428 protein-coding genes, 4 tRNA genes, 1 pseudogene and 1 riboswitch (1 of these 434 cut by a window edge) are annotated in these 453,876 nt (G+C 69.0%); of the genes and pseudogenes, 185 read left to right on the forward strand and 248 right to left on the reverse strand.

Annotated elements, in window-relative coordinates:
- Both LVJ59_RS05245 and LVJ59_RS05250 read right to left on the reverse strand, forming a co-directional pair.
- On the reverse strand, positions 1-473 hold the 5' end (the start) of the coding sequence (locus LVJ59_RS05245; RefSeq protein WP_232762248.1) for a D-arabinono-1,4-lactone oxidase. It extends 841 nt beyond the left edge of the window; 473 of the gene's 1,314 nt are visible here — the first part of the coding sequence; its start codon is at positions 471-473; its stop codon lies off the left edge, out of view.
- Positions 470-1,717, reverse strand: coding sequence for an alanine racemase (locus LVJ59_RS05250; protein ID WP_232762249.1), 1,248 nt, complete (start codon positions 1,715-1,717; stop codon positions 470-472). Before LVJ59_RS05250 ends, LVJ59_RS05245 begins: the two co-directional genes overlap by 4 nt.
- A gap of 86 nt (positions 1,718-1,803) precedes the next feature.
- On the opposite strand from LVJ59_RS05250, the gene LVJ59_RS05255 reads away from it, so the two are divergent.
- Positions 1,804-1,876: transfer RNA gene (locus LVJ59_RS05255), tRNA-Leu, on the forward strand.
- Between the two features lie 6 nt (positions 1,877-1,882).
- On the opposite strand, the gene LVJ59_RS05260 is transcribed toward LVJ59_RS05255, so the two are convergent.
- The 10 genes from LVJ59_RS05260 to LVJ59_RS05305 form a co-directional block, all read right to left on the reverse strand.
- On the reverse strand, positions 1,883-2,548 hold the full coding sequence (locus LVJ59_RS05260; RefSeq protein WP_131493489.1) for a DedA family protein: 666 nt from the start codon (positions 2,546-2,548) through the stop codon (positions 1,883-1,885).
- A gap of 321 nt (positions 2,549-2,869) precedes the next feature.
- On the reverse strand, positions 2,870-4,381 hold the full coding sequence (locus LVJ59_RS05265; protein ID WP_232762250.1) for an NAD(P)/FAD-dependent oxidoreductase: 1,512 nt from the start codon (positions 4,379-4,381) through the stop codon (positions 2,870-2,872).
- Between the two features lie 25 nt (positions 4,382-4,406).
- Entirely contained in the window at positions 4,407-5,714 is a 1,308-nt protein-coding gene (locus LVJ59_RS05270; RefSeq protein ID WP_232762251.1) for a S8 family serine peptidase, read from the reverse strand.
- Positions 5,711-6,253 carry a DUF501 domain-containing protein gene (locus LVJ59_RS05275; protein WP_232762252.1) on the reverse strand — a complete coding sequence of 181 codons (543 nt, stop codon included), beginning with the start codon at positions 6,251-6,253 and terminating at the stop codon, positions 5,711-5,713. Before LVJ59_RS05275 ends, LVJ59_RS05270 begins: the two co-directional genes overlap by 4 nt.
- Before the next feature lie 47 nt (positions 6,254-6,300).
- The gene (locus LVJ59_RS05280; RefSeq protein WP_232762253.1) at positions 6,301-6,855 is read right to left on the reverse strand and encodes a septum formation initiator family protein; all 555 of its coding nucleotides are present in this window, start codon (positions 6,853-6,855) and stop codon (positions 6,301-6,303) included.
- Between the two features lie 80 nt (positions 6,856-6,935).
- On the reverse strand, positions 6,936-8,216 hold the full coding sequence (gene eno / locus LVJ59_RS05285; protein ID WP_232762254.1) for a phosphopyruvate hydratase: 1,281 nt from the start codon (positions 8,214-8,216) through the stop codon (positions 6,936-6,938).
- 112 nt (positions 8,217-8,328) lie between these two features.
- Positions 8,329-8,988 (reverse strand): O-methyltransferase, encoded by a 660-nt coding sequence (locus LVJ59_RS05290; RefSeq protein WP_047523195.1) that lies wholly within the window; start codon positions 8,986-8,988, stop codon positions 8,329-8,331.
- 31 nt (positions 8,989-9,019) lie between these two features.
- Positions 9,020-9,967 carry a CPBP family intramembrane glutamic endopeptidase gene (locus tag LVJ59_RS05295; RefSeq protein WP_232762255.1) on the reverse strand — a complete coding sequence of 316 codons (948 nt, stop codon included), beginning with the start codon at positions 9,965-9,967 and terminating at the stop codon, positions 9,020-9,022.
- The gene (locus LVJ59_RS05300) at positions 9,964-11,022 is read right to left on the reverse strand and encodes a DUF1648 domain-containing protein (protein ID WP_232762256.1); all 1,059 of its coding nucleotides are present in this window, start codon (positions 11,020-11,022) and stop codon (positions 9,964-9,966) included. Before LVJ59_RS05300 ends, LVJ59_RS05295 begins: the two co-directional genes overlap by 4 nt.
- The gene (locus LVJ59_RS05305) at positions 11,019-11,417 is read right to left on the reverse strand and encodes a GntR family transcriptional regulator (RefSeq protein ID WP_047523193.1); all 399 of its coding nucleotides are present in this window, start codon (positions 11,415-11,417) and stop codon (positions 11,019-11,021) included. Before LVJ59_RS05305 ends, LVJ59_RS05300 begins: the two co-directional genes overlap by 4 nt.
- Before the next feature lie 107 nt (positions 11,418-11,524).
- Here LVJ59_RS05305 and LVJ59_RS05310 point away from each other — a divergent pair, with 107 nt between their 5' ends.
- Together LVJ59_RS05310 and LVJ59_RS05315 are read left to right on the forward strand one after the other, a co-directional pair.
- On the forward strand, positions 11,525-11,995 hold the full coding sequence (locus tag LVJ59_RS05310) for a PaaI family thioesterase (RefSeq protein WP_232762257.1): 471 nt from the start codon (positions 11,525-11,527) through the stop codon (positions 11,993-11,995).
- A gap of 43 nt (positions 11,996-12,038) precedes the next feature.
- Positions 12,039-13,268 carry an APC family permease gene (locus LVJ59_RS05315; protein ID WP_232762258.1) on the forward strand — a complete coding sequence of 410 codons (1,230 nt, stop codon included), beginning with the start codon at positions 12,039-12,041 and terminating at the stop codon, positions 13,266-13,268.
- A 2-nt stretch (positions 13,269-13,270) separates the two neighbouring features.
- Here the strand turns inward: LVJ59_RS05315 and LVJ59_RS05320 are convergent, their stop codons facing one another.
- Positions 13,271-14,065, reverse strand: coding sequence for a helix-turn-helix domain-containing protein (locus LVJ59_RS05320; RefSeq protein ID WP_232762259.1), 795 nt, complete (start codon positions 14,063-14,065; stop codon positions 13,271-13,273).
- An 87-nt stretch (positions 14,066-14,152) separates the two neighbouring features.
- Here LVJ59_RS05320 and LVJ59_RS05325 point away from each other — a divergent pair, with 87 nt between their 5' ends.
- Entirely contained in the window at positions 14,153-14,692 is a 540-nt protein-coding gene (locus LVJ59_RS05325; RefSeq protein WP_131493468.1) for a glyoxalase/bleomycin resistance/extradiol dioxygenase family protein, read from the forward strand.
- Here LVJ59_RS05325 and LVJ59_RS05330 read toward each other — a convergent pair.
- The 4 genes from LVJ59_RS05330 to nhaA (LVJ59_RS05345) form a co-directional block, all read right to left on the reverse strand.
- Positions 14,664-15,467 (reverse strand): SGNH/GDSL hydrolase family protein, encoded by an 804-nt coding sequence (locus LVJ59_RS05330; RefSeq protein WP_374199033.1) that lies wholly within the window; start codon positions 15,465-15,467, stop codon positions 14,664-14,666. The genes LVJ59_RS05325 and LVJ59_RS05330 overlap by 29 nt on opposite strands.
- A 72-nt stretch (positions 15,468-15,539) precedes the next feature.
- Positions 15,540-16,790 carry a histidine--tRNA ligase gene (hisS, locus tag LVJ59_RS05335; RefSeq protein ID WP_232763155.1) on the reverse strand — a complete coding sequence of 417 codons (1,251 nt, stop codon included), beginning with the start codon at positions 16,788-16,790 and terminating at the stop codon, positions 15,540-15,542.
- Positions 16,791-16,863: 73 nt separating this feature from the next.
- Positions 16,864-17,532 carry a MazG family protein gene (locus LVJ59_RS05340; protein ID WP_232762260.1) on the reverse strand — a complete coding sequence of 223 codons (669 nt, stop codon included), beginning with the start codon at positions 17,530-17,532 and terminating at the stop codon, positions 16,864-16,866.
- A gap of 37 nt (positions 17,533-17,569) precedes the next feature.
- Complete coding sequence (gene nhaA, locus LVJ59_RS05345; protein ID WP_047523187.1) at positions 17,570-18,739, reverse strand: Na+/H+ antiporter NhaA; 1,170 nt, start codon at positions 18,737-18,739, stop codon at positions 17,570-17,572.
- A gap of 132 nt (positions 18,740-18,871) precedes the next feature.
- Here nhaA (LVJ59_RS05345) and LVJ59_RS05350 point away from each other — a divergent pair, with 132 nt between their 5' ends.
- Together LVJ59_RS05350 and gdhA are read left to right on the forward strand one after the other, a co-directional pair.
- Positions 18,872-21,565, forward strand: coding sequence for a phosphoenolpyruvate carboxylase (locus LVJ59_RS05350; RefSeq protein WP_232762261.1), 2,694 nt, complete (start codon positions 18,872-18,874; stop codon positions 21,563-21,565).
- Positions 21,566-21,697: 132 nt separating this feature from the next.
- Positions 21,698-23,068, forward strand: coding sequence for an NADP-specific glutamate dehydrogenase (gdhA, locus tag LVJ59_RS05355; RefSeq protein ID WP_131493460.1), 1,371 nt, complete (start codon positions 21,698-21,700; stop codon positions 23,066-23,068).
- Positions 23,069-23,168: 100 nt separating this feature from the next.
- On the opposite strand, the gene LVJ59_RS05360 is transcribed toward gdhA, so the two are convergent.
- Entirely contained in the window at positions 23,169-23,795 is a 627-nt protein-coding gene (locus tag LVJ59_RS05360; RefSeq protein WP_047523184.1) for a gamma carbonic anhydrase family protein, read from the reverse strand.
- Between the two features lie 35 nt (positions 23,796-23,830).
- Positions 23,831-27,406, reverse strand: coding sequence for a transcription-repair coupling factor (mfd, locus tag LVJ59_RS05365; RefSeq protein ID WP_232762262.1), 3,576 nt, complete (start codon positions 27,404-27,406; stop codon positions 23,831-23,833).
- A 76-nt stretch (positions 27,407-27,482) separates the two neighbouring features.
- Here mfd and LVJ59_RS05370 point away from each other — a divergent pair, with 76 nt between their 5' ends.
- From LVJ59_RS05370 to LVJ59_RS05400, 7 genes are all read left to right on the forward strand, one after another.
- Positions 27,483-28,046 carry a GNAT family N-acetyltransferase gene (locus tag LVJ59_RS05370; protein ID WP_232762263.1) on the forward strand — a complete coding sequence of 188 codons (564 nt, stop codon included), beginning with the start codon at positions 27,483-27,485 and terminating at the stop codon, positions 28,044-28,046.
- 49 nt (positions 28,047-28,095) lie between these two features.
- Positions 28,096-28,959 (forward strand): Fpg/Nei family DNA glycosylase, encoded by an 864-nt coding sequence (locus LVJ59_RS05375; protein WP_232762264.1) that lies wholly within the window; start codon positions 28,096-28,098, stop codon positions 28,957-28,959.
- A gap of 287 nt (positions 28,960-29,246) precedes the next feature.
- The gene (ribD, locus tag LVJ59_RS05380; protein ID WP_232762265.1) at positions 29,247-30,290 is read left to right on the forward strand and encodes a bifunctional diaminohydroxyphosphoribosylaminopyrimidine deaminase/5-amino-6-(5-phosphoribosylamino)uracil reductase RibD; all 1,044 of its coding nucleotides are present in this window, start codon (positions 29,247-29,249) and stop codon (positions 30,288-30,290) included.
- Complete coding sequence (locus LVJ59_RS05385) at positions 30,290-30,919, forward strand: riboflavin synthase (RefSeq protein ID WP_047523179.1); 630 nt, start codon at positions 30,290-30,292, stop codon at positions 30,917-30,919. The genes ribD and LVJ59_RS05385 overlap by 1 nt, the downstream gene beginning before the upstream one ends.
- A complete protein-coding gene (gene ribA / locus LVJ59_RS05390; RefSeq protein WP_232762266.1) occupies positions 30,916-32,184 on the forward strand; it encodes a GTP cyclohydrolase II in 1,269 nt (422 codons plus the stop codon). Before LVJ59_RS05385 ends, ribA begins: the two co-directional genes overlap by 4 nt.
- Positions 32,181-32,654 (forward strand): 6,7-dimethyl-8-ribityllumazine synthase, encoded by a 474-nt coding sequence (gene ribH, locus LVJ59_RS05395; protein WP_232762267.1) that lies wholly within the window; start codon positions 32,181-32,183, stop codon positions 32,652-32,654. The genes ribA and ribH overlap by 4 nt, the downstream gene beginning before the upstream one ends.
- Positions 32,655-32,828: 174 nt before the next feature.
- Complete coding sequence (locus LVJ59_RS05400) at positions 32,829-33,182, forward strand: hypothetical protein (protein ID WP_047523176.1); 354 nt, start codon at positions 32,829-32,831, stop codon at positions 33,180-33,182.
- A gap of 13 nt (positions 33,183-33,195) precedes the next feature.
- On the opposite strand, the gene LVJ59_RS05405 is transcribed toward LVJ59_RS05400, so the two are convergent.
- The gene (locus tag LVJ59_RS05405; protein WP_131493510.1) at positions 33,196-34,182 is read right to left on the reverse strand and encodes a LacI family DNA-binding transcriptional regulator; all 987 of its coding nucleotides are present in this window, start codon (positions 34,180-34,182) and stop codon (positions 33,196-33,198) included.
- A gap of 159 nt (positions 34,183-34,341) precedes the next feature.
- Here LVJ59_RS05405 and LVJ59_RS05410 point away from each other — a divergent pair, with 159 nt between their 5' ends.
- From LVJ59_RS05410 to LVJ59_RS05430, 5 genes are all read left to right on the forward strand, one after another.
- Positions 34,342-35,259 carry a carbohydrate ABC transporter permease gene (locus tag LVJ59_RS05410; RefSeq protein WP_047523174.1) on the forward strand — a complete coding sequence of 306 codons (918 nt, stop codon included), beginning with the start codon at positions 34,342-34,344 and terminating at the stop codon, positions 35,257-35,259.
- Between the two features lies 1 nt (position 35,260).
- Complete coding sequence (locus tag LVJ59_RS05415; RefSeq protein ID WP_052193637.1) at positions 35,261-36,151, forward strand: carbohydrate ABC transporter permease; 891 nt, start codon at positions 35,261-35,263, stop codon at positions 36,149-36,151.
- Between the two features lie 67 nt (positions 36,152-36,218).
- The gene (locus LVJ59_RS05420) at positions 36,219-37,580 is read left to right on the forward strand and encodes an ABC transporter substrate-binding protein (RefSeq protein WP_232762268.1); all 1,362 of its coding nucleotides are present in this window, start codon (positions 36,219-36,221) and stop codon (positions 37,578-37,580) included.
- 77 nt (positions 37,581-37,657) lie between these two features.
- Positions 37,658-39,406, forward strand: coding sequence for a beta-galactosidase family protein (locus LVJ59_RS05425; protein ID WP_232762269.1), 1,749 nt, complete (start codon positions 37,658-37,660; stop codon positions 39,404-39,406).
- 146 nt (positions 39,407-39,552) lie between these two features.
- The gene (locus LVJ59_RS05430) at positions 39,553-41,013 is read left to right on the forward strand and encodes an MFS transporter (RefSeq protein WP_232762270.1); all 1,461 of its coding nucleotides are present in this window, start codon (positions 39,553-39,555) and stop codon (positions 41,011-41,013) included.
- On the opposite strand, the gene LVJ59_RS05435 is transcribed toward LVJ59_RS05430, so the two are convergent.
- Positions 41,014-42,045, reverse strand: a complete 1,032-nt coding sequence (locus LVJ59_RS05435; RefSeq protein ID WP_232762271.1) for an LD-carboxypeptidase — start codon at positions 42,043-42,045, stop codon at positions 41,014-41,016. It lies immediately after the preceding gene.
- 73 nt (positions 42,046-42,118) lie between these two features.
- Here LVJ59_RS05435 and LVJ59_RS05440 point away from each other — a divergent pair, with 73 nt between their 5' ends.
- Together LVJ59_RS05440 and LVJ59_RS05445 are read left to right on the forward strand one after the other, a co-directional pair.
- Positions 42,119-42,325 (forward strand): AsnC family protein, encoded by a 207-nt coding sequence (locus tag LVJ59_RS05440; RefSeq protein ID WP_232762272.1) that lies wholly within the window; start codon positions 42,119-42,121, stop codon positions 42,323-42,325.
- 77 nt (positions 42,326-42,402) lie between these two features.
- Positions 42,403-44,289 carry an ABC transporter ATP-binding protein gene (locus tag LVJ59_RS05445; RefSeq protein WP_232762273.1) on the forward strand — a complete coding sequence of 629 codons (1,887 nt, stop codon included), beginning with the start codon at positions 42,403-42,405 and terminating at the stop codon, positions 44,287-44,289.
- A 439-nt stretch (positions 44,290-44,728) separates the two neighbouring features.
- Here LVJ59_RS05445 and LVJ59_RS05450 read toward each other — a convergent pair whose 3' ends face one another.
- On the reverse strand, positions 44,729-46,591 hold the full coding sequence (locus LVJ59_RS05450; RefSeq protein ID WP_232762274.1) for a phosphoenolpyruvate carboxykinase (GTP): 1,863 nt from the start codon (positions 46,589-46,591) through the stop codon (positions 44,729-44,731).
- 111 nt (positions 46,592-46,702) lie between these two features.
- On the opposite strand from LVJ59_RS05450, the gene LVJ59_RS05455 reads away from it, so the two are divergent.
- Complete coding sequence (locus LVJ59_RS05455; RefSeq protein WP_047523168.1) at positions 46,703-48,145, forward strand: helix-turn-helix transcriptional regulator; 1,443 nt, start codon at positions 46,703-46,705, stop codon at positions 48,143-48,145.
- Positions 48,146-48,172: 27 nt separating this feature from the next.
- Here LVJ59_RS05455 and LVJ59_RS05460 read toward each other — a convergent pair whose 3' ends face one another.
- Together LVJ59_RS05460 and LVJ59_RS05465 are read right to left on the reverse strand one after the other, a co-directional pair.
- Positions 48,173-49,219 carry a winged helix DNA-binding domain-containing protein gene (locus tag LVJ59_RS05460; protein WP_232762275.1) on the reverse strand — a complete coding sequence of 349 codons (1,047 nt, stop codon included), beginning with the start codon at positions 49,217-49,219 and terminating at the stop codon, positions 48,173-48,175.
- A 44-nt stretch (positions 49,220-49,263) separates the two neighbouring features.
- Positions 49,264-50,712, reverse strand: a complete 1,449-nt coding sequence (locus tag LVJ59_RS05465) for a glyceraldehyde-3-phosphate dehydrogenase (RefSeq protein WP_134353260.1) — start codon at positions 50,710-50,712, stop codon at positions 49,264-49,266.
- Between the two features lie 160 nt (positions 50,713-50,872).
- Between LVJ59_RS05465 and LVJ59_RS05470 the strand changes: the two genes are divergently transcribed.
- Entirely contained in the window at positions 50,873-52,216 is a 1,344-nt protein-coding gene (locus LVJ59_RS05470) for an amidohydrolase (protein WP_232762276.1), read from the forward strand.
- A 129-nt stretch (positions 52,217-52,345) separates the two neighbouring features.
- Here the strand turns inward: LVJ59_RS05470 and LVJ59_RS05475 are convergent, their stop codons facing one another.
- The 10 genes from LVJ59_RS05475 to LVJ59_RS05520 all read right to left on the reverse strand — a co-directional run bounded on the left by LVJ59_RS05475 (position 52,346) and on the right by LVJ59_RS05520 (position 63,066).
- Positions 52,346-53,335: a methyltransferase dimerization domain-containing protein gene (locus LVJ59_RS05475; protein WP_232762277.1), complete on the reverse strand. Its 990-nt coding sequence runs from the start codon at positions 53,333-53,335 to the stop codon at positions 52,346-52,348.
- Positions 53,336-53,408: 73 nt separating this feature from the next.
- The gene (locus LVJ59_RS05480) at positions 53,409-54,107 is read right to left on the reverse strand and encodes an alpha/beta hydrolase (RefSeq protein ID WP_232762278.1); all 699 of its coding nucleotides are present in this window, start codon (positions 54,105-54,107) and stop codon (positions 53,409-53,411) included.
- Positions 54,108-54,141: 34 nt separating this feature from the next.
- A complete protein-coding gene (locus LVJ59_RS05485; RefSeq protein ID WP_232762279.1) occupies positions 54,142-54,729 on the reverse strand; it encodes a TetR/AcrR family transcriptional regulator in 588 nt (195 codons plus the stop codon).
- Positions 54,730-54,776: 47 nt separating this feature from the next.
- Positions 54,777-55,610 (reverse strand): ATP-binding cassette domain-containing protein, encoded by an 834-nt coding sequence (locus LVJ59_RS05490; RefSeq protein ID WP_232762280.1) that lies wholly within the window; start codon positions 55,608-55,610, stop codon positions 54,777-54,779.
- Positions 55,607-57,442 carry a dipeptide/oligopeptide/nickel ABC transporter permease/ATP-binding protein gene (locus LVJ59_RS05495; RefSeq protein ID WP_232762281.1) on the reverse strand — a complete coding sequence of 612 codons (1,836 nt, stop codon included), beginning with the start codon at positions 57,440-57,442 and terminating at the stop codon, positions 55,607-55,609. Before LVJ59_RS05495 ends, LVJ59_RS05490 begins: the two co-directional genes overlap by 4 nt.
- On the reverse strand, positions 57,439-58,380 hold the full coding sequence (locus tag LVJ59_RS05500) for an ABC transporter permease (protein ID WP_131494407.1): 942 nt from the start codon (positions 58,378-58,380) through the stop codon (positions 57,439-57,441). The genes LVJ59_RS05495 and LVJ59_RS05500 overlap by 4 nt, the downstream gene beginning before the upstream one ends.
- Before the next feature lie 75 nt (positions 58,381-58,455).
- On the reverse strand, positions 58,456-59,985 hold the full coding sequence (locus LVJ59_RS05505; RefSeq protein WP_232762282.1) for an ABC transporter substrate-binding protein: 1,530 nt from the start codon (positions 59,983-59,985) through the stop codon (positions 58,456-58,458).
- A 371-nt stretch (positions 59,986-60,356) separates the two neighbouring features.
- Positions 60,357-61,697 carry an HNH endonuclease signature motif containing protein gene (locus LVJ59_RS05510; RefSeq protein WP_232762283.1) on the reverse strand — a complete coding sequence of 447 codons (1,341 nt, stop codon included), beginning with the start codon at positions 61,695-61,697 and terminating at the stop codon, positions 60,357-60,359.
- A gap of 83 nt (positions 61,698-61,780) precedes the next feature.
- Positions 61,781-62,011: a hypothetical protein gene (locus LVJ59_RS05515; protein ID WP_232762284.1), complete on the reverse strand. Its 231-nt coding sequence runs from the start codon at positions 62,009-62,011 to the stop codon at positions 61,781-61,783.
- 92 nt (positions 62,012-62,103) lie between these two features.
- The gene (locus LVJ59_RS05520; protein WP_232762285.1) at positions 62,104-63,066 is read right to left on the reverse strand and encodes an aldo/keto reductase; all 963 of its coding nucleotides are present in this window, start codon (positions 63,064-63,066) and stop codon (positions 62,104-62,106) included.
- 100 nt (positions 63,067-63,166) lie between these two features.
- Here LVJ59_RS05520 and LVJ59_RS05525 point away from each other — a divergent pair, with 100 nt between their 5' ends.
- The 6 genes from LVJ59_RS05525 to LVJ59_RS05550 all read left to right on the forward strand — a co-directional run bounded on the left by LVJ59_RS05525 (position 63,167) and on the right by LVJ59_RS05550 (position 69,300).
- Positions 63,167-63,901 carry an SDR family NAD(P)-dependent oxidoreductase gene (locus LVJ59_RS05525; RefSeq protein ID WP_232762286.1) on the forward strand — a complete coding sequence of 245 codons (735 nt, stop codon included), beginning with the start codon at positions 63,167-63,169 and terminating at the stop codon, positions 63,899-63,901.
- Positions 63,902-64,000: 99 nt separating this feature from the next.
- Positions 64,001-65,101 carry a zinc-binding dehydrogenase gene (locus LVJ59_RS05530; protein ID WP_232762287.1) on the forward strand — a complete coding sequence of 367 codons (1,101 nt, stop codon included), beginning with the start codon at positions 64,001-64,003 and terminating at the stop codon, positions 65,099-65,101.
- 7 nt (positions 65,102-65,108) lie between these two features.
- Positions 65,109-66,071 carry an aldo/keto reductase gene (locus LVJ59_RS05535; RefSeq protein WP_232762288.1) on the forward strand — a complete coding sequence of 321 codons (963 nt, stop codon included), beginning with the start codon at positions 65,109-65,111 and terminating at the stop codon, positions 66,069-66,071.
- A 33-nt stretch (positions 66,072-66,104) separates the two neighbouring features.
- Entirely contained in the window at positions 66,105-67,103 is a 999-nt protein-coding gene (locus LVJ59_RS05540; RefSeq protein WP_232762289.1) for an alpha/beta hydrolase, read from the forward strand.
- Entirely contained in the window at positions 67,100-68,083 is a 984-nt protein-coding gene (locus tag LVJ59_RS05545; protein WP_232762290.1) for an alpha/beta hydrolase, read from the forward strand. Before LVJ59_RS05540 ends, LVJ59_RS05545 begins: the two co-directional genes overlap by 4 nt.
- A complete protein-coding gene (locus LVJ59_RS05550) occupies positions 68,080-69,300 on the forward strand; it encodes a multidrug effflux MFS transporter (protein ID WP_232762291.1) in 1,221 nt (406 codons plus the stop codon). The genes LVJ59_RS05545 and LVJ59_RS05550 overlap by 4 nt, the downstream gene beginning before the upstream one ends.
- 25 nt (positions 69,301-69,325) lie before the next feature.
- Here LVJ59_RS05550 and LVJ59_RS05555 read toward each other — a convergent pair whose 3' ends face one another.
- Both LVJ59_RS05555 and LVJ59_RS05560 read right to left on the reverse strand, forming a co-directional pair.
- Positions 69,326-69,991, reverse strand: coding sequence for an SDR family oxidoreductase (locus LVJ59_RS05555; RefSeq protein ID WP_232762292.1), 666 nt, complete (start codon positions 69,989-69,991; stop codon positions 69,326-69,328).
- Between the two features lie 39 nt (positions 69,992-70,030).
- Complete coding sequence (locus tag LVJ59_RS05560) at positions 70,031-70,582, reverse strand: hypothetical protein (RefSeq protein ID WP_232762293.1); 552 nt, start codon at positions 70,580-70,582, stop codon at positions 70,031-70,033.
- A gap of 66 nt (positions 70,583-70,648) precedes the next feature.
- On the opposite strand from LVJ59_RS05560, the gene LVJ59_RS05565 reads away from it, so the two are divergent.
- Positions 70,649-71,233: a TetR/AcrR family transcriptional regulator gene (locus LVJ59_RS05565; RefSeq protein WP_232762294.1), complete on the forward strand. Its 585-nt coding sequence runs from the start codon at positions 70,649-70,651 to the stop codon at positions 71,231-71,233.
- Between the two features lie 94 nt (positions 71,234-71,327).
- Positions 71,328-73,313, forward strand: a complete 1,986-nt coding sequence (locus tag LVJ59_RS05570) for a primary-amine oxidase (RefSeq protein WP_232762295.1) — start codon at positions 71,328-71,330, stop codon at positions 73,311-73,313.
- 177 nt (positions 73,314-73,490) lie between these two features.
- Here the strand turns inward: LVJ59_RS05570 and murQ are convergent, their stop codons facing one another.
- Both murQ and LVJ59_RS05580 read right to left on the reverse strand, forming a co-directional pair.
- Positions 73,491-74,426, reverse strand: a complete 936-nt coding sequence (murQ, locus tag LVJ59_RS05575; protein WP_232762296.1) for an N-acetylmuramic acid 6-phosphate etherase — start codon at positions 74,424-74,426, stop codon at positions 73,491-73,493.
- The gene (locus LVJ59_RS05580) at positions 74,416-75,309 is read right to left on the reverse strand and encodes an N-acetylglucosamine kinase (protein ID WP_232762297.1); all 894 of its coding nucleotides are present in this window, start codon (positions 75,307-75,309) and stop codon (positions 74,416-74,418) included. The genes murQ and LVJ59_RS05580 overlap by 11 nt, the downstream gene beginning before the upstream one ends.
- A gap of 135 nt (positions 75,310-75,444) precedes the next feature.
- Between LVJ59_RS05580 and LVJ59_RS05585 the strand changes: the two genes are divergently transcribed.
- Entirely contained in the window at positions 75,445-76,302 is an 858-nt protein-coding gene (locus LVJ59_RS05585; protein WP_134353243.1) for a MurR/RpiR family transcriptional regulator, read from the forward strand.
- Between the two features lie 18 nt (positions 76,303-76,320).
- On the opposite strand, the gene LVJ59_RS05590 is transcribed toward LVJ59_RS05585, so the two are convergent.
- Positions 76,321-77,427 (reverse strand): DUF998 domain-containing protein, encoded by a 1,107-nt coding sequence (locus tag LVJ59_RS05590; protein ID WP_232762298.1) that lies wholly within the window; start codon positions 77,425-77,427, stop codon positions 76,321-76,323.
- A gap of 102 nt (positions 77,428-77,529) precedes the next feature.
- Between LVJ59_RS05590 and LVJ59_RS05595 the strand changes: the two genes are divergently transcribed.
- The 8 genes from LVJ59_RS05595 (at position 77,530) to LVJ59_RS05630 (ending at position 85,212) form a co-directional block, all read left to right on the forward strand.
- Positions 77,530-78,486, forward strand: a complete 957-nt coding sequence (locus tag LVJ59_RS05595) for a helix-turn-helix domain-containing protein (protein ID WP_047521664.1) — start codon at positions 77,530-77,532, stop codon at positions 78,484-78,486.
- 229 nt (positions 78,487-78,715) lie between these two features.
- Entirely contained in the window at positions 78,716-79,504 is a 789-nt protein-coding gene (locus LVJ59_RS05600) for a MoaF C-terminal domain-containing protein (RefSeq protein ID WP_232762299.1), read from the forward strand.
- Between the two features lie 24 nt (positions 79,505-79,528).
- Positions 79,529-79,918: a nuclear transport factor 2 family protein gene (locus tag LVJ59_RS05605; protein ID WP_232762300.1), complete on the forward strand. Its 390-nt coding sequence runs from the start codon at positions 79,529-79,531 to the stop codon at positions 79,916-79,918.
- A 52-nt stretch (positions 79,919-79,970) separates the two neighbouring features.
- Entirely contained in the window at positions 79,971-81,143 is a 1,173-nt protein-coding gene (locus tag LVJ59_RS05610; protein WP_232762301.1) for an ABC transporter substrate-binding protein, read from the forward strand.
- 70 nt (positions 81,144-81,213) lie between these two features.
- Complete coding sequence (locus LVJ59_RS05615; RefSeq protein WP_232762302.1) at positions 81,214-82,074, forward strand: branched-chain amino acid ABC transporter permease; 861 nt, start codon at positions 81,214-81,216, stop codon at positions 82,072-82,074.
- Positions 82,061-83,833: an ATP-binding cassette domain-containing protein gene (locus tag LVJ59_RS05620; protein ID WP_232762303.1), complete on the forward strand. Its 1,773-nt coding sequence runs from the start codon at positions 82,061-82,063 to the stop codon at positions 83,831-83,833. The genes LVJ59_RS05615 and LVJ59_RS05620 overlap by 14 nt, the downstream gene beginning before the upstream one ends.
- Entirely contained in the window at positions 83,830-84,522 is a 693-nt protein-coding gene (locus LVJ59_RS05625) for an ABC transporter ATP-binding protein (protein WP_232762304.1), read from the forward strand. Before LVJ59_RS05620 ends, LVJ59_RS05625 begins: the two co-directional genes overlap by 4 nt.
- Positions 84,523-84,561: 39 nt before the next feature.
- Complete coding sequence (locus LVJ59_RS05630) at positions 84,562-85,212, forward strand: HAD-IA family hydrolase (protein ID WP_232762305.1); 651 nt, start codon at positions 84,562-84,564, stop codon at positions 85,210-85,212.
- Between the two features lie 12 nt (positions 85,213-85,224).
- Here LVJ59_RS05630 and LVJ59_RS05635 read toward each other — a convergent pair whose 3' ends face one another.
- Entirely contained in the window at positions 85,225-86,040 is an 816-nt protein-coding gene (locus LVJ59_RS05635; protein ID WP_232762306.1) for an SDR family NAD(P)-dependent oxidoreductase, read from the reverse strand.
- A gap of 53 nt (positions 86,041-86,093) precedes the next feature.
- Entirely contained in the window at positions 86,094-86,840 is a 747-nt protein-coding gene (locus LVJ59_RS05640) for an SDR family NAD(P)-dependent oxidoreductase (protein ID WP_232762307.1), read from the reverse strand.
- A 242-nt stretch (positions 86,841-87,082) separates the two neighbouring features.
- On the opposite strand from LVJ59_RS05640, the gene LVJ59_RS05645 reads away from it, so the two are divergent.
- Genes LVJ59_RS05645 through LVJ59_RS05665 form a run of 5 tightly spaced genes read left to right on the forward strand, consistent with a single transcriptional unit; the run spans position 87,083 to position 91,850 of the window.
- Entirely contained in the window at positions 87,083-88,540 is a 1,458-nt protein-coding gene (locus LVJ59_RS05645) for an APC family permease (protein WP_047521683.1), read from the forward strand.
- Positions 88,541-88,584: 44 nt separating this feature from the next.
- On the forward strand, positions 88,585-89,424 hold the full coding sequence (locus LVJ59_RS05650) for a molybdenum cofactor biosynthesis F family protein (protein ID WP_232762308.1): 840 nt from the start codon (positions 88,585-88,587) through the stop codon (positions 89,422-89,424).
- 1 nt (position 89,425) lies between these two features.
- Positions 89,426-91,069, forward strand: a complete 1,644-nt coding sequence (locus LVJ59_RS05655) for an amidohydrolase (protein ID WP_232762309.1) — start codon at positions 89,426-89,428, stop codon at positions 91,067-91,069.
- A 27-nt stretch (positions 91,070-91,096) separates the two neighbouring features.
- Entirely contained in the window at positions 91,097-91,453 is a 357-nt protein-coding gene (locus LVJ59_RS05660; RefSeq protein ID WP_232762310.1) for a YidH family protein, read from the forward strand.
- A 13-nt stretch (positions 91,454-91,466) separates the two neighbouring features.
- Positions 91,467-91,850: a DUF202 domain-containing protein gene (locus LVJ59_RS05665; RefSeq protein WP_232762311.1), complete on the forward strand. Its 384-nt coding sequence runs from the start codon at positions 91,467-91,469 to the stop codon at positions 91,848-91,850.
- 72 nt (positions 91,851-91,922) lie between these two features.
- Here LVJ59_RS05665 and LVJ59_RS05670 read toward each other — a convergent pair whose 3' ends face one another.
- From LVJ59_RS05670 to LVJ59_RS05690, 5 genes are read right to left on the reverse strand one after another with little or no spacing between them, the layout of a single operon-like run.
- Positions 91,923-94,238 (reverse strand): arylsulfatase, encoded by a 2,316-nt coding sequence (locus LVJ59_RS05670; protein ID WP_232762312.1) that lies wholly within the window; start codon positions 94,236-94,238, stop codon positions 91,923-91,925.
- A complete protein-coding gene (locus tag LVJ59_RS05675) occupies positions 94,239-95,027 on the reverse strand; it encodes an ABC transporter ATP-binding protein (protein WP_047521692.1) in 789 nt (262 codons plus the stop codon).
- Entirely contained in the window at positions 95,024-95,860 is an 837-nt protein-coding gene (locus tag LVJ59_RS05680; RefSeq protein ID WP_047521694.1) for an ABC transporter permease, read from the reverse strand. The genes LVJ59_RS05675 and LVJ59_RS05680 overlap by 4 nt, the downstream gene beginning before the upstream one ends.
- Positions 95,860-96,639 (reverse strand): ABC transporter permease, encoded by a 780-nt coding sequence (locus tag LVJ59_RS05685; protein ID WP_232762313.1) that lies wholly within the window; start codon positions 96,637-96,639, stop codon positions 95,860-95,862. The genes LVJ59_RS05680 and LVJ59_RS05685 overlap by 1 nt, the downstream gene beginning before the upstream one ends.
- 5 nt (positions 96,640-96,644) lie before the next feature.
- Entirely contained in the window at positions 96,645-97,649 is a 1,005-nt protein-coding gene (locus LVJ59_RS05690) for an ABC transporter substrate-binding protein (RefSeq protein ID WP_232762314.1), read from the reverse strand.
- Between the two features lie 150 nt (positions 97,650-97,799).
- Between LVJ59_RS05690 and LVJ59_RS05695 the strand changes: the two genes are divergently transcribed.
- The gene (locus LVJ59_RS05695) at positions 97,800-98,411 is read left to right on the forward strand and encodes a TetR/AcrR family transcriptional regulator (RefSeq protein ID WP_047521698.1); all 612 of its coding nucleotides are present in this window, start codon (positions 97,800-97,802) and stop codon (positions 98,409-98,411) included.
- A gap of 92 nt (positions 98,412-98,503) precedes the next feature.
- Here LVJ59_RS05695 and LVJ59_RS05700 read toward each other — a convergent pair whose 3' ends face one another.
- The 3 genes from LVJ59_RS05700 to LVJ59_RS05710 all read right to left on the reverse strand — a co-directional run bounded on the left by LVJ59_RS05700 (position 98,504) and on the right by LVJ59_RS05710 (position 102,254).
- A complete protein-coding gene (locus LVJ59_RS05700; protein ID WP_232762315.1) occupies positions 98,504-99,967 on the reverse strand; it encodes a GMC family oxidoreductase in 1,464 nt (487 codons plus the stop codon).
- A gap of 3 nt (positions 99,968-99,970) precedes the next feature.
- Positions 99,971-101,410: an aldehyde dehydrogenase family protein gene (locus LVJ59_RS05705; protein WP_232762316.1), complete on the reverse strand. Its 1,440-nt coding sequence runs from the start codon at positions 101,408-101,410 to the stop codon at positions 99,971-99,973.
- A gap of 406 nt (positions 101,411-101,816) precedes the next feature.
- Positions 101,817-102,254, reverse strand: coding sequence for an Lrp/AsnC family transcriptional regulator (locus tag LVJ59_RS05710; protein WP_232762317.1), 438 nt, complete (start codon positions 102,252-102,254; stop codon positions 101,817-101,819).
- Between the two features lie 152 nt (positions 102,255-102,406).
- Between LVJ59_RS05710 and pdhA the strand changes: the two genes are divergently transcribed.
- The 8 genes from pdhA to paaZ all read left to right on the forward strand — a co-directional run bounded on the left by pdhA (position 102,407) and on the right by paaZ (position 112,435).
- Positions 102,407-103,525, forward strand: coding sequence for a pyruvate dehydrogenase (acetyl-transferring) E1 component subunit alpha (pdhA, locus tag LVJ59_RS05715; RefSeq protein ID WP_232762318.1), 1,119 nt, complete (start codon positions 102,407-102,409; stop codon positions 103,523-103,525).
- Entirely contained in the window at positions 103,522-104,550 is a 1,029-nt protein-coding gene (locus tag LVJ59_RS05720) for an alpha-ketoacid dehydrogenase subunit beta (RefSeq protein ID WP_232762319.1), read from the forward strand. Before pdhA ends, LVJ59_RS05720 begins: the two co-directional genes overlap by 4 nt.
- The gene (locus LVJ59_RS05725; protein WP_232762320.1) at positions 104,547-105,944 is read left to right on the forward strand and encodes a dihydrolipoamide acetyltransferase family protein; all 1,398 of its coding nucleotides are present in this window, start codon (positions 104,547-104,549) and stop codon (positions 105,942-105,944) included. The genes LVJ59_RS05720 and LVJ59_RS05725 overlap by 4 nt, the downstream gene beginning before the upstream one ends.
- Positions 105,945-106,077: 133 nt before the next feature.
- Complete coding sequence (locus LVJ59_RS05730) at positions 106,078-107,397, forward strand: MFS transporter (protein WP_232762321.1); 1,320 nt, start codon at positions 106,078-106,080, stop codon at positions 107,395-107,397.
- Between the two features lie 130 nt (positions 107,398-107,527).
- Positions 107,528-108,718, forward strand: coding sequence for an acetyl-CoA C-acyltransferase (locus LVJ59_RS05735; RefSeq protein WP_232762322.1), 1,191 nt, complete (start codon positions 107,528-107,530; stop codon positions 108,716-108,718).
- Positions 108,718-109,473, forward strand: a complete 756-nt coding sequence (locus tag LVJ59_RS05740; RefSeq protein WP_232762323.1) for an enoyl-CoA hydratase/isomerase family protein — start codon at positions 108,718-108,720, stop codon at positions 109,471-109,473. Before LVJ59_RS05735 ends, LVJ59_RS05740 begins: the two co-directional genes overlap by 1 nt.
- The gene (locus tag LVJ59_RS05745; RefSeq protein ID WP_232762324.1) at positions 109,470-110,336 is read left to right on the forward strand and encodes a 3-hydroxyacyl-CoA dehydrogenase family protein; all 867 of its coding nucleotides are present in this window, start codon (positions 109,470-109,472) and stop codon (positions 110,334-110,336) included. Before LVJ59_RS05740 ends, LVJ59_RS05745 begins: the two co-directional genes overlap by 4 nt.
- 14 nt (positions 110,337-110,350) lie before the next feature.
- The gene (gene paaZ / locus LVJ59_RS05750) at positions 110,351-112,435 is read left to right on the forward strand and encodes a phenylacetic acid degradation bifunctional protein PaaZ (protein ID WP_232762325.1); all 2,085 of its coding nucleotides are present in this window, start codon (positions 110,351-110,353) and stop codon (positions 112,433-112,435) included.
- 273 nt (positions 112,436-112,708) lie between these two features.
- Here the strand turns inward: paaZ and LVJ59_RS05755 are convergent, their stop codons facing one another.
- From LVJ59_RS05755 to dhaK, 8 genes and pseudogenes are all read right to left on the reverse strand, one after another.
- Positions 112,709-113,317, reverse strand: a complete 609-nt coding sequence (locus tag LVJ59_RS05755; RefSeq protein WP_232763156.1) for a TetR/AcrR family transcriptional regulator — start codon at positions 113,315-113,317, stop codon at positions 112,709-112,711.
- Between the two features lie 80 nt (positions 113,318-113,397).
- Positions 113,398-114,723, reverse strand: a complete 1,326-nt coding sequence (gene paaK / locus LVJ59_RS05760) for a phenylacetate--CoA ligase PaaK (protein ID WP_374199035.1) — start codon at positions 114,721-114,723, stop codon at positions 113,398-113,400.
- A 24-nt stretch (positions 114,724-114,747) separates the two neighbouring features.
- Positions 114,748-115,176 (reverse strand): hydroxyphenylacetyl-CoA thioesterase PaaI, encoded by a 429-nt coding sequence (gene paaI / locus LVJ59_RS05765; protein WP_232762326.1) that lies wholly within the window; start codon positions 115,174-115,176, stop codon positions 114,748-114,750.
- A 113-nt stretch (positions 115,177-115,289) separates the two neighbouring features.
- On the reverse strand, positions 115,290-116,576 hold the full coding sequence (locus LVJ59_RS05770; protein ID WP_232762327.1) for a hypothetical protein: 1,287 nt from the start codon (positions 116,574-116,576) through the stop codon (positions 115,290-115,292).
- 146 nt (positions 116,577-116,722) lie between these two features.
- Entirely contained in the window at positions 116,723-118,393 is a 1,671-nt protein-coding gene (gene ptsP, locus LVJ59_RS05775; RefSeq protein WP_374199069.1) for a phosphoenolpyruvate--protein phosphotransferase, read from the reverse strand.
- 108 nt (positions 118,394-118,501) lie between these two features.
- Positions 118,502-119,236: pseudogene (locus LVJ59_RS18160) on the reverse strand (HPr family phosphocarrier protein); the annotation flags it as partial.
- Positions 119,236-119,877, reverse strand: coding sequence for a dihydroxyacetone kinase subunit DhaL (gene dhaL, locus LVJ59_RS05780; RefSeq protein ID WP_232762329.1), 642 nt, complete (start codon positions 119,875-119,877; stop codon positions 119,236-119,238). The pseudogene LVJ59_RS18160 and the gene dhaL, both read right to left, overlap by 1 nt.
- Entirely contained in the window at positions 119,877-120,869 is a 993-nt protein-coding gene (gene dhaK / locus LVJ59_RS05785) for a dihydroxyacetone kinase subunit DhaK (protein ID WP_232763158.1), read from the reverse strand. The genes dhaL and dhaK overlap by 1 nt, the downstream gene beginning before the upstream one ends.
- Positions 120,870-121,027: 158 nt before the next feature.
- Between dhaK and LVJ59_RS18040 the strand changes: the two genes are divergently transcribed.
- On the forward strand, positions 121,028-121,795 hold the full coding sequence (locus LVJ59_RS18040) for an IclR family transcriptional regulator (RefSeq protein WP_047522738.1): 768 nt from the start codon (positions 121,028-121,030) through the stop codon (positions 121,793-121,795).
- 34 nt (positions 121,796-121,829) lie between these two features.
- Here the strand turns inward: LVJ59_RS18040 and LVJ59_RS05795 are convergent, their stop codons facing one another.
- Positions 121,830-123,953: a RecQ family ATP-dependent DNA helicase gene (locus LVJ59_RS05795; protein WP_232762330.1), complete on the reverse strand. Its 2,124-nt coding sequence runs from the start codon at positions 123,951-123,953 to the stop codon at positions 121,830-121,832.
- Positions 123,954-124,013: 60 nt separating this feature from the next.
- Between LVJ59_RS05795 and LVJ59_RS05800 the strand changes: the two genes are divergently transcribed.
- The 8 genes from LVJ59_RS05800 to LVJ59_RS05835 all read left to right on the forward strand — a co-directional run bounded on the left by LVJ59_RS05800 (position 124,014) and on the right by LVJ59_RS05835 (position 130,683).
- The gene (locus tag LVJ59_RS05800) at positions 124,014-124,433 is read left to right on the forward strand and encodes a pilus assembly protein CpaE (RefSeq protein ID WP_232762331.1); all 420 of its coding nucleotides are present in this window, start codon (positions 124,014-124,016) and stop codon (positions 124,431-124,433) included.
- A gap of 85 nt (positions 124,434-124,518) precedes the next feature.
- Complete coding sequence (gene paaA / locus LVJ59_RS05805; RefSeq protein ID WP_232762332.1) at positions 124,519-125,493, forward strand: 1,2-phenylacetyl-CoA epoxidase subunit PaaA; 975 nt, start codon at positions 124,519-124,521, stop codon at positions 125,491-125,493.
- Positions 125,493-125,798, forward strand: a complete 306-nt coding sequence (gene paaB, locus LVJ59_RS05810) for a 1,2-phenylacetyl-CoA epoxidase subunit PaaB (protein WP_029262355.1) — start codon at positions 125,493-125,495, stop codon at positions 125,796-125,798. The genes paaA and paaB overlap by 1 nt, the downstream gene beginning before the upstream one ends.
- Positions 125,795-126,646 carry a 1,2-phenylacetyl-CoA epoxidase subunit PaaC gene (paaC, locus tag LVJ59_RS05815; RefSeq protein ID WP_232762333.1) on the forward strand — a complete coding sequence of 284 codons (852 nt, stop codon included), beginning with the start codon at positions 125,795-125,797 and terminating at the stop codon, positions 126,644-126,646. Before paaB ends, paaC begins: the two co-directional genes overlap by 4 nt.
- The gene (paaD, locus tag LVJ59_RS05820) at positions 126,640-127,134 is read left to right on the forward strand and encodes a 1,2-phenylacetyl-CoA epoxidase subunit PaaD (RefSeq protein WP_047522724.1); all 495 of its coding nucleotides are present in this window, start codon (positions 126,640-126,642) and stop codon (positions 127,132-127,134) included. Before paaC ends, paaD begins: the two co-directional genes overlap by 7 nt.
- Position 127,135: 1 nt before the next feature.
- Positions 127,136-128,299 (forward strand): 1,2-phenylacetyl-CoA epoxidase subunit PaaE, encoded by a 1,164-nt coding sequence (paaE, locus tag LVJ59_RS05825; RefSeq protein ID WP_047522723.1) that lies wholly within the window; start codon positions 127,136-127,138, stop codon positions 128,297-128,299.
- Between the two features lie 13 nt (positions 128,300-128,312).
- Positions 128,313-129,083, forward strand: a complete 771-nt coding sequence (locus LVJ59_RS05830; protein ID WP_232762334.1) for an enoyl-CoA hydratase/isomerase family protein — start codon at positions 128,313-128,315, stop codon at positions 129,081-129,083.
- 76 nt (positions 129,084-129,159) lie between these two features.
- Positions 129,160-130,683 carry an ATP-dependent DNA ligase gene (locus tag LVJ59_RS05835; protein ID WP_232762335.1) on the forward strand — a complete coding sequence of 508 codons (1,524 nt, stop codon included), beginning with the start codon at positions 129,160-129,162 and terminating at the stop codon, positions 130,681-130,683.
- A gap of 7 nt (positions 130,684-130,690) precedes the next feature.
- Here LVJ59_RS05835 and LVJ59_RS05840 read toward each other — a convergent pair whose 3' ends face one another.
- Positions 130,691-131,200, reverse strand: a complete 510-nt coding sequence (locus LVJ59_RS05840; RefSeq protein ID WP_047522748.1) for a phosphoribosyltransferase — start codon at positions 131,198-131,200, stop codon at positions 130,691-130,693.
- 163 nt (positions 131,201-131,363) lie between these two features.
- On the opposite strand from LVJ59_RS05840, the gene LVJ59_RS05845 reads away from it, so the two are divergent.
- Positions 131,364-133,013: a thiamine pyrophosphate-binding protein gene (locus LVJ59_RS05845; protein ID WP_232762336.1), complete on the forward strand. Its 1,650-nt coding sequence runs from the start codon at positions 131,364-131,366 to the stop codon at positions 133,011-133,013.
- A 24-nt stretch (positions 133,014-133,037) separates the two neighbouring features.
- Positions 133,038-133,427, forward strand: a complete 390-nt coding sequence (locus LVJ59_RS05850; RefSeq protein ID WP_232762337.1) for a VOC family protein — start codon at positions 133,038-133,040, stop codon at positions 133,425-133,427.
- On the opposite strand, the gene LVJ59_RS05855 is transcribed toward LVJ59_RS05850, so the two are convergent.
- The 6 genes from LVJ59_RS05855 to LVJ59_RS05880 form a co-directional block, all read right to left on the reverse strand.
- The gene (locus LVJ59_RS05855) at positions 133,424-133,798 is read right to left on the reverse strand and encodes a VOC family protein (protein WP_047522708.1); all 375 of its coding nucleotides are present in this window, start codon (positions 133,796-133,798) and stop codon (positions 133,424-133,426) included. The genes LVJ59_RS05850 and LVJ59_RS05855 overlap by 4 nt on opposite strands.
- A gap of 85 nt (positions 133,799-133,883) precedes the next feature.
- On the reverse strand, positions 133,884-134,507 hold the full coding sequence (locus LVJ59_RS05860) for a response regulator transcription factor (RefSeq protein WP_232763159.1): 624 nt from the start codon (positions 134,505-134,507) through the stop codon (positions 133,884-133,886).
- Between the two features lie 2 nt (positions 134,508-134,509).
- Positions 134,510-135,628 (reverse strand): sensor histidine kinase, encoded by a 1,119-nt coding sequence (locus LVJ59_RS05865; RefSeq protein ID WP_232762338.1) that lies wholly within the window; start codon positions 135,626-135,628, stop codon positions 134,510-134,512.
- A gap of 28 nt (positions 135,629-135,656) precedes the next feature.
- Positions 135,657-136,412 carry an ABC transporter permease gene (locus LVJ59_RS05870; protein ID WP_232762339.1) on the reverse strand — a complete coding sequence of 252 codons (756 nt, stop codon included), beginning with the start codon at positions 136,410-136,412 and terminating at the stop codon, positions 135,657-135,659.
- A gap of 1 nt (position 136,413) precedes the next feature.
- On the reverse strand, positions 136,414-137,388 hold the full coding sequence (locus LVJ59_RS05875) for an ABC transporter ATP-binding protein (RefSeq protein ID WP_232762340.1): 975 nt from the start codon (positions 137,386-137,388) through the stop codon (positions 136,414-136,416).
- 318 nt (positions 137,389-137,706) lie between these two features.
- Positions 137,707-139,578, reverse strand: coding sequence for an FAD-dependent monooxygenase (locus tag LVJ59_RS05880; RefSeq protein WP_232763160.1), 1,872 nt, complete (start codon positions 139,576-139,578; stop codon positions 137,707-137,709).
- A gap of 145 nt (positions 139,579-139,723) precedes the next feature.
- Between LVJ59_RS05880 and LVJ59_RS05885 the strand changes: the two genes are divergently transcribed.
- Positions 139,724-140,434, forward strand: a complete 711-nt coding sequence (locus LVJ59_RS05885; protein WP_232762341.1) for an IclR family transcriptional regulator — start codon at positions 139,724-139,726, stop codon at positions 140,432-140,434.
- A gap of 137 nt (positions 140,435-140,571) precedes the next feature.
- Here the strand turns inward: LVJ59_RS05885 and LVJ59_RS05890 are convergent, their stop codons facing one another.
- Positions 140,572-141,951 carry an MFS transporter gene (locus tag LVJ59_RS05890; RefSeq protein WP_232762342.1) on the reverse strand — a complete coding sequence of 460 codons (1,380 nt, stop codon included), beginning with the start codon at positions 141,949-141,951 and terminating at the stop codon, positions 140,572-140,574.
- Between the two features lie 87 nt (positions 141,952-142,038).
- Here LVJ59_RS05890 and LVJ59_RS05895 point away from each other — a divergent pair, with 87 nt between their 5' ends.
- The 9 genes from LVJ59_RS05895 (at position 142,039) to LVJ59_RS05935 (ending at position 151,280) form a co-directional block, all read left to right on the forward strand.
- Positions 142,039-143,562, forward strand: a complete 1,524-nt coding sequence (locus LVJ59_RS05895; RefSeq protein ID WP_269816589.1) for a fumarylacetoacetate hydrolase family protein — start codon at positions 142,039-142,041, stop codon at positions 143,560-143,562.
- Positions 143,559-144,245, forward strand: a complete 687-nt coding sequence (locus LVJ59_RS05900) for a GntR family transcriptional regulator (RefSeq protein WP_131492447.1) — start codon at positions 143,559-143,561, stop codon at positions 144,243-144,245. The genes LVJ59_RS05895 and LVJ59_RS05900 overlap by 4 nt, the downstream gene beginning before the upstream one ends.
- A complete protein-coding gene (gene hpaE, locus LVJ59_RS05905; RefSeq protein WP_232762344.1) occupies positions 144,242-145,741 on the forward strand; it encodes a 5-carboxymethyl-2-hydroxymuconate semialdehyde dehydrogenase in 1,500 nt (499 codons plus the stop codon). The genes LVJ59_RS05900 and hpaE overlap by 4 nt, the downstream gene beginning before the upstream one ends.
- A gap of 93 nt (positions 145,742-145,834) precedes the next feature.
- Positions 145,835-147,001: a 3,4-dihydroxyphenylacetate 2,3-dioxygenase gene (gene hpaD, locus LVJ59_RS05910; protein ID WP_047522686.1), complete on the forward strand. Its 1,167-nt coding sequence runs from the start codon at positions 145,835-145,837 to the stop codon at positions 146,999-147,001.
- 9 nt (positions 147,002-147,010) lie between these two features.
- Positions 147,011-147,796 (forward strand): fumarylacetoacetate hydrolase family protein, encoded by a 786-nt coding sequence (locus tag LVJ59_RS05915; RefSeq protein WP_047522684.1) that lies wholly within the window; start codon positions 147,011-147,013, stop codon positions 147,794-147,796.
- Positions 147,781-148,581 carry an HpcH/HpaI aldolase/citrate lyase family protein gene (locus LVJ59_RS05920; protein ID WP_232762345.1) on the forward strand — a complete coding sequence of 267 codons (801 nt, stop codon included), beginning with the start codon at positions 147,781-147,783 and terminating at the stop codon, positions 148,579-148,581. Before LVJ59_RS05915 ends, LVJ59_RS05920 begins: the two co-directional genes overlap by 16 nt.
- Positions 148,582-148,691: 110 nt before the next feature.
- Positions 148,692-149,939, forward strand: coding sequence for an MFS transporter (locus LVJ59_RS05925; protein ID WP_232762346.1), 1,248 nt, complete (start codon positions 148,692-148,694; stop codon positions 149,937-149,939).
- 22 nt (positions 149,940-149,961) lie between these two features.
- Positions 149,962-150,684 carry a DUF6882 domain-containing protein gene (locus LVJ59_RS05930; RefSeq protein ID WP_232762347.1) on the forward strand — a complete coding sequence of 241 codons (723 nt, stop codon included), beginning with the start codon at positions 149,962-149,964 and terminating at the stop codon, positions 150,682-150,684.
- Between the two features lie 32 nt (positions 150,685-150,716).
- Positions 150,717-151,280: a phage holin family protein gene (locus LVJ59_RS05935; RefSeq protein WP_153243728.1), complete on the forward strand. Its 564-nt coding sequence runs from the start codon at positions 150,717-150,719 to the stop codon at positions 151,278-151,280.
- A 46-nt stretch (positions 151,281-151,326) separates the two neighbouring features.
- On the opposite strand, the gene LVJ59_RS05940 is transcribed toward LVJ59_RS05935, so the two are convergent.
- Positions 151,327-152,205, reverse strand: a complete 879-nt coding sequence (locus LVJ59_RS05940; protein WP_232762348.1) for a bifunctional methylenetetrahydrofolate dehydrogenase/methenyltetrahydrofolate cyclohydrolase — start codon at positions 152,203-152,205, stop codon at positions 151,327-151,329.
- Positions 152,202-153,476: a serine hydroxymethyltransferase gene (gene glyA, locus LVJ59_RS05945; protein ID WP_047522668.1), complete on the reverse strand. Its 1,275-nt coding sequence runs from the start codon at positions 153,474-153,476 to the stop codon at positions 152,202-152,204. Before glyA ends, LVJ59_RS05940 begins: the two co-directional genes overlap by 4 nt.
- A gap of 40 nt (positions 153,477-153,516) precedes the next feature.
- Positions 153,517-153,601, reverse strand: a riboswitch (ZMP/ZTP riboswitch).
- A 106-nt stretch (positions 153,602-153,707) separates the two neighbouring features.
- On the opposite strand from glyA, the gene LVJ59_RS05950 reads away from it, so the two are divergent.
- From LVJ59_RS05950 to LVJ59_RS05980, 6 genes are all read left to right on the forward strand, one after another.
- A complete protein-coding gene (locus tag LVJ59_RS05950) occupies positions 153,708-155,219 on the forward strand; it encodes a family 20 glycosylhydrolase (protein ID WP_232762349.1) in 1,512 nt (503 codons plus the stop codon).
- Positions 155,216-156,385 carry an N-acetylglucosamine-6-phosphate deacetylase gene (locus LVJ59_RS05955; protein ID WP_232762350.1) on the forward strand — a complete coding sequence of 390 codons (1,170 nt, stop codon included), beginning with the start codon at positions 155,216-155,218 and terminating at the stop codon, positions 156,383-156,385. Before LVJ59_RS05950 ends, LVJ59_RS05955 begins: the two co-directional genes overlap by 4 nt.
- A 695-nt stretch (positions 156,386-157,080) precedes the next feature.
- Positions 157,081-159,060 (forward strand): sigma-70 family RNA polymerase sigma factor, encoded by a 1,980-nt coding sequence (locus tag LVJ59_RS17825; RefSeq protein WP_269816590.1) that lies wholly within the window; start codon positions 157,081-157,083, stop codon positions 159,058-159,060.
- 9 nt (positions 159,061-159,069) lie between these two features.
- Entirely contained in the window at positions 159,070-159,441 is a 372-nt protein-coding gene (locus tag LVJ59_RS05970; protein ID WP_232762351.1) for a YrdB family protein, read from the forward strand.
- 24 nt (positions 159,442-159,465) lie between these two features.
- Positions 159,466-160,830, forward strand: a complete 1,365-nt coding sequence (locus LVJ59_RS05975; RefSeq protein WP_232762352.1) for an FAD-binding oxidoreductase — start codon at positions 159,466-159,468, stop codon at positions 160,828-160,830.
- Positions 160,823-161,230, forward strand: coding sequence for an NUDIX domain-containing protein (locus LVJ59_RS05980; protein WP_047519834.1), 408 nt, complete (start codon positions 160,823-160,825; stop codon positions 161,228-161,230). Before LVJ59_RS05975 ends, LVJ59_RS05980 begins: the two co-directional genes overlap by 8 nt.
- 15 nt (positions 161,231-161,245) lie before the next feature.
- On the opposite strand, the gene nagB is transcribed toward LVJ59_RS05980, so the two are convergent.
- The 5 genes from nagB to LVJ59_RS06005 all read right to left on the reverse strand — a co-directional run bounded on the left by nagB (position 161,246) and on the right by LVJ59_RS06005 (position 168,765).
- Positions 161,246-162,025, reverse strand: a complete 780-nt coding sequence (gene nagB, locus LVJ59_RS05985) for a glucosamine-6-phosphate deaminase (protein ID WP_047519835.1) — start codon at positions 162,023-162,025, stop codon at positions 161,246-161,248.
- The gene (locus LVJ59_RS05990; RefSeq protein WP_232762353.1) at positions 162,018-162,983 is read right to left on the reverse strand and encodes an ROK family protein; all 966 of its coding nucleotides are present in this window, start codon (positions 162,981-162,983) and stop codon (positions 162,018-162,020) included. Before LVJ59_RS05990 ends, nagB begins: the two co-directional genes overlap by 8 nt.
- Before the next feature lie 43 nt (positions 162,984-163,026).
- On the reverse strand, positions 163,027-164,214 hold the full coding sequence (locus tag LVJ59_RS05995; RefSeq protein WP_232762354.1) for an ROK family transcriptional regulator: 1,188 nt from the start codon (positions 164,212-164,214) through the stop codon (positions 163,027-163,029).
- A 79-nt stretch (positions 164,215-164,293) separates the two neighbouring features.
- The gene (locus LVJ59_RS06000) at positions 164,294-167,557 is read right to left on the reverse strand and encodes a family 20 glycosylhydrolase (RefSeq protein WP_232762355.1); all 3,264 of its coding nucleotides are present in this window, start codon (positions 167,555-167,557) and stop codon (positions 164,294-164,296) included.
- The gene (locus tag LVJ59_RS06005; protein ID WP_232762356.1) at positions 167,548-168,765 is read right to left on the reverse strand and encodes an alanine racemase; all 1,218 of its coding nucleotides are present in this window, start codon (positions 168,763-168,765) and stop codon (positions 167,548-167,550) included. Before LVJ59_RS06005 ends, LVJ59_RS06000 begins: the two co-directional genes overlap by 10 nt.
- 25 nt (positions 168,766-168,790) lie before the next feature.
- Here LVJ59_RS06005 and LVJ59_RS06010 point away from each other — a divergent pair, with 25 nt between their 5' ends.
- Entirely contained in the window at positions 168,791-169,195 is a 405-nt protein-coding gene (locus LVJ59_RS06010) for a RidA family protein (RefSeq protein ID WP_134353195.1), read from the forward strand.
- 99 nt (positions 169,196-169,294) lie between these two features.
- Positions 169,295-170,791, forward strand: a complete 1,497-nt coding sequence (locus tag LVJ59_RS06015; protein WP_232762357.1) for a L,D-transpeptidase family protein — start codon at positions 169,295-169,297, stop codon at positions 170,789-170,791.
- 218 nt (positions 170,792-171,009) lie between these two features.
- Here LVJ59_RS06015 and LVJ59_RS06020 read toward each other — a convergent pair whose 3' ends face one another.
- Positions 171,010-173,229: an NADP-dependent isocitrate dehydrogenase gene (locus LVJ59_RS06020; RefSeq protein WP_134353193.1), complete on the reverse strand. Its 2,220-nt coding sequence runs from the start codon at positions 173,227-173,229 to the stop codon at positions 171,010-171,012.
- Positions 173,230-173,405: 176 nt separating this feature from the next.
- Between LVJ59_RS06020 and LVJ59_RS06025 the strand changes: the two genes are divergently transcribed.
- Complete coding sequence (locus LVJ59_RS06025) at positions 173,406-173,864, forward strand: GNAT family N-acetyltransferase (protein WP_131492478.1); 459 nt, start codon at positions 173,406-173,408, stop codon at positions 173,862-173,864.
- A 102-nt stretch (positions 173,865-173,966) separates the two neighbouring features.
- Here the strand turns inward: LVJ59_RS06025 and LVJ59_RS06030 are convergent, their stop codons facing one another.
- The 8 genes from LVJ59_RS06030 to LVJ59_RS06065 all read right to left on the reverse strand — a co-directional run bounded on the left by LVJ59_RS06030 (position 173,967) and on the right by LVJ59_RS06065 (position 185,103).
- Complete coding sequence (locus LVJ59_RS06030; protein WP_232762358.1) at positions 173,967-174,782, reverse strand: hypothetical protein; 816 nt, start codon at positions 174,780-174,782, stop codon at positions 173,967-173,969.
- A 121-nt stretch (positions 174,783-174,903) separates the two neighbouring features.
- Positions 174,904-176,718 carry an ABC transporter ATP-binding protein gene (locus LVJ59_RS06035; protein WP_232762359.1) on the reverse strand — a complete coding sequence of 605 codons (1,815 nt, stop codon included), beginning with the start codon at positions 176,716-176,718 and terminating at the stop codon, positions 174,904-174,906.
- A complete protein-coding gene (locus tag LVJ59_RS06040; RefSeq protein ID WP_131492481.1) occupies positions 176,715-178,646 on the reverse strand; it encodes an ABC transporter ATP-binding protein in 1,932 nt (643 codons plus the stop codon). Before LVJ59_RS06040 ends, LVJ59_RS06035 begins: the two co-directional genes overlap by 4 nt.
- A 319-nt stretch (positions 178,647-178,965) precedes the next feature.
- On the reverse strand, positions 178,966-179,463 hold the full coding sequence (locus LVJ59_RS06045) for a methylated-DNA--[protein]-cysteine S-methyltransferase (protein WP_232762360.1): 498 nt from the start codon (positions 179,461-179,463) through the stop codon (positions 178,966-178,968).
- Entirely contained in the window at positions 179,460-180,980 is a 1,521-nt protein-coding gene (locus tag LVJ59_RS06050; protein ID WP_232762361.1) for a DNA-3-methyladenine glycosylase 2 family protein, read from the reverse strand. The genes LVJ59_RS06045 and LVJ59_RS06050 overlap by 4 nt, the downstream gene beginning before the upstream one ends.
- 171 nt (positions 180,981-181,151) lie before the next feature.
- The gene (locus LVJ59_RS06055; protein WP_232762362.1) at positions 181,152-182,606 is read right to left on the reverse strand and encodes an aldehyde dehydrogenase family protein; all 1,455 of its coding nucleotides are present in this window, start codon (positions 182,604-182,606) and stop codon (positions 181,152-181,154) included.
- Positions 182,603-183,781 (reverse strand): acyl-CoA dehydrogenase family protein, encoded by a 1,179-nt coding sequence (locus LVJ59_RS06060; RefSeq protein ID WP_232762363.1) that lies wholly within the window; start codon positions 183,779-183,781, stop codon positions 182,603-182,605. Before LVJ59_RS06060 ends, LVJ59_RS06055 begins: the two co-directional genes overlap by 4 nt.
- A complete protein-coding gene (locus tag LVJ59_RS06065) occupies positions 183,778-185,103 on the reverse strand; it encodes an aminotransferase class III-fold pyridoxal phosphate-dependent enzyme (RefSeq protein WP_232762364.1) in 1,326 nt (441 codons plus the stop codon). Before LVJ59_RS06065 ends, LVJ59_RS06060 begins: the two co-directional genes overlap by 4 nt.
- A gap of 89 nt (positions 185,104-185,192) precedes the next feature.
- Here LVJ59_RS06065 and LVJ59_RS06070 point away from each other — a divergent pair, with 89 nt between their 5' ends.
- The gene (locus LVJ59_RS06070; RefSeq protein ID WP_232762365.1) at positions 185,193-186,530 is read left to right on the forward strand and encodes a PucR family transcriptional regulator; all 1,338 of its coding nucleotides are present in this window, start codon (positions 185,193-185,195) and stop codon (positions 186,528-186,530) included.
- Here LVJ59_RS06070 and LVJ59_RS06075 read toward each other — a convergent pair.
- The gene (locus tag LVJ59_RS06075) at positions 186,527-187,678 is read right to left on the reverse strand and encodes a CaiB/BaiF CoA-transferase family protein (protein WP_232762366.1); all 1,152 of its coding nucleotides are present in this window, start codon (positions 187,676-187,678) and stop codon (positions 186,527-186,529) included. The genes LVJ59_RS06070 and LVJ59_RS06075 overlap by 4 nt on opposite strands.
- Positions 187,675-188,694: a LacI family DNA-binding transcriptional regulator gene (locus LVJ59_RS06080; protein ID WP_232762367.1), complete on the reverse strand. Its 1,020-nt coding sequence runs from the start codon at positions 188,692-188,694 to the stop codon at positions 187,675-187,677. Before LVJ59_RS06080 ends, LVJ59_RS06075 begins: the two co-directional genes overlap by 4 nt.
- 141 nt (positions 188,695-188,835) lie before the next feature.
- Between LVJ59_RS06080 and LVJ59_RS06085 the strand changes: the two genes are divergently transcribed.
- From LVJ59_RS06085 to LVJ59_RS06130, 10 genes are read left to right on the forward strand one after another with little or no spacing between them, the layout of a single operon-like run.
- A complete protein-coding gene (locus LVJ59_RS06085; RefSeq protein ID WP_232762368.1) occupies positions 188,836-190,863 on the forward strand; it encodes a primary-amine oxidase in 2,028 nt (675 codons plus the stop codon).
- A 37-nt stretch (positions 190,864-190,900) separates the two neighbouring features.
- Positions 190,901-192,511, forward strand: a complete 1,611-nt coding sequence (locus tag LVJ59_RS06090; RefSeq protein ID WP_232762369.1) for an ABC transporter substrate-binding protein — start codon at positions 190,901-190,903, stop codon at positions 192,509-192,511.
- Between the two features lies 1 nt (position 192,512).
- Complete coding sequence (locus LVJ59_RS06095; protein WP_131494453.1) at positions 192,513-193,478, forward strand: ABC transporter permease; 966 nt, start codon at positions 192,513-192,515, stop codon at positions 193,476-193,478.
- Positions 193,475-194,359, forward strand: a complete 885-nt coding sequence (locus LVJ59_RS06100) for an ABC transporter permease (protein ID WP_052193482.1) — start codon at positions 193,475-193,477, stop codon at positions 194,357-194,359. The genes LVJ59_RS06095 and LVJ59_RS06100 overlap by 4 nt, the downstream gene beginning before the upstream one ends.
- Positions 194,356-195,351, forward strand: coding sequence for an ABC transporter ATP-binding protein (locus LVJ59_RS06105; RefSeq protein WP_081996984.1), 996 nt, complete (start codon positions 194,356-194,358; stop codon positions 195,349-195,351). Before LVJ59_RS06100 ends, LVJ59_RS06105 begins: the two co-directional genes overlap by 4 nt.
- A complete protein-coding gene (locus tag LVJ59_RS06110) occupies positions 195,348-196,118 on the forward strand; it encodes an ATP-binding cassette domain-containing protein (RefSeq protein ID WP_232762370.1) in 771 nt (256 codons plus the stop codon). The genes LVJ59_RS06105 and LVJ59_RS06110 overlap by 4 nt, the downstream gene beginning before the upstream one ends.
- A complete protein-coding gene (locus LVJ59_RS06115) occupies positions 196,115-197,134 on the forward strand; it encodes a P1 family peptidase (protein WP_232762371.1) in 1,020 nt (339 codons plus the stop codon). The genes LVJ59_RS06110 and LVJ59_RS06115 overlap by 4 nt, the downstream gene beginning before the upstream one ends.
- Complete coding sequence (locus LVJ59_RS06120) at positions 197,104-197,781, forward strand: FMN-binding negative transcriptional regulator (RefSeq protein WP_232762372.1); 678 nt, start codon at positions 197,104-197,106, stop codon at positions 197,779-197,781. Before LVJ59_RS06115 ends, LVJ59_RS06120 begins: the two co-directional genes overlap by 31 nt.
- Positions 197,778-198,869 carry a C45 family peptidase gene (locus LVJ59_RS06125; protein WP_232762373.1) on the forward strand — a complete coding sequence of 364 codons (1,092 nt, stop codon included), beginning with the start codon at positions 197,778-197,780 and terminating at the stop codon, positions 198,867-198,869. The genes LVJ59_RS06120 and LVJ59_RS06125 overlap by 4 nt, the downstream gene beginning before the upstream one ends.
- 1 nt (position 198,870) lies before the next feature.
- Positions 198,871-199,395, forward strand: coding sequence for a hypothetical protein (locus LVJ59_RS06130; protein ID WP_232762374.1), 525 nt, complete (start codon positions 198,871-198,873; stop codon positions 199,393-199,395).
- Between the two features lie 127 nt (positions 199,396-199,522).
- Here LVJ59_RS06130 and purH read toward each other — a convergent pair whose 3' ends face one another.
- From purH to LVJ59_RS06145, 3 genes are all read right to left on the reverse strand, one after another.
- Complete coding sequence (gene purH, locus LVJ59_RS06135; protein ID WP_047523111.1) at positions 199,523-201,130, reverse strand: bifunctional phosphoribosylaminoimidazolecarboxamide formyltransferase/IMP cyclohydrolase; 1,608 nt, start codon at positions 201,128-201,130, stop codon at positions 199,523-199,525.
- 37 nt (positions 201,131-201,167) lie between these two features.
- Positions 201,168-201,755 (reverse strand): phosphoribosylglycinamide formyltransferase, encoded by a 588-nt coding sequence (gene purN, locus LVJ59_RS06140; protein WP_232762375.1) that lies wholly within the window; start codon positions 201,753-201,755, stop codon positions 201,168-201,170.
- A 63-nt stretch (positions 201,756-201,818) separates the two neighbouring features.
- Positions 201,819-203,219 (reverse strand): DUF6350 family protein, encoded by a 1,401-nt coding sequence (locus LVJ59_RS06145; RefSeq protein ID WP_232762376.1) that lies wholly within the window; start codon positions 203,217-203,219, stop codon positions 201,819-201,821.
- Positions 203,220-203,309: 90 nt separating this feature from the next.
- On the opposite strand from LVJ59_RS06145, the gene LVJ59_RS06150 reads away from it, so the two are divergent.
- Complete coding sequence (locus LVJ59_RS06150) at positions 203,310-204,785, forward strand: NCS2 family permease (RefSeq protein WP_232762377.1); 1,476 nt, start codon at positions 203,310-203,312, stop codon at positions 204,783-204,785.
- Between the two features lie 176 nt (positions 204,786-204,961).
- Here LVJ59_RS06150 and LVJ59_RS06155 read toward each other — a convergent pair whose 3' ends face one another.
- Positions 204,962-205,363: a VOC family protein gene (locus LVJ59_RS06155; RefSeq protein ID WP_232762378.1), complete on the reverse strand. Its 402-nt coding sequence runs from the start codon at positions 205,361-205,363 to the stop codon at positions 204,962-204,964.
- A 74-nt stretch (positions 205,364-205,437) separates the two neighbouring features.
- On the opposite strand from LVJ59_RS06155, the gene LVJ59_RS06160 reads away from it, so the two are divergent.
- Positions 205,438-206,013, forward strand: a complete 576-nt coding sequence (locus LVJ59_RS06160; RefSeq protein ID WP_232762379.1) for a TetR/AcrR family transcriptional regulator — start codon at positions 205,438-205,440, stop codon at positions 206,011-206,013.
- 93 nt (positions 206,014-206,106) lie between these two features.
- On the opposite strand, the gene sucD is transcribed toward LVJ59_RS06160, so the two are convergent.
- From sucD to LVJ59_RS06175, 3 genes are all read right to left on the reverse strand, one after another.
- Positions 206,107-207,009 (reverse strand): succinate--CoA ligase subunit alpha, encoded by a 903-nt coding sequence (gene sucD / locus LVJ59_RS06165; protein ID WP_232762380.1) that lies wholly within the window; start codon positions 207,007-207,009, stop codon positions 206,107-206,109.
- A gap of 18 nt (positions 207,010-207,027) precedes the next feature.
- Positions 207,028-208,194, reverse strand: a complete 1,167-nt coding sequence (sucC, locus tag LVJ59_RS06170; RefSeq protein ID WP_047523104.1) for an ADP-forming succinate--CoA ligase subunit beta — start codon at positions 208,192-208,194, stop codon at positions 207,028-207,030.
- Between the two features lie 115 nt (positions 208,195-208,309).
- Entirely contained in the window at positions 208,310-208,663 is a 354-nt protein-coding gene (locus LVJ59_RS06175; RefSeq protein ID WP_134353175.1) for a DUF2510 domain-containing protein, read from the reverse strand.
- A gap of 59 nt (positions 208,664-208,722) precedes the next feature.
- Here LVJ59_RS06175 and LVJ59_RS06180 point away from each other — a divergent pair, with 59 nt between their 5' ends.
- Together LVJ59_RS06180 and LVJ59_RS06185 are read left to right on the forward strand one after the other, a co-directional pair.
- Positions 208,723-209,385, forward strand: coding sequence for a TetR/AcrR family transcriptional regulator (locus LVJ59_RS06180; RefSeq protein WP_232762381.1), 663 nt, complete (start codon positions 208,723-208,725; stop codon positions 209,383-209,385).
- Between the two features lie 63 nt (positions 209,386-209,448).
- On the forward strand, positions 209,449-210,684 hold the full coding sequence (locus tag LVJ59_RS06185) for an acyl-CoA dehydrogenase family protein (protein WP_232762382.1): 1,236 nt from the start codon (positions 209,449-209,451) through the stop codon (positions 210,682-210,684).
- Between the two features lie 21 nt (positions 210,685-210,705).
- Here the strand turns inward: LVJ59_RS06185 and LVJ59_RS06190 are convergent, their stop codons facing one another.
- Positions 210,706-211,239, reverse strand: coding sequence for a GNAT family N-acetyltransferase (locus tag LVJ59_RS06190; RefSeq protein ID WP_232762383.1), 534 nt, complete (start codon positions 211,237-211,239; stop codon positions 210,706-210,708).
- A gap of 1 nt (position 211,240) precedes the next feature.
- Entirely contained in the window at positions 211,241-211,729 is a 489-nt protein-coding gene (locus LVJ59_RS06195; protein WP_232762384.1) for a hypothetical protein, read from the reverse strand.
- A gap of 72 nt (positions 211,730-211,801) precedes the next feature.
- Between LVJ59_RS06195 and LVJ59_RS06200 the strand changes: the two genes are divergently transcribed.
- Entirely contained in the window at positions 211,802-213,253 is a 1,452-nt protein-coding gene (locus LVJ59_RS06200) for an NAD(P)/FAD-dependent oxidoreductase (protein WP_232762385.1), read from the forward strand.
- Between the two features lie 149 nt (positions 213,254-213,402).
- Positions 213,403-214,446, forward strand: a complete 1,044-nt coding sequence (locus LVJ59_RS06205) for an ATP-dependent DNA ligase (protein WP_232762386.1) — start codon at positions 213,403-213,405, stop codon at positions 214,444-214,446.
- A gap of 6 nt (positions 214,447-214,452) precedes the next feature.
- Here the strand turns inward: LVJ59_RS06205 and ligD are convergent, their stop codons facing one another.
- The 6 genes from ligD to LVJ59_RS06235 all read right to left on the reverse strand — a co-directional run bounded on the left by ligD (position 214,453) and on the right by LVJ59_RS06235 (position 224,612).
- On the reverse strand, positions 214,453-215,526 hold the full coding sequence (gene ligD, locus LVJ59_RS06210; protein WP_131492503.1) for a non-homologous end-joining DNA ligase: 1,074 nt from the start codon (positions 215,524-215,526) through the stop codon (positions 214,453-214,455).
- A gap of 69 nt (positions 215,527-215,595) precedes the next feature.
- Positions 215,596-216,738 carry an SseB family protein gene (locus LVJ59_RS06215; RefSeq protein WP_232762387.1) on the reverse strand — a complete coding sequence of 381 codons (1,143 nt, stop codon included), beginning with the start codon at positions 216,736-216,738 and terminating at the stop codon, positions 215,596-215,598.
- A 63-nt stretch (positions 216,739-216,801) separates the two neighbouring features.
- The gene (locus LVJ59_RS06220; protein ID WP_232762388.1) at positions 216,802-219,279 is read right to left on the reverse strand and encodes an ATP-dependent helicase; all 2,478 of its coding nucleotides are present in this window, start codon (positions 219,277-219,279) and stop codon (positions 216,802-216,804) included.
- Positions 219,280-219,381: 102 nt separating this feature from the next.
- Positions 219,382-222,456, reverse strand: coding sequence for a lamin tail domain-containing protein (locus LVJ59_RS06225; protein WP_232762389.1), 3,075 nt, complete (start codon positions 222,454-222,456; stop codon positions 219,382-219,384).
- Positions 222,457-222,597: 141 nt separating this feature from the next.
- Positions 222,598-223,620, reverse strand: a complete 1,023-nt coding sequence (locus LVJ59_RS06230) for an ABC transporter permease (RefSeq protein WP_047523644.1) — start codon at positions 223,618-223,620, stop codon at positions 222,598-222,600.
- Positions 223,617-224,612: an ABC transporter ATP-binding protein gene (locus tag LVJ59_RS06235; protein WP_232762390.1), complete on the reverse strand. Its 996-nt coding sequence runs from the start codon at positions 224,610-224,612 to the stop codon at positions 223,617-223,619. Before LVJ59_RS06235 ends, LVJ59_RS06230 begins: the two co-directional genes overlap by 4 nt.
- A gap of 89 nt (positions 224,613-224,701) precedes the next feature.
- Between LVJ59_RS06235 and LVJ59_RS06240 the strand changes: the two genes are divergently transcribed.
- The gene (locus LVJ59_RS06240; protein ID WP_047523645.1) at positions 224,702-225,100 is read left to right on the forward strand and encodes a YccF domain-containing protein; all 399 of its coding nucleotides are present in this window, start codon (positions 224,702-224,704) and stop codon (positions 225,098-225,100) included.
- 26 nt (positions 225,101-225,126) lie between these two features.
- Here the strand turns inward: LVJ59_RS06240 and LVJ59_RS06245 are convergent, their stop codons facing one another.
- Positions 225,127-226,113 carry a glycerophosphodiester phosphodiesterase family protein gene (locus LVJ59_RS06245; RefSeq protein WP_232762391.1) on the reverse strand — a complete coding sequence of 329 codons (987 nt, stop codon included), beginning with the start codon at positions 226,111-226,113 and terminating at the stop codon, positions 225,127-225,129.
- A 90-nt stretch (positions 226,114-226,203) separates the two neighbouring features.
- Here LVJ59_RS06245 and LVJ59_RS06250 point away from each other — a divergent pair, with 90 nt between their 5' ends.
- Positions 226,204-227,130: a Bax inhibitor-1/YccA family protein gene (locus LVJ59_RS06250; RefSeq protein ID WP_131492515.1), complete on the forward strand. Its 927-nt coding sequence runs from the start codon at positions 226,204-226,206 to the stop codon at positions 227,128-227,130.
- A 64-nt stretch (positions 227,131-227,194) separates the two neighbouring features.
- Here the strand turns inward: LVJ59_RS06250 and LVJ59_RS06255 are convergent, their stop codons facing one another.
- The 11 genes from LVJ59_RS06255 to LVJ59_RS06305 form a co-directional block, all read right to left on the reverse strand.
- On the reverse strand, positions 227,195-228,490 hold the full coding sequence (locus tag LVJ59_RS06255) for an RNA polymerase sigma factor (RefSeq protein WP_232762392.1): 1,296 nt from the start codon (positions 228,488-228,490) through the stop codon (positions 227,195-227,197).
- 15 nt (positions 228,491-228,505) lie between these two features.
- Positions 228,506-228,931, reverse strand: a complete 426-nt coding sequence (locus LVJ59_RS06260; protein WP_047523649.1) for a YciI family protein — start codon at positions 228,929-228,931, stop codon at positions 228,506-228,508.
- 315 nt (positions 228,932-229,246) lie between these two features.
- The gene (locus tag LVJ59_RS06265) at positions 229,247-230,635 is read right to left on the reverse strand and encodes a glycosyltransferase (RefSeq protein ID WP_232762393.1); all 1,389 of its coding nucleotides are present in this window, start codon (positions 230,633-230,635) and stop codon (positions 229,247-229,249) included.
- 8 nt (positions 230,636-230,643) lie between these two features.
- Positions 230,644-232,230: a glutamine-hydrolyzing GMP synthase gene (gene guaA, locus LVJ59_RS06270; protein WP_153243688.1), complete on the reverse strand. Its 1,587-nt coding sequence runs from the start codon at positions 232,228-232,230 to the stop codon at positions 230,644-230,646.
- A complete protein-coding gene (locus LVJ59_RS06275) occupies positions 232,227-232,739 on the reverse strand; it encodes a DUF3817 domain-containing protein (RefSeq protein WP_047524182.1) in 513 nt (170 codons plus the stop codon). Before LVJ59_RS06275 ends, guaA begins: the two co-directional genes overlap by 4 nt.
- A gap of 53 nt (positions 232,740-232,792) precedes the next feature.
- On the reverse strand, positions 232,793-233,770 hold the full coding sequence (locus LVJ59_RS06280; protein WP_232762394.1) for a class I mannose-6-phosphate isomerase: 978 nt from the start codon (positions 233,768-233,770) through the stop codon (positions 232,793-232,795).
- The gene (locus tag LVJ59_RS06285) at positions 233,767-234,975 is read right to left on the reverse strand and encodes an ADP-dependent glucokinase/phosphofructokinase (protein WP_232762395.1); all 1,209 of its coding nucleotides are present in this window, start codon (positions 234,973-234,975) and stop codon (positions 233,767-233,769) included. The genes LVJ59_RS06280 and LVJ59_RS06285 overlap by 4 nt, the downstream gene beginning before the upstream one ends.
- Before the next feature lie 37 nt (positions 234,976-235,012).
- Positions 235,013-235,876 carry a ketose-bisphosphate aldolase gene (locus LVJ59_RS06290; protein WP_131492529.1) on the reverse strand — a complete coding sequence of 288 codons (864 nt, stop codon included), beginning with the start codon at positions 235,874-235,876 and terminating at the stop codon, positions 235,013-235,015.
- 49 nt (positions 235,877-235,925) lie between these two features.
- Positions 235,926-236,771 (reverse strand): carbohydrate ABC transporter permease, encoded by an 846-nt coding sequence (locus tag LVJ59_RS06295; protein WP_232762396.1) that lies wholly within the window; start codon positions 236,769-236,771, stop codon positions 235,926-235,928.
- 2 nt (positions 236,772-236,773) lie between these two features.
- A complete protein-coding gene (locus LVJ59_RS06300; protein ID WP_232762397.1) occupies positions 236,774-237,697 on the reverse strand; it encodes a carbohydrate ABC transporter permease in 924 nt (307 codons plus the stop codon).
- Positions 237,698-237,777: 80 nt separating this feature from the next.
- Positions 237,778-239,076 (reverse strand): sugar ABC transporter substrate-binding protein, encoded by a 1,299-nt coding sequence (locus LVJ59_RS06305; protein WP_131492534.1) that lies wholly within the window; start codon positions 239,074-239,076, stop codon positions 237,778-237,780.
- Between the two features lie 230 nt (positions 239,077-239,306).
- Here LVJ59_RS06305 and LVJ59_RS06310 point away from each other — a divergent pair, with 230 nt between their 5' ends.
- Positions 239,307-240,113 (forward strand): DeoR/GlpR family DNA-binding transcription regulator, encoded by an 807-nt coding sequence (locus tag LVJ59_RS06310; protein ID WP_131492536.1) that lies wholly within the window; start codon positions 239,307-239,309, stop codon positions 240,111-240,113.
- A 68-nt stretch (positions 240,114-240,181) separates the two neighbouring features.
- A complete protein-coding gene (locus LVJ59_RS06315; RefSeq protein WP_232762398.1) occupies positions 240,182-240,805 on the forward strand; it encodes a glyoxalase in 624 nt (207 codons plus the stop codon).
- Positions 240,806-240,876: 71 nt separating this feature from the next.
- On the opposite strand, the gene LVJ59_RS06320 is transcribed toward LVJ59_RS06315, so the two are convergent.
- The 12 genes from LVJ59_RS06320 to LVJ59_RS06375 form a co-directional block, all read right to left on the reverse strand.
- On the reverse strand, positions 240,877-245,466 hold the full coding sequence (locus tag LVJ59_RS06320) for an ExeM/NucH family extracellular endonuclease (RefSeq protein ID WP_232762399.1): 4,590 nt from the start codon (positions 245,464-245,466) through the stop codon (positions 240,877-240,879).
- 267 nt (positions 245,467-245,733) lie between these two features.
- Entirely contained in the window at positions 245,734-246,492 is a 759-nt protein-coding gene (locus LVJ59_RS06325) for an SURF1 family protein (RefSeq protein WP_131492589.1), read from the reverse strand.
- Between the two features lie 58 nt (positions 246,493-246,550).
- On the reverse strand, positions 246,551-247,666 hold the full coding sequence (locus LVJ59_RS06330; protein WP_047524178.1) for a GuaB3 family IMP dehydrogenase-related protein: 1,116 nt from the start codon (positions 247,664-247,666) through the stop codon (positions 246,551-246,553).
- Between the two features lie 153 nt (positions 247,667-247,819).
- On the reverse strand, positions 247,820-249,508 hold the full coding sequence (locus LVJ59_RS06335; RefSeq protein WP_153243682.1) for an ABC-F family ATP-binding cassette domain-containing protein: 1,689 nt from the start codon (positions 249,506-249,508) through the stop codon (positions 247,820-247,822).
- Between the two features lie 87 nt (positions 249,509-249,595).
- Entirely contained in the window at positions 249,596-251,401 is a 1,806-nt protein-coding gene (locus LVJ59_RS06340) for an ATP-binding protein (RefSeq protein ID WP_232762400.1), read from the reverse strand.
- A complete protein-coding gene (locus tag LVJ59_RS06345; protein WP_232762401.1) occupies positions 251,398-251,745 on the reverse strand; it encodes a response regulator in 348 nt (115 codons plus the stop codon). The genes LVJ59_RS06340 and LVJ59_RS06345 overlap by 4 nt, the downstream gene beginning before the upstream one ends.
- Entirely contained in the window at positions 251,742-251,885 is a 144-nt protein-coding gene (locus tag LVJ59_RS06350) for a hypothetical protein (RefSeq protein WP_165875444.1), read from the reverse strand. Before LVJ59_RS06350 ends, LVJ59_RS06345 begins: the two co-directional genes overlap by 4 nt.
- Positions 251,882-253,369 (reverse strand): glycosyltransferase, encoded by a 1,488-nt coding sequence (locus LVJ59_RS06355; protein ID WP_232762402.1) that lies wholly within the window; start codon positions 253,367-253,369, stop codon positions 251,882-251,884. Before LVJ59_RS06355 ends, LVJ59_RS06350 begins: the two co-directional genes overlap by 4 nt.
- Positions 253,366-254,082 (reverse strand): PHP domain-containing protein, encoded by a 717-nt coding sequence (locus LVJ59_RS06360; protein ID WP_232762403.1) that lies wholly within the window; start codon positions 254,080-254,082, stop codon positions 253,366-253,368. The genes LVJ59_RS06355 and LVJ59_RS06360 overlap by 4 nt, the downstream gene beginning before the upstream one ends.
- Complete coding sequence (locus tag LVJ59_RS06365; RefSeq protein ID WP_232762404.1) at positions 254,079-255,068, reverse strand: ATP-grasp domain-containing protein; 990 nt, start codon at positions 255,066-255,068, stop codon at positions 254,079-254,081. The genes LVJ59_RS06360 and LVJ59_RS06365 overlap by 4 nt, the downstream gene beginning before the upstream one ends.
- Positions 255,068-256,111, reverse strand: a complete 1,044-nt coding sequence (locus LVJ59_RS06370) for a response regulator (RefSeq protein WP_232762405.1) — start codon at positions 256,109-256,111, stop codon at positions 255,068-255,070. Before LVJ59_RS06370 ends, LVJ59_RS06365 begins: the two co-directional genes overlap by 1 nt.
- A gap of 143 nt (positions 256,112-256,254) precedes the next feature.
- Positions 256,255-256,569, reverse strand: coding sequence for a DUF2277 domain-containing protein (locus LVJ59_RS06375; protein WP_232762406.1), 315 nt, complete (start codon positions 256,567-256,569; stop codon positions 256,255-256,257).
- Between the two features lie 153 nt (positions 256,570-256,722).
- Here LVJ59_RS06375 and LVJ59_RS06380 point away from each other — a divergent pair, with 153 nt between their 5' ends.
- Positions 256,723-257,118, forward strand: a complete 396-nt coding sequence (locus LVJ59_RS06380) for a hypothetical protein (protein WP_232762407.1) — start codon at positions 256,723-256,725, stop codon at positions 257,116-257,118.
- A gap of 67 nt (positions 257,119-257,185) precedes the next feature.
- Here the strand turns inward: LVJ59_RS06380 and guaB are convergent, their stop codons facing one another.
- Entirely contained in the window at positions 257,186-258,688 is a 1,503-nt protein-coding gene (guaB, locus tag LVJ59_RS06385) for an IMP dehydrogenase (RefSeq protein ID WP_131492556.1), read from the reverse strand.
- A gap of 319 nt (positions 258,689-259,007) precedes the next feature.
- Between guaB and LVJ59_RS06390 the strand changes: the two genes are divergently transcribed.
- The 4 genes from LVJ59_RS06390 to LVJ59_RS06405 are packed head-to-tail and all read left to right on the forward strand — an operon-like array spanning position 259,008 to position 263,024.
- Positions 259,008-260,294: a branched-chain amino acid ABC transporter permease gene (locus tag LVJ59_RS06390; RefSeq protein ID WP_081997086.1), complete on the forward strand. Its 1,287-nt coding sequence runs from the start codon at positions 259,008-259,010 to the stop codon at positions 260,292-260,294.
- 3 nt (positions 260,295-260,297) lie between these two features.
- On the forward strand, positions 260,298-261,275 hold the full coding sequence (locus tag LVJ59_RS06395) for a branched-chain amino acid ABC transporter permease (RefSeq protein WP_131492557.1): 978 nt from the start codon (positions 260,298-260,300) through the stop codon (positions 261,273-261,275).
- Positions 261,265-262,260: an ABC transporter ATP-binding protein gene (locus LVJ59_RS06400; protein ID WP_232762408.1), complete on the forward strand. Its 996-nt coding sequence runs from the start codon at positions 261,265-261,267 to the stop codon at positions 262,258-262,260. Before LVJ59_RS06395 ends, LVJ59_RS06400 begins: the two co-directional genes overlap by 11 nt.
- Positions 262,257-263,024, forward strand: coding sequence for an ABC transporter ATP-binding protein (locus tag LVJ59_RS06405; RefSeq protein ID WP_047524167.1), 768 nt, complete (start codon positions 262,257-262,259; stop codon positions 263,022-263,024). The genes LVJ59_RS06400 and LVJ59_RS06405 overlap by 4 nt, the downstream gene beginning before the upstream one ends.
- A gap of 121 nt (positions 263,025-263,145) precedes the next feature.
- Here LVJ59_RS06405 and LVJ59_RS06410 read toward each other — a convergent pair whose 3' ends face one another.
- The 3 genes from LVJ59_RS06410 to groES form a co-directional block, all read right to left on the reverse strand.
- Positions 263,146-264,399, reverse strand: a complete 1,254-nt coding sequence (locus tag LVJ59_RS06410; protein WP_047524166.1) for an ABC transporter substrate-binding protein — start codon at positions 264,397-264,399, stop codon at positions 263,146-263,148.
- 144 nt (positions 264,400-264,543) lie between these two features.
- Entirely contained in the window at positions 264,544-265,476 is a 933-nt protein-coding gene (gene rarD, locus LVJ59_RS06415) for an EamA family transporter RarD (RefSeq protein WP_232762409.1), read from the reverse strand.
- A 110-nt stretch (positions 265,477-265,586) separates the two neighbouring features.
- A complete protein-coding gene (gene groES / locus LVJ59_RS06420) occupies positions 265,587-265,883 on the reverse strand; it encodes a co-chaperone GroES (protein WP_047524164.1) in 297 nt (98 codons plus the stop codon).
- Positions 265,884-266,052: 169 nt separating this feature from the next.
- Here groES and LVJ59_RS06425 point away from each other — a divergent pair, with 169 nt between their 5' ends.
- Entirely contained in the window at positions 266,053-267,258 is a 1,206-nt protein-coding gene (locus LVJ59_RS06425; protein ID WP_269816761.1) for a class I SAM-dependent methyltransferase, read from the forward strand.
- A gap of 7 nt (positions 267,259-267,265) precedes the next feature.
- On the opposite strand, the gene LVJ59_RS06430 is transcribed toward LVJ59_RS06425, so the two are convergent.
- The 10 genes from LVJ59_RS06430 to LVJ59_RS06475 are packed head-to-tail and all read right to left on the reverse strand — an operon-like array spanning position 267,266 to position 275,428.
- Positions 267,266-268,441, reverse strand: coding sequence for a hypothetical protein (locus tag LVJ59_RS06430; RefSeq protein ID WP_232762411.1), 1,176 nt, complete (start codon positions 268,439-268,441; stop codon positions 267,266-267,268).
- Complete coding sequence (locus LVJ59_RS06435; protein ID WP_232762412.1) at positions 268,425-269,543, reverse strand: hypothetical protein; 1,119 nt, start codon at positions 269,541-269,543, stop codon at positions 268,425-268,427. Before LVJ59_RS06435 ends, LVJ59_RS06430 begins: the two co-directional genes overlap by 17 nt.
- A 4-nt stretch (positions 269,544-269,547) precedes the next feature.
- Entirely contained in the window at positions 269,548-270,036 is a 489-nt protein-coding gene (locus LVJ59_RS06440) for a hypothetical protein (RefSeq protein WP_232762413.1), read from the reverse strand.
- Positions 270,033-271,100 carry a tRNA (adenosine(37)-N6)-threonylcarbamoyltransferase complex transferase subunit TsaD gene (tsaD, locus tag LVJ59_RS06445; RefSeq protein WP_232762414.1) on the reverse strand — a complete coding sequence of 356 codons (1,068 nt, stop codon included), beginning with the start codon at positions 271,098-271,100 and terminating at the stop codon, positions 270,033-270,035. The genes LVJ59_RS06440 and tsaD overlap by 4 nt, the downstream gene beginning before the upstream one ends.
- A complete protein-coding gene (gene rimI, locus LVJ59_RS06450; RefSeq protein WP_232762415.1) occupies positions 271,097-271,585 on the reverse strand; it encodes a ribosomal protein S18-alanine N-acetyltransferase in 489 nt (162 codons plus the stop codon). The genes tsaD and rimI overlap by 4 nt, the downstream gene beginning before the upstream one ends.
- On the reverse strand, positions 271,582-272,199 hold the full coding sequence (gene tsaB / locus LVJ59_RS06455; protein ID WP_232762416.1) for a tRNA (adenosine(37)-N6)-threonylcarbamoyltransferase complex dimerization subunit type 1 TsaB: 618 nt from the start codon (positions 272,197-272,199) through the stop codon (positions 271,582-271,584). Before tsaB ends, rimI begins: the two co-directional genes overlap by 4 nt.
- 60 nt (positions 272,200-272,259) lie before the next feature.
- Positions 272,260-272,631 (reverse strand): flagellar assembly protein FliW, encoded by a 372-nt coding sequence (locus tag LVJ59_RS06460; protein WP_047524156.1) that lies wholly within the window; start codon positions 272,629-272,631, stop codon positions 272,260-272,262.
- Positions 272,628-273,509 carry a flagellar hook-associated protein FlgL gene (gene flgL, locus LVJ59_RS06465; protein ID WP_047524155.1) on the reverse strand — a complete coding sequence of 294 codons (882 nt, stop codon included), beginning with the start codon at positions 273,507-273,509 and terminating at the stop codon, positions 272,628-272,630. The genes LVJ59_RS06460 and flgL overlap by 4 nt, the downstream gene beginning before the upstream one ends.
- A gap of 13 nt (positions 273,510-273,522) precedes the next feature.
- Positions 273,523-274,932: a flagellar hook-associated protein FlgK gene (flgK, locus tag LVJ59_RS06470; protein ID WP_232762417.1), complete on the reverse strand. Its 1,410-nt coding sequence runs from the start codon at positions 274,930-274,932 to the stop codon at positions 273,523-273,525.
- 13 nt (positions 274,933-274,945) lie between these two features.
- On the reverse strand, positions 274,946-275,428 hold the full coding sequence (locus LVJ59_RS06475) for a flagellar protein FlgN (RefSeq protein WP_232762418.1): 483 nt from the start codon (positions 275,426-275,428) through the stop codon (positions 274,946-274,948).
- 198 nt (positions 275,429-275,626) lie between these two features.
- Here LVJ59_RS06475 and LVJ59_RS06480 point away from each other — a divergent pair, with 198 nt between their 5' ends.
- The 19 genes from LVJ59_RS06480 to LVJ59_RS06570 all read left to right on the forward strand — a co-directional run bounded on the left by LVJ59_RS06480 (position 275,627) and on the right by LVJ59_RS06570 (position 292,303).
- Positions 275,627-276,427, forward strand: a complete 801-nt coding sequence (locus tag LVJ59_RS06480) for a sigma-70 family RNA polymerase sigma factor (protein ID WP_131492577.1) — start codon at positions 275,627-275,629, stop codon at positions 276,425-276,427.
- 109 nt (positions 276,428-276,536) lie between these two features.
- Complete coding sequence (locus LVJ59_RS06485) at positions 276,537-277,367, forward strand: flagellin (RefSeq protein ID WP_047524151.1); 831 nt, start codon at positions 276,537-276,539, stop codon at positions 277,365-277,367.
- Positions 277,368-277,442: 75 nt separating this feature from the next.
- Positions 277,443-278,831, forward strand: a complete 1,389-nt coding sequence (gene fliD / locus LVJ59_RS06490; protein ID WP_232762419.1) for a flagellar filament capping protein FliD — start codon at positions 277,443-277,445, stop codon at positions 278,829-278,831.
- 2 nt (positions 278,832-278,833) lie between these two features.
- Positions 278,834-279,220 (forward strand): flagellar export chaperone FliS, encoded by a 387-nt coding sequence (gene fliS / locus LVJ59_RS06495; protein ID WP_047524149.1) that lies wholly within the window; start codon positions 278,834-278,836, stop codon positions 279,218-279,220.
- 2 nt (positions 279,221-279,222) lie between these two features.
- Complete coding sequence (locus LVJ59_RS06500; protein WP_231555080.1) at positions 279,223-279,513, forward strand: hypothetical protein; 291 nt, start codon at positions 279,223-279,225, stop codon at positions 279,511-279,513.
- A gap of 112 nt (positions 279,514-279,625) precedes the next feature.
- The gene (flgB, locus tag LVJ59_RS06505) at positions 279,626-279,967 is read left to right on the forward strand and encodes a flagellar basal body rod protein FlgB (RefSeq protein WP_047524147.1); all 342 of its coding nucleotides are present in this window, start codon (positions 279,626-279,628) and stop codon (positions 279,965-279,967) included.
- Positions 279,964-280,356 carry a flagellar basal body rod protein FlgC gene (locus LVJ59_RS06510; protein WP_047524146.1) on the forward strand — a complete coding sequence of 131 codons (393 nt, stop codon included), beginning with the start codon at positions 279,964-279,966 and terminating at the stop codon, positions 280,354-280,356. The genes flgB and LVJ59_RS06510 overlap by 4 nt, the downstream gene beginning before the upstream one ends.
- Positions 280,356-280,658, forward strand: a complete 303-nt coding sequence (fliE, locus tag LVJ59_RS06515; RefSeq protein ID WP_047524145.1) for a flagellar hook-basal body complex protein FliE — start codon at positions 280,356-280,358, stop codon at positions 280,656-280,658. Before LVJ59_RS06510 ends, fliE begins: the two co-directional genes overlap by 1 nt.
- Positions 280,658-282,283: a flagellar basal-body MS-ring/collar protein FliF gene (gene fliF / locus LVJ59_RS06520; RefSeq protein WP_232762420.1), complete on the forward strand. Its 1,626-nt coding sequence runs from the start codon at positions 280,658-280,660 to the stop codon at positions 282,281-282,283. The genes fliE and fliF overlap by 1 nt, the downstream gene beginning before the upstream one ends.
- Positions 282,280-283,284 carry a flagellar motor switch protein FliG gene (fliG, locus tag LVJ59_RS06525; protein ID WP_134353140.1) on the forward strand — a complete coding sequence of 335 codons (1,005 nt, stop codon included), beginning with the start codon at positions 282,280-282,282 and terminating at the stop codon, positions 283,282-283,284. Before fliF ends, fliG begins: the two co-directional genes overlap by 4 nt.
- Complete coding sequence (locus LVJ59_RS06530) at positions 283,274-283,879, forward strand: FliH/SctL family protein (protein WP_232762421.1); 606 nt, start codon at positions 283,274-283,276, stop codon at positions 283,877-283,879. Before fliG ends, LVJ59_RS06530 begins: the two co-directional genes overlap by 11 nt.
- Positions 283,876-285,171, forward strand: a complete 1,296-nt coding sequence (locus LVJ59_RS06535) for a FliI/YscN family ATPase (RefSeq protein WP_232762422.1) — start codon at positions 283,876-283,878, stop codon at positions 285,169-285,171. The genes LVJ59_RS06530 and LVJ59_RS06535 overlap by 4 nt, the downstream gene beginning before the upstream one ends.
- Positions 285,168-285,590 (forward strand): hypothetical protein, encoded by a 423-nt coding sequence (locus LVJ59_RS06540; RefSeq protein WP_131492584.1) that lies wholly within the window; start codon positions 285,168-285,170, stop codon positions 285,588-285,590. The genes LVJ59_RS06535 and LVJ59_RS06540 overlap by 4 nt, the downstream gene beginning before the upstream one ends.
- The gene (locus LVJ59_RS06545) at positions 285,587-286,987 is read left to right on the forward strand and encodes a flagellar hook-length control protein FliK (protein WP_232762423.1); all 1,401 of its coding nucleotides are present in this window, start codon (positions 285,587-285,589) and stop codon (positions 286,985-286,987) included. The genes LVJ59_RS06540 and LVJ59_RS06545 overlap by 4 nt, the downstream gene beginning before the upstream one ends.
- Before the next feature lie 15 nt (positions 286,988-287,002).
- On the forward strand, positions 287,003-287,440 hold the full coding sequence (locus tag LVJ59_RS06550; RefSeq protein ID WP_131491851.1) for a flagellar hook assembly protein FlgD: 438 nt from the start codon (positions 287,003-287,005) through the stop codon (positions 287,438-287,440).
- A gap of 31 nt (positions 287,441-287,471) precedes the next feature.
- Positions 287,472-288,632 (forward strand): flagellar hook protein FlgE, encoded by a 1,161-nt coding sequence (locus tag LVJ59_RS06555; protein WP_232762424.1) that lies wholly within the window; start codon positions 287,472-287,474, stop codon positions 288,630-288,632.
- A 60-nt stretch (positions 288,633-288,692) separates the two neighbouring features.
- Positions 288,693-290,159: a sodium:alanine symporter family protein gene (locus LVJ59_RS06560; protein WP_232762425.1), complete on the forward strand. Its 1,467-nt coding sequence runs from the start codon at positions 288,693-288,695 to the stop codon at positions 290,157-290,159.
- 37 nt (positions 290,160-290,196) lie between these two features.
- Positions 290,197-291,561 carry a TrkH family potassium uptake protein gene (locus LVJ59_RS06565; protein WP_232762426.1) on the forward strand — a complete coding sequence of 455 codons (1,365 nt, stop codon included), beginning with the start codon at positions 290,197-290,199 and terminating at the stop codon, positions 291,559-291,561.
- A 46-nt stretch (positions 291,562-291,607) separates the two neighbouring features.
- Positions 291,608-292,303 (forward strand): TrkA family potassium uptake protein, encoded by a 696-nt coding sequence (locus LVJ59_RS06570; protein ID WP_197055688.1) that lies wholly within the window; start codon positions 291,608-291,610, stop codon positions 292,301-292,303.
- A gap of 65 nt (positions 292,304-292,368) precedes the next feature.
- Here LVJ59_RS06570 and LVJ59_RS06575 read toward each other — a convergent pair whose 3' ends face one another.
- Positions 292,369-293,889 (reverse strand): SulP family inorganic anion transporter, encoded by a 1,521-nt coding sequence (locus tag LVJ59_RS06575; RefSeq protein WP_232762427.1) that lies wholly within the window; start codon positions 293,887-293,889, stop codon positions 292,369-292,371.
- 164 nt (positions 293,890-294,053) lie between these two features.
- Between LVJ59_RS06575 and LVJ59_RS06580 the strand changes: the two genes are divergently transcribed.
- A complete protein-coding gene (locus LVJ59_RS06580) occupies positions 294,054-294,458 on the forward strand; it encodes a MerR family transcriptional regulator (RefSeq protein WP_374199041.1) in 405 nt (134 codons plus the stop codon).
- On the opposite strand, the gene LVJ59_RS06585 is transcribed toward LVJ59_RS06580, so the two are convergent.
- Together LVJ59_RS06585 and LVJ59_RS06590 are read right to left on the reverse strand one after the other, a co-directional pair.
- Positions 294,451-294,936, reverse strand: coding sequence for a hypothetical protein (locus tag LVJ59_RS06585; RefSeq protein WP_232762428.1), 486 nt, complete (start codon positions 294,934-294,936; stop codon positions 294,451-294,453). The two genes, LVJ59_RS06580 and LVJ59_RS06585, sit on opposite strands and share 8 nt — an antisense overlap.
- A 127-nt stretch (positions 294,937-295,063) precedes the next feature.
- Complete coding sequence (locus tag LVJ59_RS06590) at positions 295,064-296,449, reverse strand: TrkH family potassium uptake protein (RefSeq protein WP_232762429.1); 1,386 nt, start codon at positions 296,447-296,449, stop codon at positions 295,064-295,066.
- A 218-nt stretch (positions 296,450-296,667) separates the two neighbouring features.
- Here LVJ59_RS06590 and nhaA (LVJ59_RS06595) point away from each other — a divergent pair, with 218 nt between their 5' ends.
- Complete coding sequence (nhaA, locus tag LVJ59_RS06595; protein WP_131491846.1) at positions 296,668-297,966, forward strand: Na+/H+ antiporter NhaA; 1,299 nt, start codon at positions 296,668-296,670, stop codon at positions 297,964-297,966.
- An 18-nt stretch (positions 297,967-297,984) separates the two neighbouring features.
- Here the strand turns inward: nhaA (LVJ59_RS06595) and LVJ59_RS06600 are convergent, their stop codons facing one another.
- The 3 genes from LVJ59_RS06600 to LVJ59_RS06610 are packed head-to-tail and all read right to left on the reverse strand — an operon-like array spanning position 297,985 to position 300,067.
- The gene (locus LVJ59_RS06600; RefSeq protein ID WP_232762430.1) at positions 297,985-298,752 is read right to left on the reverse strand and encodes an ABC transporter permease; all 768 of its coding nucleotides are present in this window, start codon (positions 298,750-298,752) and stop codon (positions 297,985-297,987) included.
- On the reverse strand, positions 298,749-299,513 hold the full coding sequence (locus LVJ59_RS06605; RefSeq protein WP_232762431.1) for an ABC transporter ATP-binding protein: 765 nt from the start codon (positions 299,511-299,513) through the stop codon (positions 298,749-298,751). The genes LVJ59_RS06600 and LVJ59_RS06605 overlap by 4 nt, the downstream gene beginning before the upstream one ends.
- Positions 299,510-300,067 carry a TetR family transcriptional regulator gene (locus LVJ59_RS06610; protein WP_166804704.1) on the reverse strand — a complete coding sequence of 186 codons (558 nt, stop codon included), beginning with the start codon at positions 300,065-300,067 and terminating at the stop codon, positions 299,510-299,512. Before LVJ59_RS06610 ends, LVJ59_RS06605 begins: the two co-directional genes overlap by 4 nt.
- 80 nt (positions 300,068-300,147) lie before the next feature.
- Here LVJ59_RS06610 and LVJ59_RS06615 point away from each other — a divergent pair, with 80 nt between their 5' ends.
- The 3 genes from LVJ59_RS06615 to LVJ59_RS06625 are packed head-to-tail and all read left to right on the forward strand — an operon-like array spanning position 300,148 to position 302,619.
- A complete protein-coding gene (locus LVJ59_RS06615) occupies positions 300,148-300,837 on the forward strand; it encodes a TetR family transcriptional regulator (protein ID WP_232762432.1) in 690 nt (229 codons plus the stop codon).
- Positions 300,838-300,887: 50 nt separating this feature from the next.
- Complete coding sequence (locus LVJ59_RS06620; RefSeq protein WP_047524801.1) at positions 300,888-301,826, forward strand: ABC transporter ATP-binding protein; 939 nt, start codon at positions 300,888-300,890, stop codon at positions 301,824-301,826.
- Complete coding sequence (locus tag LVJ59_RS06625) at positions 301,819-302,619, forward strand: ABC transporter permease subunit (RefSeq protein ID WP_232762433.1); 801 nt, start codon at positions 301,819-301,821, stop codon at positions 302,617-302,619. Before LVJ59_RS06620 ends, LVJ59_RS06625 begins: the two co-directional genes overlap by 8 nt.
- Here LVJ59_RS06625 and LVJ59_RS06630 read toward each other — a convergent pair.
- On the reverse strand, positions 302,570-303,907 hold the full coding sequence (locus LVJ59_RS06630; protein WP_232762434.1) for an FAD-dependent oxidoreductase: 1,338 nt from the start codon (positions 303,905-303,907) through the stop codon (positions 302,570-302,572). The genes LVJ59_RS06625 and LVJ59_RS06630 overlap by 50 nt on opposite strands.
- An 84-nt stretch (positions 303,908-303,991) precedes the next feature.
- Between LVJ59_RS06630 and LVJ59_RS06635 the strand changes: the two genes are divergently transcribed.
- The 13 genes from LVJ59_RS06635 (at position 303,992) to csrA (ending at position 313,731) form a co-directional block, all read left to right on the forward strand.
- A complete protein-coding gene (locus tag LVJ59_RS06635; RefSeq protein WP_232762435.1) occupies positions 303,992-304,333 on the forward strand; it encodes a helix-turn-helix transcriptional regulator in 342 nt (113 codons plus the stop codon).
- A gap of 140 nt (positions 304,334-304,473) precedes the next feature.
- Positions 304,474-304,725, forward strand: coding sequence for a flagellar FlbD family protein (locus LVJ59_RS06640; protein ID WP_131491839.1), 252 nt, complete (start codon positions 304,474-304,476; stop codon positions 304,723-304,725).
- Positions 304,725-305,537 (forward strand): motility protein A, encoded by an 813-nt coding sequence (locus tag LVJ59_RS06645; RefSeq protein ID WP_131491838.1) that lies wholly within the window; start codon positions 304,725-304,727, stop codon positions 305,535-305,537. The genes LVJ59_RS06640 and LVJ59_RS06645 overlap by 1 nt, the downstream gene beginning before the upstream one ends.
- A complete protein-coding gene (locus LVJ59_RS06650) occupies positions 305,534-306,343 on the forward strand; it encodes a flagellar motor protein MotB (protein WP_047524795.1) in 810 nt (269 codons plus the stop codon). Before LVJ59_RS06645 ends, LVJ59_RS06650 begins: the two co-directional genes overlap by 4 nt.
- A gap of 48 nt (positions 306,344-306,391) precedes the next feature.
- Positions 306,392-307,324, forward strand: a complete 933-nt coding sequence (locus LVJ59_RS18045; protein ID WP_232762436.1) for a flagellar motor switch protein FliM — start codon at positions 306,392-306,394, stop codon at positions 307,322-307,324.
- Positions 307,321-307,980 (forward strand): flagellar motor switch protein FliN, encoded by a 660-nt coding sequence (fliN, locus tag LVJ59_RS06660; protein ID WP_047524792.1) that lies wholly within the window; start codon positions 307,321-307,323, stop codon positions 307,978-307,980. Before LVJ59_RS18045 ends, fliN begins: the two co-directional genes overlap by 4 nt.
- Positions 307,981-308,003: 23 nt before the next feature.
- Positions 308,004-308,477, forward strand: a complete 474-nt coding sequence (gene fliO / locus LVJ59_RS06665) for a flagellar biosynthetic protein FliO (protein WP_269816769.1) — start codon at positions 308,004-308,006, stop codon at positions 308,475-308,477.
- Entirely contained in the window at positions 308,474-309,289 is an 816-nt protein-coding gene (fliP, locus tag LVJ59_RS06670) for a flagellar type III secretion system pore protein FliP (protein ID WP_232762438.1), read from the forward strand. The genes fliO and fliP overlap by 4 nt, the downstream gene beginning before the upstream one ends.
- Positions 309,286-309,558, forward strand: coding sequence for a flagellar biosynthesis protein FliQ (fliQ, locus tag LVJ59_RS06675; RefSeq protein WP_047524786.1), 273 nt, complete (start codon positions 309,286-309,288; stop codon positions 309,556-309,558). Before fliP ends, fliQ begins: the two co-directional genes overlap by 4 nt.
- A 4-nt stretch (positions 309,559-309,562) precedes the next feature.
- On the forward strand, positions 309,563-310,324 hold the full coding sequence (locus LVJ59_RS06680; protein ID WP_047524783.1) for a flagellar biosynthetic protein FliR: 762 nt from the start codon (positions 309,563-309,565) through the stop codon (positions 310,322-310,324).
- Complete coding sequence (locus LVJ59_RS06685) at positions 310,321-311,412, forward strand: EscU/YscU/HrcU family type III secretion system export apparatus switch protein (RefSeq protein ID WP_232762439.1); 1,092 nt, start codon at positions 310,321-310,323, stop codon at positions 311,410-311,412. The genes LVJ59_RS06680 and LVJ59_RS06685 overlap by 4 nt, the downstream gene beginning before the upstream one ends.
- Positions 311,409-313,475, forward strand: a complete 2,067-nt coding sequence (locus tag LVJ59_RS06690; protein ID WP_232762440.1) for a flagellar biosynthesis protein FlhA — start codon at positions 311,409-311,411, stop codon at positions 313,473-313,475. Before LVJ59_RS06685 ends, LVJ59_RS06690 begins: the two co-directional genes overlap by 4 nt.
- A gap of 4 nt (positions 313,476-313,479) precedes the next feature.
- Positions 313,480-313,731 carry a carbon storage regulator CsrA gene (gene csrA / locus LVJ59_RS06695; protein WP_047524777.1) on the forward strand — a complete coding sequence of 84 codons (252 nt, stop codon included), beginning with the start codon at positions 313,480-313,482 and terminating at the stop codon, positions 313,729-313,731.
- Here csrA and LVJ59_RS06700 read toward each other — a convergent pair.
- The 8 genes from LVJ59_RS06700 to coaA all read right to left on the reverse strand — a co-directional run bounded on the left by LVJ59_RS06700 (position 313,728) and on the right by coaA (position 322,393).
- The gene (locus tag LVJ59_RS06700; RefSeq protein WP_232762441.1) at positions 313,728-314,879 is read right to left on the reverse strand and encodes a hypothetical protein; all 1,152 of its coding nucleotides are present in this window, start codon (positions 314,877-314,879) and stop codon (positions 313,728-313,730) included. The two genes, csrA and LVJ59_RS06700, sit on opposite strands and share 4 nt — an antisense overlap.
- Complete coding sequence (locus LVJ59_RS06705) at positions 314,876-316,474, reverse strand: cell wall metabolism sensor histidine kinase WalK (RefSeq protein WP_232762442.1); 1,599 nt, start codon at positions 316,472-316,474, stop codon at positions 314,876-314,878. The genes LVJ59_RS06700 and LVJ59_RS06705 overlap by 4 nt, the downstream gene beginning before the upstream one ends.
- 206 nt (positions 316,475-316,680) lie before the next feature.
- Positions 316,681-317,481 carry a response regulator transcription factor gene (locus LVJ59_RS06710; RefSeq protein WP_232762443.1) on the reverse strand — a complete coding sequence of 267 codons (801 nt, stop codon included), beginning with the start codon at positions 317,479-317,481 and terminating at the stop codon, positions 316,681-316,683.
- The gene (gene tsaE / locus LVJ59_RS06715; RefSeq protein WP_232762444.1) at positions 317,478-317,975 is read right to left on the reverse strand and encodes a tRNA (adenosine(37)-N6)-threonylcarbamoyltransferase complex ATPase subunit type 1 TsaE; all 498 of its coding nucleotides are present in this window, start codon (positions 317,973-317,975) and stop codon (positions 317,478-317,480) included. The genes LVJ59_RS06710 and tsaE overlap by 4 nt, the downstream gene beginning before the upstream one ends.
- Positions 317,972-319,078 carry an alanine racemase gene (gene alr / locus LVJ59_RS06720; protein ID WP_131491829.1) on the reverse strand — a complete coding sequence of 369 codons (1,107 nt, stop codon included), beginning with the start codon at positions 319,076-319,078 and terminating at the stop codon, positions 317,972-317,974. The genes tsaE and alr overlap by 4 nt, the downstream gene beginning before the upstream one ends.
- Positions 319,075-319,434, reverse strand: a complete 360-nt coding sequence (locus LVJ59_RS06725; RefSeq protein WP_047524761.1) for a holo-ACP synthase — start codon at positions 319,432-319,434, stop codon at positions 319,075-319,077. The genes alr and LVJ59_RS06725 overlap by 4 nt, the downstream gene beginning before the upstream one ends.
- A gap of 94 nt (positions 319,435-319,528) precedes the next feature.
- The gene (gene glmS / locus LVJ59_RS06730; RefSeq protein WP_047524759.1) at positions 319,529-321,376 is read right to left on the reverse strand and encodes a glutamine--fructose-6-phosphate transaminase (isomerizing); all 1,848 of its coding nucleotides are present in this window, start codon (positions 321,374-321,376) and stop codon (positions 319,529-319,531) included.
- Positions 321,377-321,439: 63 nt separating this feature from the next.
- On the reverse strand, positions 321,440-322,393 hold the full coding sequence (gene coaA / locus LVJ59_RS06735) for a type I pantothenate kinase (protein ID WP_134353110.1): 954 nt from the start codon (positions 322,391-322,393) through the stop codon (positions 321,440-321,442).
- A gap of 28 nt (positions 322,394-322,421) precedes the next feature.
- Here coaA and LVJ59_RS06740 point away from each other — a divergent pair, with 28 nt between their 5' ends.
- The 4 genes from LVJ59_RS06740 (at position 322,422) to LVJ59_RS06755 (ending at position 326,155) form a co-directional block, all read left to right on the forward strand.
- Positions 322,422-323,396 carry a Ppx/GppA phosphatase family protein gene (locus tag LVJ59_RS06740; RefSeq protein WP_232762445.1) on the forward strand — a complete coding sequence of 325 codons (975 nt, stop codon included), beginning with the start codon at positions 322,422-322,424 and terminating at the stop codon, positions 323,394-323,396.
- 4 nt (positions 323,397-323,400) lie between these two features.
- The gene (locus LVJ59_RS06745; RefSeq protein ID WP_232762446.1) at positions 323,401-323,874 is read left to right on the forward strand and encodes a VanZ family protein; all 474 of its coding nucleotides are present in this window, start codon (positions 323,401-323,403) and stop codon (positions 323,872-323,874) included.
- The gene (locus tag LVJ59_RS06750) at positions 323,871-324,602 is read left to right on the forward strand and encodes a low molecular weight phosphatase family protein (protein WP_232762447.1); all 732 of its coding nucleotides are present in this window, start codon (positions 323,871-323,873) and stop codon (positions 324,600-324,602) included. The genes LVJ59_RS06745 and LVJ59_RS06750 overlap by 4 nt, the downstream gene beginning before the upstream one ends.
- 92 nt (positions 324,603-324,694) lie before the next feature.
- Positions 324,695-326,155 carry a polysaccharide biosynthesis tyrosine autokinase gene (locus LVJ59_RS06755; RefSeq protein ID WP_232762448.1) on the forward strand — a complete coding sequence of 487 codons (1,461 nt, stop codon included), beginning with the start codon at positions 324,695-324,697 and terminating at the stop codon, positions 326,153-326,155.
- Positions 326,156-326,179: 24 nt separating this feature from the next.
- Here the strand turns inward: LVJ59_RS06755 and LVJ59_RS06760 are convergent, their stop codons facing one another.
- A complete protein-coding gene (locus LVJ59_RS06760) occupies positions 326,180-327,271 on the reverse strand; it encodes a hypothetical protein (protein ID WP_232762449.1) in 1,092 nt (363 codons plus the stop codon).
- Between the two features lie 374 nt (positions 327,272-327,645).
- On the opposite strand from LVJ59_RS06760, the gene LVJ59_RS18050 reads away from it, so the two are divergent.
- Positions 327,646-328,542 (forward strand): helix-turn-helix domain-containing protein, encoded by an 897-nt coding sequence (locus LVJ59_RS18050; protein WP_232762450.1) that lies wholly within the window; start codon positions 327,646-327,648, stop codon positions 328,540-328,542.
- Positions 328,543-328,738: 196 nt separating this feature from the next.
- On the forward strand, positions 328,739-329,287 hold the full coding sequence (locus LVJ59_RS06770) for a hypothetical protein (RefSeq protein WP_232762451.1): 549 nt from the start codon (positions 328,739-328,741) through the stop codon (positions 329,285-329,287).
- Positions 329,288-329,354: 67 nt separating this feature from the next.
- Here LVJ59_RS06770 and LVJ59_RS06775 read toward each other — a convergent pair whose 3' ends face one another.
- Positions 329,355-330,437, reverse strand: a complete 1,083-nt coding sequence (locus LVJ59_RS06775) for a heparan-alpha-glucosaminide N-acetyltransferase domain-containing protein (protein WP_232762452.1) — start codon at positions 330,435-330,437, stop codon at positions 329,355-329,357.
- 47 nt (positions 330,438-330,484) lie between these two features.
- On the opposite strand from LVJ59_RS06775, the gene lepB reads away from it, so the two are divergent.
- Entirely contained in the window at positions 330,485-331,168 is a 684-nt protein-coding gene (gene lepB / locus LVJ59_RS06780) for a signal peptidase I (RefSeq protein WP_232762453.1), read from the forward strand.
- On the opposite strand, the gene LVJ59_RS06785 is transcribed toward lepB, so the two are convergent.
- From LVJ59_RS06785 to LVJ59_RS06800, 4 genes are read right to left on the reverse strand one after another with little or no spacing between them, the layout of a single operon-like run.
- A complete protein-coding gene (locus tag LVJ59_RS06785; protein WP_232762454.1) occupies positions 331,165-332,100 on the reverse strand; it encodes a nucleotidyltransferase family protein in 936 nt (311 codons plus the stop codon). The genes lepB and LVJ59_RS06785 overlap by 4 nt on opposite strands.
- Before the next feature lie 25 nt (positions 332,101-332,125).
- A complete protein-coding gene (locus LVJ59_RS18055) occupies positions 332,126-332,431 on the reverse strand; it encodes a PqqD family protein (RefSeq protein WP_232762455.1) in 306 nt (101 codons plus the stop codon).
- 41 nt (positions 332,432-332,472) lie between these two features.
- On the reverse strand, positions 332,473-334,266 hold the full coding sequence (locus LVJ59_RS06795; protein WP_232762456.1) for a DUF4012 domain-containing protein: 1,794 nt from the start codon (positions 334,264-334,266) through the stop codon (positions 332,473-332,475).
- A gap of 30 nt (positions 334,267-334,296) precedes the next feature.
- Entirely contained in the window at positions 334,297-335,103 is an 807-nt protein-coding gene (locus LVJ59_RS06800) for a glycosyltransferase (protein WP_232762457.1), read from the reverse strand.
- Between the two features lie 131 nt (positions 335,104-335,234).
- On the opposite strand from LVJ59_RS06800, the gene LVJ59_RS06805 reads away from it, so the two are divergent.
- Together LVJ59_RS06805 and LVJ59_RS18060 are read left to right on the forward strand one after the other, a co-directional pair.
- A complete protein-coding gene (locus tag LVJ59_RS06805; RefSeq protein WP_232762458.1) occupies positions 335,235-336,611 on the forward strand; it encodes an O-antigen ligase in 1,377 nt (458 codons plus the stop codon).
- Complete coding sequence (locus LVJ59_RS18060; RefSeq protein ID WP_232762459.1) at positions 336,608-337,876, forward strand: glycosyltransferase; 1,269 nt, start codon at positions 336,608-336,610, stop codon at positions 337,874-337,876. Before LVJ59_RS06805 ends, LVJ59_RS18060 begins: the two co-directional genes overlap by 4 nt.
- Here LVJ59_RS18060 and LVJ59_RS06815 read toward each other — a convergent pair.
- Complete coding sequence (locus LVJ59_RS06815) at positions 337,824-339,083, reverse strand: lipopolysaccharide biosynthesis protein (protein ID WP_232762460.1); 1,260 nt, start codon at positions 339,081-339,083, stop codon at positions 337,824-337,826. The two genes, LVJ59_RS18060 and LVJ59_RS06815, sit on opposite strands and share 53 nt — an antisense overlap.
- Before the next feature lie 55 nt (positions 339,084-339,138).
- On the opposite strand from LVJ59_RS06815, the gene LVJ59_RS06820 reads away from it, so the two are divergent.
- Positions 339,139-340,263: a hypothetical protein gene (locus LVJ59_RS06820; RefSeq protein ID WP_232762461.1), complete on the forward strand. Its 1,125-nt coding sequence runs from the start codon at positions 339,139-339,141 to the stop codon at positions 340,261-340,263.
- Here the strand turns inward: LVJ59_RS06820 and LVJ59_RS06825 are convergent.
- The 6 genes from LVJ59_RS06825 to LVJ59_RS06850 all read right to left on the reverse strand — a co-directional run bounded on the left by LVJ59_RS06825 (position 340,245) and on the right by LVJ59_RS06850 (position 346,141).
- On the reverse strand, positions 340,245-341,381 hold the full coding sequence (locus LVJ59_RS06825) for a glycosyltransferase family 4 protein (protein ID WP_232762462.1): 1,137 nt from the start codon (positions 341,379-341,381) through the stop codon (positions 340,245-340,247). The genes LVJ59_RS06820 and LVJ59_RS06825 overlap by 19 nt on opposite strands.
- Positions 341,378-342,022, reverse strand: coding sequence for a NeuD/PglB/VioB family sugar acetyltransferase (locus LVJ59_RS06830; RefSeq protein WP_232762463.1), 645 nt, complete (start codon positions 342,020-342,022; stop codon positions 341,378-341,380). Before LVJ59_RS06830 ends, LVJ59_RS06825 begins: the two co-directional genes overlap by 4 nt.
- Positions 342,015-342,635, reverse strand: a complete 621-nt coding sequence (locus tag LVJ59_RS06835) for a sugar transferase (RefSeq protein WP_232762464.1) — start codon at positions 342,633-342,635, stop codon at positions 342,015-342,017. Before LVJ59_RS06835 ends, LVJ59_RS06830 begins: the two co-directional genes overlap by 8 nt.
- A complete protein-coding gene (locus tag LVJ59_RS06840) occupies positions 342,632-343,762 on the reverse strand; it encodes a DegT/DnrJ/EryC1/StrS aminotransferase family protein (RefSeq protein WP_232762465.1) in 1,131 nt (376 codons plus the stop codon). Before LVJ59_RS06840 ends, LVJ59_RS06835 begins: the two co-directional genes overlap by 4 nt.
- The gene (locus tag LVJ59_RS06845; RefSeq protein ID WP_232762466.1) at positions 343,759-345,588 is read right to left on the reverse strand and encodes a nucleoside-diphosphate sugar epimerase/dehydratase; all 1,830 of its coding nucleotides are present in this window, start codon (positions 345,586-345,588) and stop codon (positions 343,759-343,761) included. Before LVJ59_RS06845 ends, LVJ59_RS06840 begins: the two co-directional genes overlap by 4 nt.
- 109 nt (positions 345,589-345,697) lie before the next feature.
- Complete coding sequence (locus tag LVJ59_RS06850) at positions 345,698-346,141, reverse strand: GtrA family protein (protein WP_232762467.1); 444 nt, start codon at positions 346,139-346,141, stop codon at positions 345,698-345,700.
- Between the two features lie 54 nt (positions 346,142-346,195).
- Here LVJ59_RS06850 and LVJ59_RS06855 point away from each other — a divergent pair, with 54 nt between their 5' ends.
- The gene (locus LVJ59_RS06855; RefSeq protein WP_232762468.1) at positions 346,196-346,981 is read left to right on the forward strand and encodes a glycosyltransferase family 2 protein; all 786 of its coding nucleotides are present in this window, start codon (positions 346,196-346,198) and stop codon (positions 346,979-346,981) included.
- Positions 346,978-348,429 (forward strand): hypothetical protein, encoded by a 1,452-nt coding sequence (locus tag LVJ59_RS06860; RefSeq protein WP_232762469.1) that lies wholly within the window; start codon positions 346,978-346,980, stop codon positions 348,427-348,429. The genes LVJ59_RS06855 and LVJ59_RS06860 overlap by 4 nt, the downstream gene beginning before the upstream one ends.
- Positions 348,430-348,507: 78 nt before the next feature.
- Here the strand turns inward: LVJ59_RS06860 and glmM are convergent, their stop codons facing one another.
- The 9 genes from glmM to LVJ59_RS06905 form a co-directional block, all read right to left on the reverse strand.
- Positions 348,508-349,866, reverse strand: a complete 1,359-nt coding sequence (gene glmM, locus LVJ59_RS06865; protein WP_232762470.1) for a phosphoglucosamine mutase — start codon at positions 349,864-349,866, stop codon at positions 348,508-348,510.
- A gap of 14 nt (positions 349,867-349,880) precedes the next feature.
- Complete coding sequence (rpsI, locus tag LVJ59_RS06870; protein WP_017828210.1) at positions 349,881-350,366, reverse strand: 30S ribosomal protein S9; 486 nt, start codon at positions 350,364-350,366, stop codon at positions 349,881-349,883.
- Between the two features lie 27 nt (positions 350,367-350,393).
- Positions 350,394-350,840: a 50S ribosomal protein L13 gene (rplM, locus tag LVJ59_RS06875; protein WP_047520838.1), complete on the reverse strand. Its 447-nt coding sequence runs from the start codon at positions 350,838-350,840 to the stop codon at positions 350,394-350,396.
- A 204-nt stretch (positions 350,841-351,044) separates the two neighbouring features.
- Positions 351,045-351,713 carry an endonuclease/exonuclease/phosphatase family protein gene (locus tag LVJ59_RS06880; protein ID WP_232762471.1) on the reverse strand — a complete coding sequence of 223 codons (669 nt, stop codon included), beginning with the start codon at positions 351,711-351,713 and terminating at the stop codon, positions 351,045-351,047.
- A 12-nt stretch (positions 351,714-351,725) separates the two neighbouring features.
- Entirely contained in the window at positions 351,726-352,649 is a 924-nt protein-coding gene (locus LVJ59_RS06885; RefSeq protein WP_232762472.1) for a hypothetical protein, read from the reverse strand.
- A gap of 1 nt (position 352,650) precedes the next feature.
- The gene (gene truA / locus LVJ59_RS06890; protein ID WP_232762473.1) at positions 352,651-353,499 is read right to left on the reverse strand and encodes a tRNA pseudouridine(38-40) synthase TruA; all 849 of its coding nucleotides are present in this window, start codon (positions 353,497-353,499) and stop codon (positions 352,651-352,653) included.
- Positions 353,500-353,542: 43 nt separating this feature from the next.
- Positions 353,543-354,010, reverse strand: a complete 468-nt coding sequence (gene rraA / locus LVJ59_RS06895) for a ribonuclease E activity regulator RraA (RefSeq protein WP_232762474.1) — start codon at positions 354,008-354,010, stop codon at positions 353,543-353,545.
- Between the two features lie 2 nt (positions 354,011-354,012).
- Positions 354,013-355,554, reverse strand: coding sequence for an APC family permease (locus LVJ59_RS06900; RefSeq protein WP_131491816.1), 1,542 nt, complete (start codon positions 355,552-355,554; stop codon positions 354,013-354,015).
- Positions 355,555-355,653: 99 nt separating this feature from the next.
- Positions 355,654-356,019 (reverse strand): helix-turn-helix domain-containing protein, encoded by a 366-nt coding sequence (locus tag LVJ59_RS06905; RefSeq protein WP_131491815.1) that lies wholly within the window; start codon positions 356,017-356,019, stop codon positions 355,654-355,656.
- Positions 356,020-356,112: 93 nt separating this feature from the next.
- Between LVJ59_RS06905 and LVJ59_RS06910 the strand changes: the two genes are divergently transcribed.
- Positions 356,113-356,958, forward strand: coding sequence for an SDR family oxidoreductase (locus LVJ59_RS06910; protein ID WP_232762475.1), 846 nt, complete (start codon positions 356,113-356,115; stop codon positions 356,956-356,958).
- Positions 356,959-357,019: 61 nt separating this feature from the next.
- Here LVJ59_RS06910 and LVJ59_RS06915 read toward each other — a convergent pair whose 3' ends face one another.
- From LVJ59_RS06915 to LVJ59_RS06955, 9 genes are all read right to left on the reverse strand, one after another.
- The gene (locus tag LVJ59_RS06915) at positions 357,020-357,385 is read right to left on the reverse strand and encodes a hypothetical protein (protein WP_131491813.1); all 366 of its coding nucleotides are present in this window, start codon (positions 357,383-357,385) and stop codon (positions 357,020-357,022) included.
- Positions 357,367-357,987, reverse strand: coding sequence for a hypothetical protein (locus tag LVJ59_RS06920; protein ID WP_232762476.1), 621 nt, complete (start codon positions 357,985-357,987; stop codon positions 357,367-357,369). Before LVJ59_RS06920 ends, LVJ59_RS06915 begins: the two co-directional genes overlap by 19 nt.
- Positions 357,984-358,550, reverse strand: coding sequence for an RNA polymerase sigma factor (locus LVJ59_RS06925; RefSeq protein WP_047520823.1), 567 nt, complete (start codon positions 358,548-358,550; stop codon positions 357,984-357,986). The genes LVJ59_RS06920 and LVJ59_RS06925 overlap by 4 nt, the downstream gene beginning before the upstream one ends.
- A gap of 123 nt (positions 358,551-358,673) precedes the next feature.
- Positions 358,674-358,847, reverse strand: coding sequence for a CsbD family protein (locus LVJ59_RS06930; RefSeq protein WP_232762477.1), 174 nt, complete (start codon positions 358,845-358,847; stop codon positions 358,674-358,676).
- Positions 358,848-358,936: 89 nt separating this feature from the next.
- Positions 358,937-359,554: a hypothetical protein gene (locus LVJ59_RS06935; RefSeq protein WP_232762478.1), complete on the reverse strand. Its 618-nt coding sequence runs from the start codon at positions 359,552-359,554 to the stop codon at positions 358,937-358,939.
- Positions 359,551-360,117, reverse strand: coding sequence for a hypothetical protein (locus LVJ59_RS06940; RefSeq protein WP_232762479.1), 567 nt, complete (start codon positions 360,115-360,117; stop codon positions 359,551-359,553). The genes LVJ59_RS06935 and LVJ59_RS06940 overlap by 4 nt, the downstream gene beginning before the upstream one ends.
- Positions 360,114-360,455, reverse strand: coding sequence for a hypothetical protein (locus tag LVJ59_RS06945; protein ID WP_047520815.1), 342 nt, complete (start codon positions 360,453-360,455; stop codon positions 360,114-360,116). The genes LVJ59_RS06940 and LVJ59_RS06945 overlap by 4 nt, the downstream gene beginning before the upstream one ends.
- Positions 360,452-360,643: a DUF2273 domain-containing protein gene (locus LVJ59_RS06950; RefSeq protein WP_047520813.1), complete on the reverse strand. Its 192-nt coding sequence runs from the start codon at positions 360,641-360,643 to the stop codon at positions 360,452-360,454. Before LVJ59_RS06950 ends, LVJ59_RS06945 begins: the two co-directional genes overlap by 4 nt.
- Positions 360,640-361,083 carry an Asp23/Gls24 family envelope stress response protein gene (locus tag LVJ59_RS06955; RefSeq protein WP_047520882.1) on the reverse strand — a complete coding sequence of 148 codons (444 nt, stop codon included), beginning with the start codon at positions 361,081-361,083 and terminating at the stop codon, positions 360,640-360,642. The genes LVJ59_RS06950 and LVJ59_RS06955 overlap by 4 nt, the downstream gene beginning before the upstream one ends.
- A gap of 186 nt (positions 361,084-361,269) precedes the next feature.
- On the opposite strand from LVJ59_RS06955, the gene LVJ59_RS06960 reads away from it, so the two are divergent.
- Complete coding sequence (locus LVJ59_RS06960; RefSeq protein ID WP_227992007.1) at positions 361,270-361,581, forward strand: hypothetical protein; 312 nt, start codon at positions 361,270-361,272, stop codon at positions 361,579-361,581.
- Positions 361,582-361,601: 20 nt separating this feature from the next.
- On the opposite strand, the gene LVJ59_RS06965 is transcribed toward LVJ59_RS06960, so the two are convergent.
- The 23 genes from LVJ59_RS06965 to LVJ59_RS07075 all read right to left on the reverse strand — a co-directional run bounded on the left by LVJ59_RS06965 (position 361,602) and on the right by LVJ59_RS07075 (position 388,613).
- Positions 361,602-361,937, reverse strand: coding sequence for an L-rhamnose mutarotase (locus LVJ59_RS06965; RefSeq protein ID WP_131491807.1), 336 nt, complete (start codon positions 361,935-361,937; stop codon positions 361,602-361,604).
- A gap of 150 nt (positions 361,938-362,087) precedes the next feature.
- A tRNA-Met gene (locus tag LVJ59_RS06970) sits at positions 362,088-362,161 on the reverse strand.
- Positions 362,162-362,195: 34 nt separating this feature from the next.
- Positions 362,196-362,267 (reverse strand) — tRNA-Thr (locus tag LVJ59_RS06975).
- A 68-nt stretch (positions 362,268-362,335) separates the two neighbouring features.
- Positions 362,336-363,625 (reverse strand): M23 family metallopeptidase, encoded by a 1,290-nt coding sequence (locus LVJ59_RS06980; RefSeq protein ID WP_232762480.1) that lies wholly within the window; start codon positions 363,623-363,625, stop codon positions 362,336-362,338.
- 121 nt (positions 363,626-363,746) lie between these two features.
- Positions 363,747-364,541 carry an inositol monophosphatase family protein gene (locus tag LVJ59_RS06985; RefSeq protein WP_232762481.1) on the reverse strand — a complete coding sequence of 265 codons (795 nt, stop codon included), beginning with the start codon at positions 364,539-364,541 and terminating at the stop codon, positions 363,747-363,749.
- Entirely contained in the window at positions 364,538-365,533 is a 996-nt protein-coding gene (locus tag LVJ59_RS06990; protein ID WP_232762482.1) for a hypothetical protein, read from the reverse strand. Before LVJ59_RS06990 ends, LVJ59_RS06985 begins: the two co-directional genes overlap by 4 nt.
- A gap of 115 nt (positions 365,534-365,648) precedes the next feature.
- Positions 365,649-366,449 (reverse strand): enoyl-CoA hydratase/isomerase family protein, encoded by an 801-nt coding sequence (locus tag LVJ59_RS06995; RefSeq protein WP_232762483.1) that lies wholly within the window; start codon positions 366,447-366,449, stop codon positions 365,649-365,651.
- Positions 366,450-366,495: 46 nt separating this feature from the next.
- Positions 366,496-366,987, reverse strand: coding sequence for an FBP domain-containing protein (locus tag LVJ59_RS07000; RefSeq protein WP_047520802.1), 492 nt, complete (start codon positions 366,985-366,987; stop codon positions 366,496-366,498).
- Positions 366,988-366,996: 9 nt separating this feature from the next.
- Positions 366,997-367,965 (reverse strand): glycosyl hydrolase family 32, encoded by a 969-nt coding sequence (locus tag LVJ59_RS07005; RefSeq protein WP_374199070.1) that lies wholly within the window; start codon positions 367,963-367,965, stop codon positions 366,997-366,999.
- Between the two features lie 11 nt (positions 367,966-367,976).
- The gene (locus LVJ59_RS07010) at positions 367,977-368,927 is read right to left on the reverse strand and encodes a carbohydrate ABC transporter permease (RefSeq protein ID WP_134353075.1); all 951 of its coding nucleotides are present in this window, start codon (positions 368,925-368,927) and stop codon (positions 367,977-367,979) included.
- Positions 368,927-369,868, reverse strand: coding sequence for a carbohydrate ABC transporter permease (locus tag LVJ59_RS07015; RefSeq protein WP_232762485.1), 942 nt, complete (start codon positions 369,866-369,868; stop codon positions 368,927-368,929). Before LVJ59_RS07015 ends, LVJ59_RS07010 begins: the two co-directional genes overlap by 1 nt.
- Before the next feature lie 82 nt (positions 369,869-369,950).
- Positions 369,951-371,243 (reverse strand): extracellular solute-binding protein, encoded by a 1,293-nt coding sequence (locus tag LVJ59_RS07020; RefSeq protein ID WP_047520795.1) that lies wholly within the window; start codon positions 371,241-371,243, stop codon positions 369,951-369,953.
- A 9-nt stretch (positions 371,244-371,252) separates the two neighbouring features.
- Positions 371,253-372,374, reverse strand: a complete 1,122-nt coding sequence (locus tag LVJ59_RS07025; RefSeq protein ID WP_081996922.1) for a LacI family DNA-binding transcriptional regulator — start codon at positions 372,372-372,374, stop codon at positions 371,253-371,255.
- Positions 372,375-372,477: 103 nt separating this feature from the next.
- Positions 372,478-373,359, reverse strand: a complete 882-nt coding sequence (locus LVJ59_RS07030) for a bile acid:sodium symporter family protein (protein ID WP_131491797.1) — start codon at positions 373,357-373,359, stop codon at positions 372,478-372,480.
- Positions 373,360-373,432: 73 nt separating this feature from the next.
- Positions 373,433-373,885, reverse strand: coding sequence for a hypothetical protein (locus tag LVJ59_RS07035; RefSeq protein WP_232762486.1), 453 nt, complete (start codon positions 373,883-373,885; stop codon positions 373,433-373,435).
- A 223-nt stretch (positions 373,886-374,108) separates the two neighbouring features.
- Positions 374,109-374,193, reverse strand: a tRNA-Tyr gene (locus LVJ59_RS07040).
- Between the two features lie 86 nt (positions 374,194-374,279).
- Positions 374,280-375,209: a PfkB family carbohydrate kinase gene (locus LVJ59_RS07045; protein WP_232762487.1), complete on the reverse strand. Its 930-nt coding sequence runs from the start codon at positions 375,207-375,209 to the stop codon at positions 374,280-374,282.
- Between the two features lie 254 nt (positions 375,210-375,463).
- Positions 375,464-379,339, reverse strand: coding sequence for a DNA-directed RNA polymerase subunit beta' (rpoC, locus tag LVJ59_RS07050; RefSeq protein WP_047520787.1), 3,876 nt, complete (start codon positions 379,337-379,339; stop codon positions 375,464-375,466).
- A gap of 81 nt (positions 379,340-379,420) precedes the next feature.
- A complete protein-coding gene (locus tag LVJ59_RS07055; RefSeq protein WP_232762488.1) occupies positions 379,421-382,924 on the reverse strand; it encodes a DNA-directed RNA polymerase subunit beta in 3,504 nt (1,167 codons plus the stop codon).
- A gap of 209 nt (positions 382,925-383,133) precedes the next feature.
- On the reverse strand, positions 383,134-384,852 hold the full coding sequence (locus LVJ59_RS07060; protein WP_232762489.1) for an ABC transporter ATP-binding protein: 1,719 nt from the start codon (positions 384,850-384,852) through the stop codon (positions 383,134-383,136).
- Positions 384,849-385,814: an ABC transporter permease gene (locus LVJ59_RS07065; protein WP_232762490.1), complete on the reverse strand. Its 966-nt coding sequence runs from the start codon at positions 385,812-385,814 to the stop codon at positions 384,849-384,851. The genes LVJ59_RS07060 and LVJ59_RS07065 overlap by 4 nt, the downstream gene beginning before the upstream one ends.
- 34 nt (positions 385,815-385,848) lie before the next feature.
- Positions 385,849-386,853 (reverse strand): ABC transporter permease, encoded by a 1,005-nt coding sequence (locus LVJ59_RS07070; RefSeq protein WP_047520782.1) that lies wholly within the window; start codon positions 386,851-386,853, stop codon positions 385,849-385,851.
- Between the two features lie 86 nt (positions 386,854-386,939).
- Entirely contained in the window at positions 386,940-388,613 is a 1,674-nt protein-coding gene (locus LVJ59_RS07075) for an ABC transporter substrate-binding protein (protein WP_232762491.1), read from the reverse strand.
- A gap of 163 nt (positions 388,614-388,776) precedes the next feature.
- Here LVJ59_RS07075 and LVJ59_RS07080 point away from each other — a divergent pair, with 163 nt between their 5' ends.
- Positions 388,777-389,697, forward strand: coding sequence for a sugar kinase (locus tag LVJ59_RS07080; protein WP_232762492.1), 921 nt, complete (start codon positions 388,777-388,779; stop codon positions 389,695-389,697).
- Between the two features lie 27 nt (positions 389,698-389,724).
- On the opposite strand, the gene LVJ59_RS07085 is transcribed toward LVJ59_RS07080, so the two are convergent.
- The 5 genes from LVJ59_RS07085 to LVJ59_RS07105 are packed head-to-tail and all read right to left on the reverse strand — an operon-like array spanning position 389,725 to position 395,218.
- On the reverse strand, positions 389,725-390,591 hold the full coding sequence (locus LVJ59_RS07085) for a MurR/RpiR family transcriptional regulator (RefSeq protein ID WP_232762493.1): 867 nt from the start codon (positions 390,589-390,591) through the stop codon (positions 389,725-389,727).
- 12 nt (positions 390,592-390,603) lie between these two features.
- Positions 390,604-392,115 carry a glycoside hydrolase family 3 protein gene (locus LVJ59_RS07090; protein WP_232762494.1) on the reverse strand — a complete coding sequence of 504 codons (1,512 nt, stop codon included), beginning with the start codon at positions 392,113-392,115 and terminating at the stop codon, positions 390,604-390,606.
- On the reverse strand, positions 392,112-392,945 hold the full coding sequence (locus LVJ59_RS07095) for a carbohydrate ABC transporter permease (RefSeq protein ID WP_047520772.1): 834 nt from the start codon (positions 392,943-392,945) through the stop codon (positions 392,112-392,114). The genes LVJ59_RS07090 and LVJ59_RS07095 overlap by 4 nt, the downstream gene beginning before the upstream one ends.
- A complete protein-coding gene (locus tag LVJ59_RS07100) occupies positions 392,942-393,916 on the reverse strand; it encodes a carbohydrate ABC transporter permease (RefSeq protein WP_047520770.1) in 975 nt (324 codons plus the stop codon). The genes LVJ59_RS07095 and LVJ59_RS07100 overlap by 4 nt, the downstream gene beginning before the upstream one ends.
- Positions 393,917-393,931: 15 nt before the next feature.
- Positions 393,932-395,218, reverse strand: coding sequence for a sugar ABC transporter substrate-binding protein (locus tag LVJ59_RS07105; protein ID WP_232762495.1), 1,287 nt, complete (start codon positions 395,216-395,218; stop codon positions 393,932-393,934).
- Positions 395,219-395,367: 149 nt separating this feature from the next.
- On the opposite strand from LVJ59_RS07105, the gene LVJ59_RS07110 reads away from it, so the two are divergent.
- The 4 genes from LVJ59_RS07110 to LVJ59_RS07125 all read left to right on the forward strand — a co-directional run bounded on the left by LVJ59_RS07110 (position 395,368) and on the right by LVJ59_RS07125 (position 398,688).
- Positions 395,368-396,624 carry an LCP family protein gene (locus tag LVJ59_RS07110; RefSeq protein ID WP_232762496.1) on the forward strand — a complete coding sequence of 419 codons (1,257 nt, stop codon included), beginning with the start codon at positions 395,368-395,370 and terminating at the stop codon, positions 396,622-396,624.
- A 29-nt stretch (positions 396,625-396,653) separates the two neighbouring features.
- Complete coding sequence (locus tag LVJ59_RS07115; RefSeq protein WP_134353067.1) at positions 396,654-397,514, forward strand: spermidine synthase; 861 nt, start codon at positions 396,654-396,656, stop codon at positions 397,512-397,514.
- 111 nt (positions 397,515-397,625) lie between these two features.
- The gene (locus LVJ59_RS07120; RefSeq protein ID WP_047520763.1) at positions 397,626-398,153 is read left to right on the forward strand and encodes a hypothetical protein; all 528 of its coding nucleotides are present in this window, start codon (positions 397,626-397,628) and stop codon (positions 398,151-398,153) included.
- 46 nt (positions 398,154-398,199) lie between these two features.
- Positions 398,200-398,688 carry a SprT-like domain-containing protein gene (locus LVJ59_RS07125; RefSeq protein WP_232762497.1) on the forward strand — a complete coding sequence of 163 codons (489 nt, stop codon included), beginning with the start codon at positions 398,200-398,202 and terminating at the stop codon, positions 398,686-398,688.
- 7 nt (positions 398,689-398,695) lie between these two features.
- Here the strand turns inward: LVJ59_RS07125 and LVJ59_RS07130 are convergent, their stop codons facing one another.
- The 11 genes from LVJ59_RS07130 to LVJ59_RS07180 form a co-directional block, all read right to left on the reverse strand.
- Positions 398,696-399,118: a DUF3054 domain-containing protein gene (locus LVJ59_RS07130; protein WP_232762498.1), complete on the reverse strand. Its 423-nt coding sequence runs from the start codon at positions 399,116-399,118 to the stop codon at positions 398,696-398,698.
- 66 nt (positions 399,119-399,184) lie between these two features.
- The gene (locus LVJ59_RS07135; protein WP_232762499.1) at positions 399,185-399,844 is read right to left on the reverse strand and encodes a 2-phosphosulfolactate phosphatase; all 660 of its coding nucleotides are present in this window, start codon (positions 399,842-399,844) and stop codon (positions 399,185-399,187) included.
- 18 nt (positions 399,845-399,862) lie between these two features.
- Positions 399,863-401,323 (reverse strand): ABC transporter permease, encoded by a 1,461-nt coding sequence (locus LVJ59_RS07140; RefSeq protein WP_232762500.1) that lies wholly within the window; start codon positions 401,321-401,323, stop codon positions 399,863-399,865.
- Entirely contained in the window at positions 401,320-402,081 is a 762-nt protein-coding gene (locus tag LVJ59_RS07145; protein WP_047520748.1) for an ABC transporter ATP-binding protein, read from the reverse strand. The genes LVJ59_RS07140 and LVJ59_RS07145 overlap by 4 nt, the downstream gene beginning before the upstream one ends.
- Positions 402,082-402,173: 92 nt before the next feature.
- Complete coding sequence (locus LVJ59_RS07150; RefSeq protein ID WP_047520746.1) at positions 402,174-402,809, reverse strand: response regulator transcription factor; 636 nt, start codon at positions 402,807-402,809, stop codon at positions 402,174-402,176.
- Positions 402,806-403,984: a sensor histidine kinase gene (locus tag LVJ59_RS07155; protein ID WP_232762501.1), complete on the reverse strand. Its 1,179-nt coding sequence runs from the start codon at positions 403,982-403,984 to the stop codon at positions 402,806-402,808. The genes LVJ59_RS07150 and LVJ59_RS07155 overlap by 4 nt, the downstream gene beginning before the upstream one ends.
- Before the next feature lie 61 nt (positions 403,985-404,045).
- On the reverse strand, positions 404,046-404,837 hold the full coding sequence (locus LVJ59_RS07160; RefSeq protein WP_232762502.1) for a class I SAM-dependent methyltransferase: 792 nt from the start codon (positions 404,835-404,837) through the stop codon (positions 404,046-404,048).
- Between the two features lie 35 nt (positions 404,838-404,872).
- On the reverse strand, positions 404,873-406,027 hold the full coding sequence (locus LVJ59_RS07165) for an AMP-binding protein (protein ID WP_232762503.1): 1,155 nt from the start codon (positions 406,025-406,027) through the stop codon (positions 404,873-404,875).
- Positions 406,028-406,040: 13 nt separating this feature from the next.
- Entirely contained in the window at positions 406,041-406,961 is a 921-nt protein-coding gene (locus LVJ59_RS07170; protein WP_131491783.1) for a 1,4-dihydroxy-2-naphthoyl-CoA synthase, read from the reverse strand.
- Positions 406,962-407,008: 47 nt separating this feature from the next.
- On the reverse strand, positions 407,009-408,007 hold the full coding sequence (locus LVJ59_RS07175; RefSeq protein WP_232762504.1) for a permease prefix domain 1-containing protein: 999 nt from the start codon (positions 408,005-408,007) through the stop codon (positions 407,009-407,011).
- Position 408,008: 1 nt separating this feature from the next.
- Complete coding sequence (locus tag LVJ59_RS07180) at positions 408,009-408,341, reverse strand: PadR family transcriptional regulator (protein WP_232762505.1); 333 nt, start codon at positions 408,339-408,341, stop codon at positions 408,009-408,011.
- 129 nt (positions 408,342-408,470) lie between these two features.
- Here LVJ59_RS07180 and LVJ59_RS07185 point away from each other — a divergent pair, with 129 nt between their 5' ends.
- A complete protein-coding gene (locus tag LVJ59_RS07185; RefSeq protein WP_232762506.1) occupies positions 408,471-409,454 on the forward strand; it encodes an o-succinylbenzoate synthase in 984 nt (327 codons plus the stop codon).
- Positions 409,455-409,552: 98 nt separating this feature from the next.
- On the opposite strand, the gene LVJ59_RS07190 is transcribed toward LVJ59_RS07185, so the two are convergent.
- On the reverse strand, positions 409,553-410,176 hold the full coding sequence (locus tag LVJ59_RS07190) for a TetR/AcrR family transcriptional regulator (protein WP_134353058.1): 624 nt from the start codon (positions 410,174-410,176) through the stop codon (positions 409,553-409,555).
- Positions 410,177-410,307: 131 nt separating this feature from the next.
- On the opposite strand from LVJ59_RS07190, the gene LVJ59_RS07195 reads away from it, so the two are divergent.
- The 3 genes from LVJ59_RS07195 (at position 410,308) to LVJ59_RS07205 (ending at position 415,843) form a co-directional block, all read left to right on the forward strand.
- On the forward strand, positions 410,308-413,163 hold the full coding sequence (locus LVJ59_RS07195) for an efflux RND transporter permease subunit (protein ID WP_232762507.1): 2,856 nt from the start codon (positions 410,308-410,310) through the stop codon (positions 413,161-413,163).
- Positions 413,160-415,133 carry a YhgE/Pip family protein gene (locus LVJ59_RS07200; protein ID WP_232762508.1) on the forward strand — a complete coding sequence of 658 codons (1,974 nt, stop codon included), beginning with the start codon at positions 413,160-413,162 and terminating at the stop codon, positions 415,131-415,133. Before LVJ59_RS07195 ends, LVJ59_RS07200 begins: the two co-directional genes overlap by 4 nt.
- 119 nt (positions 415,134-415,252) lie before the next feature.
- Positions 415,253-415,843, forward strand: a complete 591-nt coding sequence (locus LVJ59_RS07205) for a 2'-5' RNA ligase family protein (RefSeq protein WP_232762509.1) — start codon at positions 415,253-415,255, stop codon at positions 415,841-415,843.
- Positions 415,844-415,846: 3 nt separating this feature from the next.
- Here LVJ59_RS07205 and LVJ59_RS07210 read toward each other — a convergent pair whose 3' ends face one another.
- Positions 415,847-417,352 carry a M17 family metallopeptidase gene (locus LVJ59_RS07210; RefSeq protein ID WP_232762510.1) on the reverse strand — a complete coding sequence of 502 codons (1,506 nt, stop codon included), beginning with the start codon at positions 417,350-417,352 and terminating at the stop codon, positions 415,847-415,849.
- Positions 417,353-417,407: 55 nt separating this feature from the next.
- Positions 417,408-419,069 (reverse strand): AbgT family transporter, encoded by a 1,662-nt coding sequence (locus LVJ59_RS07215; RefSeq protein WP_232762511.1) that lies wholly within the window; start codon positions 419,067-419,069, stop codon positions 417,408-417,410.
- Positions 419,070-419,165: 96 nt separating this feature from the next.
- Between LVJ59_RS07215 and LVJ59_RS07220 the strand changes: the two genes are divergently transcribed.
- The gene (locus LVJ59_RS07220) at positions 419,166-420,734 is read left to right on the forward strand and encodes an SLC13 family permease (RefSeq protein ID WP_232762512.1); all 1,569 of its coding nucleotides are present in this window, start codon (positions 419,166-419,168) and stop codon (positions 420,732-420,734) included.
- 15 nt (positions 420,735-420,749) lie between these two features.
- On the opposite strand, the gene LVJ59_RS07225 is transcribed toward LVJ59_RS07220, so the two are convergent.
- The 6 genes from LVJ59_RS07225 to LVJ59_RS07250 all read right to left on the reverse strand — a co-directional run bounded on the left by LVJ59_RS07225 (position 420,750) and on the right by LVJ59_RS07250 (position 426,260).
- Positions 420,750-421,385, reverse strand: coding sequence for a response regulator transcription factor (locus LVJ59_RS07225; RefSeq protein ID WP_232762513.1), 636 nt, complete (start codon positions 421,383-421,385; stop codon positions 420,750-420,752).
- Between the two features lie 145 nt (positions 421,386-421,530).
- Complete coding sequence (gene ccsB / locus LVJ59_RS07230) at positions 421,531-422,505, reverse strand: c-type cytochrome biogenesis protein CcsB (protein WP_232762514.1); 975 nt, start codon at positions 422,503-422,505, stop codon at positions 421,531-421,533.
- A gap of 4 nt (positions 422,506-422,509) precedes the next feature.
- Complete coding sequence (locus tag LVJ59_RS07235) at positions 422,510-424,294, reverse strand: cytochrome c biogenesis protein ResB (protein WP_232762515.1); 1,785 nt, start codon at positions 424,292-424,294, stop codon at positions 422,510-422,512.
- A gap of 52 nt (positions 424,295-424,346) precedes the next feature.
- Positions 424,347-425,126 carry a cytochrome c biogenesis CcdA family protein gene (locus LVJ59_RS07240; protein WP_232762516.1) on the reverse strand — a complete coding sequence of 260 codons (780 nt, stop codon included), beginning with the start codon at positions 425,124-425,126 and terminating at the stop codon, positions 424,347-424,349.
- 16 nt (positions 425,127-425,142) lie between these two features.
- Positions 425,143-425,793: a TlpA disulfide reductase family protein gene (locus LVJ59_RS07245; RefSeq protein WP_232762517.1), complete on the reverse strand. Its 651-nt coding sequence runs from the start codon at positions 425,791-425,793 to the stop codon at positions 425,143-425,145.
- A gap of 62 nt (positions 425,794-425,855) precedes the next feature.
- Positions 425,856-426,260 (reverse strand): MerR family transcriptional regulator, encoded by a 405-nt coding sequence (locus LVJ59_RS07250; RefSeq protein ID WP_047520711.1) that lies wholly within the window; start codon positions 426,258-426,260, stop codon positions 425,856-425,858.
- Positions 426,261-426,314: 54 nt separating this feature from the next.
- Between LVJ59_RS07250 and LVJ59_RS07255 the strand changes: the two genes are divergently transcribed.
- Positions 426,315-427,220: an NAD(P)/FAD-dependent oxidoreductase gene (locus tag LVJ59_RS07255; protein WP_232762518.1), complete on the forward strand. Its 906-nt coding sequence runs from the start codon at positions 426,315-426,317 to the stop codon at positions 427,218-427,220.
- A 73-nt stretch (positions 427,221-427,293) separates the two neighbouring features.
- On the opposite strand, the gene LVJ59_RS07260 is transcribed toward LVJ59_RS07255, so the two are convergent.
- On the reverse strand, positions 427,294-427,923 hold the full coding sequence (locus LVJ59_RS07260; RefSeq protein WP_047520707.1) for a histidine phosphatase family protein: 630 nt from the start codon (positions 427,921-427,923) through the stop codon (positions 427,294-427,296).
- Position 427,924: 1 nt separating this feature from the next.
- Positions 427,925-428,299, reverse strand: a complete 375-nt coding sequence (locus LVJ59_RS07265; protein WP_047520706.1) for a DUF5684 domain-containing protein — start codon at positions 428,297-428,299, stop codon at positions 427,925-427,927.
- Positions 428,300-428,442: 143 nt separating this feature from the next.
- Between LVJ59_RS07265 and aspS the strand changes: the two genes are divergently transcribed.
- Complete coding sequence (aspS, locus tag LVJ59_RS07270; protein WP_047520704.1) at positions 428,443-430,224, forward strand: aspartate--tRNA ligase; 1,782 nt, start codon at positions 428,443-428,445, stop codon at positions 430,222-430,224.
- 76 nt (positions 430,225-430,300) lie between these two features.
- Here aspS and LVJ59_RS07275 read toward each other — a convergent pair whose 3' ends face one another.
- The gene (locus tag LVJ59_RS07275; RefSeq protein WP_131491767.1) at positions 430,301-431,128 is read right to left on the reverse strand and encodes a TSUP family transporter; all 828 of its coding nucleotides are present in this window, start codon (positions 431,126-431,128) and stop codon (positions 430,301-430,303) included.
- A 65-nt stretch (positions 431,129-431,193) separates the two neighbouring features.
- Here LVJ59_RS07275 and LVJ59_RS07280 point away from each other — a divergent pair, with 65 nt between their 5' ends.
- The 6 genes from LVJ59_RS07280 (at position 431,194) to LVJ59_RS07305 (ending at position 436,065) form a co-directional block, all read left to right on the forward strand.
- On the forward strand, positions 431,194-431,709 hold the full coding sequence (locus LVJ59_RS07280) for a GNAT family N-acetyltransferase (protein WP_131491766.1): 516 nt from the start codon (positions 431,194-431,196) through the stop codon (positions 431,707-431,709).
- Between the two features lie 134 nt (positions 431,710-431,843).
- Positions 431,844-432,983, forward strand: a complete 1,140-nt coding sequence (locus LVJ59_RS07285) for an ABC transporter substrate-binding protein (protein ID WP_232762519.1) — start codon at positions 431,844-431,846, stop codon at positions 432,981-432,983.
- Positions 432,980-433,918, forward strand: coding sequence for an ABC transporter permease subunit (locus LVJ59_RS07290; RefSeq protein WP_232762520.1), 939 nt, complete (start codon positions 432,980-432,982; stop codon positions 433,916-433,918). The genes LVJ59_RS07285 and LVJ59_RS07290 overlap by 4 nt, the downstream gene beginning before the upstream one ends.
- On the forward strand, positions 433,915-434,709 hold the full coding sequence (locus tag LVJ59_RS07295; protein WP_232762521.1) for an ABC transporter permease: 795 nt from the start codon (positions 433,915-433,917) through the stop codon (positions 434,707-434,709). Before LVJ59_RS07290 ends, LVJ59_RS07295 begins: the two co-directional genes overlap by 4 nt.
- Entirely contained in the window at positions 434,706-435,797 is a 1,092-nt protein-coding gene (locus LVJ59_RS07300) for an ABC transporter ATP-binding protein (protein WP_232762522.1), read from the forward strand. The genes LVJ59_RS07295 and LVJ59_RS07300 overlap by 4 nt, the downstream gene beginning before the upstream one ends.
- Positions 435,798-435,885: 88 nt before the next feature.
- Positions 435,886-436,065: a YegP family protein gene (locus tag LVJ59_RS07305; RefSeq protein ID WP_153243598.1), complete on the forward strand. Its 180-nt coding sequence runs from the start codon at positions 435,886-435,888 to the stop codon at positions 436,063-436,065.
- Between the two features lie 143 nt (positions 436,066-436,208).
- On the opposite strand, the gene LVJ59_RS07310 is transcribed toward LVJ59_RS07305, so the two are convergent.
- The 9 genes from LVJ59_RS07310 to LVJ59_RS07350 all read right to left on the reverse strand — a co-directional run bounded on the left by LVJ59_RS07310 (position 436,209) and on the right by LVJ59_RS07350 (position 440,938).
- Entirely contained in the window at positions 436,209-436,964 is a 756-nt protein-coding gene (locus LVJ59_RS07310; RefSeq protein WP_047523409.1) for an amino acid ABC transporter ATP-binding protein, read from the reverse strand.
- Positions 436,961-437,758, reverse strand: coding sequence for an amino acid ABC transporter permease (locus LVJ59_RS07315; RefSeq protein WP_232762523.1), 798 nt, complete (start codon positions 437,756-437,758; stop codon positions 436,961-436,963). The genes LVJ59_RS07310 and LVJ59_RS07315 overlap by 4 nt, the downstream gene beginning before the upstream one ends.
- Positions 437,759-437,792: 34 nt before the next feature.
- Positions 437,793-438,611 carry a basic amino acid ABC transporter substrate-binding protein gene (locus LVJ59_RS07320; RefSeq protein WP_131491759.1) on the reverse strand — a complete coding sequence of 273 codons (819 nt, stop codon included), beginning with the start codon at positions 438,609-438,611 and terminating at the stop codon, positions 437,793-437,795.
- Positions 438,612-438,785: 174 nt separating this feature from the next.
- Positions 438,786-439,088: a Dabb family protein gene (locus LVJ59_RS07325; protein WP_047520573.1), complete on the reverse strand. Its 303-nt coding sequence runs from the start codon at positions 439,086-439,088 to the stop codon at positions 438,786-438,788.
- Entirely contained in the window at positions 439,085-439,381 is a 297-nt protein-coding gene (locus tag LVJ59_RS07330) for a glutaredoxin family protein (RefSeq protein WP_232762524.1), read from the reverse strand. Before LVJ59_RS07330 ends, LVJ59_RS07325 begins: the two co-directional genes overlap by 4 nt.
- Positions 439,378-439,680: a rhodanese-like domain-containing protein gene (locus LVJ59_RS07335; protein WP_047520569.1), complete on the reverse strand. Its 303-nt coding sequence runs from the start codon at positions 439,678-439,680 to the stop codon at positions 439,378-439,380. Before LVJ59_RS07335 ends, LVJ59_RS07330 begins: the two co-directional genes overlap by 4 nt.
- A gap of 78 nt (positions 439,681-439,758) precedes the next feature.
- Complete coding sequence (locus tag LVJ59_RS07340; RefSeq protein ID WP_003792170.1) at positions 439,759-439,857, reverse strand: 30S ribosomal protein bS22; 99 nt, start codon at positions 439,855-439,857, stop codon at positions 439,759-439,761.
- Positions 439,858-439,980: 123 nt separating this feature from the next.
- Complete coding sequence (locus LVJ59_RS07345) at positions 439,981-440,172, reverse strand: helix-turn-helix domain-containing protein (RefSeq protein WP_047520567.1); 192 nt, start codon at positions 440,170-440,172, stop codon at positions 439,981-439,983.
- Between the two features lie 349 nt (positions 440,173-440,521).
- A complete protein-coding gene (locus LVJ59_RS07350; RefSeq protein ID WP_134353029.1) occupies positions 440,522-440,938 on the reverse strand; it encodes a helix-turn-helix transcriptional regulator in 417 nt (138 codons plus the stop codon).
- Between the two features lie 106 nt (positions 440,939-441,044).
- On the opposite strand from LVJ59_RS07350, the gene LVJ59_RS07355 reads away from it, so the two are divergent.
- From LVJ59_RS07355 to LVJ59_RS07370, 4 genes are all read left to right on the forward strand, one after another.
- On the forward strand, positions 441,045-442,475 hold the full coding sequence (locus LVJ59_RS07355; RefSeq protein WP_232762525.1) for a TrkH family potassium uptake protein: 1,431 nt from the start codon (positions 441,045-441,047) through the stop codon (positions 442,473-442,475).
- Complete coding sequence (locus LVJ59_RS07360; protein WP_047520565.1) at positions 442,468-443,139, forward strand: TrkA family potassium uptake protein; 672 nt, start codon at positions 442,468-442,470, stop codon at positions 443,137-443,139. Before LVJ59_RS07355 ends, LVJ59_RS07360 begins: the two co-directional genes overlap by 8 nt.
- A 78-nt stretch (positions 443,140-443,217) precedes the next feature.
- A complete protein-coding gene (locus LVJ59_RS07365) occupies positions 443,218-443,994 on the forward strand; it encodes an ABC transporter ATP-binding protein (RefSeq protein WP_153243596.1) in 777 nt (258 codons plus the stop codon).
- Entirely contained in the window at positions 443,976-445,568 is a 1,593-nt protein-coding gene (locus tag LVJ59_RS07370) for a hypothetical protein (protein ID WP_232762526.1), read from the forward strand. The genes LVJ59_RS07365 and LVJ59_RS07370 overlap by 19 nt, the downstream gene beginning before the upstream one ends.
- Before the next feature lie 45 nt (positions 445,569-445,613).
- On the opposite strand, the gene proC is transcribed toward LVJ59_RS07370, so the two are convergent.
- The gene (proC, locus tag LVJ59_RS07375; RefSeq protein WP_232762527.1) at positions 445,614-446,453 is read right to left on the reverse strand and encodes a pyrroline-5-carboxylate reductase; all 840 of its coding nucleotides are present in this window, start codon (positions 446,451-446,453) and stop codon (positions 445,614-445,616) included.
- Between the two features lie 60 nt (positions 446,454-446,513).
- Here proC and LVJ59_RS07380 point away from each other — a divergent pair, with 60 nt between their 5' ends.
- On the forward strand, positions 446,514-447,485 hold the full coding sequence (locus LVJ59_RS07380) for a cation diffusion facilitator family transporter (protein ID WP_232762528.1): 972 nt from the start codon (positions 446,514-446,516) through the stop codon (positions 447,483-447,485).
- A gap of 28 nt (positions 447,486-447,513) precedes the next feature.
- On the opposite strand, the gene tadA is transcribed toward LVJ59_RS07380, so the two are convergent.
- Positions 447,514-447,969, reverse strand: coding sequence for a tRNA adenosine(34) deaminase TadA (tadA, locus tag LVJ59_RS07385; RefSeq protein ID WP_232762529.1), 456 nt, complete (start codon positions 447,967-447,969; stop codon positions 447,514-447,516).
- An 80-nt stretch (positions 447,970-448,049) separates the two neighbouring features.
- On the opposite strand from tadA, the gene upp reads away from it, so the two are divergent.
- Positions 448,050-448,682: a uracil phosphoribosyltransferase gene (gene upp / locus LVJ59_RS07390; RefSeq protein ID WP_047520553.1), complete on the forward strand. Its 633-nt coding sequence runs from the start codon at positions 448,050-448,052 to the stop codon at positions 448,680-448,682.
- Between the two features lie 6 nt (positions 448,683-448,688).
- On the opposite strand, the gene LVJ59_RS07395 is transcribed toward upp, so the two are convergent.
- The 3 genes from LVJ59_RS07395 to nadE form a co-directional block, all read right to left on the reverse strand.
- A complete protein-coding gene (locus LVJ59_RS07395; RefSeq protein ID WP_232762530.1) occupies positions 448,689-449,468 on the reverse strand; it encodes a hypothetical protein in 780 nt (259 codons plus the stop codon).
- Positions 449,465-452,935 (reverse strand): bifunctional RecB family nuclease/DEAD/DEAH box helicase, encoded by a 3,471-nt coding sequence (locus LVJ59_RS07400; protein WP_232762531.1) that lies wholly within the window; start codon positions 452,933-452,935, stop codon positions 449,465-449,467. Before LVJ59_RS07400 ends, LVJ59_RS07395 begins: the two co-directional genes overlap by 4 nt.
- A gap of 85 nt (positions 452,936-453,020) precedes the next feature.
- Positions 453,021-453,839, reverse strand: a complete 819-nt coding sequence (nadE, locus tag LVJ59_RS07405) for an ammonia-dependent NAD(+) synthetase (protein ID WP_047520547.1) — start codon at positions 453,837-453,839, stop codon at positions 453,021-453,023.
- Positions 453,840-453,876: the final 37 nt, after the last annotated feature.

Raw genomic sequence — 453,876 nt, forward strand, 5'->3', positions numbered from 1 at the left:
TCGCGCTCGTCATCGATGCGGAGGAACTCGCCGTCCGCCGTGACCATCGTGACTCCGACGACCTGGGTCGCGAGCCCGCCGAACCCGGCGCCGGTGCCGTGGGTCCCGGTCGAGATGGCACCCGCGATCGACTGTCGGTCGATGTCCCCCAAGTTCTCCATCGCGAGCCCGAAGGGTGCGAGCAAGCGCGGGATCCGATGCAGCCGGGTTCCTGCGAGAAGCGTCACCCGGCCGGTTGCGGCATCCGCCGAGACGAGTCCCTGCAGATCGTCGAGCTCGAGCAGGACTCCCGGCGCCACGGCGATGCCCGTGAAACTGTGTCCGGCGCCCACCGCCTTGATGCTGAGCCCCTGCTTCACCGCAGCCAGAACCGCCCGCTGCACACCCTCCGGGCTGCGCGGACGCTCCACACGCACGGGCCGCACCGAGGCCGAGCGGCCCCAGTTCTGCCAGGAACCGCCGATTCTCGTCACAGGAACGCCTTTCCCTCGCCGCGATAGGTCGGCAACTCGTCGATGATCTCCTCACCCGACACCAGGTGGTATCCGTCGATGCGCTCCGCCGGCTCGCCGCTCTTGGCGTGACGGAACCAGACCCGATCCCCCACTCCGAGTGACCTGGCGGCAGGACCCTGCAGCGGTGTCTGCACCTCACCCGCCGCTTCGCGGGAGAGCGTGTGGAGTCCCTGCGGCCAGACGGCTCGCGGCTGGCGCGAGGCGACGGCAGGCCCGGAGGCGATCCATCCGCCGCCGAGCACGGTGGCGATGTCCGGGGCCGGGCGTCGGACGACGTCGAACGCGAATGCGGAAGCCGGCGCGGGACGGAAGGAGCGGTAGCCGTCGAACAGGTGTCCTCCGAGCAGGCCGCTGCCGGCGCTCGCCTCGGTGAGGGACTCATCGCTCCCGGTGAACTCGAGCGAACCCGTCCCCCCGCCGTTGAGGATCTCCAGAGACGCGATCGCTCCGACCGCGGCCACGATGTCCGCCCGACGCTCCCGCAGTTCGTTGCGGGAGCGCGCCTGCACCATCCGGATAAGGGGCGCGTCGGGGCCGGCGTCGTCGCCCTGCCCGGCGATCTGCGCGTCGTACATCTGCAGTCCGACCAGCCGGAAGCCCGGGCGTGCGACGACCTTTCGGGCGAAAGCAGCCACCTCTCCCGCCGAGAACAGAGCCGAGCGACGCACACCGATGTGTCCGAGGAGCGAGGAGCGCCACGAGGCGTCGACGTCGATCGCCACTCGGATCTCCGGACGGGATCCCGGTCCGGCGACACTGTCGATCACATCGAGGTGGACGAGGTCATCGACCATCAGCGTGATGCGCTGCACCGCCTGCTCGTCGGCGAAGAGCTTCTCCAGCCCCGCGCGGTCCACGGTCGGGTAGCCGAGCATGATGTCGTCATGCGTCTCAGCGAGCCAGAGCGCCTCCTCGAGCGTGAACGCGAGGATGCCCCGGAACCCGGGGAGTTTCAGCACCGCATCGAGCACGGCACGCACACGCACCGACTTCGACGCCACGCGGATCGGAAGACCACCGGCGCGGACCAGGAGATCCATGGCGTTGTAGCGGAGCGCTTCCCGGTCGATCACCGCGACAGGCGCCGGCAGATGGCCCGTCACGGCGGAGAGGCGCGGCCAATAGCGGGCCGGATCCTCCCATTCGGGGGCGACCGCGAGCGCGCCGGGGGCCGGGCTCAGTTCGTCGATGAGGTCGAGCACTCCCCCACCCTACGGCCTCCTCGTACTCCGGATCACCCCCGACGGCACCGGGTCGCATCCGCTGACCGGGCTAGGCTGACGAGCAGGCCCCCGTAGCCCAATGGCAGAGGCAGGCGACTTAAAATCGCTTCAGTCTGGGTTCGAGTCCCAGCGGGGGCACCGCTTTCAGTCCTGTGCGCGTGCGAGCTTCTTCCGCTCACCCGCCGCCTCACGTATCCGACGCACGACCAGCACGACGAGGGCGATCGCGATCGCCGTGTAGACGGCGTAGTCGAGATAGCCGAGATATTGCTCCAGCTGCTCGTGCTGAGTGCCGAGGGCCGCGCCGACCCCCAGGAGCAGCGTGTTCCAGAGCCCGCTGCCGATGATCGTGAAGAGGCTGAAGGTCACCAGGTTCATGCGAGCGGCACCGGCCGGGATCGAGATGAGGCTGCGCACCCCGGGCACCATGCGCCCGACCAGCACCGTCCACGCGCCGCTGCGCACGAACCACTCGGATCCGCGCTCCAGGTCCGAGCGGCTCACCAGACGCGTCGCCGCGAGCAGACGCACCGCCCGGTGCATCCCGATCGCTGCGCCGAGGCCGTAGAGCAGGAGCGCACCGATCCACGATGCCAGCGTGCTCCAGAAGATGAGCCAGCCCAGGTTCAGCTGACCGCTCTGGCTCAGGTACCCCGCGAACGGAAGGATCACCTCGCTCGGGATCGGCGGAATCAGCACTTCGAGGAAGACCAGAAGGCCGACGCCGAAGTCACCGAGAGCGATGAGCACATCGGCTGCGAACCCGGTGAGGCCGGTGAAGCCGTGATCGGTGTCGATGGACAGAAGCATCAGTGGGCGAGCCTTCCCATGGTGATCCCTTCGTGGGGCAGACCACCAGGCATCCCCACGTCGGAGAAGACGACAGGGGTTTCTCGGCGGCCCGCGATACGGGTGCCAAGGTCTCCTCCACCCTCGCGGGCCAGCGGGCCGGAGCACATTCTCGTGCTCGTAATGACGACGACGCTGCAGACGGGAGTACTCCCCTTCGCGGTGACGACACTATCGGAGCACGCCTGAGCAACGCCTCGGAAACGCACAGGTGCCGAGAAAACGAGGAACGGCCCCGGCGCTGAGCGCACGGGGCCGTTCCGGAGACGCGAGAGCGTCCGACTACTTCGCCGAAGCCTCGACGGGTTCAGCGGCCTTCTTCGCGGGAGCCTTCTTGGCGGGAGCCTTCTTGGTCGCCGGCTTCTTCGCCTCCGCCTCACCCTCCGCGTCGGAAACCTTGGCCGCAGACTTCTTGACGGGAGGCTCGGACTTCGCGGCCGGAGCCGTGTCCGCAGCCGGCGCCGCGGGAGCGGCCGGACGCGGGCGGGCAGCGAACTCCTCGAACACGTAACGCGGGTTCTGCACGGTCTCGAGGTTCACCAGGTCGCGGCCCAGCCACAGGTTGTTCCACCAGCCCCAGATCACGCGGAACTTGCGCTCCCAGGTCGGCATCGCGAGGCCGTGGTAGCCACGGTGCGCGACCCAGGCCACGAAGCCCTTGAGGGCGATCTTGCCGGACTGGAAGACACCGTTGTAGAGGCCGAGGCCGGCGACGGCGCCCAGGTTCTTGTGGAAGTACTCCTTGGGGTTCTCTCCGCGCAGGACGGCGACGAGGTTCTTGGCGAGGAGCTTCGCCTGACGGACCGCGTGCTGAGCGTTCGGCACGCAGAAGCCGCCGACTCCCCCACCGGAGAGGTCGGGCACGGCGGACACGTCACCCGCGGCCCAGGCACCCTCGACGAAGGCCTCGGGGGTACCCACGCGCAGATCGGCGCGGGTCTGGATGCGACCGCGTTCCTCGACGGGAAGGTCTCCGCCCCGCACCACCGTCGGGTTGGCCATGACACCGGCGGTCCACACGATGACGTCGGTCGGGATGACCTCGCCCGTGGAGAGCTCGACGTTGCCGTCGATCGCCCCGGTGACCTGGGTGTCGAGGTGCACGTTGGCACCACGCTTGGCGAGGTCCTTCAGCACCCACTCGCTGGTCTTCAGCGAGACCTCGGGCATGATGCGCCCCATGGCCTCGATGAGGTGGAAGTGCGTGTCCTCGAAGCTCAGCTGCGGGTACTTGCCGACGAGCGAGGAGGCGAGCGAGCGCAGCTCCGCGAACACCTCGATGCCGGCGAAGCCACCACCGACGACGACGACGGAGAGCAGACGGTCGCGCTCGGGGCCGGCCGGCAGCGACGCCGCCTTGTCGAAGTTCGACATCACCTTGTCGCGGATCGCGACGGCTTCCTCGATCGTCTTCAGCCCGATCGCGTTGTCGGCGATCCCGGGAATCGGGAACGTGCGCGACACCGCTCCGGCAGTGACGACGATCTGGTCGTACGCGAACTCGTACGGCTCGCCCACGGGCGGCGTGATCGTCGCGACCTTCTGCGCGTGGTTGATGTTCGTCACCTTCGCGGTGAGGACGTGCGTGCGCTTGAGGTGACGACGGTGGGCGACCACCGAGTGCCGCGCCTCGATCGAACCGGCGGCGACCTCGGGGAGGAACGGCTGGTAGGTCATGTACGGCAGCGGGTCGACCATCGTGACGTCGGCCTCACCCTTGCGCAGGTGCTTCTCGAGCTTCCACGCAGTGTAAAAACCTGCGTACCCTCCGCCGACGATCAGAATCTTGGGCACAGTGCTGTTCTGAGGCACAGAAGAACTACTCCTCGGAGTCGGGGATTTGGCGTACGGGAACGCGCGCCGATCGGATGCGCCGGGCAGCTGCGGTGACGCCAAGCGCTATCAGGATACCAGGGACCGTGAGCGCAATGAGCGGCAGGGTACCGTAACGCAGCGAATCAGCGCTGGGAAGCAACGGTGAACCGGCCTCGCTGGGCGCGTCCGCGGCCGGGAGAGGCGGCACGGCGACCGGTGTGACGGACGCCTCGGGTTCCGGTTTCGCCTCCGCGCGGCGGAACCACCGGATCCACTCGGCGAGATCGCCCATCGGGTTCTCGGTCACCGGCGCGATGTCCGCGGAGATCGCCGCCGCCGCATCCACAAGCCCGTAGCCGTAGAGCGGATCCCGCGGCTTGACGGCATCCGGAACCGGGATGGCCGTCTGGATGATCCGGTTGATCACGTCGATCGCCTTGATGTCGGGGTGCGCCGAACGGATCAGAGCTGCGACGCCGGCGACGATGGGGGCCGCGCCGCTCGTTCCGCGCCAGGGCTGGATCGTCCCGTCGGCCGAGACGCCGATCAAGCCCTCGCTGGGCGCCGAGATGCCGATCGTGATGCCCTGCGTGGAGGCCTCGACACTCGCCGTGCCCGTCTGGTCCACCCCGCCGACCGTGAGCACACCGGGGATCGTGGCCGGGGCGCCGATGATGTTCGTCCCGCTCCCCCTGTTCCCTGCAGCGACGACCACGACGACGTCGTGTTCGAAGGCGTACAGGAACGCATCGTCCCAGCTCTCGTCCCAATCCAGCGTGTTCGTCGTGAAGGAGAGGTTGATGATGTCGGCGCCGTTGTCGACGGCCCAGCGCATGCCCTTCGCGACCTGCTCCGTGAACGGGACGGCCGCCGCCGCACCGAACCCCACGGAGATCGACAGCAGGTTCGCCTCGGGCGCCACACCGATCATGCCGGTGCCGTCCGCCGCGCCGCGCCCCGCAGCGAGCGACGCCACCCAGGAGCCGTGGTTGCCGTCGACCGCGCCCAGCGGTGTGCGTCCGTCCGGAGTTCCCGCGCCGGAAACGTCGGTCCCGCCCACCACGGCATCGCCGAACACCTGTGGCACCTTGCCGATGCCCGTGTCGATCACGGCGATCGTCACGCCCTCGCCCCGTGTGGTCTGCCAGGCCTCGCGGATCCGCGCTCCGTCGAGCCAGTACTCAGACGCACGCGTCGGGTCGGCCGGATCATCCGGGATCGGCGGCGGGGTCGCGGAGGCTCCGAGGAGCAGGACGGAGGCCGCGACCACCACGACGGCGGCAGCGCTGCGGAACGTCCGACGCACGGTCATTCCGGGAGAGCCGCCTCTTCACGCGTGGCGGCGCCGGGGTCCTCACACCGGCAGACCGTCGGGGACCACGAGGAGCGCGACAGCGCGGCGTCGCCGATGGGGTTCACTCCAGGGCCCGCCGCGAGCGCGTGTCCGGCGAGCGCATGGAGGCACTTCACGCGCGTCGGCATGCCCCCGGCGGAGATGCCGTCGATCTCGGGGACCTCTCCGAACCTCGTGCGGTCGGCGAGGTAGGCCTGATGGGCGGCGAGGTAGGCCGCGGCCACCTCCTCGTCGTCGACGAGCAGGGCGGCGAGCTCCGGCATCACCTGCGTGGCTTCGAGCGTCGACATGGCCGCGGTCGCTGCCGGGTGGGTCAGGTAATAGAAGGTCGGGAACGGAGTGCCGTCCGGAAGACGGGGGGTCGTGGCGACCACCGTCGGGTTGCCGCAGGCGCACCGGGCGGCGATGCCCACCACACCCCGAGCGGGACGGCCGAGCTGGGCCGATACGACGGCGAGTTCGGCGGGAGTGGGGGCGGGGAACGGCGGCGTGGTCACCTCTCCAGCGTACGGGAGCCGCCCGAGAAGATGCTCGACGCGACCCCTCAGCGAGCCACCGCCGCCGTGTCGCTCAGGCCCGTTGAGACGAGCGTGCGCAACAGGTGCGGCATCCAGTCCGCGGGCTTCTCCTGGATGGTGTCGCTGACCGGCGCCTGCTCACGAGGCAGCGCGGAGGGATCGAGATCGTTGTCGATCAGGTACACGACCTCCCCCGGCTTCACGTAGTACAACCGTTCCCGCGCCTGGGTGGTGATGTAGGCGGGGTCGCTCCAGCGGTCCCGCTCCGCGATGAGCGCCGAGATCTCGTCCTCGCTCACCTGCACGGAGGCCTCGAGCGCCGCGATCTTCTGGCGCTGATCGATGAAGGTGCCGAGCGTGGGCACGAGGACCCACGCGCCGAGCACCACCAGCGAGAGCATGATGACGGAGAAGGCGGACAGACGGATACCCGCCGCCCATTCGCGGACGTCGACACGCGGAGCGGAGCCATGCGTCGGCCTCGATGCGGACGCGGGCTTCGGCTTCGTGGCCGACTTCCCCGTCGTCCGCGGAGTCTTCGGCGCGGGAGACGCCGAAGGAGGAGCCGGTCGTCGTACCACGGCTCCTCCTTCGTCGTGCTGCCCGGCGGGTCGTTCGTGCATCCTCCGCCGGGCGAGATGTCTCGCTGTCTCGGCTGCGCTCAGGCCTGGTAGCGCGGGAACGCCGAACGACCGGCGAAGACCGCGGCATCTCCCAGCTCTTCTTCGATGCGCAGAAGCTGATTGTACTTCGCCACGCGCTCGCTGCGGGCAGGCGCACCCGCCTTGATCTGACCGGCGTTCGTCGCGACGACGAGGTCGGCGATCGTGGTGTCCTCGGTCTCGCCCGAGCGGTGCGAGAGCATCGCCGTGTAGCCCGAGCGCTGAGCGAGGCTGACCGCGTCGAACGTCTCGGTCAGCGTCCCGATCTGGTTCACCTTGACGAGCAGCGAGTTCGCGACGCCGCGCGTGATGCCGTCGGCCAGACGTGCCGGGTTCGTGACGAACAGGTCGTCGCCGACCAGCTGCACCTTGGAGCCGAGGACGTCGGTGAGGTGCTTCCAGTTGTCCCAGTCGTCCTCGGCCAGCGCGTCCTCGATCGTGACTATCGGGAAGTCGTTGACGAGTCCGACGTAGTACTCGGTGAGCGCGGCGGCGTCCCAGTCCTTGTTGTCGAGACGGTAGACACCGTCCTTGAAGAACTCGGTGGCGGCGACGTCGAGGCCGAGCGCGATGTCGGTACCGGGGGTGAAGCCGGCCTTCTCGATCGCCTTCACCAGGAAGTCCAGTCCCTCGCGGTTGCTGGGCAGGTCGGGGGCGAAGCCGCCCTCGTCGCCGAGGCCGGTCGCGTAACCCGCGGCCTTCAGCTCCGCGCGCAGCACGTGGTAGGTTTCGACGCCCCAGCGGAGGGCTTCGGAGTAGGTCTCCGCACCGATCGGGGCGAGGAAGAACTCCTGCATGTCGATGCCGTTGTCGGCGTGCTCGCCGCCGTTGATGACGTTGAACAGGGGAACGGGCAGCACGTGCGCGTTCGGGCCGCCGAGGTAGCGGAACAGCGGCAGATCGGCCGAGTCGGCGGCAGCCTTGGCGACCGCGAGGCTCACGCCGAGGATGGCGTTGGCGCCGACGCGCTTCTTGTTCTCGGTGCCGTCGACCTCGTTGAGGATCTCGTCGACGATGCGCTGCTCGCTCGCCTCGACACCTTCGATCGCCGGGCCGAGCTCATCGATGATGGCCTCGACGGCCTTGAGCACGCCCTTGCCGCCGTAGCGGTCCTTGTCGCCGTCGCGGAGCTCGTACGCCTCGAACGCGCCGGTGGATGCGCCGGACGGGACAGCCGCCCGCTGCACGATGCCGTCGTCGAGGAGGACCTCCACCTCGACGGTCGGGTTTCCGCGCGAGTCGAGAATCTCGCGTGCGCCTACAGCCTCGATCAGTGCCACTGATGTGCTCCTTGCTCAGGGGGAAAACGTGGTGTGGAGCGTCGTCGATCCGCGCCCAGTCTAGCCCGCGCTCCCGACCGGCTCAGGGACTCTTTCCTCCCGGTACGCGCAGTCAGACCACGACCGCGATCGCGAAGCCGTCCCAGCCCTTGACCCCGACGGTCTGCAGCGCCGTGGCGTCGAAGCGCGGATCGTCCCCGAGCATCCGGAGTCCGTCACGGGTGCCGACCACCTTCGGGTCGACGGCGTCCTCACGCACGATCTCCCCCTCGCGCCCGATGTTGTCCAGCACGATCACGGTCCCCGCGTGCCCGAGCTTCGCCGCCCAGTCGAGGTAGATCGTGTTGGACTCCTTGTCGGCGTCGATGAACACCAGATCGAAACCGCCGACCAGGCTCGGGAGCACGTCCGCTCCCCTGCCCACCCGGATGTCGACACGATCGCCGACGCCCGCCGCGTCGATGCTCGCCCGGGCGACGGCGGCGTTGTCCGGCTCCGCCTCGACCGTCACCACCCGCCCCTCGGGCCCGACGGCGCGAGCGAGCCAGATCGTGGAGTAGCCGCCGAGCGTGCCGATCTCGAGCACCCGCCGCGCGCCGCTGATCCGGACGAGGAGGTTCAGCAGCTTGCCCGCCACGGGGGCGACCTCGATCTCGGGCAGACCAGCTGCCCGCTGGGCCGTTAGCGCCGCCTCGAGGTGGGCATCGGAGCCGATCAGGGTGTCGGCGAGGAACGAATCGGTCTGCGACCATGCCGCGGGAGTGGATTCCATGCCCTCAGCCAACCCCCGACGCCTCGGCCCGTCAAGGCTGCGGTGGAGAGAGCCGGGGTGCCGGAGCGGCGAGTTCCGGCTGCATGCGGAACTGCCCGGTCAGCGCGAGCACGACCGCGACGAGGAGGAGCACGATCCACCCGGCGAGCCCGAGCGGCCCTGCGAGAGCCATGTCCGGCTGCGAGGCGGCGAAGATCAGCACGAGTCCGGCGGCGGCATTGAGCGATCCGTGCGCGATCACGGCAGGCCACACCGACCCCGAGCGCAGACGCAGCCACCCGAACAGGACACCCCAGGCGACGCATCCGCCGATCATGAGCACCACGCCCAGGATGTCGGTACGCCCGAAGTTGTACCCGAGCAGGATGATCGGGCTGTGCCAGGCGCCCCAGATCACACCGCTCAGGATCAGGGCGGGCCAGGTCCCGAGCGGGCGCAACGCCGGCAGCAGCCAGCCCCGCCAGCCGAGCTCCTCGCCGAACGCGAAGAAGCTGTTGATCAACGCGCCCACCGGGATCGCGGCGAGCTGCGCGAACACGAGGATTCCGACCGGGGGCAACGGCGTGCCGGCCGGCACGGCCTTCTCGAGTTCGGCGGCGAAGGCGGGGAAGGTCGGGTCGAACTGCACGAAGCCGAACGCCGCCGCCACGAGGAGGCTCGCTCCGACCAGGAGGGGCGGAACCAGCCATCCGACGACGATGAGCCATACGACGCGCTTCGCGGGACGCAGCGGCCAGAGTCCGAGGAACCGGGCGCGCCCACCCCGAGCGGGAACCCCCATCGCGAAGGTGACGATGACCGCGGCGACCGCCGGAGTGCACATCATCAGCGGGAGCAGCACGACGGTCAGCGGTTCGGCGAGTCCGTCACCGAGCCACAGCGGCAGCGCCACCAGCCACGCCAGGGCGAAGGCCACGACGACGAAGAGAAGGACGGCGGCCCAGGGCACGCGCCGCAGCTGTGGAGCGGAGTCGATCATGACGTCGCCTTTCCGGTGTCGGTGGGCATCGTGCCCGATGTTCGCGTGCGGTCGACATACGCCTGCAGCAGTGCGGCCGCCTCTTCTGCGCCGTCGATCGTCACGAGGAAGGGACGTCGACCGCGGCGCGAGACCTCGATCGCCGGCCCCCGGCGCAGGACGATACCCGAACGGCCGTCGACGGCGACGCGCCATCCCCATCCGCCGAACTCACCGAACGGCGAGATGTCGACGGCGCGCGCCGACTCGACCTCGTCGAGCGGAACACGGACCCGCGGCCGCCCCAGGAGCGCCCGCGCAGCGAAGCCCTCCGGCGTGATCATGACGCGGAAGGAGGCCGTGGCCGCCAGCGAGATGCCCACGACCAGCACCACGAGAGCGACGATCGCTCCTCCCTCGGTTCCGGTCCCGAGCAGGTACGCGGCGAGCGCGACGAGTCCGAGCAGCACGACGAGGAGGAAGGCGACCACACCGCGGGGCATGCTCGTCGTGGCGATCCACACGACGCGTTCCCCCTTCTCGATGTGCACGGCGTAGCGCGGCTCGAGCGTGCGGCCCCGGGGAGCGCGGACGCGGGGCTGCACGGCCCAGGCCGCTCCGGCGACGACGAGGAGCGCGAAGAAGGAAACGGCGACGACACCGCCGATGCCGGGGATTTCGGAGGACTCGGACAGATCGCGCTGGATCGCGAGCGACCCGATGCTCGTCACGGCGGCGAAGGCCGCCATCCCGGCGGCGAGCGCACCCATCAGCCGCGCTGCGCCGCCCCAGTGCGACCCGACCGCGACGAGTGTCGTGACGACCATCAGTGCGGGGATCCCGAGGCCCACCCCGAGCAGGAGCCAGAGATACGTGGCCGCGGGTCCGAACCCGTCGGCGCCGTCGACACCCCAGTGGGTCGCGACCTGCTCCGGAAGCGACGGCAACCAGAAGAGCAGCACCACCAGCGCGACCGTCGTGATCACGATCGGCACGAGCACGGCGACGAGGAAGAACATCCGTCGGGCGCGCTTCAGGAGCGGCGGTGGCGTGCGGGTGAGGTCGTAGGTGGTCATGGCGAGTCCTCCTCGCGACGGTCGGAGTGGTCGAGGTCGGAGCGGACCTCTCGATGGGAGCGCACGATGCCCGCGAGCGTATCGGCGGAGACACCGAGCGCAGCGGCGCGGCGCACCAGGTCGTCGATGTCATGGGCGAGTTCGGCGAGCGGTGCCGCCGACGCTGCGATGACCGCCCCTCGGCCCCGGCGGAGGTCGACGAGCCCTTCGTCGCGCAGTCGCTGGTAGGCGTGGAGCACGGTGTGCTGATTGATCGACAGCGCTTCGGCGACATCGCGCGCCGCGGGGAGCCGGTCCCCGGGAGCCAGGACGCCGGCGAGGATGTCGGAGCGGACGGAGGTCGCCACCTGGTCGTACAGCGCACGCGGGCTGTCGACATCGACACGGATGAGCATGTGGCCCCCTCTCCTCGAATCTCTAGTTATTCTATGTGAACTAGAACAACTGTCACAATCCTCCACATGTCTTTGTCGCTCTCGGAGCGGTACTCCACACTGACCTCATGCGCATCACTCCCCGCCGTCTCGCGATCGGCATGAGCCTGTGGATCCCCAATCTCTTCAGCGGAATCCGCATCCGCCGCTTCAGTGAGGACTGGACGCACGCCACCGTGGAACTGCACGTCAACGTCTTCACCCGCAACTACGTCAAGACCGCGTTCGGCGGCTCGATGTCGGCGATGACCGACCCGTACTTCTTCATGCTGGTGATGCACCAGCTCGGCCGCGACCATGTCGTGTGGGACACGCGCGGCGAGATCGAGTTCCTCAAGCCAGGACGAGGCGTGCTCACGGCCGAGTTCGAGGTGTCGAAGGAGAAGGCCGAGGAGATCCGCGAGCGTACGCGGGGCGGGGCCAAGGTGCTCGAGTGGTTCGAGACGGTCATCACCGACCGCGAAGGCGACGTCGTCGCGAAGGTGCGCCGCGAGGTCTACATCCGCGAGAAGAAGCGGGTCACCGCCGCACGGAGCTGACCGCCGTCACCCGCCGTTCACCGTCGCATGCCACGATGACGGGATGCCCCTCGCTCGTCGCCTGACACTCACGGACGCCGTCGCCATCGGCCTGGGTTCCATGATCGGTGCCGGCGTGTTCGCGGTGTGGGCACCGGCGATCGGCGTCGCGGGAAGCGGAGTCTTCGTCGCGCTCGCCATCGCCGCCGTCGTCGCGTACTGCAATGCCACATCATCGGCGCAGCTCGCCGCTGCCCATCCGATCGCCGGCGGGACCTACGCCTATGCACGCGCGGAGATCGGCCCCTGGTGGGGCTTCGTCGCCGGCTGGAGCTTCGTGATCGGCAAGATCGCCAGCTGCGCCGCCATGGCGATGACGTTCGCCGCCTATGCCGCCCCCGAAGGATGGACCGTTCCGGTGGCGGTCGCCGCGGTCGCCGCGCTCGCGATCGTGAACTGCCTCGGCGTCACGCGCACCGCGATGCTCACGCGCGTGCTGGTCGTCTGCTCGCTCCTCGGGATCGCGGTCGCGGTCGGGTTCGGGTTCGGCGCCGGCGCGATCACCAGCGCGGCTCCGCTGCCCGACGCCACGGCGTACGGCGTGTTGCAGGGGGCTGGCCTGCTGTTCTTCGCCTTCGCCGGTTACGCCCGCATCGCGACGATGGGCGAAGAGGTGGTCGACCCCGCGCGCACCATCCCCCGTGCCATCGTGGTCGCGCTGGGCGGTGCCGTCGTCGTCTACCTGCTCGTGGCAGTCGTGGTGGTCCTCGTGCTCGGCGCCGACGCGGCGGAGTCGACCGCTCCCCTCGTCGACGTGCTCGTGGCGACCGGATGGCCCGCGCTCACGCCGATCGTGCGCGTGGCCGCCGCGGCCGCCTCACTCGGAGCCCTCCTCGCGCTGCTGACCGGTATCGGACGCACCACGCTGGCCATGGCACGGGAGAGCGACGTGCCGAGGTTCCTGGCGAAGATCGATCAGCGCCATCAGGTGCCGCAGCGCGCAGAGATCGTGATCGCGATCGCCGTGATCGCGATCGTCCTCGTCGCTGATCTCCGCGACGCCATCGGGTTCTCGTCGTTCGGAGTGCTCCTGTACTACCTCATCGCGAATGCGGCCGCCTTCCGACAGGCCGGAAGCGCTCGCCGCTACCCCCGCGCGCTGCAGGTGCTCGGAGCACTCGGCTGCCTCCTGTTGGTGAACACGCTTCCTGTGCTCGCCTCGCTCATCGGAGCAGCAGTGGTCCTCCTCGGCGTCGCCTATCGGCTGGTGCGTCTGCGCGTCTCCCGATCCTGATCTCAGAGGCTCGACTCGGCGCGGTACACCCGCGGCGCGATGCCCAGGACCGACTGGAAGTCGCGGGTGAGATGGGCATGGTCGGAGTACCCGAGGTCGGCCGCGATCGAGGCGAGGTCGACGCCCGGCTGATCCCGGACGCGCTGTGCCGCCTCCTGCAGACGCCGTCGCCGGATCATCGCGGCCGGCGAGATGCCCACATGACGATGGGTCATCCGCTGCAGGGTCCGCACCGAGACCCCCATGCGCGTCGCCGCCTCCTCCGGCGTGAGCACCGCCGCGTCGTCCATCAGCACGTCCGTCAACGCGTTCGCCTGCCGGTCGGGCTCGCTCACCGCCCCGACCCGATCCGCGAGCCACCGTGCGAAGACCTCCACCGCTCGTTCCCGGCGCCCGTCGCCCGAGGCCATCGCGGTCACCACGTCGTGGCGGAGCGCGGCCACCGCGGTCTCGGGTGCGGTCAGTGCGCGCTCGCCGTCGATCAACGCAGCCGGGTCGTCGATCAGCGCGGCCACCGCGGCGGGGCGCAGCAGGGCACCGACCGCCCAGCCTCGCCCTCGCAGGTCGCGGTGGGAGACGCGGGTCGTGACACCGGACAGCATCACGGCATCGGCATCCACGACGAGGTTGAGTGCGGGGTAGGCCACCATCTCTTGCCGCGATGAGCGCCCGGCGGCGATGTCCCACTCCGGGATCCAGAACCACACGACCAGCTCCGCGACCTCCGCCGGCGCGGGCAGCCGATGGAATTCCGGGAGCCGCGCCGGATAGAGCACGCCACGAGTCGGATTCACCATGGGGCCAGGGTAGGCGCTGCCACCGACGTGCAGAGGTTGTCGCGGATCTTCAAGCCGTGGTCCGCCCGCGCGACGTACCGTGGCGACATGAGCGACGACACCTCCACGACAGCCACCCCGACCACCGGTGCCACCGGCACCCACACCACCGACGGCCGCCCGCACGGGGCCACCTCCCTCACCCCGTTCCTGGCGATCCGAGGCGCGAAGCAGGCGATCGACTTCTATCGCGACGTGTTCGGCGCGCGGGTCGTCGACGTCACCGAGTTCGGCGGCGTCGTCGTGCACGCCGACCTCGACTTCGGGCTGGGCCGTCTCCAGCTGGGCGAACCGAATCCGGAGTACCACCTCGTCCGCGCACCCGAGGGCGATGACGACTGCTACTCGATGGGTCTCTACGTCTCCGACGTCGACACCGTCGTCGAGAAGGCCGTGGTCGCCGGAGCCACCGTGCGCGAAGCACCGGCCCTCTTCGTCTCCGGCGATCGGTTCGCCAGCATCCGCGATCCGTTCGGCGTGCGCTGGTCCGTCATGACGCGCGTCGAGGACATCTCCGAGGAAGAGAGCAGCCGACGGGTCGCGGAATGGGCGGCATCGTTCAGCGAGGCTCCCGCCGACGCGAGCTGAGCGACCGCTCCGCCGCCCGGCACACGGCGGGTGTCAGGGCCTCGGCCGTACGGCGGTAACCCAGGGCACTCGGGTGGAACCGGTCCAGGCTGAACATCGTCTCCGGCTCGTCGAAGAACATCGGCCCCACCGCGCGACGCAGATCGACCGCCTCCGCGCCTGCCTGTCGCGCCGTCTCGTCCTGGATCTCGGCGAGACGACGCGACAGGCTCGACGCGATCCGACGGAGAGGCTGCGGCACCGGGCGCAACGCCCCGAGGTCGGGGCACGTGCCCACAACGACCTCGACCCCGAGCGCGCTCAGCCTGCGGATCGTCTCCTGCAGGTGCTGCGCCGACAGCGCCACGGGCAGCCGATGCGTCACATCGTTGCCGCCCACCACGATCACCGCGACGTGCGGACGGTACCCGGTGGGGAGGGCATCGAGCTGAGCAGTCAGGTCGGGTGACTCCGAGCCGACGACCGCCGCCGTACGCAGCCGCACCGGACGGTGCATCCGGCGTCCGATCGCCTTCGCCAGACGCCCGCCGAGCGTCTCCTTGCGACGCTCGGCCCCGAGACCGGCGGCGATGGAGTCGCCGAGCATCAGCAGATCGAGCGGTTCCCCGTCGAGCGCGCCACGCCAGACGCGATCCGCATCGAGCGACTCCTCCCCCAACGGCTTGCCGATGCGCTTCCGCGCGAGCGCAGCCTGCTGCACGAGCACCAGACGGAGGGACGCCGCGACCGTCACGGCGATCAGCGCCGTGAGCATCACGAGACGGAACCGGCCCATGACCCGATTCGACCCGATCACCGTGAACACGGCGTGAACGGCCCGACGCCGCTCACGTGCCCCGGGCCGGCATCAGGAGAGCGGCTTGACCTCCAGGTCGCCCCCGCCTGCCGTGACCATCGCGAAAGCCGTGTAGCCGTCAGCCGCCGACCGCTCGAGCAGCGCCTTAACGTTCTTCGTCCGTCGCTCCAGCCGTACGCGGGTGCCCTCGGCGATCAGCGCGGCCTTCTGCCGGACCAGCTCCTGCACCGGGACATCCGCATCGTGGATCAGGACCACGGCCTGCGCCACGGTGTCCTTCTCCTCGGCGATCAGGTCGACGAGACGCTCGAACCCGAGCGAGAATCCGACCGCCGGAACCTGCTGGCCGAGGAACCGCCCGATCATGCCGTCGTAGCGCCCGCCGCCGCCGAGCGAGTATGGGACGGAGGGGTGCGCGAGCTCGAAGATCGTGCCCGTGTAGTAGCCCATGCCACGCACGAGAAACGGGTCGAACACGAGCGGGATGTCGGACTGCCCACGCCCGGCTGCGACCGCCTCGCCGATGCCGACCAGGTGCTCGACGAGCTCGACGGGTGCTCCCTCGGGCAGCGCCTTGCGGATCTGCCGCTCCCCGAACGGGTGGTACTCCATCGTCTGCGGGCGCTGCAGGAAAGCATCGAAGGCGTCGGCGGCGGCTGCGGAAGCGCTGCGCTCGCGCAGCTCCGCGGCGACGCCCTCCGGGCCGATCTTGTCGAGCTTGTCGATCGTGATGAGCACCCCGGGGCGCTCCTCGGCCGTGAAGCCGAAGCTGTCCAGCATCCAGTCCAGCACCCGGCGGTCATTGATCCGCACGGTCGCGCCGTCGAGTCCGAGCGCGTCGACGGCGTCGAGGGAGGCGACCATCAGCTCCGCCTCGGCCCGCGAGGAGTCGTCACCCATGATGTCGATGTCGCACTGGACGAACTGCCGATAGCGCCCCTTCTGCGGCCGCTCGGCGCGCCACACCGGGCCGATCTGGATCGACCGGAAGACGGTGGGGAGCTGGCCGCGGTTGCTCGCGTAGAAGCGCGCGAGCGGCACGGTCAGGTCGTAGCGGAGACCGAGGTCCGAGAGCGCGGCGGGGTCGTCGGCCGCGGCCCGGATCGCGTCGGCATCGAGGCCGCGACGGAGGATGTTGTACGAGAGCTTCTCGTTATCGCCGCCGATCCCGGCATGGAGGCGATCGTAGTCCTCGACGACGGGCGTCTCGATCTCGTCGAAGCCGTGCGCGAGGTAGCGCTCGCGAATGACGGAGAGGACCCGCTCACGGCGGGCCTTGTCGGCGGGGAGGATGTCGCGCATACCGCGCGGCGGGTTCACAGTAGCCACGGGTCCATCTTCCCAGGTCGGCCCGAGGGTCCGTGCGCCCGGACGATCAGGAGGGCGCCTCGGCCGCTCTCACGTCGTCCTCGAGCACGCGCAGGCGCTCGCGGAGTGCGCGCTCCGCATCCCACCCCGCGACGCGGGCCGTCGCCACCAGCGCGAGCAGTGCGTCACCGAGCTCGGCTTCCGATCCCGGAACGTCAGCCTCGTCGCCGGGTTCGACCGCCACCTCCACCTCGGCGGCGCGGCCGACCAGTTTCTGGGCGAGGGCGAGTGCCGGCATCCCCCGCGGCACGCCGTCGAGCACGCTGCGGCGGGTGCGCTTCTCCGCGGCCTTCGCCGCGTTCCAGTGCACGAGCACCTGCTCCGGGGTCTCGGCGACCTCACCGGCGAAGACATGCGGATGCCGGCGCACCATCTTCTCGGTGAGTGTCCGTGCCACGTCGTCGATGTCGAACGGATCCTCGGGATCCTGCGCGGCGATCGCCGCGTGGAACAGCACCTGCCAGAGCAGATCGCCCAGCTCCTCACGCAGATCGTCCCGGGTGCCGGTCTCGACCGCGTCGATCACCTCATGCGATTCCTCGATCAGATACGGCACCAGGTCCTGGTGCGTGATGCGCTGCGACCAGACGCAGCGCGCACGCACCTCCCGCATGGTCTCGGCAGCGGCGCGGAGCGGATCGTCCACCCCGGCACCGGGCTCAGGATGAGAGCTCATGCGTCCTCCTTCGAACAGAGCGGAACCGGCTCCGCGCTCAGGACGAGGCGGATGCGGTGCGACGGTACCAGCGCGCACGCAAAGACACGATGAGCGCAGAAAGCAGAAGGGCGATCAACGACCCGACGAGCACGCCGAGGATCGCCTGGTCCCGGATACCGCGATCATCGGCGAAGGCGAGATTCGCCAACAGCAGCGACACCGTGAACCCGATCCCGCCGAGCGCCCCGGCCGCGAGGATGTCGGCGAACGGCAGCGCCGGATCCGAGCCCTTCGGACGGATGTGCATCGCAAGCCAGCCGAACAGCGAGATCCCGATGATCTTGCCGACCGGCAACGCGACCACGATCCCCCAGAAGGCCGGAGAGAGCTGCGTGGGCGAGAGGGCGGGGATGACCACGAACGCCGCGACGAAGGCGAAGATCGGGAGGATCACCCCGTTCACGGACGGCTCGAGCGCGTGACGCGTGCGGGCAGCGGGAACCGGAGCCATGACGAGACCCAGCAGCACACCGGCGATCGTGGCGTGGATGCCCGACGAAGCCACGAGACCCCAGGTCACGACACCGACCACCACCATCGCGACGGCGATCAGCGGGTGCCCCTTCGCATGCAGGAAGCGGCTGAGGGCCCAGAACACGGCGACCCCCACGACCGCGAGGCCGAGCAGCAGCCACTGCACGTCGCCGGCGAAGAGGACCGCGATGAAGATGATGCCGATGATGTCATCGAGGATCGCGAGGGCGAGCAGGAAGACGCGCACACGAGACGGCAGACCCTTCCCGAACATCGCCAGCACACCGAGGGCGAAAGCGATGTCGGTCGCGGTCGGAATGGGCCACCCCGAAGACGTCGAGCTGTCTCCCCCGGCGATCAGCAGGTACACCGCGATCGGGACCAGGACACCGCCGGTCGCCGCGATCGCGGGCTGCACGGCCTTGCGCAGCGAATCGAGCTCGCCGTGGGTGAGTTCGTGGCGCAGCTCGATGGCGACCACGAGGAAGAAGACCGCGAGGAGTCCGTCCGACACCCAGTGCTCGATCGACAGGTCGAGGTCCGTCCCCGGCACCGCGATGTGGAAGTCGAGGAAGGCGGCCAACGGATCGTGCGTGGGCAGGTTCGCGAGCAACAAGCCGAGACCGGCCGCGAGGAGGAGGAGGACGGCGGGGAACTGCTGCCCGCGGAGGGGGTTCGCTGAGATGCGCATCCGTCCCATCGTATGGTCCCGGCTCACTCCGCGGTCCCCGTGCCTTCCGCGATCCGCGCTCCGCGGTCAGGCGTCCGTCCCGCGTCCGTCATGCGTGCAGAACACCCTCGGCGTGCGGGATACTCTCGAAGTGTGACCCCCGCACACTCCTTCTCCGAACCCACGAACACCGAGGCGATCCGCGTGATCGGCCGTTTCGAAGCCGGCCGCGGCATCCCCGATGCCATGCGCACCGACGTCAGGATGCTCGGGCAGCTGCTCGGGCAGGTACTGCGCGAAGCCGGCGGCGACGGACTCTTCGAAGACGTCGAACGCCTCCGGCTCGCCACGATCCAGGCCTACGACCAGGAGACCCCCGATGCGTTCGAACGCGCCGCGGCGATCGCCGAGTCGTTCACGGTCGCCCGCGCCGACGAGGTCGCGCGCGCGTTCACCTGCTACTTCCACCTGGTGAACCTCGCCGAGGAGCACCAACGCGTGCGCGTGCTGCGCGAGCGCGCAGGACAGCCAGGACGCGAGGATGCCGCCGACACCGTCGCGACCGCATACGCGCGACTGCGGACCGAGGTCGGCGACGACGAGGCGCGCCGCCGCCTCGAAGGCCTGCGCTTCCACCCGGTCTTCACCGCGCATCCGACCGAGGCCCGCCGCCGCGCGGTCTCGTCGAGCATCCGTCGCCTGTCCGAGCTCCTCACGCAGCACGACGCAGCGAGCGAGGGCGGCTCGGAGGAGCACCGTGCTCGCCGACGCATGCTGGAGGAGATCGACACGCTCTGGCGCACGGCTCCCCTGCGGTCGCAGAAGCCGTCCCCGACCGACGAGGTCCGCACCGTGATGGGCGTGTTCGACGAGACGCTGTTCACGACCGTGCCGCACGTCTATCGCCGCATCGATGACGCCCTCCGCGGCGAGGAATCCGGCGCCAGTGCCCCGGTCGTGCCCGCGTTCGTGCGGATCGGCTCGTGGGTGGGCGGCGATCGGGACGGCAACCCGTTCGTCACCGCCTCCGTGACCCGCGAGGCCTCGCAGATCGCCGCCGACCATGTGCTGCGCGGCCTCGAGCGCGCGCTCGAGCGGATCGGTCGTGCACTCACGCTCTCGGCGGACGACACCCCGCCGAGCGCCGACGTCACGGCACTGTGGGACCGATTCGCGGCTGGAGACCCCGAGCTGGCCGCGGAACTCGCGACCCGCTCGCCGGACGAGCCCCACCGTCGCGTGCTGCTGGTGATGGCGCGCCGCATCGCCGCCACCCGTCAGGGCGATGGTGCACGGGCCTACGCCCGCCCCGAAGAGCTGCTCGCCGATCTGCGGGCCGTGCAGTCGTCGCTCGCGGATGCCGGCGCGAAGCGTCACGCATTCGGCGGCGTGCAGCACCTGATCTGGCAGGTCGAGACCTACGGCTTCCACCTGACCGAGCTCGAGGTGCGTCAGCACTCGCAGGTGCACGCGAAGGCGCTGGCCGAGCTGGACGCCGGCGAGGCTCTCAGCGCCCAGACCGAGGAGGTGCTGGAGGTCTTCCGCGCGATCGCGGACATCCAGCGCGATCGCGGTGTGCGGGCCGCAGGGCGCTACGTCGTCTCGTTCACCCAGGCCGCCTCTGATCTCGCCAACGTGCATCGCCTCGCGCGGTACGCCCTGGGCGACGACGCCCCGGTGCTCGACGTGGTCCCGCTGTTCGAGACGTTCGCCGACCTTCAGGCCGCGCCGGGCATCCTCGCCGAAGTCGTGACGTTCCCGGAGTTCCGCGAACGCATGGCCGCCACGGGCAACCGCCTCGAAGTCATGCTCGGCTACTCGGACTCGTCCAAGGACGTCGGTCCGGTCGCCGCGAACCTGGCCCTGTACGAGGCGCAGGAGAAGATCGCCCGCTGGGCGCAGGAATCCGGCATCATCCTGACGCTCTTCCACGGTCGCGGCGGCGCCCTCGGCCGTGGTGGCGGGCCTGCGAACTCCGCCATCCTCGCGCAGCCGCCGCACTCGGTGGACGGTCGGTTCAAGCTCACCGAGCAGGGCGAGGTCATCTTCGCGCGCTACGGCGAGCCCGCCATCGCGATGCGGCACATCGACCAGGTCGCCGCCGCGACGTTGCTGGCGTCCTCCCCCACGGAGGAAGCGCGCACCAGCCGCGCCGCCGAGCGCTACGCCGAGATCGCCTCGATCATGGACGCCGCCTCCCGGGAGCGCTTCTTCTCACTCGTGAAGGCGGAGGGCTTCGCCCCGTGGTTCGCCACCGTGACGCCGCTCGAGGAGATCGGCCTGCTCGCACTCGGGTCCCGCCCCGCACGCCGAGGACTCTCGGTCGAGTCGCTGGAAGATCTGCGGGCGATCCCGTGGGTGTTCGCGTGGACGCAGGCGCGCATCAACCTCGCGGGCTGGTTCGGGCTCGGCACCGCACTGGATGCCGTCGGCGATGAGGAGCTCCTTGCCGAGGCGTACCGCGAGTGGCCGCTGCTGCACACGATGATCGACAACGTGGCGATGAGCCTGGCCAAGACGGATGAGCGCATCGCCCGGGAGTACCTGGCCCTCGGCGACCGTGACGACCTCGCTCAGCTCGTCCTCGATGAGCTGGCGACCACGCGGCGCTGGGTGATCCGGCTCACCGGCGGCGACAGCCTCCTGGAGAACAAGCCGGTCCTGCAACGCGCCGTGCAGCTGCGCAGTCCCTACGTGGATGCGCTCTCGCTCCTGCAGTTGCGTGCACTGCGCGCGCTGCGCTCCGCGGACGAGGAGCCGACGGGCTCGGGAGCCGACGCCGAACAGCAGCGGCTGCTCCTGCTCTCGGTGAGTGGAGTCGCCGCGGGCCTGCAGAACACCGGGTGACCGGCGGCCCGCCTGCCGCGTGCGTCGCCCACGATGGACCGCCGCTAGAGTGAAATCTCGCGCCGGATCCGGCGAAGCCTCACGCGACACGATCGCCTGCACCACCATCCCCCACCAGAAAGCCCCTTCCGCGTGACCGCTACGACTCCCGTCGACTTCCACCCGCTCGCCCCCGCCGTGCAGCCCGTCTTCGACACGGTGCTCGCCCGCAGCCCGCATGAGCCGGAGTTCCAGCAGGCCGTCCACGAAGTGCTGCACTCGATCGCGCCGGTCCTGGAGCAGCACCCGGAGTACGTCGAGGGCGGCATCCTGGAACGGCTCGTCGAACCCGAGCGCCAGATCCTGTTCCGCGTACCGTGGGTCGACGACTCCGGAAAGCTCCAGGTCAACCGGGGCTACCGCGTGCAGTTCTCCTCGGTGCTCGGCCCGTACAAGGGTGGGCTGCGCTTCCACCCCTCGGTCGACCTGTCGATCATCAAGTTCCTCGGATTCGAGCAGATCTTCAAGAACGCGCTCACCGGTCAGGGCATCGGCGGCGGCAAGGGCGGATCCGACTTCGATCCGCACGGCAAGTCCGACGCCGAGGTCATGCGCTTCTGCCAGTCGTTCATGAACGAGCTCTACCGTCACCTCGGAGAGCACACTGACGTCCCCGCCGGCGACATCGGGGTGGGCGGCCGCGAGATCGGCTACCTGTTCGGCCAGTACCGCAAGATCACCAACCGCCACGAGTCGGGCATGTTCACCGGCAAGGGCACCGGGTGGGGCGGCGCGGAGGTGCGCACAGAGGCGACCGGATACGGCGCGGTGTTCTTCGCCCAGGAGATGCTCGCTGTGCACGACGACTCCCTCGCCGGCAAGCGCGTGGGCATCTCGGGCTCCGGCAACGTCGCGATCTACGCGATCCAGAAGGCCACGCAGCTCGGCGCGACCCCGGTGACCGCCTCCGACTCCTCCGGCTACGTCGTCGACGACGCCGGCATCGACGTCGACCTGCTCCGTCAGCTCAAGGAGGTCGAGCGCGCCCGCATCGTCGAGTACGCCAACCGTCGCCCGAGCGCACGCTTCATCGAGGGCGGCAGCGTCTGGGAGGTCCCGGTCGACATCGCGGTGCCCTCGGCCACGCAGAACGAGGTCAGCCTGTCCGACGCCGAAGCGCTGATCGCCAACGGCGTGCGCGTGGTGTCGGAAGGCGCGAACATGCCATGTGTGCCGGATGCCGTCGACGCGTTCCAGAAGGCGGGCGTGCTGTTCGCCCCCGGAAAGGCCGCCAACGCGGGCGGTGTCGCGACCTCGGCCCTCGAGATGAGCCAGAACGCGTCGCGCCAGCGCTGGAGCTTCGGGGACAGCGAGAACAAGCTGCGCGAGATCATGGCGGACATCCACGATGCCGCGTTCGACGCCGCGGAGCGTCATGGTGTCGCGGGTGACTACGTGGCCGGTGCCAACATCGCGGGATTCGAGCGCGTCGCCGCCGCGATGCTCGCCCAGGGCGTCATCTGATCCCTCGCCCGATCCGTTCCGGTCGCGATATGTCACCGTTTCGGCTGATTTCGGCTGACATATCGCGACGGGAAGGGCTCGTGAGGGACCGCGCCAGCGGTCAGGAGCGGTGGGGGCGGCGGTGTGCGTCGTCGAGATGCACGTCCTGCGCATGCCGCGCGAGGGAGCTGCCGTAGCGCTCGGTGAGCTGCACCATCAGGTCGGGGGTGTCCCGGTCGACGCCGAAGACGTGCCCGGGGAAGTCGAGGTCGGGCTGGGCGGCCGCGATGTCGTCCTCACGGTCCGGCGAGAAGAGCTGCACCGGATCACCGACCGCCACCCAGCCGATCGGGACCACCGTACCTTCGGGCAGGACGGCGCGACGGAGGACGATCGCGTTGACGCGTACCTCGCAGCGCGCCCCCACCAGGGAACCGTTGAACAGACGCGACCCCGAGGCGAGGAACGTCTCCTCACCCACGGTCGCGCCCGCGATGCTCGACAGTGTGCCGATCAGGGTGTGCGCGCCGATGTGCACCGCGTTTGCGGCGGTCGCCCGGATGAGCGCGTTCTCCATCACGATCACGTGCTCGCCGAGGGTGATCGCTCCTCCTTCGGCCGTGATCACGGCGCCGTGCAGCACCTGGCAGCCCGGCCCGATCTCCACGTCGCCCGAGACGACGGCGGTGGGGGCGATGACGGCGGTGTCATGGATGCGGGGCCGAGCCCCGAGGTGCTCGTACAACATGCGGCCAGACTAGTACCGTCGCCGGTCGCCGCGCGCTACTCGGCCGCGACCGGCTCGGGGAAGATCGCGGTGAACAGCTGTCCGACCCACTCGAGCAACTGTGCATCGGGCAGCGGCTCGAGACCGACGCCGACCGCTGCGGGAACCATGGGCATCGGCACGACCAGCGCCTCTCCCCCGGCCACGAGCTTCGCCTTCGGATACAGCCGCTGCAACCGCACCTTGATCGAGTCTTCGAGGCGTGCGGGCGCGATGCGCAGGTTCGACCCCATCACGACCACATCCGTGAGCCCGGCGCGGGCGGCACGGCGCCGCAGACGCGAGACCGCGACCAGGCCCTCCACCTCTTCCGGCGGTGTGCCGTAGCGGTCGACGAGCTCCTCGATCACGAGGTCGATGGCCTCGTCCTTCGCCGTCGCCGCCGAGGCAGCCGAGAGCTTCTGATAGGCCTCGAGTCGCAGACGCTCGCTGTCGATGTAGTACTCGGGGATGCGCGCATCGAGCGGCAACTCCAGTCGCAGCTCCTGTCCGGTCTCGACCTCGTCGCCGCGGAAGGTCGCCACGGCCTCGCCGATCATGCGCAGGTACAGGTCGAATCCGACGCCGGCGATGTGTCCGGCCTGCTCGGCACCGAGGAGGTTGCCCGCCCCACGCAGTTCGAGGTCTTTCAGCGCGACCTGCATGCCGGAGCCGAGGTCGTTGTTGACCGCGATCGTCTGCAGACGGTCTGCCGCGGTCTCGGAGAGCGGCTTGGTCTCGTCGTAGAGGAAGTACGCGTACGCGCGCTCGCGCCCTCGGCCGACACGACCTCGAAGCTGGTGCAGCTGGCTGAGCCCGTACTTGTCGGCGCGGTCGATGATGATCGTGTTCGCGTTGGCGATGTCGAGGCCGGTCTCGATGATGGTCGTCGAGACGAGGACGTCGAACTTGCGCTCCCAGAAGTCGTCGACGACCTGTTCGAGCTGGTGCTCGCCCATCTGTCCGTGGGCGACGGCGATGCGGGCCTCCGGCACGAGTTCGGCGAGCTCGCTCGCGACGCGCTGGATGGACTGCACGCGGTTGTGCACGAAGAAGATCTGCCCCTCGCGCAGGATCTCACGTCGGATCGCGGCGGCCATCTGCTTGTCGCTGCGGGGACCGACGAACGAGAGGATCGGATGACGGTCCTCGGGCGGAGTCGCCAGCGTCGACATCTCCCGGATGCCCGTGACCGCCATCTCGAGCGTGCGCGGGATGGGGGTGGCACTCATGGCGAGGATGTCGACGTTGGTCTTCATCTTCTTGAGCGAGTCCTTGTGCTCGACCCCGAACCGCTGCTCCTCGTCGATGATCATGAGGCCGAGATCCTTGAACATCACCTGATCGGTGAGGATGCGGTGGGTGCCGATCACCATGTCGACCGAGCCCTCCAACAGCCCCTGGAGGGTGAGCCGGGCTTCCTTGTCGGTCTGGAAGCGCGACAACGGCCGCACCTTGACCGGGAACCCGGCGAAGCGCTCGGTGAAGGTCTCGAGGTGCTGCTTCACGAGAAGCGTCGTGGGCACGAGCATCGCGACCTGCTTGCCGTCCTGGATCGCCTTGAACGCGGCACGGACGGCGACCTCGGTCTTGCCGAAGCCGACATCCCCCGAGAGCAGTCGGTCCATCGGGATCGGCCGCTCCATGTCGGCCTTGATCTCGTCGATGGTCTGCAGCTGGTCCTGCGTCTCGGCGAACGGGAACGCCTCCTCCAGCTCGCGCTGCCACGGCGTGTCCGGACCGAAGGCGTGTCCCTTGGCGCTCATGCGCGCGGAGTAGAGCTTCACGAGCTCGACGGCGATGTCGCGAACCGCCTTGCGCGCCTTGCCCTTGGCCTGCGACCAGTCGCTTCCGCCCATCTTCGAGAGCGTGGGCGCTTCGCCGCCGACGTACTTCGAGAGCAGGTCGAGCTGGTCGGTCGGCACGAAGAGCTTGTCGCCCGGGTAGCCGCGTTTGGACGGTGCGTACTCGAGCACGAGGTAGTCGCGGACCGACTTGGCGGCATTGCGTCCCCCGGTCGACACCTCCCGCTGCGTCATCTCGACGAACCGGCCGATGCCGTGCGTGGCGTGCACGACGAAGTCGCCCTGCTTGAGCTGGAGCGGATCGACGACGTTCTTGCGGCGGGAGGCGAGCTTCTTGACGACGCGCTGGTCGCCGCCGATCGTGCGGCCGTAGAACTCGTTGTCGGTGAGGACCGCGAGCTTCGCCTCCTCGATCTGGAAGCCCGCTTCGACCGAACCGGTGACGAGTGTCGCGACACCGGGCTCCGGCGCCTCGTCGAGCGTCTCGAGCACGCGAGCGGCCAGGCCCCGGTCTGCGAGGACGTCGCGTGCACGATCGACCAGTCCGTGACCGGCGGCGATCACGACCACACGCCATCCGTCGGTCACCTTCGCCTCGACGAAGGAGATGGCCCCGTCGACGTTGCCGTGGAAGGAGGGGATGACGGCGGCGCCGAGGTTGGTCGCCTCCACCTCGCCCTCGCCGAGGCCGGCGCCGAACGGGCTGAGCCGCCACCACACGCCGCCGCGGTCGCGCACGACCTCCCGGAGCTCGGCGATCGTCAGGAAATCCCCGGCCCCCAGATCGATGGGCGCGGAAGCACCGGAGGTGGCCGCGCTCCAAGCGGCGTCGAGGAACTCGCGGTTCGTGTCGCCCAGGGTGATGGCACGTGCGCTCGCGCGCTCGGGATCGATGACCGCCGTCGCACTGCCGGCCGGCAGGTACTCGGCCAACGACTTCAAGGGTCCGGCGACGGCGGGGAGCAGCGACTCCATCCCCTCGACCGGGATCCCCTCGGCCATCTTCTCGAGCATGCCGGAGATCGCGGGGAAACCGCCGATCAGCGCGCGGGCGCGTTCGCGGACGTCTGCCGTGAGCAGCAGTTCACGGGTCGGAGGAAGGTCGACGCTCGGGACATCGCCCGCAAGCGAACGCTGGTCGGCCACCGAGAAGGCGCGGATCTGATCGATCTCGTCGCCGAAGAACTCCACGCGGTAGGGATGCTCGGACGTGGGCGGGAACACGTCGAGGATGCCCCCGCGCACCGCGAACTCCCCGCGCCGCGACACCATGTCGACGCGCGAGTACGCCCGCTCGACGAGCTGCTCCACCACGCGGTCGAGTTCGTGACCCCGACTGCCGACCAGGAGCTCGAGCGGCGCGATCTCGCCGAGGTTCCCTGCGATCGGCTGCAGCGCGGCGCGGACGGACGCGACCACGATCAACGGGTGGTCGCCCGACCACTCCGCGATCCGACGCAGCGTCTGCAGCCGCTGACCCACCGTGTCGGGGCTCGGACTGAGGCGCTCGTGCGGGAGCGTCTCCCACGCGGGGAACGTGAGGATGTCGGCATCGGGCATGTAGGAGTGCATCGCCAGCGCCAGACTCTCCGCCCGGCGACCGGTGGGCACGACCGCGAGAAGAGCGGCCGGATGTCCCGCCGCGGTCCGTCGAGCCAGCAAACCGGCCAGAGTCGGCGCGTCGAGCCCGTCGACCAGGCCGAGGTCGGCGTCGGTGCGCGCCCAGCTGAGGGCGTCACGGTACAGAGACGCCTCTTCCAAGGCGCGCAGAATCCCCGGAACAGTCACCGGACAAGACTAGTCGCGCCCACGGACACTCCCGCCGCCGTCCGACGACGAGCGCTCACCTGCGTAGGCTGTCGGGATGGAATCCGTCGTGCTGACCACCGAACGTCTCGTCCTTCATGCTCCGACGGATGCCGACGTCGATGCCATCGCCGACGCGTGCCAGGACCCCGAACTCCCCCGCTGGACCACGGTGCCGAGCCCGTACTCGCGCGAGGATGCGGAGGCCTTCGTGCGCCTGGTGACCGAGCACTGGAACGCGGGAACAGAGGCCGTCTGGGGCGTCTACGCGGACGGCGGGCTCGTGGGCATGATCGGTCTCCACAACAGGACCGAGCACTTCACGGGCGCGACGGCCGAACTCGGCTACTGGGTCGAGGCCTCCGCGCGCGGCAAGGGCTACCTCGTCGAAGCGGCCCATGCCGTGATCGACTGGGGGTTCACCGACCTCGGCCTCGCCCGCATCCGGTGGCAGGCCGTGGTGGGAAACGTCCCGTCCGCACGGGCCGCGCGCGCTCTCGGCTTCCGCTACGAAGGTCTGCAGCGCCAGGCGCTGACCAGCCAGCGCGGCCGTGACGACGGGTGGATCGCGGGGCTGCTGCCCGACGACGACCGCACCCCGGTGGACTGGCCGGTGCTCTGAGGGCGACCCGCCGGGTGACAGTGTCGGCGGCCGGTGACAGGATGAACGCATGCCGGAGATGCCGGAAGTCCAGGGCCTGACCACCTTCCTCGACGAGCGCGCCGTGGGGCGAACGATCACGCGGGCGACCGTGGCCGCCATCGCCGCGCTCAAGACCTACGACCCACCGATCACTGCGCTGCAGGGACGCGCGATCACGGCCTGCGCTCGCCTCGGAAAATTCGTGGTTCTTTCGTGCGGCGACGACCTGCACCTCGTGTTCCACCTCGCGAAGGCGGGATGGCTCCGGTGGTACGACGCGCTGCCGACCACGCTCCTCAAGCCGGGCAAGTCCCCCATCGCGCTGCGCATCGCACTCGACGACGGCAGCGGCTTCGATCTCACGGAGGCCGGGACGAAGAAGTCACTCGCCGTCTACGTGGTCCGCGACCCGCAGGAGGTCCCCGGCATCGCGCGGCTCGGGCCCGACCCGCTCGACCCCGCGTTCACCAGAGAGGCGTTCGCGGCGTTGCTGGATGAGCGCCGGATGCAGATCAAGGGGCTGCTGCGCGACCAAGCGGTGATCGCGGGCATCGGCAACGCGTACTCCGACGAGATCCTGCACGCCGCTCGCATGTCGCCGTATGCGATCGCCGGAAAGTTGGACGATGCCGAGATCGACCGCTTGTTCGCCGCCCTGCGCGAGACGCTGACGGAAGCGATCGCCGAAGCCTCCGGCAAACCGCCGGCCGATCTGAAAGACGCCAAGCGCCGCGGGATGCAGGTGCACGCCCGCCGCGGAGAGGCCTGCCCGGTATGCAGCGACACGGTGCGCAGCGTCTTCTTCGCCGACCGTTCGCTCGAGTACTGCCCCACCTGCCAGACCGGCGGCAAAGTGCTCGCCGACCGGCGGCTCTCGCGGCTGCTCAAGTGACGGCGGTGGCGAGCGGCGGGCGCAAGGTCCCTGTCGTGGAATGAAATGCGTGCAGGCGCGTTGAGTACACTCAGAGCAACAACGTGCTCCGGGGTCGGTGTGAATCCGAACCGGCGGTGACAGTCCGCGAGCGTCTCGAGAGATCGGGATGCCGATCCGGTGGAACTCCGGGACCGACGGTGATGCGAGGGAGACTTCGCTAGTCCGGAAGGGAGGCAGCACGAGACGCATCCGTGCGTCCGTTCCGCCATCCCTCCGACCCCCGGAGCCTCAGAGGAGGACGACGGATGGCAGTGAACGCGGCAGAGCGCGACGCGATGGTTCGCGCGCTCCACCTCGCCGCCCGCGGACCACGAGGGGCGAACCCGCAGGTGGGCGCGGTCATCCTCTCCCCCGAAGGCAGGGTGCTCGCCGAGGGGTGGCACCAGGGCGCCGGCACCCCGCACGCCGAGGTCGACGCGCTCTCGAAGCTCGACCCCCTCGAGGCCCGCGGCGCCACGGCCGTCGTCACCCTGGAACCCTGCAACCACACCGGCCGCACGGGTCCGTGCGCCGTCGCGCTGATCGAGGCCGGCATCGCCCGCGTCGTGTACGCGCTCGACGACCCGGGCGCCGTCTCCGGTGGCGGGGCCGATCGGCTGCGTGCGTCCGGGGTCGACGTCGAGTCGGGAGAACAGGCCGAGGCCGCGCACGCCGTGATCGACGGGTGGCTCACCGCGCAGCGGCTCGGACGCCCGCACGTCACGGTCAAGTGGGCGCAGAGTCTGGACGGGCGCGCCGCTGCGGACGACGGTTCGAGCATGTGGATCACGGGCCCGGAGGCGCGCGCCGACGTGCACCGACGCCGCGCAGAGGCCGACGCCATCGCGGTCGGCACCGGCACCGTCCTCGCCGACGACCCCTCCCTCACCGCCCGCGACGGCGACGCGCTGCTGCCCCACCAGCCGATCCCGGTGGTCATCGGCGCGCGGGCCACTCCGGACGATGCCATGGTGCGTCGGCATCCCCACACGCCGCTGTTCTTCGACACCCATGATCTACACGCGGTCCTGGCCGATCTGCACTCCCGTGGTGTGCAGAGCCTGTTCGTCGAAGGCGGTCCGACCCTCGCCAGCGCTTTCCTCGCGGCCGGGCTCGCCGACCGCATCCTCGCGTACGTCGCGCCCGTGCTGCTCGGCGGCCGGCGACTCGCGCTGACCGACATCGGGGTCGGTTCCCTCACCGAGGCCCGACGCCTCACCATCCACGAGTGGGTGCCCCTCGGGGGCGACCTCCTCGCGATCGCACACCCCGTGGAAGAGACCGACCCGCAGCACGAAGGAGCCGCCTGATGTTCACCGGAATCATCGAGGAGATGGGCGAGATCACGGCGATCGCCCCGTCCGGAGACGGCTGGCGCCTGACCGTGCGCGCGCCCCGAGCCGCCGCGGATGCCGTCCACGGCGAGTCGATCGCCGTCTCGGGAGTCTGCCTGACCGTGGTCGGCTCGACAGCGGACACCTTCGACGCCGACGTGATGAAGCAGACGCTCGACGTCTCGGCCATCGGGTCGGCGACGGTCGGCACCCGGGTGAACATCGAGAAGGCCATGCCCGTCGGCGCCCGGCTCGGCGGTCACATCGTCCAGGGCCATGTCGACGGCACCGGCGACGTGCTCGCGGTGCGCCCGGGGGTCGAGTGGAGCGTGCTGCGCATCAGCCTCCCCGCCGACCTCGCGCCGCTGGTCGTCGACAAGGGGTCGATCTCGGTCGACGGCACTTCGTTGACCGTCAGCGCCGTCAGTGCCCCCGCCGCCCCCTCCCCGTGGTTCGAGATCTCACTGATCCCGGAGACCCTGGCCGCGACGACCCTCGGCGTCCGCGCCGTCGGGGACCGCGTGAACCTGGAGACCGACATCCTCGCCAGGCACGTCGAGCGCTTGCTCGCGTTCCGCGCCGCACCGGAAGGAGGCTCACGATGAGCCTTTCCACGATCGCCGAGGCCCTGGACGCACTGCGCGCCGGGCGACCCGTCCTCGTCGCCGACGACGAGAACCGTGAGAACGAAGGCGATGTCATCCTCTCGGCAGAGCTCGCGACCCCCGAGTGGGTGGCGTGGACCGTGCGCTGGTCGTCCGGATTCATTTGCGCCCCGATGCCCGCCGACCTCGCCGATCACCTGAACCTGCCGCCGATGGTCGCCGCCAGCGAAGACGCCCGCTCCACCGCGTACACCGTGAGCGTCGACGCCGCCCAGGGCGTCACGACCGGCATCAGCGCGCATGATCGCGCACACACCCTGAACGTGCTGTCGGATCCGGAGTCGACGTCGACCAGCATCATCCGCCCCGGACACGTCCTGCCGCTCCGCGCCGTGGACGGCGGCGTGCGCGAGCGCAGCGGGCACACCGAGGCCGCTGTCGAGCTGATGAAGCTGGCCGGGCTCCGCCCCGTCGGAGCGATCGCCGAGGTCGTCGCGGAAGACGGCAGCATGATGCGCCTTCCGGGCCTGATCGAACTCGGCGCCCGCGACGGGGTGCCGGTCATCACGATCGAACAGCTCATCGACCACCTCAACGAGATCGACCCCGACGGCGCGACGCCGAGCGCGCACCGCGGTCGTCGCGTGAGCCTGCGCGCCGACGCCACGGTGCCGACGACCCACGGCAGCTTCCGATTCCTGGCGTACAAGGACCGCATCACCGGCACCGATCACATCGCCGTCGTCTCCGGTGAGCCCGACGAGACGGCGCTCGTGCGGGTGCACTCCGAATGCCTGACGGGTGAGGCATTCGGGTCTCTGAAGTGCGAGTGCGGTCCGCAGCTCGACTCCGCCCTGGACGCGATCGAGAAGGAGAGCGGCGTCGTCATCTACATGCGCGGGCACGAGGGGCGCGGGATCGGGCTCATCAACAAGCTGCGCGCGTACAGCCTGCAGGAAGAGGGGCTCGACACGGTCGACGCCAACCTCGCGCTGGGTCTGCCCGCCGACGCCCGTGACTACGCGGCAGCGGCCGGGATCCTCGCCGACCTGGGTGTGTCGAAGGTGCGCCTCCTGACGAACAACACCGACAAGGTCGCACAGTTGCGTGAACTCGGCCTCGACGTCGTCGAGCAGGTACCGCTGATCGTCGGCGTCGGACCCAACAACCACCAGTACCTGGAGACCAAGCGTGACCGGATGGGTCACATCATCGGCGAAGCAGAGCTCGCAGAAGCTCTCGCCAAGGGAGAGGACGAGAAATGAGCGGCGCAGGAGCACCCGAGACCGGCAACATCGACGGGCGGGGACTGAATGTCGTGATCGTGGCCGGCACCTGGCACGAGACGATCTCGAACGGCCTGATCGCCGGAGCCGAGCGTGTGCTGTCGGCGGCGCAGGCCACGCACCGACTGGTACGCGTGCCCGGATCCTTCGAGCTCGCGATCGCTGCGCAGGCGGCCTTCGCCGGTGGTGCGGATGCGGTCGTCGCGCTGGGCGTCATCATCCGCGGCGGGACCCCTCACTTCGAGTACGTGTCGGCGGCGACCACCGACGGCCTCACCCGGGTCGCGCTCGATGCCGGCAAGCCGGTCGGGTTCGGTGTCCTGACCCTCGACGACGAGCAGCAGGGACTCGACCGCGCGGGCCTCGCCGACTCGAAGGAGGACAAGGGCGCCGAAGCTGCGGATGCTGCCCTGCGCACCGCCCTCGTGACCCGGCAGCTGCGCGGCTGAGGCGGGCGCGTGCACCTGTCGGGAGAATGACCGGGCGAAGGGGCGAGACCGACATTTCCGCCGACATCCGTGCAGTCTCCCGACAGGTGAACACAGGCGCACGTCGATAGCCCGCGCCTGAGGTCAGCCTGTCCTTGCTAGCGCAGAAGGGCGCCGCACTCGTACGGTGAGGGCATGGAGACCCTCCGCCACATCGTGCTGTTCGTCCACCTCATCGGATTCGCCGTGCTCTTCGGCGCCTGGGCGGCCCAGGCATTCGGGGGCAAGCGCCAGATCACGAAGATCATGGACTACGGCCTCGCCATCGCCGGTGTCGCCGGCCTCGCTCTCGCCGCGCCGTGGGGTATCGAGTACGAGCTCAACTACGTCAAGATCGGCGTCAAGCTGGTCGTGCTGCTGATCATCGGCGCCCTGCTCGGCATCGGCTCCGCCCGTCAGAAGCGCGGTGCCGCCGTGCCGCCCGCCGTGTTCTGGCTGATCGGCATCCTGGCGCTCCTGAACGCGGGTCTCGCCGTCATCTGGCGCTGACCGACTTCTCTGCTCAGCGCTTCCGCGGAGGTGCCGTGCTCGCGCGCACGATGAGTTCGCAGCTCACGAGCGGCGTCTGCTGACGTCCGGTGCCGTCGAGCTCGGCGAGCAGCGCATCCACCGCGAGAGCTCCCACGCGTTCCGGATGCTGCTGCACGGTGGTCAGGGGCGGCCACAGCTGTGCAGCGTCGGGCAGGCCGTCGAAACCGACGATGCTGACGTCGCCCGGCACCTCGCGGCCGACTTCGCGAAAGGCCCTCAGCACGCCGATCGCCATCTGGTCGTTCGCGGCGAAGACGGCAGTGACCTCGCCGCGCTCGCGCAGTTCGACACCGGCTTCGTAACCCGAAGCGGCGGACCAGTCCCCCGGCAGCGGCTCCGGCACGCGACGCCCGTGCTGCTCCAGCGTCTCCCTCCAGGCCTCCCTGCGTCGCTCCGCGGAGTAGGAGCGGGCGGGACCGGCGACGTGCCAGACGGTCTCATGCCCGAGTTCGAGGAGGTGCTCGGTCGCCAAGCGGGCACCCTGCGCCTGATCCGTGTCGACGAACGGATGGGTCTCGCCGCGGTTCGAGTCGACGAACACGACGGGGAGGGCCTCGGGGATCTCGATATCGGCCTCGTCGAGCTGGTGCGCCTCGATCACGATGATGATGCCGTCGACGGCATGCTCTTCGAGCCTCCGGAACGCACCGGCCACGGTCTCGCCCGCGCTCGACTCCACCGGGATGAGGGTGAGGGCATAGCCGAGCTGGGCGGCGCGCACCGCGATCGCGTCGAGCGTGCGCTGGTTTCCGTACGAGCTGAACGAGAACATCACGACGCCGATGGTGCGGAAGCGTCCTGATCGCAGAGCACGCGCCGCGCTGTTGGGCCGGTAGCCGAGACGGTGCATCGCGGCTTCGACGCGCTCACGGGTGGTCGCACCGACGTAGCCCCGGGCGTTCACGACGCGGGACACGGTCTGCCCTGAGACTCCGGCCTCCCGGGCGACGTCCTCCATGGAGGGCTCACGACGACGCGTCGACGTCTCGGTCGGATGCTCTGGGCTCACGATCACCCATCCCCTCATGTGTTGACGTTGACACACTAGCAGTCGATCGAATATGTTGACGTTGACACACGGCGCAGCAAGCGCCCGGATCGTAAGAAGGACTCGTCGATGACGACTGAAATCCCCGCACCCCTGGGCGCCCCCGGCGTCCGACGGCGCGACAGGCGCGACTGGAAGGGCTGGTCCTTCGTCGGCCCGTTCATGGTCGTGTTCGCCCTGGTGTTCCTGACACCGCTCGCCTACGCGCTGTATCTCAGCTTCTTCCAGGAGAAGCTGATCGGCGGAACCGCCTTCGTCGGCCTGGACAACTACGTCCGCGCGCTCACCGACCCGCAGTTCTGGGAGGCGTTCGGCCGCGTGCTCATCTTCCTGGTGGTGCAGGTGCCGATCATGCTCCTCCTCGCGCTCGGCGCCGCCCTCGCCCTGGACAGCGCACGCCTGCGCGGAGCGTCGTTCTTCCGCATCCTGATCTTCCTCCCCTACGCGGTTCCCGCCGTCGTCGCGGTCCTCATGTGGGGCTACATCTACGGCGACCAGTTCGGCCTCACCAGCAACATCAACGACTTCCTCGGCATCGACGCGATCACGCCGTTCGCCAAGGAATGGATGCTCGTCTCGATCGGCAACATCGTCACCTGGGAGTTCGTCGGCTACAACATGCTGATCTTCTACTCCTCGCTCAAGACCATCCCGACCGACATGTACGAGGCGGCCGCCCTGGACGGCGCGGGCGCCTGGCGCACGATCTTCTCCATCAAGATCCCCTCCGTGCGCGGGGCGCTCGTGATCGCGACGATCTTCTCGATCATCGGCAGCTTCCAGCTGTTCAACGAGCCCAACATCCTGCGCCCGCTGGCTCCGAACGTGATCACCACGTTCTTCACCCCGAACATGTACGCATACAACCTGTCGTTCGCCGGTCAGCAATTCAACTACGCCGCGACGATCGCCATCATCATGGGCGTGATCACGGCCGTCATCGCCTACGTCGTGCAGCTGCGCGGCTCGACATCGGAGGTGCGCTGACATGGCACTCCCCCTCGCCCGCCCCTCGCGCCGACGCGACGATCCGCTGAAGCCCCGCAAGTCCAACACGCTGCTGATCGTGATGGTCATCTACGCGCTGTACACGCTCGTCCCGCTGGTGTGGCTGCTCTTCAGCTCGACCAAGACGCAGGCCGGACTCTTCAGCTCCTTCGGCCTCTGGTTCGCCGACGACTTCGCGTTCTTCGACAACCTCGTCGCCACGTTCTCCTACCGCGACGGCATCTTCCTCCGCTGGCTGGGCAACACCCTGCTCTACGTGGTGGTCGGCGCCGGCGGTGCGACACTGCTCGCCACGATGGCCGGCTACGGACTCGCGAAGTTCCGCTTCCCCGGGCGGCGCGCGGTGTTCGCCGTGGTCCTCGGCGCCGTGGCGGTGCCGGGTACGGCACTGGCCGTGCCGACCTTCCTGCTCTTCAGCGAGCTCGGGCTCACGAACACGCCCTGGGCCGTGATCATCCCCTCGCTCATCAGCCCGTTCGGGCTGTACCTGATCTGGGTGTTCGCCTCCGAATCGGTGCCGACCGAACTCCTCGAGGCCGCACGCATCGACGGAGCCGGCGAGTTCCGGACGTTCTTCACGATCTCGATGCGGCTTCTCGCCCCGGGCATCGTCACGGTCGCGCTCTTCACGGTCGTCGCCACCTGGAACAACTACTTCCTGCCGCTGATCATGCTGTCGGACCCCGCCTGGTACCCCCTGACCGTCGGCCTGAACCAATGGAGCGCTCAGGCCATCGGCGCGGGATCCCAGCCGATCTACAACCTCGTGATCATGGGCTCGCTCCTCACGATCATCCCGATCGTCATCGCCTTCCTGCTGCTGCAGCGCTTCTGGCAGTCAGGTCTCACCGCGGGAAGCGTCAAGCAATAGCTCCCCGCATCTTCTGCAACACCCCCGCGATCCGACGCTGGACCGCACCTCCCGAAAGGACACAGCAATGAAGCACCTTCCCTCACCGACCCGGCGCAGCCTCGCCGTGCTCGCCGCCGGAACCGTGGCAGCACTGGCGCTGGCCGGCTGCAGCACCGGCGGCACGACCGAGTCCGGTTCCGGCACCGATGCGGGCTCCGGCTCCTTCGACGCCGTCGAAGCCGCCCTCGAGAAGGGCGGCGAGATCACGTACTGGTCCTGGACCCCGTCCGCCGAGGCGCAGGTCGAGGCCTTCCAGAAGGAGTACCCGAACGTCACCGTCAATCTGGTCAACGCCGGGACGAACAACGACGAGTACACCAAGCTGCAGAACGCGATCAAGGCGGGCTCCGGCGCCCCCGACGTCGTGCAGATCGAGTACTACGCCTTCCCGCAGTTCGCCCTCACCGAGGCCTTCGCCGACCTCTCGGCCTACGGGTTCGCCGACTTCGAGGACGACTACACCGCCTCGACCTGGAACTCCGTCACGAACGGGGACGCGATCTACGGTCTGCCGCAGGACTCCGGCCCCATGGCCCTGTTCTACAACAAGACCGTGTTCGACGCCGCCGGTGTCGCGGTGCCCACCACGTGGGACGAGTACTACGAGGCCGCCAAGAAGATCCACGCGGCGAACCCCGACGCATACATCACCAACGACGCCGGGGACGCGGGCTTCGCGACCTCGATGATCTGGCAGGCCGGCGGAAAGCCGTTCGAGACCTCGGGCACCGACGTCACGATCGACCTGCAGGACGCGGGCTCGAAGAAGTGGACCGAGAACTGGAACCGCCTCGTCGAGGAAGACCTGATCGCGCCCTACGGCAGCTGGAGCGACGAGTGGTTCCGTGCCCTCGGCGACGGCAGCCTCGCCAGCCTCGTGATCGGCGCCTGGATGCCCGGAAACCTCATCTCGGGCGCACCCGACGGCGCAGGCGACTGGCGCGTCGCCCCCATGCCGACGTATGACGGCACCCCGGCGAGCGCGGAGAACGGCGGTGGCGGCCAGGCCGTCACGACGCAGAGCGAGAACCCCGAGCTGGCGGCCGGCTTCCTGTGGTGGCTGAACAACTCCGAGGAGAGCATCTCGATCTTCCTCGAGAGCGGCGGGTTCCCGTCCACGACCGCCGAGCTGTCCAGCGAGGAGTTCCTCTCCGACGCTCCCGAGTACTTCGGCGGCCAGAAGATCAACGAGGTGCTCGCCGCCGCGGCCGATGACGTCGTCGAAGGCTGGAGCTACCTGCCCTACCAGGTGTACGCGAACAGCATCTTCGGCGACACCGTCGGCCAGTCGTACCAGAACGGCACCGATCTGAACGACGGCCTGACCGCCTGGCAGGACGCGCTGGTCGAGTACGGCAACGCGCAGGGCTTCACCGTCAACAAGTAATACCCGCGAGCTGTGCCGGTCCCGGATCCCCCGTCACGGGATCGGCACAGCTCGCCTCATCGAAAGCACCACGACTCGTGACCTCCTTCTCCCTCGGTGACACCGACTTCCTCCGCGACGGACGACCGCACCAGGTCATCTCCGGCGCGATCCACTACTTCCGCGTGCACCCGGATCAGTGGCAGGACCGCATCCGCAAAGCCCGGCTGATGGGGTTGAACACGATCGAGACGTACGTGGCCTGGAACGCGCACGAACCTCGACGCGGCGAGTGGGACGCGAGCGGATGGAACGATCTCGGGCGCTTCCTCGACCTGATCCACGCGGAGGGTCTGGACGCGATCGTCCGCCCCGGTCCGTACATCTGCGCGGAGTGGCACAACGGCGGGCTGCCGGTCTGGCTCACCGGTGGCACGGGTGGGCTGCGTTCCTCGGCGCCGGAGTACCTCGTGGAGGTGAGCGCGTACCTCCGCCGCGTCTACGACATCGTCGCACCGCGCCAGATCGATCGCGGCGGACCGGTCGTGCTCGTGCAGATCGAGAACGAGTACGGAGCCTACGGCTCCGACGCGGCGTATCTCGAGACACTCGTCACGGTCACCCGCGAGGCCGGGATCACGGTGCCGCTGACGACCGTCGACCAGCCGGTCGACCGGATGCTGTCGAACGGGAGTCTCCCCGGGCTGCACAAGACCGGGTCCTTCGGCTCGCGCAGCACCGAGCGCCTCGCGACGCTGCGCCGGCATCAGCCCACCGGCCCCCTGATGTGCTCGGAGTTCTGGGACGGATGGTTCGACTGGTGGGGCGGCGTGCACCACACGACGGACGTCGCGACCACGGCCGCCGACCTGGATGCGCTCCTGGCCGCCGGCGCCTCGGTCAACATCTACATGTTCCACGGCGGCACGAACTTCGCACTCACGAACGGCGCGAACGACAAGGGACGCTATCTCCCGCTCGTGACCTCCTACGACTACGACGCCCCGCTCGACGAGGCGGGCAACCCGACGGAGAAGTTCTTCGCCTTCCGCGACGTGATCGCGCGCCATGCGCCCGTGCCGGACGAGCTGCCCGCGAGCGCGACCCCCGCCCCCGCGCTCGAGGTCCCCCTCGTCGCCGGAGGTGCCTGGACGACGACCGCGGGATCGGCGGAACCGACGGCCCACCCCGAGACCTTCGACGCGCTCGGACACCAGAGCGCGTTGATGCGCTACGACGTCGACCTCCCCCACGGCAACGGCGGGCTGCTCCTCGTCGGCGAACTCCGGGACCTGGGCTGGGTCAGCGTCGACGGGCGCGCGGTCGGCACGATCTCCCGCACCCGCCACGACCGCGCGATCCGGATCCCCGGTGGCCGCACCCTGAGCATCCTGGTGGAGGACCAGGGGCGGGTGAACTACGACCACCGGCTCGGCGAGGAGAAGGGACTCATCGGGGCGGTCACCCTCGACGGGGCACCGCTGAGCGGATGGCGCTGCACGCCGTTGGACGTCGCCGCCATCGCCGCGGGGATCGGGAGGGACGCTGTCGCGGACGCCGAGGCAACAGCTGCCGGAGACGGTCCGACCGCATGGACCGCCGAGTTCGAGCTGGATGCCCGCGCCGATCTCTTCCTCGACACCGCGAGCTGGAGCAAGGGCTATGCGTTCGTGAACGGGTTCTTCCTCGGCCGCTACTGGCGCAACGGACCGCAGCGCACGCTCTACGTGCCCGCCCCCGCCACCGTCGCCGGGACGAATCGCCTCGTCGTCCTGGAGCTCGAGCAGCTCATCGAGCGCCGGGCCGCTTTCGCTCCTTCCCCGTCGCTCGGCGCCACGGAGGAGTGACCCTCGAATCGCGCAGGCGGCTGCATCCGGTACGCAGATGCAGCCGTCTGCGCGACTCGAACGGGTCGCGGCGCACACAGGCAACACTCAGGAAGGCGTAAACTCGCCCAGGTCCCCGGCAGACCGGGGCTGATCGGAGAAGCGTCATGAGTACTGCCACTGCGCCCGCGAATCCCCGCTCGCGCGTCATCACCGCGAGCCTGGTCGGCACCACGATCGAGTTCTACGACTTCTACGCGTATGCCACGGCGGCCGTGCTCGTCTTCCCGGTGCTGTTCTTCCCCACGGGCAACGACACCACCTCGCTCCTCTCCTCGTTCGCGGTCTTCGGCGCCGCGATGGTGGCCCGCCCGATCGGCGCCGTGGTCTTCGGGCACTTCGGCGACAAGTTCGGCCGCAAGGCCACGCTGGTGGCGTCGCTGCTGACGATGGGCATCGCCACCTTCGTGATCGGACTGCTGCCGACCTTCCAGCAGATCGGCTGGTGGGCGGCGCTCCTGCTGCTCATCCTGCGTCTGGCGCAGGGCTTCGCACTCGGCGGCGAGTGGTCCGGCGCGGCGCTGGTGGCAACGGAGAACGCCCCGAAGGGCAAGCGCGCCTGGTACGGCACCTTCCCTCAGCTGGGCGCCCCGCTCGGCTTCATCATCGCCAACTTCCTCTTCCTCACGATCAACTGGCTGCTGCCGCACTCCGAAAACCCGGCCCTGAAGTCCGAGGCGTTCCTGGCGTGGGGCTGGCGCATCCCGTTCCTGTTCTCCGCGGTGATGGTCATCATCGGCCTGTGGGTGCGGCTCAAGCTCGTCGAATCCGACACCTTCAAGAAGGCCGAGACGAAGGGCGCGATCCGCAAGCTCCCGCTCGCGACCGTGTTCCGTCACCACTGGAAGCAGCTCATCCTCGGCACGTTCATCATGTTGGCGACGTATGTGCTCTTCTACCTGATGACCAACTTCACGCTCGCGTACGGCACCAAGCCCGCGTCGCTGGAGACCGCCTCGGCCGCGGCGAAGGCAGCAGCGGAGGCGACCGGCGCCCCCTTCGACCCGAGCGAGTTCGCGGCGCAGTTCTACCCGGGACTCGGCTTCGGATACACCGACTTCGTGCTGATGCAGATCATCGGCGTGGTGTTCTTCGGCATCTTCACGCTCCTGTCGGGCCCGATCGCCGATGCGGTCGGACGCCGGAAGGTGCTGCTGTGGGTGACCGGGGCGATCATCGTCTTCGGCTTCACCTTCAACACGTTCCTCCTCCCCGCGGTCGACCCGAAGTTCACCGGTGCGCTCGCCCAGGCGTTCCTCGTGTTCGGGTTCCTGCTCATGGGGGCCACGTTCGGCCCGATGGGCGCGCTGCTGCCGGAGCTCTTCCCGACCAACGTGCGGTACACGGGCTCGGCGATCGCCTACAACGTGTCCTCCATCCTCGGTGCGGCCGTGGCCCCGTTGATCGCCCTGTGGCTGTGGGCGCTCGGCGATGGCGCCCCGTGGCTGGTCGGCCTGTACCTGTCGGCCATGGGCGTCCTGACCTTCATCGCGCTGCTGTTGAGCCCGGAGACGAAGGACCACGACTACGACGGCGACCTCGGCGTCGCCGCCGCCGTCGAGCTCTGATCAGTACGCGGCGGTGATCGTGCGCGCAGCGCCGTCCACGATCATCGTCCCGCCGTAGGGCAGGATCCACTGCGGTCGGGTGTGCCCGAACGGCGGGCCGACGCAGATGACGGCGTCGGGGTTGTAGTGCGTCACGACGTCGAACACTGCATCCCGCTGCGCCGCACGAAGCGCAGCAGCCTCGGCAGGAGACGGCTGGAACTCGAAGTCGCTCACGGGCGGGCGGGCCACGACCACGGCTGCCGCAGCCGCGAGGATGCCGCGCTCCCCCAGTCCGCGCAACCACCGGGCCACCCAGCCCGCGGACGGCCGCTCCTCGCTGGTCTCGAGCAGCAGGACAACTCCGTCCAGGTCCGCCGCGCGCGGCAGCCGGTCGGCGAAGGCCAGGCCGTCGATCACCTCGAGACAGCCGCCCCAGGTCACGCCTTCCACCCGTGATGCGCGCCCTGCCCAGGCCCACGGCTCGGTCGGGACGCGGTCGCCGAACTCGAGGAGCGCCCGGGGGTCGTGCCACCGTCGCCCGACGTCTTCCGACTCGCCCGGCTCGGTGATGTCGAGCACACCACCGGTCAGGAGCAGGGCACGCAGGGAGCGCAGGTGGATGTCGTCGACGAACGGTCCGGGCCCGAGATGCACGGCGGTCGAGCCGCCGTAGTAGCCCCGAACCCCAAGGCCCCAGAGCCAGTTGAGGATGTTCGTGTTGTCGCTGTACCCGACGAACGGCTTGGGGTCGGCCACGGGCAGCGCCGGGTCGAGGTGCGGGACGACGAGGAGCTGGTCGTCTCCGCCGATCGTGGCGAGGATCGCACGGATGCTCGAGTCGGCGAACGCCGCGTTCACGTCGGCGGCGCGGGCCTGTGGACTCGCGCCGAGCTCACGCGTGGTCGGATACTCGATCGGGATCAGCCCCGTGAGGTCCTCGAGCCGGTGCATCGCCTGTGCATGCAGGTCCGGTGCGACGGCCGGAGCAGCGAATGACGGGGAAAGGACCGCGACACGGTCTCCCGGGGTGAGGCGGGGTGCGGACAGCATCCGCCCAGTCTGGCACGTCAACAGACATTGACAGCGCGTACCGCGTCAACGACGATTGACGCAGGAGGACATCATGACAATGCCGACCGCGATCGCACAGGACGACGGAAGCGAGCCGCTGGCCGCCCTGCACAGACTCGCCCAGCTGCGCACGGAAATCGCCCGCGCCGAGGAGGCCAACGTGCGCCGCGCACGGAACCTCGGATACTCCTGGCAGGCGATCGCCAGCGCCCTCGGCGTGAGCAAGCAGGCCGCGCATCGGCGATTCGGCCGCTCCTGATCCGCATACAGCCCCTCCATAGGATTCGTCCACGCACGAAGTACGGTCGAAGTACCATCTCCAGATAGAGGTCCCGCATGTCCGGTTCGGCGACAGCACGCCGCCGCGGACGGGGCGCGCAGCCCGAAGGCCCGCGCGCCACCTTCCGCCAGCTCCTCCCCTTCCTGTTCGAGCACAAGCGCACGCTGATCGTGGTCGCGGTGCTCAGCGTCGTCGGTGCCGCGACCTCGCTCGTGCAACCTCTGCTCGTGGGACAGGTCATCGAAGCGGTGCAGTCCGACGCCGGCATCGGGATCCTCGTGTGGCTGCTGGTCGGGTTCGTGATCGTGTCGTCGATCATCTCCGGTTTCCAGCACTATCTGCTGCAGCGCACGGGAACCGCGGTCGTGTACTCGAGCCGGCGCAAGCTCATCGCGCGCATCCTGCATCTGCCCACCTCTGAGTTCGACGCCCGCCGGACCGGCGACCTCGTCTCGCGCGTGGGCACCGACACGACTCTGCTCTACGCCGTCCTCACCCAGGGTCTCGCGGACGCCGTCGGCAGTGCCGTCCTGTTCCTCGGCGCCCTGATCGCGATGCTCGTGATCGACCCCGTGCTGCTGCTGATGATCGTGCTCGTGATCGGCCTCTCGGTCACGGTCGTCGTGCTGCTGAGCGGCCGGATCCGCACAGCCTCGACCGCCCAGCAGATGAAGGTCGGCGAGCTGGCGTCCGGCGTGGAGCGGGCGATCGGCTCGATCCGCACCATCCGCGCCTCGGGAGCGACCGAGCGCGAAGCGGACACCGTCACGAAGCTCGCCTCCGAGACCTACGGCATCGGCGTGCGCATCGCCAAGATCTCCTCACTGGTGGTCCCGGTCTCCGGCATCGCCCTGCAGCTCTCGCTTCTGGTGGTCCTCGGCGTGGGCGGGTTCCGCGTCGCCGCCGGTGCCATCACGATCGCGTCGCTGATCTCGTTCATCATGTTCCTCTTCCTGCTGGTGATGCCGTTGGCGACCACTTTCGGGGCGATCACCTCGGTGAACCAAGCGCTCGGCGCGCTCGGCCGCATTCAGGAAGTGCTCGATCTTCCCACCGAGTCGCAGGACGACGAGAAGATCGCCGCCTCGTTGCCGCGTGAGCCCGCAGCGGCGGATGCGCCGGCGATCGAGTTCCGTGACGTGCGCTTCCACTACCCCGCGAACGTGGTGGCCGCCCGCCAGGCGGCGGCGAAGGAGGCGCGATCCCTGCTCGCGGACGCCCACCTGGAACCCGCCGAAGATGCTGCCGATGCCCCGCAGGATCACGAGGTTCTCCGCGGCGTGTCGTTCGTCGTCCCGCACGGCTCCCGCGTCGCGCTGGTCGGCCCCAGTGGCGCGGGCAAGAGCACGATCCTGTCGCTGATCGAGCGGTTCTACGACCCGACTGGAGGGTCGATCCGCGTGCACGGCCATGATGCCCGCACCTACCCGCGCGACGACCTGCGCGCCCACTTCGGCTACGTCGAGCAGGACGCGCCGACGCTGGCGGGCACGCTCGCCGAGAATCTGCGACTCGCATCCCCCGACGCGACCGATGCCGACTGCGAACGCGTGCTGCGCGCCGTGAACCTGGGCGATGTGCTCGAACGCAATCCGCTCGGCATCGAGGCCCCCGTGGGCGAGGACGGCGTGATGCTGTCGGGCGGCGAGCGCCAGCGCCTCGCGATCGCCCGCGCACTGCTCACGGACGCTCCGATCCTGTTGCTCGACGAGTCGACATCCTCCCTCGACGGCGTGAACGAGCAACGGATGCGCGAGGCCATCGACGCCGTGTCCACCGACCGCACGCTCATCGTGATCGCGCACCGCCTCTCGACGGTGGTGGACAGCGACCTGATCGTGGTGCTGCAGGACGGCGTCGTGGTCGGCCAGGGAACGCATGCGGAGCTCGTGGAGTCGACGCCCCTCTACCGCGACCTCGCCCGCCACCAGCTGCTCGCCTGACGGGCACCCCGCCCCGACCCCGGTTTCCGCGTCCACGCCCAGCGCCGACGCCCCCGTCCAGCGTCGACGCCCCCGTCCAGCGTCGACGCCCCCGTCTCTTGGCGTTCCTGCGGAGGGGTGTGGACAAGCAGGAGGGGTGTCGACGAGCAGGAGGGGTGTCGACGAACAGGCGAGTGGACGACACGAAGGCTGGCGCCGACGCCCCCGCCCAGCGTCCACGCCCCCGTTTCGTGGCGTACCTGCGGAGGGGTGTCGACGAGCAGGAGGGGTGCCGACAAGCAAGAGGGGGTGTCGACGAGAAGGAGGGGCGGACGACACGAAGGCGGGACGTCGGAGACCACTCAGCCATGGGTTCGTCTCTGATGTCCCGCCTTCGCGGGTCTGAAGGGCACGAGGCCCTGAGGGTGCCGGCTCCCCCGAACCGGCACCGGTCTGGGGGCTACGCCTTGTCGAGGCGGTAGCGGAGCGAGGCGAGTTCCGCGCGCAGCGCCGCGGGGACCTTGTCGCCGAAGGTGTCGTAGAACGCCTCCGTCAGGTCGGCCTCGGTCTTCCATGCCTCGGCGTCGACGGAGAACAGTTCATCGAGGTCTGCGGCCGGGATGTCGAGGCCGTCGAGGTTGAGGTCCTCCACGCGCGGCAGGCGTCCGATCGGGCTGTCGACCGCCGGGACGTCGCCCGCGATGCGCCGGATGATCCAGTCCACGACGCGAGAGTTGTCGCCGAACCCGGGCCACAGGAAGCGGCCGTCCTCCCCGCGACGGAACCAGTTCACCTGGAAGATGCGCGGTGCGCGGTCGAAGCGCAGGCCACGGCCGACCTTCAGCCAGTGCCCGAAGTAGTCGGCCATGTTGTAGCCGCAGAACGGCAGCATCGCGAACGGGTCGCGGCGCAGCTCCCCGACCGTGCCCTCGGCGGCAGCGGTGCGCTCCGACGAGATGTTCGAGCCGAGGAAGACGCCGTGCGTCCAGTCGGTGGCCTCGACCACGAGCGGCACGTTGCTGGCGCGGCGCCCACCGAAGAGGATGACGTCGAGCGGGACGGCCTCTTCCCAGTCCTCGGAGATCTGCGGGCACTGCGCCGCCGACACCGTGAAGCGGGAGTTCGGGTGCGCTGCGGGTCGGCCGGACTCGGGCGTCCAGTCGTTGCCCTCCCAGTCGGTCAGGTTCGCGGGCGGCGCGTCGGTCAGGCCTTCCCACCACACATCTCCATCGGGGCGGAGCGCGACGTTCGTGAAGATCGTGTTGCCCCACAGTGTCTCGACGGCCGTGACGTTGGTCGACTCGCCGGTTCCGGGCGCGACCCCGAAGAAGCCGGCCTCGGGGTTGATCGCCCACATGCGACCGTCTTCTCCCGGACGGATCCACGCGATGTCGTCACCGAGGGTCTCGACCCGCCACCCGGGGATGGTCGGCCGCAGCATGGCGAGGTTCGTCTTGCCGCACGCCGAGGGGAACGCGGCGGCGACATGGTAGGCCTTGCCCTGCGGGTCGATCACGCGGATCAGCAGCATGTGCTCGGCGAGCCACCCCTCGTCGCGGGCGATGACGGAGGCGATACGCAGGGCGAAGCACTTCTTCGCCAGGATCGCATTGCCGCCGTAGCCCGAACCGTAGGAGTAGACCTCGAGGGTCTCCGGGAAGTGCACGATGTACTTGTCGTCGTTGCAGGGCCACTCGACGTCCTGCTCACCCGGAGCGAGGGGCGCGCCGACCGAGTGCACGGTCTTGACCCACGGGGCCCCCTCGGCGATCTGACGGGTCACCGCATCGCCGACCCGGGTCATGATGCCGATCGAGGCGACGGCGTAGGCGCTGTCGGTGATCTGGACGCCGATGTGCGAGAGGGGACCGCCGACGCGTCCCAGCGAGAACGGCACGACGTACATCGTGCGGCCGCGCATCGAGCCCGCGAAGATCTCGTTCATCTTCGCGTGCATCTCGGCCGGAGCGGCCCAGTTGTTCGTGGGACCGGCATCCTCCTCGCGCTCGGAGGCGATGAAGGTGCGTCCCTCGGTGCGTGCGACGTCGCTGGGGTGCGAACGCGCGAGGTAGGAGCCGGGACGCCACTCGGGGTTGAGCTTGATCAGCTTGCCCTCGTCGACGAGATCGCGCAGGAGCCGGTCGTTCTCGGCCCGCGAACCGTCGACCCAGTGCACGGCGTCGGGCTGGGTGAGCTCGCGGATCTCCTCGACCCAGGCGGCCAGCTCGGCCATGGCAGGGGTGTCATACGTCGGGGCCTCGCCGAACGTACGCGCCGCGGAGACGGGAGACGTGCGGGGGGTGAAGACTTCGGCGATGGCCATGACGTGTGCTCCTTCGAAGTGGGGGCGTTGCACCTATCTTCTTCCGGTTCGGACGCAACTTTCGGGCAAATCAAGCGATAAGAAACGCAATTCTTTCGCTACACTCAAGGAATGGCGTCCTCCGGCATCCACCTCACCACCCTCGGCCACCGCATCCGACACCACCGGCTGGAGAACGGCTTCACGCTCGATGAGCTCGGTGCGCTCGTCGGTGTCGCCGGCTCGCAGCTGAGCCTGATCGAGAACGGCAAGCGCGAGCCGAAGCTGTCCCTCCTCCAGGCGATCGCGCAGGCCACGAGCACGGAGGTCACCGACCTGATCTCCGGCGAACCGCCGAACCGACGAGCGGCTCTCGAGATCGAGCTCGAGCGCGCACAGGAGAGCCCCGTCTTCCGGCAGCTCGGCGTCGCTCCCGTGCGCGTGACCAAGGGCATGAGCGATGAGACGATCGAGTCGGTCCTCGGTCTGCACCGCGAGCTCGAGCGTCGGGAGCGTGAGGCGATCGCGACACCGGAAGAAGCGCGTCGTGCGAACACCGAACTGCGGCTGCGGATGCGCGCGCAGAACAACTATCTCCCCGAGATCGAGAAGCTCGCCGAGAAGCACCTCAAGGCGGCCGGTCACGTCCAGGGCGCACTCACGCACCGCACCGTGAGCATCATGGCCGAGAAGCTCGGGTTCGAGCTGATCTACGCCAACGACCTCCCCCACTCCACCCGTTCGGTCACCGACCTCGAGAACGGACGGATCTACCTGCCGCCGGCCTCCATCCCCGGCGGCCACGGACTGCGCTCGATGGCTCTGCAGGCCATGGCGCACCGCCTGCTCGGACACACGCCGCCGACCGACTACGCCGACTTCCTCCAGCAGCGCCTGGAGATCAACTACTTCGCCGCATGCTGCCTGATGCCCGAGACCGCCGCCGTGGCCTTCCTGCAGCAGGCCAAGAAGGACCGCAACCTCGCGGTCGAGGACTTCCGCGACGGGTTCGGCGTGACGCACGAGGCCGCGGGCATGCGCATGACCAACCTGCTGACCCAGCATCTCGGGATGGCGCTGCACTTCCTGCGCGTCGACTCCACCGGGGCGATCACCCGGGTCTACGAGAACGATGACCTGCCATTGCCGATGGACGTGACCGGCGCGGTGGAGGGCCAGCGGGTGTGCCGCAAGTTCCAGGCGCGCGCGGCGTTCACGCAGCAGAACCGCACGGTCGAGCACCACCAGTACACCGACACACCCTCCGGCACGTTCTGGTGCTCGACCCAGACCGGATCGTCGAGCGACGGCGAGTTCTCGGTGACCGTCGGAGTGCCGTTCGACGATGCCCGGTGGTGGCGTGGACGGGAGACCAACGACCGGGCCGTCTCCACCTGCCCGGACGAGTCGTGCTGCCGCCGCCCGTCGGCCGAGCTGAGCGAGCGCTGGAGCGGACGGGCGTGGCCGAGTGCACGCGTGCACACGCACATGTTCTCACCACTCCCCCGCGGCGCCTTCCCCGGCGTGGACGACAACGAGGTGTACAGCTTCCTCGCTCGGCACGCCGGAGAGTGATCGCGACCGTCCTCGCGGCGAGCGGGGTCAGTCGTCGAGGAACCGTGCGAATCGCCCCAGAGCGGCGGTCACCCCTGCGGGATCGGCCGGGTCCGCGAAGAACTCGGGAGGTGCGTCACGCGTCGCGGTGGCGTGCGACCAGGTTCCGATCACGCGGCCCTGCTCGATGAGCGTCGCGCGCACCATCCCGTTCTTCCCCGGACCGACAGCCGCCAGATGCTCCGGGGCGCACACGTCCGTGCGGTCGGCGTAGGAGATATAGTACTCGTCGAAGGCACCGAGCGCGTGGACGGCGGACGCATCCATCGTCCGTCGTGGTCGCCGGACTGCCGTGAACAGTCCCTCCTCGACCTCGACGACGCGCTCTGTCGCGCGTGCGGCGGCCTCGCGGGACTGCCCGAGCGTGAGTCCCGACCACCAGGAGAAGTCCGCGATGCCCGCCGGACCGTGGCCGTCGATGTAGCGCACGAACAGCTCCGCGAGTGGGTCGTCGGGGCGCGCCGGGTCGGGGATGTGGCCCTCGACGAGGACGAACCGCTGCTCCCGCGTCACACCGGTCCGCGGGGCGACGGGCCCCTGGCAGATGAGCCCGTCGATCGTGAGGGTGAAGAGCAGGTGGATCCCGCGTTGGCCCGCCGGATCGATGCCGATCCCCTCGAGGATCTCGAAGAGCTCGGCGCGGGTGCGGCCGCCGTCGCGCAGCGCCGGTGTCACGGCCCGCACGACCGCGGCGATCATGTCGTCGTCGATGCCGAGCTGTCGATGACGCGTCGCTGCCTGCTGGCGCTGCCGCGCGGCCGTGACCTCCAGCATCCAGCCGAGGTCACGCGCCGGAACCGTGTGCAGCGTGCCACGCATGGTCCAGCCCCGCACGAGGTCACCGCGATCGAAGGCGCGATCGACGTCGCGCAGGGTCACGTCTCCTCGGGTGCGCACCGCGAGGGCCCATCGACCGGCGGTGAAGTCCTGACTCTGTACGGCCAGCATGTGGTGAGCGGCATCGGAGACCGTGGGAGTCGGCGCGGTGAGGCGATGCGAGCGGAGGCGCTCGGCGAGCAGGGTCGCGGACGTCATGACCCCATCATGCCGGGCGCCTCCGACGCCGCGCACGCCCGATGTCAGCCCTGCAGCGTCACCTCACGGCGCTCGGGAAGAACGATCGGGTGCGAGCCCGCCATGACCTCGAGCACACGGATCACTTGGCAGGAGTAGCCGAACTCGTTGTCGTACCAGACGTAGAGAATGAGGGTGTCCTCGTCGGCGATCGTGGCGAGTCCGTCGACGATGCCGGCGCGGTGCGAGCCGACGAAGTCGGTGGAGACCACGTCGGGGCTCTCGACGTAGTCGATCTGCTGACGCAGCTTCGAGTGCAGGGAGACGCGGCGCAGGTAGTCATTGACCTGGTCCTTGGTCGCCGGACGCTCGATCGTCAGATGCAGCACCGCGAGCGAGACATCGGGGGTGGGGACGCGGATCGAGCTGCCCGTGAGCTTGCCCTCGAGCTGCGGGAGCGCCTTCGCGACGGCCTTCGCCGCACCGGTCTCGGTGATGACCATGTTGAGCACCGCCGAACGCCCGCGCCGGTCGCCCTTGTGGAAGTTGTCGATCAGGTTCTGATCGTTCGTGAACGAGTGCACCGTCTCGACGTGCCCCTTGACCACGCCGTAGGCCTCGTCGATCGCCGCGAGCACCGGTGTGATGGCGTTCGTCGTGCACGAGGCCGCGGAGACGATGCGGTCGGAGTCGGTGATGGTGTCGTCGTTGATCCCGTGCACGATGTTCTTGAGCGGGCTCTTGCCCGGAGCGGTGAGCAGGACCCGGGCGACCCCCTTCGACCGCAGATGCTGCGAGAGCCCCGCCTCGTCGCGCCAGCGGCCCGTGTTGTCGACCACGATGGCGTCGTCGATCCCGTGGGCGGTGTAATCGATGGTGGCGGGATCGTCGGAGTAGATCACCTGGATGCGGGTGCCGTTCGCGATGATCTGCTCGGCCTCCTCGTCGACCGTGACGGATCCGGCGAAGCGGCCGTGGACGGAATCGCGCAGCAGCAGCGATGCCCGCTTGACGAGGTCGTTCTCGGAGCCGCGCCGCACCACGATCGCGCGCAGCCGCAGACCGCTGCCGCCACCGGTGTGGGCGATGAGGATGCGGGCGAGCAGACGGCCGATGCGTCCGAAGCCGTAGAGCACGACGTCGGTGGGTTCGGCGGCGACGGCACCCATCGCGGGTGCCAGTACGTCGGCGAGGTAGGTCTCCAAGGACTCACCGCTGGAGGCATGCCCGGCCACGAGACGGGCGACATCGAGCGAGGAGGCGCCGGGCGCGAGCGCGTGGATCGCTTCCAGCACGGCCAGGCTGTCTTCGATCGGGAGGCGCTCGTGTCCGAGCTGGGCCACGCGCTCGTGCACCTCGACGAGCCCGGTCGCCGACAGGCCGAGCAGGCGGTGCCCGTGGAGGGAGGTGACCACGTCGTGCTCACGTCGAAGCGCCCCGATGAGCGGGATCATCCGCTCCGCCAGTTCTTCGCTCGCCGTCCAGTCTTCGCGGTGTGCCGCGGAATCGTTCATCTGCGTCCTTGCATGTGTGAGCGCGCACCGAGGTCACCGGCGCGCGGGTTGCCGGGTGATCGGGGGATGGCTCCAGCGTACAAGCCCCGGAACCGCGCGCCGAATCCAGGTCTTCCCGGTCTCACCGCGGGTCCCGTTTTACGTCTACACTGGTGGAATAATGAGTGAGACACTGCCCGGCGACGACGCCGACCTGATCATCCGCGGCGGCCGCATCCACACCCTCGACGGGACGGACTCCATCGCCCACACCCTCGCCGTGCGAAACGGCGTGATCGTCGCGGTCGACGAAGCCGTCGCACCGCTCCGAGCGCGCACCACCCTTGAACTCGACGGGCGCACCGCGATCCCCGGCATCAACGACGCCCATCTGCACGCCGCCTGGCTCGGCGCGCGCTGGCCACACCTGTTCTTCTCCGACACATCATCCGCGGAGCAGCCGTCCGGGCGTCTCGTATCGAGCCGGGAAGAGCGGCGCACCGCCCTTCTCCGCGCGTGGGGCCTCCTCGCCGAACGCGGCATCACGAGCTACACCGAGCCCGGGATCGGCCCGGGAGAAGACGCCGGCGAGACCGGCTGCTTCGGCACGGCCATGCTCGACACTTACGGCGAGCTGCACCACGAAGGCGCCCAGACCTCGCGCGTGACCCTGCTCCGGCTGTTCGGCACGATCGACGGCGAGAGCACACTGGAGGACTTCGAGCGCGGGATCCGCACCCCTGCGCCGACACACGACCCCCGGTGGCTCGCGATCCCCGGGGTCAAGATCTTCGCCGACGGCATCCCGCCGATGGCCACCGCCTGGGTCGAGGAGCCCTACACGGACGGCAGCACCGGCGCCCTGCTCACGCGCGGCGGGGATGATCCGCTCTCCGCGTTCCAGCGGATGGTGGAGCTCGCCGCCTCCCGCGGCATGCAGATCGCCGTGCACGCGACCGGCGACCGATCGATCGCGGAGTTCCTCGCCGTCCTGGAACGCCTCTCCGACGCGCCCCGGCCGGCCGCGCCCCACTACGTCGTCCACGGAGACCTGGCCACGCCCGAGCAGATCGCCCGGACGGGAAGGGTCGACGCCGGATTCGCCGTGCAACCGCTGATCGCCGCGCACACGCACTCCTGGGCGGCGCTCCAGCTCGGCGAAGCACGCCTCGCCACCGCCTGGCCCCTGGCGGCGATGCTCACCTCCGGAACACTCACGACGGTGACGAGCGACTCGCCGATCGCGAGCCCGGACTGGCGGCTCGGCCTCGACGCCTCGCTCGGCCTGCTCGGCGATGCCGGCGTCGCCGATGACGCACGATCGCGCCGTCGCCTGCTGCGTTCGATGACGGTGGATGCCGCGCGACAGGACGGCGCGTCCGCCTGGAAGGGAACGCTCGAGATCGGGAAGGTCGCCGATCTGACGATCCTCGATGAGGATCCCCTGACTCCCGGGCGTCCGTTCTCCTCCCTCGAGGTCGAGCGCACGATGGTCGACGGCCGCACGGTGTTCACCCGCGAGTGAGCTCTCGCACGACCGAACGCGGGTGCGCACGGAAACGGCGGGCGGCATGTTCACGCATGCCGCCCGCCTCTGATCCCCCTCGGACCAGTCCATGAACCCCGGCGCCGGTCCCCCGACGCCGGGGTGGCCTCACACCGCGGTCGCCACGAGCACCCGGGGACTCCCCGGCAGAGCGACCTTCTCGCGCACCTCCCAGCCGGCATCACTCAGCCAGCCGCGCACCTGGGCTTCCGGATACACGACGGTCCCGTCGATGACGAGGTACTCCCCCGCATGCAGGGCGTCGAGTCCGCGCTGCGCCGGATCGTCGTCGAGGAAGAAGTCGAGCACGGTCAGGGTCGCCCCCGGTGCCGCCGCCGCTCGCAGATTGCGGAAGATCCGGGCGTTCTCCTCGGCACCGAAGCGGTGGATGACGTGGTTCGCGAAGATCGCGTCGTAGGCGCCCTCCGGCGCGGCGGTCGCGGTGTCGGCGACCTCCACCACGGCACGATCGGCGACCCCGGCCGCCTCGACGGCCTCGGCGATCCCGTCTTCGAAGCCGGGTGCGTACAGGAACGTCGTCCGCAGCTCGGGATTGCGCGCCATCACCGACAGCGCGAAGTCGGCCGACAGGCCACCGAAGTCGAGCGCATGGGTGGCACCGGAGAGGTCGAGGTGACGGCCGAACTCCTGCGCGTGCAGGCGGTTGTACGTCATCACCCCCGCCATGAACGTCGCCCAGCGGGCATCGTCCATCTGCAGATCGCCAGGCTCGGTGGTGTCGACCGTGTGCGCGAACTGGAGCCAGTGCGGGTAGCTGATCTCATCGAGGAACGTCAGGAAGGGCGCGAGGTCGATCGCGGCATCGGCACCGGTCAGATACGCGGCGGCGTCCGGGGCGACGGCGTAGCGCCCATCCGTGCGCACCAGGAGGCCCTTGGCGGCCATCGCATCGGCGAGCAGACGGGCGATGCGCTCGCTCACCCCGCACGTCTCGGCGATCGCCGCCACCGTGTCCGCTCCGCCGTCGACGGCACGGAAGAGGCCGATGCGGCTGGCGTGGAAGAGCTGCTTGGACGCCATGTACCCCGTGGCGATGTCGAGGATCCGTGCCGCATCCGCGGTGGGGGTGTCGGTCATGTGTGGGCCTTTCCTTATATTTCTACGATTGTTGGAATTAAACGGCAGAGGTGTTCCCGGTCGCGATTGCGGCTCAGTCCGCCAGGAAGTCGCGCACGGCAGCACGGAACTCCGCCGTGTGCAGGGCGGAGAGGTGATCGCCGGGGACGCGCTGCGCACGGGCGCTCGGGAGCAGCCGCGCGAGGTCGTCGATCCCGGCCGCCATCGGATCGTCGGTGCCGCCCAGCAGCAGCACGGGCACGGCGATGCCCTCGGCCCGTGGCGCGAACGGCTCTGCGGCGAGACCCTCGATCAGGCCGATAAGGTCGTGCGGACGGTTGCCGGGCGACGACGCCATGTGCACGATCATGCCCGTGAGGGGATCCGTCGGCATGGGACCGCCGTCGACCGCGTCGCGTGCGGCGGCGAGGTCGACCTGCGCGAACGGCTCCCCCGCGCTGAGGCCGCCGAGCACGAGGCGTCGCACGGAGACGCGCGGATGCGCCGCCAGATCCCACGCGAGGCGAGCCCCCAGCGAGTATCCGACCAGGTCGATCTCGTCGCTGCCGACGGCCGAGGCGAGTGCGTCCAGCACTGCGGTCGTGGGCGCCGTGCCGAGTGCCGGGCTCTCACCGTGCGCCGGGAGGTCGACCACCAGGCGGGGACGGTCGCCGACGACGCCGGCCCACTCGTGATCCGGCCAGTCCTGCGCTCCGCGCGACGCGAGGCCGTGCAGGAACACGACAGGACGCCCGGTGCCCTGGTGGCGCTCGAGGAACAGGGATGAGGTCATGACGCGCCGTCCTCTCGGACCCGGCGCGCCGTGCTCAGCGCAGGCGTGCCAGGAACTGGTCGATGTAGGTCTCGTAGTCGGCGATCCGCTCGCCGTCGGGATACATGAGGTTGATGATGGTCGCACCGACCGCCGCCGAGATGTACTCGTTCGCGAGCGGGCCGTAGTCCTGATCGCGGATCGACCCCTCGTCCCGCGCGGCCTCCATCCGCTCGATGAGAGAAGCACGCCAGGACGCCAGGTGTCCGCGATACAGCTCGGCCAGCGACTCGTTCGCCATGGCGTACTCCCACAGCGCGAGCAGCACCCGCCCCGCGGCGATCTGTTCCTGATCGCGAGGGATCGTCGCCTGCAGGAAGCCCCGCAGCGCGGCATCCGCGGAGGTCGGCTCCTCGCCGGCGGCCTGCACGCCTTCGGACATCTGCTGGAGGATCGTCTCGAACGTCGCCGCGACGATGCTCTCCTTGCCCGGGAAGTAGTGCTTCAGCGCACCGTTCGCGAAGCCGGCCTCCGCCGCGATGCTGCGCATGGTCGCGGCCTCGAAGCCCCCCTTCAGGATGATGCTCTTGGCGACCTCGACGATGTCCCGTCGACGCTGGTCGTGATCGATGATCTTCGGCATGAGGTCCTTCCGGCCGATTCCGAGGCGTGGGGTGATCGGGCCTGGAGCTACCGTACCGCCGCATCGCGCACCTCCCGCAGAGCGAGCCACTGGGCACGTCGCTGACGCTGCGCGACCGGGTCGGCGACGGGCGAGGCGAGGCGCAGCCGCTCGGAGTACGGATGCTGCGGGGCACGGGTGACCTGCTCCCCCTCGCCGACCTCGACGAGCTCTCCGCGATACATGACCGCCACGCGGTGACAGACGCGGCGCACGACACCGAGGTCATGAGAGACGAAGAGGTAGGCCACGCCGGTGTCGCGCTGCAGTTTGATGAACAGATCGAGGATCGTCGCCTGCGTGGTGAGGTCGAGGGCGCTGACGGGCTCGTCGCACACGATGAGGCGCGGCCCGCGGACGAGGGCTCGGGCGATCGCGATGCGCTGACGCTGACCGCCGGAGAACTCACTGGGATAGCGATCCATGGCCGACTCCGGCAAGCGCACGCGGTCGAGCATCTCGCGCACCTTCGTCTCGGCGGCTCTCGTGCCGATACCGGTGGTGAGCAGCGGTTCGGCGAGGATGTCGCCGATCGTCATCGCGGGGTTGAGCGATCCGTACGGGTCTTGGAAGACGACCTGCACGTCATCCGCGAGCGCACGCCGGGCACGGCCGCCGAGCCTGCTGATCTCCTTGCCGTCGAAGCGGATGCTCCCGCCCGTGACGGGTGCGAGGCCGAGGATCGCCTTGCCGAGCGTCGACTTCCCCGAGCCGGATTCTCCGACGAGGCCCAGGCACTCGCCCGGCGCGATATCGAGGGAGACGCCGTGCAGCGCGCGGAAGGCGTGTCGGCCACGGCCGTACTCCACGACCAGGTCGTCGACTTCGAGCAGGGCGCTCATGCGGTCACCTCCGTTCCGGTACGGTCGAGTTCGGCGCGGCCCTCCGCATCGTCCAGGGACGCGGCGATCAGTTCGCGTGTGTATTCCTCGGCGGGTGACGCGAACAGCGAGTCGACCGGTCCTGTCTCGACGACGTCACCGCCGCGCATCACGATCACCCGGTCGCAGATGTCGGCCACGACGCCGAAGTTGTGGGTCACGATCAGCAGGGCCATGCCGTACTCGGCCTGCAGCTCTCGCAGGAGTTCGAGCACCTCGGCCTGCACCGTCACGTCGAGCGCCGTGGTCGGCTCGTCGGCCACGAGCAGAGACGGCTTTCCCGCGATCGCGCCGGCGATGAGCACGCGCTGCGCCATACCGCCCGAGACCTGGTGGGGGTAGCTGCGCATGACACGGTCGGGGTCGGTGAGGCCGACGCGCACGAGCATCGCACGCGCCCGCTCCCTGGCCTCCGCCTTGCGGAGCCCGTGGGTGCGGCGCAGCGGCTCGATGAGCTGGTGGCCGATCGTGTACGACGGGTCGAGGTTGCTCATCGGTTCCTGGGGCACGTAGCCGATCTCACGTCCGAGCAGAGCGTGTCGCTGCTTCGGCGTCGCTTTCGTCACGTCGGCCCCGCCCACCCAGATGGCGTCGGCGGTCGCGCGCCCGCTGGACGGCAGCAGGTCGAGCACCGAGAACACGGTCTGTGACTTCCCGGAACCCGACTCGCCCACGATGCCGACGACCTCGCCTGGTGCCACGTCGAGGGTGACGCCGTGCACGACCTCGGTCTCGCCCGTCGGGGTGGCGTGCACGACCCGCAGGTTCTCGACGCGCAGCGCGGACTCCTTTGCGCTGTGCTGCGCGCTTCCGGTCACGGGGGCGAGCGGCGTCGCGGTCCCGGCGGTGGTCCCGGCAGCCGTGCCTGCACCGGTACCGGCAGCCGTGCCGGCGGCGGTGCCCGACCGTCGGGAGACGCGCGGCGTGCGCACCTGCACTAGCTCGGCGAGCGTGGATCCCATGATCGCGAGCACCGCGATCGTGAGTCCGAGCGCGGCCGAGGGCCACAGCAGCATGAGCGGGTAGGTGAGCATCAGGCGGAAGCCCTCGAGCATCATCGCGCCCCAGCTGGGCACGTTGGAGTCGCCGATGCCGAGGAACTGGAGGCCGGCCTGCATCCCCATCGCGATGCCTGCGGTGAGGGCCGTCTGGATGATGACCGGCGGGTACACGGCCTTGATCACGTGGCGGAAGATGATGCGTCCGTCGGACAGGCCCGACACGCGGGCGGCGTCGATGTAGGGCTCGCTGCGCACGGCCAAGGTCTGCGAGCGCGCGATGCGGAAGTAGCCGGGAACCATGAACACACCGACGGTCGCCATCAGCAACTCGAAGTTGTTGCGGCTCCCCGCGGCGACCACGAGCAGGATGATCATTCCGGGGATCGACTGGAGGGCGTCGCTGATCCAGGTGGCGATGCGGTCGAACGTGCCACCGAAGTATCCGGCTGCGACGCCGGACGGCACACCGATCACGAGTGCGGTGACGATCGTGATGAGCGCGCCCCACAGGGTCGTCCGCGTGCCGTAGATGAGTCGACTCAGGATGTCTCGGCCGGTCGAGTCGCCGCCGAGGAGGTGCTCGGGCCCGGGAGGCGCCTTGGCCGCGGCGAGGTCGACGAAGTTCGGATCCATCGGCGCGAGCAGCGGTGCGAAGACTCCGACGAGCACGATGAGCAGGAAGATCGCCAGCGGGATGTATCCGCCGGGGTGGCGGAGGAAGCGGCGGAAGAGGCTCGAGCGTCGCTTCTGCGCCGCCCGGTCGAAGGCGACCCGGATGTCTGTGGTGGTCATGCGACGCGCACCTTCGGGTTGATCCAGCCGAGCACGAGGTCGAGCAGGAGGTTGATGAGGACGACGAAGACGATCGAGATGACCGTGATGCCGAGGAGCATCGGGATGTCGCCGTTCTGCGAGGACTGGTTGGTGAGCTGTCCGAGACCGGGGAGGCTGAAGATCTGCTCGACCACGATCGCGCCGGACAGCAGCCCCACGAACATCAGGGCGATGACGGTGAGGGCGGCGGGCGAGGCGTTGCGGAGGATGTGCAGGTTGACCCTGGTGGCGGAGAGACCCCGGCTGCGAAGCGTGCGCACCCAGTCCTGGCGGCTCTGCGCGATCACGGCGTTGCGCAACTGCTCGGCGACGGCAACGATGCCGCCGAGGGCGAGCGAGATCGCCGGGAGGGTGATGGAGCGCAGCCATCCGTCCACGGATTGCGTCGGCGGCACGTAGCCGACGGCCGGGAACCACTTCAGCTGCACCGCGAGCCACATGACCAGCACGAGGCTCACCCAGAAGCCGGGGAGAGCGAAGAGCACGACCGAGATGCCCTTGATCACGCGGTCGAACCAGGTGCCGGGGCGGAGTCCGGTGATCATCCCGAACGTGACGCCGACGACCGCGGTGATCAGCGTCGCGAACGTCACCACCGACAGGGTCACGGGGACCTTGATCGCGAGCTGTGCGCTGACGGGCTGGAAGTTGCGCCAGGAGACGCCGAAGTCGAGCAGAACCGCGTGTGAGAGCCAGTCCCAGAACTGCACGAGGAGCGGACGGTCGAGGCCGATCTTCTCAGCGAGCGCCGCCTGCTGAGCCGGACTCGCCGTGGTGCCCAGAAGCGAGGCCGTCGGGTCGCTGATGGCGAGATGGGCCAGGAAGAAGGTGCCGATCGAGACCGCGACGAGCAAGAGGATGCCGGACAGCACCCGCTTCGCCGTGAACAGGAACATGGGGGCCTCTCGGAGAATGGGGTCGGAGGGGGAAGGTTGCCGGGGCGGCCGGTGTCGCGGCCGCCCCGGCGGGCGTCAGCCCTGGGTGATGTAGCGGAGCGTCGGGAACATCATCCCCACGACGGGCTGCAGCTGGATGCCGGGCGCCGTGTAGTAGATGTTGTTCGCCTGGTACCAGACCGACCACCATGCCTGGTCGACGAGAGCCTTGTTGAGCTCCTTGACGGCGTCGGTCTGCGCGTCGCCGCGCTCGGTCTGGACCTTCTCGACGAGGGGAGCGATGACCTCGTTCTCCGCATAGTCGGGCGCGGGGTTGAACCACTGCACGCTGGTCACCTGGCGGGCGACGGTGGCGACGTCGTTGCCGTCCATCGCGAGGAACGAGATGAACATCGGGTAGTTCGGCGCGTTCAGCTGGTAGTCCGGCATCTGCATGTTGTCCCACGTGACCTTCACACCGAGCTCGTTGAGCGCCTGCTCGGCCGAGGGCTTCCACATCTCGAAGATGGGCGACATCGGCATCGAGATCTCGAAGCCGTCGGGGTAGCCGGCGTCCGCCAGCAATTGCTTGGCCTTGTCCATGTTGTAGGCGTAGGTGTCGTTGAGCGACGGATCGTTGATGGGGCCGCCGTCGGGGAACACCTGGTTGGTGGCGACGCCCGCTCCGCTGCCGACCGCGGCGAGGACCGCCGCTCCGTCGAAGGCGTAGTTCAGGGCCTGCCGCACCTCGAGCTTGCCGAGCGGCTCGCTCTTCACGCCGGTGTGGTCGGTGATGACGAGGCCCGCCCATCCGGACACGCGTTCGGCGGTGTTCCACCCCTGCTGCTTCGCCTGTTCGAGGTTGGCGACGTCGCCGTACTGCACGTTGATCTGGCCGCTGAGCATGGCGTTGTGACGGGCGGTGGCATCGGTGATCGGGAAGATCGCGAGCTCGGAGAAGGGGTACGCGTCGGCGTCCCAGTGGTCGGCAGTCTTGGTGAAGTGGTACTCGGCACCGGCGACGCTCGTCGTGCTGTCGAGGACGTAGGGGCCCGAGCCGATGGGCTCGCTGCCCAGCGTGCCCGCTTCGATGGCGGCCGGGGAGGCGACGTAGCTGCGTCCGAGACCCATGAAGTAGAGGATCGTGTCGTCGCGCTGCGTGAGGGCGATGCGGACGGTGTCGTCGTCGACCTTCTCGAAGGAGGCGACGTTGACGTAGGCCTCACCCGAGCGGGCACCCGCCTTGAGGTACTCGAGGCTCGTGATCACGGCGTCGACATCGACCGGGGTGCCGTCGCTGAACACGGCGTCGGTGCGGATGTCGAGGTCGATGCTGAGGTCGTCGTCGGCGACGGTCCACTCGGTGGCGAGTGAGGGGATCGGTTCGCCGTCGGCGTCGAGGGCGATCAGAGCGTCGTAGACGGCGGAGAGATACGGGCCGTCGAAGCCGATGTCGGCGAGCGAGGGATCCCACGACGTGACGTCGAGGAAGTTCCCGATGTTGAGGGCGTCGGGGCTGTCGACCCCGCTGCCGTCGGACGGCGAGGGCGAGGCGCCGCCGCTGCAGCTGGTGAGGGCGAGCGTCACGGCGACAGCCGCGGCGAGCGCGAGGGGCATTCGTTTCATGATTCCTTCTCTCGGGTGCAGGGGGTGGTGAAGAAGGGTCGAGGTGCCGCTGATCGGAAGCCGGGTCCGACGTCACTTCGATGTGTCGTGCTGGTTAGTCTACATGCGTGGAAAAAGAGCGCAAGAGCGATTCGCCCTCGCGGTGCGCCGGATCATGCCCGGGGGCGCACCGGGCTTGACCGAGCGCGCAGGCATGAGCGCATGGACATGGGCGCGCGGGCATGAGCGCGCGCCCATGAGCAGACCAGCACATCCCGAGCCGCACACGCTGGCACCGGCATCAGACGTCGATGTCAGCCGTCGATGTCAGGCACCGGCATCAGACGTCGAGGTCAGGCGGCGATGCCAGGCACCGATGTCAGGCGGCGAGGTCAGGCGGCGATGTCGAAGCGCGCTCGACCGCCGAGGCGCGGGCTGCGCGCAGGGTCGACCGAGGCGGGAGGGATGAACCATACCCGCCCCACCGGACCGCCCCCATCGATACGGATCTCCCACCCGTTGTCATGCACTCGGTGGTGGCAGGTCTCGCACAGCAGCACGCCGTTCGACAGATCCGTCGGCCCGCGGTCACGACTCCACCACCGGATGTGATGCGCCTTCGTCATGTCCGGCGGCAACCCACACATGGCGCAGCCCCCGTCGCGCTCCACCAGAGCCAACCGTTGCGATCGCGTGAACAGGCGCCTCTCGCGCCCCCAGTCGAGCACTTCACTCGCGGCGCCGAGCACACACGGAATCACACCCCCGCCGGCGGCCATCCGTCGCGCGGCTCCGATGCTGATCGGCTGCTCGACCCCGTCGATCTCCGCAGAGCCGGTGCCGACCTCGAGATCATCGAGGCTCATTCTCACCACGATCGTCGCCCCTGCTAGCGGCACCCTGGCTTCGCAGCCGAGCACGTGGGCGGCGAACACAGAGAGCGCATCAGCCTGCAGCATCGGCACGGTGCGACGGTCGGCGTCAGGCGCGTCGGGAGCGGCCGCATCCTTCCGGGCGGCGAACGCGGCCGTCACGTAGCCGCGGATCGCGGTCATGACAGGGGCGGCCGTCTCGGCATCGAGGACCGCATTCAGATGCACCTTCCCCTCACGCTCGTGGATGGTGAGGGATCGACGGGAACGCTGCTCCTCGAGTCGCGGCTCCACCCCATCCGGGTCCAGCCACGCCTCCGCCCGCACCACTAGCTTCCGCACATCGTCCAGCGCGAGCCCGAACGCTTTCTCCACCAGCACACGCTCTGCCTCGGCGACGCGCGTCAGACCCACCACGACGCGACATCGATCGAGCAATGAGATGATTACCGCCGCCGACTGAGCGCTCAGCATTCCCGCGCCGAGCGCCTGCCGCACGACCGGGTATCTCGCCGGCAGCGGCGCCCCCAGGAGGTCTGCACGCGGAGCAACGGCCTCCCCCACCTTCACGAGCCGCGTCGCATCACCGCGTGACACACCCACGGTCGCCGCGATCAGCGTCGCCGGATTGCGGAACCCCTGCTGCTTCGCGAGACTCTCGGCCCCGAGTTCGGGGCGGGACTCGCGAGAGATGCACGCGGCCACCTCGACGTGCACGGCGTCCAGCCGCCGCTGGAGCACCCCGAGGGACGCGCTGACCGCGATGAGCTGCTCACGCGACAACTCACCCGAGTCGTCGGCATCAGCCCACGCCGCGTCGAGACGGGACATCGCCTCATGCAACACGGCCAACTTCGACATACCCAGATCCTACCGAAGAAACGCCCGACTTTCGAAGATTTGTTCGAATGAATGCCAGCATATCGCAGACCGCCCGGGCTCCTTCAGACGAGGTCCTGCGACTGCGAAGCACCAGTCACTCGCAGCTCCACGTCTTCAGCGTCGGCTTCAGCGTCGCCAGGCTTCGCATCGGTCAAGCCACCGTCTTGCTCGGCAGCCCGGCGTCTCGCATGAGCGCGTCTGTCGAGAATCAGATACCAGCCGACGAAGAAGACCACCAGAAAGAGGAATCCGCCGAAGACCACGGCCATGAGCAGCGTGGGCTCCGGGCTCATCTCATCTCCACTCCCCCGACATCCACGGCGGATCTCGGCGCGCCTCATGTTCCCACACCGGCAGCGCGCAGCCCCCAGAACCCCGGCTCCCTTCACCACGCCCCGTCGGCGCGCACCTCCCGGTCGACCCAGCAGTCGGCGAGCGCGCCCCGCACCTCGGCTCCGTGGTCTCGCGCGAGGGCGAGCGCCGCATGGTTCGCCTCGAGTTGCGCGAGACGCGAGGCACCGAACAGCACGTTCGCGGTGGCGGGGTTCGACAGGCAGAAGGCGATGCCGAGCGCGGCCGGCGTGACCCCGAACTCTCCCGCAACCCGCGCGACCTCGGGGTACACGGCGACGATCTGCTCCCGGATGCCTCCCACGTCGGCACCGATCTTCCGTTCGGGCATGCGTCCGGTGGCGAGGATTCCACCCTCGAACACGTCCGACGCCTGGAGCGCGAGAGCCCCCTCGGCGAACAGGGGGCCGTAGGCGTCCCCCTCCGCCATCGAGCGCCGAGCGATCCCGTACTTCAGCTGCGCGAACGCCGGGCCAGCCATGCCCTGCGCCGCGGCGACGGCGAGCGCCTCCCTCGTGTGCTCGATCCGCCAGTTGTTGATGCCCCAGGAGCCCACAAGCCCCTCGGCGATCAGCTCGTTCACGTCGGCGACGAGGCGCGGCAGGTCCGGAGCGTCGAGGTAGTCGCCCACGACGAGGGTGTCGAACCGGTCGAGGCCCGCTCGCTCCAGGGACTCGACCAGTTGTGCGCGAAAGCCCTGGTTCGGCCAGTCCCACAGCCAGAGCTTGCCGCACAGCACGATGTCATCGCGGTCGACGCCGCTCGCTCTCAGAGCCTGCCCGAAGAGGATGTCGGTCTTCGAGTTCTCGGAGTGCGGACCCATGTTGTAGTACGCGACGTCGAAGAAGCCGGCGTCCAGCTCGACCGCCCGGCGGATCAGCGCCACCGCGTCGTCGGGCGCCATCCGATCCCAGGTGTTCCAGGATCCGAGCGCCAGCGGGGGCACCGGGGCGCCCGGGGAATCCAGAGGCTTCCAGGGATATGTCGTTTCGGGCATGAAGGCTCCTTCGCCGTCTCGAGACACGGGGTTGTGTTTTTCTATGTTTGTAGAATATAACGGAGACATCCCGTCAGAACCGCCGTCAGTGAGGACGAACATGACCGTATCCCCCCGCCGCATCCTGGTCACCGGCGGCGCGTCCGGCCTCGGCCGCGGCATCGCCACCGCATTCCGTGACCGTGGAGACGAGGTCTTCATCGGCGATGTGAACGCGGACGCCGCCACGGCGGTCGCCGCCGAGATCGGCGCCACGGCGCTCACCCTCGACATCGGCGACGAGTCCTCCGTGCGCGCCGCAGCCGAACGGCTCACTGCCGACGGCGGCATCGATGTCCTGGTCAACAACGCGGGCATCGTCGCCGGCGGCGGCACCCTGCAGGAAGTGCCGGTCGACGTCGTCGACGCGGCCCTGCGGGTCAACGTGCGCGGAACCTTCCTCATGCTCCGGATCTTCGGCGCGCTGCTCGCCGACGCAGGACGCGGCGCGATCGTCAACATCTCGTCCATCGGCGCACGGCAGCCCACCCCCGGACTGGGGCACTACGAGGCGACGAAGGCCGCGGTCGACGCCCTCACCCGCACCGCTGCGATCGAGCTCGCCGCCTCGGGCGTCCGGGTCAACGCGGTGGCGCCCGGCCCCGTGCTCACGCCTCTCACCGCGGACTTCGCCTCGAACCCGCGAGCCCGTGCGGCGTGGGAGTCCCGCATCCCGCTCGGCTCCATCGCCGAGGTCGACCAGATCACCCCGCTCGTGCTGTTCCTCGCGAGCGACGCCGCCAGCCACATCACCGGAATCTCCGCCCCCGTCGACGGCGGACAGCTCCTGGTCTGACGCGGGATCGATTCCGCACCTTCCCGTCCCCTCCGAGGCCCCTTTCTGATCCGCCACCCGCCCCGCTGACCCGCCACCCGCGCGCGACTGGAGAACCGCATGCCCCTCCCCACCCGCACCAAGGCCGCCGTGCTCACCGCGCACGGCGAGCCGCTCACCCTGCAGGACCTGCCTCTCCCCGCCGAGATCGAAGCGGGCGCCGCGCTCGTGCGCATCGCGTGCACCACGCTGTGCGGCACCGACATCGAGATCTGGGAGGGACGGATGACCTTCCCCGGCATGCTCCCGATGGTGCTCGGGCACGAGATGGTCGGCGAGATCGTCGCCACCGGCCCCGACACGAAGGATGCCCTGGGCCACCCCCTCTCCCCCGGAGATCGCATCGGCTGGTCAGAGTCGACCTGCGGCGAGTGCTACGGCTGTGTGGTGCTGCGCGAGCCCGTCGCCTGCTCACGCCGCGGATACGGCTTCCTGCAGCGTGCGGACGTGCCACCGTTCGCCACCGCGGGACTCTCGGAGTACGCCTACGTGACCCCGGGGGCGGCCAAGCTGCTGCTCCCGTCATCCGTCAAGGACACCTGGGCCTCGATGGCCGGATGCGCGGCCAAGACCGTGTTGCGGGCTTTCGAGCGCGCAGGGCGCATCCGCCCCGGCTCGACCGTGGTCGTGCAGGGCGCCGGGGCGCTCGGCATCTTCGCCACGGCCGTCGCGAAGATCTCCGGTGCGGGCCAGGTCATCACGGTGGGCGCCCCCGCCTCCCGGCTCGAACTCGCCGGCCGCTTCGGCGCCGATGCGGTCGTCGACTTCCGCGACGGCCCGGTGGTCGATCAGGTGATGGCGCTCACGGGAGGGCGCGGCGCCGACCACGTGTTCGACTTCGCGGGTGCGCCCAGCGTCGGCCCTGACGCGATCGCGATGGCCGCCCAGCGCGGGACCATCACGATCGTCGGCTCGACCGGTCCCGCGGGCGACGGCTTCCCGCTCAGCACCATCATGGGCAAGGAGCTCACGGTGGTCGGCTCACTCAACGGCGACATCTCCGACTACTCCCGTGCGATCGACTTCTTCACCGCTTTCGCCGATCGCTTCCCCTGGGACGACCTCTTCAGCGACCCGGTCGGCCTCGCCGACGCCTCCGCGAAGATCGCCCACATGCATGACCTCGATGAGGTCAAAGCCGTCATCGACCCGAGACTGTGAGGACTCCATGACCACTCCCCTCCTGCCCCGACGCGAGATCGGCCGCAGCGGCATCGACGCCTCACTGTTCTCTCTCGGCTCCTGGCACACCTACGACCGGATGGACTTCGCCGACGCGGTGGCGATGCTCCGCGACGCCGTGGACCGCGGCGTGAACCTCTTCGACGTCGGCGTGTACTCCGCGCCGGGAGCGCCACCGGTCTTCACCGACGTGATCTTCTCGGCGATGGTGCGCGCTGCAGGCCTCCGGCGCGACGACTGGCTGCTCTCGTCGAAGCTGTGGCTCGAGGCATTCGGCGACGACGGCTTCCGCCCCCAGCTCGAGAACGCGCTGATGCGGGTCGGCGTCGAGCACGCAGACCTCGTGATCCTCGGAGACCTGCGGCGCGACGACCTCGACCTGCGTGAACTCGTGCTCGACCTCGCCCGTCTCGCGGAGGCCGGCCTCATCCGCACCTGGGGTGTGAACAACTGGTCGGCATCGAGCATCCAGTCCATGATCGACATCGCCGCGGCGGAGGGCGTGGCCGGACCGCAGATCGCGCAGTTGAAGTACAGCGTCTCCCGGCGCTCGATCCCCGACGGCAGCCCCTTCGCCCGCCTGTGGGAACAGGGGCTCACTTTGCAGGCCTCCGACTGCCTCGAGGGCGGCGTGCTCGCCGGCAAGATCAACGGCGACCGGCAGATCGGCCGCGACCCCGGCGACATCCGGGAGCGGATCATCCAGGATGTGCCCGCCTTCACCGAGGTCGCCGCATCCCTCGACGTCTCACCCGCGCAGCTCGGGATCGCGTTCACCCTCACCCATCCGGCCCTCACCACGACGCTGTTCGGCGCCTCGAGCGCGGAACAGCTGCGCGCCAACCTCGACGCCGCAGCCCTGGTCGACCGGGTCGGCGGCGATGAGCTGCGCCGCCTGGTCGAACCGTTCTGGGCCGATCGCGGGGTCGTCGACCCCGAAGGCCCCTGACCCGCCGCTTCGCCCTTCCATCCAAGGAGAACCATGACCGCCACCGCCGCCGGACGCCCGACCGTCACCCCCGTGCCCTTCGACCCCGAGGTGCAGGCCGTGCTCGACGAGATCGCGAAGAACCCACAGCCGGCGCTCACCCGCGACACCCTTCCGCGCGACGGCGTCGACCGGATGTTCCCCGACAACGACGCCGTGATCGCCGGGCGCGACATCGAGTGGGAGGACCGCGCCATCCCCGGTCCCGCCGGAGCACCCGACCTCGAGATCACGGTGTTCCGCCCCGCCGGCGTCCACGGGGAGGTGCTCCCCGGTTTCGTGAACATCCACGGCGGCGGCATGATCGTCGGCCACCGCTCGTGGGAGACCGGCCGCGTGGTCGACATCGTCGATGAGCACCGGGTCGTCGCCGTCAACGTCGAGTATCGCCTCGCTCCGGAGAACCCCTACCCCGCGGGCGTCGAGGACTGCTACGCCGCCTTCGTGTGGGTTCACGAGCACGCCGCGGAACTCGGCATCGACCCGGAGCGCCTGATCGTCGGAGGCGGCAGTGCGGGCGGAGGGCTGACAGCCGCTGTCGCCCTGATGGCGCGCGACCGACAGGGGCCCGTCATGGCCGGGCAGCTCTTGCTGTGCCCGATGATCGACAACACCAACACCAGCGTCGCGAGCCGCCAGTACGACGGCATCGGCACCTGGCAGCGCGAGATGAACCTGCTGGCGTGGTCCTGCGTGCTGGGCGACGACCTCGCCTTCCACTCGGACGCTCCCGCCTACGCCGCCCCCAGCCGCGCAACCGATGTGTCGGGGCTCCCGCCCGCCTTCATCGAAGTCGGCGAGGCCGAGGCCTTCCGCGATGAGGACACGGAGTACGCGCTGCGCATCTGGGCCACCGGAGGACAGGCCGAACTGCATGTCTGGGGCGGCGGAGCGCACGGCTTCGACATGTACATGCCGGAGGCTGAGATCTCCCGAGCCGCTCTCGCCGCTCGCGCCTCGTGGTTGCGTCGCATCTGGCGGGCGGACCGATGACCGCGCCGCTGCCGGTCCCGTATGACCCGGAGCTCGTCGCCGGCCTCGACGCGTTCGTCGGGATGGTGGAGATCATCCCGCTGCGTGCCGACACGATCCATGCCAACCGCGACCACTTCACGACGATCATCCCGCCCATAGCCGCACAGGCCGCGGGTCGGGAGGCCGTCTGGGAGGACCGTGTCATCCCCGGACCGGTCGGGGCGCCGGACATCGAGATCACGATCGTCCGCCCCGCGCGCGCGGCTTCCGTACCCGCCCCCGCCGTCCTGTCGATCCACGGCGGCGGGATGGTGCTCGGCACCCGGTTCTTCGGCACCGCGGAGCTCATCGACCTCGCCGAGCGGCACGGCATCGTCGGGGTGGCCGTCGAGTACCGGCTGGCACCCGAGCATCCCGGTCCCGCGCAGGCGGAGGACTGCTATGCCGCGCTGGAGTGGATGGCCGCCCACTCCGACGAGCTCGGCATCGATCCCGACCGCATCATCGCCTCGGGGATGAGCGCCGGCGGGGGCCTGTCGGCTGCCGTCGCGCTGATCGCCCGGGATCGCGGCGGTCCACACCTGGCCGGCCAGCTGCTCGGCTGTCCGATGCTCGACGACCGCAACGAGACCGCCTCCAGTCGGCAGTACGACGGCTTCGGCGCGTGGGATCGGAACAACAACGACACCGCGTGGGATGCCATCGCCGGGGACGACCGGTTCACCGACCGCGTCTCCCCGTACACCGCGCCCGCCCGCGCCACGGACCTCGCCGGTCTCGCACCCGCGTTCATCGAGGTGGGCGCTGCCGAGACGTTCCGCGACGAAGCCGTCGACTACGCCCTGCGCATCTGGGCGACCGGCGGACACGCCGAGCTGCACGTGTGGGCCGGCGGATACCACGGCTTCTCCGGGTTCTCGCCCGAGGCCGAGGTCTCGAAGGCCGCCGTCGCCGCGCGGGAGAGCTGGCTGCGCCGCATCCTGCGCTTGGGCGGATGAGTCTCCCCGTTCCCGAGGAGCCGGCTCGCCCGCGCATGAGCACCCTGCGGGCGATGCTGGTGCTCGGGATGCTGGAGGCTTTCGGGCCGTTGTCGATGGACCTCTACCTGCCACAGTTGCCGCAGCTCGCCGCGTCTCTCGGCACGACGGAGGCTCTGGCGCAGGTGACGATGTCGGCGTGCATGATCGGTCTCGGGCTCGGACAACTCATCGCGGGACCGCTGAGCGATCGACTCGGAAGGCGACTGCCGTTGATGGTCGGAGTCTCCGCGTTCGCGGTGCTGTCGCTGGTGTGCGCCCTCGCCCCGAACATCGAGCTGCTGCTGATCGCCCGTTTCCTGCAGGGGCTCGCGGGCTCGGCGGGGATCGTGATCTGCCTGGCCATCGCACGAGACCAGTTCGAGGGTGTCGAGCTGTCGCGGATGCTGTCGCTGCTGTTCCTCGTCTCCGGGACCGCGCCGATCATCGCGCCGGTCGTCGGTGGGCAACTCGCCCGGGTCATGGACTGGCGGGGCATCTTCGGCGTGCTCAGTGCCGTCGGGGTCATACTGCTCCTCATCGTCGTGTTCGCCCTACCCGAGACGCTGCCCGCCTCGGCGCGGCACGGCGGCGGCCTCGTCGTGCTGCGGGATCATGCCCGTGCCGTGATCCGCGACCGGCTGTTCGTCGCGGTGCTGTGCGCGGCGGCGGGAGGCGGCGTCGCGTTCTTCACCTACCTGTCGATGTCATCGTTCGTCCTGCAAGACCAGTTCGGTCTCACCCCGCAGACCTTCAGTCTCGCGTTCGCGGCGGGGGCGCTGGCGAGCATCGTCGGCAGCCAGACCAGCAGGCTCGTCGTGCGGCGGTGGGGACCGCTGCGCGTCTATCTGGGTGGCATCACGGCGACGCTGCTCGCCACGACGACGTTCCTCGTGCTGACGCTGACCGGCACGGGCGTCTACGGAGTGATCGCTGCGCTGATCGGGTTCATGCTCTGCTCGGGAGTGGGTGGCCCGAACGGTCAGACCCTCGCCCTCGCGCACCACGGCAGCCGCGCGGGCACAGCCTCCGCCCTGCTCGGCATGGCGACCTTCCTGTTCGGGCCCGTCGTGGCGCCGATCGCGGCCGGATTGGGTGGCACGAACGCGGTCACGATGGCCGTCACGATGACCCTCGCAGCGGCCGCCGCCGCGGTCGCGGCCTGGGTGTTCGTGCGGCCGGCCGCAGCGCCTCAGTAGCCGCAGCGCTCAGTAGCGGTAGCGCTCAGTAGCGAGCCGAGAACGCCCCGTCCGACTGGAGCAGCTGACCGGAGATCCAGCGCCCCTCGTCCGACACGAGGAACTCCACGACCGCGGCGACATCCGCCGGGCGCCCCAACCGCCCCAGAGGGGTCATCGCTTCGAGCGAGGCCCGCGTCTCGTCGTCCATCCAGCCGGTGTCGATCGGTCCCGGGTTCAGCACGTTCGCGGAGATCCCACGAGGACCGAGCTCACGAGCGGCCGAGATCACGAGCCGGTCGAGTGCGCCCTTCGATGCACCGTAGGGCAGGTTCCCGGTCACGTGGTCGCTGGTGAGTGCCACGATCACTCCCCCGTCGTCGCCGACCTGACGCGCGAAGGCCGCGATCAGCAGCAGACTCGCCCGCGCGTTCACGGCGACGTGCCTGTCGAAACTCTCCGCGGTGGTGTCGAGGATGCCGGACTCGACGTCGTGGGCGTGGCTCAGGATGAGCGCGGTGATGGGCCCGTGCGCGGCGACGACCGCATCCACGAGTGCGCCGGGGCCGTCGGGGGTCGCGAGGTCGGCGAGGTGGTCGGCGTCGTGGAGATCGCTGGTCACGACCGTCCATCCGGCCGCACGCAGACGAGGGACGATGCCGGCGGCGATGCTGTTCGCCCGGGCAGCGCCGGTGATCAGAGCGAGGGGCATCCGGCCACCGTACCGGAACGCACACGCGTCCCGCTGCCCTCAGAACCCCACGCACATGATCACGACGCCCGCTGCCATGGCCCACGATTCCGTCGCCAGCAACCGTGCCGTCCTGCCACGATGCACGGAGGGGAGGAACCACTCCGAGACGACGGTCCACACGACGACCCCGGCCACCCCGACCAGCATCACAACGGAGAGGACGCCGTTCATCCCGTGTCCGCCGTGCCCTGAGACCGCGATCTCCGCGCCCGCACCGGCCGACTCCGCCGCGCGCGTCGAGGCGCTCTGGAACGCGCAGACGGCCATCACGAGCGATCCGAGGGCCCGGTGGCAGCACGCGGAGGCCGCCGCGGTTCCCCGAACGCCCATCGTTCCGAGCATCGCCGAGACCAGCAGCAGCACCCCGAGCAGGAGTCCCGCGAGCGCGTCGCCGGGTGAGACTGCGAGCGCCAGCATCGCCGCCGCCATGATCAGTGCCGCCTGCCGCCCCTGCCACGGCACCGCACGCCACGCACCGATGCAGGCGACCGCAGCGACGATCGCCGCCACAGCCATCAGCCACGGTGTTGCAGGGAGGAGGAGCTCCATCCGGGAAGTATATTGATCGATCGCTCAATAACGCTAGACCTAGGTCGGATGCGACAAGATGGGCACGTGCCCCGCATCGTCGACCATGATGAGCGCCGCCGGCAGATCGCCGAGGCGCTGCTCGCCGTCGCCACTCGCGATGGACACGAAAGCGTCTCCTCGCGCGCCGTCGCCAAGGAACTCGGTGTCGCGACCGGCTCGCTCTGGCACTACTTCGACGGATTCGACGAGGTCGTGCGCGCCGCAGCCGCTGAGGTGACGCGCCGCACCGACGCGCGCATCGCCGCCGCCACAGACGGCCTCCGGGGACTGGACCGGCTGCACGCACTGATGCGCGAGGTCCTTCCGATCGACGACGACACCCGCACGGAAGCGCACGTGGTGGTCGGCTTCTGGGGGCGCCTGGCCGCCCTCGCGCCGACCCCCGACGCGGGTGCCCCGACCCTCGCGACCTGGCAGGACAGCATCCGTCTCGCCCTGGCCGAGGCCGTGGACGACGGAGAGCTGCGTGCCGACACCCCCGCCGACGCCGTGATGGCCTTGCTGCGCTCGATCACGTACGGACAGCAGATCGTCGAGGTCACCGAACCTCAACCCGCGGCGGCGCATCTCGCCGTCCTGGACAGCATCCTCGCCCCCTGGCGCGCCTGAGCCCCGCGAAAACGGTCCTTGTGTACCTGCGGCGAGCCGTCGTATCATCATCGCAACCCGTTTATTGAGCATCTGCTCGAAAATAGTGAGGTCGATGATGTCCCACCACGCACCGCAGCCCGTCTCCCTCGACAAGATCGCGGCCCCGCACCCGCACGATCCGCTCTCGGGCGAGGAGATCGCCGCCGCCCGAGCCATCCTCGACGCGGCCGGGCTCCTGACCGGGACCACCCGCGTGCCGATGCTGCTGCCCGATGAGCCCACGAAGCAGGAGTTCGCCGCCTGGACCCCCGGCTCCCCCATCGACCGCCGCGTCGACGTGACACTGCTCGACACGGCGACCGGCGTCGCGACCGAAGCCATCGTGTCGATCACCCGCGGCGAGGTCCTGCGCACCGAACGCGTGCCGAATGACGCCCCGCCCTACGGCCAGCCTCAGTACCTGTTCGAGGAGTACGAACGCGCCGAGACGATCGCGAAGGCCTCCCCCGAGTGGCAGGCTGCCATGACGCGCCGCGGCCTCGCCGACCACATGGACCTCGCGTTCTGCGGACCGCTCGCCCCGGGCTACACCGGTCGTGCCGATGAAGTCGGTCGCCGCGTGATCCGCTCCCTGACGTTCCTCAAGTACGACGAGCAGGACTCCCCGTGGGCGCACCCCGTCGAGGGACTCGTCGTGCACATCGACCTCACCTCGAACCGCGTCATCCGCGTCGAGGACCACGGCGACGTGCCCGTGCCCGCCGGCCACGGAAACTACTACCCCGAGGTGCAGGGCGAGGCGCGCACCTCGCTCAAGCCGATCGAGATCACGCAGCCGGAGGGACCGAGCTTCACCGTCACCGGCTCGCTCGTCGAGTGGGAGGGCTGGTCGATGCGTGTCGACTTCAACGCCCGCGAAGGTCTCGTGCTGCACGACGTCACCTTCCAGGACCGCTCCGTGCTCAGCCGCGCCAGCGTTCCCGAGATGGTGGTCCCCTACGGTGACACCGCCCCCGGCCGCTTCTGGATCAGCTACTTCGATGCCGGCGAATATCTCCTCGGCAAGAACGCCAACCACCTCGAACTCGGCTGCGACTGCCTGGGCGTGATCCGCTACCTCGACGGCTACGTGGCCGACGACCACGGCAACCCGGTGCGCATCCCGAACGTGGTCTGCATGCACGAGGAGGACGACGGGATCCTCTGGAAGCACACCGACCTCGCGGGCCGCGCCGACGTGCGCCGCTCCCGCCGGTTCGTGGTCTCGTACTTCTCCACGATCGGCAACTACGACTACGGCTTCTATTGGTACTTCGGCCTGGACGGTTCGATCGAGGTCGTCGCCAAGGCCACCGGCATCGTGTTCGTAGGCGGCGGCGAGCCCGGCGTCCGGCAGCGCCACGCGACCGAACTCGCCCCGGGCGTCTTCGCGCCCGTGCACCAGCACCTGTTCTGCGCGCGACTCGACGTCGCCATCGACGGCGACCGGAATCGGCTCATCGAGGTGGACGCACAGCGCGTGCCAATGGGGCCGGACAACCCGTTCGGCAACGCGTTCAGCTGGTCCGAGACCCCGCTCACGACCGAGACCGCCGCGCAGCGCGACGCAGACTCCTCCGTCGCGCGCGTCTGGGAGGTGCAGAGCACGTCCCGCACGAATCACGTCGGGCGGCCGACCGCGTATCACCTCGTCCCGGAGCCCACCGCGCTGCTCATGGCCGATCCGGAGTCCTCGGTCGCCGCGCGCGCCGCGTTCGCCACCAAGCACCTCTGGGCGACACGCTACGAACACGGTCAGATCTGGCCTGCGGGGCGGTATCCCAACGCACACCAGGGCGGCGGCGGACTCCCCGCCTACACGGCAGGCGACCGGTCGATCGACGGCGAGGACATGGTGCTCTGGCACACGTTCGGCCTCACGCACTTCCCGCGCACGGAGGACTGGCCGATCATGCCCGTCGACACCGCCGGGTTCCGGTTCAAGCCCAACGGCTTCCTCGACCAGAACCCCGCAATGGATGTGCCGGAATCCTCGCAGGCGCACGCGGTCTCATCCGGCAGCTGCTGCGGCGGAGGCACCTGCACCTGCGAGCACTGACCGCGCGCTCCGGTCGCGAACTCCACACTCCGGTCGCAGAACCGACGTTCCGGTCGCAAAATGGTCGCGAACTCGCGCGAATAGGATGCGAATTCGCGACCGGAGCGAACCAGAGGAGCGGCCGGCGACGGGAGCGGCCGGCGACGGGAGCGGCCGGAGGCGGGGCGCGGAGGGAGGTCAGGCGAGCGCGGCGATGGCGTCGCGGAGAATGCCGTCGGCACCCTCGAGAGCCGAGGCCGCGGACTGCGGCGACGCACCGCTGGCGAGCATCAGCAGGGCGAGCTTGACGGAGCCGTCCGCCCCCTCCAGAGCGGCGGCGGCGTCGTCGATCCCGACGCCGGCGAGCTGCGAGACAGTGCGGATCGACCGCGCACGCAGCTTCTCGTTGGTCGCGAGCAGGTCGACCATCACTCCGCGGTAGGTCTTGCCGAGGTTGATCATCGAGAGCGTCGTGAGCATGTTGACCACGAGCTTCTGCGCGGTCCCGGATTTCAGGCGCGTGGAGCCGGAGATGAACTCGGGCCCGGTGACGACTTCGATCGCGATCTCCGCGACGGCACCGATCTCGGATGCGGCGTTGGACGCGATCGCGACCGTGAGCGCCCCGACACTGCGGGCGTACTCCAGGCCACCGACGACGTAGGGCGTGCGTCCGGAGGCGGAGATGCCCACGACGGTGTCGCTCTCCGACAGGTCAAGCTCGCGCAAAGAGACACCCGCTGCGTCGGCGTCGTCCTCGGCATTCTCGACGGCCGAGCGGATCGCGGTCTCGCCGCCGGCGATCAGGCCGACGACCAGCGAAGGATCCGTGCCGAACGTGGGCGGGCACTCGCTCGCGTCGAGCACGCCGATGCGCCCCGCGGTCCCGGCTCCGATGTAGATGAGTCGCCCCCCGCGCCGGAACCGCGCGGTGATGCCGTCGACGGCGGCGGCGATCTCCTCGGCGCGCTCGGCGACGGCTTCGGGTACGCGGCGGTCCTCGGCGTTCATCCTCCGCACGAGCTCGGCGGTGCCGAGGAGGTCCAGGTCGCCGCGCTCGGTCGTGGAGGCCTCGGTGTCGAGGTTCTCCAGCACCGAGAGGAGAGCGGCGAGGCGGGGGGCGTCATTCGGCACGGTGCACGAACCTTTCATGGGGGAGGTCAGCACGGCGCGCGAGCAACTGCGCGCCGTCGAGGGCGTCGCCCGCAGCCGGTACGACACGGCGACCGGCGGCGAGGAGGGCGGATCCGAGGGCGGCGCGGAACCAGGAGTGTTCGGCGAGCCCTCCGTGCACCACCACGTCGCAGGTCACGGCTGAGGCGGCGACCGCGGTCGCGGTGAGCAGCCGGACCCCCTCGGTCACGATGCCCGAGGCGACCGGGTCGCCCGCTTCCGCCGTGTCGAGGACGAGAGGCGCCAGCGTGGCGAGATGGCGGGCCAGCGGCGCGCTCCGGGCGAGCCAGCCCTGGATGTCGGAGGCAGCGCCGACCGGATCCGCGAGCGCGGCGGTGAGCGCGGTCGCCGGGCCGAGTCCGTCGTCCGCACGCAGCACGGCGCGAAGCCCCTCGCGGCCGAGCCACGATCCACTGCCGAGATCTCCGAGCTCGGGACCCCAGCCGTCGACGAGTCTGACGCCATCGGCGTCGATCCCGAGTGCCGCGGCACCGGTGCCGGCGATCAGGAGCACACCGGGCGCCCCCTCGAGGGCACCGGCATGGGCGGTGACGACATCGGAGGCGACGGCGACCCGCGCCGCGGTCGCCGCGGTCAGGCGCCCCGCGAGTTCCCGGGCGGCTTCCGGGGCGAGCCAGCCCCCAGCGGCACCGACCCCGATGCTGTCGAGGACCGGTGCATCGGCGAGCAGCGGGAGGATCGCATCGAGGGCGGCATCGACGCCGCCTGCCGCGGCGAGCCCGGGCGCTCCCGTCCCCGAGCGCTCGATACGCGTAGCGTCGTGGATGACGACTCGGCACCGTGACTTGCCGAGATCGACGGATGCGGTCGACTGCGCGGTCATCGGCTCTCCTCGGGACTCGGTCGGGACGTAACGAAAAGAGACTACATGCGACATAGACTCTCTGAAAAGAATTTACCATCCTTGTCGTGAGCCCCATCACGACATACTGAGAATCCCACACCCTCGGAGGACTGATTGAGCATCCAGTCGACGATCGAAGCCGCCGCCTCGACCCTGCCGCCGTCGCTCGCACGCATCGCCGCGGTGGTCCGAGAGAACCCCTCGATCGTCATCGACAAGACCATCAACGAACTGGCGGACGAGTGCCGGACCTCGGTCGCCTCCGTGGTGCGGTTCTGCCGGGCGATCGGATTCAGCGGCTACGCCCCGCTGCGCATGGCGCTGGCGACCGAGCTCGGCAAGGAAGCGGCCCAGTTCTCCGCCCGCGGGGCCTTCGGATCGGAGATCTCCGATGAGGACACCCTGCAGGAGGCGGTGTCGAAGCTCGCCGCACTCGAACTGCTGGCCATCGAGGAGACCGTCGCGAAGCTCGACTTCGACGTGCTCGAAGCGGCGATCGACGCGATCGACAGCGCAGACCGCATCCTGCTCTACGGCATCGGGGCGAGCCAGTTCGTGGCCGAAGACCTCGCACACAAGCTTCTGCGCGTCGGACGCAATGCGCATGTGCTCTCCGACTCCCACGAGGCGGTGGCCGCCAGCGTCCTGCAGTCAGCGCCCACCGTCGCGATCGGGTTCTCCCACGCGGGATCGACGATCGAGACCGTCCGCTTCCTCGAGACCGCCCGCGCCAACGGCTCCGCCACGGTGGCGGTGACGTCGGCGAAGGACTCCCCCCTCGCGCGTGCGGCCGACCACGCCCTGTTCACCGAGGTGCGCGAATCGACCTTCCGCGCCGGCGCGATGGTCAGCAGGATCGCACAGCTCGCCCTCGTCGACTGCCTGTTCATCGGTGTGGCGAAGCGACGGTTCACCGAGACCGTCGACGCTCTGCAGCGCACCCGCGAGGCGACGCGCGCGCTCCGCGACTGAGGCCGGACGACCGACCGCTCACGTGGTCGCGCGCGCTCCGATCGAGCCTGCGGTGCGCAGGAACACGATGATCCAGCTGAAGATCAGCACGGCCGCGATCAGCTCGACGGCGGTGAGGTTGTAGTAGCCGACGGCGAAAAAGGCGGCGAGCAGGATGATCACGAGCACGTAGGCCCACCCCAGACCCACGAAGACCCGCGGGATCGTGCGGAGGAACCAGGGCAGACCCACCACGATGACCGCGAACACCACGCACATCCCGGTCGCCACGGTGTTGTGCAGCAGGAAGAACTCGTCGACGGGGAAGAGGCCGACGCAGGCGAGCAGGATCCCGAGCAGGATCAGGCCTCCCCTCACCATGAACCGCCCGCGGCGATCCACCGGATCCTCCGCGGGCAGACCCGCCGTCGCGTAGCGGGAGATCGTCGTCACCATGATCCCGGCGATGACCAGCGTGGTGTTGAACGCGATCGAGGAGCTGTTGCTGCTCATGCCCAGCGCCGAGAGGTTGTCGCGCCACCAGTGCACATCGCTGGAGGCGAGCATGCTCGCGAACGCCCCCACGACCAGGAACACCGCGAGCACGAGGGAGAGCACCATCGGCGTGAGAGCGACCGCGCTCAGGAACGAGACGTATCCGGTCAGCGCGAACGCCACGGCCACCAGCACGGCACCGGGGAACGCGTAGACCGGGGCGTCCGTGAAGCTCCGCTCGAGGAGCTCGGCGACCCCGAGCCATCCCAGGTACGCGATCGCCGCGTGCGCGAAGGCGATGGCGGCCAGGTCATACCAGCGCAGCCGATCACCCGGAACGCTGAAGCCGTCGCGCGCAGCCCCGGGATCGACCTCCTCCGGACGGACGGCGAGGCGTCCGAGCGCGAAGGCGATCGCGGCGGCGAGCGCACCCCCGAAGGCGGCGAAGACGCCGACGGAGCCGGAACCGCTGATCGCCAGCTCGTGACCCCAGAACACCGGCAGCGCCACCAAGAAACCGATCACGAGGAAGGCACTGCCCACGATGAGGGCCGTGGCCTCGAACACCGCATCGGAGGCGTCCGGCCCGCGGACCTGTCGCAGCACCTGCAGCACACGGTCGGCGAGCGTCTTCATCGGTCGTTCGGTCACGGTCCACATCCTAGAAGTCGCCCACGCGGGCGGAGCCGGTGATACCATCGCGGAACGGATCGTATACAACGTCGTCGTTCCACCATCCCGAGGTGATCAGTCATGAACGGTGCACCCGCCGCCACCGCCGAATCGGTTTCCACGCTCGTCGCGCGCAACATCAGCGACTTCCGCGCGGCCGTCTCCGAGTCGTTCGTCCCGTTGCAGGTCACGACCGAGGGCCCCGACCACTTCCGCGGGGTGATCCGCGGTGCCTCCGTGGACGAGGTGCACGTGAGCGACGTGCGCGCGACCTCGCACATCGTCGAGCGCACCCCCGAGCTCATCGCCCGTGGTGACCGCTCGTACTTCAAGGTCAGCCTGATGCTCGCCGGCACCGGTCTGCTGATCCAAGACGACCGCGAGGCCGTGCTGCAGGCCGGTGACCTCGCCGTGTACGACACGGACCGCCCGTACTCCCTGGTGTTCGACGAGGACTTCCGCACCATGGTCGTGATGTTCCCGAAGCATCTCATCAGCCTCCCCGCGGACATGGTCGGGCAGCTCACCGCGGTGCGGATCTCCGGCCACGAAGGCCTCGGCGGCATGGTCGTGCCGTATCTCACGCAGCTCGCCGGCAACCTGGATCAGCTCGCCGGCACCACCGGCGCACGCCTCGCGCACAGCGGGCTCGACCTCGTGACCACCGTCTTCACCCGCGAACTCGGACTCGACCAGGTGTCGGCCGACCCGCATCGCGCTCTCGTCCAGCGCATCCGCGCGCACATCGACCGCAACCTGGCCTCGACGGACCTCGGCCCCGCATCGATCGCGGCCGCGCACTTCATCTCCACACGCCACCTGCACGGGCTCTTCCAGGAGCAGGGGGTCACCGTCTCGACCTGGATCCGCACCCGCCGCCTCGAACAGTGCCGCCGGGATCTGCTCGACCCGATGCTCGCCGACCGTCCCGTCGCGGCGATCGCCGCCCGGTGGGGCTTCGTCGACGCCGCGCACTTCAGCCGGGCGTTCAAGTCGACCTTCGGGGTCTCCCCCAGCGAGTACCGCGCCGGCCACTGAGCCCCGGCCCCGCTGCGGGATCGATAACGCTCCTCGGCGAGCGCCGTGGCGCACGTTTTCGATCCCGCACCGCGCTTGCCCCGGAGGGCACGCCGGTTGACTCTCGGCGCGCGATGGCGGCTGCGACCTTGAGGGGATGACGGGCGCGGACACAGCATGAGGCAAGCGCACCGCGATGAGGCGGTGCCCGGGGCGATGCGGCCCCGCCGCGTGCGACGTCAGGACCCCGATGACCGACATCTCCGCCGACCCCGCCCTCGACCAGTGGCGCACCTATGACGAGTTCGCCGCGGGAATCGACACGTTCCGGCTGCCGAACACGACGCTCACCGGAACCGACCTCGCCCTCACGCTCGACGACGGATCGGCGCTGACCCTGCGGTTCGCCGACGACACCGTCTCCTGGAACGGCCTCGAGGCATCCGGAGCCGACCCGTACGATGCCGTGCGGGTGCGGGAGGACGTGGTGTTCGTCAACGTCCCGCTGCAGAGCCGCCCCCGTGAAGCGATCACCGTCGTGTTCTCGACCGGCACGAACCGGGCCACCGTCATCCGCTCCCGGATCGCCGCCGAACCCGTCGAGGGGATGCCTCAGGTCGGCCAGGATTTCTGGGCGGCGACGATCGACGGAGCTCCCGTGAGCGGGGAGGCCCCCGGCCCGAGCCGCGACCTCATCGGCAAGCGCAACCTCTACCGCTACAGCCCGCACCATCTGTACGAGCACGTGTACATCTCCAGCCAGCGCTATGCCTGGCAGTGCGTGGAGGGCGTGCAGCGGGGCCACGGAGACATGGACCTGTCGACCGTGTGGAAGTTCGCCGACGGCCTGTACCTGTTCTGCTTCCGCGAGTTCCGCATCGCCGTCGCCAGCGTGTGGTTGCACGACCTCGGCTATCAGCTCATGACCACGGGGATCTTCCTCGGACTCAACGGAGACGGCGACGCCGAGCACTCCCGCGGCGGCGGCCACATCTATCCGCTGGGCTCCGTCGCCTACCCCGACGCACAGCCCGTCTGACCCTCCGGCATCCGAGGAGACCCCATGAGCAACGCAGACCTGATCCGAGAGCACTACGCCGCCAACGACCGCGGTGACCTCGACGGGATGCTGGCCCCGTTCGCCGCCGACATCCAGTGGACGGAGGCCGCCGGCTTCCCGTACGCCGGCACCTACATCGGTCCCGACGCCGTGGCCCGGAACGTGTTCGGCCGCATCCAGGAGGAGTGGGACGACTACACCGTCGCGATCGACGAGGTCGTCGACGGCGGCGGTGTCGTCGTGGGCATCGGCACCTACTCCGGCACATACAGGCAGACCGGGCGGTTCTTCGCCGCACGTGTCGCACACGTGTGGCGGGTCTCCGGCGGCCAGGTCGTCGCCTTCGAGCAGTTCACCGACACGGAACTCGTCAACCGCGCGCTGCGCACCTGAACACCGCACCACCCGAACACAGCACCACCCGAACACGAGAGGCAGGAAGCACATGAACAAACGAGCATCCGGCACCGCGGCGCTCCTCGCCGTGGCCGCCCTCACCCTCGCCGGCTGCGCCGGTGGAGACGGCGGCGCCGGCGGAGGCGGGGGCGACCCGATCGTCGTCGGCTCCGTCAACACCATCAGCGGCCCGGCGACCTTCCCGGAGGCCTCTCAGGCTGCTGCGGCCGTGTTTGACGCGTTCAACGACGCGGGCGGGCTCGACGGACGCACGATCGACTACAAGATACTGGACGACAAGGGCGACCCGGCCACGGCCACGGCCTCCGCCCGGGAACTGGTCGGCAGTGACGGCGCGGTCGCGCTCGTCGGCTCCGCCAGCCTGATCGAGTGCGAGATCAACGCCAAGTACTACGAGCAGGAGGGCATCCTCTCGATGCCCGGCATCGGGGTGGACACGGGCTGCTTCGCCAGTGACAACATCTCTCCGGCGAACGTCGGACCGTTCAACGACATGACCCTCACGCTGCAGTACGGCTCCGAGGTGCTCGGCATGGACGACATCTGCATCCTGCTCGAGATCGCCGGCTCGACCCGTCCGACCTACCAGGCCGCGATCGACAAGTGGACCGAGATCACCGGCAAGGAACCGAAGTACGTCGACGACACCGTCCCGTACGGCGCTTCCGACTACACGCCCTACATCGTCAAGGCGCGGGACCAGGGCTGCAAGGCGCTGGCGATCAACCCGGTGGAGCCCGACGCGATCGGCCAGGTCAAAGCCGCGAACGCCCAGGGCTGGGATGACGTGACCTGGCTGTACCTCACCAGCGTCTACAGCGAGAACTTCGCCGACGCGATCGACAACGCGGGCGCCGGCATCTACGTCCCGGCCGAGTTCTACCCGTTCACCGACGACGACGAGATCAACGCCGACTGGCGCGAGCTGATGGAGGCCAACGACATCCCGCTCACCTCGTTCAGTCAGGGCGGCTACCTCGCCGCGAAGTACTTCATCGAGGTGCTCGAGGGCATGGACGGCGACATCACCCGCGAGACCGTCTCCGAGGCCCTGAAGAGCATGGAGCCGATCGAGAACCCGATGGTCGGGACGCCCTACGCGTTCGGCACGCAGAACACCGCGGGCTGGCCCATCGTCCTCGAGTCCGGCACCAACGCCTGGGAGAAGGTCGCCGACGACTGGCTCCGCATCGGCGAGTAGCCACCCCTCGCCTGCCGCCGGGCGCATTCCCGGCGGCAGGCCCCTCCCCTCGGAACAGAAAGGACGCCTCATGCTGCAAGGCGCCATCGCCGGTCTCGCCGCCGGCGGCCTCTATGCCGTCCTCGGCGTGTGCCTGACGTTGATGTCACGCCTCGTGCGGGTGGTGAACTTCGCTCAAGCCGCGACCGGGATGTTCGGCGCCTTCACGGCGGTGTGGTTCGTGCGCGAGCTCGGTCTGCCGATCTGGCTGGGATCCGTCCTGGGAGTCCTTGTCGCCGGGGTCCTCGCCGCGGCGATCGGCTTCATCGCTGCGACCTGGCTCTCCGAGGCGTCCACCACCACGCGTTCGGCGATGACCGTGGGCCCGCTCCTCCTGCTCATCTCGATGTCGTTCATCCTGTTCGGCAACAAGCCTCAGCCGTTCACGCCGATCATCGCGGGCCCGGCGTTCTCGTTCGGCGGCGTCGTGATCAGCCAGGTCACGGTCGCGACCGTGGCGATGGCGATCGTCACGGCCGTCGTCGTCCGCATCGTCCTGCGCCGAACGAGGGTCGGCACCCAATTGCGGGCGCTCTCGGAGCGCCCGACCACCGCCGAGCTCCTCGGCATCCGCTCCCGCCCGTTGTCGATCGCGGTGTGGTTCGTCACGGGTGTGATCAGCGCGATCGCGATCATCATCGTGGCCCCCTCGCAGTCCAACGACGCAACCAGCCTGTCGATGCTCATCGTCCCCGCCGCGGCAGCCGCCCTGCTCGGCGGCTTCCGCCGACTCGACCTCGCCGTCGTCGGCGGCATCGTGCTGGGCGTCCTCGGCGGGCTCGTCGCCCAGATCGACGAAGTGGCGCTGGTGCGCAACTTCCTCCCGTTCCTGTTCATCGTCGTCCTGTTGCTCTGGACGCAGCGCAAGGAGGTGTGGGATGCCGCTCGCTGACCGTCCCTGGTTCCGGATCACCTGGCCGTTCGCGGTCGCCGCCGCCGGCATCGGCGTGGGCGCGATCCTCAGTGCCGCGCTGCCGGGGTACTTCGTCTTCCTCGCGATCAGCGCCGTCACGGCCGCCATCGCCATCCTCGGTCTCGGCATCGTCACCGGCTCGGCCGGGATGATCGCGCTCTGCCAACTCACCTTCGCCGCGGTCGGCGCCTGGATCGTCTCCCTGCTGAACGTCATGCAGGCCCCCGGCGGGTTCATCGTGTGGCTCGTCCTCGGGGGGATCGCTGCCGGCCTGGTCGGCATCCTCGTCGGCCTCCCGGCGCTGCGGCTGCGCGGTGTGAACCTCGCCGTCGTCACTCTGGGCTTCGCGGCGGCGGCAGGGGTCACCCTCGTGCAGATCCAGTTCCCCGGCTCGGCCGACGGGATCGCAGTGGAACGTCCCGAGATGTTCTCCAACGACCGGCAGTTCTTCTTCCTCTCGATCATCGTCCTCGCCGTCTGCGCGCTCGGCGCCTTCTTCCTGCAGCGGGGCCGCTGGGGGTCGAGCTGGAAGGCCGTCGCATTCTCCGAGCGCGGTACGGCCGCAGCGGGGCAGAGCGTGCGCACTGCGAAGCTCACCGCCTTCGCGGTCTCGGCCGCGCTCGGCGGCATCTCGGGCGGGCTGCTCGCCGGCCAGGTGCAGCTTCCGTTCGCGTCGAGCTTCACCCCGTTGCAGTCGCTCGCGCTCTACGTGCTCGCGATCATGTCCGGCGCCCATCTGATCGACATGGCGATCTTCGGCGGGATCCTCTGGGTGCTGGTCCCCGAGCTCCTCAAGCGCTGGGGCGTCCCCCAGGACTGGGCCTTCGTCGTCTTCGGCGTGCTCGGCGTCCAGGCGCTCACCAGCGGCACGAACCTCGGACAGGGCATCCGCAACCTGATCTGGCGTCGCGCGGACCGCAAGACGGCCGCAGCCGCACTGTCGGCGCTTCCTCCGGATGCCGGTCCGGACGCCACGGAGATCACCACCACGACCACCGCGACCGTCGAGGAGGCGATGCTCGACGGCGCACCCGTGCTGACCGTCGAGGGCCTGACCGTGCAGTTCGGCGCCCTCAAGGCTCTGGACGACGTCTCCTTCCAGGTTCCGCCGGCGTCGATCATGGGACTCATCGGTCCGAACGGTGCGGGGAAGTCGACCTTCGTCGACGCGATCAGCGGCTTCCTCCCGAAGCACGGCGGACGTGTCCTCCTCGGGGACCGCGACCTCGCCGGCCTGTCCCCCACCCGACGCGCCCGCCTCGGCCTGCGCCGGACGTTCCAGCAGGATCGGGTGCCTCCCTCGCTCACGGTCGGCGCGTACGTGAGGTTCGTGGCCCGGCGCCGACTCGCGGCCGCCGACATCGACGAGGTTCTCGAGTTCTTCGGCTGCCCACCCGCACGGGCTCGGCTGTCGAGCGTCGACGTCGGCACTCGGAGGCTCGTGGAGGTCGCCGCGAACGTGGTCTCCCGCCCCCGGCTGCTGATCCTCGACGAGCCGGCTGCCGGCCTGTCCCACGAAGAGCATCTGGCGCTCGCGGCGCGGTTGCGGGAACTGCCGGCGCGCTACGGTGTGGCGCTGATCATCATCGAGCACGATCTCGATCTCGTCCGCTCCGTCTGCCCCACCCTCACGGTGCTCGATTTCGGCCGCGTGCTGGCGAGCGGACCGCAGGCCGAGGTCCTCGCGAACCCCGACGTCGTCAAGGCGTACATGGGAGAGACGGAGCTGCTGAAATGAGCGAACTCGTCCTGGACTCCGTGACCGTCCGCCGCGGCGCCGGGCCTGTGATCTCCGACGTCTCATTGCGGGTCGTCGGTGGCGAGGTGCTGGCCCTCGTGGGTCCCAACGGCGCGGGCAAGACCAGCCTGATCGAGTCGGTGTCGGGCGTCACCGCCCACTCGGCAGGCACGATGACCCTCGACGGCGAACCGATCGACAAGCTGTCGCGCGTCACGCGAGCCCGCCGTGGGATCGTCCACATCGAGCAGGGGCGCGCCGTGTTCCCCTCGCTGACCGTGCGCGAGAACATCTCGCTCACCGCGCGAACCCCCGGAGCGCTCGACGCCGCGCTCGCGCCGTTCCCCGAGCTCCAGAAGCGCATCGATGCACCGACCGCCCTGCTCTCCGGGGGCGAGCAGCAGATGGTGGTACTGGCGCGCGCCTTCGCCGCCAAGCCGCGCATCCTGTTGATCGACGAGATGTCTCTCGGTCTCGCGCCCGTGGTGTTCATGCGGCTGATGCCGATCGTCAAGTCGATCGCGGACTCCGGGGTGGGCGTGCTGCTGGTCGAGCAGTTCACCCAGCTCGCGCTCGGCCTCGCGCAGGAAGCGGTGGTCGTCGCCGGCGGCCGGGTCTCGTTCCAGGGGACCTCCGAGGCCCTGCAGGCGGATCCGGAACTGCTGCACCGCGCCTACCTCGGCGGCTGACCCGGCACTCGCGGAGCCTTCGGGCATTAGCCTGAAGAGGTGACCCAGACGATCTCCGCCCGCGCCGCCCTCCTCGACATGGACGGCACCCTCGTCGACTCCACCGCGGTGGTGGAACGGCTGTGGCTCGCGTGGGCCGAGCCGCACGGGATCGCCCCGGAGACCGTGCTCAGCGTGGTCCACGGCCGGCAGGGTCACCAGAGCATGGCGATCATGCTGCCGGAGCGCGACCACCGGATAAACCTCCGCGAGAACGACGTGATGCTGGCGACCGAGGCCGACGACGTGGACGGCGTGATCCGGATCGCCGGCGCCGACGCCCTGCTCGAGGCCCTGCGCCCCCACCCGCACGCGATCGTCACCTCCGCGAACGTGGCCCTGATGACCGCGCGCATGGGAGAGGCCGGGCTCACGATCCCTGAGCTCACCGTGACCGCCGAGAACGTCACGGCATCGAAGCCGGATCCCGAGGGCTTCCTGCGCGCGGCGGAGCTGCTGGGAATCGAGCCCGCCGACTGCGTCGTGTTCGAAGACTCCGACGCGGGGATCCAGGCCGGTCTCGCGGCCGGCATGCGGGTGATCGGGGTGGGCAGCCACGCCGCCGCCCACGAGCCCACCTATCGGGTGGACGACCTCACCGCGGTGACCGTCGTCCCGACCGCCCAGGGCTTCGACCTCACGATCGACTGATCTCGCGCCGGGTCACATCCCGGCATGGTCGAAAGCGATCGTGGGCACATCGACCACGTGCGAACCCCCGTCGGCGACGATCACCGCACCGGTGATGTACGACGACTCGCCCGAGCCGAGGAACCGGACTACCGACGCGATCTCCGCAGGGCGCGCCGGTCGACGCAGCGGAACGTCCGCGGTGACCTTGGCGTAGGCCTCCTCCCGGGAGTCGAGGCCGGCGTGCGAGGCGAACTCGTCCATCTCCTCGTCGGCCATCGGCGTCTGCACCCAGCCGGGACAGATCGCGTTCACGCGAACGCCGTGTCGTCCGTAGTCGCGCGCGAGCGTGCGGGTGAGTCCGACCAGGGCGTGCTTGCCCACGGTGTATCCGGCCACCGACGGTCCGGCGAACAACCCGGCGAGCGACGAGACGATCACGATCTGTCCTTTCGCCTCGATCAGAGCGGGAAGCGCCTCCCTCGCCATCGTGAAGGCCGTCGTGAGGTTGGCGCGGATCGCCGCCTCCCAGCTCTCGTCGTCGGTCTCCCCCACCGGAGAGAAACCGTGGCCGCCGGCGTTCGCCACCAGCACGTCGATGCGGCCGAACCGCGCCAGCACCTCCGCCACGGCGGCCCTCGCCGAAGCGGTGTCCGCCGCGTCGGCGATGATCGGCAGAGCACCGACCGCGCGTTCCACCTCGTGCAGCGGCTCCGGGCGACGCCCGACGACGACGACGTGCGCCCCCTCGGCCGCGTACCGCTCGGCGATGGCGGCGCCGATGCCCGTGCCGCCCCCGGTGATGACGACGACGCGTCCGGAGACGGTCGATCCGACCACGAGTCCCATGTGTGCTCCTGTGTGTTGGCGCGCGTGCGCGGTGGGTGCCCGATGCGGTCGCGTCAGGCGGGGAATCCGGATCGGGCGGTGTACCCGAAGTCACTGAGGATGCTGGTGCCGTTGATGGCCCCAGACCGGGGCGATACGAGGTAGGTCACGTGCGCGGCGACCTCCGCCGCGCTCTGCACCGGGAAGTCCGGCTCGTCGAACGCGTCGGCCCCGAGGTCGCCCCGGCTCATTGGGGTGTCGACGATCGACGGCGCGACCGCGTTCACCCGGATGCGCGTGTCGGCGAGGTCGACCGAGAGGGCACGGCCGAACTGCAGCAGGGCCGCCTTCGACGTGCAGTAGGGCACCATGCCGGGTGAGGCGACGAACGCCGAATCACTCGCGAGCAGCACGACCGACGCGGCCTCCGCCTCGCGCAACGCGGGCAGCGCGTGCTTGAGCACCAGGAACGCCCCGGTCACGTTGACGGCGAGCACCCGGTTCCAGGCCTGGAGCGCGGTGTCTTCGAGAGAGGAGCCCACCGGACCGGACACCCCGGCGCAGCAGACGACGGCGTCGAGTCGGCCCAGCGCGGCGACGCCGGTGCGCACAGCGAGTTCGACCTGCACCTCGTCGGTGACATCCGCGACGAGGAGCACGGCATCCGGGCAGGCGTCCGCCACGTCCTGGAGCGCGGCTTCGTCGCGGTCCAGGACGGCGACCCTGACGCCCTCGGCGGCGAGCGCGAGCGCGGTCGCGCGGCCGATACCGCCGGCCGCCCCGGTGATGAGGGCGGTCGTCCCGTGCAGCTGCAGATCCATGTCGTCCTTCGTGCGCCGTCCGGCACCCGGTGGTGCGGGGAGGACAGCGGTGTCGTCTCGGTCATCCTGCTCTCCCTCTCCGCCCGTGCGAACCTCCGTCCGCGGGCTGTGCACGGTGACACCACCGTCTTTCGCTCATGGTCAAGCGCGGGGGCGGCGGCGCGAGCAGACTCGCTCTATCGATGATTCCCCTCGTCGTCGATGCCGTGTCCGCACGGCCGTCACCCAGCAAAGGAGCCGACGTGGCAGAACCGACATCTGCGTCCACGACGACGCAGAACCACACCTCCCTCCGCCCGGGCGCCCTCGGCGTCGCCGGCATCGTCTTCCTCGTCCTCGCCGCGGTTGCGCCGCTGACGGGCATCGTCGTCGTCGCTTCCCTGGCCATCGCCCTCGGCAACGGCGGCGGCACGCCGATGTCCTTCTTCCTCGTCGCGGCCATCCTGCTGCTCTTCGCGATCGGCTACGCCCAGATGTCGAAGCAGCTGGTCAACGCCGGGGGCTTCTACGCCTTCGTGGTGAAGGGCCTCGGGCGCACGGGAGGGCTGATCGCCGGGCTGATCGCGACGCTCGGGTACAACTTTTTCGTCGTCGGCACGATCGGCACGAGCGGCTTCTTCATGCAGACGATCATCCGCGACCTCACCGGACTCGACGTCAACTGGCTGGTCTGGGGCCTCCTCTCGATCGTGGTGTGCTTCGTGCTCGCTCGGATCGGTGTCGACTTCAGCTCCAAGGTGCTGGGGGTCTGCCTCGTGCTCGAGGTGCTGATGCTGGTCGTGTTCGACATCTCGGTGCTCGTGCAGACTGGCTACGACGTGGCGGCGTTCAGCCCCGAAGCCGTGTTTTCCGGGTCGCTGCCGATCGGCCTGCTGCTCGCGGCCACCGGATTCCTCGGGTTCGAGGCGACGGCGCTGTTCAGCGAAGAGGCGAAGCAGCCGCTGCGCACGATCCCGCGGGCCACCTACACCTCGATCATCGCGATCGGCGTCATCCTCGGTGTCACCACGTGGGCCGTGGTGAGTGCGACCGGCGTCGCGCAGGCGCAAGCGACCGCTCTCGAGCATCTCCCCACCGGCGACCTGATCTTCTCGCTCTCGCAGCAGTATCTCGGCGGTCCGCTCACGACCGTGATGATGGTCCTGCTGCTGGTGAGCCTGTTCGCGGCGATGCTCGCCTTCCACAACTCCGCGACCCGATACCTGTACTCCCTCGGGCGCGCGAAGATCCTGCCGCAGGCGCTGGCCCGCACCCGCGCGAACGGCGCTCCGCAACTCGCCGGTATCGTGCAGGCCTCGTTCGCCGGCATCGTCGCGATCATCTTCGCGATCGCCGGAGCGGACCCGATCCTCACCCTCGTGCCCGCCATGCTGGGCTTCGGCACCCTGAGCGTGCTCATCCTGCAGGGCCTCGCGGCGATCTCGATCGTCGTGTACTTCCGCCGCCGCCGTGACCCGCGCTGGTGGAGCACCTTCATCGCCCCCGGCATCGGATTCCTCGGTATCGCCGCGATCTCGATCCTCGCCGTCGTGAACTTCAACATCGTGGCGGGCTCCGAGGAACTGGCCATCCGGCTGATGCCGCTGCTGCTGGTGGTCGCCCTGATCGGCGGCATCGTCTACGGCGCCTATCTCAAGCGGTCCCGGCCCGCCGTGTACGAGGGCCTCGCCACTGACCTGGAGAGGTTCAGCACACGCTGACCGCTCCCCCGCACCCCTCACCGACCGAAGGAACGAACCACACCATGACGACGCTGAACCCCGCCGACACCTCCACCTGGCTGCCGCTCGAGGGCCTCGCCCCCGGCTTCGACGCCAACAAGGCTCCGCACAGCACCACGCTGAGCGGCCGCGAGATCACGGTCGTCGACGGCCGTGGCACGCGGATCGTGCACCGCTTCGCCGACGACACCGTGACCTGGGACTACCAGCCGGGGACCGACGATGCGACGGAAGCGGCTACCGACACCGACGACTACGAGGCGTTCGAGGTCGATCGCGACCTCTACTTCGTGCAGTTCCACCACCGGTACCTGCCGAACGAGGCGGTCTCGCTGATCCTCGACCTGCGTGACGGTCGCGCGCTGGCCGTGATCTCCGACATCCTCCCCGCGCCCGAGAAGGGACGCACGCGCGTGCAGCACCACTTCGCGCCGGGCGTGATCGAGGGGATCGAGGTCAGCGGCACCGAACCCGCCCCCACGACGACGCTCATCGGACGCCGGGTGGAGTGGGTCTACAGCACCGAGCACGCGTACGAGCACGTGTACCTCTCGCCGCGGTGGTACTCGTGGCAGTGCCTCGCCGGCCCCGAGCGCGGGCTGGCCGACACCGACGAGAACAGCGTCTGGGAGGTGCGTCCCGGAATCTACGTGTTCGCCTGGCGCGAGAAGGTGATCCCCTGCGCCTCGGTGACGATCGCCGACCACCGCGACGTCAACGCGATCCGCTCCCACGGCGTGCTCTTCGGCCTCGACGAGAGCGGCGAGGTCCCCACGCACTTCACCTTCGGCGCACACGGACGTCTGCTCTCGACCACGATGCACACGCCCGAGCTCGAGCCCGCGACCTTCGGAGACCGCTGACATGACCGACGTCGCCGACCTCATCGTCACCGGCTCCGTGATCCGCACCGCGGACCGGACGAACCCGATCGTCGAAGCCTTCGCCGTGCGCGACGGGCGGATCCTCGCGGTCGGATCCCGGTCCGACATCGAATCGTTCCGCGGACGCCGGACGCAGTCGCTCGAGGTCGGCGACGCAGCGGTGTACCCCGGTTTCGTCGATGTGCACAACCACCACGCCCTCGCGGGGCGGACCGAGCTGTTCGAGCTGTCGCTGGCTCCCGCACTGACGCTGGACGAAATCCTCGACCGGGTCCGGGAGAAGGCCGCCGAGCTCCCCGAGGACGCATGGATTGTGGGCGGCGCCGTGGCCACCACCCTCCTGCCCGCGCTCGCGAACACCGCGAGCCGACTCCGCCTGGACGAGGCGGGCGGCGGGCGTCCCGTCATGCTGATGGAGGACTCTCGTCACAACCGGTGGGCGAGCAGCCGGGCACTGGAACTCGCCGGGATCACCACCGATCGGCTGCCCCCGTCCGGGACCGCCCTTCTCGATCCGGATGACGGCACGCCGACCGGTGTGCTCCTCGAAGCGGCGGGCATCCCCGTGCAGGAGGCCTACGACCGCAGCGGCGGGCTCACTCCCGCGCAGCACGCCGCCGCGTCACGCCGAGGAATCGAGATCCTCAACTCGTTCGGCGTCACGGCCTTCCAAGACGCGGGGGTGTCGGTCGAGATCCTCGGCGCGCTGGCCGACCTCGACCGGGCCGACGAGCTCGACGCCTGGGTCGTGTCCTCGCTGCTGATCAACGACGAGATCTTCGGCTTCGACCCGATCGGCGAACCGCTGCTCGACCGCGGCGAGGAGTTCCGCACCGCGCACCACCGTCCCGACTTCGTGAAGATCTTCCTCGACGGAGTCCCCCCGGCACGCACGGCGTCGTTCCTCGAGCCGTATCTGGCCGACGCCGCGCACGGGGCGCACTTCCACGGCGAGACCACCATGACCCTCGACGAGCTCACCGGGTGGCTGCGCTCCGTGGCGCGACGCGGTCTGGGGGCGAAGGTGCACTGCACGGGGGACGGCTCCGCGCGCCTCGTGCTCGATGCGACGGAGCAGTTGCGCCGCGAGGGCTTCACCACCCCCGTTCAGATCGCGCACGGTCAGTTCCTGGCGGAGTCGGACATCCCGCGACTGGAGGCCCTCAATGTCTCGGCGGACATCTCTCCGTTCATCTGGTATCCGGGCGTCATCCCCCAGGCTTTGGCCGAGGTGCTCGGCGAACGCGCGGAGCACTCCCAGCCGAACCGGGCGCTGATCGATGCGGGAGCCCGGGTCGCCGGCGGTTCGGACTGGCCCGTGAGCGAGTCTCCGAACACGCTGGAGGGCCTGCAGGGTCTCGTGACGCGGGCGGACCCGCTCGGACGCGCCCCCGGCACCCTGTGGCCCGAACAGGCCATCACCGCCGAGGAGGCACTGGAGGTCTTCACGATCAACGCCGCCGCGGCGATGGGCCTCGACGCCGAGACCGGGTCGCTGACGCCCGGGAAGTCCGCGGACTTCGTCGTGCTCGCCCGTGACGCCATCGCCGGCCCGGCGGACGAGATCGTGCACACCGAGGTCGTGTCGACCTGGTTCGCCGGCCGTCGAGTCCACGGCGACTGAGCGGTGCCGCGCGGATACGATGAGGCGATGAAGCGTTTCCCGGCATCCGTCTACTCCCTCGGCGAGGAACCCGATCCGCGCTTCTCGCTCGCCAACGAACGGACGTTCCTGGCGTGGACGCGGACTGGTCTCGCCCTGATCGCCGGTGGCGTGGCGCTCGAGGTCCTCGGCCTCGACCTCCATCCCGGTCTCCGGCTGGCCGCGTCGCTGCTGCTCATGGTCGCGGGGACCGCGGTCGCACCGCTCGCCTGGTGGGAGTGGACGCGGGCGGAGCGGGCGCTGCGCCAATCGCGACCGCTCCCGGGCGCGTTCTCCGCCGTGGTCCTCGCCGTGGTCGTCGTCCTGGTCGGACTGCTCGTGCTGGCCGGCGTCCTGTGGCGCTGACAGAGCCCCGGTCATGAGAAGACGTCCGGCCGCCGAGCCCGACCGCCTGTACGATCCCGGGTTGCAGCCCGAACGCACGGAGCTCGCCTGGCGCCGCACGGCCCTCGCGATCGCCGTCGGGTCCCTGATCTCCCTGCGGATCCTGCCGTTGGTCCTCCCCGCCGGCGCCGGGGCCTGGGGGCTCGCTCCCGGCGCGATCGGACTGGGGACCGCGTGCCTGCTCTGGTTCGCCGCACGTCGCCGCCAACGGCGGGTCACCGCCGTGTTGACGGGCGCTGCAGCGGGTCTCCCTCCGGGCGGCGGGCTGCTCCTCGTCCTGACGGTGTTCGGCACGGGGTTCGGCGTCGTCGCCCTCACTCTCGTGGCGATCGCTCTGGGCGCGAACAGCCCGGTCTGACCGCAACGGATCGACAGGGTGAGCGGCTGATGCCGGTGACCCCTCAGACACCGACCTCAGCCGCTCACCGGATCAGTCGGCGACCGCCAGGACCGCCTGTCCGACGGCGCGCAGCACGGTCGGATCATGCGGCGAGCGCTCACCCGGCACGTAGCGCACGCGGTGCAGCTCGCCGCCCCGGAACGGGAACGAGCGATGCTGCTCGTGCAGCTCCCAGTCGACCGGGCCACCGAAGTCGTACCCCACGCTGATGCCCGTGAACGGTGACATGCCGATGAGCATGGGCACGCTGTCGATCACCGCCACACGGTGACCGTCCACCTCGACCGTCAGGCTCCAGCGCAGTCCGGGGTGCTCGTCGACGCGCAGCACGATCCGGTGCTCCCCCGGAGACAGCTGCGCTCCGCGGGCACGGTGCATCGCGCCGTAGGCGTTGTAGGTGACGAGAGGCGCCCCGTGGTCCAGTGCGAGCAGGTAACCGCCACCCTGATCGCCGTGGGCCACGATCACGCCTGCCGCGTCGGCCTCGGTCGTGAGGTCGACCTCGACCGCGAAGGAGCGCAGGACCGTGAGCTTCGCCGAACGGAAGCGCTCCAGAGGAGGACGGAAGGGCACCAGGTCGATCGCCGCGGAGAGCGGTTCCTCGGTGTCGGGGCGCAGGCGGAACAACGCGCCGTCGTCATCGAGGGGGAACACGGTGTTGCGCCAGGCTTCCGCGTGCCAGCGTGCCGCCATCGCCGCGACGCGTTCGGGGTGATCGGCGGAGACGTCCTCGGTCTCGGTCGGGTCGGCCGCGAGGTCGTAGAGTTCCCAGACGCCGCCCGCGGGGCCCTCGTCCTTCGTCGGGGGCACGGTCGAGAGGGCCTTCCACGTCCCGTCGACGAGGGCTCGTCGTCCCACGCACTCGAAGTACTGGGCCTCTCGGCCCGGCGCGGTGGGGTGGGCGAGCACGTCGACGACGCTCCCGCCGTCCATCTCGAGTGCCGGTCGGCCGCGCCGCTGGTCCAGGGACGGCACGCCGCACAGTTCCAGGATCGTCGGTGCGAGGTCCGAGACGAACACGAACTGGTCGCGCAGACCGCCCGCCATCGGGGCGTCCGGCCACGAGATGATCAGCGGGGCGTGGACGCCGCCCTCGTACGTCGTGGCCTTGAACGAGCGGAACGGCGTGTTGGACACCCGCGCCCATCCGGTCGGGTACTGGCCGAACACGCGCGGACCGCCGAGGTCCTCCAGCGGGCGCGGCACGTCGGTGATCCACCCCTCGGGCATCGCACCGTTCGCGCCGAACTGGGCGAAGTAGCTCCGGGTGCCGCTCGGTCCTCCCTCGGCCGTCCCTCCGTTGTCGCTGGCGAGCACGACGATCGTGTTCTCGCGCTCGCCGCTGCGGTCGAGTCGATCGAGCAGTCGCCCCACGCTCTGGTCGATCTCGTCCACGGCCGCGGCGTAGACCTCCATGTGTCGGGCGAACAACCGTCTCTCCTCGACCGAGAGGTCGTCCCACGCGGGGATCCGGTCGCCGTCGGCGATCGCCTCGCCGGGGAGCTCCGCGTGATCGGGGACGATGCCGCGCGCACGCTGGCGGGCGAACCGCTCCGCCCGCAGGGCGTTCCACCCGGCCTCGTAGCGGCCGCGGTACTTCTCGATGTCGGCGTCCTTCGCCTGGATGGGCCCGTGCACGGAGGTGTGCGCGTAGTACAGGAAGAAGGGCTTGTCCGGATCGTTCACCCGCAGGTCGTCGATCATGCCGATGGCGCGGTCGGTCAACTCGTCCGTGAGGAAGAAGCCCTCGGGATACTCGCGGAGGTCGACGACGGAGTTGTCCTGCACCAGCCGATGCGGATGGTGCAGCGACGTGAAGCCGTCCATGCTCCCGAAGTACCGGTCGAATCCGCGCTGCAGCGGCCATGTGCTCCGGTCGGCACCGTCGTGCAGGCGCGATTCGAGTGTGAGGTGCCACTTCCCGACCATGAAGGTCGCGTACCCTCCGGCGCGCAGCGACTCCGCCAGTGTCGGCGCGTCCTCGGGGAGCTCGCAGCTGAATCCCGGATAGCCGGGGTCGATGTGCGCGACGAAGCCGAAGCCGGCCCGGTGCGGGTTCAGCCCGGTGAGCAGTGCCGCCCGGGCCGGCGAGCACATCGGCGCGGTGCGGTAGTTCGTGAACACCCACCCCTCGTCGGCGAGACCGTCGATGCGCGGTGTCTCGATCTCACTCCCGAACGGCCCGAGGTCGCTGAAACCGAGGTCGTCGATCAGCATCACGATCACGTTGGGCGCCTTCGGCCCGGGCCGCTGCGGCTCCGGCCACCAGGGCTCGGACTCGGAGGTGAATTCCGCCGCGCGCCCCGCGAAGCTCTTATAGCCGCGTGCATCCGTCGGCATCGACATCTAGCCCGCCTTCCGGATCAGGCCGAAGATCTGCGTGCGCAGCTCCGCGAACGCCGGAAGCGCCCGCGTCGTCAGCTGGTCGCGCGGGGCCCCGAAGTCGATCTCGACGATCTCCGTCACCTTCGCCGGGCGCTCCCCCAGCACCACGACCCGGTCCGACAGGTAGACGGCCTCGTCGATGTCGTGCGTGACGACCACGATCGTCATCCCGAACTGCTCGCGGATGCGCAGGCAGAGGTCCTCCAGCTCGAACCGCGTCTGCGCATCGACCGAGGCGAAGGGCTCATCCATCACGAGCACCTCGGGCCGATAAGCGATGGCACGCGCGATCGCGACGCGCTGCTGCATGCCACCGGACAACTGCCACGGGAACTTGGACTCAGCCCCGGAGAGCCCGACCGCGGTGAGCGCGGAGGCGACCCGCTCCTCGCGTTCCGCGGCCGGCAGGTGCAGGTGCTTGAGCGGCAACCGCACGTTCTTCTCGACGGTGAGCCAGGGCATCAGCGACCGGGTGTACTCCTGGAACACGAGCGCCATCTCCTCGGGCGGGCCCTCGATGACGTTCCCGTCGATCGCCGCGCTGCCCGCCGTGATGCTCTGCAACCCGGTGAGACACTTCAGCAACGTGGTCTTGCCGATGCCGGACGGCCCGACGATGCAGCACACCTCTCCCACGCGCACATCGAAGGTGAGATCGGCGATCACGGGGACGAGACCGTTCTTCGTCGGATAGGACTTCGCGAGCCCGCGCACACTGAGCCGGACGGGGGCCTGTTCGATGGTGGTCATGCGTTCTTCTCCTGTTGCTGGGAGGCGATGTACCAGCGCAGCACGCGGCGCCGGAAGAGGGTGAACACGGCGGTGGCCGCGTAGCCGATGACCCCGAGGACGAGGATGCCCGCCCACATGTCGGGGATCGCGAAGGACTGCTGGGCGAGCAGGGTCGCGGCACCGAGTCCGGTGGACGACCCCAGCATCTCGCTGGCGATCATGACCACGAACGCGGTGATGAGACTGACCTGCATCCCGGAGAGGATGCGCGGGCCCGCAGAGGGCAGCACCACGGAGAACAGCCGCTCCGGTCCACTCAGTCGGTAGACGCGACTCACCATCTCGAGCGTCGGCTCGCCGGCGCGCACACCGTCGATCGTCGAGATGAGGATGGGGAAGACGGCGGCGAGGGTGATCGACAGGATCCGGGTCTCGTTGCCGAACCCGATGAGCGACACGAAGATCGGCACGAGCGCCACCGGCGGGATCGCACGGAAGAAGTGGATGGTCGGCTCGACCAACCAGCTCAGCGGACGGATCAGTCCGAGCACCAGGCCGAGCAGCACGCCGATCACGGTCGCCAGCAAGAAGGAGACCACGAGATTCCCGACCGACGAGGCGACGTCCACCAGGAACGCGGGAGTCTGCACGAGCTGCCACAGTCGCTGCAGGATCACCTGGAGCGGAGGGAAGAAGGCGTTGGTGGATGCGGCGGAGACGAACCACCACAGCGCCAGCAGCAGCACCGGGACCGCGATCTCGGCGCCGACGAGGACGCCGCGGGGAAGCGCGCCCTGCCCGCGACGGCGCGCGAGACGTGCCGGGGTCTGGATCGAGGTGGTGAGCGTCATCAGAGGACCTGCTTCCGGTATTGCGGATGCCAGTGCAGCAGTCGCCGCTCGCCCCATTGACTGAGTCCCTGGACGAGGAGCCCCAGTGTTCCCAGGATGAGCACGTAGGCGAAGAGCTGGGCCTGGTTGCCAGAGATCTGAGAGAGCAGCAGGCTCTGTCCGAGCCCGGGCCCGCCACCGAGGAGTCCGGCGACGACGGCCACGACGAGCGAGGTCGGCGCGGCGACGCGGATCGCGGTTCCGATGTAGGGCAGTGCGCTGGGGAGCACGATGCGCCCCAGGATCTCGGCGCGCCCCATGCCGTAGGACCGACCCGTCGCCCGTGCGACCGGGTCCGTGTCGAAGACGCCGGCGGAGGACTGGACGGCGATCGCGATGAAGCAGCCGAAGAACACCAGGAAGATCCCCATGGCCTGTGTGGGGCCGAGCACGAGGACCACGATCGGCAGGATGACGATCGGCGGGATGGGCTTGAGGAACTCCAGCGGCACGCGGGTCGCATGCATCGCCAACGGTGAGGTGCCGATGGCCACCCCGAGCACGACGCCGATGACGATGGCGAGCAGGAGCCCGGTCAACGCCATCGTCAGCGTGTCGCCGACGGCCGTCCAGGTGGCTGGGGTCCCGAGCAGGCGCACGGCCTCACCGATCGCCTCGGTCGCCGCCGGGAGCGGTGACCCGGCGAGCGGCCCCGTCGTCGCCGACCACTCCCAGAGCGCCAGCGCCGAGATGACGCCGACGGCCCCGATCAGCGGAGGAAGGAGCGTGGAGCGGATCATGGTGGTCACTCGACTCCGACGATGACGCCCTCGAGGTCGACCGGTGCAGGCAGGTACCCGAGGGCGACGAGCTTCTCGTTGACCCGGTCGAGGTCGATCGGAGCGACCTCCGCGGGCCAGAAGGGCAGCTTCACGTCGTCGACGCTCAGGGTCGAGCCGGTGGCGTCGATGCCGGCCTGGATGGCTTCCTCCGGGTGCTCGTTCGCGTAGGCGTTGCTCTTCGCCACGGCACGCTGGAACCCGGCGATCGCATCCGCCTTCGCGGCGATCGTGCTGTCGCCGGCCGTCCAGAGCCCGACGGCGCCTTCTTCGAAGAATCCGACCGACGGCGCGGCGAGGAAGACGGCACCGGCGGCGTCCGCCTCGCCCGTGAACGGGCTGACGAGACCCGCTGCATCGACGTTGCCGCTCTGGAGCGCGGCCACGGCGGAGGTGAAGTCCAGGACGACCCACTCCACGGAGGCGGGGTCGACGCCTTCCCGGTCGAGCGTGTCGGAGATGACGACCTCGAGCTGCGCCTTGCGCGCGGGCACCGCGATGGTCGCCCCTTCCAGATCGGCGACCGAGGTGATGCCGCTCGCGGCGGACGCATACAGTCCGGTGTCATCCATCGAGGCGGGGTCGTCCCCCTCCGCGGCCCCGCCCACGAAACCGTCGGCCGGGGCGATGACCTTCAACGGGACGCCGCTGGAGAGGGCGTTGAGCAGCGGGATGCTCGGCGCGTACGCCACGTCGACCTGTCCGCTCTGGGCCGCAGCGAGGCCGGCGGGCGGGTTCGCCACGACCGAGGTCTCGAGCGCGATCCCCTCCTCCTCGAAGAACCCCTGCTCCTGACCGACGATCAGGGCGCCGTCGGAGACGAGGCCGATCGTCGCCACTTTGAGCGTCGTCAGCTCACCGTCACCACCCGATGGCGAGGAGGCGGGTGCAGACGTGCAGGCGGCGAGGGCGAGCACGCCGGCCGCCACGGCGACTCCGGATGCCCGACGTGCGAGACGTGTGACGTTCATGAGAACTCCTCTGCGAGTTAGTCACCAGTTGGTGATTTTAAAGATCGTACTCGTGCCTTGCTTTTGATTGATTACGATCGGGTTACATTAGTCACCAGATGGTTACTAAAAACAGCAAACAGATACTTTGAGATGTGAGGGGGAAACAGCATGCCGAAGATCGTCGACCATGAGGAGCGGCGCACGCACATCGCGGACGCTGCGACGCAGGTGATCATCCGGGTGGGGTTCGACAGCCTCACGATGCGGGAGATCGCCACGGAAGCGGGCTACGCCCACGGCGCGATCGCGCGATACTTCCCCGACAAGAGAAGCATCCTCACCGCCGCGTTCCTGCGCTTGTACACGCTCGCGAACGACCGCATCCACGCCCGCATCGAAGGCGTGCGCGGGCTGGAGGCACTCGAACGGATCTGCCGCGAGATCCTCCCGTACAGCCCGAACGGACCGCTGTACGCCAAGGTGGTGATCGCCTTCTGGGACCACGCGTCGCAGGATGACGAGGTCACCCGCATCCACCGGGTGAACAACCTGCACTGGCGCGATCTGTTCCGCCAGTGCCTGGTCGAGGCGCGGGACGACGGCGAGCTCGCCGACGACGTCGACATCGAGACCGCGGTCAACGAGATCGCCTCGCGCAACGCGGGCTGGCAGATGATCTCGGTGCTGATGCCGGATTCGGCGGGTGACGGCCGGCTGAACGACGGACTCGACGCCCTGCTGTCGACGCTCCGCCGCCCTTCCCCTCCGCGCCCGAGCTGAGCGGTCGACGCCCCCGCTCATCGTCGACACCCCGTGCTGCAGGCGACCGCAACCGGGGGTCTCGACGATGAACGGGGGCCTCGACATCGCTCTCAGCCCTCCAGGAAGAACTGGGCGCCGCGTTCGCCGATCATCGCGGCGGGGGCGTTCGTGTTGCCGGTGGGCACGGTCGGCATCACCGAGGCATCGATCACCCGCAGCCCCGCGACACCGTGGACGCGCAACCGGGGATCGACGACAGCCTCCGGGTCCGTCCCCATGCGGCACGTGCCGACCTGGTGGTGGTAGGTGATGGCGGTGCGTCGCACCCAGTCCTCGACGCCGGAGTCCGACACCTCAGGCCCGGGATAGACCTCGACCGCGCCCCAGTCCTCGGCGAGTGCCGGGCGTGCTCCGATCCGACGCGCCTGCCGCACGGACGCGGCGAGGGAGGCCACATCGCGATCGTCTTCGAGCGCCGCCAGGTCGATCTCCGGAAGGTCGGCGAGCCCCGGGCCGGAGAGCCGGAGGGCTCCGCGGCTGTGCGGCGTCACCAGCCCGGCCATCAGGGTGAACCCGTCGTCGCCGCGCGGCTCGAGCTCCCCCCACATGGGAACGGAGAAGTGGATCGGCTGAGTGTCGGGCTCCGCGAGGTCGTCGCGGCTGCGCCAGAAGAGGTGGCTCTGCGTGACCGACACCCCGGCCTGCGGAGGCCCGACCGGACGCCCCGTCGTGAAGATCACCGGTGAGAGCAGATGGTCGTGCAGGTTCTGCCCGACCCCGGGCGAGTCCTGCACCACCGGAATGCCGAGCGCGGTGAGGTCGGCCGCGGGACCGATTCCCGAACGGAGCAGGATCACGGGCGAGCCGATCGCGCCGGCTGCGAGGATCACCTCGTCGGCGAGGACCTCCTCGGACCCCTCCCCCTCCCCCAGCTGCACGCCGACCGCCCTTCCGTCCCGGACGATCACCGAGTGCACCTCGCGTCCGGTGAGGATCGTCAGCCGATCGGCGATGGGCTGCGCGTAGGCCGTCCAGGTGTTCACCCGGCGACCGTCGTGCATGGTCACCTGCTCTTGCGAGACCCCGTCGAGCGTGCCGCCGTTGTAGTCCGGATTGCGCGGAAGCCCCTCCTGCACCGCAGCATCGATGATCGAGGCCTGGATCGGCGAGAGCGCGTAGTCGTCGGTCACCGGGAGCAGATCGTTCTCGATCGCGTCGTAGACGGGTTCGACGTCGGCCCAGCTCCACCCGGTCGCACCTCCGCGCTCCCAGGCGTCGTAGTCGGACGCCGCGCCACGCACCCAGATCATCGCGTTCAACGCGTGCGATCCTCCGGTGACCTTGCCGCGGGGCAGGTGCAACCGACGGCCGCCCGCGTGCTCCTGCGGCACGGTGAAGTAGTCCCAGTCCTCTGCGGAATGCCAGAGCTCGCCTGCCCGGGACGGGTCGTGGATGGCCGGGTTGGTGTCGTATCCGCCGGCCTCGACCAGGGTCACCGCGACACCGGCATCCACGAGGCGACGCGCGACGATCGATCCCGAGGTTCCTGCTCCGACGACGATGGCAGAGCGCACGGGTCAGCCCTTCCGGCCGGGTCCCGACACGACCTGGGTCACGGCGACGGACTTGAGTCCCTCGACCCCGAACTCCAGCCCGTAGCCCGAGCTCTTCACCCCGCCGAACGGCACCATCGGGTGCAGCCCGCCGTGGGAGTTGATCCACACCGTGCCGGACTGCATCCGCGAGGCCGCCTCCCGTGCCGCCTCGGGGTCGCTCGACCAGACGGAGGCACCGAGCCCCGCGTCCAGGGCGTTCGCCCACGTGAAGGCCTCGTCCACGTCGGTGTAGCGGATCACCGGGAGCGCGGGACCGAACTGCTCCTCCTGCACCAGTGCCGCGTCATTGTCGATGTCGGCGACGATGGTCGGCCGGTAGAAGAGCTCACCCAGCTCAGGAGCGGACTCGCCACCGGTGACGATGCGGGCGCCGCGGCTCTTCGCATCGTCGACCAAGCGGCTGACGATGTCGAACTGGGCACGGTTCTGCAGCGGACCCAGGACGTTGTTCTCGTCGAGCCCGTTCCCCATCGGCACCGATCCGGCGATGGCGGCGAGCGCGGCGACGACCTCGTCGTAGACCGAGTCGTGCACGTACAGGCGCTTCATCGCGGCGCAGGTCTGCCCGGTGTTGATGAACGCACCCCAGAAGAGGTCTTCCGCGATCGCTGCCGGGTCGGTGCCCGGGAGCACGATGCCGGCGTCATTGCCACCGAGCTCGAGCGTCAGGCGCGCCAGGTTCCCGGCGGAGCTCTCGATGATGCGACGCCCGGTCGCGGTCGAGCCGGTGAACATGATCTTGGCGATGTCGGGGTGCGAGGCGAGCCGGGCGCCGACCTCACGGTCGCCGGAGACGCCGATCAGGACATCCGCGGGCAGCACGTCGTTGATCACCGCGATCATCGCGAGCACGCTCAACGGCGTGTACTCGCTCGGCTTCGCCACGACGGTGTTGCCCATCCGCAGGGAGGGCCCGATCTGCCAGACCGTGATCATGAGCGGCCAGTTCCACGGGCCGATGGCACCGACGACGCCGGCTGCCTTGTAGACGAGCTCGGCATGCAGCGTCTCGTCGTCGACCAGGATCTGCGGCTCGATCGTCGTCGTGGCGTTCGTGCGCAGCCAGGCGGAGCAGGCTCCGAGCTCGAAGCGGGCGTTCGGGCCGTTCAGCGGCTTCCCCTGCTCGCGCGAGAGCAGGTACGCCAGTCCCTCGGCATTCGCGTCGATGGCGTCGGCCGCGGCGAGGAGCAGCGCGCTGCGCTCCTCGTGCCCGAGGGCCTCCCACGCCGGCTGGGCCGCCTTCGCACGGGCGATCGCTGCGTCGAGGTCGCCGACCGTGGCGACGGGTGCACGACCGATGACCTCCCGGGTCGCGGCATCCGGGATCTCCCGGCCTGCGCCTTCCGGCGCCTGGATGCGGTCGAGCAGCGCAGCGGCTGCGGAAGCGGCGGAATCGGACATCGGGGACTCTCCTTCGAGCGTGACGCGGGCCAGCGACGGTCGAGAAGCTGGTCGTCCTCTCATTCTCGACCGGCGTTCCTCCCGGCACTTGTCGCGGAGCGCGCCGCAGATGTCCGAGTGCGAAGGATGCCGTGCCCCTGCGCCTGTCCCGCACCTGTCCCGCACGAAGGAGAACCCACGCCCTGAAGGAAAACTCACACCCTGAAGGAAAACTCACACCCTGAAGGAAAACTCACACCCTGAAGGAAAACTCACGCTTTGAAGGAGAACTCACGCTTTGAAGGAGCATCCACGGGATTCAGTCCTTCGAAACGTGAGTTCTCCTTCATTTCGAGCGGGGCGGACCGGGCGGGGCGGACCGGGCGGGGCGGGACGGGTCCGGGCGACACGGACATGCGAGAGACGATCAGGCCCGCGGGTAGTCCTCGAAGATCAGTGTTGTCCTGGTCGAACGGATCGACGGGATCGCCTGGATGTCCTCCAGCACGATGCGGCGCAGATCGCGGGCATCGTTGGCCCGCACGAGCAGGATCACGTCGAAGTCGCCGCCGACCAACGCCATGTGCTCGATCTCAGGGATCGCGCGCAACCGCTCACTCACCGCCTGCCAGGTGGCCTGCTCGATGGCGAGCGTGACGTACGCACTCGCATGGTGTCCGAGCAGGACGGGATCGGTGCGCACCGAATACCCGAGGATCACCCCCGCGTCGGTGAGCCGTTTGATCCGCGCATGTGCCCCGGCGCGCGAGATGTGCACGGCATCCGCGATCGCGGTCATCGAGGAGCGCGCATCGCGGCGCAGTTCCTCGAGGATCGCTCGATCCGTGTCGTCCAACGTGATCATGTGACCCCTTCCGCCGGCCGGAGAATCCTGACACTTCGATCAAGAATGCCCTATTCGATGCGCTTTCATCCAGGATTCGGCGAATGATCTTGGATGACTGTCGCGCGCGGAGGCATGCTGTCTCCAACGAGTTCGGCAAGGAGGGCGAACGCATGCTGCACACCGACCTGCTCCCGCGAGACACCGCGGTGCAACTGATCGACGAGAACGGCACGCCCGTCGCGGACGCGCCCTACCCGCTCCCCGACGGCGAGACCCTTCTGGCCGCCTACCGAGGACTCGTCGAGGGACGACGGATCAACGATCAGGCCGGCGCGCTCGTGCGCCAGGGGCGTCTCGCCGTCTACCCCTCTTCCCAAGGCCAGGAAGCATGCCAGGTCGGAGCCGCGATGGTCCTCGGAGCCGAGGACTGGCTGTTCCCGACGTACCGCGATTCGGTCGCCGTCATCGCCCGCGGGGTCGAACCCGCTGACGCGCTCGTGCTCCTCAAGGGCGACTGGCACTCGGGGTACGACGTCCGCGCCCACCGCGTCGCGCCTCAGGCGACCCCGTTGGCGACCCAGCTGCTGCACGCGGTCGGCTTTGCGCAGGCCGCGAAGCATCGGGGAGAGGACACCGTGGTGCTCGCCCTCTGCGGCGACGGGGCCACGAGCGAGGGCGACTTCCACGAAGCCATGAACTTCGCGGCCGTGTTCCACGTCCCGGTCGTGTTCTTCGTGCAGAACAACGAGTTCGCCATCTCCGTCCCGCTCTCCCGGCAGACCGCCGCCCCTTCCCTCGCGCACAAGGCGATCGGCTACGGGATGCCCGGTCAGCGGGTCGACGGAAACGACGTCGCCGCGGTGCTGGCCGTGCTCAGCGAGGCTGTGGAGCGAGCCCGCACCGGCGGAGGGCCCTCGCTGGTCGAGGCCCACACGTACCGGATGCAGGCGCACACCAATGCCGACGACGACACCCGCTACCGCGAGCGGGCCGAGGTCCAGGCCTGGGTCGCCCGCGATCCCCTCACCCGCTTGCGCGCGCACCTCACCGCCACGGGTGCTCTCGACGCGGACGCCGAGGAGCGCTTCGCCGCCGGCGCCGAGGAGATCGCGACCGCCATGCGCGCCGCTCTGAACACCGACGCCGAGCTCGACCCCGAAGACCTGTTCCGCCACGTGACCGCGACCCGATCGCCACAGTTGGACGAGCAGTGGCACCTGCTGCGCGACGAGATCGAACGCTCACGACTCGCCGACGCGGACACTGCCACGAACGGAGCCCACCGATGACCATCGCGCAGGACGACACCACGACGCACAGCGACGTCGGGACGACGACCACCATGACGATGGCTGCCGCTCTCAACCGCGCTCTCGCCGATGCGATCGAGTCCGATCCGGACGTGGTGGTCTTCGGCGAGGACGTGGGAGCGCTCGGCGGTGTCTTCCGCATCACCGACGGCCTCACGGCCCGCTACGGCGAGGATCGCTGCTTCGACACCCCCCTCGCGGAATCCGGCATCGTGGGAACGGCCGTCGGCATGGCGATGAACGGCCTGCGCCCGGTCGTCGAGTTGCAGTTCGACGCGTTCGCGCTCCCCGCGTTCGAGCAGATCGTCAGCCATGTCGCCAAGCTCGGGAACCGCACGCGCGGTGGCCTGCGGATGCCGCTGGTGATCCGCATCCCGTTCGGCGGCGGCATCGGCGGTGTCGAGCACCACTGCGACTCCTCCGAGGCGTACTACGCGCACACGCCCGGGCTCACGGTGGTCAGCCCCTCGACGCCGCAGGACGCGTACTCGTTGCTGCGCGCGGCCATCTCCTCGCCCGACCCCGTGATCTTCCTGGAACCGAAGAAGCTCTACTGGGCCAAGGGCGAGGTCGACACCACGCAGACCGCCCAGCTCGGCACCGCGCGTGTCGCCCGGGCCGGGACGGACGTGACGCTCCTCGCCTACGGCTCCTCCGTCCCCCTCGCGCTCGAGGTCGCCGAGGTCGCCGCCACGGAAGGACGCAGTGTGCAGGTCGTCGACGTCCGCTCGCTCTCCCCCTTCGACGACGCGACCGTCACCGCGGCCGTGAAGTCCACGGGCCGCGCCGTGGTCATCGCCGAAGCCCCGGGCTATGTGAGCGTCGCATCCGAGATCCAGGCGCGCGTGTTCGAGCGCTGCTTCGAGTATCTCGCCGCCCCCGTGCGCAGGGTCACCGGGTTCGACACCCCCTATGCGCCGCCGAAGTTCGAGCACTGGTATCTGCCCGACGTCGACCGCGTGCTCGATGCGATCGACACGCTGCACTGGGAGGACGAAGCATGAGCACCCCGACGACGTCCGCGCAGGCCACTCACGTGTTCCGCCTGCCCGACCTGGGCGAGGGACTGACCGAGGCGGGCCTCGTGCAGTGGCTCGTCGCGGTCGGCGACACGATCGTCACCGACCAGCCCATCGCCGAGGTGGAGACGGCCAAGAGCGTCGTCGAGTTGCCGTCCCCGTTCGCCGGTGTCGTGACCGCACTGCACGGCACGGTCGGCGACACGATCGACGTCGGCGCCCCGGTGCTCGAGGTCGTCGACCCGACAGCCGCCCCGCACGCCGACGACGTCTCTGCCCCCGAGGAACAGGAGACCACCCCGACGGAGATCGAGCACGAGGCGTACCGGGAAGAGGAGCGCGCCGGCTCGGGCAACGTCCTGATCGGCTACGGCACCACGGCCCCCGCTGCGAAGGGGCGGCGCCGTCCGTCCGCCGCGGCCACGCCCACTCCGCCCGCTTCCCCCGCCCCCGAGCGCACGACGCCGGAGTCTGCGCGCGACCGTCGCCCGGTCGCGGTCCGGTCTCCGCTCGTGCGCCGACTCGCCCGGGATCTGGGACTCGACGTGCACGCGATCACCGCGACCGGTCCGGACGGGGCGATCACCCGCGCGGACGTGCTGCAGGCCGCGGTCGAGAACGCCGTGGACGGCGCCGCGGCACATCACCGCGTGACCACCGGGAGCGACGAGACCGTCGACGGACTGGGCGTGGTGTCGCGCGAGCGGATGTCGCCCCTTCGTCGAGCCGTCAGCGCCACGCTCACCCGCAGCCGGTCCGAGATCCCCGAAGCGACCGTCTGGGTCGATGTCGATGCGACGGAGCTGTGGGACCTCCGTGCACGGATGGCGCCGGAGGGAGGCAGAGCCCCGTCGGTGACGGCCCTGCTCGCGCGCTTCGTCCTGCTCGCGCTCGAAGACTTCCCCGTGCTGGCATCGCGGCTCAGCGAGAGCGGCGAGGAGGTGATCTCGTTCGACGGCGTGAACCTCGGCATCGCGGCGGACACCGAGCGCGGCCTGCTGGTGCCCGTCCTCCCGCGGGCGCACGCGCTGACCGTGGATCAGCTCGACACCGCTCTGCGAGAGCTCGCCGCCACAGCCCGAGCCGGATCGATGCCGCCGGAGCGCCTGCGCGGTTCGACCTTCACCCTCAACAACTACGGCGGCCTCGGCGTCGACGGCTCGGCCGCGATCATCAACCACCCGGACGTCGCGATCCTCGGCATCGGCCGGATCATCGAGCGCCCGTGGGTCGTGGAGGGTGTGATCGTCGTCCGGCGCATCGCGCAGCTGTCGCTCGTGTTCGACCACCGCGTGTGCGATGGCGGATACGCCGCAGGGTTCCTGCGCCGCGTGACCGAGCTCATCGAGCATCCGCTGCGCGCCTACGGGAGGATCTGACCCGAATATTGCTTCCCCTACACGGCGGCGGCTCCGATGCGATACGCTCGGCGATTAACTGACCGACCATTCGGTCATGAATACTCGACGGCACCCGGCCGTCGAACCCGAATCGCAGAACAACGGAGTTCGCATGACGACAGCAGTTTCCAGTCCCACTCAGAAGAGCAGGATGCCCGCCGAAGAACGGCGAGTACTCGCCGGCACCCTCGTCGGGACGTCGATCGAGTGGTACGACTTCTTCATCTACGCGCAGGCCGCGGGGCTGGTGCTCGCTCCCCTCTTCCTCGCCCCCATCGCGGAGTCCAGCCCCGGCTTCGCACAGGTGCTCTCGTTCGCCACGATCGGCATCTCCTTCCTCTTCCGCCCCCTGGGCGCCATCGTCGCGGGACACCTCGGCGACAAGCTCGGCCGCAAGAAGATGCTCGTCTTCACCCTCATCATGATGGGACTGTCGACCTCGCTGATCGGCGTCCTCCCCACCTACGCGGCGATCGGCGTGGCTGCGCCGATCCTGCTGATCCTGCTCCGCATCCTGCAGGGCTTCTCCGCGGGCGGCGAGTGGGGCGGCGCGGCCCTGATGGCCGTCGAGCACGCTCCGCGCGGGCGTCGCGGGCTGTTCGGGGCCTTCCCGCAGATCGGCGTGCCGGTCGGCATGATCCTCGCGACCTTCACGCTGTGGGTGCTCACGAGCTCGATGTCCCCCGAGGCGTTCCTCGAGTGGGGCTGGCGCATCCCGTTCCTGCTGTCGATCGTGTTGATCGGAGTCGGGTACGTCATCCGCCGCGCCGTCGACGAGAGCCCGATCTTCGAAGACCTGGTGCGTCGCCGCAAGGAGGCCTCCGCGCCGCTCGGCCGGCTGTTCCGCCAGAACACGAAGCAGGTCATCCTGACCGCCGTCATCTTCATCGCGAACAATGCCGCCGGCTACCTGCTGATCGCGTTCTTCGCCACTTACGCGGTCACGGCGCTCGGCATGGATCGCCCCCCGGTGCTGCTGGCGACGACCCTCGCCTCGTTCGGCTGGCTCATCTTCACCCTGTGGGGCGGGCACCTCTCCGATCGGCTCGGTCGCATCCGCACCTTCCAGGTCGGCTACGTGGCGCTCGCTCTGTGGGCGGTCCCGATGTGGTTCCTGATCGACACCGCGAACATCCTCTGGTACTTCGTGGCGCTCTTCGTGATGACGTTCGCGCTCGGCCTCTCCTACGGCCCGCAGGCGGCGCTGTACGCCGAGATGTTCCCGGCGAACGTGCGGTACTCGGGCGTCTCGATCGGGTACGCGCTCGGCGCCATCCTCGGTGGGGCGTTCGCGCCGATGATCGCCGAGGCCCTGTTGAACCAATTCCAGGCGGCGTGGACGATCGGCGTCTACATCGCCGTGGCATCCGTGATCTCGCTCATCGGGGTGTCCTTGGTGAAGGAGACCAAGGGCATCGATCTGTCGGTCTGACCACGGATCGACCCGCCGACATCGCGGCGGACTCCGCGCCTGTGCCATAATTACCATACGATCGGTCAGTAATTCACTGGCCGATCGTATGGCACGGCCAGCACCGAGACGACGCAGTCAGGAGATCCGCATGACCGAGGCATTCCTCGTCGGAGGTGCACGCACCCCCGTCGGCCGATACGGAGGCTCCCTCGCTTCCGTCCGCCCTGACGACCTCGCTGCGATCGTCGTCGCGGAAGCCGTGCGTCGGGCGGGCATCGACGCCACCTCGATCGAGATCGACGAGGTGATCCTCGGTGCGGCGAACCAGGCCGGTGAGGACAACCGCAACGTCGCGCGGATGGCGGTGCTGCTCGCCGGACTCCCCGACACGGTCCCCGGCATCACGGTGAACCGGCTGTGCGCCTCGGGGATGTCCGCCGTCACGATGGCCGCGCAGGCGATCCGTGCCGGTGACGCCGACATCATCGTCGCGGGCGGCGTCGAATCCATGACGCGAGCACCCTGGGTGCAGGCCAAGCCGGAGAAGGCATGGGCCAAGCCCGGGGCCGCCTTCGACACCTCGATCGGCTGGCGCTTCCCGAACCCCCGGCTCCAGGCTCGGGACAAGGCGACTTTCACGATGCCCGAGACCGCGGAAGAGGTCGCCCGCGTCGACGGGATCACCCGCGACGAGGCGGATGCCTTCGCTCTGCGCTCCCAGCAGCGCGCCATCGCGGCGATCACCGCGGGCCGCTTCGCCCCCGAGATCGTCGGCGTCCCGGTCGGCACCGGGGAGGTGCTGGTCGACGAAGGCCCGCGCCCCGAGACCACCCTCGACGCACTCGCGCGGCTGCGTCCCGTCGTCGCCGGAGGCACGGTCGTGACCGCCGGCAACTCGAGTGCGCTCAACGACGGCGCCTCGGCGGTGGTGGTGGCGAGCGCCGCCGCGGTCGAACGCTACGGCCTCGTGCCGCGCGCCCGGATCGTCGTCGGCACGAGCGCCGGCCTCGCCCCCGAGATCATGGGCCTGGGCCCGGTTCCGGCGACACAGAAGGCGCTGCACCGCGCCGGCCTGTCGATCGACGACATCGGCTCGATCGAGCTCAATGAGGCGTTCGCGACGCAGTCGATCGCGTGCATCCGCCGGCTCGACCTCGATGAGGAACGGGTCAACGCCGACGGTGGCGCCATCGCGCTCGGCCATCCGCTCGGTTCGTCCGGCTCACGGCTGCTCCTCACGCTGCTCGGTCGCATGGAGCGCGAAGGTTCTGTGCACGGACTCGCGACGATGTGCGTCGGCGTCGGCCAGGGCGCTGCCGTGATCCTGGAGAAGGTCTGATGCACGCCGATATCGACCCCGAGACGCCCCTGCTCATCGAACGCTGCCCCGACCGGGTGATCGCCACGCTGCATCGGCCGCACAAACGGAACGCGATCGACCAGGCGACCGTCGATGCGCTGCACCTCCTCTGCGCCGAGCTCGAGGAGACGCCGCGGACCCTGATCCTCACCGGAGCCGACGGCGTCTTCGCGGCCGGTGCCGACATCGCCCAGCTGCGCGAGCGCCGGGCTGCGGACGCGCTGCGCGGCATCAACGCGAACGCCTTCGTGCGCATCGCCGAGCTGCCGATGCCGGTCATCGCGGCGATCGACGGCTACGCCCTGGGCGGCGGCGCCGAACTCGCCTATGCCGCGGACATCCGGATCGCGACGCCCGCCCTCGCGATCGGCAACCCGGAGACGGGTCTCGGCATCATCGCCGCGGCCGGCGCGAGCTGGCGGTTGAAGGAGATCGTCGGCGAGGCCAGGGCCATCGAGCTGCTCCTCACCGGACGCACCGTGAAGGCGGAGGAGGCCCTGCGCATCGGCCTCGTCTCGGCGATCCACGAGAGCGCCGAGCTGCTGACCGCGGCCGAGGCGATCGCCGATCGGATCGGCCGCAACGACCTCGCGGCGACCATCGCGACCAAACGCGTGTTCCGCGCTCCCCGCGACCGCCACCCCGCCGTCGACCTGGAAGCCCAGGCCGAGCTCTTCGAGAGCCCGGAGAAGTTCCGACGGATGACCGACTTCCTGGAACGGAGAGACCGATGACCCAGAGCAGCAGCAGCGCTCCCGCCCATGTGGGAGTGCTCGGCGGCGGACGCATGGGCGCCGGCATCGCCCACGCGTTCCTCCTCGCGGGCTCCCGGGTCACCGTGATCGAGCGCGATGAGATCGCCGCCGACGCCGCCGCCGCGCGCGTGCTCGCGTCCGTGGATGCATCGATCTCCCGCGGCACGGCGCACGAGGCCGGCGACGCCTACCGGGCACGCTTCGAGACTGAGACGGACACCGCGCTGTTCGCTCCCTGCGACCTCGTCGTGGAAGCCGTGCCCGAGGATCTCGCCCTCAAGATCGACGCGCTCACCCGCGTCGAGGCCGCCATCGGCCCCGAGGCCGCACTCGCCTCCAACACCTCGTCGATCTCGATCGACGAGCTCGCGGCGACACTGGACCGCCCCGAGCGCTTCCTCGGCATGCACTTCTTCAATCCGGTACCGGCCTCGACGCTGGTCGAGATCGTCCGCGGCGCGGCGACCGCTCCCACGCGGGTGGACTCCGCCCGCGGCTGGATCCACGCCCTCGACAAGACCCCGATCGTGGTGACCGATGCCCCCGGCTTCGCGTCGTCGAGACTCGGCGTCGCGATCGGACTCGAGGCGATCCGGATGCTGGAAGAGGGGGTCGCCTCCGCCGAGGACATCGATGCCGCGATGACTCTGGGCTACAAGCATCCGGTCGGTCCGTTGCGCCTGACCGACATCGTCGGGCTCGATGTCCGACTCGGCATCGCCGAGTACCTCGCCGCCCACCTCGGCGAGCGCTTCGAGCCACCGACTCTGCTGCGACGCCTCGTCGCCGAAGGACACCTGGGCCGCAAGAGTGGGCGCGGCTTCTACGAATGGGACGCCTGATGAAGGGAACAGACATGACGGAGATCCTCCCCAGCTATCTGCAGGGAGCCTGGTGGACGCCCGGCACGGATACCGATGCGGCCGAGGTGCGCGATGCGTCGACCGGCCGGGTCGTCGCCCACGTCTCGACGGAGGGCATCGACCTCGAGGGCGCGCTCACCTATGCCCGCCGGGCAGGACAGGCCTCGCTCGGTGAGCTCACGTTCCATCAGCGCGCCGTGCTCCTCAAGCAGCTCGCCCTCGCCCTCACCGCGCGCAAGGAGGAGCTGTACGAGATCTCGAGCCGTACCGGCGCCACCCGCCAGGACTCGTGGGTCGACATCGACGGCGGGATCGGGGTGTTGTTCGCCTACTCCAGCAAGGGACGTCGGGAGCTCCCGAACGCGAAGGTCTATGTCGACGGCGGCATCGAGAACCTCTCCAAGGACGGCTCCTTCCTGGGTCGGCACATCTACACCCGACTCCCCGGTGTCGCGGTACAGATCAACGCGTTCAACTTCCCGGTCTGGGGGGCGCTGGAGAAGTTCGCCCCCGCCTTCCTCGCGGGCGTGCCGACGGTGGTGAAGCCGGCCACCCCGACCGGGTATCTGGCAGAGGCCATGGTGCGGATCATGGTCGAATCGGAGCTCCTTCCCGAGGGCTCGCTGCAACTCGTATCCGGCGGCGTCCCCGGACTTTTCGAGGCTCTCCGGCTGGGAGACCTCGTCGCCTTCACCGGGTCCGCATCGACCGCCGAACGGCTGCGCGCCCACGATGCGGTGCAGACCGGCGGCGTGCGCTTCACGAGCGAGACCGACTCGATCAACGCCTCGATCCTGGGGACGGACGCGGTCTCCGGGACCCCCGAGTTCGACGCCTACGTCCGACAGCTCGTGGCCGAGATGACCACGAAGGCCGGTCAGAAGTGCACCGCGATCCGGCGCGCGATCGTGCCGGCCGAAGCTGTCGACGACGTCATCCGCGCCGTGCAGGCCCGCCTTTCGGAGCGCGTCGTCCTCGGCGATCCGCGCGCCGAGGGGGTCACGATGGGTCCGCTCGCCTCGACCGCCCAACGCGACGAGGTGCTGCGCCAGGTGTCGCGCCTGCAGGAGGGCGGCGGCGAACTGGTGGTCGGATCGACCGACGCACCGGACGTCCGTCACGACGACGGCAGTGAGGGACCAGCTCCGGACGGCGCATTCGTCGCGCCGATGCTGCTCCGCTTCACCGACCCCGAGAGCGCGGCGGTCAACGAGATCGAAGCGTTCGGCCCGGTCTCGAGCATCCTCGGCTATCGCACCCTCGACGAAGCGAGTGCTCTGGTCGCCCGCGGTGGCGGATCGCTGGTGACGAGCGTGGCGACGCACGACCCCGAGGTCGCTGTCGCCCTGACCACCGGAATGGCCGCCTACAACGGTCGTGTCCTGTTCCTCGACCGCGATGACGCCCGCAGTTCGACGGGTCACGGCTCACCGCTCCCGAACCTCGTCCACGGAGGGCCGGGGCGGGCCGGCGGCGGCGAGGAGCTCGGGGGCATCCGCGCCGTCCTCCATCACATGCAGCGCACCGCCGTGCAGGGCTCTCCCACCATGATGACGGCCCTGACCGGGGTGTGGCACCAGGGGGCGGACGCGCGTCCCTACCAGGAGAGCGGCGGGATCCACCCGTTCCGCAAGTCCCTGGCCGAGCTGAGCATCGGGGACCAGGTCGTGAGCGGTTCGCGCACCGTGACCCTCGACGACATCGAGACGTTCGCGGCCTTCACGGGCGACACCTTCTACGCGCACATGGACGAGACCTCCGCGGCGGCGAACCCGTTCTTCCCCGGTCGCGTCGCGCACGGGTACCTGCTCGTGTCGTGGGCCGCGGGGCTCTTCGTCGATCCGGCACCAGGCCCCGTGCTCGCGAACTCCGGGCTGGAGAACCTGCGCTTCGTGACACCCGTCTCCCCCGGCGACGAGATCCGCGTCGAGCTCACCGCGAAGCAGATCACCCCGCGCGAGACCGATGAGTACGGCGAGGTCCGGTGGGATTCGGTGCTGAAGAACCAGCGTGATGAGATCGTCGCCACCTACGACGTGCTCACCCTCGTCGCGAAGCAACAGGCGGAGGCTGCCTGAGTCCGCTCGACGCCCCCTTCCGTCGTCGACGCCCCCTTCCGTCGTCGACACCCCCTTCCGTCGTCGACACCCCCCTCCGTCGTCGACACCCCCTCGCGTCGTCGACGCCCCCTTCCGTCGTCGACGCCCCCCTCCGTCGTCGACGCCCCCTCGCGTCATCGACGCCCCCTCGAATCCGCGTCGCCCCAGCGGGGCGTGGACGACAGGACGGGGCCTCGACGACACGACAGGACGGGGCGTGGATGACAGGACGGGGTGGCGGGGTGGCGGGGGTCAGCGACGACGCAGTCCGTCGAGCGCGATGGCCACGACGTCGTCCGCCAGCCGATCCGCACCTTCCCTGCCCCCGGGTCGGTACCACTCGACGATCGAGTTGATCATGCCGAAGGTCAGGCGGGCGACGACGCTGGCGTCCATGTCGGCGCGCAGCGCGCCCTCAGCCTGCGCCTCGGACACCAAGGCCGTGATCCGACGATCGAAAGCGCGACGACGGGTCAGCGCTCGGCGCTCCACCTCGGTGTTGCCGCGCACCCGGAGCAGCAGCGTGACCGCCGGCAGCTGCGCGATCAGGACGTGCACGGCGCCGCGGAGCACATGCTCGAGTCGTGCCACGGCGCTGGCCTCGACCGCCGACGTGGGAAGCGGGTCGTCCACCACGGCCTCGAGTCCGCTGAGCGCCGCATCGAGAGCGAGGTCGAGGATCTGGTCCTTGGACCCGAAGTGGTGGTAGATCGCGGACTTCGACAGTCCGAGCCGCTCGGCGAGCATGCCGATCGACGTGGCGTCATACCCGTGCTCGTTGAAAGCGGTGACCGCGACCGCGAGGATGCCCTGCTGGTCGTATCCCGGGCGGCCGCGTCGTGTGCTCTGCATCTCTGACATCATGCACAGTCTCGCATCCGATCGTGCCGTGCGGCGGGAGCGGTGGCCGCGAGGCGTGCTCGGCCACCGCTCCCCCCGGGTCAGCGCAGGTCGTAGACCCGCTTGTACTTGCCCTCGCTCCGCGGCAGCGTGCCCGGCTCCTCGAGCTGGACGGCGACCGTGGAGCCGACGAACACCTTGATCCGCTGCGCGAGCACCTTCGCCGCGCTGGTGCAGGTCTCGACCGAGAGATCGGGGTGCCGCTCGATACGCACGGTCATCGTGTCCATCCGGCCCTCCTTGGAGAGCTCGAGGATGAAGTGAGGGGTCAACTGCTCGATGCCAAGCACCAGTTCCTCGATCTGCGTCGGGAAGAGGTTCACGCCCCGCAGGATGATCATGTCGTCGTTGCGCCCGGTCACCTTCTCCATGCGCCGCATGCCGGGCCGAGCGGTCCCGGGCAGGAGCCGGGTGAGATCGCGGGTGCGGTAGCGGATGACCGGGAAGGCCTCCTTGGTGAGGGAGGTGAACACGAGTTCGCCGAGTTCGCCGTCCGGGAGCGCGGCCCGGGTCTCGGCGTCGATGACCTCCGGCAGGAAGTGGTCTTCCCACAGGTGCGGGCCATCCTTGGTCTCGAGGCACTCGTTGCCCACACCCGGTCCCATCACCTCGCTGAGCCCGTAGATGTCGAGGGCGTCGACGCCGAGGCGCAGCTCGAGCTCCTGCCGCATCTCGTTCGTCCACGGCTCCGCCCCGAGCACCGCGACCCGGAGCGAGGTCGAGCGCGGGTCGATGCCCTGAGCGACCATCGCATCCGCGATCGTCAGGAGATAGCTCGGCGTGCAGAGGATCGCGTCCGGCTCGAAGTCGCGGATGAGCTGCACCTGTCGCGCGGTCTGGCCGCCGGACATCGGGATGACCGTGGCTCCGAGCGCTTCGATTCCTGCGTGCGCACCGAGCCCTCCGGTGAAGAGGCCGTAGCCGTAGGCGTTGTGCACCTTCATCCCCCGGCGGATGCCGCTGGCGCGCAGTGACCGAGCGACGAGCGATCCCCAGCGATCGAGGTCGCCGCGGGTGTAGCCCACGACGGTCGGACGCCCCGTGGTACCACTGGACGCGTGGATGCGAGCGACGTCCTCCATCGGAACGGCGAACATGCCGAACGGGTAGGTTTCGCGCAGATCGTCCTTCGTCGTGAACGGCAGCCGTTCGACATCGGCGAGGGTGCGGATGTCGTCGGGGTGCACTCCGGCGTCATCGAACTTGCGCGTGTACAGGGGCACGTTCGCGTAGGCGTGGCGCACGGTCTGCTGCAGGCGGGTGAGCTGCAGGTGCTCGATCTCCGCTCGACTCATGCGTTCCTCGGCGTCGAGCTCGTCGGCCGAGGGCGGGTGGATGCGGGTGGATGCGGCGGTCGTCATCGACACGGGAGACTCCATCGGATCGGGGGGTCAGAAGGTCTGGTTGGTGGTGCGCGAGCGGCCACGGAACTCCGCGACCGTGTCGCCGAGCTCATCGACCACGGTCACGTCATAGATGCCGGAGCGGCCGGTGCGGGTGCGGCGGACGGCCGTCGCGGTCAGCGTCTGCCCGGAGACCGTGGACTTCAGGAACGAGATGTCGGCGCCCGCGGCGACCGTGACCCGGTCGTCCTCGTTGCAGGCGATCGCGAACGCGGTGTCGGCCAAGGCGAACACGAAGCCCCCGTGCGTGATGTGGAACCCGTTCGTCATGTCGTCACGCACGCGCATCGAGACCACGGCGTGGCCGGGGTCGTCGCGCTCGACGACGAGTCCGAGTGCGGCCGAGGCCTGATCGCGCTCCATCATCGCGCGGTTCGGCCGCACCGCATCCGTGGTGCGCGTCATCGCTTCCGTCATCGTCGACCTCCTCGTCGCGTGGTGTCGCGGCAGCGGTGCCCCGACAGGCTCATACTAACTGAACGATCGGTTAGTAATGAAGCCCGACGCGAAGATCGGTTTGCGGGAAGGCGTCAGCCGAAGATCAGCGCGTTGCGCAGGGTGGCATCCTCCAGCGTGATCCCGGTGATCACGGCGCCGTCGTCGCCGACCGAGTCACGGTCGAGACGGAAGCGCAGCGTCACACCCTCTCGGGTCGACCACTCGTAGAAGTACTCGCCCGAGGAGACGATACGAAGATCCGTGCCTTCCGGGAATGCGGCGACGGCGACGGAGACGGGATCCCCGACCTTCACGCCGTCTGCGGACGGAAGCGCCGCTCCGTCATCCGACCGATCGCCGACGGTGTTCGCGATCCCCACGGTGAGGGCCGAGACCAGCGTCCCGCCTTCCTGCGTTTCGAGCAGCAGCGACGCGGAGTCATCCGCGGCGATCAGTCGCGTCGGTCCCCCTTCCCACTCGGGTTCCTGGATGCGGGCTCCGGGCGCCGCCGCGATCGCCTCGTCGAGCTCGACGCCAAGCTGCACCGGCCCGACGCCCACCGGAGTGATCTGCCAGGCGCTCCACGGCGCGGCCGGGTCGGCTGCCGCGGGCGTGTCGACGGGCGCAGGAGGGTTCGCCGTCAGCTCGTCGATCAACATCCGCCGAGCCTCCTCCGCGCGATCGCGCAGCAGCGCTGCGGCGGCCTCGGCGTCGAACGCCGGCTCGCCGGTGAACGGCTGCCACACCTCGACGATCACGTTCCCGACCGAGACGTAGCTCTTGTAGAGGCTGTGGCCACCACCGGTCGAGTAGGTGATGATCAGCGAGCCGGCAAGGGCTCGGATGCCGCCGTCGCCTTCTGCTGTCGAAGAGGCGAAAGTGGCCGGTCCGCCGAACTCGAATTCGACGCACTGCGCCGCCGCATCGACATACTGATCCATTCGGGCCTTCGCGGCCTCTTCGTCGGCGAACTGGAGCACGTGGAGCCACCCGTCGCTCCCCTCCTCCGCCGTCGTCCAGGTGACGGAGCGCGCACCGATCGACCCCAACGAGGTCTCGGCCGCGAGCGCGCTGCAGATCGCGGGAACGGGCTCGGGGCCACCTCCATCGGAGACCTGGATCAGGGAGGAGACCGCCGGGCTGACCTCTCCGACATCGGGGAGCATGGCCGCGATCTCGTCGGCACTCAGGAGGAACCAGTCCAGCTCGTCTCCGACGAAGGCGATCGGCCCCGCATAGGGATCGGGCGTCGGAGCGACCGGAGCGGTGCTGGGCTCCGGCGTCGATTGCGGAGTCGGCGCGCAGCCGGCGAGCGCCACCAGGACACCCACCGCCAGAGCACCGATCACGCTCTTTCCGACCGACAGCTTCTGCGACATGTGTCCCCTCCGATTCCTCTTCGGCGTCGGACCCGACACCCCGTTTCCGACGAGCCTAGGGCGAGGCTGCCGACCGGCGACGAGCGCCCAGGATGTCGATATCGGAATGAGACGGTGAACATTCCCCGCCGGGCATGAATCCGGGGTCAGAGAAGCTCGGCGTGGGCCTCCCCCGTCCTCGCCACCGCCCTCGCCTCGTCGACGGTGCGTGCGCCGAGCACCGCTTCGGCAGCCCGACGGCAGTCCTCCTCGCTCACCACGGAGAGGGCCTCGGCGACGCGGCCGAGCGACCGCGGAGTCATCGACAGCGAGGTCGCACCCAGGCCCACGAGAACCGGGGCGAGTGCGGGATCGCTCGCGGCTTCCCCACACACTCCGACGGACTTCCCGGCCGCCCTCCCTGCCTCGCCGACGATGCCGATCAGGCGCAGGACGGCCGGCTGCCACGGGTCGTTCAAGTCGCCGAGATCACTCAGGAGGCGGTCGGCCGCGAGCGTGTACTGGGCCAGGTCGTTCGTTCCCAGACTCACGAAGTCGACCACCTCGAACAGCTCCGCGGCGAGCAGCGCGGCCGAGGGAGTCTCGATCATGATGCCCACGCGTTCGATCCCCGCAGCACGAGCCCGCTCGGCGAACTCCCGCGCTTCTTCGACCGTCGCGACCATCGGAGCCATCACCTCGACCCGCGCCGACTCCGCTTCTGCGGCCCGGGCGAGCGCCCGCAACTGATCGTCGAGGAGCTGCGGACGACGACGCGCGATCCTCAGACCGCGGACCCCCAGGGCCGGGTTGTCCTCGTGATCCGCATTCGCGAACGGGAGAGGCTTGTCACTTCCGGCATCCAGCGTCCGAACGACCACCTTGCGGCCGGGGAAGGCAGCGAGTACGCCGCGGTATGCGGCGGTCTGTTCCTCGACCGACGGGGCGTCCGCCCTGTCCAGGAAGCAGAACTCCGTCCGGAACAGCCCCACGCCCTCCGCGCGCGCCGCCGCCGCGTTCACGGCGTCCGCGGCCCCTCCGACGTTCGCGAGCAGCGCGACGCGGTGCCCGTCTGCGAGACGCCCGGTCCCGTCGAAATCCACCGTGGTCGCCGCTGCCGCCGCTTCCGCGACCCGTGACTCCGGCGGGTCGACCTCGACCGTGCCGCGGCCGCCGTCGACGAGAAGCGTCGCCCCGACGGGGATGCCGACGGCGCCGGCCACACCGACCACCGCGGGAAGCCCGAGCGAGCGAGCGATGATCGCCGTATGGGAGGTCGGACCTCCCTGCTCTGTCACGAGGCCGACGCACCGCCCCTCGCCGAGCGTCGCCGTGTCGGCAGGCGACAGGTCGGTCGCGACGAGCACGAACGGCTCCTCACGCTCCGGCACCCCCGGCATGTCGACTTGGAGGATCTCGGCGATGATCCTGTCGCGCACGTCACGGATGTCCGCCGCGCGCTCCGCCATGCGACCGCCCAGTGCGGTGAGGCCCTTCTCGTGCGCCAGGCCGGTCTCCCACACGGCACGGGCGGCACTGCGCCCCTTCGCACGGACCAACGCGGTCGCCTCCGAGACCAGCTCGGGATCGGAGGCGAGCAGCCGCGACGCATCGAGGATCGCCCGCGCCTCCCCCGTGGCCTGGGCAGTGCGCGTCCGCAGCTGGTCCGCCACCGCCACGGCCGCCCATTCGATCGCTGACACTTCGGCATCGCGCTCCTCCACCGCAATGACGGCGTCCGCATCGGGTTCGGCGACGGCCGGCGCGAGGTGCACGACGGGGGCCGCGACCCGACCGGGGCTCACCCCGCGTCCGCGCAGCACGGCGCCGGAGGCGATCGTGACTGGGGCGTCCTCGACAGCGGCGGAGCCGTCGGTGGGGGCAGCCGGGGCGGGGGCGGGCGCTGCCGCGTCCGTTCCCTCGCCGAACCCGTCGTCGAACAGCGCGGACAGCCGCTCCGCCACGGTGGCGGCCTGTGCCCCTCTCACCGTCAGTTCGATCTCATCGCCCTGCCGCGCACCGAGGACGAGGAGACGCGAGAGGCTCGCCGCCGACGCATCGGGTCCGTCGGGAAGTCGTCGCAGCCGCACCTCCGCCCCAGCGGACGCCTCGGCGATCAGAGCGGCGGGGCGTGCGTGGAGCCCCTGCGGATTGCGCACCCGCACACGACGAACGAGCGCCTCGCCGTCGCCCTCGACCGCGGAGGACGACGCAGCATTGGATGAATCCGTCGCGGAATCGGGTGCGGGCGCGGCGTCGTCCGGGACGCCGAGCTGCCCGGTCTTCGCCCCGAGCGCGGAGGTCGCCTCGGACGCCACCGCATCCAGGTCGCTCCCCGCCGCGGCCGAGACGACGGCGGCGAGCAGCCCCTCCACGAACGGCGCGGGAGCGAGCCGGACCGGTACGTCGCTCGCGCGCAGTTCGAGCGCGAGTTCCGCACTCAGCACCGCCGACCCGAGGTCCATCAGGACCAGGACTCCCTCGCAGTCCGCAGCCAGCTCATCGATCGCCGCGGCCACCGCCACGGCGTCCGTTCCGAGGACCGGCACGCCGTCGCCGTCCACGCCAGCGCCCGCGGCCACCCGCACGCGCACAGCGGGCCCCTGGACCATCTGCAGGGCAAGCTCCAGTGCCGCCTCCCCGAGCCGTGCGCTGTGGGAGACGGCGACGATACCGATCATCAGGCGCTGCCCGCGACCGCCGCGGCGAGCGTGTCGAAGAGGATCGCCGTGGACGCCGCCCCGGGGTCGAGGTGACCGGCGCTGCGCTCGCCGAGATAACTCGCCCGTCCCTTGCGTGCGACCAGCAGCAACGTGGCGTCTCGGCCCTTCTCTGCGGCATCGGCCGCGGCGGTGACGGCGTCCGCGACGGTCGAGCCCTCAGCGAGCGCGGCGTCCATCGCATCGACGGCAGGCGCCATCGCATCGAACATCGTCTTGTCCCCCGCTTCGGCCTTGCCCCGCGCGACGATGCCGTCGAGCCCCGCACGCAGCGCGGTCGCGAGGGCAGGGCCGTCGAGCTCGGACACCGCGCCCGCGGTCATCCCCATCCGCAGGAAGAAGGTGCCGTAGAGCGGCCCACTGGCCCCACCGACGGAACTCACCAGGGTCATGCCGACCGTCTTCAGCAGCTCATCGATCGTTCCGGGTGCGCCCCCTGCGAGCTTCTCGCCGACGGCACTCATCCCTCGGGCCATGTTCGCACCGTGATCGGCGTCGCCGATGGCCGAGTCGAGTTCCGTGAGCCAGTCACGCTTCTCGGTGACGGCCGTGCCGAACCGGGAGACCCAGTCGGCGAGGACGGCGGTGTCGACAGCAGCCATCAGGCGCCCCACCGCAGACCGGGGGTGTTGACCGGCGCGTCCCACAGACGCAACAGCTCGTCGTCCGCCTTGAGCACGGTGACCGAGCATCCCGCCATGTCGAGCGAGGTGATGTAGTTGCCCACGAGGTTTCTGGCGATCTGGACCCCGGACTTCTCGAGGATCGCCGCCACCTCGCCGTACATCAGGTAGAGCTCGATGAGGGGTGTCGCGCCCATGCCGTTGAGCATCACGATCGAGGGGCCGGTGGCGTCGAGGTCGGCGAGGATCGGCTCGACGAGCTGCCGCGCGATGTCCGCCGCGGGGGCCAGTGGTTCACGGCGACGGCCTGGCTCACCGTGGATACCGATGCCGATCTCCATCTGATCGTCCGGCAAATCGAAGGTGGGCTTCCCTGCCGCGGGCACGGTGCAGCTGGTGAGCGCCATGCCCATCGAGCGGCCCTGCCCGTTGATCTTCTCGGCCAGCGCGACGACGGCGGCGAGATCGCGGCCCTCCTCCGCGGCGGCACCCACGAGCTTCTCGAGCAGCACGGTCAGACCGACACCGCGACGCCCCGCCGTGTACAGGGAGTCCTGCACCGCGACGTCGTCGTCCACGGTGATGCTGCCGACCTCGATCCCCTCCATCGAGGCGAGCTCGGCGGCCATCTCGAAGTTCAGCACGTCGCCCGTGTAGTTCTTCACGATGTGGAGCACACCGGCCCCGCGATCCACGGCCTTGGTGGCCACCTGCACGCGGTCCGGCGTCGGGGAGGTGAACACCTCTCCGGCGACCGCGGCATCCAGCATCCCGGTTCCGACGAAGCCGCCGTGCAGCGGCTCGTGACCGGAGCCGCCCCCGGAGACGATCGCGACCTTGCCCTGCGCCTTCGGCGTCGCGCGAGTGATCACGTGGTTCTCGAGGTCGACGGAGAGCTCGGGATGAGCGAGCGCGACCCCTCTCAGAGATTCGACGAGAACATCTTGCGGGGCGTTGATGAGCTTCTTCATCATTCGATCTCCTTTGATCCTTCGTGGTCTCTTTCGCAAAATCCGAAAGGAATTCGTTAATGTCGAATATGCTCGGAGCCAGCCGGGTTGTCAAGATCATTCGTGAAGCCCGGCTCCACTGACACCGGCTCGACGACGCACCGGAAGGAGGGCTCCCCGTGATCCAGGCGATCGACCGCGCGGCGAAGATCCTCGAACTGCTCCAAGGAGCACGCCACCTCGGCATCACCGACCTCGCCGCAGCGCTCAGCCTGCCGCCGTCGACGGTGCACGGGATCGTCAAGTCGTTGCGCGCGCACGGGCTCGTCGCGAAGGAACGCGGGGGCCAGCGCTACATGCTCGGCCCGACGCTCCTGCGCCTGAGCAACGTGTACCTCGACACCCTCGATGTGCGCGCGCGGGCGATGCGCTGGACGCAGGAACTCGCACGGCGCACGAACCTCTCGGTGCGGCTGGGTGCCCCGCACTTCACCGATGTGCTCGTGATCCACCACAACCTGCGCCCCGACGACAGCCAGCAGATGCTGGAGACCGGGGTCGCGATTCCCGCGCACGCCTCGGCGATGGGCAAGGTCCTGCTCGCCTACGACCAGGGCTTCCAGCAGAGCGTCTTCGAACAACCGCTGCGCAGCCTCACCGGCGACACGATCACCGATGTCGCACGGTTGACCCTGGAGCTGCCGTCGATAGCCGAGCGCGGGACCGCCGGTGAGTTCGACGAAGCCGTGCTCGGGGAATCCTCGCTCGCCGCACCGGTCGCCGATGCCTCGAACGACATCGTCGCGGCCGTCGCCGTGGTGCTGCCAACCTCGCAGACCCCGGCCTCCGACGCGATCCTCAACGCCCTCCGGGAGACGGCCCGCAACATCTCACGCGAACTCGGTGCCACCACCTGGCCGCCGCGCGTCGCACCCGCCGACGACTGACCCCGCCGGCTGACCCCCGCCGACAGGCCCAGCGTCATCCGCGCAGCGCCAGCGCGAATGGCAACACCTCGGTCGCCCCGGCCTGTCGGAGCACGCGGGCCGCGACCGTCATCGTCCACCGGCTGTCCACCAGGTCATCCACGAGCAGCACGGGCCCCGACGGTATCTCGAGGTGCTGAGCGCTCAAGCGATCCCAGAGTCCGGCGAGACGGAAGACACTGTTCCCGCCCGGTCCGCCGGAGGGACCGCCGCCGATGGGCTCGAGCGCACCGAGGTACGGCAGGCGCCCGACCTGGGCGAGACCGCGGGCGAGTGAATCGACCATCACGGGGTGCGATCGCGACGGCAGAGCGACGACGGCGACCGGCCGCTCGGCCCACCCCCACCCCGAGAGCACACGGATGCACGCCTGGAGCAGTTGAGGAGTGACCTCGGCGTCGGGGGCGCCCGCAGCGAAGATCTCGCGCAGAGCCCCGCCCCAACCCAGATCGGTGAGGCGCGCCAGCGCCCGCCCCTCGCTCGCCTGCTCGTCGGCGGGGATCCTCCCCTTGACCGGCACCTCGAGCCGGTCGGCGCCGGTCGGCCAGGCACGACGGGGCTCGATCGGGACCCCCACCCGGTCGAGGGACTCCGCGGCCTGCGAGCTCGCGGACTCCCCGACCTCCTTCGGAAACCATCCGCCTGCACAGTTGTCGCACCGCCCGCACGGCGCAGCCGTGTCATCGTCCAGCGCCCGCTGCAGGAACTCCATGCGGCACCCGTCGGTCTGCTCGTACTCGATCATGTGCTGCTGCTCGGCGAGACGCTCGGCGGCGATCCGTTCGTAGCGCTCCGCGTCATAGCTCCAGGGCTCTCCGGTGGCCACCCACCCGCCCTGCACGCGCCGGACCGCTCCGTCGACGTCGAGCACCTTGAGCAGCAGTTCGAGAGGCGTGCGGCGGATGTCGACCATCGCCTCGAGCGCCGGTGTCGAGATCGGTGTGTCGCCGAGGGCGCCGATGACCCGCTCCGCGCGCTCACGGTCGGGCATCGACGCCGTCGCGAAGTAGTGCCAGATGTCGCGGTCTTCGACGCCGGGCAGCAGCAGCACGTCGGCGCTCTCGCTCGCACGACCGGCACGGCCGACCTGCTGGTAGTACGCCACGGGTGACGACGGAGCACCGAGGTGCAGCACGAAACCCAGATCGGGTTTGTCGAACCCCATCCCCAGGGCACTCGTGGCCACCAGCGCTTTGACCTCGTTGCGCTTGAGCAGTCCTTCGGATTCGGCGCGTTCCTCGGTGTCGGTCTGCCCGGTGTAGGCGCGCACGTCGTGACCGTGGTCGCGCAGCAGGCGGGCGGTGTCGACGGCGGCCGCGACGGTCAGCGTGTAGATGATGCCGGAGCCGGGGAGGTCGTCGAGGTGGCTCAGCAACCAGGCGAGGCGGCTCGTCGAATCGCGTAGGCGCAGCACACCCAACCGCAGCGATGTGCGCGCGAGCGGTCCGCGGATCGTGAGCACCGGTTCGGCGGCCGCTTCGCCCGAGGGCTGGAGGGCGCCGAGCTGCTCGGCGACGTCGGCGACGACGCGGCTGTTCGCCGTGGCGGTGGTCGCGAGCACCGGCACGTCGGCGGGCATCTGCGCGATGAGGTCACGCAGGCGTCGGTAGTCGGGACGGAAGTCGTGCCCCCAGTCGCTGATGCAGTGCGCCTCGTCGACCACGAGCATGCCGATGCGACGCACCAGCGCGGGGAGCTGCTGCTCGCGGAACGCGGGATTGTTGAGCCGCTCGGGTGAGACAAGCAGCACGTCGACCTCGTCGCGGTCGAGCTGCGCGAGCACGTCGGTCCATTCATGGGCGTTCGTGGAGTTGATCGCGACGGCCCGGACGCCGGCCCGTTCGGCGGCGGCGATCTGGTCGCGCATGAGTGCCAGCAGCGGCGAGACGAGCACCGTCGGTCCGGCCCCCTGCCTGCGCAGCAGAAGCGTCGCGACGAAGTACACCGCCGACTTCCCCCACCCCGTGCGCTGGACCACGAGCGCCCGGCGGCGTGCCTCGACCAAGGCCTCGATCGCCTCGTACTGGCCGTCGTGGAAATCGGCGTCGGGGCGGCCGACGAGTTCGCGCAGCGCGGCGAGTGCGGGCTCGCGGGTGTCGGCGGAGACGGAGGAGGTCATGTCCCCACTCTGCCCCACGCCGCCGACACGGTCGGCGGTCCCGTCGTCTAGCGTGGGGAGATGATCACACGCGAGCTCGCCGTCGCCCTGCGAGAGGCCGGGCTCGTCTGGCATCCCGCCGAGGGCGACCGCTTCCAGCTCGATCTGCCGGACGAGGTCGAACTCGACGCCGAGGCCGACGTCTTCACGGTCAGCGAGATGACGATCGAGGCCCGACAGACGCCGAGTGGCACGGATCTGGCGTTCAACGGCACGACGGAGTGGGCGCTCGATGCGGTCACGCTGGCGGACGCCGTGTGGCTGCCGAGGGAGGACCAGCTGCGCGAGCTGCTGCGCGGCACGTTCCGCGCGCTGGTACGCCTCGACGATGCTTTCCGCGTCGACATCGAGATCGCCGACGCCGCGCTCTCGTTCGAGCATCCGGATCCGGCCGAGGCGTACGGGCGCGCACTGCTCGCGTTGATCTCGCGCTCGCGCTGAGCACCGTCTTGAATCCGATGCTCCTCTGTGCCAGAATTACCTAACGATCGGTCAGTAAAGATGACCGGATGTTGAGGAGTCGACGATGACCAGTCCCGCAGACCTGTCCCTGGTGGGTGACCTCTCGGATGAGGAACGTCTCTTCGACGAACTCATCGCGAACGAACAGCGCATCGAACCGCGCGACTGGATGCCGGACGCTTACCGCAAGACCCTCGTCCGTCAGATCTCGCAGCACGCGCACTCCGAGATCATCGGGATGCAGCCCGAGGGCAACTGGATCACCCGCGCCCCGAGTCTGAAGCGCAAGGCGATCCTGATGGCGAAGGTCCAGGACGAAGCCGGCCACGGTCTCTACCTGTACTCCGCCGCCCAGACCCTGGGCACCACCCGCGACGAGATGATGGATCAGCTCATCAGCGGCAAGGCCAAGTACTCCTCGATCTTCAACTACCCCACGCCGACCTGGGCCGACATGGGCGCGATCGGCTGGCTGGTCGACGGTGCCGCGATCTGCAACCAGGTGCCGCTGTGTCGCGCATCCTACGGCCCGTACGGCCGTGCGATGGTGCGCGTGTGCAAGGAGGAGTCCTTCCACCAGCGGCAGGGCTTCGAGATCCTGCTCACCCTGATGCAGGGGTCCGAGGAGCAGCGCGAGATGGCCCAGGACGCCGTGAACCGGTGGTACTGGCCGAGTCTCGCGATGTTCGGACCGCCCGACGACCAGTCCCCCAACTCGGCCCAGTCGATGAAGTGGAAGATCAAGCGGTTCTCGAACGATGAGCTGCGCCAGCGCTTCGTCGGGATGCTCGTGCCTCAGGCCGAGATCCTCGGAGTGACCCTGCCCGATCCTGACCTGCGCTTCGACGAGGAGAGCGGCCAGTACGTGATCGGCGAGATCGACTGGGACGAGTTCTTCGAGGTCGTGCGCGGCAACGGCCCGTGCAATGCCGAGCGCCTCGAGCGCCGGCGCACCGCGCACGAAGAGGGCGCATGGGTCCGTGAGGCCGCGGCGGAGTACGCACGCAAGCAGGCTCTCAAGACCAAGGCGGTGGCATGATGGCGACGCCGGGAGCGGACGAGCGGGAGCCGTGGCCGCTGTGGGAGGTGTTCGTCCGCGCGAACCGCGGGCTGAGCCACGTGCACGTCGGATCGCTCCATGCGCCGGATGCCGAGATGGCGATCCGCAACGCGCGTGACCTGTACACGCGCCGCGGTGAGGGCGTCTCGATCTGGGTCGCACCGGCGGAGGCGATCACCACGAGCGACCCCGACGCCAAGGGCGCCTACTTCGAGAGCCCGGCCGGCAAGAACTACCGGCACGCCGTGTACTACACGGCTTCAGAGGGAGTGCCGCACCTGTGAGCGCCCCACACCCGGAAACCGCGCACGAGGACATCGACGTCCACGGCGACGTCTCGGTCGACGAGCTCCGCCTCTCGCAGGAGCTCTCGGGCACCGGCGCGATCGCCGCCTCCGCCGACATCGCCGAGTACGCGCTCCGCCTCGGCGACGACGCGCTCATCCTGTCGCAGCAGCTCGGCGCCTGGATCTCCCGGGCGCCGGAGCTGGAGGAGGATGTCGCGCTGGGCAACATCGCCCTCGACCTCCTCGGCCACGCGCGGTCTTTCCTTCACTACGCAGGGTCGTACGACGGCCGCAGCGAAGACGAGCTCGCCTTCTTCCGCGATGAGCCCGAGTTCCGCTGTGCGTGGATCGTGCAGCAGCCCAACGGTGACTTCGCCCAGACGATCGCCCGGCAGCTCGTCGTCGCCACCTTCATGTTCGAGCTCTACTCCGCACTGCGCGCCAGCAGCGACGAGACCTTCGCGGCGATCGCCGAGAAGTCCCTCAAAGAGGTCGACTACCATCGCGATCACGCCGTCCAGTGGGTCCTGCGCCTCGCCGGTGGCACCGAGGAGTCGCGCGCCAGGATCATCCGGGCACTCGGGGATGTCTGGCCGTATGTCGACGAGCTGTTCCGCGACGACGACCTGATCGACCGGCTCGGCGCTGCGGCCGTGCGTCCGTCGAGTCTCCGTGCCGGTTTCGACGGCGTGGTCGACACCGTCTTCGCCGAGGCAGAACTGTCGGTCCCTGCCGTCATGCCGTCCTCGGCCGGCGGGAGGCACGGCGCCCATGCCACCCCTCTCGGTCACATCCTCGCCGAGATGCAGGTGCTCGCGCGACGGCATCCGGGGGCGACATGGTGACGCTCACTCCGACGCAGGCTGCCTGGCGCATCGCCGCCGCCGTCCCCGACCCCGAGGTGCCCGTCCTCACGATCGAGGACCTCGGTGTGCTCCGTGCGGTCGAGGTCGACGGCACGCGGGTCCACGTCGACATCACCCCGACCTACAGCGGGTGCCCCGCGATGGACACGATCCGCGACGACGTGGTGCTCGCCCTCACCGCGGCCGGCTTCGACGAGGTCGAGGTGCGCCTGGTCCTCTCCCCCGCCTGGACGACGGACTGGATGACGGATGCCGGCAAGACCAAGCTCGCGGAATACGGCATCGCGCCGCCCTCCGGCCGCGCCGCCGTGTCGACCGGTCCCATCCGCGTCTCGCTGAGCGTGCGCTGCCCCCGGTGCGGCTCGCTCGATACCCGTGAGGTCTCGCATTTCGGCTCGACCTCGTGCAAGGCGCTGTTCGAGTGCCGTGCCTGCCTCGAGCCCTTCGACCATTTCAAGGTGCACTGACATGTCGCTCTTCACCTCCGCTCCGCCGCCCGTTCCGCGCGCAGCTGCGCCCCGCGCCGCCGCACCCCGCACGCGCGCCCGGTTCCACACGCTCGTCGTCGAAGACGTGCGTCCGCTCACCGACGACTCGGTCGAGGTGACCTTCACCGTGCCGGCGGCCCTCGCCGACGAGTACGACCACCTTCCCGGTCAGTACGTGGCGCTGCGCACGACCCTCGACGGCACCGAGGTGCGGCGCTCTTACTCGCTGTGCCGCGCCCCGGAGCACCGTGACGACGGACAGGACACTCGGCTGAGCGTCGCCGTGAAGCGTGACGAGGGCGGGCTCTTCTCCACGTGGGCCCAGACCGGCCTGCACGCCGGATTCGAGATCGACGTGATGAGCCCCCAGGGCACCTTCACCTCGGCGCTCGACGACCTCGATGACCGTCACGTGGTGGGGATCGCCGCCGGTTCCGGCATCACGCCGCTGATGGCGCTCGCGCACACGGTGCTGAACCGGTCCGACTCGTCGCGGTTCACGCTGCTGTACACGAACCGGGCGACGCTCGACGTGATGTTCCTGGAAGACCTCGCCGACCTCAAGGACCGCTACCCGACCCGGCTCGTACTGCACCACGTGCTGTCCCGTGAGCAGCGCGCGGCCCCGGTGCTCTCCGGGCGGATCGACGAAGAGAAGCTCCGCACAATCCTCGGCACACTCATCCCGCCGTCGACCGTCGACGAGTGGTTCCTGTGCGGGCCGCTCGCCCTGGTCGATCTCTGTCGCGAGGTGCTCGCCGACGTCGGAGTCGATCGCTCCCACATCCGGTTCGAGCTGTTCACGACCGGTGACGAACCGGCACGTGCGGCCCGGCCGGTGCAGGTGCGTGCGGGCGAGAAGACCGTACGCATCGAAGTCACCCTCGACGGCGTCTCCTCGACGGTGGAGAGTCCGGTGGATGCGCATGAGTCGGTGCTCAACGCGGCGTTGCGCGTGCGCCCCGATGCCCCGTTCGCCTGCGCGGGCGGCGTCTGCGGGACCTGCCGCGCCCGGGTGCTCGAGGGCAGCGTCACCATGACCGAGAACTACGCTCTGGAGCCCGACGAACTCGAGCGCGGATTCGTGCTCACCTGCCAGTCCCATCCGACCAGCGACCGCGTGGTCGTGGACTACGACGTCTGACCCGGAGGCCCCCATGATCGACCTCGCCATCGCCGACGACGTCGCGACGATCGTGCTGAACGCGCCGTCGAAGCTGAATGCGCTCGACGAGCGGGCCCTCGCCGAACTGGAATCCGCATACATCGAGGCGGAAGGCGCGGGGGTGCGGGCGCTCGTGCTCCGCGGAGAGGGGCGCGCCTTCTGCGCCGGCCGTGACATCTCCGGGGTCGACCCGCGGGACGACGATGTGCTCGGCTACCTCGGCGGCCTCGTGACGCCGCTGCTGCAGCGGATGTCCCGGTTCCCCGCCCCGACGTTCGCGGTCGCCCACGGCGCCTGCCTCGGCGTGGGGCTCGGTCTCCTGATCGCGACCGATGTCGTGTACGTGGCCGAGTCGGCGAAGGTCGGCTCCCCGTTCGCGGCGCTCGGTGCGACGCTCGACTCCGGCGGCCACGCGCTCTTCCTCGACCGGCTCGGCGCGCACAAGACGCTCGACCTGATCTACACGGGGCGCCTGATGAGCGGGGCCGAAGCCGTGGCGTCCGGCCTCTTCTCGCGCGTCTTCCCCGACGACGAGGTCGTGCAGGCGACGACCGCTGCCGCTGCCGCTGCCGCCCGCGGAGCCACCGCTGCCTTCCTCGCGAGCAAGGAGCTGGTCGCCCGCATCCGAGAAGAGCGGCTCACGCTGTGGGATGCGGTCGGCATCGAGAACGCCGCGCAGGCCGCCCTCTGCGACACCTCCGACTACCGTGAAGGGTTCGCCGCCTTCCAGGAGAAGCGGAAGCCGGAGTTCCGCGGGCACTGAGCGCGCCGGTCAGCGCGGACTCGGAACGTCGTGACCGACCGGCACCGATGTCGGACGCCGGTGCGAGAATGCCCAGATGATGCTCGCAGAGCTCGTCCTCACGGCCGATCGCGTCGGGGCCACGTCGTCCCGGCTCGCCAAGATCGACGCCCTGGCCGACCTTCTCGCGCGCGCGGAACCATCCGACCTCCCCGCGTTGATCGGTCTCCTCCTCGCCTCGCCGCGCCAGGGCAGGCTGGGGGTCGGGTGGCGCGGGCTCACGGCTCTCGACATCACGCATGCCGACGATCCCTCGCTGAGCGTCGGAGACGTCGATGCCGCGCTCGACGTGCTCGCCGCGACCTCCGGTTCCGGTTCGGCCGCCGCCCGCACCGGCGTCCTCGTCGATCTGGCTGCGCGTGCCACGGCCTCGGAGTGGGACTTCCTGGTTCGCGCGATGCTCGGCGAGCTGCGCACCGGGGCCCTGTCGGGAGTGCTCCTCGATGCGATCGCGCGGGCCTCCGACCGTCCGGCCGCCGTCGTGCGCCGCGCGGCGATGTTGTCGGGCGACCTCGGCGAGACCGCCCGCATCGCCCTCACCGGAACCGCAGAAGACCTCGAATCCGTCGGACTGCAGGTCGGGCGCCCCGTGCTCCCGATGCTCGCGGCGACGGCGGCGACGACGACTGCGGCGCTCGAGATCACGGGTGAGGCGTCGGTCGAGTACAAGCTCGACGGCGCCCGCATCCAAGTGCACCGTCAGGGAGACGACGTCGGCGTCTACACCCGGAGTCTGGCCGACATCACGCACCGTGTGCCGGAGCTCGTCGAGATCGTGCGTGCGCTTCCGGTGAACGATGTCATCCTCGACGGCGAGACGCTCTCGCTCGATGAAGACGGAGGGCCGCGCCCGTTCCAAGAGACGATGTCGCGGTTCGGGGCCGAGGTGTCGAGAGACCTCGTGCTACGGCCGTGGTTCTTCGACGTGCTGCACGTGGATGGGCGCGACCTGCTCGACGAGCCACTCTCCGTGCGGCTGGCGGAGCTGGAACGTGTGGCCGGCGACTGGCGGATGCCCGGGCTCGTCACCGCTGATCCGGAGGCCGCCGAGCGTCTCTCACGCGAGGCCCTCGCCGCGGGCCATGAGGGAGTCGTGGTCAAGGCGATCGACGCCCCCTACGCGGCCGGGCGCCGAGGCAAGTCGTGGGTCAAGGTCAAACCCGTGCTGACCTTCGATCTGGTGGTCCTCGGCGCGGAGTGGGGTTCCGGCCGCCGTCGCGGTTGGCTCTCGAACCTGCACCTGGGCGCCCGCGACCCGGAAGGCGAGTTCGGCGACCCCGGCGGGTTCGTCATGGTCGGCAAGACGTTCAAGGGCCTCACCGATGAGCTGCTGAAGTGGCAGACCGAGCACTTCCCCGAGCACGAGTCGCACCGCACGGCGTCGACCGTGTTCCTGCGCCCGGAGATCGTCGTGGAGATCGCGATCGACGGCGTGCAGCGCTCCCCGCGCTATCCGGGTGGTCTCGCCCTGCGCTTTGCACGGGTCAAGGGGTACCGGGACGACAAGTCGCCGAGTGAGGCCGACACGATCCAGGCGCTTCGGGCGCTGCTGCGCGGATGACGCGGGATCAGGCCGAGGGCGCCAGCCCGAGATCCTCTTCGCGCACGGTGCCGCGGAAAGACCACGGGAAGTTGATCCAGAGGTCGGTGTCCTTCCAGGCGAAGTCGGGCTGGATGATGGTCGACGGCTTGGTGTAGATCGTGACGGACCGCACGTCGGCACCCTTGTCCTTCAGCAGTTGCACGGCGAGCGCGAGCGTACGCCCCGAGTCGGCGACGTCGTCCACGAGCAGCACCCGGCGTCCGTCGAGGTACGCCATGTCGAGCTCCGGCGGAAGCACCTCGGGCGCATCGAGCACCGTGCCGATCCCGGTGTAGAACTCGACGTTGATCGCACCACAGTTCTTCGCACCGAGACCGTAGGCGATGGCACCGGCCGGAAGCAGACCGCCCCGCGCGATGGCCACGACCACCTCCGGCTCGAAGCCGCTGGCGAGGATGTCCCGTGCCAGATCACGCGTCGCCGCTCCGAAGCCATCCCAGGTGAGCGTCTCGCGCTCGATCGATGCATCTGTCATCTGAGCATTCTCCCGCATCGGCCGGCACCCCTCCGCCGGTAGAATGGGCTGGTCCGGCCACGCCGGTGCCTGAAAAAGAGGCACGAAGCACTCCACGACGACGCGGAGGCGAGACACATACGGATCCCGCAGTTCCTCCGTCCCTGTCTCGAAAGGCTTTCGCATGCCCACCGTGTCCGCGCACGTCGCCCTCACCCTCGCCCAGCACATCGACGCCGTCTTCGGCGTGATGGGAAACGGCAACGCCTACTTCCTCGATGCGCTCGAGAAGCAGACGGAGGCCACGTTCACCGCCGTCCGCCACGAGCAGGGCGCCGTGGTCGCCGCCGATGCCCACTTCCGCGCGTCCGGGCGGATCGCCGCGGGCACCTCGACGTACGGTGCCGGCTTCACCAACACGCTCACCGCCCTCGCCGAGTCCGTTCAGGCGCACGTGCCGCTCGTGCTCGTGGTCGGCGATGAACCCACCTCGGGTCCCCGTCCGTGGGACGTCGATCAGATCGCGCTCGCGTCGGCCGTCGGTGCGCGCACGTATACCGTCGGTCGTGCGGATGCCGCGGCCACCACCGTCATCGCGATCGAGCACGCCCTCACGTATCGCGTTCCCGTCGTGCTGGCGATCCCCTATGACGTGGCCTCTCTCGAAGCCGGAGAGGTGCCCGCTGCTCCGTCGCCGCGCGTTCCGGCGCCCCTCACGCCGCGCGGGGCGTTCGCCGAGGGGATGCTCGACGAGATCGCCGCCGCCCTGGCCGGTGCCGAACGCCCGTTCCTGCTCGCCGGCCGTGGTGCCTGGCTCTCCGGCGCGAGCACGGCCCTGGGCGAGCTCGCCAAGGCCACCGGCGCGCTGACCGCGTCGTCCGCCCTCGGTCGTGGAGTGTTCCCCGAGACGCAGTACGACCTCGGTGTGACCGGCGGCTTCGGTGCGGACGGCGCGATGGAACTGATTCACACTGCCGACGTCGCCGTCGTGTTCGGTGCGTCACTGAACCAGTTCACGATGCGATTCGGCGAGCTGTTCGCGCCGGGCACGACGGTGTTCCAGATCGACATCGCGCCCGCGGCGACGCACGCACACGTCGGCGGCTTCGTCCGCGCGGACGCACGAGTCGCTGCCGAAGCACTCGTGGACCGCATCGGCACGATCACGGTCGCGGCCCCCTGGCGGGAGAGCGTCGATGTCGCCTCCGCCCGCGCCTATGACGACGGGGACGACCTCGCTCCCGACGGGCGCCTCGACCCGCGCTCCGCGGCGCGGCGCATCGCCGAGATGCTCCCCGAAGATCGGATCGTGGTCTCCGACGGCGGGCACTTCATCGGATGGGCGAACATGTACTGGCCGGTCGCCGCGCCCGATCGCATGATGATGGTCGGCACCGCATTCCAGTCGATCGGTCAAGGCTGGCCGAGCGTCGTCGGTGCCGCACTGGCACGGCGCGAGTCGACCATCGTCCTCACCTCCGGGGACGGCGGCGGGCTGATGGCGATCGCCGACCTGGAATCCGCGGTCCGCGCAGCCGGCGGCCGGGGGATGGCCGTCGTGTGGAACGATGCGGCGTACGGTGCCGAGGTGAACCTGTACGGCCTCAAGGGCCTGGCAGAGGCCCCGATGCGCATCCCGGAGGTCGACTTCGCCGCGTTCGGTGCCGCCGTCGGCGCAGAAGGTGTCGTCGTGCGCACCCTCGCCGACCTCGATCGACTCGAGGCATGGACCGCCGAGGACCCCTCGTCGCGTCGGTTCCTGCTGCTCGACCTGCGCATCTCCGGGGATGTCATCGCCCCGTACCAGCAGGAGATCATCCGCGTGAACTCCTGACGGGAGCCGTGGCACACTCGGACCATGCCGGGATTTCATCATGTCGAGCTGTGGATCTCCGACCTCGACGCCGTCCGGTCGGAATGGCGCTGGGTTCTGACCCGTCTCGGCTTCACCCTCGACAGCGAGTGGTCCGGCGGGGAGAGCTGGGCAGCCGGCGGCGCCTACCTCACCCTCACGACCTCGCCGAACCTCTCCGATGCGGTGCACGACCGCCGCCGCGCGGGACTCAACCACCTCGCGTTCCAGGGTGGCGACCGGAGCGATGTGGACGCGATCATGGCTGAGGCAGCCAGCCGGGGTTGGCACCCGCTCTACGCAGACCGCTACCCACATGCGGGCGGGGATCAGCACTACGCCGGATGGCTCGAGAACGCTTCAGGCTTCAAGATCGAGGTGGTCGCGGAACGCTAGGCGCCGTAGTCGGGAAGCTCCTGCAGCGTCCAGGAGTTGCCGTCGGGATCGTCGAAGGACACGAAACGCCCCCACGCGAGTTCGTCGACCCCTCGCGCCTCGACGCCGAGCCCCTTGAGGTGAGCAAGAGCCTCGTCCGCATCCGGGATCACGACTTGGATCGTGTTCTGCTTCCCGGGCTCGAGGTCGATGCCCAGCCCCGTGCCGAAAGCGATCGAGCACGCCGATCCGGGCGGCGTCATCTGCACGAAGCGGAGTCCTTCGACCGGAGTCTGGTCCCAGTCCGCGTGGAAGCCGACCTTTTCGTAGAAGGCCTTCGACCGGTCGACATCGGTCACCGGCACGAAGATGAGTTCGATTTTCCAGTCCATCACACCCTCCTCTCGGGCGCCTTCGCCCGTCGGCATCCACGGTACGCGCCGGCACCGACATCGCCGCAGAGCGGGGTCCGGGTCGTCAGATCCATCCCTTGTCGAGTGCGATCCGCACCGCCTGGGCCCGGTTGCCCGCCCCGGTCTTCCCGATCGCCGCGGACAGGTGGTTGCGCACGGTGCCCGCAGAGAGGAACACCTCGGCGGCGATCGCCGCCGCTGAGCGTCCGTCCGCCGCGAGGCGGAGCACCTGCTGCTCCCGATCGCTCAGCGGGTTGGCTCCCTCGAACAGGCTGTCCGCCGCGAGCACGGGATCGAGCACGCGAAGCCCGGCATGCACCCGACGCACGGCCTCCGCGAGCTGTTCTGCTGGCGTGTCCTTCACGATGAAGCCGCTCGCCCCGGCGTCCAACGCCGAGCGCAGGTAGCCCGGTCGGGCGAAGGTCGTGACGACGAGCACCCGCGTCCCGGCACTCGCCTCGCGGATGCGGCGCGTCGCCTCCACACCGTCCATCCCCGGCATCTGGATGTCCATCAGGCACACATCCGGTCGCAGCTCCGTCGCGAGCCGCACCGCCTCTGCTCCCTCGGAGGCCATGCCGATCACGTCGAGGTCGGGCTCCAGATCCAGCAGGGCTCCGAGCGCCCCGCGCACCAGCGCCTGATCGTCGGCGATCAGCAGACGGATCGTGCCGCCGTCCTGCGACATGCTCACCACGTCACCTCCACCCGTGTGCCGGAGCCTCCGGAGGCACCCGCCGGCCCGATGACGAATCCTGCGCCCGCCGCCGCCGCGCGCTCGCGCATCCCGTGGATGCCGTTCCCTTCGCTCCCGCTGATGCCCACCCCGTCGTCCTCCACGATCATGCGTCCGGGCGCGAGTCGTACGAGCACCGTGCGCGCCCGCGAATGGCGGAGCGTGTTGGTGGTCGCCTCGCGCAGGATCCAACTCGCGGTGAGCGCCTGGGCGGGAGACAGCGCGCCGGGCTCACCGTCGACCCGCACCTCGATGTCGGCCGCGCGGAAGGAATCCTGCGACGACGCGAGCTGCTCCACGAGCGTCGTCGCACGCGCTCCCGCCACCGTCGAGCGCACACCCGCGATCGCCTCGGCAGTGAGTCGCTCGATGTCGGCGAGCTCAACCTTCGCCCGCTCCGGATCGGAGTCCATCAGGCGCCGCACCAGCTGCGCCTTGAGACCGACGACCGTCAGCGAATGGCCGATCAGGTCGTGCACATCGCGGGCGACGGCTTCGCGTCCTTCGCTGGTCGCCAGTTCGAGACCGAGTCGTTCCGCCTCCGCGGAACGGATGATGAGCCAGGTCGACACGGTGTTCACGACACCGAGCAGGACCACGATGGCGAGCACGGAGAGGTAGGTGAAGCCGCCGGGGATGAGGAAGACGCAGGCCACGGTGACCACGACGGCGCCGATCGTCGTGATCCAGTGCCAGACACGCGTCAGGCCATAGGAGGCGAACGACATGATGAACGGCAGGAAGCTCAGGGCCGATCCACCCTCAGCCGGGACGGAGATCAGCGCGCAACCGATCAGCGCGGCGAAGGTGGCCCACTGCCGCCTCGACGGTGGGCGCCCCAGTCCCCCGCCCCCGCGCATGCCGTGGATGAAGCCGGTGATGTAGAGGACGACGAAGACGAACAGAGCGATCCAGCCGACGACGACCCAGGCCGGTGCCGCCTCGGAGTGCACCAGCGCGATCACCGGGTACACGAGGAACACGAGCCAGATCACGGCCATCAGCCAGCCGAACCGCGCCCACGGGTCCTTCCCGGTGGCGCGGTCCGCGGCGCGTGTCGAATGTCTCCTCATCCGTCCAACCTACTGTCGGTGCGTGCCGCTACTGGCGCGCCCGCGAGCGCTTGATTCCCATCGTCACCAGCAGGACGAACAGCGCGAGCCACACGGCGACGTTGAGGAACAGCATCCACAGTTCATCGGTCTGCCCCGTGGTGAGCACGCCTTCCGTGAGCGGCCAGCGACTCAGCGCGACGAAACCGTACAGAGGGGTGAACCGAGCGATGTCGAGCATCACGCCGTCGAGCGGCATGAAGACGTTGCCGAAGAACGCGAAGAACGTCATCGAGATGGAGGCGAGCGCCGCCGCGGAGTCCGAGCTGAAGAAGAGCCCGACGCCGAGGCCGAACAGTCCGTAGATCAAGCCGATCCCGAGGATGATGCCGGCGGTCGCGACCCAGCGCCAGGCATCCTCGACCTGTGCCCCCGTCATCATGCCTGCGGTGAAGACCGCCAGCAGGGCCAGGGCCGCGAAGGAGACGGCGGTGAGCAGCTTGGTCACCGCGTAGCCGGCGGTGGTGAGCGGGGTCATCGCCAGCTGGCGCCCCCACCCCTGCTTCGCCTCGGTCGCGGCGAGGGAGGTGAGCGAAGACATCGCCACGGCGGTGCCGTAGGCGGCCATCGACGTCATCACGTAGAACGAGACGTTGCCGTTGCCGGCGGACAGGGAGCCGTAGCCCATCCCGGCACCGAACAGCAGGTACATCGCGACCGGCATGGCCAGAGTGAACGCGAGCGTGTAGGGATTGCGCAGCTGGCGGACGCCTTCGATGCGCAGCATGGTGGGTGAGACGAGCATGTCAGTTCTCCGTCAGCGCCGTGAAGGCGGTTTCGAGGGTGGGAGCGGCGATCTCGAGATCGTGAGCGCCGTGGTCGAGGAGGAGGCGGGCGACGGCATCGGAGTCCGCGGCCCGCAGGCTCACCCGGTCGCCGTCCAGGCGCACGTCCGCGATACCCTCCGTGGCCACCAACGTGGCGACGAGGGTCGTCGAGGTCTCGGCGACGGTCGCCGACACGGTGCGCTCTCCGAGGCTTGCACGCAGCAGCGCGGTGGGAGCGTCGGCGACGACCGTGCCGCGGTGCATCACCACGGTCCGGCGTGCGAACTGCTCTGCCTCTTCGAGGTAGTGGGTGGCGAAGATGATCGTGCGACCGGCATCCGCATCCGCCCGCATCACGTCCCAGAAGTGACGACGCGCGGTGACGTCCATGCCCGCCGTGGGCTCGTCGAGCACGAGGATGTCGGGGTCGGAGACCATCGCGAGCGCGAACTTCACCCGCTGCTGCTCGCCGCCGGAGCACTTCGCGACGCGGCGACGGGAGAGGTGATCCAGATCGGCGCGAGCCATCACCTCGGGAACCCGTCCCAGCGCGTCGGATCCGTGCAAGGAGGCGATGAGGCGCACGGTCTCGCCCACGGTCAGGTCACCGAGCAGCCCGCCGGTCTGCAGCACGGCCCCGATCGCCCCACTCGACGTCGCGCGTTCGGGCGTGACACCGAGCACCCGCACGGTACCGCTGCTGGGTTCGGTGAGTCCGAGCAGCATGTCGAGTGTGGTCGTCTTGCCCGCGCCGTTGGGGCCAAGCAGCGCGACCACCTCACCGCGTCGGATCGACAGGTCCACGCCGTCGACCGCTTGCACGCGGCGGTCGCCCACGCCGAAGTGTCGCTTCACGGCGCGCAGTTCGAGCACCACGGGATCATCGTTCGGGACCTCGGATGCCGGTCGCGCGGTGACCCGCGTCGCCGACTCGCCCACGGAGGAGTTGTTCATGCCTCTAGCCTCGCCCGTCGCGGCAACGGAGTCCGGAGGGCAGTGTCATCTCCTCGACATGACACGTGTCATGTCCACGCCCCCGTCCCTGCCCCGCACCCCCTCCCGCTCGAGCTCGCGCTCCCCGCACCCCGTCCCCGCTCGCCCCCGTCCCCCGACATGAAGGAGAACTCACGACATGAAGGAGCAGATGGCCTGAACGCTCCTTCTATTCGTGTGTTCTCCTTCAGGAGGAGCGGCCCGCCCTGCCGCTGGAGCCTGCCGCTGGAGCCTGCCGCTGGAGGCGGAGAGGGAAACGGAGCGCAAGGCTCCGTTGCCTCACCCCGCGGGAAGGAAGGCCCCGTCGAGGAAGCCCGCCAACGCAGCCGTGTCATCGAGCGGGAAGATCGCCGCGACGTACTGGTCGGGTCGTACGACGACCACCACTCCGTCGCGCGACAGCTCACGCGCCGCGAAGATGTCGGTCTCACACCACTTGCTGGGGCCCGCTGCGTAGACCTTCTCCCAGTCGGTGAGCCCGAGGGGGCCGGTCTTCGGCTGGAACAGCGCGGGAGCCGAAGTCACTTCCACCTCTTCGAACGGCTGCTGGTAGACGGCCTTGACGTCGAAGAGTGCATCCACGTCGGCATCGGCCGGGGTGAAGCGGGCGAAGAGCGGCTCGGCCTTCTCCGCCCAGGCGGCGAGCGCGTCACCGGTGCGGTCGCCGAACGCATAGACACGCCAGCGTCCGTCGGCCTTCGCGTGATGGCCCAGGTGGATGACGTTGCCGTCGCCGACCCGCACGACCTCGGCCGACTTGAAGCGCTTGCCGAGCGGATAGCCGGTTGCGAGCGCCTGATGGGCGTCTGTTCCGGTGATCATGGACGAGGTGTACTGCGTCATGAATCCGGAGGGGAACTCGGCGGTGGCGAGGTAGTAGGTCGCCAGCTCGTTGGGGTCGGAGATCTCCTCCGGCTTGCGCGCCATCAGCGTCGACCATTCCCGATCGAAGTCGATGAGCTGCTGTGCCACCGGTCGCCGTTCCGCCCCGTACGTCGCCAGCAGCGTCTCGGGGGCGCGCCCCGTGAGGACCGAGCCGAGCTTCCAGCCGAGGTTGAAGCCGTCCTGCATCGAGACGTTCATGCCCTGGCCGGCCTTGGCGCTGTGGGTGTGGCAGGCGTCGCCGGTCAGGAACACCCGCGGGGTGCGTCCCGATTCGTCGATCACGTCGTCGAAGCCGTCGGTGACCCGGTGACCGACCTCGTACACGCTGTGCCAGGCGACCTCGCGTACGTCGAGCGTGTAGGGGTGCAGGATCTCGTTGGCCCGGCGGATGATCTCCTCGATGGGCGTCTGCCGCACCCGGTGGTCATCGTCGTCGGCGACTTCACCCAGATCGATGTACATGCGCGAGAGGTACCCGCCCTCACGCGGGATGTGGAGGATGTTGCCCGCTTCGGAGTTGATCGCGCACTTGGTGCGCCAGTCCGGGAAGTCCGTGTTGACGAGGACGTCCATCACGCCCCATGCGTGCGCCGAGGACGCTCCCACGTGCGTCCGCCCGATCGCCTGTCGCACACCGCTGCGCGCGCCGTCGCAGCCGACGACGAACCGGGCACGGATGGTCCGTTCCTCGCCGACGCGCTCCCCCGCGACGTAGCGGATCCCCACCTCGACCGGGTACGCGCCCTCGTCGTGGACGGTGAGGTCGGTGAACTCCACGCCGTAGTCGGGGACGATCCTGCCGGGGCCGTGCGCAGCGGACTCGGCGAAGTAGTCGAGGACGCGCGCCTGGTTGACGATCAGGTGCGGGAACTCGCAGATGTCGTAGGCGTAGTCGGACGTGCGGGAGGTGCGGATGATCTCGTCGCGCTTGTCGGGGTTCGGGCCCCAGAAGTTCATCCAGCCGATGTTGTACGCCTCGGCGATGATCCGCTCGGCGAATCCGAACGCCTGGAACGTCTCGACGCTGCGTGGCTGGATGCCGTCCGCCTGACCGAGCGGGAGACGTCCGCCGCGCTTCTCGATGATCCGGGTGGAGATGCCGGGGTACTGCGACATCTGAGCGGCGAGCAGCATGCCTGCGGGTCCGGAGCCGACGATGAGCACGTCGATCTCGTCCGGGATGTCGGCGGGCCGGTCTGCACCGATTCCGGCGGCGTCCTGCACGCGCGGGTCAGCGGAGACATAGCCGTGGTGGTGGAACTGCATCGTCGTCGATTCCTTCCGGACTTCTTCGTCGGTCTTGCCTGCGGGTCTTGCTTTCATCGAACGCGGTGTTCTATATTCGAACACACTGTTCTACTATTGAACACAGCGTAGTCCGCGGCGCCGCACATCGCAAGGGAGCACCCGCATGCCCGAGAACACGAAGACCTCCCCCGCCTCGCAGACCCTGAGCCGCGGCATCCGCATCCTCGAACTCCTGGCCGACGCCCGCGGGGCGCTCACGATCGACGAGATCTCTGCCCGCCTCGGAGTGCACCGCTCGATCGCCTACCGCCTGGTGCGAACACTCGAAGACCACCGCCTGGTGACGCGCGATGCCGCGGGGGCCGTGGGTCTCGGCGCCCGGATGGCGGCGCTCGCGGCCGGTGTCGCCCATGACCTCCAGGCCGAAGCGCTCCCCGAGCTCACCGCGATCGCCAACGAGCTGGGCATGACATGTTTCCTCGCCGTGCTCGACGGCGGGGAGTGCATCACGCTGGCGAGCGTCGAGCCCCGCCATGCGGTCGCCAGTGTCGCGCAGCGCCCCGGCGCCCGGCATCCCGTCACCGTCGGCGCACCCGGCAAGGCCATCCTGGCGCAGCTCCCGGCTGCCGAGTGGCCGGCGGGCGCCCCCTCCTCCCTCCCCACAGACGTCGAGACGACGAAGGACCGCGGCTTCGCGACCAGCCACGACGAGGTCATCCCCACCGTGCAGTCGGTGGCGGTACCGCTCGCGCTCCGGGGTCAGCGCCCCGCCGCGATCGCCGTCGTGCACGTGGCGACCGCACTCGATGATGCCGCGATCGCTGCGCGCCTCCAGCGCTCGGCCGAGGCCATCCGCGACTCCCTCGCCGGCTGACCCGGCCACAACAGCGCGTGCGAGATCAAAAACGCGCGCCTACGGGTGAGTAGACGCGCGTTTTCGATCCCGCAACGGGGCGAAGAGCGAGACCGGGGCGAAGAGCGAGACGGGGCGAAGAGCGAGACCGGAGCGGGTCAGGCCTTCGCGAGTCCGTGGATCGGGCTGACGGACTGTTCCGCCTCGTGGTCCGGTCCGAGCGGAATGCCGGAGCGATCGCGCAGCAGCAGCGTGGCGATCAGTCCGAGAACCGTCATCCCGGCGAGGTACCACGTGACGGCGTCCGTCGAGCCCGTCGCGCTCACGATGGCCGTGGCGATCGTCGGTGCGAACGCCCCTCCGGCGATCGCGCCGATCGCGTAGGAGATCGACACCCCCGAGAAGCGGATGCTCGCAGGGAACAGCTCGGCGTACAGCGCCGCCTGCGGGCCGTAGGTGAAGCCGAGACCGATGGTCAGGATCGCGAGACCGGCGAACAGCAGACCGATCTCGCCGGTGTTCACGAGCGGGAACAGGGTGAACACACCGATCAGCTGCAACACCCATCCGATGACGTACGTCGTACGACGGCCGATGCGGTCGGACAGCCATCCGGCGAGAAGGGTCGTGAGCAGCCAGGTGACGGCAGAACCCGCGACAGCCCAGAGGACCGGTCCACGCTCGAGGCCGATCGACCCCTCGGGGTTGGTCGCGTAGCCCTGGATGTAGCCGCCGGTGGTCATGTAGCCGACGGCGTTGTTGCCGGCGAACACCAGGGCCGCGATGATGACGAGCAGCAGGTGCTTGCGGAACAGCTGCGCGATCGGCATCTGCGCCTTCTCCTTGCGCGCGGCGAGTTCGGTGAAGACCGGGCTCTCCTCGACCTTGCGACGCACGTAGTAGCCGACGAGGATCAGCACCACGCTGAGCAGGAACGGCACCCGCCAGCCCCAGGCCGTGAACTGCTCGCCGGGAGCGATCACGGTCATCAGCGCCATCACACCCGAGGCGAGGAGCAGGCCGAGGGGAACGCCGATCTGCGGCGACGCGCCGAAGATACCGCACTTCTTGCGCGGAGCGTGCTCGACGGCCATCAGCACCGCGCCACCCCACTCACCGCCGGCGGAGATGCCCTGGATGATGCGGAGCAGCACCAGCAGGATGGGCGCCGTGATCCCGATCGTCTCGTACGTGGGCAGGAGACCGATGAGCGCCGTCGCGGCGCCCATCAGGATGAGCGTCCACATGAGCACGGTCTTGCGCCCGAGCTTGTCGCCGTAGTGCCCCGCGAGGAAGGCCCCGAGCGGGCGGAAGAGGAAGCTGACGCCGACCGTCGCGAAGGCGACCAGCGCGCTGTTCGCACCCAGGGGCTCGAAGAACAGCTGCCCGAACACGAGTCCGACCGCTGTGGCGTAGATGAAGAAGTCGTACCACTCGACGGTGGTTCCGACGACGGTTGCGAAGACGACGCGGCGTCGATCGGCCGATGTCGCGATGGTTCCGGTGGGCGTGAACCCATCCTGTGACTGCCCGCTCATGGGGTGTCTCCTTCTGGTTGTGACCGCATTGTCACGGCGCGCAGCGGAACGGATCCAAATGCTTGCCGAGGGGTGAACCGATGATATATGATTTCGAATACGACGCACAAGGCGTCGCAGACGAGCGCGAGGAGGCGCCCCGTGACGGAGACCATCAGCCGCCCCGGCAAGATCATCGCGATCCATCTGAGCTACGCGTCCCGTGCTGATCAGCGCGGCAGGCACCCCGCCTCCCCCTCCTACTTCTTCAAGCCGGCGAGTTCCGTTGCCGCCTCCGGAGGCACGGTCGAACGCCCTGCCGGCACCGAGCTGCTCGCCTTCGAAGGGGAGATCGCCCTCGTGATCGGCACGGCGGCGCGTCGGGTCCCGCTCGCCGAGGCCTGGTCGCACGTCAGCGGGGTCACCGCATCGAACGACCTCGGCCTGTACGACCTCCGCGCGAACGACAAGGGCTCGAACGTCCGCTCCAAGGGCGGCGACGGCTACACCCCGCTCGGCCCGGACGTCATCGACGCCCGCTCGGTCGACCCCGAAGCCCTCCGGGTGCGCACCTGGGTCAACGGCGAACTCCGCCAGGACGACAGCACGGCGGGGCTCATCTTCCCCCTCGCACAGCTCGTGGCCGACCTCTCCCAGCACTTCACCCTCGAACCCGGCGACGTGATCCTCACCGGCACCCCCGCCGGCTCCTCCGTCATCGTCCCCGGCGATGTCGTCGAGGTCGAGGTGGACGCCCCGACCGCTCCCGGCGCCCCGACCTCGGGCCGACTCATCACCACCGTGACGCAGGGCGATGTCCCGTTCGACGGCGACCTCGGCTCACTCCCCACCGTGGACGATCTGCAGCGTACCGAGGCCTGGGGTTCACGCGAGGAAGCCGGCCTCCCCCCTGTCGAGAAGGCTCCCGCGCTCTCGCCCGAACTGAGGACGCTGCTCCTCGAAGCCCCGACTGCCGGGCTCTCGGCGCAGCTGCGCAAGCGTGGCCACCACTCCTGCTTCATCGACGGGGTGTCGGTCAACATCCCGGGTCGCAAGATCGTCGGCACCGCGAAGACGCTGCGGTTCGTGCCGTTCCGCGAAGATCTCTTCACGGCCCACGGCGGCGGGTACAACGCCCAGAAGCGCGCCTTCGACGCGGTCGACGAAGATGAGGTCATCGTCATCGAGGCACGGGGCGACGCCACCACGGGCACCCTCGGCGACATCCTCGCGCTCCGGGCGAAGACCCGCGGGGCGGCCGGTGTGGTCACCGACGGCGGGGTCCGCGACTTCGATGCCGTGGCCGAGATCGGTCTGCCGGTGTTCTCCCAGGGCGCGCACCCGTCGGTCCTCGGACGCAAACACGTGCCGTGGGACGTGGATGTCACGATCTCCTGCGGCGGGGCGACCGTGCAGCCCGGCGACATCATCGTCGGCGACAGCGACGGCGTGATCGTCATCCCTCCCGGCCTGGCGGAAGAGGTGGCCGCCGATGCGGTCGCCCAGGAGATCGAGGACGCCTGGATCGCCGAGCAGGTCGCCGCCGGGCATCCGGTCGACGGACTGTTCCCCCTCAACGCGGAGTGGCGCGCCCGCTACGAGGCCGCCACGTCCGACCGGGGACAGCGATGACCACGGTCGCCAGCACCAGCAAGTCGGAGCAGGCGTACACCTGGATCCGCTCCCGCATCGCTGCACACGTCTTCGGCCCCGGATACCGCCTGGTGCTCGGCGCGATCGCCGAGGAGCTCGACATGAGCGTGGTTCCAGTCCGGGAGGCGATCCGCCGTCTCGAAGCCGAAGGTCTCGTCACGTTCGAACGCAACGTCGGCGCGCGGGTAACGCTCGTGGACGAGAGCGAGTACGCGCACACCATGCAGACCCTGGGGCTCGTCGAGGGCGCCGCCACTGCGCTCTCCGCTCCGCTGCTCGACGCCGACGCCCTCGCCGAGGCCGCGGAGGTGAACGAGCGCATGACGCGACTGCTCGACCACTTCGACGCACACAGCTTCACGGAGTTGAACCGTCAGTTCCACTCCGTGCTGTTCGCCCCGTGCCCGAACCCGCATCTGCTCGACCTCGTCCATCGCGGCTGGGCCCGGCTCTCCGGCATCCGCGACACCACGTTCGCGTACGTCCCGGGGCGCGCCCACCACTCGGTCGACGAGCACACGCAGATCCTCGAACTCATCCGCGAAGGGGCCGACCCGCTCGAGATCGAGCTCGCCGCCCGCAACCACCGTTGGCGCACGAGGGACGCGTTCCTCGATGCGCTGCACACCCGTACCGCCCACGCCACAGGAGAACCGTCATGACTGATTCGCGCATCCCCGCCGACCTTCCCGACCACATCCAGCACTACATCGACGGCGCGTTCGTCGACTCCGTCGACGGCGACACGTTCGATGTCCTCGACCCGGTCACCAACCAGGCCTACACGACCGCAGCCGCCGGGAAGAAGGCCGACATCGACCTCGCGGTCGCCGCGGCCAGGCGTGCATTCGACGAGGGCCCGTGGCCGCGGATGCTCCCCCGCGAGCGGTCACGCGTGCTGCACCGGATCGCGGACATCGTCGAGTCGCGCGACGCCCGCCTGGCCGAGCTCGAGTCCTACGACTCCGGCCTCCCGATCACTCAGGCTCTGGGTCAGGCCCGTCGCGCCGCCGAGAACTTCCGCTTCTTCGCAGACCTCATCGTGGCGCAGTCGGACGATGCGTTCAAGGTTCCCGGCCGCCAGATGAACTACGTCAACCGCAAGCCGATCGGCGTCGCGGGCCTCATCACACCCTGGAACACGCCCTTCATGCTCGAGTCGTGGAAGCTCGGCCCCGCGCTCGCGACCGGCAACACGGTGGTGCTCAAGCCCGCCGAGTTCACCCCGCTGTCCGCCTCGCTGTGGGCGGGCATCTTCGAGGAGGCCGGTCTTCCGCAGGGTGTCTTCAACCTGGTGAACGGCCTAGGCGAAGACGCGGGCGACGCGCTGGTCAAGCACCCCGACGTGCCGCTTCTCTCCTTCACGGGCGAGAGCCGCACCGGACAGATCATCTTCGGCAACGCGGCCCCGTTCCTCAAGGGCCTGTCGATGGAGCTCGGTGGGAAGTCGCCGGCCGTGGTCTTCGCCGACGCCGACCTGGAAGCCGCCGTCGACGCCACGATCTTCGGCGTGTTCTCCCTCAACGGCGAGCGCTGCACGGCAGGATCCCGCATCCTCGTCGAGCGCTCGATCTACGAGGAGTTCGTGGAGCGCTACGCCGCACAGGCGAAGCGCGTGAAGGTCGGCTACCCCCACGATCCGGCCACCGAGGTCGGCGCGCTCGTCCACCCCGAGCACTACGACAAGGTGATGAGCTACGTCGAGATCGGCAAGACGGAGGGGCGCCTGGTCGCCGGTGGCGGTCGTCCGGATGGCTTCGAGGAGGGCAACTTCGTCGCCCCCACGGTGTTCGCCGACGTATCCCCCGACGCCCGCATCTTCCAGGAGGAGATCTTCGGGCCGGTCGTCGCGATCACGCCGTTCGACTCCGACCAGGAGGCACTGTCGCTCGCGAACAACACGAAGTACGGGCTCGCCGCCTACATCTGGACCAACGACCTCAAGCGCGCGCACAACTTCGCGCAGTCCGTCGAGGCCGGCATGGTCTGGCTGAACAGCAACAACGTGCGCGACCTCCGCACCCCGTTCGGCGGTGTGAAGGCCTCGGGTCTCGGCCATGAGGGCGGCTACCGCTCGATCGACTTCTACACCGACCAGCAGAGCGTGCACATCACGCTCGCGGCTCACTCGCACAACCCGACCTTCGGCAAGAACTGACCCTCTCCCCGCGCTCCGGTCGCGATATGTCACCCTATTCGGCTCAGAACGCTGACATATCGCGACCGGAACCCCCAAAGCAAGGACGCTGACATGACCGACAAGACCGCAAAGACCCTGACCTCCTCGGGCTACTACGTGAGCCAGGAGGCACCGATCCAATCGGACAACCCCGTCACGACCCCGAAGAGCACGCCACCGGACATCCTGCGGTGCGCGTACATGGAGATCGTGGTCACCGACCTGGCCGCCTCGCGACAGTTCTACGTCGACATCCTCGGCCTGTACGTGACCGAGGAGGACGAGCAGGCGATCTACCTGCGCTCGACCGAGGAGTTCATCCACCACAACCTGATCCTGCGTCAGGGGCCGATCGCCGCCGTGGCCGCGTTCTCCTACCGGGTGCGCACGCCCGAAGACCTCGACCGCGCCGTCGAGTTCTACACCGAACTGGGCTGCGACGTCCGCCGCAACGAGAACGGCTTCGTCAAGGGCATCGGCGACTCCGTCCGTGTCGTCGACCCGCTCGGCTTCCCCTATGAGTTCTTCTACGCCACGGATCACGTCGAGCGTCTGTCGTGGCGCTACGACCTGCACACCCCCGGTGAGCTCGTGCGTCTGGATCACTTCAACCAGGTCACCCCCGATGTGCCGCGCGCGGTGCGGCACTACCAGGACCTGGGCTTCCGGGTCACCGAGGACATCCAGGACGACGAAGGCACCGTCTACGCCGCCTGGCTGCGCCGCAAGCCGACCGTCCACGACACCGCGACCACCGGAGGCGACGGTCCGCGGATGCACCATGTGGCCTTCGCCACGCACGAGAAGCACAACATCCTCGCGATCTGCGACAAGCTCGGTGCTCTGCGCCGGTCGGACGCGATCGAGCGAGGCCCGGGTCGTCACGGCGTCTCGAACGCGTTCTACCTGTACCTGCGCGACCCCGACGGCCACCGCGTCGAGATCTACACGCAGGACTACTACACGGGCGACCCCGACAACCCGGTCGTGACGTGGGATGTGCATGACAACCAGCGCCGCGACTGGTGGGGCACCCCGGTCGTGCCCTCCTGGTACACCGACGCCTCGCTCGTGCTCGACCTCGACGGCAACCCGCAGCCCGTGACCGCGCGAACCGACTCCAGCGAGATGGCGGTGACCATCGGCGCCGACGGCTTCTCGTACACGCGTGCCGACGAAGGCGAGAAGTCGATGCCCGAGTACAAGCAGGGCGAGTACAAGCTGGGCCACCAGCTCTAGGAGGCACGGATGCTGTCAGAGGAGACGATCGCGCAGATCGCCGCAGAACTCGCGGAAGCCGATCGCACGCACGCGGTGATCCCGCGGATCACGGCGCGATACCCGGAGGCCACGGTCGAGGATTCGTACGCGATCCAGGGCGTCTGGCGCGACACCCAGATCGCCGCGGGGCGCCGCCTCGTCGGGCGCAAGATCGGTCTGACGTCGAAGGCGATGCAGCAGGCGACGGGTATCACCGAGCCGGACTACGGGGTGATGTTCGACGACACCGTCCACGAGTCGGGCGCAGAGATCCCGGTCGACCATTTCTCGAACGTGCGCATCGAGGTCGAGCTGGCGTTCGTGCTGAAGAAGCCGCTCGAGGGGCCGGACTGCACCCTCGAGGATGCCCTGGAGGCGATCGACTACGCCGTCCCGGCACTCGAGGTGCTGAACTCGCACATCGAGCTCGAGGGTCGGACGATCGTCGACACGATCAGCGACAACGCCGCCTATGGCGCGATGGTTCTCGGAACGGTCCACCGCCGTCCGGACGAGATCGATCTGCGATGGGTTCCGGGGGTCCTCTCCCGCAACGGCGAGATCGAGGAGACCGGGGTCGCCGCCGGAGTGCTCGGCCACCCGGCCACCGGAGTAGCGTGGCTCGCGAACAAGTTCCATCAGCACGGCGCGCGTCTCGAGGCGGGCGAGATCATCCTGGCAGGATCGTTCACGCGCCCGATGTGGGTGTCGCGCGGCGATGACGTGCTGTGCGACTACGGACCGATGGGAACTGTCGCATGTCGCTTCGTCTAGATCCGTCGTTCCGAGAGCATCTCGCCGGCTCCGATCGTCCGTCCGTGGGGATGTGGGTCTGCTCGGGCAGCCCGCTCCTCGCAGAGGTCGCCGCAGGCTCAGGACTCGACTGGCTGCTGATCGACATGGAGCACTCGGCGAACACCCTCGACGCGGTGCTCCTGCAGCTCCAGGCGGTCGCCGCGTACCCGATCACCCCGGTCGTGCGCGTCCCCTCCAACGACACCGTCGCGATCAAACAGGTCCTCGATCTCGGGGCGCAGAACCTGATCGTCCCGATGGTGTCATCTGCCCAGGAGGCACGCGCCGCGGTCGCCGCCACCCGCTATCCCCCAGCCGGCGTCCGCGGGGTGGGCAGTGCGCTCGCACGCAGTGCTCGGTGGAACCGCGTCGACGACTACCTTCAGGAGTCCGCGCAGCACACCTCCCTCACGGTCCAGATCGAGACGACCGCCGGGGTCGAAGCCGCTGCCGAGATCGCCGCGGTCGACGGTGTCGATGCGGTGTTCGTCGGTCCGTCCGATCTCTCGGCCTCGATGGGCCTGCTCGGCCAGCAGACCCATCCCGACGTCACGGCCGCGGTCAAGACCGTGTTCGATGCCGTCACGGCCGCCGGGAAACCGGTGGGTGTCAACGCCTTCGACCCCGCCACGGCGGACGCCTACCTCGCCGCCGGTGCCGACTTCGTGGCGGTCGGCGCGGACGTCGCACTGCTCGCCCGTGCCTCCGAGGCCCTCGCCGCACGCTTCATCCGTACGGACGGGACCTCACGCGCCAGCTACTGACCCTTCAAGTCGCGCAACTGGCTGCTTCGGCGGCCTGGAGGGGACCATGTGCGCGATTCGAGGTGCCCGCCGTGGCAAGATGATCGGATGCGCACGAGCGAGTCCAGGAGATGATCCGCGGCCTCGCCGCGATGCAGGACCGGAACTTCCGCTGGTTCTTCCTGGCACGCGCGATCACCATGATCACCGGCTCGATGTCGTCGATCGCACTCGCGTTCGCCGTGCTGGAGATCGACAACGACGCGCGTTCGCTGTCCTTCGTCCTCACCGCCTTCACTGTCAGCAACATCGTGTTCGTGCTGTTCGGCGGTGTCATCGCCGACCGTCTGCCGCGGGCTCTGATCATCCAGGCCTGCTACGTGGTGGACATCCTGTCCATCGGCGCGATCGCGGCTCTCCTGTTCACCGGCAATGCGACGATTCCGCTGCTCGTGATGCTCTCGATCGTCAATGGTGCTTCGACCGCCTTCGTGCTCCCCGCGATGCAGGGCATCATCCCGCAGCTCACGACCCCCGAACATCTGCAACAGGCCAACGCGATGCTGTCGTTCGTCCGTTCCGCCGTCACGATCGGCGGTCCGGTCCTTGCCGGGATCCTCGTGGCCACGGCCGGCCCCGCGTGGGCGATGGTGGTCCAGGCCGCGGGCTGGGCGGTCGCGATCCCAGTGCTCGCGCTCGTGAAGCTGCCGCCGCCGTCGCATGCCGGCGGCACCACGATGTTCCATGACCTCCGAATCGGGTGGCGGGAGTTCTGGAGCCGCTCCTGGTTGTGGACGGTCGTGCTGGCCTTCATGGTCATGAACGCGATCCACATCGGTGCCTGGGGCGTGGTCGGCCCCTACATCGCGAAGAACAACGACCTCCTCGGGATCACGGGGTGGGGATGGGTGCTCAGCGCCGAGGGTGCCGGCGTGCTGCTGATGACACTGCTGCTGATGTGGTTCCCGCTGCGGAGGCCGCTGCGCTACGGCATGATCGGCATCGCCGCGTTCGCGATCCCGGTGACGATACTGGGCGTCCATCCCGCCGTGGTCCTCCTCGCGATGGCCGCCTTCATCGCGGGTGCCGGCGCCGAGGTCTTCAGCACCGGATGGAACCTCGCGATGATGGAGAACATCCCCGGTGAGAAACTCTCCCGGGTCGCGAGCTACGACATGCTCGGGAGCTTCGTCGTGATGCCGATCGGCACGCTGATCTACGGCTGGCTGATCACGCACGCAGATCCTGCGACCGTGCTCGTGACCTCGGGCGTCGTCTACGCGTCGATCGCGCTGGTCACCCTGATGGTGCCGAGTGTCTGGCGGATGGGTCGACCGGAAGCGGTCACGAAGACCCCGGCCGAACTAGCGGATTCATAGCATCTCCGGGGAGACTGTCGGCATGACCTACGCCGCGCTCCAGCCCCTCGCCGACCGTGCCGCTCTGTTCGTCGCGCTCCGCCAGGACGCCCTCTCCGCCGCCGCCGATGCCCTCGGCGAGCACCGCTGGGACGCGGACATGGCGCAGGGAACGCTCACCTTCACCGCGAACGACGACCCGTCGCGCCAGTTCGTCACACGCGCGCACCTGATCGCCACGATCGCACCGGGGCCTCGCTCCCTGCTCTGGGCCTGGGCTCATCCCAGTGGAGACCCGCAGGGCATCGCGACGCAGCTGCACACCTACGGCACCACGCACGGCATCACCGAACTGACCACGCCGGAGGTGCCGTTCCCCGCCGAGGCCTCGGGCGACGACGAGTGGATCGCGCAGGCCGCGCACACGGTCGGCGGCGCCGCGGTCGAGCTCACCGGACGCTCGCCCTACTACTCGGCCCCCGTCGGCAACGGCACCCGGGCGGTGTTCCTGCTCGACGCTCCGCTCGCGCCGCTCACCGTCGCGGTGGCCGTCGTCGCGCTTCCCCGCGTGCTCTCGGGAATGGATCTCTCCGACGCCCGCACGGCGGTGTGGGACCTCGCGCGGCTCGCAGGCTGGACCCTCACCTGGACCGACGAGTCCTTCTCGGGCGCGATCGTCACGGATGCCTCCGGGACGGCGACGTTCCGCTTCGACGAGCAGGCCCGCATCAGCGGCATCGAGAGCACGCTCACCGCACAGGGGTGAGTCCGCGAAGGCGGATGTGGGATTCTGGTCGCATGAAGAACGGAATCGTGCGATTCGTCGCGCTCGCGGTGTTCAACGTCGCCGTGCTGCTGCTGATCGGCGTGCTGCTGCCCGGTGTCTCGGTGGGCCTGAACGCCCTGTGGGCGTCGGTCGTCCTGACCCTCGCCGCTCTCTTCGTGAAACCTCTGCTGGCAGGTGCGTTCCGCAAGTCGGCGGCGAAGTCCGCCGCCGAGCGCACGAAGGCCGGCGAGAAGGTCGTACAGTACGTGCTCGTGTACGTCGTCGAGCTCATCATCTGGGTGCTCACGGTGTGGCTGAGCGGCGTCCGCGCCTCGGGATTCTGGGGCTTCGTGCTCCCGCCGGTCGCTCTGCTCCTCGGCTGGGTGATCTACGACCGGATCGATGACAGGATGCGGGCCAAGACCGCGGAGATCTATGACTCCGTGCAGGCGAAGGTGAGGGGCGGCAGCCGGTCGAAGCCCGCCCCCGCCACGAACACCGCGGCGTCGGAGTCGCCGGAGACGGCGGCTGCCCGAGAAGAGCTCCGCGACGGCCTGACCCCCGAGCAGCGTCGGATGCTCGACGAACTCGGCTGACCGTCGTCCGGAGGGGTGCGCCACGCGGGCACCCCTCCGGAAGCGATCAGGCGAGCCGCTCTGCGGCTTCCACGACGTTCGTCATGAGTAGGGCGACGGTCATCGGGCCGACGCCACCCGGGTTCGGGGAAAGGTACCCGGCGACGTCCGCGACGCCGGGCGCCACATCGCCGAACACCAGGTTCTTCCCGGTTTCCGAGTCGGTCTCCCGGGTCACGCCGACGTCGAGCACTGCTGCGCCCGGCTTGACGTCTTCGGGACGGATGAGGTGCTTGACGCCCGCGGCCGCGACGATGACGTCGGCCTCCCGCAGGTAGCGAGGCATGTCGACCGTGCCCGTGTGGGTCAGCGTGACCGTGGCGTTCAGGTCGCGACGGGTGAGCAGGAGCCCGATCGAACGGCCGATCGTGACCCCGCGGCCGACCACGACCACGTGCTTGCCCCTGAGGTCGTAGTCGTTGCGCAGCAGCAGCTCGATCACGCCGCGCGGTGTGCAGGGCAACGGCGTGTGGATCGGACCGTTGACGTTGAGCACCAGGCGGCCGAGGTTGGTCGGGTGCAGGCCGTCGGCGTCCTTCGCCGGGTCGATCCGCTCGAGGATGGCGTCCGTGTCGAGGTGCTTCGGAAGAGGCAGCTGCACGATGTACCCGTGGCACGCGGGATCGGCGTTGAGCTCGTCGATCAGCGCCTCGACCTCGGCCTGCGTGGCGTCCGCCGGGAGCTCGCGCTGGATCGAGTTCATCCCGATGCTCTCGGACTGCCGGTGCTTCATGCCCACGTAGAGCTGCGAGGCGGGGTCGGCGCCGACGAGCACCGTCGCGATGCCCGGGGTGATCCCCTTCGCCTTCAGCGCGGCTACCCGCTCGGTGAGCTCCGCACGGATCGCGGCCGATGCGGCCTTCCCGTCCAGGATCTTCGCGGTCACTGCTGCAGGTCCGGGTAGAGCGGGAACGCGGCGGCCAGGGCGTCGACGCGGGCACGCAGCGACTCCACGTCCGCACCGGGGAGCAGTGCGAGCGCGATGATGTCGGCGACCTCGGTGAACTCGGCGTCCCCGAAACCGCGGGTCGCGAGTGCGGGCGTGCCGATGCGCAGACCCGAGGTGACCATCGGCGGGCGCGGGTCGTTCGGGACCGCGTTGCGGTTCACGGTGATGTGGATGTCGTGCAGGAGGTCTTCTGCCTGCTTGCCGTCGATCTCGGCATCACGCAGGTCGACCAGCACCAGGTGCACATCGGTGCCGCCTGAGCGCACGGCGATACCGGCATCCTTCAGGTCCTGCTTCGACAGACGCTCGGCGATGAGCGCGGCACCGCGCAGCACGCGCTCCTGGCGCTCCTTGAACTCGGGCGTGCCTGCGAGCTTGAACGCGGTCGCCTTGGCGGCGATCACGTGCATGAGCGGCCCGCCCTGCTGGCCCGGGAACACGGCGGAGTTGATCTTCTTGGCGATGTCGGCGTCGTTGGTGAGGATGAAGCCCGAGCGCGGCCCGCCGATCGTCTTGTGCACGGTCGACGAGACGACGTGGGCGTGGGGCACCGGGTTCGGGTGCAGGCCCGCGGCCACCAGACCCGCGAAGTGCGCCATGTCGACCCAGAGCAGAGCCCCGACCTCGTCGGCGATCTCGCGGAACGCCGCGAAGTCCATCGTGCGCGGGTAGGCCGACCAGCCGGCGATGATGACCTTGGGTCGGTGCTCGATCGCGAGACGGCGCACCTCCGCCATGTCGATCGTCGAGGTCTCGGGGTCGACACCGTAGGCGACGATGTCGTACAGACGACCCGAGAAGTTGATCTTCATGCCGTGCGTCAGGTGACCACCCTGGTCGAGGGAGAGGCCGAGCAGGGTGTCGCCGGGGCGGGCGATGGCATGGAGGACCGCGGCGTTGGCGGAGGCGCCGGAGTGCGGCTGCACGTTCGCGAACTCGGCACCGAACAGGCTCTTCGCCCGCTCGATCGCGAGGGACTCGGCGACGTCGACCTCTTCACAGCCGCCGTAGTACCGACGCCCGGGGTAGCCCTCGGCGTACTTGTTCGTGAGCACCGAGCCCTGCGACTGCAGCACCGAGACGGGAACGAAGTTCTCGGAGGCGATCATCTCGAGGAAGGTCTGCTGACGCTTCAGCTCACGGTCGAGGACCTGAGCGATCTCCGGATCGACTTCGGCGAGCGGGGCGTTGAAGTAACGGTCGGTCATGATGACGTGCTCCTTTGACAACGGATTCGAAAGGGGTGTTCCTATCGGCCCAGGCGCGCGGTCGAATTCCGTGGTCAGTCGCTCCCCGGTGGTAGTCCACCCAGACGCCAGTCGCGACGGTTACGAGCATAGCCGATGCCGGAGCCGTCGCACGCGGTCGCGACGACGACGGCGCAGAATCGTTTCGATTCCCCCATTCCCTCCTGCCACGACGAACGGTAGGTTTTGTTCATGGTCCTTCCTCATCCTCTTCCGCTCGTCCCTGCGCCCGTGTCCGCCGTCGCACGGGAGGAACGGATGCCGCTCACCGCGACGACGCGCGTGCTCGGCTCCTCCCCGGCCGCCGCACAGCTGGTCGACGCGATCGAGCGCCGCACCGGAATCCGCCTCGCCCTCGTCGATGAGGCCGACGCCGAGATCGAGCTCCTCGTCGACCCCACCTCATCCGCACCCGAGGGCTACACGCTCGAGATCGGAGAGCGGGCGATCCTCGTCGGCGCCGACGAGGCCGGGCTCTTCTACGGCGTCCAGACGCTGCTGCAGCTGCTGCGCCAGGAGGACTCCGGCTGGGCGCTGCTCGGTGCCGACGTCGCCGACTCCCCGCGCTTCGCCCGACGAGGTGTCATGCTCGATGTGGCTCGGCACTTCTTCGGCGTCGACGACGTGAAGAAGTTCATCGACAGCACCAGCGCCCTCAAGTTCAACCACCTGCACCTGCACCTGACCGATGACCAGGGATGGCGCGTGCACATCGACTCCTGGCCGTTGCTGACCGAGCGGGCGGCCGCCACCTCCGCGAACGGAGACCCGGGGGGCTTCTACACGAAGGACGACTACCGCGAGATCGTGGCCTACGCCGCCTCGCGTCACATGATCGTGATCCCCGAGATCGATCTGCCCGGCCACACCCATGCGATCGGCGTCGCCTACCCCGAGCTCGTCGAGGCGCCCGTGCTGAACGACAACCTGATCGCCGACTCCGCTCGCCTCGGCCAGCCGCTGCCCGTCGCCGGCGAGACGTACCTCGGCTGGGGCGTCGGTCACTCGAGCGTCCGCATCCACGACGAGCGCACCTACGCGTTCGTGCGCGACGTCGTCCGCGAGCTCGCCGAGATGACCCCGGGGCCGTACATCCACGTGGGAGGCGACGAATCGCTCGGCACCCCGCAGGCCGACTTCGACCTGTTCGCCGAGCGCGCCACCGCGATCGTCGTCGAGGCCGGCAAGACGCCGGTCGCCTGGCACGAGATGGGCTCGGCCGCACACATCGCCGAGGGCACCGTCGGTCAGTACTGGGGCAAGACGACCCCCGAGGGCACGCACGCCGAAGAGGCCGCCCACTTCGTCGAGCGCGGCGGCGGGCTGATCATGTCGGCGGCGAACGTCACCTATCTCGACATGAAGTACTCCGAGGACTTCCCCCTCGGCCTCACCTGGGCGGCCATCATCGACGTCCGCTCCGCCTATGAGTGGGAGCCGACGGCCGTCCTCGACGTGCCGGACGCCGCGATCCTCGGTGTGGAAGCCCCGCTCTGGTCAGAGACCACCCGGACCCTCGCGGAGGTCGAGCAACTCGTCTTCCCCCGGGCGGCAGCACAGGCCGAAGTGGCCTGGTCGCCGCAGGAGGGCCCGGAGCGCACCTGGGAATCCTTCCGCGTCCGGGTCGGGGCGCTCGCGCCGCTGTGGAAAGCTGAGGGGGTCGACTTCCACCCCGCAGAAGAAATCCCCTGGAGCGAACGTTGAGCACCCACTCCTCCGCGACCGGCTCGCTGGTCATCCATTCGGCGCGCCTCGTCGACGGCGGCACCATCACCGAAGACGCCTGGATCCGGATCGAAGACGGCACCGTCGCAGCCCGCGGCACCGGTTCGGACTGGATGTCGGCAGATGTGATCGTCGATGCCGCATCCATCGCCGGGGCCGGCGCCCTACTCACCCCCGGCTTCGTCGACATCCACGGGCACGGCGGAGCGGGAGCGTCTTTCGACGACGGTGTCGACGCCATCCGCATCGGTCGCGACCTGCATCGCGCCCACGGCACCACCCGTGCCGTGGTGTCCCTCGTGACCGCATCGGTGGATTCGCTCGCACGGAACGTCGCCCTGATCGCCGACCTGACCGAGACGGACGCCGACATCCTCGGTTCCCACCTCGAGGGTCCGTTCCTCGACCCCGGTCACCATGGCGCGCACGAGCCGTCGCTGCTGCGCCATCCGGTCGCCGCGGACGTCGCACGACTGCTGGATGCCGGACGAGGCACGGTCCGTCAGGTGACGATCGCACCGGAGCTCCCCGGCGGGCTCGACGCGATCAGGCAGATCGTGGCCGCAGGCTCGGCGGCCGCGGTGGGTCACACCGACGCGGATGCCGCGACGGCGGTCGCCGCGTTCGAGGCCGGTGCATCGATCCTCACCCACGCCTTCAACGCGATGCCTGGCATCCACCATCGTGCGCCGGGCCCGGTGCTGGCCGCTGCGGCGGATCACCGGGTCGTGCTCGAGGCGATCGCCGACGACGTGCACCTCGATCCGCACGTCGTCAAGCTCGTGTTCGACGCGGCCCCCGGTCGGGTCGCGCTCGTCACCGATGCGATGGCCGCGGCGGGAAGCGCCGACGGCCACTACGACCTCGGCGCGGTCAGCGTCACGGTGAAGAACGGCGTGGCCAGGGCGGATGACACCGGTTCGATCGCCGGCTCGACGCTCACCCAAGACGTGGCGCTGCAGCGCGCGGTCGCTGCCGGCGTGCCCCTCGGAGAAGCCGTGCGGGCACTCACCGAGACTCCGGCCAGGGCGATCGGACGCGGCGCCGTGCTCGGTGGCCTACGCCCCGGCATGCTCGGCGACGTCGTGCTGCTGGATGCGGAACTGCGCGTCGCGCGCGTCTGGTCAGGACCCCGACTCGCCTAGGTCCTGCGTCGCGCGCGACGCACAGCTCTGCGCTCTCCGGTCGTGCGTGCACAGGGCGGGGGGCCGCCGTTCCCCAGATCGGCGGCCCCGTCCCCTGCAGAGACGGGCGGCCGGGAACTCCTCCCCCGAGGCTCCCGACCGGCCCACCGGTGCATTCACCCCTCGCACCAGTGCCTGAACCCCGCCCCCCGGAGGAGTTCTTCGTGGCTGTCTCTGTGATGAGACGACGGTCTCATCGATTCATTACGCGACTTCGTGGAAAATCTTCGAGAAGTTCCTTCCGTCGCTCACCCGGTGCGGGCGGGAGGCCGCCGTTCCCCCGAACGGCGGCCTCGCTCCCCCTCCTGAGACGGACGGGCGGGGTGCCTCCCCCGAGGCCCCGACCCGCCCACCGAAGCGAAAACCGCTCGCACCGGCGCCTGGACTCCGCCCCCGGAGTCCGATTCGGCTGTCCTAACGATGAGACGGTCGCACCACGGATTCATTACGCGACTTCGCGAAATTCTTCGAGAAACAGCGTTTCCACGCTCGGGCGCGGACCGGATCCGCCGACGCGCGCCCCCGGAAATCTGCGTACTTCGTGGGAAAGAGTGGCTTCCCTGGGAGATTCGCGAGAGACTGGAAAAGTCGCGTGATGAGCGGCGCCTCCACGCGTCTCACCCTGTAGAGGCGCAACCGCGCCCAGCGACAGATGGATGATTGTGCACGAAGAGAACTCGAGTCACGACGAACTGATCGGTGATGCCGACCTGATCCTCCGCGCCCGTTCGGGCGATACGGGGGCCTTCGGCGAACTCTGGCGACGCCACTACCCCTCGGGAATCACGGTCGCCCGATCCATCACGTCATCGATCGACCCGGATGACCTGGTGCAGGAGGCGTACACACGCATCTACCAGGCGATCATCAAGGGCGGCGGACCGAACGGGTCGTTCCGCGCCTACCTGTTCACGAGCATCCGCAACACCGCGGCAGGCTGGGGACGTGCCCGTCGCGAGACCGCGATCGACGAACTCGACACCGTCGCCGACCCCGAGACCACCGACCAGGCGGCGAACGAGGCGCTCGACCGGAGCCTCACCGCGCAGGCGTTCCGCAGTCTTCCCACGCGCTGGCAGGAAGTGCTCTGGTACACCGAGATCGAGCAGATGAAGCCGCAGGAAGTCGGCCACCTCCTCGGGATGAAGTCCGGTGCCGTGTCGCAACTGGCGTTCCGCGCCCGTGAGGGGCTGCGTGAAGCCTGGATCCAGGCGCATCTGCGCAGCGCCGAAGACGGCTCCGAATGCCAGTGGGCCATCGAGCATCTGGGCGCCTACTCGCGGGGCAACCTCAGCACGCGCGACCACAAGCGACTCGAACTGCATCTCGACGACTGCGCGCGCTGCATGATCGTCGCTGCCGAGGCCAAGGACGTCTCGCAGCGCCTCGCCCTCGTTCTGCTTCCTCTCGTGCTGGGCGTCGCCGGAGCCTCGGGCTACCTCGCGACCCTGCAGGGCGCGGGCACCCCGATCGTCGCTCTCGCGGCCATGCCGTCCAGCATCCCCGGTGCCGTCTTCGGCGGCGACGGAGGAGCCGGGGCCGTCGCCGCAGGCACGGCCGCGTCCGGCGCGGGCACGGGTTCCGGCGGCGGCGCAGGTTCGGGCGGCGCCGCAGGCGGCGGTGCCGGTGGCGCGGGTGCCTCCGGCGGAGTCTTCACCGGGATCGGTGCACTCGTGGGAGCGGGATCCGCGGCTCTGGTCGTGGCCGGCGTCGTCGCTGCGGCGACGATCCTCCCCGGCCTCGCCGGAGCGAACCCGGAGACGTCGCTGCCCACTGCCGGCGACACCGACCCGTCGTCGATCACCTCGGACGTCGGACCCGATGAGTCGATGACGCTCGACGAACCTGTCGTGATCGACGAGCCGGTCACCCCTCCGCCTGCGCCGGCCCCTCCTGTGGAGGAGACCACGACGCCCGCCGCGGACGCGGCCCCACCGGTCGAGACCCCTCCGGTCGCCCCGGTGGCCCCTGTGGCTCCGGTCGTGCCTCCCGAGCCGGTCGACCCCGTGCCGCCGGTGGATCCCCCGGATCCCGAGGTCGCGGAGTACTCCGTGAACATCTTCGGCGCACCGGGCGCGACCGTCGAGGGCCTGCTCGACGACAGTCCGGACGGCGGCGACACCATCGTCCTCGATGAGTTCGGCCAGGGAACGCTCGTCTTCTCCCCGACCGCCGCGCAGAACGCCGCGCCCGAGGCGACGAAGGTCACCGTCATCCACACTCTCTCTTCGGGAGAGTGGGCGGGATCGATCGACCTGCCGCTCCTGGAATTCAGCCGCGAGGGCGGCTACACGGGGATCCAATTCCTGGGCGACTGGGAGATTCCGCCGACGGAGGAGCCGGACACCGAGGACCCCGCGACCGAGGAACCGAACGCCGAGGAGCCCCCGGCAGAAGAGACGCCGGTCGACGAGTCCACGAACGACACGACGCCGACGGACGACACGGCGCCCGCCGACGAGACCCCCGTGGACCACGCACCTGCAGACGAGGGGCCCACGGAGGCTACCCCGCAGGAGACGGACCCCGCCGCGGTCGAGCCTGCCGCGTCCACGGCTCCCGAATCCGCTGCGCCCGGCACCGGAGCAGCGGATGACTCCACGGCCCCGACCGAGGACGCTCCCGCCGACGAATAGACTGGATCCATGCCCTCGGATTCCGCCCCCGTCCCCGGTGTCGACCGCCCGACCTTCTCCGTCCTCGACATCGTCCGCGCCGTCGTCCTGGTCGTCGCCGTGGCCTCGCTCGCGCTGTGGGGCTTCGCCGGCTGGGACCTCCCGTGGAACATCATCGTCGGCATCGGGGCACCCGTCATCGTGGTCGTGATCTGGGCGCTGTTCCTCTCGCCACGGGCGGTCCTCCGTGTGCACCCGTTCCTTCGCGCCGCGGTCGAGCTGCTCATCTACGTCGGTGTGACCATCGCGTGGTGGTCGATGGGACAGGCCCTGATCGGCACGGCTTTCGCGCTCGTGGCCGTGGTCTCCGGAGTGCTCAGCGGTCGGCGCGCGCTGTCGTGAGTGGCCTGTCGTGAGTGGCCTGTCGTGACTGTTCTGACGCTTCTGCGCGAGTCGCTCGGCGTGCTCATCGACACCGACGAGGCCTCGCTCGAGGAGGCCAGAGCCGATCGATCGGGCCACGCGGCCCCCGGACGCCCTCTCGCCGTCGTGCACGCGGAATGCGTCGAAGACGTCCAGAAGACCATGCGCATCGCCACCGAGACCCGTACGCCGGTCGTCATCCGCGGTGCCGGGACCGGCCTCGCCGGTGCGGCGAACGCCGGCAGCGGCGAGATCGTGCTGTCCCTGCGGCGCATGACCAAGATCCACGAGGTGCGTCCCGACGACCTGCTCGCCGTCGTCGAGCCGGGCATCCTCAACGCCGACCTCAACACCGAACTCGCACGGCACGGGCTCTGGTGGGCACCCGACCCCGCGAGCCGCGACATCTCCACGATCGGCGGCAACATCGCCACCGGCGCGGGCGGACTGCTGTGCGCCAAGTACGGTGTCGTGCGCGATGCCGTGCTCGGCGTCGACCTCGTCCTCGCCGACGGCAGGCTGCTGCATCTCGGGCATCGCAGCGTCAAGGGCGTGACGGGCCTCGACCTCACCGCGCTGGTCGTGGGCTCCGAGGGCACTCTGGGCGTGGTGGTCGGAGCGACGCTGAAACTGCGCAGGCTCGTCCCGGGCGAGACCTGCACGATCACCGCCACCTTCCCCGGCGTCCGCGCCGCTGCGGCGGCCTCCGCCGCGGTGACCGCCGCAGGCGTGCAACCGGCGATCATGGAGCTGATGGACGCCGCCAGCCTCGCGGCCGTGCACGCGTTGCTCTCGCTCCCCGCCCCCACGTCAGGGGCGGCCCAGCTGACCATCCAGACCGATGGCCCCGCGGCCGTCGCCGAGGCCGCCACGATCGCCGAGATCCTCCGCGCCCACGAGGGGGTCACGGTCGTCTCGCGCGACCGCGACGAAGGGGAACGGCTGCTGGCGATCCGCCGGTCCATGCACGCCGCGATGGCGTCGCTCGGCACCACACTCATCGAGGACGTCTCGGTGCCGCGCAGTGCGATGCCCGCGATGTTCGACGAGATCGCGCGCATCGAGCAGGAGTACGCGCTGACGATCCCGACCGTGGCGCACGCCGGCGACGGAAACCTGCACCCGAACTTCCTCTTCGACGGTCCTGAGGCACCGCCGGAGGTCTGGGCCGCGGCTGACGAGTTGTTCCGCGCAGCCATCCGACTGGGCGGGACCCTGACCGGTGAGCACGGTATCGGGGTCCTCAAGCGCCGCTGGCTCGCCGACGAGCTGGGCGAGGACCAGTGGCAGCTGCAGCGTCAGATCGCCGCGGTGTTCGACCCGCTCGGCATCCTCAACCCTGGGAAGGTCTTCAGCCCCGATGCCTGACATCCACGTGAGCGCGGCCGTGATCGCGGATGACGAGGGCCGGGTCCTGGTCGTGCGCAAACAGGGGACGACCCGGTTCATGCAGCCGGGCGGCAAGCCCGAGCAGGGGGAGACCGCGGCGCAGACCCTGATCCGCGAGCTGCACGAGGAACTGGGGGTGCTGCTCGACGAGTCCGACCTCCGCCCCCTCGGCACCTTCATCTCCGCGGCCGCGAACGAGCCGGGTCACCGTGTGGTGGCCGAGGCTTTCGCCGCCTCCCTCGATCCCGGATCCGTGACGGTCCAGGCGGAGCTGGCCGAGCTGCGGTGGATCACCCCGAGCGATGTCGCGACACTTCCGCTGGCGCCACTGAGCATCGAGCACCTGCTACCGATCGCCTGGCCCCCGCTCGCGGACTGACCGCCTCCTCCGGCGTCAGATGCCCTGCCAGGCCGGCTTGTTCGCGAAGGTGTAGCGGTAGTAGTCGGCCAGGGCGAGGCGAGACGCTGCGGCCTCGTCGACGACGACCGTGGCGTGCGGGTGCAGCTGGATCGCAGACCCCGGGAGGAGCGCGGTGAGCGGCCCTTCGACCGCGCGGGCGACAGCGTCGGCCTTCCCCTCGCCGAACGCGAGCAGCACGAGGTGGCGCGCCTTCAGGATGGTGCCGAGCCCCTGCGTGATGCAGTGCATCGGCACGTCGTCGATCGAGTCGAAGAAGCGGGCGTTGTCTTCGCGGGTCTGCTCGGTGAGGGTCTTCACACGGGTGCGCGAGGCGAACGAGGAACCCGGCTCGTTGAAGCCGATGTGCCCGTCGGTGCCGATCCCGAGGATCTGCAGGTCGACACCGCCGGCGGCGTCGATCGCGGCCTCGTAGTCGTCACCCGCGTGCTGGATCGTCGCGAGCGCGCCGTTGGGCACATGGATCCGCTCTGGATCGAGGCCGAGCGGCTCCACGACCTCGCGCGAGATGACCGACCGGTAGCTCTCCGGGTGCGCGGGATCGATGCCGACGTACTCGTCCAGGGCGAAGCCTCGCAGCTGCGAGAGATCACGACCGGCGAGCTGGGCGCGCAGAGCCTGATAGACGGGCAGCGGAGTCGATCCCGTTGCGAGGCCGAGGACGGCGTCGGCACGACGCTCGATCAGCTCCACGATCTCGGTGGCGACCAATGCGCCGGCGGCCTCGGCATTCTCGACGATGACGACCTCAGCCATGCGGGACGATCTCCTTCTCGGTGATGGATGCGCCGACCAGTGCGGCGCCGAAAGCGGCAGCGGGCGATCCCGCGGGGAGCAGTTCGATTCTCTCATCCAAGCGGAGCGACCGCATGAACGGTGACGCCTCCGCCCCCGCATGCAGCGCCGCGCGGACACCGTTCTCGAGACGGTCGCCGAGCGCGGTGAGCCCGCCCCCGATGATGACGGTCTCGACATCCGCCGAGAGCACGAGCACACGCACCGCGGCCGCAGCGCCGTGGTACAGATCATCGCGAAGGGCGGACGCCAGGGGATCGCCGGCGTCGGCGGCATCGAAGATGTCCCTGATCGGCAGCGCCCCCGGCCGCCCCCAGGCCTTGGCGAGTGCTCCCCCACCGCAGAAGGTCTCGACACAGCCGCGCTGCCCGCAGCCGCAGAGCCGTCCGCGCGGATCGACCGAGATGTGCCCGACCTCACCGGCCGTCCCGCGGGCGCCGCGCCAGATGCGTCCGTCGAGCACGATCCCGGCCGCGACGCCGGTACCGAGATTCAGATATGCCATCGACCCGGTGACCCCGCTGAGCACGGACGCCCCGAGGGCCGCCGCCTTCACGTCGTTCTCGACGCGGAAGGGTACTCCGAGGGCGCGCTCGGACCGATCCGCAAGATCGAGTGACTCCACGCCGAGATTGACCGCGTGGACGACGCGCCCCGCTTCGGCGTCTACCAGCCCCGGGATGCCGATGCCGACGGAGCCGATGCGCGAGATCGGAAGGCCGGCCTCGTCGGCAAGCGCGGCGACCGACGCCACGATGCTCTCGACGACCGCCTCCTCGCCCCATCCGGTCGGCCGGCGGTGGCGACCGATGATCTCGCCGGTGGCGTCGACGGCGACCGCGTCGATCTTGGTGCCGCCGACGTCCAGGCCCGCTCGAATCTGCCGACCGGCTCGGTCGGCGGCTCCTGCACCCTTCATCGGATGCGGCTCCCCGCGGTGTCGGCGTCGGTGCAGGCGGACGTCACGACACTCCCAGCTGTCCGGAGAGCACCATCACCGCAGCACCGCGCAGGACGATGTCGTCCTGGTGCGTCAGGCGCACGATGACGTCTTCGAACACGCCCTCGAGGGTCCGTGCGTGGAGGGTCTCGATGGCGGCGTCGATCAGGATGCCGTCGAGCAGGTCGGCCGGTCCGGACAGGACGACCTCGGAGAGGTCCAGCGCGGCGACGATGGGGGCGATGGCGATCGCCATGCGGGTTCCGGCATCACGGAGGATGTCGTCGCGGGAGTCGGGGTCGGCAGCGATCGCGGCACCCAGGCGGCTGACGCTCAGCCAGGCCTCGAGGCAGCCGTCCTTGCCGCAGGCGCATCGCGGCCCGCCGTCGGTGCCGACGACGACGTGTCCGATCTCCCCCGCGGCGAAGCGGCTGCCGAGCAGCGGTTGGCTTCCGGTGATGAGACCGGCACCGACGCCACGTCCGATCTTGATGAGCATGAAGTCGGCTTTGGCATCGCCGAAGGTGTACTCGGCCAACACGGCGGCGTTGGCATCGTTCCTGGCGAGCACGGGAAGGTCGAGATCGACCCCGAGCTTCGCTTCGAGCGGGAAGTTCGTCCATCCGAGGTTCGGTGAGCTCAGCACGACCCCGTCCGGCCGCACCACACCGGGCGTGCCGATCCCGACGCCCAGCAACGGCTGGGTGGAGGCGGCGATGAGCGTCTGCGCGAGCTCGCGCAACGCGGCATAGGCGGCTTCGCCGTCGGGCGACTCCGGGCGCGGCACCTCACGACGTTCGAGCACGTCGCCGTCGAGGCTCAGGACGGCACCGGTGAAGGCGCTGGGGCCGGAGAGATCGAGACCGAGGATCTGGTGACCGACGCGGTCGATGTCGATGAGGATCGGCGGCTTGCCGGGGCCGACGGCCTCGCGGACGCCCATCTCGATGACGATGCCGTCTGCGATGAACTCGGCGACCAGGTCGGAGATGGTCACCCGGGTCAGCCCCGTCTCGCGCGACAGGTCAGCACGGCTCATGGCTCCCGCGTGGTACAGCGTCTGCAGGACCAGGGCGCGGTTGTGTCCGCGCGCGTGCTCCGGAAGCACTTTCGAGCGGGACCGCAGGTGGCGCCCCGGGCCGAAGGCATGCGTGTTCACGCCGAGGTACTCCACCGGCGAGGCGGGACGCTGTTCATCCGAAACGGACATGTTTGTTAGTAGACCTTACGAACAAAATTTGTGCAACCTCTCCCTGCAGACCCGCGAGGAGGGTTACCGAAACGTTACATTACTTTCGATGCTCGACGGGAGTGCTCTCCGAGCGCTCCCTGAGACGGGCGACCAGGCCGGCGACGATCCCCTCCCTGGCCTCGATCGTGAGGGGCTTGCCGGGCACTCCCGGACGACGCTGATCGGGCGTGGGCCCATCCAAGGGACGATACCGCACACCCGCGGCGCGCAGACGGCGCAGATGGGTCGGAAGGCGCCGAGCGAAGTCGGCGTACGGTGCCGGCTCGCCGCCCTCCCAGAGCCGTTCGGCGATCGCCGCGAGCCGCGGGAACATCGCGAAGTCGACACGGTCACGGGTGGGCAGATGCTCGCTCCACACGTTGGCCTGACCGCCCACCGCACCCTCCTCGACGCGTAGCGTGTACGCGCGCTCGATCGTCAACGGCGGACCCACCCTGATCGGCTCCTCCGCCGACTCCGATTGCGGGTAGTCGAGATAGGCCTCGAGGTCGGGACATGCCACGACGGGGATCCCGCGCGACAGGGCGGCGCGCATCGCAACCGGCCCCCGCCAGGCGAGGATCCGCACGCCTTCCGGCACCTCGCCCTCGAGCACCTCGTCCCACGCGAGCGCCGTGCGCCCTCTGGCCCGGACGTGCGCGACGAAGTGCGCCGTGAACCACGGCTGCACGTCGTACGGGGTGGCGAGTCCGAGTTCCGTCATCCGCGCGGCGGCCGCCGGGCTTTCCGCCCACTCGGTCACGGGGACCTCATCGCCGCCGATCCCGATCCACTCCGACGAGAACACCTCGCACAGGGCATCGATCGCCGCGCGCCCGAACGCCAGCGCGGCCTCGGTCGGCGCGAGGGTGCGGGGATTGACCCCGAAGCGCTCCCACGCGGAGGCAGCCGGGTCGGCGACATCGACGTTGCCGAGCTGCGGGTAGGCGGCGAGCGCGGCCTGGACATGGCCGGGCAGCTCGACCTCCGGCACGAGCGTCACGAAACGACCGGCCGCGTAGGCGACGAGCTCGCGCAGCTCTGCGGTGGTGTAATACCCCTCATGCACGCCCGGCTCAACGGTCGCGAGCGGACCATGACCGCGCTGCGTCGCTTCTCGGCGCGAGCCGACCTCGGTCAGCAGCGGGTAGCCGGGAACCTCGAAGCGCCACCCCTGGTCATCGCTGAGGTGCAGATGTAGGACGTTGAGGTGGTGCTCGGCGAGGAGGTCGATCACCCGACGCACCTCGTCGACCGGGCGGAAGTGCCGCGCCACATCGAGCATGACCCCGCGCCAGCCGTATGCGGGCGCCCCCTCCCACGCACCGGCCGGGATCAGCGCCGACTCCGCATCCGGATCGCGCAGCTGTCGCAGCACCGTGGCGCCCCGGAACACCCCGGCCGCACTCGCGCCCCGGACCTCGATGCCGTCGGCGTCCACGCGCACACGGAAGGCCTCGTCGGCGATGCGGCCGTTCGACGCCGCCGCGGCGCCGAGGTCACCGTCGATGAGCAGCCGGATGGGTGCAGCGGCATCGTGCCCTCCGCCGCCCAGCCACGCGACCGCGGCCGCGACCTCCGGTGACCCGGCGATCGGTGTCCCGCTCGTCCAGACGAAGCCGGGCTCCGCAGCTTCGATGTGCGCCCGGACGCGGGGTACCGTCGACCGATGTGCCGCCGGTGGCATCCTCAGCGCCCGCCCCGGCGCGGCCCCCGTGGGTTCGCCGTCGGAGACCACGGCCACGCCGTCGACCAGCACCTCGACGATGCCCTGCGGAGCGGTGAAGGGGCTGTCGAAGGTGGCGCCCGCGGCGATCGTCTCCGGATCGAACAGCACCAGGTCGGCGATCGCTCCCTGCCGGATGACGCCGCGCGGGGCGTCTCCGCGGTCGAGGCCCAAGCGACGCGCAGGCGTCGCGGAAAGGTGCTGGACAGCTTCCTCCAGCGTGAGGACTCCGAGCTCGCGCACGTAGTGTCCGAGGTACCGGGGGAAGGTGCCACGGCCCCGCGGGTGCGGTCGGGCACCGATCAGGATCCCGTCGCTTCCTCCCGAGTGCTGCGGATGGCGCATGATCGCGCGCACGTTCTCCTCATCACCGATGTGCATCAGGATCCCGGTGGCACCGGCATCGGCGAGCACCGTGTCGAGCACGACATCGACGGCCCGTCGTCCGGTCGTCTCGGCGATCTCCTCCACCGTGCGACCGACGAGATCGGCGAGTGCGGGGTTGGCGGTGCCGGAGATCTGGATCTGCGTCCAGTCCGCCGTCTCGCCGTGGAACCCGTCGCAGCCGATGTCCTCGAGCTCTGAGCGCACGGCTTCGCGACCGGCGGCATCGAGGTCCGAGATGACACGCAGCAGGTCGCCCGTCGCTGCCAGCCTGCTCGGCAGCAGAGCCGCGAGCGTCGTCGCACCGGGCAGGTAGGGGTAGGTGTCCAGGGTCACGTCGACACCGTCGGCGATGGCCCCGTCGATCACTGCCAGCAGTTCCTCGGCGCGTCCCTTGTTCGGAGCAAAGTTCATGGTGGCGTGCGTGAGATGCACGGGGCAGCCGGTACGGCGACCGATGTCGAGCGCCTCCCGGTAGGCATCGAGCGCTCCCCCGCCGTAGCTGCGGGTGTGCGGCGCCCAATATCCGCCACGCTCGGCGACCACCCGGCACAGCGCCTCGAGTTCGGCTGCGTCGGCATACATCCCGGGCGTGTAGGTGAGGCCGCTCGACATCCCGAAGGCGCCGGCGTCGAGAGCCGCGCCCAGCAGCTCCGCCATCGCGGTGATCTCCTCGGCGGTCGCCGGACGGTTCTCGTGACCGACCACCATCATCCGGAGGTTCCCCTGGGGCACGAGGACAGCGGCGTTCGCGACCGTCGCCGCGTCGATCGCGGAGAGGAGGTCGTCCATGGTGCGCCAGGGCGTGTTGGCGGGCATCCCGTTCCATCCGGCGATCTGGCCCGGGATGACCGCGGCGGTGGCGTCGTCGAGCGGCGCATAGCCGAGACCGTCCTGGCCGAGGACCTCGGTCGTCACGCCCTGCCGGATCTTCGCGTCGTGGGCGGTGCCGCTCAGCACCGCGAGCTCGCTGTGGGCGTGCATGTCGATGAATCCGGGCGCGAGCACGAGACCGTGCGCGTCGATCTCGATCGCCCCGTCCGGAAGGTCGAGGACGTCGTCCGGCTCCGCGACCGGCAGGACCGCGACGACCCGGGCACCTTCGACCGCCACGTCGGCAACGAAGCGGGCGGCACCCGTCCCATCGACGACCGTCGCTGAGCGATACACCCGCACCAGCCCGACCGCAGCCTTCTCCGCGCTCAGAAGCATGTCGCGACCGCTCCGATCACGCGAGGATCAGCGGCGTCAGGATCGTCGATGACCGCGACCACCCGCCACTTGTCGAACGCCGTGCACGGGTGTGAGAGACCGAGACGCACGACGTCACCGACGGCCACCGCCGCACCGTCCGCGAGATGGAGGAAGGCATGCTGGTCGTTCAGGGCGGTGATCTCCCCCGAGACGGACTGCGGCACGGGCAGGTCCAGATCGAACGGCACATCCCGCCGCCCCGCATCGAGCAGGGCGAGTCCGTCCTCCGGCTGCGACACGACGCGGGACCAGGCGTGCATCGCGGAGCGAAGCGGCGCGGTGCCGGTCACGGGGCCGAACGGGGACATCCTCGAATAGAAGCCGTCGTCGTGGATCTGGAACGCGCCCGAGCGGAGGACGACATCCGCCCCGGCCCCCGCGGAGGAAAGCACAGCCGCCGCGCGGTCGGGAAACGCGCTGCCGCCGGCACTGAGCACGGGCCGGACACCTTCGGGGTACTCCACCCTCGTATGCAGCGCGACCAGGGTCCGGAGGTAGGCGTCGACAGCCTCGATGGACGCGTCACTGCGGTCCGGTCCGAACGGTCCCTCGTAACCCGTGACACCGGCGAGCCGGAGACCGGGGGCGTCCGAGATCGCCTGAGCAATCCGCTCCCCCTCTGCCACGGTCCGCGCGCCCGTGCGGCCGTGGGCGCCGCCCAGCTCGACGAGGACATCGAGCGGTCGTGCCGCATCACCCATCCCCGCCGCCAGGATCTCCACCCCGGCGATCGAGTCCGCCCAGCACAGGACACGCAGATCCTCGTCGGCGGCGAGCAGCTCACCGAGTCGACGCACGGCGGCGCGGTCGGTGACGGCGTTGGCGATCAGGACGGTCGGGACGCCCGCGTCGATCGCCACCTCGGCCTGCCACGGCGTGGCGACCGAGATGCCCCACGCACCCGCGTCGAGGAGCCGCTGCCAGAGCGCCGGCGCCATCGTGGTCTTGCCGTGCGGGGCGAGCATCACCCCCTGCTCCTTCGCCCAGGCGAACACGGTCTCCTCGTTGTGGCCCAGCGCCTCTTCGTGCACCGTGAGCACCGGGGTGACGAGATCGGAGAGGCGCAGTCCGGCGTCGGGCACCTCCGAGAGACGGAGTCCCGCGGCGCGTGCCGGGAAGCCCTTCGTCCAGGCGCCGAGAACGGGATCCGGAATTTGTAGAGGCATCTAACAAGGCTACTAGGCTGGCGGCATGACCGCGAAAATCCGAGTTTCCACCGACGCCGCCCCCGCCCCCGCCCACACCTTCTCCCAGGGGATCCGCAAGGGTCCGTTCGTGCAGGTCTCCGGGCAGGGCCCCGTCGACCCGCAGACGAACGAATACCTCTACCCGGGGGACGTCGCCGCGCAGACCACTCGCACCCTCGAGAACGTCAAGGCGATCGTGGAGGCATCGGGCGCGACCTTCGATGACGTCGTGATGCTGCGCGTCTACCTCACCAAGCGCGAGGACTTCCCGATCATGAACGACGCCTACGGTGCGTTCGTCACGGCACACACCACGAGCGGCGTGCTCCCCTCGCGGACCACCGTCTTCACCGGCCTGCCGCGGGAGGAGATGCTCGTCGAGATCGACGGCATCGCAATCATCGACTGACCCCCGGAGCGCGGGGGGTGACGATACCACGGACCGTTGCCTCCCCGTTACCTCCCATCCCGTACCATTGATCCCCAGGACACGTTTGAGAACCGGGGGGTGAAGTTCGTGACCGATCTGATTTCTGCGCCGGGCGCAGCCGAGGCGCACGGAGACGACTCCGCCCCGACGGCCGTGCTCACGCCGTCAGACGCGCCGACCGACGCCGTGCCGCCCACCACCGGCGAGCAGCCGCTGGCCTGGGCTCCGATCGAACCGGCCCCCAAGAAGCGGCACCTCGGCCTCTGGATCGGCATCGGTCTCGGCGCCGTCGCTCTGGCCGCAGGCGCCGCATCCCTGGTCCTCATCGCACCGGGCACCACCGTCGCCGGAGTGCCGGTCGGATGGATGACTCCGGGTGCTGCCGCCGAGGCCATCAGCACGCAGATCGCTCAGACCGAGGTCACCCTGACGGGTGCGGGAGAAGACACCGTGCTCACCGGCGCAGACCTCGGCGCCACGGTCGACGCCACCGCACTCGCCGACACCGCTTTCGCAGAGCGTCCGCTCTGGAATCTCGGCATGTGGATGGGCGATCCCGTCCCGGGCGAGATCACCCTCGATGCCGACACCGCGTCCGCGGCGCTGCGCAGCGCCGTCCCGACGAGCTTCGACGACCCGGTGGACGCCGGTGTCATATTCGACGCGGCCGCCGGCACCTACGTCATCACCCCGTCCGAGGCCGGCACCGGAATCGATGTCGACGATCTCAACGCCGCCTTCGCCGACGCGGTCGCCGGCGGGAGCACGACGTTCGACTACCCGGGTGGTCCTGCCGAAGCCCTGCCCGCCGTCTCCGACGACGACGCCACGGCCACGGCCGCCTCCCTCAACACCATGCTCTCGACCATCGGCTTCTACGTGGGCGATGAACGCACCGTCCCCGTCGCGCCGGCAGTCGCCGCCAGCTGGCTCACCGTGATCGATGAAGACGGCCAGCTGCGCATCGAGGCCGACCCCGCGACCATCCAGGCGACCGTCGACACGCTTCCCGGACTCGTCGACCGCGCTCCGGTCAACGCCACGAACATCGTCGACTCCGGCGGCACCGTGCTCCGCGCCGAGCGGGAGGGCGTCGCAGGCCGCGCGCTCGGTGACACCTCAGACGTCGCGGCGGAGTTCGCTCAGCAGCTCGCCGCGGGCGACGGCGTCTACAAGCTCACGGTCACCGAGACCGCATTCGAGACGGTCAACCTCTTCCGTCGTATCGAGATCAACCTGAGCCAGCAGCGCACGTACCTCTTCGAGAACGACGAGGTCGTCAAGTCCTGGGCCGTCTCCACCGGCCTTCCGGGCACCCTGACCCCGGCGGGCAACTTCCGAGTGTTCGCGCACACGGCGATGCAGGACATGGGTTGCTTCGAGGGCGCGCCCTACTGCACGGAAGACGTCCCGTGGATCACCTGGTTCGCCCCGAACATCGGCTTCCACGGCACCTACTGGCACAACAACTTCGGTCAGCGGATGAGCCACGGCTGCGTCAACCTGCCGATCGATCTGGCCAAGTACGTCTACGACTGGTCCCCCGAGGGCCTCGAGATCTCCGTCTACTACTGATCCGCACGCACGCCTGATCCGCACGCACCGCTGATCCGCGCCGGCCGCGCAGATGCATGACCGAACCACACGTGCATGACCCCGCCCCCGGACCGGGTCATGCACGTGGTCGGGGATCATGCATCCGGAAGGGAGCTGGGGCGGCGGACGGAGCGGCACCGGAGAGCAGGGACAGGAAAGGGGGCGGATGCCGAAGCATCCGCCCCCTTTCCCGTGGATCAACGCAGGGCGTCGACGATGCCGTTCAGCGTCACGGACGGGCGCATGACAGCGGAGACGAGGGCGTCATCGGGACGGTAGTAGCCGCCGATCTCCACCCGCGCGCCCTGCACTGCGTTGAGCTCGGAGACGATCTTCTCCTCGTTCTCGGTGAGCGTCGCGGCGATCGGGGCGAAGGCCGCAGCGAGTTCGGGGTCCTTCGTCTGCTTCGCGAGCTCCTGCGCCCAGTACAGGCCCAGGTAGAAGTGGCTCCCACGATTGTCGATCGTTCCGAGCGCGCGTCCCGGTGAACGGTCCTCTTCGAGGAAGGTTCCGGTCGCGGCGTCGAGGGTCTCGGCCAGCACCCGCGCCTTCTCGTTGCCCGTGCGGTCGGCGAAGTGCTCGAGCGAGGCGGCCAACGCGAAGAACTCGCCCAGCGAGTCCCAGCGCAGGTAGTTCTCCTCCACCAGCTGCTGCACGTGCTTGGGTGCGGATCCTCCGGCCCCCGTCTCGAACAGTCCACCGCCGGCGAGGAGCGGCACGATCGAGAGCATCTTGGCGCTCGTGCCGACCTCGAGGATCGGGAACAGGTCGGTCAGGTAGTCGCGCAGCACGTTGCCCGTCACCGAGATGGTGTCCAGGCCGTGGCGCATACGCGCGAGCGTGTAACGCGTGGCTTCCTCGGGCGCGAGGATCGTGATCGTGAGCCCCTTGGTATCGAGCGTCGCGAGCCCCTGGTGCACCTTGGCGATGATCTGCGCGTCGTGCGAGCGGTTGGCGTCGAGCCAGAACACCGCGGGGTCGCCGGTGGCACGGGCACGCGAGACCGCGAGTCGGACCCAGTCCATCACCGGGATGTGCTTGGTCTGCGTCGCGCGCCAGATGTCGCCCTTGCCGACCGTGTGCTCGATGACGACGGTGCCCTCGCTGTCGAGCACCTGGACGATGCCGTCCGCCGCGATCTCGAAGGTCTTGTCGTGGCTGCCGTACTCCTCGGCCGCCTGCGCCATCAGCCCCACGTTGGGGACGGTGCCGATCGTGGCGGGGTCGAGCGGACCGTTGGCGATCACGTCGTCGATCACGGCCTGGTAGACGCTCGCGTAGGAGGAGTCGGGGATGACGGCGAGCGTGTCCGCCTCTTCCCCGTCCTTGCCCCAGAGCTTGCCGCCGTTGCGGACGAGCGCGGGCATCGACGCGTCGACGATCACATCGCTCGGCACGTGCAGGTTCGTGATGCCCTTGTCGGAGTTCACGTACGAGAGGCGGGGCCCCTCGGCGATGGCTTTGTCGAAGGCCGCGGCGATCTCTTCGCCCCCCGCGACGTTCGCGAGCCCGCTGAGGATCGATCCGAGGCCGTCGTTCGCGCTGAGCCCGGCAGCGGCGAGCTGATCGCCGTACTGCGCGAACACGTCGGCGAAGAAGGCCCGCACCACGTGACCGAAGATGATCGGGTCGCTGACCTTCATCATGGTGGCCTTGAGGTGCACCGAGTAGAGCACGTCGTCGGCCTTCGCGGCCGCCAGAGTGTCGGCGAGGAACGCGTCGAGCTCCGTGGCTGAGAGGAAGGTCGCGTCGATGATCTCGCGCGGCAGGACCTTCAGTCCTTCCTTGAGCACCGTGACCGTGCCGTCTTCCGCGGTGTGACGGAAGCTGAGCACGTCGTCGTGGGCCGCGACCCAGGAACGCTCGTTGTGCTTGAAGTCGTCGTGACCGAGGGTCGCGACACGGGTCTTCGATCCCGCAGCGAACGGCTTGTTGCGGTGCGGGTGCTTCTTCGCGTAGTTCTTCACCGCGAGAGGAGCGCGGCGGTCACTGTTGCCCTCACGCAGCACCGGGTTCACGGCGGAGCCCTTGATGCGGTCGTAGCGGGCCCGGACGTCCTTCTCCTCGAGCGACGACGGCTCGTCCGGGAAGTCCGGGATGTCGTAGCCCTGCGCCTGCAGCTCGGCGATCGCGCCCTTGAGCTGGGGAATGGACGCCGAGATGTTCGGCAGCTTGATGATGTTCGCCTCGGGGAGCGTGGCGAGTCCGCCGAGCTCCGCAAGCGCATCGCCGACCTGCTGCTCCGGCGAGAGCTTCTGAGGGAAGGCGGCGAGGATGCGTCCTGCCAGCGAGATGTCGCGAGTCTCGACCTCGATGCCTGCCTGGCCGGTGTAGGCCTGGATGATCGGTAGGAACGAGGCGGTGGCGAGCGCCGGCGCTTCGTCCGTGTGCGTGTAGATGATGGCGTCGTCGGTCACCAGGTGGTTCTCCGCTCTGATAGTCAATTTGTCTCGACACCAAGATACCTGAGTGGCTCTGACCGCGTGGCCGGGCCGGGGCCGCCGACGCCTCCCGGGCATGATGCGCGAGCACGCCGAAGTGAAATGTTCCGCGGGGACGTGTGCCTCCGCGTCGGAGGGGTTAGCCTGGGTGCATGTCCGAACTGCGCATGGTCGAACTCTCCGCTGCGACGATCGTCGCCGTGAACAACCTGTCGCTCAAGCCCGGACAGGAGCAGTTCCTCGCTCCCGTCTCGTACGGGATCGCGGCCACGGTCATCAATCCGAAGACGTCCTGGCAGCGGGTGATCCTCGACCGCAACGAGGTCGTCGGCTTCGTCAGCGCGAACTTCGACGACGAAGCGCCGGAGGAGCACTTCCGCTCCGTGCTGTGGCGCATCAACGTGGACGCCGATGATCAGGGACGCGGCGTCGGCCGGTATGCGGTCGAGTCCCTCATCGACGAAGCCCGCGCACGTGGTGTCGACCACGTCAACGTGATCTACGAGGCCGGAGAGGGCGGTCCGGAGACGTTCTTCCACCGCGTCGGGTTCACGCCCGTCGGCGAGACCGCCTACGGCGAGGTCATCGCCGAGATCCGAGTCACACCCTAGACCGGCGGCGGGGTCTCGAATCCCCTCCCCCATCGAGACCTCGTCGCCCTCGGCTGCGGGACCGCTCCCACGCACCTTCGGGGCCGCGTGCGCCTCGCGTGGTCAGCGATCGCTGCGGGGCGGGTCTCCGCGGCGCCCTCGCGAGGCCCAGTTGGTCAGCGCCGAAGCCGCCGAGGCAGCCGCTCGTTCGATCGCCTCGGTCGAACGAGCGATGGCATCCTGAGCCGCGTCCTGCCAGGCGGGCGCCGCCGGCACCTCTCCCGCCTTGACCCGGGCCGCGTGCTCGGCGACCTCGAAGGCACTCGCGAGCGCCGCCACCGCATCCCGGTACGCGGCGAACTCGGCGGGCGTCGGCCGATCCCCGAGGCCGCGTCGGAGCTCGCTCGCCCGCTCCGATGCACGCAGATACGCGACCGTCGCCGGCTGCTTGATGTCGGTCATCTCGGGATAGGCGATCTGGCGCGCGGGGTCGGTCTCATAGACCATCCACCGGGCGACCACCGCATCATGCGTGGAGCGCAACCGGTCGAGGGGACGGGGAGCGGAAGCCGCGGGAACAGCGGCTCTTGCGGCGTGGAGCCTCGCCTGCTTGGCCTTGACGTCGGCCGCACACGCTTTGGCGTCGCGCTCGACGTCACGCAGCATGCGCCGGGAGCTCGCGACCTGATCGGGGGACGCCCGCCGCGCCGCGCGCTCCGCCACGACCCTGGCATGATCGGCGCGGGCGACCTTGAGCGCCGCGCGCCTCTCGACGAGTGCAGCCTGGGCCATCCGGAGGTCGTGCCGCGCCGCATCGACCTCGAGGCGCCGCCCGCTCATGGTGCTCCGCCTGCGCAGGCCGATCCAGCCGACCGTTCCTGCCGCGGCCGCGGTCGGCGCGAGCCACCACCACTCGGCGGCGAGCAGCAACGGGTCCATGATTCGATGCTACCGAGCCTGCGCGTCCGCCAAACCCCTTGCGCGGAGGCTCCGAGACGGACCTCCTCCGCTGCGGGCCCGGGGCGTGCCCGGGTCCGCAGCGGAGGAAGCGACGACATCATCAGACCAGTGTGCCCTGCCACGCTGCATGCAGCTGGGCGAACTTGCCCGTGCCTCCGATCAGCGCCTCGGGACTGTCGTCCTCGATGATCTTCCCGTGCTCCATCACCAGCACCCGATCGGCGATCGCGACGGTCGAGAGGCGGTGCGCGATGATGATCGCCGTGCGGTCCTTGAGCAGCGTCTGCAGCGCGTCCTGGATGAGACGCTCCGACGGGATGTCCAGCGATGCCGTCGCCTCATCGAGGATCAGCACCGCCGGGTCGGCCAGGAACGCCCTCGCGAACGAGATGAGCTGACGCTGTCCCGCAGAGACCCGTCCACCGCGCTTGTTCACATCGGTGCCGTACCCGTCCGGAAGCGACGAGATGAACTCGTCCGCCCCGACGGCCTTCGCCGCCGCACGGATCTCCTCGAGCGAGGCATCCGGCTTCCCTAGGGCGATGTTGTCGGCGACGGTGCCGCTGAACAGGTAGGCCTCCTGCGTGACCATCACGATCGCGCGGCGGAGGTCCTTCGGGTGCAGCGAGCGCAGGTCCACTCCGTCGAGTGTGACGCGTCCTTCCGAGGGGTCGTAGAACCGCGAGATCAGTTTCGCCAGCGTCGACTTGCCCGCGCCCGTCGTGCCCACCAGAGCGATCGTCTCGCCGGCGGGGATGTCGAGCGAGAAGTTCGGGAGGATCGTCTTCTCGCCGTTGTAGCCGAAGGTCACCTTGTCGAACCGGATGTGGCCGCGGGACTCCCAGAGGTCGACCGGCTTCTCGGGGTCCGGCACCGTCGGCACCTCTTCGAGCACACCCGACACCTTCTCCAGCGCAGCCGTCGCCGACTGGTAGGAGTTCAGGAACATCGCGATCTCCTGCATCGGCGCGAAGAAGTTGCGCACGTAGAGCACCGCCGACAGCAGCACGCCCACCGTGAGTGCGCCTTCGGAGACACGGATCCCACCCCAGAGCACCACGATGCCGAGGACCAGCGCGGCGACGCCCATCAGCCCGGGCTCGAACGTCCCGAACAGCAGCATCGATCGACGGTTCACATCGCGGTAGTCGCCCGCGATCTCCTGGAACGCTTTGTCGTTGCGCGGCTCCTTGCGGAAGGCCTTCACGGCGCGGATACCGGTCATGGTCTCGACGAACTGCACGATGACCTTCGCGCTGATCACGCGCGACTCGCGGTAGACGAGCTGCGAGCGCGAGTAGAACCAGCGCATCAGGTAGAACAGCGGCACGCCGCCGATCGCGAGGATCAATCCCGACTGCCAGTCCCAGATGCAGAGGGCGATGAAGGTGAACACACCGAACAGCACGCCCGAGACGAGCTCGTTCAGTCCACCGTCGAGGAGTTCCTTGATCGAGTCCAGGTCACTGGTCTGGCGCGAGATGATGCGGCCGGACGTGTAGGACTCGTGGAACTCCAGGCTCAGGCGCTGAGTGTGCAGGAAGATGCGCTTGCGCAGATCGAGCAGCACCGCCTGGGTGAGCTTGGCGGCGATGATCACGTACCAGGCGATCAGCACCGCGGCCAGCGCTCCGGCGAGCAGGTAGATGCCGCCGATCATGAAGGTCGGCATCCAGTCGGCCTGCTTCACCGCGGCCGGCAGCGCACGGTCGAGCCCGATGCTGATCAGGATCGGGCCGGCGACCTGCAGCGCGGTCGAGACGATCAGCACCGCAGCGGCCAGGACGATCTGCAGCTTCAGCGGGCGGACAAGGGAACCGAGCAGTCGGAGGGACCGACGACGGATCTCCTTGCTCTCCTCGCGGGTGTACTCGGAACGGTCCTCGTTCTGGGTTCCGGTGATGGCGGAGCTCATCGCTGCACCTCCTTCTCGATGATCGGGTCTTCGTCCGCGGCCTGCTTCGCGAGTCCTTCACGGACCTCTTCGGCGACCGCGAGCTGCTCGTCACGGATGATCGGGATCGCTCCGGTCCGCGCCGCCTCCTCCGCTTCCAGGCTGGAGATGACATGCCGATAGTGCCGGCTCGTCTTCAGAAGCTCGGAGTGCGTGCCGACCGCGGTCACGCGGCCCCCCTCGAGCAGGGCGACCCGGTCCGCGAGTGCCACCGTCGACGGGCGGTGCGCGACGATCAGGGCCGTGGTGTCGGCGAGGACGTGCCGGAGCGCCTCCTCGACGAGCGCTTCGGTGTCGACGTCGAGCGCCGACAGCGGGTCGTCCAGCACCAGCACCTTCGGCTTCGCCGCCACCGCGCGGGCGAGGGCGAGCCGCTGACGCTGACCACCGGAGAGGCTGAGCCCCTCCTCACCGATCACGGTCTCGACGCCCTCGGGGAGCGCATCGACGAACGACGCTTGAGCGACCTCGAGGGCTTCGCGGAGCACCCGCTCCCCCTCTTCGCTGTGCACGTCGAGTTCGGCGCGGCCGAGCAGCACGTTCTCGCGGACGGTCGCCGAGAACAGCGTCGCGTCCTCGAACGCCATGGCGATGTGCTGGCGGAGCTCGGCGAGCGGGAGGTCTCGCACATCGACGCCGTCGAGCGTGACCCTTCCCCCGGTCACGTCGTACAGACGCGTCGGGAGCGTGGTGAGCGTGGTCTTCCCGCTGCCGGTGAGCCCGACCAGCGCCATGGTCTCACCGGGGCGCAGCACCAGGTCGATGCCGTCGAGCAGATCCCGCTCGTGCGAACCGGCGTCCTGGTAGCGGAAGTGCGCGTTCTCGAACGCGAGCTCTCCGCGCGGATGCGCGATGTGCACCGGGTTCTCCGGGTCGGTGATGGTGTTGGTCTCGGAGAAGATGTCGAACACGCGATCGGTGGCCGTGCGGGCGTCGAGCATGAACGAGAACAGGAAGCCGATCGACTCGATGGGCCAGCGCAGCACGACGGCCATCGCGAAGAAGGCGAACAGCTGAGCCTCATCGATCTGCCCCTGCGAGATCAGCCAGATCCCGGACATCAGGCTGAGACCGAACGCGATCTGCGGCATGAGGTCGAGCCAGAACCAGATCGACGCGATCGCGCCGGCCTTGCTCATCTCGGTCTCGCGCAGGGTCTCGGCCTGGCGGCTGAAGCGGCTGAGCGCATGCTTTCCGCGCCCGAACGCCTTCAGCACGCGGATGCCGTGCACGCTTTCCTCGACGCTGGTCGCGAGATCGCCGGCCTGATCCTGGCTGCGACGGGTCAGGGCGCCGTAGCGCTTCTCGAACAGGTAGCCGCGGATCCACAGCGGGATCGCGGTCACCAGGAAGATCGCACCGAGCAGCCAGTGCCACCGGAACAGCAGGATCGAACCGATGATGATCGTGAGCACGTTGACGACGAGCAGGACCAGCCCGAAGGCGAGCCAACGACGGATGAGGCCGATGTCCTGCATCATGCGGCTGAGCAGCTGGCCGGAGCCCCAGCGGTCGTGGAACGACACCGGAAGGGTCTGCAGGCGCGAGTAGAGCTCCGTGCGCATCTTGTACTCGACCTCGGTCGAGGGGTTGAGCACGAACTGACGACGCAACCAGACCATCAGCGCTTCACCGAGGGCGAGCGCGAAGACGGCCGCGGCGCCCCAGACGATCGCGCTGATCTCTCCGGACCGGACCGGACCGGAGATGATCTGCTCGAGGACGATCGGGATCATCAGGGCGATGAGCGCGGCGATGAGCGCGCTGGCGGCACCGCCAGCGAGCCGCCAGATGACGGGCTTCACGAAGGGCTTCAGGCGCCACAGTGCAGCCGGGGTGGAAAGAGTGGAGGAAGGCGAGGAGTTCTGCGCGGAAGGCGAGGAGGACATGTCTCTCAGATGAGTTTCGTATGGAAAGCGAGTGCGAATGGGGTCGGATGCGAGAGCGGACTCCTGGAGTCCGGCATCCGGTGCGGAAGAAAGGGAGCGGGGCGCCGCTAGACGAGCGGCCGTGCCGGGTTCGAGCCGAGAGCTGCGATCCGCGCGGTGGCGATCGATGTCATGGTGTCCTCCTCAGGGCTCGGCGGTGTCGTCCGGTCGGCGCGACAGCCCACCAGCCTATTGCTGTGAACCAGCTGAACGCAAGAGTCATTCCCGATTCGTCGAGGGAGGTTCGACGAATCGGGACGATCCCGGGACCGCGGTCGATTCAGACCCCGATCGACTCCCGCGCCAGCAGGCTCTCCTTCACGCTCAGTCCCCAGGCGAATCCGCCGAGACTGCCGTCCGTCCGCAGCACCCGGTGGCACGGCACGAAGAGCGCCGGGGCGTTGCGTGCGCAGATCGACGCCGCCGCCCGGACGGCGTTCGGGTTGCCGAGCCGTGCAGCGAAGCCGGTGTAGGTGAGCGGAGCGCCGGGTTCGATCGCACGCAGAGCCGACCATCCCGCGAGTTGGAGCGCGGTGCCGGTCTGCGCGACCGCGACTGTGTCGATCGCCGACAGATCGCCGCCGTAGTAGGCGCGCGCCGCGGCTGCCGCGTCGGTCTCACCCTCGCGCACGTGCACGGGACGGTTCGCCGCCGAGAGCCGCCCGAGGATCGCCTCGACATCGGAGGTCCACCCGGAGGCGAGCACGCGCTGCCGGTCGTCTGTGAGGATCGTGAAGGCCCCGTCCGGGGTGTCGATGGTCTGGATGAAAGCGGTCATGAGGTCTCCTTCGAGGTCGTGTGATCGGTGCGAGGGGGCCGCGTCGGGGGTGCCGCACGCCGGGTCCTCGCCGGGCGCACCGGCGCGGCGCGCCAGAGGTGTGCGCTGAGGTAGCTGCGCCAGGGAGCCGCGCGCTCCGCCCAGGCGGTGAGCGCCCGCGCCTCTCCGGGGATGCCGGAGGCCGCCGCGCCCGCCCGCAACGCGACATCGCCGGGAAGAAGGATGTCGGGGTCACCGAGAACCCGCATGCGCACGTAGTCGGCCGTCCAGGGTCCGATGCCGGGCAGCGCCAGGAGCCGCTCACGCTGCATCGGACCGTCGTCACCGACCGTGAGGGTGAGCGAGCCGTCGGCGAGGGCGGCGGCAGCACCCGTGATCGCCCGGATGCGCGCGGCCGGGCCACGGAGCACCTCGACACCGTGCTCCGCGATGGCCGCCATGGTCGGGAACAGCAGCCCGTCGTCGGTCCGCTCCCCCAGGGCCTCGGTCAGCGCCGTAAGCGCCGTGCGGGCGGCGACCACGGTGATCTGCTGTCCGATCATGGCGCGGATGAGCATCTCATGGGGGTCGGCCGATCCAGGCACCCGGATGCCCGGTGTGCGGGCCACGAGCGGGGCGAGCTCGGGATGTGCGGACAGCGCCTGATCGATCGCCAGCGGATCTGCGTCGAGGTCGAAGAGGCGACGCACGGTCGAGACCAGCGGTGCCAGGTCCCCGAGCCGGGCCACCCGAGCACGCAGACGCAAGCCCGATCGCTGATCCTGCCGCACCTCGAACCAGGCCGCGCCTCCGGCCATGCGCAGGTGCCGGGAGAACGACGACTCGGAGACCGCTTCGACGCCGGGCACCGCGCGCGCCGCCATCCACGCGAAGATGCCGCTCGCGTCGAGCGGACCACGGTACGGCAGCACGAGGTCGATCGCCCCCGGGGCTGACATGGCCGGCGTCCGGCGTCGTGCGCGGAGCTCGCCGGGGGTGAGGTCGAACACCTCACGGATCGTCTCGTTGCACTGCCGGATGCTGGCGAAGCCTGCCGAGAAGGCCACATCGGAGATCGGCATGTCGGTACCGACCAGCAGCATCCGCGCCGTGTGCGCGCGATGCGCCCTCGCGAGGGCCAGAGGCCCGGCCCCCAGTTCGGCGCTGAGCAGACGGGTGAGGTGCCTGCTCGAGTATCCGAGACGCGCGGCCAAACCGGGGACGCCCTCCCGTTCCACGACACCGTCGGAGATCAGCCGCATCGCCCGTGCCGCGGTGTCGCCGCGCAGGTTCCAGTCCGGTGATCCGGGAGCAGCTTCGGGCAGGCACCTCTTGCACGCGCGATAGCCCGCTTCGTGTGCAGCTGCACTGGTCGGATAGAACGTCACGTTCTGCGGTCGGGGCGTGCGTGCGGGGCAGCTCGGACGACAGTAGATCCCGGTCGAGCGGACGGCCGTGACGAACTGCCCGTCGAAGCGGGTGTCTCGGGCACTGATCGCACGATAGCGCTCGTCGAAGTCGGTCACGGGGAAGCTCATGCCTCCACCCTGTCATGACCCACCGACCTCGACTGGCGGAAATCGGACATAGCTGTGGAACGCTCTTGCGCCGAGACCCCCGCGCACCGCCGAGACCCCCGCCTGCACACGTCGGCAGGCGGGGGTCTCGGCGGGCAGCGGGGGTCTCGGCGAAGGGGCGGGCGGGCGGGGTCAGCCGCGCAGATACACCGTCGCGGTCTCGGTGTAGAACTCCCGGGCCGCGCCGCCCTGCTCCTTCGGGCCGAGGGCACTGGCACCGCTCCCCCCGAACGGCACGTGCAGGTCGGCGCCGGCCGAAGCCGAGTTGACGTGCACCACCCCGACGCGAATATCCTCGATCGCGCTGAGCGCTTCGGCCAGTCCGGTCGTGAACACGGCAGTCGAGAGTCCGTACTCGCTGTCGTTCACGAGCGCGATGCCTTCCGCGGTGGACGAGACGCGGCGGACCCCGATGACCGGGCCGAAGAGTTCCTCGGTCCACAGCTCGCCCGGATCCTCCTCGTTCAGCTCGAAGATCGACGGGGGGATGAAGTACCCCTCGGCGAGCTCACCGGAGGAGTACGGCCCGGCGTCGACGACCGCTCTCGCCGTGGTCCGAGCGCGCACCAGAGCGGCGGCCACGCGATCGCGCGCTCCGGCATCGACCACGGGGCCCACCTCGACGCCCTCGTCCTGCGCGTCGCCCACGACCATCCGCTCGGTGCGGATCGCGAGTCGTCGCAGGAACTCGTCCGCCACAGCCTCGTGCACGATCACTCGGGAGGTCGCGGTGCACTTCTGTCCGGCCGCGCGGAAGGCTCCGACCGCCACCTGCTCCACCGCGACGTCGAGGTCGGCGTCGGCGAGGACGAGAGCCGCGTTCTTCCCACCGAGCTCCCCCTGGAACGGAACACCGCGCGCGGCGAGCTGCGCGGCGATGATCCTGCCGACCTTCGTGGAACCGGTGAACGTGACGGCATCCACGTCGGGATGCGACACGATGGCCTCCCCCACGCCGGCGTCGCCGTTCACGAGGTTCAGGACGCCCTGCGGAAGCCCGGCCTGCTCGAGCGCCTGAGCGAACCGCATCGCGAGCAGGGGGACGAAGGTCGCCGGCTTCCAGACCACCGTGTTCCCCCAGACCAGGGCGGGGGCCAGCTTCCAGGCCGGGATCGAGATCGGGAAGTTGAACGGGGTGATGGCCCCGATCACCCCGACCGGACGACGGATGACGAGGATGCGCTCTCCGGCACTCGGCGACTCGAACAGGCCGCCGCTCTGACGCTCGACCTCCTGCGCGTGGAAGCGGAGGATGTTCGCGGCATGCCCGGTCTCGCCGATCGCCTCGACGAGCGTCTTCCCTTCCTCCCGCGCGAGCTCGCGCCCCCACTCCTCGCGATTCGCGTGGATGATGTCGGCCGCTCGCAGCAGGATCGCGGCCCGCGCCCTGGCGGGAGTCCGGCGCCATCCGTCGAGTGCGGCTCGTGCACCGGCGAAGGCACGGTCGACGTCGGCCGCGGACGCGCCGGGGCCCCGCCCGACGATGTCGCCGGGTCGGCTCGGGTTGACATCGACCAGGAGCGGTCCCTCGCCGGTGACCCAGGTCCCGTCGATGAAGTGTCGGAGATCGTACGTGGTGGCCATCATGCTCCTTCGGAGTCGGTGCTGCGGAACGCGGAGAATCCGGTGATGTGCGCCCCGAGCACGAGCGTGTGCACCTCGTCGGTGCCCTCGTAGGTACGGACGGACTCGAGGTTCGCCGCGTGACGCAGCGGCGAGTGGTCGCCGGAGATGCCGTTGCCGCCGAGGATCGTCCTCGCCTCACGCGCGATCGCGATGGCCGCTCGGGTGTTGCTGAGCTTCGCGACCGAGATCTGATGCGGCTCCAGTCGCCCGGCGTCCTTCAGCCGTCCGAGTCGCAGGGCGACCAACTGCGCCTTCTCGATCTCGACCGCCATGTCGACCAGCTTCTGCTGGGTGAGCTGGAACGCGGCGATGGGCTGGTTGAACTGGATGCGCGACCGGGCGTATGTCAGCGCCGCGTCATAGCTGTCGCGTGCGGCACCGATCACCCCCCAGCCGATGCCGTACCGCGCCTCGTTCAGGCACGAGAACGGCGCACGCAGTCCCCGTGCCCCCGGCAACCGGGCTTCGGCGGGCAGCCTCACATCCGTCATCGTGATGTCGCACTGGATCGAGGCCCTCATCGACAGCTTCGGGGCGATGGGCGTCGCCACGAAGCCCGCCGTGTCCGTCGGGACGAGGAAGCCGCGCACCCCCTCGTCCGTCTGCGCCCAGATGATCGCGACCTGGGCGATGGAGGCGAGCCCGATCCAGCGTTTCGCGCCGTTGAGCACCCAGCCATCTCCGTCGCGACGGGCGAAAGTGGTCATGCTGGAGGGGTCGGATCCGGAGTTGGGCTCGGTGAGGCCGAAGCAGCCGATGACCTCTCCCCGCGCCATCCGCGGGAGCCACTCCTGCTTCTGCTCTTCGCTGCCGTGCTTGTGGATCGCGCTCATCGCGAGCGAGCCCTGCACGGAGACGAAGGTGCGCAGACCGGAGTCGCCCGCCTCGAGCTCCATCGCCGCGATCCCGTACTCGACGGCGCTGCGGCCGCCGCATCCGTATCCGTCGAGGTGCATGCCCAGCACGCCCAGCTCGGCGAGCTCCGGGACGAGCTCGGTCGGGAAGACGGCACGGTCGTACCAGTCGGCGATGTGGGGGCGGATGCGCGTGTCGACGAAAGCGCGCACGCGGTCGCGCGTAGCCCGTTCGTCCTCGGTGAGGAGCTCGTCGAAGTCGAGCAGGTCGGGAACGGTCATGCGGCAGCCTCCTCGGCGACGACGGTGCGGATGGATGCGGTCAGGATGTCCAGGCCGGCCTCCAGAACGGCCTCTTCGATCACCAGAGGCGGGAGCAACCGGATGACGTTGCCGTGCGTGCCGCAGGTGAGGGCGATCACCCCCGCTGCATGGCATGCCGCAGCGACCCGCTGGGCGAGGTCGGGACGAGGGGCGAGCGTTCCCGGATCTGCGAACTCGACGGCCATCATCGCACCGCGCCCACGGACCTCGGCGACCACGGCGAGCTCGTCGACCAGGGGCTCGAGATGCCGACGGATCGAGCGCTCGATGCCGGTCACCCCCGGCAGGAGCCCCGGATCGTCGAGCACCTCGAACACGGCGAGCGCAGCCGCGCACGCCAGCGGATTGCCCGCGTAGGTGCCGCCGAGCCCGCCGGGATGGGCGGCGTCCATGATGTCCGCGCGCCCCGTCACGGCACTCAACGGCAGGCCACCTCCGAGCGCCTTCGCAGTGAGGGTGATGTCACCGGCGATGCCCTCGTGCGCGCTCGCGAACAACGTCCCGGTGCGGCCGAGTCCGGACTGGATCTCGTCGACGACGAGGACGATCCCGTAGGCATCGGCGATCCGGCGGAGGCCAGGGAGGAACCCGGGAGCCGGAACGACGAAGCCGCCCTCGCCCTGGATCGGTTCGACGACCAGGGCGGCGAAGTGCTCCGGGCCGTGCTCCGCAATGAGCCGCTCGATCTCGGCGAGGGCCGCATCCGCCCCCTGCCCGCGCAGCGGATTCGCGTTGGGGGCGCGGACCACGGCCTCGGGGAAGGGCCCGAAGCCCGTCTTGTACGGGTGTTCCTTCGCGGTCATCGCCATCGTCAGGAGCGATCGACCGTGGTACGCCTCGTCGATCACAAGCACGGCGGAACGACCGGTGTGGGCCCGCGCGATCTTGACGGCGTTCTCCACGGCTTCGGCGCCGGTGCTGAACAGCGCGGTGCGCTTGTCGAAGTCACCGGGGGTGCGCTCGTTCAGCCACTCCGCGACGCGGACGAAGCCCTCGTACTCGGTCACCATGAAGCACGTGTGCGTGAACCGGTCGAGTTGCGCGGCGACCTCGGCGCGCACGACCGGATTCGCCGCCCCCACACTGGTCACCGCGATGCCGGATGCGAGGTCGATGAGGGTGTTCCCGTCGACGTCCTCGAGCGTCGAGGTGCCGGCTCGCTCGATGAAGACCGGGAGGGTGATGCCGAAGCCGGAGGCGACGGCGGCTTCGCGCTGGGCATGGAGCTCGCGTGACCGGGGTCCGGGGATCTCGGTGCGCAGGTGAGGAACAGTCGTCATGGGCTCGACGCTAGAAGCTCAGACGCCCGAGCGGACGAACACTTCGCCTAGTCTTGGCAGATTCACTGTGCATCCCGCACACTGGATGCATGGTCTCCCTCGGCGAACTGGTCAGCACGGCGGGGACCGCGCTGCGCCCGCTCGCGCCGTTCGACGCCGCGCGGACGATCACGGGCGTGCACGTGTCGGAGCTCGACGATCCCGGCCGCTACCTGGACGGCGGAGAGCTGCTGCTCACCACGGGCATCCCGCTGCGCAGCCGACCGATGGACGCCTATGTGGATCGACTCGATGCGCAGGACGTCGGTGCGATCGGGATCGGCCTCGGCGAGGGCTGGGACGATCCTCCGGCCGCGCTCGTCGACCGATGTCGAACGCTCGGCATCCCGGTGTTCGCGGTACCGGACGGAGCACCCTTCCTCGATGTCTCGCGGGCGTTCTGGTCGATCACCGGACGGGGCGGACAGGATGAGGCGCTGCGCACCGCCCACACGCACACGCGGCTGGTCCAAGCCGCGGCCGGCCGCGATCCCGTCGCCTCGATCCTGCGCCAGATGTCGCAGGCGATCGGCGGATGGGTGGCCTGGCTCCCCTTCGGACCGGGGGCGTCGCTCGGAACACTGCATCCGCCCTCCCTCGAAGGCCTCCTGCCCGCGGTGCGGGTCGATGTGGAGCGATCGCTCCTCCGATCCGGAGTCGAGGCCGCCTCCTTCGTGTCCCAGGGGTCCGCGGTCGTGGCTCACGCGGTCACGGACGGCGAGCTCACGCGCGGGGCCCTCGCCATCGGAGCCGGCCGCCCCCTCGCACGGGCGGACCGTCAGCTCGCCCTCACCGCGAGCGCGCTCCTGCGACTGGTCACCTCGCCGACGGCCGGCACCCGACGAGCCGAAGGGTGGTTCACCGCCCTGGCGCTGCGAGGAGACACAGCCGCGGCGCGCGCGCTGGCGGCCGTCGCCGACCTCGACCTGCCGTTGGAGTTCCGCGTCCTCGTGGGGGCCCCGGATCCGAGCATCTTCTCGGCCGAGTCGGACGGCGTGGTCGTCGCACTCCTCGACCCCGCTGAGCACCCCTCCGCCAGGTCCGGAGTGCTCAGCGCTCCGGTCACCCTCGACGACGTCCCCGCCGCGACCGCTCGTGCGCTGGCCCTGCACCGTCGCGCGCCGGACACCGCTCTCGTGATCGAACCGGAGTCGCGCGCCGCAGGGTGGGCGGACCTGCTCGCGGCGACGGACCCGATGCTGTTGCGCACCGTGACGTCGTATCTCCGGCATCGCCACCAGGCGGAGCGCACCGCCCGGGAGCTCGGTGTGCATCGCAACACCGTCCGCCCCCGCATCGCCGCCGCAGAAAGCCTGCTCGGCGTCGCGCTGGACGATCCCGACGTCGCCGCCGAACTGTGGTTGGCGATCCGGGATCGATCCGTCTAGTCGCGGCCGTCGAGCCAGGCCCGCACGCGGTCGTCGTGTTCGCCCAGCCGGGGCGGAGGCGCCACCGACACGGGGATCTCCGGCTTCCAAGTTAGCGGTGACCGGATCTGGCGCGAACGCCGGCCGTCCTCCCCGATCAACTCCCGGACCGGGTCGAGGCCCAGACGCGTGGCGAGTTCGACGCCCTCGCCCACGGAGTTCACGACCCCCGCGGCGACGCCGATCTCGTTCAGCCGCTCCGCCCAGGCCGCAGCCGCATCCGTGACCAGCGCGCCCTCCAGCTCCACGACGAGATCCTCGCGGTTCGCGACACGGTCCGGGTTGCGACGGAAGCGCTCGTCGTCGATGAGCTCCGGCCGACCGAGCGCGGTGACCATCTTCGCGAACTGGGCATCGTTGCCGCAGGCGACCGCGATCGGCGCATCGGCGCAACGCAGCGACTCGTAGGGGGCGATCGACGGATGTCGGTTTCCGAGCCGGCCCGGTTCCGCGCCCGCTCCGAGGTGCGCGGACATCTGGTTCACCAGGGCCGCCTGGAGACTCGAGAGCAGGTTCACCTCGATCCTCGATCCGTGGCCGGTGAGTTCGCGTCGGCGCAGCGCGGCGAGGATGCCGATCACCGCGTCCTTGCCGGTGAGCACGTCGACGAGCGCGACCCCCGCCTTCATGGCCTCGCCGTCGGTCTCACCGGTGATGTGCATGAGACCGCCCACCGCCTGCGCGACGAAGTCGTAGCCGGGGAGCGATGCCCCTGCGCCGAGGCCGAAGCCGCTCACCGACACCGAGATGAGACGCGGATGGGCCGCCGCGAGCTTCTCCTCATCGAATCCCAGTGCGGCGAACAGTCCCGGCCGGAAGTTCTCGATCACGATGTCGCTGCGGGCGATGAGTTCGAGCGCTCTCTTGCGATCTCCGGCGTCGGTGAGGTCGAGCGTGACCGACTCCTTGCCCCGGTTGGCGGACTCGAAGTACGTCGTCATGCCGGACTCCGCGTACGGCGGCCCCCATGCCCGGGTGTCGTCTCCTGTGCCGGGGCGCTCGACCTTGATCACGCGCGCCCCGAGGTCGGCCAACGTCATCGTCGCCAGGGGCCCGGCGAGCACACGGGAGAAATCGGCGACCACGATGCCGTCGAGCGGTGCGGTCATGCGTGCACCCGCAGCGGGTGGGCGGTGGAATCCCGCGCGACGACGGAGATCGGGAACTCCACGTCCGTACCCGGCGCGGCACGCCCCTCGATCAGGTCGATGAGGAGCTCGGCGCAGGCGACCCCGGAGTCTCGAGGCCGCAGATCGATCGATGTGATCGACGGGGTCAGGAAGGGCAGCGAGGGATGGTCCACGCACGAGACCACCGTGATGTCCTGACCGACCGTCCGCCCCTGTCGTCCGAGGACGGCGGCGACCTCGATCGCACTGGAGTCCGGACCGCAGATGACCACGTCCGTGTCCGGATGCGCCTGGAGGACCCGCTCCGTCGCCACCCTGACGTCGGGCCACGATGCTTCGAAGGAGACGGGGGCGATGACCGGATCGAATCCGCGTGTCGCACACCCCTTCCGATAGCCGGAGACCAGCTGGCGCGACCAGTCGGTGGCGTCGGGCGCGACCAGCAGCACGGGGTGCCGGGCGCCGGTGACATCGATCTCGTCGAGGAGCCGCAGCATGCCCGCCTCATGCGAGGACCACACGACACCCGCCGGCGTGCCGTCGACATCGTCCGGAAGGTGCTCCTGGGTGACGACGGGGATCCCCGACGCCATCAGCGCCGGCAGCCCGGGGTCACCGGAGAGCGGGTCGCCGATGATGAGTCCGTCGGCACGGATCGGACGTGAACGGCCAGACGAGACGGAGGGGCTCACGATCGTCACGTCGATGTCGTGAGCGGCCGCGCTGGTGACGATACCGAACGTGAAAGCCATGTAGTACGCCGACCGCGACACGACCTCAGGAAGCACGATGCCGATCGTGCCGATGCTGCCGCCGCGCAGATGCCGGGCTGCGGTGTTCACCGAGTAGCCGAGTTCCGCCGCCGCGGCCAGGACGGCCTCCCTGGTGGGCTGCGAGACGCGCCCGACGCCGCTCAGCGCATCGGACGCCGTGGTCTTCCCGACCCCCGCGCGCCGTGCGACGTCGATCAATCTGACCCGTCGTGGCTCTTGCATGCGGCCGAGTCTAACCACACGGAGCACGTCGTAATCCACTCGAAACACATCAGGTCTTGCGCTGAAACACATTCATCGCATACTTTTGCCGGAACGTTCCGGCACGCAGACGTTCCCGAACTCACATCCGATGGAGACTCCATGAACTGCAGCTGTTCCCCGTCCGACCACGTCCAGCGTTCGCGCCCGCTCGGAGACGAATCCGGTGCGCCGTACGCGACGCTCTCCGCGGACGAGCTGCAGCGGGTCTCCGAGACGCTGCGTGCCCACGACGCACTGGGGGAGGCGCAGCGGATCGCCTACGTCGGACTCGATGAGCCGGACCGCACCGAGGTCGCCGACGGGCGCCCCGTCCCCCGCCGCGCCCGTGTCCAGCTGCTCGAGACCGACACCGGACGCGCTCGTGCCCTCTCGGTCGACATCGGCACCGGCGAGATCGTCACGGACGTCGACATCGATCCGGAGCACGACGGCCAGGTCCCTCTGCTCCAGGAGGAGCACGCGATCGTCCGCGAGTTGATCGGCGCCGACGAGCGCTGGGCCGAAGCACTCGCCGCCCGGGGCATCGAGGACCCGAGCACGGTCGCTCTGGCCGGGCTGTCAGCCGGGCGCTTCCCGATCGAGGGCGAGAGCGGGCGCCGACTCGCACGGGTGCTCGGACACCATCAGCCCACTCCACAGACCATGCCCTGGGCACATCCGATCGACGGACTGGTGGCATACGTCGACGTCGCCGCGCGCACCGTGGTCGATGTCATCGACGTGGGCGCGATGCCGATTCCGCAGGAGACCGCGGACTATCACGTGCCCGGCACCTTCGGCCCGGAGCGGACCACGCAGAAGCCCATCGTCATCACCCAGCCCGAAGGACCGAGCTTCGCCTTCGAGGGAGACGTGATCACCTGGGAGAAGTGGTCGTTGCGCATCGGCTACGACATGCGCGAAGGACTCATCCTGCACGGCATCGGGTTCGAGGACGAGGGCCGGGTCCGCCCCATCGTGCACCGCGCCTCAATCGCCGAGATGCTGGTGCCCTACGGCGACCCGGGGCCCGTGCGCTTCTGGCAGAACTACTTCGACACCGGTGAGTATCTCCTCGGCAGACTCGCGAACTCGCTGGAACTCGGCTGCGACTGCGTCGGCGACATCACCTACCTCGACGTCCCGATCGCCGACGCCCGCGGCAACGTGAAGGTGCTCCCGAACGTGATCTGCGTCCACGAGGAGGACGCCGGGGTGCTGTGGAAGCACACCGAGCAGTTCACGGGATCGAGCGACGTCCGCCGCCAGCGCCGACTCGTGATCTCGTTCTTCGTCACGGTGGGCAACTACGACTACGGCTTCTACTGGTACTTCTACCTGGACGGCAAGATCGAGTTCGAGGCCAAGGCCACCGGACTCGTGTTCACCGCCGCCTATGACGAGCGCACCGGCCGCTTCGCGAGCGAGCTGGCCCCGGGGCTCGCGGCGCCGTACCACCAGCACCTGTTCTGCGCGCGGCTGGACATGGCGGTCGACGACGGGCCTGCCGTCATCGACGAAGTCGACGTGCGGTCGCTCCCGATCTCCGACGACAACCTGCACGGCAGCGCGATCGGCTTCACCCGGACCCGGCTTCGCAGCGAGCTCGAGGGGCGGCGCCGGGCCGACGCGTCGGTCGACCGCACATGGCGGGTGAGCAGCGCGACGGCCACGAACCGGCTCGGTCGTCCCACCTCCTACGTCCTGACACCGGAGGGGAAGCCCGTCCTCCTCGCACGCCCCGAATCCGTGATCGCCTCGCGCGCCCGCTTCGCGACCGCCGATCTGTGGGTCACCGCGTACGACCCCGAGGAGCGTTATCCGGCCGGCGACGTCGTCAACCAGAGCGCACCGGAGCAGGGGCTGCCGGCCTTCGTCGCCGAGAACGCCTCGCTGGACGGCGCAGACCTCGTGCTGTGGCACACGTTCGGCCTCACGCACTTCCCGCGCACGGAGGACTGGCCCATCATGCCGGTCGACAGCTGCGGCTTCACGCTGAAACCCCACGACTTCTTCGACCGGAACCCGACCCTCGACGTTCCGGCCTCCCCCACCGCATGCGCCTGCGCTCACGAGGACGCCGGCGCAGCCCGAACCGAGCACCACCTGCATCACCTCTCTGTCCGCCCGTCGTCGTCCGACGCCTGACCGGCCGTCGCCCGACATCCCGAAGGGAAACACCGACATGCACAAAGCAGCTCGTGCGGGGGTGGCCGTCGCCACCGTCGCCCTCCTCGCCCTCACCGGGTGCGCCGCTGGCGCCTCACCCGAAACCGAACCCACTCAGGACGAAGCCGCACCCGGCTTCCTCGCCGTCGCCGATGAGGCGTTCGACGGGGGCGGCGACCTCGTCGTCCAGGTCGACTACGACACCGCGGAGGCGAGCGGCCTCGACCCGCAGGGGGCCGCCACCGCCCGCTCCTGGATGCTCGAAGGGCTCTCCTACGAGACGCTCACGACGATCGATGAGAACCTCGACGTGGCGCCGAAGCTCGCCACATCCTGGGAGACTCCGAGCGACACCGAGTACGTCTTCACCCTCGCCGATGACGCCGTGTTCTCGAACGGACGCCCGATGACCGCAGCCGATGTCGTCGGCAGCCTCCAGCGGCTGATCGACATCCCCACCACCTGGACCGGACAGCTCGGCCCGGTCGCCTCGATCGAGGAGACCGGAGACCTCGAGGTCACGGTCACGCTGTCCAGCCCCTATGCGCCGTTCCTCGCGGCTCTCGCGAACACCCCCGCCGCGATCCTGCCGATGGCGGAGATCGAGTCCGGCGAGGTCGACATCACCACGGAGATGCTCGGCACGGGCCCGCTCGTCGCGACCGCTCACCGTCAGGACGAAGAGTGGACGTTCGAGCCGAACGTCCACCACCCGGATGCCGATGCCCTCGGCTTCTCCACCCTCACGGTGGACATCGTCGGCGACGAGGCGACGCGGGCGGCGGCGCTGCGCGACGGATCCGCCGACTTCGCGGTGCTCAACTCGATCGACTCCGCGGAACTCCTCGCCAACGCGGCGGACGTGAACGTGGTGGGACAGCGGAACACCGACTTCCACTACCTGATGATCAACTCCCTCACCGGCGACGAGGCGCTGCAGGATGAGGACGTGCGCTTCGCGATCAACTCCGCCATCGACCGTGACGCGATCAACGAGCTCGCGTTCGGGGGGTCGACCGCCTCCACCGGCATCACCCCCGCCGTCCTGCCCGATGCCTGCCGCGCGGAGGATCTGCCTTCCGCGGCCCGGGACGTCGTCGCGGCCAAGTCCGTGATCGACGAGGTCGGCGGACTCGAGCTCGACCTCTTCGTCTACACCGACGAGCCGGTGCTCGCACAGATCGCTCAGGTGATGCAGCAGAATCTGGCGGAGATCGGCGTCAAGGTCGAGATCCAGCAGGTCGACTTCGCCACGTACTCCGCCAAGGTCTACGGCAGCCCCGCGGACTTCGACCTCGCGCTGAGCTGGTTCGCCGGGTACGCCGATCCCGCCATGGTCACGACGTGGTGGAACCCCGAGGTCGCCGGATTCTCCGCGGTCTTCATGAAGGGGAGCGACGAGCTCGACGCCCTCATCGAGGACGGGTACACCACCGCGCCGGGTGAGGAGCGGGCCGCGGTCTTCCAGGACCTCTGCACACTTGCCGACGAGCAGAGCGAGATGGTGCCCCTGGTGCTGCGCCCCTCCACCATCGGCTGGAACACGGCGTCGTTGTCCCCGACGCTCAGCAGCGACGAGGGCTACGGCAACTTCCTGCGCTACCTCACCGAGTTCCGCGCCAACTGACATGGCCGTCGCTCTGTGGTCGCTCCGGCGCATCGGCGCCGCGCTGCTGACGCTGCTCGTCGTCTCGGTGCTGATCTTCGCCTCCGTGCGCCTCATGCCCGGCGACTACATCGACCTCGTCCTGGGTCCGCTCGCCACCGAGGCGCAGCGGGCCCAGGCGGTGGCCGCATCCGGGCTCGACGATCCGGTCGTCGCCCAGTACTTCCACTGGCTCTTCGGCGTCTTCACCGGCGACCTGGGGTATTCCTTCGTGTCCAACGTCTCGGTGTCGGAGGAGTTCGGTGCGAGACTCCCGGTCACGGCGACGATCGCGTTGCTGACGATCATCGTGACCCTCCTGGTCGGCATCCCGCTCGGGTTCATCGCCGCGCTCCGCTCGGAGGGTTCGGCCGGCGCGGCGGGTCGTATCGTCAGCGCGCTCGGCATCAGCATCCCCGAGTTCCTCCTCGCGGGACTCGTGGTCTTCGCCGTGTCGACCCTGGGTCTCGGGGTGTCGCTCGGACGCTTCGCCCCCTTCGCCGTCGATCCGGCACGCTTCTTCGGATCGCTGGTGCTCCCGGTCACGGTTCTGTCCGTCGGCTGCGTGGCCGTGGTCGCCCGGAACACGAGGGATGCCGTCATGAACGTCCTCGTCGAGCCGCACGTGCAGGCAGCCGTCGCACGCGGGGAGACACCCGGATTCATCGTGCGGCACCACGTGCTGCGCAACGCGGCGGCTCCCATCCTCACGATCGTGGGCGCCCTGGTCGCCGTCCTGCTCGGAGGCACCGTGATCGTCGAGTTCGTCTTCGACATCCCCGGCATGGGCTCGTATCTGCAGACCGCCCTCGGTCGACGCGACTACGCGATCGTGCAGAGCGCCGTGCTCCTCGCCGCGGTCGTCTTCATCGCCGCGAGCCTCATCGTCGACTTGATCGCCAACGCGCTGGATCCGCGCCTGCGCCTGACCGGAGGGAGCCGCCGATGACCATCGCACCCACGGCCGCCCACCGCATCCGCGCGGCCGGACAGTCATCCCGAGGCGCGTGGCGACGCAGCGATGCCGTCCTGCGCACGGCCGTGATCGTGCTGGGGGTGATCGTCGTCGCCACCGTGATCGCGGTCCTCTCCGGCCTGACCGGTTCCACCGATGCGACGGTCGCCGGGCGCCTCGAAGGCCCCTCCGCGATCGCTCCGCTCGGCACCGACAACCTCGGCCGCTCGCTGTTGCCTCGGCTCTTCCAGGGAACCGCGACGACGCTCGTGGTCTCCCTCATCGCGGTCCTCTGCTCCGCGGTGGTGAGCACGATCCTCGGAATGCTCGCGGGATATTACGGAGGCGCCGTCAATGAAGCGGTCATGCGCGTCGCGGACGTCCTGTACGCCTTCCCCGCGCTCGTGCTCGCGATCCTCGTGTCCGCGCTCATCGGCCCCGGTCGGCCCGCCGCGATCATCAGCATCGTCGTGATCACGATCCCTCTCATGACCCGCGTCGTCCGCATCGCGACGAGAGGAGTCGCCGACCGCGACTTCATCGTTTCGGCGCGCATCAGCGGCGTCAGGACCCCCGTGATCTTCGCCCGGCGGCTGCTGCCGAACATCGCGGGCACCATCGCCGTGCAGGCGAGCTATGCCCTGTCCGTCGCGATCCTCGTCGAGGGCGGACTGAGTTTCCTCGGCTTCGGCGTGCAGGTACCGGAGGCTTCTCTCGGACTGCTCATCCAGCAGGGGATGCTCTACATGACACAGGCGCCGCAACTCCTCATCATCCCCGGCATCGTGCTGGTGATCTCGATCCTGTGCATCAACATCATCGGCGACGGACTCCGAGACCGATTCGAACCGCGAGAGACGAGGTCCCTCCGATGACCGCCGTACGCATCAGCGACCTGGCCCTGGACTTCACCGGGACCACCACCGTCCGCGCGCTGGACGGCGTCGACCTGGACGTCGCCGCCGGGAGCTCGATGGCCATCGTCGGCGAGTCCGGGTCGGGGAAGTCCACCCTCGCCGCCGTGATCGGACGCCTCCAGCCGAAGTCCGCACAGATCGTGCGCGGAGAGCTCGAGGTCGACGGCATCGACGTGCGGAGCCTCGACCACGATGCGCTGCGCGCCTACCGCCGCGACACGCTCGCCTACATCGCCCAGGACCCGATCGGGTCCCTCGACCCGACGATGCGGATCGGTGCGCAGTTGAGGCTCGTGCTGCGGGCCATCGGCGACGACGACGGCCTGCCCCGGCAGCTCGCGCTGCTGGAGTCGATGAGGATCAGCGACCCCGCGCGGGTGGTGAGACTGTTCCCGCACCAGATCTCCGGTGGCATGGCGCAGCGCGTGGCGATCGCGATGGCGATGTGTCGCCGGCCGAAACTGCTCATCGCCGACGAGCCGACCGCGGCGCTCGACAGCCAGGTCCGCGAAGAGGTCATCCGGCTGCTGTTCACCCAGGCACGGGAGCAGAAGACGACGATCCTCTGGCTCAGCCACGATCTGCCCGCCGTCGCGCGCTGGTGTGACGAGGTGGCCGTGATGTACGCCGGGCGCGTCGTGGAGCGAGGTCCCGCCGCCGCCGTGCTCGGGCGTCCCGTCCACCCCTACGCCCGCGCCCTCGCCGCCACCGATCCCTCCCGGGCACGACGCGGCGAGCGCCTGTCCAGCATCCCGGGCTCCCCGCCGGTCCTGCATGGCGAGGCCGAGGGATGTGCCTTCGCCGCGCGCTGTGCTCACCGCATCGACGCGTGCGAGGTGGTCCGCCCCGATCCCGTGCCCCCACGGCACAGCCTGTGCATCCGCGCCGCCGAACTCGGTGAAGCAGACCGCCGAGCCGGCCTGGTGCCGGACGAAGGGGTGATCGTATGAGCGACGCGACCGCACCCGCGATCGAACTCGACGACGTCAGCCTCGCCTTCTCCTCCGGTATCGGTACGAGTCGGCGCACGGTCACGGCGATGGCACATGTGTCCTTCTCGGTCGCCCCCGGAGAGACACTCGGCCTCGTCGGCGAATCCGGTTCGGGCAAGACGACGACGGGCTCGGTGGTCCTGGGCCTGCAGCGCCCCGACACCGGCACCGTGCGGTTCCAAGGCGCGCCGCTCGCCCGCCGTCTGCGCTCCCGCGCCGGTCGCATGCAAGCGGTCCTCCAGCACCCTCGCTGGGCGCTCGATCCACGTTCCACCGTCCTGTCCTCGGTCCTCGAACCGCTCCTCGTGCACGAGCGGCGCACCCCCGCGGTCGAGCACCGTGCCATCGCGATGCTCGAACAGGTCGGGCTCCCCGCCTCCTTCGCCGCCCGCCGACCACATCAGCTCTCCGGTGGTCAGCTGCAGCGTGTGAGCGTGGCCCGTGCCCTCGTCACCCGTCCGGCGTTCATCGTCTTCGACGAAGCGGTCAGCGCGCTCGACGTCTCCGTGCAGGCGCAGATCCTGAACCTTATCCAGGATCTGCAGGCCGAGCACGGCTTCGCCGCCCTGTTCATCTCGCACGACCTCGCCGCCGTCCGCTACATCTCCCACCACGTGGCGGTGATGCGCGCCGGTGAGATCGTCGAGCACGCGCCGACCGACGTGTTCTACGACCTGCCCCGCCATCCCTATTCGCGTCAACTTTTCCAGGAGCTCTCATCGTGACCGACACCCACCGCCTCGCCCCCGTCCCTTCCGCCGGGCCGCGCCTCTCCAACGACGATTTCGCCCTCTCCCCCGTCCACGGCACCGACCGCGGTCTGGTCGAGTATGACTTCCCCGGGGTCCTCCTCGGGACGGCCGAGTACGCGGAGGGACCGACCGGCGCGACGGTCGTCTCGATCCCGGCGGGCGCTCGCACCTTCACCGACCGGCGCGGAGGCGCTGTCGGTGCGAGCGGTCTCTACGGCTACAACCATGCGATCTGCCTCGCCGGCGGGTCCGTGTACGGGCTCTCCGCCGTCGCGGGAGTCTCCGAGGAGCTGTTCGCGCGTGTGGACCACCGGTCCGGCTTCGACCAGCTCCAGTTGGTGTCGGGGGCGATCATCTACGACTACTCGGTCCGCGACAACTCGGTGTTCCCCGACGCCGCGCTCGGCAAGGCCGCGCTGCGGGCCGCGCGTGAAGGCGTCGTGGAGGTCGGACGCGTCGGTGGCGGGGCGTCGGCGTCGTCCGGCAAGGTCGACCCCGCGCGTGTCGAGTTCACCGGACAGGGCGTCGCCTTCCGCCAGGTCGGCGATGTGAAGGTCCTCGTCGTGACGGTGCTCAACCCCTACGGTGTGATCCTCGACCGGGAAGGGCGCATCATCCGCGGCAATTACGACGACGCGACCGGAGAACGCCGCCACCCCGCACGGGACTACGAAGAGGCCATCGGTGAATCTCGGCTGCTGGATTCCATGGCCGGCAACACCACGATCACGGCTGTTGTCACCAACGTGCAGCTGTCCGACGTCGAGCTGAAGCAGTTCGGACTCCAGGTGCACAGCTCGATGCACCGCGGCATCCAGCCGTTCCACACCCCGCTCGACGGCGACACGCTGTTCGCCCTCACCACCGACGAGGTCGCGCTGCCCGAAGACCCCGGATCCTCCCGCGGGCGGCTCTCGCTGAACTCGACCGCGGTCGCGACCCTCGCCGGCGAGACCGCGTGGGACGCGATCCTCTGCGCGGCGGGCTGACCGTGTACGAGTTCGAGAAGTACCTCGCCCCGTCGCAGCACGAGGTGAACGAGCTCGTCCGGCGACATCCGTTCGCGCTCATCGTGTCCAACGGCGGCGGCGAGTCCGGCGCCCCGACCGTCACCCACACGCCGGTCATCATCGAGCGCCTGGCCGATGACGGAGGCTTCGTCGGAGGCGAGCTCCTCGGACACGTCGCCCGCAAGAACCCGCAGTGGCAGCACATCTCCGATGGCGACGCCGTGCTCCTGGTGTTCTCCGGCCCCCACGACTACGTCTCGCCCACGACGTACGCGGATGACCCGAACGTCCCGACCTGGGACTATGCGGCGGTGCACCTGACGGCACGGGTGACCGTGCTCGAGGACTCCGCAGACGGCATGCACGTCGTCACGCGGACGGTCGAGGAGCTGGAAGGTCTGGAGCCCACGCGCTGGGACATGACGAGTTCGCTCCCCACGTTCGAGCGCATCGTCGGCGGCATCGTCTCGTTCCGCTTCGAGATCATCGAGCAGCGCGCGGTGTTCAAGGTCAGCCAGGACAAGCCGATCGAGGTCAGACGACGTGTCGCCGCCGCCTCGCGCGCCCGAGGCTGCCCCTACGGAGACGTCGCCGAACTCGTCGAGCGCATCGGAGGAGAAGCATGATCATCCACGAGTGGACATCCGAAACCGCCGACCAGCACGAAGAGGGCCACCGCTTCGGCCAGCACTGGGCACCGCAGCTGCGCTCGGCGCGCGACTCGTACCTCCGGCTGTTCCAGCAGTCCGGGGTCTCCGCGGAGCAGGCCAGGAGCATCGCGGACGAGTGCCGGGGCATCGTCGAGTCCTTCGCGCCCGAGGTCGCGGACGAGTTCCGTGGTGTCGCGGAAGGCAGTGGGCTGGCGCTCACCGACGTGCATCTGCTCACCGCCCGCACCGAGATCCTCGCCCGGATGACGCCGTCGATGGAATGCTCCACGATCGTCTACGTGCCCGACGACGCGAATCCTCCACGCACGCTGCAGACGTGGGACTGGCATGAGACGCTCTCGAACGAGACGGTCGTCCGGCGGCTGCGCGCGGCATCCGGAGCCCGCATCGTGACGTTCTCCGAGTTCGGACAGCCGGCCAAGATCGGTGTCAACGACCGCGGTCTCGGCGTGCACTTCAACATCCTCCACCATCGCAGCGACGGGTCGCAGGCGGGTGTGCCGGTGCACGTGCTGGCACGGATGATGCTCGACGGAGCGCACGACGTGGCCGGCGCGGTCGCGATCGCCGAGTCCGTGCCCCTCGCCGCGTCCAGCGTCCTGACGGTGGTGTCGTTCGATGGCGTGACCCCCGAGGCCGCGGCCGTCGAGGTCTCACCCGCGGGAGTCGCCGTGCTCCCCGCCCCGCGCGGAAAGGCCCTGGCACACACGAACCACTTCCTCGACGAGACGCTCGCCGCGGGCGAGTACTCCCCCTATGAGACGACGAGCGTGCCCCGGTACCGCTGTCTGACCGACGCGGCCGACCTCGCCCGCATCGTCGACGACCGTGAGCGGGCGGTCGCCTTCGGTGCGATCCCGGACGCGCCGATCTCGGTCCGCGCACGGCCGGAGGAGCCGGAGCACCTGCGCTGGGAGACGAAGCTCACCGTGGCGCTCGACGTGGCGCATGGAGCGATCGCATTCGCCGCAGCACCGCCCTCCGAGGTCGCGACGGCCCCGTGGCGTCGCGTCGGTGTGCTCGACGAGCGCGTGCCCGGCTGACGTGCACGCGGTCCTCCATGTCGTCGCACTCCTCCCCGCCGCGGTCGGGGTGGGAGCGCTCGTCGGCATGCGGCGGGATGCGGGACGCCCGGAGATCCTCGTCGCCGCCCTGATGCTCGCCGGCATGGCCGATGCGATGACGGTGTCGCTGCTCCCGCCGGTGCTGTGGTTCGCGATGCTCGTCATCGTCGGGATCGTGCTCGCCGCCGTGCGCCGGGCGGCGCCGGTCCCCACCGCTCGTCCGGAGGCGATGGTGTCGACGCATCTGGCTCTCGGTGTCATCACGACCGCGGTGCTCGTCCTCCTGATGCCCGGGATCCCGTCGCGCGCGGCGTCTCCGATCATCACGTCGCACGTGCACGGAGCCGTCGACACGATGCCGTTGCTGGTGAGTGCCGGGCTTGCGCTGGGGACGGTGATCCTCGCGGTGGTCGCGCTGCGGACCGAGCGTGCCTGGCCGCATCGGCTCCACCACGCGACCATGGCAGTGTCGACCGTCGCGATGTGCGCGATCGTCGCGACCTGACCCCCGTCCCCGTCCCCCGTCCCTCCAGTGCTGCCGAGACCCCCGCGCAACGCCGAGACCCCCGTCTGCACACGTCAGCAGGCGGGGGTCTCGGCAAGGAACGGGGGTCTCGGCGGGAGACAGTCGCTCAGTGGAAGAAGTGACGCTCCCCCGTGAAGAACATCGTGACGCCGGCCTTGCGCGCGGCATCCACGACCTCCTCGTCGCGCACCGATCCGCCCGGCTGCACGATGGCCGTGACACCGGCGTCGATCAGCACCTGAGCGCCATCCGCGAACGGGAAGAACGCGTCGGAGGAGGCGACAGAACCGGCCGCCCGATCCCCCGCACGCTCGACCGCGAGGCGGCACGAGTCGACACGGTTGACCTGGCCCATGCCGACACCGACCGTGGCGTTGTCCTTCGCGAGCACGATCGCGTTCGACTTCACCGCGCGGCAGGCCTTCCACGCGAAGATCAGGTTCTCCATCTCCGCCTCGCTCGGGCGCTCACCCGACACGAGCTCCCAGTTCTTCGCGACCGAACCGATGTCGTCCGGGAAGCGGTCGGCGTCCTGGAGGAGGAGCCCGCCCGAGACCAGACGCACATCCATCCGCTCCTGCCGCCAGTCCTGCGGAAGCTGCAGCAGGCGCAGGTTCTTCTTCGCCTTGAAGACCTCGAGCGCGGCCGGCTCGAACGCCGGTGCGACGATGACCTCGGTGAAGATGTCCTTGAGGTTCTCGGCCATCTTGAGGGTCACGGTGCCGTTCGCGGCGATCACCCCGCCGTACGCCGAGACCGGGTCGCACTCGTGGGCCCGCAGGTGGGCGCTGGCGATCGGGTCAAGGGCGTTGGGAGCGGTCGTCGCGATGCCGCACGGGTTGGCGTGCTTGATGATCGCGACGGCGGGCTTGATCATGTCGTAGGCGGCGCGCAGTGCGGCATCCGCGTCGACGTAGTTGTTGTAGGACATCTCCTTGCCCTGCAACTGCGTGGCCTGCGCGATGCCGTGGCCACCGGCGCGGGTGTAGATCGCACCGCGCTGATGGGAGTTCTCGCCGTAGCGGAGGGTCGCGAGGCGCTCGGCCTGGATGGTGAGGTGCGCGGGGAGGTCGCCCGGCTCGGTGAGCGTCCCCTCGGCGAACCACTGGGCGACGGCCGTGTCGTACGCCGCGGTGTGAGCGAACGCGCGTGCAGCGAGCTCCCGGCGCTGACCCACGGACGTACCGCCGGCCTCGATCGCGGAGATGATGGCGGGATAGGACTGCGGCGAGACGACGATGGCGACGTTAGCGTGGTTCTTCGCCGCGGCGCGCACCATGGCGGGTCCACCGATGTCGATCTGCTCGACGACGTCATCGCCGATCGCGCCCGAGGCCACGGTCTCGACGAACGGATACAGGTTCACCACGACGAGCTCGAACGGCGCGATGTCGAGCTCCTCGAGCTGACGCTCGTGCTCCTCGAGGCGGAGGTCCGCGAGCAGGCCGCCATGGACCTTCGGGTGCAGCGTCTTCACGCGGCCGTCGAGCATCTCGGCGACGCCGGTGACGGCGGCCACGTCGGTGACGGTGAAACCCGCGTCACGGATCGTCGCGGCGGTCGATCCGGTCGACACGATCTCGATCCCCGCTCCGGCGAGCGCCTCGGCAAGGACGAGCAGGTCGGTCTTGTCGCTCACCGAGACGAGCGCGCGCCGGATCGGCACGGTGTCGCGGTCGCGGTAGAGCGTGGGGTCGTGGCGGGGGCCGGCCATGATGGGCTCCTTCGTGCGGGGAGGCGTCGGGTGGAGGTCAGGAAGAAGGCGTCAGGGCGAGATCACCGGTGGCGATCCCGCGGACGACGTCGATGAGCAGTCGACGTTCGACGGGTTTGATGCGCTCGTGCAGGCTGTGCTCGGTGTCGTCGGCGAGGACCGGCACGCGCTCCTGGGCCAGGATCGGCCCGGTGTCGACCCCGTCGTCGACGACGATCACACTGGCGCCGGTCTCGGAGACCCCTGCGGCGAGCGCGTCCCGCACACCGTGTGCACCGGGGAACTCCGGCAGGTACGCGGGGTGGGTGTTGATGAGGCGCGGCGAGTACCGGGCGACGAGCGTCGGCGGCAGGAGGCGCATGAGTCCGCTGAGCACGATGAGGTCCGGCTTCCAGACGTCCAGCTGCCGGGCGAGTTCCTCACCCCAGGTCTCACGACTCTCGTGCTCGTGCCAGGGCACCGTGAAGCTGGGGATGCCGAACTCCTCGGCGTGGGCCAGCCCGTCTGCTTCGCGGTCGGCACCCACGACGATGATCCTGGCGGGAAAATCGGGATGACGAGCGGCCTCGAGGAGGGCGCGAAGGTTCGAGCCGGTGCCCGAGATGAGAACGGCGACCGTGAGCACGCGCCCAGTCTACCGGGGTGCGCGACCGGCTCTCTTCCGGCCTCCACGGCCACGCGAAAGCGGTCAGTCGCGCGGATCGGCCGGTTCGTCCTTCGGCCGTTCGAACCGTCGGAGATCGTCGAGCGGTGCCGTGTCGTCGGGCCCGGATGCGTCGACCGACATTCCGGCCACGGGGACTCCTGCCTCCGCACCGGCGGGCGCGTACCCCGGATCGTACGCCGTCATCTCGGCGATCCACCGGTCGGTCCGCTCTTCCGCGAGCTCATCGCGGTGCCGCGGCGAGAGCAGCAGGATTGCGGCGCCGACGAGGACCTCCGCGCCGAGGGCGAGGACGAACGGGACCACGGCCGGTCCGACCACCGCCATCCGGCCCGGCCCCATCGATCCGTTCGCCAGGGCAGCGGCGAGCCCGGCGATCCCCGCGGTGACACCGGCGATGCCGAGTGCGATCACCGCGCGCTGCGGCATCCGCAGCGGAGTACCCTCCCACACCAGGCGAGAGCGCACCGCCCATCCGGCGAAGGCTCCGGCGGCGACGGGGAGGAGCACGACGATCAGCATCCAGATCGAATTGTTCTCGGGCAGCAGACCGAACACCGGGATACCGGGCACCACACCCAGCTGGGTGCCGGCGGGCGACACGGCCGTTCCGAACCCGACCGCGAAGCCGGGACCGGCGAGCCAGGACGCCGCCCACACGATCAGGGTCGGCAGGTAGGCGAGTTGGGCGAGCGTCAACACGGTCGCCCCGAGCGCGTCGACGCGGGCCGCCTGGAACAGCGCCACGACCTCGCCCCCGCGGAACAGGGTCGTGACGGCGAGAGCCAACGCGGAGGCGCCGACCACGGCGACGAGCGCGAAGGCCGCGCCGCGCACGATCGCGACCGGGACCGGCGCCCAGTCCTCGCGGGCGTCGATCAGATCGTGCAGACGGTCGAGGATGCCGCCGTCCCCGTCCTCCCACGCGATGCGCACGGCTCCGCACAGCGCGCCGACGAGGTAGACCGCGGTGGGAAGGATGATGGCGAGGGGCAACGAGGTCGCGGCGGCTTCCAAGCGGGTCGTCAGTGCGACGCCGGCCGAGATGACGGCGAACACCACGGTGCCGGTCAGAGGCCCCAGCAGCCATGCGCCCGCCTTCGCCGCCCTGTCTCCCGAACGCGCCGCGAAGAGCAGCGTGAAGAACAGGAACGCCAGCGGAGTGATCGACACCGCGAAGCTCGCGGCCTCCGCGGGGATGGCGAGAGCCACCAGGAGCGCATCCGGGATCGTGACCTCGAGCGGCACCCCGTGGCCGAACTGCCAGAGCGTTCCGGTGAGCGGCCAGAGCGCACCCCAGTCCGCGGTGACGCCGAAGGCGAGCGTCCACAGCAGCGTCAACGGCGCGAGCAGCACGACGAGACCGACCGCCGCGGCGATGGCGGCATCGAAGGCGGCGAGGAGCGCGACGAGGAGGCGTTGCATAGCGATTCGAGACTACGACGAGTTCCCGACGAAGCCCCTGGGGCGCGCGTGAGGTCGGCGACACGATAGCGTTTCTCCGGAGGTTTCCCGATGACAACTGCCCCGCCCGCCCCGGCATCCACCGAGCCCAAGAACGCCGTCGACCGCTACTTCGAGATCAGCAAGCGCGGATCCACGATCGGCACCGAGGTCCGAGGGGGCTTGGTGACCTTCGTCACAATGGCCTACATCGTGATCCTGAACCCGATCATCCTGTCCGGCAAGCCGGATGTCGCCGGCAACATGCTCGAGTTCAACGCCGTGGGGGCAGCGACCGCGCTGACCGCCGGGGTGATGACGATCCTGTTCGGGCTGGTCACACGACTGCCGTTCGGCTTCGCCGCAGGACTGGGCATCAACGCTTTCGTGGCGTTCTCGGTCGTAGGTCAGGTGACCTGGCCGGAAGCCATGGCGCTCGTGATGATCAACGGTGTCGTGATCGTGCTGCTGGCCGCGACCGGTCTGCGCAAGGCGATCTTCGACGCCGTGCCGTTCCAGCTGAAGATCGCGATCACCGTCGGCATCGGCCTGTTCATCGCGTTCATCGGCTTCGTGAACTCCGGTTTCGTGACGGCCACCGGTGCATCGTCGCCGCCGGTCGGACTCGGTGTCAACGGCTCGGTCGCGACCGTGCCGAGCCTGCTCTTCGTGATCACGCTCCTGCTCACCGGCATCCTCGTCGCCCTCAAGATCAAGGGCGGCATGCTGATCGGCCTCATCGGCGGCACCGTGCTGGCCGTGATCGTCGAGGCGATCTGGCACATCGGACCCCGTGGTTTCGACGATGAGGGCAACGTGGTCAACCCGGGCGGCTGGGGCCTCACCGTGCCCGCGCTCGACGGTTCGCCGGTCGGTGTCCCCGACCTGAGCCTGATCGGTGCGGTGGACTTCAGCTTCGACCTGAGCAAGGTGAGCCTCGTGGCGATCGTGATGATCGTCTTCACCCTGCTCTTCACGAACTTCTTCGACGCGATGGGCACCATGACGGGCCTCGCGAAAGAGGCGAACCTCGCCGACGACAAGGGCGATTTCCCGCGCATCAAGTCGGCGCTGGTGGTCGAGGGCGTCGGCGCGATCGCAGGTGGCGCGACCTCCTCGTCGTCGAGCACGGTCTTCATCGAGTCGGGTGCCGGCATCGGCGAAGGTGCACGCACGGGCCTCGCGAACGTCGTCACCGGCTTCGTGTTCCTCGTCGCGATGTTCCTCACCCCGTTGACGTCGATCGTCCCGACCGAGATCGCCGCAGCCGCGCTGATCATCGTCGGTGCCATGATGATGGCGCAGATCCGGTACATCGACTTCTCCGACTTCCGCGTGCTGCTGCCGGTGTTCCTCACCGTGTCCGTCATGCCGCTGACCTACTCGATCGCCAACGGCATCGGTGCGGGCTTCGTGAGCTGGGTGCTCATCCACGCATTCTCCGGCAAGGCCAAGACGATCAGCCCGCTGCTGTGGGTCGTCGGAGCGGGCTTCCTGATCTTCTTCGCCCGTGGTCCGATCGAGGCCCTCTTCGGCGTCGGGATCTGACGACGAGCAGAGAACACGAGAGGGGCGGATGCTGCGGCATCCGCCCCTCTTTTCCCGTGCTTTTCGCGCACCGGGGTCTCCCGCAGCCCGCGGATGCATGAGGATCGCACGGATGCATGACCCCGCGGGGAACGCGGGCCATGCATGTGTCATCCGGTCATGCAGGCTGAGGGACGTCAGGCGTAGGCCGCCGCAAACTCCGGCGCGGGCTCGATCGGCTCGATCACGTCGATCAGCACGCCGCCGGGTGCCTCGACGATGAAGTGCCGCTGCCCGAAGGCCTCGTCGCGCAGCGTCAGGCGCTCGGGAAGCCTCCGCTCCCCCACCAGCCGCGCGTGCTCGGCGGTCGCGTCGGGCACCTCGACGTTGAGCAGGAGTCCCCGCACGGGCTCTCGGAACCCTTCGGGGATGGTCTCGTGCGCGCGGTCGAGGATCGCGAGCTCGCCGCCGTCGAAGCGCAGGCTGACGTACCAGTCGGCCTCGAACGTCACCTCGAAGCCGAGCTCTTCTCGATAGAACCGTGCGGCGGCGGAGACGTCGTCCACCATCAGCACCGGGTAGAAACTCGTGATGTCCATCCTGACCCCTTTTACATGCAGTGTGTTTGTATCGGTGGGGCTAGAATACATACACACCGCACGTAAAGGAACCCATGCCCCGAGCATCCGCAGCCGACGCCGCCGAGACCGCACGGCGGATCCTCGATGTCGCCACCGCACATTTCGCCGAGCACGGCTACGCGGCCGCGTCGGTCGACGAACTCGCCCGGGCCGCGAGCGTGACCCGTGGCGCCGTCTACCACCACTACACCTCGAAGCCGCTGCTGTTCGCCGCCGTCGCCTCCGCGCAGCAGCAGATCGTCGCCGACGCGATCGTCCAGGCCACAGCGGGCAGCGCGCCCGACGCCGCTCTCCGACACGGCAGCCACGCCTTCCTCGACGCCATCACCCGGGGCGCCGCCTCGCGCGTGCTGCTCATCGACGGCCCCGCGGTGCTCGGGTGGGAGCAGTGGCGCCGACTCGATGCCGAGGGCCCCGAGCAGGAGCTGCGTGCCGGACTGCGCGAGGCCGGTGTCTCCCCGGCCCTCCTGGACCCTCTTGCAGCGGTGCTCTCCGGAGCGATGAACGAACTCGCCCTCTGGCTCGCCGCCCATCCCGACGCCGCCGCGCGCCGGCAGGCCCACCGCGCACTCGACACCCTGCTGGACTCCGTCGCTCCCCAGACCTGACCGGTGATGGTCCGTGGCGGCGGACTCCGGTCCCGGGCATGAAAGAAGGCCCCGGAGTGGAGTCCGGGGCCTTCAGCTCAAGCGTAGCTCAGATCAGAGCGACTCGATGATCGCGCGCATCAGGTCAGCGGTCTCGGACGGCGTCTTGCCGACCTTGACACCGGCGGCCTCGAGGGCCTCCTTCTTCGCCTGCGCGGTACCGGCCGAGCCGGAGACGATCGCGCCGGCGTGACCCATGGTCTTGCCCTCGGGAGCCGTGAAGCCCGCCACGTAGCCGACGACCGGCTTCGTGACGTTCGCCTTGATGTAGTCGGCCGCGCGCTCCTCGGCGTCGCCACCGATCTCACCGATCATGACGATGGCCTTGGTCTCGGGGTCGGCCTCGAACGCGGCGAGCGCGTCGATGTGCGTGGTGCCGATGACCGGGTCGCCGCCGATGCCGATGGCGGTGGAGAAGCCCAGGTCGCGCAGCTCGAACATCATCTGGTAGGTCAGGGTGCCCGACTTCGACACGAGGCCGATCGGTCCCTTGCCCGTGATGTTCGCCGGCGTGATGCCCACGAGCGCCTCGCCCGGGGTGATGATGCCGGGGCAGTTCGGCCCGATGATGCGGGTCTTGTTGCCCTTGCTCTGCGCGTATGCCCAGGCCTCGGCGGAGTCGCCGACGGGGACGCCCTCGGTGATGACCACGAGCAGCGGGATCTCGGCGTCGATGGCCTCGATCATCGCGTCCTTCGTGAAGGCTCCCGGGACGAAGGCGATCGACACGTCGGCGCCGGTCTCCTTCATGGCCTCGGCGACCGAGGCGAAGACGGGGAGCTCGACGGCGTTGCCGTCCTTGTCGGTGTGCGAGACCGTGGCGCCGGCCTTGCGGGCGTTGACGCCACCGACGACCTGGGTGCCGGCCTTGAGCATCAGCGCGGTGTGCTTGGTGCCCTCACCGCCGGTGATGCCCTGGACGATGACCTTGGAGTCCTTGTTGAGGTAGATCGACATTCTTCTCGTCCTTCAGTCTCAGGCGTTGGCGAGCTCGGCGGCCTTGTCGGCGCCCTCGTCCATGGTGGCGGCCAGGGTCACAAGCGGGTGCGCGTAGTCGGCTAGGATCGCACGACCCTCGTCGACGCGGTTGCCGTCCAGGCGCACGACGAGCGGCTTGGAGGCCGTGGCGCCCAGTGTCTCGAGCGCGCCCTTGATGCCGTTGGCGACGGCGTCGCAGGCCGTGATGCCGCCGAAGACGTTGACGAACACGCTCTTGACCTGGGGGTCGCCGAGGATGACGTCGAGGCCGGCAGCCATGACCTCAGCCGACGCGCCGCCCCCGATGTCGAGGAAGTTGGCCGGCTTGACGCCGTTGTGGTTCTCCCCGGCGTAGGCCACGACGTCGAGGGTCGACATGACGAGTCCGGCGCCGTTTCCGATGATGCCGACCTCTCCGTCGAGCTTCACGTAGTTGAGGCCCGACTCCTTGGCCTTGGCCTCGAGCGGGTCAGCGGCGTCCTTGTCCTCGAGCGCCTCGTGCTCAGGGTGACGGATCTCGGAGGCGTTGTCGTCGAGCGTGACCTTGCCGTCGAGCGCGATGATGTCGCCCTCTTCGGTGCGGACCAGCGGGTTGACCTCGACAAGGGTCGCGTCCTCACCCTTGTACACGTCGTAGAGCTTCACGAACACGTCGGAGACCTTCTCGATCAGGTCTTCCGGGAAGTTCGCGGCGCGGGCGATCTCCACGGCCTTCGTCTTGTCGATGCCCGTGAGCGGGTTGACCTCGACGCGTGCGAGCGCCTCGGGACGCTCGACGGCGAGCTCTTCGATCTCCATGCCGCCCTCGACCGAGCAGAGGCTCAGGTACGAGCGGTTGGCACGATCGAGCAGCACGGAGAAGTAGTACTCCTCGGCGATGCGCGCACCCTGCGCGACCATGACGCGCTTGACGACGTGGCCCTTGATGTCGAGGCCGAGGATGGCCTTCGCTGCCTCGTACGCCTCGTCGGGCGTCTTGGCGACCTTGACGCCGCCCGCCTTGCCACGGCCGCCGGTCTTCACCTGGGCCTTGACGACGACGACGCCACCGATCTTCTCGGCCGCCGCCCTCACCTCTTCCGGGGTGTCCGCGACGATGCCGGCGAGGACCGGCACTCCGTACTTCTCGAAAACGTCTCGTGCCTGGTACTCGTACAGATCCACTGTGGTTCCTTCACTGGGCTGCTGTCTGGTAATTCTCTCGATGTCGAGACATCGACCAGTCCCCCAGCCTACTACCTCGACCTGGGCACGCCCGCGGCCCCGGACTCTCGGTCGATCATCGGAGGGTCGGCACGCCCGGACGCCGCGCCGGCAGCGCGACCAGGCGGAGCTGCCGCGAGATCACGAGCGGAACGAGCAGCAGCGCGGTGCCGGTGGCGACGATCATCGGGCGCACCACGACCACCGGGAGCGCGCTCCACAGCGCGATGAGGATCGAACCGACGAGGAGGGTCACGAGCACGAGCTCGGTCAGGATCAGCTGTCGGCGCACGGCCCTGCGGTCCTCCGCCAGGGTCGTCTCCCTCCCCCGCACCGAGAGGTGCTCGGTCCAGCGCGTGCCGTCCCACCAGCGACGGGTGCCGCGCCGCCGCGTCTCGAACCATCCGGCCGCTCTCCCGCGTTCGCTCACGCCCTCATTATGACGTCCGGCCACCGACGCCGATGGCCGCCGAGGTCTAGGCTTTCGCCATGCACGAATCCGCAGAACTGCGCACGGGCGTCGTCGCCGCAGCGCTCGAACTCTTCAACGCCCAGGGGTTCGATCAGACGTCGGTGGAACAGATCGCCAAGGCCGCGGGTGTCTCGAGATCGACGTTCTTCCGCCAGTTCGGCGGCAAGGAGGACGTCGTCTTCGCGGATCACGAGGTGCTGCTCGAACAGCTCAGGGAGTTCCTCGACGAAGGGCACGACGACCCCTGGGCTGCGGTGTGCGCGGCCTCCGAATCGGTCTTCGTGCATTTCGCGCACGACCCGGAGCTCGCGCGCCGCCGCTACCAGATCGTGCGCCAGGTGCCGGTGCTGCGTGAGCGCGAGATCATCACGGTCTTCCGATACGAGCGGCTGTTCGACGAGTACCTGCGCGGAGCCCTCCCCGGCGTCGACCCGCTCGACGCCGTCGGCTTCGCCGCCCTCGTGACGGCCGTCCACAATCACGTGCTGCGGCAGTTGCTCCGGGGCCGCAAGAAGGTGCCGCTCGCGACGCTGCAGACGGCGCTGGCCGACGCTCGCCGCCGCTACGGCGTCGCAGGAGACGCCGCCCCCGATGCGCCGGACGACATGGTCGTCGCGGTGTTCCCGCGGTCCATGCCGATCGCCGAGGTGACCCGCAGACTGCAGTCGGAGCTCGACTGATCGCTCGAGGGTCGTGAAACCGAGTATCGAGGAGTACGATACTTGGTGCCACGAAGGAGCATCATGAGCACTGCAGCCTCCCCCTTCCCCGGCGAGCGCGTCTCGTCGTACGACATCACCGGGCGCCGGGACAGCGACTACTACGCCGTCTTCGCCGACATCCCCGCCGCCGACCGCGCGGCCTGGGATCGGGCGAAGTCCTACACCGACGAGGTCGCTCCGCAGATGGCGGACGCCTGGGACCGCGCGGAGTACCCGCTCGACGCCGCCCGTCGGATGGGCGAGATGGACCTCGTCGTCGACGGCATCCAGCATCCCGCCCTCACGCATCTGTCGCCGCTGGCCGCGGGCCTGGTGAACATGGAGATCTCGCGCGGTGACGGGTCGCTGGGCACCATCCTCGCGGTGCAGGGCGGCCTCGCGCTGCGCACCCTCGCCCTGTTCGGCTCCCCCGCCCAGCAGGACCGATGGCTCACGGCACTCGCCGACGGCTCGGTTCTCGGCTCGTTCGCGCTGACCGAACCCGACCACGGCTCCGACTCGGTCTCGCTCGAGACGGTGGCCCGCCGCGACGGGGACGCCTGGGTCATCCGAGGCACGAAGAAGTGGATCGGCAACGGCGCATCCGGCGGGATCACCTTCGTGTGGGCGCGCGTCGACGACGCGGACACGGCCGAGCACGGCGCTGTGCGCTGCTTCCTGATCGAGCAGGACACGCCCGGATACACCGGCAGTGTGATCCGCGGCAAGGCCTCGCTGCGCGCGATCCATCAGGCGCACATCGTCCTCGACGACGTGCGGGTGCCGCTGGACGCCGTCCTGCCCGGCACCATGAGCTTCAAGGACGCCTCGACCGTGCTTTACGCGACCCGCTCGGGCGTCGCGTGGTCGGCGCTCGGACACGCGACGGCCTGCTACGAGGCAGCACTGGCCTACGCGATGCAGCGGGTGCAGTTCGGAAAGCCGCTCGCGAAGTTCCAGATGGTCCAGGAGCGCCTCACCCACATGCTCGAAGACCTCACGGCCATGCAGCTGTACTGCCGGCGGATGGCCGACCTCGAGACCTCAGGCGAACTGCGCCCGACCCAGGCCTCGCTCGCGAAGTTCCACAACACGCGTGCCGCACGCCGCATCGCCGCGACCGCCCGCGACCTGCTCGGCGGCAACGGCATCTTGCTCGAGAACGGCGTCATGCAGCACATGGCCGACATCGAGGCCATCCACACCTACGAGGGCACCGAGAGCGTGCAGGCCCTGCTGCTCGGCCGCGACATCACCGGGATGAGCGCGTTCGCCTGAGGCGCGGGGGTCGCGGCCACATCAGACGCGCCCGGTGATCGGGCGGGACAGGCACACGAGTCGCTCGCGTACGTCCCAGCTCGGCACGCGCACGAACCCGCGGGATTCATAGAGGCGCATGGCGCGTTCCCGCCACTCCCACACCGACAGGCGGACCTCGGCCGCCCGAAGAGTCGTCGCGGCTCGCACGGCGGCATCGAGCAACGCCGACCCCACGCCGCGACCGCGGACCTCGGGGACGGCCCACAGGCGCTTGACCTCGGCGAACCCGTCGTTCCCCGCGAGCACGACCACGCCGACGATGCGATCCGCGAGCTCCGCCACCAGGACCAGATGGCCGGCGTAGGCAGCGGCCGGGTCTTCGACTTCGCTGAGGTAGTGCTCCGGCAACATCGGAACATCCGGGGCGAGGACGCCGCCCTGCTGGAGCTTCTCGCGCTCGGTCTGCTGGAGGTAGGCGCGGACAGCGGCGCCGACCTCGTCCGCGTCGGAGCCGGAGAGATCCGCCGCCCGAATCAGTGGACGATCACCCACCTCGTGCGCATCGATGCTCACGTCAGCCGCAGCCGCAGCCGCCGGACGGGGTCTTCACCATGAAGCACTCGTCGCACACGCCGTAGTCGCGTTCCTCGACGGGCTTCGGTGCCTTCTCGGCGCGGGGCGCGGCGACGCGTGGAGTCGTCGTGCGCTTGGCGGCGCGGGCCGGCGCGAGCGGGATGAACTCGCTCGGGTGGCTCACGTAGAAGTACGGCGCGCGCCCCTCGCTCGGCTGCAGGCGCAGGGGTGCTGCGCCCACCACGATCCGCTCCTCTTCGGTGAAGCCGTTCGTGTAGGTGCGCCCGATGTGCAGGGACGCGCCCTCGCCTCGACGGATCGCCTCGATGTAGCGCCCACGGTCGATGAACGAGCTGATTCCGATCGCCTCGACGATGGCCGTGATGAACGCATGATTCGACGGATCGATCCGATGCGCGCGCAGCGCCTCGGCGAGGGAGCGGTATGGACGGGAGGTGCCTGCGGGGGTCGGCCCCTGAACTTCTTTCATCCTTTCCAGGATCGCACGCCCGGAGGGCCCCTCTCGACCGTTTCGCCGGTGGCGGCATGCCAGACTGACGGAATGGCGCGGGCGACGATCATCGGTTCCGGCCCCAACGGGCTCGCCGCCGGGGTGACGCTCGCGCGCGCCGGCTATGCCGTGCGGGTGCTCGAGGCGGCCGACACGGTCGGTGGCGGTCTCCGCACGGCCGAGTCGACGCTTCCGGGTTTCCGGCACGACGTCTGCTCCACCGTGCATCCGACCGCCTTGGCCTCACCCTTCTTCCGTGCTTTCGGCCTCGAACGGCGTCTGGACTGGATCCGCCCCGAAGCCTCCTACGCACACCCGCTCGATGGCGGAAGGGCCGCCATCGCCTGGCGCGACCTCGACCGCACGGCGACCGCGCTCGGGGCAGACGGTGACGCCTGGCGAACCCGCATCCGGCCGTTGACCGCGCACATCGACGGTGTGGTGGACTTCACGGGCAATCAACTGCTCCGAGTCCCCCGGGATCCGTTGACCGCCCTGCGCTATGCGATCAGGATGCTGGAGCAGGGCACTCCTCTGGCCGCCTCGGCTTTCCGCACCGAGGAGGCGGCCGCGCTCCTGGCGGGAGCCGTCGCTCACGGCAACGCGCCTCTCCCCTCCCTCGCGGGGGCCGCTGCGGGCCTGTTGCTGGCCGCCCTGGGACACGCCGGAGGCTGGCCGTATCCACGCGGCGGTGCGCAAGGGATCGCCGATGCCCTGGTCGCCGACATCACGGCGCACGGTGGGTCCGTCGAGACCGGCGTGCAGGTCACCGACCTCGAGACGCTGGACTGGGGCGACCCGCGCCGCGGAGACCTGCTGATCCTGAACACGTCTCCCCGACTCGCTCTCACACACCGCGATGTGCCACGCCGCTACGCCCGGGCCATCGGCGCCTACCGCTACGGACCCGGTGCGGCGAAGGTCGACTTCGCCCTCGACGGCCCCGTCCCCTGGACCCACCCCGAGGTCGGGCAGGCGGCGACCGTGCACCTCGGCGGGACCAGAGCCGAGGTGTGGGACAGCGAGAACGCCGTCGCCGCCGGACGAGTGAGCGAGCGCCCCTACGTCCTCACCGTGCAACCGTCCGTGCTCGACGACTCCCGTGCTCCCGCGGGCAAGGCCGTGTTCTGGGGGTACATCCACGTGCCGCCGGGCTCCGACCTCGACCCCACGGAGCTCATCACCGCGCAGGTCGAACGGTTCGCCCCGGGGTTCCGCGACCTCATCCTCGCCCACCACGCGGTGCCGGCATCGTCGCGCGAGGCGATCAATCCCGCGGAGATCGGCGGCGACATCTCCGGCGGGGTGTTCGACATGCGTCAGGCCCTCCGCCGACCGGTCCTCTCGCCGACGCCGTGGCGCACGCCGATGCCGGGCGTCTACCTGGCTTCCGCCTCGACCCCTCCCGGTCCGTCCGTCAACGGCATGGCGGGGTGGCATGCCGCCCGCACGGCGCTGCAGGACGCCGGTTCGCCCGCGACGCTGTCCGACCTGTTCGACTGAGCGCGCTCACTAGTCCTCAAGAACGGGACGCGCTGCCCCCGTAGCCCTGCGAATCACGGGAGGACCGCCGCACCCACCGCCGGTTTCTGCGGAGTTGTGAACATCGGCCCGCTCTTCCGCCCCGCACGGCCGAGGACCAGGATGGGAGCATGCGCTACGAGATCCCCGCGCCGATGCTCGCCAAAGCCGTCCCCGCGGTTCCTCCTGCAGAGAAGGTCCCCGGCGGGCTCCTGTACGAGCCGAAGTGGGACGGCTTCCGCGGACTGATCGCTTGGGACGGGGAGACCGTCGAGATCGGCTCCCGCGGAGCGAAACCTCTCACGCGCTACTTCCCCGAGCTGGTCGAGGCGATTCCCGAGCTGCTCCCCGGTCCGTGCCTGCTCGACGGCGAGATCGTCGTCGCCACCGGCCCGCAGGGGTCCCAGCGCCTGGACTGGGAGGCACTGAGTCAGCGCATCCACCCTGCCGCTTCCCGCGTCGCCACGCTCGCCGCCTCGACCCCGGCGATGTTCATCGCCTTCGATCTGCTCGCCGTCGGCGACGACGACCTCCTCGCCGAGCCGTTCGAGTCCCGGCGAACGCGCCTGGAGGCACTCCTAGCTTCCGTGGAGCATCCGCTGCACATCACCCGGACGACGAGGGATCACGACGCGGCCGTCCGTTGGCTCGCCGAGTTCGAGGGCGCCGGGCTCGACGGGGTGATCGCCAAGCCGCTCACTCAGCCCTACGCGCCGGGCAAGCGCACGCTGTTCAAGATCAAGCACGCGCGCACGGCCGATGTGGTCGCACTCGGCTACCGGGTCCACAAGTCGGGTTCGGGCGTCGGCTCGCTGCTGGTGGGACTGTACGGAGCCGACGGTGTGCTCCGCCAGGTCGGCGGCGTCGCGGCGTGGAGCGATGCCCGTCGGCAAGAGCTCGTCGAGGAACTCGACCCCTGGGTGGAGAGGGACGATTCCGGGGAAGCGGTGACCGCGGAAGGCGAGCGTTCGCGATTCAGCGGCGGCAAGGACGTCTCGTTCGTCCGGCTGCGCCCGGAGCGGGTGCTCGAGGTGCGCTACGACCAGCTCGAGGGCGCTCGGTTCCGCCATACCGTACAGTTCGAGCGCTGGCGGCCGGACCGCGACGCCCGGTCGTGCACGTACGACCAGCTCGACACCGTCGCAGGCTACGACCTCGCCGACGTCCTCCGCTGAACGCGGTCAGTCCTTCTCGGCGGGAGTGCCGTCGTCGTCCCAGTTGGCCGCGACCTTCTTGCTGGGCTGCACGCGGGGCGGCTCGCCCGGCATCTTCGGAAACTCCGGAGGAAACGGCAGCTCCCCCAGCCCGTTCTCCTTGTCGCGCTCCCACCAGGCCAGCAGGGTGTCGATCCGGCCCGGGGCCTCCTGCATGGTCGCCCACGGGTCGCCGATCTCATCCAGGCGCTTCGGGATCGTGCGCACGGTGAAGGTCCGCGGATCCAGCCCGTCGAGCTCGTCCCAAGCCACCGGTGTCGACACCGTCGCTCCCGGCAACGCGCGAGGACTGTAGGCACCGGCCATCGTGCGGTCGCGGTTCGCCTGGTTGAAGTCGACGAAGATCCGCTCCCCGCGCTCCTCCTTCCACCAGTTCGTCGTGACCTGATCCGGCATCCGACGCTCGAGCTCCCGCCCCGCTGCGATCACGGCATGGCGCACATCGAGGAACTCGTGGGTCGGCTCGATCGGCGCGAACACGTGCAGCCCGCGGTTGCCGCTGGTCTTGGCGAACGCCTCCAGGCCCGCCTCACGCAGCACCTCGCGCAGCGTGTGCGCGGCCGTCACCGCATCCGCGAAATCCGTCCCCGGCTGCGGGTCCAGATCGATGCGCAGTTCGACCGGGTCGTCGGCGTCGGTCGCGAGCGATGCCCAGGGGTGGAACACGATCGTGTTCATCTGCACCGCCCAGACGATCGCGCTCGATCGGTTCAGCACGATCTGCGGATGCCGGCGTCCGCTGTTGTACGTCACTGTCACCGCATCGACGAAGTCGGGGGTGCCTTTGGGCGGGTTCTTCGAGAAGAACCCTTCCGCCTTCGGCCCGCCCGAGGGGCCGATACCGTCGCGGAAGCGCTCCAGCGAGACCGGCCGATTGCCGTTCGCCGCGAGGAAGGGCACCGAGACGCGCTGCACGTACTCCGCGAGCTCGGCCTTCGTGATCCCGAGGTCCGGCCACACGACTCTGTTGGGGCTGGAGAGCGCGACCTCACGCTCTCCGTCGGAGTCGACCACGGTCAGGGTCACACGTTCTGAGGCCATGCTCCGACCCTAGAGCGATGCCCGGACGGACGGAACCCCGCGCGCGCCGGCAGGAGCGACGGAGCCCGGTCAGTCGCCGAGATCGACCGCGAGCACCAGGACCGGCGTGAGGGCGTCACGCTCGACGATGATGGACGGGCCGGCGGGGTCGACGATCACACCGCCCATCTCGGAGTGGCTCGTGAGGACCTTGGCGAGCTGCATCGGCTCGAACGGGAGCGGACGATCACCCCGGCCGAGCGCGATGACCTCGAGCGGGTGCGAGAAGAGCTGCAGAAACCGTCGCCCGTCGGGGGTCTGGGCCTCGGCGATGCCGACCTGACCGCTGCCGGAGCCGTCGTTGACCGCCACCCACATGCGCGTGGTCGCCAGGGCCTCTCCGACCTTGACAGCCGAATCCTGCGCACGGGGAGCGGCCAGGATCGACTTCACGGTCATGTCGACGTCGGCCTGGTCGAGTGTCTTCTGCAGCAGCTCGGTCGGGAAGACCACGCGGTGGGGTGCAGACGCGTTGTCGACGATGAGCCCCGCGAAGTCTCCTGCCACGACCTGCTGCAGCACCGACGTCACGGGCTGCGCGACGGCGGAGGTGGCCGCGGGATCCGGCTCGAGCTGCACGGAATCACGCACGGCGGCCGCCGAGCTGAAAGCGAGCATGAACTGGCGGTCGTCGTTGTCGCGGACGACCGCCACGGAGAGCGGCTTGCCCTCGCTGATCTGCGCGCGGGCGTCTCCGTTGACGCGGATATAGAGGTGCCCTTGAAGCGCCTGACGCATCACGCCCAGCAGCTGGTCGTTTGTCGCCCCCGCTTCGATCTCGGTGAGCGCCTCACGGAGCAGGACGTTGTCCTTCATCCCGGCGACAGTCTCGGTCTGCTCGGGCGGCAGCGGCGAGGCGAGAGGCAGACGCCGCTGCGGGGGCTCTTCCTGCGGCGCCGTCGGAGCCTGTGGGGCGCGAGGGGCGGCAGGGGCCGCCGCCGCGGGCGCCGTCTCAGCGCTGGGCAGCGCCACCTCCGGACCGGCCTCGGCGCCGACGCCCCGGAAGGCCTGCACGGAGATGCCGATCGAGGGAGCGTCGACGCTGCCGTCGTCCGAGGCGTCTTCGGCGGCGACGGAGTCGGATCCGGGCGCCCCCGCGTCCGTCTCTACGACGTCGGTGGTGGGGGCGACGGCATCGTCACCGGACTTCTTGCGGCGGGAGAAGAGGGCCATATGAGCCAGCCTAACCGCCATTCCGGCCCGTGATCCGCCGAAGCGTGAACACCCGCGGTGACGTCAGATCTTCTCGATCGGCGCGACCTTGATGAGGAGCTTCTTCTGCCCTGCCGAATCGAAGCGCACGTGGGCGATGCGTTTGGCTCCCTCGCCCGTCACCGCATCGACCCGCCCTTCGCCGAAGTCGACGTGGCGAATGCGGTCGCCTGCGGCGAGCTCGAGATCGCCGTTGTCGCGCATCTTGGCCGTGACGCGGTTGGGGAACTTGTCCATCGCCGTCGACAGGGGCTTGAGGGAATCGCGACCGGGAAGCGCCTTGACCGCGAAGCGATCGCCCGATCCGGAGCTCGAACCGCCGAAACCGCCCTGGCGCCGCGCGTTGAGGGCGCGAGACTGCATCCCGCCGCGTGAGTTCACGTCACCCGGCGACTGACGCCAGTCGATGAGTCCCGACGGGATCTCTTGCAGGAAGCGGCTGGGCATCGCCACGGTCACTTCGCCGAACTGGGCTCTGGTCATCGCGAGGGACAGGTGCAGCCGCTTGCGCGCCCGCGTGATGCCGACGTAGAAGAGCCGGCGCTCCTCCTGCGGCCCCCCAGGCTCTCCGGCCGAGATCCGGTGCGGGATCAGGTCTTCTTCAACGCCCGTGACGAACACGGCGTCGTACTCGAGTCCCTTCGCCGTGTGCATCGTCATGAGTGAGACCGAGCCGGACTCGTCGTCGAGGTCGTCGGCGTCCGAGACCAGGGCGACTTCGGTCAAGAAGTCGACGATCGTGCCTTCGGGGTTGTTGCGCGCGAAGTCGCGGGCCACGGCCACGAACTCGTCGAGGTTCTCGACGCGCGCCTCGTCCTGCGGATCACGGCTCGCACGCAGGGCGTCGAGATAGCCGCTCTTGCCGAGCAGCAGACTGAGCCCGTCGGCCACCGCCGTGGAGGGCGGAAGCTCGCCGCTGGCCGGGATCAGGATCGCGGTGGCTTCGGTCAGCACGGCGTCGAGCTGACCGATCGCCGCCTGGATCTTCGGGCCGACGCCGAGCTGGGCCGGCATCGACAACGCGTCACGGAAGCTGATGCCGTGTTCCTCGGCGAACCGCGCGATGGCCGTCTCCGTCACGTCGCCGATGCCACGGCGCGGCTTGTTCAGGATGCGGCGAACCGACATCTCATCGGCCGGATTCGCCACCGCGACGAGATAGGCGAGCGCGTCCTTGATCTCGGCGCGGTCGTAGAACTTCGTGCCGCCCATGATCTTGTAGGGCACCGCCGAGCGGATGAAGATCTCCTCCAGCGCACGGGACTGCGAGTTGGTGCGATAGAACACCGCCATCTCGGAGTACGGCATGCCGGCACGGTGCAGTGCCTCGACCTCGTCGGCGACGAACTGGGCCTCGTCATGCTGCGAGTAGCCGGTGAAGCCGACGATCGGATCGCCGTCGCCCTTGTCACTCCACAGCTTCTTGTCTTTGCGGTCGAAGTTGTTGCCGATCACGGCGTTCGCGGCGGAGAGGATGTTCTGCGTCGAACGGTAGTTCTGTTCGAGCAGCACCACGCGGGCGCCGGGGAAGTCACGTTCGAACTCGCTGATGTTGCGGATGTCGGCGCCGCGGAAAGCATAGATCGACTGGTCGGAGTCGCCGACCACCGTGAGCGAGGCACCGGGCTCGCCGGCATCGGCAGCGGGGGCGGGATCGGGCTCGAAGATCATCATGCCGTTCGAGGCATACGGGTCGGGAGCTGCTCCGGCGCCCGACACGGGTCGCGTCAGCTCATGGATCAGCGCGTACTGCGCGTGGTTGGTGTCCTGATACTCGTCGACCAGGATGTGCCGGAAGCGACGACGGTAGGTGTCGGCGACCTGCGGGAAAGCACGGAACAGATACACCGTTTGACCGATGAGGTCGTCGAAATCGAACGCGTTGGCCTTCTGCAGCTGACGCTGGTAGTCGGCGAACACCTCGACGAACACGCGCTCGGCGGGATCGCTCATGTTGGCCTGACGCGCGTAGGACTCGGCGTCGGAGAGCTCGTTCTTGAGCTTCGAGATGCGCGACTGCACCGAGGCCGGGGTCAGCCCGTACGCATCCGCCTCGTGCTCCTTGACCAGCCGCTTGAGCAGAGCGCGCGAGTCGCCGGAGTCGTAGATCGTGAAGGACTTCGTGTACCCGAACTGCTGAGCCTCGCGGCGGAGGATGCGGACACAGGCCGAGTGGAACGTCGAGATCCACATGCCCCGGGCGGCGTCACCGATCAGTCCTTCGACGCGCTCGCGCATCTCGCCGGCGGCTTTGTTGGTGAAGGTGATCGCGAGGATCTGACTCGGCCAGGCCTCGCGTGAGCGCAGCAGCGAGGCGATGCGTCGCGTGAGCACGCTGGTCTTGCCCGACCCCGCGCCCGCGACGATGAGCAGAGCGGGGCCGCGATAGGTGACGGCCTCGAGCTGTTGCGGGTTCAGTCCGGCGAGGAGTTCGTCCTGTCCCTCCGCCCCGGAAGTGCGGGGGCCGGCGGATCCGGGGACGATGAGAGGAGCTTCGGTCATGGCCTTATGAGTCTAGGCGTCGGCACAGACACCGCGGCACGGGATGCGGGGGCATCGGCGGCGACGCAGGGGTGCACGGTCGACCCGTGCACCCCTGCGCGCTCAGGCGTCGCGCCTGCGACGGCGGACTGCTGCCGCGCCGGCGGTGAGGAGCAGCAGCGCCAGCGCGACGGCGGCGACCGGGAGCTCGGAGCCGGTCGTCGCCAGCGCACCCGCACCCGTCTCAGATCCCGATCCTGCCGCTCCCGCGATACGGAGGTCCGCCCAGCCGAGGAGCCCACCGCTCGCATCGAACACGGCGATCCGGTGGGCGCCGAGAGGCGCATCGGCCGGGATGGTCGCCGTGATGGTCCCCGCGGTCGTGAGCGTCCCCGACGCGATCCGCATCGGCTCGGAGTACATCCACACCGACACGTCCGTGCCTGCGCCTGCGGAACCGACCGTGATCGTGACCTCCTGCCCCCGGGCCGCGACCGACGGGTTCACCGTCAGTCCGTTGCGGTTGTCGTCCACGAGCCCTGCGCCGGGGAGCGGCGGGGTCTCGCCGCCGGGAGTACCGCCGCCTGTTCCCGGCAGCGTCCCGGTGCGCAGCGACTCGGAGGCGAAGCCGTCGGCGAACCACCACACCGGGCGCTGCCCGTCGACCGACAGCGAGGCCGGCGCGGTCGCGAAACCCTCGTTGTTGATGTCGGGCAGGCCGGCGGCGCGGGCGTAGTGCGCGACGTCGGGCTGTGCGGTGCCGTTCAGCGTGATCTCAGCCGAGCGCCCCTGGCAGCCGTCGTCGCACACGGCCCACAGGGTGTCGCGCACGGTGTCGTAGTCGAGCGCCATCACTCCGGGGAGGCCGGGAGCGATCTCCGACACCAGCGTCGCCGACCCGTCGGATCCGAGCGCGAACGCATAGACGTGGCCGTTGTCCTCGACCGCGACGAAGAACAGCCCGTCGCCGTGACCTGCGTGATCCTTCGGGTCATACACCGTGCCCGACGTGTCGTCGAAGAGCTTCCCGGCGAGCGCGGCGTCGGGCACCCACTGCACGGCCTCCACGCCGAGATTCGCCCCCACGGCAGGGAGCAACGTGGTCAGATCCCACTCCTGTTGAGCGATGAGGTCACCGCTCGACGCCTCGGGATCGACCTTGAGGACCACGTTCTGGTTGACGCCCTTGGCGCTGTTGTCCCGCTCGGAGGCCACGTACACGAAGCCGTCTCCGTCGACCGTGATGCCCTCGGTGTCGGGGCCCGCAGCCCCCGGATCCGCGGCGTCCTTCTGGAAGCGCACGCGCTTGCCCGCATCCCAGCCGTCGGCCTTCTCGACCGAGCCGTCGGCGCGCGCCTCGAGCTTCCAGATGCGACCCTCGCCGTTATCGACCGCCCACAGGAACGCACCGTCAGCGGTCTCCTGCACGTCGAGTCCGGAACTGTCCTCGAGGAACGTCGGGATGCTGTCGACCACGCGCACCTCGGCGGAACCGGGCCACGGCGACACGGCGACCTCGCCGGCACACACGTTCGTGGCGCCCTTCGTGGACTCCGCGGTCACGGCGAACGCGCCGCTCGTGTCGGGGCAACGGCCCCAGGTGGTGGCGGCGTGGCCGGACCCCCAGGTGGTCTCGTCGATGAGCAGGTCGCCGTCGAACACGCGCACCGCGTCGCCGGAACCGAGACCGAACCCGAGCTGTGCCCGCTCGATCACGAGGTACTCCCCCGCACCGAGGCGGGTTCCGGCTGGGATCGCGTACGCATGGGTGTCGTCGTCGTCCTTCACCACGACGCCCGACACATCGAGCTCGGTGCTCGTCGGGTTCACGAGCTCCACCCAATCGTCCGGCGAGCCGCCGTCGGATTCGACCTCGTTGATGCGCACCGGGTTGCCGCAGGCGTTGCGGAGGCCCTTGGTCGAAACGGCGATGTCGACGAAGTCGCCGGTACCGTCGGCACAGCTCGCGAGGACGCCGGCGGCATGCGCGGCGTAGACGTGCTCGTCGACCGTGTTGCCGTTCGCATCACGGATGGTCACGGTGTCGCCGTTGCCGAGCCCGAACACGAAGGTCGCCGGCTGGTCGAAGACGAAGTAGCCCCCGGGCGGCAGCATCGTACCGGCGGGGAGCGGTGTGGTGTCGTCCGCGTGACCGGTCGGATCGTTGTCCATGACGGTCCAGCCCGAGAGGTCCACCGCAGTCGTGCCCGTGTTCACGACCTCGACCCAGTCGGTGCTGTCACCGTTCGACTCGATCTCGTTGATCAGGACGTCGGGCAGGACGCACGAGTTCGCGGCACCGGGGGTCGGATGCGCGAGCACGAAGGAACCGACGCCGTCGGGACAGCGTGCCAGGGTGGCCGCAGCGAAGTCGCCATCGATCGCCGCGTGCCCCTGCCACGGGAGCGTGTCGTCGATCATCGCCCCCGAGGCGTCGTAGAGACGGATACGGTCGGCGCTGCCGATACCGATCGGCTCGCGGAATGCGGCCTCGACGCCTCCGGAGAGTCCGATCGTCCCCTCTTCGACGACGAGGAACTGCCCCGCCGCGATCTGCGTGCCCGGCGGGAACTGCCAGCGGTGATCGTCGGAGTTGTCGCGGATCTCGTAGCCCGAGATGTCGAGCGCCTCGGTGCCGGGGTTGTGGAACTCCACCCAGTCGGCGGGTTGCGAGTCGACCTCGTTGATGAGGATGGAGCCCGCGACGGGAGCGACGGCGCAGTCGTTGGGAGCCCCGGGAGTCACCGTCGTCGCCGGTGCCCATGCCCCCGAGCCGTCAGGACAGCGCGCCCACACCGACAGCGGCGCGGTGTTCTCATACGCGTACGCGTCGACCTCGGTGCTGCTCGGGTCGAAGAGCACGACCTTGTCCCCCTTGCCGAGCCCGAAGTCGAAGTCGACATCCTTCTCCAGCACCAGGAACTCGCCCGGTGCGAGCGAGGTGCCTTCCGGCGCAGCTCCGAAGCTGTCGCGCTTCTCATCCGCGATGGTCCACCCCGCGAGGTCGACCGTCTCGGTTCCGGCGTTGTAGATCTCGACCTGGTCGGCGAGGCCGGTCGCGGCGTCGTCATAGACGATCTCGTTCAGGACGAGACTCGGAGCGGTCGAACCGATCGCGGCGATGGGGGTGGCGAGCAGGGCGGCGGCGCTCAAGGCGCACACCGTCGTGACCGCCGCTGCGCGGTGCAGGCGGGGCATGGAAACTCCTGGGGTCTCAGTCGGGTACCCGACCAGACCACCGATACCGCGTGGCCGCGGAGAATCCCCCGGGTGCACGGGAGGTGAACGGGGGATGGCGATCTGCCGCGACCGCCACCCCCGCGTCACCCGGTGCCGGTGTCAGGCGATACGAGTGCCCGGCGGGAGGCGCCGGGCAGGCGTCCGCGTGCGCGCCCAGGCCCCGGCGAACAGCGACCCCGCGATCACGACCTGCACACCGAGGCCCACGAACCAGCTGGGCACCGACGATTCGATCACCTCCTGCGGCGTGGGATAGCCGCTGCCGTCCCGGTCGCAGTCGTCCCAGCGCTGCTCGAGCGGCGACTGCTGCGCCCCGCGCACGCCAGTCTTGATCTGGCCGAACAGGTCGACCGGGTAGCCGTCGGGCGTGAACTCGGTCGGCGTCGCATCCGCGAGCACCACAAAGGGATTGGCCGCGAGCGCCCACCACACCAGGTCGAACCGGGGCACTTCGTACATCGTGCTGACCTGCCACTCATCGCAGTCGACGTTGCCGTTCGCGTCGTACGGTCGCGAGTAGCTGGTCCCCTCGCTGCGTACCGCCATCCCGCCCAGCCCGAACGCGATGAGCGTGCCGAACACGAACGCGGCGACCACGAGGTACGTGGCTGCAACCGAGAACAGCGGGCGCGCGATGAGTCCGCTCAATCCGACGCCGATCGCGGCGACCACGATGATCTCCGCCGCGAGCACGAGCAGCGAGACGAGCAGCACGAGGGGGTTCGCTCCCCCGCCGAGCAGAGACAGGGCGAGGAAGGGAACGGCGACGAGGAGGAACGCCCCGCCGGTCGCGACGGCAGCGAGGAGCTTGCCGAGCATGATGTCGCCGGTGGAAGCCGCGGTCACCTGGATCGCGCCGAGGGTGGCGGCATCGCGGTCGCCGTTGATCGCGTTGCCGCTGAGCGTCGGCGACACCAGCACCACGAGCAGAAGGACGATGTTGACGACGATCGAGTAGACGCCGGCCCCGATGAAGTCGCCCCAGGAGTACACGGCGAATGCGAGCCCGGTGACACCGAGCAGGATGAGCGCGAACACGCCCAGCAGGACGTACCACCCGACACTCCGTAGGCGCTGCGTCAGTTCGAGTCGGGCGATGATCCCGATGTTGGCGAGGCTCATGCTCCCGCCTCCGTTCCGGTCGGCGCCGGGGGCGCAGGGGGTGCAGGGGGCCGAGGTGCGGCTTGTGGTATCGGCGCCTGCGGCAGGTTCAGGAACGTGTGCTCCAGGTCGCTCTGTGCAGGAGCGAACTCCGAGACCGGAAGGCCCGCGTCGACGAGGCGGCGCAGCGACTGGGCCGCTGCGTCCTCCCCCGCGAACCCGACCAGCACCGCGCCGCGGTCGTTGGCGAGCGACTCCGGAGCGAGCCCGAGGTTCGAGGCCACCTGCCAGGTGTCGGCGTTCATCCGCTCGGGCGTCGCGCCGGCGAGACGGACCCGCCACGGTCGCACCGTGCTCTGGGAGGGAGCCGCATCCACCACGGAGCCGGCGACGAGGAACACCGCATCGTCGACGACCTCCTCCAGCTCCGAGAGGATGTGGCTCGAGATCAGCACGGTGCGCCCCTCCGCAGCGAAACGACGCAGCAGACCGCGCAGCTGCACGCGCGCTTCCGGGTCGAGGCCCGACGCCGGCTCGTCGAGGAGCAGCACCTGCGGGTCATGCACGAGAGCGCGCGCGAGACCCAGCTTCTGCTTCTGCCCGCGCGAGAGCACCTTTGCGGGCGAGTCCGCGAGCGGCGCGAGCCCGACGAGCGTGAGCAGGTGCTCGGCACGGGCCTGAGCGTCCGCCTTCTCGATGCCGTAGAGACGAGCGGTGGTGACGAGGGTTTCGCGGGCGGTGAGCGACGGCCAGGCTCCCAGCGCATCGGGCATCCAGCCGAGCATCCGTCGCGCGGCGAGAGGATCGATCGCGGGATCGACGCCCCCGATGCTGATCGTCCCGGTGTCGGGGGCGAGGAGCGAGGCGAGCATCAGCAGCAGCGTCGTCTTCCCCGCCCCGTTCGGCCCCACGAGTCCGGTCACTCTGCCGGGGTCCGCGCGGAGCGAGGCCGCTCGCACCGCCTGCACCGTCCCGAACGCTCTGCTGACGTCTTGCACCACGATTCCGGTCATGCGGTCAGTCTGGCATCCGGAACACGGGGCCCCCGGGACCTCGGGGCGGATGCTCAGACATCGCGTCGCGCGGGTGACACAATCAGCTCATGCGCACGATCCTCAACGTCATCTGGGTCATCCTGGCCGGCTGGGCACTGTTCCTCGGGTACGTCCTGGCCGGCATCCTGCTGTGCATCCCGATCATCACGATCCCGTGGGCGATCGCCTCGTTCCGCATCGCCGCCTACGCGATCTGGCCGTTCGGACGCGAGGTCGTGAGCAAGCCGACCGCGGGGGTCGGGTCGTTCCTCGGCAACGTCCTCTGGGTCATCCTGGCCGGCTGGTGGCTCGCCATCGGCCACATCGTCTCCGGCATCCTGCTGTGCGTCACGATCATCGGCATCCCGATGGGCATCGCCGACTTCAAGATGGTCCCGATCTCGCTCATGCCGCTCGGCAAGGAGATCGTCTCCACGCGTCGCGGCTCCTTCGATCGCACGCTCTGAGCCGTCGACCGGCGATCGGCACCGGCTCAGCCGCGGAAGAAGGCGACGCCGAGGTCGGGGTGGTCGACGAACACCCCGTCGATACCCTGCTGCGCGAGGACACCCCACTCCGACTCGTAGTCGCCGTACGCACCCCGGCCGCCGGCACCGCGGAACTCGGCGGCCAGGAAGGCGTTCTCGGGACGGCAGGTCCACGTGTACACGAGAAGGCCGCGTGCATGGGCGTCGGCGACGATGGTGTTGCCGCGATCGAGGAGCATCTTCTTGTTCACGCTGATGCCGTCGACGAGCCCGACGAGGCCATCGAGCCCGCGGGGGGTGACGGTCGCCTTGTAGGTCATCGCCTGCGCGCCCTCGGCTACCTTGCGGTCATACGGCCGGCCCGTCGCCTCGATCAGGTAGATGGAGGTCGCGGCGATGCCCCGCTCCCGAAGCTCCCCGAGCACCGTCGACTCGAAGGACTCGATCACGAGAGGCAGCTCGCCGTCGGCCCATCCCGCCGCACGCAGCTCCTGCTCGATGAGGGGCGCGACCGCGAGGCCGATGCTCGCGAAGTAGGTGGCGTGCTTGACCTCGAGCACGACGCCGATCTCGCGGCCGTGCTCGGCGGACCCTTCCCGCACGAGGTCGAGCACGTCGCGGAGACGGAGGATGGACTGGGTGCCGTCGAAGCTCGCGCTCGACGCCCGTACCTCGGGCAGCCGCTCACGGCCGCGCAGCGTCGACAGCTCGGCCCAGGTGAAGTCCTCGGTGAACCACCCGGTCAGTGCCTGCCCGTCGACGCGCTTGGTCGTCTTGCGGTCGGCGAACTCCGGACGCGCGCTGACGTCGGTCGTCCCGGAGATCTCGTTCTCGTGTCGCACGACCAGCACGCCGTCCTTCGTGGCGACGACATCGGGTTCGACGGCATCCACCCCCATCGCGAGCGCGAGTTCGTAGGAGGAGCGGCTGTGCTCCGGACGGTAGCCGGGCGCACCGCGATGCCCGATGACGAGGGGCGATTTCCTGGGCACGCTCTCAGCGTAGAACACCCCAGGAGGGGTACCTCCCGAGTATCGTAGAGGCAAGAGACCTACTACCCCCCTTTGGAGTGAGGCCCACCAATGAGCAACTTCGCTTTCAACAACCCTGCTTTCCAGCAGCAGGACCCGCGCAACGTCGCGACCTACCCGGGCGGACCTCAGGCTGCTCAGGGCGCGCAGAGCGCCTCGCTCCAGCACGGGGCGATGGACGCGGCGGCCAACGCACAGCTCGAGGGCATGTACGCCGCCCCGCCGGCCGGTGCCATCGAGACCGATCGCATGTCGGTCGAGGACACGGTCTGGAAGACGGCTGGCCTGTTCGGCATCCTGCTCGTCACCGCGGCCATCGGCTGGGTCATGACGCTCGGCGGTGTCGACGTTCCCGCGTTCAGCCGTGAGAGCACCTTCCAGCCGAACATGCTGCCGTGGATCGTCGGTGCGCTCGGCGGTTTCGTGCTCGCCATGGTCATCACCTTCACTTCACGCAAGAAGGTGCGCCCCGCACTGATCTTCGCGTACGCGGCGTTCGAGGGCCTCTTCATCGGTGGCATCTCGGCGTTCTTCGAGGTCATCTACCCCGGCATCGTCTTCCAGGCGACGCTCGCGACCGTCTCGGTCGTCGGCGTGACCCTGGCTCTCTTCGCGAGCGGCAAGATCCGCGCGTCGAAGAAGGCGACCAAGATCTTCATGATCGCCATGATCGGCTACCTGGTCTTCTCGCTGCTGAACGTCGTCCTGATGTGGACCGGCGTGCTGCCGCAGGACCAGGCGTTCGGCATGCTGAGCGCCAGCATCATGGGCATCCCGCTCGGCCTCATCATCGGTGTCCTCGTCGTGATCATGGCGGCATACTCGCTCGTGCTCGACTTCGACCAGATCCAGCAGGGCGTCCGCAACGGCGCACCGCGCAAGTACGGCTGGCTCGGAGCCTTCGGCATCATGGTCACCGTGGTCTGGCTCTACGTCGAGATCCTGCGCATCATCGCGATCGTCCGCGGCAACAACTGACCGCCGTTCATCGAAGTGGCCCGTCTCCCCAGGGAGGCGGGCCACTTCGCGTTTCGACGGGACTCTAGCTCGCGGCTCCGCTCGCCTTCCGCTCCAGCAGTGACCTCTCACGATCATTGCCGGCGAGGCCTGCGGCCACTGCGAACTCGCTCCGCGCTTCGTCCTCGCGTCCGAGCCGTCGCAGCAGCTCCCCACGGGTGGCGGGAAGGAGGTGATAGCCGCGCAGCACTCCCGACGCCGAGAGCTGATCGATGATCCGCAATGCGGACGCCGGGCCCGTGGCCATCGCGACCGCTGCCGCTCGGTTGAGCTCGACGACCGGAGATGGGGCGATCCGGCCGAGTGCCTCGTAGAGCAGCACGATCCTGTCCCAGTCCGTGTCATCGACGCTCGAAGCCACCGCATGGCACTCCGCGATCGCCGCCTGGAGGCAGTACGCGCCGCGTCCGCGCCCGAGGCCGTCAGCCGTCGCGAGCGAGGCACGACCGCGGGTGATGCGTCCGCGATCCCACCGGCCCCGGTCCTGGTCAGCCAACAGCACCGGATCGCCGTTCCGGTCCACACGCGCTCCGAACCGGGCGGCGGTGAGCTCCATCAGTGCGAGCAGACCGTGCACCTCGGGCTCACGCGGCATCAGTGCCGCGAGCACCCTGCTCAGCCGGATCGCCTCATCGCTCAGTTCCGGTCGCATCCAGTCCGGACCACTGCTCGCGGCGTGCGCCTCATTGAAGATCAGATACAGCACACCGAGGACCGCCCCGATCCGCTCCGCCCGCTCTTCGCGCGGCGGGATCTCGAAGGGAGCATTGGCGGCGCTCAGCGTCTTCTTCGCCCGCACGATGCGCTGCTGAACGGTTGCCGTCGGCACGAGGAAGGCCCGCGCGATCTCCTCGCTCGACAGACCACCCACGACCCGCAGTGTCAGGGCGACCTGCGCCTCCTTCGAGAGAACGGGGTGGCACGCGATGAAGATCAGCCGCAGGACATCGTCGTCGACGGCGTCCGGGTCCCACAGCAGCTCCGGCGCGGCGGCCTGCTCCTGCTCCAGGTCGTGGGCGAGCGCCGCGACCCTGGCATCCAGACGCTCCGCGCGGCGCCACCCATCGATGGCCTTGCGCTTCGCGACCGCCGTGAGCCATGCCCCAGGGTTGCGGGGAACCCCCTCCTCCGGCCACTGTCTCAGCGCGTCGACCAATGCCTCCTGGGCGAGGTCCTCCGCCAGGCTGAAGTCGCCGACCGTCCGCGTGAGGGTACCGACGATGCGCGCGGACTCGATACGCCAGACCGCGGCGACCGCGCGTTCCGCCGACCCGTCTTCGGGGGCGGAACGGGTCGTCTCACCGTGTTCGGATGCGTCCATCACCGTGTGTCGTCGTCACTGCTGCGCGCGTTGCGCCTGCTCTTCGCGCCAGCCGGCTTCCTTCGCGATCCACTCGTTGTCGGCCGGGAAGTCCTCGACGCCCGTGACCCGACGCACCTCGAGGAACGAACCCGCGCCCAGGGGTGCACGGCTCGCCCATTCGGCGGCTTCTTCGCGGGACGACACCTCGATGATCCAGAAGCCGTTGAAGAGCTCCTTCGTCTCGCCGTAGGGGCCGTCGGTGATCAGGGGCTTCTCTGCGCTGAAGTCGACCACGAAGCCCTCGGCAGCGTCGGTCAAGCCCTCTCCCGCGACGAGCACACCGGCCTTCATCATCGACTCGTTGTACTTGCCCATGGCCTCGATGACCTGCTCGAACGGCATCTCCTTGTACGCCTCGACGGCGTCGTCGTTCGCACGCATGATGAGCATGAACTTCATGATGTTCTCCTTGTTCGCGGGGCCGTCTCTCGACCCTCTCACCTCTGGCGTCGAACGAGAATGCCTCAGATCGACATCCGCCGCCACTTTTTCTGCTCCGGTCGCACCTTCCTCGCGCTCCGGTCGCACCTTCCTCGCGCTCCGGTCGCAATATGACACCCGTAAGCGCCCTTATGAGTGTCATATCGCGACCGGAGCAAGGGCATGCACGTCGGAGGCCGCCAGCGGGAGGTCGCCGGGGCGGCGGGGGCGGGAGGCCGCGGGGCCGGGCGGTCGCCGGGGAGGTGCCGGAGGCTCAGGCGCGACGGGGCGGGGTCAGGCGCGACGGGGCGGAGCGGCGACCGCGGCGGCAATCGCGGCGGTGAGGGCCTCGAGCGAAGATTCGGGGCTCCAGGCCGCGGCGACCGAAGGTGCCTCCGCGCTCAACGCCGCGAGACGCTCGGGGTCGGTCAGGAGCGTGCGGATCGCTCGGCCGAGCGCATCGATGTCGCCGCTCGGCACCAGCATCCCGCCACCGCGCTGCAGCACATCACGGATGCCGTAGCGCACGTCGTACGAGATGACGGGAGTCGCGTGCAGCAGCGCCTCGACCACGCCGAGCGGCTGGCCTTCGAAAGCCGTGGACGTGACCAGGACGGACGCGCGGTCGAGCACCGTCCCCGGGGCGTCCGAGTACCCGGCGAGCACGATGCGATCCGCCGCGCCGAGCTCATCGATCAGCGCCTGCAGACGCTCCTGCTCCGGCCCGCCGCCCCAGATCTCCATCCGCGCACCCGGCACATCCGCGGCGAGGAAGGCGCTGATCGCATGGTCGACACGCTTGCCGGGAGCGAGGCGCCCGAGCACGACGACGAGCCCGTCCTCCCGCAGATCCGGGCGCGGAGCGACGGGGGCGATCGGGTTGGGGACGACCGCGTGGAAAGCCGTGTCCCCGAACCGCGCGACCACGTCGTCGCGCTGGGTCGCAGTCGGCCAGATCACGGCATCGAACCGGTCGGCGAGCCGGAACCAGCGCGTCCAGAGCGTGTTCATGGTCGAGTCCGGGGTGTACGGCGCTTCGACGTGCATGGTGTGGATCGTGTGCACGATGCGGACCCGCGGGTCGGACCAGTCCGCGATGAGCTCACCGAGCTGGCGAGACTCGCAGATCACGACGATGGGGCGATCACCGAAGGCAGCGGTGACGTGGTCGAGCCAGGCCCGGTACAGACCGCGGAACCCGTGCAGAGCTCCGACAGCCTCACCGTCGGCGTCGAACACCAGCACCGGCTCGTCGGTCAGGTGCCAGTCCGGGTTGCCGGGAATCACCGGGAGCGCCACGAAAGGACGGTCTTCGGTGTCCCGGAGGACCCGGTACTCGACGCCGGGGTCAGCGGCCACCGCGGAGTCGGCGGCCACCCTCAGCCATTCCGCCGCGCCGCCGCTGGGCTCCACCGCCTCGTCGAACAGATTTCGCAGGCGCGACGAGTCCTCGAGCGCCCCGTGCTCGACGAAAGCACGCCGATGCGCAGCGTGGTCCGCAGCGGTCCCGGGGTCGAACGTGAGGAGCTGCGGTCCCGCCCCGTCGGCGACTCCCGCCCCGGCGAGCTGTCGGGCGCGCGCGAGCGTGGCGATCGTGTACCCGCCGTCGAGTCCCGGGATCAACCGGCTCGACAGCACCAGGTACTCGGCGTCGGGCAGAGCCGCCGCCGCATCGGGGAGCACCGAGCCCCCTACTCCCACTCGATCGTCCCCGGCGGCTTCGACGTGACGTCGAGCACGACGCGGTTGACGTCACGGACGCCGTTCGTGATGCGGTTCGAGATCTTCGACAGCACGTCGTAGGGCAGGCGCGTCCAGTCGGCGGTCATGGCGTCTTCGCTCGACACCGGACGCAGCACGATCGGGTGGCCGTAGGTGCGACCGTCGCCCTGCACACCCACCGAGCGCACGTCGGCGAGAAGCACGACCGGGCACTGCCAGATCTCCTGGTCGAGTCCGGCCTTCGTCAGTTCTTCGCGGGCGATGGCGTCGGCCTCACGCAGAATCTCGAGACGGTCAGCGGTGACCTCACCGATGATCCGGATACCGAGACCGGGCCCCGGAAACGGCTGGCGCCCCACGATGGCCTCGGGAATGCCGAGTTCGCGGCCGATCGCCCGGACCTCGTCCTTGAACAGCGCGCGCAACGGCTCGATCAGTTCGAAGTCGAGGTCGTCGGGGAGGCCGCCCACGTTGTGGTGCGACTTGATGTTCGCGGTCCCCGCTCCGCCGCCGGACTCGACGACGTCGGGGTAGAGAGTGCCCTGCACGAGGAACTTCACCGGCGCGCCGCCTGATGCCTTGGCCTCGGCGACGAGGTCGAGCTGCACCTTCTCGAACGCGCGGATGAACTCACGTCCGATGATCTTGCGCTTCTCCTCGGGGTCGGTCACACCCTTCAGGTGGCCGAGGAACGTGTCTGCCGCGTCGACCGTGATCAGCCGCACACCCGTCGACTCGACGTAGTCCTTCTCGACCTGTTCGCGCTCCCCCTTGCGGAGGAGGCCGTGGTCGACGAAGACCGCGGTCAGCTGGTCGCCGATCGCCTTGTGCACGAGGGCGGTGGAGACCGCGGAGTCGACGCCACCGGAGAGCGCGGAGATCACGCGGGCATCGCCGACCTGCTCACGGATGCGCTCGATCTGCTCGGCGATCACATTGCCGCTGTTCCAGTCGGAGGCCAGACCCGCGCCCTTGTGGAGGAAGTTCTCGAGCACACGCTGGCCGTGGTCGGAGTGCTTGACCTCGGGGTGCCACTGCACGCCGTAGAAGCCGCGCTCCTCGTGTGCGAACGCGGCGACCTTGGTGGCCTCGGTCGTGGCGAGCACGTCGAAGCCCTCGGGGGCCTTGGCGACCTGGTCGCCGTGACTCATCCAGACGTTCTGCTCCGCGGGCTGGCCGCCGAGCAGGGTTCCGCCGTCGCCGGTGATGACGGCATCGGTGGCGCCGTACTCGCGCAGGCCGGTGTGGGCGACCTCGCCGCCCAGGGTCTGGGCCATGTACTGGAAGCCGTAGCAGATGCCGAGGGTCGGGACACCGAGCTCGAAGACCGCGGGGTCGAGGCGCGGCGCCCCCTCCTCGTACACGGACGAGGGTCCGCCGGAGAGGATGATCGCGACCGGGTTCTTGGCGGCGATCTCGGCAGCCGTGGCGGTGTGCGGCACGATCTCGCTGTAGACGCCCGCCTCACGGACGCGGCGGGCGATCAGCTGCGCGTACTGCGCGCCGAAGTCGACGACGAGCGCAGGACGCTGCTGGGTCTCGGACTGTTCGGTCAACGGACACCTTCCGGGGCGGGGGCGGAGGCCTCGGCGGCCTCTCGGGTGGCGAGATAGGTCTTGACCTCACGGGCGACGACCGCCTCCATGAAGAACGACAGCAGCGGCACGACACCGCCGAGCGCGAGCATGATGAAGCGCGGGAAGCGCCAGCGCATCAGGCTCCACATGCGGAAGCACGCGAACAGGTAGACGACGTAGAACCAGCCGTGCGCCACGAGGATGAACAGGGACAGGTTGAACCCGTCACCCAACGAGGTCATCTCGCAGGAGTTGGTCATCGGGGCGAAGAGCGACCACCACTGGCAGTCGGGCCCGGCGAGCACGCCGGCGAACCAGAGCGGTCCTCCGGAGCCGCCCAGGAAGAGCTCGAGGTGGATCGGCGTGTACTTCAGCACCATCTCGGTCAGCAGCAGGAGCAGCATGACTCCTGTGATGATCGACGCGATCTGGTAGAACTTCAGCGCACCGCGGATCGCCGGAAAGCTGGCGACTTTCGGTTCGGGCATGCGTCCAGTCTAGTCGGCGTCGATGGGGGCCTGAGCCGTCGCCGGATCACCCTTCACGCCGCGGGCGGGCGCGCGATCAGGAGCTCTCCGGCACCGTTCACCTCGAGTCGTCCGGCTGCCGCGGGGACCAGCACCGTCGCTCCCGCCGACAGCGGCAGTCCCGCGAGGTCGACGGCGCCGTCGATGACGACCACGATCGAGAAACCGGGGTCGAGCACCGCGGCTCCGCGCACCGGCAGCCGTTCGAGGCGGAAGTACTCGTCGGCGGCACGGGGGAACACGGAGCCGGACGGCGGCGCCGGGTGCACGAGCGCCTCGATCTCGGCAGTGCTCCTCGCTTTCGTCGTCACCGCGCTCAGGGCGAGGTCGAACCCCAGCCCGAGGTGGCCTTCGACCGCACCGTCGATCGCGAAACCCTCCCATTCGAGGAGGATCGACAGATCCTCGGGTTGCTGCAGTTCGAGCAGGAGCACTCCGGCCCCGATCGCGTGGAGCTCGCCCGGCGGCACCCACACCACATCACCGGGCGCGACCTCGACCTCGTGCAGCAGACCGAGGAGGGCGACCACATCCTGCCGGGCGACGAGTTCACCGAGTGCCTCCGTCGGCGCATCCTCGCGCAGCCCGATGTGCACGGTGCCGCCCTCGAGGATGTACCAGGCCTCCGCCTTGCCGTGCGGGCGACCGAGGTGCGAAGCGGCGAACCCATCATGCGGGTGCGCGTGCACGGGCAGCCGCTGCCCGGCGTCGAGCAGCTTGACGAGCAGACGCGCGTCATCCCCCCAGCGCTCGACATGGGATCGACCGAGCCAGGACACGGGACCATCCGCGATCGCCTCGCGCAGGAGACGCCCGTCCGGGAGGGTCGTCAGTCCGAGGGTGCTCTCCCCCCGGATCGTCGTGGTCGATCCGACCCAGTCCTCGGGTTCCCGTGGCGCGGTCCCCGGCTCGCCGCGGAAGGCGGCGATGCGGGAGCCCCCGCGGTAGAAGCGTTCCGCGGGGCGGTTCGATGCGAGTCGGATCGGTTTCACGGGTGCTCTTCCTGCGGGGCGTGGACGGCGAGGAATCCCCCGACGAAGGTGTCGCCGAGTCCGATCGTGGTCGGGTTCGGGATGTCGAGCGCGAAGGCCGCGACACCCACGGCATCGCGCACCGCTGCCTCCACCGTGCGGACGAGGTCGGCGCCGGCACCGTGTCGAGGCATTCCTTCGGTCTCGGCGGCCTGCACCGCGGTGAATCCGTCGCCAAGCCGGAATCGCGTCGCGGCCACGCGCACGGCACTCTCCAGCGCCGCACGGTGCCGGGCTGCCTCAGCACCGACCGCGAGTGCCCAGTACCGCGTGTGCACCACCAGGGCAGGCGCAGGGATGAGCGCGCGGATCTCCTCCAGCGCCAGGATCACGTCGTCCGGATCGAGCAGATCCACGCGGCGCCGCAGATATTCCTGCAGTTCATCCTCATTCAGGCTGTACACGTCGATGCGCGACAGGAACCGCTCGCGCACGGTCTCGGCGAACGCCCGCGTATAGAAGCCGGCGTCCTCGTAGAACACAAGGGCGTCGGAGGGGAGGCTGCGCATCGCCTCCAGCAGGGTGTCGAGCCGGTGCCGGAGCAGGTCCTCGTCCTGCATGGTGTTGAAGCCGGAGATGAGGAACGCCGACGCCGACGCCAGCTCGTCGCCCAGTTCCGCCGCCAGGCGCATGTCCCGGTTCGGAGGGTCATTGGCGAAGATCAACCGGTTGGCGCTCGGGGCCACGATGTCGCCGTCCGGAAGACGGATACGGGCACCCGCGGGATACTGCACGATCAGGTGCGGATCGAGCGTGTCCCGCGTGGCGGAGCACACGAACGACACCCCCGGTGGCAGCAGGCGCCGCACGGTGTCGTCGATGCTGACGAGGTGCTGCAGGCTGGGGATGCCCAAGCCGTCGAGCACGAGGCCGGCCCGCACTCCGGTGCCCCCGAGGGTCACCTCGTGGGGGAAGTGCGCGGCGAAGGCCTCGACGACCGCGGACGACGCCACGAAACGCTCCGCTCCCGCCCCGGTCCCCACGAAGGCGAGTACCGCGATCAGCAGCGACCGTTCATCGACGATGGAGGCCGTCTCGGTCAGTTCCGCGCGCCGCACCCCGTGCTCGGCGACGAGCCGGTCGACCACGGCCGCATCCCACCGCAGCTCGTAGTCGACCGTGCCGCCGAGCCCCAGGACGAGCTGCCGCCTTCTCGCATCGATCATCCGTCGATCGCCCGTCCCTTCGAGGTCCGTCGTCCGGTCAGTACAGGTCGGCCTTGCCGTCCGCCCCGAACAGCTCGATCTTCTCAGCCGCCGTGGCCTTGAGCGCGGCGATCGGCTCCGGCTGGATCGCGTTGGGCTCGCGCAGACGCTCGTCGGTGCCGAGGATCTCGCGCATGCGGTTGTGGTACGAGACCTTGATGTCGCTGGAGATGTTGATCTTGTTGATGCCCAGCTCGACCGCGCGACGCAGCTCGGCGTCGGGGTTGGCCGAGCCGCCGTGCAGCACCAGCGGGATCCCGACCGCGGCCTTGATCTCCTGCAGGAGGTCGTGACGGAGCTCGGGGTTCTTCTCCGCCGGGTACAGACCGTGCGAGGTGCCGATCGCGATGGCGAGGCTGTCCACGCCGGTCTCCTCGACGAAGCGCACGGCATCGGCGGGGTTGGTGTAGATGATCTCGGCAGCGCCGGACTCACCGTAGCTGTCGTTCGCGCCGATCGTGCCCAGTTCGCCCTCGACCTGAATGCCGACGGCGTGTGCGGCTTCGACGACCTTGCGGGTCAGGGCGACGTTCTCCTCGAAGGGCAGCAGCGACGCGTCGATCATGACCGAGGTGAAGCCGGCCTTGATGGCGGTGATCATCTGCTCGTAGCTGCCTCCGTGGTCCCAGTGGATCGCGACCGGCACGCTCGATCGATGCGCGCGGGAGTGCATCGCGGCGATCAGGTCGGTCGTGATGTGCGCGACCTCGTCGGGGTGGATGGCGATGATGACCGGAGCGGCCTTCTCCTCACTGATGTCCATGACGCCGTTGAACATCGCCCAGTCGCTGATGTTGAACGCGGGGATGGCGAAGTTGTTCGCGTTCGCGACATCGAGGATGGATTTGCCGGTGTAGAGCACGTGATTCTCCTGTTTTCGTGGTGGTCGGAGCCCCGGGACGGGACGAGTGTCAGCTCTTCACGGAACCGGCCGTGAGGCCGCTGATGAAGTACCGCTGGAAGAAGAGGAAGAGGATGAGCACGGGGATCGAGCCGAGCACGCTCATGGCCATGATCTGGTTCCACTCGTAGGAGTGCTGTCCCATGAGGAGCTGGATGCCGATGGGCACCGTGCGCATGTCGATGGTGCGCGTGAGCGTCAGCGCGAACAGGTACTCGTTCCAGGCGATCATGAACGTGTAGATGCCGACGGAGACGATTCCTGGAACCGAGATCGGCACGAGGATGCGCCAGAGTGCCGTCATGGATCCGGCACCGTCCACGCGCACGGCTTCGTCGAGCTCCTTCGGCAGCGTGTTGAAGTAGCCCGTCATCATGATGATCGCGTAGGGCAGCGTGAAGACCATGTAGGTGAGGATCAGACCGGCGTAGGAGTTGTAGAGACCCAGCGCGACCATGAGCCCGAAGTACGGGATCAGCAGGGTGATGGGCGGCACGGCCTGCACGCTCACGATCACCACGTTCAGGATGCGCTTGCCCCGGAACTCGAAGCGGCTGAACGCGTAGGCGGCCTGGATCGCGACGATCAGCGTGAGGATGGTGACCGAGCCCGCGACGATGTAGCTATTCAGGAAGAACCGCATCGTCTCGGGGTTCGTGAAGATCGCGACGTAGGCGTCGAAGGAGAACGTGTCGGTGACCAGACGCGGCGGCAACTCGAAGATCTGCGTGTTCGACTTGAACGAGCTGGACAGCATCCACAGCACCGGTCCTGCGGCGAAGACCGCACCGATGAGGAGGCCGATCATGAGGCCGGTCTTGCCGACCCGACGCTGGGTGCGCGCGGTGAGAGCCATGGTCAGTCCCTCGCTTTCTGGTGACGGACGTAGAACACGGCGAGCACCATCGACATGAGCAGGACCAGCACGGCCGAGGTCGACGCGAGCGAGAAGTCGTACTTGGCGAAGGCCAGCTTGTAGGTGAAGGTGCTGAGCACCTCGGTGACGTCGATCGGGCCACCGCCCGTGGTCATCCAGATGAGGGCGAACTGCTGCGAGGTCCAGATCAGGTCGAGCAGCACCAGGCTGACGATGATGGGCCGCAGCTGCGGGATCGTGACGTTCCAGAAGCGCTGCACCGCGCTCGCGCCGTCGACGCGTGCCGCTTCGTGCAGATCGGCGGGAACCCCCTGCAGCCCGGCCAGGAGACTGACCATGAAGAACGGGTAGCCAGCCCAGATGTTGATGAAGATGATCGTGCCCAACGCGAGCTGCGGCGAGGCCAGCCACTCGATGTCGGTGTTGAGCAGGAAGTTGACCACGCCGTTGGGGGCGAGGAGCATGCGCCAGAGGACGGCGATGACGGCGACGGTGAACAGCCACGGGAGAACGTACAGAGCCCGGAAGAGCGACCGCGAGACCCTCCCGAGCAGCGGACTGTTGAGCATCATCGCGAAGGCGAGCCCGAGTACGAGATGGGCGGCGACGCTCGTGACCGTGAAGAGGATGGTGTTGCCCGTCGCCTTCCAGAAGCGCGGGTCGGAGAGGATCTCGACGTAGTTCGCGACGCCGACGAACTCGGGCGACTTGTTCAGGATCACGTTGTCCTGGAACGAGTAGCCGATCACCATCACGATCGGCACGATCATCAGCACGAACAACAGGATGACCGTCGGCGAGAGGAAGGCGTAGTACTCTGTGGTCTTGCGCAGTTGCCGTCGCCGCCGCGAGAGGGCGACTCCGGTGACGATCACCTCGGTGTCGTCGGACGTTCTCAGACTCATGGAAACGCGAGCTCCTTGGTTGGTCGGGTGCCGCATCGCGACCGCGATGCGGCACCCCGTTCAGGCGGGGAGGCGGGTGCTCAGAACTCCGCTTCCCAGGAGGCCTGCGCCTTCTTGAGCGCGTCGGGGATCGACTGCTGCCCGTCGAGCGCCGCCTGGAGCTGCTCGCCGAACTGGCGCATCAGGTCTTCCGCGACCGGGAGTCCCGTGAACTCGTTCGCCGGGTATCCCGCCTGGTAGATGTCGAACGCCGTCTTGAAGAGCTCATCGTCGTTGACGAAGTCGGGGACCGAGGTCGAGTTCCCGGGGAAGGCCTTGGCCATCGTGGAGAGCTCGGAGTTGGTCTGCTCGCTCATCAGGAACGACACCAGCTTGAAGGCCGCTTCCTTATGCTCGGAGTTCTCGGCCACGCCGATGCCCCACGAAGCGTAGGGAATGCCGCGTTCGCCGTCATAGCCGTCCTCAGCCGGAATCGCCGAGATCGAGAACTTCAGGTCGGGGTTCGTCTCACGGATCAGGTTGATGTGCGCGAGCGAGTCGATCATCATGCCCGCACGACCGTTGGTGAACTCCTCCACCTTGTCCTGCTCCTTCATCGTGAAGGAACCCGAGGCGATGACCCCGTCGTCCCACAGCCCGCCGATGTACTCGACGGCGGAGGTGACGTCGTCGTTCGTGAGGTCGGGTTGCCCGTCCTTCAGCATCGAACCGCCCGAGGCCCACACCCACGACATGACGTCGTTCTGCACGCCGTTCGGCGACTCCAGCGACAGCGGCAGCACCCAGCCGGACACGTCGCCGCCGAGCGCAGCGACCTTCGACGCCGCGTCCGCGAACTCGCTGCGGGTGGACGGTGGCGCCGTCACACCCGCCTGGGCGAGCAGGTCATCGTTCGTGAACATCGGGTAGACGAAGTTCACGACCGGGATCATGTAGGTGCTGCCGTCGACCTGGATCTGGCTCGCCAGTTCGCTGTCGTCGTAGTCGTACTCGTCCATGAGTGCGCTCAGGTCGGCGATGACGCCCTGGGAGGCGAAGTCGTTCACCCACGCACCGTCGAGGCCGACGACGTCGGGCATCGTGCCCGAGGCCGCGCCGGCGAAGAGCTGTTCCTTGGTCGATGCATACGGACCGCTGACCAGCTCGACAGTGATACCGGGGTTCTCCTCTTCGAACTGGTCGATGAGTGCCCGGAACTCGCCGTCGGGCAGCTCCGGCTCCCACCACTGCGCGAATTCGATCGTGACGTCTCCGCCCTCGCCACCGCTGTCGCCGTCCGTGCCGGGCGCGCAACCCGCCAGGGCCAGAAGGGCAACCGCCGCGGTTCCGGCGCCGACGATCTTTCGGGTTCGTCGCTGCCCGCGTCCCACTGTGCTCATCGCTTCTCCTCGTTGAGATCGTGCCGCATCACGCGCTTCAATGCTTGTTCATGCGGTTTTGAGCCATGTTATGCCGTGATCTGCCGAAACGTCAAGCGTCAGATTTCCCGCGAGCACGACGAATATCGCGCGAATCGTTGAGTCGATGCCCATATCTCGCGGGATGCCGATGTGCCGTTTTATGCATGAGTCTGCCGCGTTCTTCGCGTTCTTGTGCTAAATATGTCTGCATGGACGCATCAGCAACCGGACAGCGACGCCGACTGCCCGCCGGACGGAAGGCGGATCTCGCGACGTACGTCGAGCAGACCGGCCAGGTGACGGTGAGCGATCTGGCCGAGCATTTCGCGGTCTCGATCGACACGATCCGCCGTGACCTCGATCAACTGGATCGTGAAGGCGTACTGATCCGCACCCACGGCGGGGCGGTCAGCGCAGCGAACGGACAGCTCAAGGATCGGGCCCTGGATGTGCGACTACGCATGCAGACCGAGGAGAAGGAGCGCATCGCCCGGGTCGCCGCCGGCCTCGTCGAGGACGGCTCTGTCGTGATGCTGAACGCCGGCACCACGACGCTCGCCGTGGCACGGGCCCTGCGCAACCACCACGACCTGACGATCGCGACGAACAATCTGCGCATCCCCGGCGAGCTCTCCCCCTCGGCGTTCCGTGATCTCTACGTCTTCGGCGGAGCTGTGCGCTCGATCACCCAGGCCACGACCGGACCGGTGACCTTCACGATGACACCGGGCGGCCCCGAGGTCGACATCCGCTGCGATCTCGCTCTCATCGCGGTCGGTGCCGTCGACGAGGCGGGGTACTCGACCTCGAACCTCGGGGATGCCGCGATGATGTCGGAGATGATCCAGCGTGCCGAGCGCACCGCGATCCTCGCGGACTCCACCAAGCTCGGACGCCGGTTCTTCGCCCAGATCGCCCTGCTCGAGCGCGCGGACTACCTGATCACGGACGCTCCCCCACCCCCGCGCATCGCCACTGCGCTCGCGCAGGCGGACGTGCAGGTCCTGACCCCCTGACATCGGCCTCCGCACATCGATCAGGAATCGAGAAGCGGCCCCCGCGGAGCCTCCGTAGCGTCTCCTGCATGAACACCACGATCGATTCCCTCACCCTCGACGTCCCGGACGTGGACGCCGCCCGCTCGTTCTACACGCAGGCCTTCGACCTCGGCGACCGCCTGCGCTTCCGCACCGCGGATGCCGAGACCTCCGGCTTCCGCGGGTACACGCTGTCGCTCGTCGTCTCGCAGCCGGCGAACGTCCGCGCCCTCGCGGACGCGGCCGTCACCGCCGGCGCCCGCGTGATCAGCCCCGTCTCGAAGTCCCTCTGGGGTGTCGGAGGCACGATCCAGGCACCGGACGGCGCGATCTGGAAGGTCGCGACGTCGGCGAAGAAGGACACTGTTCCCCCGAGCCGCACGATCGACGAGATGATCCTCCTGCTCGGCGCGAAGGATGTGGTCGCGTCGAAGAACTTCTATGCGGATCGCGGCGTCGCGGTCGCGAAGAGCTTCGGCCGCAGCTACGTGCAGTTCGACACGGGCGCGAGCCCGATCGGCCTCGGCCTGTACCGGTATGCCTCGCTCGCCAAGGATGCAGGTGTTCCGGCCGCCGGGTCGGGCTCGCATCGGCTCACGGTCCACGGCGCGCTCGGCACAGCCGTCGACCCCGACGGGTTCGTGTGGGCTCCGGTCACGGTGACCGCCTGAGCACCGACGAACCGACGAAGGCCGCCGGGAGCACTCCCGACGGCCTTCGTGCGTGTCATCCGACTACCGGATCAGAACCACCTGGTGAGGAGTTCCCAGAGCCAGTCGAGGATCGCACCGATGATGCCGCCGGCGCGGTTGACCTTGACCGTGGCGGTCGCCTCGTCGCCGTCGGCCTGAGCCGCCGCGACGGTGTACTTGCCCGAGGGAGCGCTCTTCGGCACCGTCACCTGCGTGCTGAAGGTGCCGTCCGCGGACACCTGGACCGTGCCGACCTCGACCGGCTTGCCCTTCTTCGGGCGCAGCTCGATCGTCACCGTCTCACCGGGCTCATACCCCTGGCCGGTGACCTTGAGGTTCTTGCCCGCCGACACCGTGGACGAGCCCAGGGCGATCGTGCCCGCGAACTCCTCCTCGCCGGCGATCGTGAATGGCACCTGCGCGGTGGTCCCCGTCCCGGCGACCGCGACGGTAAGGACCTGTTCGCCGAAGACACCCGACGGAACCGTGAAGGTCAGAGCGGCACGACCGCCCTCATCCGTGGTGTCGACGATCGTCGGATCCACCGCACCCGTCGCCAGGACGGTGTCTCCCAGCGAGAGCGACACCTCTCCTGGAGCCGGCTCACCCGCGCTGAACGCCAGCGACGAGAGCGACACCGTGACCTGGTCACCGGCGCTGTACCCGTCGGCGTCCGCCGGGCTGACCGACACACCGACCGCGCGCTGGGCGTAATCGGGGCTGGCGGTCTTGTTCGCGTCGAACCAGTCGACCATCGACTGCAGGTCGATCTTGCCGGTGTCGCGCTTGCCCGTGCCCTCCTTGAAGGTGGAGAAGTTGTCTCCTCCCGCAGCGAGGAACGAGTTGGCCGCGACCGTGTAGTCCGCCGCAGGATCCACCGGCGTGCCGTCGAGCGTCATCGAGGTGATCCGCGAACCCTGTGCCGCTGCGGGGTCGTATGTGTAGACCAGCCCCTTCGAGACCCCGAGCTTCAGGAACGGACGTGCCGAACCCGCCGGCTGCCACTGCTCCTCGAGCACACTCTTCAGCTGCGCACCCGTGAGCGTGAGCGTGACGAGCGTGTTGGCGAACGGCTGGACCGTCGCCGCTTCTCGGTAGGTGACGTTGCCGTCGGGATCGGACGCTCCGGAGGACGCGTACGTGAGGTTCGCGCGGATACCGCCCGGGTTCATGAGAGCCAGGTCGGCGCCGGTGGACGACTGCTGCACGTCGGCGACGAAGTTGCCGATGGTGGACTCTCCACCGCGGTTCTCCGAGCCGTTGGTCTGACGCGCGCGGTTGAAGTCCGCCGTGATGTCGCCGACCTTGATCGCTCCCAGGACATCGGCCTCGGCCTTCGCCTTGTCGACGATCGTCTGCACCTCCGGCACGGCCGGATAGAGCGGCTTGCCGGCCTCGGTGAGGGGCTTGATCTCGTTGGTGATCGAGATCAGGTCCTTCGTGGTGGCGTCGACCTGGATGTTCATCAGGCCCAGGTTCTCGCCGTACTGCCCCGCGGAGACGACCGGGCGGCCGTCGATCACGTGGTTGTAGGCGAGGTGGGTGTGGGCCGACACGATGGCGTCCACGTCTTCATCGACCCCGTACACGATCTCGCCGAGCGGCGACTCCGGGGTGATACTCGACAGCTCGACGCTGGAAGCGCCCTCATGCACGAGCAGGATGATGACATCCGCCTCACCGTTGGACTCGTCGCCGTCGCGCAGGTCGTCGGCCACCGCGTTCACGGAATCGGCGATGCTCCGGACTTCGAGGTCCGCGATGCCCTCCGGCGAGACGAGCGAGTCGAGGTCCTCGGTGACGGCTCCGATGAAGCCGACCTTCACACCGTCGAGCTCCTTGACCCAGGCGGGGGCGAGCGCCGGCTCACCGGTCTCGGTGACGAACACGTTCGAGGCGATGTACTCCCAGTCCGCGCGGTCCTGCACCCGATCGCGCAGGTCCTCCCAGCCCTGGTCGAACTCGTGGTTACCCGCTGCGCTGACGTCGAGACCGGCCGCGTTGAGGGCGTCGATCGTCGGGTTGTCGTCGTTGATGAACGAGGTGAACGTCGAGGCGCCGATCAGGTCCCCGGCACCGGCGAAGATCGTGTTCGGGTTCGCCTCACGGAACTGCTTCACTGCCCCTGCCAGCACCGCGGCTCCCGCGGCGGCGCCGTCGGCTTCGATCCTTCCGTGGAAGTCGTTGACCGTGACGACGTCGATGCTCACCGGCGGGATCTCCGCGGAGACGCCGACGATGATGGGGTCGTGGTCGCTGGAGCGGTACGGGGTGCCCTCCTCGGTGGCGCCGAACGCGTAGCCGCGGTCGCTCCACTCCGGAGAGTTGATGCCCCAGACTCCGGCGCCTGTGATCGACGAGGCCAGCGACGGCGACGCGATCACGTGGTCGAGGGAACCGAGCTCACCGTCGAACGTGTACGTGTACTGCCCCGATGCCGTGTCGGCGACCAGGTCGCTCCACCCCTTCGAGGTGAACACATCGATCGGGTCTTCCTCGCTGTAGGCGTTGAAGTCGCCGATCAGCAGCATGTCGCCGCTGCCCGTCGTCTCCTCCAGGTCTTCCGTGAAGGCGAGGATCGCGTTCGCCTGCGCGACGCGGTCGGCGTTGAAGAAACCCTGCCCGTCGGCCGGCTCGGCACCCGCGCCCTGGGGCGGCGACTTCGACTTCAAGTGGTTGGCCACGACCGTGACCACACGGCCGTCGATGTCGAACGCCTGGGCGATGGGCTCGCGGGCGTTGCCCCACACGCTCTCATCCGTGACGGTGGCGCTGTCACCCACCGTCGTGACGGCATCCTTCTTGTAGATGATGGCGTTCGTGATGTAGTCGGTGGTGGCCGCGTCGTTCAGCGCGTCGGGCGTGGGCACGTAGTCCCACACCTCGGCGCCCGCGTCGTCGTTGAGGCCGGCGACCAGATCCTCGAGCGCCGAGTCGATCGGCTTGCCCAGCTTCACGGAGTTCTCGATCTCCATGAGGGAGACGATCTCGGCATCCAGACCGTTGATCGCCGCGACGATCTTCGACTTCTGGATCGCGAACTGCGCGGCGTTCGCCGCACCCCGGGCGTTCGAGTTCTCGCTCTTCAGCGTCGTGAAGTAGTTGTAGACGTTGAACGAGGCCACCTGCACGTCACCGCCGACCTCCGGAGCCGACGCGGTCCGCGGGTTCGTCGCCTCGAATCCGACCTTGAAGTCGGCCGACGAGGAATCGTCGATCGGCACGACCGGCTGCAGACGCCAGTCGTCGAATCCCCACTGCAGCACGTAGCCGTTATCGCTGAAGTCCACGACGTCGCCGTTGCGGACGACGGTGTCCTTCGTGAAGTACGGCTGCCCGCCGGGGTGGCCGCTGTTCGTGACCTGGATCGACCAGCCGTCATCCAGGAGGATGCGGTTAGCTCGGTTGGCCGCGGCGATCGCGGTGGCCTCGTCACCGGGGCGCGTGGTCTCCGTGCTCTTCACCGCGAGGTCTTCACCGGCGTTCAGCCAGAGCGTTCCGTAGTTGTACAGCTGGTGGCTGGAGGCCAGGCGGTAGCTTCCCTCCGGTGCCACGTACATGTTCTCGTACTGCTCCCGATCGGCACCGCGCACCGAGTCCGGCAGCGGTGTGACGGCGGGGACGCCGACTCCCGCGGTCAGCACCGCGACGTCACCGGCCGCGGCCGGGGTGATCTGGGTCTGCCCGAAGTACTCGCTCACCGCACCGGTCACCGAGACGAGGTCGCCGATCTCGAGTGTCGGGGACAGCGCGTTCAGGAAGACGAACACCCCGTCCGAGGCGCCCGGCGTGGCATCCGTCGCCCCGCCGGAGCCCTGGGTCTGGATGACGATGCCCTTGTAGCCGCCCGTGCGGTAGTCCGCCGTGACGACGCCCTCGACCTCGACCGTCTGGCCGTTCAGCGGGGAGACATCGGTCGTGCCCTGGACCTCGGCGATCGTCGCCGCGATCGGGTCCTCACCCGGGTCTGTTCCGGGGTCGGTGCCGCCGGAGCCCTGCGGGGTGATCGTCGCAGAGAGCGTGAAGTCCGCGCTGTTGTCGTCGGTGTCGACAGCGCCCGTGCGGTTCAACGACTTGACGTCGGTGTTCCCCGACGGCGCCGTGGCCGCCTTCGTCTCGAAGGTGTTCGACGAGCCGTAGCCGAGCAGGTCGACCACACCGTCCACACCCACCGTCGAACCCGGCGTGAGGGTGACGGCGGCGGTGCCCTCGACGAGGGCGAGCGTGCCGTTGGTGCCGCTCGGAGTGAGGGTGGTGACGGCATCCGGCGTGGGGAGCTCGGCACCGTTCGCGCCGTTGCTGTTGCCCTGCACCAGGTAGTAGCCGCCGGCGGGGATCTCCCCGGTGAGCGCGGCCACACCGTTGAAGGCGCCTGTGCCGCTGGCGGACCGGTACTGCAGCGACATGCCATCGAGGGTGATCGCGGCGGACGTCGGGTTGTACAGCTCGACGAACTTGTTCTTGAAGGCCGCCCCCGCGCTGCCGCCGGAGAGATACGCCTCGTTGATCACCACCCCCGTGCCCGTGGTGTCGGCTGTGGCGGGAACGGCGGCCAGCGAGCCGAAGCTCAGCGCGGCGACGCAGGTCACGGCGAGAGCGCCGATGCGCCCCCGACTTCTACGGTGCGAGACCGGAACCATGCGGTTCCTCTCGTCTGGGGCGGACATCATCGGTGCTGTCTCCTCGGTCGGGTTCGACACTTCTCAGGACTGTCACGGCACACAGGGGAAACTCCCAGCGCGCTCACATGGTGCGAGCATACGGAGCGGTCAGGACATCCTCAACGGAGTTTCCCGATTCGTCACCGAGCGCTCACCGGATGGCTCGAGGGACCCCTGACGAAGGTCGCTATCGCCGCACGGGAGCACACAATTGCGCACCGTCGAGCGCGCGGATGCGCGCGATGATCAGGTGGTTTCCCGACCGAGCGCGTCTTCGAACTCCTCGACCTCGCGCTCCCAGGCATCTTTCGCCAGGCGGTACCAGAGGTAGAAGGCGAAGCCCGCGAAGATGGCCCACTCGACCGCGTAGAAGACGTTCAGCCAGTTGACCGGCGACATCTCCTCGGGTGCGGGCGACGAGATGTCGACCAGCCCCGCGGACGCCGTGGTCGAGGCGAGGTAGGGGCGGTACACGTGAAGCTGCTCGATGTCGTGCCATCGGCTGAGCAGGGCGGCTGGAGACATTCGGTCCAACTGCTCGGGAGCGGAGTGCGGGGGGACACGGGGCCCTTCGTCCGAGATCACCCGACCGGTCACTTCGACCTCTGACCCGTCCGCGTCGGCTTCGAGCTCCCGCACGGCCGCATCCGCGGTCTCCCGATCGGGGGTCCACCCGATCGCGACGGCGATCGACGTGCGCTCTGCGACCCGCAGCTGTCCGGTCACCCAATACCCCGGGACATCGTCGTTGAAACGGCTCGACACGACGATGAAGTCCTCGGGGATCCAGCGCCCCGAGGTCTCGACGCGCTGGCCCACGAGCGGCTCGGGGAGGTATTCACCCGGCTCGACGACATCGGTGAGCTGCTGCACCTGCTCGGTCTGGCCGGCGGGGGGCGGATCGGTGTCGATCGCGCGCTCCAACTGCCACTGACCGAGCCAGGCGAACACCCCCGCGACGAGGAGGCACAGCAGCAGCACCCCGATCCAGCGCCCCCGGAGCATGACCTCGCGGAGGGTCGGGGGGAACAGAGCAGGAGTCGTCACGGTCGAGCGCTGTGCCTCAGGCCTCGTACGGCGCGAGCACGACCTCGACCCGCTGGAACTCCTTGAGGTCGGAGTATCCGGTGGTCGCCATCGACTTGCGCAGCGCGCCGATGAGGTTCGCGGTGCCGTCGGCGACCGGGGCCGGGCCGTAGAGGATCTCCTCGAGCGTGCCGATTCCCCCGACCTCGACACGACGGCCTCGCGGCAGCTTCGAGTGGTGAGCTTCAGGACCCCAGTGGAAGCCGCGGCCGGGCGCGTCGGTGGCCCGAGCGAGCGCGACACCGAGCATGACGGCGTCCGCCCCCATGGCGAGCGCCTTGACGATGTCGCCGGAGGTGCCGACGCCCCCATCGGCGATCACGTGGACGTAGCGGCCCCCGGACTCGTCGAGGTAGTCGCGGCGAGCCGCGGCGACGTCGGAGACCGCGGTCGCCATCGGCGCGTGGATGCCGAGGGTGGCACGCGTCGTGGATGCCGCCCCGCCGCCGAAACCGACGAGCACACCTGCCGCGCCCGTGCGCATGAGGTGGAGGGCCGCGGTGTAGGTCGCCGCGCCACCGACGATGACGGGGACGTCGAGGTCGTAGATGAACTTCTTGAGGTTGAGGGGCTCCGCGACGCTCGAGACGTGCTCGGCAGACACGGTGGTGCCGCGGATCACGAACAGGTCGACGCCCGCTGCGGCGACCGTGTCGTAGTACTCCTGGGTGCGCTGCGGCGTCAGCGAACCGGCGACCGTGACGCCGGACTCGCGGATCTCGGCGAGTCGGCGTGTGATGAGCTCGGGCTTGATCGGCTCCGAGTACAGCTGCTGCATCCGGACGGTGGCCTCGCCCTCGTCGAGTCCGGCGATCTCCGCCAGCAGCGGCTCCGGGTCTTCGTAACGCGTCCACAGACCCTCGAGGTCGAGGACGCCGAGGCCGCCGAGCTGTCCGAGCATGATCGCCGTCTGCGGGCTCACGACCGAGTCCATCGGCGCTCCCAGCACCGGGATGTCGAAGCCGAAGGCGTCGATCGTCCATGCGGTCGACACGTCCTCCGGGTTGCGCGTGCGCCGCGATGGCACCACCGCGATGTCGTCGAACGTGTACGCGCGACGTGCGCGCTTTCCTCGGCCGAGCTCGATCTCCATGGTCACCCGTCCAGCCTACCCGGGAGCGGGGGCCGGCTCGGGCGGACGCACGCCGCCCGGCTCCTGATGTTCTGATGTTCGTCGGATGCGGAGAAGGTGATCCCCACGCGCGGACTCTCAGTGTGCGCACCCACGAGTCCGGCCTCCGTATCGTCAGCGGGCGCGGGCCACGCGGCGCTCATCCCAGACCGGTTCGTCGGACTCGTACACGTCCCCGCCCGAGCCGAACACCAGGAACCGGTCGAACGATCGCGCGAACCATCGATCGTGTGTCACGGCCAGCACCGTGCCCTCGAATCGCGCGAGTGCCTGTTCCAGTGCCTCGGCCGACTCCAGGTCGAGGTTGTCGGTCGGCTCGTCCAGAAGCAGCAGCGTCGCCCCGGAGAGCTCGAGCAACAGGACTTGGAACCGCGCCTGCTGTCCACCGGACAGCGAGTCGAAAGTCTGCAGGGCCTGACGCACGAGCCCATAGCGGTCCAGCGCCGAGCTCGCGGCGTCGCGCGGCATCCCGGTGCGACGATCGTCACCCCGGTGCAGGATGTCGAGGAGCGTGCGTCCGACGAATTCCGGATGCGCGTGCGTCTGCGCGAACAGACCGGGCACGACCCGCGCTCCGAGCGTCGCTGCGCCGGTGTGCTCGACCACGCTCAGCTGCTCCCCCGACGAGGTGACGTGACCGAGCGTGGTGTCGGGGTCGCTGCCACCACGCGCGAGCAAGCGCAGGAAGTGGGACTTGCCCGACCCGTTCGAGCCGAGCACGGCGACGCGATCGCCGTACCAGATCTCCGTGTCGAACGGCCGCATCAGCCCGGTCAGCTCCAGGCGCTGCACCACCACGGCGCGCTTGCCCGTGCGCGCTCCCCGCAGGCGCATGTCGAAATCCTGCGCGGGCGGACGCTCCTCGGGCGGACCCGCCTCTTCGAACTTCCGCAACCGCGTCTGCGCCGCCTGGTACCGAGACGCGAAACCGTCGTTCGCCGACGCCTTCACCTTGAGGTTCGCGACGAGGGTGCGCAGCTTCTCGTGCTGCTCATCCCAGCGACGACGCAGTTCGTCGAGCCGCTCCATCCGGTCCGCCCGCGCCTGCGGATAGGTACCGAATCCACCGCCGTGGACCCAGGCCGTGGCTCCCGCACCACCGGGCTCGAGCGTGATCAGCCGATCGATCGCGCGCGCCAGGAGTTCTCGGTCGTGCGACACGAGCAGCACGGTCTTCGGCGTCGCCCGCAGCTGCTCCTCGAGCCAGCGCTTCGTCGGGACGTCGAGGTAGTTGTCCGGCTCATCGAGCAGCAGCACCTCGTCGGGTCCGCGCAGCAGCGCTTCGAGTGCGAGCCGCTTCTGCTCGCCCCCGGACAGCGTGGTGAGCTCGCGGAACCGCGCACGTTCGAACGGCACCCCGAGCGCCGCGACCGTGCACTGATCCCAGACGGTCTCGTGCTCGTATCCACCGGCATCGGCGTATTCGGCGATCGCCGACGCATACGCCATCTGCGTGTCGTGCTCGTCGCGCTCGATCAACGCGTTCTCCGCAGCTTCGAGCGTCTCGGCCGCGGTACGGATGCGCGCGGGCGCGACGCGCACGAGCAGTTGGTGGACCGTCTCCCCGGCCTCGCCGTGACCGACGAACTGGTCCATGACGCCCAGGCCGCCCTCGATCGTCACGACCCCGTCATCAGCGGACTGATCGCCGCGGATGATGCGCAGCAACGTCGTCTTGCCCGCGCCGTTGGGGCCGATGAGCGCGCTCGTCGACCCGGAACCGACACGGAACGTCACCTCGTCGAGAAGCGGTCTGCCGTCGGGGAGCGTCAGTGAGACGCTGGAGACATCGATGTAGCCCACGGTGCGTGGCCGTCCTTCCGCCCCGCATGTGCCGAGCCGACCAGGCTATCAGCGCGAGCGGCCGGGCACGAACCGCGGCCGGCCGCGTCAGTCGACGTGACCCAGGCTCGTGAGCGCTTCGGTGCGAGGGGCGACGGGGAGGACGAACCGGAACTCGGTGCCGACGCCCTCCTGACTCGTGACGTCCATGGTGCCGCCGTGCGCCAGGACGATCGCCCGCGTGATCGTGAGTCCGAGCCCCACCCCCGGCACGGCGTTGCGTGTCGCGGTCGACGCGCGGAAGAAGCGCGTGAATAGCATTCCCTGCTCGTTCTCGGGGATCCCGACCCCGGTGTCCCTGACCGAGAGCTCCACTCCCCCGTCCACCAGGCGCACCAGCGCCGTGACCCGACCACCACTCGGCGTGAACTTGATGGCGTTGGAGAGGAGGTTGTCGAGCGCCTGGCCGATCCTTCCGGAGTCGACCACGAGGCGGACCGGGTCAGGGCCGACCTCGGCGTCGATCTCGATGCCTTCTCGTTGCGCGTGCGGACCCGCCGACACCACCGCTGAACGGACCAGCTCGGCGACATCGGCCTCCTCGCGATCGAGCGGGAACCGCCCGGATTCCACCTGTGCGGTGAAGAGGAGGTCGCCGACGAGGTTGAGCAGGCGCTGGGCGTTGCGCTCGATGATGGAGACGAACTCCTGCTGGTCGCCGGTGAGCGGCTGACCGGGATCGTTCTGGAGCAGGTCGAGGAATCCGATGATCGCGCTGAGCGGGGTGCGCAGCTCGTGCGAGATCATCCCGACGAACTCGTCTTTCATCCGGGCGACCTCGACCGCCCTGGTCTCGTCGGTGAGCACGAACAGGTAGCCCTGCTGGGCACCGGCGCCGTCCTTGTGGGGGCTCACGGTCACGCGGGCGGGAACGGTCGTGCCGCCCGCGGTCGTCACCTCGATGTCGCCGTCGACCGTGAGTCCTGCATCGGCCTGCGCGAACAGGGCCTGGATCCCCGGCGAGAGCTCGTCCTCCCCCGAGCGACGGTCCTCGGATGGCTGCAGGCGGTCGGCATGCTCCGCCGCCAGCATCGACAAGACAGCGGTGGAGAAGAAGCGATCGACGCGCACATCTTTCAGCGCCTCACCGGCCGAGAGCCCCAGCAGGCGCTCGGCCCCGGGGTTCCAAGCCGTCACGACACCGTCGCGCGTCGTCGCGATCACGGCCTGGGCGGTGATCGACGACCACAGGCTCTCGAACGAATCCAGGAGCTCGCGGTACTGGCGCTCCTTGTCGCGCAGCTGCACGATCATCGCGACGTTCTCCGACAGCGCCTTGGTGCGCTCGGCCACCAGCTCCTCGGCCTGCTGGACACGGAGGCGCTGCTGTCGGGCGAGCTGGTTGATGACCGCGGCCACCGCGGCGAACACCAGGGGAGCCACCACGCCGCGGAGCCACTCGGTCGAGGTGTGGGGCGGATCGGTGAAATACGGCATGAGCAGCGCGACAGACGTCAGGCCCGCGACCACGAAGACCCAGCGGATGCCGGGCGCCGCCGCCAGCCACACCACGGGGAGGAGAACGAGAGCGGAGAAGAGGGAGCCGGGGCCACCGGTACCGGTGCGGAAGAGGCCGAGGCCGATGATGTCGATGATCGGGATGAGCAGGACCGCCCATCCGTCGTGGATCCGCCGCGCGGTGAGCACCGCGGCGAGGACGGTGGCCCCGAGGACCAGAGCGATGCCACCGATCGCCGACGCGGCGTGGGCGACAGGAAGGTCCGGCACCCACCAGGTGAGCAGCCCCGCGACGGCGGCCGCGATGACCGTCGGCGCCTGTTTGAGCAGCGGGCTCGGGTCGTCGAAGATCCGATACCACCGGCTCTCGGCGCGGGCGAGCGGCGTGGCCCTCATCGCTCCACCCGCTCCACGATGGCGTGCAGGTCAGCCCCGGTGATGGGCTTCGGCAGGGCGGCATCCGCCGGTGGGTAGTCGGCCGCGTCGAGCACCGAACTGATCACGAGGAAGCAGCGGGGGAACCGGTCCTGCACCAGACGAGCGCATTCCTGCCCCGAGATCCCGGGCAGGAGCAGGTCGAGCACCGCCAGGACCGGATCGATCTCATCGAAAGCGGCGATCGCCGACTCGGCGTCGCGGGCGACGAACACGTCGAAGCCCTCGCGATCGAGATAGCGACGCAGCAACGCCGCCTGATCGGGGGCGTCTTCCACGACCAGGGCCAACGGCCTCCCGGTCATCGAAGGAACAGCTCTCGCACGATGACGACGGCGACGACGACGACGAGAGCGATGATCGCCTGCGGGATCAGTCGCCGCTCGCGGCGCGCATCCTCGGCGATCTCCTCCGCTTCGGTGTCGTGTGACGGTGCTGCGGTCATGAGTCCACACGTCCGATCTTCTCGGTCTTGATCCAGGAGGCGTCGGCGCGACGCCATTCTTTGATGTACGAATCCACGGTGATGGCGCAGAGCAGGGATCCGTAGCCGCAGACGTACAGCAGCAAGCCGGCGAAGAAGCGGCCGGTAGGGAGCGGTTCCACCGCGCGAGCGAGCCAGATCCCCAGCATCGAGATCGGACCCCACAGATAGAAGATCACCGCCCAGGTGAACAACGTCTGCTCGGTGGCGCGCTGGCCGAGCGCCTGCAGAAGCGCCTGGAACAGCCACGGGAAGAGGGCGATGGCCATGAGGAGGAGCGCCCCGAACCCGGGGAACATGATCGCCTCACGCCAGGAATGCCTCCCCGTTCGCGGGTCGAGCTGCACGGAGAAGAGTATCGAGAAGAGATAGATGCAGGCCGCCGAGATCCACATGAAGCGGAACACGAACTCGGCGATGTCGCTGTGCAGGACCAGCAGCGCGAGCATTCCCGCCGCAGCGAGGATCATGAACGCCGGCAGCAGCAGGATCGTGAACCAGGCCAGACCGAACGAGAAGCTCCCCAGGCGATGGGTGGGGCTCGGACGGAACCACAGCTTCCGGTAGATCGACGTCAGCTGCACGTTGCCCCGCGCCCAGCGCAGGCGCTGCTTCCACAGGCTGTCGATCGTCCGCGGCTCCTCGGCGAGCACGACGGCGTGCGGCTCGAAGACCATGCGCCGCCCCTTGAGCTGACCTTCGAACGTGGTCATGGTGTCTTCTGCGAGGGTCCCCGTCGGGATGCGTCCGCCGATCGCCTCGAGGTTCGCGCGGGAATGCAGCTGCGCCCCGCCGGCCAGGCACGCGATCGCGCCGCCGACGTTCTGCACCCGGCGGGCGGAGAGCTGTCCGATCACGTACTCGATCGCGATGAAGCGCGTGAGGTAGTTGCGGTCGCGACTGCCCTCGGCGATGTATGCGGTCGCGGCACCGACGTCGTCGTCGGCGAGATGCCGGCTGAGCTTGCGGAGAGAATCGCGTGCGAAGATGACGTCCGCATCCATGATGAGCACGGCTTCGGTCCACTCGTCCGCGAGCGCGACCTCGAGTCCGTGGTTGAGGGTGTGCGCCTTGCCTTCGCCGCCCTTCTCGCGCCGCAGGTGCACGACGCGTCCGGGATGTGCTGCGGCCTTCGCGGCGACGATGGTGGGCGTGTCGTCCGTTGACGCATCATCGACGACGAAGATCCTCAGTCGCTCGCCGGGGTACTCCAGCTGGAGCAGCCGTTCGATGGCGGGGCCGATGACGAGCCCCTCGTTCCATGCCGGGATGATGACCGCGACGTTCGGGTGATACGGCGCCGCCTTGCCGTAATGGTTGCGGAACGCGTGCAGCGGCAGCACGAGGAACTGCAACCCCGTGTTGACGACGGGCAGCGTGCCGACCAGCACGCAGAGCAGGAGGACGACGACGAGCACCGTCTGGAGCCAGGTCAGATCCGTCACGAGGAGGCCTCGATCGCGTCGAGCAGCGGGATCACACGGGAGTATCGGCCGACATCCGCCGCTTCATGACTGTCCGTGGAGGCGACGAGCTCTCCACCCGCCCATCGCAGGGCCGACAGCGCTTCAGGCCCGGGGCACGCCCATTTCTCGTTGACCTCCACCCGTGTCCCGGTCTCGACGGCGGCACGCGCCCAGGCCTGCGTCCGCTCCGCCCCGAGATCCTGCTCGGACAGCCCGATCTTGGGCAGGAGGGAGAAGCAGTGCGCGAGCTGGTTTCCCGGATACCGGTGCATCGTGGAGATCAGGGCGTTCACGAGCTGGTCGAGCACGTCGTCCACCCCCCACCCTGCGGCGATCCGCTCGCGCACGACGGACGGGCCGAGCGGACCGTCGACACCGGGGTACTGATGGTCGGCGATCAGGATCCGGTCGATGCCGTCCGGCAGAGCCGGGATGTCGAGGGCCCCGGAGCTGTCGAGGATCTTCGCCTCCACACCGGTGAGCACCACGAGCCCGTCCGGCACCCGGAGAGCGCGCACGGCGGAGAGGTACTCGGGCACCCAGGTGGTGCTCTCACGCACATGGTCGACCAACCGCACCGTGCTCAAGCCCGCCGCCGCTGCGGCCTCGACATTCTCGGAGAGCGTCGAGACGGCGTCGTCGGAGAAGGTCGAATGGACGTGGTGATCGCCGCGAAGCAGGGGGTGACTCACAGCTCCTCCTGGTGCCCCGCGTGGTCGGAGACCAGCACGTCCTCGACCTCGACGATCACGTCTTCCAGGAAGCGCACCGAAGCGACCTCACGGAACGGGATGTTCACCGGCAGCTCACGCCCCAGGAACAGATCCGCGACGAGCGAAGGGATGTCGACCCCGGCCGCGATCGTGAGCGGCAGAGCCCCGGGGAAACGCGGGTTGACCTCGAGCAGCACGGCACGGCCGGCGCGGTCACGACGCAGCTGCACGTTCGCGACGCCCACGAGTCCGATGGCCCGCGCGATCGATGCGGCGGTCTCTTCTAGTTCGGGGTCACGCACGGTGCGTCCGGCGATCGCGACCCCCGAGTCGACCCTGGCACGGGTGCGCGGCACGGCGGCGACCACGGCACCCGCAGCATCGGCGATGACGTCGACCGAGTACTCCTCCCCCGGGAGGAAGTCCTGCACGATCAGGCCTTCGTCCGTGGGCAGCGCCTCGAGGGCGGCACGATCCGGCACGAGTCGGACGCCACGGCTTCCCGCACCCTGGCGAGGCTTGGCGAAGACCGGGAACTCCCAGTCGACGGCCTCCGCCTCGGGGCCGGCGAGGACCGTGCGGGGCGTGCGACCGGTCGGGGCGCATCGCTCGGCGAGGGCGAGCTTGTCGAGCGCGGTGTTCAACGTGTCCGCCGAGGGCGCGGCCAGGACCGCGGGGGCCAGTTCGTCCCGTCGTCCGGCGAGGGCGATGAGCTCGACATCGACCGTGGAGATCACGAGGTCCAGGGCGTCGGCTTCGACCATCCGCGCGATGGCCGGCACGAAGTCCACGTCCCGCCCCGGTGGCACCAGACGACGCTGCGCCGGGGGCACCAGGTAGATGCCGCTCGCCCATCCGTCCATGTCGGCGGCGAACACGGTCAGATCGGCACGGCGGAGGAGGGAGCGGATCACGGCCACGCCTGCCGGACCTCCCGCGCCGGTCACCAGTACACGCTTCGTCATCAGCTCTCCCGTCGGCTGAGTTCGTGGGCGCCGATGAACTCCGCCGTCTCACGCACCACCTCGAGGGGTTCGACGGCTGTCCCACCCCCGAACCGCGACCAGTATCGTGCGGTCGCCGTGACGAACTCGGGTGCGAGGTACTCCCGGCTCGCGGTCTGCGAGTGGAAGCTCTCCAGGAGCCGAAGCTTCTCGTCCAGGTACTCGTCGATCCGCACGAACCGCGTGGGGCGGAAGTCGATCGTCGACGACGGGCTCTGGTAGCAGGCGACCGTGCCGACGCGCCGAGTGGCCACGATCGTGGCCTCACTCACGGCCCGGTGATCCTGGTGTCTGTCGTGACCCGAGTGCGTGTAGACGATGGTGGGGCGAACCTCCTGCACCACCTCTTCAATGAGGCGCACGGTCGATCCGCCGCCGGGGATCTCGGTGTCGACGAGGTCCTTGAGGAAGAGCCGGGCGCCGAGCAACTCGGCCGCGGCCAGCGACTCGTCCTGTCGGCTGTCGGCGTCACCGCCTCTGGCGCCGCGGGAGAGAGTGAGGATCGTGATGTCGTCCCCCGCCCTGGCGTGGGCCGCGAGAAGTCCGCCGACGCCGATCTCCACGTCATCGGGGTGCGCGCCGATCGCGAGCACCCGTTCCGGTTGGCGGGCCCCCTCCCGGCGCCGACGCCCCTCCTCGATCAGCCGAGTGACGGACTCGACGAGTTTGGCGTTGTCGAGCGGTTTCGTGAGGAACTCGTCCGCCTGCGCACGCAGCGCGGAGACCGCGTACTCGACGGAGACGTGGGCCGTCATCACCAGCACGGGCACGGTCGGAACCGTTCGACGGAGCTCCGCCAGCAACTCCAGGCCGCTCAGCCCCGGCATCTCGATGTCGGTCACGACGACGTCGGGGCGCTGCGCCCCGACACGCTCGACGGCGACCTGACCGTCTTCCGCGACATCGACGATGCAGCCCGCCCGCCGCTCGAGCACGGTCTTCACGAGCAGGGCGACGTCCGGATCGTCATCGACGACGAGAACGCGAGGAGAATCCTCAGGCATGGATACAGCTCTCCTTGGGGAGGTTCCCTGACCGATGGGGATCGGCCTGCGATCTCGGTGCCTTCATCACCGGAACCGCCGGGAAAGTCGAGCGGGGTATGTCGATTCTGGCATACACGACCGCCTTCCCGGCGGCTTCGTTCTCACGAGGCCGCACGTGCCGCGCGCTTCTCCTGCTGATACACCCGGATCGCCTCGTAGCGCTCTGCGGACCGAGCCCGACGCTTGGCCGCCTCCTCGTCGCGGTTCTTCGGGGGCGCCGTCGTGACGAGCTCGTCCAGGAGCACCCGGGTCGCCTGTGCGATCTCAGTGACAGCGCGATCGAACACGGCTCGATTGGCACGGGACGGTGCCGTCGTCCCGGCGATCTTGCGCACGAACTGCAGGGCTGCGTCGTGGCACTCGTCGTCGGTCGCGGCAGGCTCGAGGTTGTTGAGCGGGACGATGTTTCGGCACATACCCGCACGCTACGCCTGGGGCCGCGTCGGCGGAAGAGTCCGTGCGACCGCGCCGCGTCCGGAGGGGATGGTGCGGGCGTCGACGCTTCGCTACGCTCGGGGCGTCCGGAGCCGCCGGGCACAATCCTCGTACCCCCAGAGACAGGACAGCACATGACGAATCCCCCGCCATACCCTGAGCAGCCGACCCCCGGCTCCGGAGCCCCGGCCGCCCCGGGAGGCGGCTACCCGGCTGCTCCCGCTCCTGCCTACTCGCAGCCCACGCCGACTCCGCCGGGCCGGGTGCTGTCGATCGTCGGACTGGTCCTCGCATTCCTCATGGCGCCCGTCGGCCTGGTCATCAGCATCGTGGCCGCCGTGAAGCTCGGCAAGGCCGGTCAGCCCAAGGGGCTCGCCATCGCGGGCATCATCGTCGGCGCGATCATCACGATCCTGGAGATCGTCGCGATCATCCTCGTCGTCACCGTCTTCGCCGGACTCATCGGCATGTGCGCCGACCTCGGACCCGGCGTGTGGGAGGTCGGCGGCGTGACCTACACCTGCGGCTGACCGCGGGGACACCACGACGAGGAGGGACCGGATACCGCGGTATCCGGTCCCTCCTCGTCTGCAGAGGTTACTTCTTGTAGTTCGGTGCTTCGACCACGATCTGCACGTCGTGCGGGTGCGACTCCTTGAGCCCCGCCGAGGTGATGCGGACGAACTTGCCCCGCGTCTTGAGCTCTTCGATGGTGCGCGCGCCGACGTAGAACATCGACTGCCGGAGGCCTCCGACCAGCTGATAGGCCACGGCGGCGAGCGGCCCGCGATACGGGACCTGCCCTTCGATGCCCTCCGGGATCAGCTTGTCGTCGCTCGGGACGTCGGCCTGGAAGTAGCGGTCCTTGGAGTACGAGGTCTGCTTGCCGCGCGTCTGCATCGCACCCAGCGAGCCCATGCCGCGATACTGCTTGAACTGCTTGCCCGATTGGAAGACGATCTCGCCGGGCGACTCGTCGGTGCCGGCCAGGAGCGAACCGAGCATCACCGCATCGGCGCCGGCGACGAGGGCCTTCGCGATGTCGCCCGAGTACTGCAGACCACCATCGGCGATCACCGGGACACCGGCGGGACGAGCGGCGAGCGACGCCTCGTAGACGGCCGTGACCTGGGGCACGCCCACGCCCGCGACGACGCGCGTGGTGCAGATGGATCCGGGTCCGACGCCGACCTTCACCGCGTCGACGCCGGCGTCGACCAGAGCCTGCGCGCCTTCCCGGGTCGCCACGTTCCCCCCGATGACGTCGATGTGCTCGAACGATGTGTCGGCCTTCAGACGGCGGACGAGGTCGATCACGCCCTGGGACTGTCCGTTGGCGGTATCGACGACCAGCACGTCGACGCCCGCGTCACGCAGCGCCTCCGCGCGCTCCCACGCGTCTCCGAAGAAGCCGATGGCCGCACCGACGCGGAGTCGCCCCTGGTCGTCCTTGGTCGCGAGCGGGTACTTCTCGCTCTTGTCGAAGTCTTTGATGGTGATCAGTCCTGCGAGCTTGCCGTCGCCGTCGATCAGCGGCAGCTTCTCGACACGGTGCTTGGCGAACAGGGCGATGACCTCGCCGGCGGCGACGCCGACCGGAGCGGTCACGAGGTTCTCCCGCGTCATGACGTCTTTGACGAAGGTGCTCTGACGCTCGAAGCCGGACACGAAGCGCATGTCGCGGTTGGTGATGATGCCGACGAGCTTGCCCTCGTCGTCGACGACGGGGAGACCCGAGATGCGGTACTTCGCGCACAGGTTGTCGACCTCTTCGACCGTGGCGTCCTGCGTGGTCGTGATGGGGTCGGTGATCATGCCCGATTCGCTGCGCTTGACGCGGTCGACGTGCGCGGCCTGATCCGCGATGGAGAGGTTGCGGTGGAGGATGCCGATGCCGCCCTCACGCGCCATCGCGATCGCCATGCGCGACTCCGTCACGGTGTCCATCGCGCTCGACAGCAGCGGGGTGGCGACCGAGATGCGCCGCGTGATCCGCGACGAGGTGTCCGCCTCGCTGGGGATCACGTCGGTGTGCCCGGGCAGGAGCAGCACGTCATCGTACGTCAGTCCGACGAAGCCGAAGGGATCGTGCTGTTCCATGGAGTCTCCTTCTGCGCGTGTCGCGCATGTCCGAGTGCGAGGGGGTGGTCGACGTCGGCCGTTCGCGGGGCAGCGGCCCGTATGAAGATTCTAAGCGAGACACGCCCGAGAACATTCCCAGATCCCCGTCGTTACCGGACCGTTGGCCCCGACGGTAGGTGATTCGCCGATCGCGCATTACGCTCAAGTGCGTCGTCCATCCCCGCGGTCGAACCCGAGACCGCGGAGACACAGCACTCAAAGTGGAGGTTGCGTGGGACCCACAACAATCGCCGTGCATCGAAAGCGCCCCTGGCTGGTCGCCTTCCTCGGTATCCTCATGGCGCTCAGCGCCGTCTTGCTCCTGCCCCCTTCATCGGCCTCGGCCGAGACGACGGACGACGGACAGGAGATCACCGACTTCTACTTCGCCGGCGTCGTCACCAACGCGGACGAGCCCGTCGAAGGCGTCGTCATGTCCATCGAGGGCAACGGCTTCGAGGCCGAGACCGAGACCGACGCCGAGGGCAAGTGGCGCCTGTACGTGCCCGAGAAGGAGACGTACACCCTCACGGTCGACGAATCCACGCTTCCGGACGGAGTGATCGTCGACGCGACCCAGCTCCCCGAAGGCATCCAACCGGTGTCGGGGACGACGGCCTCGTTCGAGCTCGAATTCGGCCTCACCGGGACCAAGATCGTCAACTTCTTCCTCGGTGCCGGCGAACGGGTGACGGTCTCCTTCCTCGATCAGCTCCTCTCGCGCATGGTGGGCGGACTGAACTTCGGTCTCCTGCTCGGCCTCGCCTCGATGGGCGCCGCGCTGATCTACGGGACCACCCGCCTGTCGAACTTCGCCCACGGTGAGATGGTCACGTGGGGCGCGGTGGTCATGCTGCTCTTCACCACGTTCTGGAACCTTCCGCCCTGGCTCGGCATCCTCGCCGCGGTCGTGGGCGGTGCGGCACTCGGCTGGGCACTGGATGCGGGGATCTGGAAGCCTCTGCGCCGCCGAGGCCTGGGTGTCGTCCAACTGATGATCGTGAGCATCGGCCTCTCCCTCGCCCTGCGCTACGGCATGCAGTACATGATCGGCGGGAGCACCTACCAGCTGCCGGGCGCGAGTCCCGAGCCGATCAAGCTCGGACCCATCTCGCTCTCCTACATCGACATGATCGCGATGGCGACGAGCATCATCGTGATCCTCGGCGTGGCCTTCTTCCTCACCAGGACCCGCACCGGAAAGGCGACCCGAGCGATCTCGGACAACCCGCAGCTGGCCGCCGCCTCGGGCATCGACGTCGACAAGGTGATCCGCACGGTGTGGATCCTGGCCGGCACGCTCGCGGCGATCTCCGGCATCCTGTGGGCGTACTTCCGCCCCGGGGTCAAGTGGGACATGGGCATGCAGATGCTGCTGCTGATGTTCTGTGCGATCACGCTCGGCGGTCTCGGCTCCGCGATCGGCGCCCTGATCGGCTCGATCATCGTCGGCCTCGCGGTCGAGGTGTCGACCTTGTTCGGCGTACCGACAGACCTCAAGTACGCGACAGCACTGGTCGCACTGATCGTGATCCTGCTGGTGCGACCGCAGGGCATCCTCGGGCGCAAGGAAAGGTTGGGCTGACGCATGGACTTCGGCAGCATTTTCGGCAACACCGCCTCCTATCTCTTCAGCCCGACCACGATCGCCTACGCGCTCGCGGCAACGGGGCTCGCCGTGCACTTCGGATACACCGGACTGCTCAACTTCGGCATGGCGGCCTTCATGGCCATCGGCGCCTATGGCTACGCGATCTCGATCCTGACGTTCGGCTTCCCCTGGTGGGCGGCGCTTCTGGTCGGCCTGCTCGGCGGGGCGGTCTTCGCTCTCGTGCTCGGTATCCCCACCCTCCGTCTCCGCGCCGACTATCTGGCCATCGCGACCATCGCGACCGCCGAGGTGGTGCGCCTGTTGTTCGTGACCGAGCTGTTCAAGGACTGGACGAACTCGGCGGGCGGACTCTCGGGCTACCACCAGAGCTTCCGCGATGCGAACCCGTTCCCTCCCGGCACCTACGGCTTCGGACCGTGGACCTACAACGCGACGGACCTCTGGGTCCGGGTCGTCGGTCTGATCAGCCTCGCGGTGGCGGTGCTCGTGGTGTGGGCGCTCATGCGCAGCCCGTGGGGTCGTGTGCTCAAGGGCATCCGCGAGGATGAGGACGCGGTGCGCTCGCTCGGCAAGAACGTCTTCGCCTACAAGATGCAGGCCCTCGTGGTGGGTGGCGTCATCGGCGCCCTCGGAGGCGTCGTGTTCATCCTGCCGTCCGCGGTGATCCCGGGCAGCTACTCCACGTCGCTGACGTTCTTCCTGTGGACGATCCTCCTCCTCGGAGGTGCGGCGACCGTGCTCGGACCCACACTCGGCGCGGTGCTGTTCTGGGTGGTGTTCGCCTTCCTCGGCGCGCTCCTCCCCGCGATGGCGAACGCCGGCTACCTCCCGATGTCCAGCGCGCAAGCCGACGTCGTGCGGTACATCGTGATCGGTGTCGTGCTGATGCTGATCGTCATTTTCCGCCCCCAGGGCATCCTCGGAAACAAGAGGGAGATGACCTTTGTCAAGTAACGACGACGCGGCGGTCACGCCCGCGAAGACCACAGCCCGTGCCAAGACCGGCGGTCTCGCCGCCGGTCCCGCAGCCCCCGGGGTCAAGAAGGTCGACCCGATCCTCATCGCCGATGCCGTGGAGCGCCGCTTCGGCGGCCTCACCGCGGTCGACGTCGATCACCTGGAGATCCCTCGCGGGGCGATCACCGCCCTGATCGGTCCGAACGGTGCCGGGAAGACGACCCTGTTCAACCTGCTGTGCGGCTTCGACAAGCCGAACGCCGGCACCTGGTCGTTCGACGGCAAGAACCTCTCGGGCATCCCCTCCTTCAAGGTGGCGAGGATGGGACAGGTGCGCACGTTCCAGCTGACCAAGTCGCTGTCGCTGCTCACCGTGCTCGAGAACATGAAACTCGGCGCGAAGGACCAGCGCGGCGAAGGGTTCTGGGCGGGCTTGTTCCCCTTCCTCTGGCGCACGCAGGACCAGGAGATCGAGGCGCGCGCGCACGAACTCCTCACCCGCTTCAAGCTCGATGCCAAAGAGCAGGACTTCGCGGCATCGCTCTCGGGCGGTCAGCGCAAGCTCCTCGAGATGGCCCGCGCCCTCATGAGCGATCCGACCCTGGTCATGCTCGACGAGCCGATGGCCGGCGTCAATCCCGCCCTCACACAGTCCTTGCTCGAGCACATCCTCGACCTCAAGGAGCAGGGGATGACCGTGCTGTTCGTCGAGCACGACATGCACATGGTCCGGCACATCGCCGACTGGGTGGTCGTGATGGCCGAGGGGCGGGTCGTGGCCGAGGGGCCGCCCGACCAGGTCATGGAGGATCCCGCCGTCGTGGACGCCTACCTCGGGGCGCACCAGGATCTCGATCTCGGCGCCGTCACCGGTCGCCTCCCCGTGATCTCGGAGGAGGACGCACTCCGCATCCGGGAGAAGATCGAGACCGAGGTCGAGGCCGAAGAAGAGGCCGAGGACATCGAGGAGAAGAAGTCATGACCGACGCACCCGTCGAGCGCAACGAGATCAAGAACGACGACGTCATCGTCGAGCTGACCGATGTGCACGCCGGCTACCTGCCGGGAGTGAACATCCTCAACGGAGCCAACCTCGTGGCCCACAAGGGCGAGTTGATCGGCATCATCGGACCGAACGGCGCCGGCAAGTCCACCCTACTCAAGGCGATCTTCGGCATGGTCGAGATCCGCTCGGGCGACGTCACGGTGAAGGGCGAGAGCATCGTGGGCCTCAAGGCCGACAAGCTCGTCCGCCGCGGTGTGGCCTTCGTGCCGCAGACGAACAACGTGTTTCCCTCGCTCACGATCCAGGAGAACCTGGAGATGGGGCTCTACCAGAACCCGAAGATCTTCGCCGAGCGCCTCGAGTTCGTGAGCAGCATCTTCGCCGAGCTGGGCAAGCGACTCAAGCAGCGCGCCGGGTCGCTCTCGGGCGGTGAGCGGCAGATGGTCGCGATGTCCCGGGCGCTCATGATGGACCCCTCCGTGCTGCTGCTCGACGAGCCGTCGGCCGGCCTCTCCCCCGTGCGGCAGGACGATGCCTTCATCCGGGTCTCCGACATCAACAAGGCCGGCGTGACGACGATCATGGTGGAGCAGAACGCCCGGCGCTGCCTGCAGATCTGCGACCGCGGCTACGTGCTCGATCAGGGCAAGGATGCCTACGAGGGTTCCGGTCGCGAGCTGTTGAACGATCCGAAGGTCATCGGCCTCTACCTGGGGACGCTCGGGACCGACGCCGCCTGACGTTCCGGTCGCGAAAAGGCTCGGTATCCGCGTGGATACCGAGCCTTTTTGCGACCGGAGCAGGGTGACCGCACAGAAGAAGGCCCCGGATGGCATGCATCCGGGGCCTTCCTGTGCGCGATTACTTGATGCGCGAGGTGACGTTGTCGGCGTCGAACTCGTAGACGCCGATCGCGGCGCCCTTCGGGTCGTTGTTCTCGTCGAACGTGATCTCGCCCGAGAGGCCGTCGTAGTCCGCCGTGCCGCCGCCGTTGATGATGTCGGCGCACTCCGCGAACGTGGAGCACTTCTCGCCATCGCCGTCGCCACCGGAGACGGTGCGCATCTGCTCCGCCATGTCCGCACCCTCGACCGAGCCGGCGGCCAGAGCCGACAGCGCCATCAGGACGACGGCGTCGTACGCCTCGGCGGAGTACGTCACGGCGTCGATCGGGTCGTTGCCGTCAGCCGTCCAGACCTCGTTCAGCTGGTCGAGGAAGTCCTGCGGCAGCTCGGCGCCGGCGCGGGTGCCCTTCGAGCCCTCGAGGCTGACCGGGATGTCGGTTCCCCAGTCCTTGAGGTTGCCGTCGACGAGGTACAGCGAACCGGTGTCGACCCCGGCGTTGCCGAGGAGCGGCGCGATGGTCGCGAACTGGTCGTACGACACGACGGCCACGGCGTCGGGGTTCGCCGCAGCGATCTCCGAGACCTGCGCGTTGAACTGGCCGTCGCCCTGGTTGTAGGACGCATCCGCGACGACCTCGCCGCCGGTGCTCTCGAACGTCGCCTTGATGGCTTCGAAGAGACCGGTGCCGTACGGGTCGTTCTGGTAGATGATGCCGAGCGTCTTGTGACCGTCCTCGGCGATCTCGTTGCCGAGGACCTCGCCCTGGAGGTTGTCGCTCGGCGCCGTGCGGAAGTACAGCGGGTTGATGCCCGTGAAGTCCGGGGACGTGTTCGACGGCGAGACGGTGAGGATGCCCGCACCGGCGTTGCCGTCGAGGATGAGCTTGGTGACGCTCGACGATGCGGCACCGACCATGGCCGTGATGCCGGCGTTCTGCAGGTTGGTGATCGAGGTCTCATACGCCTTGTTGTCGAGGTCGCCCTCGTCGGCGGTGGTGAGGTCGATGGTCACGCCGGCGTCAGCCTCGTTGATCTGGTTGACGGCCAGCTGGACACCGGCCTCCATCGGAGCGCCGAGGAACGCGAGCGAACCGGTCGCGGGCAGGAGCGAGCCGAGCTTGAGTGTCAGATCGACGGCCGGCTTCTCACCACCCTCGCTCGGCTCGGCGTTCGGCGTGCTGCTGCAGCCGGCGACGACGATGGCGGATGCGCTGATCAAAGCGATCCCGGCGAAGACCTTCGCGGTGCGCGAGCCCTTCAGTGCGTTCATGATGCTCCCTTGCGTAACTGAACGTGGATTGTGACCACAGGCGGGTGCTCTAACACTAGGCCGTGATACCCGCGTGCAGGGATCGCAAGTATCTCGGTGCGTTAACGATCCGAGACCGGGTTCGGGCGGAGAAGAGACCCGGGTTCAGACGAGTTCGGTCGCAGCGATCCGACGGCCGCGGCGCCCGGCGAGCAGCAGATCGACGAGGAACACGGCGATGGCGATCCAGACGAGGATGAATCCCGCCCAGCGCTCCGGCGGCATCGGCTCCTTCAGGACGACGGCGCCGATGAGGAACTGCATCACCGGGGTGATGAACTGGATCATGCCGATCACCGTGAGGTTGATCCGCCGGGTTCCCGCGGCGAACAACAGCAGCGGTACCGCCGTCGCGACTCCCGCGAACGCCAGCAGCAGAGCGTGCACCCCTCCGTTCGCGCCCATCGTGATGCCCGCCGGGGTCATCGACACCACGATCAGCTGCGCGACGGCGATCGGGATCAGCCAGAACGACTCGAGGGTGAGCCCGCTGACGGCATCGACCGCCGGACCGATCTTCTTCTTGATGAGTCCGTAGATACCGAAGGATGCGGTCAGCGAGAGCGCGATCCACGGGAAGGCACGGTAGGCCACGATGATCACGACGACGGCGATCGCGGCGATGGCGATCGCCGCCCACTGCAGCCGACGGATGCGTTCCTTCAAGACGAAGACCCCGAGCAGCACCGTGGTGATCGGATTGATGAAGTAGCCCAGGCTCGTCTCGATCACGTTGTCGCTGAGGGTTCCGATGAGGAACACCTGCCAGTTGACGTAGATCAGGAGCCCGGCGAGCGCCGTCCAGCCGAGCAGCCGGGGCTGCCGGAGGATCGCTCGGAACGCGGCCCACCCGCGGGTGACGGTGAGCAGCAGGAGGCAGAACACGAACGACAGCAGCACCCGCCAGGCGACGACCTCCCACGGCCCGGTCGGTGCGAGCAGGAGGAAGTAGAGCGGAAGCACGCCCCAGAGCAGGTAGGCGGCTCCGGCGTACGCGACCCCCGCGATCCGGGTGGCGCGGGTCGTCTCAGGGGTCACCGCACAACACTAGCGCCGGGAATGCAGAAGGGGCCCGGATGCCGATGCATCCGGGCCCCTTCGAGGACCTCGACCCTGACCCGCGGAGGGGCCGGATCAGGTTCCGCAGATCAGCGGACGACGACCGCCAGGACGTCGCGAGCGGACAGGACGAGGAACTCGTCTGCGCCGAACTTCACCTCGGTGCCGCCGTACTTGCTGTAGAGCACGCGGTCGCCGACGGCGACGTCGATCGGAACACGGTTGCCGTTGTCATCGATACGGCCGGGGCCGACCGCCACGACCTCGCCCTCCTGGGGCTTCTCCTTGGCGGTGTCGGGGATGACCAGGCCACTCGCGGTGGTCTGCTCGGCCTCGACCTGCTTGATGACGATCCGGTCCTCGAGCGGCTTGATGGAAACCGACACGGTCTACCTCTTCTTTCTTGACGCTGACACGAAAGACTTGTTCGCACTCTCAACCCGAGAGTGCTAATGCCAGTGTAGGCGGTGTGCTGGCACTCACGCAATGCGAGTGCCAGCACACCCGCTCGAGACGGCTCCGCGCGTGGCGGGGAATTAGGCTGAGGGCGTGGAGATGTCCGAGCTGCGCGCCCTGCTGACCCCCGCCGGTCTCGAACTCCTCGACGCTGTCGGGACGGTCGGATCGAGTTCCGACGTCGCTCGCGCGGTCTCGAGGCTGCGCGCCGCCGGCCACTCCCCCGACCTGGTCTCCGCGGTCGTCGGACAGGCTCACCTGCGATCCAAGGCTGCCGCCAAGTTCGGACCGTTCGCCGGACGCATGCTGTTCACCCGCGCGGGCCTGGAGCAGGCCACCAGGCTCGGAGTCGCCGCTCGCCACGCGCAGCGGATCCGCGGCGCGGGATTCACCGCTGTCGCCGACCTCGGCTGCGGGATCGGCGGTGACGCTCTGGCTTTCACCGGGGCCGGGCTCGACGTGCTGGCAGTCGACGCCGATGAGGTCACCGCCGCGATCGCCGCCTACAACCTCGCGCCGTTCGGTGACAGCGCGAGGGTGCGCCACGACACCGCCGAAGACGCCTTCGAGACGATGCCCGCCGCGGACGACCGGGCGATCTGGATGGATCCCGCCCGACGCACCTCCGGTCACGGTGAGACGCGGCGCGTGTCGGCCGACGACTACTCCCCCTCCCTCGACTGGGCGTTCGACGTCGCACGCCGCGTGTCCACGGGCATCAAGCTCGGCCCCGCGCACGACCGAGATGCGCTGCCCGCCGACGCGGAGTCGCAGTGGGTGAGCGCCGACGGCAGTGTCGTCGAGCTCGTGGTGTGGAGCGGCGCCCTCGCCCGTGAAGGGGTCCGCCGCGCGGCCCTGGTGATCCGCGACGACCGGTCCCACGAGCTCACCGCACCCGCAGATGCCGCCGATGAGCCGGTGCGTGAGCTCGGCGCCTTCCTGCACGAGCCCGACGGTGCCGTCATCCGTGCGCGTCTGATCGGCGATGTGGCCAGGAGTCTCGACGCCGGGATGCTCGACGAGCACATCGCCTACCTGACATCCGATTCGGCGCTGACGAGCCCCTTCGTGCAGTCCTTCCGCGTGCGCGAGACGATGCCGGCGAACCCCAAGGCGATCAGTACCGCGCTGAAGGCGCACGACATCGGGCGACTCGAGATCAAGAAGCGCGGGGTCGACGTCGACCCGGCGGCCTTCCGCAAGAAGCTCACGCTGCGGGGAGACCAGGAGGCGACGCTGATCCTCGCCCGCATCGGCGATCGACGCGTGGCGATCCTCGCCGACCGGGTCTCCGCCGCGAGCTGATCCGTTTTCAGCTGCCGGTTCCCGCCCCCGGCGGTGCGATCTCGATCGGGTCTCCGGGTGGCGCATCGACGAAGAACGACTCGCCCGGCGGGACGGTGGCGACGGGCACGCCCTCGGCGACCACCAGATACGCGTTCTGCTGCCCTGTGAACCTCAGCTCGAGCGCCGTGATCGTCGCCCTGCCGTCGCGCGTGTCGTCGTCGACGACCTGCGTGGCGAGCCCTCCTTCCACCGCCGTCTCGAACGGTACGCACGCCATGGGTCCGCCCGCGTCGACGATCAGACACCTGTCCGTCGTGCCCTGCGCCGAGAGGCGGTCGGCGAGCCAGACGGGCTCCCCCCGGAACATGGTGATCAATGAGAGCCCGAAGCCGAAGCCGTCCGCCGCGAGCTCCTCGGCGCGATCGCGCACCTCTTCCGGGAACTCCGCCGCCAGCGACGACGGTCCGCCCCAGCGCTGGATCCCCACCATCGGCTCACCGTCGACCGACAGGCGCAACGTGGCGATGACCGTCTCCACGCCGAAGGCCCCGTCGCCGGAAGACTCCTCGCCGATCGTCCCGTCCGCTTCCACGGGGAGAACCGCGGTCAACCCGTTGTCGACCTCGTCGACCGGGAGGCAGTCCGTCTGCTCCCGACCGCTCGCATCGAGGACCATGCAGCTCAGGGCGCCGTCCTCCCTGGTCGCGTACCAGACAAGGGCGTCGTCCGACTCGGCGACCGCACGGACGGAGCCGGGATCGAACGTCGAGGCCGAGAGTTCGGCACGTCGCTGCTGCTGCTCTCCGGTCAGGGGAATACTCGCGTCCCGCGGCGAGAACAGTGCCCAGCCGGCTCCGATGCCGACCGCGAGCACGACGGCGACCCCCGCGATCGCAGCCACGACGTGCTGCCGCAGCGCGCCCCGGCGAGGCACGGGTTCGTCGCTGACTGGAGGCGCGACCGGCACGGAAGGTTCGACCGACGCGTCCGCAGGCGCTTGTTCCGCAGGGGGACCCTCGTCGTCCGCCGAGGGATCCGCACCGGCCTCGTCGACAGCCGACGGCGGGGGCTCGATCGGAGAGCGGCGCTGCTCCTCCAGCTCGCGCAGGCGCTCGGCCTCCCCCTCCGTCAGCCGTGTCCCGCGGCCGTAGGCCCGCTGCTGCAGCGCCCGAAGCTCCTCGGCGTCAGTCCTCGGCTGCACCGGTGGCGTCCGCTTCGTGGGTGATGACGAGGTATCCGGGGCCCGTGCTCGAGGCCAGTTCGAAGTGCGTGACGGCACCGGAATCGGCGTCGACGACGTTGAGGACCAGACTCGCCCCCTGCTCCTGCATCGTCTCGGGATCGAGGCACGTCTGCGGGGAATCGTCGGTGGATCCGTCATAGATCAGGCAGGAGCTCTGCGTGTCGCTCTGCACGGCCGTCCAGAGCGGGACGTCACCGTCGTAGCCGACCACCCAGAGGGAACCGGCGTCGAAGCCCTCGCGCGTCAGTCGCGCCGCGGTCTGTGACTCCTCGTCGTTCGCATACGTGATCCCGCTCTGCGTCGGATCGTAGTCGTACGAGTTCACCGCGACGGCAGGCTCACCCGACGCGGTGAAGAGCATCTGCGCGCTGATCTGCCGCTGCAGGTCTTCTTCGGAGCGCACCGTGATCGAACCGTAGATGCCCTGCGCGGACACGGACTCCGTCTCGTCGCAGTTGGGCAGGGTCACATCGCCCGTGCTCAGGATCAGACACGTGCGCTCGCGACCGTCCTTCGTCGCGGTCCAGATGACCGCTCCCTCCTCCACCCCGAGCGCACGGACCGAGCCGGGATCGTAGTCCCCACCCGCGACGAGGTCGTCCTCCCACTGCTGCTGCTCAGGGGACAGCGCGACGGGTGCGTCGTGGGACCGACCGAAGGCGAGCCACCCCACACCCAACCCGACCAGGAGTACGGCCACGGTGGCGAGGGCGACCGGTCGCCAGTGCGATCGCGTCACGGCGAGCAACGACCGTAGCGACGATCCCGGTGAGGCGTGTGCCTCCGCGATCGGCTCGGACATCTCGCCTCCCGACCGATCCGCCGGCGAGGGCTCATCGCGGCGCTCACCCGGCGACGGCCCGACGGAGTCCGTCCCATCGACGTGCGCCGCGCCTTGGAGCTGCGTCGGCTCCTCGCTCTTCGGCGCAGCGGCCGAGGTCCGCCGGCGGTCCTCGAGTTCGCGGAGCCGCACCGCCTCAGCGGCCGTCAGTGCGGAGTCGCGGCCATAGGCCCGTGCGTGCAGGGAGCGCAGCTCCTCCGATTCCTCGGCGTCGAGCATCCGGTCACCCGAGCTTCTCGAACTGCATGCCCGCCCAGACCAGCCACCCCAGACTGTAGACGGTCGCACAGAGACCCAGCACGAGCGCCCACCGCGCGATCGCCCGGCTCTCGACCGGGCGACGCAACGACATGGCCGCGGCGATGACCGCGACGATCGCGACGGGGATCCCCCAGCCGACGAAGAACGAGGCTCCGAGCGCGACGATCGCCGCCAGCAGTGCCCACGGAGCGAGTCGAGTGTCGTCGATGGGCGAGGCATCGGTCGACGGCTCCCACTCCACGTCGTCTCGCGCGTCGATGTCGGGACCGCTCGCGACCACGGGTTCGATGCCAACGGGACCGGTGGGGAACTTGGCATACCCCTCCCGGCGGGCTCCAGGAAGCCGCGCGGCCGCAGCCGGATGCTGCTCGACCTGCTCGCTCGTGCTCTCGATGCGCGTCGGCGGGGTGGGTGAGGCCTTCGCCTCGGCCGCGCCCGAGGTGTCGCTCATGCGGGCGTCCCCTCCGCGATCTGGATCTCGGTCACCGGAAGGGTCGACTCCGCGCCGAACGTCAATCGCGACGGCGGACGCCCCGAGGAGATCAGCTCCGACGCCAGGGCCGCGATCATGGCGCCGTTGTCGGTGCACAGCGAGAGAGGGGGAATGCGGACGGTGACGCCGGCCTCGGCGGCACGTCGGAGGGCGACCTCGCGCAGGCGCCGGTTCGCGATCACCCCACCGCCGAGGAGCAGTCTCGGCACGCCGAGATCCGCGCAAGCGGCGAGCGCCTTGGTCACGAGCACATCGACGACGGCCTCACGGAAGCTCGCGGCGACGTCTGCCACCGGGACCTCGACCCCCTCGGCTTCGCACCGCTCGACCCAGCGGGCCACGGCCGTCTTCAGTCCGGAGAACGAGAAGTCATAGCGATGCTTCGCCAGATCGGAGGCCCGGGAGAGGCCACGGGGGAAGCGGATCGCCTCCGGATCGCCGTCGGCCGCCGCACGGTCGATCTCGGGACCACCCGGGTAGGGCAGCGAGAGGAGCCGGGCGACCTTGTCGAAGGCTTCGCCTGCGGCGTCGTCCATGGTCTCGCCGAGCAGTTCGACGTCGGTCGTGAGATCGCGGACGTGCAGCAGCGAGGTGTGCCCACCGGATACCAGCAGGGCGATCGTCGGATACTCGAGCGGTGCGGAGCCGCCGGTCAGGATGTCGGCGGCGATGTGGCCGACGAGGTGATTGACGGCATAGAGCGGTTTGTCGATCGAGACAGCGAGGCCCTTCGCCGCGCCCACACCCACCATCAGCGCGCCCGCGAGCCCAGGACCGCTCGTGACGGCCACCGCGTCGAGCTCATCCAGGCCCACACCCGCTTCGGCGAGCGCCGCATCGATGGCGGGTTGGAGCGCCTCGAGATGCGCCCGGGCCGCGACCTCGGGCACGACGCCGCCGTAGCGGGCGTGCTCGTCCATGCTCGACGCGATCGTGTTCGACAGCAGGGTGCGCCCGCGGACGATTCCGATGCCGGTCTCGTCGCAGCTCGTCTCGATGCCGAGGACCAGAGGCTCGTTCATGCCGTCGCCTCCTCGGACTGGTCTCGCGCGACCGGGTGGCGGCGCAGGTCCAAGCGCATCACGATCGCGTCCACATCATCCGGCTGATAGTAGCGGGGACGACGGCCGATCTCGGTGAAGCCTTCGGCGAGGTAGAGACCCTCGGCCGCCGGGTTGTCGGCCCTGACCTCGAGGAACACCTCGCCGGCACCGCGCTCCGCGGCGGCGGCGAGCAGCGCGCGCAGGAGCGCCCGGCCACGGCCCTGGCCGCGGTACCCGCTGAGGAGCGCGATGGTCTGGATATCGGCGTCGGCGCTCCCGCGCAGGGCCCGTACCCCGCCGTAGCCGATCACACTCCCCTCGTGCTCATCGACCAGGTACCGGCCGTGCAGGCTGGCGAGCTCGGACGCCATGGTCTCCCGGCTCCAGGCATCGGTCGGGAAGGAGCGGTTCTCGATCATCATGATCGCGTCGAGGTCGTCGGCCACGGCGTCGCGGAGCGTCACGTCCCCACCTTCTTCGGGGCACCGGGCAGCGTCACATCCGGGTTCCGCAGATAGAGGGGCTCATCGTCCGTCAACACACGACCGGCGGCGAGGGCGCGCGCGCCGACCCGGGCGAGGTCCCGCGCGGAGAGCGTCCCGACGTCGATGCGTCGGATGCCGTCGAGGTGTGCGTCGGCGTCCGCCGCGCGCACCAGGACCGTCTCGGCGACGACGTGCGGAATCCCGTCGGCGTCGATCCCGTCGAAGACCGTGATCGCGACCTCGCGTCGGCGCGCGTCGGTGACGACGGCGAACGGCCCCGTCTCGGTCTCGGTCGCGGTGAGCGCGGCCGCGAAATGGCTGGGCACCGCGATCACGGGGATATCGCGTCCGAGCGCGAAGGCTCGTGCCGCGGCGATGCCGATCCGCAGTCCGGTGAACGGTCCGGGTCCCATGCCGGCGACGACGTGGGTCACCGCTCCAGCTCCGGCCTGTCTGAGCACCTCGACCAGCAGGTCGCCGATGATCTCGGCATGGCCGAGCGGGTCGGCTGCACTCGCCTCGGCGCGGAGGTCCCCGTCGGCATCGATGAGGGCCACAGCGGTACCCAGGGAGGTGTCGACGGCGAGGATCACCCTTCCAGATTAGCCGTGGTTCCGCTGGGAGAACGGCCTGGACCGGCCGGGAACGACGGCTCAGCCCAAGGGTGCGCGCAACGGATAGTCCTGGTCCTCGAGGATCACCTGCGACGCGGCCCCCGTCGTGCGGTTCACGATCACCGGCGCGAGCAGGTTCACGCTCACGCCCTCCGCCGACGGGTGGGCGACCACGAGGATCAGTGCGTCTTCGGCATCGCGGAGAGCGAGTGCGTCGGCCTGCTCGTCGGTGAGGATCGGCGCGTACTCGCTCAGCACCGTCCGTGGATCGACGAGGTAGAGCCGCAGCTCCGCGTCCTGCACGGCCCGCATCGCGAACAGTCCGTCGGCGCCGTCGACCGGGGCCAGGGCGAAGTCGACATGCGGCGCGAGTCCGGGAGGCGGGGCGAGGAAAGTCAGCGCCGCGGTCATCGGAGAAAGTCCATCAGCGACGGCTGGAGCACCCGCGCGTTCACCGCGAGCGCGGAGCGATACACGAGTTCCTGCGCCTGGAGGCGCACGAGCACTTCGATCGAATCGACGTCCTCGACCGCCGTGCGGCGGGACTCGAGGGACACGGAATTCTGCACTGCCGCCTCCTTGGCGCGTTCGATCTGAGATTGACGGGTGCCCACCGACCCCTGGACCCCGAGCATGGCCGTGCGACGCGCGTCGATCTCCGCGAGTCGCGGTCCGACGTTGGTGCCGGAGCGGAGATCGGCGACGATCCGGTCCACCAACGCGAACACCGAGTCGTCCCCGGTTCCGAAGACGGCGGCGCCATCGGTGTCGACGCGCACGGAGGCACCGTCGGAGACCCGTCGGGTCACCTCCGCGCCCGGTACGCCACTGTGGCTGTAGTCGGCGGCGAAGGCTGCCGTGTCCGACGTTCCCGCGAACACGGAGCGTCCGAGCAGCCGGGTGTTCGCCTGGGCGAAGAGCTCCTCGCGGAGGCCTTCGAGTTCCACGGCCAGTGCTTCCTTGGCCACGGCGTCGAGCGCGCCGTCGTTCGCACCCTGCGCGGTGAGGTCGCGGACCCGCCCGAGCAGTGAGGTGCTCGCGGTGATCGCCCCGTCGGCCGCCGTGACCCAGGCGAGTCCGTCGTCGATGTTGCGCGCGTACTGGTCGTTGCGTCGCTGCTCGGCGTGAAGCGCGAGCGCGGCTGCCGCGGCGGCCGGGTCATCGGACGGCGCGGCGAAGGCACGCTGCGAGGTGGCCTGCTCCTGCAGACGCGCGAGCTCGGAGAGGTTGGACTGCAGCTGCCGCATGGCCGTCTGCGTCATGGCCGAGGAGGTGACTCGAGAGATCATGATGCTCCTTCGATCAGCGTCCGACGAGACCCGTGCGGTTGATGAGCACGTCGAGCGCTTCGTCCACCGCGGTCATCACCCGGGCCGCGGCCTGATAGGCGGTCTGGTAGGTGAGCAGACTGATGGTCTCCTCGTCGCCGTCGACGGCGGCGACGGACTGCTGCGCGCCGACCGCCGCGACCGCGGCCGCGTCGGACACCTTCGCGCGCTGCACATCGGCCGCCGTCGCCACACCGAACCGGGTGACATGGTCGGACCAGAGCGCGTCGGGCGAGGTCGCGCTCCGCCCGATCTGGGAGATCAGGTCGGCGTTGCTCGCGTCCCAGGCACCGGCACCCGGCGCGGCGAGCGCCAGATCCGACGGTGCTGTGATGGCGACGCTCAGCCCGAGTGCGGCGGAACCGGTCGGAGGGATCGTGAAGAAGTCGCCGCCGGGCTGTCCCGACGATGTGACCCCCGCGCGGTGCTGGGTGTTCAGCGTTTCCGCCAGCCGCGTCGCCACCGCGTCGTAGGTGGAAGCGAGCTGCGCGAGCATCCCTCCATCCGCGGCCGGGGCGAGGACGGCGAGCGAACCGCCGAGCTCACCGCCGTCGATCGATGCCGGCAGACCGGGAGCGGACGCCCAGGAGACCGTGAAGCGCTGGCCGGCGTCGATGGTGGCCGGTCCGTCCAGGACGAGATGGCGCGCGTCGGAGCCTGCGACGAGGGCGTTGCCGCCGATGCGCACGGTCATCGTGCCGTCGGTCTCGAGAGTGGCGGCGGCACCCGACATGCGGGCGACGTTCTGCGCGAGCACACTGCGCTGGTCCATGAGCTCGTTCGCCGAGCGCCCCGAGGCCAGCGCGTCACGGATCTCGCCGTTGAGCACGGCGATCTGGTCCGCCGCCGCGTTCACCTGGGTGATCGTACGGTCGGCCGCGGCGCGGGCATCGTTCCACTGTCCGGCGACCGTCCGGTATCCACCCGCGATCTGCGAGGCGAGTTCCTTCGCAGATTCCAGGACGCTGGAGGCCGCGGCCCCCGAGTCGGGGGTGTTCGCGAGGTCCTGCCAGCCCGACCAGAACTTCGACAGTCGGGCCGCGAGCCCGTTCTCGGTCGGTTCGGCGAGGGAGGCCTCGATCGTGGTGGCGGCGACGGCGCGCGTGGACCAGAAGCCGGAGGCGGCGAGGGAGTCGCGGACGCGGGCATCGAGCAGGGCATCACCGAGACGGGCCACGCCGTCGATCGAGACGCCGTGCCCCGGCTGAGCGCCGACACTGAACCGCCCGGTCTGAGCGATGGCGGCGATGGCCGAGGTCTGGACACGTTGACGCGTGTACCCCTCGGTCTTCTGGTTCGCGATGTTCTGCCCGACCACGTCCATGCCACGACGGGCTGCTGCGAGGCCGCTGGCCGCGGTGTTCAATCCACTGAAGGTCGACATGATCCCCTTCCGGTCACATCTCGGTGTCGATGATGCGCGCAGCGTCGTCGCGAGCGCGGTCACCCGTCGTCGTGTACTCCCCGGTGTCGTGCCCCAATGCGGCGATCGTCTCCTGGGTCGCGCGGAGCACTCCGCTGAGCTGTTCCGCGTTGGCGTCGCGCATCTGCTCCACCTCTGCGGCGAGCTTGGTCAGCGCCCGCATGTGGTCCGCGAAGACCTCCTGCCACGCACCTTCCGGCGCGTGTTCGATCAGTTCGCGAATCGTCGCGCCCTCGGGAGCCCCCCACTCCTCGGCAACGGTCGCGACCTCGACGGCGCGCGCGAGTCCGGCGCCGCGAAGCCTGTCGAGTACCTGATCGATCTCGCGCGCGGCAAACTGTATCCATTGGGACCGCCCGGCGGCGAGCAGCAGCTGCTGCTCATCGAGCTTGAAGAGCAGCATCTCGAGCAGTTCACGCTCGCGCCACAGCTGTATCGATAGTTCGTTGGCTCCCATGTGATCCCCTTTTCCCCAGTGATCGCCACGCCTCATAACGCGGCCAAAGGTCACTATCGGCTACCGCGCCCCTAAGGTTACTATGTGGAACGGCGATGGGTAGTTCTCCCCATGTACATATCTCGCTCCTTGTGATATGTACATCTGCTCATCTCCTCGGATCTTCCGGAGTGCATCCAGAGAGGTGGATCATCCCCCATGCCTTCGCGCGCTGAGCGCAATCTCCTCATCGAGAGCAACCTCCCCCTGGTCGGATACCTCGCCGCCGAAACCCATTCCCGCGCCACCCACATCCCCCGTGACGAGCTGGCGGCCGTCGGCGCCCTCGCGCTCGTGACCGCGGCCGATGCATTCGATCCTGCCCTGGGCGTCCCCTTCGGCGCCTACGCGCGCCGTCGCATCCTCGGTGCCTTCGCCGACGAGATGCGCTCCATGGACTGGGCGTCGCGCGGCATCCGCAAGCGCATCAAAGAGACGGTCGCCGTCCGCGAGACGCTCACCGCCGGTCTCGGCCGGACCGCGACCCCGACCGAGGTCGCCACAGCCATGGGCGTCACGAAGGACGTCGTCGTCGAAGCACTCGGCGATGCCGCGCGGACTGTGACCACCCTGGACGATCCCGCGGCCCGTGACGTCGCCACCGAGATCCCCCTGCCCGAAGAATCCGCCCTCGTCGGCGAACGCCGCGACATCCTCGAGCAGGCCGTCGCCGCGCTCCCCGAACGTATGCGCCGGATCGTGCAGGCCGTGTACTTCGACGAGCGGCCCGTGAAGGAGATCGCCGAGGAACTGGGGGTGACCCATTCGGCGGTGTCGCAGCAGCGCTCGGAAGCCATCCGGCTCCTCCGCGACGCTCTGGATCGGTACTTCGCCGAGGGCTCGGCGCCGACGACGACCACGCGCGTGTCCGCCGGCGCCCGCGACGCCTACTTCTCGCGGATCGCCGATGCGAGCAGCCCGCGGATCGCGGACATCTTCCGCGAAGCCGCCCCCGCCTGACCCGCGCTTCTCATCGCCCGGCTAACGGGCACGCCACCTCCGCCGATAGGTGTGGGCGGGAGACCACGGATGGTCACCCGTACAACACCATTCACGGAGGAGAACCCTTATGGGTATGCAGATCAACACCAACGTGTCGGCGCTCAACGCCTACCGCAACCTGTCCAACACGCAGAACGACCTGTCGAAGTCGCTCGAGAAGCTGTCGAGCGGCCTGCGGATCAACCGCGCGGCGGACGACGCCGCGGGCCTGGCGATCTCCGAGGGTCTGCGTTCGCAGGTCAACGGCCTGAACGTCGCGGCACGCAACGCCCAGGACGGCATCTCGGTCATCCAGACCGCAGAAGGCGCCCTGACCGAAGTCCACTCGATCCTTCAGCGCGTTCGCGACCTGACCGCTCAGGGTGCGAACGACTCGAACAACGCGAAGTCGCGCGAAGCGATCCAGACCGAGATCGGCGCCCTGGGCGACGAGCTCACCCGGATCGCCGAGAGCACCAACTTCAACGGCATCAAGCTGCTCTCGGGCGGCACGACGCTGACGTTCCAGGTCGGTGCGGGCGCGGTCGCCGCCGAGGACCAGATCTCGGTCGCACTGACCGACTTCGCCAGCCTCGGCGCCGACATCAAGGGATACGCGGCCACGATGACGGACGCTGCCACCTACGGTGCCGCGCTGGCCGACATCGACACCGAGATCCAGGCGGTCTCGACCGCACGTGCCGGTTACGGTGCGCTGCAGAACCGCTTCGAGTCGACCATCAACAGCCTCAACGTGTCGGCGGAGAACCTCGCCGCCGCCGAGAGCCGGATCCGCGACACCGACATGGCGTCCGAGATGGTCAAGTTCACGTCGGCGAACATCCTGTCGCAGGCGGGCACGGCCATGCTGGCCCAGGCGAACCAGTCCAACCAGGGCGTTCTCCAGCTCCTGCGCTGACCCACGCCGTAGTGTCCGGGCGGCGGTTCCGCCCGTCGCCCGGACACCGTCCGCTCCCGATCCGCAAAGGCGATCATGTCCCTCTCGCTCGACGGTCTCGTCTCCGGCCTGAAGACCACGGAGGTCATCAAGGCGCTGATGGACGTGCACGCCATCCCGCGCTCGCTGCTCAAGGCGAAGATGGACGACAAGAACGGCATCGTCTCCCAGCTGCAGACCCTGAACACCGCGATCCAGAACCTCGCGACCGCAGCCGAGAAAGCCGCGGTCCCCGATGGACTCGCCCGCTTCACCACCACCTCCTCGTCGCCCTCGGTCACCGTCGCCACGCGCGCCGGCGCTGCTCCGCTCTCCGCCGACATCGTCGTGGACCAGGTCGCCACGAACCACACGATCGTCTCCGCCGCCACACAGGGCTGGCCGGTCGATCCCCCCGTGATCACGCTCGAGAACGCCAAGGGCGAGCGCGTGCAGGTCACGGCCGACTCCGCGTCGATGCAGGACGTCGCCCAGGCGATCAACGAAGCGGGCGCGGGTATCGTCGCCGCCGCCGTTCCCGCCGGGCGTGACGCCGACGGGAACGTGATGCACCGCCTGCAGCTGCGCGCCGCGGACTCGGGAGAGGCCGGACAGTTCCGCGCCTATCGCGGTGACATCGCCGCCGTCGAGAGCGGCACGGCATCCGACCTCTCGACCGAAGCAGGAGCCGCTGTCATCGCCACCGGCGCCGACGCCCGTCTGCGGCTCTGGGCGGGAACGAGCGCAGAGCAGGTGCTGACCTCGTCGAGCAACACGTTCACCGATCTGTTCGACGGTGTGGACGTGACGGTCACCGCACGTTCCGCCGATCCCGTCACGATCGGCGTCGCCGTCGACACCGAAGCACGGACGAAGGCGTCGGCGGACTTCATCGCCGCCGTCAAGGACATCCTGACCCGCATCGACAACGGCTCGAAGACGACCGTCGCCGCGAAGCCGGGAGACAAGACCACCCTCGGCGTCTTCACGGGCGACAGCACCGTGCGCGGGTTGCGCAACGCGCTCGCCGACGCCGTGCAGCACCCCGTCGACGGGGTCTCTCCCTCATCCATCGGCATCTCGACCGACATGTACGGCGTCCTGAGCTTCGACGAGGAGAAGTTCGCCGAGGCACTCGCGAAGGATCCGGATGCCGTGGCCGGCCTCTTCTCCGACGTCGCCGCGCGCGTGCAGGACACCGCGAAGATCTACTCGGACAAGTACGACGGGCTCCTCACCTCCCGCATCACGGGTCAGGAGAGCGAGGTCAAGGGCCTCGGCGAGCAGATGGAACGCTGGGACGTGCGGCTCGCGCAGCGCAAGGCCTCCCTGGAGCGCACGTACGCACGACTCGAAGTCATGCTGTCGCAGCTCCAGTCGCAGTCGACGTACCTCTCGTCGCAGATCGCCGCCCTCCCGGGCTCGAGTTCGAACGGGGGGAAGTGAGCATGAACGCCGCCCTGCGCGCACAACAGCGCTACCGCGAGGATGCCGTGCTGTCGGCACCCCCGGAGCGCCTGGTGACCATGCTCTACGACCGGCTGCTGCTGGACATCGAGCGTGGCGAGACCGCTCAGCGTGCCGAGGACTGGGCCGAGGCGAACGCGCAACTGCAGCACGCGCAGGCGATCGTCTCGGAGCTGTCCTCCTCGCTGACCGACGACTGGAACGGCAGTGCCGGACTGCGTTCGGTCTACGTCTTCCTCTCTCAGACGCTCATCGGGGCCAACATCGGCCGCGATCCCGAGCGCACCCGCGCCTGCCACGGCATCGTCGCCCCGCTGCGCGATGCCTGGCACGAGGCCGCCCGCACCGTGGCGGAGAGCCGGGCGTGAGCATGGACGAGTGGACCGCGCTGCTCGATCGGCTCGAGCACGACGCCGAACGGATCCTCGCCGCTGCCCCCGGCACCGCGGATGCGGCAGACCTGGCCCCCTGGACACCGCCCGCCGCTCCGCTTCCCCCCGCGCTCGCGGATCGCGCCAGACAGGTCGTCGAGCTGCAGCGCACGGCGATGGAACGAACCCGCACCGACCTCGACGGCCTCCGGCAGCACCTGGGCGCCGTGAGCCGCATCCCGGGCACCCGACGCCCCGAGGAGCCCGCCTACCTCGATGTGGACGGCTGAAACCGCTCCCTAACGCCGCGCACGAACCTGCCGATAGAGCAGGGAGAGCACGGATGGCTCGCATGACTCGGCCAGGGATCGGCCACACCAGCCACACACGGGGAGCCGGTTCGTGTTCGATTCTGTGACCATCACCGCACTGACGAGTGCGCTCGACGGCCTCGCGCTGCGTCAGCGGGCCATCGCGGACAACATCGCCAACATCAACACCCCGAACTATCACGCCAAGCGCGTGCAGTTCGAAGAGGCCCTCGCCCGCTCGGTCGATGCCGGCGACGGTCGGGTCGGCGCGACGGTCGGCACCTCGCTCGAACCGACCCGGCTGAACGGCAACAACGTCAACCTCGACACCGAGACCCTCTCCAGCGTCGACACGATGCTGCGCTACCAGTTCGCGACGCAGGCCGTGAACGGCTCGTTCTCTTCGATGCGCACGGCGATGAGGACCTCATGACCTTCGATGCGATCGGGATCGCGAGCACCGGACTGACCGTGCACCGCAAGTGGCTCGACGCCATCAGCGACAACATCGCGAACATCAACACGGCCACCTCGACCGACGGTGCAGCCTTCCGGGCACGGTACATCCTCGCCCAGCCGAGCGATCAGTCGCCCGGTGTGTACGTTGCGGGCACCGTGCAGGGCAGCGCCGTGGGACGGGTCGTCCATCAGCCCGACCACCCGCTCGCCGACGCGGACGGCTACGTCCGCTACCCGGACATCGACCTGGGTGATCAGATGAGCCAGCTCATCCTCGCCCAGCGCGGCTACCAGGCCAGCGCCGGCATCGTCGATCGTGCGCGCAACGCCTACGAAGCAGCCCTCCAGATCGGACGCAACTGATGGACCCGCTCGCCGGCATCGAGGGCATCTCCTCGGGTTTCACGCTCACGCCACCCGTCGCCCCCACGAAGGGCACCGACGACACCGCCTTCGCGAACAGCGTCACCGGGGCGATCGACGAGCTGCGATCACTGCAGTCGGAGTCCGATGCCCTCAAGGTCGCCGCGGTCACCGGTGACCTCGACGACATCCACGCCGCGATGATCGCCTCCTCCCGCGCCTCGGTGACGCTCGAGCTGGTCGCCGCCGTGCGCAACAAGGGCGTCGACGCGTTCAATGAGATCATGCGGATGCAAGCCTGATGCCCCAGGCCGTCACCACCGTGTTCCAGCGGATCGGACGCGTGATCGCGGGCTTCTCGCTCGCGCAGCGCACGATCGCGATCATCGGCGTCGCCGTGCTCGCCCTCGGTATCGTCGCGCTCTCCAGCTGGCTCACCCGCCCCACGTACACCCCGCTCTTCTCCGGCATGAGCGCCTCCGACGCGAACGCCGTGGTCGAGCAGCTGCGGTCGTCGTCGGTGCCCTACGAGCTGGCGGACGGCGGCGCGACCGTGCTCGTCCCCGAGAAGGACGTCTACGACCAGCGGCTCGCCGCAGCGTCCGCCGGCCTTCCCGGCGCGAGCTCGGGCGGCTACTCGCTGCTCGACGACATGGGGGTGACGACCTCCGAGTTCCAGCAGTCCGTGACCTACAAGCGTGCGATCGAGGGCGAGCTCGCGGCCACGATCTCGTCGATCGAGGGAGTGACGGCGGCCTCGGTGCAGCTGGCCATCCCGGAGGAGAGCGTCTTCGTCTCGGAGACCGTCGACGCCACGGCCTCGGTGTTCGTGGAGACATCCGGCAACGCGACGCTGACCCCGAAGCAGGTCGAGGCCATCGTGCATCTCACCTCCGCGGCCGTCAGCGGGATGAAGCCCGAGAACGTCGCCGTGGTGGACCAGAGCGGACAGACGCTCTCGGCCGCGGGAGTCGGGACCACCGGCGGCGTGGACCAGCAGGCCAGCGACTACGAGGCTCGGGTCACGGCGAACGTCCAGCAGATGCTCGACACCGTGGTCGGGCCCGGCAACGCCAAAGTCACCGTGGTCGCCGAGATCGATCACTCCGTCAACGAGCGCGTCGAAGAGACCTACACCCCGGCCGAGGGCGCTCCGCCGCTCACCGAGCAGACCAGGACCGACAGGCAGGACGGATCGAGCTCGAACGCGGGAGTGCTCGGCCCCGACAACATCGCCGTGCCGTCCACGGACGGCGACGGCACCTCCGAGTCCACGGAGACCTCGAAGACCAACGCGGTCAACAAGAGCACGCAGAGCACCTCCACGCCCGCCGGCTCGCTGCTTCGCCAGTCGGTCTCCGTCGCGGTCGATGCGGGAGCAGGCGGTGACCTGAGCACCGCACAGCTGAGCGACCTCGTCGAGACCGCCGCCGGGATCGACACCGAGCGCGGCGACTCGATCGCGGTCGAACTCGTCTCGTTCAACCAGACCAGTTCCGAAGCAGCGCAGGCCGCGCTGCAGGCCGCCAAGGACACGGAGGCCGCCGAGCGCCAGGCGGTCCTGCTGAACACGCTGATCATCGCCGCCGCGATCGCCCTGCCGCTGCTGCTCGCCGTCATCGCCGCTCTGGTGCGCATGCGCCGCCGCGCGAACTCGGCGACCGAATTCGCGCAGCTCTTCGGCGACCGCCCGGCGCCGCTGTCGGCCATCGGCGCCGGCGCCACGACGGCAGCGATCGACCAGGCTGCCACGACCCCGCTCGCCTTCCTCGAGACGACCCCCGACCCCGAGCCCGAGCCTGATCCGGAACCCGCGCAGGTCAGCCTCGAGCGTCGTCGCGCCGAGATCGACTCCCTCACCCGGCAGGACCCGAAGCGCACGGCCGAGCTGCTGCGCACCCTCATCGACGACAGGCAGCACGTATGAGCGGGCTGACCGATCGGCAGACCGCGGCCGTCGTCCTGATGAACCTCGATCGTGCACAGGCGATCGAGGTCATGAAGCACCTCTCGGAGTCGGAGGCGGAGGCCGTCGCCGCCGAGATCATCGGCCTCCAGGACCTGGATGCCGCCACCACCGCGCAGGCGCTGGGCCAGTTCCACCGCATCGCGAGCGGGCACCTCCCTCCCGCGCGCGGAGGTCGGGACATCGCCGCCGGGCTTCTCGAGGCCTCGTTCGGCGCAGAACGCGCGGCAGCCGTCCTCGGCAGGGTCGGTTCGACGGCAATGAACTCGTCGTTCGACTTCCTGGGCTCCGCCGACCCCGCCCAGCTGGCGACGCTGCTCGACGGAGAGCTCCCGCAGACCGTGGCTCTCGTGCTCGCGCACCTGCCCACCGAACGCGCCGCCGCCGTACTGGCTGCTCTCCCCGACCCGACCCGCACCGACGTCGCACACGCCATCGCCACCATGGGGACCGCGTCCCAGGAGGCGATCGCGATCGTGGCCGATGCGCTGAAGACCCGCACCGGGACCTTCGCGAGCCGCGATGCGCCCGAGACCCTCGGCGGCGTCGAGCCGTTGGTCGAGATCATTGCCCGCTCCGGAGCGACCGTCGAGAAGGCTCTGCTGGCGAGCATCGAAGATCGGGACAGCGCGCTCGCGGAGGACATCCGTTCACGCATGTTCACCTTCGCCGACATCGTCAAGCTCGACGATCGAGACACGCAGCGCGTGCTGCGCGGCATGGACATCCGCTCCCTCGCACTCGCTCTGAAGGGTGCCAATCAAGGGATCGCGGACCTCATCCGTCGCAACGTCTCCGAGCGCAACCGCGAGAACCTCGACGAGGAGGCGCGGACACTCGGCCCCGTGCGGATGTCGCAGGTCGAGGAGGCCCGGGCCGAGATCGTGCGCACCATCCGCGCGCTCGAAGCCGCCGGCGACATCACGGTGCAGCGCACCGACGAGGACGAATATGTCTACTGACGCCTTCTCTCCCGTGCTGTTCCCGCGTCTCGACCGACGCGAGGACGGCTCGGAGCATGCGCGGGCGCGGCTGCGCGGCTACGCCGACGGTCACGCGGAGGGATATCGCGCCGGGCTCGCGGAGGCCGCCTCCGCCCAGCGCGTCGCAGATGCGGAACGCGCCGCCCGCGAGCAGGCATCCGCCCGCCGCGTCGAGGACGCCGTCTCCGCACTCCACGCAGCGGCGCGCTCCTTCGGCGAGCGGGAGCGGGAGCTGACCGCCGCCGCACAGGACCACGTGCTGCGCTGCGCGATCGAGCTCGCGGAGCTCATCCTGCTCGGCGAACTCTCGGATGCCGGTGCCTCCGCCGCCGCCGCGGCACGTCGTGCCCTCGAGGTCGGCGAGCCCGACGAGATCCGCGAAGTACGCCTGCACCCCGACGACCTCCGCACGCTGGAAGGCACGGAAGGCATGATCGCCGGCCTCCTGCTGATCGCCGATGACACGCTCGACCGCGGAGACGCCGTCGCGATCCTGGACCACGGCCGCATCGATGCCCGGGTCGGGAGCGCGCTCGAACGTGCTCGTCGCGCACTCGCCGAGGCCGGATCATGACGGCCTGGGAGGCGGTGCGCGAGGCCGTGCGGCCCGAACGCGTCGGGGTCGTCTCGCAGGTGCGCGGACTGAGCGTGCAGGTGCGCGGCCTCGACGGCGCGGTCGGCGACGTGGTGACCCTCGGCGGGATGGACGCCGAGGTGGTCGCGGTCGGCGAGGGCGGGTTGCGGTGCATGCCGTTGGGCGCCGTCAGCGGGCTCACGGTGGGGGCACCGGTGCGCGGTCGCGGCGGACCCCTGCGCGTGCCGACCGGAACGCCCCTGCTCGGACGTGTCCTGGACGGGCTTGGCCGTCCCATCGACGGGAAGGGGCCGCTGCACGGCGCCACCGAGGTGAGCCTGGATCATGCTCCGCCGTCGATCATGGGCCGCGATCGGATCGACTCCCCGCTTCCGCTCGGGGTGCGGGCGCTCGACACCCTCGTCAGCGTCGGCCGAGGGCAGCGCGTCGGGCTCTTCGCGGGCTCCGGTGTGGGCAAGTCCTCGCTACTGTCGATGATCGCGCGCGGCACCGACGCCGAGGTGACGGTGATCGCCCTGGTCGGTGAGCGCGGTCGCGAGGTGCGCGAGTTCATCGAAGACGATCTGGGTCCCGAAGGCCTCGCCCGCTCGGTGGTCGTCGTCTCCACCTCCGACCAACCGGCCATGGCGCGCATCCGTGCCGCCTACACGGCGACGAGGATCGCCGAAGCCTTCCGCGACGACGGCGCGCACGCGATCCTCATGATGGACTCCCTCACCCGCGTCGCGATGGCGCAACGCGAGATCGGTCTCTCCGCGGGCGAGCCCCCCGCCACCCGCGGGTATCCACCGTCGACCTTCTCGCTCCTCGCGGGCCTCCTCGAACGCGCGGGCACCGATCGCGGTGGTTCGATCACCGGCATCTACACCGTGCTCGTGGACGGCGACGACCACAACGAACCGATCGCGGACACCGTGCGATCGATCCTCGACGGTCATGTCGTGCTGGATCGGGCCCTCGCGTTGTCCGGACACCATCCGGCGATCGACGTGCTCGGCTCGGTCTCCCGTGTGGCGGGCAAGATCACTGCCGCCGGACAACGGTCGGACGCGGCGACCCTGCGTGCCGTGCTCGCCGCGCGTCGACGGGCGAACGACCTGATCGACATCGGTGCCTACCAGGCGGGAGCGGACGCGCGCATCGACGCCGCGATCGCCCATGAGCGGGCGATCTCCGCCTTCCTCACCCAGTCCCTCGATGAGACGAGCGGGATCGACGAGTCCTGGCGTCGACTCGAGGAGCTCGTCTCGACGTTCGGAGCTGTCGCATGAGCCGGTCCTTCTCCTTGGCGGGTCTGCTGCGCGTGCGCGAGATCCAGGAGAGAGCGGCTGCGCAGCGGCTCTCCCGGGCGGTTATCGACGCACAGCACACCGAAGCCCGCGACCGGTCGCTGCGTGCGCACCTGGCGGGGAGCGGGAACGAGGCCGTCGACGTCCGCTCCCTCGCGGCCCTCGCTGCGGCGCGTGTGGCAGGCCGGACGCTGCTCGCCGATCTGACGACGCTCTCGGAGCTGCAGGAGCAGACGGTGTCACAGGCCCGCGCGGAGCATGCCGAGGCACGGAGAGCGATGCGCGGACTCGATCGCCTCGCCGAAGCGCATGCCGAGAAGACGCGGACCGCCGAGCTGCACGCCGAGCAGGCCGAGCTGGACGAGATCGGCGTACGGACCACGACGGAGGGGCAGTCATGACAGCTCTCGGCATCATCGACGTCCTCGATCCGCGTGCCGCGCGGCCCAGCGGCGGCACGGCACCCGCCCGCACCGCGACGGCAGGTGCCGCCGCGTTCGCCGACGTGATCCACGATGCCTCACGCGCGGAGCGCGCGCAGGATCTTCCGGTGGACGCCGCAGCGGAGGGCGCCCCGGAGCACGAAGCCTCTCCGGAGAACACGCTCTCCGATCCTCCACCGACCGCGTCGCTCCACGGCGCTGTCGTCGTTCCCGATACGGTCGGGCTCGTCCCGTCTGCTCCACCCGCCCCCGCCGACGGACCGGAGGCGGCATCGGCCGTGGCCGACGGCACCCTGGCGGCGGCCACCGAAACTTCTGCGCTCGCGAGCACGCCCGTTCCGCTCGGTCAGAGCAGCCAGGACGCCGCCGCCGCGGGAACGCTCGTCGCGGCGCAGGTCGTCGGGGCCGTGCGCGAATCGACCGCCCCGGCCGTCGCATCGTCGTCACGGGTCTCGGCGGCGGCTGTGCCCCTCGGCGCACCGGCTCCAGCCGTCGTCGATTCCTCGGGAGCCACAGACACCACCGCAGGCGTCTCGGCTGCCGCTTCCCCGCGCACGGGGGTCGAGGGAGGCGCGTCTGCGTCCGTGGCGACGCCCCCGGTGCCGACTTCCCCGCCCGCTACGAAACTCGTGTCGGGCGCAGACGCCAAGGCGGCTTCCCCTCTCTCTGCTGCGGAGGAGCCGATGCCAGATGCCCCGCGCGTGTCGCCCTCACCGGCGCCTCCGGTATCGACCACCCCAGCGCCCGTCTCCACGCCCTCGGCCGGTGAAGCGGTCGTGCCGGCACTCACGGGGTCCCCGTCGATCCCGCCCCCGCTCGCCCCCACGACCCCGGCCGCGGCTGCAGCGATCGCCCGACCCGTCCTGCTCCCCCAGCTCGCCGCACCGGTGGTCTCGCTCACGCAAGCCGCAGACGGCGATCACAGCCTCACCCTCACGGTGTCCCCGGAGAACCTCGGTCCCGTGACCGTGCGGGCGCACATCTCCGGAGGCGCCATCCACATCGAGCTGCATGCGCCGAACGATCTCGGGCGCGAGGCTCTGCGCGTGATCCTTGCCGACCTCCGCCGGGACCTGGCCGCTGCCGCCCCGCACGCGACACTGATGCTCTCGACCGCGGACGACGGACCCGGCCCCCTGCACCCGCAGAGCGCACCGAACGGAGGCGCTCTGAACGGGGGCACCTCGAACGGCAACGCGGCGAGCGCGGGCGGCGGTCATTCCCGTGGCGATGCTCCCGCCGACCGGGAAGCCGCCGAGGCTCGCGCGACTCCGGAGCCGCCCACCTCCCTGGCCGACCTACCCGGCCCTCTCCCCCTCCGCTCGCCGCACGGCGGCATCGACGTCTTCGCCTGATCCGAGAGGAATCCCATGACCGACCCGATTTCCGGCACCCTCCCCCCTTCCGGGGTGCACACGGGGAGCACCACACCCCCGGCGGAGCGCAAGAAGACGCTCGACTCCGAGGTCTTCCTGAAGCTGCTGGTGACGCAGCTGACCAACCAGGACCCGAGTTCCCCCATGAACACCAACGAGATGATCTCGCAGACCACCCAGCTGGCCTCGATGGAGCAGCTCACCGCACTCTCCGCGACGTCGACCGAGAACTTCGCGCTCAGCATGCGCCAGACGGCCGCCGCGCTGATCGGCCACGAGGCGCAGTACGTCGACGAGGAGGGTGTCACGCAGAAGGGCATCGTCACGTCGGTGTCGTACGCGGGCCCCGTCCCGCTCGTGACCATCGGCGAAGCGTCCATCCCGCTCGATGCCGTCTCCGGCGTCTCCCTCGTCCCCCGCCCCCAGTCCTGACCAGCCCCGCACATCCCAGAAAGGCATCATCATGCTCCGCTCCCTCTTCGCCGGAATCTCGGGTCTGCGCTCGCACCAGACCATGCTCGACGTCACGGGCAACAACATCGCCAACGTCAACACGACCGGGTTCAAGGCCTCGGCCGTGCAGTTCCAGGATTCGCTCTCGCAGCTCGTCCGCAACTCGATGATGCCGCAGCAGGCCTCCGGCGGTCAGAACCCCGCGCAGGTCGGCCTCGGCGTGCAGGTCGCGGGAATCAGCACGAACTTCGCCTCCGGCGCCCCGCAGCCCACCGGAGTGCCGACCAACCTCATGATCGCGGGCGATGGCTTCTTCGTCGTGCGCTCCGGGGGCGAGACCCTGTACACCCGCAACGGCGGGTTCTCGTTCGACGCGAGCGGCAAGCTGGTCTCTGCCGACGGCGCGCTCGTGCAGGGATGGACGGCTCAGAACGGCGCGATCGTCCCCGGCCAGGGCATCGGCGACATCCGGCTCCCCGTCGGAGCCCTGAGCCCCGCCACCGCCACCACCACCGCCCGCGTCACTGGCAATCTGCCCTCCGGTGCCGCTGTCGGCGAGCAGCTGGTGCGCGACATCAAGACCTACGACGCCGAGGGCGCGGCCACGTCGCTGCGTCTCACCTTCACCCGCACCGCCACGGGCTGGGACGTCACCGAGCCCGGCGGTGCGACCACCGCCCTCGCATTCACCGACGGCGCGCAGACGGCCGCGTCCTCCATCGTCTCCGGCGGCGTCACGGTCGACCTCTCGGCGGTCACCGGCTTCGCGGACGTCAGCGATGTCGCGATCAAGGAGCAGAACGGCAAGCCGGCCGGCACGCTGAGCTCGTACGCGCTCCTGAACGACGGCAGCCTCGTCGGTACCTTCAGCAACGGAGACACCGAGGTGCTCGCTCGTGTCGCGCTGGCCGGCTTCGTCAACCCGGGCGGACTCGAGAAGGCCGGATCGTCGCAGTTCCGCCCCAGTGGCAACTCCGGGGAGCCGATGCTGGGAGAGGCCGGAACCGAGGGCCTGGGCGGCATCATCAGCGGTGCACTCGAGATGTCGAACGTCGACCTGTCGCAGGAATTCACCAACCTGATCGTCGCTCAGCGCGGTTTCCAGGCGAACGCCCGCATCATCACCACCAGCGATGAGGTGCTGCAGGAGCTCACCAACCTCAAGCGCTGAGCGGCGGCCAACCGCGGCGGCCCGTGACATCGCGGGTCGCCGCCCTGCCATACTGTGCGGATGGATGCTGTGAATGAGTGGCTGCTGACCTGGGGCGACAACCTGTGGACGTGGCTCGTCCTGCCGATCGTGGTCCTCCTCGGCCTGTACTTCACGGTGCGCTCCGGCGTCGTGCAGTTCCGGTTGATCCCGGAGATGTTCCGCACCCTGAAGGACCGGACGCCACGGACCGAGACCGGCGAGCCGCAATCGGTCTCCGCGTTCCAGGCCTTCACCATCTCCGCGGCCTCCCGAGTGGGAGTCGGCAACATCGCCGGAGTGGGAACCGCGATCGCGATCGGTGGTCCCGGCGCGATCTTCTGGATGTGGCTGATGGCCTTCATCGGCGGCGCATCCGCATTCATCGAGTCGTCCCTGGCGCAGCTGTACAAGACGCGCGACAAGGACGGATTCCTGGGCGGGCCCGCGTACTACATGCAGCGCGGACTCGGTGCCCGATGGATGGGCGTGCTGTTCGCCGTCATCCTCATCATCTGCTTCCCCATCGCCTTCAGCTCCTTGCAGGCGAACACCATCAAGGCGACCATCTCGGGGAGCTTCGGCGACGACTCCGCCGCCTGGCTTCCCGTCGTCATCGGCGCGGCACTCGCCCTGCTCATGGGTCTGGTCATCTTCGGTGGCGTGCGCCGGATCGCATCGGTCACCCAGACGCTCGTGCCGGTCATGGCGCTGCTGTACCTGCTGCTCGGACTAGTGATCGTGGCGATGCACATCGAGCGACTCCCCGAGGTCTTCTCCCTGATCTTCACCCAGGCCTTCGGGCCGAACGAGATCGTCGGAGCCGCCCTCGCCTACATCATCCTGACCGGCGTCAAGCGCGGGATGTTCTCCAACGAGGCCGGCCTCGGCTCGGCGCCGAACGCCGGCGCGAGTGCCGCCGTGACGCACCCCGTCAAGCAGGGCCTCGTGCAGACGCTGGGCGTCTACTTCGACACCTTCCTCGTGTGCTCGATCACCGCGTTCATCATCCTCGTGTCGGTCCCCGACCTCGCGAACGCGGAGCGCGGCATCGACTTGACGCAAGGGGCGATCGTCGGCGCCCTCGGGAGCTGGTCGAACATCCTGCTGATCGTGATCATCTTCCTGCTCGCGTTCAGTTCGATCCTCGGCAACTACTACTACGGACAGACCAACATCGAGTTCATCACCTCGAACCCCGGTGTGCTGCTCGGCTACCGTCTCTTCGCGATCGCCGCGGTGTTCGCCGGTGCGCTGGTCTCGGCCGACGTCGTCTGGAACTTCGCCGACGGCGCGATGGGCTTCATGGCGATCGTGAACCTCGTCGCGATCGCTCTGCTCTCCGGCGTCGCCTTCAAGCTCCTCAAGGACTACACGCAGCAACGACGAGAGGGACTGGATCCCGTCTTCACCCAGGCGCGACTGCCCGGAGTGCGCGGGATCGAGGTCTGGGAGAACGAGCTCTCGGTGACGGGTCCGATCGACCTGCCCCGGGCCCGTCGGCGCTGAGGGGCGGAGGAGGCACGCAGGAGTAGTCTGCTTCTTCGTGGCTTCACACTTCTCCGCTCGTGCGTGGCTCGCGCAGAGCCTTCAGCTTGCGCCCGCCCGGGCCATCGCGCTCGGGTTCGGGACGACGATCATCGTCGGAACCGCGCTGTTGATGTTGCCGCTCTCGTCTGCGGCCGGAACGTGGACCGGGCTGGTCGAGGCGCTTTTCACCTCGACGTCAGCGGTGTGCGTGACCGGCTTGATCGTCGTCGACACGGCCGTGTACTGGAGTCCTTTCGGGAAGATCGTGATCCTGGTGCTCATCCAGTTGGGCGGTCTCGGGATCATGCTCTTCGCGGCACTCGTGGGTCTGGCCCTGGCCCGCAGGTTCACGGTGCGCTCACGCATGTTCGCGAGCACGGAGACGAAGTCCGTCGGCGCGGGAGACATGAAGCGCGTCGCCACCGGCATCCTTGCCACCACGGTCGCGATCGAGGCGGCCGTGGCACTGCTGCTCTTCCTGCGCTTCACCACGGGGTATGGATACGACCCCGTGCGCGCAACATGGCATGCGATCTTCCACGCGGTCTCGTCCTTCAACAACGCCGGCTTCGCGCTGTACACGGACAGCCTGATGGGTTTCGTCCAGGACCCCTGGATCTGCCTCCCGATCTGCGTCGCGATAATCCTGGGCGGGCTCGGGTTTCCGGTTCTCCGCCAGCTGCGCAGAGAGTTCCGTCGCCCGTTGCACTGGACGATGAACACGAGGATCGTGCTGGCGGTGACGGCCGTCCTGCTCGCCGGTGGCACGGTGTATGTGCTGGTCATCGAGTGGAGCAACGCGGGCACCCTCGGAGATCTGCCGCCGGGATCGCGCGTCCTCGCGGCATTCTTCCACGCGGTGCAATCCCGGACGGCGGGATTCAACTCCGTGGACGTATCGCAGATGCACGATGAGACCTGGTTGGGGACCGACGTGCTGATGTTCATCGGAGGCGGCCCGGCCGGAACCGCCGGCGGCATCAAGGTGACCACATTCGCTGTGCTCTTCTTCATCATGTGGACCGAGCTCCGCGGCGGAGCTGCCGTGAACGTGTTCGGCAAACGACTCTCGCGGGCGGTGCATCGTGAAGCGATCACTGTCGTGATCGTGGCGCTGGGTGCGATCATGGCAGCGGTCATCGCGATTCTCGCAATGACCGATCTGGACCTCGATCAAGTGCTCTTCGAGGTGGTTTCGGCGTTCGGCACCGTTGGTCTCTCCACCGGGATCACAGCGGATCTACCGCCCACAGGGCACATCATCCTCGTCCTTCTGATGTTCCTCGGTCGGCTCGGACCGCTCACCCTCGGCTCCGCGCTCGCGCTGAGGGAGCGGCGGGCCTCCTACGAACTCCCCAAGGAGCGGCCCGCGATCGGCTGACTCCGTGCCATCATCGGGCATCGCCCCCTCTTCGAAAGGACCCCACGTGCCCAAGTTTCTCTCGTTCGGCCAGGATGCGAGGCGAATCGCAGAGGCGGATTCCGTTGCGGTGATCGGTCTCGGCCGGTTCGGCACTTCCCTCGCACTCGAGTTGATGGCTTCAGGGACAGAAGTGCTCGGTATCGACGCCGACGAAGACACCGTTCAAGCATTGAACGGTCAGCTCACCCAGGTCGTCCGTGCCGACTCGACGCGCCTCGACGTTCTCAAGCAACTTGCGATCGGCGAGTTCGACCGCGTCGTCGTGTCCATCGGATCCGACATCACCTCATCGATTCTCACCGCCTCCCTTCTGCTGCAGCTCAAAGTGCCGGTCATCTGGGCGAAGGCCGTCGACGAACGACACGGTGCCGTGCTCGAACAGCTCGGCGTGCACAAGGTGGTCTACCCGGAGAAGGACATGGGACGACGTGTGGCACACCTCGTCCGCGGCGCGGCTGCCGACTATCTCGAAATCGAGAAAGGGTACGCGATCGTGAAGACCGTGGCACCTCGCTATCTCCACGGCATCACGTTGGCGGAAGGGGCGGTGCGCGCGACCCATGGTGTCACCATCGCCGCGCATCGGTCGGCGTCGGGAGGCTGGCGAAACACGCAGGCCGACACCGTCCTCAGCGAAGGAGACACGGTGCTCGTCGTGGGCCCGACGGACAAGGTCGAGAGGTTCGCACAACTGCGCTGAACATGCGACCCCGTAGGGCGACAAGCGGGGAGCGTGCTCAGAGACCTCGACGTGCGACTCGGGGGTCAGGCGGCGCCGAGGTTCCCGCTCAGACGGCGACGGAACGCTGCTGCGGTGTCATTGAGCCCCTGGATGGTGGCCGTCTTCCCGAGACGCTCGTACTTCGTGGCCACCGCGTCGAGCGCAGCCACCGTCGAGGCGTCCCAGATGTGTGAGCGCGTCATGTCGATGACCACGTGCTCGGGGTCGTCCGCGTACTCGAACTGAGTAGTGAGGTCATTGCTCGAGGCGAAGAACAGCTCACCGACGACCTCGTAGTGCGCGATGTCCCCCGACTCCGACGGGGCGACGGTACGGGTGACCGTGACGAAGTGCGCAACCCGCCGGGCGAACATGATCATCGCCGTGAGCACTCCGAGGACGACACCGATCGCGAGGTTGTGGGTCCAGACGGTCGCGGCGACGGTGATCACCATGACCGCGGTCTCGCTCTTCGGCATGCGGCGCAGCGTCGACGGGCGGATGCTGTGCCAGTCGAAGGTCGAGATCGAGACGAGGATCATCACGGCGACGAGGGCCGCCATCGGGATCACCGCCACCACGTCGCCGAGTGCGAGCACGAGGATGAGCAGGAAGACACCGGCGAGGAACGTCGAGATGCGCGTGCGCGCACCGGACGCCTTCACATTGATCATGGTCTGGCCGATCATGGCGCATCCACCCATCCCGCCGAAGGCTCCGGAGAGCACGTTCGCGACGCCCAGGCCCCAGGCTTCACGGGTCTTGCGCGAGTGGGTGTCCGTGATGTCGTCGACCAGCTTGGCGGTCATGAGCGTCTCGAGCAGGCCGACCGCCGCCATGGCGAGAGCGAACGGGCCGATGATCCCGAGCGTCTCAAGGGTGAAGGGGACGTTCGGGATGAACAGCTCGGGCAGGCTCTGGGGAAGCTCGCCCTGATCGCCCACGTTCGGCACAGTCCACCCGAAGACGACGACGGCGCCCGTGAGCAGCACGATCGTGACCAGCGGGGCTGGCACGACCTTGGTGATGCGCGGCATGAGGAACAGGATGGCGAGGCCCACGGCGACGAGGGGATAGACCAGCCACGGCACGTCCCAGAGCTGGGGCAGCTGCGCGGTGAAGATCAGGATCGCCAGCGCGTTCACGAAACCCACCATCACCGAGCGGGGGATGAATCGCATGAGCTTGGCGACACCGAGCAGGGCGAGGCCGATCTGGATGACGCCGCCGAGGAGCACGGTGGCGATGAAGTAGTCCATCCCGTACTCCCGCGCGACCGGCGCGATCACCAGGGCGACGGCCCCCGTGGCCGCCGTGATCATCGCGGGGCGTCCGCCGAGGAACGAGATCGCGACGGCCATCACGAACGAGGAGAAGAGGCCGACCCGGGGGTCGACCCCGGCGATGATCGAGAAGGCGATCGCCTCGGGGATCAGCGCGAGGGCCACGACGAGCCCGGCGAGGACCTCACGGGTGAGCAGACGCGGGTTCCGCAGCGCCTGCATGACGGTGGGTTCGATGCGGTAGCGAGACGGGCGTTCCGGGGCGGGGACGACAGCAGTCATGTGCTCTCCTGGAGGGGCTTGCGAAGGAGCGGAGGGCGCGCACGGACCGTGCGCATGCGCCACGGAGCTCGGCACGGAAGAATGGGGTATGCGCAGAAATGCGCGCACGCAGACTCTAACGTAACGTGAGGTTTGCTGTCGAGTCAGGGAAAGGACGCCGATCCGTGGAGCACGAAGAGACGATGCGCATCGGCGAGGTCGCCGACCAGACGTCGTTGTCCTTCCGCACCCTCCGTCACTACGAGGATGTCGGGCTGGTGATCCCGACCGGCCGCACGGACGGCGGCTTCCGGCTCTACACCCCGAAAGACGTCGGCCGCCTCATGATCGTCCGACGGATGAAGCCGCTCGGCTACACGCTGGATGAGATGCGCGCGGTCCTGGACGTGGTCGATGCCCTCGCCGACGAGCCGGACAGCGAAGATCTCCAGGAGCGGCTCAGCGCGCTTCGACAGGAAGCGACAGCCCGGCGCGAACGCCTCGCGAACCAGGTGGGGATGGCGGACGAATTCCTCGCCCAGCTCGCGCAGTTCTCGGCGACCGAAAGCCCGCCGCGCCCCGCTAGATGACGTCGCGCGTGCAGGTGTCGCGGATGCTCTCGCCGCGCAGGTCCTCCCAGGGGATGGCGGCGTACCCGACGATCCCTCTGCCGGTGCTCGCGAGCTCGTCGACGCGCTGCGCGAGCAGCCCGCGACGATCGATCCCTGACAGGTCGATGACGACGACGTCGACGTAGCGCCCCCGCGTTCGTTCGAGCTCGCTGTGCAGCCGCCGTGCGATGCCCCGAGCGGTGAAGCGCAGTGATCGACGCCTCGCGTCGGGGCCGCGATAGGTGAGAACGAGGTGCCTCAGGTCTCCGTAGGAGCCACTGGCCGCGAGCGCCTCGGCCGCCCCCGCACGCAGCAGGCGTCCCGCCTCGCGACGGCGTTCGACGCCGGTCAGGTCGATTGACCACACGAGACAGCGCGCGTCGGTCACCTCGGGCGCGGCGGACGGCGAGGGATGGGCGTCTGCGATGTCGCCCCTGTACGCGATCGTGGTGTGCATCAGGTCTTCCGGTCGTCGAAGAGTGGTGCCGACCAGGCTTCCCGGCTCTCCCGCCCGACCTGCGGGCTTGCACGGAAGTCTAAGCCGGATGCACCGGACGCCTCATCGCGCTCAGGCGTGTCGGCGACTACCCGAGGATCGGACGGTCGGTGGGATAGGTGAAGCGCTCGGTGCGCTGTCGCACGGCGAGGGCGGCGGCGAGACCGATGGGGCCCACTCGTCCCGCGAGCATGAGTGCGGACAGGACGAACTTGCCGAAGGGGTCGAGGTCGGCGGACAGTCCGACTGAAAGCCCACAGGTCGCGAAAGCGGAGATGACCTCGAACAGGATGTGGTCGAGCGGCGCCTTGTTCGTGAGAGTGAGGAGCACCGTCCCCGCGAGGACGAGGGACGCCCCGAGGAAGGTGACGGAGATCGCGACACGGAGAACGCTCTCGGGGAGTCGTCTTTCGAAGATCGCGATGTCCTTGGTGCCTCGGGCCTCGGCGACGATGGCGAGGAACAGCACGGCGAGCGTGGTGACCTTGATACCCCCGGCGGTCGAGATCGAACCGCCGCCGACGAACATGAGGGCGTCCGTGAGAAGGAGGGTCGTCGAGGTCGACTGCTCCGTGTCGACGATCGCGAACCCCCCGGAGCGCATCATCGTCGACGCGAACAGCGCATGGAGGATCCGATCGAGCGGATTCAGGGTGCCGATGGTCGCGGAGTTGTTCCACTCGCTCGCCCCCCAGCTGACCGCGCCGACCAGGAACAGCACGAGGGTCGTCGTGACGGTCAGCTTGGTGTGCAGCGACCACCGTCCGCGCCCCCACAGATGAGCGATGACGGCGAGGTACACCGGGAATCCCAGGCTGCCCGCGATCACGCCGACCATGAGCACCCCCATGATCCAGACATTGTGGCTGTAGACCGCGAGACCGCCTGGATCGAGGACGAACCCGGCGTTGTTGAAGGCCGAGATGCTGTAGAACAGGGCGTGCCACGGGCCTCGCACCCAGCCGTCCTCGACGATGAACGCCGGCAGCAACAGCGCGCAGAGCGCACCCTCGATGATGAACGTGGTCAGCACGACGATCTTGAGGAGCCGCTTGACGTCGCCCAGGGGCGTAGCCCCCATCACGCGCTGGGCGAAGACGCGTCCGCCGAGCCCCAGCCTGCGCGTGACGGCCTGGGTGAGCAGCAGCGCGACGGTCACGATGCCGAGCCCGCCGGTCTGGATGGCGAGCAGGATCACGATGTGCCCGAACAGCGACCAGGACGTCCCGGTGTCGACGGAGGTCAGCCCCGTCACGGTCACGGCGGACGACGCGGTGAACGTCGCATCCTCCCACGGCGCAGCGACACCGTCCGCCGCGGCGAACGGCAGGCGCAACAGCGCGGTGAAGAGCACTGCCGCGAGCACGAACACTGCGATCGACGCACGGGCCGGCGAACGACGGGGGAAGTCGGCGATCCAGCGGATCGGCGCCCACAATCGCGCGGTCCGGACGTTGGGCTGACTGGTGGTCACCACAGGCTCCTTGTCGGGTCGCCGAGCCGACTCCCGGCACACCGACCATTCACAGTACAGCAGCGGTCGGACGCGGAATCGGGTGGCGACACGGGGCTGCACGCCCCGGGAAGGCTCCTGGGCGCGCACGTCGGCTTCCACCGTTCGGGTAAGCTGGGAGGCGGAGTGTCGGGAAGCCTGGTCGACGAACACACGCTCATCGACCCGAAAGCTCTCGCATGGTCAAGCCCTCCCCGCGACTCGCCAAAGTCCGCGCCGTCTTCCCCTCCTCCTCCCGCGACGAGTCCCGCCGCATCGGCGAGATCCTGCGCAAGGAGACCGTCGGCGGCATCCTCCTCGTGTCGCTCGCCGCGATCGCGCTGCTCTGGGCGAACTCGCCCTGGGCGGAGTCGTACTTCGCGCTGCGCGACTTCGAGATCGGATACGAGCCCTGGCATCTGCGTCTGAGTCTCGGCGCCTGGGCCGCGGACGGTCTGCTCGCGATCTTCTTCTTCCTCGTCGGTCTCGAGCTCAAGCGCGAGTTCGTAGCCGGCGATCTGCGCAGGTTCAGCACCGCTGTGGTTCCGATCGTCGCTGCAGTGGGCGGCGTGATCGTGCCCGCGGTGATCTACCTCGCCGTGGTGGCAGGCTCGCCGGAAGCCGCACACGGGTGGGCGATCCCGACGGCGACCGACATCGCGTTCGCCGTCGCCGTGCTCGCCATCATCGGATCCCACCTGCCGAGCGCGCTGCGGATCTTCCTGCTCACCCTCGCGGTGGTCGACGACCTGATCGCGATCGGCATCATCGCGCTGTTCTACACCGAGACGATCGAGGTCCTCCCCCTCGTGCTCGCCCTCGTCGTGATCGCGGTCTACGGCGTGATCGCCCAGCGGTATCGCGACTTCTTCCACCTGCGTCCCACTGCGGCCTGGCTCATCCTCCTGCCGATCGGCCTGGTCGCCTGGGCACTGGTCCACGCGTCCGGCGTCCACGCGACGATCGCGGGCGTGCTGCTCGGCTTCACCATCCCGGTACTCCACAAGAAGGCCGACCGAGGACCCGACTCGGGTCCTGGTCTCGCCGAGGTGTTCGAGCACCGCTTCCGTCCGTTGTCCGCAGGGTTCGCGGTACCGGTGTTCGCGTTCTTCTCCGCCGGCGTCGCGATCGGTGGAGGCGAGGGCTTCGTCTCGGCCTTCACGGACCCCGTCGTCGTCGGGATCGTCGTGGCCCTCGTGGTCGGAAAGCCCCTCGGCATCACGGCGGCCACCTGGATCATCACCAGGATCCGGCGCATCAACCTCGACCCCTCCTTGAGGTGGATGGACATCGTCGGTGTCGGCCTTCTCGCCGGGATCGGGTTCACGGTCTCCCTCCTGGTCGCGGAGCTGAGCTTCGCCGCCGGCAGCGAGCACCACGACCACGCCAAGGTCGCCATCCTCACGGCATCCGTCGTCGCGGCCCTCGCCGCCTCGGTGCTCCTCGGCATCCGCAACCGCCGGTACCGCCGACTCGACGCTGCGGACGCTGAGTCCTGAGCCTCGGACGCCGTGGCGTCACCGCGCCTCGGCCGTCTGCCACCACCACCAGGTCGCGGCGGCCGAGGCTGCTCCGATCGGCAGCGCGAGGAGCAATTGGAGCGGTGTGACCGCTTCGGCGAGACTCGCGCCGCCCAACCCGGACCACATGCCGGGAGCGGCATACGGGAACCACGCCCCGGCGCCCAGCGCCACCACCACCTGAGTGATCACGACCAGCGCGAGCAGCGCGGAGATCGCGGGGAGATACCCCCGGGCGGCGCTGGCGACCAGTGCCAGCGGCAGCGTGAGCACGACGGTGAGCGCTCCGACGACGGCGATCCGCCCCGCCCCGGCCGTGGCGTCCGCGTCGGGGATACCGAGTCCGATCAGCGCGCCGGCCGCGAGGGTGAGCGTCGCGGCGACACCCGATACGAAGATGCCCCACACCATCGTGATGAGCATCTTGGCGGAGGCGAGGGCGCCGAGAGACGTCGGAGCGGCGAAGAGCGCCCCGAACGTGCGGTCGGTGAACTCCCGTCCGAACACCCAGGCGACGACGACGCCGACCGCGAGCAGGGCGCCCACCGACATGATCTGCGCCGAGAAACCGGTGATACCCGTCCACCCCACATCGGTGAGGAGTGCCGCAGCCTTGATCGCGAGCGCGCTGTCCGAGTCGGAACGCACCACGACGAGGAAACCCGCACTCATCGCGGGAACGAGGAGCGTGATGAGGACGGTCGCGATCCGTACCGTCGTCGCCCTGCGGAACTTGATCCATTCCACGGCGAGCGCAGCCCTCATCCTGCTCCTCCCCCGTCGACACCGTCATGGACGGTGACCATGTCGAAGAACTGCCGTTCGATGTCTATTCCCTGTGGCGGGAGGGTTCCGATGAGCGACCCGCGGTGCATCACGCTGATGGTGTCGGCGATGCGGGCCATCTCGTCGAGGTGATGGCTCGAGATCAGGATCGCGGCACCGCTCGCCGCGGCCTGCTGCAGCATCCTGCGAACGACGTGCACCCCTGCGGGGTCGAGACCGTTGGCCGGCTCATCGAGGATCAGCAGCCGGGGTCGATGTGCCAGCGCGCCGGCCAGCCCCAGGCGCTGCCTGTTCCCGAGCGACAGGGAGTGCGTTCGCCGATGCGCCCACTGACCGAGTTCGAGCTGATCGATCATGGCCTGCGCGGCCTTCGGAGCATCCGCACGCGACACCCCGTGCAGTCGGGCCGCAGCGACGATCGTCTCCGTGACCGTGAGTTCCGCGTAGGTGAAGGGCGTCTCGATCATGTGGCCGACGTGACGCCATTCCGGTCGCGGCAGCCTCTCCACCGGGACCAGGTCGTCCTCGCACCGGATACTCACCCGTCCGGCATCGAGGCGGATCATGTCCAGCATCGAGCGCATGAGCGTGGTCTTTCCCGCCCCGTTCAAGCCGACGAGCGCGTGGATGCTGCCGCCGTGCACGTCGAGGCTCACCCCGCGCAGCGCGACCTCGTCTCCGTACCGCTTGTGCACCTGCCGGGCGGCGATCATCACCGGCAGCGCTCTCGTCGCGGTCACGGCTTCGCCCCGGTGGCGAGCAGGCCGAGCGCATCGACGATCGTCGGGCCGAGGGGTGCATCGGACGCTTCCGACCCCCACTCCAGAAGCGCCGCCATCACCGCCCCCAGACAGGCGCCCGCGGCGACGACCGCCTCGCGCCTCGGCGTCCCCTGAGCGGTCAGGGCCTCGACGATGAGGGATTCCGTCTGCTGCGTGTTCTGCCAGGCCCTGGCACGTAGCCGCGGGTGACCCGCGATGATCGTCACTCGGGTGCGCGTCTCCTCCGGGGTCGCCGCCGGCACGGAATCCCACGCGCGCAACAGGCCCCTTCGCACCCGCTCCACGGAGGGCAGGTCGGCGGGTTGTGCCGCCACCGCCTCCGCGATGAACGGATCATAGGGATCGTCGAGGATCGCGTCCTCCTTCGTCGGGAAGTGCCGGAAGAAGGTCATGTGCGACACCCCGACATCGCGGGCGATCTGCTCGACCGTGACGTCGTCGAAACCGTGCTCGGAGAACAATCGCAGGGCAGACGCCCGCAGGCGTTCGGCGGTGGCGGAGGTGCGGGCCATGCCAGTGATGTTAGTCACTAACATCACTGGCATGCAACCACCTCTTGCGCGTGACTGAACAACCGTTTAGCATCCTGACTATGCGTTCAGCAGCCGAGGATCTCACGACACGCGCCCGCATTCGCGACGCCGCGATATCGCGGTTCGGCCAGCAGGGTTTCGCGAGCACGAGCGTGCGACAGATCGCGCAGGATGCCGGCGTGAGCCCGGCGCTCATCCTCCACCACTTCGGCAGCAAAGAGGGGCTGAGGGAAGTGTGCGACGCCCACGTCGTGAACGAGTTCGTCGCCGAGCGCGACGGCATGACCGGCGCTGACGCCTCCCGGCTGATGCGCCAGGCCCTGGACTCGCTGGAGGAGCGCAACGCCGGCCTGGACTACCTCGCTCGGATGCTCGTCGACGACTCCGGCGCGTCCGACCGGCTCTTCGACACGTTCCTCTCCAGCACCAGGGAGATGCTGCGCGAGCAGATCGCCGAGGGGACGATGCGCCCACAATCCGACCTCGAAGCGACCGCCGTGTACATGACGCTCTACGGCCTCGGCCCCGTCATCCTGCGACGCCAACTCGCCCGCGCCTTCGGTGAGACCACGCTGACGACCTCCCTGCTGGAACGCTCGACCATCCCCGTCCTGGAGCTGTACACGCACGGCCTCTACGCCGACGACCGGCTGCTCGTCGCCGCCAAGGAAGCACTGTCCAGACGCAGCGGCCCTCGGTCCGACAAAGGAGAGAACGACCCGAATCAGGATCCGGATCCGCCGCGCTGACGCGAAGCCCGAACCCGATTCCTCTCCACCCATCCGAAAGGAGCAGGGAAATGACCCCTGCCATCGAACTGACCCGCCTCCGCAAGCGATACGGCCGGCACACGGCCGTCGACTCCCTGGATCTGAGCATCGAGCCCGGCACCGTGTTCGGCCTGATCGGCCCCAACGGCGCAGGCAAGACCACGACGCTGCGCATGATCCTCGACATCATCCGCCCCACCGAGGGGACCATCCGGGTCCTGGGAGAAGACCCGCGCCGGGGAGGCCCTGCCCTTCGACGGCGCATCGGGTTCATCCCGGGCGAACTCCGACTTGACGGCCGAGCGACCGGACGGCGCATGCTGGACTTCTACGCCGAGGTGTCCGGACCCGTGAGGCCTGGCATGATCGGCGAGCTCGCGGACCGACTCGACCTCGATCTGAGCCGCCCGGTGCACGCACTCTCGAAGGGCAACAAGCAGAAGCTCGGTGTCGTCCAGGCCTTCATGCATGAGCCGCCGCTGCTGGTGCTGGACGAGCCGACCAGCGGACTCGATCCCCTCGTGCAGCGCGAGTTCCTCCACCTCATCACCGACGCGAGGGATCGGGGCCAAACCGTGCTGCTGAGTTCACACGTCCTCAGCGAGATCCAACAGACGGCCGACGTCGTCGCCGTCCTCAGTCAGGGGAAGGTCGTCGCGGAAGGCGACGTGGCGTCGTTGCGACTGGGGGCCGTCCGTCGAGTGCGGGCCGGCCTCCTCGCGACGGATGAGTCGACGATCCGCGAGCAACTCGGCGCGCTGCCGCAGGTCACGGATCTCGAGGTGCGCGGCGCGGCCGAGACCGTGCGCGTGAGCGCCACCGTCGAAGGCGACATCGATCCGCTGGTGAAGGTGCTCGCCCATCACCGCGTCATCGACCTGGCGATCGAGGAACCAGACCTGGAGGAGTCCGTGCTGAGGCTCTACGGCGAACCCTCGCAGTCGGAGGAAGGTGGTCGCGATGCGTGAAGCACTCCCCGTCTTCCGGCGCTCCCTCCGCGAGGACTGGCGCGGGACCCTGGGCTGGACCATCGGCGTCGCCGCCGTGCTGTTCATGTACCTGCCACTCTTCCCCAGCATCGGCGGCAACGGCCAGATGCAGCAGATCATCGACAGCCTCCCGCCCGAGCTGGTCGGAGCACTCGGCTACGACCAGATCGGTACCGGTGCGGGATACGCGCAGGGCACGTTCTACGGGCTCATCGGCTTCCTGCTGTTGACCATCGCCGCCACGTCCTGGGGCGCGGGCGCCATCGCCGGCGCGGAGGAGTCCGGCCGACTCGAACTCGATCTCGCTCACGGGGTCGGGCGTGCGCGGTATGCACTGGAGTCCGCCGCCGCGATCCTGGTCAGGCTCGCCTGGTTGGGCGTCTTCGCCGGGGCGGTCGTCGCGCTGCTCAACGACTCCGCCACACTCGACATCACCCCGATCCACATCGTCGATGCCACGGTCGTCTTCGTCGGGCTCACCGCGCTGGCGGGGAGCACCGCGCTGTTCATCGGCGCACTGGTCGGTCGCCGCTCCTGGGCGATGGCAGCGGGTGCGGGCATCGCGCTCGCCGGATACGCCTTCAATGCCATTGCCAACCAGGTCGAGGCGGTCGAATGGCTGCGCACGATCTCGCCCTACTCCTGGGCCTTCCACCAGCCTCCGCTCGCCGAGGGGCTCAGCCCGAGCGGGGCAATCGCCCTGTGGGCGCTGAGCCTCGCGTTCATCGCGGGGAGCGCATGGGCGCTGCAGCGACGTGACGTGATCGGCTGAGTGGTGGCGCGCCGATCTGCAGCACGGAGGGAGCGGCACAGCACCCACCCGCAGCAGCATCGAAATCACCGGGTCCCCCGCACACTCCGGTGGCCGGGAGGACCAGTTCGTTGCGAGCCGCCGCCTCCTGATCGCCCGCGAGATGGGCGACGACGCTGCGCACCTGCTCGTATCCGGTCATCGCGAGGAAGGTCGGCGCCCGGCCGTAGGACTTCGCCCCGACGATGAAGAGCCCGGGTTCCGGGTGCGTGAGCTCTCTCGCGCCGGTCGCCCCCACGGACCCGCAGGAGTGGATGTTCGGGTCGATCTCGGATGCGATGCCGGCGACGGCCTCGAGCGACGGATCGAGATCGACCCGCACTTCTCGGAGGATCTCCGTATCGGGCCGGAACCCGGTGAGCGCGAACACGCGTCCGACCCCGGTGATCTCACGCCCGTCCTCAGCGAGGATCGTCAGACCGGATCCATCCTGGCGGAACTCGGCGACACGGAATCCGGTGACGAGATCCACGGCCCCGTCATCGATCACCGTGCGCGCACGAGAGCCCAGCACGGCCCGCTCCGGCAGATCGTCTCCGGCGCCCCCTCCGAAGATGTTCGCGGTGCTCCCCCGGCGCAGCGCCCAGGTCACCCGCGTGCCCGGGTTCCGTCGCGCCATCTCACTCAACCGGAGGACGGTGTGCGTGGCGGAGTGCCCTGATCCCACCACGACCACATGCGCGCCCGCGAGCTCCGAGACTTCCGCCGGGATGCGATACGAGATCAGTCGGCTCGACGCGGACTCCCCGATCGCGGGGAAGCCGTCGGCGCCTGCCGGATTGGGAAGCGCCCAGGTGCCGCTCGCGTCGATGACGGCACGAGCGAGGAGGCGGGATTCCCGGCCGTCGGCGTCGACGGTGTGCACCACGAACGGCTGACTCCGCCGCCCTCCGTCCACGACCTTGTCGCGGCCCTGCCGAGCGACTCCGGTGACAGTCGTCTCGTAGCGGATCCACTCATCGAGGACCTCTGCGAGAGGCGCGAGGTAGGCGCTGACCCACTCCGCGCCGGTGGGATATCCCGCGACGGGCGCGGTCCACCCGGTCGGCTCGAGCAGCCGACGGGCGGCGGCATCCGTGAGCTCCGGCCACGCCGAGAACAGGCGGACGTGTCCCCATTCGGAGACGGCGGCGGCAGGACCGCGCCCGCGCTCGACCACGATCACGTCCTGCTCGCGTTCGACGAGATGCGCCGCGGCGGCGAGCCCCTGCGGGCCCGCTCCGATGACGACGACGGGAAGCTCGGACATCACACTCTCCTCAAATCGAAAATCTTCAATATGGCGACTGTCGCGCATCTATCGAAGATTGTCAATACGTGGCACAATGGATTCGTGACCCTGCCGACGACGATCGAAGCGCCCGCGTGCTGCGTCCCTCCGCTCACTCCTTCGGTGAGCGCCGAGGACGCGGAGCGCATCGCGCGGGTGTTCAAGGCACTGGGCGATCCCACGCGGGTCCGACTGCTGTCCCTCATCGCCGCCGGACCCGACGGCGAAGCCTGCATCTGCGACCTCACCGAACCCGTGGGCCTCTCCCAGGGAACGGTCTCCCATCACATGAAACTCCTCACGGAGGCCGGCCTGGTCACTCGTGAACAGCGGGGGAAGTGGGCGTACTTCGCGCTCGATGCGAACGTGATGGCGGCCGCGGCCGACGCCCTTCGCGCCGTCTGAGCGCGCACACCGGCAGACGTCACGGGTCCTCCCGGCTAACGACCGGCGCCCTCCGTCCGACAGTCACCCCCGACAGCCCAGGACGGGCCGTCGGGTCCGTGTTCCCCGGAACGCGGACGGATCTTTCCAGGATGGAGCCCATGATCGTCCTCACGCGCCTGAACCGTTCGCGGTTCGCGGTGAATCCCGACCTGATCGAACGTGTCCAGGCCACGCCGGACACGACGCTCATCATGGTCGACGGCGCGACCTTCGTCGTCACCGAGACGATGGACGACGTGATCGCTCAGATCACCCGGTTCCGCGCCGGAGTGCTCGCGACCGCGGCGACCCTGATCGCCGCGGACGAGAAGAATCCCGCGATCGCCGCCGACGCCGAGGCGGACCTCTGATGGATCCGTCCCTCATCCTCGGCCTGGTCCTCGCCTTCGGCGCACTGGTCGCCATGATCAACATCGAAGGCGCGACCGTCGGCTCCCTGCTGCTGCCGGCCCCGATGGTCCTGGTGTTCGGCGCGACCATCGCGGTCGGCCTCGCGAGCGGCACCCTGCGCGACGCGTTGCACGCACTCAAGTCCCTCCCCCGGGCGTTCCGCGGGGAACGCCGCACCGCCGCGAGCACGATCGACACGGTCGTCGGATACGCCGAGAAGGCGCGCGCGGAAGGTCTGCTCGCCCTCGAACAGGGTCTGGACGAGGAGAAGGACCCGTTCCTCCGCCAGGCACTGCAGAGCATCGCCGACGGCACGGATGCCGAAGACCTGCGGACCCTCCTGGAAGACGAACTCACCTCGACCGCCGCCCGCAACCGCACCGCCTCGCGCTTCTACATGACCCTCGGTGGCTTCGCGCCGACCGTCGGCATCATCGGCACCGTCGTCTCGCTGACCCACGTGCTCGAGAAGCTCGACAAGCCGGACACGCTCGGCCCGATGATCGCAGCCGCGTTCGTCGCGACACTGTGGGGGCTGCTGTCCGCGAACTTCATCTGGCTCCCCATCGGCGGACGGCTCCAGCGCCTCGGCGAACTCGAGCTGGAACGCATGACCGTGCTCATGGAGGGGATGCTCGCGATCCAGGCCGGCGCCCCGCCGCAGTTCGTCGGAGAACGCCTGCGCGCACTCGTCGCCGAACGCCCCTCGGCGCGATCCGCCCGGTCGCGCACCCGCACTCGCGCCGCGGAGGAGACGGAGCCGGCCCCATGAGCGTGCGCGCCCGCCGTCGGGTGCCGCAAGAGGAGCACAGCGGACCGGACGAGCGCTGGATGGCCTCGTACCTCGACATGGTCACCGTGCTCATGTGCATGTTCATCGTGCTGTTCGCGATGTCGACCGTCGACCAGGAGAAGTTCGAGGCCCTCAGCGCTTCCCTCGCGACCGGCTTCGGTCAGGAACCGTCGGACGACGTGGATGCGGTCACGGGTGTCGTGGTCCCTCCGGAACTGGTCGACGAAGACGGCGACGACTTCGCCGATGTCGACCTGGCCGCCGCACAGACCGAATTCAGCGAACTCTCCGCTCTCCGGGAGAAGCTGCGGCGGGTGCTCGCGGACAACGGTCTCGAGGCCGACGTCACCTTCACGATCGACGAGCGCGGGCTCACGATCGGTCTCGTCAGTGCGGAAACCTTCTTCACCACGAACAGCACCGCACTCAGCCCCACCGCCGTGCTGGTCCTCGACGCGCTCGGCTCGGTGCTGGTCACCGCACCGAACGAGATCTCCGTCGAGGGTCATGCCGACGTGCGTGGTTCCGTCGCTCCCTACCCCACCAACTGGGAACTGTCGGCCGGACGATCCACCCAGGTGCTGCGGCACCTGGTCGAGTCGTCGGGGCTGCCGCCGAGCCACCTGAAGTCGGTCGGGTTCGGTGATACGCGGCCGATCGCCGCCGGCAACAGCAGCGAGGCTCTGGCCCAGAACCGACGGGTCGACATCGTCGTCCTGTCCGATGCGAACGAGGAGGTGCGTGCCCTCCTTCCCGAAGCGCAGGCGGCGCAGCCGTCCTCCTGACTCCCTCCTCTCCTAACGCACGCAGGTCGCCGCCCGATAGTCGGGTTCGTGGTGATCCAGGACAGCGTGCGCTCCGAAGCGCGCGCAGCGACGGCGACGAAGACCGCCGAAGTCGAGGTGTACGACTTCGGCCGTTCGGCGACCCTTTCGCGCGAGCACACCCGCACCCTGGAACTGGCCTTCGAGACGTTCTCCCGGCAGTGGTCGACCCAGCTCTCGGCGAAGATCCACGTCCGCGCCACCATCGCCGTCGAGCATGTCGGCATGCTGACGTACGGCGAGTACGCGCAGTCGCTCCCGACCACGACCACCATGATCGTGTGCGCGCTGCCCGATTCGGACGAACGCCTCATCGTGCAGCTGCCGACCTCCGCCGCCACGACCTGGATCGTGCAGATGGTCGGCGGGCGCTCGTCCAGCGCCTCGGAAGACCGCACCTTCACCCCGATCGAGCAGGCGCTGATCCGCTCCCTGATCGTCGATGCCCTCGATCACCTCACCGGTGCCCTGGACGGATTGCTGCCCGCCGGGATCACGGTGAGCGGCATCCAGTACAGCTCCCAGTTCGCGCAGGTCGCGGCCTCGGGGGAACCGGTGATCGTCGCGCGGTTCTCGATGCGATTGGCCGGTCGGGCCGTCCCGGCGAGCGTCATGCTGCCCGCCTCGGTCCTCGCCGGTTTCACGGTGCGCACCTCGGACGCGGATCGCTCGGCTGCGCCGGACCTGGTCCGCCGTCAGGTCGAGGTCTCCCCCGTCGAGGTGGCGCTCCGGCTCGCCCCGCGTGCCGTGCTGCCCCGCGAGGTGCTCGATCTCGCCGTCGGAGACATCGTCCCCTTCCCGCACTCCGCCGATCGACCGATGATCCTCGCGGTGGGCGATCAGACCGTCGCCACCGCGGCCGTGGGCAGCGCCGGGGCGCGTCTGGCCTGCGTCGTCGCCACCACCATCCCCGATCCCGCCATCGCCGAGGAGCCCGCGTGACCAGCACCACCACCTACGAGTCCGCCGTCGCCGCCGCTTTCGCGGCGAAGCTGCCGACCGCCGCGGCGACCTCCGCGCGTGCCTCCCAGGTGTCGGGAGACACCGGCGACGCCGTGATCGTCCCGTTCGTGGGCGAGGCCAGCGCGCAGCTGGCGGTACAGGTGTTCGACCCCGACGCCCTGGTCGACGGCCTCGGCGGTGCGCCTCTGAGCGATCGGCTGCGCGATGCCCTCGAAGCCGCAGCGAGCGCGCTGGGGGCCGGCGCCCTCGGTGACGCCACGATCGGCGACGCCTCCGCTCTGTTCGCCGACCCCGCCGCCCAGCTCTTCGATCTGCAGGACGACACCGACCGGACGATCGGGCGCCTCGCCGTGATCGTCACGCGCGCGCCGGCCGGCACCGCGAGCTCTTCCCGCCGGTTGCACCGCATCGCCGGCGTCGAGATGGAGCTGACGGTCGAGATCGGCCGCACCAGGATGGCCGTGCGCGACGTGCTCGGCCTCGAGCCGGGACGCATCGTCGAACTCGACCGCTCCGCCGGTGCACCCGCCGACGTCAAGCTCAACGGCCGGGTCATCGCGCACGGTGAGGTCGTCGTCGTCGACCAGGACTATGCGGTGCGGATCACCCGCATCCTCGAGAACGTCGAGGCCTGATCCTGGACGACCTCCTGCTCGGGCTGCGGGTCGCGCTCTCCCTCGCAGCGGTGCTCGGGCTGCTCTGGTTCCTGCAGCGCCGGGTCTCGCGCACCGCCGCGCGGCGACGCGACGGTGAGGTCATCACGGTGCTGGGCCGCCAGGGAGTGGGCCCGAAGGCGCAGATCGTCGTTGTCCAGACCGAAGACGCCCGCTACGTGCTGGGCGTCACCGAACACGGCGTCAACGTGGTGGACCGTCTGCCCGTCAAGCCCGCGGCCCTGCCCGACGATCCGGCGACACCGGTGTGGTCTGCCGCGACGTCCGAGGCGGCCTCCGACGCGGCCGAGTTCGACCGCATCCTCGCCGCGACCGCGGGCAGCGAGGACACGACCTCCGCCGTCGCGGCGCAGGTGCCGCAGCGACGCGTGCGCCACCGGAACGATCCGCTGCGCGGTTCCATCCTCTCCCCCGAAACCTGGCGGCAGACCGCCGAGGCCATCCGGCGCACGCGATGAGCATGCCCGGTGGGGCCGCCGACGGCCACGCGCTGCGACGGGTCGCGCTGCTCCTCGCCGTCGCCTTCGCTCTGGTGCTCGTGCTGACACTGGCCGCCGGCGGCCCGGCACACGCGGCCGTGACCCCCGACGATCCCGGCGACGGCGTCACGATCGACATCAACGGTGTCGACGGCTCCCCCTCGGGCTCGATCCTGACGCTGCTCGGCATCACCCTGCTCTCGGTGGCGCCTGCGCTGCTGCTGATGATGTCGTCGTTCACGAAGATCTTCGTCGTGCTCGCGATGACACGCAACGCCCTGTCCCTGCCCACGATCCCGCCGAACCAGGTGTTGGCAGGACTGTCGCTGTTCCTGTCGCTGTTCATCATGTGGCCGGTGCTGACCGAGATCAACACCGTCGCGGTGCAGCCGTACATCGACGGCACGTACACGTTCGCCCAGGCCATCGACGTCGGCCAACTGCCGCTGCAGGAGTGGATGCTGCGGTTCACGCGCGAGGAGGACCTCGCGCTCATGACGCGGATGGCGGGTCAGCCCAACCCGGAGGACCCGACGAGCGTGCCGATGTACACGCTCATCCCGGCGTTCATGATCTCCGAACTGCGCGCCGCGTTCATCATCGGCTTCGTCATCTTCGTGCCGTTCCTGGTGATCGACCTCGTGGTCGCCGCGGCTCTCATGTCGATGGGCATGATGATGCTGCCGCCCGTCATGATCTCGCTGCCGTTCAAGATCCTGCTGTTCATCCTGGTCGACGGATGGGGGCTCATCATCCGTGCCCTCCTGGAGAGCTATGGAGGTGTCGGATGAGCCCCGAAGCCGTGATCGACATCGGTACCCAGGGGCTGATCATCGCCGCGAAGCTCGCCGCTCCGGTCCTGGTCACCGCCCTCGTGGTGGGTTTCGCGATCTCGCTGCTGCAGTCCATCACCCAGGTGCAGGAGGTGACGCTGTCGTTCGTGCCGAAGATCGTGGCGGTCGGGATCGCCCTGTTGATCGCCGGGAACTGGATGATCGCGGAGATGATCGCGTTCACCACCGAGATGTTCGCCCGTATCCCCTCGCTCCTGAGCGGATGACGCGGTGTTCATCCCCATCGACTTCGCGTGGCTGGAGGCGACGATGCTCGCCGCAGTCCGCATCACCGCGTTCATCATGATCGCCCCGCCCTTCTCGTACGGGGCGATCCCGGTGCGGGTGAAGGCGATGCTCGCGATCGGTCTCTCGCTCGCCGTCGGCACGGCCGTCTCCCCCGGATACGAGAACCTCGACACCGGACCCTTCCTGGGCGCCCTGGTGCTGCAGCTGGTCACCGGTGCGCTCCTGGGCTTCCTGGTGCTGCTGTGCTTCTCGGCACTCCAGGCCGCCGGCAGCCTGATCGACGTGTTCGGCGGGTTCCAGCTCGCTCAGGCGTTCGACCCGCACTCGCTCGTGAACGGCGCGCAGTTCACGCGCCTCTTCCACCTGACCGCGCTCACGCTGCTGTTCGCATCGGGGGGCTATCAGCTGATCCTCGCGGGACTCGCCCGCAGTTTCGACGCCGTTCCGCTCGACGGCGTGTTCGAAGTGTCCGGTCCCGCGGAGCTCCTGGTCGACGGCGTCTCGCAGATGGTGCTCGCCGCCGTGCAGATCGCCGGGCCGCTCGTCCTCGTGCTCTTCCTGGCCGACGTCGGGCTCGGCCTCATCACGCGTGTGGCCCCGGCCCTCAACGCCTTCGCGATGGGCTTCCCGGTGAAGATCCTGCTGACCCTCCTGCTGGCCGGAGCGGTCTACGCGGTCCTCCCCGGCATCGTGGACGCCCTCGCCGTACAGGCCCTCAAGATGATGCAGGGGGTGCAGGAATGAGCGGCACGGACAGCGGCGAGCGCAGTGAGAAGGCGACCGACAAGCACCTGCGCGAAGCCCGCAAGAAGGGACGGCTGTCGCGCAGCCAGGATCTCACCGCGTGGCTGGGCATCGGCGCCGCGGCTGTCACCATGCCCGCTGCCATCGCCCTCGGGGCATCGGCCGGCACCGAGCAGCTGCTCACGCTGACCTCGCTGGTCGACGCTCCGACGCCGGAAGCGGCACTCACCGCCCTCGGTCGCGGCCTCGCCTCCGTGCTCCCCACGCTCGCCGTGATGCTGGCCGCGGTCGCGATCGTCACGCTGATCGGCGCGGTGGTCCAGGGCGGGGTGCACCTGAAACCGCTGACCGGACGCTTCGAGCAGTTCAACGTCGTCACCGGGATCCGCCGCGTCTTCGGCATGCAGGCCCTCTGGGAGGGCGCCAAGGCGCTCCTGAAGACCGCGGCCATCGGCATCGCGCTGTGGTTCGTGATCGCGAGCCTGATGCCTGTGCTGACCGCCAGCGGCGCACACTCGATCTCGCGGCTGCTCGGCACCGCGAGCGAGGGGACGGCCGCCCTCCTGCAGACCGCCATCGCCGTCGGACTGGTACTGGCCGCGATCGACATGTTCGTCGTGATGCGACGCAACCGCAAGCACACCCGCATGACCAAGCGCGAGGTGCGCGACGAGAACAAGAACTCCGAGGGCGACCCCCTGATCCGTCAGCAGCGGCGTTCCCGACAGCTGGCCATCAGCCGCAACCGCATGATCTCCGCGGTCGCGGGATCCGACGTGGTCCTCGTCAATCCCACGCACATCGCCGTCGCGCTCCGATACGAGGCCGGACGCGCCGCACCCAAGGTCGTCGCGAAGGGCAGCGGCGTCGTCGCGGAGCGCATTCGCGAGGAGGCGACACGGACCGGTGTCCCGATGGTGCGTGAGGTCTCGCTCGCTCGTGCCCTGCACGCCGCGTGCGAACTGGGTCAGGAGATCCCCGAGGACCTGTACAACGCCGTCGCCCGCGTACTCGTGTTCGTCGACGCCCTGCGGCGGCGCGGGGCCGCGCGCGGCATCCATTCCCTTCCCTATCGGAGGACCGTATGAGACAGCTCTTCCTCAAGCTCATGGTGCCCGTCGGCGTCGTCGGCATCATCATGCTGCTCGTCGTCCCGGTGCCACCGTTCCTGCTCGACATCCTGATCATCCTAAACATCATGTTCGCGCTCGTGATCCTGCTCACGTCGATGTTCGTGAAGAAGCCCCTCGACTTCTCGGTGTTCCCCTCGCTGCTGCTCGTGGCGACGCTGTTCCGGCTGGGTCTCAACGTCGCCTCCACGCGTCTGGTGCTCGGAGAGGCCTACGCCGGACAGGTCATCGAGGCGTTCGGGGCGATCGCCGTCGGCGGCTCGCTCATCATCGGCGCCGTCGTCTTCCTGATTCTCGTCGTCATCCAGTTCGTCGTGGTGACCAAGGGCGCGGAGCGCGTCGCGGAGGTCGGGGCGAGGTTCACCCTCGACGCCATGCCCGGCAAGCAGATGGCGATCGACGCCGACCTCAATGCGGGACTCATCACCGACGCCGAAGCCCGGGAACGTCGCGCCGAGGTCGCCGCAGAGGCCGACTTCTACGGCGCCATGGACGGTGCGTCCAAGTTCGTCAAGGGCGACGCGATCGCCGGACTCGTCATCATCATCATCAACGTGGTCGGCGGCATCGCGATCGGGATCGTCCAGCACGGCATGACGATCGACGGGGCCGTGAGCACGTACAGCCTCCTCACCATCGGCGACGGACTCGTCACGCAGATCCCGGCGTTGCTGATGGCGGTGTCCACCGGCATGATCGTGACCCGTTCGACGGCGGAAGCCGAGATGGGCAGCGCCGCGTCCGCACAGCTCGGTCAGTCCCGCAATGCGCTCATCATCGCCGGTTGCGCCGCGATCATCATGTCGCTCATCCCGCACATGCCGATGCTGCCGTTCGTGGCGATCGGCGCCCTTCTGCTGCTGATCGCGCAGCGCATCAAGGCGACGCAGAAGCGTGACGAAGCCATCGCCGCGCAGACGACGACGCCGGCCCCCACGGATCAGCCGGAGGAGCTGATCGAGAAGATGCGCGTGCACCCGCTCGAGATCCTGCTCTCCCCCGACATCGTCGATCTGGTCACCGGAGGACCCGATGACCTCCTCGCGCGCGTGAAGGCACTGCGACGGCGGATCGCCCTCGATCTGGGACTCATCGCGCCGCCGGTGCGCACCCGGGACAGCATCGAGCTGCCCCAGTCCACCTATGTCATCCGCATCGCCGGGGTCGAGACCGGGAGGGGCACCGCTCCGGCCGGCTCCGTCCTCGCGCTCGGGCAGGGCCTGGAGTCCCTCCCCGGCGCCGCGACGCTCGACCCAGTGTTCGGGCTCGAGGGCAAGTGGATCCCCCTCGAGATGCGCCACAGCGCCGAGTTCTCGGGAGCGACCGTGGTCGACCGGGCGAGTGTGATCATCACGCACCTCTCCAGCGTGATCCACGCCCACGCCGCGCGGCTGCTCAGCCGAGAAGACGTGCGCCAGCTCACGGACGCGCTCAAACAGGCCTCCCCCGCCGCGGTCGAGGAGCTCACCCCGGCATTGCTGTCGCTCGCCGAGGTGCAGCGCGTGCTCCAGGGACTCCTCGCCGAGCGGGTTCCGATCAACGACCTCAGCCGCATCTACGAAGCACTCGCGCTGCGGGCGAGGGTCTCCACCGATCCGGAGGGCCTGATCGAAGCCGCACGGGCTGCTCTCGGCCCGGCGATCGCGGCGCGGTTCGCGGATGGCGGCGTCCTACGGGTGGTGATGATCAATCCGCTTCTCGAGCAGGCGATGCTCGAGAGCCTGCGTACGAGCGACGAGGGCACTCAGATCGTGTTCGACCCGCAGCGGATGGAGGCCGTCGTGGAGTCGGTGAAGCAGGCGGTCACCTCGGTGCGCGAGGGGGGCGAACCGGTCCTGGTGTGTGCCCCGTCGCTGCGTCCGGCGGTGCGTCGGCTCGTGTCCGCACAGACCGACGGGCTGCCGGTGCTCTCGTACACCGAGGCGACTTCCGCCGCGCTCACGATCGAGACCGTCGGCGTCGTCCGAGATGCCCCCGCGCCCTCGCCCGCGGTCGGAGCCGTCTCGGCGGCAGTAGGCTGAACGAATGCTGGTTTTGACGAGGCGGATCGGTGAGAGCGTGCGCATCGACGGCGACATCGAGATCACGCTGCTCGAGATCAAGGGCGACAGTGTGCGCATCGGCGTGAAGGCCCCGCGCGAGACCCGCATCCAGCGCACCGAGATCATCGAGGCGGTCGTCGCCGAGAACGTGTCGGCCGCGGCGGAGACCGGTGCCGATGCGGAGGGCGCGATCGCCGCCGCCCTCGCCCGGGGCCGGGAGTCCCGAGACTCCTAGTCGACGGGGGTCACGACCCGCGCCAGATCCGCGGCGTCCGCCCGCTTCCACTGGTCGCCTCCCGCGGCCTGCGCTCGGCCGGTCGCCTGCTCCGCCGTGGCCACGAGCAGGTCGAAATCGAAGCCGACGAGCGACGCGGTCGCCCAACCGACGCTCGCCGACGACCGGATCCCGGTCGTCGTCTCCCTGTCGATCACCGAGATGCAGGTCAGAATGCCGCGAAGATGGTGGCGGACCGACTCGTCACCGCCGCGGATAACGACGATCGCCCGGTCGTCCTCGACCCGGGCGGCATCGGCCGACGCGGGCAGGGCCTCCTGGATGTCGTGGTGGAAACGGTCGACGATGAGCGCGAACGCGGATCCCGTCGATGCCTCACGGAGGTCGGCGGGGTCGTCGAGTCGGATGTCGAGCACCGACCACGGGAGATCGTTCTGCGCTTCGGCCTTGCGGAGTCGACGACGCGCACGCTCCACGAAATCACCGACATCACTCTTCTTCGCATCCACCCGCACCATCAGAACGAGGGTGAACGCCGCACAGGTACTCACCACGACGGTGCCGACGGCGTTCATGCCGCGCAGCGCGCTGAGCTGCGCGCCGGCAGCCGCGCCGCCCGACAGCACGGCGGACACGGTGCTCGCGACCGCCACGACGACGAGCCCGCAGGAGGCGAGTACCAGCGGGAGCACGATGTCCCTGGCGGCCGGTCGGTCGCGCAGCAACTCGTAGGCCACGAGCCCGCCGAAGACGGCGCTGCCCAGGAAGACGAGGTGGAACGACGGCAGATACCACGGGTTGTCCGCCGTCGTCACCAGCAGGGTCGGCGCGATGACGAGGAAGAGAATCACCACCCACCAGCGTGCGCGGCGGCCGAAGTGCATCCGCAGACCGATCCACACCAACGGCTCGAAGCACAGCAGCAGGGCCGAGGCGGCGGCGAGCAGAGCCCTGGTCTCGGTCATCTGCTGCCCCGCGAGCCAGAGGTAGGCGCCGAGCATCCCCAGGCCGAAGGCCGCCCCCCACGTGACGGTCGCCCTGCTCGGGCGCGCGAGGGTGCCCAGACCGATCACCAGCGCGGTGAGCACCGTGACGACCGCGACCATGCTGGTCGTGATGTCGACGTTGACGGGAACGAGCGGGGTCATACCTGAGCCTCCATCACTCGACGCTGCGGGAAGCGCAGAGTCACGCGGGTGCCGACACCGACCTCACTGGCGATGTCGATACTGCCTTCATGCGCGGCGACGATCTCCCGCACGATGCCCATCCCGAGGCCGGTGCCGCCGATGCCGGCGCGCACGGCGCTGTCGGTGCGGAAGTAGGGCTCGAACACGCGAGCAACATCGTCTGCCGCCATACCGAATCCGTCGTCGACGATCGTGACCACCGCCTGGCCGCCCGCCATCGTCTCGAGCTCGATACCGATGTGTCCGCCCGCGGGGGTGTACTTCGCAGCGTTGCTGAGCAGGTTGTCGACGACCTGCCGCAGACGGAACGCGTCCCCGGAGATGAGGAGGCTCTCGGTTCCCTCGACCCGGAGCGTCTGCCTGTTGCCCGCGATGACGGGTGCATACGATGCCGCCGCCGAGTCAACGACCTCGCGCAGATCCACGGATTCGAAAGGATCCTGGGCGGTGTGACTCGTCTGCCGGAGGATGCTCGTGACCAGGTCGTGCATGCGCTCACCCGCGTTCGCGATGATTTCGAGCTGTGCAGGCACCCGCCCCGGCAGGTCTTCGCGCTCACGGAGCAGGTCCACGTGGCCGACGATCGCGGTGAGGGGGTTGCGCAACTCGTGCGAGATCATGGCGTTGAAGGCCCGGCGTTCCTCGTCGACCTCGAGTCGCGCGGTCACGTCGTCGATCACGACCAGCGTGATCGCCTCGCCCTCGCCGGCGCTGGCCATCGGCTGCGTGCTCACCTCGAGGGCCCGCCATTGTCCCGCGCCGTCGAACAACCACACGCGCTCGGCATCGAGTTTCTCTCCGCCGGCGGCGCGGGCGAGGGAGGTGCGGGCGGGGGGCAGCGCGACGCCCCGTCGGGCGTCGTACTCGACGGCGGCCGTGGAGAGCTCCGCGCCGAAGCGGTCGCGGCCGTAGAGCGCACGGTACGCGTCGTTCATCTGCAGGATGCGCCCTCCCGCCGTGACGACGACGAGGGCGACGCTCAGAGCGTCGACGATCTGGATCACCCGCCGCTGATTCGCCTCCGCCCGCTCCGCTGCACGATTGACCTGCTCGGAACGTCGTTGTAGAAGGCGACGCGCGGCCCGCGAGCGCTGTGCACCGATACGCACCGTCACGCCGAGGAACCCCAGGGTGATGACGAGTGTGAGGAGGCGCAGCAGGACGTCCGCCGGCGAGCCGCGCTGCTCGGCGAAGAGCACGAGCGTGGCACCCATGAAGACGATGCCACCGAACACCCACGGCAGGGTGAAGTACGTGGCCAGCCAGACGACAGGAAAGACCCACAGGAACCCCAGGCGGAGGTCCGGTGCATTGGTGGTGAAGCCGATCGCGAGCGCATCCAGGAGCGGCACGACGGCAGCGGCGGAGCGCGGCAGACGGTGCCACGGCACGGCCAGCGTGAGCACGCTGGTGACGAGGACCAGCACGGCCCCCGCGACGACCAAGGTGTTGGCGAAAGTCTCGGGTTTGAAGGCCGTGACCATCACGACGATCGCGACCACACTGCCGGTGAAGACCAGTTGCCAGCGCCAGATCGACACGGTGCGGATCATCGACGCTCGCCTTTCCGCTCGAAGCTCAGGTTTCCCGCAAGATTACTCAAAGATCCGTCGAGCCCGCTCTTCAGGCGGCCGTGCACCCCTAGCATTCTGAGTGGGGCCGATACTGCGACTGGGGAACAACGCAGACGCCGGGGCCACGCGAGTGGGGATTCGCAGGCGCCGGGGCCGCGGCTGGGGAGCCGCGGCCCCGCCCCGGTTCAGCCTCCCGTGTCATCAGCGGGAGTCAGGCGGTAACCGACTCCGCGCACGGTCTCGATGTAGCGCGGGTTCGCCGAGCTGTCACCCAGCTTCCGCCGCAGATTCGCGATGTGGGTCTCGATCGCCCGCTTGTCGGGTTCGCTCACGTAATCGTTCGACCCCGGTGGCGCTCCCCGCAGTCCGCGCGCGAGCTCCGCTTTGCTGGACACCCGGATGTTCGCCTCGAGGATCGCCGCGAGCAGGTCGAACTCCGTGGGAGTGAGATCTATGCGCTTCTGGCCGACGAGCACCAGCCGTGTGTCCAGATCGAGGCTGAGGTCGCGATGCACCCGGCCCCGCCACGTCAGCACCGTCGCACCGTCGGTGGACGGCTCGTTTGCGGTCGCAGGGCGCGACTCGGTGGTCGGCGGCGCGGCCGCGGGGTGCGGGCGCCTCAGAAGCGCCTGGATGCGCGCACGCAGCTCACGGGGCCGGAACGGCTTCACGAGGTACTCGTCCGCTCCGGAGGTCAGACCGAGGACCACATCGGACTCGTCCGACAAAGCCGAGAGCATGATGATGAAGGTGTCGCTGACCTGCCGGATCCGTCGCGCGACCTCGAAGCCGTCGATCCCCGGCAGGTTGATGTCGAGGGTGGTGATCACCGGGCGATGCTGCTCGACGGCCGCGATCCCGTCCGGGCCGGAACCTGCGAGGAAGGTTTCGAAGCCGGCGGCCAGGAACACCTCGTCCAGGAGCGAGCGGACGCCCGGGTCGTCGTCGATGATCACGGCGACGAGGGGGGACGTCGCCGCACTCATGGGGTCCCCTCGCGCACGATGGTCACGATCCGTGGGGCATCCGCGTCGAGATCCGAGGGGTCGAGTTCCCCGGAGTCGAGTTCGGAAACGCCGACTGGTCGTTCGAGCTCGATGTCCCACCACGCGTCCGCGAGATCCTCGGCCATCCCCCTCCCCCACTCGATCACCACCACCGAGCGTTCGAGGTCGAGGTCGAGGTCCTCGAGTTCCGCCGCCGATCCGAGTCGGTACGCGTCGACGTGCACGAGCGGCGCACGCCCGACCAGCGAGGGGTGGGTGCGGGCGATCACGAAGGTCGGACTCTGCACGGGTCCGCGCACACCGAGCCCTTCGGCGAGACCACGGGTGAACGTCGTCTTTCCGGCGCCCAGCGGTCCGGTGAGGATGAGCAGGTCGCCCGCCTCTAGCTGCTCACCGATCCGGAAGCCGAGCTGCTCCATCTCCTCGGACGTCGCGATCTCCCGTCTGCCGAGGAAAGCGGGGTCCACGCTCACGACGTCCTCCGCGGCACCCGGGGACCGATGCGCGTGACGATCTCGTAGTTGATGGTGCCGGCGGCCGCGGCCCAGTCCGCCGCCGAGGGCACACCGAGGGTGGGATCGCCGAACAGGACCACCTCGTCCCCGACCGAGACCGGCGTGTCACCGACGTCGACGACGAACTGATCCATCGCGATCCTCCCGACGTTCACGAACCGCCGTCCGCCGATCGAGACGGGGAGCCTGCCCGAGGCGTTCCGGGGCACGCCGTCGGCGTATCCGAGGGGCACGAGCACCAGCGTCGTGTCGCGATCCGTGCGGTGGGCGTAGCCGTAGGAGACACCCGTGCCCGCGGGCACCCGGCGGACCGCGGCGATCGCTCCGCGCAGAGTCATCGCCGGACGCAGACCGAGCTCGGCGGAGCTGCGGTCGTCGAACGGCGAGAGGCCGAAGAGCCCGATGCCGATGCGCACGGCATCGAGCCGCATCTCGGGCAGGTCGATCGCTGCGGCGGTGGCGGCGATGTGCCGGATCTCGGGGCGGATACCGAAAGAGGCGGCCGCGGCGACACCTTCCTCGAACTTCGCCAGCGCGGCCCGGTCGTCCTCCGCGGAGGTGTTGGAGAGGTGGCTGAAGAGGCCGACGATACGCAGTCGTCCGATCCGCTCCAGACGCGCGGCCTCGGCCAGCACCCGCCCCCAGTCGGCCGGAGCGATGCCGTTGCGCGACAGCCCCGTCTCGAACTTGAGGTGCACCCCAACCGGACGGTCGACGGCCGCAGCGGCAGCGGCGGCTTCGAGCTGATCGAAGGAGGAGACGCCGATCTCCACGTCTTGGGCCGCGGCGTGCTCGAACCGCTCGCCCGGCGCGTGCAGCCAGGCCATGATCGGCGCGTGCACGCCCTGCCTGCGTAGTTCGAGAGCCTCGGGGATCTCGGCGACGCCGAGGCGTGTCGCTCCGGCGGAGAGCGCGGCGACGGCGGTCGCGGCAGCACCGTGCCCGTAGGCGCCGGCCTTGACGACCGCGATCACCTCGACGCCGGTGAGGCGGCGGAAGTGCCGCACGTTGTCGGCGACGGCATCGAGGTCGATGGTCGCCTCACGGAACGGGACGGTCACAGTGGCGCTCCTTCTGCGACGACGAACGCGGCAGCGAGGCCCGCGTCGTGGGTGAGAGTCAGATGCAGGGTGCGGATGCCGCGCTCCTCGACGACCGCGGCCGTCGAGCCGGAGAGGACGAAGTGCGGACGACCCGACGCCTCCGAGGCGATCTCGATCTCGGTCCAGTGCACCCCGTCCGAGCCGCCGAGTGCTTTGATCAGCGCCTCTTTGGCCGCATACCTCGCCGCCAGGGATGGAAGACGCAGCGGGCGCTCCGACGGGGCGAAGAGCCGCTCCAGGAGGCGGGGGGTCCGGGTCATCGTGCGCTCGAACCGCGGGATGTCCACGAGGTCGATGCCGGTGCCGATGATCATCCGTTCAGCCTACCGAGCACGCATCCGGTTCGAATCGCGCAAATGGCTCCGTTTCGGGTGGAAACGGAGCCATTTGGGCGATTCGAAGCCGGACTTACTCGACTGTGACGGACTTCGCGAGGTTCCGGGGCTGGTCCACGTCCAGGCCCTTCGCGGTCGCGAGCGCCATCGCGAAGATCTGCAACGGCACGACCGAGAGCAGCGGCTCGAACATCGCTCCGGCGAGCGGGATGTGGATGACCTCGTCGGCGAACGGCAGCACGGCCGCATCGCCCTCTTCGGCCACCACGATCACCCGGGCACCGCGAGCACGGATCTCCTGGATGTTCGAGACGACCTTCGAGTGCACGAGCGCGGAGTGACGCGGGGACGGCACCAGCACGAACACGGGCTGCCCCGGCTCGATCAGCGCGATCGGACCGTGCTTGAGCTCGCCCGCGGCGAAGCCCTCCGCGTGGATGTAGGAGATCTCCTTGAGCTTGAGCGCACCTTCGAGGGCGATCGGGAAGCCGACGTGGCGACCGAGGAACAGCACCGACCGGGTGTCGGCCATCCATCCGGCGAGCTGGGTGACGTGCTCCTGCTCGCTCTCGAGGACCTCGGCGATCTTCGCGGGCAGCTCGGTGAGTTCCGCGACGTCGGTCGAGGCGTCTGCCACGGTGCCGCGCACGCGCCCCATGTGCAGGCCGAGCAGCAGCAGGGCGGTGATCTGCGCCGAGAACGCCTTGGTCGAGGCGACCGCGACCTCGGGGCCGGCGTGGGTGTAGACGACGGCGTCCGACTCGCGCGGGATGGTCGCACCCTGGGTGTTGCAGATCGAGAGCGTGCGGGCGCCTCGCTCCCGGGCGTACTTCACGGCCATCAGGGTGTCCATGGTCTCGCCCGACTGGCTGATCGACACGACGAGGGTGTCGGCGCCGATCACCGGATCGCGGTAGCGGAACTCGTGCGCGAGCTCGACGTCGACCGCGACGCGCGCCCACTGCTCGATCGCATACTTGCCGACGAGGGCCGCGTACGAAGCCGTGCCGCACGCGGTGATGATGACGCGGTTGATCCCGGTGAAGAGGTCGTCGAGGCCGTCGAGCTCGGGGATGACGACCTGGCCGTCCTGGATGCGGCCGCGGATCGTGTTCGCCACGGCCTCGGGCTGCTCGGAGACCTCCTTGGCCATGAAGCTCGACCATCCGCCCTTCTCGGCGGCGGCGGCGTCCCACGAGACGTCGAAGGGCTCGGGCTCGACCGGGGTGCCGGCGAAGTCGATGACGCTGATGGAATCGGGGGTGATCGAGACGATCTGGTCCTGGCCGATCGCCAAGGCCTTGCGCGTGTGCTCGATGAAGGCGGCCACGTCGGAGCCGAGGAAGTTCTCGCCCTCTCCGAGACCGATCACGAGCGGCGAGTTGCGGCGGGCGCCGACCACGAGGCCCGGGTGGTCCTGGTGCATCGCGAGAAGCGTGAACGCCCCCTCGAGGCGGTTCACGACGTTGCGGAAGGCGAGCTGCAGGTCTCCGCCGTTGCCGGCGTACTCACGCCCGAGCAGGGCGGCTGCGACCTCGGTGTCGGTCTCGCTGCGGAACACCACACCGTCAGCGAGCAGCTCTTCGCGCAGGGCCGAGAAGTTCTCGATGATGCCGTTGTGGATGACGGCGAGCCTGTCGTCGTCGGCCAGGTGCGGGTGGGCGTTGACGTCGGTCGGTCCGCCGTGCGTCGCCCAGCGCGTGTGACCGATACCGGTCGACCCGTCGGGGAGCGGCGCGTCGGCAAGCGAGTCGCGCAGCTTCGCGAGCTTGCCCGCCTTCTTCCGCATGCCGAGGGATCCGTCACCGTCGATCACGGCGACGCCCGCGGAGTCATAGCCGCGGTACTCGAGGCGGGCGAGGCCGGCAAGAAGGATGTCCTGGCTGGGGCGCGGGCCCACGTATCCGACGATTCCACACATGCGAACAAGAGTAAGCCGGGATTTTTGCGAGTCGTCCGAACAATATTTCGGTCGGTGTGCTCTTCAGAGCTTGCGCAGCAGCACGCTCTCGACGTCATGGTCGGCGCCCTTGCGCAGCACGAGTCGCGCCCGGTGTCGCGTGGGCATCACGTTCTCGACGAGGTTGGGCATGTTGATCTCGTTCCAATACCCGAGGGCGGTCGTGATCGCCTCCTCATCGGTGAGATGGGCGAACACGTTGAAATAAGACGAGGGGTTGCTGAACGCCGCCTGCCGCAGAGCGAGGAAGCGATCGACGTACCACTTCTCGATGTGCGAGGTCTCGGCATCGACGAAGATCGAGAAATCGAACAGGTCGCTCACCGCGACGTCGTTCGGGGCGGGCGGCGGCTGCAGCACGTTCAACCCCTCGACGATGACGACGTCGGGGCGACGCACCACGACGTTCGCGTCGGGGACGATGTCGTAGCGCATGTGGGAGTAGAAGGGCGCGCGCACTTCGGTGGCCCCGCTCTTCACCTCGGTCAGGAACTCGATCAGCGCACGCCGGTCGTACGACTCCGGGAAGCCCTTGCGGTCCATGATGCCGCGGCGTTCGAGTTCGGCGTTCGGATAGAGGAAGCCGTCGGTGGTGACCAGCTCCACTCGCGGGGTGCCGGGCCAGCGGCTCATCAGCTCGCGCAGCAGACGGGCGATCGTCGACTTGCCGACCGCGACCGAGCCCGCGACGCCGACGACGAAGGGCGTCGTCGTGTCGTCCTCCTGCAGGAACGACGAGGTGGCGGCGCCCAGACGCTTCGTCGCAGTCGCGTACAGGCTGAGCAGACGACTCAGCGGCAGGTACACCTCGCGCACCTCGGTGAGGGACAGTCGATCCCCGATACCGCGGAGTTCGACGACCTCGGTCTCGGTGAGCGGCTGATCGAGCCCGGCGGCGAGACGCGCCCACTCCGCGCGCCCGATCTCCCGATAGGGCGACAGCGGCAGCGTGGGGTCGACGGTGGTCACGCAGTACATCGTATCCGGGCGCGAGTAGTCTCTTTCCGTGCGCCTGGGAGTCCTCGACATCGGATCAAACACCGTTCACATGCTGGCGGCGGACGTCCGCCCCGGTGGACGTCCGCTCGCGACGACGAGCGACAGGACGGTGCTGCGCCTCATGCGCTACCTCACACCCGACGGCGCGATCTCGGATGAGGGCGTGCAGGCGCTCGAGACCGCGGTCACTCAGGCCCGCCGCGTCGCCGAGGCCGAGCGGGTCGACGCCCTCCTGGCCACCGCGACCAGCGCGGTGCGTGACGCCCGCAACGGCGCGGCAGTCATCGCCCGCATCGAGGCCGCTCTGGGGCAACCCCTGCAGGTGCTCGACGGCGAGACCGAGGCGGAGCTGACCTTCCTCGCCGTGCGGCGCTGGTTCGGCTGGTCGGCCGGACAGCTGCTGCTGCTCGACATCGGCGGCGGCTCTCTGGAGATCGCGGCCGGAGCGGAGGAGATGCCCGACGCCGCCGCGTCCGTGCCCCTCGGAGCCGGGCGCATGACGGTGCAGTACCTCCCGAACGACCCGCCCGGCGAGGCGGACGTCGAGAGACTGCGCGCGCACGCGGAGGCGACCATCGCGACCGTCCTGCCCCGATTCGTCGCCCTCCCCCGCCCCGATCACGTGGTGGGTTCCTCGAAGGCGATCCGCTCGCTCGCCCGCCTGGTCGGCTATCCGGCGCCGGGATGGTCGGGGAGCGAACGCATGCTGCTGCCGCGGGCGTCGCTCGGCTCGTGGATTCCCCGGCTCGCGCGCCTTCCCGCGTCGGCCAGACAGGAACTGCCGGGGATCACCCCCGACCGGACCTTCCAGATCGTGGCCGCGGCCGTGTCGCTACACGTGGCGATGACCGCGCTCGAACTGGAGGAGCTCGAAGTGTCGCCGTGGGCGCTGCGCGAAGGAGTGCTGCTCCGCTACATCGAGCATCTGAACGGGACCCCGATCGACGCGGAGAACATCGAGGAGCCGCCGCGGCTACCATGACGGCATGCCTTCCCCCCGCCTCACCCCCGTCCCCGGCGGAGTGCTGATCGCACGGGTGGCGCTCGTCGGCTACCTCCTCTTCGTGGGGTTCACCGTCTGGCTGCCGGCGACGGTCTCCGAGAAGGTCACCGGTCTGGTCGGCATCATGGCCCGGTGGGTCGCCGACGCGGGCATCGCCCCGTACCGCCCGAGTGCCGTGGTGCTGGAGGTGCTCGCGAACGTCGCGCTGTTCGTGCCCGTGGGTCTGCTGCTCGCCTTCGCACTGCCGCGTCTGCGACTCTGGCAGATCGTCGTCATCGGCGCACTGATGAGTGCGGTGATCGAGTCGGTGCAGGGTTTCATGCCCTCCCGCTTCCCCACGCTCAGCGACGTGATCGCGAACACCACGGGCACGCTTCTCGGCGGCGTGCTCGCCGTTCTCCTCGTGCGCGTGGGCGCGGGCGCTCGTCGCGGCGCGGATGCGAGGACGGCGTCGTGAGCGGGCGAGGCGAGGAGAACCCGCCCACCGCGATGAGTCGCCGGAGCTGGCGCCGGCAGCAGTCCGCCGCCGCTCCCCTCTCCTTCGGTGCCGCCCCTTTCCTCGGCGGCTCGCTCGGCGGCGAGGGCGACCAGGAGGGACCGCTCACGATCCTCACGGTGTGCACGGGCAACATCTGCCGATCCCCGCTGGCCGAAGTGCTGCTGCGCGCCCGCCTCGAGCCTCTGGGAGTGCGCGTGCACAGCGCCGGAACGCACGCCCTCGTCGATCACGCGATGACCGAACCCGCGCAGGCCCTCGCGGTGGAAGCCGGGGCGCGCGCGGAGGACGCCGCAGCTCACCGCGCCCGGTATCTCCGGGAGCCGCTGCTGCGCGACGCCGACCTGGTGCTCACCATGGCCAGGGAGCATTCCGCCCACGCCGTGCGGATGATGCCGAGCCGCGTGCGTCGCACCTTCACCGCGCGGGAGCTCGCCCGGTGGAGCATGATCGTGGACCCGGAGCACGCCCGGGCGGCCGCGGAGTCCGCCGGCGAGACACCCCGCGCCCGCTTCGCCGCGGTGCTCGGCCTGCTGTCCGCAGAGCGCGGACCCCTGACGGCGGGCACGGAGGACGACGATGTGATCGATCCCTACCGCCGCTCCGCGGAGACCTACGCGCGGTCGAGCGCACAGCTCATGCCCGGGATCGACGAGGTCGAGCGGCTCGTGCGCATCGCGATCGGCTGAGCGTGCCCTCCGCACGGGACCGTGCGGCCCCGTATGCTCTTTCTCATGTGTGCATCCCGCCTTCCCCACGGGATGTGTGAGGGGATCAAGAGTTGGAACTGAGCGACTACATCCGGATTCTGCGCGCCCACTGGATCGTGATCCTGATCGCGACCGTCGTCGGAGCCGGAGCGGCCTTCGGCTGGAGTGCCCTGCAACCGAAGGTGTACTCCGCCGACACGACCGGAATCGTCACGTCGGTCGGCGGCGACGGCACCAGCGGCGCGGCGCTCGTGGGCAACCAGCTCGCCCAGAGCAGGGTGAAGTCCTACCTCAACCTGGGTTCCTGGCGGGCCGTCGCCGAGCACGCGATCGATGAGCTCTCGCTCGAAGAGTCGCCGGAAGAGCTCGTGGACCGGGTCTCGGTCACGAACCCGCTCGACACCACGGCACTGATGGTCACCGCAACCGGCCCGACTCCGGAGGAGGCGCAAGCTCTCGCCGAGGCCTGGATGCGCGGCATGGCCGCGGAGATCGAGACGCTCGAGGGCGGGACGGCGTCCACACCGGCGGCGGTCACGCTCATCGTGGGCGACTCGGCACGCCTGCCCACCGCTCCGTCGTCCCCCAACACCCGGCTGACCGTGATCATCGGAGCGTTCGTCGGCCTCGCCGCCGGCCTCATCTACGCCTTCATCCGGCACACGGTCGATCGCCGCGTGCGGCACCCGCGCGACATCGAACGCGAGACCGGGGTGTCGGTGATCGGAACGCTTCCGCTCGAGAAGACGATGTCGGACGAACGCCAGGTGATCGATTTCTCGCTGGACGCCCAGCACGGGGTCTCGCACCACACGATCGAGTCGATGCGCGAGCTGCGCACGAATCTGCAGTTCATCGACGTCGACAACCCCCCGCGGGTGATCGTGGTCACCAGCTCGGTGCCCGGAGACGGCAAGTCGACGGTCGCCGTCAACCTCGCCTCGAGCCTGGCCGCCGCCGGTGAGTGGGCCATCCTCATCGACTGCGACCTCCGCCGGCCCGTCATCGCCGACATCTTCGGGATGTCCCCCGACCTCGGCCTCACCGACATCCTCGCGGGACGCGCGGAGCTGCAGGACGTCGCCCACCGACCGAGCCGCGACATGCCGCTCGCGGTCGTCGGAGCCGGGCGGGTACCCCCGAACCCCAGCGAGCTGCTCGGCTCCCACCGCATGCGCGACTTCCTCGCCGAGATCAGCAAGACCGCGATCGTGATCCTCGACTCCCCACCCGTGCTCCCGGTGACGGATGCGGCGGTGCTGGCGGCCGGCGCCGATGGCGTGCTGATCGTCGTGTCGTCCGGCAAGACCACCTTCGACATGCTGCAGCGCGCGATCGCCAACATCACCCGCACCACGGGCCGGGTGCTGGGCGTGGTGCTGAACAAGGTGCCGCGCAAGGGCGCGGAGTCCGCGTACTACGGCCGCGAGTACTACGGCGCGTACGAGCGCTACGGCCGCGACGACGACACCATGGCGGAGGCCATCGCGACCCCCGAACCTGGTGTGCGCCGCCGGGGGTCGGGGGACTGATCCGGCCCCGGAACGGATCCACCCTCAGAGCCGCGATGCGTCGACCGCTCTGAGCACGCCGTCGGCGAGCAGTCGTCGCACCGCGCGCTCCACGATCGTGTGCGCGTCCTCGCCTGCGGGCTCCCCGTGCGCAGCCACGACGGCCCGCACGATGCCTTCGAGCGGGCGTCCGTCCGCGGCCGCCCAGATGTCCGGTCCGATGCCGTCGAGCACGTGGACCTGCCCCCCGGTCGGCGTTCGTCGCAGCAGCACCGTCCGACCGTCCAGGGCGAGCGCGTCGACGGTCTCCGCACGCACGAGACCGCCGGGCTCCGGGGCGCCGATGACCGGCGATGTCGTTTCCTCGGTGACAGCATCGACGGGCCGCGATGGAGTGCGCATGAGGTCGTCGATGACCGCATCGATGCGGTCGACCTCGCGGTAGCGCACGCGCACGGCACCACCGGTCGCCGCGAGCAGCGCGGCGATCCGTCGGAGCGGCGCCGGGCCGTCGGCGAGATAGCTGGTCTGCGGCCCCAACAGAGCCAGTGCTTCCGAGATGTCGAGCGGGTCCACCTCGGGCTCTTCGGGTCCGTCGTCCGAGCGATCGATGACGACGATCTTCGCCACGCGGAGGTCGTCGGGCAGCGCCCGGCCCCGGTCCGTGCTCGAGAGCGCGATCTGAGCCTTGGGAGCGTCGCGACGCTCGATGATCGACAGCGGCTTCCGGTAGGGGACGACACGGCCGGCATCGTCGATGCCGATGGTCTCGTCACTGACGTACGCATAGCGCCGTGCCAGATGGCGGGCAGCCGTCGTCTTTCCGGTCCCCGATGCTGCGCTGAGCACGACGACCCGACCATCACGCGCAGCGAGCCCGGCGGCGTGCAGCATCCAGACGTGATCGCGCCGACGGTGCGCCAGGGCTTTCATCGTCACCTCGGTCGAGAGCGCGGACAGCGCTTCGGCGTCGCCGCTGCCCGCGGGGACGACGGCAGTGGCAGCGGGGGCGTCCTGCCCGTCATACCGCGCGTCAGCCCAGGCATCGAAGGCCACGGCACGGAAGTCCGCGGAGCGTCGGGAGACGTCGATCTCGACGACGACGCCGACCGCAGTGACGAGGAAGCGATCGGGCATGACCGCCAGCCTATCCACGATCTCGCCCGTGAGTCGTCTCGGCACATCCGGTCTCGAAAAAGCACAGAACGCGCAGGAATAACGCGCAGTGCGCGCTTTTGCTCCAATCACCGTACAAGCTGCAGCGAGGCCTCTACGGTGGCTCGCAAGGTGAGGCTCCTGGGGGATGCAGACGAGCTTCGTGTCGTCTCGCCACACGAATTCGCAGTCCGTGTTGACAGGAGGCCGATGATGATTGAACCTGTATTCAATTCACCACTGTATCGACGCGCTGGAAAGGAATCCGTCGCACGACGAGGTGGTCGGCGGCGTAGGAACACCACCATCACAGAGTCACCGCTGCCACACGCTGACACCCCGAGGAGGGACGTCTCGTGACACGCTCTTCCGCTCAGGTCATCGACGATCGAGCGCTCGCTGCGCACGGGGTGCGGCGGATCGGAGACCGGCCGGGTCTGCGTTCCCGGGAGCGCACCTCCGGCGAGATCATCCTGCTCAGCACGAACGGCGGGACCTCCGAGCTCCACGTCGACACCGTGTCCGCGTACCCCGACCACACGGTCTTCGCTTTCGTCCAGGCACACGCGCTCTGGTCGCGACTCGACGGCGAACCCTGGGTGGAGACGGCAGGCGGTCTGGTCGTCGCCGCACAGGGCATCACTCGCCGCCTGCGCTGGGCGGGCGCCTGGCGGTTCGTCGCGGCGCTCGTGCCCCGGTCGGCGGTCGCGTCCTTCGTGCCTTCGCTGCCTCCCGACGCCACCGTGTACACCGAACGCCGGCTGCTGGACACGTCGATGCAGCAGTTCATCGACTGCCTCCTGGACACGGACGACAAGGCATCCGCGATCGAGCAGTACGCCATCGAGCAACTCGTGATGGAGATGAGCGGCGCCGTGCTGCTGGATCGGATCGGCGGTGTCAGCGGCCAAGGTTCGCCGCATGCCGTGCTGCGCGAGAGGGCGATCGCGGTGATCGCTCAGCAGTGCGGTGATCCTGCGCTCAATCCGGCCCAGGTCGCGCACGAGGTGCAGTCGTCACTCCGGCAGCTCCAGCTCGTGTTCTCGGAGTCTGGGAACAGCGTCGCGGCCGAGATCCGCCGGCAGCGCGCCCGTCTCGCGCACTCCTTGCTGGTGGACAGCCGCTACGACGTCCTGAGCATCGATCAGATCGCGCAGCGCGCCGGATTCCACTCGCCGATGAGCATGCGGCGAGCGCTCGACGAGGCGTACCAGGCGACTCCGCGGGCGCTTCGAGCCACGCGCCGGGCATAGCTCCGCGCAGTCGAAAAGCACACGTCGCGCAGGTTGCGCGCACGGTGCGCGAAGTTCGCCGAAACCCCCTTCGCTCCGCTCTCCACCGCCCTAGCTTGAGGTCCACGACGGGGCTCCTGGGGGATGCAGACGATCGTGTCGCCTCGTCACGACACCGCGGGAAACCGCATCTGCATCGAACAGGGAGGGCACTCACGTGACCGAGGAAATCCAGAAGAACAAGGGCGTCTCGCGCCGCACGCTCGTCAAGGGCGCGGCATGGTCGGTACCCGTCATCGCGGCCGCCGTCGCCACGCCGCTCGCCGCCGCCTCCGTCGCGGACAACGATCTCGTCCCGGCGCTCAGCGGCCCCATCGCGCTGAACCTCACCGCGCTCGGCATCCCGGTCGCGACCGTCAACACGGTCAACACCCTGACGATCACGAACAACGGCCCGGACGCCTCCTCGGCCGGAGCCACAGCCGTGATCCAGTACACGCCGTCCCTGCTCACGCTGAGCATCGGTCCGGTCGCCGGCGTGACCGTCGCGGGCGCCGACGGAAACTACACGCTGACGCTCCCGTCGATCCCGTCGGGCGGCAACATCGTCATCAACCTCGGCACGACGCTCGACACGCTGCTCGACCTCAGCCTCCTCACCACGCTCCTGGGCGGCCCGCAGCAGACCATGACCGTCACCGTGTCGGGCGACACGGTGACCGGCAACAACACGACCGCGCAGAACGTCGGCATCACGCTCCTCTGAGCCGCACGCCGCGAAGAAGGGCGCCACGCCGGTCGTGGCGCCCTTTCGTGCGTCCGGCGGCTGCGGGTCAGGCTGACCGGTCGCGCGCCCGGAGGAGCGGCTTACGGCGACCGGTGAGCCACCCCATGACCCATTCGACCGGACCGGTGCCGATGAACCTCCACCAGAGCCATCCGGCCAGGATCATCCCGGGCACGATCACCAGCCAGCCCGGCCAGAAGTTGTCGACGGGCCGCCCGTGATCTCCGCTCCACAGGGCGATGAGCCCGACGTGGAGGAGATACAGCGACAGCGCGACCTGACCGCAGGCGATCAGCGGCACGAACAGTCGTGTCCAGAAATTCCGAGCGCCGTCGCCACGGACGGTCGCCGCAAGGACCACCACGACGACGGTCACGAACGTGAGAGCGAGATCCCGGAGGGTGTCGAGGTAGTCGCCCGTGCGCACCCCGGTCACGCCCAGCCGTTCCGCCACGGGCCAGGCCAGATACGCGAGGGGCGCCACCGCCGCGAGGACCCAGAGCAGAGGTCCGCGTCGAAGACCGTGCCTGACCAGCAGGGCTCCGATCAGGAACATCGGGAGCAGCGTGATCACGCGGTAGTTCTGCCCGAGGACGGTCCACGTCATCAGGTCGCGGATCGGCGCCGTGTCGAGCCCCTCCATGTTCCGCGCGGCATCGGCGACCGGCTGACTGATCACCAGGAGCACGGCGGTGATCCCGACGAGCACAGGGGTCCGGGCGAGCAGGAGCGGTGCGCCGATGATGAGGAGCACACCGAGGTACCCGAGGATCACATCGACCCACGAGCCCCACGTCGCCATCCAGACGCCGAGGAGGATCAGGAACAGGCCGCGCACGCCCTGCTGGAGCAACGTCGTCGCGGCCCTCGCCTCGCGCCGACGCAGGAGCTCGGCCGACATCCCCATGACCAGGGCGAACAGCGGCGAGGCCAAGGCGTTCAGCGTGGCCTGGGCGAACAGCGCCGCCCACGGCAGGTGCGGAACGAACGGCGCGGCGTGCGCGACGAGCATCGCGATGATCGCGATCCCGCGAAGCACGTCCGGAACGATGAGGCGTTTCGGGCCGGCGCCTGCGGATCCCGACGTGGCGGCTGCGGTCGCGGCTTCTCCCCCGGCGTGTGGAACCATTCCCTGACAGTATTGGGTCAGCCCCCGACCACGCGAGCTGGAGAGCGATGACGACCGTTGAAGCCCCCCGTCGCCGGCGCCGCCTGCGGAGCAGCGTGTGGTTCCACGTCGCGCTCGCGCTCGCGCTCGCCCTGGTCATCGTGGCCTTCATCGGACAGCCCTCGTCGGGGTCGATGTCGCCCACACTCGAGCCGGGCGACCGCATCCTCGTCAACCGTCTCGCCTACGTCGCGGCCGACCCCGCGGTCGGGGACATCATCGTGTTCCGCCCCGGGGAGGGCTGGGACGCCGATGCCCCCTCCGCACGGGGCTGGTTCTCGGAGTCCCTGCACTGGATCGGCGAGACGACGGGTATCCGTCCCGAGGTCCTCGTCAAACGCGTGATCGCCGAAACGGGTCAGACGGTCGAGTGCTGCGACGCCGACGGTGCGGTCCTCGTCGACGGGCAGCCGCTCGACGAGCCCTACGTGGTCGACGATCTGCCGTTCTCCCCCGGGGAGCTCGACTGCGGGACGACACCGACGTCGACGCGCTGCTTCGCCGAGGTCACCGTCCCCGAGTCCGCATACCTCGTGCTCGGCGACAACCGCGGGAACTCCGCGGACTCCGCGTACCGCTGCCGGGGTGACGCGACCGCCGGCCCGGAGTGCTGGCGATGGGTGGACCGGGCGTCCGTCGTCGGGAAGGCGACCGCCGTGCTCTGGCCGCTGTCCCGCTGGAACGGCCTCTAGGGCTGCGAAGCCGCCGCGTCGACCCGCTCGCGTTCCCGCTCGCGCCGGAAGTACCGCAGGAGCGCTCGCCCGCCCCGCGCCCACCGCAATCGCTGGTAGCGCCAGGCCTCGGCACGCGTCGGGAGCACGCTCGGGTCGTTGCGCGGCACGTCCGCGCGCGGCACCCAGAGCGCCCGGGCCAGGAGCCGCGCCCGCTGCGACAGCGGGGCTCCGCGCAGCTGCACCCACCAGCTGACGGCCGAACCGTCTTCCACGTACGCCTGGAAGAGCGTCCACCGGCGCTTCTCGTTCTCGCTGGCATCGGAGACGACCTCGCCGAGCCCCGCTTGGGTGATCACGTCGCGGAGTACCCAGACCGCTCCGCCGCGCCGGGCGATCCGCGAGAACTCCGCCCGGTCCGACGCGGAGAACCGCTCGATGAGCATCGTGGTGAGAAGCTCGCGCTCCTGTCGGTGCCGGGCATCCTGCGTGTTGCGCAACGCATGCAGCATCCCGATCACGGCGGATCCGGCGAGGGACGGCACGGCCACCGCGGTGTGCGCCACCTCGATCGACGAACGCGTCTCCCAGACCGCGTCGAACGCCACGGAGGCATCGGCGAAGAACCCGGGGAACATCCAGTGCAGATCGATGTCGCAGGGCCAGGAGTCGTGGATGAACGTGCGGGAGTGCTGTGGCAGGAGCGCGGGGGTCTCGCGGCCGACACGAAGGTGCCAGCCCCGCGCCTCGAGCCGCTCGCACATCTCCGAGAACCGCGACGGCTCCACCCAGACGTCGGAGTCGGCGGGGACGCGCGGTGCCCGCAGCCCGTAGTGGTCGGCCACGGGGCCCTTGATCGACAGCAGACGGATACCGGCCTCACGGGCGATGTGCGCCGTCATCGCGTGGGCGAGAGCGGTCGCCTCCGCCGCGCGCAGAGCCACTTCGGTCACCGGTCACCCCCTCGGACGAGGATAGTCAGTCGCACGACGCCACCCGCCGAGAGCGGAGTTCGGTCAGCAGCGACACGACATCGGGCTGCACCTGCTGTGCGTCGAGCTCGAACTCTTCGGAGATCATCGTGACGAGGTCGTCCTCGCCCACCGGCCCGTGTTCGACCAGCAGCGACCAGATGACACCGGCCGACCCGGCCAGAGCCATCGGCGGGGAATCCGGTGCGGTGAGCGGGAGGACCACGACCCGGCCCTCGGATTCGGTCCACGCGACGTGTTCGTCGACCCTCCACCGCGGTTCTCGTCCGCGCACAGAAGGATCCGTCGTCACGGTCCCCACCCTATCGATCACGGTCTTCCGTCCGGCCCGTGTCAGCGGCAAGAGTCAGTCAGCTCGACGGGGGTGTCCCGCGTCATCGGCGTGTGCCAGAGGCTCAGCGGCCCGGACTCCGGATCCGTCGACGAGAAGGAGAAGTCGACCACGTGCGTGCTCAGGGTGTCGTTGAGCACCTCGACCTTCACCGCCGGACGGCCGAGGTGGGTGCCCTGGCTCAGGATCGTCGCCGGGACACCGTCGAGGTCGACCGAGTCCAGAGTCCCGCCGACGGGCCCGTAGAGCACGACGTAGGTGCTGATGAGCGGCGGCTCGAAGTAGGGGCCGGTGATGTAGTAGGGCAGGGTGGCGGCAGTCTCGGGGCTGAGCGTCGAAGTCAACTCGACCGACCCCCGGTAGACGGAGCCCGTCTCCCCTGCGTCGCACGACGCGTCGATCGCCATGTCGAGGTAGTAGCTCTTCTTCGACCCGGTGTTGTCGTTCGCGTAGACGCCGATCACGGTTTCGTCGACGTTGTCGTCCGGCATCGAGCCCGACATGCGCGTCCCGTCGATCACTGCTGCTTCCTCCTCGCTCACGGGGACATAGAGCAGCCGCCCTTCGTCTCCCGCCCGCTGCAGCGCGCCGATCAGGGCCACGGGGTTGCCCTGGCCCGCGGTGAGCGCCTCGAACACCCTGCCCGTGGCGTCGGCGAAGAAGGCGTTCTGCACCATCGGATCCTCGTAGCGGAAGTACACCTCGTTCAGCAGCAGCGGCACCGCCTTCTCGGCGTTGAGCATGTCACCGGTCGCGAGCTCGATCGGCCCGGTCGCCGAGAGGATGTAAGAGAGCGCGACGGGGTCGACGGACAGCACTCCGTCGACCGGTGTGCCGACCGATTCCGCCCAGAACGCGCGCACGAGTTCCGCGGATGAGGGGAAGTCCGGCGGCATGGTGACATCCGGCGACCAACGCCCGATCTTGTCGCCGAAGATCGCGACCGCTTCGGGGTCGAGATCGATGATCGGCTTCGGTCGGTCGCTGTGGAAGTCCGAGCTGTTCGCGAAGCCGGCGATCGTGATCTTGCCGCCTTCGACGTGCAGCTGCAGGAACACCGCCGGGTTGCCACCGAGGCTGCGGGCCTCCGAGTTGCCCTGGAACATGAGCAGATAGTCTCTGGGGCCGTCTGCTCCGAGCGCGGCCGGGAGGAGACCGAGAAGCCGCCCGCCGTCCTCGAGGACCGGTGTCACCGTCGCCATCATCGAATCCAGCCCGGCGATTCCGTCCTGCACGGGTCCCAGCAGCGCCGAACGATCGATGTCGGCAAGATCACGGGAATGCTGCTCGACGACCGGACCGGCGGTCTCGACGAGCGCGGTGAGCTGCCGGATCGCCTCGACGTCGAAGGCGCCGTCCGACGGACGGAGGCCGCTGAGCACGAGAGGCATCGCCGGGCGTGCGAGGTCGGCGATGAGCGAGCGCCCGGTCGACGTGGCCACGCGGATCGCGTCGACGTTCGGGCCCACGCTCGGCACCCAGTCGACCATCGACCAGGTCCAGTCGTCGACCTCGTCCTGTGCGGCGCCGAGTCGGGCTTCCATGGCGGCGAGCTCGGCGTCCGCGGCTGCCGCGTCACCGGCTGTGACGGCAGCGGTCAGCGGCGCCACACGGTCCATCGCCGCTGCGACGTGGTCCCTGGTGGAGAGGGCGCTGGATGCGAGCTTCCCCGCGAGCAGGGCGAGCGCAGCGAGGACGACGAGGATCACGAGGACGATGGTCCAGATGATTCGCCGCCGCCGTGCCCGACGCCCCTCGGCCCGCACACGAACAGACCGATCGCGCAGTTCACTCACGCTGAAATCCTAGGTGACCGTTCCCGCAGATCATGCACGTGTGTGCATGCGCGCGCGCAACCATCGCACCATCCTGGTCGGCAGCACCCCGCTCACGACGGACTTGACGATACGCAGGTACTCGGCCGGACGGGCGCCGAGCCTTGGATAGTAGTGCAACCGGACGCGGATCTCGTCCCCCCGGTTGCGGAGCCGGCGCTTCGCGAAGTCCGCCGCCTCGACCCGGTAGTGGTAGACGACCTCCGGGACGATGTACATGCGCTCACCGGCGAGCAGCATCTCGCACCACAGGGCCAGGTCTTCCGCACGGCGGTACTCGGGATACCCGCCGACCGCGGCGAGCGCCTCCGTGCGCATCATCGACGCCGCGTGGATGGGCGCGCCCCCGCGCATGAGCGAACGCCGTGTGACCTCCCCCGGTCGCCCGTGCACCAGTGCGGGTCCGTCCGTGGAGAACTCCACGGCCTGCCCCGACACCACCGCGTACTCGGGATGCTCGGCGAGGAAGGAGTGGATGGTCTCGAGGTAGGTCGACTCCACCGTGTCATCGGTGTCCATCCGTGCGATGAAACGACCCCGTGCCTGCGGCCAGCCGGCATTGAGCGCGGCGACGAATCCCCGGTTCTCCCCATAGCCGACGACACGGATCCGATCATCTGCGAACTCGGCGGCGATCGCCGGGACGTCGTTCCGGCCGCCGTCGTCCACGATGAGGAGCTCGAACCGCGTCTCCGTCTGCGTCAGGATCGATGCGATCGCGCCCCGCAAGAGGTCCGGGTCCGTGTTGTATTCGGCCATGAGAACCGTGATGAGAGGGGATTCGGACTCGTGCGGCACAGTGCGAGACTACCTGGGCGCGACGGGGCACACCCCGCGGGATTGGTATCGTGAACGACGCGTAGCGCATCCACGCGCACGACCCGCCTCGACCACGGTCACCGGCGGTCCGATCGGTGCAGGGGGTGGAGATGGCGACGGCCGTCAACGTGCCGCGTGCGGCGACGATCCCGCCACACACCCGCAGGCGTGCGGAACCGCGCTTGGGGCTGCTGCCACGCATCCTCGTCTTCCTCCTTCCGCTCGTCGCCGCGATGAACCCGGTGCTGCCGATCGTCGGGCCGGTCTCCCCGTTCCCGCTCGTCGCGGCGATGCTGTTCGCCGTCGGGGTCATGCACGTCCGCCCGGGGATGCCGGTCGGACCGGTGCGCACCGCTGCCTGGTTGTTCGCCGTCCCCCTGCTGCTCGTCAGCCTTCTCACCCTCCTGACCCGGTTCGGGGCCGCGTGGGCCCACAACGAGGCCGTGTCCGTGCTCTCCGGGCTGCTGGCGGTGCTCGGACTGTGCATGATCCGCCTCACCCGCGGAGTACTCCGGCTCCTGATGAACGGGTGGCTCCTCACGTTCATCGTGACGGGAGCACTCGCCGTGCTGGAGTTCTTCACCGGCTTCCGCCTCGGTGTGAGCTATCTGGATGTGAATCCGCTCGCCTCCGACGTCGGCATCGTCTCGGTGTTCTTCAACCCGAACAACTATGCGGCGTTCCTCGCCCTGTCCCTTCCCATCCTGATCGTCGGACACGCACTCGCCCGCTCGAAGGGGCTGCGATCGGCCTACGTGCTCGCCCTCGTCGGCTCCGTCCCGCTCATGGTGGTGACGAACAGCCGATTCGGCTACGCGGCGATGCTCGTCTTCATCGCGGTGTGGCTGGTGCTGCGCTGGCGGAGGTTCGTCACCCGTGTGGTGGTCGCGCTGCTCGGATTCGGCGCCGTCCTCACGGTCTCGGTGTTCGCGAATCGCGTGGTCAGCGGCTACTGGGGCGACATCCAGTACTCCATCCCGGTCCTCGGGCTCACCATCCCCGTCGACGCCTCGCTCTACGCGCGCTGGAACCTCGCGCTGAACGGTCTGGACACCCTGGCCGTCGACCCGCTCTTCGGGGCCGGACCCGGTGGGTTCGAGATCCACGCGCAGGGGACCCCGGCGGTGCGTCAGACGTTCCGCATCATCAACCCGCACAACGGCGTGATCGAGCTCCTCTCCCAGTACGGCATCCTGATGCTCGTGCTCGCCGTCGTGCTGACGCTCTCACTCTTCGTCGTCGGGTCCCGTCATCTCCGCCGCAGCGAGGCGGGGACGCCGGAGCGCGCGATGTCGTTCGCCCTCATCTGCGGAGTGTTGATGCTGCCGCTGATCCTCCTGATGAACAGCTCGTACCTCGAGATCCTGCACACCTGGGCGGCTCTGGCCGTGTTCGTCGCGATCGGTGCGTATCTGAGCACCACATCACCGACGGAACGGGATGCCACAGGGTCGCTTCCCGCAGACGCCGACGGGGCGCGCGCGTGACGCGGACGCTCCTGCTGCTCACCCACCAGTTCCCCCATGCCTGGGGCGACACGGCGTTCGTGCGCAATGAGATCGACGCCCTCGCCGCGCACTTCGACGAGGTGCGGATAGTGAGCTTCTGGGGCGACGGCATCCCGCCGACGACGCTCCCCGCCGACACCGCCTACCTGGGGAGCATCGGGCGCATCACTTTCGGTCGCGCGCTACGCGGCGCCCTCAGCCTGCGCCGCCTGGGTCGCCTGGTCACCGTCACCCGACAAGCGATCGGGGCCGGCCGGTTCCGGGCCAGGGCCGACGTGCGTGCGATGCTCACGGGGATGGCGATCGCCCGACGACTCGACGAGCTCGGTGCACGCACCCACCCGTCGGAACCGCTCACCGTGTACGCCTTCTGGGGCGTCGACATCGCGTACGCCCTCCCCTGGTTCACGACGGCGGAGGACACGGTCGCCGTGCGGGTGCACCGCTACGACCTCGACGATACGAGTGGGGGCTACCGCCCGCTGCGACCGGCCGTGCTCGCCGAGGCGGATCTGCTGCTGACGATCTCGGAAGCGGCCCGCGGGTATGCACGCGAGCACTATCGCGGCCTGATGGACCCCGCGCGCATCGAAGTGCGACGGCTGGGTGTCCCCGGCCCTTCGGCGCCTCCCGCCCGGCCCCGCGCGCGATCGACGGTGCGGGTCGTGAGCGCTTCCTCCGTCATCCCCCTGAAGCGCGCCGAACTGATCCTCGACTCGGTGGCCGAACTCGCACGGCGGGGTCGGCGGGTGTCCTGGACCCACTTCGGCGACGGTCCGGGGTCGGCGGCGCTGCGCGCACGCGCCACCGACCTGAAAGATGAGCTCCCCGACCTCGAGGTCGTGCTCGCGGGGCGGGTTCCGGTCCAGCGGATCCTCGACCACCATCGCGACGCCGCCCCCGATGTGTTCCTGAATCTGAGCACCATCGAGGGGGTCCCGGTGAGCATCATGGAAGCGGCGGCGTACGGCATCCCCGCCGTGGCGACCGATGTCGGTGCCACGGGCGAGATCGTCGGACGGGAGCGGGGCTCCGGCGTCCTGGTTCCATCGGACGCGACGGCCTCCGACGTCGCCGATGCCGTCGAACAGGTGCTCGCCGATCCGCAGGACTTCGATCCCCACCGGGTGTGGGCGGAATGGTTCGATGCGGAGCGCAACGCCGAGGAGACTGCGACCGCGATCGGCGCGCTCACGCCGGCGGCGCCTCGGAGCGCTTCGCGTCGAAACGCGTCGCCACGCTGAACGACAGTGCGATCAGCACCAGGAGCAGCACGCTCATCGCGCCGCTCATCCACCACACCGCGGTGACCAGGTCGGCGCCGAGGAACCAGAGGATGGTCAGCGGCACCAGCATGTACACGACCCCGAACACGAGCATGGTCCCCTGTCGCCCCGTCACGATGAACAGGTTCGACAAGGGAGCGGTGGCGACGTTGAGATACAGCCACGGCGTCAGCGCCTGCACGATCGCGCCCGCCTCCTGCCACTGCGGGCCCAGGAACCACGGAACGATCGCGGGGGCGAGGAGCGCGAGCGCGGCGAACGGGACCGCGCCGATCAGCAGGGCGTTGCGCGTGACCGAGACGACGACACGACGGAGTTCGCCGGGCAGGGCGCTCGCCATCCGCTGGTAGTACACCTGCGACACGGCACCCGCGATGAGTGCCATGGGCGACTGCGTGAGTTTCCAGGCCATCGAGAACTGTCCCAGCGCCGAGACGGAACCGGCTCCGATGATCAGGTTGATGCCGTTGAGGCGTACCGCGTCGATGAGCGCGTTCGGCGCATTGAGCAGGGGCAGCTTCCGGTAGCGGTGCAGCAGGCTCAGCGTGCGCGCGCGGTCGGCCGGGACGTTCCGGCGCCGTGAATCGTCAAACACGAGGAGGATGGCGACGCCCGCGACCTGTCCGGCGAGGAAACCGACGATGAGCCCTTCCGCCCCCGGCAGAACGGTCACCCCGAGGGCGATCTGCACACCGGCGGCGACGACCGCCTGCACCACCCGCGACACGCTCTGCACGCGGTAGCGCCGGGTTCGTGTGAACCAGAAGTAGAGGATGGCGCTCTCCCCCGCCAGGAAGACGCTGCCACCGAGCAGCAGGATCCACCACGGGGTTTCTCCCGACCGCACCAACATCACGGCGATGACCACGGTGATGAGGAAGGTCACCGCGGACAGGGCGAACGCGATCCGCGTCGAGGCCCGCTTCAGATGCACCGCGTCGTCGTCGCCCTCGGGGAGCACGATCGCGAACTCGTACCGCAACGCGACGATCAGTCCGACCAGCGAGCTCACCGAGAGGAACAACGCGAGGATGCCGAACGCCTCCGGCGTGAAGATCCGGCTGATCACCGGCATCGTGGCGAGTCCGATCAGCTGGGCGAGGACACTGCCCGTGAGCAGCGTTCCGATACTGCGGACCGTGCCCGACCGAGTCTGTGCGCTCACGCCCTCCATTGTGGTGTATCCAGTCGTTCCGGACGTGCGCCGCTACGCTGTGAAGGTGACGGAACCCGCGGCGACACCTCCCCGGGTCGTCTTCGTCTACCTGCTCGACCTCCGATCGCACCGGCAGATCCTGGAGCGCACCGCCGCCCAGCTGACCGCGTTCCGGGATTCGGGTCTCGATGCCGTCGCCGTCTGCCTCGACCGCGGCCTCCCCGGCGAGTTCCCCTCCGCTGTCGAGGCGCTGCCCTCGCGGGGACCCCGGCTGCTGCGGGCGTTCCTCGACGCCCGCCGACTGCGCACGCACCTTGCGGAGGAACACCCCGCCGCCGTCGTCGTCCGCTACGGGTTCGCCTCACGCACACTGGTGCGCATCGCCCGCAGATTCCCGATGATCCTCGAGATCCATTCCGACGACACCCGCGAGCTCCCCTCCGGCCGCCTCGTGCGCGCCTATGCCGCCGTGAGCAACCGGCTGTACCGCTCCCGCCTCCTGCACGCGGTGCGGGGAGCGATGTTCGTCACCAGAGCGCTCGTCAGCCTGCCCGTCTTCGCGGAGATCACCGGCCCGCGAGCCGTGATCCCGAACGGCATCGTGGTTCCGGCCCACGCTCTCCCCGTGCCGCAGAACGATCGTCCGGTCATCGGGTACTCCGTGGGCTACGCCGCCCCCTGGCAGGGCCTCGACCGTTTGGCCGCCCTCGCCGACGCCCTCCCGGAGTTCACGTTCCGACTCGTGGCTCCGGCGTCGGTGATCGCCGAGGCGGTGCGCGACAGCAGGGTCGAGATCATCATCGCCGGAGACATCGCGAGCTACCGCGCAGCCGTCGCCGGGTTCGACGTCGCCCTGGGCGGCCTCGCGCTCGACCGCAAGGGGATCGAGGTGGCATCGGCGCTCAAGGTGCGCGAGAGCGTCTCGCTCGGCATCCCCACGCTGCTCTTCTCCCGCGACGAGGACCTGGAGGGGATCGACTCGGCGACGCTGACGACGGTCGCCCGTGGTGCGTGGACCGCCGCGGAGGTCGCCCCGACGGTACGGGAGTTCGTGCGCGGTGCGGTCGGCGAGCGAATCCCGGACACGGTACGGCAGCTGGTCGATGTCCGGACCAAGGCGGAGCGATACGCGGCCCTGGTGCACGAGGTCCTCGCTGACGGTGAGAGGACTCAGCCCGCCCACCGCTGAGAGTGCTGTGCCCACACCGTCTCGGGGGCGAACTCCGCGACGGCGCGATCCCGTGCGGCCGCACCGAGCTTCCTCCGCCGCTCGCCGTCCTGCAGCAGCGTGATCAACGCGTCCGCGAGCGCGCCCGCGTCCCCGACCGGCGTGATCATCCCGGTGACGTCATCGATCACCGCATCCACGCAGCCGGTCGCATCCGAGACGATCGCCGGGACCTCCATCGCCGCCGCTTCGAGCACCACGTTCGGGAACCCCTCGCGTCGGCTCGGCAGCACGAGCACATCCATCGCCCGCAGAAGTGGACGCACGTCCGCGGCGAAGCCGGTGGTGTGCACCGGGATTCGCGTGTCGGCGGCGGCGGCGAACGCCTCCGGAGCCGCTCCCTCGTCCCCGCCCACGATGAGCAGCTGAGCCGCCAGGCCCCTGTCCGCACAGATCCGCAACGCGGCGAGCAGTGTGTCGATCCCCTTGTCCGGGTGCAGGCGACCCACGAACCCGACCACCGGTCCCGGCGCGCTCCCCATCCACTCGGCGACGTCCCGATCGAGCGCGGGGACATCGGCTCGGAGCGAGAAGTGCACGGCGTCGACGCCGTGCGACGACCCCGCTCCGAGGACGGTGACCTCGCGGGTACCGTTCAGTCCCAGTTCGCCCACCCGGTCGGCCAGACTTCGGCTGTTGGCGATCACCTCGGTGGAGAGGCGCATCGTGAGCGATTCGAGCGCTGCGAAGACCCGACGACCCAGACCGGCCGCCGTCTCCATCCGCAGCCCCCATATCTCGTAGACCCGGCGTGGCACCCCCGCTGCGCGGCCGCCGAGCGCTCCGAGGAGCGCGGCCTTCGGCGTCGCGTACACGAGCACGTCTGGACGCAACCGCCGGAGCAGCCGCCGCACCCGGCGCAGGGCGCGAAGGTCTGCGAGCGGTGAGGGTTCGCGCGCCATCTCGAGCGGCTCGAACGCGACACCGGCCTCCTGCGCCAGCTCGACCGCACCGGGGCCGTCGCTGCACACGAGCGTCACCTCCCACCCCGCGTCCCGCAGGAACCGGAGGTACCCCCGGAGGAAGGTGGTCGCGGTCAACGAGCTCGTGACCATCACGCACAGGCGCTGAGCTGTCATCGAGCGGGCACACCTTTGACGACCACACCGTCGGACACGTCGCGGGTGACGCATGCCGCAGCCCCGATCACCGCGTCCGCGCCGACGCGAAGCCCCTGAAGCACGACCGCACCGGCGCCGACGAGCGTGCGCTCGGACACCCGCACCTCCCCGGAAAGGACGGCACCGGGATTGACCGAGACGTCGTCCTCGAGCACGGTGTCATGCCCGACGATCGCCCCGGGATTGAGATGCACCCGCCGGCCGAGATGGACGTTCGTGGAGATCTGCACGCCCGCGCACACGACGGATCCGACGCCCACCGTCACCTCCGAGCCCAGGACGGCCCGAGGGTGCACCAGGGTCGCGGATGTCGCGCCCGTCGCCTCGAGGTGCGCGGCGACGCGGGCGCGCACGGCGGGGGCTCCGATCGCGACGACGACGAAGGCCGTCGACAGCACGCGCTCTGCGGCGTCGACACCGCCGAGGTGGCGGTAGCCGCGCGCGGCGAGTCGTTCGAGGTGTATCGCGGCGGGGGCGTCATCCACCACCCCGAGGACTCGCCAGCGCGGTGCGCCTGCATCGGCGTTGACGGCCTCGATCACGTCGAGCGTCTCGCGCCCGAATCCTCCTGCGCCGATCACCACGATGTCGTCAGCCACCGTCTTCACCGAACCTCGACATCGTCGCGTGTCCTTCCGCGGAGATCCCGTCCCGCCTGACCACCGATCCGATCGTCGCGATCACGATCCGCAGATCCAGGCCCAGGCTGCGCCGGTCGACGTAGCGGACGTCCAGTGCGAACTTATCGTCCCAGGAGATCGTGTTGCGGCCGTTGACCTGGGCGAGGCCCGTGATGCCCGGACGCACCTCGTGCCTTCTGGCCTGCTCGGGGGTGTACCGGTCGAGGTACTCCACCAGGAGCGGGCGCGGACCGACCACGCTCATGTCGCCGCGCAGGACGTTCCACAGGCTCGGAAGCTCGTCCAGGCTCGTCGCGCGCAGCCGGACGCCGAACGGGGTGAGCCGGTCGGCGTCGCTGACCCGTCCGCTGCGCGCACCGACCGCGCGCATCGAGCGGAACTTGTACAGCGTGAAGACCCTCCCGTCGCGGCCGGGGCGCGGCTGGGCGAAGACGACCGGACGCCCCAGCCGGAACACGACGAGGATCGCGGTCACGAGGATCACGGGCGACAGCACCACCAGTGCGATCGCGGAGGCGGCGATGTCGAGTCCGCGCTTCACCAGGTCGTACGGCCGTCGGCGAGGGCTCATGCGGCGACGAAGCGACGGATCGCGTCCAGCACACGCGTCCGCTGCGCGGAGGTCAGGGCCGAGCCGCTCGGCAGCGTCAGCCCGCGGGCGAACAGCGACTCCGAGGCTCCCGAGATCGCGCCTCTCGCCCCGGCGAAGACCGGCTGGAGATGCATGGGCTTCCACAGGGGTCGGCTCTCGATGTCGTCGGCCGCGAGTGCCGCGGTGAGCTCCGACGGCTGCCACCCCGTCGAGGCGGGGTCGATGAGGATCGAGGTGAGCCAGACGTTGTCGTCTTCGTCCCCCTCCGCTCCGAAGACGTCGACGCCGTCCACCTCGGCGAAAAGCGACGCATAGAGCGCACGCATCTCACGGCGGCGGGCGATCATCTCGTCCAGTCGTCGCAACTGGGCGCGTCCGAGGGCCGCGAGCAGATTGCTCATGCGGTAGTTGTAGCCGATGTCGGTGTGCTCGTAATGGACGACCGGCTGGCGCGCCTGCGTGGCGAGGTAGCGCGTGTGGGCGGCGATGGCCGGGTCGTCGGTGAGCAGCATGCCTCCGCCCGAGGTGGTCATGATCTTGTTGCCGTTGAACGACACGATCGACGCACGACCGAAGCTCCCCGCCGCACGGCCCCGATGGCGGGCCCCGAGCGACTCGGCCGCATCGGCGAGCACCGGCACGTCGAACTCGTCGGCAGCTTCGAGGACCGCCGTGTAGTCGACGGTCTTGCCCAACAGGTCGACGGGAACGATCGCGACGACCCGTTCACCCGCGGCGTGCAGACTCCGCAACGCCTCGCGCAGCAGCGCGACGTCCATGTTCCCGGTGGCCGGGTCCGCGTCGATGAAATACGGCTCCGCGCCCGTGTAGACGATCGCGTTGGTCGTCGCGGCGAAGGTCATGGTCGAGGTCACGACGACGTCACCGGGGCCCGCTCCGAGCGCGAGCAGCCCGAGGTGGAGCGCCGCCGTCCCCGAGCTGAGAGCGACACCGTGCGCGACGCCGACGCGTTCGGCCATCTCGACCTCGAAGGCATCGACATCGGGACCCAGCGGGGCGATCCATCCCGAGCGCAACGCCGCGAGGACCGCTGCTTCCTCCGCCTCGCCGACGTCGGGCGACGACATGTGGATGCGATCGCTCATGTGTCGAGGACCTTCCCCAGGCTCCCCGGATGCACCGTCACCCTGTCGTCGTCGCGCGGCTGCGCGGACATACGACTCAGCCAGCCCTCCTTGTCGAGGTCATCGGGAGCGACCGCATCCGCACGCGTATGGGCGACCTTCTCGTGGAAGGGGCGCTCGAGATCCTCGCGCACGCCCACGAGCTCCTCATGCAGCTTCTCGCCGCGGCGGAGGCCGGTGAACACGATCTCGATCGCCTTTCCCGACATCGCGATCATCCGCTTGGCGACATCGAGGATCCGGACGGGTTCCCCCATGTCGAGGATGAGGACCTCGCCGGGGCGTCCGATGCCACCCGCTTGGATCACGAGCTGACAGGCCTCAGGGATCGTCATGAAGTAGCGCGTGACGTCCGGGTGGGTGACCGTGACGGGGCCTCCGGCATCGATCAGGGACCGGAATGTGGGCAGCATCGAGCCACGGCTGCCGATCACATTGCCGAACCGCACCGAGAGGTACCGCATCCCGGTCTGCTCGCCGGCCCACGCGGTGAGCTTCTCGGCCACGCGCTTGGAGTGCCCGAGCACGCTGGTCGGGTTCGCCGCCTTGTCGGTCGAGATGTTGATGAAGGTGCTCACTCCCGCCTCGCGTGCGGCGTCGAGCACGTTGAGCGTGCCGATGACGTTGGTCTTCCAGGCTTCGTCCGGATACTGCTCGAGCATGGGCAGATGCTTGAGCGCGGCGGCGTGGAAGATCACCTCGGGCTGGCGGTCGCGGAAGATCTCGAAGAGGGCCGCGCTGTCGCGGATGTCGGCGAGCACCACGTCTCTGGTGTCGAGCAGGCCGTGGCCCGCCGTTCCGAGCTGGGCCATCTGCAGGCCGGTCTCGTCGCGGTCGAGCATCATCAGCTCGCTCGGCCCGTACTTGGCGAGTTGGCGGCACAGCTCCGAGCCGATCGATCCGCCGGCGCCGGTGACCAGAACGCGGCGCCCTGTGATGTACCCGGCGATCAACTCGACATTCGTGTCGACGGGATGGCGCCCGATCAGGTCCTCGATGCTGATGTCGCGCACGTCCCCGGGCGATTCCTCGCCGCTCACCATGCTGCTCAGCGTCGGTGTCACGACGACTCTGAGGCCCGCCGCCTCCGCATCGTCCGTCAGTCGACGCAGCAGCGCCGCATCCGCGCGTCCGATCGCGATGACGAGGACCTTCGCTCCCGTGCGCGCCGCGATCTCCGCGATCTGATCGGTGCGGCCGAGCACCGGTACGCCCCGTAGCCGGAGGTGCCGTTTGCCCGGATCGTCGTCGAGGATCCCGACCGGCCGGATGGGCGAGGACGGGTCGGTGGTGACGTTGTGCAGCAGCGTATCGGCGACGTGGCCGGCACCGATGACGACCGCAGGATCCGCGGCGTCGTCCGGCTTGCGCGACCGTTCGATGAACAGGCGGGCCGCGTAGCGGACGCCGAACATCAGCAGGAGCACGAAGGGGAAGGCGAGCAGGACGGTCCCCCGGGGGACACCGATGAAAGGCCCCAGGATGATGACGACCACCGCGAGCACCAGCGCCAGCACGCTCACCGCGGCGGCGAGATTGCGCACCTCCTCGAACGACCCGTAGGTGAAGCGCCCGAGGTAGAAACGCAGGGAGAACCCGATGCCCACCTGGATCGCCGCCGCCGTCAACGCGAGGACGACCGTGGATGCCCATCCCGCCAGCGTCGGCTCGAACTCGAATCGCAGCACGACGGCGGCGAGGATGCCCACGATCCAGGCTCCTGCGTCGACCGTCGCGGCCAGTGCACGTCGGCGCCGTGGCGCGAGTGCGATCGTCTTCTCCGACATCCCCCTGTGCCAGCCCTCCCTGGAATAGGTCTCTCGGACGTCGGCCTCCCCGCCTCCGCCCGAGTGATCGTCCTCATCCTGGCATATCGCCGACGTCACCGCGTGATCGTCAAGGCTTCGGGGACGCCCGGAAGACGATGCCGTGATAAAGCACGAAGCGCAACAGAACCACGATCACGATGCTCGTCAGGTTCACGAGGTTGACCGCGACAGCGCCCGGCTCTCGTCCGAGAATCGCCTCCACGCCTTCGACCCCCACCCAGACGAGAACAGCGCCCAGGGCGGTGCAGACGGCGTTCGTGGCGAGGAAGAGCACGACCTCGGCGACCCGTCCACGGCGATCACGATGCCGGAAGGTCCACTCCCGGTTGCCGATGTAGGCGTTGACGAGCGCGACCAGTGAAGCCACGATCTTCGCGGCGACGACATCCCAGCCCCACACGAACACGAGGAGATTGAAGACCCCCACCTCGATGAGAGTGCTCAGCGCGCCCACGACCAGGAACCGGCTGCCGACGCCGGCGAGCCGACGCAGTCGGGTGGGAAGATCCATAGCTCAACTAGGCTACTTCCTGATCCCCGCGCACCTCGCCACCCCAAGGACCCCGTGACCCTCCGCCACCTCGCCGTCGTCATGCCCGCCTACAACGAGGCCGAAGGCATCCGCGACTTCATCGACGAGATCCGCGACTCCGTGTCTCCGGTGGTCGACCGCGTGACGTTCCATATCGCGGACGACCGCTCGACCGATGGGACCGCCACGGTGTTCGACGACGTCGAGGACGTCGCGGTCGAGGTGCAGCCCCTCAACCGCGGGCACGGTCCGACCGCACTCGCGGCCTATCGCGCCGGGCTTGCAGTGGAGCCCGATGTGCTCGTGCACGTGGACGGCGACGGGCAGTTCCACGGCCGCGATTTCCCCCGGCTGCTCGCCGCGCTCGACGCAGAGAACGCCGACGTCGTCCACGGCGTCCGCGACGGACGAACGGACCCCTGGTACCGCAAGGTGCTCACGGGCGCCGTCGGTCTTCTGATCGCGCTGGCCGCCGGGCGCCGGATCCCGGATGTGAACACCCCGCTGCGGGCGTACCGCACGCCAGCCCTGCGGGCCCTGGTCGAGGCCACCCCACCGGATGCATCGGTGCCGCACGTGCACTTCTCTCTGGCCGAGGCCCGCGCGGGGTTCACGGTGCGCTATCTGCGGGTCGACAGCATCCCCCGCCGCGGCGCTTCCGCCACCGGCACGATGTGGGGACGCGGGAGCACCGTCGCCCTCCCCCCGAAGCGCCTGCGCCTTTTCGTCCGCACCGCCCTCGTCGAAGCATGGGAACTCTCCCTGCGGCCGTCCGCTCCGCTGCGCAACATCAATCGACCGGAGACCGTCGCGCGATGACCCGCGCACGCACGATCGTGTTCTGGGTGGCCGCGGCCGCCTTGCTGATCGGGCACGTCATCGTCGCCTGGCACAGTCTCGTGGTGTGGCCGTTCTGGGAGGATGAGGCCTTCAACCTCACCGTCCCCCGCAATCTGCTCGACGGGCTCGGATACTCCAGCGACGGCGCGCTCTCCGGCTCGACCATAACTCCGTTCGACCCGCGCATCTCCACGGGACCGGTCGTGCTCCTCCCGGTCGCTGCACTCCTCGCGACCGGGATCGATCCGGTGCTGGCCTCCCGGCTGGTCCCGCTGGGCTTCTGGATCGTGCTGCTCCTGGGCCTCGTGGTGCTCGGACGACGCATCGGCGGTCGCTGGGCCGCGTTGCTCGCCGTGGCCGTGCCCCTCGCCTTCACCGCCGACGCCGGAATTTCCCCGATCCAGGGGCCGGCCGACCTCCTCGGCGAGATCCCCGCGGCGGCCCTGATCGTCTGGGCGCTCCTCGTGCTCCCCCGTCGGGCGTGGCTGGCCGGTCTCTTCATCGGGCTGGCGATCCAGACGAAGCTCATCGCGATCCTCGTCCTCCCGGCCTTCGCCGTGGCCCTGTGGGTGCTCTCGGACGGCGCAGGGTGGGCACGGGTTCGCGAGACGCTGCGGCGATCGTGGCTGCCGCTGCTGCTGGTCGCCGTACCGACACTGCTCGTCGAACTGGCGGCCCTGGTCTCGCTCGGCTTCTCGGGCTATGTGAAGCACCTGCGCGACCTCGCGTACTTCGTCCGGAGCGGTGGCCAGGACGACGCGGCGACCACGGTGCTGCAGAAGCTCGACACCCTCGCCGGCTCCTGGTCCCTGCCTCCGGCACTCGCCGTGCTCGGTGCCCTCCTGGCCGTCGCCCTCGCCGTGGTCGGCATCGTCCGGCGGTGGCGTACCGCGACGGAGACCGAGCGCGTCGTGATCGCGTACGCCCTCGCGGCGCTCGTCGGCGCACTCGCCTTCATCGGCTGGTGGGCGACGGCCTCGCGGCTGCCGCTGTGGGTGCGGCACCCCGCCCCTGCCGTCTACACGTTCTTCCCGGTCCTCGCTGCCGTCGCCGTCTGGTCTGTCGCGCGACTTCCCCGACGCGGCGTCCTGCGAATCTTCGGTGTCGTCGCCGCGTCGCTCCTGGCCGCCGTCGTCGCCGGGGGCGCTGCCGTGCACGTCGCGTCGTCGTTCGAGGCTCGGGCGCTCACCCTGGAGCGTCAGCGAGCCGCCGTCGTGCCGCTGACCGCCTGGGTCACCGAGAACGACGTCGAGTGGCTCGCCGCGGATCCGTGGGGCGCAGCCGTCCCGCCCATCGTGCTCACCGGCGCGCATGTCGGCCTCTTCGATGCACCGGCGATGGCGGGCGTTCCCCGGCTCACGAGTCTCGCGTGCACGACCGAGACGCTCGTCGACAGCGACCTCTACCGGATCTGCGCGGCCCCCTAGAGAAGGGGGCTTCACGGTGAACGAAGAACCGGTCGGGCGCTGTATCAGCGACCGACCGGTTCCGAAGGACAACGGGCCTCAGAGCGCGAGACGCTCCTGGACGACCTCCGCGAGGCGTCCTGCGTAGGCGTGCACCGACTCGGCGTCGGCCGCCTCCACCATGACGCGGACGAGCGGCTCGGTGCCGGACTTGCGCAGCAGCACGCGACCGGTGTCTCCCAGCTCGCTCTCGATGTCGCGCACGGCCTGCTGCACGACCTCGTCTTCGGAGACGCGGTCCTTGTCGACGTCGCGCACGTTGATGAGCACTTGCGGGTAGACGGTCATCACCGAGGCGAGCTCGGCGATCGTCTTCTTCTGCCGCGCCATCTCCGCGACGAGGTGGAGGCCCGTGAGGATGCCGTCCCCCGTGGTCGCATACTCGCTCATGATGACATGGCCCGACTGCTCACCACCGAGGGCGTACCCGCCCTCGTTCATGTCCTCGAGCACGTACCGGTCGCCGACAGCGGTCTGCCGGATCGTGATCCCGTGCTCGCGCATCGCGACATGGAGTCCGAGGTTGCTCATCACGGTCGCGACGAGGGTGTCATCGGTGAGGTGGCCGCGCTCCTTCATCGACACCGCGAGGATCGCCATGATCTGGTCTCCGTCGATGACCTTGCCCTCGGCGTCGACGGCCAGGCATCGGTCGGCGTCGCCGTCATGGGCGATGCCGATGTCGGCTCCCAGACGCACGACGGCCTCGGCGAGGTTGTCGAGGTGGGTCGAACCGACCCCGTCGTTGATGTTCCAGCCGTCAGGGTCCGCCCCGATGACGGTGACTTCGGCACCCGCATCGCGGAACGTCTCCGGCGACACACCGGAGGCCGCGCCATGGGCGCAGTCGAGCACGACGTGGATGCCGTTCAGACGGTTCGGCAGTGAGCCGAGAAGGTGCACGACGTAGCGGTCCTCAGCATCGGAGAACCGGTCGATCCGACCGACGCCGGCACCGGTGGGACGCAGCATCTCCCCGTGCATGGCCTCTTCGATGCGCTGCTCGACCACGTCGGGGAGCTTGCGTCCGCCTCTGGCGAAGATCTTGATGCCGTTGTCGGGGGCCGCGTTGTGCGACGCCGAGATCATGACACCGAAGTCGGCATCGCGGTCGGCCACCAGGAACGCGAGCGCCGGCGTGGGGATGACCCCTGCTTCGAGCACATCGACGCCCGAGGAGGCGAGACCTGCGGAGACGGCCGCGGTCAGAAAGTGTCCGGAGACCCGGGGGTCCCGGGCGACAACTGCGGTGAGTCGCTTGCCCTCGGCCTTGCGGGCCTCCGCAGTACGGCCCTGGCCCAGGACGACAGCAGTCGCCTGGGCCAGGGTGAGCGCCAGGTCGGCGGTGAGGATGCCATTGGCGAGTCCTCGCACGCCGTCCGTGCCAAAGATCGGCATCGGAGCAGTGGACCTTAACGCTTCGAGTACTGAGGCGCCTTGCGGGCCTTCTTGAGTCCAGCCTTCTTGCGCTCCTTGACGCGAGCGTCACGGGAGAGGAAGCCGGCCTTCTTCAGGGTCGGACGGTTGTTCTCCTCGTCGATGCCGTTCAGCGAACGAGCGATTCCGAGGCGGAGTGCGCCGGCCTGACCCGAGGGGCCACCACCGGAGATACGAGCGATGACGTCGTATGCACCGGCGAGGTTCAGCACCGTGAACGGGTCGTTGATGAGCTGCTGGTGCAGCTTGTTCGGGAAGTAGTCCTCGATCGTGCGGCCGTTGACCGTGATCGTGCCCGAGCCGGGGACGATGCGCACGCGGGCGATGGCCTGCTTGCGACGGCCGACAGCGGCACCGGGGACGCTGAGGACGGGGCGGGGAGCCGCCTCGACCACGTCGGTCTCCGGAGTCGACGTCGAGAAGTTCTGGGGGGTTTCGGTGGTGTCCTGGATGTCAGCCACGAGTATGTCCTTAAGTCTTTACGGCGCTTACTGGGCGACCTGGTCGAGGGTGTACGGCGTCGGCTGCTGCGCGGCGTGCGGGTGCTCTGCACCGACGTACACCTTGAGCTTGGACAGCTGCTGGCGGCCGATGCTGTTCTTCGGGAGCATGCCACGGATGGCCTTCTCCACGGCACGGACCGGGTTCTTCTCGAGGAGCTCGGCGTAGGTGACCGACTTCAGACCACCCGGGTAGCCGGAGTGACGGTAAGCCAGCTTCTTCTGGAGCTTCTGACCCGTGAGCGCGACCTTCTCGGCGTTCACGATGATGACGAAGTCACCCGAGTCGATGTGGTTGGCGAAGGTCGGCTTGTGCTTGCCACGCAGGAGAGTGGCGGCGTGCGAGGCGAGGCGGCCGAGAACGACGTCGGTGGCGTCGATGACGACCCAATCGCGCTGGACTTCGCCAGCCTTGGGAGTGTAAGTGCGCGTCACGATAGTGCTGCTTTCTTGTGTCGAACGGAGAAGTTCGTGAATCCCACTCCGGGGTGGTTCGTCCTCTCCGGCTCATCGAGCGGGAAGAGAGGGGAACACGCCAGTGGAGGGCTCACGTTCGGACGATGCCCTCTCCCGCACGCGGGTAAAGGCACCAAAGGGAAATCATACGCCACCTGGTGCGGTATGCCCAAACCGCACTGCTCAGTCGGGCTTGACCGTCACGAGGATCGGCCGATGATCGCTCGCGCCCTGGGGCAGGGTCGTGATGCGTTCGATCTCGAACCCGGCCGACGTCGCGAAGTCGTAGTGCCCGCGGAACACCCGATAGCGCGTGTAGGTGTGGTCGTCACTCAGCGACAGGGCATAGCCGTGGTTGCGGACGGCTTGTCCGAGGTTCTCCTTGAAGATCGGGTAGTTGTAGTCGCCGACCATCAGCTGGGGCAGCCCTTCACCGAGCGCCGCGAGCTCGGTGAGCGCGGCACGGATCTGGTGACGACGCAACGAGTTCAACGCGGTCAGCGGTGCCGCGTGGAAGGAGGCCACGATGAAGTCCCGGCCGTCGTCGATGTCGCGCAGTCGCGCACCGAGCACGCGTTCGTGGGCGGGCTTGGCGATGCGGTCATGCAGCGACTTCTTCAGCCCGAGCATGCGGATGGACTGCAGGTGGTACGAACTCGACCGATAGAACAGGGCGAGGCCGAGGCGGTTGCCCTGTGTGGCGTCGGCGAGTTCGAGATCACCGATCCGCGCGGGAAGCTCGGGGACATCGCACTCCTGGAGGCAGAGGATGTCGGGGTCGTGCTCGCGGACCAGCGCCGCGAGTTCGCCCGCGGCCCGATGCTTCTGGAGGTTGTACGAGATGACCTTCATGACCGTCCCACGCTACTCGCCCCTGCTGTGCCCCCGCTCCGGATCGCGGTCGTACCCCCAGCGGATGCCGAGGATCCCCGGACCGAATCCGTGCCGGGAGGCGTGCACGGAACCGCTGCGCACGGAACGCATGGTGCTCACGTAGTCGTCCTCCGTCTCGGCGTACTCCTCGCACCAGCTCGGCGGCGCATCGGGGTGGAACCTCACCCAGATGAGTGTCTCCCTGGCCGGCCGGGACAGCGCATGCCACGCCGATTGCCGTGCCGGGTAGCCGGGCGGGAACGTCTCCGTGAATTGGAAGAGCGTCGTGTCGCCGACCGTGATCGGGTCGTCGAGGGCGATGACGACTCCCGAGACGAGTCGTCCGGGGTGCAGATGCTCCCGATCCACGCGCCCGCCGACGACATCCGAGATCACGGACAGCACATCCGTCTCCTCCGGGGCGACGTCGACGAGCGGGAGCTCACTGATGACCCCCTGGGTCGCTTGGACGAGCGAGCGCATCACGATGCTCGCGACGGCACCGTCCGTCCCCACCTGCACCGTGAGGTGCGTCGAGAGATCCCGCAGCCCCTCCTGCGGTGCCGAGCGCAACGCGGCGAGAGTCTCGGCCGTCTCCCGGTTCTCGCGCTCCTCATCGAACGGCAGTCGAGGAGGCGGGACCACACCGAGCCGAGCGGACGGACCGAGGAGGGAACGGAGATGACCCCGACGCAGTCGGAGCCGGTCCTCGATACCCTCGACGATCGCGAGCGACTGAGGGCCCTCCGGCTGGCGGTCGCCTGACCGCCAGTAGCTCAGGGTGGCCATGGACACGATGTTGCCGTCGTCCGCGAGCTGCCGGCGCAGGCGGGACAGGGTGATGCCGCGCTCGGAGATCACCGCCCGCAGAGCCGCCGCGAACGCGTTCGGCCGGCCCTCGGTCGGCGTCGACATCTCAGCCGCTCGCCCCGTCACGACGAGCGCGGGTCTGGGTCGCGCGCGCGGCGAGCAGGTCATCGGCGGGGTAACCGACCTCGGTGAGGATCAGGCCGCGCGCGGCCAGCACCTTGAACTCACTGGTCCGGGTGAGCGCATCGCGCAGCACGACGAGATCATCGACACCGAGCCGCCCCTCCCCCACGGCGGCACACGCCCCCACGAGTGCGCGCACCATGCTGTGGCAGAACGCATCGGCCTTGACCTCGGCGACGAGCACACCCTCGGCGTCGCGGGCCCAGCGGTAGTCGAGCAGCGTGCGGATGGTCGTCGCCTCCTCGCGAGGCTTGCAGTACGCCGCGAAGTCGTGCAGGCCGATGAGGGTGCGCGCCGCGGCGTCCATGGCCTGTTCGTCGAGCCGACCGCGGACGGTCGTCGTGTCGTGCCGGCGCAGCGGATCGAACCCGGTCCGGGCATCGGCGAGACGGTAGCGGTACCGGCGCCAGACCGCCGAGAAGCGCGCGTCGAAACCTTCCGGGGCGATCGAGGTGCGGGTGACCGTCACATCCGAGTACGCACCGAGCACGCCCCGCATGCGACCGGCGATGGTCTCGGCGGGCTCCAGCGGCGCGCGGCCCTGTCGGGACTCGATGCGCGACCACTGCTTCTCGTCGAGGTCGACATGGGCCACCTGACCGCTCGCGTGCACGCCGGCGTCGGTGCGTCCCGCGACGACGAACTGCACGTCGGAGCCGACGATCCGGGCCAGGGCGGCCTCCAGAGTCCCCTGCACGGTGCGGAGCGTCGGCTGCTTCGCCCACCCGCGGAAGTGGGTGCCGTCGTAGGCGATGTCGAGCCGGATGCGCACGCAGCAAGCCTAGGACAAGCGCCCCGGCGCCGATGGGCGCCGCTCAGCGTTCGACCAGGATCCCATCTTCGTCGCTGTACAGATGCGCCCCGGGTCGGAAGACCACGCCCCCGATCACGAGCGGGACATCGCTCTCGCCGGTGCCGAGCTTCGCGCTCTTGCGCGGATTCGTCCCCAGCGCCTTGACCCCGAGATCGAGGGCGTCGATCGCGACGCGGTCGCGGATCGCACCATTGATCACGACCCCCGCCCACCCGTTCGACACTGCCGACGCGGCGATCAGGTCCCCCATCAGCGCCGTCTGCAAAGAGCCTCCGCCGTCGACCACGAGCACCGCGCCTCGCCCCGGCGTCGCCAGCACCTTCTTGACGAGCGCGTTGTCCTCGAAGCAGCGCACGGTGCGGATCGGCCCGTCGAACGCCGTTCTGAGCCCGAACGAGCGGAACTGGAGCGAGAGCGACTGGATCCCCTCTTCGAGTTCGTCGTAGAGGTCGGCGGTGGCGACCGTCATCCTCAGATGCCGCCGTCGATCGATCGGATCGTCACCGCGGGCTCATCGGGCACCATCACCTGGGTGTCGCGGTTCAGGCTCTCACCGCGGAAGAAGCGCTTGGACCGGGGGAACAGGTACCAGACGAACATCAGCACCAGGCCGAACGCGAGAGAGCCGACGCCGATCACGAAGGTACCGCCGATGCCGAACAGCACGGTGTAGCCGTAGTCCACATCCCACATGTCGATCGCGGACTGCACGAACGCCCAGGTCAGCATGAGCCCGCCGAGCAGGGGGAACAGCCCCTTGAAGAAGAACTCACGCGCCGAGGCGGTCAGGTCCTTGCGGAAGTACCAGACGCTCGCGAAACCGGTGATGGCGTAGTAGAAGGCGATCGCGAGACCGAGCGACAGGATCGAGTCCTGCAGGATGTTGTCACTGATCAAGGTCATGCCGATGTAGTACACGGAGGCGACCACGCCCATGACGATCGTCGAGAACGACGGCGTCTTGTACGTCGGGTGCACCTGCTTGAACTTGGCGGGAAGCGCGCGATAGACCCCCATCGCGAGCGTGCCACGGGCGGTCGGCAGAATGGTGGTCTGCGTCGACGAGATCGCCGAGATGATCACCGACACGACGAGGACCCAACCGAACGGTCCGAGGAGGCCGTCCTTGATCGCGAGGAAGAAGTCGTCAGCGTTCGCCTCGTTGCCGAGTCCCGTGCCGTCCTCCCCCAGGCCGGCGTACATCATCGCCGCGATCGTGACCGCGACATACGTGAAGAGGAGGATGACGGTGGTGAGCAGTGCGGCGCGACCGGGAATGCGCTTCGGGTCCTTCGTCTCCTCGTTCAGCGCGAGGCAGGTGTCCCAGCCCCAGTAGATGAAGAGAGCGAGGAGGATCGCCTCCGTGAAGCCCGACCAGTCGGTGAAGGCGAACGGGTTCAGCCACTCCCAGTCGAACGGGGTCGGGTTCGGGGCCGTCCCGGCGAAGAACTGCCACAGCGCCGTGACGACGAAGATGGCCAGCGCCAGGTACTGGATGCCGAGCAGGATGTTCTGGATGCGCTCGCCGATCTCGACACCGCGCCAGCTCACCCACGTCATGGCGGCGATGAAAGCGACGGCGACGACGACGACGCGCCAGTCGTTGTTCTCCAGGTCCTGTCCGATCAGCGACCAGAAGTAGACCGAGGCGATCTGGGCCAGGTTCGCGAGCACGACCATGCCTGCGACCGCGACGCCCCAGCCGCCCATCCAGCCGACCCACGGCCCGAAGGCCTTGGTGCCCCAGGTGAAGGTGGTGCCGCAGTCGGGAACGGCGTTGTTGAGCTCACGGTAGGCGAAAGCGATCAGGAGCATCGGGACGAACGCGATGATGAAGGCGATCGGAGCCTGAGCCCCCACCGCGAGCACGACGAATCCGAGCGTCGCGACGAGCGAGTAGACGGGGGCGGTGGAGGCGAGACCGATGACGGTGGATCCCCACAATCCCAGTGTTCCCGCAGCGAGACCCTTGCCATCGGGTCGTTCCAGGTGAATCGGCGTCGTTGCTGCCATGTCAGAACAGTAAGGCCACCGCGGTTATCGCGTCAACGGGTTTCTGAAACCGTCAGAATTCGAAGCAAGAGACCGCCTCCCACGACGGAATCCGCAAGTTCAGTCTCGTCCGAGCATGCCGTCGGCGTGGTCGGCGACCCACTCCATCAGCGGGAGCATCCGCTCCATCAGGTCGCGACCGAGCGGTGTCAGGCTGTATTCGACGTGGGGCGGCACGGTCGGCAGCGACTCCCTGTGCACGAGTCCGTCATCGGCGAGGGTGCGCAGCGTCGAGGCGAGCATCTTCTCGCTGATGCCGTCGACCTCACGACGCAGCGCACCCCAGCGGTGTGTGCCATCGGACAGGCACGACAGGACCAGGACGCCCCACTTGCTCATGATGTGATCGAGGACGACACGTGTGCCGCAGTTCTGATCGAAGGCGAAGGGTGTCGATTCCTTGATCTGCGCGAAACTTACCGTCATGTGGGTACCTTACTTCAAAGTGGGTACCCGCAGATTGGAATGCCGAATCACCACCCCGGGGTTGTCGAGTGTGTCACCTACGAAAGGACCCCCATGACCATCCTCGTCACCGGCGCGACCGGCAACCTCGGCCGCCTCATCATCGACAGCCTCCTCGAGCGCGGCGCGGACCCGCAGTCGATCGTCGCGGGTGCGCGCGACACGACGAAGGTCGCCGATCCACGCGTGCGCAGTGTTCACCTCGACTACACCGACGCCGCCTCCGTGGCCGCAGCCGTCGACGGCGTCGACACGGTCATCCTGGTCTCCGGATCCGAGGTCGGCCAGCGCGTTCCCCAGCATCGGACGGTCATCGACGCGGCGAAGGCCGCCGGTGTCACCAAGTTCGTCTACACCAGCGCTCCGAAGGCGACCTCGAGCGACCTCGTCCTGGCACCGGAGCACAAGGCGACGGAAGAGCTCATCGCCGCCGCGGGGCTGCCCGCGGTCATCCTCCGCAACAACTGGTACACCGAGAACTACGCCGCCGACCTCGCACGTGCCGCCGAGACCGGGGTGCTCACCGCAGGCACCGGAGACGGACGAGTCGCGTCGGCCAGCCGCAGGGACTTCGCGGAGGCCGCCGCCGTCGTGGCACTCGAAGACGGTCACATCGGAGAAGTCTACGAGCTGGGCGGCGACGTCGCCTGGACGTACTCCGATCTCGCGGCGGCCTTCTCCGAGATCACCGGGCGCCCGGTGACCTTCGTCCCGGTCACCTCGGATGAACAGGTCGCGGCACTCCGCGACGCCGGGCTCGACGAAGGCACGGCCGGCTTCGTCGCCGCGCTCGACGCCGGGATCAAGGGTGGCGCGCTCGCCGACACCGACGGCACGCTCGCCCGCCTGATCGGCCGTCCGACCACTCCGCTCGTCGAGGGCCTGCGCGCGGTCGCCTGAGCTGCACCGCAACCGAGTGCCGCTCCCCGCCGGGAGCGGCACTCGGTTGCCTCATCCGCCGCTACGTCGTCGCGCGGGACTGGACGTGCACCACGGTGAGTGTGATGCTGTCGTGTCCCACACCGCGCGTAGCGAGGAGCGCGGCGACGGCGGCATGGACGGCGCGCAGGGTCTCGCCCGAAGGGGCGTCCTCATCCACACCGATCGACGCCTCGACGGCGACGCCCTCGCCGGCCGGGGCCACCGCCACGATCGGTTCGTCGTCCTTGCGCACGCCCAGGGCCGCGGCCCCCACGCGCAACAGGTTGGAGATCAGGGACCCTGACCGATAAACGTTCCGGACACCCGGTGTCGTCCGTATCGTCTCCTCGATCGACGCGGCCAGCTCTGCGCAGGCTTCGGGCGTCATCATCGCTCGTCGGTCCATGACGACACCTCCCGGATGTCTCGGATCGCGATGTCGATCGCGACGATGTTGAGCTCGGTGTGTGCGCGGAGGCTGCGGTCGACCTCGGTCCTCAGCCGCTGGGCGACCACCGGTATCGACTGCCCGTGCATCGCGCTCGCGTCGATCTCGACACGGATCGGGGCGTTCGCGGTCGTGACGTCGCCGTCGAGTCGGCACCGTCCGACCAGCAGTCCGGGCACCACCTTCTCCGCGGCGCGGATGAGGCCACGCACGGCGCCCTCGGTGATCCCGAGGTCCACGTCCGGGTCGATGGAAGCGAAGGGAATGCGACGTCCGGCACGGGCGTCGATCGCGATGCCGCTGAGGATGCGGTCCACCCAGCTCTCGTCGACTTCCGGCTCAGCCGCGGTCTCCGCCGCGATCAGTTCGGCGCCGAGTCCGTGCAGGCGCTCCAGCGCGTCGAGCGCCAGCTGACAGCCGGGCGACTCGTCGATCGAACGATCGGCGGGCTGCCTTCCTGCCTCCAGGTAGTCGGTGAGCTCGTCGAGTGTGTGCCCGTCGAGATCGGTCGGCGCCAGGCTGAGCCGGCGGGCCTTCGGCGTCTCTTTGTCGTCGGTCATCGCCACTCCTCCATCCGTACGATCATGAATCTGCGGGCTCGAGCGAGCAGCCCCCTTGACGTCGAGACCGGAATTCCGAGCTCTTCTGAGATCTCCTCGTACGAGTAGCCGCCGATCTCGCGCAGGATCCAGCACTCCCGCTGCGCGTCGGGCAGTTCTCGAAGAGCTGCCCCGAGCGCCGCGACCCCCGCTCGCACCTCGACCACTGCGGACGGTGACGCGTGCAGCGGTGCCGGCCTGTCGATCGAATCGATGTCGACGGCGGGCCGAGTCGCGCGAATGCGGTCGACCGCTTTCCTGCTCACGATCCTCATCAGCCAGCTCTTCACCTTCGCCGGATCGTCGAGCTCGCCGAATCGCTGCCAGGCGGTCACGAACGTCTCCTGCACGATGTCGTCCACATCGGCTGAGGCATTCAGCATCCGCTGCGTGTATGCGCGCATCATCGGCGAGTACCGACGCACGAGGACCGCGAACGCCTCGACGTCCCCATCCATCGCACGACCGGCGACGATGGCGTCGTCCGCGTGCTCGAGCGCCCTGCGAAAGCGTTCGTCTTCCATCCACCCCACCCCTCGATCCGCCCCTCTAGGCAATTCGGAACGGACGCCCGATCAGATCGGATCATTTCCCGCCTATCCGCGCGAGATCGGGGAGAGGCTCGCACGAGCCTCTCCCCGTACCCGTCACTTCTTGAACGCGTCCTTGACGTCCTCTGCCGCGTCACGGACACCGCCCTTGGCCTGCTCGGCCTTGCCCTCGGCGACGAGCTTGTCGTCGTCGATCACCTTGCCGACGGTCTCCTTCGCCTTTCCGGCGACCTTCTCCGCAGCGGCCTTGATCTTGTCTTCTGCGCCCATGGCGTCTCCTTTCCTCAGCGACCTCGGGTTCGAGGTCGGATACTCACGCGGTGTCTCCGCGTGTTGGTCTCTTGCGGCGGTCACACCGCCTACTGCACCCTCGTGGGCGACCGGAACGCATCGCGCCACCGGCGATCCGACAGATGCACCAGGATCGGGATGCGGGCGCCCAGGAGGTGGTCCCACTCTCGAACGGCCTTCTCCGTCGCGGCGACGATCGCACCGAGGGGAGCGCCGGGTCGCACGGTGATCGCCAAGGCGACGGCATGCTTCCTTCCGACGCGGTATGCAGCCGCGCGGGCGGAGAGCACGTCGGGTCGGCGGATCAGCGGGTCCGTCAGCACTTCCTCAGCCACGTTCCGATCGACCGTCGTCCGTCCGCCTGCGCCATCGACCTCGAGCACGGCCTTCGCCCTGCCCCGTCTCCGCGTGGCGAGGAAAGCGATGAGGGCGATGACGAGGAGCACGGCCGCTGCCGCTATGAGCAGCACGACAGTGGATACCGGACCGACGCCCGGGATCTGCCACGTCCACGTCGCGGCGGTCTCCACCGCGACCGACACCACAGACGCCGGGCGCCGAAGCCACGGGGGCGCGTCCCCGCCCGCGAGCACCCCCGCGGCGAGGGCGAGACCGCCCGCCGCCAGCAGGATCGCGCCGGTGACGAAGAGGAGCAGTCGATTCACCAGGCGGTTCGTGGCGTTCATGCGATCACTCCGTGCGCATCCACGCTGACGCGAGCAGCCGCGACGAATCCGATTCCCGAGAGCACGTCCTTCACAGCCGTCTCGGCTCCGAACCGATCGACGGGGACGCCACTGGTGGGGGTGATCCTGACTGCGACGTCACGCCTGCCGACGGTCACGGCCACGCGTCCACGATCGACGCCCACTCGTCGGGCCACGGCCTCGGCGACCGAGTCGGCGATCACCCCGTCGTCCACGAGCAGAGCGGTGCGCTCGGTCGTTCGCGCACGACGGTGGCGACGTCCCGGCAGGACCGCGAGCGCAAGGAGCACGAGAGCGAGAAGCACGACGAGTACGCCCACCCCGAAGGGCACGGCCTGTGCCGTTGCTCCTGCGGCGAGCGCATCGAACTCTCGAGCGACCCTGTCACGGAAGCCCGCGTCGACGACCCACCACACTCCTCCCGCGAGGAGAGCGAGGCCCGAGACGACGCCGATCGATGCGACCACCGCAGCCGGGATGGTGCGAGGCGCGTGCGTCTCCCGACGGAGCACGCGCCGGTATATCGCCTGTTCGTTCGTCATCTCACCCTCTTCTCCGTGCTGCGGCGGACGCCCGAGTATCGGATGTCCACGGTGCTGACCTCACGACCGGCCAGCGTCTGCATCTTCTCGATCAGGTCCCGCCGAAGCTCTTCGCCGCTGTCGACCAGGTTCAGTCCGTGCTCCGGGGCCACCGGGACGGTGACCGAGATCCGCACGGCACCTCGCCGGTCGGACAGCTGCACCCCGACGTCACGGGTCGACACCCGAGCGACGTCGTGCACGATGCCGACGGCGAGTCGTTGCAGCGCACGGGCCGTGATGGTCGTCGTCCCCACGACGACGTCCTCCGGCGCCGGAGCCGCCTCCTCGTCGGTCATGACGAGGAGCGCCGGCCTCGGAAGACCTCGGCGAGTGCGCGGACGTCGAGCCGGCCGTCGATGATGCGGCCGGCGACCGCTCCGAGCAGCATCGCCAACGCCACGAGCAGGAACGCCCAGAACCCCAGGGCCACCCAGGTGAGCGCCAGCACTGCGGCGGCCGCCGCGCCGATCACCGATGCATTCACTGGACTCGCGCCTCCTGCGTGCCCTCGTCCTCGTCATCGGAGGGGATGTGCACGTCGTTCACGGTCACGTTGACCTCGGCGACCTCCATGCCGACCAGCTCCACCATCGCGCGGTGGATGGCCGCGCGAACTTCGTCCGCGACCTTCTGGAGCGAGACCGGGTATTCCGCGACGATCGTCACGTCGACCGCGACCTGCGTCTCGCCGACCTCGACGCTGATTCCCTGAGAGAGATCGGTCGTGTTGAGGGCGTCACGGATCGCGCCGACCATTCGGGCGGCTCCCCCGCCGAGTGCATACACGCCCGCCACTTCGCGTGCGGCGATGCCGGCGATCTTCGCCACCACCGCGTCCTCGATCGTCGTCTTGCCCGCAGCAGTCCCCGACTGCGGTGCGACGACCTGAGCCTTGGGCTGGGCGCCACCAGTCACGTTCGCCATCTTGAGCTCCTTCATCCATGTCTCCGCCTCCGTTGAGGAGTGCGGGCCGCAGGTCAGCGACACCCCTAAGACGGATGCCGACCGAGAAACGTCACAAAATGATCCGAAGAAGTCTCGGGCATCTGTCAAGGGGCTCCCCCTCCGGGCGCTGATCGCGCATGCTTCACCGTGGGGACAGCTAGGAGAATGATGGAGCACGATCCGGACCGAAGGTTCAGCCTGGTGCAGGTCACGGCGACCGACTGGGCGATCCACGATCTGCACTACCCGACGGACGACCATCGCCGCGTCGTCTGCACGATCTTCGAAGATGCCCCGACCGAGGTCGAGGTCCTCTGGCGGCGCGACCTCCCGCTCGCGTTGCGCTACTCGTCCGCGGAAGAGGTCCTGCACGCGGTGCGACGGTTCCAGGACGCCTCACGTGCGACGCGTCCGATCCAGATCCCGCATCACCCGCCGCCACGGCGATCGGATCCCGGTCGGAACCCCTTCCGCTGACACGCGACCGCCCGGTGTGCTCAGCTGCCGGTGGCGCGCTGCGCCGCGAGTGCCCAGACCTGTTCGATGGGCGTGAACCCCTCTTCACCGTCCGGACCGTGGAACCCCTCGACGAAGCGCCCGATGTCGGCCTGCCAGGAATCGTTCGCCGGGGAGGCCTCGACGATGCGCATCGTCGCCTCGAAGTCGTCGCACTCGACGAGGTGGAAGAGGTTGCGCCCCGAGCGCCAGATGGTCCAGTCGTGGATGCCCGCGACGTCGAACAGGTCGCGCAGAGAATCCGGGATCCGGGCGTGATGGGACCGATAGTCCTCGATCGCACCCTCGGCGATCACTGAATGCAGGGCGATGCGCATGCTTCTCCTCGTGACGACGTCCACAGGACATGATGTCCGCGCGCCGAGACCCTGTCAAGGGAAAGGTCGGATGTCTGCGTTTCTCGTCGACCGGGGCTGCTCGGCGGCCGCATACGACAAAACCCCCGGAAATCCGGGGGTTTGAATCTGTAGCAGGAGCGGGGCTTGAACCCGCGACCTCACGATTATGAGTCGTGCGCTCTCACCAACTGAGCTACCCTGCCGCACGGCATCCATCCGTGTGAGAAGAATGCTGCGAGCCCCGAGTCAGGATTGAACTGACGACCCCTTCCTTACCATGGAAGTGCTCTGCCACTGAGCTATCGGGGCGTGCTGCCCTCGCGGGGCAACCGTACGAGAATACCATCACTGTGGCGTCCCCATGAAATCGAGGCGGGTCAATACGAGGTTCGACCAGCGTTCGCCTTGAGCCACGGCATCGGATCGATGGTCGATCCGTTGACGATGAGTTCGAAGTGCAGATGAGCGCCGTACGAGCGGCCGGTGTTGCCGGTCTTACCGACGATGTCGCCGACCTTCACGGTGTCGCCCGCCTTGACCTGCAGAGACCCGTACTGCATGTGCGAATAGTGGCTGGTGATGACCTGGCCGTCGATGACGTGGTCGATGTAGACCGTCACACCGTAGGCTGCGCCCTGCTCCGTCGCGATGCGGACGGTGCCGTCGGCGATCGCCTGGATGGGCGCACCGTCGCCGGGGACGAAGTCGATGCCCTCGTGCAGACGACCGCTGCGCATGCCGTATCCGTAGCTCATGCCGACCCCGACGAGGAACGGCCACTGGATGGCGGCATCGGGGTCGTTCGTGAAGACCTCACCCGAGTAGTTGATGCCCTGCTCGGCGGCGACCTCGACCAGCGAAACCGTGCTGAAGTCATCCGAACGGGCGAGAGACTCGTTCTCGACTGCGCCCGGTGCGACGAATGCCTGGATCTCTGCGGCGGCAGAATCCTTCGCGTCGGAACCTGCGGACGAGACCAACGAGGTCGCTGCCATCGCGGTGCGGCCCTGCACCGCCGCCACAGCCTCCGCGGGAAGCGTCATGGACACGGCGAGGAGACCGGCGAGACTCATCACACCGACGGTCGCCCCCACGGTCACAAGCTTGCGGATGCTGCGTGGACGGCGCGGCGCGACGTGCGCGGACTCAGGCTCGGAGGACTCGCTCGCCTCCGCGGGCGCGGACGCAGGCGTGTGCGTGGCCGATGTCCGGACGGACGCCGGAACAACAGGAACCGAGCCCGTGCGGAAGGCGCGGGATGCGCGCTCGAACTCGTCGACATCATCTTCGGGCGCGGCCGCCGCGACGGGTGCCGCCGGTGCCGGCGACTCCACGGAAGGCGCGACCGTGTCAGAGTCTGCGGCGTCGACGGAGTCGGCGGCGGTGTCGACGACGACCGGTGATGCTGGGACGTCGGCGATGATCGGCGCGGGAGTCGTGGCGATGAACGGCTCGGCCGGAACCTCGGCGGCGTCCGCGCCGGCTGCCTGGCGCTGGCGAGCAGCGCGACGAGAAAGAGGAGCGACGGCGGCGAGGGCGACGGCAGTGGAATCAGCCGTGGAGAGGGGTCCCGTCGTTCCCGCCGCAGAGGCCTCGGAGGCCGCGATGCGGAGTCGGCTGGACCGGCGCGTGGGCGCAGAGGAAGCCTCGGGATTCTCGAAGGGCAAAGCGTTTCTCTCGGGTCGTGCGTCAGCTCGGGGGCGCAAACTCAAACTCTCACCTTCGGGTGGTGAGAGTAACGATCGGGTAAAACACTACCCTGGCCACCCTGGGAAAGCCATGGATCATTCACTTTTCCGTTCCCAGGATCGCGAACAGTCGGTCGTGCACGGCGCGTCCTGCCGCGACGAGCATGGGCCGCGGGGATTCGACATCGGTGCGTGACACGACTCCACCGGCCTCCGACACCAGAAGCCCACCGGCGGCATGATCCCACGGACGCAAGCCGCGCTCGAAGTAGCCGTCGAGCCGCCCCGCAGCGACATACGCGAGGTCGAGAGCGGCCGCTCCCATCCGACGGACATCACGCGCCATCGGCATCACCCGCGCCACCGTGGCGAGGTCGCCTTCATGGGTTGCAGGGTCGTAGCCGAAGCCGGTAGCCAGGAGCGCTCCGGCGGGCGTCTCCGCCGTGACCGAGAGCCGGGCACCGTCTGACCACGCACCGTGACCGAGGGCTGCGGTGAAGATCTCACCGAGCGCGGGCGCGTTGACCGCGGCGGCGAGAGCTTCCCAGGACTCGGGGACGGGCTCGCCTCGGACGGCGGCGATGCTGACGTTGTAGGCCGGGATGCCGTACGCATAGTTCACGGTGCCGTCGATCGGGTCGACGACCCAGGTGATCCCGCTCGTTCCGACCTCGGCCCCGGACTCCTCACCGAGAAAACCGTCCTCCGCGCGGGCAGCGCGCAGGCGATCGCGGATGAGCGCCTCGACCTCGCGGTCCGCTTCCGTGACGATGTCGGCGAGCGTCGACTTGGTCGCCGCCAGACGCACACCCTCTTGTCGGCGTCTGCGCGCGAGGTCTCCCGCTTCGCGCGCGATCTCCGTCGCGAGTTCGCCGAGCTCTCCGGCGAGGGTCACGGTGCGGGCTGCTGCGGCGCGGGCGGTTGCGGCGCGGGCGGAGGAGGCGGGAACGCGGAGGGCTCTTGCCTCGGCGCCGGGGGCTGCTCCACGGCACCGGGCGTCGGCGGCATCGTGTGCGCACCGGGGGCCTGCGGCGGCGCGGGTTGTGCGTACACCTGCTCCACCGGCTGCGGCACGACGGGGAAGCTCGCGGCCGGGGCCGCCGGGAGCGACTGCTGTGCCGTGACCGTCGGGTACCCGGTGTAGTACGCCGTCCAATCGGGCGACGAGTCGGGAAGCACCGGCAGCGGGGTGATGCCGTCGGCATAGGTCGGCCAGGACGGCGCGGATCCGACGCCCGGCGTGGCCGGTTTCTTCTTGGGCGCGAAGAGCGCGTTCAGGAGCGGGATGAGCGTGGTGCCGACGGCGACGAGGATCGTGAGGGCGACGACGATCCGCCAGTACAGCGCGCCGTACTCGAACGTGTTCGGGAAGGCGAGGAAGAACACGAGCATGCCGACGAGGCCACCGAGGAACGTGATCGTGACGATGTAGATGACTCGCGTGAACGTGGTGACGTAGCGCTGGGCAGCCGGTGTGAACAGCCGCACGTGCACGAGCGCGAGCTGCAGGATGCCGATGACCAGCAGCAGTTGGAAGAAGCGCTCGGCGCCGAAGTACATGCCGTCTTCGGGGAGCCAGATCTTGACGGCGCCGACGAGGAGCGCGACGATCCAGCTGACCATGCTGGCCAGCTGCAGCCAGTCGGGACGGTTCGGGGCGAGCCCCGCCTCGGCGATCGCGATCCCCGCGAAGGCCGCCAGGAGGAGGATCGTGAGGAAGGCTCGGCCGATCAGTCCGTCCTGGTCCCCGATGAGGACCCAGACGACGCAGACGAGTGCAGCGGCGATCAGAGCGCCGATGGCGATCCAGAGAGAGCCTCGGATCAGCAGCGACATGTTCTTCTTCTCACCCTGCGGCTGCGGGGTGGTGATGTCCGGCTGGGACATGGCGATCCTCTCGTCGAGCGGCGATGCCTTCATCCTGCCACGCCCACCGCCGGATACCGCGGCCACCGCACGGGTTGGGGAAAGTCACCGTCCGCACGGGGCGGAGCAGAAGAAGTCAGCCGGCCCTCTTGGCGGCCGAGGCGGCGAATGCAGCCACCCGCGCCTGCGCGTCCGGAGTCTCCAGCGCTGCGCCGATCGAGCGGGCCTCCTCGCTCAACTGCTCGGCGAAGGAGCGTTCGGGCTGGGAACGGACCAATCGCTTCGCGTGCCCGTACGCGTCGGCGGCCCCCGCCAGCCAGAAACGGGCGATCTCCTCGCCACGCGCCCGCACCAGGGCGGCCTCGGCCACGGAATCCTCCCCCTCGATGACCTCGGCCACGAGTCCCCAGTCGAGCGCCTCCGAGGCCGACAGCAGACGATCCTGCAGCACCAACTGCAGTGCGCGCCTCTGGCCGACGGCGCGCGCGAGCTGGGCCGACACCGAGAGGTCGGGCGTCAGGCCGATGTTCGCGTACAGGCTCCCGAGCTTCGACCGCGAGCCGACGACCGCATAGTCACTCGAGAGCAGGATGCCGAGACCCCCGCCCGCCGTCGTACCGTGCGCGGCGGCGACCACGGGAACCGTCGATTCCGTCAGGGAACGGATACCGGTGTTGATGACCTCGGCGAGCGCAGTGATCTCTGCGCCGGAAGCTCCCATGGTCGTGGCCATGTCGATCACATCGCCTCCCGCGCAGAAGGCGGGGCCGGACGCATCGATCAGGATCGCCTTCACGTCGGCGCGCGATGTCGCCTCGGCGGTCGCGTCCTTCCACGCATGTGCGAGGTCGGCGTTGAAGGCGTTGAGGCGGGCGGGGCGGTTCAGCGTGAGCCGGGCCATCCCCTCTTCGACGGCGAACAGGATGGCATCACTCATGGCGTCTCCTTCGAGCACAGGACGTGTGGGTCCAGCGTAGCCGCGATCAGCTGCGCTCCCAGACCTGCGAGACGAAGCGCTCCATCCGGCGGTGTGTCCCGTCCAGGCGCAGGTCGGCCTGCCCCGGTGCCCTGACCTCGTTCGGTGCCAACGGGTGCGCGAGACGTACGTTCTCGTGGCAGGAGAGGTCGGCGCACATGTAGGCGCCGACCGAATCGCCGCGCCGCCCGGCCTGGCCCGAGCGGCGTGCGGAGAACAGGGAGATCTGGTTGCCGGGCTGCATCGTGTGGCAGATGTCGCACATCCCCGATCGTCCGCGCCCGGGCTCGGTGGCCCGGAGCACGATCCCGACGACCGTCTCCTCCAGCGGGATCAAGACGTAGCCGCGGCGGCTCGCATTCGGATCCGACCAGGCGAAGAAGTCGAGGTAGTCCCAATCGACGAGCAGGAAGTCATGCGGCATCTCCATGATCCGCAACTCCTCCGCGTCCGCGTTGACGAACGATGCCCGGACGTCGGCTTCGGTGAGCGGTCGCATCGCTCCAGTCTACGAACGCCTGCCGGCCACGGCTTCGCGCACGGCAAGACGCCCCTCGACCCATTCGACCGGCATCGGGTCGGTGATCCCCCCGACGAAGTGCCCGTCATCACCACGGTTGCGGAAGGCGAACAGCAACCATCGCCCATCGTCGCGGCGGCGCAGGAGCCTGCCCACGTAGAGGTCGTCACCGGTCAAGGGTTCGGCGCGAGAGATGTCGAAGGGTCCGAGCACACTGTCCGCGGCCACCGCCCATGTGCCGCCCGCAGCCGACCTCCGCGACGGCATCGAGTGCTCCGCCAGGCAGGAGAACAGGAGAACGGGGCGACCGTCGACGACCTCGACCTGAACGACCTCCAACTGCCCGAACCCGTCGTCGGAGGGCACGCTCAACGGCTCACGCAACTCCCACTCGCGAAGATCGGCCGACCACGCGTGGCCGATCACTCCCCTGCCCTCGACGGGTCCATGAGGTGCACGCGCCGTGACGTACATGTGCCACCCGTCGCCCTCGGGGTCGGGGAAGACCCACGGGTCGCGGAAGGCCTCGTCGTGCCACGCGCCACTGTCGACCGTCTCGTACCAGGGGGCCTGCGCGTTCAGCACCGGATGCGGTGCCTTGTGCCACTCGACGAGGTCTGACGAGGTGGCATACCCGATCGACTGGATGTTCTTGCCCCCGTCGCTCAGGCTCGCGCCCGTGTAGAAGAGGAACCACGTCCCGTCCGGGTGCCGCACCGTCGAACCCGTCCAGGTGGCGAGGTCGTCGAACGCAGGAGCGTCACCGCGCACGAGGGCATCCGGTCCCCGTGTCCACTCGACGAGGTCGAGCGAGGTCGCGTGACCGATCGAGGCGCGGTAGTGGCGCCGTTCCGGGTCGTGCAGCGCGCGCGAGGCGTAGAGGAAGAAGAGGTGGTACTGCTCGCCGTCGTCGGCGAACCAGAAGTCCCATACCCACGAGTCGGGAAGATCGAACACGGTGTTTCCTTTCATCCCTTCACTCCGCTCGCGGCGATCGAGCTGACGAAGGCGCGCTGGAAGATCAGGAAGACGATGAGCACGGGGATCGTGATCATCGACGTGTACGCCATGACCTCACCCCAGGCGGTGTTGAGTTGGAAGAAGTACTGCATGCCGACCATGACGGGCCGGAGGTTCTCTCGCTGCACGACCATGAGCGGCCACAGGTACTGGTTCCATGCAGGCAGGAAGGTCAGGATCGCGACCGTCGCGAATGCCGGGCCCGACAGCGGCACGATGATGCGGCGGTAGATCCTGAACCAACTCGCCCCGTCGATCCGCGCAGCCTCGTCGAGCGACTTCGGGATCGTGGAGAAGTACTGCGTGAACAGGAAGATGGAGAACGCATTCGCGATGAACGGCACGATCTGCACCTCGTAGGTGTTCAACCAGCCGAAGTCGTACTTGAGCACGCCGCCTTCGAAGACGAGTGTGGGCAGTTGGGCGACCCAGTAGACCATCGGCACCGCGATGGTCTCGAACGGCACGATGAGGGTCGCGATGATGACGGCGAGCACGACGAGCCGGCCGCGCCACGCGAGCCGCGAAAGGGCGAAACCGGCCATCGAGTTCACGATGAGCCCGAGCCCGACGGTCAGCACCGTCACGAGCACCGAGTTGAACATGAACTGCGCGACCGGCACCCGGTCGAAGACCCCGAAGTAGTTGTCGAGGCTGATGTCGCCGACGGGGAGGAAGGCGAGCGGAGAGTCGAGGTCCTGCAGGATCTGCGCGTCGGGCTTGAGGCTCGACACGAACATGAACACGAGCGGGAACAGGAAGATCACGGCGAGCACCGACATGGCGATATAGGTCGCCGCCGTGCCCCATCGGCGGCCCGCAGCAGCCGTGCGCGGGGCGCGAGCGGAGCGCGACGCCGGCCGCCCCGTCTCGGTGTGGTTGTCGACGGTGGCGGTCATCAGTCCTTCTCCCGGGTGATGCGACGCTGGATGAGCGCGATGATGAGCACGGCTACGAAGAATATGAGCGAGATCGCGGCCGCGTAGCCGATCTCCTGCTGACCGAAGCCCTTGCGCACCGCGTGGTAGACGACCGTCGAGGTGGCGCCCTGCGGACCGCCCTGGGTCATGACGTCGATCTGGACGAACAACCCGAGGGCGGCGATCGTGATGGTGACGAGCACGAAGACCATCGTCGGGCGCAGCCCCGGCCACGTGACGTTGGTGAACTGGCGCCACGGGCTGGCGCCATCCATGCGGGCCGCCTCGTAGAGCTCTTCGGGGATCGTCTGCAGCCCCGACAGCCAGATGATCATGTGGAACCCGACGGCCTGCCAGATCGACATGACGATGATCGCGCCGAGCGCCGTCGAGGGGTCGTTGAGCCAATCGTTCCCGCTCCACAGCCCGAACGTCACGGCGTCGATCATCGAGTTGATGAGCCCGTCATCCTGATAGAGGAACTTCCACAGGATCGAGACGACGACGATCGAGGTCACGACGGGAATGAAGAACACGACGCGGAAGAACGTCGTGCCGCGGAGCTTTCGATTCACGAGCACTGCGAGCGCGAGGCCGAGGCCGGCCTGCACGGGCACGACGATGAGCGCGAAGATCGCCGTGTTGCCGATCGACTGCACGAAGAGCGGGTCAGCGGTGAAGGCGCGAATGAAGTTGTCGACCCCGACGAAGCGAGGCGGGTTCGGCGAGATGAGCCTCGCATTCGTGAAGGAGAGAGTGAATGCGAGGACCACCGGGACGATGAGGAACAGTGTGAGCAGGAGGGCGGCCGGTGCGACCATGCCCAGCCCTGCCCACGTCTCGCGTCCACGGCTGGAGCGGAAGGAGCGGAGGGTGCGCCGAGGAGTCTCGGCCCCCGCCGTCGGAGGTGTGACGGTCATCGATGCGTCTTTCAGGAGCGGGTGGAGCAGCGCGGCGGGGTGGGCACGCGGTCGCCCGCGCCCCCACCTCCGCCGTCACCGTCTACTGGAATCCGTACCCGTCGTTGGACGCGATGTTGGCATCGATGTCCGCGACGGCCTGGTCGAGGGTCGCCGTGACGTCGGCGCCGCTCATGATGTTCTTCGCCGCCGTCTCGAACGTGGTCGAGATCACGGCGTAGGCGGGAGTCTCCGGCCGCAGCACGGCGTACTTCTGCGACAGCTCCACGAACGGGCGCAGCACACCGTCATCGCCGAAGTACTCCGACGCCTGCGCAGCGGCTTCCGTCGCCGGGATGACGATCTGGTTGTCGGCGAACTCGGTGATGTACTCGTCGTTGAAGCTGAACTCGAGGTACTGCCGGGCGCCATCGGCGTCGTTGCAGCCCGAAGAGATCGCCCACTGCCACGACCCGCCACCGATCTTCGGGCCGTTGCCGAAGTCGGGCGGCGGCAGGATCAGGAGATCATCGCCGATCGCTTCGACGGATGCCAGCGCGTTCCACACGCCGGTGTAGCTGAGCGCCACCTCATCGTCGACGAACTCCTGGTTGCCGATCGTGCCCGCGTTGCTCGCGTAGCCCTCGGCGAAGAGGTTCTGGAACCAGGTGCCCCACTCCACGGCGGCGTCGCCGTTCAGCGCGCCGTCCGCGGTGAGCATCGTGTCGCGGTCGATCAGATCGCCGCCGAAGCTCTGCAGCAGCGGGGAGTACGCGTACGGCCACCACTCGCCGGTGTCTTCCGCACCGATGTCGATGGGGGTGTCGTAGCCGGCGTCCTGCAGCGTCGACAGCGCGGCATCGAACTCGGAGGCCGTCCACGGCTGATCCGTCGAGGGGATGCGGATGCCGTTGGCATCGAGCACCGACTTGCGCGCGAAGATCGACAGCGCGGCATCCCAGTAGCCGGCCGAGTAGATTTCGCCGTCCCACACGCCCACCGCCGTCGGGAGGAGCTTGTCGGTGATCTCGGTCGAGATCTCCAACGGCTGGAGGTACTCCGCCCACGCCCAGTTGGGCATGATCGGCCCATCGAGATCAAGCAGGCAGGGAAGGTCTCCCGAGGCCGCCGCAGCGACGATCGCGTCGTTGTAGGCACCTTGCGGGAAGGACTCGTGCACGACTTCGTACTCGTCCTGTGAGGCGTTGAAATCGGTGATGATCTTCTCGTAGACGGCGAGCTCCGCGGCGTTCCCCGCCGAGTGCGTCCACATCGTGAGCTGCGTTCGACCGTCTTCTCCGGTCGTGTTGCCTTGACCTGCTTGTCCACATCCTGTGAGGGCGAGGGCTGTCACCAACCCAGCCGCCACGAAGATCGGCGACGTTCTGCGCGTCATTGTGGTTTCCTATTCTTGGTGCCTGACGCCCACGTCGGGCACCTGATCGGGAGCCGCCGAGCGCGGCCCTTCGGTTGTGTGTGAAGCCCGTCGTCGGTTCTGTTTGGCGACATGCGCCGGCGGCGGGCCCACGGAATCCCGTCGGATGACGGGACAGTCCATTCGGTGCGAGGCGTCCTCATCCCCCTCTGCGCGGACGCCGAGCGCGACCTCCATCGCCCAGCGACCCATCTCGTAGTGGGGCAGAGCGATGGTGGTGAGAGGTGGATCCATTTCTGCGGCGACCAACTGCTGATCGTCGTAGCCGACGACCGAGAGGTCGCGCGGGATTTCGAGGCCGCGATGGTGTGCCGCGGCGTAGACGCCGATCGCCATCCGGTCGTTGAAGCAGAAGATGCCGGTCGGACGCTGGTCCTCGGGCAGATCGAGCAACCGCTCGGCTGCCGCACGCCCGCCCTGCGCGGACGTCTCCCCCGTCACATGGAGCGCGGGATCGGCCTCGATGCCCGCCTCGGCCAGCGCTTCGAGGTAGCCCTCGTGACGCAGTCGCGAGGCGATGGGCTCGGGGTCGTCGGTGTCGAGGTACGCGATGCGGCGGTGTCCGGCGGCGAGCAGCTCTCGCACCGCAGCGGCACCGCCCACGCGGTCATCGGGCACGACGCTGCGGAAGCCGCCACCCTCGGGGTAGCAGTCGAGCAGCACCGAGCCTCGAGGGAGCCCGGCGGGAACATCGACCGCGCGGTGCCACATGCAGGCGTAGATCATGCCGTCGACCTGCTGTGCCGCCAGGGCGCGGAGGGCATCCGCTTCGATGTCTGCGTCGCCGCCGGTGTCGATGAAGAGCAGGAGGTGATCGTGCTCGCGCGCGGCGTCCTGTGCGCCGGCGAGCATGCGGCCCGCGAACGGGGTCGTCGCGATCTGGTCGGACAGGAGTCCGACGATGCGGGTGCGTTGCGTGCGGAGCCCCCGGGCAACAGCGCTGGGGGCGTAGCCGACGGCCTCCGCAGCCGCACGGACACGGATGCGGGTCTGCTCGGAGATGCGCGACTCGGCATCGTTCAGCACGAGCGACACAGTGGTGACCGACACGCCGGCTGCAGCGGCGACATCAGAGATCCGCGCTCTGCCCATCGCGTTCACCTCACTCCGTCGTGTGGCGACCAGATCACCTCGGGCCGCTGTTAAATCGATTTATCAGATGCTAAACCAGGCGTGCGTTCGAGGTCAAGCCCTCTCAGGGCGAAGGCGCCACCGGGGCGGGGACCGCGTGACGGTCTCGGATCAGGAACCCGAAGCCGAACGCGATGAAGAACATCAGCACTCCGTACACCGCGGCGGGAAGGCTCAGCTCCACCGATCCGAGCACCGACTGAGCGATCACGATCGCCAGCGTGGCGTTGTGGATGCCGATCTCGAACGACGTCGCGATCGCCTGGCGCTTTCCCACTCGGAGCATCCGCGGGACGAAGAAGCCGACCGTGAGGCTGATCAGGCAGAACAGCACGGTGATCAGGGCGAGCTGGGTGAAGTTCGAGACGAGGAGGGTCCAGTTCGATGCCACGGCGCCCGCGATCACGACGACCAGGATCACGACGGAGGCGATGCGCACCGGCTTGTCCATGCCGGCGGCGAACTTCGGCCAGAAACGTCGCACGATCATGCCGAGAGCCACGGGCAAGAGCACGATCGCGAACACTTCGAGCGCCTTCGACCACTGCAGCCCCAGTCGATCGTCGAACGGCTGGAAGTAGGCGATCGCGAAGTTCGTGATGATGGGGAGGGTGATGACGGCGATCACGGAGTTCACGGCGGTCAGCGAGATGTTCAGGGCGATGTCACCGCGGAACAGATGACTGTAGAGGTTCGCCGTGGTCCCGCCCGGCGACGCCGCCAGCATCATCATGCCGACAGCGAGGATCGGCGGCAACTGGAACGCGAGGACGAGGCCGAAGCAGATGGCCGGCAGCAGCACGAGCTGACACAGCAGGGCGATGATCACCGCCTTCGGCTGTTTCAACACTCGCGCGAAGTCGGCGAGGGTGAGGCTGAGCCCGAGCCCCAGCATGATGATGCCGAGGGCGACGGGCAGTCCGATGGTGGTCAACGCTGATCCCATGGAACTCAGTGTGGCCGAGAAGGGGCTCCGGTGTCACGCGTATCCGTGAGGATCCCCTTCTCGGCCCGGACGGTCAGGAGCAGACCGTGGAGAGCTCGGTGATGCTGTCGGTGAGCGCCTGCACGTGCTCGCTCATCTTTGAGACGTCCACGTTCGCCGGGTCGGAACTCGCCTGGTCGAGGAAGTCGACGTACCCCTTCAGCGCGGCTGCGGAATCGTCGGCGGAGGGCTTCACCTCGTCGTTCGATACCTGCTTCGCCGCATCGTCCACCTTGCCCTGAGCCTCCTTGAAGGCGGCCAGCGCAGCGTTCGGGTCCGAGGTGTCGACCGACGACAGCGACTGCAGGTCCGAGAGGCTCGTGACCATGATGTCGCAGGCCTCTTCCTTGGTCTGCGTCGCGGCCGGCTTGTCCGCCGAATCCGGCTTCGCGTCACTGCCCGAGTCGGAGGCTCCCGCGGCACAGCCGGTGAACAGGAGCGCGAGCAGCGCGATGGAAGCGGCGGTGACGGAGCGAGATGCGTTCATTGTGTATGTATCCTCTTGGCTGTGTACCGGGACCCCGGCTTGTCTCAAGCACACCACGTTACTGGTGCCGCGCCGAGGCACCCGGCATTGGCGGCAGTGTCTGTTCTCGAGGAGTTCGGTGATTCTTCACCTCGCGACCGAGAGAGGGGCTCCGCAGGCCTGAAATGCGAAATGCCTCCGGGGCCGGAGGCATTTCTGTTCGCGATCGATAGCGCGGAGGTGGTGGTGGCGAGTGAGGGATTCGAACCCCCGAATGCAGAGCAGTCTGATTTACAGTCAGATCCCTTTGGCCGCTTGGGTAACTCGCCAGAGCGCACCCGTCCGACTTGAACAGCCAACCGGGGGCACGAGAGACAAGCATACCCGCCCGAGGCGGGTGCAAGAAATCGAACTGTCAGCTGCCGTTCACACCGCGTCCGGCATCTGCGAGCGACTCGGGCGTCCGCAGCAAACCGCCCTCGGCGCGACAGGTCGCGGCAGCGACATCCATCGCTCGCCGCAGCAACGAACCCCACTCCCCCACGTCCGACGGAGACGCCGCGACCAGGCCTTCCGACACCGCGGCGAGAGTCGCGTCTCCCGCACCGACGGTGTCGATCACGGCACCGGGAAGCTGCGCGATCGGCGCGGAGACGATTCCGGCATCCGCATCGATCGTCGCGCCGTCGGCACCCGCGGTCGCAAGGACGGCCGCAGCGCCGAGCGCCCGCAAACGCGCGCGCAACGCGTCGAGGTCACCGTCGTAGAGGATCGCCGCGTCATCTGCTCCGACCTTGACGACGGCCGCCGAAGCAGCGAGGCGCTCGAACCCGCGGACGAACTCCTCCCGGTCGCTGAGCATGCCCGTTCGCGGGTTCGGATCGACCGCCACGCGTGCGTCACCCAGGGCGTCGACGAGCGCATCGACCTCGGTCGGCACATCGAAAGGGAAACAGCTGATCGCGACGAGACCGGCGTCGGCAATCGCCTGACGTGCCTCGTCGGAGTAGCGGACACTGCGCTTCTGCGCGGCCTCATTGAAGACGTACTGCGGCTCGCCGTTCGCCGCCCGCTGCACGATCGCCCGGGACGAGCCGAGCGGAGCCTCACTCGCGATCAGACGCACCCCGTGGTCGGACAAGTACTCACGGATGTGCCCACCGGCCTCGTCGTCGCCCACCATCGCGATCAGCGTCGTCGGCACGCCGAGACGTCGGAGACCGACAGCGACATTGAGTGCCGCACCGCCGACGAGCTCTCGTACCCCGGCGTCGTCCCGGATCTCGTCGATCAAAGCGTCGCCGATCACGACCACGGAAACAGCAGAAGTAGTGTCGTTGCTCACCCGCCGACACTACCGCGCCGCGGGTCGCACGGGGAACGCCGTCAACTCTGAAGGAGTTCTCTCGAAAAGAAGGAGCCTTTCGGGGATGCTCTCCTTCAGAACGCGAGAACTCCTTCAGACCGTGCGCACTTCAGCACGTGCGAACTCCTTCAGACGTGCGCGCTTCAGCACGCGTGACGCGGCCCTGCGCCCGAGACCCGGACACGAAGAAGGCCCCAGGCGAATCGCCTGGGGCCTTCTCACTCAGCACTCACTCAGTTGTAAGTACCGGGCGTGATGTCGTCCGTCGAGAACGCGTCGAAGTCGACGTAGCCGAAGTCGCCGTCAGCGTACGCACCGTCGGATGCGAAGATCCGGTTCGGGTAACGCTCGCTCTTGGCTTCCTCGGTGGCCTCGACCGTGACGTCGCGGTACTTCGAGAGACCGGTTCCGGCAGGGATGAGCTTTCCGATGATGACGTTCTCCTTGAGACCGACCAGCGGGTCACGCTTGCCCTGCATCGCAGCCTCGGTGAGCACGCGGGTCGTCTCCTGGAAGGAGGCGGCCGACAGCCACGACTCGGTCGCGAGCGACGCCTTCGTGATACCCATCAGCTCCGGACGGCCGGACGCGGGGCGCTTGCCCTCGGACACAGCCTCGCGGTTGATCGACTGGTAGCGCTTGAGGTCGACCATCTCACCCGGGAGCAGGGTCGTGTCGGCGTGATCGACGACGGTGACCTTGCGGAGCATCTGACGGACGATGACCTCGATGTGCTTGTCGTGGATCGGCACACCCTGCGAGCGGTACACGCCCTGGACGCCGCCGACGAGGTAACGCTGCACCTCGCGAGCACCCATGACGCGCATGATCTCCTTGGGGTCGAGCGTGCCGACCTGCAGGGGCTGACCGACGGTGACGTGCTGGCCGTCCTCGACGAGAAGCGTGGCACGCTTCAGCACCGGGTAGACCACGGGCTCGTCGCCGCTGTCGGGCGTGAGGATGACCTTCTTGCCCTTATCGGTCTCGTCGATCGTGATGCGGCCATCGGCCTCGGCGATCGGGGACGCACCCTTGGGGGTACGCGCCTCGAAGAGCTCCTGCACACGGGGAAGACCCTGTGTGATGTCGTCCGCCGATGCCGAACCACCCGTGTGGAAGGTACGCATCGTCAGCTGGGTACCGGGCTCACCGATCGACTGGGCCGCGATGATGCCGACGGCCTCGCCGATGTCGACGGTCTTGCCGGTCGCGAGCGAACGGCCGTAGCACTGCGCGCAGACACCGACAGCGGAGTCGCAGGTCAGGACCGAGCGCACCTTGATGCTCTCGACACCGAGACCGACGAGCTTGTCGATCAGCACGTCACCCACGTCGTCACCGGCAGCGGCGAGCACCTCGCCCGACGCGCTCACGACATCGGAGGCCAGCGTACGAGCGAACACCGAGTTCTCGACGTTGGCGTCGCGCACGAGCTCACCCTGCGAGTTCGGAGCGGCGATCGGGAGCTCGAGGCCCTTCGACGTGCCACAGTCCTCTTCGCGGATGATGACGTCCTGCGAGACGTCCACCAGACGACGGGTCAGGTAACCCGAGTCGGCGGTACGCAGAGCGGTGTCGGCCAGACCCTTACGGGTACCGTGCGTCGCGATGAAGTACTCCGCCACCGACAGACCCTCGCGGTACGAGGAGATGATCGGACGCGGGATGATCTCACCCTTGGGGTTGTTCACCAGACCACGCATACCGGCGATGTTCCGGATCTGCAGCCAGTTACCACGAGCACCCGAGGACACCATGCGGTTGATGGTGTTGTCCTCCGGGAAGTTCGCCCGCATCGCGGCCTGGACCTCGTCGGTTGCCTCGGTCCAGATCTTGATGAGCTCCTGGCGGCGCTCGGAGTCGGTCGTCAGACCCTTCTCGTACTGCGACTGAACCTTCGCGGCCTGCTTCTCGTAGCCAGCGACGATCTCGCCCTTGTTCGGCGGCGTGAGGATGTCGCTTAGGGCGACGGTCACACCGGAACGCGTGGCCCAGTAGAAACCGGCGTCCTTGATGCGGTCCAGCGACGCGGCCGTCTCGACCTTCGGGTACTCCTCGGCCAGCTTGTTGACGATCTGCGACAGCTTGTTCTTGTCGGCCTGCTCGCGAACGAACGGGTAGCCCTTGGGAAGCGTGTCGTTGAAGATCGCCTGACCCAGCGAAGCGTCGACGAGACCGTGACGCTCGTAGCCCTCGGGAGCTTCACCCTCGAGGAAGGTCAGACCGGGGATGCGGATGCGGATCTTCGCCTGCAGGTCGAGGGTGCCCTCGTCCTTGGCCAGGATCGCCTCGCCCACCGAACCGAACGCACGACCCTCACCGACCGCACCCTCCCTGACCGTGGTCAGGTGGTGCAGACCGATGATCATGTCCTGCGAAGGCAGGGTGACCGGACGACCGTCGGACGGCTTCAGGATGTTGTTCGACGCGAGCATCAGCACGCGGGCCTCGGCCTGAGCCTCGACCGACAGGGGCAGGTGCACAGCCATCTGGTCACCGTCGAAGTCGGCGTTGAACGCCGCGCAGACGAGCGGGTGCAGCTGGATGGCCTTACCCTCGACGAGCTGCGGCTCGAACGCCTGGATACCCAGGCGGTGCAGGGTGGGTGCACGGTTGAGCAGCACCGGACGCTCGCGGATGATCTCTTCGAGCACGTCCCAGACCTCGGGACGGGTGCGCTCGACGGCGCGCTTGGCAGCCTTGATGTTCTGCGAGTGACCGAGATCGATCAGGCGCTTGATGACGAACGGCTTGAAGAGCTCCAGCGCCATCTGCTTGGGCAGACCGCACTGGTGCAGCTTCAGCTGCGGGCCGACGATGATGACCGAACGGCCGGAGTAGTCGACACGCTTTCCGAGCAGGTTCTGACGGAAACGACCCTGCTTACCCTTCAGCATGTCGCTGAGGGACTTCAGGGCACGGTTACCCGTACCGGTGACGGGACGACCGCGACGACCGTTGTCGAACAGGGCGTCGACGGCCTCCTGCAGCATGCGCTTCTCGTTGTTGACGATGATCTCGGGGGCACCGAGGTCGATCAGACGACGAAGACGGTTGTTGCGGTTGATCACACGACGGTAGAGGTCGTTCAGGTCGGAAGTCGCGAAGCGGCCACCGTCGAGCTGGACCATCGGGCGCAGCTCCGGCGGGATCACCGGGACGACGTCGAGGACCATCGCGGCCGGGCTCATGCCGGTCTCGAGGAACGAGCTGACGACCTTGAGGCGCTTGATCGCACGGATCTTGCGCTGGCCCTTGCCCTCGGAGATCTGCAGACGCAGGTTCTCCGCCTCGGCGACGAGGTCGAACGCCGCAAGGCGACGCTGGATCGACTCGGCGCCCATGTAGGCCTCGAAGTACTGGCCGAAGCGGTCCTGCAGCTCGTGGAAGACGTCGTCCTCCGGGCGCAGGGCACCGACCTCGAGGGTGCGGAAGTCCTCCCACACGCGCTCCAGCTTCAGGATCGCGTCGTCTGCACCCTTGCGGATGAGCGACATCTCCTTCTCGGCGGCGTCCTTGACCTTCTTCTTGGCGTCGGCCTTGGCACCCTCTGCCTCGAGAGCGGCGAGCTCCTCCTCCAGCTTGGCCAGGCGCTCCGCGATCTTGGCGTCGCGACGGTCGCCGAGCGTCTTCAGCTCGAGGCGGATGTTGTTCTCCTGCGTGCCCAGGTCGCGGTGACGAGCTTCCTCGTCGACCGAGATGACCATGTAGGCGGCGAAGTAGATGACCTTCTCGAGGTCCTTCGGTGCCATGTCGAGCAGGTACCCGAGGCGCGAGGGCACGCCCTTGAAGTACCAGATGTGGGTGACCGGAGCAGCGAGCTCGATGTGACCCATGCGCTCACGACGGACGGAGCTCTTGGTGACCTCCACGCCGCAGCGCTCGCAGACGATGCCCTTGAAGCGGACGCGCTTGTACTTGCCGCAGGCGCACTCCCAGTCGCGGGACGGGCCGAAGATCTGCTCTCCGAAGAGACCATCCTTCTCCGGCTTCAGAGTGCGGTAGTTGATGGTTTCGGGCTTCTTGACCTCACCGTAGGACCACGCGCGGATGTTCTCTGCGGTGGCCAGGCCGATGCGAAGCTCGTCGAAAGTTGTGGACTCGAGCACTAGTTCTCCTGTGTCGGAAATTCTGTTTGAGAAGTCTGCTTCGGTGTGCCCGGGAGTTGGACCCCCGGGCACACCCGCGGATTAGATCTCGTCGATCGAGGCGGCCTCGAAGCGGCTGGAGATGTTGATACCGAGCTCTTCCGCGGCGCGGAACGCCTCATCGTCGGTGTCGCGGAGGTTCACCAGTGTGCCGTCGGCCGAGAGGACCTCGACGTTCAGGCAGAGCGACTGCATCTCCTTCATGAGCACCTTGAAGGACTCGGGGATGCCGGGCTCCTGGATGTTCTCGCCCTTGACGATCGCCTCGTACACCTTGACGCGGCCGAGGATGTCGTCGGACTTGATCGTGAGGAGCTCCTGGAGCGCGTATGCGGCGCCGTAGGCCTCGAGGGCCCACACCTCCATCTCACCGAAGCGCTGTCCACCGAACTGCGCCTTACCACCGAGCGGCTGCTGGGTGATCATCGAGTACGGACCCGTGGAACGTGCGTGGATCTTGTCGTCGACCAGGTGGTGCAGCTTCAGGATGTACATGTAGCCCACGGAGATCGGGGCCGGGAACGGCTCGCCGGAGCGGCCGTCGAACATCTGGGCCTTTCCGCTCGAGTCGATCAGGCGCACACCGTCGCGGGTCGGGGTCGTCGCGTCGAGGAGACCAGCGATCTCCTCCTCGCTCGCACCGTCGAACACCGGGGTGGCGACCTTCGTACCGGGAGCGGCCTCGAAGGCCTCCTCCGGCAGACGGACGGCCCACTCCGGGGTGCCCTCGACCTTCCAGCCCTGCTTCGCGATCCACCCGAGGTGGGTCTCGAGCACCTGACCGAAGTTCATTCGACCCGGGATGCCGAGCGGGTTCAGGACGATGTCGACCGGGGTGCCGTCCGCCATGAACGGCATGTCCTCGATCGGGAGGATCTTCGCGATGACACCCTTGTTGCCGTGACGGCCGGCGAGCTTGTCACCCTCGGTGATCTTGCGCTTCTGGGCGATGTAGACCACGACGCGGCGGTTGACACCGGAGCCGAGCTCGTCGTCGCCGTCCTCGGCGTTGAACTCCTTGACCGCGATGATGGTTCCCTGCTCGCCGTGAGGCACCTTCAGGGACGTGTCGCGGACCTCGCGGCTCTTCTCGTTGAAGATCGCGCGCAGCAGACGCTCCTCGGCCGACAGCTCGGTCTCACCCTTCGGCGTGACCTTGCCGACGAGGATGTCGCCGGGGCGGACCTCGGCGCCGATGCGGATGATGCCGCGCTCGTCGAGGTCCTTCAGCAGCTCCGGGCTGACGTTGGGGAGGTCACGGGTGATCTCCTCCTTGCCGAGCTTGGTGTCGCGCGCGTCGACCTCGTACTCCTCGATGTGGATCGAGGAGAGGGTGTCGTCCTTCACCAGGTCCTGGCTCAGGATGATCGCGTCCTCGAAGTTGTAGCCCTCCCACGTCATGAACGCGACGAGGAGGTTCTTCCCGAGGGCCAGCTCGCCGTTCTCGGTGGCGGGACCATCGGCGATGACCTCTCCGACCTCGACGCGCTCACCGGCGTTGACGACGACCTTCTGGTTGTACGACGTGCCCTGGTTCGAGCGGTCGAACTTGCGGAGGTGGTACTCCTGCGTCCCGCCCTCATCGAGCATGACGACGACGCGGTCTGCGGAGACCTCGGAGACGACACCGGCCTTCTCGGCGGTGAGGACGTCACCGGCGTCGATGGCCGTGTAGCCCTCCATACCGGTTCCGACGAGCGGCGAGTCGCTGCGCAGCAGCGGGACGGCCTGACGCTGCATGTTGGCACCCATGAGGGCGCGCTGTGCGTCGTCGTGCTCGAGGAACGGCACGAGCGAGGTCGCGACCGACACCATCTGGCGCGGGGAGACGTCGATGTAGCCGATGTCTTCCGGCAGGAACATGTCGACCTCGCCGCTGCCGCCCTTGGGGCGGGCCAGGACGTGGCTCTCGACGAAGCGACCCTTGGCATCGAGCGGGGCGTTCGCCTGCGCGATGTTGAAGTCGACCTCTTCGGAAGCCGTGAGGTAGTCGATCTGCTCGGTCACGACGCCGTCGACGACCTTGCGGTACGGAGTCTCGATGAAACCGAACGAGTTGATGCGCGCGAAGGTCGCGAGCGCACCGATCAGACCGATGTTCGGGCCTTCCGGAGTCTCGATCGGGCACATGCGGCCGTAGTGCGAGGGGTGGACGTCACGGACCTCGACGCCGGCGCGGTCACGCGAGAGACCACCGGGTCCGAGCGCGGAGAGACGACGCTTGTTCGTCAGACCTGCGAGCGGGTTGTTCTGGTCCATGAACTGCGACAGCTGCGACGTTCCGAAGAACTCCTTGATCGCGGCGACGACGGGGCGCACGTTGATCAGGGTCTGCGGCGTGATCGCCTCGATGTCCTGCGTGGTCATGCGCTCGCGGACGACGCGCTCCATGCGGGAGAGACCGGTGCGGACCTGGTTCTGGATGAGCTCGCCGACCGCGCGGATGCGACGGTTGCCGAAGTTGTCGATGTCATCGGTCGCGAGACGGATCTCGGCCTTCTTGCCACCGCGGATGCCCGTGAAGGTCTCCTCGGTGCCTGCGTGCAGGCGGACGAGGTACTTGATCGTGGCCACGATGTCCTCGACGGTGAGCACCGAGGAGGTCAGCGGCTGGTCCAGGCCCAGCTTGTGGTTGATCTTGTAACGACCGACCTTGGCCAGGTCGTAGCGCTTCGGGTTGAAGTAGAAGTTGTCCAGGAGGGCGCGGGCGGCCTCGGCGGCAACCTGCTCGCCCGGACGGAGCTTGCGGTAGATGTCGCGGAGCGCATCTTCCTTCGTGACGATCGTGTCCTTCGCGAGCGTCTCCTCGATCGAGGTGTAGCCGGCGAACTCGGCGAGGATCTCCTCGCTGGTCATGCCCAGCGCCTTGAGGAAGACGGTGACCGACTGCTTGCGCTTGCGGTCGACGCGCACGCCGACCTGGTCGCGCTTGTCGATCTCGAACTCGAGCCATGCACCACGGCTCGGGATGACGCGCGCCGACACGATGTCCTTGTCGGACGTCTTGTCGGGGGTCTTGTCGAAGTAGACACCCGGGGAGCGGACCAGCTGCGAGACGACGACGCGCTCGGAGCCGTTGATGATGAACGTGCCCTTGTCGGTCTGCAGCGGGAAGTCGCCCATGAAGACCGTCTGGGTCTTGATCTCACCCGTGAGGTGGTTCATGAACTCGGCCTCGACGTACAGCGGAGCGGCGTAGGTCTTGCCACGCTCCTTGCACTCCTCGATCGAGTACTTCTCCGGCTCGAGGTAGGGGTTCGTGAACGACAGCTGCATCGTCTCGCCGAGGTCCTCGATCGGAGAGATCTCCTCGAAGATCTCGCCCAGACCGCTGTTCTCGTTGACGTCCGTGCGCCCCTGCTTCTTGGCCTCGGCCACGCGCGCCTTCCAGGCGTCGTTGCCGACCAGCCAACCGAAGGATTCGGTCTGCAGAGCGAGAAGGTCAGGGACCGTCAGCGTGTCGGAGATCTTGGCGAACGAAAGACGGGAAGCTCCGCGTCCGTTCTTGGTGGTGGTGGATGTGGATGCGTTGCGAGCAGCAGCCAAGGGAATAACCTCCGTGAGCCCCGCAGGGCTTCTCGATTCCTTTGTCGTCAGGTGGAGTGTGCGCTCGAGAACTCAACGAAATGCCGACCACCATATGAGGGCAGGGAGGAGCGAGCGCAACTACCAACTATACGCACGATTGTGCGACATGGCAAGCGCAGTCCTTGACCAATGTGAGAAGCTGCGGTATGAGCCCTGGCCCGGTGCTCTCAGGACGCGATGTTCAGCTCGTTGCCGGGGATCGAGGCCAGCAGTCGACGCGTGTACGGGTCCCGCGGGTTGGTGAAGATCTCCTCCGAGGTCGCCGCCTCGACGAGCCTGCCGTCCTTCATGACGCAGACGTAGTCGCTGATCAGTCGCACCACGGCGAGGTCGTGGGAGATGAACAGATAGCTCAGTCCGTACTCCCGTTGCAGGTCGCCGAGCAGCGTGAGGATCTGGTCCTGCACCAGCACGTCGAGTGCCGAGACCGGCTCGTCGCAGACGATCACATCGGGAGAGAGGGCGAGGGCCCGCGCGATCGCGACGCGCTGCCGCTGACCTCCGGACAGCTCTGACGGATAGCGACGCAGCATCGACTGCGGCAGCGCCACGTCGTCCAGCAGCTGCCGTACGCGCTTGCGTCGATCGGCCCCGCTGCCCCTCTTGTAGAACTCCAGCGGTTCGGCGATCAGGCGCTCGATCGTGAACATCGGGTTCAGGCTCGAGTACGGATCCTGGAAGATGGGCTGCACCTGCTGGCGGAACTCGCGCGTCTCGGCCCGCGAGAGCGCCGAGATGTCCTTGCCCTCATAGCGGATCAGTCCGCTCGTGGGCTCGATCACCTTCAGCAGCATCCGCGCGGTCGTGGTCTTCCCTGAGCCGGACTCCCCCACGATCGCGACCGTCTCCCCGCGTGGGATGACCAGCGACACGTCGTCGACGGCCACGAAGTCCTCACCACGCCCCCGCACCGGGTACACCTTGGTGAGGTTCTCGATCTCGACGATGTTGTCGGCGGGGACGGTCCCGGCGGCATCCGTCTCTGTGGCATCCGTCTCTGCGGTGCGCTCCTGCACCCGGAAGGCCTCCGGCCGCAGTCGGGCGGCGGCGACCGAGGGAGCGGCCTTCACCAGCGACTGCGTGTACGGATGCTGCGGATCCTCCAGGATCTGCCGCGCGGCCCCTTGCTCGACGACCTTGCCGCGGTGCATCACGATCACGCGCTCCGCGCGCTCAGCGGCGAGCCCGAGGTCGTGGGTGATGAGCAGCACGGCCGTTCCCAGCTCGCGGGTCATCTGCCCGATCTGATCGAGGATGGTCTGCTGCACGGTCACATCCAGGGCGCTGGTCGGCTCGTCGGCGATCAGCAGTCGCGGCTTGCACGCCAGACCGATCGCGATGAGCGCGCGCTGGCGCATGCCGCCGGAGAACTCGTGCGGGTACTGCTTCGCGCGCCGCTCGGGGTCGGGAAGGCCCGCGGCCGTGAGTGCCTCCACCACCTTGGCCTGCACATCCTGCCGCGTCGCGAGACCGTGGGCGAGCAGCGTCTCGGCGACCTGCGTGCCGATCTTGGCCACCGGGTTCAGGTTCGACATCGGATCCTGCGGGACGAGACCGATGTCCCGGCCGCGGATCGTGCGCAGCTCGTTCTCGGAGGCGTGGGTGATGTCCTTCCCATCGAGACGGATGCTCCCGGAGGCCACTTTTCCGCCCCCCGCGAGAAGTCCGATGATCGCCATCGCGGTGGTCGACTTGCCCGAACCGGACTCGCCCACGATCGCGACGGTCTCGCCCGGACGGATCTCGAGGTCCACACCTTCGACGGCGTGCACGACCCCGTCCATGGTGGCGAAGTCCACGGCGAGTCCTTGGACCGACAGCAACGGCTCGGTCGACATCTGATTCTCCTTCACGGCGCGCGTCGCGCCTTCGTCGCGCGCGTTCATCGCGCCCTCGTCCGCGGGTCCATCGCCTCGCGCAACGCCTCGCCGAGGAGGGTGAAGCCGAGCGCGGTGACGGCGATGCAGATGCCGGGGAGGAACGCGAGCCACGGGGCGATCGCGAGTTCGGACTGTGCGTAGGTGAGCATGCGCCCCCACTCGGCCGTCGCGGGGCCGCCGCCGCCGAGACCGAGGAACGACAGCGCCGCCGCATCGATCACGGCGGTCGCGAGCGTCAGCGTCCCCTGCACGATCACGGGGCCGATGGCGTTGGGGAGCACGTGCGACATGGTGATCTTGCCGCGGCCGAGGCCGAGCGTCTGCGCCGACAGGACGTAGTCACTCGAACGCTGCTGCAGCATCGACGCACGGAGCAGCCGCGCGAAGATCGGCACCTGGGACGCACCGATGGCGATCATCACGGCGAACGGGGTCTGCCCGAGGATCGCGGCGATCGACACCGCGAGAAGCAGGTTCGGCACCGAGAGGATGATGTCGACCACGCGCATGATCAGGGTGTCGACCCACCCGCCGAACGTCCCGGCGATGAGGCCGAGGATCATGCCGCCGACAAGGCCCATCGCGGTGGAGATGACACCGATCAGGAGTGATGCCTGCGCGCCCCAGATCAGCTTCGACAGCACGTCCCCACCGAAGCGGTCGAGGCCGAGCGGGAACTCCGGCAGCTCCCCCGGACCGGGGATGTGGGTCGGCGTGATGTACTTCGCCCCGGGAAGCGCCGTCTCCGGGTACGGAGCCAGCCAGGGGGCGAGTGCGGCGACGAGCAGGAACAGCAGCACGATGACGGCGCCGATCCAGGCCGTGGGATTGCGACGGAGGCGGCGGAACACGTCCTGCCAGAATCCGCCGGAGCTCTTCTTCAGGTCGGCCTGCGCGATCGCGACGGTGTCGATGGCGCCGCCGCTCTCTGCCGATGGCCCCTGGGCGGGCGGAAGAGGGATACTCATGCGACCGCCTCCTTTCGGACGATGGAGAGGGACATCACTGCACCCTCACTCTCGGGTCGATGAAGCTGTAGGAGACATCGACCGCCAGGTTGATCAGCGCGTACGCGATCGCGATGAAGATGATGAAACCCTGAAGGACCGGGAAGTCCCTGGTGAAGATCGCCCTCGCCAGGAACGAGCCGATGCCGGGGAAGGCGAACACCGTTTCGGTGAGCACCGCCCCGGAGATCAGGAGTCCGGTCTGCAGGCCGATCGTGGTGATCACCGGGAGCATGGCGTTGCGCAGGATGAAACGGTTGCGCAGCGTCGGGGAACCGACGCCCTTCGCGCGGCCGGTGCGCACGTAGTCCGCGTTCTGCACTTCCAGGACGCTCGCCCTGGTGATGCGCACGATGATCGCGAGCGGGATCGTCCCGAGCGCGAGCGCCGGCAGGATCAGGTGCAGGATCGCATCCCATGCGGCGTCGAACTCACCGGTGATGATGCCGTCCCACACATAGAACCCCGTGGGATGGGTGGCGTCTATTCGAGGATCCTGTCGTCCGTCCGACGGCAGCCAGCCCAGCTGCACCGCGAACACGTACTTCAGGATGAACGCCAGGAAGAACACCGGGATGGTGATGCCGACGAGGCTCAGCACGACCGACGCGTGGTCGGTGAACTTTCCGTGACGGCGCGCCGCCCAGTAGCCCAGCGGGATACCGATGCCGACCGCGAAGATGAGCGCCATGACGCTCAGCTCCAGCGTCGCGGGGAACCGGCGGAGGAACTCCTCCGTCACCGGCCGGTTCGTCTGGATGGACGTTCCGAAGTCGCCCTGCAGGAGTCGGCCGATCCAGGTGAAGTACTGCTGGATGATCGGCTCGTCGAAGCCGTAGAGCTCGTTGACCCTGGCGATGGCCTCGGGGGTGGCCTTCTCGCCGAGGAGGGCGACCGCGGGGCCGCCGGGAAGGGCCCTGACCCAGGCGAACAGCAGGATGCTGAGCCCGAACAGGGTGGGGATGAGGAACAGCAGTCGCCTGCCGATGGTGCGCAGCACGAAGATCTCCGTCGATCGGAAGGTACGCCGCTCCCCGGTCCCGCGGAGTGCGCAGGACCGGGGCTCGACGTATCACACGGTCAGGCCTACTTGGTGAGGACGATGTCGGTGAAGACCTCGTCGTTCACGGGGCTGGCCGGGTAGCTCTCCACGCGCGGGTCGAACGCCAGGGTCGGCGCGGGGTGCGCGAGCGGGACACCGGGGATGAACGTGGCGACCATCTCGTTGATCTCCTCGTACAGCGCGGTCTGCTCCTCGAGGTTGGAGACGCCGCGCGCCTCCGTCAGCTTCTGGAACAGCTCCGGGTTGTCGAAGCCCCACTCGGAGCTCTTCTGTCCGAAGAAGACGCCGACGAAGTTGTCGGTGTCGTTGTAGTCACCAGTCCAGCCCAGCAGGTGGATGCCGTGGTCCGCCGTCCCGGTGGTGCGGTCGAGGTACTCGACCCACTCCTCCGAGACCGGGGTGGTCTCGACGCCGACTTCGGAGAGCTGCGACGACAGGACCGTGTAGATCTGCTCGGGGTCCGGCATGTAGGGACGCGACACGTTGACCGGGTAGTTGAACGTCAGCTTCAGTGGGTTCGCCTCGTCGTAGCCCGCCTCGGCCAGCAGCGACTTGGCCTTCTCGGGGTCGTAGTCGAAGGTCGTCACGTCCGGGTTGTAGCCGTTGACGACCTCGGGGACGAACTCGATCGCCTTCTGCGTGCCCTCGGGGAGCACCTGGCTGATCAGGGCGTCCTTGTCGACGGCGTACGACAGCGCCTCACGGACCTTCGGGTCCTGGAGCTCCGGGACGGCCTGGTTGAACGCGAGGTACAGGATCGTGAACGGCGGGCGCGAGACCATCGTGAACCCGTCGTCGGCGAGGGCCTTGGTGTCGGCGGGGCCGACGAGGTCGTAGCCGTCGATCGAGCCGGACTCGAGTGCCTGGCGGCGGGCGGTCGGGTCATCGATCGTGCGGAAGATGATCTCGTCGATCTGACCGGCATCGCCCCAGTAGTCGTCGTAGGCCTTGAGCGTGACCTGCTCGCCCGGTGCCCACTCCTCGAACTGGTACGGCCCGGTGCCCACCGGGTGTCCCATCGCGTACTCGGACAGCTGCGGAGCCTCGGCGGAACCGCTGACCTCGTCAGCGCCGAACTCCTGCATGGCCGACGGGCTCTGCATGGCGAACGAGGGCAGCGAGAGGGAAGCGACGAAGCCGGCGAACGGCTTGTTCAGGTCGACCGTGACCGAGTAGTCGCCGTCCGGGGTGCACGACTTGTAGACGGCATCCGCCGCGTTGGAGGCGTACCCCTTGAAGAGCTTGTTGTAGTAGTAGCCGAACGCCTCAGAGGCGGCCAGACCGGTCCAGTTGAACCAGCGGTCGAAGTTGGCGCAGACGGCCTCGGCGTTGAACGGCGTCCCGTCCTGGAAGGTCACGTTCTCCTTGAGCGTGAAAGTGTGCGACATGCCGTCCTCGGACGACTCCCACTTCTCGGCGAGGAGCGGCGCGGGGTCGGCGGTGCCGGGCTCGGTGCCGACGAGACCCTCGAAGATCTGTCGCGAGACGCGGAAGCTCTCGCCGTCCTGCGCGAACGCGGGGTCGAGGCTCGCCGGATCGGAGGACGCCGCGAAGACGAACGTCCCGTCCACGTCGCCGGAGCCCTCGGCGCCGTCATCTCCTCGTTCGCTCGCGACACACCCGGCGAGGGCGAGAGCGGCGATCGTGGCTCCGGCTGCGGCGATGAGACCTCGCCGACGCTTGACTGATTGGTGCATTGTGTGACCTTCCCTGTCGGGCGCTTCTTTGCGCGTCCCGAAGCCTCTTCGCCTCGGGGACGATGATGACTAGACGGTACCCAGCGGATCCTCAGATACCAAACGCATCCAGGTTGCAATCCGGTATCGGCGCGACCGGCGTCGATCCGGTAGTGTCCAGATCGTGCCCGACTCCCCCACGCTCGCCGTCTGCTTCGGAGAAGGCATGGTCGCCCTCGTCGCGGCCGCCGCGGGACCGCTCGAGGACTGCCGGACCTTCCACCGTTCCCTTGCGGGAGCCGAGTGGAACACCGCGATCGCTCTGGCATCCGCCGGTATCCGCACCGCCGTCGTCTCGCGCGTCGGCGATGACGGGTTCGGTCGTTTCCTCACGGCGGAGCTGCGCGCCCACGGCGTCGACGATTCCGCGGTGCAGGTCGACGCCGATGCGCCGACCGGACTCTATGTGAAGGAGCTCGCCCCGCGAGCGGATGGCGCGGTCGACGGCACGATGCACTACTACCGGTCGGGTTCCGCGGCCTCGGCGATGTCCGCGCAGTCGTTGGCCGAGCCGAGTACCTCCGCACTCCTCGCCGAGGCGGCACTCGTGCACACCTCCGGAATCACCCCGGCCCTGTCCGCATCGGCACTCGCGGCGCAGGAATCGCTGTTCGCCGACCGGCGTCCCGACAGTCTGCTCAGCTTCGACCTGAACTGGCGGCCCGCGCTGTGGCGTGGCCGCGTGGCGGAGGGGAAGGCGGTCGTGTCGGACTTCGCCCGCCGGGCCGACATCGTGTTCTGCACCCGTCCCGACGCCGAGGCGGTGTTCGGGACCAGTGACCCGCAAAAACTCCGTGCGCTCTTCCCCGAGCCCCGGTACCTGCTGGTCACCGACTCCGGTGGTGCCGTCGCCTACGACGGCACCGAACGTGCCGAGAGTGAAGCGCTCGACGCCCCCGTCGTCGAGACAATCGGTGCCGGGGATGCCTTCGCCGCCGGATTCCTGGCCGGCGTCCTCACCGGACTCTCGCTCACGGGAAGCCTCGCCCGCGGACACCGCATCGCGACGCGCGCGCTCGTCAGCACCCGCGACCACGTCGACTGACACGCCCTCGGCCCGGGAAGAGTGGCCTCAGGGCCTCCGTCGTGACGGAACCGCGTCGTGCGTGCGCTGCAACGACACGGCCACCGGTTCACCGCTGTGCTGCACGACGCGGACGAAGAGCACGTCGACCAGGGCGAGCTGGGCGATACGGCTCGACATCGCGGCCATCCGGAACGGCGACTCCCGCGCGTGCGTGAGCAGCACGACATCCGCCGCGAGCGCCACCGCTGAATCGGCCACGCTGGTCACCGCGACCGCCAGGGCTCCGGCGTCGCGCGCGACGTCGAGAGCACGGATCGTCTCGGCGGTCTCGCCGCCGTGCGAGAACGCGATCGCCACATCACCGGTGGTGCGCAGGGCGGCGGCGGTCACCGCGAGATGCGGATCCGAGGAGTGCGAGACCGAGCATCCGATGCGAGACAGCTTCAGCAGCAGGTCCTGCGCCGTCAGGGACGACGCCGCCTGCCCGAAGAGATCGATGTGCCGTGCACCGACCACCGCGCGGGCGACCCGGTCGAGGGCATCGGCATCGAGGGCGAGCGCGGTCTGCTCGATCGCGTCGATCTCCTGCGCGGCGAGCTTGGCCGCGATGGCCGTCGGCCCGTCCTCCCGGTCGATCGCCGTGGTGTCCAGGCCGAAGCGCGCCTGCTGCGCCTGCGCGAGCGTGATGGCACGCGCGACCGCGACCCGGAGTTCCCGATACCCGGAGTAGCCCAGGGACTGGGCGTAGCGGGCGACCGTCGACAGGGACGTGTGGCAGAGCTGGGCGAGATCGTTGATCGCGAGGTCCACGACGAGCGTGGGGTCTCCGAGGATCGTCTCGGCAACCCGTGCCTCTGCGGCACTCACCTTCGGAAGGGAGCGTCGCACCCGAGCGAGAACGTCATCGTCCATGGGGGTCCTGTCTCAGCCGGCGCTGTTCATCCTCTGCGTCACGGCGAAGCGCCCCAGGAGTGCTTCCCTCGCCATCTGTGCACCGAGCCTACTGGCAGCGGCGACCTCGATGGTGGGCAGCGGAAGGGGACTCCGCGTCGGAAGACCGACGTTGACGACGACCGCTCCGGGATCACGGACAGCCGCCCGCTCGACGAGAGAGCGCTGCGCGGCATCCGTGTCCGGCCTGTCGATCAGCAGCACCGTCGTACCGGGCGCCGCCGTGACCTCGTCGAGCACACGGTCCTGCTCCGGCAGGTCGGCGGACGCGACGTCCAGGCGCACACGGAGTCCGTCTGCGGCGAGGGCATTCGCCACGTACGATCCCGCACTGTCGACGGCGAGGGTCGACCGGCGGCGCGCGTCGATGACCGCGAGGGCCGTGGCTGCCTCGGGGGCATCGCCGGAGACCGTCACCGTCCGACGCACGATCTCCGCGGCGTCGTAGTCGTCCGGGTCGTCGTGCCCGAGCTCTGCGGCGGCGCGCAGCTTGGTGGCGAGTGCGGCGACGCGAACGGCCGCCTCCTCCACCCGCGCACGAGAGAGCGAGCCGTCGCGCAACGCGGCGACGATCCCGTCCCTGGCGGCGTGGAAGTCCCGTTCGTCCTGGTCCACAAGCGCTGCGTCGCCCGGGTTGGTCGGGTTACCGATGCAGAGGAGGTCGGCGCCGGCAGCGAGGGCGAGCGCCGCTCCCCCGCCGAGTCCGACCGTCTCGCGGATGGCGGCCATGTCCAGCGCATCCGTGATGATGACGCCGTCATAGCCCCAGTCGCGCAGCTTTCCGAGCACGCGGGGGTTGAGCGTCGCGGGCTGCTCGCCCCACGCCGGGACCACGATGTGGGCGGTCATCACGGCATCGACGCCGGCATCGACCGCCGCGCGGAACGGCTCCAGGTGCACCCGCTCGAACTCCTCGACGTCGAGAGTGATCTCGGGAAGGGAGTGGTGCGAGTCGAGGTGGGTGTCGCCGTGGCCGGGGAAGTGCTTCACGCACGCGGCGACCGCGGAGTCCTGGATGCCGTCGATCGTCGCGACCACGTGGCGGGAGACGAGCGCCTCGTCGTCACCGAACGCCCGCACACCGATCACCGGGTTGCGAGGGTCGGTGTTGACGTCGGCGACCGGACCGAGCACGACGTTCGCACCGACCGCACGCACCCGCCGGGCGAGTTCCGCGCCGGTCCGCTCCGAGGCGACCAGATCGTCGAGGAGCCCGAGCTGAGCGGCTCCGGGCACGGTGGAGCCGGTGGCGGATTCGAGGCGCGTGACGCTGCCGCCCTCTTCGTCGATGCCGATCAGGGCGTTCGGGTTCGCGTCGAGGATCTCGGCGCTCAAGGCCGGGAGTCCTTCGCCGACGTTCTGGCCGAAGTACACCACGCCGGCCAGGCCGTCGCGCAGTTCCTGGAGCAACCACTCGGGTGCTTCGGTGCCGAAGAATCCCGGCCACAGCACACCGTTCGCGAGGCGCTCGAGCTCGTCGGTCATCCCTTCACCGCTCCTGCGACCATGCCCGAGGCGAGCTTGCGCTGCACGAGGACGAAGAAGATCATGACCGGGACCGTGATGATGGTCGAGGCCGCCATGATGCTGCCCCAGTCGTTGGAGTAGAGGCCGAAGAACGACTTCAGACCGATCGAGACCGTGTACTGGTCGGTCTGCGCGCCGAGGATCGTCATCGCGAAGATGAACTCGTTCCACGCGGTGATGAAGCTGAAGATGCTCGTCGCGACCAGACCGGGCATGACCAGGGGCAGCAGCACCGAACGGAACATCCGCCACCAGCTCGCGCCGTCGATGTACGCCGCCTCTTCGAGCTCGACGGGGACGGCGGCCACGAAGCCGCGCAGCATCCAGATGCCGAACGCGAGGGACAGCGCGACGTACACGACCATGAGTCCGAGGATGCTGTTGAGCAGACCGAGGCTCTTGACCTGGAGGAAGAGCGGGATGACGAGCGCCTCGAGCGGCACCATCTGCACGATGAGGATCATCATCAGGATCATGGTGCGGAACTTGAACTTGAACCGCGCGACGGCGACCGCGGCGAGCAGACACACGAGCGCACTGACGAGCACGGTGACGAGCGCGACGATCGCCGAGTTGCGGAGGTAGGTGCCGAAGCCGCCCTCGGTCAAGACGAAGGCGAAGTTGTCCCACGTGAATTCCTGGGGGACCAACGACTGCCCGCCACTGGAGGCCTTGGCGTCGAAGGCGCTGGAGACCATCCAGTAGACGGGGAACAGGGTGAAGATCAGGACCGCGGCGACCGCGATGCCGGTGCCGATGCGGGAGCGGAGCCTCGGACGCGGGTTCACAGCTCGTCCTCCTTCATGAGGGAGCGGATGTAGACGATCGTGATGCCGATGAGCACGAGGGTGAGCAGCACGGCGAGAGCGGCACCGAATCCGTAGCGGTTCTGTCCGAAGGACTCGACGTAGGACCAGACACCGAGGTTCAGCACCTGACGGTTGCCGCCCCCACCGCCGGGCATCAGGTACACCTGTGCGAAGACTTTGAAGTCCCAGATGGTCGAGAGGATGATCACGACCGAGAACACGGGCCTGAGCGTCGGGAAGATGATCTTCCAGAAGCGGCGCCAGGCGCCCGCACCGTCGAGCGCTGCGGCTTCGAGCATCTCCTTGGAGACGCCGAGGAGGCCGGCCAGCACTGTGATCGCCACGAACGGGAAGCCGTGGTGGACCACGTTGAGGAGCACGATGGCGTAGAACGACCACTGGTTCGTGAACCAGTTGACCGGATCGCTCATGAGACCGAGGTCCATGAGGACCTGGTTGAAGATGCCGCGGTCGGCATCGAAGATGAAGGTCCAGACGTACGTGCCGGTCACGGCGGGCATCGCCCACGCGACCATGATGCAGCTGGAGACGATGACCCGCCAGGTCGTGCCGAGGCGTGCCAGGAGCAGGGCCACGAGCGTGCCGACGGCCACGGTGACGAACACCGCGACAGCGGCGAACCCGACCGTGTTGGGCAGCACCACCGTCCAGAGAGTCGGGTTGGTGAGCGCCTCGACATAGTTGTCGAAGCCGATCCAGTTGTTCTCCCCGGTGTTGATCTCACGCAGGCCGTAGTCCTGCAGCGAGTAGATGAACACCTGGACGAGCGGCCAGAGCATGAGCACCGCGAGGATGGCCAGCCCGGGCGCGAGAAGGAGCCAGGGGCGGGCCGCGACGATCGAGAGACCGCGTCGCTTCCGGCCGCCGGCCACGGAGGCGGAGGTGGACTCCGCCTTCGTGGCCGGCAGTGGCGCTTGCACCATCGACATGGAAGGGATGCTTCCTTACTGGTTGAGCAGTTCGGTCATCTCGGCGGCGGCGTCCTTCGTCGCGGTGGCGACGTCCTTCTGCCCGCTGAGGATGGCCTGGATCATGGAGTTGGTCGTCTTCTTCGCCTGCACGGCGCCGAAGTTCGGGGTGACCGGCACGGATGCGCCGCCGTCGACCATCTGCTCGGCGAACGGTGCGACGAGCGGGTCGGTCGAGGAGAGGGCCTCCTCCATCGCGGACTGCACGCCCGGGAAGTAGCCGGTCTCGTTCGACCACTGCTCGGCGAACTCACCGGTGGTGACGAGCTTCACGAACTCCCACGCCAGGTCGGCGTTCTTGGTCGTGTTGAAGATCGAGAGGTGCGATCCGCCCAGCACGGACGGGGCGATGCCGCCGTCTTCGCCGGGGATGACCGCGGCGCCGATCTTGCCTTCGAGCTCGGGGTTCGCCTCGATGAGCGAGTTCGGCGTCCAGGAGCCGGAGAGCATCATGGCGACGTTGCCCTGCGTGAACGCGTCGCGGAGGTCGGTCTCCTTCCAGGTGGTGGCACCTGCGGAGGAGAAGCCGTGCTCGGTCGCCAGGCCCGTGTAGAACTCGATGCCCGCCTGCGACTCGGCGCTGTCGAGCTCGCTCGTCCAGGTGTCGCCGTCCTTCGTGGCGATCTCGCCGCCCGCACCCCAGACCCAGGGGTAGACCTGGAACTCGGCGTCACCCGGAACCGGGAACGGCAGCATGTCGGGCTTGGCCGCCTTGATCGCGTCACCCGCGGCGACGATGTCGTCCCACGTCTTCGGAGCGTCGAGACCGAGTTCCTCGAACACGTCGGCGCGGTAGACGAGCGAGCGGACGCCGGCGTACCAGGGCATGCCGTAGAGCTCACCGTCGTAGGTGCCGGCGACCTCGAGGCCCTCGACCAGGTCGCCGCGCAGGTCCTTCTCACCGTCGACGTACTCGTCGATCGGGAGGAGTGCTCCGGCGTCGGCGAACTCAGCGGTCCAGGTGGTGCCGGTCTCGGCGATGTCGGGGGTCGTGCCACCGGCGATGGAGGTCACGAAACGATCGTGAGCGTCGGCCCACTGGATCTCCTCGATCTTGACCGTCGCACCGGTCTCCTTCTCGAAGGCTGCCGAGACGTCATCGTAGAAGGCGGTCGCGTCGGGGTTGGTGCCCTTCATGATCCAGACGGTGAGCTCCTTGCCCTCACCGTCGGCCGAACCGGTGTCGCTGCCGCCGGCGCAGCCGGCGAGGGCGAGCGTGGCCACGGCGCCGAGCGCCACGGCCGAGAGAATGCGCTTGTGCATTGCGGGGATCTCCTCTTTGAAAGTCCTGGAAAGCATCGGGTACTCACCGGGGGTTAGGAAAAAGTATCCACGACTAACTAATTCCCTGCAAGTTGCTCCCACAATCGTCATGTGGCCGTAACATCAGCTTCCCCCGGTAGGCTCCCCGGATGGTTCGCCGCACTCCTGACAAGGACCGTTCGACGGTCGCCCGCCACGCGACGCTCCCCTCTCCCGGGCCCGCCAGAGGTTTCCTGAAGATCGCCGGGATCACGCTGGGCGTCGTGCTCGTCTCCGCGATCGCCGTCGCCGCTTTCGTCGTGACCGACTACTTCAACCGATTCAACGACGGTGCCGTCACGCTGGAGGGTGCGCCGGAGGTCGAGCCGCCGTCGATCAGTGCCTACCCCGGCGAGTTCAGCATGCTCATCATCGGGACCGACGAGTGCGGTGCGGTGTCGACGGGCCTGCTGGGTGAGCGCTGCTCCGAGGCTGACGGCGGAATCCTCAACGACGTGAACCTGCTCGTGCACGTGTCGGCGGAACCACGCAAAGTCACGGCGATCTCGCTCCCCCGCGATCTGATGCTCGAGACGCCGGAGTGCACCCTGCCCGATGGGTCCGTCGCCTCGGCCACGAGCAAGACGCAGATCAACTCGATCTTCCAGCGGGCCGGACTGTCCTGCGTGGCGAAGACGGTGACCGAGCTCACGGGCATGGAGATCCCCTTCGCCGCCAAGATCGATTTCGACGGCGTGATGGAGGTGACCGATGCGATCGGCGGCGTCGAGGTGTGCATCGGCGGCGACGGCATCCGAGACAGCCACACCGCTCTCGACTGGGCGCCGGGCCCCCGCACCGTCTCCGGCTACGAAGCCCTCCAGTTCATCCGCACGCGGCACGGCGTCGGCGACGAGAGCGACATGGCGAGGGTGTCGAACCAGCAGCAGTACATGTCGCGCCTGGTGAAGAAGATCATGAGCGACGAGGTCCTCACCGACCCCGGCAAGGTGCTCGGCCTCGCCAACACCGTCGTCGACAACATCGACCCGAGCGACCAGCTGGCCAACCCGGTGCGTCTGGCGCAGCTCGCCCTCTCCATCAAGGATGTGCCGTTCTCCGAGTTCGTCTTCGTGCAGTATCCCGTGTTCGAGGACCCGGACGATTCCGACCGCGTCATCCCCAACCGCGAGGCTGCCGCGACGATCTGGGATGCGCTGAAGGCCGGCCAGTCGGTGCAGCTGACGGGCAAGGCCAGCAACAACGGCGGCGTCGAGCTCGTCGACCCCGCGCCGGGAACCGATCCGGAGGCACCGGCGACCGAGACGCCCCCCACCGGGACACCCTCGCCGCGTGCCACGCTCGACCCGGCCATCTCCGGCCAGACGGTCGAGCAGGAGACGTGCGCCAACGGCAAGCTGCGCTGACCCCCTCCCCGGAGCGTAGGCTCGTGCCCATGGGCCGGACGAGATCGCGCGACACCGAGCACCCGCAGGCCCGACTCGATCATGGCGGCATCGCCGGTGTCATGCCGTCGGAGTTCACCACGGGCTTCGAGCTGATCGTCGACGGCACCCCGCAGTCGCACGTCGACCTCGACGACCCGACGCACCTGCACTTCGAGTACATCGTGCGCATGGGGGCGGTGATCGATCAGCTCGCCGCAGGCCCGCTGACCGCCGTGCACCTCGGCGCCGGCGCGATGACGATCCCCCGCTACATCGAAGCGACGCGCCCCGGCTCCCGCCAGCAGGTCATCGAGCTGGAGGCTCCGCTGGCACAGCTGGTCCGGGAGCACCTCCCGCTGCCGAAGGGCGCCTCCATCCGGATCAGGATCGGCGATGCGCGGGCGGGCGTCACGAAGCTTCCGAACGCACTGCGGGCGAACTGCGACCTCGTCGTCTCCGACGTCTACTCGGGAGCACAGACGCCCGCGCACCTCACCAGCGTCGAGTTCTACCGCGAGCTCGCGGAGCTGCTGGCTCCCGGCGGCGTGCTCCTCGTCAACGTCGCCGATGGTCCCGGCCTCGCCTTCGCCCGGCGCCAGACGGCGACGATCGCGGAGGTCCTCCCGGAGGTCGCCGTGCTCGCCGACACCCAGGTGCTCAAGGGCAGACGATTCGGGAACCTCGTGATCGCGGCGTCCGCCGCTCCCCTGCCGACGGAATGGCTGCCGCGGATTCTCGCCGCCGGCCCCCACCCCGCGAAGATCGCCCAAGGCGCCGAGGTCGAGACGTTCACCCAGGGCGCCCGCATCGTCACGGATGCGGATGCCGTCGCCTCACCGCGTCCCGACGCCTCGCTGTTCTTGCGCTGAGCCGGCCGATCCGGCACAGCGACGACGCCGGATGCGGCGACCAGGGCGCGCCGCCGGGACGACCCCGCGACCGGAAGGCAGACTGGACGGGGACGCTGCGGAAGGAGAGCAATGAGTTTCATCCGGGGATACGACCAGGAGACCCTCCGCGAGGTGGTCGATCTCGACGAGTGCGCGACCCGTCTCGCGGAGATCGAGGGGCAGCGGAGCCTGCCCGCACTGCTGGAGCGGGTCTGGCTGTTGAAAGTGCTCGACCGCCTGGATGAGGCGCTCGCGCTGGCCGACGAGACGGTCCGCCAGGCGCGCATGGCCGGCACCCGCAAGGACGTGCTCCGCGCTCGCGTGCTGCACGCGACGATCCTGCAGTATCGGGGAGCGCATGCTGCTGCCGAACAGGAGCTGGCGACCTGCGCGACCGAGGCCGAGGGACAACGGTGGCTGTCGATCGCGGCCTTCGCGTATCAGCACCACGGCAAGAACGCCTACGACGCCGGGGACTTCGAGACCGCCCGGGAGAGCTTCAAGCAGTCGCTGTTCCTGCGTCGCGAGTCCGGTGCACAGGACAGCGAACTGGAGACCGCGCTGCTCGCGATCGAAGCGGCCGAGCGGCATCGTCCCTCGCAGCTCATCGCGGGCTGAGGCGTCCCGCGACCGCGATGTCGGTCGCATGGCTTACCCTGATCGCATGGCGGAACTCGACCGTGTGCGCGTCTGGGGCGAAGCACTGATCACGCTGCATCTCGATGACAGCTGGTCCTTCGGCTTCGACAATGCCAAGCGCCGTGCCGGGCAGTGCGACTACACGAAACAGCGCATCACGGTCTCGCGCTATCTGGCCGCGCGGTTCGATGACGACGAGATCCACCAGGTGCTGCTGCACGAGGTCGCGCACGCCCTCGCCGGTCACGCGGCGGCGCACGGACCGGCGTGGAAGCGCGTCGCGCGCGACCTCGGATACGTCGGCGGCACGACGCACCACGGAGAGACCGCCGTCGAGCTCGCCCCCTGGGTGGGAAGCTGTCCCGCGGGTCACGTGACGTACCGCCACCGCCGACCGACCCGCCCCACTTCATGCGCGCGTTGTTCGCGCACCTACGACGCCCGACACCTGTTCGCCTGGACGCGGCGCGAGATCTCGTCCGACGTGCGTCTCTCCGCGCAGATGCCGCGCTGACCGCGACTCAGGTGACCGGGTCGCCTGGGTCACCCTGCTCGGTCGAGTCCGCGAGGTCGTGGTGAGGGGCGGCGCCACGTCGGCGGCGAAGCAACGCCGCGATCCCGCGCCAGCCGACGAGGAACGCGCCGAGGACCAGCGTCGCGACGATGATGAACGGCACCTCGGCGGTGTCACCGCTGAGCACGCGGATGAGCATTCCGCCTGCGACCGTCACGATCCACACGACCACGCCCCACAGGACGGACCACGGGCGGCGCGGCCTCCCCGGGAGCAGAGCGGCGAGGAGATGCCCGAGGAGCACCGCGATCAGGAAGGGCCAGGCGGTGAGCAGGAACCCGGCGGGGTTCTCATCATGCGAGGCCCGGCCGATTACAGCGAAGACCAGCACGAGCACGATGTCGACGATGACGGCAGGGAGGTACCTCATGCCACGACCCTACGTGCCCTGAGCCGAACCGGAGCCTCCCTCGCCGCACGAGTCCGCGCCGGGGGATCAGGCGAACGGGACGAAGGCCCCCGCCCGCAGCACCGGGACGACGTCGACCGCGTCGAGCGCGGCAGCGTCCGTCGTCGACGTCGGCACCAGACCGGCTGCCTCGATGCGGGTGGTCGCCTCGACGCCCCCGGCGAGCTCGCGCCCTGACCCGCTCGCGCCGATCATGTGCCGCAGGGCGCCTCGCAGGGCACGGAACCCCTCGGCAGCGACCGCCGCATCCGGGGCCGTGTGATCGATGCCGCGATCCGAGAGGGCCAGGACGATCGCCCCCGCGCCGAGCTGGTCCTCGACCGCGAACCGCAGCGTTCCCTCCGCATCGGCCTCCCCCGCGGCGATGATCGCGACCGAGGTGCGCGCCTGCCGCCGCTCCTGGAGCGTCTGCACCGCACGTGCCACGGCAGAGGCGTTGCGAACACCGCCGATCAGCACGGTCGCATCAGGTGCTGCCGCCGCGGCCACTGCGGCGCCGTTCCGCGACCAGCGCTCCGCCTCCGCCAGCACGACCTCCGTGCCGGACACCACCGCATCGATGACCGTGGAGGAGAACCGCAGCACATCCACGACCACCACGATGTCAGTGGGGGCGAGGCGGGCGAGGCCCGCGGTGCCCCACTCGAGACGAACCTGATACGTGGACTGATCGAACGGCGACGGCATCCGACCAGCCTAGAGGCGTCAGTCCGCTGCGAGCGCCTCCACCGGAGCCACCCGCGTCGCCAGGCGGGTGGGCGTCGCCGCGGCCACGAGGGTGAGCACGGCCGTGGAGGCGACGATGATCGCCACCGGGATCCACGGGATCTGCGGTGCCACGAGGCCGGCGGGGACGAAGTCGGGCAGGGTCGGGACGGATCCCAGGAGCGACTGCGCGGCGATCCAGCCGTACACGATGCCCAGCACGAGTCCGGTCAGCGTCGCCGCGACGGTGATGTGCGTCGCCTCCAAGAGGACCATCCGCCGCACCTGCCCGTTGGACAGACCGATCGAGCGCAGCAGACCGAGTTCGCGACGGCGCTGCACGACACCGATCGTGAGCAGGTTCACAAGCCCGACCGCGGCAATCACGGCGGAGACGGCCACGAGCACCATCATGATCGCGGCGAAGGCGTCCATCGGGGCGAAGAACTCATCGGGGACCTCTCCCGTGACCTGGCTCATCATCAGACGCTTCGCGGACTCGAGCGCGACAGCGAACATCGTCACCAGGGTCACCCCCATCACCACGCCGATCGCCATCCGCGACGAGCGCTCCGGATACCGCAGTGCGTTCTCGGCGGCGAGTCGCGCGGTGGCGCTCGACCCGAACATCCGCCCCACCAACCGCAGCACGGGCGGCATGAACAACACGGAGCCGAGGGCCAGGCCCGTGAACGAGAGCACCCCGCCGAAGAAGGCGACCACGACGCCGAGGGGCGTCATGAGGCCGATCACCACCCCACCGGCCAGCAGTGCCGCACCGGTGAGGAGCAGGATCCAGGCGCCGATGTGTCGTCCCTGTGTGCCCGAGACCTCCTCGTGCGTGCGTTCCACGGCGCCGCCGAGGGCCTGCAGCGGGGTCACCGAGAGCACCCGTCGCGAGCCTGCCCAGGCTGCGGCCCAGGTGGTGAGCGCCACGCCGACCGCCGGAAGCGCCACGAACGGCTGCGCGAGGGAGAAGGAGGTCGGGACGTTGTCGAGGAACCGGGCGCCGACCTGGACCCCGATCGCCGCCAGCACGAGTCCGGCCAGAAGGCCGAGTCCCGCACCGATCAGCCCGACCACGAGGCCCTGCGTGCCCACCTCGGCCCGCTGCGAGCGCGCCGTCGCTCCGATCAGACGGAGGAGAGCGATCTGCCGGGTGCGCCCGGCGATGATCGTCGAGAAGGTGTTCGCCGTGACGATCGCCGCGACATACATCGCGACCACCGTCAGCAGCACCGACAGGAGCGCGACGACGAACGCGAGCGTCCCGCTGTCGCCGATGAACGGGTCGGCCTGCAACACGGCGCCGATGTATGCGGTGATCTCCACGAGGAGCACCCCGAACGCGGCCGACAGTGCAGCCACAAGGATGCTGGCGCCCATACCGCGATCACGCAGCCACGCCAGACGCGGTCCGGTCGCCCGACTCTCGGGGACGACCGACGCGACGGCGGTCACGCGGCCACCTCCGCGGCGAGCATGTACGCGGAGATCTCCTCCGCGGTCTGCCGGGGGTGGTCCGCGACGATGCGGCCGTCTCCGAGGTACAGCACGCGGTCGGCGTGACTCGCGGCGATCGCGTCATGCGTGACCATCGCGATGGACTGCCCATGCTCCCGGCTCGCCGTGGCGAGCAGACGCAACACCTCTCGGCCTGTCTTCGAGTCGAGGTTCCCGGTGGGTTCATCCGCGAACACGAGGTCGGGCGCGGTGGCCAGAGCGCGGGCGATCGCGACCCGCTGCTGCTGCCCGCCCGACAGCTGATGGGGCCGGTGGTTCAGGCGCGAGCCGAGGCCGAGGGTCTCGATGAGGCCGTCGATCCTGGCGCGTTCGATCGCACTCGGACGCCGGCCGTCGAGCTCGAACGGCAGCATGATGTTGGCGCGTGCGTCGAGCGTGGGGACGAGGTTGAACGCCTGGAAGATGAAGCCCACGCGACGGCGGCGCAGGATGGTGAGGTCGATGTCACCGAGCCCGGTGATCTCGGTGTCGCCGATCCACGCACGGCCCTCCGTGGGGCTGTCGAGCCCCGCCATGATGTGCATCAGGGTGGACTTCCCCGAGCCGGAGGGCCCCATGATCGCGGTGAACTGTCCGCGGCGGATGCCCACGCTGACATCGTCAAGCGCACGGACGGTGCCCTCGCCCGAGCCGTAGGTCTTCTTCAGGTGCTGGACGCGGGCGGCGAGCCCCATGTCGGTGGTCGTGATCTCCATGCCTCCGACGCTATTTCGGTCGCTGCCTGCGGGTCATCGCCCGGGCGGATCATCCGCGTACATCGCAAGGATGATCCGTGCTCGATCGACGGTCAGGCGAGGCCGTGCTCGAACGCGAAGACCACGAGCTGCACCCGGTCGCGCAGCACGAGCTTGGTGAGGATGCGGCTGATGTGCGTCTTCACCGTCGCCTCGCTGAGGTACTCCCGGCCGGCGATCTCGGCGTTCGACAAGCCGCGTGCCGCGAGCGCGAAGATCTCCTTCTCGCGATCGGTGAGCGTGTCATACTGCGGAGGCACCGGGCGCGGCGCTTCCGCGAAGTGCGCGAAGAGGTCGCGCGTCGCCGCGGCCGCGATCACGCTCGATCCGGAGTGCACCGTGCGGATCGCGGCGAGCAGGAACTCGGGATCGGCGTCCTTGAGCAGGAAGCCGCTCGCACCCTGCCGGATCGCCCGGGCGGCGGCCTCGTCGAGGTCGAACGTGGTGAGCATGACGACGCGTGGAGGCTCCGGACGGGCGAGGATCTCGGCCGTCGCGGTGAGCCCGTCCATGACCGGCATCCGGATGTCCATCAGCACCACGTCCGGCCGCGTCGCCCGCACGACCTCGAGAGCCTCCCGCCCGTCGCCCGCCTCGCCGACCACTTCGAGATCGGGCTGCGAAGCCACGAGCATGCGGATACCGGCACGGAACAGCGCCTGGTCGTCGACGAGCACGACTCTGATCATTCGGCGGCTCCGATCGGAAGCGTGGCATGGACGACGAACTGCGCCCCTCGACGCTCGGCTTGCAGACTACCGCCGACGAGCTGCGCCCGCTCCCGCATCCCGATCACGCCGTGGCCCCCGACACCGACGGCAGCGTCGCGCGACACCGTGTTGCGCACGTCGACGTCGACACGGTCCGCGAGCCACGCGAGGTGGACGTCGACCGCGCCGTCGCCGTGCCGGATCGCGTTCGTGAGCGCCTCCTGCAGGATGCGGTACACCGCGAGCTGGATGGCCCCGGGCGGCTCCCCCGGGGGCATGGGATCGACCGTGACCCGCGGCTCGATCCCCGCCTGCCGGACCTGCGCGAACAGGGCTTCGAGGTCGGCGAGGGTCGGTTGCGGACCGTCGCCCTGCCGGTGTCGGAGCTGCGTGAGCAGCATCCGCACATCGCTCAAGGCTCCGCGCGCGGTCTGCGCGATCGTGCCGAGTGCCTCGGTCGCCATCTCGGGTTTCGCCGCTGCCGCATACCGTGCACCGTCCGCCTGCGCGATGACGACGGCCAGGGAGTGGGCGACGATGTCGTGCATGTCCCGCGCGATGCGCACCCGCTCCTGCTCCTCGATGGCGAGCGATTCGGCCTGCAGCTGCGCCGCACGGGTGCGCCGCGCGCGCAGCACGACCCGCCACAGCAACCCGCACACCCAGGCGAAGCCGAGGGCCATGACCGAGATCACCAGCAGAAGTGTGCCCGTCGTCACCTTCTCCCAGCCGCTGCTCGTGCCGAAGGCGACACCGTTGACGACCACCATGTACAGCGCGGCGATGAGGCCGCCCAGAAGCGCGGACCCGAACCCCCACCAGAGCACACGCCGAGTTCCCCAGGCCGCCGTGGCGTAGAGCACGAGCAGGATCGCGATGTCGATCGGCACCGGCCCGAATCCGGCCAGCATCTGGAGGATCGCGCCCGCCCACGCCGCGGCGAGGGCGAGCCCGGGCGCGAGTCGCCCGATCGCGACACCGCCGAACATCAGGACGGCGGCGAAGACCACGGCCACGACCGCCGCGCCCCCGAGCGCGCTGTTCCCGGTGCCCGGACCGTAGAACACGATCGACATCGGGACGAAGATGAGGAAGAGCAGCGCCGCCCCGACGATGTCGAGGATCAGCGCCGTGCGGGACAGGGGGCGGATCACTCCCCCACGCTACGCGAGGGTCTGGGCGCGGGCATCCGTCGCAGGATGTATCCCCGGCTCGTCAGACGCGGGCGATGATCTCTCCGTGCGGCACGAGGTACCAGCCGTCGCCGTCATCGGCCCAGCGCTTCCAGGCATCGCTGATCTCCTGCAGCTCGGCCCGCGTCGCCAGGTCGCTGTCGACGAGCTGCCGTGCGAGTGCCGACTCGAGGATGCGGTCGGCCCACATCCCGCCCCACCAGGCACGCTCGGACGGAGAGGCGTAGCACCAGGTGGACGCCGTCGCCGTGACCTCTTCGAAGCCCGCGGCGCGCGCCCAGGCCAACAGACGTCGTCCGGCATCGGGCTCCCCGCCGTTCGCCCGCGCGGCTGCCTGGTACAGCGTCAGCCAGCGGTCGAGTTCGGGCAGGATCGGGAACCAGATGAAGCCCGCGTAGTCCGCATCGCGAGCGGCGACGATGCCACCCGGAGCGGTCACTCGGCGCATCTCCCGTAGCGCCTGCACCGGGTCGCCGACATGCTGCAGCACCTGGTGCGCGTGCACGACGTCGAAGGAGGCATCGGGGAAGCTCAGGGCGTGCACGTCCTCGATCGAGAAGGCGAGGTTCGTCAGGCCCCGCTCGCCGGCGAGCTCGCGCGACAGGGACAGTGCGTTCTCATCGATCTCGGTCGCGGTGACGTGGGCGACGATCCCGGCGAAGTCGGCGGTGATGGTGCCCGGCCCCGCCCCGACGTCGAGAAGCCGCGTCGCAGCGGTGAGGTGCGGACGAAGGTAGGCCGCGGAGTTCGCGATGTCGCGCGTGTTGTGCGAGCGGAGGACGGATTCATGATGTCCATGCGTGTACGAGGCCATGCGGTTCAGTCTGGCAGAGCGCAGGGCAGCGACACTCAGTGCAACTCGACGACGGCGCGCCGGATCGCCTCGCGGTCGGGCTTCCCGGACGGGAGGACGTCGATCTCGTCCACGAGGATCAGACGGGCCGGACGTGCGTGCCTGCCGAGCTCGTCTTCGACGGCGTCGCGCGCGTGGGCGAGTTGCTCGGACTCGCTGCGCCGCAGGACCTCGCCGCGGACTGCGACGATCACCGAGGCCTCCCCCCAGCGCTCGTCTTCCACGCCGACCACGACGGCCTCGTGAAGTCCCGCGATCCGACGGACGATGCGCTCCACCCGATCGAGCGAGATGTTGATCCCGCCCGAGACGATCACATTGTCCGCTCTGCCGTGCACGCGCACGATCCCGTCCTCCACCAGGCCCAGGTCGCCGGTGCGGTACCAGCGGATCCCGTGCTCGTCGTGGACGAACGTCCGGGCCGTCAGCGACCCGTCGCCGAGGTACCCTTCGGCGAGCATGGGACCCGCGAGGCGCAGCTCGCCGTCGACCACGCGCACCCCCACGGTGTCGAGCGGCACACCGTCGTAGACGCAACCGCCGCTGGTCTCCGTCGAGCCGTAGGTGCGCACCAGACGCACTCCGAGGTCGGCCGCCCGCTCGCGGAGGGGCTCCGGGAGCGCCTGCCCACCGACGAGGATCGCTCGATACGCCGTGAGCGCGGCACGGACCGCCGTGTCCTCCGCCGCATCGAGCAGCGTCGCGACCTGGGCCGGGACCAGCGAGGTGTAGAGGTCGGGGATGCCCGACGGCGACGAAGGGCGCATCATCTCGAAGGTCGCCTGAGCGAAGGACTCCGGCGAGAAGCGGCCTTCGATCCGCGTCGGCTGGGTGCCGGCGAGGATCGAACGCACGAGCACCTGCAGCCCCGCGACATAGCCGGCGGGGAGGGCGAGCAGCCAGCGTCCGCTGCCGATCCGCGCCGCGGTGGCCTCGGCGCTCGCCCGCAACGCCTCACCGCTGAGCGCGACTCGCTTCGGGATCCCGCTCGACCCGGACGTCGCGATGACGGCCGCGATGCCGTCGGCCACCCCCTCGGGCGCTCCGGCGACCATCCCGAGTCCCAGGGCGGGGCCGCCGTCGAACGCGCGCTCCAGGGCATCCCGCAGCTGTGCCGGGTCTTCGGCATCCGTCGGGATCAGTGCGACCATGCTGCTCTCCGGCTCAGTAGTGCCAGGGGAAGGAAGACCAGTCGGGATCGCGCTTCTCGAGGAACGAGTCGCGGCCCTCGACGGCTTCATCGGTGCCATAGGCCAGGCGGGTCGCCTCCCCGGCGAACACCTGCTGTCCCACCAGACCGTCGTCGACGGCATTGAAGGCGAACTTCAGCATGCGGATCGCCGTGGGCGATTTCGTGAGCACGGTGCGGGCCATCTTCAGCGCTTCGCGTTCGAGTTCGGCGTGCGGGACCACACGGTTCACGGCGCCCATCTCGTACGCGCGCTGCGCGGAGTACTCCTCGGCGAGGAAGAACACCTCACGCGCGAACTTCTGACCGGTCTGGCGGGCCATGTACGCAGACCCGTAGCCGGCGTCGAAGCTGCCGACATCGGCGTCCGTCTGCTTGAAGCGGGCCTCCTCCGCGGATGCGATCGTGAGGTCGCAGACCACGTGCAGCGAGTGCCCGCCTCCGGCTGCCCACCCGGGGACGACGGCGATGACGACCTTGGGCATGAAGCGGATGAGGCGCTGCACCTCGAGGATGTGCAGACGACCGACCGCGGCACGGCTCGCACCGTCGACGACCGCTGTCTCGGCGTCCGAGTACTTGTAGCCGTCACGACCGCGGATGCGCTGGTCGCCACCGGAGCAGAACGCCCAGCCGCCGTCTTTCGGGCTCGGGCCGTTTCCGGTGAGCAGTACCGCGCCAATGCGGGCATCCTGTCGGGCGATGTCGAGAGCACGGTAGAGCTCGTCGACGGTGTGCGGGCGGAACGCGTTGCGCACCTCCGGACGGTTGAAGGCGATGCGTGCGACTCCGCCGTCGTGCGAGACGTGCGCAGTGATGTCGGTGTAGCTCTCGGCCCCGGGCGCGAGCACCCATTCGGCCGGGTCGAAGAGGTCGGAGACGAATGCACTGGTCACGGCATCCAGCCTATTCCTCGGCCCGCTCGGTGCGGGATTCTGTGATGTCAGGCGCGGCGTGCGCGCACCGTCTTGATCCAGCCGTCGACGATGTCCCAGCCGACACCGATCGCGACGCCGAACCCCAGCAGCACGGCGAGGATGCGCAAGACCCCGCCCTCCTCGGCGGATGCCGCCTGTCCCGCGGCGAATCCCTCGCCGCCCGCGGCGGCGATCCGCGCGAGTACATCCGGGTTCACGAGCTGATTCGTGAGCAGGAGGACGACGACCCAGAGAAGGAACGACAGAGCGAGGATCGTGTTCGCCACAGCCAAGCCGGTGGTCCATCTTCCCGTGCGGAACAGCACGACGGCGAAGACGGCCTCCGCGGCGATCAGGAGGAACAGGACGCTGATCCCCCACGGCCACAACTGCGGGTCGACGACCGGCACGACGGTGCCGTCCACGATGACGAAGCCTCGGAAACGGTCCCAGAAGAGGGCACCGACGGCGACCCCGAGGAAGACGAGCGATGCGATCAGATCGCTCCTCCCCGCCGCACCCTTCTCGGCCGGCTCCGGGAGCTGATCGAGATCCCACTTCTCGATCGCCGTCGCGCTGTCGCTCCGGTCGAGAATGACGAACACCAACGTGGTCCAGAAGCAGATGTGGAGGATCGCGCCTCCAGCGGCGAGGATCGACGAGGAGATGATCTCGCCGACCGGAGCGCCCGAGATGGTCTGCCCGAGCGCGACCGCGCCGAGGACACAGACCGGAACGATGATCAGCAGCAGCTTGAGCAGCCGCCACCAGGTCAGGTAGAACCGGGGACCGATGAGGTACAGCGGGCGATCCGCATAGCCGGCGGCGAGGACGCCGGGGTCGCCGAGCTCGGTGAGCACCGCGCGCTCGGCATCCTCCGGTGCGTCGCCCTGGTCCACCCGCGCCTCGATCGCATCGGCGATGGAGGCCTCGAGCTCTGCACGGACGTCGTCCTGGGCGTCGGGACGGAGACTGCGGATCGTGGCACTGATGTACCGCTCCGTGAGCGTGGTCGTCGTGGTCATGTCAGTTCTCCTCTGTCGTGAGAGAGGTGATCGCGGTCGTGAGTGACCGCCATTCGTCGGTGAGGGTGTCGGCCAGGCGGATGCCTGCTTCGGAGGTGCGGTAGAACTTGCGCGGCCTGGCTTCCTCGGTGTTCCACTCGCTCGTGAGGTATTCCTGCTTCTCCAGACGGCGAAGCAGCGGATACAGCGTGTTGGCGTCCGTCGCGAAGCCGCGGCGCTCGAGTTGCTCGAGAAGCGAGTAGCCGTACCCCGGCGTACGCAGCAGCTGCAGGCAGGCGAGCACCACCGTGCCGCGCCTCAGTTCCTGCAGGTGCGTATCGAGCGTCTCGTTCATGTCGAACACATTACTGTGTGTCACACACTATTGGCAATGGCACATCGACAATCGAAGCGCGGTGCCGACCTGACGACTCACCCGGACGACGAACACCGGCCCGCATGCTCCACGGAGCAGAATGGGCACATGATCCCGCCGCTCGCAGACCTGCTCGACTCGGCCAGGGTCGTCGCCCTCCCCCTGCACAGTCGCTTCCGCGGCGTCGATGTGCGCGAAGCGCTCCTCTTCGAAGGACCGGAAGGCTGGGCGGAGTTCTCACCGTTCACCGAGTACGACGACGTCAAGGCCTCGACCTGGCTCGCCGCCGCGATCGACTTCGCCTGGCGCCCCCAGCCTGAACCGCTCCGTGATCGGATCGGCGTGAACGCGACCGTCCCGGCGATCGAGGCCGGCCGCGTGACTGAGCTGCTGTCGCGTTTCCCGGGGTGCCGCACGGCCAAGGTCAAGGTCGCCGAGCCGGGGCAGACCCTCGCCGACGACGTGGCACGCGTCCGGGCGGTGCGCGAGGCGATGGGGCCCGAGGGACGCATCCGGGTCGACGCGAACGGCGCCTGGAACATCGACGAGGCCGAGCACGCGGTGCATGCCCTCGGTGAATACGACCTGGAATACGTCGAGCAACCCTGCGCGACGGTTCCGGAGCTCACGGAACTCCGCACGCGCGTGAAGTACATGGGCATCCCGGTCGCCGCCGATGAGAGTGTGCGGAAGTCCTCCGATCCACTCGCGGTCGCCCGCGCCGGTGCCGCCGACCTCCTCGTGATCAAGGCCCAGCCACTGGGTGGCATCACGCACGCCCTGCAGATCGTCACGGCTGCTGGACTCCCGGTCGTGGTCTCGAGCGCGCTGGACACCGCGATCGGCCTGTCCCAGGGAGCCGCGCTCGCCGCTGCCCTTCCGACGCTGGACTACGACTGCGGGCTCGGCACGGCGTCGCTGTTCCTCGACGACGTGGCCGACCTGCGTCCGGTCGATGGCTCGATCCCCGTCGGACGCGTGACCCCGGACGCCGAAGCACTCAGCCGCCTCGCCGCCTCGGACGAACGCCGCGAATGGTGGCTCGCCCGCCTCGCCCGCTGCCACTACGAGCTGTCCGCCGCCGCGCACTGAACCCGCGCACCGCCGACACGCCAGATCTCGGGCGCTTCCGCGGGCACGGTCCGCCATCTGGCGTGTCGGCCGAGGATTGAACGAGCGGTCCGGGACCGCTACAACTCGATGAACAGCTGCACGAGCCGCCCGAGCTGCTCGCTGCCCGAATGCCGCAGCTGCGCGTCGTCGAGCCCTGCCATCGCACCGCGCACGGTCAGTCCCTCCCAGAGGATCATGAGCATCCGCGCCGCCGTCTCCGCAGGCAGACGCAACTGCAACGGCCCCGCCGATACGATGTCCTCGATGATCTGCGCGATGCTCCCGACCATCTCGCTCTCCTGAACGAGATAGGCCGCGCCGAACTCCGGGTCACGCAGTGCACGGATACGGATCTCGCTCATCAGCATCACGCCGAGGCGGTCATCGCCTCCGAGCTCCATGATCTGCTGGACGAGCTCGATGGGGTCACAGCCCTCGGCGAGCGCGCCGTCCGCGGTCAGCTGCTCGACGCGCGCACGCACCGCGCTCACACGCACCTCGGAGACGCTGGCCGCCAGCATCAGGAAGAGTTCGTCCTTGGATTCGAAGTTCGAGTAGAACGCGCCGCGAGTGAACCCTGCACGCTCGCAGACCGCCTCGACGGAGGCACCGTCGAGTCCGACTTCGGCGAAGACCTGCGCCGCCGCCTCCAGCAGACGGGCACGCGTGTTCTCGCGACTACGGGTTGCGGGTGTCGACATCGAAACCTCCTGACCCTTCACTCTCGCACGATTCACACCCCGCACACAGACTCACCCGTGCGGGTCACCTTACGATACATCTATGTATCGGATACACCTGTGTATCCACCCCGCACCCTTCGGAGGAACGCGTGTCCACACTCCTGTCCTCACTCGGACGTTGGTCGTTCCGTCACCCGTGGCGAGTCCTCGTGTCCTGGCTCCTCGCGCTCGGCATCGCCGGTGCCGGTGCCCTCGTGCTCGGCGCAGGCACGGACAACACGTTCTCCATCCCCGGAACCGAGTCCCAGGCAGGTCTGGAGCAGCTCTCCCGGTCCTTCCCCCAGGTGAGCGGCACGAACGCGCAGTTCATCGTGGTGGCCGCCGACGGCGATCAGGTCACGGATGACGACTACCGCGACCACATCGAAGAGGCCGTCGACGAACTCGCCGACCTCGACGGTGTCCTCGCGGCCACCTCGCCGTACGACGAGATGGTCAGCGGGATGATCAATGACGACGACACCGCGGCGATCGTCCGTGTGCAGTTCGACGGTGAGTCCACGGATGTCTCGGACGACACGAAAGAGGCGCTGCGCACGGTCGTGAGCGACCTGGACTCGGAACTCCCGGACGGCGCACAGACCTCCCTCGGCGGCGACCTCTTCGCGATCTCGATCCCGGGCGTCACGCTCACCGAGGCGGTCGGTCTGCTCATCGCGCTGCTGGTCCTGATCGTCACCTTCCGCTCATTCGTCGTCGCCGGTCTTCCCCTCCTCACGGCGATCCTCGGCGTCGGCATCTCGATGGCAGGCATCTTCACGGCGACGGCCTTCGCCACGGTCTCCTCCACCACACCGCTGCTGGCGCTCATGCTCGGGCTCGCGGTGGGCATCGACTACGCGCTGTTCATCATGGCGCGACATCAGGATCAGGTGCGCGAGGGCGTCGATCCGGAGGAGTCCGCGTCGCGCGCCGTCGGGACGGCTGGCTCCGCCGTGGTGTTCGCGGGCGTCACCGTGCTCATCGCCCTGATCGGACTCGGCTTCGCCGGCATCCCGTTCCTGACGACCATGGGCATCGCCGCCTCGGTCGCCGTCGCAGTCGCGGTCGCGATCGCGGTCACCCTCACCCCCGCGCTCCTCGGATTCATGAAGGGCAGAGTGGTGGGTCGGCCGAAGCGCGCACCGAAGCCCAAGAAGAAGGACGCGAGCGACGACCCCGACAGCGCGCCCGCGGCTCCCGCCCGCGTCAAGGGCAGTGCCCGCTGGGTGAACGGTGTCACCAAGCGCCCCCTCCTCGTCTCCCTCGCCGTGGTGATCGGCCTCGGCATCGTGGCCATCCCCGCCCTCAGCCTGAACCTCGCCCTCCCGAACGCCGGGGTGCTGCCGAAGGACTCGGAAGCGCGTCAGAACTACGACCTCGTCGCTGAGGAATTCGGACCCGGGTTCAACGGCCCGCTGATCCTCACCGGCACGATCGTCACATCCACCGATCCGCTCACCTTGATGGAAGACCTCGGGGACGCCGTCGCGAAGGTGCCCGGCGTCAAGGAAGTCGCCCTCGCGACGCCGAACGAGACCGCTGACACCGGCATCGTCCAGATCATCCCGGAGACGGCGCCGGACGACCCGGCGACCGCCGACCTCGTCCGCGAACTGCGCAGCCATCACGACGAGTGGCTCGACGAATTCGGCATCGACCTCAAGGTCACCGGCTTCACCGCCGTCGGCATCGACATCTCCGATCAGCTCGGCAATGCCCTGTTGCCGTTCGGCATCTTCGTGATCGGCCTCTCCCTCATCCTGCTGACCATCGTGTTCCGCTCGCTGTGGGTGCCGATCACCGCGGCCGCCGGATACCTGCTCTCGATCGTGGCGGCGTTCGGCGTCGTCGGGGCCGTGTTCGAATGGGGCTGGTTCGCCGACCTCCTGCACGTCGCCCGGGTCGGGCCCATCATCAGCTTCATGCCGATCATCCTGATGGGCGTGCTGTTCGGACTCGCGATGGACTACCAGGTCTTCCTCGTCTCGCGCATGCGGGAGGACTTCGTGCACGACCCGGACTCCAAGAGCCGCGACCGGGCGACGCGGCGCGCCGCCGCATTGCGCACCGTTCGCAGCGGGTTCACCGGGTCGGCGAAGGTGGTCACGGCAGCCGGCCTCATCATGTTCGCGGTCTTCGTGGCGTTCGTCCCCGAGGGCGACTCGTCACTGAAACCCATCGCCCTGGGCCTCGCAGCCGGCATCGCGATCGACGCCTTCCTGGTGCGCATGACCCTGATCCCCGCGCTGATGGCGATCCTCGGCGAGCGCGCCTGGGAGCTCCCGGCCTGGTTGGAGAAGATCCTCCCCCGCGTCGACGTCGAGGGCGAGGCGGTGGAACGTGAACGGCACCTCGCTGCCTGGCCGGGAGACGGTTCGATCGTCGCCGCCGACGACCTCGTGCTGACGGAGGCCGGGATCGACGGACTGCACCTCCGGGTCCGTCCGGGCGGAGCGCTGCTGCTGACCGGGAGCTCCGGTGCCGCGTTGCGTGCGCTGGCTCTGACGATCGCCGGACGGGTGACGCCTGACGCGGGCCGCCTCCGGGTGGCGGGGCATCTACTGCCAGGACGCGCCGCCTGGGTGCGCGCACACGTCGGAGCCCTGATCGCGACGGACGCCGGGGTCCCGGCATCCGAACTCTCCGAGGCGCTGCGGGATCGACCCGCGGTGGTCGTGATCGACGGCGTCGAGAGGCTGCCGCCCGCCGCGCGCGATCAGATCGCCGCCCGACTCCGGGATGCGGATGCTGCGACCGCCGTGATCCTCACGACCACCGCGCCCGAGGTCGCGCGCGACCTCCTCGCCGCCGCGGGCCGTCCCGCCCCCGAGCTTCTCTCCGTCGACACCCCCGCCGAGCGTCGACACCCCCTCGAGTCACCGCATCCAGACGGGGGTGCCGACGACGAGCGGGGGCCTCGACCTGAAGACGACACGACGAAAGCCACCGAGGTGACCGCATGACCCTCCCCATCGAGCGCGCCCGCTCCCGCAAACCCATCACGTGGCTCACGATTCTCGGAGTGCTGTTGCTACCTGCCGCGGTCGGCGGCATCCTGGTCGCGGCCCTGCAGAACCCGACCGAGCGTCTGGACTCGATGACCGCGGCGATCGTCAACCTCGACGATCCTGTGACCATCGACGGGCAGGTGACCCCGCTCGGACGCCAGCTCGCCTCGGGCCTGGTCGAAGGATCGGACGACCTGGACTCGAACCTCACCTGGGTCATCTCCAACCAGGACGACGCCACCGACGGACTCGCCGACGGCACCTACCAGGCCGTCATCACGATCCCGGAGGAGTTCTCCGCAGCCGCCACCTCCGCGGGCACCGCGATCTCGGACGGCGGCGGGAGGGCCGAGCAGGCCACGATCACCGTGACCACACCCGACGACGGCCTCGTCGCCGATGACCTCATCACGGGCCAGATCGCCGACGTCGCCGCCTCGACCATGGGCACCATGCTCTCCGAGGCCACGACCGAGAACATCCTGGTCGGCTTCACCACGATCGGCGACCAGATCGGCGAGGCGGCGGATGGTGCGTTGAAGCTCGCGAACGGAGCGCGGGATGCCGCGACCGGAGCCGCCGCGATCCCCGACGGCGCCACCCAACTCGCTTCCGGTGCGGGAGAACTCAGCACCGGCGCATCGTCACTCGCCACGGGACTCGACACGATCGCGGGCAACACGCGGGATGCCGCCGCGGGTGCTGCGCAGATCGGGTCGGGGCTGACAGCCGGGGCATCTCAGCTCCAGTCCGGAGCCGAGGACTCGAAGCAACTGGTCGGCGCGATTCAGAGCGCGTCCTCGTCGGCGCAAGCGGCCGCGAGCGGCTCGGCCGACCTCGCTCAGAAGCTCGGGGCCGCAGCAGCCGCGGCCTGCACGCCCCCGGTCTCGGACCAGGCGGAATGCCAGCAGCTCTCCGACCTGGCCGCGGAGGCAGGAACCGTGGCGACGGACGCCGGCACGGCCTCCGGCATCCTGAACAGCAAGAAGGTCGCCGCCGGAGTCGCGGCCCTTCCGGGGACGTTCTCGACCCTCGCCGGGCAGATGTCCCAAGCCGGCGCCGGTGTCACGCAGCTGTCGTCCGGGCTCACCCAGCTCGCGGATCAGGGCATCAGCGCGTCCGCCACGGGCGCGCGGGGCATCGCCTCCGGAGCCACCCAGCTGTCGACCGGCGCCACCGCCCTCGCCGACGGTGCCACCGAGCTCTCGACCGGGCTCGACACGCTGGCCACCGGTACGGGTGACCTCGCGGGCGGGCTGCGCACGGCCTCCGACTCGCTCCCCTCCTTCAGCGACTCGGAGTCGAAGTCCCTCGCCTCGGTGATCGCCGATCCGGTGTCGTCGAACTCGTCGATGGACACGATCTTCGGCCCGACCGCGATCCCGCTGCTCGCCGCGGTCGTGCTGTGGTTCGGCGGACTCGCGACCTTCCTCGTCATGCGCGCCCACACCGCCCGCACCCTCACCTCACGACGCTCGTCTGCCACGCTCACGCTGCGCGCCTTCGCGCCCGCTGCGCTGATCGGGGCAGGGCAGGGCCTGCTGGTGTCGTTGATCGTGCAGATCGTCGCGAGCTACGACGCCCCCGCCTGGTGGGCCTTCGCCGGCACAGCCGTGCTCGCCGGCGTGGTGTTCGCCGCTGTGAACCAGGCACTCGTCGCACTGTTCGGCGGTGTGGGACGGTGGATCTCGGCGCTCGTCGGTGTGCTCGCGGTCGCCACGGGTCTGATCTCCACCGTGCCCGACTGGCTGGCCGGACTCGGCGCGGTCCTGCCCACCACTCCGGCCTTCGCAGGACTGATCACCGCGAGCGGCTCCGCGGTCGCAGCCCTGGTCGTGTGGGGCGTGCTGTCGCTCGTGGCCACGACCCTCGCCGTCGCCCTCCGACGGACCACTTCGGCGCGGGCGGTCGTCGCCGCGGCCTGAGCACCCTGCGAAAACGGAGACCATCCGCTCCCGGCCCGGCGCGTCGACTCATGACGCGCCGGGCCGGAGTGTTTCGATCTCGGTTTTCGCATCCCCTCGACGAGACCTAGGCTCTCCGCATGCGCCGACCGTTCATGAGCACCCCCGACCAACTGGAGAGCCTGAACGGTCAGCAGTACCTCGTACTCCGGCCGACCGCGGACGTCGCAGCGACCTACCGGGAGATCCAGAGCACCGCACTCGCGCGTCTGGGCATGCCGCTGCGACACCCGCACACGGAGCACGTCACCCTCCGAGGCTTCTTCGAACCGGAGCGGCGAGAGGAACTCGGCGAGCTGGTCCGCGCGTGGGCCACGCAGCAGTCGCCCATCGAGATCATCGGCGAAGCCGTCGACGAGTTCCCCACGCCCTGGCAGATCCTGGTCGTCCGTCTCGCACGCACGACGTCACTCGTCTCCGCATACTCGTCGCTGACCGATGCGCTGGATCGCACGGATCTTCGTCGCATCGGAGAACTCGCCCTCGAGGAGTGGACGTTCCATCTGTCCGTGCTCTACGGCAAGACGCTCGACGCGGCCGCGTGGGACCGCGTCGTCCAGGAGGAGGCCTGCTCCCTCACGCCACAGCCTGCCGAAGTCGTGCGCGAAGCCGAACTGGTCTGGTACCAGGACGGCGCCGAGCACGCCGAGGTGATCCCCCTCGGCGGCTGAGGCTCACGAGGTCGGCGTGAAGCTCCGGGCCGCCTCCAACAGCAGTCGCGCACCGAAGCCGGTGGCACCCGCGGTGCGCCAGGAGTCGTCCTTCTCGGTCTGCATCGTCCCGGCGATGTCGATGTGCGCCCACGGCGTCTCGCCCACGAAGTGCTGCAAGAACAGCGCCGCCGTCGTGGCTCCGGCGAACGGGCCACCGAGGTTCGCGATGTCGGCGATGTCCGAGTCGAGTTGCTTGCGATACTTCCGCTCGAGCGGCAGCTGCCACACGGGCTCGTCGGCGAGCGCCGCGGCCTCACGCACCCGGTCGACCATCGTCTGGTCGTTGCCGAAGACCGGCGCGGTCGCGGAGCCGAGGGAGACCAATGCGGCACCGGTGAGTGTGGCGATGTCGACGATCGCGTCCACCCCGTCCTCGGTCGCGAGCACGAGGGCATCGCTCATCACCAGACGCCCTTCGGCATCGGTGTTCTTCACCTCGATCGTGGTGCCGCCGCGCGCCGTGAGCACGTCACCGAGTTTGTACGCGGTACCGGACGGCATGTTGTCGGTGCACATCAGCCAGCCCGAGACCTTGGTCGAGACTCCGGCGTCGCGCAGCCCGACGAAGGCACCGAGCACAGCCGCAGCACCGCCCATGTCCATCTTCATGAGCAGATGCATCGGGTCGCTGGGTTTGAGGCTGATGCCACCCGAGTCGTACATGATGCCCTTGCCCACCAGGCCGAGGTGGCCGGAGCCCCCACCCTCGGGCGTGTAGACGAGCTTGATCATGCGCGGCTCCTCCACGGATCCCTGATTGACGCCGAGCAGACCCCCGCAGCCGAGATCGATGAGCGCCTGCTTGTCGAACAGCTCGACCTCGAATCCGAAACGCGCTCCGAGTTCCACCGCGATCTCGCCCATGTTCACCGCCGTCAGGTGACCGGGAGGGGTGTTCGCCAGATCGCGGGCGACGACACCGGCGCGGGCAGTCGTGCGTGCGACCTCAAGTGGCCCGCCGTCCGCGCCCGGCACATCCACGGTGAACGCGGCGAGCGGGACGTGCTTCGACGACGCGTTCAGCACCGTGTACCGGTAGCGCGCGAGGAGTGCCCCTTCGGCGAGCGCTCGCACAGCCTCGCCTGCCTCCACCCCCGCGAGGTCGCCGATCCGCAGCCCCAGGGTCGCCCGACGGGGGACGGCGCGAGCGAGAGCAGCCGCTGCATCGCGAAGGCCACGCGGCCCGACATCCACACGATCGCCCAGACCGACGGCGACGAGATCAGGCTGACCCGCACGCGGCAGCACCAGCGAGGTCCCCGGCTCAGCAGTGAACCCCGCATCCTCCAGGCCGGCGCGGTCGAACCCGAGCTCACCCGGAACGTCCCCGTCGGTGTACACCCCGACTCCGATCGCCTCGACGTCGGAGGCGAGCTCACCGACCCGGAGATCCACGGCGTCCACGGCATCCAGCCCGGGCGTGGTCTTCAGATCGGCGGGGATCAACTTGTTGGGTCTGCGGTCCATGGGGTCTGCTCCTTCTGTGCGGTTGTTCGGATACGTCGTCCGCCGGCGATGTCGGTCAGCCGGCGATGTCGACCGGTGAGCCCGGGCCCCAGGGGATGCCGAGGAGGAACCAGACCACGTACAGCGCCGTCCAGGAGAGCAGCATCCACACCGCATACGGGATCATCAGGGCGATGATCGTGCCGATACCCGCCTCCTTCTTGTAACGCTGCGCCACGGTGACCATGAACGGCAGGTAGACCATCAGCGGCGTGAGCACGTTCACGGGCGAGTCCCCCACCCGGTAGGCGGCGAGGAGCGTCTGCGGTGCCACGTCGAGCGACGCGAAGATCGGGATGAACACCGGCGCGAAGATCACCCACTTGGGCACGAGTCCCGGGAGGATGAAGTCCAGGATCACGATCACGACGATGAACGCGAGCAGCAGGACGATGGCGGGGACACTCGCCTGCTCCAGCAGCTCGGCGGCCGAGACCGCGGCGACGGTCGGGAGATTGGTCCAGTTGAACAGCGCGATGAACTGGGCGATCATCAGGAACATCACCAGCAGACCGCCCAGACTCGCGAACGTCTTGGCGATCGCACGGACGGTGGCCGTTCCGCCTCGCAGCGTCCTCGCCCCCGCGCCGTAGGCGACGCCGCACACCAGGAAGGCGAGGGAGATGAGGAACACCAGGCTGGCCATGAAGGGCGTCGTGCCGATGATCGCGCCGGTCTCCGGGTCGCGCAACGGTGCGCCGGGTGGCAGGGTCAGCGCGAGGACCAGGGCGACGAACCCCAGCAGCGCCCAGAACGAGAACTTCAGCCCGCGGGCCTCGGCATCGTGGTCGACGCCTTCGGCCTCATCCGCGATCGTCATGTCTCTGCGGTCGTAGGAGCCCAGACGTTTCTCGGTGACGAACACCGTCACCAGGAGCGCCACCGTGGCGAGCAGGAAGGTCGACACGATCCCGAAGTAGAAGTTCTGCGTCACCTCGATCGGCTGCATCCCGGCGCTCACGAGCACCTCATTGGTGATCTCGGTGAGCATGCTGTCGCTGGGCGTGATCAGGAGATTCGCCCCGAAGGCCGCGCCGACACCGGCGAATGCCCCGGCGAGACCGGCCAGCGGATGCCGCCCGACGGTGAGGAAGGCTGCGGCGGCGAGCGGCACGAGGATCAGGTAGCCGGCATCCGTCGCCACCGACGACAGCACACCGACGAAGATCAGGATGAACGCGAGCCAACGGCGTGGGGCCACTTTCACGACGCGACGGATCATCGCGCCCATCAACCCCGCGTGCTCTGCCACACCGACGCCCGCCATCGCGATGAGCACGACGGCGACCACACCGAAGCCCGCGAAGTTGTCGACGAAGGAGGAGAAGAAGAAGCGGATCCCGTCGATCGAGAGCAGGTTGCGCACCTCGAAGGTGCGCTCCTCGATCGTGTAGTCGGGAATCTCGGCGGGCATCCCGGTGGTGGTGTCATAGACCTGCCAGTTGCCACCGAACTGCTCGTTGACCTGGGAGAACTCTTCTTTCGGAACGGGGATCACGACATCGTCGGTGACCGACACCCCGATCCACGCGAGGATCGCGGAGAGCACGGCGATGAGGCCGATCAGGTAGACGAACATGATCGTCGGATCCGGCACCTTGTTGCCGACCTTCTCGATCCAGTTCAGGAACCCTTTGTCCCCGGCATCGGGGGTGCTCGACGACTTCTCCGTAGCCATAGCCCCCATGATCCTGTCGAGCGAGAAGCTCCCACAAGACCACCCCCTAGAACTAGGGGGGTCGCCGCGATGCGAGCGTCGCCCTATCGTGGGGCCGTGGACCCGATCATCGCGACGTTCGTCATCCTGCTCTGCGCAGTGATCGCGTTCGTCTCGAATCGCATCCCGCTCGGCGTCGTGGCCGTCGGGGTCTCGGTCGCCCTCTACCTGACCGGGGTGCTCGATCTGACCTCCGCCCTTGCCGGGTTCGGTGATCCGACCGTGCTCTTCATCGCCTCCCTGTTCGTGGTGAGCGAGGCTCTGGAGTCGACGGGCATCATCGCCTGGGCCGGACAGGAGGTCGTGGCCCGCTCCGGAACCGGCCGCGCGCGCCTGCTCCTCACGATCGGGCTGCTGGCCGCCGTGATGACCGCGGTCATCAGCGTGAACGGGTCGGTGGCCGCGCTCCTGCCCCTCGTCGTGGTCGTCGCGGCGCGCGCCGGGATACGCCCGTCTCAGATGCTGATGCCGCTCGCGTTCTCCGCGCACGCCGGCTCGATGCTCGCTCTCACCGGCACACCGGTCAACATCATCGTGTCCGAGGTCGCCGCAGACAGCGGCGCCCGCCCGTTCGGATTCTTCGAGTTCGCCCTCGCCGGGCTTCCGCTTCTGGTCGGGACGCTGGCCATCATCCTGCTGCTCGGCAACCGGCTGCTGCCCGAACGGACCCCGGCGTCGGCACCGATCGATCTCGAACGCCTCGCCTCGACGTTGCGATCCGACTACGCGATCTCCCACGACCGGGCCTTGGTGTCGGCGTCGCGAGGGGTCGCCGAGGTCGTGGTGCCGCCGCGATCCTCGTTGATCGGCCTGCATGTCTTCCCCGGCATGTGCACGCCGTCAGGCGATCTCGTCGTGCTCGGAGTGCGACGAGGGCAGGAGGCACTCGACGAGTCGGGCACCGACCTGCAGGCCGGAGACGCCCTGCTCCTCGACGGGTCCTGGGACGACCTGCACCGACACACCTCGAAGCGCGACGAGGTACTGGTCGTCGATGCGCCGCTCACCCTGCGCCGCTCGGTCCCGCTCGGAGTCGGTGCCAAGCGTACGGCCGTGATCCTGCTCGCGATGATCGTCCTGCTCGCGACCGGCATCGTGCCCGCCGCGATTGCGGGGCTCCTCGCAGCCGGTGCCCTGATCCTGACGAGGGTGGTGTCGATCACCCGGGCGTACCGGGCGATCTCCTGGACGACGGTCATCCTGGTCGCCGGCATGATCCCGCTCTCGACCGCGTTCCAGGAGACCGGTGCCGCGCAGCTCATCGCCGACGGCCTGCGCTCGTTCCTGGGCACGGCCGGCCCGCACGCCGCCGTCGCCGTGATCGTGCTCATCACGCTGGTGCTCGGGCAGCTCATCAGCAACACCGCGACCGTGCTCATCGTGGCCCCCGTAGCGGTCGCTCTCGCCGCCGCGATGGAGGCGTCGGTGCTGCCGTTCCTGATGGCCCTCACGATCGCGGGTGCAGCCTCGTTCCTCACCCCGGTCGCGACGCCGGCGAACCTGATGGTGATGGAACCCGGCGGCTACCGCTTCGGCGACTACGCGCGCTTCGGCTGGCCCCTGATGATCCTGTTCTTCGTGGTCGCCGTCTTCTACGTCCCGCTGATCTGGCCGTTCGCGGTCTGACCGCCTCACGCAGGATCAGCTGGGCTGCAGGACCAGTCCGTCCTCCACCGCGCGCCGGAACAGGTCGACCTTCGTCGGCGCCGCCCGATCGACCGCGGTGTACTTCGCTCGGATCCGACGGATGTGATCGAGCACGGTCTCCCGCGACAGGAACAGGGTCTGGGCGACCCGCTCGGCGGTCTGGCCGGACGCGTACAGCGACAGAACCTCGGACTCGCGGGGGCTGAGATGCGCAGCGACGAACCGGCGGTCCGCATCGAGCGCGGCCGCCCATTCGGTCGTCGCCACGACCTGCCCCTGAGCAGCGCGTCGCACCGACGCGGTGATGACCTCGAGCGAGTCCGACTTCGCGATCATCCCCGAGGCACCCGCGCGCACCGCCTCGCGGAGCCGTTGCGACTCGTCCCCCGAGGTGTACGCGAGGATGCTCGCCGCGAGGCACTGGAGCTTCCGGATGTTCTCCGCCGGAGTCGAACCGTCGGAGAGGGCGAGGTCGAGCAGGACCACATCGAGTCTCCGTGCATGGCGCGCAACCTCGTTCGCGGTCGCACCGCTGGCTGCGACCCGGATACCGCCGCTGCGGTTGAGGATGGTCACGATCCCGAACAGCATCGCGGGATGATCTTCAACGATTCCGACGAGGACGGGCATGTGGGACTCCTGCCGTGGGCGCGCTCCCTTGCGATGAGCATACAACTGCGCATCGGCGCACCGGATGGCAAATACTCCGGACGCACGAGACCCGTCCGCGCGGATGCTGCCGCGGACGGGTCTCGGTGTCGTTACGAGAGTCGGGTCAGCTCAGACCGGAGTACGCGTGCAGGCCCTTGAAGAACACGTTCACGATCGTGAAGTTGAAGATCACGGCGGAGAAGCCCACGATCGCCAGCCACGCCGACGGATTGCCTCGCCAGCCGCGGGTCGCACGGGCATGGATGTAGCCGGCATAGAGGACCCAGATCACGAACGTCCAGGTCTCTTTCACGTCGAAGCCCCAGAAACGACTCCAGGCGTAGTACGCCCAGATCGACCCGGCGATGAGGGTGAACGTCCAGAGGATGAAGCCGATGATCGTGAACATGTACGCCAGGCTCTCCAGGCGTACCGCGTTGGGGAAGGTCCGGAGGAAGCCGGGACCGGTCTTCGTGGCGCCTTCGCCGACGAGTCTCTCGCGACGCGACTGCATGAGCTGGATCACCGAGAGCGCGAACGCGAGGGCGAAGAAGGCCGTCGCGAGGGAGGCCACGAACACGTGGATGACGAGCCACACGCTCTTCAGCGGGTCCATCAACGGAGAGACATCGACGTAGAAGTTCGTCGCTCCCAGGCCGAGCAGCACGACGACGAGGCCTGTGATGAAAGTGCCGAGGAACCGCAGGTCGATGCGGGTGAGCACCACGAGGTACACCGCGATGATGAGCAACGTGCCCATCATCGCGAATTCGTACAGGTTCGCCCACGGCACGCGCCCCGCCGCGATGCCGCGGGTGACGGTGGCGGCGAGCTGGAAGAGGAATCCGAGCACCGTCAGCGAGGTGCCGATCCGCGCCATCACGAATCGCTGCGGGGCGGCGACCGCACCGGAGGCCTCGCTGGATGCCGGGACGCTCCCCCCAGAGGCTCCGACGAGCACCTGCTCGCGGACGGTGAGCGCGTCGGCCGTCGCCTGCGAGCGCCGTGCGAGATCGAAGGCGTAGGCCACGAAGGCCGCCGCGTAGATCGCGATCGCCGTCCAGAGCAGGACCGGCGAGATCACGTTGAGCTCGAGCATGGTGTCAGTCTACTTTCCGGGTTTCGGGCGCCGGGGTCTCCGGCTCGGCGGACTCGTCCGCGGTGTCATCGATCGGGGAGCGCGCCGTGGTTCCTCCGGCCGCGTCGAGCAGTCGGGTGTGCCCTGCGACGAGGTCGTCCACGGCGGCAGCGAGAGTCGGGTCCTCGCCACGGGCGAGTGCGGCGTACTCCAGAGCGATCTCGCCGTCGCGTGCGGTGGCCTTGACCCAGACGCGTCGACGGGGCACGAACAGGGCGATCATGAGACCGCCGAGGGCGAGCAGCGCGAAGCCGAGGACCCAGACGCCGGACTCGTCACGGTGGATCTGCAGCGAGGCGAAGCGCTTCACCGACTGCGAGGCGTCCGTCGCACCCGCGGGAGAGTCGTCCTCGAAGGTGACCGAACCGAGGCCGTTCGGCAGCTGCGCGGTCTGTCCGGGGGTGAGTTCGATCGACTCGACGTCCGTGGTGCGGCCGGTGAGCTTGGTCATCCCCGTGGTGTCGAGCACGTAGACCGAGCGCGGCACGCCCTCGTTGATGCCCAAGTCGCCGGTGTACACGTCGAGCGTCAGCGTCGGGTTGGTGAGGTCGCCGTACGCGGAGAAGAACGCACCGGTGTCGAGCACACCCGTCGTCGGATAGAAGAACCCGACCAGGCCGACCTGCTCGGCGAGTCCGTCCGGCACCTTGAGAACTCCGAGGGAGGTCATGCTGGTGTCCTGCGGGAGGAAAGGTGTGCTGCCCGTGAAGACGACCTTGCCCTCGGGATCACGCACGGTCACGGTCGGCGCGTAGCCGTTGCCGAGCAGGAACACGTCGTCGTCGGCGACCGCGAGCGGCTCGTTCACCTTGACCGCGCCGGTGCGCTCCCCACCGTTCTCCTGCACGGTCACGTTCGCCGAGAAGTCGCCCGCCTGCCCGGAACCCGGCTCGCCGAACGGCTGATACGTCACGTCGAACGAGTCGAGGCGCATCGAGTACGGAGCGAACGCATCGTCGCCCACGAACCGACCGCGGTTCATCGAGTCGTAGTCGAGGAGCGTGTTCGCGAAAGTCTCGCCCTCGACGAGCACGCGCTGACCTGTGTACGAGAACCCGCCGCCGATGCCGACCGTGACGAGCACGCCCACGAGCGCGAGGTGGAACAGGAGGTTGCCGGTCTCACGCCAGTATCCGCGCTCCGCGGAGACCGAGAACGTGCGGCCCCGGTCGTAGCGTTCGACCCGGTAGCCGAGTGCCTTGAGCTGTTTCGTCGCGACATCTATCGATGCGGCGGCCTCGGCGTCGGCATCACCGGTCTTCGTCCCGGAGTCCGCAGAGGGGTCTCGCGTCACCGCACGGTAGTCCTCGAGGCGCTGCAGCCGTGCCGGAGTGCGCGGCGGACGTGCGCGCAGCGCCTTCGCATGGTGCTTGATGCGCGGGATCACACAGCCGACGAGCGAAGCGAACAGCAGCAGGTAGATCGCCGAGAACCACGGCGACAGGTACACGTCGAACATCTTGAGTCCGTCGAGCACCGGGAACAGGTCGGGGTTCTCGCGCTCCCACTGCGTGACGCCGTTCGGGTCGGCCATCCGCTGCGGGAAGATCGAACCGGGGATCGCCGCGATCGCGAGCACGAGCAGCAGGATGAGAGCCGTGCGCATCGAGGTCAGCTGTCGCCACCCCCACCGCAGCCAACCCACGAACCCGAGCCGCGGCTGGGTGATCGTGTCGTCGCCGTCGACGTGGTCGGACGGGCGGAGCGGGTCGCTGGAGTCGCTGTTCACGGCACCCTTGTTCTCGGTCATGGTGTTCTCTGTGCGGGGGTTCTTCTCGGGGCTGGTGGATTTCGCGGCGCGATCAGAGCGGGAGGATGACACTGCCGATCACCGCCATCAGCCGGGACATGATCTCGGTCCACAGGCCCGTGGCCATCAGGACGCCGAGGACGATCAGCATCACTCCGCCGATGACGTTCACCGTGCGGATGTGACGACGGAGGAAGCCGACTGCCTTCGTCGCCCACCCGAACCCGAGCGCGACGAGGAGGAACGGGATACCGAGTCCGAGCGAGTAGGCGAGGCCCAGGAAGCCCGCACGCACCGGATCTCCGGCATTGAAGGAGAGGGCGATGATGGCGGCGAGCGTCGGCCCCATGCACGGGGCCCAGCCGATGCCGAGGGCGATGCCGAGCAGCGGGGCTCCGACGATGCCGGCCCGCGAGTCGACGTGGAAGCGGAACTCCTTCTGCGCGAACCCGAACAGGCCCAGGAACACCAATCCCATCCCGATGATGACCACGCCCAGGATGCGGGTGATCAGGTCACCCCACTGCAGGAGGAAGACACCCACCGTTCCACCGAGCACCGTGTAGGCGATGAAGACGATCGTGAAGCCGAGGATGAACAGCAGCACGCCCATCACGAGACGACCGCGGGTCGCCGTCGCCTGAGTCGCCGTCTGCGCCCCCGCACCGGCGACCGTGGAAGACCGGGGCGCGACCGCACCGCCCAGGAACCCGAGGTAACCGGGGACCAGCGGGAGGACGCACGGGGACAGGAACGAGACGAGTCCCGCGAGCATCGCGACCGGAATCGCGAGCCAGAGGGCTCCGGAGCCGATGATCGCGTCGGGGTTCACAACGCTCCCGAGGTGCTCACGAGTCCTCCGCGAGCGCGTCCTTGACCAGCGTGGAGAGGATCGACGGGCCGTCGATCGGACCGATGATCTTGGCGGCGACACGACCCTGCTTGTCGAGGACGAGTGTGGTGGGTGTGGCCGCGATCGGCACGACCTTGGCGAACGCCAACTTGGCCTCAGCGGTGTCGACGTCGATCAGACTCGGGTAGGTGATGTCGTACTCTTCGGCGAACGCGACGGCGGTGTCGGCCTGATCGCGGGTGTTGATGCCCACGAAAGACACATCCTCGTCGGCGAACTTCTGCCACACGGCCTCCAGGTCGGCGGCTTCGAGGCGGCACGGCGCGCAGCCGGCGTACCAGAAGTTGACCACCGTGACCTGTCCGGCGACGTCTGCGCTGTCGAACTTCTCACCGGTCTCGGTGACACCGCCGAACTCCACGGGTTCGCCGCGGTCGGCGGCGGGAATCTCGACGATCGCGCCGTCGGCCGCGACATAGCCGGTGTTCTCGCCGTTCAGGAACGATTCACTCACCGGATCGGGAGCGCACGCGCTCAGACCGATGGCGAGCACCGCAGCGAGCGCGGCACCGACCGCACGACGCGAGCGCCGGGTGCGGGAGGAGCGGCCGCTGCGGATCGGACGGACCGTCGAATCGCTTGGCACGACTCCGAGTTTACGCAGAGCTTCCTATGCGCGAGATGGAAACGGAGGCCTTCGACGAAGCCTCAGAACCGCGCCAGGACGTCGTCCACACCGGCGCGGAAACGAGGGCACGTGGCGATGTCGTGCGCGCGACACCCCATCGCGTGCTCGGTCATCTCCCGCGATCGGCGCATCTCCTCCATGCGCCGATCGATGTCGTCCAGGTGCTGCTGCAGCACCTGGTGCCTTCCGGCGCTCCCGTCGTCGAGCAGCACCGCGATCTGCTCGAGGCTCATCCCCGCGGCCTTGCTGCGCTGGATCACGGCGATCCGCACGACCTCGTCCTCGCCATATCGTCGCCGCCCGGCGGAGTCGCGGGGAGGGGTGAGCAGCCCGACCGACTCCCAGTGCCGCAACACATTCGTCGGTAGATCGAACCGGGTGGCGACGTCGCCCACGGACCAGGGATGCTCGGCGCTTGACTTCATGTTGACATGAAGTCACAGACTGTGCGGGAAAGCAACCTCCACGGAAGGATTCCCATGTACGACGCCATCGTGATCGGCGCAGGCCCGGCAGGGCTGCAGGCCGCCCTGACCCTCGGTCGGATGCACCGCTCGGCACTGCTGCTGGACTCGGGCGAGTACCGCAACGGCACCGTGCTGCACATGCACAACATGATCGGTGCAGACGGCACTCCCCCTGCCGAGTTCCGAGCGAAGGCCCGAGACGAGCTCTCGGCCTACGCCGACGTGGAGATCCGCGAGGGTGCCGCCACCGGGATCTCCGGATCCGAGGATGCGTTCACCGTGACGCTCGCCGACGGATCGACCGTCGAGGGGCGACGGGTCATCCTGGCCACCGGCGTCGCCGACGATCTGCCCGTCGTCCCCGGGTTGCAGGACCTGTGGGGCACCCTCGCGTTCAGCTGCCCCTTCTGCGACGGTCACGAGCATGCAGGCAGGTCGATCGGCATCGTGGGTGCCGCCCCTCGCGCCGGCCATCTGATCGGGCTGCTCGGGCGCATCGTCGAGGACATCACGGTGTTCCCGATCGCCGAGACGTTCACGGACGAGGAACGCATTTCCCTCGAGGGGGACGGAGTGCGGATCAGCGCCGCTCCGCTGGCATCCGTCGAGAGGCACGACGACGGGGTACGGATCGTCGCCGGTTCCGAGGAGTCCGTCGTCGCGGGCGTCTTCGTGGCGTCCGGCACGATGCGGCAGCGGGCGCCCTTCGCCGCAGATCTCGGCGTGCGGATGCTCGAGTCCGGTGCGATCGAGATCGATGAATTCGGCCGCACCTCGCTCCCCGGGGTCTTCGCCGCGGGCGACCTCGCGCACCGCGCCTCGCTCCCCGGCCCGATGGCGTCCGTCCTGCTGGCGGCCGGCGCCGGTCAGCTCGCAGCCGTCGGCATCATCCAGTCACTTCTGGCTGCCGAGCACTGACCTCGGCTTTCGAATCGCGCAACTGGCCGCATCTGTCACCGAAAGGGAGCCGGTTGCGCGATTCGAACGGGGGTCAGACGGCTCCGACATCCACGGCGCCGCCGGTCGCGGCCGGCTCGGCGTAGGCGACTTCGCGCCAGACATCACCGACGCGTTCGAATGAGGTGACGCTCGACAGGGCGCAGCGTCGGGTGCGCGGGTCATGACGCAGGGGCAGACCCGCGACGCGGAGGTGCGTGATCCAGATCGGCGCCTGATGGGACACCATCACGACGTCTCCGTCGGCCGCCTCATCCCAGGCCTCGTCCATGACGCCGAGCATCCGCTCCGCGATGGAGGAATACGGTTCGCCCCAGCTCGGCAGCGCGGGTTGGCGCAGGTGCCACCAGTTCAGCGGGTTCATGAGGGAACGACGCATCTGCGTGCCCTCGAAGACGTTGGTCGGCTCGATGAGGCGGATGTCGATCTCCGGCACGAGATCGAAGCCCTCGGCGAACGGCTCAGCGGACTCCTGCGCACGCTCCAACGGTGAGGAGTACAGCGCGGAGACCGGCCGACCCGACTCCGCGACGTGCTCGGCAGCGGCCGCCGCCATCCCCCGGCCCGCCGTGCTCAGGTGGTAATCGGGCAGCCGCCCGTAGAGCACGCGGGCCGGATTGTGCACCTCGCCGTGTCGGACGAGGTGCAACCGGGACGCCGTCATGTCACGCCTTGCTGTAGCGCGAATCCCCGAAGCCGAGGATCAGGTACCCGATGTACGGGAAGAGGAAAAGCAGGAAGAACGAGAAGGCCCCGCCCTTGCCGAAGCGTGCGCCGAGCTTGAACGCCACGATGATCGCGAGGACCAGGTTCGCGATCGGGATCAGGTAGAGCAGCGCGAACCACCCGGACATGCCGGCGATCTTCACCAGGAAGATGAGGTTCACGATCGGGATGATCGCGAGGATCCCGGGGTATCCGGCCTTCGTGAACACCTTCCAGAGTCCGACGGCGACGAGGATGTAGAAGACGAGCGCGATCAGCCCCGTGGTGCCGGAGAAGATCGATGCGTAGAGATCGGAGATGCCGTTGTTGTCCACGGTGCTCCCTTTCTGTGTAAGAGCTGTGTCGTGGCGATCCTACTGATCCGGCGGCTCCGGCGCCGCTGACGGGGCCGGAGACGTGCCGACCACCCCCGTAGAATGGGCGCGTTCCCCATTTCCCAGATCAGAAGGAATACTCCGTGCTTCGCACCCACTCGGCAGGCTCTCTGCGAGCCGAGCACATCGGTCAGACCGTCACCCTCACGGGTTGGGTCGATCGCCGTCGTGACCACGGAGGAGTCGCTTTCATCGATCTGCGGGATGCCTCGGGCATCGCCCAGGTCGTCATCCGCGACGAGGAGATCGCGCACCCGCTGCGCAACGAGTTCGTCCTGAAGGTCACCGGGGAGGTGTCGCTGCGCCCCGAGGGCAACGCGAACCCGAACCTGCCGACCGGTGAGATCGAGCTCATCGCGACCGAGGTCGAGGTGCTCAACGAGTCCGCTGCGCTGCCCTTCCAGGTGTCGACGGCGCTCGCCGACACCGAGACGGTCGGAGAAGAGGCGCGCCTCAAGTACCGCTACCTCGACCTGCGTCGTCCCGGACAGGCCGCGAACCTGCGCCTGCGTTCCGACGTCTACAAGGCGATCCGCGATGTGCTGCACGCCGAGGACTTCACCGAGGTCGAGACGCCGACCCTCACGCGTTCGACGCCCGAAGGTGCCCGCGACTTCCTGGTGCCCGCGCGACTGAGCCCCGGCAGCTGGTACGCCCTGCCGCAGTCGCCGCAGCTGTTCAAGCAGCTGCTGATGGTCGGCGGTGTCGAGAAGTACTTCCAGATCGCACGCTGCTACCGCGACGAGGACTTCCGCGCCGACCGCCAGCCCGAGTTCACGCAGCTCGACATCGAGATGAGCTTCGTCGACCAGGAAGACGTCATCGCCCTGATGGAGTCGCTCATCGTCGCGATGTGGGCGACGATCGGCGTCGAGGTCGCGACCCCGCTGCCGCGCATGACGTACGCCGATGCCATGGCGAAGTACGGTTCCGACAAGCCCGACCTGCGCTTCGGCCTCGAACTCGTCGACGCGACCGAGTACTTCGCGGACACCCCGTTCCGCGTCTTCCAGGCCGAGTACGTCGGCGCCGTGCGGATGCCCGGCGGCGCGAGCCAGCCGCGCAAGCAGCTCGACGCGTGGCAGGACTGGGCGAAACAGCGTGGAGCCCGTGGTCTCGCGTACGTGCTGTTCAACGAGGACGGGACGCTCGGCGGCCCCGCGGCGAAGAACCTGTCCGAGTCGGAACAGGCCGGACTCGCAGAGCTCGTGGGTGCGGAGACCGGCGACTGCGTGTTCTTCGCCGCCGGTTCCACCAAGGAGAGCCGCGCCCTGCTCGGTGCCGCACGCGTCGAGATCGGTCGTCGCCTCGGCTACCTGAGCCCGGACGAGTTCGCCTTCACCTGGGTCGTCGACGCCCCGATGTTCGAGCCCGCCGCAGATGCCGTGGCCTCGGGCGACGTCGCTGTGGGCGCCGGGGCATGGACCGCCGTGCACCACGCGTTCACGGGCCCGAAGCCGGAGTTCGAGGACACCTTCGACACCGACCCCGGTTCTGCTCTCGCCTACGCCTACGACATCGTGTGCAACGGATCCGAGCTCGGCGGCGGGTCGATCCGCATCCACCGCGAAGACGTGCAGAAGCGCGTGTTCGAGGTCATGGGCATCAGCGACGAGCAGGCTGACGAGCAGTTCGGCTTCCTGCTCGACGCGTTCAAGTTCGGCGCCCCGCCGCACGGCGGAATCGCGCTCGGCATGGACCGCGTGCTGCAGCACCTCACCAAGACCGAGTCGATCCGCGAAGTCATCGCGTTCCCGAAGTCCGGCAACGGCTTCGACCCGCTGACCGCCGCACCGGCACCGATCACCGCGGCGCAGCGCGCCGAGGCCGGCGTCGACTTCGAGCCGGAGGACGACGAGGCCTGACCCCGCCGTTACCGCGACGCGCGCCCGGGTCGCACGAGATCTTCGGATTCGTGCGACCCGGGCGCTTTTTCGTTGCTCAGCCGAGGAGCGCGAGCGCGGGCACGATGTTCTCGTTCCACACGTCGACGCCGAGCTTCGCGATCAGGGCGACCACGACCGCCAGGAACACCACGCGGATGAAGGTCGTGCCGCGGGAGATGGCCATGCGCGAGCCCAGGTAGCTGCCCGCGACGTTCGCCACGGCGAGGATGCCGCCCAGCAACCACAGCACCGCGCCGTGCGGGATGAACAGCATCAGGGCACCCGCGTTCGTGGCCAGGTTCACGATCTTCGCCTTGGCGCTCGCCTGCAGGAAGTCGTAGCCGAGCAGCGCGACGAGAGTGATCACGAGGAAGGTACCGGTGCCGGGACCGATCATCCCGTCGTAGAAGCCGATCCCGAGGCCGGCGGCACCCGCCATGATGTGATGCTTGTGCCCGTGGAAACGCAGTTGGGTCGCCGCGCCCATCTGGGGACGGAATGCGGTGAACAGCGCCACCACGAGCAGGGCGATCACGATGATGGGCTTGAACGCGGCGGGCGGAAGCACGGTCGCCACGGCCGCGCCACCGAACGAGCCGACGAAGGCGATCGCCGCCATGGGCAGGGCCGTGCGTATGTCGGGCTTCGCGCGGCGGTAGTAGGTGACGCTACTGGTCGCGGTGCCGAAGACCGAGGCGAGCTTGTTCGTCGCGAGGGCCTGCACCGGCGAGATGCCGGGGATCAGCAGGAGCGCGGGGAGCTGCAGCAGACCTCCCCCACCGACGACCGCGTCGATCCAGCCGGCGCAGAAAGCGGCGATGACGACGAGCAGCAGTATGCCCCACGTGAGTTGCTCCAGTCCGAGCACAGCGCCGATATCCACCTGGCCATGATTCCAGAGAGTCGGCGGTGCTCCGGCATCCGGCCGGGCGCTGGCAGACTGGTGGCATGCTCGATGCCCTCCCGCTGCCGCACTCATTCGATTCGCGCAGGGGCACCGCGCTCCTGCGCCGGGCGACCGTGGACGACACGGATGCCGTGATCGCTCTCCTCGCCGACGATCCGATCAGCGCCGCGCGCGGTGACGTGGCTTCCGACGAGGACCGTCCCGCGTACACACGGGGGCTCGTCGAGATCCTGACCGAGCCGTCGAACGACCTCCTCGTGGTCGAGCTGGACGGCGACGTCGTCGGCACGCTGCAGCTCACCTCGATCCCGGGGATGGCGCGTCGGGGCGCGCGGCGACTGCTCGTCGAGGCAGTGCGCGTGCGGAGCAGTCTGCGCTCGTCGGGCATCGGCTCCACCGTGATGCGCTGGGTGGGAGAGGTCGCTGCCCCCGCCCTGGGCGCGACGATGGTGCAGCTCACCTCCGATGCCGCCCGTACCGACGCGCACCGCTTCTACGAGCGACTGGGCTACGTCGGCTCGCACCGCGGCTTCAAGTACAGCGTCCCGCAGGTCTGAGGCCCGCGGCCCTGTTCGGCCACCCTCTCGCCACCGACCGTTCACCCGCACCGCGACGGTCGGCAACCTGCGCCTCATAGTGTCCTCTCGCAACCCGAACCCGGCTCACAGCGCCGGACACCGAGAGGACACTCATGGCCCGCATCACCCGCCGCGCGCGCATCGGCGCCGGCATCGCCCTGGCCACCACGGCCGCACTCGCACTCACCGCCTGCTCCGGCGCAGCGGACGCGACCGGTGGTGGCAGCTCCGATGTCGACGCCGCCACCGCGACCTCGGTCACCGACTTCGGCACCTTCGCCGACCTCGAAGCCGCAGCCAAGGCCGAGGGCTCCCTCAACGTCATCGCCCTTCCGCGCGACTGGGCGAACTACGGCGAGATCCTCGATCTGTTCGCCGAGAAGTATCCGGAGATCACGATCAATGAGACCTCGCCCGACGTCTCCAGCGCGGAGGAGATCCAGGCCGCGGAGACCAACAAGGGTCTCGACACCGCCCCGGACGTGTTCGACCTCGGCCTGACGGTCGCGCTCCAGAACACCGACACGTTCGCGCCGTACAAGGTGCAGACCTGGGACGACATCCCCGAGGAGCTGAAGGAGCCCAGCGGCCTCTTCGTCGGCGACTACGGCGGGTACATGTCGATCGGCTACGACTCGTCGAAGTTCGATGCTCCCGCCGAGCTCTCCGACCTGCTCTCGTCCGACTACAAGGGTGCTGTGGCGATCAACGGCGACCCGACGCAGGCCGGTGCCGCCTTCGCCGCCGTGGGCCTGGCGACCGTGCAGTCCGACGGCACGCTCGACGACTTCCAGCCGGGCATCGACTTCTTCTCCGAGCTTCAGCAGGCGGGCAACCTGCTCAAGGTCGACGTCACTACCGCGACCATCGTGAGCGGCGAGACCCCGGTCGTGTTCGACTGGGACTACCTGAACGCCTCGCACTCGGCCGACAACGAGGACTGGAAGGTCGTCGTCCTCGACGGCACAGGCTACGCCGGCTACTACAACCAGGCCATCAACGTCGACGCCCCGCACCCCGCTGCAGCCCGTCTGTGGCAGGAGTTCCTCTACAGCGACGAGGTCCAGAACCTGTGGCTGAAGGGCGGCGCCCGTCCGGTGCGCATGGAGGCCATGACCGACGCGGGCACGATCGACGCCGACCTCGCTGCTGCGCTCCCGGAGGCCCCGGAGACGACCGTGGTCCCGAGCGAGGAACAGTCCACGAACGCCGGCACGCTTCTCGGCGAGAAGTGGGCCGCGGCGGTCCAGTGACGACCCTCACCGCAACGGGGGCGGATGCCACGGCATCCGCCCCCGCTCCTACCGCCGGGTTCTCGCCCCACGCGAGGGCCCGGCGGTCCGCTCCGTCCTTCGCCTGGCTCGGGCTCATCCCCTTCGCCGCCTACGTCGTGCTGTTCCTGGCCGTTCCCACCGTGCTCGCGGTCGGTTCCGGCTTCTTCACGAAGGACGGCGCGTTCACCTGGTCGAACATCGCGGCCCTCGCCGACCCCGTCGTATTGAACACGTTCGCGAACTCCGCCGGACTCTCGCTCCTCACCGCCCTGGTCGGCGCCGTCGTCGGTGCGCTCGTCTGCTACGCGCTGCTCGGCATGGATCCCGAGAGCCGCAGCCGTTCCGCCGTAGATGCCGCGGCCGGAGTGCTCGCCCAGTTCGGTGGCGTCATGCTGGCCTTCGCCTTCATCGCGACCATCGGCATCCAGGGCGTCGTCACCGTCTTCCTGAGGGACTCGCTCGGCATCGACATCTTCGCGAACGGCACCTGGCTCTACGAGCTGCCGGGTTTGATCCTCCCCTACTTCTTCTTCCAGATCCCCTTGATGGTCATCACCTTCATGCCCGCCCTCGCTGCCCTCAAGCCACAGTGGGCGGAGGCGAATCTCACCCTCGGCGGCACCCGTGCGAGCTTCTGGATGCGCATCGGCCTCCCCGTGCTCGCACCCTCGTTCCTCGCCAGCCTGCTGCTGCTGTTCGCGAACGCGTTCTCGTCCTATGCCACGGCCGCCGCCCTCGCGAGCCAGGGGGCGCAGATCGTGCCGCTCCAGATCCGTACCGCTCTCACGAGCGAGACCGTGCTCGGGCGGGAGAACCTCGCCGGCGCCCTCGCGCTCGGCATGATCGTGGTGGTCGGCATCGTGATGGGCCTGTACTCCTTCGTGCAGCGACGCGCGGCGAGGTGGCAGTCGTGAACCGGCTCGGTCCGTCCCGCACCACCCGCTGGGTCATCGGCATCGTCGTCGGTGTGTTCTTCGCCGTCCCGCTGGTCTCGACGTTCCTCTTCACGCTGCGCGATCCCGAGGGCGGTCTGTCGTTCGCTCGCTGGATCGCGCTGTTCGATCCCGCGGCAGCCGCCACCCTCAAGCCGATCTGGACGGGACTCGGCGACTCAATGATCCTCGCCGTCGTCACCGTGGCTATCGTGCTGCTCCTGCTGGCACCGACCATGATCCTGGTGAACCTGCGCTTCCCGAAACTCCGACCGGCGTTCGAGTTCGCGGTGCTCCTCCCGATCTCGATTCCCGCGATCGTGCTGGTCGTCGGTCTCGCGCCGATCTACCTGCAGATCGGACGCACGCTCGGCACCGGCACGTGGACGCTGGCCTTCGCATACGGCATCACCGTGCTGCCGTTCGCCTTCCGCTCGATCCAGGCTTCGATCGATGCCGCCGACCTGCGCACACTCGCCGAGGCCGCACGCTCGCTCGGAGCGAGTTGGCCGGTCGTCGTGCTCAAGGTGCTCGCTCCGAACCTCCGCCAGGGGCTCCTGGCGGCTTCGCTGATCTCGATCGCCGTGGTGCTCGGCGAGTTCACGATCGCCTCCCTCCTCAACCGCCAGGTGTTCCAGACCGCGATGGTCGTGGTGAACAAACAGGATCCGTACGCGCCGGCCATCTTCACCCTGCTCGCGCTGGCGTTCGTGTTCCTCCTGCTCCTCCTGATCGGCCGTGTCGCCCGCGGCCCACGAAAGGCCCGCTCATGACCGTCGACCATGCCCTGCCTCGCACCAAGGACAACCTGCTGCTCGCCCGTGCCGGGGAGGGCACGCGCGTCGAGCTCCAGGGGATCGTGAAGAGCTACGCCGGCACGCGGGTCCTGCACGGTGTGGACCTCGACATCGCACCCGGGGAGTTCGTCTCGCTGCTCGGTCCCTCGGGGTGCGGCAAGACGACGCTGCTCCGAGTGCTCGCAGGCCTCGAAGGAGCCGACGCCGGCGCCGTGCTGCTCGGCGGTGGGGACGTGTCGCGCATACCGACGAACAAGCGCGACATCGGCATGGTCTTCCAGTCGTACTCGCTCTTCCCCCACCTGCGGGTCGCCGACAACACCGCCTTCGGACTGCGGCGGCGGGGCATCGGCAGGGCGGAGGCGGAGAAGCGCTCACTCGACGCGCTCGCGCTGGTCGGTTTGCGTGACTTGGCCGACAGGTTCCCGCATCAGCTCTCGGGCGGTCAGCAGCAACGGGTGGCCCTCGCGCGAGCGCTGGTGACCGAGCCCAAGGTGCTGCTGCTCGATGAGCCGCTCTCCGCGCTCGATGCGAAGGTGCGGGTGCAGCTGCGCGACGAGATCCGCCGCATCCAGTTGCGCCTCGGTATCACGACCGTCTTCGTCACGCACGACCAGGAGGAGGCGCTCGCCGTCTCCGACCGGATCGCGGTGATGAACGCCGGACGGATCGAACAGATCGGTTCGCCGGAGCAGCTGTACACGCTGCCCTCCACGGCGGGGGTCGCGGCCTTCGTGGGACTTTCGAGCGTCGTCTCGGGCGTGGCGGAGGGCGACCATGTGCTGGTGTGGGGACAGCGCCTCCCCCTGCAGTCGCCGGCGGATGGCCAGGTCGATGTCTATCTTCGGCCGGAGAACGTGTACTTCGCGTCGGAGGCCGACTCGTCGACCGACGCCCTGGTCGAGGAGAGCACCTTCCTGGGAAGCATGCGCCGTACCCTGGTCCGCACCGAGTCGGGCGAGCTCGTGCGTGTGCAGCACGCCCCCGGGATCCATCCTTCGTTCGGCGACCGCGTGCGCATCGCGGTCGCTCCCGAACCCGTCGCGGTTCATCCCCGCGGCTGACCACGCGCTCTTCCCCGGATCTGCGTCGACCGCTAGCGTGAGGCGCGAGGGGGCGGGGTGCCCTCATCCGAGAGAGAAAGGACTCCTCATGGCAGGCAAGTTCGAGCTGTACACCGACAAGTCCGGCGAGCACCGCTTCCGCCTCAAGGCCGGCAACGGCGAGGTCATCGCGATCAGCGAGGGCTACTCATCGAAGTCCGCTGCCCTTAACGGCATCGAGTCCGTCCGGCGGAACGCCCCCGACGCCGAGGTCGTCGAAGTCGACTGATCTCGCGTCCGACTGAGCTCGACGCCCCCGTTCAGCGTCGAGACCCCCGGTGGCAGACGTCTGTCACCGGGGGTGCCGACGCGCAGACGGGGTCTCGACGCGCAGACGGGGTGCCCACGCGCGGACGCGGACGGGGCACCGAGTCAGAGCACGCGCGAGAGGAAGTCCTTCGTGCGCGGGTGCTGCGGGTTGCTGAGAACCTCGCGCGGGTCGCCCTCTTCGACGATGTGTCCACCGTCCATGAAGATGAGGCGTGACCCGACCTCGCGCGCGAAGCCCATCTCGTGCGTGACGACGAGCATCGTCATCCCCTCGTCCGCCAGCGAGCGCATGACCTGCAGCACCTCGCCGACCAGTTCGGGGTCCAGCGCCGACGTCGGCTCGTCGAAGAGCATCATGTCGGGGTTCATGCACAGGGCACGCGCGATCGCCACGCGCTGCTGCTGTCCTCCCGACAGGTGTCCTGGGAAGGCATCCGCTTTCTCGGAGAGCCCCACTCGCTCGAGCATCGCGTGTGCGACCTGCTCGGCCTCCTTCTTGGAGCGCTTCTTCACCCGCTGCTGAGCGATGGTGAGGTTGCCGAGCACATCGAGGTGCGGGAACAGGTTGAAGCTCTGGAACACCATGCCGATCCGCGTGCGCACCCGGTCGATATCGACGTCGGGATCGGTGATGTCGATCCCCTCGATCAGCACCTTGCCGTCAGTCGGTTCCTCGAGCAGGTTCACCGAGCGCAGCAGCGTCGACTTCCCCGAGCCCGAGGGCCCGATCACGCAGACCACCTCGCCCTTGGTGACGGTGAGGTCGATGCCCTTGAGCACCTCGTTGTCGCCGAAGGATTTCACGAGCCCCTGCACGTCGATTGCGGGGGCATGGACATCGATCAGGTCGGTGATCATCGCTGCCTCGCCATCCGTCGTTCCAGCCACGCACTGAAGCGCGTGAGCGGGATCGTCACGATCAGGTACAGGATCGCCGCCATGATCAGCGGCGTTCCGTTCGCGTTCTGCGTGCTCGCGTCGCGGGCGAAGTTCGTGAGCTCCTTCGACCAGATGAAGGATCCTGCCACGAACAGGAGCGAGGTGTCCTTCAACAGCAGGACGAACTCGTTGGTCAGCGGCGGGATGATGATCCGGAAACCCTGGGGCACGACGATCCAGAAGGTCGTCTTCATCGGCGACATGCCCAGCGAACGCGCCGCCTCCGTCTGCCCCTTCGGAACCGCCTGGATACCGGCGCGGATCGTCTCGGCCATGTAGGCCGAAGCGACCAGGATCAGACCGATGAGTCCGAGGACCACCGGTCCGCCGAGCTTCGTCGCCGGTACGCCGAGTCCGATGGGGAGGATGAACGCGATCGCGAAGATCGTGAGGATCGCGGGAAGTCCGCGGAACAACTCGATCCAGCACGTCGCGATCCAGCGGAACGGACCGATTGCGGACAACTTCATCAACGCCAGCACGACGCCGAGCAGCAGACCGCCGATGAAGGCCACCGCGGTGAACCACAGGGTGTTCACGAGTGCCGTGGTGATGATGCCCGGGAGCATCTTCACCGCGACCTCGGGGTTGAAGTAGAGGTTCGCGATCCGGGCCCAGTCGGTGCTGACGATCACCCAGACGGCGATCGCGATCAGCACCGCATAGACGGTGTACCGGTACAGCTTGCTTTTCGTGGTGCGCCTCAACGCCATCGTCAAGGTCCTCTCGACCGACTCGCCTGCAGACTCAGTTGGCCGTGAAGTACTGGTCGTAGATCTTCTGGTACTCGCCGCTGTCGCGGAGGTCCGCCAGTGCTCCGTTCACCGCGTCGAGCAGCGCGTCCTTCTCGCCCTTCGCGAAAGCGAAGCCGTACGACTCGTCGGTCTCGTAGGTCTCGACGATCTTGTAGTTCGAGTCAGCCTTCTCGTGCTCGAGGTTCACCGGCTGGTCCTGCAGGATGGCCTCGATCTGTCCGGCCTGCATGGCCGGCCACAGCTCACCGTCGGACGGATACTGCACGAGCTCTGCCTCAGGCGCGTTCTCGCCCGCATAGGCTTCGCCGGTCGTCCCCTGCTGCACGCCGACGTTCTTCCCGGCGAGGTCGTCGATGGACTCGATGCCCGAATCCGTGCGCACCAGGAGCGACTGCAGCGAGTCGTAGTAGGGGTCGGAGAAGTCGATGTTGGCCTTGCGCTCGTCGGTGATCGTCATGGCGGATGCCCCGACGTCGCACTGCCCGGCAGCGAGGGTGGTCCCGGACTGGAGCGCGTCGAAGCCCACGTCCTGTACAGAGAGCTCCAGGTCGAGCTGTGCGGCGATCGCGCCGAGCAGGTCGATGTCGAAGCCGGAATAGCCGGTCTCCGAGTTCGGGTCCTCGAACTCGAACGGCGGGTAGGGGATGTCCGAGCAGACGGTGAGCGTACCCGCCTCGATCAAGCCGTAGTCGTCACCCGCAGCCGGCTCACCACCGCTGCCTGCGTCGGAGGATCCCGTCGCGCAGCCGGCGAGCGCGAGGGTGGCGGTCGCCGCGAGGGCGAGACCGGCGATGAGGTTACGACGAGGCATGTCGGCTCCTGTGAGTCGAGGGCGAATGTGACGCCCGGTGACGGGTAGGAGAACATCTAAACATGCGGTCGGTCGCGTGACCAATGGCATCGGCGTCGCCGCATATCACGTTTGTGTTGCGAGACCGCCGGGAAGACGGACGAAATCGAGTTCCTCGTGACCCGCGACGGAGTGTCAGACCTCGAAGTCGACGGCGACGCGCGATGCCACGACTGAGCGGATGTACGTGACGACCTCTTCGTGCGCGGGGTGCACCTGGTACTCCTCGATCGCCTCCACCGAGTCGAAGTCCGCGACCAGCGTCACGTCCCAGTTCGCCTCCGGGTACGCCATGTTGGCTCCGGCGGAGATCGAGAGGAGCTGCGGCACCACACCGTCGAGCGCGTTCAGGCGGCGCGCGGCTTCCTTCGCCTGCTCGGCACGCACGGTGGCGTCTTCGGCGGCGAGCTTCCAAGTCACGACATGGCGGATGGTCACAGGGCTTCCTTCGACTCGGACTTCACATCGCTGCGGACGGCTGTCTCCAGCGCTTCCCGCAGACGGTCCGGCGTCACGCGCCAGTGCGCATGCAACTCGCCGTCGATTAACAGGACCGGGATCTTCTCCCACCACAGCTCGTACAGGGCGGGGTCGTCGTTGATCGATGCCTCGACGATCTCGATCTGCTCCGCCGCCGCGTCCGGCAGTTCGGCGACGACGGCGTCGATCACCTCAGAAGCCACCTCGCACAGATGGCAGTCGGGCTTGCGGATCAGGGTCAGCGTGGTCACGCCGACGGCACCTCGACGGCACGTCCCTGCGAGATCCATTCACCGGTGCCACCCTCGACGTTCGTCGCGTCGTACCCGCGGGACTCCAGCGCCTCGACGACCCGCGCCGAACGGCCGCCGGCCTGGCAGATCACGTCGAACGCCTCCGACGGCAACTCCTCGAGCCGGTTGCCGATCTCGGACATCGGGATGTTGACCGCACCGGGCACGTGGCCTGCGGCGAACTCGTCCACCTCCCGGACATCGATGAGCGGGACACCGGAGCGCTCGGCGAGTTCGGTGACGGTGATCGACTTCATGACATCCTCTCGGCGGTGCAGATCTGTGGGCAGAGACACAAAGCGCCCGTCCGAAGACAGGCGCTCGTGTCTGGTCGCTTACTTCTTGTTGCGACGCTGGTGGCGAGTCTTACGAAGCAGCTTGCGGTGCTTCTTCTTCGCCATGCGCTTGCGGCGCTTCTTGATGACAGAACCCACGGAAACCTCACTAAGTCAGGGGCTGGGTGTCCCCGAAATCGGACACCCGAGTATGGGCACGGAAAAATGCCTCGGATCAGTCTAGCAAACCCGACGGCGTGCGCCGTGCGGCCTCGTGTCGACTCACCCGACGTCGGCGATGGGGCGCTGCAGCGCGTCGGCCACGGCCGACTCCGGTACGCGGTAGCTCCGGCCGAAGCGGACGGCTGGCAGTTCCCCGGCGTGCACCAGCCGATACACGGTCATCTTGGACACGCGCATGATTTCGGCGACCTCGGCCACCGTGAGGAATCGGACGTCTGGAACCTCGGGCATCCCACGTACCCCTTTCTCGATGTGCACACTCTATGGGGTAGCTGGGACACCTGTAAACCCGTGTGACTCATGTGATCAGTGGGGCATCGGCGGGATCCACCGCCAGGAACTCGCGCGGGCCCCCGACCTCCGCTCCCGCCGTCCAGCCGAGACATAGGCGTCGCTCGCCTTTCGCTCAGCCGCGACTGCCACTGTCAGTGCAGGACTCGCGCCGGCACCGCGCCGAGTCCTCGCGGATCTGGGGATCCGCGGATCGCCCCTGACGACATGCCCCCCGGCCGTCAGGGGCGAGGCGTTTCCGGGCGCGCCCCACGAGCGGCCACACCGGGACGCGAACCGTCGACGGGGTTCAGCCGCCGAACCGCTTGAGCGCCGAGGTGACGGCGTGCTTGGCGGATGCCGCGGCGCGCCCGACGACCTCCGCGGCATGTGCCGCACTGTCGGGAAGCGGGCCACCGGGGTAGTCGATGTCCGGGGCCGCGTCGCCGTACGCGTCGACCAGGAACGGGACGAGCCAGTCATCGACGACTTCGAGCGGTTCGACCGCGAGGCTGTAGAACCGGCGCTGTCCGTCTTCGCGCACGGACACCAGCTCGGCATCGCGAAGAACCTTGAGGTGCTTCGAGACGGTGGGCTGGCTGATGCCCAGATCGGCGACGATCTGGCTGACACTCGTGCCGGTCTCCCCTTCGGACATGTGCCGCAGCAGGAGCTGGAGGATGTCGCGCCTCGTACCGTCTGCGATCACGTCGAAGATGTCCGTCATGTGATCAGGGTAGTCGGCTCCGGCACGGAGTACCATGACGGAGGCTCGGCTGACCGGCGCCGTGCGACCGTGGGGCGCGTCCGAGAGAGAAGATGAGGGGGCAGCGATGTCGGGCATCGTTTCGGCGTCGTCCCCAGGACAGGGTCTGTCGGGAATCGCCGGCCGTGCGAGGCAGATCCTCACCTCCTCACCCTCCCGTTTCGCGATCGTCGTCTTCGCGCTCCTGATCCTCGTGTTCACGGTTCTCCTGTCGCTACCGATCGCGTCCGCCAGCGGCACCGTCACCCCGCTGAGCGACGCCCTCTTCACGGCCATGTCGACGATCTGCGTCACCGGCCTGTCGACCGTGGACATGGCGAACCACTGGTCGCCGTTCGGGCACGTCGTCGTCTTCCTCGGCGTGAACATCGGCGGTATCGGCGTCCTCACCCTCGCGTCCCTCATGGGGATGCTCATCTCGAAGCGCTTGGGGCTGCGGGCCAAACTGCTGGCGGCCGGCGACACGAACCCTCTGCGCGCGCACGGGGGCGTGGTGAACGAGAGCCAGACCGTGCGCCTGGGCGAGGTCGGCCAGCTGCTCACGACCGTCGCGGTATCGGCCCTCATCATCGAGGCCACGCTCGCCGTTCTGCTCTACCCCGCCCTCGTGATGGCGGAGGTCAACCCCATCGCGGCGCTCTGGGAGGCCCCGTACTTCGCGGCCATGGCCTTCACCAACACCGGCTTCGCCCCGAACGACGGCGGTGTGGCCGTGTTCGGCGACGACTACCTCGTGCTCTCTCTCCTCATGGTGGGCGTGTTCCTCGGCAGCATCGGCTTCCCCGTCATCTACTCGCTCGCCAAGCACGTCTGGCACGTCAAGCGCTGGTCACTGCACACGAAACTCACCCTCGTCACCACGGTGCTCCTGTTCATCCTGGGTGCGGCCGTCTTCGTCGTCCTGGAGTTCGACAACCCGAAGACGTTCGGGTCGATGGATGCCGCCGACACGACGTTCCAGGCCTTCTTCCTCTCGGCGATGACCCGATCCGGCGGCTTCAATGTGATCGAGATGGACGATCTGAACGGCTCCTCCCTGCTCGCGGCCAGCATGCTGATGTTCGTCGGGGGCGGCTCGGCGTCGACGGCGGGCGGCATCAAAGTCACCACCCTGGCCGTCCTCGCGATCGCCGTGTGGTCGGAGGCGAAGGGGCGTCAGTCCGTCGAGGCCTTCGGGCGGCGCATCCCGAGCGACGTGCAACGCGTGGCCCTCAGCGTCGTCGCGTGGGGGGCGACCATCGTCGCGCTGTCGACCATCGTGATCGCCCAGCTCACCAAGGAGGAGATCAGCCACGTCCTGTTCGATGTGATCTCGGCCTTCGGCACCGTCGGGCTGTCGACGGGGCTCACCGCGGATCTGCCCGATTCAGCCTCCTACGTCATGGCCGCGACCATCTTCATGGGGCGCGTTGGTACAGTGACTCTCGCCGCGGCGGTCGCCGCGACATCGCGAACGCAGTACTACTCACTGCCCGTGGAAAGGCCGATCGTTGGTTGAAGTCCTCCGGGGCGACGCTCCCGTCCTCGTCATCGGTCTCGGCCGCTTCGGCGCCGCCTGCGCCGGAGAGCTCGACCGTCTCGACCGCGAGGTGCTCGCGATCGACGACAACCTCGAACTCGTGCAGAAGTGGTCCGACCGCGTCACGCACACCGTGCAGGCCGACGCGAAGAACATCGATGCGCTCCGCCAGATCGGTGCGCAGGACTTCCAGGTCGCGGTCGTCGCCGTCGGCTCCTCGATCGAGGCGTCCGTGCTGATCACGGCCAACCTCGTCGACCTCAAGGTGCCGCAGATCTGGGCCAAGGCCGTGTCCCAGTCCCACGGCAAGATCCTGGCCCGTGTCGGCGCGAACCACGTCATCTACCCGGAGCGCGAGGCCGGCGAGCGCGTGGCGCACCTGGTGAGCGGACGGATGCTCGACTTCATCCGCTTCGATGACGACTTCGTGCTCGCCAAGATGTACCCGCCGAAGTTCATCCGCGGCGTCGGCCTGAACGAGTCGGGCGTCCGCTCGAAGTACAAGGTCACCGTCGTCGGGGTGAAGAGCCCGGGCAAGCCGTTCCGCTACGCCGAGGCGAACACGATCGTCACCAACCACGACCTCATCATCGTGTCGGGCACCAACAGCGACATCGAGCGTTTCGCTGCACTCGACCGCTGACGACGGGACCCACCCCGGTTCCACGACTCCCCCTCAGGGCGGACGCGCAGACGACCCGTCCGTGGTGGGATGGAGGGCATGACCGACCACACAACGGCCCCACCCGTCCTCGCCCTCCGCGGGCTCCACAAGCAGTTCGGGCCGAAGGTCGCCGTCGACAACCTCTCCCTCGACGTGCCGGCCGGATCGATGCTCGGACTCCTCGGACCGAACGGCGCGGGCAAGACCACGACCCTCGCCATGGCGACCGGACTGTTGCGTCCGGACGCCGGGAACGCGTGGGTGCTCGGTGCGGATGTGTGGCAGAACCCCGCCGAAGCCAAGGCGCGCATGGGCGTGCTCCCCGACGGCATCCGCATGCTCGACCGGCTCTCCGGCGCAGAGCTGCTGCGGTACACGGGCCTGCTGCGAGGCATGCCCGAGGCTGACGTGGCATCGCGCACCGAAGAGCTCCTCGCCGCCCTCGGCCTCACCGATGCGCGTGATCGCCTCGTCGTGGACTACTCGGCGGGCATGCGCAAGAAGATCGGCCTCGCGTGCGCCCTGATCCATGCGCCGCGACTCCTGATCCTGGACGAGCCCCTCGAGGCGGTCGATCCTGTGTCGGGCGAGACGATCCGCCAGATCCTGCGCGCGTTCGTCGACGGCGGCGGCACGGTGGTGCTCTCCAGCCACGTGATGGAGCTCGTCGAGTCGATGTGCGACCGGGTCGCCATCGTCGCGGAGGGTCGTCTGCTCGCACACGGCACGCTGGATGAGGTGCGCGCCGGTCTCACGCTTCAGCAGCGGTTCCTGGCCCTGGTGGGCGCACACGATCTCGGGACGGAGACACTCGCGTGGTTGCGCTCCTCGTAAGCCTGCGCTGGCGGCAGCTGGGCCACCAGCTCTCGCGCAACCCCTGGATGATCGTGACCCTGGTCCTCACCGGGATGATCGCCCTGGGCATGCTCGCGGGTCTGACGGCAGCGCTCGTGGCGCTGCGCTTCGCCGCCCCCGAGGCCGCGGTCACCGTCATGGTCCTCGCCGGCACTGTGCTGGTCGTCGGGTGGTGGGTCGGGTCGATCCTGGTGAGCGGCGATGATTCGCTGGCCCCCGAGCGATTCGCTCTGCTCCCCCTCACCGCCGGCGCCCTGCTGCCCGGACTGGTCGTCGCCGGCGCGACGACCATCGGGGGCCTCGGCACGATCACGGCACTGCTGCTCATGCTCCTCGGCTGGTCGATCAGCCTTCCGGCACTGCTCAGCGCTCTGATCCTCGCACCCGTCGCCGTCGTGACGTGTGTGCTGGGCGCCCGTGTGGTGAGCGGGGTCCTCGCCGGGTGGTTGGCCCGCCGTGGCACCCGCGACCTCGTCGTGATCCTGGGGGTGCTGCTCGTCGCCTCCTCCGGCCTGCTGCTCAACCTCGGCATGGGTGCGCTGTTCCGGGTGAACGACATCGGCGGGGCGTTCACCGCCGTCACCGACATCGTCAGCTGGACGCCCATCGGTGCGGTGTTCGGCGTCTCCGCGTCGGTCGCGCAGGGCGATTACCTCTCCGCAGCACTCCGCCTGCTCATCGCCCTTGCGACGGTCATCGCCCTGTGGTTCGCGGCACGGGGGCTGCTCGCCGCACGCCTCGTCGCTCCGATCCAGAACAGCGGCGGAGGACGTGTGCGCTCCGGTGGCCTGCTGGACCGGGTCCTGCCGGCCACTCCGACCGGCGCCATCGCCGCACGCACACTGCGATATTTCCGCCGCGACCCTCGACAGGTCGTGAACGTCGTGATGATGCTGCTCCTGCCCGCGATCTTCATCGGGCTCGCGCTCATGAACGGACTGCAGGACGAGTCCGTCGGATTCGGGCCCGCACTCACGCTGATCCCGACGATCAACGCGCTCCTCACCGGCACCATCATCCAGATGGCGATCGCCTACGACAACGACGCGATCGCCGCCCACATCCTGGGCGGCGTCCGCGGCGCCGCGGATCGGGCGGGACGATTGCTCGGATTCGGGCTGATCGCCGTGCCCCTGACCCTCGTGCTGTGCGTCGCCACCTGCCTGCTCGCCGGCCGGATGGACCTGCTGCCCGGCAGCCTCGGGGCGGCGCTCGGACTGACGGCGATCTCGGCCGGCGCAGGCGCCTGGGTGGGCAGCTTCCTCCCGGGTCGCGCTCCCGCGCCCGAGGCCAACCCGCTCGGTCGCGGCTCCTCCGGTGGCGTGCAGTCGCTTCTCGCGATGATCATCATCGGACCGATCACGCTGCTCGTCGGCGCACCCGCCCTCGGGTTCGCGATCGCGGGGATCTGGAATCCTGCGCTGGGCTGGGTCAGCCTCGCGTGCGGTGTCGTGCTCGGTGCGCTCGCCCTGTGGGGTGGGACGGTGCTCGGAGGCAGCATCCTCAACCGACGCTGGCCCGAAGTGCTCGCCGAGGTCGCCAGCGAGAGCTAGCGACCTCGAGCACCGATAGGGGGTGCCGATACGCAGCCGCATGGTTCAGGCTCCGGCGGCGAGTTCCTTCGCCCGCGCGAGTGCGGCGGCAGCGGCATCGGAGAAAGTGCGTTCGAGGTGCGCGTCCTGCAGCACCGCGACAGCCCGCTCCGTCGTCCCCTTCGGACTCGTGACGCGGCGACGCAGCTCGGCAGGATCCTCTCCCGAGGCGTCGAGCAGTGCGGTCGCGCCGATGAACGTCTGCTCCACCATCAGCCTGGCGTCGGCATCCTCGAAGCCCATGCCGACGGCTGCCTTCGTGAACTCCTCGATCAGCAGATACACGTAGGCCGGACCCGATCCCGAGATCGTCGACAGCGCGTCGATCTGAGACTCCGGCACCTCGACGACCGCGCCGACGGTCTCGAACAGACGACGCACGAGCGACAGATCGTCCGCGGTCGCGGCGGCCCCCGCGGCGAGACCGGTGACGCCCTTGCGCACCGTCGACGGAGTGTTCGGCATCGACCGGATCACGCGGGCATCGGGGCCGAGCACATCGGCGAAGGTCTGCAGCGTGACACCGGCGGCGACACTCACCACGATCGCGTCGGCGGCGAGGTGCGGGGCGATCTCGCGCAGCAGGTCGGGCACCATCGCCGGCTTGACGCCAACCAGGACGATGCGCGCGCCCGCAGCGGCCTCGGCGTTGCCGTCCGGCCGCTCTGCGAGTGCGATGCTGGTGACGCCTTCGAGCCCTTCGAACGCCTCCGCCTTCTCCGCGGTGCGGTTCGTCGCGGTGATCCCGCCGTCGATCCGGATGCCCGACGCGACCACTCCGCGCAGGATCGCACCGCCCATCGAGCCGGCACCGAGGAAAGCGAGGGAAGGAAGCGAGTCAGCCATGTCGTCATCCTACGGCGGGCACTCCCCGCATCCTCCGGTGGGCGGTTCTAGACTCGTCCCATGAGTGCATCCGGAGGCAACAAGGCCATCGTCGCGGCGTTCCTGGCGAACCTGGGCATCGCGCTCGCGAAGTTCGTCGCCTGGGCGCTGTCCGGTTCCGCCTCGATGCTCGCGGAGGCCATCCACTCGGTCGCCGATTCCGGCAACCAGCTCCTGCTCATGCTCGGCGGACGCAAGGCACGTCGCGAAGCGGACCGTTCACACCCCTTCGGCTATGGCCGGGAGCGCTATGTGTACGCCTTCGTCGTGTCGATCATCCTCTTCTCCGTCGGCGGACTGTTCGCGATCTACGAGGGCGTCGAGAAGCTCACCAACCCCCACGAGCTCGACAGGACCTGGTGGTGGTTGCCGCTGGTCGTCCTCTTCATCGCGATCGGGCTCGAGTCGTTCTCGCTGCGCACCGCGGTGCGCGAAAGCAACATCGTGCGGGAGAAGGGGCAGTCGTGGGTCTCCTTCGTGCGTCGTTCGAAGGCTCCCGAACTCCCCGTCGTGCTGCTTGAAGACGTCGGTGCGCTGACCGGCCTCACGTTCGCGCTGCTCGGCGTCGGGCTCACGCTCCTCACCGGAAACCCGGTGTTCGACGCCCTCGGGACCGTGATGATCGGTGTGCTGCTGGTGCTGATCGCGATCGTGCTGGGCGTCGAGACGAAGAGCCTGCTGGTCGGCGAAGGGGCGACGGCCGCCGATCACGACCGCATCGTCGATGCCATCAACGCGGGCGACGAGATCGAGAAGATCATCCACATGAAGACTCTCTACCTCGGACCGGACGAGCTGATGGTCGCTGCGAAGATCGCCCTCAACGCCGACAAGCCGTTGCGGGAAGCCGCCGACGACATCAACGCGATCGAGGCGCGCATCCGCGAGGCCGTTCCGGTCGCTCGCATCGTCTACATCGAGCCGGACGTGTATCGCCCCGCGATCGATCCCGAGCCGTCGACCGACGTCTTCGTGCTGAAGTCCTCCGACTGAGCGCGGAGCCCGGACGGGCAGCGAGTGCTCAGCGCCGCTTCTCGAAGAAGGTGCGCAGCTGCGACGCCACCGCGTCCGCCTGCACACCGCCGATCACCTCGGCGCGGTACGGGAGCCTCCGGTCGCGCAGGACGTCGTACATGGAGCCGGCCGCGCCCGCCTTCTCGTCCCAGGCGCCGAAGACCACGCGCCCGATGCGCGCCTGCAGAATCGCCCCCGCACACATGATGCACGGCTCGAGGGTGACCACGAGGGTGTGCCCCTCGAGGTTCCACGAGCCGACGGATGCCGCCGCACGACGCAAGGCCTCCACTTCGGCATGACCGGTCGGATCGTTCGTGGCCTCGCGGGTGTTTCGCCCCTCGGCGACGATGTTCCCCTCACGGTCGAGGATCACCGCTCCGACCGGGATCTCCGCCGCTGCCGCCGCCTCGTCCGCAAGCGCGAGCGCCCGCTGCATCGCGAGGTCGTCGGCGGCGGTCATACGTCGAGCCTACGACAGCCGCACCCAGGTCACCGGGCCCGGATGTCGTGCCGGGCTCCCTGGCGCATTACCCTGTATCCATGCGTGTTCACGTCGCCGACCACCCTCTCGTCACTCACAAGCTCTCGGTGCTGCGCGACGCGCGCACCCCGTCGCCGGTGTTCCGCCAGCTCACGGAAGAACTCGTGACCCTGCTCGCGTACGAGGCGACCCGCAACGTGAAGGTCAGCCCGATCGAGATCACCACCCCTGTGACGACGACCACGGGCGTCAAGATCTCGGAGCCGCGTCCCATCGTGGTGCCGATCCTCCGCGCGGGCCTCGGGATGCTGGAAGGTCTGGTCAAGCTGCTCCCGACCGCAGAGGTCGGGTTCCTCGGAATGGTGCGCGACGAGACGACCTTCGAGCCGACCACGTACGCCGAGCGTCTCCCCGACGACCTGAGCGACCGCCAGTGCTTCGCCATCGACCCGATGCTCGCCACCGGCGGATCGCTCGCGGCGGCGATCCAGTTCCTGTTCGACCGCGGGGCGAAGGACGTCACGGCGATCTGCCTGCTCGGCACTCCCGAAGGTGTCGCCGCGATCGAGGCGATGGCGGGCGACCGCGACGTGACCCTCGTGCTCGGCGCGCTCGACGAGCGCCTCGACGAAAAGGGCTACATCGTCCCCGGACTCGGCGACGCCGGCGACCGCCTCTACGGCACGGTCTGACCGATATCAGTCTGCGAGGGTGAGTCGACAGGCGCGCTCGTCGCCGAAATATCGGAAGCCCACACGCCCGAGGATCGGTGCGGACGTGGCGACGCGGCCCTTCACGAGGGCGGTCGCCGCGCCCCGCTCGGCGGCAGCGCGCAACCGCTCGGCGAGGACAGCCCGATACGCACCACGACCACGCGCATCCGGTAATGTCGCCGCTCCCCACAACCGTGCGAAGCCGTCGACGATCGTGCATCCGCCGGTGCTCACAGACCGTCCCTCCAGCCGACCGAGGACGCGCACATCGCGCCCCGTCTTCAGCCCTGCGACGACCTCATCCTTCTCGATGCGGATCTCCTCCTCGTCGAGCGGTTCCTGCGCCCAGACCGGCACGTTGATCGCGTCGACCTCCCGCACCTGTTCGAGCGTGCGCACGATCTCCGCCGACGCCGCCCCGGGGACGTCGACGACGAGTTCATCGATGGCGCGCGCGAGGACGGCGACGGTGTCGATGTGCTCAGCGCCGCGCCGACGCAGCTCGTCTTCGAGATCGGGCGAATCCGAGGGGTTGGTCCAGAACGTCAGCTGCGCCTCGCCCCAGCCGCGGGTGTGCGCGATCGCGTGATCGAGCACCGAAGAGGCATCGACAGACGAGCGGACCTGCGATGCACGAACCCCGCCGCCGAAGCGCGCCGGGTACCGCACGAGTTGCAGTTCCTCGTGCACCTGATCGCTGTCGCGGGGGAACCACACCCACGCAGCGGAAGCCCGGAGGATGTCCTCCGTGGTGTGGACGCTCACTCCGCCGCACCCACGAGACGCGCGAAGGCACTGAGACGAGCGACTCCCTCGGGCGTGTACGGCAGATCGTCGAGGAGGGCCGGGGAGTGGATGAGGTAGGCGACGACCTGAGCGCGGGAGATCGCCACGTTGAGACGATTCTGCAGCAGCAGGAACTCCGGCCCCCGAGGCGCATCCCGACCGCTCGAGGCAGCCAGCGAGGTGATCGACACCACCGCCTCCTTGCCCTGGAAGTTGTCGACCGTCCCCACCGGAACATCCGGGAAGCCTGCATCGGCCAGCGCATCGAGCACCAGCTGGCGCTGCGCGTTGTAGGGCGTGACGACGATGATGTCGGACTGCGTCAGCGGACGCGCCGAGGTATTCGGGTCGTTGTCGGTGAAAGTCCGACCGATCAGATCGTCGACGAGCCGCACGACTTCGGCGGCCTCCTCCGCTGACGCGGTGGCGTTCCCCCGGTGCCGGAGCGGAACCACGTGCAGTCCGGGCTCCACACCGTCGAGAGTGCGGAGTTCCGTGCCGGGCGCCGAGGCGAGCTGTCCTGCGTATGCGAGCTTCGACACCGGAGCCGCCACCGCCGGGTGCATGCGCCACGATCGTGCGAGGAAGTAGCCGTACTCCGGCCGGACCACCGGATCGCCGTCCATCACCCACCCGAGAGCGGACGTGTCCACCGGCTCGGGATGCGCGCCCTGGCTCACCTGCGGGAGCTGCTGCGGATCACCGAGCAGCAGGAGCCGTTTCGCACCGGCGGCGACGGCGATGGTCGAGGCGAGCGAGAATTGTCCGGCCTCGTCGATCACGAGCAGATCGAGTCCCTCCCTGTCGACGCGCTGGGTGTTGCTGAAGTCCCATGCCGTGCCACCGACGACCGCACCCTCCCCGATGTGCTCCGCGAGGAAGGCTGCCATGCCGTTCTTCGGAATCGCGGTGTACGGCGGTTCGGCGTCGGGATCCTTCGGCGCTTTCGCCACCTGAGAGGGCGAGACGCCGTCGGACACGATCCGCGCCAGCAGCGTCTCGATGATGGCGTGCGACTGCGCGACCACGCCGACCTTGAAACCGTGCTCGTTCACGAGACGTGCGATCACACGAGACCCGGTGTACGTCTTACCCGTTCCGGGAGGCCCCTGCACGGCGAGATAGCTGTGGTCGAGGTCGAGCACGCCGCGCACGATCGCGTCGATGACGTCGTCGTCTGCGGGTGGGAGCGCATCCCCTGACGTCGTGCGCGGAGGGATACGACGCAGGATGTCGGTCGCGGCATCATGCGGGTAGCCCGGGGCCGCAACGTGCACGGCATCGGCCCACTCGTCGATCGCCCCTTGCAGGGAGACGACCCGCGGCGGCGCGGCGGGGGTGAGTGCGAGGGGAAGCTCGTCCCAGGTCTGGCCCTGCACCGCCGATTCGGTGACGAGGTAACCGTCGTCGAGCACTTCGGCCACCGTGACGGTGTGCGGCACGTGGACTGCTCGGGACGGCACTTCGGTATCGAAGGGCGCCGGCACCTCGTACAGGGCGAACGGTTGCGAACCCGCGCCGAGAGTCGTTCCCGGTGACACCTCTCCCCGGATCTCGATGTCGCGGGACATCACCCTGCGCCCTTCCCCGATACTCCAGTCCCGTCGGACGGAAGACGAGGGACGATCGACCCGCACCACGTCTCGCGTGCCGTCCCACATCGTCACCGGCTCCCGCAGCCGCTGGAAATGCGACACCCAGAAGCTCTTCGCCTCGCGAGGGAAGTAGTCGATCGCCGCGGCCGCGATGCGATGGACGAGTCCGTCGCCCCCGGCCTCCACGGCCTGCTCCGCGTCGGCAAGGAGCGCGACGGAGCGGGGCGACGGCTCGTAGATGACCTCGTCGGCGGCGTCCGGCGGCGCCGGTGTGACGCCCTTCTGCCGTGCGATGTCGATGAGCCAGTTGCGCAGCCTTCGCGTGGACACGCAGTCGTAGCGGTTGTAGTCGGCGAGGTCGGCGAGGACCACCTCCGCCTCACTCTGGTTCCCGGCCGCCGCGAGCTCGCGTGCCGCGACGTACTGAACGATCGAGTCATCGCCCTTCTGCACGTCACTCGTGCGCACGTCTTCACCCATGTAGAGCGGTTCGAGCTTCTTGATCGAGTACGAGCGGGATCCCACCCGCACGGTACGCAGCACCAGCGGGTACAGATCGACGAACACCCCTTCCCGCAGCAGCCGGTCGACCTCTCCTTCGCGCACGCCGTGTCGCGCGGCCATCGCCACCAGATGCGACGTCTCGTACGGGGCATAGTGATAGATGTGCATACCGGGATGCGCCGCCCGGCGCAGGGTGACGAAGTCGAGGAAGGACTCGAGCGCGCGCTTCTCGTCGGCGAAGGTGTGCGCCCACAGTGCCGAGTACTGGTCCGCGTTGTCTACCCAGCCGAAGAGGTAATCGATCCCCCACTGCGCCTCCCCGTCGGCTGCGGGCTCGGTGTAGAGCGGATCCCCCTCGAAGTCGAAGAAGATGTCGCCGTGGCTCGGCAGGGGAAGCGTATGGATCGCTTGCGCGTAGTGCACGTCGTACGTCGGCTCGCCCTCTGCATCCGCGCGCAGTTGCAGACGGGCTTGAGCGCGAAGATTCTCGAACGTGTCGGTGTTCATTCCCGCCGGAGCATGGACCGCGGCGGCGAGGGCGTCGATCGTCTCGACACCGGCTGCCCGCAGTCGCGCCCGCTGCACCGGTCGCATCCGCGCGACCATCAGGAGGTCTCGATGCGCGAGCACCTGCTCCTCACAGGTCGCGCACCGGCCGCAGGCCACGATCTGGAGGTCACCGCGATCATCGCCCCAGGCGAGAGGAGTTCCCGTTGCACCGTCAGCGACACGACGATCGGCGATGAGTGCACGAAGCCGGGCGCGACGCACCTGGAACAGCGGGAGCAGGTCGTCGACGGCATGCGTGCTGAGAGTGCCGTCGCCGAGGATGAGATCGACCTCATCGGAGCGCGGGATGCCGAGCCGGTCGAGCTGATCGGCATATGCCGCGAGCTGCATGAGCGCCGTCACGCGAGCCTTGCGCGCCAGCTTCGAGTCCTGGACACGCCACCGCCCCTCGTCGTCCTTGCGCAGGAAATCAGCGAACCCGACGAACTCCTCGGTCGCGAACGCCGCCTGGAAGACGACCAGCGCCTCGGACCGCAGCGCCCGCACGGTCTCGTCGATCGCCGCGGCCAGCGCCTCCGCATCGACCGAGGACACCTTCTCGATGCGATGCACGTTCTCGTCGCCGAGGTCGTCGATGTAGCGGGCGAGCACGTTCTGCTCGTGGACGTCGCCGAGCTCCGCGGCGCGTTTCAGCGTCGCGTCCTCCGGCTCTTCGACGGCCGGCACCCGGCCCAGCTTCGCGTCGATCGCCCGACACCACGCGAACTCGCATTCCGCGGCCGCCTTGAGGTCGCTCGCGCTCCAGATGACGCGCTGCGCCTGAGTGTCGATCCGCACGATGCTCCCGTTCTGTCGGATGCTTCGACACTATCCGCGGCATCCGACACGGGCGAAGCGGGACGCCCTCAGAAGCGGACTGCGATCACCGCCACCAGGTGTCGTCCGGGGTCACCGGCAGGTGTCTCTTGTGCTGAGTCGCCAGGTATCGCGCCTCGATGCGGCCGGCGACGTCGGGATCCACGGACCGTCCTTCGAGGAAGTCGTCGATCTGCTCGTACGTGAGCCCGAGTTCTTCCTCGTCGGCCCGGCCGGGTTGCCCGTCGAGAAGATCGGCGGTGGGCACCTTGAACGCGAGTCGATCCGGGGCATCGAGGAACTGCAGCAGCGAACGCCCCTGCCGTTTGCTGAGACCGGACAACGGAAGGATGTCGGCCGCGCCGTCACCGAACTTCGTGAAGAAACCCGTCACCGCTTCGGCAGCGTGATCCGTGCCGATGACGAGGAGGCCGTCGTGCCCGGCGAGCGCGTACTGCGTGACCATGCGCACGCGTGCTTTGATGTTGCCGCGGTTGAAGTCGCTGATGTCACTCGTGACCGCGAACTCGATGTCTTCCTCCACACCGTCGACGCCGTTCTGGATGTTGACCTCGACCGAAGAATCCGGAGCGATGAAGTCGAGTGCCGCCTCAGCGTCCGCCGCATCGTGCTGGACGCGGTACGGCAGGCGCACGGCCAGGAACTTCGCCTCGCCACCCTCGGACCGCACCCTCTCGACCGCGAGCTGCGCCAGACGCCCGGCGAGGGTCGAGTCCTGCCCGCCCGAGATCCCGAGCACGTAACCCTTCGCGCCCGTCGTGCGGAGGTACTCGACGAGGAACGCGACTCGACGTTCGACCTCGGCTTCGGGATCGATCTCGGGCCGGACGCCGAGGTCCTCCGAGATCTGCTGCTGCAACGACATGTGATCCTCCGCTCTGTTCCTCGAATCAGTATCGCCC

The sequence above is a fragment of the Microbacterium sp. KKR3/1 genome (genome assembly GCF_021272365.1).
Taxonomy (GTDB): Bacteria; Actinomycetota; Actinomycetes; order Actinomycetales; family Microbacteriaceae; genus Microbacterium; species Microbacterium aurugineum.

Coding starts and splice junctions, on each gene's coding strand:
- LVJ59_RS05725 (WP_232762320.1), top strand. CDS start 104,547: ATGAGCACCCCGACGACGTCCGCGCAGGCCACTCACGTGTTCCGCCTG.
- LVJ59_RS05485 (WP_232762279.1), bottom strand. CDS start 54,729: ATGCCGAAGATCATCGATCACGACCAGCGTCGACGGGACATCGTCGAG.
- LVJ59_RS05995 (WP_232762354.1), bottom strand. CDS start 164,214: ATGTCCGTTTCGGATGAACAGCGTCCCGCCTCGCCGGTGGAGTACCTC.
- LVJ59_RS05795 (WP_232762330.1), bottom strand. CDS start 123,953: ATGACCTCCTCCGTCTCCGCCGACACCCGCGAGCCCGCACTCGCCGCG.
- LVJ59_RS07020 (WP_047520795.1), bottom strand. CDS start 371,243: ATGACGCGCAGAACGTCGCCGATCTTCGTGGCGGCTGGGTTGGTGACA.
- LVJ59_RS06375 (WP_232762406.1), bottom strand. CDS start 256,569: ATGTGCCGAAACATCGTCCCGCTCAACAACCTCGAGCCTGCCGCGACC.
- LVJ59_RS06600 (WP_232762430.1), bottom strand. CDS start 298,752: ATGAGGGCTGCGCTCGCCGTGGAATGGATCAAGTTCCGCAGGGCGACG.
- LVJ59_RS05860 (WP_232763159.1), bottom strand. CDS start 134,507: ATGTCGCAGGACGGCGGCACGATCCGTCTGCTGATCGCCGACGATCAG.
- LVJ59_RS06845 (WP_232762466.1), bottom strand. CDS start 345,588: ATGTCGGAGAAGACGATCGCACTCGCGCCACGGCGCCGACGTGCACTG.
- nhaA (WP_131491846.1), top strand. CDS start 296,668: ATGGTCAAGCCCTCCCCGCGACTCGCCAAAGTCCGCGCCGTCTTCCCC.
- LVJ59_RS06630 (WP_232762434.1), bottom strand. CDS start 303,907: ATGTCCGAGCTTCCCGTCGTCGTCATCGGAGCGGGCCCGCAGGGGCTC.
- LVJ59_RS06075 (WP_232762366.1), bottom strand. CDS start 187,678: ATGACCGCACCGCTCGACGGCATCGTGGTCGCCGATTTCTCCCGTGTG.
- LVJ59_RS05865 (WP_232762338.1), bottom strand. CDS start 135,628: ATGAGGAGACATTCGACACGCGCCGCGGACCGCGCCACCGGGAAGGAC.
- LVJ59_RS06345 (WP_232762401.1), bottom strand. CDS start 251,745: ATGACCGGGAGGCCGTTGGCCCTGGTCGTGGAAGACGCCCCCGATCAG.
- LVJ59_RS06005 (WP_232762356.1), bottom strand. CDS start 168,765: ATGCCTCTACAAATTCCGGATCCCGTTCTCGGCGCCTGGACGAAGGGC.
- LVJ59_RS06555 (WP_232762424.1), top strand. CDS start 287,472: ATGCTCCGCTCCCTCTTCGCCGGAATCTCGGGTCTGCGCTCGCACCAG.
- LVJ59_RS06065 (WP_232762364.1), bottom strand. CDS start 185,103: ATGACGACTGTTCCTCACCTGCGCACCGAGATCCCCGGACCCCGGTCA.
- LVJ59_RS06745 (WP_232762446.1), top strand. CDS start 323,401: ATGCCTTCCCCCCGCCTCACCCCCGTCCCCGGCGGAGTGCTGATCGCA.
- LVJ59_RS05755 (WP_232763156.1), bottom strand. CDS start 113,317: ATGTCAGAGATGCAGAGCACACGACGCGGCCGCCCGGGATACGACCAG.
- LVJ59_RS05800 (WP_232762331.1), top strand. CDS start 124,014: ATGATCACACGCGAGCTCGCCGTCGCCCTGCGAGAGGCCGGGCTCGTC.
- LVJ59_RS05735 (WP_232762322.1), top strand. CDS start 107,528: ATGACCGAGGCATTCCTCGTCGGAGGTGCACGCACCCCCGTCGGCCGA.
- LVJ59_RS05520 (WP_232762285.1), bottom strand. CDS start 63,066: ATGCCCGAAACGACATATCCCTGGAAGCCTCTGGATTCCCCGGGCGCC.
- LVJ59_RS07180 (WP_232762505.1), bottom strand. CDS start 408,341: ATGAACGAGACGCTCGATACGCACCTGCAGGAACTGAGGCGCGGCACG.
- rraA (WP_232762474.1), bottom strand. CDS start 354,010: ATGACGGTCGCCACCGCCGACCTCTACGACGAACTCGAAGAGGGGATC.
- LVJ59_RS05665 (WP_232762311.1), top strand. CDS start 91,467: ATGAGAAGACGTCCGGCCGCCGAGCCCGACCGCCTGTACGATCCCGGG.
- LVJ59_RS05465 (WP_134353260.1), bottom strand. CDS start 50,712: ATGAACGATTCCGCGGCACACCGCGAAGACTGGACGGCGAGCGAAGAA.
- flgK (WP_232762417.1), bottom strand. CDS start 274,932: ATGTCGACCTTCAGTGGATTGAACACCGCGGCCAGCGGCCTCGCAGCA.
- LVJ59_RS06545 (WP_232762423.1), top strand. CDS start 285,587: ATGACAGCTCTCGGCATCATCGACGTCCTCGATCCGCGTGCCGCGCGG.
- LVJ59_RS06960 (WP_227992007.1), top strand. CDS start 361,270: ATGATGGAGCACGATCCGGACCGAAGGTTCAGCCTGGTGCAGGTCACG.
- LVJ59_RS06575 (WP_232762427.1), bottom strand. CDS start 293,889: ATGACTGCTGTCGTCCCCGCCCCGGAACGCCCGTCTCGCTACCGCATC.
- tsaD (WP_232762414.1), bottom strand. CDS start 271,100: ATGAACGAGCCTCTGGTCCTCGGCATCGAGACGAGCTGCGACGAGACC.
- LVJ59_RS07285 (WP_232762519.1), top strand. CDS start 431,844: ATGGCCCGCATCACCCGCCGCGCGCGCATCGGCGCCGGCATCGCCCTG.
- LVJ59_RS06480 (WP_131492577.1), top strand. CDS start 275,627: ATGCCTTCGCGCGCTGAGCGCAATCTCCTCATCGAGAGCAACCTCCCC.
- LVJ59_RS06945 (WP_047520815.1), bottom strand. CDS start 360,455: ATGACCGACGAGGAGGCGGCTCCGGCGCCGGAGGACGTCGTCGTGGGG.
- fliQ (WP_047524786.1), top strand. CDS start 309,286: ATGAGCCCCGAAGCCGTGATCGACATCGGTACCCAGGGGCTGATCATC.
- tadA (WP_232762529.1), bottom strand. CDS start 447,969: ATGACCGCCGCCGACGACCTCGCGATGCAGCGGGCGCTCGCGCTTGCG.
- LVJ59_RS05720 (WP_232762319.1), top strand. CDS start 103,522: ATGACCATCGCGCAGGACGACACCACGACGCACAGCGACGTCGGGACG.
- LVJ59_RS06030 (WP_232762358.1), bottom strand. CDS start 174,782: ATGGACCCGTTGCTGCTCGCCGCCGAGTGGTGGTGGCTCGCGCCGACC.
- LVJ59_RS05420 (WP_232762268.1), top strand. CDS start 36,219: ATGAAGCACCTTCCCTCACCGACCCGGCGCAGCCTCGCCGTGCTCGCC.
- hpaE (WP_232762344.1), top strand. CDS start 144,242: ATGACTGATTCGCGCATCCCCGCCGACCTTCCCGACCACATCCAGCAC.
- LVJ59_RS06925 (WP_047520823.1), bottom strand. CDS start 358,550: ATGGAAGACGAACGCTTTCGCAGGGCGCTCGAGCACGCGGACGACGCC.
- LVJ59_RS06155 (WP_232762378.1), bottom strand. CDS start 205,363: ATGGACATCACGAGTTTCTACCCGGTGCTGATGGTGGACGACGTCTCC.
- LVJ59_RS06070 (WP_232762365.1), top strand. CDS start 185,193: ATGGTCTCCCTCGGCGAACTGGTCAGCACGGCGGGGACCGCGCTGCGC.
- LVJ59_RS05435 (WP_232762271.1), bottom strand. CDS start 42,045: ATGCTGTCCGCACCCCGCCTCACCCCGGGAGACCGTGTCGCGGTCCTT.
- LVJ59_RS07145 (WP_047520748.1), bottom strand. CDS start 402,081: ATGGAGATCACGACCACCGACATGGGGCTCGCCGCCCGCGTCCAGCAC.
- LVJ59_RS05370 (WP_232762263.1), top strand. CDS start 27,483: ATGGAATCCGTCGTGCTGACCACCGAACGTCTCGTCCTTCATGCTCCG.
- LVJ59_RS06440 (WP_232762413.1), bottom strand. CDS start 270,036: ATGAGCGACACCTCGGGCGCGGCCGAGGCGAAGGCCTCACCCACCCCG.
- LVJ59_RS07350 (WP_134353029.1), bottom strand. CDS start 440,938: ATGACGGACATCTTCGACGTGATCGCAGACGGTACGAGGCGCGACATC.
- LVJ59_RS05920 (WP_232762345.1), top strand. CDS start 147,781: ATGTCGCTTCGTCTAGATCCGTCGTTCCGAGAGCATCTCGCCGGCTCC.
- LVJ59_RS06285 (WP_232762395.1), bottom strand. CDS start 234,975: ATGATCGATGCGAGAAGGCGGCAGCTCGTCCTGGGGCTCGGCGGCACG.
- LVJ59_RS06760 (WP_232762449.1), bottom strand. CDS start 327,271: ATGCCCGATCGCTTCCTCGTCACTGCGGTCGGCGTCGTCGTCGAGATC.
- LVJ59_RS05690 (WP_232762314.1), bottom strand. CDS start 97,649: ATGAACGTCACACGTCTCGCACGTCGGGCATCCGGAGTCGCCGTGGCG.
- LVJ59_RS05430 (WP_232762270.1), top strand. CDS start 39,553: ATGAGTACTGCCACTGCGCCCGCGAATCCCCGCTCGCGCGTCATCACC.
- LVJ59_RS06860 (WP_232762469.1), top strand. CDS start 346,978: ATGACCCGCGCACGCACGATCGTGTTCTGGGTGGCCGCGGCCGCCTTG.
- LVJ59_RS05490 (WP_232762280.1), bottom strand. CDS start 55,610: ATGAGCGCCCTGCTCGAAGTCGACGACCTGGTCGTGGAGTACGGCCGT.
- LVJ59_RS06350 (WP_165875444.1), bottom strand. CDS start 251,885: ATGACCGCAGCACCGTCACACGACACCGAAGCGGAGGAGATCGCCGAG.
- LVJ59_RS07000 (WP_047520802.1), bottom strand. CDS start 366,987: ATGCGACCGCTCACCGAAGCCGACGTCCGGGCATCGTTCGTCAACGCG.
- LVJ59_RS06940 (WP_232762479.1), bottom strand. CDS start 360,117: ATGACGAACGAACAGGCGATATACCGGCGCGTGCTCCGTCGGGAGACG.
- LVJ59_RS07335 (WP_047520569.1), bottom strand. CDS start 439,680: ATGAAGTCGATCACCGTCACCGAACTCGCCGAGCGCTCCGGTGTCCCG.
- LVJ59_RS07205 (WP_232762509.1), top strand. CDS start 415,253: ATGCGCCGACCGTTCATGAGCACCCCCGACCAACTGGAGAGCCTGAAC.
- LVJ59_RS07065 (WP_232762490.1), bottom strand. CDS start 385,814: ATGAGTATCCCTCTTCCGCCCGCCCAGGGGCCATCGGCAGAGAGCGGC.
- fliG (WP_134353140.1), top strand. CDS start 282,280: ATGAGCGGGCTGACCGATCGGCAGACCGCGGCCGTCGTCCTGATGAAC.
- LVJ59_RS06935 (WP_232762478.1), bottom strand. CDS start 359,554: ATGAACGCCACGAACCGCCTGGTGAATCGACTGCTCCTCTTCGTCACC.
- LVJ59_RS05510 (WP_232762283.1), bottom strand. CDS start 61,697: ATGTCGAAGTTGGCCGTGTTGCATGAGGCGATGTCCCGTCTCGACGCG.
- ribD (WP_232762265.1), top strand. CDS start 29,247: ATGGCAGTGAACGCGGCAGAGCGCGACGCGATGGTTCGCGCGCTCCAC.
- LVJ59_RS05315 (WP_232762258.1), top strand. CDS start 12,039: ATGCCCCTCGCTCGTCGCCTGACACTCACGGACGCCGTCGCCATCGGC.
- LVJ59_RS07075 (WP_232762491.1), bottom strand. CDS start 388,613: ATGCACCAATCAGTCAAGCGTCGGCGAGGTCTCATCGCCGCAGCCGGA.
- glmM (WP_232762470.1), bottom strand. CDS start 349,866: ATGCCGATCTTTGGCACGGACGGCGTGCGAGGACTCGCCAATGGCATC.
- LVJ59_RS07135 (WP_232762499.1), bottom strand. CDS start 399,844: ATGCCGTCGCCGTTCGATCAGTCCACGTATCAGGTTCGTCTCGAGTGG.
- LVJ59_RS05500 (WP_131494407.1), bottom strand. CDS start 58,380: ATGTTCCTGTTCACGGCGAAGCGGGTGCTGTCCGGCATCCTCTTGCTC.
- LVJ59_RS06995 (WP_232762483.1), bottom strand. CDS start 366,449: ATGAGTGATGCCATCCTGTTCGCCGTCGAAGAGGGGATGGCCCGGCTC.
- LVJ59_RS06040 (WP_131492481.1), bottom strand. CDS start 178,646: ATGTCCTCCTCGCCTTCCGCGCAGAACTCCTCGCCTTCCTCCACTCTT.
- LVJ59_RS07025 (WP_081996922.1), bottom strand. CDS start 372,374: ATGGGCAGAGCGCGGATCTCTGATGTCGCCGCTGCAGCCGGCGTGTCG.
- nhaA (WP_047523187.1), bottom strand. CDS start 18,739: ATGCGCATCTCAGCGAACCCCCTCCGCGGGCAGCAGTTCCCCGCCGTC.
- glyA (WP_047522668.1), bottom strand. CDS start 153,476: ATGACCGACCGTTACTTCAACGCCCCGCTCGCCGAAGTCGATCCGGAG.
- LVJ59_RS05440 (WP_232762272.1), top strand. CDS start 42,119: ATGACAATGCCGACCGCGATCGCACAGGACGACGGAAGCGAGCCGCTG.
- LVJ59_RS06080 (WP_232762367.1), bottom strand. CDS start 188,694: ATGCAAGAGCCACGACGGGTCAGATTGATCGACGTCGCACGGCGCGCG.
- LVJ59_RS05835 (WP_232762335.1), top strand. CDS start 129,160: ATGATGCTCGCAGAGCTCGTCCTCACGGCCGATCGCGTCGGGGCCACG.
- LVJ59_RS05680 (WP_047521694.1), bottom strand. CDS start 95,860: ATGACGCTCACCACCTCGATCCAGACCCCGGCACGTCTCGCGCGCCGT.
- LVJ59_RS05935 (WP_153243728.1), top strand. CDS start 150,717: ATGAAGAACGGAATCGTGCGATTCGTCGCGCTCGCGGTGTTCAACGTC.
- LVJ59_RS05915 (WP_047522684.1), top strand. CDS start 147,011: ATGCTGTCAGAGGAGACGATCGCGCAGATCGCCGCAGAACTCGCGGAA.
- LVJ59_RS05885 (WP_232762341.1), top strand. CDS start 139,724: ATGCCCGAGAACACGAAGACCTCCCCCGCCTCGCAGACCCTGAGCCGC.
- LVJ59_RS06475 (WP_232762418.1), bottom strand. CDS start 275,428: ATGGGAGCCAACGAACTATCGATACAGCTGTGGCGCGAGCGTGAACTG.
- LVJ59_RS06085 (WP_232762368.1), top strand. CDS start 188,836: ATGAACTGCAGCTGTTCCCCGTCCGACCACGTCCAGCGTTCGCGCCCG.
- LVJ59_RS06885 (WP_232762472.1), bottom strand. CDS start 352,649: ATGTCGACGCCGACCGAGGGCCGGCCGAACGCGTTCGCGGCGGCTCTG.
- LVJ59_RS07365 (WP_153243596.1), top strand. CDS start 443,218: ATGACCGACCACACAACGGCCCCACCCGTCCTCGCCCTCCGCGGGCTC.
- LVJ59_RS07100 (WP_047520770.1), bottom strand. CDS start 393,916: ATGTCGATGGTGCAAGCGCCACTGCCGGCCACGAAGGCGGAGTCCACC.
- LVJ59_RS07255 (WP_232762518.1), top strand. CDS start 426,315: ATGTACGACGCCATCGTGATCGGCGCAGGCCCGGCAGGGCTGCAGGCC.
- LVJ59_RS05695 (WP_047521698.1), top strand. CDS start 97,800: ATGCCGAAGATCGTCGACCATGAGGAGCGGCGCACGCACATCGCGGAC.
- LVJ59_RS07190 (WP_134353058.1), bottom strand. CDS start 410,176: ATGTCGACACCCGCAACCCGTAGTCGCGAGAACACGCGTGCCCGTCTG.
- LVJ59_RS05730 (WP_232762321.1), top strand. CDS start 106,078: ATGACGACAGCAGTTTCCAGTCCCACTCAGAAGAGCAGGATGCCCGCC.
- LVJ59_RS07235 (WP_232762515.1), bottom strand. CDS start 424,294: ATGACCGAGAACAAGGGTGCCGTGAACAGCGACTCCAGCGACCCGCTC.
- LVJ59_RS06250 (WP_131492515.1), top strand. CDS start 226,204: ATGAGCAACTTCGCTTTCAACAACCCTGCTTTCCAGCAGCAGGACCCG.
- LVJ59_RS05460 (WP_232762275.1), bottom strand. CDS start 49,219: ATGACGTCCGCGACCCTGCTCGCCGAGCGCCTCCGCTCGCATCGCCTC.
- LVJ59_RS06645 (WP_131491838.1), top strand. CDS start 304,725: ATGGATCCGTCCCTCATCCTCGGCCTGGTCCTCGCCTTCGGCGCACTG.
- LVJ59_RS06880 (WP_232762471.1), bottom strand. CDS start 351,713: ATGAAGGTCATCTCGTACAACCTCCAGAAGCATCGGGCCGCGGGCGAA.
- LVJ59_RS06315 (WP_232762398.1), top strand. CDS start 240,182: ATGAACACCACGATCGATTCCCTCACCCTCGACGTCCCGGACGTGGAC.
- LVJ59_RS06255 (WP_232762392.1), bottom strand. CDS start 228,490: ATGGACGCATCCGAACACGGTGAGACGACCCGTTCCGCCCCCGAAGAC.
- ligD (WP_131492503.1), bottom strand. CDS start 215,526: ATGGCCTCAGAACGTGTGACCCTGACCGTGGTCGACTCCGACGGAGAG.
- LVJ59_RS07110 (WP_232762496.1), top strand. CDS start 395,368: ATGGTTCGCCGCACTCCTGACAAGGACCGTTCGACGGTCGCCCGCCAC.
- paaE (WP_047522723.1), top strand. CDS start 127,136: ATGTCGCTCTTCACCTCCGCTCCGCCGCCCGTTCCGCGCGCAGCTGCG.
- coaA (WP_134353110.1), bottom strand. CDS start 322,393: ATGTACTGCGTGACCACCGTCGACCCCACGCTGCCGCTGTCGCCCTAT.
- LVJ59_RS06700 (WP_232762441.1), bottom strand. CDS start 314,879: ATGACCCCGCTCGTTCCCGTCAACGTCGACATCACGACCAGCATGGTC.
- sucD (WP_232762380.1), bottom strand. CDS start 207,009: ATGTCGATCTACCTCAACAAGGACTCCAAGGTCATCGTCCAGGGCATC.
- LVJ59_RS06705 (WP_232762442.1), bottom strand. CDS start 316,474: ATGATCCGCACCGTGTCGATCTGGCGCTGGCAACTGGTCTTCACCGGC.
- dhaL (WP_232762329.1), bottom strand. CDS start 119,877: ATGGCTGCTGTCGACACCGCCGTCCTCGCCGACTGGGTCTCCCGGTTC.
- LVJ59_RS07160 (WP_232762502.1), bottom strand. CDS start 404,837: ATGGCCTCGTACACGCATGGACATCATGAATCCGTCCTCCGCTCGCAC.
- LVJ59_RS05305 (WP_047523193.1), bottom strand. CDS start 11,417: ATGCTCATCCGTGTCGATGTCGACAGCCCGCGTGCGCTGTACGACCAG.
- LVJ59_RS06725 (WP_047524761.1), bottom strand. CDS start 319,434: ATGATCATCGGCACCGGCATCGACCTCGTGGACATCCCGCGGTTCGAG.
- LVJ59_RS06035 (WP_232762359.1), bottom strand. CDS start 176,718: ATGAGCTCCGCCATCACCGGAACCCAGAACGAGGACCGTTCCGAGTAC.
- fliE (WP_047524145.1), top strand. CDS start 280,356: ATGGACCCGCTCGCCGGCATCGAGGGCATCTCCTCGGGTTTCACGCTC.
- paaZ (WP_232762325.1), top strand. CDS start 110,351: ATGACGGAGATCCTCCCCAGCTATCTGCAGGGAGCCTGGTGGACGCCC.
- LVJ59_RS07300 (WP_232762522.1), top strand. CDS start 434,706: ATGACCGTCGACCATGCCCTGCCTCGCACCAAGGACAACCTGCTGCTC.
- LVJ59_RS05555 (WP_232762292.1), bottom strand. CDS start 69,991: ATGCCCCTCGCTCTGATCACCGGCGCTGCCCGGGCGAACAGCATCGCC.
- LVJ59_RS07315 (WP_232762523.1), bottom strand. CDS start 437,758: ATGGCGTTGAGGCGCACCACGAAAAGCAAGCTGTACCGGTACACCGTC.
- LVJ59_RS05300 (WP_232762256.1), bottom strand. CDS start 11,022: ATGACCACCTACGACCTCACCCGCACGCCACCGCCGCTCCTGAAGCGC.
- LVJ59_RS05360 (WP_047523184.1), bottom strand. CDS start 23,795: ATGTTGTACGAGCACCTCGGGGCTCGGCCCCGCATCCATGACACCGCC.
- LVJ59_RS05950 (WP_232762349.1), top strand. CDS start 153,708: ATGGTCCTTCCTCATCCTCTTCCGCTCGTCCCTGCGCCCGTGTCCGCC.
- LVJ59_RS07125 (WP_232762497.1), top strand. CDS start 398,200: ATGGCGGAACTCGACCGTGTGCGCGTCTGGGGCGAAGCACTGATCACG.
- LVJ59_RS05610 (WP_232762301.1), top strand. CDS start 79,971: ATGAACAAACGAGCATCCGGCACCGCGGCGCTCCTCGCCGTGGCCGCC.
- ribA (WP_232762266.1), top strand. CDS start 30,916: ATGAGCCTTTCCACGATCGCCGAGGCCCTGGACGCACTGCGCGCCGGG.
- LVJ59_RS06225 (WP_232762389.1), bottom strand. CDS start 222,456: ATGCCCCGCCTGCACCGCGCAGCGGCGGTCACGACGGTGTGCGCCTTG.
- LVJ59_RS06220 (WP_232762388.1), bottom strand. CDS start 219,279: ATGACCGAAGCTCCTCTCATCGTCCCCGGATCCGCCGGCCCCCGCACT.
- LVJ59_RS06185 (WP_232762382.1), top strand. CDS start 209,449: ATGAGCACTGCAGCCTCCCCCTTCCCCGGCGAGCGCGTCTCGTCGTAC.
- LVJ59_RS05625 (WP_232762304.1), top strand. CDS start 83,830: ATGAGCGAACTCGTCCTGGACTCCGTGACCGTCCGCCGCGGCGCCGGG.
- glmS (WP_047524759.1), bottom strand. CDS start 321,376: ATGTGTGGAATCGTCGGATACGTGGGCCCGCGCCCCAGCCAGGACATC.
- LVJ59_RS07120 (WP_047520763.1), top strand. CDS start 397,626: ATGAGTTTCATCCGGGGATACGACCAGGAGACCCTCCGCGAGGTGGTC.
- LVJ59_RS07250 (WP_047520711.1), bottom strand. CDS start 426,260: ATGAAGTCAAGCGCCGAGCATCCCTGGTCCGTGGGCGACGTCGCCACC.
- LVJ59_RS05595 (WP_047521664.1), top strand. CDS start 77,530: ATGAACGGTGCACCCGCCGCCACCGCCGAATCGGTTTCCACGCTCGTC.
- LVJ59_RS06560 (WP_232762425.1), top strand. CDS start 288,693: ATGGATGCTGTGAATGAGTGGCTGCTGACCTGGGGCGACAACCTGTGG.
- LVJ59_RS06110 (WP_232762370.1), top strand. CDS start 195,348: ATGAGCGACGCGACCGCACCCGCGATCGAACTCGACGACGTCAGCCTC.
- LVJ59_RS05560 (WP_232762293.1), bottom strand. CDS start 70,582: ATGGAGCTCCTCCTCCCTGCAACACCGTGGCTGATGGCTGTGGCGGCG.
- LVJ59_RS06405 (WP_047524167.1), top strand. CDS start 262,257: ATGACCGACGCACCCGTCGAGCGCAACGAGATCAAGAACGACGACGTC.
- LVJ59_RS06900 (WP_131491816.1), bottom strand. CDS start 355,554: ATGGCAGCAACGACGCCGATTCACCTGGAACGACCCGATGGCAAGGGT.
- LVJ59_RS06205 (WP_232762386.1), top strand. CDS start 213,403: ATGCGCTACGAGATCCCCGCGCCGATGCTCGCCAAAGCCGTCCCCGCG.
- LVJ59_RS05925 (WP_232762346.1), top strand. CDS start 148,692: ATGATCCGCGGCCTCGCCGCGATGCAGGACCGGAACTTCCGCTGGTTC.
- LVJ59_RS05970 (WP_232762351.1), top strand. CDS start 159,070: ATGCCCTCGGATTCCGCCCCCGTCCCCGGTGTCGACCGCCCGACCTTC.
- LVJ59_RS07380 (WP_232762528.1), top strand. CDS start 446,514: ATGAGTGCATCCGGAGGCAACAAGGCCATCGTCGCGGCGTTCCTGGCG.
- LVJ59_RS06240 (WP_047523645.1), top strand. CDS start 224,702: ATGCGCACGATCCTCAACGTCATCTGGGTCATCCTGGCCGGCTGGGCA.
- proC (WP_232762527.1), bottom strand. CDS start 446,453: ATGGCTGACTCGCTTCCTTCCCTCGCTTTCCTCGGTGCCGGCTCGATG.
- paaA (WP_232762332.1), top strand. CDS start 124,519: ATGACCAGTCCCGCAGACCTGTCCCTGGTGGGTGACCTCTCGGATGAG.
- nadE (WP_047520547.1), bottom strand. CDS start 453,839: ATGTCGTTGCAGCAGCAGATCTCGGAGGACCTCGGCGTCCGGCCCGAG.
- nagB (WP_047519835.1), bottom strand. CDS start 162,025: ATGGCTGAGGTCGTCATCGTCGAGAATGCCGAGGCCGCCGGCGCATTG.
- LVJ59_RS06685 (WP_232762439.1), top strand. CDS start 310,321: ATGAGCGGCACGGACAGCGGCGAGCGCAGTGAGAAGGCGACCGACAAG.
- LVJ59_RS05660 (WP_232762310.1), top strand. CDS start 91,097: ATGAAGCGTTTCCCGGCATCCGTCTACTCCCTCGGCGAGGAACCCGAT.
- LVJ59_RS06930 (WP_232762477.1), bottom strand. CDS start 358,847: ATGGGCGCAGAAGACAAGATCAAGGCCGCTGCGGAGAAGGTCGCCGGA.
- LVJ59_RS06625 (WP_232762433.1), top strand. CDS start 301,819: ATGCGTGAAGCACTCCCCGTCTTCCGGCGCTCCCTCCGCGAGGACTGG.
- guaB (WP_131492556.1), bottom strand. CDS start 258,688: ATGGAACAGCACGATCCCTTCGGCTTCGTCGGACTGACGTACGATGAC.
- LVJ59_RS06055 (WP_232762362.1), bottom strand. CDS start 182,606: ATGATGGCCACCACGTACGATCTCCGACACTTCATCGACGGGACCTGG.
- LVJ59_RS07260 (WP_047520707.1), bottom strand. CDS start 427,923: ATGACGGCGTCCCGGTTGCACCTCGTCCGACACGGCGAGGTGCACAAT.
- LVJ59_RS07225 (WP_232762513.1), bottom strand. CDS start 421,385: ATGCCCGTCCTCGTCGGAATCGTTGAAGATCATCCCGCGATGCTGTTC.
- LVJ59_RS05290 (WP_047523195.1), bottom strand. CDS start 8,988: ATGGAATCCACTCCCGCGGCATGGTCGCAGACCGATTCGTTCCTCGCC.
- LVJ59_RS06640 (WP_131491839.1), top strand. CDS start 304,474: ATGATCGTCCTCACGCGCCTGAACCGTTCGCGGTTCGCGGTGAATCCC.
- LVJ59_RS05375 (WP_232762264.1), top strand. CDS start 28,096: ATGCCGGAGATGCCGGAAGTCCAGGGCCTGACCACCTTCCTCGACGAG.
- LVJ59_RS06305 (WP_131492534.1), bottom strand. CDS start 239,076: ATGAGCACAGTGGGACGCGGGCAGCGACGAACCCGAAAGATCGTCGGC.
- LVJ59_RS05710 (WP_232762317.1), bottom strand. CDS start 102,254: ATGATCACGTTGGACGACACGGATCGAGCGATCCTCGAGGAACTGCGC.
- LVJ59_RS07015 (WP_232762485.1), bottom strand. CDS start 369,868: ATGACCGTCACACCTCCGACGGCGGGGGCCGAGACTCCTCGGCGCACC.
- LVJ59_RS06295 (WP_232762396.1), bottom strand. CDS start 236,771: ATGGCTCTCACCGCGCGCACCCAGCGTCGGGTCGGCAAGACCGGCCTC.
- LVJ59_RS06230 (WP_047523644.1), bottom strand. CDS start 223,620: ATGAGCCTCGCCAACATCGGGATCATCGCCCGACTCGAACTGACGCAG.
- LVJ59_RS07185 (WP_232762506.1), top strand. CDS start 408,471: ATGATCCCGCCGCTCGCAGACCTGCTCGACTCGGCCAGGGTCGTCGCC.
- LVJ59_RS05980 (WP_047519834.1), top strand. CDS start 160,823: ATGCCTGACATCCACGTGAGCGCGGCCGTGATCGCGGATGACGAGGGC.
- LVJ59_RS05890 (WP_232762342.1), bottom strand. CDS start 141,951: ATGAGCGGGCAGTCACAGGATGGGTTCACGCCCACCGGAACCATCGCG.
- LVJ59_RS07035 (WP_232762486.1), bottom strand. CDS start 373,885: ATGAACGCATCTCGCTCCGTCACCGCCGCTTCCATCGCGCTGCTCGCG.
- LVJ59_RS05295 (WP_232762255.1), bottom strand. CDS start 9,967: ATGATCGACTCCGCTCCACAGCTGCGGCGCGTGCCCTGGGCCGCCGTC.
- LVJ59_RS07215 (WP_232762511.1), bottom strand. CDS start 419,069: ATGGCTACGGAGAAGTCGTCGAGCACCCCCGATGCCGGGGACAAAGGG.
- LVJ59_RS17825 (WP_269816590.1), top strand. CDS start 157,081: ATGATTGTGCACGAAGAGAACTCGAGTCACGACGAACTGATCGGTGAT.
- LVJ59_RS06200 (WP_232762385.1), top strand. CDS start 211,802: ATGGCGCGGGCGACGATCATCGGTTCCGGCCCCAACGGGCTCGCCGCC.
- LVJ59_RS07115 (WP_134353067.1), top strand. CDS start 396,654: ATGGGCCGGACGAGATCGCGCGACACCGAGCACCCGCAGGCCCGACTC.
- LVJ59_RS06990 (WP_232762482.1), bottom strand. CDS start 365,533: ATGTCCCAGCCGGACATCACCACCCCGCAGCCGCAGGGTGAGAAGAAG.
- LVJ59_RS06425 (WP_269816761.1), top strand. CDS start 266,053: ATGTCCGAGCTGCGCGCCCTGCTGACCCCCGCCGGTCTCGAACTCCTC.
- LVJ59_RS05545 (WP_232762290.1), top strand. CDS start 67,100: ATGACCGCGCCGCTGCCGGTCCCGTATGACCCGGAGCTCGTCGCCGGC.
- LVJ59_RS05895 (WP_269816589.1), top strand. CDS start 142,039: ATGATTTCGAATACGACGCACAAGGCGTCGCAGACGAGCGCGAGGAGG.
- LVJ59_RS07310 (WP_047523409.1), bottom strand. CDS start 436,964: ATGATCACCGACCTGATCGATGTCCATGCCCCCGCAATCGACGTGCAG.
- LVJ59_RS05325 (WP_131493468.1), top strand. CDS start 14,153: ATGAGCGACGACACCTCCACGACAGCCACCCCGACCACCGGTGCCACC.
- LVJ59_RS06530 (WP_232762421.1), top strand. CDS start 283,274: ATGTCTACTGACGCCTTCTCTCCCGTGCTGTTCCCGCGTCTCGACCGA.
- LVJ59_RS05870 (WP_232762339.1), bottom strand. CDS start 136,412: ATGCTCGTCTCACCCACCATGCTGCGCATCGAAGGCGTCCGCCAGCTG.
- LVJ59_RS06825 (WP_232762462.1), bottom strand. CDS start 341,381: ATGACAGCTCAGCGCCTGTGCGTGATGGTCACGAGCTCGTTGACCGCG.
- LVJ59_RS06410 (WP_047524166.1), bottom strand. CDS start 264,399: ATGAACGCACTGAAGGGCTCGCGCACCGCGAAGGTCTTCGCCGGGATC.
- LVJ59_RS06710 (WP_232762443.1), bottom strand. CDS start 317,481: ATGAGTGCGGCGACGTCCCCCCTCGTCGCCGTGATCATCGACGACGAC.
- LVJ59_RS06215 (WP_232762387.1), bottom strand. CDS start 216,738: ATGGCCCTCTTCTCCCGCCGCAAGAAGTCCGGTGACGATGCCGTCGCC.
- LVJ59_RS05270 (WP_232762251.1), bottom strand. CDS start 5,714: ATGACCGTGCGTCGGACGTTCCGCAGCGCTGCCGCCGTCGTGGTGGTC.
- LVJ59_RS05400 (WP_047523176.1), top strand. CDS start 32,829: ATGGAGACCCTCCGCCACATCGTGCTGTTCGTCCACCTCATCGGATTC.
- LVJ59_RS05740 (WP_232762323.1), top strand. CDS start 108,718: ATGCACGCCGATATCGACCCCGAGACGCCCCTGCTCATCGAACGCTGC.
- LVJ59_RS05580 (WP_232762297.1), bottom strand. CDS start 75,309: ATGACCGCGCAGTCGACCGCATCCGTCGATCTCGGCAAGTCACGGTGC.
- LVJ59_RS05260 (WP_131493489.1), bottom strand. CDS start 2,548: ATGCTTCTGTCCATCGACACCGATCACGGCTTCACCGGCCTCACCGGG.
- LVJ59_RS06340 (WP_232762400.1), bottom strand. CDS start 251,401: ATGAGGGCCACGCCGCTCGCCCGCGCCGAGAGCCGGTGGTATCGGATC.
- paaB (WP_029262355.1), top strand. CDS start 125,493: ATGGCGACGCCGGGAGCGGACGAGCGGGAGCCGTGGCCGCTGTGGGAG.
- LVJ59_RS06550 (WP_131491851.1), top strand. CDS start 287,003: ATGACCGACCCGATTTCCGGCACCCTCCCCCCTTCCGGGGTGCACACG.
- LVJ59_RS06915 (WP_131491813.1), bottom strand. CDS start 357,385: ATGGACCGACGAGCGATGATGACGCCCGAAGCCTGCGCAGAGCTGGCC.
- LVJ59_RS07165 (WP_232762503.1), bottom strand. CDS start 406,027: ATGGTCGCACTGATCCCGACGGATGCCGAAGACCCGGCACAGCTGCGG.
- LVJ59_RS06235 (WP_232762390.1), bottom strand. CDS start 224,612: ATGACCGGAATCGTGGTGCAAGACGTCAGCAGAGCGTTCGGGACGGTG.
- LVJ59_RS06650 (WP_047524795.1), top strand. CDS start 305,534: ATGAGCGTGCGCGCCCGCCGTCGGGTGCCGCAAGAGGAGCACAGCGGA.
- LVJ59_RS06010 (WP_134353195.1), top strand. CDS start 168,791: ATGACCGCGAAAATCCGAGTTTCCACCGACGCCGCCCCCGCCCCCGCC.
- LVJ59_RS05650 (WP_232762308.1), top strand. CDS start 88,585: ATGACGACGCTGAACCCCGCCGACACCTCCACCTGGCTGCCGCTCGAG.
- LVJ59_RS05405 (WP_131493510.1), bottom strand. CDS start 34,182: ATGGAGGACGTCGCCCGGGAGGCCGGAGTCTCAGGGCAGACCGTGTCC.
- LVJ59_RS06330 (WP_047524178.1), bottom strand. CDS start 247,666: ATGGAGATCGAGCTCGGCCGAGGAAAGCGCGCACGTCGCGCGTACACG.
- LVJ59_RS05445 (WP_232762273.1), top strand. CDS start 42,403: ATGTCCGGTTCGGCGACAGCACGCCGCCGCGGACGGGGCGCGCAGCCC.
- LVJ59_RS06000 (WP_232762355.1), bottom strand. CDS start 167,557: ATGCTTCTGAGCGCGGAGAAGGCTGCGGTCGGGCTGGTGCGGGTGTAT.
- LVJ59_RS06180 (WP_232762381.1), top strand. CDS start 208,723: ATGCACGAATCCGCAGAACTGCGCACGGGCGTCGTCGCCGCAGCGCTC.
- LVJ59_RS05880 (WP_232763160.1), bottom strand. CDS start 139,578: ATGCAGTTCCACCACCACGGCTATGTCTCCGCTGACCCGCGCGTGCAG.
- LVJ59_RS05455 (WP_047523168.1), top strand. CDS start 46,703: ATGGCGTCCTCCGGCATCCACCTCACCACCCTCGGCCACCGCATCCGA.
- LVJ59_RS07210 (WP_232762510.1), bottom strand. CDS start 417,352: ATGGACCGCAGACCCAACAAGTTGATCCCCGCCGATCTGAAGACCACG.
- LVJ59_RS07030 (WP_131491797.1), bottom strand. CDS start 373,359: ATGGGATCAGCGTTGACCACCATCGGACTGCCCGTCGCCCTCGGCATC.
- LVJ59_RS07105 (WP_232762495.1), bottom strand. CDS start 395,218: ATGCACAAGCGCATTCTCTCGGCCGTGGCGCTCGGCGCCGTGGCCACG.
- LVJ59_RS07090 (WP_232762494.1), bottom strand. CDS start 392,115: ATGACCGACGAGCTCGAGCGCCTCGCGAACGGTGTGCTGTGGCCGGGA.
- upp (WP_047520553.1), top strand. CDS start 448,050: ATGCGTGTTCACGTCGCCGACCACCCTCTCGTCACTCACAAGCTCTCG.
- LVJ59_RS05855 (WP_047522708.1), bottom strand. CDS start 133,798: ATGGACTGGAAAATCGAACTCATCTTCGTGCCGGTGACCGATGTCGAC.
- LVJ59_RS06390 (WP_081997086.1), top strand. CDS start 259,008: ATGGCGCTCAGCGCCGTCTTGCTCCTGCCCCCTTCATCGGCCTCGGCC.
- LVJ59_RS05530 (WP_232762287.1), top strand. CDS start 64,001: ATGCCCCTCCCCACCCGCACCAAGGCCGCCGTGCTCACCGCGCACGGC.
- LVJ59_RS05605 (WP_232762300.1), top strand. CDS start 79,529: ATGAGCAACGCAGACCTGATCCGAGAGCACTACGCCGCCAACGACCGC.
- LVJ59_RS05845 (WP_232762336.1), top strand. CDS start 131,364: ATGCCCACCGTGTCCGCGCACGTCGCCCTCACCCTCGCCCAGCACATC.
- LVJ59_RS05745 (WP_232762324.1), top strand. CDS start 109,470: ATGACCCAGAGCAGCAGCAGCGCTCCCGCCCATGTGGGAGTGCTCGGC.
- LVJ59_RS07200 (WP_232762508.1), top strand. CDS start 413,160: ATGACCCTCCCCATCGAGCGCGCCCGCTCCCGCAAACCCATCACGTGG.
- LVJ59_RS07355 (WP_232762525.1), top strand. CDS start 441,045: ATGTCGGGCATCGTTTCGGCGTCGTCCCCAGGACAGGGTCTGTCGGGA.
- paaD (WP_047522724.1), top strand. CDS start 126,640: ATGGTGACGCTCACTCCGACGCAGGCTGCCTGGCGCATCGCCGCCGCC.
- LVJ59_RS07060 (WP_232762489.1), bottom strand. CDS start 384,852: ATGAACGCGCGCGACGAAGGCGCGACGCGCGCCGTGAAGGAGAATCAG.
- LVJ59_RS07150 (WP_047520746.1), bottom strand. CDS start 402,809: ATGATCAGAGTCGTGCTCGTCGACGACCAGGCGCTGTTCCGTGCCGGT.
- LVJ59_RS05535 (WP_232762288.1), top strand. CDS start 65,109: ATGACCACTCCCCTCCTGCCCCGACGCGAGATCGGCCGCAGCGGCATC.
- LVJ59_RS06300 (WP_232762397.1), bottom strand. CDS start 237,697: ATGAGTCTGAGAACGTCCGACGACACCGAGGTGATCGTCACCGGAGTC.
- LVJ59_RS07345 (WP_047520567.1), bottom strand. CDS start 440,172: ATGCCCGAGGTTCCAGACGTCCGATTCCTCACGGTGGCCGAGGTCGCC.
- ribH (WP_232762267.1), top strand. CDS start 32,181: ATGAGCGGCGCAGGAGCACCCGAGACCGGCAACATCGACGGGCGGGGA.
- dhaK (WP_232763158.1), bottom strand. CDS start 120,869: ATGAAGAAGCTCATCAACGCCCCGCAAGATGTTCTCGTCGAATCTCTG.
- LVJ59_RS06805 (WP_232762458.1), top strand. CDS start 335,235: ATGGCGACGGCCGTCAACGTGCCGCGTGCGGCGACGATCCCGCCACAC.
- LVJ59_RS06320 (WP_232762399.1), bottom strand. CDS start 245,466: ATGGTTCCGGTCTCGCACCGTAGAAGTCGGGGGCGCATCGGCGCTCTC.
- LVJ59_RS05310 (WP_232762257.1), top strand. CDS start 11,525: ATGCGCATCACTCCCCGCCGTCTCGCGATCGGCATGAGCCTGTGGATC.
- flgL (WP_047524155.1), bottom strand. CDS start 273,509: ATGATCTCTCGAGTCACCTCCTCGGCCATGACGCAGACGGCCATGCGG.
- LVJ59_RS06585 (WP_232762428.1), bottom strand. CDS start 294,936: ATGCACACCACGATCGCGTACAGGGGCGACATCGCAGACGCCCATCCC.
- LVJ59_RS05385 (WP_047523179.1), top strand. CDS start 30,290: ATGTTCACCGGAATCATCGAGGAGATGGGCGAGATCACGGCGATCGCC.
- LVJ59_RS06485 (WP_047524151.1), top strand. CDS start 276,537: ATGGGTATGCAGATCAACACCAACGTGTCGGCGCTCAACGCCTACCGC.
- LVJ59_RS07085 (WP_232762493.1), bottom strand. CDS start 390,591: ATGGACGATGACGTTCTCGCTCGGGTGCGACGCTCCCTTCCGAAGGTG.
- LVJ59_RS05340 (WP_232762260.1), bottom strand. CDS start 17,532: ATGAGCTCTCATCCTGAGCCCGGTGCCGGGGTGGACGATCCGCTCCGC.
- LVJ59_RS05635 (WP_232762306.1), bottom strand. CDS start 86,040: ATGGGACTCGTGGTCGGATCGACCGTCTCCGGACGCGTCGTCGTCATC.
- LVJ59_RS06150 (WP_232762377.1), top strand. CDS start 203,310: ATGACAACTGCCCCGCCCGCCCCGGCATCCACCGAGCCCAAGAACGCC.
- LVJ59_RS07130 (WP_232762498.1), bottom strand. CDS start 399,118: ATGAGGTACCTCCCTGCCGTCATCGTCGACATCGTGCTCGTGCTGGTC.
- LVJ59_RS06380 (WP_232762407.1), top strand. CDS start 256,723: ATGACGAATCCCCCGCCATACCCTGAGCAGCCGACCCCCGGCTCCGGA.
- LVJ59_RS06920 (WP_232762476.1), bottom strand. CDS start 357,987: ATGACCGACGACAAAGAGACGCCGAAGGCCCGCCGGCTCAGCCTGGCG.
- LVJ59_RS06840 (WP_232762465.1), bottom strand. CDS start 343,762: ATGAGCGATCGCATCCACATGTCGTCGCCCGACGTCGGCGAGGCGGAG.
- LVJ59_RS05930 (WP_232762347.1), top strand. CDS start 149,962: ATGACCTACGCCGCGCTCCAGCCCCTCGCCGACCGTGCCGCTCTGTTC.
- LVJ59_RS06540 (WP_131492584.1), top strand. CDS start 285,168: ATGAGCCGGTCCTTCTCCTTGGCGGGTCTGCTGCGCGTGCGCGAGATC.
- lepB (WP_232762453.1), top strand. CDS start 330,485: ATGACGACCGTTGAAGCCCCCCGTCGCCGGCGCCGCCTGCGGAGCAGC.
- LVJ59_RS06325 (WP_131492589.1), bottom strand. CDS start 246,492: ATGCTCCGGGGGCGCTGGATCGGGGTGCTGCTGCTGTGCCTCCTCGTC.
- LVJ59_RS05550 (WP_232762291.1), top strand. CDS start 68,080: ATGAGTCTCCCCGTTCCCGAGGAGCCGGCTCGCCCGCGCATGAGCACC.
- LVJ59_RS05990 (WP_232762353.1), bottom strand. CDS start 162,983: ATGAAGGGTGCAGGAGCCGCCGACCGAGCCGGTCGGCAGATTCGAGCG.
- LVJ59_RS05770 (WP_232762327.1), bottom strand. CDS start 116,576: ATGTCGCAGAAGCTGTCGGTCGGAAAGAGCGTGATCGGTGCTCTGGCG.
- ccsB (WP_232762514.1), bottom strand. CDS start 422,505: ATGCTCGAGCTCAACGTGATCTCGCCGGTCCTGCTCTGGACGGCGATC.
- LVJ59_RS06125 (WP_232762373.1), top strand. CDS start 197,778: ATGATCATCCACGAGTGGACATCCGAAACCGCCGACCAGCACGAAGAG.
- LVJ59_RS05330 (WP_374199033.1), bottom strand. CDS start 15,467: ATGGGCCGGTTCCGTCTCGTGATGCTCACGGCGCTGATCGCCGTGACG.
- LVJ59_RS06105 (WP_081996984.1), top strand. CDS start 194,356: ATGACCGCCGTACGCATCAGCGACCTGGCCCTGGACTTCACCGGGACC.
- LVJ59_RS05600 (WP_232762299.1), top strand. CDS start 78,716: ATGACCGACATCTCCGCCGACCCCGCCCTCGACCAGTGGCGCACCTAT.
- LVJ59_RS05830 (WP_232762334.1), top strand. CDS start 128,313: ATGATCGACCTCGCCATCGCCGACGACGTCGCGACGATCGTGCTGAAC.
- LVJ59_RS05685 (WP_232762313.1), bottom strand. CDS start 96,639: ATGATCCGCTCCACGCTCCTTCCTCCGCTGATCGGGGCCGTCGGCGTC.
- LVJ59_RS05475 (WP_232762277.1), bottom strand. CDS start 53,335: ATGACCGACACCCCCACCGCGGATGCGGCACGGATCCTCGACATCGCC.
- LVJ59_RS05505 (WP_232762282.1), bottom strand. CDS start 59,985: ATGAAACGAATGCCCCTCGCGCTCGCCGCGGCTGTCGCCGTGACGCTC.
- LVJ59_RS06500 (WP_231555080.1), top strand. CDS start 279,223: ATGGACGAGTGGACCGCGCTGCTCGATCGGCTCGAGCACGACGCCGAA.
- LVJ59_RS05840 (WP_047522748.1), bottom strand. CDS start 131,200: ATGACAGATGCATCGATCGAGCGCGAGACGCTCACCTGGGATGGCTTC.
- LVJ59_RS06275 (WP_047524182.1), bottom strand. CDS start 232,739: ATGCCCGAACCGAAAGTCGCCAGCTTTCCGGCGATCCGCGGTGCGCTG.
- LVJ59_RS05480 (WP_232762278.1), bottom strand. CDS start 54,107: ATGACCTCATCCCTGTTCCTCGAGCGCCACCAGGGCACCGGGCGTCCT.
- LVJ59_RS05705 (WP_232762316.1), bottom strand. CDS start 101,410: ATGTCCGATTCCGCCGCTTCCGCAGCCGCTGCGCTGCTCGACCGCATC.
- LVJ59_RS05670 (WP_232762312.1), bottom strand. CDS start 94,238: ATGTCGATGCCGACGGATGCACGCGGCTATAAGAGCTTCGCGGGGCGC.
- LVJ59_RS06610 (WP_166804704.1), bottom strand. CDS start 300,067: ATGGCCCGCACCTCCGCCACCGCCGAACGCCTGCGGGCGTCTGCCCTG.
- pdhA (WP_232762318.1), top strand. CDS start 102,407: ATGCTGCACACCGACCTGCTCCCGCGAGACACCGCGGTGCAACTGATC.
- LVJ59_RS05415 (WP_052193637.1), top strand. CDS start 35,261: ATGGCACTCCCCCTCGCCCGCCCCTCGCGCCGACGCGACGATCCGCTG.
- LVJ59_RS06910 (WP_232762475.1), top strand. CDS start 356,113: ATGACCATCCTCGTCACCGGCGCGACCGGCAACCTCGGCCGCCTCATC.
- LVJ59_RS07320 (WP_131491759.1), bottom strand. CDS start 438,611: ATGCCTCGTCGTAACCTCATCGCCGGTCTCGCCCTCGCGGCGACCGCC.
- LVJ59_RS05640 (WP_232762307.1), bottom strand. CDS start 86,840: ATGGATCTGCAGCTGCACGGGACGACCGCCCTCATCACCGGGGCGGCC.
- LVJ59_RS06835 (WP_232762464.1), bottom strand. CDS start 342,635: ATGAGCCCTCGCCGACGGCCGTACGACCTGGTGAAGCGCGGACTCGAC.
- LVJ59_RS05570 (WP_232762295.1), top strand. CDS start 71,328: ATGATGTCCCACCACGCACCGCAGCCCGTCTCCCTCGACAAGATCGCG.
- LVJ59_RS06025 (WP_131492478.1), top strand. CDS start 173,406: ATGTCCGAACTGCGCATGGTCGAACTCTCCGCTGCGACGATCGTCGCC.
- LVJ59_RS06395 (WP_131492557.1), top strand. CDS start 260,298: ATGGACTTCGGCAGCATTTTCGGCAACACCGCCTCCTATCTCTTCAGC.
- LVJ59_RS05320 (WP_232762259.1), bottom strand. CDS start 14,065: ATGGTGAATCCGACTCGTGGCGTGCTCTATCCGGCGCGGCTCCCGGAA.
- LVJ59_RS06090 (WP_232762369.1), top strand. CDS start 190,901: ATGCACAAAGCAGCTCGTGCGGGGGTGGCCGTCGCCACCGTCGCCCTC.
- LVJ59_RS07010 (WP_134353075.1), bottom strand. CDS start 368,927: ATGACCGCCACCGTCGACAACCACACCGAGACGGGGCGGCCGGCGTCG.
- LVJ59_RS06370 (WP_232762405.1), bottom strand. CDS start 256,111: ATGCCTGAGGATTCTCCTCGCGTTCTCGTCGTCGATGACGATCCGGAC.
- LVJ59_RS06310 (WP_131492536.1), top strand. CDS start 239,307: ATGGACGCATCAGCAACCGGACAGCGACGCCGACTGCCCGCCGGACGG.
- fliD (WP_232762419.1), top strand. CDS start 277,443: ATGTCCCTCTCGCTCGACGGTCTCGTCTCCGGCCTGAAGACCACGGAG.
- fliS (WP_047524149.1), top strand. CDS start 278,834: ATGAACGCCGCCCTGCGCGCACAACAGCGCTACCGCGAGGATGCCGTG.
- LVJ59_RS06690 (WP_232762440.1), top strand. CDS start 311,409: ATGAGACAGCTCTTCCTCAAGCTCATGGTGCCCGTCGGCGTCGTCGGC.
- LVJ59_RS05675 (WP_047521692.1), bottom strand. CDS start 95,027: ATGACCACCATCGAACAGGCCCCCGTCCGGCTCAGTGTGCGCGGGCTC.
- LVJ59_RS06195 (WP_232762384.1), bottom strand. CDS start 211,729: ATGAAAGAAGTTCAGGGGCCGACCCCCGCAGGCACCTCCCGTCCATAC.
- paaI (WP_232762326.1), bottom strand. CDS start 115,176: ATGACGGAAGCGATGACGCGCACCACGGATGCGGTGCGGCCGAACCGC.
- LVJ59_RS06510 (WP_047524146.1), top strand. CDS start 279,964: ATGACCTTCGATGCGATCGGGATCGCGAGCACCGGACTGACCGTGCAC.
- LVJ59_RS06145 (WP_232762376.1), bottom strand. CDS start 203,219: ATGCAACGCCTCCTCGTCGCGCTCCTCGCCGCCTTCGATGCCGCCATC.
- LVJ59_RS05450 (WP_232762274.1), bottom strand. CDS start 46,591: ATGGCCATCGCCGAAGTCTTCACCCCCCGCACGTCTCCCGTCTCCGCG.
- LVJ59_RS05470 (WP_232762276.1), top strand. CDS start 50,873: ATGAGTGAGACACTGCCCGGCGACGACGCCGACCTGATCATCCGCGGC.
- LVJ59_RS06620 (WP_047524801.1), top strand. CDS start 300,888: ATGACCCCTGCCATCGAACTGACCCGCCTCCGCAAGCGATACGGCCGG.
- LVJ59_RS05515 (WP_232762284.1), bottom strand. CDS start 62,011: ATGAGCCCGGAGCCCACGCTGCTCATGGCCGTGGTCTTCGGCGGATTC.
- LVJ59_RS06850 (WP_232762467.1), bottom strand. CDS start 346,141: ATGGATCTTCCCACCCGACTGCGTCGGCTCGCCGGCGTCGGCAGCCGG.
- LVJ59_RS06460 (WP_047524156.1), bottom strand. CDS start 272,631: ATGACCGCGGCGCTGACTTTCCTCGCCCCGCCTCCCGGACTCGCGCCG.
- hpaD (WP_047522686.1), top strand. CDS start 145,835: ATGACCGACAAGACCGCAAAGACCCTGACCTCCTCGGGCTACTACGTG.
- LVJ59_RS06615 (WP_232762432.1), top strand. CDS start 300,148: ATGCGTTCAGCAGCCGAGGATCTCACGACACGCGCCCGCATTCGCGAC.
- LVJ59_RS07175 (WP_232762504.1), bottom strand. CDS start 408,007: ATGACCACGACGACCACGCTCACGGAGCGGTACATCAGTGCCACGATC.
- LVJ59_RS06535 (WP_232762422.1), top strand. CDS start 283,876: ATGACGGCCTGGGAGGCGGTGCGCGAGGCCGTGCGGCCCGAACGCGTC.
- LVJ59_RS06955 (WP_047520882.1), bottom strand. CDS start 361,083: ATGGCGAACGTGACTGGTGGCGCCCAGCCCAAGGCTCAGGTCGTCGCA.
- LVJ59_RS06775 (WP_232762452.1), bottom strand. CDS start 330,437: ATGGTTCCACACGCCGGGGGAGAAGCCGCGACCGCAGCCGCCACGTCG.
- fliP (WP_232762438.1), top strand. CDS start 308,474: ATGAGCATGCCCGGTGGGGCCGCCGACGGCCACGCGCTGCGACGGGTC.
- LVJ59_RS05620 (WP_232762303.1), top strand. CDS start 82,061: ATGCCGCTCGCTGACCGTCCCTGGTTCCGGATCACCTGGCCGTTCGCG.
- LVJ59_RS05655 (WP_232762309.1), top strand. CDS start 89,426: ATGACCGACGTCGCCGACCTCATCGTCACCGGCTCCGTGATCCGCACC.
- LVJ59_RS05525 (WP_232762286.1), top strand. CDS start 63,167: ATGACCGTATCCCCCCGCCGCATCCTGGTCACCGGCGGCGCGTCCGGC.
- hisS (WP_232763155.1), bottom strand. CDS start 16,790: ATGCGCGACATCCTCCCCGCCGACAAGGCCCGCCGTGAGCGGGTCCTC.
- LVJ59_RS06965 (WP_131491807.1), bottom strand. CDS start 361,937: ATGCGCATCGCCCTGCATTCAGTGATCGCCGAGGGTGCGATCGAGGAC.
- LVJ59_RS06095 (WP_131494453.1), top strand. CDS start 192,513: ATGGCCGTCGCTCTGTGGTCGCTCCGGCGCATCGGCGCCGCGCTGCTG.
- fliF (WP_232762420.1), top strand. CDS start 280,658: ATGCCCCAGGCCGTCACCACCGTGTTCCAGCGGATCGGACGCGTGATC.
- LVJ59_RS05540 (WP_232762289.1), top strand. CDS start 66,105: ATGACCGCCACCGCCGCCGGACGCCCGACCGTCACCCCCGTGCCCTTC.
- LVJ59_RS05615 (WP_232762302.1), top strand. CDS start 81,214: ATGCTGCAAGGCGCCATCGCCGGTCTCGCCGCCGGCGGCCTCTATGCC.
- LVJ59_RS06260 (WP_047523649.1), bottom strand. CDS start 228,931: ATGAAGTTCATGCTCATCATGCGTGCGAACGACGACGCCGTCGAGGCG.
- purH (WP_047523111.1), bottom strand. CDS start 201,130: ATGGCCGGCCCCCGCCACGACCCCACGCTCTACCGCGACCGCGACACC.
- LVJ59_RS05410 (WP_047523174.1), top strand. CDS start 34,342: ATGACGACTGAAATCCCCGCACCCCTGGGCGCCCCCGGCGTCCGACGG.
- LVJ59_RS06050 (WP_232762361.1), bottom strand. CDS start 180,980: ATGAGCTTCCCCGTGACCGACTTCGACGAGCGCTATCGTGCGATCAGT.
- LVJ59_RS07280 (WP_131491766.1), top strand. CDS start 431,194: ATGCTCGATGCCCTCCCGCTGCCGCACTCATTCGATTCGCGCAGGGGC.
- LVJ59_RS05900 (WP_131492447.1), top strand. CDS start 143,559: ATGACCACGGTCGCCAGCACCAGCAAGTCGGAGCAGGCGTACACCTGG.
- LVJ59_RS06100 (WP_052193482.1), top strand. CDS start 193,475: ATGACCATCGCACCCACGGCCGCCCACCGCATCCGCGCGGCCGGACAG.
- LVJ59_RS06160 (WP_232762379.1), top strand. CDS start 205,438: ATGCCCCGAGCATCCGCAGCCGACGCCGCCGAGACCGCACGGCGGATC.
- csrA (WP_047524777.1), top strand. CDS start 313,480: ATGCTGGTTTTGACGAGGCGGATCGGTGAGAGCGTGCGCATCGACGGC.
- LVJ59_RS06060 (WP_232762363.1), bottom strand. CDS start 183,781: ATGACCGTTCCCGACCTGCTCGACTTCGACGAGCTCCTCACCGAGGAC.
- LVJ59_RS06045 (WP_232762360.1), bottom strand. CDS start 179,463: ATGACCGCTTTCATCCAGACCATCGACACCCCGGACGGGGCCTTCACG.
- LVJ59_RS07305 (WP_153243598.1), top strand. CDS start 435,886: ATGGCAGGCAAGTTCGAGCTGTACACCGACAAGTCCGGCGAGCACCGC.
- LVJ59_RS05495 (WP_232762281.1), bottom strand. CDS start 57,442: ATGACCACCACAGACATCCGGGTCGCCTTCGACCGGGCGGCGCAGAAG.
- LVJ59_RS06905 (WP_131491815.1), bottom strand. CDS start 356,019: ATGACGGTAAGTTTCGCGCAGATCAAGGAATCGACACCCTTCGCCTTC.
- LVJ59_RS06365 (WP_232762404.1), bottom strand. CDS start 255,068: ATGACGAAGCGTGTACTGGTGACCGGCGCGGGAGGTCCGGCAGGCGTG.
- LVJ59_RS05875 (WP_232762340.1), bottom strand. CDS start 137,388: ATGAACAACTCCTCCGTGGGCGAGTCGGCGACGCGGGTCACCGCGCGA.
- LVJ59_RS06435 (WP_232762412.1), bottom strand. CDS start 269,543: ATGCTCGACGCCGAGGAATCGGAGGAGCTGCGCTCCCTGCACGCACGG.
- LVJ59_RS05850 (WP_232762337.1), top strand. CDS start 133,038: ATGCCGGGATTTCATCATGTCGAGCTGTGGATCTCCGACCTCGACGCC.